This is a genomic window from Anaerocolumna sp. MB42-C2, assembly GCF_030913705.1.
Classification (GTDB): Bacteria; Bacillota; Clostridia; order Lachnospirales; family Lachnospiraceae; genus Anaerocolumna.
Window position 1 is genome coordinate 4,578,872 of record NZ_CP133190.1, and the last position, 461,373, is coordinate 5,040,244.

Below are 461,373 nucleotides of genomic sequence, written 5' to 3' on the forward strand. Positions count from 1 at the left end.
GAAAAGTGTTGTAATTCATTTAAATATTATTAAAGCATATTGTAAAAACCCTTATTTTAGTTATAGATCACTAAAATAAGGGTTTTTTTATTTTATTTAAGATGAAAATCTTCAAACTTCCCTACGGAATAAAAAGCCCGACCGACAGGATCACCCCTCGCAGAAAGGAAATATATTGCTGCAGGGCCAGCTGGGACACGAAAGTGTCATCCTGCTAGCACTTTGTTTGTTCGAAATATGCAAAATGATATAAATGATATAGTAAGTATAATTAATATAATAATACTCTTGACAAATGATATATACGATGATAATATATGTTTATAATCTACAAGCATATATGAATATACATTTAATTATTATACAAAATACATATAATATATTCTAAGTAGAGTAAATTCTAATAAGCACATATACTGATTCGTGCTGCAAAAACTTTACAATGGTATAAATGGTATAAATAATATATTGTGCACCATGGATACGTTGAATGTTTAAATTGCTTGTTTGTTTTGGAAAGGAGATGGAGTTTTGAAAGTGAAAAGCCGTGTAGCTACAAAACAAAATTTTATTGGAAAACTGTTTGTTGCACCTCCGGTAATTTTGTTTCTCGTTTTTACCCTATTTCCAATGATAATGGCAATCGCGTTAAGTTTTACCGATTATGACATAATTAATATGCCAAGATTCGTTGGATTAAAGAATTTCCAAAAAATAGTAGGGGATGAGTTCTTTTGGATTTCTTTAAAAAACACCTGTTATTATACGGTTTTATATGTACCGTCAGGATTGTTCTTATCACTTGGTGCTGCATTGTTTTTAAATTCTGAAAAAAGAATGGTAGGTCTGTTCAGGACTCTGTTTTATTTACCTGTTCTTTCTTCCAGTGTAGCAACCGCCACGTTATGGTTTTGGATATTAAACCCTCAATTAGGTCTTTTAAATGGAATTTTAGGAGTATTTCATATTGAAGGACCGGCATGGTTATATGATTCCAAGTTAGCTATGATTGCTATTGTTATGATGAGTTTGTGGGCAGGTTTTGGCGGCAATATGATGATTTTTCTGTCCGGTTTAAAAGGGATCCCCCAGATTTATTATGAGGCAGCGAAAGTGGAGGGAGCCGGCAGATGGCAGATGTTTAAGTTGATAACGATGCCGTCACTGACCAAGACAACATTTCTTGTATCAACGATGCTTATTATAGGTACTTTCCAGGTATTTGACCAGGCCTTTGTGTTAACAAAAGGCGGGCCGGGAAATGCCACCATAACTTTGGTTTATTACATATATAACAACGGTTTCAAGAATCTGAATATGGGATATGCCTCCAGTATTTCACTTATATTATTTTTAATTATTTTAGTTATGACACTTCTTAACCAGAAAATAAATAAGGCAGATATTTAGAGAAAAGGAGGTAATAAAAAAAGATGAAGACAAAGAAAAAAATAGGTGATATTTTATGGTACATTGGCGCGGTTTGCATTGCACTTATTACTGTTTTTCCTTTTTTATGGATGTTAGCCACATCATTTAAACCGGAGGGAGAGATTTACTCTAATTCCCTGTCATTATTATCTAAGGATTTTTCCATGAAGAATTACGAGAAGGTATTTGATACGATCCCGTTTTTCCGCTATTTTATGAATTCATTAATATTGGCTGCCTGCGGTGTGATTACCAATGTATTTTTGGGAGCTCTGGCGGGATATTCCTTTGCGAAACTGAAATTCAGAGGAAGAAAAATAACCTTTACCCTACTTTTATCATCCATGATGATCCCGGGTGTCGTTACTATGATACCGCAGTTTTTAGTGTTAAAATATTTCCCTTTCGTTGGCGGAAATAACCTGCTCGGACAGGGAGGAACCGGATTTATTAATCATTATTCGGCTATCGTAATTCCGGGTGCGGTAGGAGCTTTTGCAGTTTTCTTTATGAAGCAGTTCTTTGAGACACTTCCGGATGATCTGGCAGAGGCTGCAAGAGTAGATGGATGTAATGAGTTTCGTATTTTCTGGCAGATTTATTTACCACTGATTAAACCTGCTGCAATGACTTTGGGAATTATGACTTTCCAGGCAGGATGGAATTCCTTTATGTGGCCTATGATAGTGCTTAATTCCAAAGAAATGATGACCATTCAGGTGGGATTATCAACGTTTCAGTATCAGTATAATACCAGTTACGGACCACTTATGGCCGGAACCGTCATTGCAACCTTACCAACTATATTGATTTTTGTTTTTGCACAAAAATATTATATCCAGGGTATTGCTTTTACCGGCAATAAGTAAAAAATCATAATTCGTGTATCAATCTACCTGGGTTTGATACCGATAATAAAAGGAGGAAGATATATGAAGAAAGCAGCAAAAAACATGTTTAAAAAAGCGGGAGCAGTTTTACTTACCGCTGCTCTGGTAATGGGTTCACTTACCGGATGCGCCGGATCCGGTAACAAGGCAAATGATACGTCTGCATCTACGGCAGAAACGGGAAACAAAAATGCAGATAATTCAGGAAATGGAAAAGTAACGGAAATTACTATGTGGGGATCCTGGAGCGGTGATCAGGTTGGACAGCTTGAAAACCAGTTGAAGACTTATAATGAATCTCAGAATAAGTATCATGTTACTTATTCGGTACAGGACGGAATGGAACAAAAATTACTGACTGCTATTGTAAGTAACCAGGCGCCGGATGTTGTTTTATGGGACCGTTTTAATACCAGCGTATATGCCCCTAAGGGAGCTTTCACCCAATTAGACGATATGGTGGCAAAAGACAGTGTTGATTTAACTAAATTTTATGCACCTGCAGTGGATGAACTTACCTTTGACAGTAAATTATACGGTATTCCTTTAACGGTAGATACCAGAGTTATTTTTTACAATAAAACTATGTTTAAAGAAGCAGGTGTTGACCCGGCATCCATAACTGATTGGGAGAGTTTAAGGCAGGCTGCCATTAAACTGACGAAAAGAGATGGAGACAAATTAGTTCAGGCAGGTTTCTCTTTAAAGGATGTAGGCCTGTTTAATAACTGGATCGGGCAGGCAGGCGGAAAAATGATTGATGATTCAGCCACACCTGCAAAAACTGCGTTTAATTCCCAGGCCGGTTTAGATGTTTTAAAATATTGGGATCAATTATTAAATGATGATAAGGTTTATGAATTAGGGTTTGAGGATGCATTTGGGGGAGATGGATTTAAAGCAGGTAAAGTTGCTATTACTTTTAACGGACCATGGACTTTACAAAGTTATAAAGATGCTGGTATCGATTTTGGTGTAATCGGACAGCCGGTAGGTCCTACAGGCGCTAAATCAGCCATGATGGGCGGTTTTGGACTGATTATCCCTAATAAGGCTGTAAATGTTGACGGCGCATGGGATTTCATTAAATGGTGGACAACACAGCCCGCAAACGGAGTGGAATTTGCTAAAATCAGCGGAAACCTTCCTGCCAATAAAGATGCGGCAGCCGATCCTTATTTTATGAATGATGAAATACTGAAAGTATTTTCCGATACAATGCAGTATGCAGGGATTCGTTCTAAAGTTCCCGGATATTCCGATGTAGAAGGTTTGGCTTTAATTCCTCAATTACAAAAATATGTGGCAGGGGAAATCAGTGCGGAGGATGCTCTTAAGAATGCTCAGGCACAAGGAGATGGAGTCTTAGCTGACGCAGCAAATAAATAATTGTTATTAAGGAGGATGTAAATAATCCTGTCTGGATTGCCGCTTATTCCTATCGAAATACAGAAAGAATAAGAATCATTCCTGAAAGGATTATTACATCCTTTTTAGCTGTTACTTAATATATAATATCAGAAAGGAATAGAATATGATAAATAACATAAGCGAGATTTGTGAAAAAGTACAGGAAAGCCTGGTAGAGTATTTTTGGAACGAGAAAGAGGGTACCTTTGTAAATCATTATCCGGTAAAAGATACAGAAAACTGGATCTATTGGTGGCATGCTCATTCTTTAGACAGTCTTTTGGACGGTTATAACCGGACGGGAGAGGAGAAATATTTAGACCGAATCCAAAAAGAATATAATGGGACCTTTGTTAAAAACGGAAATACCTTTCTTCATAACTGGTATGATGATATGGAATGGATGGCTTTAGCCCAGTTAAGGCTTTATGATGCAACAGGAGAACAAAACTATAAAGAACAGACCTTGACCCTATGGGAGGATATTAAAACTGCCTGGAATGATTCTATGGGCGGAGGTATGGCCTGGAAAAAAGATCAGTTAGACTATAAGAACACGCCGGCTAATGCTCCGGCAGCTATATTGGCATTCCGCCTCTATCAAAGATTTCAAAGAGAAGAGGATTTAAAGTGGGGAGAAAAGATACTGAAATGGAATATGGAAAACCTGATGGATTTGGAAACCGGGTTCGTTTGGGATGGCTTAAACCGACAGGGAGATAATAAAATAGATTATGATTGGAAATTTACTTATAATCAGGGCGTAGTAATTGGTGCGCTGGTAGAACTTTATAAAATAAACCATTCTCCGGTTTGCCTTAACCAGGCTGTAAAAACTGCAAAGATTACTAAGAAACTATTGGCAGATACAAATAAGGGCATCTTGCCTTATGAGGGATTGGACGACTGTGGTTTATTTAAAGGTATATTGGTGAGGTATCTATATGAGCTGCATCTGGTATATCCGGAATTGGAGGAGATAAAGGATATGATTTTATCTAACGCCAGATGTGTGATTGACTATAGTATGAATGAAAACGGATTAATCGGGGGGGACTGGATGGCAAAAGAGACAAGCTGCGTAGATCTTGCTCAGCATTTAAGCGGAATTATGCTCCTTGAAACAGCTGCCAAACTCCTTAAATAGAAATTTAAGAGGAGAGCATAATGAAACAAAATAGAAATGGGAACAGTGGCAGGAAAAAGTTATATATATCAGCCTGTGTACTTGTAATTTTAATGATTGCCGTAATCGGTTATCTTCTTATCTCGTCTAATCAGAGGAATTCCGGAAAAAGGACAGGAAATATGGTACAGGAAACAAAGGAAGAATTACAGAATATAGCTCTGGGAGAAACCCAGGATACACAGAAAGCGAGGCAGAGCAAACCTACTATAGATATGGCAAAAACTGGGCTGGATAAATATCTTGCAAGTTTTTATGTAAAAGAAGATAAAGGCGGTTATATTGTAGGAGAAGATTTCTGGCAGCAGGCAGAAATCTTTGAAATTATCATAGATGCCTATGAGCAGACCAAAGACGATAAATATCTTACCGTGATCAATGATATGTATAAAGGGTTTATCGCTAACCACGGAGAAGACTGGTCTTATAATGAGTTTAATGATGATATTATGTGGATGACCATTGCCTGTACCAGGGCATATTCGGTAACTGGGGACAGAAACTATTTGAACCAGGCCCAAAAGCACTTTAATCTGGTGTTTGACCGTGCATGGAGTGAGGATTTAGGCGGCGGATTATTCTGGAAAACAGAAAATAAAACGAAGAATTCCTGTATTAATTGTCCTGCTGTAATTGCAGCTTGTCTGCTTGGAAATGCAACAGGTGATAAGAAATATATGGATAAAGCCGTTATGATATACAATTGGGAGAAAGAGAATTTGTTTGGAACCACCGGCGCAGTTTTTGATGCATATGATCTTAAGACCGGGATAAACCAGTGGTGCTCAACTTATAATCAGGGAACTTTCATAGGAGCAGCTATGAAATTATATCAATATTTTGGAGATGAAACTTATCTTACAGATGCGAAAAAAGCTGCGGATTATACGGTTAACACTATGTTTTCAGGTCAGGTAATGAACACGGAGGGGGATGGCAATGATCTGCCGGGGTTTAAGGGAATACTGGCCCGCTGGATGGGTAAATTCGTCCGGGAATGCAATCAATATCAATATATCCCCTGGCTTTATGATAATGCAATGGCTGCGTGGAACAATCAGAATAAAAACGGCATCATGTGGACCTTGTTTAACACAAAAACAGAAGATACTTTTTATTCTGCCTGGGGTTGTTCGGCAGCGGTATCCATGCTGGTAAATTGTCCATGGGATCTGGAATAAAAAAATATGCTAATTGACGTACCATAACCTAATAGGCTTTTGACACTCCAAGCCTACAAAGAAAATAGATAAAGGAGATTTAATATGAAGCAGATACCTGCGATATTGGAAGAAAAAGCAGCAGAATTAGAGACTTATTATAAAGAAAATTATCCAGGCCTGGCACCTTTGGCAAAACAATGCTTCTTAAATACCATAGAAACGACGGTAAAACAATTAGAAGACGGAAGTTATTTTGTAATTACCGGAGATATACCGGCCATGTGGCTTCGCGATTCGGCCGCTCAGGTACGCCATTACCTACGTTACGCCAAGCAGGATCAGGATTTACGGAACATAATAGAGGGTGTAATTAAAAAACAGGTGGAATTTGTGAACATCGATCCATATGCCAATGCATTTAACGAAAGCAGCAACGGGATGGGACATCAGGATGATACACAATTAAATCCATCCGTATGGGAGAGAAAATATGAGGTGGATTCTTTGTGTGCGCCATTATACTTATCTTATTCTTACTGGAAAGAAACCGGTATAAGTACAATTTTTACCGAAGATTTTCTTAAAATGATAAATACAATTATTCAGGTATTTACCGTTGAACAGAAACATGAAAATTCACCTTACTATTTCAGAAGATATCAATGCGTAAAATCAGATACCCTTGTTAATAACGGTAAAGGAAGACCGGTTAACCATACCGGGATGACCTGGTCAGGTTTCCGCCCATCCGATGACTGTACCAAATTTGGCTATCTGATTCCCGCTAATATGATGGCTGTTGTTGCGTTAAGTAATGGAGAAGAAATCTGCCGTGAAATTTACAAAGACGATGAGACAGCAGGAAAATGCAGGACATTACTGGAAGAAATCAAGGCTGGTATTGAGGATTATGGTATTATTAATTATCCGGGATACGGTAAGATCTATGCTTATGAGACAGACGGATTTGGGAACTATAACCTTATGGATGATGCCAATTCCCCCAGCCTGTTAGCTATGCCCTACCTGAACTACTGCGGCAAAAAAGATGAGTTGTATCAAAATACCAGGAGATTTGTATTGTCTAAGGATAATCCGTATTACTGCACAGGAAAATATGCCAGCGGTGTAGGAAGCCCTCATACGCCCAAAGGAATGGTTTGGCATATCGGTATCGTTATGCAGGCTTTGACCTCCACAGATGATAAGGAAATCAATGACTGTCTTATAATGCTTGCCAATACCCATGCGGGAACTAATTTTTGTCATGAAGCTTTTAATCCGGATGACCCCGCGGATTATACCAGATCATGGTTTGCATGGGCCAATTCCCTATTTGCGGATTTATTGATCCAATTAAAGGAGAGAAACTTTTTTAAACAGGAAGGACAAGGTGTAAATAATGAGCGAAAATAAAAAGGTGAAAAATGTCCATTTAATAGCAAATGCCCATCTGGATCCGGTATGGCTCTGGAGATGGCAGGAAGGCTGTTCAGAAGCGCTGTCTACTTTTCGTACCGCCTCTGAATTAACGGAAGAATTTAATGGGTTTGTATTTAATCATAATGAAGCAATTCTGTATGAATGGGTAAAAGAAAATGATATTACCTTATATAACACGATTAAAAAACAAATCCAGGATGGTAAATGGCATATTATGGGAGGGTGGTTTTTACAGCCGGATTGTAATATGCCATCCGGTGAATCCATAATCAGGAATATCCAGGTTGGCCAAAGGTTTTATAAAAAAGAGTTTGGAGTAGTGCCGACAACCGCCATTAATTTTGATTCCTTTGGACATTCCAGAGGATTGGTTCAGATACTGAGTAAAGCAGGATATGATTCTTATCTTGTCTGCAGGCCGGCAGCGGACTGGTATGATTTTAAAGATCAGGATTTTATCTGGAGAGGATTTGCAGACTCGTCTGTAATCGTACACCGTTCCGATGAAAATTATAATTCCGTCTGGGGAGATGCAGCGAAAGAACTGGATCAGTTTCTGGAACAGAAAAAGGAGGAAGAGGTTACTCTATGCTTATGGGGAGTAGGTGACCATGGAGGCGGTCCCACAAGAAAAGATTTAAGGGATCTAAAGATAATGATAGAAAACAGTGAAGAATATCATATCAAACATTCTGTACCGGAAGCCTATTTTGAGGAATTAAGGGAAAAGAATCCTGATTTGCATGAAGTTTCTGCAAGTCTGAATCCTGTGGCGCCGGGATGTTATACTTCTCAAATCAGGGTAAAACAAAAACATCGTTTATTGGAAAATGAATATTATTCTGCTGAAAAAATGGCAACTGCCGCAGAAGTATTAAATCATAAACCTTACCCTAAGGAGATATTTCATGAGATAGAAAAAGCGCTGCTGTTTAGTGAATTTCATGATGCCCTGCCTGGTTCCGGCAGTCCATTGGTGGAAGAGGATACTATACGGTTATTGGATCATGGACTGGAGTTAGTGTCCAGAATGAAACACTATACGGCACTTGCATTAGCTGAACATGAGGATAAAGTGAAACCGGACAGTTCCGTAATTCTTATGTACAATCCTCATCCATATGACATAACAGGTGTTTTTGCCTGTGAAGTGGGTCTGCCAAAACAAAACTGGACATCGGATTTTATGTATCCTGAAGTCACCGCTGAGGGTAATAAGATACCAACTCAGGCAGAAAAGGAATGCAGTAATTTCTCTATTGACTGGAGGAAAAAGGTAGTGGTACAGGCAACACTAAAAGCTTTCTCTATGAACCGCTTTGATGTTACCTTTAAACCTATGGAAAAACGGCCCGTATTCAGTGAAATTGTGTCAAAACCCCTATATGTATTTGAAAATGACAGAATGAAAGTCGTTATTAATACAACTACAGGGTTATTGGAAGAATACTATGTTGACGGGATATGTTACCTGACGAAAGGAAGTTTTATGCTCTCGGCGTTTGATGATACCAGTAATCCATGGGGAATCGGGACGATGGAATCCTCGGGGCGAAGAAATTTCAGCCTTTTGTTACCTCATGAGGGAAGTGAATATTCCGGTTTAACAAGTAAAGTAATTCCATCCGTAAGAATTATTGAGGACGGCGAAGTACGTACCACTATTGAAGCAGTATTTGGATTACATAATTCAAAAAGTTATATCCGTTACCAGCTCCCGAAAAAAGGAACGGATTTTGATGTTGAATTAGGTGTTTTATTCTTAGAGAAAGAGCAGTTTTTGAAATTAACACTTAATATTCCGGAAGCAGATAATAAATTCAGCGGACAGATCATGTTCGGAAGTGAGGAATTAAAGCAAGGTGAAGAAACCGTATCCCAGAAATGGGTTATGGTCAGTGATAAAGATAAAAATGCGGTAGCAGTACTGAATAAAGGAACTTATGGAGCAAGTTATATGAACGGAGAGTTAGGAGTTACTTTATTAAGGAGTGCAGGATATACGGCGTCTGATTTTATTATGGGCAAAGCCTTACAGGAGGAGCAATGGGCACCCAGAATGGAACAGGGCGAGAGATTTTACCAGTTCAGGATAACTGCAGGGAATAAAAAAGAACTGGATAACCGCCTGGACCAAATGGCTTTAGCTTATAATGAAGAACCCTACGCTTTTGCATACTGCCCGCCTGGGTATATAGAACCCGGAGTTAATCGGAGAGTAAGCTTTTTAACAATTGATAATCCCAATGTTATTTTATCTGCTCTTAAAAAGAGTGAGGACAGAGACGGATATATTATGAGGCTTTATGAGAATTCCGGTAAATCTGCTACTGCAGTTCTTAATATTTTGGACGGCAGGTTGGTAAAAGAAATAAAGCTTAATGCAAATGAGATAAAGACCTTCTTTATATCCGTCAAAGACAGTTATATAGAGGAGACCTCATTGATTGAAATGGATTTAGGTAATTCAGAAAATATATAGATTTTCGAATATACCAAACCGCATTATTTATAAACCGAATTAAAGTAAGTAAAATTTAAGGAATTAGACCGTTGACAAATTTTCCAAGGTCCTTTATCCTTGACATATCGGGGTTGCTGCAAAATATCAATTTATTCTGCAGCAGCCCTTTAAAAATACTAGTCAGGAGAAAATTTGTGAATCAAACTTGGAAAAAAAATATAATAATCTTTTTAGCCAGTCAGACTTTATCCCTCTTTGGATCCTCCCTTGTCCAATACGCAATAACCTGGTATATTACCTTGGAAACGAAGTCCGGTCTGATGATGACCATATCTATCATCTGCAGTTTTCTGCCTACCTTTTTCCTCTCACCTTTTGCAGGTGTATGGGCAGACCGTTATAACCGCAAAATTTTAATTATGTTGTCTGACTCCCTTATAGCAGTATCTACATTGATATTAGCAATCTTATTTTTAATGGGTTACAATTCCATTTGGATGTTATTTATCGTATCTGCTATCCGTGCAGTCGGGGCAGGTATACAATCACCGGCAATTAACGCATTTCTGCCTCAATTGGTACCGGAAGACAAGCTCACTAAAATAAATGCGACGAATGGCACTATCCAGTCCCTGATTATGCTGGTATCCCCTATGCTAAGCGGAGCACTGTTAACTTACACCAGAATTGAGGCAATCTTTTTTATTGATGTGATTACTGCTGCCATAGGAGTAAGTATATTGCTGTTTTTCCTTCATGTAGGTGCTCACAATAAGGCTATGTCAGAACAGGCAGTCAGTTACAAAGAAGATATGTTTAAAGGGATCAATTATGTGAAAAACCATCCTTTTGTAAAAGAATACTTTATATTCTGTGCATTTTTCTTCTTTTTGGCCACACCCGTTGCTTTCCTTACCCCGTTACAGGTTACCAGAAGCTTTGGTGAAGAGGTATGGCGGCTGACGGTTATTGAAATTATTTTTTCCGTAGGTATGATGGCCGGAGGTATCCTTATGACAATTTGGAATGGTTTTAATAATAAAATCCATACCATGACTTTATCCAGTGTTGTTATGGGTGTTTGTACATTTGCTTTTGGTTTTATTTCAGATTTCTGGCTCTATTTATTACTAATGGGTGTGTTCGGATTTGTTATGCCATTTTTTAATACTTCTTCTACGGTAATGCTTCAGGAAAAGGTGGAAGAGGACTATTTAGGCAGGGTATTTGGGGTATTCGGAATGATTTCCAGTGCAATGCTGCCACTTGGTATGTTACTTTTTGGACCTTTATCCGATATAATAAAAATAGAATGGATTTTAATTGGCACCGGTATCCTGTTATTTGTGGAAGGCCTTATTATGTCCGGCAGTAAAGTTCTATTGGATGCTGGTAAACCCAAGACAAAAAATGCAGGAGAAGTAAATTAATATCAAAGATAAGAGGGGGGAGAATCTAACTGAATAATTTATGATATAGGAAAAAAGCCCATGTTAATAAATAAATCTTGTTTCCTGTTACAGGTTCAGTTATAATATGAATTAGACGAAATATTACAAAAGATAACATTATTTTTAATTAGATTTAGTGATGTTATATCAATTTTAAGGCTGCTTTATTAACAGAAACATTCCCAGGGAATGTTGGTGTTTGCTAAGGAGAAAACAATGTCGGAAGTAAATAGAATAACAAATGCAGAGAATAATAAGGTATATAACGTAAATTCAGATAAAAAAACCACAGCCGTTAAGAGCAGTTTCTCTTCCTTTTTAGGAGAAACGAAAAGCCTGGATTCTATTTTTAATGAGGCGTCACAAAAATATAATGTACCGGTTGATTTATTAAAAGCAATTGGTAAGGCCGAATCCAGTTTTGATGCGAAAGCAGTTTCAAGATGCGGAGCCCAGGGTATTATGCAGCTTATGCCTGCTACGGCAGCTTCACTTGGTGTTACGGATTCTTTTGATGCACAGCAGAATATAATGGGTGGTGCAAAGTATATTTCCCAGCTGTTGGATAAATATGACGGTAATGCAAGTTTAGCTCTTGCAGCTTATAATGCAGGAAGTAATAATGTTGCGAAATACGGCGGGATTCCTCCTTTTAAAGAAACTCAGAACTATGTTAAAAAAGTACTTGACTATGCTAATCAGGGTGTTGATACAAACAATGCGGTAGTCTCCGCTAATTCTGCGGCCTCAGGGAATACGGTAACATTTTCCTCCATCGATATTGCACAGATTAAAAATAATCTCATTAACGGCGAGGATACGGAAGAAACTACATCTGCCGCAGATGAATTACAGTCTGTTTTTAATTATGATGATTACATGAAATTTATTGATACTTTCTTTAACGACGATGAGGAAAAGAAATCAAAGGAAGATAATAAAAATTATACGGCTAATACGATTAATTTCAATGTTCCGGTAATGAGTTTATTAAAGTTGAAAATTTAGCCTGCTATTTTAATAAGCACACACTTGGATCTTAGCAAGACAATTTACACGAAACTGCATGGTCATCTGTCGGCCAAAATGTTATATGAAAACGGAGATTCATTATGAAAAATACGGGTTCTGTTATAAATGCGATGATACAGTATTATTCAGGAGATATAAAGAGAATTAATCATTTTATTAAAGTGTATGGTTATTGTAAATCCATAGGGGAAATGGAAAACCTTGATGATAAAACAAAAGAAATCCTGGAAGTTACGGCAGTAGTTCATGATATCGGCATAAAGGTAAGTGAAGAAAAATATCACAGCAGTTCAGGGCATTATCAACAGATCGAAGGCCCTGCCGTTGCCGCAGATATGTTAGGAGGTCTGGGTTATGATCAGGAGTTTATAGATCGTGTATGTTATCTCATTGCACACCACCATACCTATACTAATATAGAGGGGCTGGATTATCAGATTTTGGTGGAGGCTGATTTTTTAGTTAATTTGGATGAAGATAAGTCATCCACGGATACTATTCGTAATGTGAAACAAAGTATTTTTCGTACCAAAACAGGAATAACATTTTTAAATCATTTATTCGGCGTTTAAATCACACAATCTTTTCTCTCTAAAATTACCAGTAAGGGGCTTTGCATAATTCATAAAATGTTACTTGTTAAGATACCTCATATTCTTAAAGTAAGTCAGTAAATTTAAATTGCAATAGCCCTTCTTTTTAAATCAGACAGTAACCTATACCATATCCAAGGATTCCTAAAACCAGGGAGCTTATAATATAAGTAAATGCATTCAGTTTTTTATTTTTCTGAAATAGCTGAAACCCTTCATACATAAAAGTTGAAAAAGTTGTGTAAGCTCCTAAAAATCCATCCCCAAATAAAAGGTAGATATTTTTTCCGGCGTCCATACTGCTTATAATTCCTAAAAGGATCGCACCGGTTATATTAATCATAAAAGTACCTATAGGGAAAGCAATGCTGTATTTACCGGAAATTATTTTACCCGCCTGATACCTTGTCAGACTTCCCAGTGCCCCACCTAAACCGACAAATATTAATTCCATATTATTCCTCCTGTTCATCTACGGGATTATTATTTACATTTTTTTTATTCTTTTTAATGATGCAAACAACAGTTCTTTCTAAAACTACACCCAGATAGGCGGCGGTAATTCCTAATAACGCTGAAAGAGTTACATAAGAGAATGCGGATAAATAAGCGCCTTTAGACAATAAGGATACTGTTTCTTTACATAGGGTTGAGAAGGTGGTGAAAGCGCCAATAAAACCTGTAGTAATTCCTAATTTTAAATCGGCTCCTAACTTAAAAACTTCATTCGCTCCGGTTAAAACCAAAGCCAGAACAAAGCTTCCGATAATATTGATGGCTAAGGTATTTAAAGGTATATTTCCACTGTAATAGTCAGTAGGAATATTCCTGATTATATACCTTAAAACAGCGCCAAAGACACCACCCAAACTAATAAAAATGTATTTTCGCATTTTATTATCTCCCTCTTTTTTCATATGGTATATTTAAAACATATTTCTCTATGATTTATTCTTAAGTAACTATTTAGAGTACTCAATTATTTTGTGTACATAAACGCAGGTATGCAGGAAATGAATAGTCACCAATATTAAATAAAATAACCCCTGCAAATAATACAGAGTATTTGCAGGAGTCATCAGCATCTTAAGCGGTTAAAGGTGAACTCCATCACCGTTCAGCTTTCTATTATAACACCAAATTAGAAAAAAAACTATATTTTTATTAAATGGATATATCAGGAATTCCTAACAATTACATAGTAAATATATAAATAATATTATATAATAACGATAGAGATACCGATTACCTATACTTAAGATCTTCTGCAAGAGGTGAGACGAATGGAGAACATAATTATTAATGCAATGAAAGCAGTTATTATACATGATAGAAAAGCGCTGATTGTGAAACGAACGGAGACAAATAAAATCGGTGCGGGAACCTGGGAATTTGTTGGAGGAAAATTAGAATTCGGAGAAGATTTGATTAGTGGGTTAAGAAGAGAAATACTGGAAGAAACAGGATTAGAAGTCACGGTAGACAGGTTGCTTTTTGCCACGTCCTTTAAAACCCACGATTACAGACAAGTTGTGATAATTAATTATTTATGTCACACTGATACGAATGAGGTTATTTTATCCGAAGAACATTCTCATTACTTATGGGCGGATAAGTCCGCCTTACAGAAGTGTTTAGGAAAGAGAACCCTTAAGGACTTAGCAGAGAATAACATACTGGATCAGCTGGATATAGATTAAGATATAATATAATTTGTATATAATCCATAATTTATGATAAAACTATTTGGGATAAAAGTTCTGTCTTAAGGAGGATGAGAAGATGAATGAAAGTTCAGAATACAGATTAACTGCCTGTGTAATTCATTTCTTCGTATATCTGGTGATTGTTGTTGTTCCCTGGTTATTTGCTTTTGAAATGCTGCCGTTTAACTACGCAGCAATGACGATACCCGTTGAAATCGGTATCTATATCCTGTGGAGTGTTGTCCTGATTTTATCTGTATTTCTAACTAAAAAAGACATTAAAAAGTATACCTTTGATTCAACAGGGGAAATGTTAAGTAAAAGAATGTGGAAAGTTATTTTTGTAATTTTCCGGGTACTTATTCTGTTCACTTTGGCTTATTTACTTCTCTCCTTACTTTTAATAGGTATTAGTTATATGGTTTAAAGAGATAAAGCCTGATTCAATTATTGATAGGGCTTTTTTCTAATGTAATTATTGTTAAAAATAATATAATTGTGATAAGTTTATGCCTTGTTTTTCTCTCTTTTTATGTGTAAATTGTCTAAATAATTCTGGTATTTAGTCATGTCATTATTGAATAGCGACAAATTGACGTTTGTTCAAGTTGAAATAAGAGCCTATCACCCGTTATAATAAAACTATCTTAAGAAGATGATTGGCCAATCAATTCTTCAGAAAATAATAATAACTATTCATTAATTTTCAGAAGAGAGGGTAAGAGATGAAAGAAAAAGTTCAAGTGTTTGGAAGATTTTTAAGCGGTATGGTTATGCCGAATATTGGGGCATTTATAGCATGGGGGTTTATAACTGCATTATTTATCCCGACGGGATGGTTACCAAATGAAAACCTTGCAGTTTTGGTAGGTCCTATGGCATCAACATTACTAACCTTATTAATTGCTTTCACCGGAGGTAATGCTGTTGCCGGTCATCGAGGCGGAGTTATCGGAGCAATAGCAACAATGGGTGTTATAGTTGGTTCGGATGTTCCTATGTTTCTCGGTGCAATGATCATGGGTCCCCTAAGTGCCTGGATTATTAAAAAGTTTGATAAATTACTGGAAGGAAAAATAAAAGCAGGTTTTGAAATGCTTGTGAATAACTTTTCACTTGGTATCATAGGCGCGTTACTTGCATTACTTGCATTAAAAGGGATTGCTCCGGTTGTTTCACAATTAAATATTGTGATGCAGGCAGGTGTTGGTTTCTTCGTTGAGCATGGTTTACTTCCTTTAGCAAGTATATTTATTGAACCTGCAAAGGTATTGTTCTTAAACAACGCAGTTAATCATGGCATTTTATCCCCAATGGGTATGGAGCAGTCTAAAGAATTAGGAAAATCAATTTTCTTTTTATTAGAAGCCAATCCGGGTCCGGGACTCGGTATCCTGCTTGCATATTGTATTGCAGGTAAAGGTTCTGCCAGAAGCTCTGCACCGGGTGCAATTATAATTCACTTTTTAGGTGGTATCCATGAAATATATTTCCCTTATGTTTTAATGAATCCAACTTTAATCATAGCAGCTATTGCAGGTGGAGCGAGCGGTATCTTTACGCTTAGCATATTAGGCGGCGGTTTAGTTTCGGCAGCTTCTCCGGGAAGTATTATAGCAGTACTTGCCATGACACCAAAGACAGGATATCTGCCGGTTATCTTAGGGGTATTAGTTGCAACAGTGGTTTCCTGCGCGGTTGCAGTACCTCTGCTTAAGATATTTGGTAAAGATGAAGATGTTGAAGCAGCAAAAGATAAAGTAAAAGAAATGAAAATGGCTTCCAAAGGTATTGTAGCAGAAAACAAAAGTGTAGTGTCTGAAACCCAAAGTATAGACAGTGCTAACGTTAAAAGTATCGTATTTGCCTGCGATGCCGGAATGGGTTCCAGTGCTATGGGGGCAACGGTACTTCGTAAAAAACTGGCAGCAGCAGGACTTGGACACATTAATGTAGTTCATGCATCCGTATCAAATATACCAGGGGACGCAGAGATTGTAGTTACTCATGTGGAATTAAGAGAACGTGCAGCTCACAGCAATCCAAATGCGAAATTAGTTTTAATCAAAAACTTCCTTTCAGCACCGGAATATGACACTTTAGTAGAAGAGTTAAAACAGACAAAATAGAGCTAGCAAATTAGTGCGAAAGGGGTTATTGCGTTAGGCAATACCCCTATTTGCACTACTATAATGTTATTACTATGTTATTTAATATAATTTAATTATTATTACAAGTCCTGTAACAAATACTTATCTTTTACAGGCCTTTACCGGTCATATATCAAGTCAGTTCATCTAATTTTAACAAAGTCTTGACGTTTGAATAATTTCAGGAAATTTTAAAAAGGAGGGATAAGATTATGAATTTTTCACCGCGGCTTCGTCAGATATTGCTTATTTTATTACAGGAAGATCAGGTTGTATCCGTTAAGAAACTGGCTGAAGAAATAAAAGTCAGTAAAAGGACAGTACAAAGAGAATTAGAGTATATCGGCAGTTCCTTAAAAAATTACAATATATCTCTACAGACGAAGACGGGAACCGGTATATGGCTGGAAGGAGAAGAATCGGATAAAAAGAATTTATTTCATTTGTTAAAAGAAGAGGATATACTTGATTCCGGTGATAAAGAAGAAAGAAGAAAACGATTAATATTAGAGATATTAAAGGATAGATCTCCTAAAAAATTATATTATTACGGTAATATATTCGGAGTCAGTGAAGCTACCATAAGTAATGATATGGAAGCAATTGAATCATGGTTTCATCAATTTGATTTGAAAATAATCAGAAAGCAAGGATATGGGGTCGCCTTAGAGGGCAGTGAGAAAAATTACCGTTTGGCAGTGAGAAAATTTATTGATGAAAATATGGATAATAAGGTAATGAAAAACCTCTCTGACGGTAATGAACGGTCCATATTGGACGTTATTCGGGATAAAGAAGGAAAGAATATTTATAATCTTATCAATAATGATGTTCTTAAGCAGGTTATTACCTGTTTTAAAAGTATTCGGGACAAAAGATTATTAAGATTAACGGAAAATTCCTATATAGGGTTGATTCTTCATGTAACGATAGCGGTTAACCGGATATTGCAAGAGGAAATAATTGAATCGAATAAGGAGTTAGAAGATAAACTAAATAAGGACGAAGATTACGATCTGGCTCTGCACATTGCCAATTCTTTAGAAGAGGAATTTCAGATTGAAATTCCCGATATTGAAATTGTATATATGCTGCTGCACATTAAAGGGTCTAAATTGCAATATATAGATGAAGGGTTAGAGATTGAAAACCTGAATGAACGGGAAGAAATCTTAAATTTTATTAATGATATGATTAATGCTTATGATGAGAATATGGCATATGAACTGAAACAGGACGAAGAATTTATTGTCGGTCTCCTTGCACATTTACAGCCAACGTTCATCCGGCTTAAAAATCATATGACCATATCCAATCCTCTTTTACAGGAAATTAAAAATACTTATCCTGAAATTTTTAAAAAATGTCTGAAAGTAGGCAGTTTGATAACCCAAAGATATGGATATAAAGTGCCGGAGGAGGAAATCGGCTTTTTAGCCATGCATTTTGGTGCTGCCGGGGTTCGCCTCGAAAATCAGAAGGAAAGTAAGCGAAAGGTGGATATTGGAATAGTATGTGCCAGCGGAATCGGCATTTCCAGGCTTATGCATACTAAGCTGAAGCGTTATTTAAAAGACAGGGCAGAGATTGTAACTTACGGTAAGGAAGATTTAACGGTATCCGTGTTAAATCAACTGGATTTTCTAATTTCCAGCATTAGATTAGATGAGATCAATGCAGATATTGTAAGAGTAAGTCCTTTGTTAATTGATTCTGATTTAGAGAATATTGAAGCAAAAGTGAGATTATATGCGAAAACTCCAAAAACGTTAACAGCAGATAAAGATTTTACAAAACAGCTGGAATTAGTTAATTTCACTGCAACTCAGATAAAATCTATACTGAAAGATTTTTCACTTTTTAAAGTAAGTAATTTTATTACGTTTGAAGAGTTACTGGTTGCAGTTACAGAAAAATTATCTCCATACAATGAAAAAAGGCGGCTCATTCAGGAGGATATAAGAAGAAGAGAAAAAATTGCATCCCAGATTATCCCGGAATATGACTTTGCACTGCTCCATACCCGTACCAAGGGAGTGCTAAAGCCCAATTTCTCGGTTTGTGTAACCAAAGAATTGACGGAATTTGAAGATCCCTTTTTTCAACATATACATGCTGTGATCATCATGTTGATCCCGGAGGATGAACACACGGTTGAAAATGGAAGCATAATGGGTTATTTAAGCGGCAAATTAATTGAGGATAACGAGTTCCTGAAGTTCATCTTTCAGGGTGATAAAGAAAAAGTTTATAATTATATTTCTAAGGAATTAAAAAATTACTTTAATCAGTATTTAGAGCAGGTCTGAAAAATGTTAGCTCCAGAATATGGAAGAAACAAGTTTAGAAATGGCACTAACGGATAGTGTCAAAGTCATTTTTGTATAAATTGAAATTTGATAACAGGTAAGTTTATAATAGAATTATGAAAGAGAATTTAAACTAATTCTTCAGAATTAAATTCTTTAAAAGAAAAAATTTTTTATAAAGCAGTACCTAGTTGACCGGTTTAATAGAAAGGACATAAATTAAATGGACTTATTACAAAAAACAAATATAGTGTTAGGGTGTAAAGCAAAACCAAAAGAAGATGTGATACGTGAAGTCGGCGGCTTATTATATGAAAGCGGTTATGTAGATGAAAATTATATAGATGCTATGTTAAAAAGGGAATTATCTTTCTCGACCAATATCGGAAATGGCATTGCATTGCCTCATGGTGTGGAAGAAGCAAAGAAGGATATTAAAAAATCCGGGATTGCTGTTATGGTTTTTCCGGAGGGTACCCTGTGGAAAGATGAACTGGTATATGTGGTAATCGGAATTGCAGGGGTTGGCGATGAGCATCTGGAGGTGTTAGCTAATATAGCAGACATACTATCCGCTCCCGAAGCAGTGGATAACTTAAGAACAAGCAGTGTAGATGAAATCTATAATTTATTTACGGGTAAGGAGTGATTTCATGATTATAACAGTAACAATGAATCCTGCGATTGATAAGACTGTTGAGTTAGATCAATTGGAACCGGGCAGCTTAAACCGTTTGAAGAATGTTATTATGGATGTGGGAGGAAAGGGTATTAATGTATCTAAAACCATTAAAGAGCTCGGCGGTAACTCCATAACAACCGGTTTTATAGGAGGAAGCGGCGGAAACCTTATCGAAAAAGCCTTAAGAGAACAGGGAATTAAATCTGATTTTGTAGAAATTAATAATGAAATCAGAACAAACATGAAAGTTTTAGAATCGAGTGGTTTTGTTACGGAGCTAAATGAACCGGGTCCTGTGGTGAGCGAAGAGGAATTAGAACAATTGACACAGAAGCTAATCAGTTATGCAAATGAAGATACCCTGTTTATTATGGCCGGCAGCATACCAAATGGTATCAGTAAGACTGTATACCGCGACCTGATACAAAAAGTTAAAGAAAAAGGTGCAAAGGTGTTTTTGGATGCTGACGGAGAGTTGTTTATACATTCGTTAAAAGCAAGCCCCGATTATATTAAACCAAACAGGGCTGAATTGGAAGAATATTTCCAGATGGATTACCGGGCAGATGAAAAAGAACTGGTTAAGATGGGAAAGCAGCTGATTGAGAAAGGTATTAAGATGGCGGCTATATCACTTGGGCAGATGGGTGCTTTATTTTTAACAAAAGACAAGGTAATAAAATGCCCCGGGTTAAGGGTGGAAGCTCATTCTACGGTAGGAGCCGGGGATGCCATGGTAGCGGCACTTGCGTTTGGATTAGATCAGGGACTTGACATGGTTCAATGTGCAAAATTAGGATTAGCTGCTTCAGCGGGAGCAGTAACAACAAAAGGTACCAAACCACCCAAAAGAGAATTAGTGGATGAATTAATGAATAAGGTTGAAATAATAGAGTTATGATTTCAGGTTTAAGAGAAAAGAAAATGTTAAGTTAAAAGTAAAATTCTATGATATAAATTCAATAATAAATATTCAATAATATATATTCAATTATAAATGTAAGTTTAGCAATTGGATGAGTGTGAAAAAGGTAAAATTCTCACCCTTTGGTTTTTATACCCAAAATCAGAAAGGGAAAAGAATTTTATCTCCGCCCACAGCAGAAGGAGAGGTTAATATGAAATCAAAAGCAGTCAGAATGTATGGAATGGATGATTTAAGATTAGAAGAATTTGAATTACCGGAAATAAAAGAAGATGAAATATTAGTAAAAGTAATCAGTGACAGTATCTGTATGTCTACTTATAAATTAGTAAAACAGGGAAAGAAGCATAAAAGGGCACCTCAGAATATTGACACAAACCCTATTATCATCGGACATGAATTCGGCGGTGATATCGTAAAGGTGGGTGCAAAGTGGCAAAACCAGTTTAAACCAGGTCAGAAATTTGCTCTTCAGCCGGCACTGAATTATAAAGGCAGTCTGGCATCCCCCGGATATTCTTACGAATACTTCGGCGGCGCATGTACCTACTGCATCATACCTCAGGAAGTTATGGAACTTGGCTGTTTGTTAAATTATGACGGGGAAAGTTATTTTGAAGCTTCCTTAGGGGAACCGATGAGCTGTATTATCGGGGGTTATCATGCCAATTACCACACCAATAAGCAGAACTATAATCATGCCATGGGAACCAAAGCAGGCGGAAATATCTTAATTATGGGCGGTTGTGGTCCTATGGGACTTGGTGCCGTTAGTTATGGATTATATATTGATAATAAACCAAAGCGTATCGTGGTAACAGATATCAGTGATGATAGAATTAATAGAGCCAGAGAAGTTATCTCTGAAGAAACAGCCGCTGCAAAAGGAATTGAATTAATATATGCCAATACGGCAGCTATGAACAATCCGATAGAGGAACTTATGAAACTGACAGAGGATCATGGATACGATGATGTATTTGTCTACGTACCGATAAAAGAGGTTGCCGAAATGGGAGATGCTCTGTTGGCATTTGACGGTTGTATGAATTTCTTCGCTGGCCCGACCGATAATCAGTTTAAGGCAGAAATTAATTTATATAATACTCATTATACCAGTACCCATTTACTTGGAACAACCGGAGGAAATACGGATGATCTGTTGGAAGCGATTGATTTGGCGTCAAAAGGATTGATTGAACCGGCTGTTATGGTTACCCATGTAGGCGGTATAGACAGTATAGCGGAGGCAACAATGAATCTTCCTAAAATTCCGGGAGGCAAGAAATTGACTTATACTCAATTTAATATGCCGCTTACTGCTTTGGATGATTTTGAAGAGTTAGGAAAAATGGATCCACTATTTAAGAAGCTAGCCGATTCCTTAAAAGCACATAAGGGATTGTGGAATATTGAGGCTGAAAAGATTTTATTTGAACATTTTGGAGTATAGGAAGGAGTCTAAGTATGGTAAGTCAGAAAATTACGGTGACAAATAAATCGGGGATTCATGCCAGACCAGCAGGTGAGCTGGTACAGGTAGCTTCCAAATGTTCATCTGATGTTGTAATTCAGGTGGGAGAAAAAAGAGTCAATCCCAAAAGTATATTAATGTTAATGGCTGCCGCAATCCGCTGCGGTACGGAGATTACCGTAGAATGTAACGGTGAAACAGAGGAAGAGGATTTAAAGAAAATTCTGGACGCTATACACAGCGGACTGGGAGAGTAAGGAAATAAATGGTTTGGTGCCAGGGAGGGTGGACATGAAATTTTTAAAAGTTGATAAAACTGCTTCGAAAGGTATTGTTATAGGGAAAGTATATCTCGTTCAAAAAACAGAATTTAAGGTTAATACTGTTTCCGTTACGGAGGATGATGTAGAGAAAGAAATAGTCCGGTTTGAAGCCGCTGTTACCAAAGTGAAAGAAGACCTTATCCCATTAGCCGAAACCAACCCAATATTTGGTGCACATCTGGAAATGGTAAAAGATATTACCCTTTATGACAGCATTACAGTAAAAATAAAAGAAGATAAGTACAATGCAGAGTATGCGCTAGAAACAGTAACAGGAGAATTTATTCAGATGTTTGAGTCGCTGGAAGATGAATATATGAGGGAGCGGGCTGCCGATATGAAAGATATACGTGACCGGCTGCTAAGTTCTCTTCAGGGAATTACGTCAAACCCATTTGAAAAAATAAAAGAACCTGTTATATTAGTAGCCGAAGACTTATCCCCCTCTGATACGGCAAAACTTAACTTAAAATATGTTCTTGGGTTTATTACAAGGGACGGAGGGGTAACCAGCCATGTATCCATAATGGCAAAAGGACTTGGAATCCCGGCATTAGTAGGGGCCACAGATATATTAAAAGAAGTAAAAGAGGATGATACCGTTATCCTTAATGCAGGCAGCGGAGAGATTATTATAAATCCGGATTCCGATACCGTTAACAGATATCAGAATCTTAAATCGGAATATGATAAAAGACAAATGGAATTAACAAAACAAGGTCATCTCCCGGCAGTAACAAAAGATGGTAGAAAGGTAAGCCTGTGTGTCAATGCAGGTAATGTGCAGGATATTAAAAATGCCTTGCAGTACCATATAGACGGAGTAGGCTTATTCCGAAGTGAATTTCTCTATATGGAAAATACACATTTTCCTACCGAAGAAGAACAGTTTTCAGTATATAAAGAGGCAGCATTGCTTTGCAGTGAGGAACTGACCATAAGGACACTGGATATCGGCGGAGATAAAAGTTTATCTTATTACCGGTTCGAGAAAGAAGAGAATCCCTTTTTAGGCTGGCGGGCTATTCGTATCTCTCTGGAATTAAAGGATATGTTTAAAGATCAGTTAAGGGCAATTCTGCGGGCCAGCGCTTATGGTAATATTCGTATTATGTTCCCTATGATTATATCCCCGGAAGAATTGCGTATGGCAAAGGAGATACTAAAAGAATGCCAGGAGGAATTAAATAATCGAAATATACCCTGGAATAAGCAGATTGAAGTTGGAATGATGATTGAAACCCCGGCATCTGTAATATTAGCAGAGGATTTTGCAAAAGAAGTTGATTTCTTCAGCATCGGAACCAATGACTTAACCCAGTATATACTTGCAGTTGACAGAGGAAATAAAAAAATATCAAGGATGTATAATTCCTTTCATCCGTCTGTAATCCGAAGTATAGCTAGAATTATTAAGGCGGCTCACGATAATAATATTAAAGCAGGAATGTGCGGAGAATTTGCCGGTGATGAAAAAGCAGTTTTATTATTACTTGGATTAGGCCTGGATGAATTCAGTATGTCAGCAGGGGAAATACCTAATATCAAAAATCTTTTAAGGAATGCTTCCTATGAAGAGGCAGTTAATTTAGCTAATAATGTTTGTGAAAAAAACACTTTAAATGAGATATACGAAGTGTTAGGAATTAACTAAAAATAATATAGTAATTAATGTGATAAAAAGGTTGTTACAGATTTGATAAAAACTTGTAACAGCCTTTTATGCTGGTTTTGTCATATAATGTATTATTATGGAACGCTAATACAAATTAATTCTTTTGCTTGATACCTTATTAGTAAAATGCCATAAATATTTATATTTTCGTGTAGTAAAAGATTGCCAATATAGGATTTGAGAGTTAAAATATGTATTAGAGACTTATCCTGAATTTAATTATCAGAGATTATAAACTAGTGTGCCGACAAGCTGATACAGACATCAACTTATCAGTATACTAGATAATAAAAACAAAGAAAGCAGATAACTATAACATTATGATTATAGGGACAAGTTTTCGTTTACGGTTTTTATTTATAACCTGTTGCTAAAGGGGGCCAGAATATAAATAATCAGCGTGGATGTGTGTAGATCAGCTTTGAATGGAGGTTCAAGATGAAAGATAATAAAACAAGAGAATTATTAATCTCTGGATATGGCCCTGGAAATGGACAAGAGACATCAATTGCATTATATGAAATGACAAACCAACTGGAATTTAATAAGGTATTGTGGGAAGATACCGTAACCGCTCCGTCTTTTTTATGTACCTATCATGATATTTGTTTCGGTATCACCGAAGAATGGGGCAGCGGTGCTGTATTGTGTTACCAAAGGCAGGATGAGAAATACATATTGCGGGATGTGCTGAACTTAGAAGGCGGAGCTCTTTGCCATATTTCGTATCAGCCGGCAAATCAGGTTTTGTATGCGTCATTTTATGAAACCGGACATGTTGCAGCGGTCAAGGTAGACAATTATCATTTTACTAAAGTTTTGAATTTCTTCCAAATACAGCCTGATAATGCCGGAGAACTTACCAGAGCCCATTGTTCTGTATTAGAACCGGATGGTTCTCGGATATTTATTACTAATATAGCCTTAGACCGGATCTATATTTATGATTCAGTGGACGGGACGCTAAAGCCAAATACAAGCTGTCAGTATGTGCAATTGGATAAGGGGATAGGTCCAAGGCATATGAAATTTCATCCATTACTTAATTATCTTTATCTTATTACGGAATATTCCAATGAAATATATACATTTTTATATGAAAAGGATAATGGGAATCCTAGATTTACTATGCTTCAGAAGATCAGTACACTTCCTTTCGGGTTTACCGGTGAAAGTTCCGGTTCCGGTCTTGATATCTCGAAAGACGGCAGATTTTTGTATGCTGCTAACCGCGGAGCAGATACCATTGCCGTATATGATATAAATACAGACGGTACTTTAAATAAAATCCAGGATGCCGATTGCTGCGGTAAATGCCCAAGACATATTGCTCTGACGAAAGATGATACCGGACTTATCATCGCCAACCAGGAATCCAATGAAGTTGTAATTCTTGGGGTGGATGAATATAACGGAATGCTGTCGGATATAATGGCCAGAAAATCCTTTTATGCACCGGCTTATATAGAAGAATTGTAATACATAAATAGGATTCGAGTGTCAAAAGGTTCCTCAACCTGCATTTTATGAATATCGGTGTATATATATTCGATTTTGCATCGACCGGCCGAGGACACTGCGTATATTTTGTCAAGACTCTGGCCAAAAATCAAGCCTGACGGCTTGATTTCCCCGACGGTAGAGGCTTGTAAAAAATATAGTGTTTGAGGGAAAGGCAGCTAAATTGAATATATATACGCTGGTATTCATTCATAATACAAAATTAACCTTTTGACACCCTAATCCTATAATACATAAAATTAAGGAGACTAAAATTATGTTCAAAGATATAGTAAAACGAAGCCGCTCTTACCGACGGTTTTATGGTGATAAAGAGATAACGATGGAACAGTTAAGAGAACTCGCCGACCTAGGCAGGTTATCTCCCAGCGGTGCTAACCGTCAACCATTAAAATATATATTAATTAATTCCAGAGAAATGAATGAAAAAGTATATGAAAACCTGGGATGGGCCGGTTATTTAAAGGACTTTAATGGTCCGGAAGTTATGGAACGTCCTACCGGTTATATTATCATGCTCCGTGATAATTCTATTAATAAAGCTTTGACCATGGATGAGGGGATTGCGGCCCAGAGTATTTTCCTTGGTGCGGCCGAGATGGGGCTTGGAGGCTGTTACATCGGCAGTTTTAAAAGGGAGCAGTTAAAAGCATTATTGAATTTAAATGATGATTTTGAAATTGTCCTGGTAATTGCCTTAGGATATCCGAAAGAAGAAGTAGTGATGGAAGCGATTAATGATAACGGAGATATTAAGTACTGGAGAGATGAAAACCAGGTACATCATGTACCGAAACGTACTTTGGAACAGGTAATCGTAAAAGAAATCTGATAATACTAAAAAAATCAGATGACTTATACTAAGAAAAAGCAGTGTCATATTTATTAATCGAGGGGGTATAAGTATGGCAATTATGAAAAGCAGAGTTATTTATTTTAAAATGTTTCTATTATTATTCCTTGTGGCATTTCCTGTAACGGTTAATGCAGATATGGGTCCGAAACCACAGATAACGGTGATCGTAAAGAATCCGCCGGAGGGCGAATATTATCTGGATTTACTGGTGAAAGGAGAATGTTCCTACGAGAATCTTAGAATGGATGAGGCAAGCTGTGACCGGAATAAGCTTGCCCTTTTAGAATCCTATAATACGGATGGGTGGCATCCCGGATTAACTAAGGGCACCAGAATACCTATGCACGGTAAATTAACCGGAGTTAAGGAATCGGATGTCATGATCCATACCTTTAGCTATGTGGGGGTACCGGATGATTTTAAAATCATAATAATTACACCAAAGAATCAATATCTGGTATCCCAGGAAATACACAGAGATAGGTTTCATTATACGGTTTATTATGATTATAATACCGGAGAGATCACTACTGAGAAAATTGCATTTTCCTATATCAGAGAATTTTTGTTAACCTGTTTACCGACACTTTTGATTGAAGGGATTGTTCTCTTATTATTTGGTTTCAGTCTTAGGAAGAACTTAAAACCTTTCCTGATTATTAATGTATTAACGCAGATATTTCTCACAACATCAGTAGGATGGATGATACAAAAAGAGGGGCATTTATCTGGTTACTTTATTCTTATACCCATTGAAATAATCATCTTTTTAGTTGAAATGCTGGCTTTTTCACTTCTCTTAAAAGAATATAGCAAGGCCAGACGGGTCATTTATGCATTTACTGCGAATCTACTTAGTTTCCTTGCAGGAATCTTCCTGTTATTGTGGGCCTAAGATACATTATCCAAACAGTGTCTACGAATGATAGATTTGAGTTAAGCAGGATAATATTCTTCAGGTAAGTGGCTGGTATCGTTTAATTTAACCAGAATCGGTACCTGACTTTTACCGATAGAAATCTTAGTAACAGAAGTATTACCCAGGAAGAAGCGGTGATACATAGTCATCTTCCAGTCAAAGATTCCGATTAATGCCGCTTTTAAAATACCGCCGTGAGCAACAATTACTGTCTTTTTACCTGCATGTTTATCCGCCAGTTCTAAGATAGCATCTTTTGCTCTGTTACTGGCATTACGTAAAGTTAAGTCACCGCCGATCAGATGGGCATGTTCTTCATCCGTTCTCCATGCCTGGTATTCTACAGGGTATAGCTCTCTGATTTGTTTGATGGTAAGCCCCTCCCAGGCTCCAAAATTAATTTCTCTTAAATCCTGTATTATTACCGGTTTTAATTCCTTATGATTTTCACAAAGAATTTCTGCTGTTTGTACAGCTCTGCTCAAAGGGCTGGTATAGATGCAATCAAAATTATTACCTAATACCTCCTTTAAAAGGTGCGCCTGCTGTACTCCCTCTTTCGATAAGTTTATATCGGTGCAGCCCTGAAATCTTCCTTCTTTATTCCAATCTGTCTCACCATGTCTGACTAAATATATTTCTGTTGACATTCTATCATCCTTCCGTAACACATTTGCATGTGATAATCTTCCTTATTCTTTTATTTTTTCAGATTGCGCCCATGTTTTATGAGGTTCAAAACCTGAAGATAAAGCTTTTAGATATCTTTCTAATAGTCCGAGGCTCTTTCTCTAGTGTATATAGTTTATTAGAACCAAAGAGTCAAAGTATTTTCGATAATTTACTAATAATCAGGTCGATAGTAATAAATAAAATAGCCTGTGAATCAAGAAATAACTGATTTTTGTCCAAATTAAGAGAAGGAATGGCAATAAAGCAATCATATTTATTGAAATATCTAGCCTTATTATTCTGTGTAATAATTGCACAGGGAGTATGGCGGTCAAAAGAAGTTTTTGCGGCCGCTGTAATATAATCGGTGGTGCCAGATACTGATATAAAAATATGAAAATCAGAAGTAGTTGAAAAAGAAGCTTTTTCACTAAAGATACCACCATATATTATTGCTTCGGAATCAATTCCCAGAGCAGCAAGACGATAGCTAAAATAAGTGGCAGAAAGACCGCTTTCATGCAGACCGAAGATTCGTATGCGGGAAGCGTTGGAAATATAATTACCAAGGGAAATAAGGCTGTCTTCGCTTATACAGTCTGGAAGTTTTTTTATACAATTTGTATAATTCTCAATGATATCCATATTAGATTTAACAACAGATGGATCTTTAAAACTGCCGGACAGGAGATGTTTGGAAACTTCGTATTTAAATTCTGAATATCCATTGTAACCAAGCTTTTGGCAAAAACGCAGCAGAGCAGATTTGGACACACCTGCTTTAGCGGCAACATTAACTATAGGGTAGGAAGATACATAATCCAGATTATTGAGGACATATTTTTTTATTTTCTCATCCGATTTTGTAAATTCGGATTCGTGCAGATTAATTAATTCTATTGGGTTCATATAATTTCTCCATATTATAACATAATAATGATAACTGTAAAAATTATAACATATCATCAAAAACGATGCATCATTTTTTGTATTGAAAAATACTTTCTTTCCATTTCACATGATATTTTATCACATTCAGTTACAATCGATTTGTTTCCCAGTATGAGTCAACAGGTGCTTTGATTCCTTATACTATGAGGTTATTCTTCTCCATTTATGCAGTTTATGTATGTATGAAAAGCAAAGTGGTAAAATTCCCAAAAAAATTGAGAAAAGTATTGAAAAGATATAAAAAGTATTATATAATATGAAAACAAAGTAAAGATAAAATTAAGAAAGGGTAAGGTATTTATTATGGGAACACAAGCAAAAAAAACAGTATTGGATAAAAGTACAGATTTTATTGAACAAAAGATTGCACCGCCCCTGTTAAGATTATCACAGGTACGGTATCTTGAGGGGTTACAGAGGACTTTTATTACCTTGATGCCGTATATGGTATTAGGAGCGACGGCAACTCTTATTTTAAATTTAAGCGGATTGTTCGCTGAGGGAACCGGATTAAACATGCCCGGTGTCGCAGCAGCTATTGACAGCGTGATTAATCCATGCAGACCATGGCTGACTCAGATTGTTTTTGTGACAATCAATCTGTTGGCAATGATTGCTGCTATCTTGAATGGTTACTTCCTTGGAGAATATTATAACAAGAAGGATTCCAATGTTACTGCAGTAGCATCGGCGGTTGTGGCTATGATAGCATTTCTTAGCTTTATTGATTTTTCAAAGCTCAGTGAAAATTTTGACTGGCCGGCGTATATATTGGGATCGCCTAGTTTATTCGGAGGATTATTGATTAGTATTTTTGCTGTAGAAATTTACAGATTCCTTATTGGAAGAAAGATTACCATTAAGATGCCGGAAGCAGTACCGCCAATGATAGCATCGGCATTTACCAGTATGATTCCGGTTTGTGCCGTTATTGTATTTTGTACTTTGATTGGACAGGGGTTGGGAAGTTTTGATTTCCTTAGTATGTTAAATAAGGGTACGGCATATCTGGTAGTAGGTGGAAGCGGACCGGTTGCACAGGGAATTGGTTTTGTTTTGGATAGAATTCTCTGGTTTGTGGGATTACATGGGTCCAATATTGTTTCTTCCGTTATGCAGCCAATCTGGACCACTATGATAACCGATAATATTAATGCATTTGCAGCCCATAAGGAAATACCGTTTATGTTTACGGAACAATGGATTAATTTTTATGTTAGATGTTCTGTATTCCCGATAGCACTTCTTTGTACTATGAGTAAGGTAAAACGTTTTAAAGTATTGGGAAAATTATCTCTTCCGGGAACTATTTTCAATATTGCGGAACCGGTTATGTATGGATTACCGGTTGTGCTAAATCCGCTTATGTTTGTGCCATGGGTACTTGGATTCGCAGTTCTTTACGTTTTTAATGCTATCCTTGGAGTATTGGGAATCACTCCGGCCGTTATTGCCATGACCGTATGGACTATGCCCGTTCCGCTGGCATCCTTTATCGGCACAGGGTTTAATATTATAGCACCCATCATTACTTTAATAAATATTGTAATCATCTTTTTCATGTTTCTGCCATTTTTCAAAGTAATGGAAAAACAGGTTTTAAAAGAAGAAGAACAATATGAAGCTGAACAAGGTAGGAATAAATAATGGAAAAATATTTAATAGAACCATACAAACAGGATTATATGGAACAGATTGTTGTCGGCTGGAATGAGACCTTAATTTTTGATCCAATCAGCGAAGAAAGATTTTTACAGCAGATTTTAATGGATGAAAATTTTGATCCTAATCTGGCACTTGTTTTATTGGTAGAAGATAAGGTGGCAGGATTTTGTTTGGGAATTAAAAGAAAATATCCATATTTGACACGAGGCCTTGAGGAAAACAGAGGTTTTATCAGTATTATGTTTGTCCGAGCAGAGTATCAGGGAAAAGGATATGGAAAAGCACTGTTAAATGAAGTGGAAAAACGTCTTGAGAAAGAACAGGTAAGAGAAATTACCCTATGCGCTTACAGTCCAAATTATTTTACTCCCGGGGTGGATTTGAACTATGAAAAAGCATTGCCTTTTTTTGAACAAAATGGTTATATAAGAGGACTTGATGCCGTAAGTATGCAAAGAAATCTATTTACCTATAGTATTCCAGGGGAAACTCAGGATAAGGCAGAGCAGTTGAAAAAGGAAGGAATCAGTTTCAAAACATATTCGTTTTCATATATGGAAAAACTGCTGGCCTTTGTTGACAAAGAATTTGATGCCGGCTGGGTAAGAAATATTTTACAGGCGATTCGTAATGGAGAAGCCGAAAATACTATTTTAATCGCGACGGACAAGGAAGATCAGGTAATTGGATATTGTATGCGGAAAATTGATGGTAATGATGCGAGATTTGGCCCTATTGGAGTAAAAGAGTCCATTCGCTCAAAAGGAATCGGAGGAATTTTATTTGATTTACAGATGAGAGAAATGCAGAAAAGAGGAATTTATTACGCCTATTTTTTATGGACTCACGGTGATGCAATCAGGTTCTATACACACCATGGAATGAGTGTATATAGAACATATCAACTCTATCGGAAAAATATATAAGTTAGGAGAAAGATTGGAATGACAAAATACAATAGAATCGTATCCATTGGTGCCCATCCCTTAGATGCGGAACTTATGGGGGGGCCAATGATGATAAAATATGCCGAGAAGGGAGCTGTCTGTACTTTTGTACATGTTACTAAGGGACGCCTTACCGATCTAACGGCAACCAAGGAAGAGAAAAAAGCATATGAGGATGCGTTAAGCGATGAGATTAAAGGTGCGGCTGCCCATATGGGATGTGACAGTTTTAGTATGAATTATATATCAGCGGAATTGCCGTCAGTGGAAGAATTTACGAAAATAATCCTTGAATATTTAAAAAGAGAAAAAGTGGATTGCGTAATAACTCACGCGCGTGGAACCTTGCATCCCAGGCATTATTATACTTATGAGGCAGTAACACAGGCGGTAAGAATGCTTCATGGGGAAGGAAATCCAATACAGCTATTTTACGGAGAAAATTGCGAAGATTTGATTGGATTTACTCCAACTGTATATACAAGTATGAGTGTTCAGCAGATAGAAACATGGTTTGAGGGATTGCAGAGCTATAATATTTTTAAAGGTAAAGTTAATGATGTTCCATATTATAATTATTATCATTCTATGGGAACAATAAGAGCAATCGAAGCAGGAAGCCATGGTTTTGTAAAGGCGTATATGCACGGAGCATTAGTAGATAATGAGTAGATAGAAAAAGAAACGTAGGGTTATTTGTGACGCCGTAAAGCGACGTCATGTCTGAAAGGTTGAAAGAAAATAATAAAACGGAAAGGATGCCACGATACAATTCTTTCAACCTGCGAAATTTTAGTTTCGCATTTTATTCTGTGGCAGTATCGCAAGTAAACTTGCGATACGCAATGGGTATAAGTTTGAAAGTTCCTTTCAAATTACTTATTAAAGCAGTAACGCAGACAGATCTGCGTTATGCAGGAGGTAGAAATATGAAAAATATTGTTTTAATCTGTGTGGCAGGAATGTCGACAAGTCTGCTGGTATCCCATATGAGGGTTGCAGCCAAAGCAGATAATTACGAATGTGTAATAAATGCATATCCCATAGCGAATGCACCTGCGGTAATTCCTGAGGCAGACATTATTTTATTAGGTCCGCAGGTCAAATATATGTCTAATAAGCTGAAAACGGAATATCCGGACAAAATAATAGAAGCAATTGACATGCGGGTCTATGGAATGATCGACGGTAAAGGTGCTTTGGCACAGGCAAGACGGATTATGGGGGATTAGATGATGGAGGATTTTGAAACTATTTTATTTCAGATTATTTCTTATGTAGGAAGCGCCAGAAGCAGTTATATAGAAGCAATTGAACAGGCCAGGTTTGGAGATTTTGACAAAGCAGATGAATTAGTAAAATGTGGGAAAGAACAATTTAATGAGGGACATCACGCACATATGGGGTTGATACAGAAATCAGCCGCCGGGGAGTTACAGGCAGAAAACTGTCAAATGCTTCTGATGCATGCGGAAGATCAATTGATGAGCGCGGAAGCATTTGGAATTTTAGCAGAGGAATTTATGGAGTTATATAAAATTCTGAAAGAAAAAAGTATAATCGGAAAGGCATAAATATAGTGTTAAATTTAGACTCGTATACAACAGAAAAAAGAAACAGGAATACAATGAACCTGGATAGCATGAATTCTATGGAAATCGCTATGACTGCAAATAAAGAAGATGAAAATGTAGTAAAAGCTGTCCGAGCAGTTATACCGCAGATTGCGGATGCCATCGATATGGCTGCGGAAACCCTTTGCAGGCAGGGACGGCTTTTTTATATTGGTGCCGGAACATCAGGGCGCCTGGGAGTATTGGACGCCAGTGAATGCCCGCCAACTTTTGGTGTGTCAGAAGAATTGGTGACCGGTATTATAGCAGGAGGAAGAGAAGCACTTTTCCATGCGGTAGAAGGAGCAGAGGACAGTACGATACTTGCTAAAGAGGATCTGAAAAAACAGGAATTAACAGCAGAAGATATGGTCATTGGATTATCCGCAAGCGGCAGAACCCCTTATGTATTATATGGATTAAAATATGCATCAAGCATAGGATGTAAAACAGCTGCCATAGCATGTAATAAGGATTCGATCATTGGAAAAGAGGCAGATATAGCCATAGAGCCTGTTACCGGCCCGGAGATCCTAACCGGTTCTACAAGATTAAAAGCAGGAACCGCACAAAAAATGATTCTGAATATGATTTCTACTGGGAGCATGGTTAAAATCGGAAAAGTATATGAAAATCTGATGATCGATTTACAAAATACCAATGAGAAATTAGCTGTCAGGACAGAAAATATTGTGATGAGTGCAACATCCTCCGACAGAGAAACTGCCAGGCAGTTACTAAAGGAAGCAGGCGGAAGTGCAAAATTGGCAATAACCATGTTTATATTAAATAAGTCTGCTAAGGAAGCAAAAGCTATATTGAAATCCGCAAATGGGAGTATTCGTAAGTCAATGAGGGGGACGTTAATGTGAAGATAGGAATTTCCATTTATTTAGGAACAGATTTGGATAAGAATATTGAGATTTTAAAAAAAGCAAAAGCAGCAGGAATTACCTATGCATTTACGTCTTTACAAATTCCGGAAGAAAGTGTGGTGGATTACGAAAAAGAAACTAAAAAACTTCTGGAAAAGTGTATAGAATATGGAATACGGCTGGTTGCAGATGCTAGTCCGGAAACGGTAAAAAAACTGTCTTGTAATACAATAGAAGAATTAGCAAACTGGGGAATTACCTCAATGCGGCTGGATTACGGATATTCTCCGAAAGAAATAGTAAAGTTGTCAAAGAGCTTTAAAATTGTATTGAATGCCTCTACCATTACTGCAGAAGATATACAGGACTGGAAAAACGCCAAAGCCGATTTGTCAAAATTCATTGCCTGCCATAATTATTATCCCAAGGAATATACGGGGCTTTCCATCCAAAGAGTACGTGAGATAAATGAATATTTAAAAATGGAAGGCTTTCAAACAATGGCATTTGTACCGGGAAATAAAACAATGAGAGGGCCATTGTTTGCAGGATTACCCACAGTGGAGGAACATCGTTTCCGTAAGGATGATATTGTCTTAAATATGCTGGAACTGTATTTTGATGCAAAATGTGACATGGTTATGGTAGGGGATGTTGATGTATCAGAGAAAGCATGGGAGAATATAGAAATGTTAAATCAGAATATGATTGAGATGAAAGTGGTCTTAGATAAAAAATATCATTTTATTTCCAGTGTGATTCATCATGACCGTATTGACTCCAGTTGTTTCATTTTTCGTTCTGTTCAATCTCGTATGTCAAAAAATAGAATTCAACCGGAAAATTGTATCGAACGTAAAAAAGGAAGTATCTGTATCTCCAATAATAAGTATTTAAGATATGAGGGGGAAGTGGAAATAGCAAGGCAGGATTTACCACAGGATGAAAGAGTAAATGTAATTGGTCATGTGGATTCGGCATATTTAAAGTATCTTCCCTATATTAAACATGGAATGGGAATTAAATTAAATAATGAATTAATGAAAGGAGTGCTGCTTTAGAGCTATAAATTAGCTGTTTAGCGTAACTCCCCTTCGGTAGTTAAGCTAATGTACAAATAATATTATATCTTTAAGTAACATCTGTCAGTTAAAATAAGATAAATTGATAATCAAAAAGTTAGGAGATATTAACATGGAAAAAGTGACAGTGACCGTAACAAATCAGATTGGATTACATGCAAGACCGGCTAGTCTTTTAACCAAACTTGTGAAAGGCTATGAATGCGATATTGAGTTTTATAAAAATGGAGATCAGAATAAAAAACATCAACCCAAAAGTATTTTGTCCGTAATGGCTTTAGGGGCGGTTAAAGGGGATCAACTAACTTTTGAAGCAAACGGCAAAGATGAGAAAGAGGCAATAAAAGCGGTTGAAGAATTCGTAAAAAGTGGATGCGGAGAATAGGAGGCAGTTCATGAGTACCATAAAGGGGACACCTGTTTCACCAGGAATTGCTATTCTATATTCTCGGCACATATGGAAATGTTAAATGATATAGAATTTATCGGCAGTGTAAAGAGCGTCCTTGAAAGGCTGGAATGTAATGCGGAATGGGCAGCTATTAGCCTTTGACGGTTTCAGGACAGAATTTTTATATATGAACAGGACGGATGCCCCAAGTGAAGAGGAACAATTTAGTGCATATAAAGAAATTGCCTTGGAATGCAGGGCAATCCGGTTGTTATTCGTACTTTGGATATCGGTGGGGATAAGGAAGTAGATTATCTTAAGATTCCCAAAGATGGGTAGGATTTGGGCTTGATGAGCTTAGCATGTCGCCGGTATCAATACTAAGGATAAGAGGACAGATACAGGGATTATTAAAAGCAGACTGTGAGAAGCTGGCAGTTAGAATATTAAGATTAAATACCGCAAGGGATATTGAAGAAGCCCTTAAAAATATAAATGAACCTTAAGAATAATCGGAGGATGTCTTGATGGATCAGATTAGTTTAGAAAAAAATGAAACAGTGAAGTTAATGGAACGGTTTTATTCAGGCATTGAAGAGGTTGACACCAATTTCCAGAAAGTGGTCGAATCTTTTGTGGAAGCCTCGTCAAAAGCAGAAGAGGGAATACAGGTAATCAATAAAGGAATTAACCAGATGACTACAATCCGTGAGAATTTCGGTTCTGTTATACAGGCGATAACCAGGTTGAATATAAGATCCAAAGAAATAATGAATATCGTTGAGATGATTACAAAGATTTCGAAACAAACTAATTTATTGGCATTGAATGCAGCTATAGAAGCAGCCAGAGCAGGAGAACAGGGAAGAGGTTTCACCGTGGTGGCGAGTGAAGTCAGAAAACTGGCGGAGCAATCCGCGGGTGCCGCAAAAGATATCGGAGCTCTCATAAATTCAATACAAGAGGAAATCAGTTACTCGGAAACAGTGATTCAGACGGTAAACCAGGAGGTAAAAGCGGGGGAATCTGTAATTATAGATGCCGGAGATACTTTTAATGACATATATAATAATATAGAGGATGTTTCGAATCAGGTTATGAATGTATCTGCGTCCATGGAGGAAGTATTTTCTGCAGCCAAATCCACTATTAATCAGGTCGTTAGTAATGAATAATATGGTCTGTGAATCAAGAAATACTAATGAAGCAAAGGTTATATTGAAATCCATTACTGCAGAGAATTGTATACGGGGCAATTTTAAAACCAGAAGATATAAGAGATAAGGGAATTGTAAGATAAATAGTAGAATAAAATTATAATAGACTAACCAGGGGATAGCAAATGCTCCCAGTTACGTTTTTTATATAGAACACGGAGAATATAAGAATGGTTTACTATATCTGATACCTGATAGAAAAGAACATAGTTTTCTATCGGGCACCACCTTATCTTTTGGAATTCATATTTCGGTTTGGAAATCATATTATTCGGTTCCGGAAATTCTTCCAGGGTTTTTACTTTGGATCTAATCTTAGAAAGCAGACGGTTTGCTAATTCCGGCTCACACAATTCAAATGCGATGTGGTCGAAAATGTCAAGCAAGTCGTGCTGCGCAGCATCTGTAATACGACATTACAACTTGACATTTTTGTATCTTGCCTCCAGTTCATCAAAGAATTTATCCGCGTTTTTATATTTCTTTTGTTTTACGTCTTCTAAACTTTGGTCTAATAGAGTGTTTAGTTCAAAACGTCCTACCAGCTTTTCGTAGGTTTCTACATCTAATACTACGAGATCACCTTTCCCGTTCTCTGCTATATAAACGGGCTCGGAATAAGTGTGGCAGTAAATGTGATGTAATCAAAATGCTTGACTTTTAAATCTTACAGGTGTAAGATAATAAAAATCATAATTACTTTTACATAATATTTTTTTGAATTAAAATCTTACAAACGTAGGATTTACTGTATTCCTGGAGGAAAGTTTATGAAAAGAAAGAAGAAAAATAAAAGAATAAAAAAATATATATTATATTTTAGTTGCAGTCTGGTATTGGCTATTACAGCCGGAGGTCTGTTTTTAATTTTCCTGCTTTTGCACAATTCAACAGATCCTAAAATAGATAAGCTTCTAACAGGACAGAAAAATGAAAACCAACTGTCTCCTGATGTGTTTCTTATGCAATACATGTCTTTTATCGAAAGTAAAGACTATGAAAAAATGTATTCCATGTTAGATGAGCAAAGTAAAACCAATATTTCTCAGGAAAACTTCATCGATAGAAATAAAAAGATTTATGAGGGGATAGAAGCAAAAAATGTTACTGCAAAAGTAACAGGTTCGAAAAAAAGCGAGAATAATGAAACAATTATAACTTATCATATGAGTTTAGACAGTATTGCCGGTAAAATACAATTTGAAAACCAAGTTGTTTTCACAAAAGAGAAAACATCCGGTTATACTCTTTCCTGGGATGACAGTTTTATTTTTCCCGCACTTACCTCTAACGATAAGGTTAGGGTATCATTGCATCCGGCAAAACGCGGAGATATTTTAGACCGGAATAATAAAGTATTAGCCGGACCGGGAACGGCTTCCTTAGTTGGACTGGTTCCGGGTAAGATGAACCAGGAGCCTGGCAAGGATATCGGTAAAATAGCCTCTTTACTGGGCATTACGAAAAAAAGTATTAATAAAAGTCTAAGTGCAAAATGGGTAAAGGAAAACTCTCTGGTTCCTATAAAGACTATTAAGAAATTAGATGAGGCCGAATTACTGACAAATAATCCAGGTAAAGAAACGTTAGAAAACAAAGCACTTCAGGAAAAATTATTAGACATACCCGGAGTTATGATAACAGATACACAGGTCCGAACCTATCCTCTTTCTAACGCAGCGGCCCATTTAACCGGTTATGTACAGAAAGTGACGGCAGAGGATCTGGAAAAACATAAGGGAGAAGGTTATAACAGCAACAGTCTGATTGGCAGAAGCGGTATGGAAAGCCTTTATGAGAAAGAATTAAAAGGACAGGACGGATACGAAATTGATATTCTTGATTCTGAGGGACAAGTTAAGGAAATTCTGGCAGACCAACCGAAAAAAGATGGTTTGGATATTACCCTTACCATCGATAGTAATATACAGAAAAACCTGTATGAGAAGTTTAAGGAGGACAAAAGCTGTTCGGCAGCATTAAATCCTCTTACGGGAGAGGTGTTGGCGCTGGTCAGTACACCGGCCTTTGACAGTAATGACTTTATTATGGGAATGTCGGAAAAGCAATGGAACCAGCTAAACAAAAATAAGAAAAAGCCATTATACAACCGGTTTCGGCAGACCTGGTGCCCTGGTTCTACCTTTAAACCTTTAATTGGAGCCATCGGATTATCCACCGGTGCAATTGACGCAAATGAAGATTATGGCAGCGTGGGACGCAGCTGGCAGAAAGATAAAAGCTGGGGAGGTTATTGTGTAACCACTCTTCATACCTATAAACCAGTTATTCTGGAAAATGCCTTGATCCATTCCGACAATATTTACTTTGCGAAAGCTGCCTTAAGGATCGGAGCCGATAATCTGGAAAAAGGGCTGGATCAGTTGGGTTTTAATCAGAAACTGCCATTTGAGATAACCATGTCACAGTCCGGTTATTCCAACAGTCAACATATCGAAACAGAAATTCAGCTTGCAGACAGCGGTTACGGGCAAGGTCAGATTTTAATCAATCCGCTCCATTTGGCTGTCTTATATTCGGCTTTCTTGAATGAGGGAAATGTAATAAAACCTTACCTTTTATATAAAGAGGATCCAAAACCTGAAATATGGCTGAAGCAGGTATTTTCACCGGAAGTGGCAGAACAGATCAGAGATGCTATGGAAAAGGTAGTTAATTCGCCGGAGGGAACCGGGTATGCCGCCCATAGGAAAGATGTGAAGTTAGCCGGGAAAACAGGAACCGCAGAGATTAAAACCTCCAAGGAAGATACCAGTGGTACGGAGCTTGGGTGGTTTGGCATATTTACCGAAGATTCCGGAGCTAAGAACCCAATCCTGCTTATGAGTATGGTGGAAGATGTTAAAAATCATGGAGGAAGCTCTTATGTGGTTAAAAAGGATACGGCAGTACTTGAGGAATATTTTTCGGATCAGGAATGAAGAGATACAAAGAATCCTGCGGCTTAAAGTCTGCAGGTTGTAAGAAAGGTATGGTTATTCAAGTGAAGTGTAATATCGGAATAAGATTAGGTCTGGTGACTGGAGTTATGGCGGTTATGTTTCTGATATTAATCGGCAGATTATATCAGCTGCAAATATTAAATGGAACAAACGATACACAAAGTCCTGTACTGAAAACAGAGAAAGAAATTATAGTAAAAAGCGCCAGAGGAAATATATTTGACCGTAACGGAAAACCGCTGGCATACAACAAGCTGGCATATACCTTAACTTTAAAAGATACGGGAGATTACAAAACGAACCGGATCCGTCAGCTTACTCTAAACAGCGTAGCGTATAAACTTATAAATATACTGAAAATAAATAAAGAAACACTGAATAATGATTTAATAATTAATCTTAACGAAACTGGAAATTATGAATTTACCGAGGGGGGTATGAGATTAAACCGATTCAAGGCAGATATCTTCGGAAAAGTGAAGGCAGAAGATATGACCGAGGCAGAAAAGGCGGCAACTCCAGAGGATATGATAAAATACCTGGAAAGCGAAAGTAAATTTTGTCTGTATGGAGAGAGGACATCAAACTATTCCATGGAGGAATTACAAAAATATGGTTTAAAAGCTCATTACAGTAAAGAAGAAACATTGGGTATCCTGGGACTTAGGTATATGCTGTCTCTTAATACGTTTCAAAAGTATATGCCAATTACTGTTTCGAAAGATGTCTCTGAAAAAACAATGATTTATGTAAAGGAAAACAGCAGTGAACTGGTGGGTGCCGATATTGACCAGGAGTGGCTGCGTATCTATGACGGAGGGGAAGCGTTTGCCCATGTATTGGGGTATACCGGGAAGATTTCATCAGAGGAACTGGAACGTTTAAAAGAGAAAGATTCTGATTATATGGCAGAATCCGTGGTAGGTAAAACCGGGATTGAGCAATACATGGAAGAAACTCTTAAGGGGCATAACGGAATTTCTAAAGGTTATATTAATAATTCGGGTAAGTTTACCGAAGTGGCAGAGGACAGCAAAAAACCGGTTCCGGGACAAGATGTTTATTTAAGTATTGATAAGGAACTGCAGATAGCTGTTTATAATATCCTGGAACAGCATATTGCAGGAATCCTATATAGTAATATCATTAATGCCAAGGAATTTGATAAAAAGAGCGTTAAAGATGCTTCGGATATAAAAATACCGGTTTATGATGTATATTTTGCTTTGGTGAATAATGAAATTATAGATTTAAGGCACCTTAATTCTAAAACAGCCACAGGTTTCGAGAAAAATATATATAAAAAACTTCTGAAAGAAAAAGAAACGATATTGAGTCATATTACAGGGGAACTTACGGAAGGGACACAACGACTTAAAGACTTATCACCGGAAATGCAGGAATATGAAAGATTTATCACAAGTAAACTGGATATAATAAATAATACTGCTGTTGATAAAGAAGATTCCGCTTATATATCCTGGACCGAGAAAAACGACATAACTATTAAAGAATTCTTTGCCCATGCCCTAAAGTCCGGATGGATCGACACAGAGAAACTATCTTCAAACGGCAAGTACTTTACAATGGAAGAAACATATCAGGTTCTGGCGGAAGAGATTAAGAAAGAGTTAGAACAGAATACTGAATTTGATAAGATCATTTTTAAGTATTTATTGCTAAGAGATGTTATACCGGGTCAGGATATTTGCCGGCTTTTATATGAACAAGGTGTACTGTCCAAAAAGGATACTGACTACGAAACCTTAATAAATCATAACATCAGTGCATATGAATTCATACGTAAGAAAATTGATAGTCTTGAAATAACGCCCAGTCAGCTTGCGCTGGATCCTTATTCCGGTTCGGCAGTTATAGTAGAAGCAGGTACTGGAAAAGTTTTAGCGTGTGTTACTTATCCGGGGTATGATAATAATCGAATGGCTAATCAGATGGATTCAGGGTATTACAATAAGCTATATAAGGACTTATCCATGCCGTTTTATAACCGGGCGACACAGCAGCTTACGGCGCCAGGATCTACGTTTAAGCCAATCACTGTCATCGCGGGTCTGAATGAGCAGGTGATAACCCCATATACATCTATCTTTTGCGACGGAATCTTTGATAAAGTAACACCACCCTTAAGGTGTTGGAAGCATTTTGGACATGGGGAGATTATTAATCCAGCAGCAGCAATAGAGAACTCCTGTAATGATTATCTGTGTGATATATCTTATCGATTAGGAATGAAAGAAAGAACTAATTTTTCCGATCCGAGGGCGCTGTACTATCTTAAGGAATATGCAAGTTTATTCGGACTGGATCAAAAGTCGGGTATTGAAATATCAGAAAGTACCCCTCATATTTCAGACAGTTATGCAATTCCTTCTGCAATCGGACAGGGTACCCATAACTTTACTACGGTGCAGCTGGCAAGATACGTGAATACTTTAGCGGAAAAAGGTATCAGTTATAAACTATCATTAATAGATGGTATAAAAAATTCAAATTCGGAAGAGATAGTAAAAAAAGCGAGTGAAATACAAAAGCGTATCAAGCTTTCTGGCGATATCTGGAATGTAGTGAGTCAGGGAATGAAACAGTTTGCTGACAGTAACGAGGTTTTAAAGGATTTAAAGATGGATATCGCCGGAAAAACAGGAACTGCACAGGAATCAAATGTCCGGCCGGATCACGCATTATTTGTGTGTTATGCGCCGGCAGATAACCCAGAGATTACGGTTGCCGTCAGAATTGCCAACGGTTATGCCTCGGGGAATGCGGTGGGAGTTGGAAAAGATATTATAAATTATTATTTCGGTCTGGAAAAAGAAGAGGATATTGTAATCGGTAAGGCTTCTCCAGCTTATAATGTGAGAACGGATTAATGAAATGAGATAGAGGGGGCTGCGTTCCTACGCTGCAATTCTCCGGTTTTTTGTCCCAATGCATTCACAAAAAACACGTTGTGTTGTTGCCTGTGAACAGTACTATCGGTACCCATTATAAAAAGTCTACGGAACATGGATTGTTTCCGTAGACTTTTTAGGATACACTAAGACCGAGGTGAAAACAATGGATATAAAAAAGAAAAAAGAACTTATAGAGGAGTGGAAAAACCGCCGTCCTGAGATGGGAGTGATTTCATTTCGCTGTAAGTCAACCGGTGAATCCTTTTTGGGGATTTCCAAAGATACAAAAGCGGATTATAACAGCAACCGCTTTAAGCTATTTACCGGAACCCATCCGAACAAAAGAATGCAGGAACTTTGGCAGCAGTACGGCGAGGAAGGGTTTGTATTTGTTGTATTGAAAGTCTTAAAATATGAGGACCCGCAGGAAGATCATACGGATGAACTGGAGGTTCTGCGGGAATTATGTTTTGCAGAGGACTCGCAGGCAAGGAGGATTTGGAAATGAATGAAAAAATAGTAATTACAGCGGATGGATATGATCGTATTGATGGCCGTAACGCTTATTATTCTGATATTAAGAGGTTGATAGTAAAGAAATTAATTGGAAAGGAGGAAATCAGATGGATTGTGCAAAAGTTGGTAAGCTAATATTACAATTGCGCAAAGAAAAAGGACTGACCCAAAAGCAAATTGCGGACCAATTGAATATCAGCAATAAGACTGTTTCAAAGTGGGAGTGTGGATTGGGGTGCCCGGATGTTACGCTTTGGGAGGAGCTTTCTGCTGTACTGGGGGCGGATATTCTCAAATTATTGCAGGGAGAATTAGATCCTAACCGGCCAGATGTTGGGAAAATTGATAAAATACAATTTTATGTATGTCCTACCTGCGGAAATATACTAACGAGTACCGGAAAAACAACGATCTCCTGTTGTGGACGCCGATTGCATCCGTCGACACCGATTACACCAATTGAAGGGCATGAAATACATGTAGAAGAAATTGAAACCGATTATTATATCACACTGAACCATGAAATGAGGAAAGACCATTATATTTTATTTGCGGCATGTGTGTATGACGATCTTATGCTGTTTAACAGATTATATCCGGAGCAGAGCCCTGCTTTTCGATTACCTATTATGAGAGGCGGCGGAATTCTGTATCTATATTGCACAAAACATGGGTTGCAAAAATATCCATTTCCTAAGAAATAAGAGTGTGCTCATATACATTAACAATTATTTTACGAATCGTTTTAATATCCGTAAGATAATTATAAAATAAAAAGCCCTACAGGCAGGAAGTGTATGACGGACTTAAGGAAGATTATCACTGTCGTGACAGTGCATCAGCACTAGAGTCAAGAAAACTCCCTTATAGGCAATCTTATATTATTCCAACTGTCTACCTAAGGGAGCATATCACAAAGTCAGACTCCTTCTTGTGTTCCGTAAAATATTCTATTCTGTCATATAAAGCTGTTTCGCTTTAAGAATCTCCAGGGTTATGTTACGGGCATTGGCTCCGTCTGTTTTATCTTTTCCTTGTATATTCGTTGCAAAGAAATAAGTATTACCACTCTTTTCAACAAAACCGATAAACCAACCGTTAATATTTTTATTCTCAACATTTCCGGTACCTGTTTTGCCATAGAGGGCATTATCCATCTTTTTTGTAATCAGTAAAGTATTTTTTACCGCTTGTACATTACTGTCTTTAAACTTAAACTCATTTGTATAGAAATTTTTCAGTATTTCCACTTGTTCCACCGGTGAGATTTTTAATGAGGATTCCAACCAGAAGCGGGAGATACCTCCTGAGAGATCTTCATTTCCATAATTAATTTGTTTTATATACTTTTGCAGAGTTTTTTTCCCTGCTTTCTGGTCTAAAGTCTGAAAGTACCAGTTAACTGAGTTTTTGATGGCTGAATCCAGATTCTGATCCTTATTCCAGGATTCAATTGGATAATTAACTTTATTCCAGGACAATAAAGATGTTTCCGGTGTTATGCTGCCGCTCTCCAGACCGAATAAGCCGCTGTATATTTTATAGGTGGAATCCGGTGATCTTCGTTTTAAACTACCGGATTCATTATAGATGGTCCAATGATCCGAATTCAGGTTATACAGGACAAAACTGCCGTCATAGTTCTTAAAATAAGAACTCAGGTCTTCATGATCTATATGGGAGGGGGAACAGGAGAAATCATATGTGGCATCAGACCCGGCATAAATTGAAAGTATTGGAGTAAAAGTTAAAACGAAAGCGGTTGTCATACCAAATATTATTTTGCTTTTCATTTTAATTAAATTAGTTTCCGGTCTAAAAGAAGCAATACTTATGATTCTCTTTTTAATCTGTTTCTTTGTCCCGCCAAGGCCTGTAGCAAACGGGAAAGAAAACCTTGATATTTTACCGGCAAAATGAATCAGGGTATTTCCATAGTCAGCATAACTGTCTTCATCCAGTAAATACAGGACAGAGGCATCACAGGCTAATTCACGGTCATTCCGCATTTGTCTTAATGCATACCATACAAATGGATGAAACCAGTAAATTATCCTGGCAAAACACATAAAATAATTAATCGGAATATCTTTAAACCTGTAGTGCTGCAGTTCATGTAAGAGAATATATCGAATCTCTTTTTCATTATAATCTGATATCAAATGAATGGGAAGAATAATCCGCGGATGTAATAATCCTACGGAAATAGGTGATTTCAGGTATGCACTGCTTAAAACAGGTATCTCTTTTTTTATTTTCGATTTTTCCCTGCACTCCTTGTATAAGGTTTTCACATATGGATTCTGTACCGGAAGAGAGGAACAAATCAGCTGTCTGATTTTTAAACTGGAGCGGACGGTTAGAAAAAGTAAAACTAAGATACCGCAGAGCCATATAATCAGCAGAACCGTACTAAAATAAGACGGAGATGTCCGGTTAACGGAAACCGTTAAATCCGAAAACCAGTTTATGGTTGGTGCGGGATCTGTCAGAGCACCGGCGGGAACTGCCTTCTCTATATTTTGCCTGTGAATTGAATCCAGAAAGGTGAGCAGAGAAGGAAACTGCCCAAAAGCTGGTAATTTCATAGGTATAAAAGGAATGACCAGTATAACCAGGAAAAGAAGCCACATATTATACTGAATTCGAATAGAAAGATGTTTTCTAAAAGCTCTTTTCATTATCATTATGAAAACTACCAGTAAAGAAATTGTGATATTAGCCAGAATAAAACGCATCCCAAAGTCATTTAACATTTAAATAGCTCCTTTCCCTTTACGGGCAGAAAGTATATTCTGTAAATCACTGATTTCCTCGTCGGATAAAGTATCCTTATCCAGGTAATTAGTAAGCATAGAAGCAATATTTCCGTCATAAAACCGCTTTAAAAACGAATTATTTTCCTGGTCAAGGTATTCATCCTGTTTTACCAGGGGAGTGTAGACAAAAACCCGGCTGTTTTTCTCAAAGGTAAGAGCCCCTTTTTGTACCAGCCGTTTTAATAAGGTCTGAATGGTCTTGGGACTCCAGTCGGTTGTTCTCACAAGTCTATCTGTAACTTCATTTGTGCTGATCGGTGCATTTTTCCATACAATTTTCATAACTTCATATTCCGCTTCGGATATTTGAGGTAATTTCTTCATCAGGGGCCCTCCATAAATCTTACATTTGTAATAGATTTATTATAATAGTACGAAATTAGATTGTCAATATGAGAGTATTGTTTCATTTGTAGATACAATGATCCGCATACATAAGGGTGGTTTTTACATATTCTGGTTTATAGAAAATATAAATTCGATTGACATTAAAAAAAATAAGGTCATAATTATAAAAAAGGATAATAATGTAATAAAATTGAAAATACTCTTGTAATTCAATAACGATTCCAATGAACTAAGCGGAGATCTACTATGAAAAATAACTTGAGTATAGTATATGAAAAGATAAAAACGAATGGATGGGCATTCGATTTAGCCTGGAAGATCGAAAAAAAATTCTTACACACTAATAGATTGAATACTAAAAATAGAAGAAGAGGTGGTTTAAAGAGTGGATACTAAAAATAAAGAAATAACTCATGGCTTTTTAAATAACTTAAAATTTATGTTAAGAGAACAATGGGGGTTTAAGAAGAAGGCATTTATTGTCCCTGTTATCCATATTTTTTCAGCTATAGCAGTATCTTTATTGGGAATATGGTTACCAAAGGTTGTATTGGATTCAATTGCTGATTCAATACAGCCAAGTGAATTTGTATTAATAATAAGTCTTTTAACAATCGCATTAATGCTTTTAAGATATATTAGTTATTCCACAAATCAAATACTGTTTATAGATTTAGCTGAAATATGGAACAAGCATTTTTATCTTAACAAAGAGCGAAAAATATTGGATATGGATTATTCTAATTATATTTCTCCGGAAGGTAAAATTAAAATTGAAAAAGCACATTCTGCCTTAGCCAAAAATACTAGCTCGAATATGGTCTCGTTTTATCCAAACCTAGTAGAACTATTAAAAAGTATTCTTGGGTTATTTTCTTTTTGTTCGGTTCTCTTACTACTAAATCCATATGTTGTAATTCTATTGTTTATAAGTTATGGAATAGATGGAATAATAGCATTAAAAGTACAAAAATATGAACATGCGCAAAAAGATAACCGTGCAAGAATAGACCGTGAACTCGATTATATTATAGAATGTTCGGATGACAATAATATTGCAAAAGATATACGGATTTTTGGTATGTTCCAATGGATAAATATCGTAAAAAATAAATTTATGAATGAAAAACTCAATCTTGAAAAAAATATTGAGTTAAAACATTTAATGCAGCGTTTATTGAGTGTCTTTTTAATTTTCCTAAGAAACGGAGGAAGTTATATTTATCTCATATGGAAAATGTTTAATTCAGATATGACGATTGGAGAGTTTACTCTATTCTTCGGAGCTATTACAGGATTCGGACAATGGCTTGAGCAAATTGTTGATAGAATAAATCGGTTATCAAATGCGAATTATCAGGTAGACGATTATCGGTACCTTATTGATACAAAAGATAAAATGAATAGTAATGCGGGTGTGAAACTTCCATCGAAACTAGAGCCGCTAGAAATTAAACTAGAAAATGTAAGTTATTCTTATGAAGGAAGCAACAAATTAATTCTTGATAATATATGCCTTAACATCCATAAAGGAGAGAAGCTTGCAATTGTCGGAGCGAATGGAGCCGGAAAGACAACACTTGTAAAGGCGATCTGCGGATTGATTAAGCCAATTTCAGGACATGTTTTAATTAACGGAATAGATATATCAACATTTAACAGGGATGAATATTACACTCTTGTAACGGCTGTATTTCAAAATGTATGTTTGCTGCCAATTAGTATTTCGCAAAATATTACGTATGAATCAGATAATGAAATTGATATGAAAAGACTTGAAAAATGTATTAAGCTTGCAGATTTGAAAGATAAAATAGAAACGCTTCCAAGTGGCATAGAAACAAATCTAGTTGCCTCTGTGGCGGATAACGGTGTTAATCTTTCCGGAGGGGAGATACAAAAATTAGCATTGGCACGTGCGTTATATAAAGATGCACCATTAATCGTCCTTGATGAGCCAACAGCTGCATTAGATCCAATCGCTGAAAATAAAATGTATCTTAAATATAATGAACTAACGCAAAACAAGACCTCGATTTACATATCTCATAGGCTTTCTTCAACACGTTTTTGTGATAAAATAATTTTCATTGATAACGGTAGAATCATAGAAGAAGGAACACATGATGAGCTATTGGCACATGGAGGGAAATATTTTGAGATGTTTCATGTACAAAGTGAATACTATAAGAGCAATAAGGAGGCCGAAGATTTATGAATAGCGAAAAACGGAATATTTCAGAGGATTTACGAATGATTAAACGCGGTTCTGGAATTATCAAAGAACTGTCTCCCAGGTTGCTATGCTTAAGTCTTTTAAATTCGCTTTTATCTGCAATCATACCTTATATTTCTATCTATATATCTGCTATTATTATTGATGAATTGGTTGGGAAACGTAATCTTCATTTGATACTAATATATGTAGCAATAGCTGTAGGTGGATCATTAGTTTTGTCTGTAATATCCAATTTAATGATGAATAAAATCAACGTAATGAAGGTCATGTTATTTCCAAAAGTCAGATATTATCTTAACGCTAAAAAGCTGTCAATGGATTTTATTAAACTGGAGGATCCAAAGTATACAGAATTACGTGCTAAAATAACAGGAAATATGTTAGCAATGGGCGGAGGAATAACGGCCTTAGTTGATCTTATGACTTCAATTGCTAGCAATATTGTTTCAATATTATTTGCAATTATAATCCTAGTTGGAACGTTTTTAAAGTCTGGAGCATTAAAATTTACTACAGTCGGAGTAGTAAATTCGGTTTGGTTTCTATGTTTGCTATTCTTGATAATAGCAGTATGTGTTGTATTAACAATTAGAAATGCAAGAACTGAAAACAAAAAAGATTTTAATCTATTTCGGACTAATTCAACGAATCGATATCTCAATTATTATCACTTTCGTTATATGGAGGATGATCAAGCAGCTAAAGACATTCGTATATTTGACCAGCGAAATCTAATAATTCACGAAATCTTTTCAAAAGGCAGATTGCCATGGTTAAATATAATTACAAGTAGATATAGTCTACAACAAAAGTATTTTGGCGCAAACGCAGCAATTTCGGCTTTTATTGGCGGAATTGCATATATCTTTATCGGTCTTAAAGCTCTCTCAAAGTCAATTAGCTTAGGCGATGTCACAAAAAGTTACGCCTCAATCATCAAGATGGTATCTGCTGTTTCTGACTTGTCTTTCTCTTTCTCACAAATAAGGAATAATAACAATTATCTCGAACTATTTTTCGAGTTTATTGACACACCATCAGAATCACATAATGGAACAGAAATTCCAGCACGGAATAACAATGATTGGGAAATAGAGTTTCACAATGTTTGTTTTCGCTATCCCTTTTGTGAAGAGTATGCTTTAAAGAATGTATCTTTTAAAATCTCAACAAAAAGTCGCGTGTCAATCGTCGGCATGAATGGCTCAGGAAAAACAACTATGATTAAGCTGCTTTGTGGTTTATATGTTCCAGAAACTGGGCACATTACACTAAACGGGAAAGATATAAGTAAATATGATTATGATGCTTATCTAAACTTATTCGCAGTTCTTTTTCAGGATTTTAAGCTGCTCGCTTTCCCTATAGGACAGAATGTGGCAACATCAATCGATTATGATGATGCTAAAGTATGGAATTCCCTTGAGTTAGCAGGAATTTCGGATAGAGTTAATAGTTTACCTCTAAAACTAAATCAAACAATTTATAGAAATGTAAAAGAAGATGGAATAGAAATTTCTGGAGGAGAAGAGCAAAAAATAGCAATTGCACGTGCGCTATATAAAAATGCACCGATTTACATATTTGATGAACCAACAGCAGCACTCGATCCTATTTCTGAATACGAAATATACTCAAAATTCAACGAAATAATCGGAGATAAAACAGCTTTGTTCGTTTCGCATAGACTTTCATCTTGCCGGTTTTGCAATACAATTATTGTATTTGATAATGGTCAGATTGTTCAGATGGGTTATCATGATGAATTACTTAAAGACATAGGTGGTAAATATTACGAGCTTTGGAGTGCACAGGCACAGTATTATCAGTAAATTGTAACTAAGAGCAACTTACCTCCTTTCCCGCTGTTCTTTTAAAACCTTTCTGACCGTTTTCTGTTAATACCCAGTGTTTAAGATATCTGGGTTTTGTTATATCCTTTTTGTTATAACGTCCTGATTATTGTTTTCATTGCTACCTCCAGTATAATAATTATCCCATACTTTGGGAAGTATTTTGTTACGCTTTCAATATAATTTATTTTTTAATTCAGGCATAACAAAGTGGGGAATTTTATTATGCCATTAACAGTACTTGGAGTCCGAAAGAAATTAGGGTTTGTTAGCAAGCAAAGAGTTAGTATTACTAAACCTAAACCAGTTTAAGTTAAACACTCCATAGTCGTTCAAATTATTTGCTACCCACTTCAGATATATATCATGAGTTCCCGTTGTTTTGGGCAATTTGCATGAATTGGTTTCCCATTTTTGCCACCCGCCGGTTTTAGAAACAAAAACCGTACCTAATGGTTTTCCTGACAAACTATCAAGATAAACCTCAAGTTTGCCACCATGGCAAGCATTAGCAACGGCAACTCTCGCTTCAAAATTGTCTACCTCAGTATCAAGTTTCATACTGTTAAAAACCATGTAATTACCATCAAAAGAGGAGCATATATTACTACCGCCTTCACTGCATGGCTCAGTAGTAAAACCAGATTTGCGGCTATAACTATCAGCTTTTATTTTTATACCTGCCATATTGATTTCATTACTTCTAAACCATTGTAAATCTGCACACCGATCATGGGATAGATTATAAGTATTCCACATTGCTTCATAATTACATTGTGTTATTAAGTTTTCTAATGTAATTTTTGTTCCACAAGATTCTTCGTCCTTTTTGTGATTACAAACTATTTTTATTTTATGAAAACCTGGCTGTAGGGCATTTATGGTAAATACTGTTTCGTTATTTCTCATTTCAGATGAAAATAGGTTTACAGAATCACAGATATCCCCATCGATAAAAATATCTGCGTATCCGCAATCCTTGTTCTTAGCTGCTATGTAACTTATATAACTTCCATAAAATGCCAGATGTACCCATGAACCTTTTACTTCAGTTGAATATTCCACTCCCTGCGCTGTTGTGTTATTGTGCCAATTTTCGCTATAATCTAAAAATAAGCTTGATCCGTCAATAGTTACATTCGGTGAAGCAGTATTATAACAGAATGTATCACTAATATTCTCAAGCATTTCACGTAAATATTGTTCTTCGTTTTGTGCTAAATTTCTGGTTATATTTATTAATTTATCAATAATCAGGCTATTACCGCTAATTTTGTATTTCAACATAAGATTTCTGAGCATTAAAGCCTTATGTTCAATTAAAGTAAAACATTTATTGAAATAGTCCGCATTTTTGAGCATACCATTTTTAAATAAATATTTTATTAATAGCAAAATATATTTTTTGTGATCCCAAAGGACATGATAGGGTCGAATATCAAATATTCCCTGACTTGTTTTTTTGATGTGTTTTTCTAGAATATCATAAATTGAAAGTCCAAATGCATATTTATCATCTGTTAACGAATTGTTAATAATAACAGTTCTATTGTTAGAATTATAAGAATTTAGATAATCGGTTATATAATTTTTAAGTAGGTCAATGTTAAAAATAAAACCGTTTGAATTCTCTTTTAAAAGAATTACGCCATCTAACCAATCTAAATCATTTCCGGCAAAATAGGCTTCTTCCATTTCCGAAAAGGAACATTCGGTATAATTATATTTTCCGCCTTTAAAAAAATCTGCTATATTAGCAGTTTGTTTCTCTGTATTATATCCATAAACAAGCATATCATGTTGAACATGATAGTTCATACCATATGCAGGAATATAGAATTTATCAACAACAAAATAAACATAATATCCTAAGTTGACACTGTCTATGATAAAGTCAGAGAATGAAAGACATTTTTTATTAATGAATTCCCTGCTTAATCCATGATGTGTTATATAGGGACAATTTTTTATAAATTGGTTTATCGAATAACCTATATTAAAATCAAGCCTGTTATCTCCTTCTTTGTATATAGCTAACTGAAAATAGTAGTTATAAAACCAAGACATCTTATCTTCGTTATAAGATAGGATTGATAATAAGTTAGCGTGGTGTGGATATGAAGTAATCTCCGGGTATTTCATTGGAAGTATTTTTATAGGATTTTCTAGTGTTTTCATATATTTATTCATTCCTTTCAATTCGCATAAGGTATGTAACGTATGAAAAAAGTTGGATTTGAGCGAATATTTAATTATTATAATGTTACTTGGAACTTACCATATAAAAATCACAGTAAGGTAGCGAATTTCTCTGCTTGCCGTATGACCGCATAGAAAGCGCCTTTTTAAGCATAAATAATCATTTTAATTATATTGAACTATAAGCTTGTATCAAAACAAATGCGAAACATTATTGACGGATTTTAAAATAAAATTTGACACCATTATTAATATCAATAATTATTTCTTAATAGATTAGCATAAAATATTTAATAGTACAACAATATTTGGAAGTAATTTCTTTATATGGTAGTTTTAACTTGAATTCATCCGGATTTTTGACATAGATAATAGTGAGTTGGTCAATTAAATTAAAGTAAAGGTATTCCAAGACAATCAGTTTAGCCGAGCTGTGAGAGGTTATTGGTTTTAGAAAGTACGTACTGTTATCTATGTTATATTAGAAAAAATAATAATCCGATGAAAATTTAAAATAAATATTAGAATTATAATTTTAAAAAAACTGATTCTAAATATGGATTAGAAAAAAAATATGCATATCGTGCATTTTCGAACAAGGGATATATATTGACAGTTTAAAGTTATTTTATTATAATTACAAAAAAAGGATGAAAATGTGTATATATGGGAAATATACAATTTGTTTTTAAATTTATTGAATGTTCCGCAAAAGAAAGATGTAGAGGGGACGAACTGAGGGCATATGTACATTTAAGTTACGAAAGACCAGTGATCCACCATATAAATTTCATCTTACAAAAGTAATTAGGAACCTTAAAGACTATATCCGATTTATGGTGATGATTTAGCCTATGTATAGGGTATCATGTGTTATGACGAATTATGTAAATGTTCATAGTAAACCAAATGAATATATTGATATAATACACAAGAAACTACTTCATTCGAAAAAGATTTTATAATTAAACTTATCGATCAATTTTTCCATTAATTAATATTGAATAGATAAATTCGATAGCTAAAGGATTGAATTTGACTAGAATTAATGGACAAATCCGTGAATACAGAGTTTTGAATACGGTTTTAACTAATATGTAATGTTGTAGAAAAAAGGAGTATTTAAAATGGTTATATTACCTGTAAATAAAAAACCTTATGCAAGGGCCTATAATAGTACTGGTTTCCCCCTATCGATTATGTTTGCTAAAGATGATTCTTTATTACCCTTTTTTCTTAATACACATATACAAGTGAATAGGGATTTAAATAAAAGTAAATATTCTATTTATAATTTTCATCATGTTCCCTTGTTTTATTATAATTGGGGGTGTTTTGAAACACAAATTCTTCGAAAATTTAATTTTTCTAATAAGATATTTCCTATTAAAGATTTCTTTGAAAAAAATATAGATGCAGGTTTTTATATTGTTTCATATATTGATGAATATTATATTAATAACCGCCACTGTGCAGGGGTCTAACATTTTATGCATGATTCTCTGTTGTATGGGTATGATGATTACAATTATTATATACTTGGGTATAATATTGAAAGAAATTATGATACGACTGTCGTAGAGAAAGATCAATTTATTTATGCATTTCTTAATGAAATTAATATAAATATTATTAATTACTATGATGTTTCACAGTTTATTTATTTGCTAAAAATTAAACCAAACTTTAATGAAGTTATTTCAATAGATCAAATAAATTCATTAACAGAGGATTATCTATTGAGCGTCAATACTGCAAAAAAGTTAGGTATCGATAGTGGATTTCATAATAATTATATTTTTGGAATTAGTGCATTTGAAAATTTAGCAAATGAAATAATTATAGAAAATTACATTGATTTCCGTTTTATCAGGCTATTTCATGAACATAAATCTATTATGTTACTTAGACTCGATTTTTTAGCAAAACATGATTTTATTGAAAAAGATATATATTTTAGATATTCAGAAATAGAAAAGATTGCGCAACAAATATATAATTTATCATTGAAGTATATAGTTACAAAGGATAAAGATTTACTTAATAAACTTACTAAACAAATATTTAAATGTTTAGTAAATGAAAAAAAGATACTTTCAGATTTTTTAAATAGTTAAAAATAATTTAATAATAAGCTATGATAATTTAATTTTTTAGAAAGAGGTGTTTTAATGGTAAGCGTCAAAACATACGCTCCCAGTAAATTTAAAGCGACGCTTACTTGCGACGCTTGCTGTAACAATCAGTCGGTAGTTTCTCTGACCACGGCATGAGTGGCTCCAACACTGATTATTCTATATTTCCATCTTTATCAATTAGCTTGTGGTAACTTAGTCAGCAGGTACTTGACGTAATAATAAACATTTAGGTTATTCGCTCGAGCGGTTTCTGTGATACTGTATATAATTGCACTTGCCTGGGCTCCACGGACTGTGTTTATCGTTACCCAGTTCTTCCGATTATGTTCTATAGCACATAATCGGAAGAACTGGCTCTTTTCAGACACACCGGAAGGTGCGACAGCTAATTCACTCTATCTTACTATCGTAGAGATGGCAAAGGCATATGGATTAAATCTATATGAATATCTGAAGTTCTTGCTAGAGAACCGCCCTAGCAAGGGCATGTCGGATGATGATTTAGCAAAGCTTGCACCTTGGGATGAAACAATCCAGGATCTTTGCAAGATCAACATGGAGTAAAATGCTCGCATTCCGGAATTCTAGCAATAGGATCCGGAATTTTTCTTAGGCATACCCCGAAATTAGGCGGTTCTTTCCACTGTTAGTTGATTTGGTAAAAATATTCATTGAGGAGCAGCTTAGCTTTTAACAACATAAAGCTATTTCTTCCATACATTATTCGCTTGGTCAACTTGATTTTATTTACACTTCCTTCCGCAAGGCCGTTACTATATTTAAAATCAATTCCATTTTTAACTGCTATTAGATCATTTTTAAGACCGTTAATATATGTATTCAATTCATCAATCTGTAATTGTTCTGCCTCCATAATCCATGAATCTAGTTTGGCACTTTGCTTGGAAAATACAATGCGGTGAAATTCTCTGAGTTTTGAATAAATTTCACCTAGGTTTGGATATTTTTTTATGGTTGCTTCATACTGTTTTTGCGTTAAGCCATGAACATTTTCTAACTCTCGGTAAATAAGCTGACATAGACATTTCCTTGGAATGTATTCAACAGGTCCTCTTTCATTTTTAGATATACTTTTTTGGTGAGTTCTTTCTTTTTGCATGAAAACTCTTAGTGAAGCAACTGTTCCAGAATATCCTTTGTTACAAATGTTTTCATGAATCTTTTTATAGGTTATCCCCTGAGCGCGCATCTCAATAACATCCTGTTCATAAGCGGCTAATTTACCTGGCATTCTATGATCATAGCGTCCATTATTCGCAGAACAATTATCTTTTAAATAATTTTTTATCGTTAAAGTTGCGTGTCCTGTTAAGCGGGATATTTCATCAATTGCATGCCCATGTGAGTATAAAGTTCTGACTTCATCAATCGCAGCTTGCTTGTTCATCATTTGCTGAATATGCTGACGTTCTCTTACATTTTCTTTTCCTTCTGGAATTTCATCATCTGGAATTGCAAGATATCTTTGTATTGTAGTTGTTGCTGCATGCAATAGTAAAGCAATATCATTTATAGAGTATCCTTCCTGACGTTTTTTATGTGCAAAACAGATCCTTTCTACGCGATTTCTTGTATCGTAAAGTGCCTGCATATGGGGATTTTGAGAGGTAACTGGTATTACTAATCTGGATGGAAACAGTCGATACATATACTTCTCTACTGCATCGGATAGATTTTTTAGCAAATGAAATCGGTCGCTTATTTGTACTGCATTTGGATGTGCTTTAAAAGATGCTGACGAATAGGTTTGTGCTCCATCTCTGGAGATTATTTGTAAATTAGGATAAGATTTTAACCATTCCTCTACCTGTTTTGTTTCTCTGGAATTGATAATATCAATAATCCTGTGAGTTTCTAAATCAACCATAACGGTTCCATACGTATATTTTTCCGAAACGCAAAATCATCCACACAAACTTTGGTAACAGATGATTTATCCACAATTGTTGGCATTTTTTTTAAGCAGATCACAGATGCTGCTTTTACCTGCTTTAATGGAACTAGCTCTTAATAAAGAAGATGCACTTACAGAACTTAACTTTGTAGATGTCATTAATATTTTATCTACCAATCTGTTTGTTTTCTTCCCTTTCGAAGCTACAAAATCAAATCTTTCAGGAAATGTCTTATGCCCACAATCCGGATTATCACAATATATCTTTCTTGTATTTAGAAGCAGTATGGTCTGTCTATCCTGCATGGGAATATCCTGAATTTCACGCTGATAAACAGAATGAACTCGAAAAGATGGAGTTCCACAATAAGGACATAATACCTGTTGCTTTGTTGATTCAATTTTTAATATTATTTGATTATTTTTTAAACGACAATCAATACACACAAGGTCATCACTTAATGATTTTATAAGTTCTTTTTCCATAACATAATCACCATCCTAATATCATAATTATATTACTTCTTCACATTTATTGCAACCAACTCCGGAAAGAACCAATTAGGCGCTTACGATTTATATATCTACTAAAATATGTAAAATTCTTCAAAAAAATGTATACAAAGGAAAATTAATGTAGTATAATTTTATTTATGCGGAACTATGATCGGCTTTTATTTCATCTTGTAAGCAACAGAAAAGTAAATGTTTTGATATATTGTATTGGAAAAACATATATGTTTGGAGAGTGCGAATGATGCGTTTAAAATTGTTTATGACGTCAGATTGTAATCTGAGATGTTTGTATTGTTATGAGAAATATTACAGGGAAAGTAAAAAAAGAGAAGGATATGCATTGCTTGATTTTAGTAATGAAGATACGATCGTTTTACTATCGGAAATTGTGAATCGGCGTATGGTGGCTTTAAACGATAATAAATTGCAGGTGGATTTTTACGGAGGAGAGCCACTGATTGAGATTAAAAAAATTATGAAAGTAAGAGAAAAAATGATTGAAAGATCTGATTCATTTGAAAAGTCTTTCAGTGTCACTACAAATGGGACTTTGATAGAGGAAGATAATGTTGAAATGTTCCGAGATTTTACAGTTAGCATTAGCTGCGATGGAGATGAAAAACAAAATGCGTATCGTGTAGATCGAGCAGGTAATCCTGCCTTTGATAAAATCATGAGCGGAATTACTTTGTTATACAAAAAGCAAATCGACTTTAAGATGAATATGGTTGTTAGTTCATCAAATTATCTTCGTGTCATCGAATCTATTAAATATTTGTTTTCTATGAATTGCAAGTATTTTTCACTTGAAATTGATTATAGTGATACTGGTTGGGAGTATGTTTCTGATGAGGAACTTGAAAGGTTTTATGATGGCATGAAATCGTTTGCACTCGAAAACTATCATAATTTCAAAATAAACCTTTTTGAAGACTCGGTTATACCGCTAAATCAATGTTATCTTACGGAGACACTTGCCATAGATGTGAACGGAGACATTTATCCCTGTATTTACTTTGTAACATCAAATCATAGTAGTGATTATTGTATAGGTAATATTTTGGATGAATATGATGGGTTACATTGGGATAAGATAGATGAACTGTCAAAATATCTTGTCTGTGACTCAGATGTTTGCTGTTCTAAAGAAGGAAATTGTAAAATCGGTTGCTATGGAATGAACTTGAAACTAACTGGAAAAGCAGATATGATTTCCCCAATATATTGTCGACATCTTAGAACTTCGTATAATGCCATATTTAAATATAAAATGAGGGTGTTCAGGAAGTTTAGAACGAAATAATACTATAGATCAGAAAGGCATGGGTTTGATATGCTTAAGCAAGGAGTTATTGTCGCATTTTTTAGTAAAGAAATGACATCGCTTGTTCAGTTTTCTAGTCTTACTTCCATACATATTAATGCAGTTGTTCAGCCATTCATTATGGCTGGAGAGATTTCTGATTATTTACATAACTTGAAAGAAATACCTGTGTATGAATCTTTTGAAACAGCACAAAGTGAGGGAGCGACTTTATTACTGATAGGTTTTACAAAACAACTTTCGAAAATGAGAGGTACGGATTACCTACAGTTGGCCTTGAATTTTGCAATATCTCACGGATTAGATGTTTTCTCTTTTGAAAACATAAACGAAGAAAAATATAGTTGCTTATTATTACAAATGAATGAAAAAGGTTTAAAACATTATTGCCCGTTAATAAAAAAGAAACTAAGTGACAATCATAATTATTTACAAGATATGGTTGTAAATAAAGATCCAAACGGAATAATGATAGTAGGGACAAGTTCGAATCAGGGTAAATTTACTCTTATGCTTCGAATTATGATAGAACTAAAGAATAGAGGAATTAATTTTAGAACCATTGGGTCTGAACATCAATCCGCTCTTTTTGGCATAGATTCTGTATTCCCTTATGGGGTTGCAGCAAACGTTATGATACCAATGGCGGAATATCCTGATTATCTACAGAAAGAATTAGGGAAATTATACAAAAGTGGAGCAAAGTATGTTTTATCTTGTTCTCAATCCGGCCTTTTACCATATTCGCTCCAAGATATATATAATAGAAGTTTTACATTATCGACAATTTCTTTTTTCTTTTCACTTATGCCTGGAAAGGTGATAATTGTTGTAAATTCTGGGATAGATTCGGATTCTTTTATTAAAGATACGATTACATTTATTGAAAATGTTGGCCAGGTTAAGGTAGTTGCATTGGCGTTCAGCAACATGGAACGAGTTTTAACAGATGACATTATAAATATTAATTCTTTGAAGAAAGAGAGAATTTCCATGATAAAACAAAAGTATTTCGATGAATTTGATTTGGCTTCATTTAATATTATGGACGATGGGGATATTAAATCGTTAGTAAATCTGTTGGTTGGTGATGACATATGATTTCTCCTTTTATTATTTCATTAAAAAACGATATGTTTCTTGATTTAAGGTCAGATAAGGAGGTTCAGGTTTTTAAAGGGCTTCCTTTTGATGAAAGGTATTGTAATGATGCTGATTTACGAGCATCCGAATGTGATAGGAATAAAGTTGTTGAGTTGAAAAGCAAGTTAGTTTCAAAATTACTGGTAAGGGACGGGGAACTGGCTAGTATGACAGAAAACATCCAGACTATTATTAATAATGGAACGGACTGTGTGTTACGTTGTCTGGTTTTCTGTGGACAGATACCATATGAGGAGACAATAGATCATATACAACATATTACATATAAGATTAATGACATCCGTGGTAGGAATTACGGTGGCTTGATTTTTTTTATAATTTCAAACGATATTTTGAAGCATCTTAACACTGTTATTAGTGTAAATAAAGAATTAGCAAAGGATTGGGAGTATAACCACATTACACCTGCATTACTTATAACCTCAGAGAATGTACAAAGATCACCAGAGGTGCTTCATTGGCTTCGGTTTCAATCATGTGATGTTTTGAATAAAGTTATTTCTTCCTATAGCAATATGGACACAGTAATAGATTTAACTGAAATTTTGAAAACATGCTCTATAACCGAGATTTCCGAGACGTTGTATAAAATTAGGATGAGCGATGGTTACAATCGGACAAGGTTATTTCCTTTCTCTCTGCATAGGTTATTGTTCGAACCAAATTCTATACAGAACTGTTCCTGTTCGGGAAGGAACTTTTCAAGCTACTTCGATGGTGATTTACATAATGGTTGCTTTGCTTTCAATGAGCTAAAAGATAATTCAATGTGTAACAGATGTGGATTATCTCATTTATGTGGTGTATGTAGTCATGCATTTCAAGATGGTAAATGCATTTATCGGGAAATATTCGAAAAATACTATTCTTTGATAATAGGACAGGGTATAAGAATATGTTGAATGATAACAAATTAATGATGGGATTAGAAGAACGAACAGGTCAGGGTGTTTTGGTCGGTATTATTGATTCGGGAATCGATATAAATAATGCTAATTTAATGGAACATTGTAAATCTGGAGGTACAGTAATAGAACATGATAATAGACAGCAGTATATATCTGGTGAATATGCTGATATTATGGGTCATGGGACGGCGGTCGCAAGTATTATTGTAAAGAAAGCAAGTAGAGTTGAGCTGTTCATTGTTAAAATATTTCACGATTCGATGATATGTAGTTGTGAGCAGTTAATACTTGCAATCCAGAAGTGCGTCGAAGCTGGGTGCCATGTTATCAATATCAGTGCTGGATTGATTAATTCAGAACCAGAATTAATCAAAGTAACAAAAGCTGCAGCACTGAAATGCTATTTGGTATGTGCTTGCTCCAACCAGAAAGGAATCAGCTTTTATCCAGCAGCATATCCATGGTGTTTTGGTGTTGCATCTGGAAACTGCAGAAAGAAGTTTGACTATTATTACGATGAAGATAATGAAATTCAATTTATTGCTCGTGGTGATCAGCAACGATTGATTTGGCTTTCTGGGACTCAGGTTTTTATGGGTGGTGCTAGTTTTGCAGTTGCGCATGTTTCGGCAATTATCGTGTTGTTGTTAGAGGAAGATTTAAACATGAGCAGAGATATACTTAGTGCGAGACTTCGTACTTTTAGTATGCAGGAACCGCCTAAGATTGTTCATGTAATAAATGATAGCTATAGTTCACCGTATATCCTCTCTGAACGCGATAAAAATAACCTAAGGGAAGAATTTTTCTTCCGGTCCGTATATAAATTCAATAGGGTGGCGATAAAAGGGAAACAAGCTCGTTTTTTTGAAAGTATAAAGGAAAATTTGAATTATGAAATAGTTGATATTTCAGAAGAATTTATTCTAAAGAATGAAAAAGAATTTGATGCAGTAATTTTAGCGTGCGAAGATGAAGACATAAAGGAGCAGTTGTCTTTTGAAGACCAGTTAATTAATCTAGGTAAACGTGTCTATTATTTTACACCCGATTATGTAAGAAAAGATATACGTTCAAAAAAAATATCTATTTATCCTAATTTAGTACGTGAACCAGCCATTGAGTATGATTCTATATATAAGTTGATAGAAAAATATCCTTATGTAGCTAAACATGGGGTCCGATGTCCGATTGCCGGTTTCATAGCTGCTGATGATTCACCTGAGGTACATGCTTGTTTTGTAAAGCTTTGTTTTGCATTACGTCGTAGAGGATATAAGATAGGGATTTTTGATGGAACGGCAGATAGTCTCTTATATGGTGGAGACATTTCGTTTCCATGTAATGCTCAATCTAAAATACAAACAGATTTTTCGCACTATGTACCGTTAATTCGTTCACTTATGCAAATCGCTGATATATCCGGGGATTATGATTTGATTATGGTCTATAACACGAGCAGATTAAAACAAAATGGAGATGTAAATGCTACGATGCGTTTTATTGCATTTTTAATCGGTGCACTACTTGAAGGGTACTTTTTCTTAGGAAAACCTGGCGAAAAAGAGATTGAATTAATTAACAGTATAACGAGGGCTACTTTAATACAACTGATTGAAGAACCATACCAATCTGAACGTGAAGTATCTAAATCAATAGATTTTCTTATCAATTATTTTAAGTAGGTGGTGTTGTCATGTTTAGTATTCTTAAAAATAAAAAAGAAAAGTATTATGTCATATGTAAGTATTCTCCATTAGTCATGGAGATAGAAGATGCTGAAATTGCTTTACAATTAAGTATGCTTGATCAAACAGCTAATAATGTTGATGAAGAATTTTTTAGAATACTGGGGGTTAAGCTTCCAACACCAGTTCATAACATTAAAAGGAATGTACCGTTTAAATTTATGGAAGCGATTGTTACATATGATTGTAATTTATCCTGTTCCTATTGTTGGCAAAGAACTGAGGGGTTTCAAAAAGAAAAGGCTATGGATATGAATACGTTTTATAAAGCGGTGAAGCTCATAGCTGAATATAATAAACAATTTGATTATAAAGGTGGATATAGAATTGGGTATATGGGTGGTGAACCATTATTACGATCTGATTTCATTATTGAAGCTCATGATATGGCAAACCAGCTATTGGGTACATGCGAAAGTGCTATTCTTACAAATGGAACATTTTTGACAGATGATTATTGCAAAGAACTTGTTAAACGTAACATTAGTGTTTGTGTAAGCATTGACGGCCCCCCAGCTATTAACTACCGAAGAAGTTCATTTGAAGATACATGGAGAGGGATACAAACTGCGTTGGATTCAAACATTCCACTATCTGTACAATCAACATTATCAATGAGTCAGATAGAACAAAACGCAATGGTAGAATCTGCCCGTTTCTTTCTTGAGAATGGGATAGAAAATTTTACAATTTTATTGGAGTCGCCAGTGGTTAATTTAGATGAGGATCTACTATACAAGGCATATAAAAACTTGTTGTTGGTTTTGATTGAGTATGCTGAACAAACAAAACGAATTCCTTCCATCATTAAACAATTTATACACAATATATCAGACAGCACATACAGCATGAGAAATTGTTTTTGTCGTTTCCTCTATCCAGCTGGGATTCAAGTTGATCCATACGGGAATGTTTTCGGTTGTGAATTCAACAGAGGCAAATATCATTACGGGAATATTATAGAGGGTATAGTTACACTGGAAAGTATACCTGACCGTTTAAGAGATGTTAGTAAATATAATGATCCTATATGTAATAGCTGTATTTATTCTGGTATTTGTTACGGATACCCAAGGTTGTGTTCTCTGTACAATAAAGATGAAATATGTCATATGAAAGCTTACTACAGAGCCTGTTTTGATGTTCTACCAGAACGATTGAAACAATTATTATGAGATAGAAGGAAGGACAAATATCGTATGAATATTATGTTACTTAATGTTGCAAGTGGAAGTAATAGTTTTGGCTTACTTTACCATTTTCCGATGGGGTTGCTAAATGTTGCGCAAGCATTCGAAAACTGCGGTTTAACGTGCTCTATTATGGATGTTCCTTGGGAAAAGGAGCATTGTATTGAAAAAATTGATATACTTGAATATGTGGTTGAACAGATTCATGCGAAACAGGTTGGTATGATAGGCTTTTATACCAGATGTGATATTTTACCTTCTGTAGTAACGTTTGCTAAAGGCATAAAGGATAAATTGCCTGATTTATATGTAATCTTAGGCGGACCAGGAGTTACTTTTGTGGATAAGGGAATCATGTGCAATTTCCCGGAAATAGATATGGTGATCCGTGGAGAAGGTGAAGCAACAATAGCTGATGTATTTGGACCAGAAGGGCTTAAGCAAAGTTACGAAACATCATTGGGGATTACTTTTAGAAAAAATGACGAGGTCATTTCTAATGGTGATCGAAAGGTGATAGAGAATCTAGATACGCTTCCGTTAATTAGTTATAAATATGTACAGCAGTACAAAGAGAACGGTACAATTGTTAGCTTAGAAGCTGGAAGGGGGTGTCCTTGCAACTGTTCCTTTTGTTCAACATCAATTTTTTGGCAAAGGTGCTATAGAACAAAATCACCAGAGCATATTGTTGCTGAATGTGAAAATGCAATGCGCTTTTTCAAGACGAATCGGTTGAACCTTATTCATGATAATCTTATCGTATCCAAAAAATATATCCTTGAGTTGACAGAATATATAAAAGAAAAACTACCGTCATTGCATTGGAGATGCAGCGGGAGAGTGGATATGCTTGATGAAGAGATTATTAATAGTCTTGTTGAGAGTGGTTGTGAAAATATATTTCTCGGTATTGAAACAGGCAACTCTAAGATGCAAAAGAAAATTGGTAAAAATTTAAATTTAAAGATAGCGGAAAAGAATATACGTCTTTGTGACAAATTGGGGTTAAATTGCTGGTTATCGTTTATTATTGGTTTCCCGGGGGAAACAAAAGAAGAGATAGAGAAAACACTGGGGTTTGCTTTACGACTTAGACAATATAAGTGTGCAGTTTTAGTTCAAATGCACTGGCTCTCGCCAGATCCAGGCTCTAAAATATATCGAGAGAATAGTGAAAAATTAAAATTTGACGGCAAGCTTTCAGACCATGTTTCTGCGAGTTATAAACTAACAGAGAGAGAAATAAGTCTTGTGAAGCAATACCCGAAAGTTTTTTCATCCTTCTACGATTTAAACATTGAAACTGGTGGTGTCGAATATAAAGAACTTCTTAGATGTTATAAAATTATGATGGATTTTTATCCAAAAACCATGTATGAGTTGGTATATACATATAAACTAAATTTTTATGAAATTTTAAGTTGTTTTAAAATGAAATGTGGATGCAGCTGTGGAGAGGATTGCGAACAGTTTAGGGATATAGATAGATTTTGTGGATATTTTCTAAATATATTTGATTTGTTTGATTCTTTACAGACAAATGTTCAGCCCTCACTTCGAGAAATTGCAGAATATGAGCGAGCGTGTGCTTCACTTATGCTAGACAAAAAAATAGAAAATAAAAGAGGTGACTTGCCAAAATTAAATGAAAATATACGAATAATCATGATATCGGATGATTCGTCTCGTTTCGCAGTTATCGTACAGAAAGCAGCAAATAATACATTTGTATCATATACACTCAATGAGGAGACTTATAAAATCTGTTTGTTGTATGGACGTGATTTCAGCATGGAGCAAATTCATAGTGAGACAGCGTACGATTTAGAATTCATAGAAGAAGCGATTTCGAATCTGATAGAAAACAAGATTCTGATTAAGTAGGGGGGATATCCGTGGATGAATAAGATAATAACGGATAAAGCGGAGTTTATGACTGAGATTGCGTATCTCTACGATACGATATGCCATCCATGCACAAAGGAGCGGATTGCATTGTATAAAGATGTATTTACCGCCGCTTTTCAAAAAGATAGTATTTATGTTTTGGATATGGGGTGTTGTACTGGAGAGACAGCTTTACGCATTAGTGATGAACGACTTCATTTGGCGGGAATTGACATTTCTTCGGGAATGATTGAAGAAGCAAACCAAAAGAATGCTGCTCTTGGTAATAAGGTGAATTTCAATGTCATGAATATGAAAGAATTGATGTTTGAAGACGGCTCTTTTGATATTATTTATTCAAATTCTCTTGAGTGGATTGATTCAAAGGACGATCTTGAACAAGTGATAAAAGAAAGTGTACGTTGCTTAAAACAAGGTGGATTACTGCTGTTGGATTTCCCGGATTCCGAGAGGTATATAAAGACATGTCGTCCATTTTATGCAGAATGCGCTCCTTTAGAGGATGGTTTGATTTACAAACTTACAAAGTATGAAAAGTCTGATATTGGAGCTGATCTAGAGGCTACGCAGACATATATTCATATGTCTGGACTTGAACAATACACTTTTACGGGTCGGTTAAAGTGGAAGTTACATACCTCTGATGAAGTTATCGAAATAGCGAAAAAGTTCAATTTAAGTTATAATCAAACGTTTTACGACTATAAAGTAGGTATGGAAGGTGCATTCATGCAAATGATCTTTTACAAGGGAGGGTATTAATGTGGACATTGGAAGATTTATGAATAGTATAGCAGATTTTTACGATGAGATATGTACCCCCTGTAGTAATGAAAGAGTAAGTTTTTTACATGACTTCATTGTGAAGTATTTATGTAAGGGTTCTGTAATTCTTGATGAGGCATGTAGTACTGGAGAGACTCTTACTAATTTAAACTTATCTGACAGTTATAAACTCATTGGCATGGATCTTTCAACAGGTATGATAAGAAAATGCATAGAAAAAACCCTAAGCAGTGGAATTAACTTTATTGTGGATGATATGCGTTATCTAAATCATTTAGAAGGTAAAGTTGATTTACTATATAATAACAGCATAGCATGGCTATCACATGTAGACGAAATAGAGAAGACTTTCAGAAGAGCATATGATGTGCTTAATACAGGAGGATGGATGATTGTAGATACAAACAATTCTGAAACCTTCTATAAAGGGCAGAATATACTCTGTACCTCAAGTGTCATTACTGATACATACGAACTATATAAAACCACACGTTTTCATGACTTGAAAAAGGACTACTTGGCAACACAAATTTATACGAAATATAATTACAAAGACGACATTATAGATTCATATGCTTCACAATTGCATTTCTTAATATGTGATAAAGAAAGCATATGTGGCCTGATAGAAAAGGCTGGTTTTAAGTTGAAACAAATACTTGGAGATTACAAACCTGATGGAATTGAGAGTGCGGCGTATTTGCAATTTATATGTGAAAAATAAAATTAAAATAAAAGGATGATCGAAATGGATAATAAAGAAATTTCTATTAAAAAAATAAAACCTGAAATGACACAATGTCGAATAATACAGTTGGAAAAAGAACGAAAAGAAAAGGAACGTAAAGAGAAGGAAGAAAAGGAACAAAAAGAAAAAGCGTTGAAAGAAAAGGAGACAGAAAACGGTAAGAAACATGAGCAGTAATGAAATCATTTACAAAAATGCTGTTGTTGATTATAATGTGCGACTCCATACGTTAAGTAGTCCCTTAACAGTGAGCATGATTTTGAGTCATCAATGTCAAATGAACTGTTGTTTCTGCTCCCAGGGTGGTGCGAAGCAAGAAACTATGGAACTTGCATTAGCAAGAAGGATAATGGAAGAACTAAAAGAGAACGGAGTTGGGCAAATTGGCTTCACTGGAGGAGAACCATTGTTGTATCCAAACTTTGAAGAAATAATTCTTTATGGCGCAAAACTTGGATTCGCAATGTCTTTGATAACAAACGGATTACTACTGGATAAATATACTAAAAGCTCTGTTTTTGACCATTTGAAAGTTATTGGAGTTTCCTTACATGGAAAAGAAGAAACGCATGATAAGATAACTGGGCTACAGGGAAGTTATAGAGTCGTAAAAGAGAATCTATTTCGTTTTCGAGAAAAGTATCCGGCGAATAAATTGTCTTTAAATTTTACTTACTGTAATCTAAATGATGCACCTGATGAATTGGAATCCGTTATTGCTCTTGCAGAAAAACTGAATGCATCTGTAAATGTTGCTCGTATCAATGAAAAAGGTCTTTCTCAAAATAAAGACTTTAGTTCAGATATTAATGCAATGTTAAAGCATATCGACAACTACCGTCGTAATGATGTACCGATTCATGTAATTAACTGTATTCCACATTGTGTTGTTAATGAAGAGTTTAGATATCTCGTACATGGATGTAGTGCAGGAATTTCATTCTGTGCGATTGACAGCGATGGAAAAGTAAAATTATGCCCTACAGCTGATTTTATGTTAGGAGATTTAACGACTACTTCATTTATGGATGTTTGGAACAGCCCTCGAATGAACGAGTTCAGAAATTTGGGATGGCTTCCGCTAAAATGCAAGGTGTGTAAAGAAATACTAAAATGTTTCGGAGCTTGTAAGATTGATGGCGATGTAGGCAAATGGCCTTCATTTCAGGATAGTCTTGCCAGAAAGTATTTAGATGATGAATGGAAGATGCTAGCTTCAAAACGGTTGTTATTAAAAACGAATTCGGTTCGATCTGAGGGAGATTCCTATATTTTCATGTGTGAGCCCTTACGATTTTGTTCTGAAGAAGCTGTGAACATAGTTACAAAGATGGATGGGACAATGACAGGAAACGATATCATCAGACTTTTTAGTAATGACGATTATGAAAAGGAACGTATTAAAGAATTTATCCTTGCTCTTAATGCGGATAAGATGATATATACAGTCTAAATGGTTAATAAAAACGAAGTTCAAATATCTAGCAAGATAAGAAAGGTAGGGACATTTATGTATAGAAAAATCGGTGACGATACTTATGTCGTTTATTTTCAGGACGATTTTTATACTGTAAACGAATACACCTTGCAGTTAATACAGTTGTATCTTCGCAGTGATGATACTGAAGGGTTGGCTAAACTTCTTTGCTGCGATGAGAATGATGTAGAAGAAATATTTACGGAACTTAACGATTCCTTTGAGAACGCAGAGTTCAATGATAAGCTTGAGGATTTACCTTTTCCACTCCATGTTAAGTGGAAAATAACTTCACGATGCAACATACGTTGTAAACATTGTTATATTGGCGAAAAACAAAATTTACAGTTGCCCGCAGAGAGCAATATGGAAATCGCGAGGAAGATTGTTAAAAGCGGAGCATTTGTAGTGACTATATCAGGTGGTGAGCCATTAACGGTGGATGAGTTACCTAAAATAGTAGCCTATCTTATGAATAATGGTCTTGAACTACATATATTTACCAATGGAATAATTCTTCCAGAATTTATTACACGCTTGGAAGCGGAATTCGGATCAGTAAAAAAGAATATGCTAGAGTTTATTGTTAGTTTAGATGGTTTACGCGAAGTTCATGATTTTATGCGAGGAGAAGGTGTGTTTGATAAAACAACTACTGGGATGAAATATGCTATAAATCGTGGCTATTGTGTTAAAACAAACACCACTGTTATCCCGCAAAATATTGATGATATTCCTCGCATAATTGAGTTTTGCCAGGAGATAGGAGTTTCCAATTCTCAATTTAGTAGTCTAATAAATCGTGGATGGGCAGCAGAACACAAAGATCAAATTGGGATGTCAGCGGATGACCAGAAAAGATTTGTGTCAACATTACAAGTATTTACAGCAGAAAAAGATCGAAATTATAGTGTGTTTTATTCTCCGTTGGATAAATCAGAAAAAAAGGATGATCCCATTGTGTATCAGTTTGTAGATGGAGAACAAAAGGCTATTGGTAGAGATACATGGAAATGTGGTGCTGGCAAGGGCAAATGTGTTATTAATGAAAGAGGAGATGTACTTTGCTGTCCATTCTTTGAAGAATCGAAGATAGGTAATATCTTAAAGAATGATTTTACTGATTTTTGGAAATCTCCTTTACGTACAGAATTCATAAATAGATTAAAACAGATAAATGGCGTGAATCGTTATTGCGCTGTGATGAAGGGAGACTGTAATGTCTAAAGTTTTGCTTATATCTCCACCATCGTGGGGATTAATGCTCCCAATGACAACGCCTGCACCACCTCCTCCATTAGGTCTCGTTCTTCTTAAACGTGTTCTGGAGAATGATGGACATGATGTTCTTCTACTTGATACGGGTGTTTGTACTGTTGATCTAATTGGAATTCGTCAAATTATTAAAACATATAAGCCGGACATTGTGGGCATTACAACTTATTTTCAAAACTTGTCAATCTATCATATTGCAAAATCAGCGAGAGAGGTACTTCACGAAGTTTTAATCGTAGTGGGAGGTTGTATTGCTACAAAATGTGCACACGAGATACTCGCACTAGGTGAGAAGGTATTCGATGTTATTATTCGTGGAGAGGGGATAGAACCTCTAAGAATTTTGGCTGATATTGGAGGAGACAGAAAAAAACTATCGGAATTGGATATATTTGATCAAGTAAATGGAGTGTATTGCTCGAAACTTGATTCAAAAAATAGTGTTTATTCAGGAGATTTATATCTTGGTATGGTATCACCTGCGATTTATAAGCAGATTCATTATGTATTCAACAGTGGTTGCCCGTTCAAATGTTCGTTTTGTATTCATTCTGGGAATTTAAATGATATGGAGTTTGATGTAAAAAGCATAGTAGATGAAATTATCAAGATAAATGAGGTATACGGTAATGAATTGTTTATGCTTTTTGATGAAACTACAACATATTGTAAGAGTCGTATTTTACGTTTCGCAGAATTAATGAAAAGGTGTAACAATGATTTACACTTTTGGTGTGGAACAAGGATTGACTGTCTTGATGAAGAGATAATAAATGCATTATGTGAAATAGGGGTAAAGAGGATTTTCATAGGAACGGAAACCACCGATCCACAAACACAAAAGTACATTGGAAATAAGTGTTGTGACATGAATAAAGTAAGGAGAGTTATTAAGTGTTTAAAATCGTACGGAATGAAAATTGAGACCTCAGTATTGCTTGGTTTACCTTTTGAGAAAAGAGAAACATTTTTAAGAAGTATTCAAGACTGTATGGAAATGGGGATAGAGAACATAATGTTCAATGTCCTGTCGATTCTTCCGTCTACGGAATTGTATAGAAACTGCGAAAACCTGGGGTATAAAAAATTAGGGGAAGCCTCTTGTCTCGAGGAGTTTTTTAATCAATCACTATACCAGGTAAATGGAAATAAGTTTTTTCGAGATCTTTACATAGAACCTGAGGAATTCCCTGAGATCATACAAGAAACACTTAAAATTCTAGACTACGATAATTTTGATGGACGACAAATATCGTTTAAGAAAAAGGTTATATTTCGTTTACCATATTAATTTCAAACAAAATGAGATAATTATGGTGGCTTTCACTAGTCTGCATCATAAATAACAAGGATCTTAATGTCACTATAATATAATATTATATCTTAAGGAGGTGCAAATGAATGGAAAAAGACTATTTAAATGAAAATAATACTGAAAAAGAAGATATGCCTGAATTAAAGAAGAAACCAGTTGTAAAAGTACTGATGGAGAAGAAAGAAGTTATTTATGCATCAGAAGCTGCTGGATATTGTAGTGACCAATGTTAATTTACATTAAGTAAGTTTGAGTTACATTAAGTTAGTTTAAGTTAGTTTAAAATAATTGTGGGGATGCAGACGAATGATATTTATCCCTACAGGTTATAGATCACAGCTGAATAACTTATGATTTGTAAGTTGATGTTAATACTATTATTAATGTTTAACTAAATATATGTCGGAATGCATTAGTTGCCTTTATAAACGAAAGAATGTATTAAATTATATCCTAATACATGTAAATTAAACCTATTAGTTTATCTTATATGAATTCTTTAGGAAGGGGGATCTGTGTATGGGGAGTAATAATGTGAGAGAAACCATAAGAGAAATCATTTATAATTTGGTTGAATTAAAAAAGCCGATAAACGAAATAGATGATAATGAGAATATATTAATTCTTGGTATGGATTCGATTTCCATACTAAAAGTAGTTACAGAGCTTGAAGATGAGTATAATATCGAATTCGATGACGAAGATTTGAATTATGATAACCTAAAGTCTATAAACAGTATGATAGACTGTGTGGAAAAGTATAGAAGAATGGGGATGGAAGAACGCTGAAAAAAAATAATAAAAAAGGCCTAATGCATGAGATTAAGAATACAATCTACATACTAAAGCTAGTATATCTAGCTTGCCCTAAAAGGGCTGTCCTGTCTATTATAAAAGATACGCTCGGTTCTTGTCGCTGGGCAATATACAATGTAGTATTTCTTCGTTTGTTGTTAAATGCTCTAAGTACGAAGGTGGATGATCAGCAGATACATATCCTGTTGGGTATATTTGCGGTTGTATTTATTACACTTCAAATTTTCTTTGTCTATTATAAGAAAGTCGTTGTGCCAGCAACAGATCCGATATTAACACAAAATGTTAGTGTTATGTTGTACGAGAAGGCCGCTGCAATGGATTTAGCGGCTTATGAGGATCCTGATTTTTATGAGCAATATACTCGTGCCTTATCGGGAGCGAGAGGAAAGGTAGTTTCAACGTTTGGCAGAGTGTCTATATTAATTTCCATGATATGTTCTTCGCTGATAATATTTTTTACAACAGCTGTTTTGGATATCGGTGCACTTTTGTTTGTGATTATACCTATAATTTCTACATTTACGATTGGAAATGTTATTAAAAAAATGAGATATCATTCTGATATGGAGAATCTAGCAGAAGACCGTAAAATTGATTATGTAAAACGTGTTGCCTATTATAAAGAATATGCAATTGAGTTAAGGACTCATGGAATATTTGATGTTCTGATGCGAGATTACGACACGGCGGTAGATAAAAAAATTTTAAATACAAAGAAATACGGAAAAAAAATAACGCTGCTCTCTATTTTAAACGATAATTTAAATTATGCGTGTCTTACATTCGGTGTTGTTCTCTATATGCTTGTACGTATCATTGAATATCATACAATAGAACTCGGTGATTTCGTAGTTATGGTCAATAGTATAGCAATACTATCGAACAATCTAATCGGAATATCTATGCAAATTATATCATTTTCAGAAAATAATCAATATATTGATAATTTTAGAAAATTTATGGAACGTAAGCCCAAAGTGGTATCCACAGGAAAACGTAAGTTTGACAGGAGCAATGGACTCGTTTTCACATTTGACAATGTGAGCTTTTCATACGACGGACGGAAGAAAGCTCTTCAACATGTGAGTTTTGAAATTCAAGCAAATGAAAAAAATGCGATCGTTGGCTATAATGGTGCAGGAAAGACAACATTAATTAAGTTATTACTGCGTCTTTATGATCCGGACGAGGGAAGAATATTGCTGAATGGAATAGACATCAAGGAGTATGATTTGGCCTCATATCGCTCTATTTTTGGAGTCTGTTTTCAAGATTATAAGATATTTGCAGCACCACTGTCTGAGAACATATTAATGCATCATTATAGTGAAGTGGACAGTAAACTGGTTGAGAATGCTTTAAAGTTTTCAGGGCTAGATGAATTTGTTGAAAGAAAAGATAAAGTAATGACAAAAGAATTCCAGGATGATGGGTTAGTGCTATCAGAAGGGCAAAAACAACGGTTGTCAATAGCTCGAGCATATGCTCAAAACACTCCTGTTCTAATTTTGGATGAACCGACTAGCGCACTTGATCCTATTGTAGAAAATAATTTGTATCTGAAAATAGATGAGTTTTGCGGAGATAAAACCGTCATTTTCATAACACATCATTTGGGAAGTTGTATGTCGGCAGATAGGATACTTTATTTAGCTGATGGTGAAGTGGCTGAAGATGGAACATTTGAGGCTCTAATAAACAATAAAAGCTATTTTTACCGTCTTTTCTCAAAACAGAAATGGGGATACAGCGATGAAACACCTAAATAAAAAAAATGGAGTGATCAGGAACAATCTCTTCATCTTGAAAATAATCTTTAGTACAACTCCAGTTTATGCAATCTCGTTCATCTTATTCGGTGTAATTAGTGGTTGTATACAGTTTATTAACAGTGTCTATTTTATTCGTACAATTACGAATCAAGTGCAGGCTAAAGAATCCTTGAATAAAATTGTTACTACACTTATTATTTTTGCTCTGATGAATGTAGCATATTTGATTCTGTCCAATGTCTGCAATTTTCTGATGACACCACTTGCGAAAATTAAGCTAGAAAAACATGTACAAGTCACCTTGTTACATAAAGCCGTTTCAATCGGAGTGTCTGCTTTTGATGATCCGAATTTCTATGACGGATATATATTGAGTATGACTTCTATGGATAAGAAGATTTATGCGGTGCTGGAAACACTTTCTAATTTGTTAAAGAGCATAGTAACAACTGTCTTAACAATAAATTTAATATTTATCATAGACCCATTCTGCTTTATCCTAGTGATTGCTTCAATGGTTATCTCGGTGTTTGGCGGAAAGAAACTAAATGCTCTTTTGTTTAAAAGAAAGAACGAGATGCTTGTGTACGATCGAAAGATGGATTACACTGATAGGCTATTTTATCTAAGTGACTATGCAAAAGAAATCCGTATGAATGATATATCTGGAATGCTGATTGATGACTATAAAAAGGCGGTAGATGACATACGCGGTATTATCTCTAAGTATTCTACCCCTATCGTGATTTTTTCACATTTAGAAGATATGAGTACCCTTTTCTTTGATGTTCTTTATGTCACAAGTCTTGTTCTGCGGTTGGTTTTAAAAGGGTTGATTTCGGTCGGTGATTTCGTTAGTATGATAAATTCAGCATGGACTCTGAGCAACAATGTGAGAGAAATAGCAAGACTTGTTAACGAATTCAATGATTATAGTATTTATATTGATAAATTCCGTACCTTTAGTTCTATAACGGATGAAAACAGCGGAGATAAGTTACTGACGGAGAATACGGGAATGTTAAGCTTCAACAATGTTTGGTTCCATTACCCAAATGAAACGAAAGATGTGCTGCAAGGGATAACATTAGCAATTAAGCCGCATGAGAAGATTGCATTAGTTGGCTATAATGGTTCAGGAAAATCGACATTAATTAAATTGCTACTGAGGCTTTACAATCCACAGAGAGGTGTAGTCGAAGCAAATGGTTTAAACGTTACAGAGTATTCTTTACAATCGTACCGAGCAGAATTTGGCGTAGTTTCACAAGATTTTAATATGTATGAGGTGTCGCTTGCGGAGAATGTTGCGATGGGCGAATTAACCAGATCGCAATATGGTTTGGTGAGAGATACAATATCTACGGTAAGGCTTTTCCCTGAAACTGAACAGGAGGATTTATTATCAAGACGTATTGGTAAAGAATTTGACGAAAATGGATATATACTATCCGGTGGTGAGCGTCAAAAGGTAGCATTAGCGCGAGTAATCTATTCTTCACGAGATTGTATTGTGCTTGATGAGCCTTCGGCAGCTTTGGATCCCGAAAGTGAATATTACTTCAATAAGTTGATTTCGGAAAAACTTTCTGATAAGACAATCATCATTATTTCACACCGTTTATCAACTACGCGGATGATGGACAAGGTATTCATGATGGAGAGTGGACAAATTATTGAAAGCGGAACGCATAAAGTGTTGATGAATTTAAACGGTAAATATGCTGAGATGTATCGTGTACAGGCGCAAAGATATGGGGTGTCGGAATGAATAAAGAAAACTTAGATGTGCTTAGTGTATGTTTTGAATTTACAGGAAGAGTCATTTACAACTTGAATCAGGCTTATATGGTAGCATACTTACGTGAAAAAAAGATCAATGCAGAAGTGTATGTATCTGAATCTATTTTGCCGATGGATGAGTTAATTGAAGAGATGTTAGCGTTGAAACCATGCTTTATTATTTTCTATTGTCATGACCAAAACTACCGCTTAGTACGTGAATTGGTAAAAAGAGTTCATGAAAGACAAGACATAATCGTTTCTATAATAGCTACAGGATCAGCAGCAACCTATTCATCTGATATACTGCTTAACATGATTCCAGGTATCGATAAGTGTATTAATAATGACAATGAAGAGGAAGTTTACAGATATATTCTTAATATACAAAATAAATTATATGTGCCAGATTGTACTTCGACTACTGATTTGGATATCTACCCTTCGCCTTATTTGTCGGGGGTGATAGATCCTATTAAAAGCCAGAAATTAAATAAAATGGTAGCATTAAATATGTCGAGAGGGTGTCCGATGGCATGTAAGTTCTGTAAGTTTTCTGCAATGAATGGCTGCACTATTCGCAGGCACTCGGTGAATCATGTAATAAATGACATAAAATATCTTTTATCTGTTCAAGAAAGTAGCGGGACAAAATTGGATATTAAATTCAATGATGAATTATTTGTAAATGACCGTTCGCAGGTTATAGAATTATGTAAAAGAATAGTGGAAGAAGGTCTTCATTTCAAATTTAGCATACATGCACGAGCGGATTTCATGGACAATGAATTATTGAATGCATTAAGTAATGCGGGATGTTATAGAATTAATTATGGATTGGAAAGCGCTGAGCCGCATATTTTGGAAGAAATGGGAAAAACTGCATCAGGAAATGATTATATCGAAAAGTTTGAGAGAACGGTTTTGATGACAAAACAGAACGGGATTGCGGTTGCAATAAATGCCATTTTCGGCTGGCGAACGGAAACTCGCGAAGAAGCGGAGAAAACACTTAGTTTCATCGAGAAACTTTCGCCTGATCGTTATGAACACAGTATTTTGACTTATTATCCTGGTACTGAGGCGTATCATGCAGTTTCAGGTATTGTTGGAGATAAATATCTCAGCTTGAAATATTATTTCTTTCCAATGTTATATAAATACAATCCATATACACTCAGACATCTACCACTTAACCAAATCTATTCTTATCAGCAATACCAAACAAGTGTGATGCAATCCATGATGGGAATAGGCTTTCAAGCAGAGGACTTTCACCAAGTGCTGATATTATCTATCTGTGATATTACTTATGAATGGTTAGCGAGTTGTATTCCGCCTACTACGAAAATAATATTCATGCAGGATAAAATGGAAAATGAAACTGATCTTTATCTTGCGGAAGAATCATTTGCCGGTGAAGCTTATAATGGGAAGGGAAAGTATATTCCTGAATATATTCCAGTGGTTAAAAAGCTTACTAATTCTAAGGATGTTTTTGAACTAGATGAAAGTGAATGGAAAAGTTCGTTGGTAGATCTGCCTGATAAGATATCACTTGCAAAATTATTGAATGGAGATAATAAAATTACACCAAAGCAATATGTTCGTTATTTTGGTAGTCGAAATGGTGACATTCTTATAAAGGATTTTTGTAAGATTTATGGGAAAGGAGGATGTGGAGCTTGTAGTTTAAAGAGAATTATGATTGGTAAAGATCATAAACTTTATACATGCTTCCATGGTAAAAGTATAGGTGAATTATGGGAGTTGCCTAATAGAGCGCTATTGAAAGAACGGATAGCCACTTTGTACAACGAAATGCTGGATCAAAGAAATTGTAAAAGTTGCGCTGTTTATGCAACTTGTCCCAAGTGTATGTGGCCAGGCGATGTGACAGTAAAGGATTATTGTGATATGCAAAGAAACATAAAACGGAACGGAAATATGAGTTTGATATATAAATCCATAATAATGAAGTATTGCCACATTTTTTAAGGAGGTTTTTATGCAGACTCCATATTATTTGTTTGAAAAGAATAAAATAATAGAAAATTATCAGATGGTTCTAAATAGCCTTTGTGTATCTGATGTCTATTATGCATTAAAAGCAAATGCTGAACCATTGGTTTTAAAGGTTTTGGACAAAATCGGGGCAAAATTCGAAACTTCGAGCATTGGTGAAATAACCAAATTGATAGAGCTTGGAGTTGATGCAAACCGAATAATCTTTGGCCTGCCTATAAAAACGGAGGAAATCATAAGAAAAGCGTATAAATTAGGCTGCCGATATTTTGTCTTTGACCATATTAATGAATACAATAAGATACATATAGCTACGTATTCTGTAACCAATGTGACAATGGTAATGAGGATATTTGTAAGTGATATTTGTCCAGAGTCAATTGAATATGGAGTGAAACAGAAAGAAATTAAGTCAATCCTTGAACATAATACGATAGATGGTCTGTCTTTCCATATTTCGAATAATACTGACATTGATTCTATGCTGCGTGTTCTCTCACGTGTAGAAGAAATACTTGACTGTATAAAGCCGCAAAATAGTAGTTTCATATTAAATATTGGTGGTGGATTTCATCTTCCATTTGACGAGGAATATACGAAAAGGCTAAACCAAAGACTTATTTATATGAAAGATAAATACGGAATAAGGATTATTTGTGAACCAGGTCAGGCTGTTATAAAAACAGCTGGTGTTCTTATTACAAGAGTAGTGGCTGTTCGAAAACAGGATGGATATCATGACATATATCTGGATGCGGGGTATCCAACTGGAGTTAACCGCATACCAGAATATATAAAACTATATGGGTGCAAGGTTACGCCAGTAGACCGGAAGATACGGATCTATCGTTTTTTTGATAATACCTGTATGCATCAAGAGCTATTTACCAAAGCTTTACGTTTTGATTTATGCGAAAATGATTTGCTTGAACTAGGAGGGTTTGGGTCGTATTCGATATGTAAAAGTAACCATTTTCACTGTTGGGATACGCCGAGCGTTTATCTTGATAAAGACGACCATTAAAGTCTCAATGTTTTTATGTTATGCAATGGAAAGGAGATTTATATGAAAGATTTAGAGAATCTTCGCTATGACGCAAACTTCCAAGTCCAAATCTCAAAGGGATTGTTCTGGGTTCCTGTATGTACATTAGGAAACAGTCGATATACGAATGAGGAGGTTTTAGGATGGGTAAAGTATAGTCCAGATGAAAAAAAACGCTTAGGACTTAATTTATATGAATCCATACAGTTACTATATATGTCGGATTTTCGATATGAAGATGACTATAAATTGATTCTTTTTGAAGACAAGAAATGGGAATTTCATAAATCAGCGCAGGAAGCAATTAAGGATAATTACGGGAATTGCGCTGCTATTTGTGCATGGATCCAATATATGTGTGAAGACGCATATGTCCAATCTGGATTTTTACATTACATCCGTGAAGATGGGTGTGGGCATGTGGTAAATTATTTTTATTTGGATAGTGCCTATTACATAGTAGATGTAACTGCCATGGTGCGTACGAAGAGTATAGAGGTTTGCGTAGAAAATGGGGAGAAGTCGGAGCTTCGGAAAATTAAGGGTGAATTTCCAATCTGCCTTATGAGTGAAGATTTACAGTTCTATTACAATTATCATACTAAGCTGGAACGTCTACGAGGACATATAGTGCGTCATTTCCTTATAAATGGATATGATTATATACCACCGATCAGCGTGACCAAGAACGATCAGGGCATTACGATAAATACGGCTTATCATGCGATAGAATTAGATGAGAACAGTGTAATTAAGCATACAGAAGTAAATGTATCGGACATATATCAATATTCACCTTATGATTATAGCCAAATAAAGGAGGAGAAGAACAATGAAACAGGAAATTGAGGATAGAATAAAAAATGTCATTAAGTGCTGTCTTGGCGAAGTGGATATAGAAAAGATAAATGATGAAACTAATTTAGTAGATGCTTATGGTGCTGATTCTATTGATATAGTACAGCTTGTTGTAGATTTAGAGTATGAGTTCAGTATCGAGTTTCCTGACGAATACTTATTAATTGAAAAAATTGCACCATACAAAGAATTGGTATCAACGATGGAAGAGTTACTTAGTGGTGATTAAAAGGTGATAAGTTATGATGAGAATTGAAAAAATAAAGAATATATTAATGGATGCACGCAATAATGTGCCTTTCTATGCCGGCATAATTCCAGAGCATATGGATGCACTTACTAATGATGAGATTGTTCATTCTTTTTCTCAGATACCACCAACTGATAAAGATAACATACGGGAAGATTACTCCAAATTTGTCTCTAAACATATATGTGGGGAACTGGTTAAGCGAGCTGAATATGAAAGGCGTATTGGAAGGGAAGAACATTCACAAATAGATAATTGCGAATATGTTTTTGAATATACAAGTGGCTCTTCTGGTACGCCATTTGTTACAGTTAAGACATTAAATGAACGTTTCCTTCTTGCAAAAGCGTTGTGGAGTGCCAGAAACAATCTTATAAGTATTAGAGCAACGGAGGCATTTAACTGCAACAATCCATCGTCGCCATTAGTTAATATTGAGAATTTAATTAAGAACGACTATGATATGTGGATGGTGAATGTTAATAGGCTTGAAACTATAAAAAAATATTGTGAGATAAATGATACAAGGTTAAGCAAATTAAAATTAATTGAAAACGCAGGATCTTTCATAACTGTTGAAGAGCAATTTGCTTACGAAAAATTTTTTAACTGTATTGTTTCTAATTACTATGGGTGTACGGAAACATGGGGAATCGCATATTCATGTAAAAATAAAAATCTACATATCATGGAAGATTCTGTATATGTTGAACTTCTAGATGAGAATGATAATGTTATTGAAGAAAATGGACGTGTTGGTACTGTCACAGTAACTTCATATATACTAAGACAAATGCCTTTTATACGTTATAAAACAGGCGACCTTGCGTATTATATGCCTGAAAAATGTGAATGTAGTAATCTTAGAAAAGTAATTCGACTGGTTCCGAATCGGAATATGATCCTGGGAACTAATTTGTATGGTAACAATTATTTTAGAGGGGTTTTGCTTAAACTTATCGCAGAATATAAAATAAATAAATTTAAGAACATATCAATAATGCAAACTGGTTTGAAAACTTTTGACGTGAATGTTACTGGCTGTTTGGTTGATAAGGCTGCTCTTGAATCGGGCTTTAATATGGCAGCAAAAACGGTGTTTCAACGAGATGATTATGAATTCTTTTTTCACTATGGACAAGAAACAGTGGGGAAAAATATCTTCACGCTTTCACCATACTTATTAAAAAGGGGGAGTTATCCATGGAAAAATTAGCTTTATTAGGAGGAAAAAAGTCAGTTACAATTGATTATGATAAAGAAGTAAAGGTACGGAAAGTTTCTGACGAGGGTATAAGAAAAGTAGTATCAATGATGGAGGAGGATGAAATATCTATATCTCCTGTTGTAAAAGAGTTTGAAACAAATTTTGCTTCAGATAATGGTAACAGATACGCAGTTTGTACAACAAATTGTACATCGGCTCTTTTTGCAGCGGTATTTGCTATTGGGATAAAAGAAGGTGATGAAGTAATTGTACCGTCCTACTCGCATTGGTCTACATCATCGTGTGTATTGCATTTTGGTGCTATCCCTGTCTTTGCGGATATTGATGAAGATAGTTTCGATCTTTCAGCGGAAACGATTCAGGAGAAGATCACAAGCAAGACAAAAGCAATTATCGTAACACATATTTTCGGAAATCCTGTAAACTTCACAGAGATCCAAAAGTTGACCCGCAATGGTGAAATAAAAATTATTGAAGATTGCTCACATGCTTTTCTTGCAGAATGGGAAGGAAACAGAGTTGGTACTCTCGGAGATATCGCCTGTTTTAGTCTTCAGGGAGATAAAATATTAACTGCTGGAGAAGGAGGTATATTAGTAACCAATAATACAGAGTATTATGAAAAGGTAGTAACACTTGGGCGAATAGAAAGGATTTCGGAGCTTTCGAATCGACAGTACAGGAAGTTTGTACTGACAGGGTTAGGCTATAAGTTCAGACCACATCCGCTTGGTATAGCGATTGCACAAGATAGCTTGAATCGTAGTAGACAATTAAGTATGTTTAGAAACGAAAACGCAAAATATCTGGAGAAGAACATTTCAAATCTACCATTCGTGAAGATTCAGAAAGTAGATAAAAGAGCAGTGAGACAATATTCCTATAATTTTGCTCGTTATGATTGTGAGGGTTTGCTCGGTATATCGATTGGCACGTTTATGAAAGCATTAAAGGCAGAAGGTGTTTTGTCCAAATTTTATGGAGCAGGATGGAATCATAAACAGCCACTCTATACAAACAACATCACAGTGTATTCCTATAATCAACGAGGTGAAACTATTGGTGGACAAGTTTATAGTTTACCAAACACGGAGGCAGTAGCTAACACAACCTTTTTATTAAGTCCACGGTTTGAACAGAAATGCGATGATTTACTTGAACAGTATATAGAGGCTTATAATAAAATCTGGGAGAATGCAGAAGCTTTAAAAGAATGCGATGAAGCAAATAAAGTTAGTGAAAATTCCTTTGCGAATGCTATGGATAATTACAGAAAGAGAAATAGAAAGTGTTGACAGAGAATAACTAGATGCAGCAATGATAGCGAGATAAGTGTATTAAAGGTAAAATCAAACAGCCTGGCGGAATCAGGAAGAAAGGAATCATCCAATTGCCATTACAACGATTGGATTATACGTGATGAAATGTTTAATAACTTAAGGATAGATAAGAATAGGACAGCTATTATCGAAAATGGAGTCAAATATACATACGATGATTTAGAAAAATACTCGCTTCGGATTACTGACAACATCAAAACCCGATTTTTGGTTTTATTTATGTGTGATAATTCTTATGATGCACTGGCGGCATATTATGGATTCATCAATAAGAAGATCGTTGTCATGCTTGTGAAAACGGTGAATGACATGAATTACTTACAGACAATAATGAATGCTTATCATCCAAATTACATTTATTGCCCGGCTGAAATCCAGGTGGATGCTGATTGGGTAAGTGACTTTGGTTCATATAGGCTTTATCAGCTTAACAACAAAAGTATGAAGATGTTTGATGAATTGGCTGTTCTGTTAAGTACCTCAGGGAGCACTGGGAGTCCACGTTTTGTTCGATTATCATATGGAAATCTTGTGAGTAATACAGAACAGATTATAGACGCTCTAAAGATTGTAGACCATGATCGAGTAATAACAATCTTACCACTTTACTATACATATGGTTTATCTATTGTCAATACACATCTCTATCAAGGTGCATCTATTGTTTTAAACAAATATTCTGTCATGAGTACAAAGTTTTGGGATCTAATACGTGAACAGAGCGTAACAACCTTTGGAGGTGTACCTTTTACATATGAGTACATTTGTAAAAGAAAAATCAAACTGCATGAGTTTCCTTCGATAAGATATGTTACACAGGCAGGTGGTGCTCTTGCTGGTAATGTTTTGGATTATTTTTTATCCAAAGAGACAGGGGTTCCCTTTATCAAGATGTATGGGCAGGTGGAAGGAACTGCGAGAATTGCTGTAATGCCGTGGGCATTTGCTACTCGAAAACATGATAGCGTGGGGAAAGTTGTGAAGAACGGCAAGGTAACCATTATAAAAGAGAATGGAAATGTTTCTGACTGTGCGAATATCAAAGGTGAGATTTGTTACCAAGGTCCCAATGTAATGTTAGGTTATTCTTATAACGCAAACGATCTTATCAAGGAAGATGAGTGTAAAGGTTCAATTATGACTGGAGATATAGGTTTCCTTGATGAGGAGGGTTTCCTTTACATTATTGGGAGGAAGAAACGTTTTGTAAAGGTATGTGGTGAGCGGATAAGTTTAGATGAGATAGAAAATAATCTTAAGACAATGTCTTGTGTTTGTGCCTGTAAAGGAGAAGATAACAATATAAAAGTATATCTAGAATCTGGTGATCCTGATACAGTGATCCATTACATGGTTAATAGATTAAATATTCAAAGAATGTACTTTAACATATATTCAGTTAAATATTTACCAAGGAATGAAGCAGGAAAGATAAAATATTCATCGATATAATGGAGGTTGATTATGCTAGATGATGGATTCTATATATCTGCATATGCACATGTAGACAAAATGTCCTCTGAATTGAGAATTACAATACGACATGACCACTGTATTGCATTGTGGAAAAAGGAAGAAGATAGAATAGAGCTATTATACTATTGGGAATTGGAAAGAATAACAGGGCTAAAGCATCATCACATTGCATTTGCGGATAAAAAAGCATTTTATGAGTTTTTGGATATGTTATTAAGTAAAATGAATCCTCCTATCTCTACGAAGGACATAAAAAAGATTATTGGGACACCATTAAGTCCAGAGGATAATCTCATAGATTTTTATGAGGAGGATCCCGACTATACATACCATGCAACTGCTCATCTGTTTACGTCTTTGTTAATGGACAGTAAAAAGTTTTATAATGAGAAGATACTAACATTTTGTGTGGATGCTGGTTCTGATCCATTGATTGAGACAAATTGTGATACAAAATATAATTTCTATGGGATATATAGTAAAAAAGGGCAGATGCAAAGATTTCCAATTCCATCACCAGGACCTTACTGGGTATTTATGAAAAATGAACTCAAGTATGAAGAAGGGTCACTTATGGCGTTGGCGACAGCATCAAAGAGTGAGTCTCTTGAAAACTTCGATATACAAGAGGATGAGTACTTAATAATACACGAAGATGATAAACGGAAGGCGTTCTCATTTGTTCAAGGTATTATCAAGCGAATTCTTGGGTACGGTGAAAAAGACGCAGGCGTTTTATTTAATTTTTATGATAGTGCTTTTACGGAATACGAAAGTAAAGTAAGTATGATTGTGAAAATAATTCAAAGAATTTCAATTGAAATTGTTGATAAAACGGTAAACAAGGTGGTAAAAGAGTTAGAAATCCTGCCCCAAGAAACCTATTTTGGTTTGAACGGTGGGTATGCATTGAATTGCCCTACGAATACATTTATACAAAATAAATATGGCTTTAAGGGACAATTAATAGCTCCATGTGTAAATGACAGTGGACAAGCATTAGGAATGGGCTTGTTTTATTTTTACAAACATATGCCTTATGTTAATTTTAAATTGAATCATTCATATTACGGTGATGGAGACGATGTAGAAAACTTTTTACATAAAGGCGAGTTTAACGCTTATATAGAATCTGCAGATAAAACTCTAAGCCATTTTGTTGAAGATATTTCGTGTGGTCCTGTGGTATGGTTTTCCGGGAGGGGGGAAATGGGGCCAAGAGCATTGGGAGATAGAAGTATCTTAGCTGACCCGCGATTTGAATTACATAGGGATAAACTAAACGCTGTCAAAGGACGTCAGTGGTGGCGACCGGTAGCTCCAATAATTTTGGAGGAGGAACTGGATAATTGGTATAATGACGCTTTTATAAGTACTTATATGTTAAATATATTCACTGTAAAGGAGGATAAAAAAGCCGACATACCAGCAGTGAATCATGCAGATTTTACAAGTCGTATCCAAACCTTGAATAAGAAAGATAATGAGATACTATATAGAGCGATGAAAAATTATTATAAAGTCACAGGTATTCCGATTATTATTAATACATCGTTGAATGATAAGGGAGAGCCGATTGTTAACACAATAAATGAGGCATTTAACTTTGCTTTGCGCAAAGGGTTAAAGGTAATATATGTAGACGGTTATCGAATCGAGTTAAGGAATCATGATAAATATACTTTTGAACAGCCATTAAATCGAAATGACACTCTGTTTGCTGGCACTTTGAACGAATATGGACTCTCCGCTGATGAGTATACGCTATATTATAAGAAATTTCGCCATTTAAAGTTAGATCCGTATCAAGCAGAAGATGTAAAAAAGATAAAGATATTATACAAAAAATACAGCGCATTATTTCGTATGAGAGGGGGAGGGCCTTGAATGAAATTTATGAGTAAGGAATGTGAGCCCATTGAAACAATCAACCGTATAAAGGATATTCTAGCGAAATATAATTTAAATGTTTGCGAAAAAAATTGGGTTGACAATGAAATGTGGTACTCTGTACGTTTGGAATTTGAAAACTTGCCAGGCGTAGGAACCAATGGTAAGGGAATAACAAAGGAGTATGCTTTAGCTAGTGCATATGCCGAATTTATGGAACGTTTACAGTCTAGATCAACATTAAAGACTGTTTTTGGTAATAAAAACCGATCTGAATGCTTCTTCCCTGATGAAAAATTAGAAACAGTGGAATATGTTTATAATATATCGAAAAAATTGTTTGCATTCGAATTTATAATACAGAAGGGGTTTAATTTACAGCAACTCTTACACGAGAACAGTGACTACTGCTACTGTGCACCTTTTATGGATTTACAGATGAATCAACAAGTAAATCTTCCAATGAAACTTATAAGAAAATTATGTGGTACGAATGGCTTATGTGCGGGGAATACTGAAACAGAGGCAGTTATACAGGGGATTTGTGAGATTTATGAACGACATGTACATCATATGATTTTTTTTGAAGGATTGCAGATATCTACAATAGACCTTGGAGAATTGAAGCATCTGAATTGTTATAAGCAAATTCTTTGCCTAGAAAGCTTAGGGTACGAATGTTTTGTGAAAGATTGTACCGCGGGGATATTTCCTGTTATTGGATTGGTGATATGGGACAAGGAGACACTATCTTATTCCTTTACAATCGGGGCACACTACGACATTGATATTGCTTTACAGCGGTGTATAACAGAAGCATTTCAAGGTTATGCTGCCAACAAAATCGAATTTAATAGAAAAATGACACCATTTACTGGTAAAGACATAGAGGTTATGCTTTTACAGGATATACAAGATGTTTCGTATCATACAGAATGGGTAAGATCAGTGGTGAATAATACTGGGTATGAACCACATTCTATATTTCATAGTGGACAGAGCCGAATCTATTCAGATGTCTTTTTAAAAGAGGGTAATAATGATATTGCATATTTATATTTGTTAGAAATTGCAGAAAAAAACGGATATAAAGTTTATAGTCGTGATTTATCGTTTATGGGGTTCCCTACATACCAAGTATTTATCTCTGGAATAACAGCAGTTAATTACCTTTATAATGCAGAATTCCCTATACTTGCAAACGAAGATCGTGTAAGAGAAGTATATTTGAATTTAAATGGTGCGTCGAGATTCGAAAGAGCTTGGTTTTTTGAAGTATTGTCTTCTCTACGAGATATTCCACGCTATAAAATATATGGTTATCCTATGATTTTTTTTGATCTGCTTCTACGAAAACCAATAAAAGCTCTCTTCCCAGACAATTTACTGTTCTTGTCCTATGGATATCTGTCATTAAATGATCTCGATGGTGCTTCAAAATATTTGTATTTATATGTAAAAGAAAACAACCTTGAGGATAGTAGCAGAAAATTTGCAGAGGCATTAATTTTTGCGTATCGCTACATATTATATAATCCAAACTTTGATGGTCTTGAAAAATTCTTGCCGAATTCTATTGATATGTGTGATATTACTGATCTTATCAAAAATGCGAAGGATGCTCTATCTAGTTTTGAACTACCAAGTTGTGGAGACTGTACCGCATGTGGAATAAAAAAATACTGTATGTATGAGGAGTGGGAGAAAATAAATGGTCTTATTCAGCCTGCAATGAACAGATTTTTCTATAGAAATTCGAAATCGTTGACTACGGATATTAATAAGGCATTTTGAGAATATGGATAGTATAAGTAGTAGGTACTGTTAAGTGATTGTCAAAATCCGGCAAAAAACAAGAGATATAGGAACTGTTTTGTGAATATTTCATAAACTTTCCTGAAACCAATCGGTGATTATTTAGTAAACGCTGTTTCAATGGTATTATTGTGTTTGTAACATAAAGAGAAGCTGCGTCCTTAAGCATGTGATACCTCTTTAAGAATTCTCGACAGTAGGTTGTCAGATATATCATTTGATAGCGCAATCGTCATTGTTGCAGTTTTTATTACAGCAGTTGGTTTGATATTTTCAGGAATGATATCTGAAACTAATCTCTTCGGTTCTGTTAAGAGAATCTCGGCAAATGAGACTTTCCAATTTTTCTGCACGGGCAATACTGGAGAATTATTCATTTGATCGTAAGCTTTCTTTCGGAATTTGCGTTGCCAATAGTAATACGATTTTTTACTAATTTCATTTTCAACCATCCATTGTTTTGCGCTCACTCAGCCGGTCTGTTTTGGCATTGTAGGATGATATCTTTCCATTTGGAGCTGCGTACGGTGTGAGTTATTTGGTAAGTGACCTCCTTAAAAAACTATTAGTTTTTTGCATTTTTTAATGTATGCCACAAAAATTTGATTTAGCCTAGGCGAGCAGTTGACGGCTCTTTCCCAGTTCTAACAGGTAAAAATAATTCGCACTAATTTTCCAATAAATACAGGCCTTTCTGTGAAAAAGAAGTATAATAAAATAAAAAGCTTTTTCGCAGAGAGGGAAAATACGTATGGGAAGATCAGAAATTAGGGCTACAAGAGCCCTTGAAAAGAATCCAATTGAAGCATGTAATGAGGTACAGAGAAAGTTTTATCCTGAGCTATTCAATCGATTTGGGCAAATAGCTGATCCACGGCACCAGAGTTATATCACATACACCGGTAAACCATGCTGGGCAGATGTATTATAAGGGAATTGTTGGTATTATCAGTATGCAGGATATGACGGACAGGTTTAATAAACCAGATGTTGTGGAAAATATGGCTACCTTTATGGGAGTGGAGTTAGAAGAATATCTGCCCCATCATGTCACAGAAAATGATTATCTGGAACGATTGACAGGATACCATACAGGATATTGTGTATGACCTGATCCGAAGGAAAAGCTTCCATGATGCCAGATTCATGGGGAAATGTATTGTTATCATTGATGGAACGCAGCTTTATTCTGGGGACAGGAAGATTAATGATAAATGTCTGGAACGCCATTATAACAAGGGAACCGAGCAGGAAACTGTTAATTATCATGTCGATGTGTTGGAGGCAAAGATATACTTTGGTTCTGGGTTGGTATGCAGCATATGCAGCGAATTCATCGAAAATAACGGAGATGATGCTGAAAAGTATAAGAACATGAATTTATTCCATAAAGTTTTGCCAGACATGGGAGATTTATTGTTATGGGAAATAATAGGAAAGTGAAGGGGCTTTATGGAATGAATGTCTTTTCTATATCCTATTGACCTGTAAAAAGTAGATAGGAAAAAGGTATTAGGTATATCATTATTGCGTCAGGAGGTAAAAAATGCGAAAAACATTAAATTTAGGCTATTATGATAGATATTTTTCAGGAGATGAGTTAAATTGTATTGACCAGCCTATTGCTGCGCTCTCAGATTATATTAAAAAAGAGAATTATTTCTTTTATGCGTTTTACAGTATTCTTTTTTCAAATTGGAATATATCGGAAAAATATAATAATGAAGATTTTATTGATAAAAGGAACTATATTTTAACAAAATTTGGATTGGAAATTAAACGAGAAGTTGTTAATGACAGTTCACAATTTTTAAAAGCAGTAATTTCTAAAATAGATAAAGATATTCCTGTTTTTCTTTTATTAAGGCGAAAATCGCTTGTATACGATATAGGCGACGTGGATTCTACGCATGGAGTGGTTATAAGTGGGTATGATAACACAATGAAAAAAATTCTATTAAGGGATGCACCTCATGTTGAGCAAAGTGGTGCAACTTATGAAGGACAAGGTTATGGTTTATTTAAACTATGGTTACGAGAGGATTTGCTCTTAGACATGTGGGAAGAATCGAATAAAATACACAATCCCAAGTTGGCTAATTGCTTATATGTTATTATACAAAATAATGAGCCAAAAATAAAAAATTACTATGATATGTTCTCGGAATTTTTAAGTGATTATGGCTTTAAAAATAATGTTTTTACCAATTTCCTTAAGTCAAAAGAGTTTAATTTATCAAATTTTGCAGATGATGAATATTCAAGAAATTTCAGAAGATGGTTAATCCTACCCAAAAGGGTAATTGTTGATATCATTAAACGTGGTGCAATAGAGATGAATATTCAAAAAAGTGAAGACATAAATAAGATAGAAAAAAATATGATAATTCAATATTCTGAAATAATTAATATGTTATGTATTTATTCAAAGAGAGCAAGAAAAATTACAAACGAAAAATTGGAAAGTATCATTTCTGATTTAAACGAGATTGACATTAAATTGCAGAGAATAGTTGAAGAAATAATATTAAAATGAATTTAATTAAAAACTGTTCGATGTTCATTATCATTACTATTTGTTTAGAAATAGTTTTAATGATATCACTCATCAGGGATATTGCTTATCGGTCATGTCTTTACTTGGCAGTTGCTCCAACAGATAGTTTAAATATTTATAGACATTCAGATCATGTCTTTTGCCATTTCTACAATGCTGTAGACAGTGGCACTGGTTTTGGCTCCATCTGTGGATTTACTAGAGAGCCAGTTCTTGCCTCCAATGGTAATGGTCGGATTGCATTCTCGCCGGGTTTGGATATAGGTAACAGCTTTATCCATTCTAGTGTTCCGGGTTGGGTGCTGTACAGCAAGCCACAACCAAAAGGCTGTAAACAGGTTTTCTTTTGTAGACGAAGCTTATATTTTTCTTCGCATCAGCTGTTCTTTTAGTGATTTCAGCTTCATACGCGAAGAGTGTATTACAATACCAGACTCCCAGCACAGCAGGATTACTGTATACATACTGACGGGCAGGTTCCTCTTTGCGTTCCTTGACAGTGTTTAGTGCTTCCTGTTGGTATGCAATAAGTTGATTCAGTTATATAATGCTATCTTTCAGCTCCATGAGCTGGGTATCTTCTTGGTGTATGGGTATTAATTTTTGTTCGCACTTAAATTTTACCATAAATCAGTGAGGAATTGTTTTTATTTTATTACATTAAATATCCCGTATTTATACGGGGTGTGGTGTTTCGCAAACGTCAATATAGCATTTAAGAAAAAAGGAGATTTCAATGGATACAAATCATATTTATTTTAAGGTTTTACCAATGCAATATCCTCAAATAACATGTTATCCATTCCACGCAAATTTATTGTCAGTTGTAGGGAATTATCAGGAGAGTATCCCTTGGTTTTATAATTACTATATTCAACTTGAAGTAAAACGAAATTATGAAAATGGTGTTAGGTTGGACTTTTATACTACACTCCTTTGGAAGTGCTGTCCTTGGATTTATTTTCAAAGGCTTAGTAGAGATTTTATTTTAAGGAAATGGGATAGTATAATAGATTTTATTATAGACTCTATTGACCTTGGATACTACGTATATTTTATTGCTAATTATTTTTATATTCCTATATCAAAAAATTACAATCAATATCATAAAGTACACGATATTTTTATTTTTGGATACGATAAAAATACTCAGATGTTTGATGTTGCGGATTTCTTTAGGGATGGTATTTATGAGTACGCTAAAGTACCTTTTTCATGCATCAACATTGCTTACAATAGCTTATCAGAATGTAGTAAGCAACATGATTGGTTGAATGGTGTTGAACTTATTTCTTTTTTTAAAAGAAGTGAATATCACAATAATAAAGAATTGGATTACAGATTTGATCCTGCTTTAGTAAAAAGCTTTATATGTGATTACATTACATCAAGTAATACTTTAGAAAAGTATAAAATACCGACTGAAAAATGGAAAAGAAATTGGGTCTATGGAGTTGAAATATATGATTTTTTAATAGAATATTTAGAACAATTAAGCTCAAATAAAGTCCCTTTTGATACCAGACCTTTTGCTGTCTTAAATGATCATAAAAAGTTAATGATGATGAGAATAAAATTTATGGGAGAGAATTCCTTTTTATATAATTGGAAAGACTTATACCAGGACTATTCTAACGTGTTAAATAGAGCTTCCATATTGAAAGGGTTATGGATCAAGTATTCTATTTCAAGTGACAAAAAACTGCTAAATAGAATGATTTTAATAATAAATGAAATTAAGAAAATAGAAATAGATGTCTTGACATCATTATGCAATAATATTTGTGAATAGCTTCTTAACTGATAATCGGTTAGGAATATTGGTATTAATTATGGTTCAACTATAAAATTTGTGGCTTCTTGAAAAATCCATAAAGTACCTTGGCAAATTGCTGGTAAAATGGGTACTATGCTGAAATATTTAAAAAAGCAAAAGCAGGTTATGATGGACCTGTAATAGCCTATTTTGGGGGATTTACTTTCGATAAAATCAAACTTACTATAAGCAATGCATTTTCAAGTCATAAGCAAGAACGCATTGTAAAAAAGCTATCTATTTCGCAATCGGCATAGATATGAGTGGGTGCAAAGAAGTTTTGGGTAGGTATGTTGGCGAAAATGAAAGTGCGAAGTTCTGGCGTTCTATCCTTAATAATTCAAGTTAATTTATATTTCATTATTCATTATATTGTATATTTCGTAGTCCATATTTAAAATCTCGTCTAATTGATTAAGATAGGAATTGCATATATCATTTTTATATACATTTTTCATTAACTTATATTTTAACAACATACATTTATTCACATAATGTTCAGATTTCAATGTTAAATTTTCTATATGTAAGGTATTAACAGTAAATTTTAGAATTTCTGCATGAATCATCAACTCATGAAACAATCTAATATGTTCAGAAGACATAATGGTTGACTTTTTAAAATAATCAGAAAATTCCAAAAGAGCTTTATATCCACACGCAAATTGTATGTATTTATAGTCCATGTGATAAGGGGGAAGATCATGATAAGAATTATTAAAATAATTAGATATATTATTCTTTATAGAAAATATATCTAAACTATAGTCATTAATTTGCGTGTTATATTTTATTAAATTCAATCCCCTAAAGTAATTTTGAGAAAGAAAATCCGATTGCGCAGAGACATAACCCTTATAGAACTCCTCATATGAAACTGATCTTAATTCAAAATACCCATTATTCCCTAAAAAATGATCTGCAACCAGCAACATATTATCTTGAAAACCATATATAAGAATTGGATGAATAAAATGTCTTTTATTAAATGCATTAGTATGGCAAGACAAATAAAAACAATCCACTGAAGTTGAAAAATAATACTCATTCGATATACTTTTTTTAATTAAAAATTCCAAATCTGTATTTAGTTCCATAGGAACTTTATAGACATCTAATAAAAAACAATTTGGTATTACAAAAGTAGGAAGTATTTGTAAATATGCTGATGGATTGTACGATTCTGGTACATGATGAAATTTAATTGAAAGGCAATTATTAGCAATCCATAAATCAGCATATTCTTTATTATTGCCATATAAAATTGCTAATCCCTGTGTAAAAGTAGGTATTGTTTGGTATTTTGGTATGGAAATAGGTAATTTTATATATTCTTCACCACCATTTTTTTGAGAATTAATATTTAAGCTCTGATATTATTACTTGTAATTTTACTTCAGCAGACTTTTCACTATTGAAATAAAGGATAATCAAATATTGATGTAGGTGAGAGTGGATTGTAAAAGTCAAGCATATTGAAACTTATTTTAATTATTAAGAAATTACTTATTAATTTTTATTATATACCAATAAATTACAATTATCAACTGTATTGTTATTATACTCAAAATCATAATAATTTTGGCCGTTGATGGATATATGATATGAAACAATTTATTTAGTGTCTACTAATTAAACCGATTCTGTTTAAAATCAGTATCCAAAGTATTCTTTCAGCAAAATTAGAGAACATATTCGTGACTGAATCTTTAAATAATTCATTATGATATTTTGATACAAGAAGTTAGAAGTTATTTCCTATGAAATGATTCTACTATAATATAGCACCTTGCTATGAAGCGTTTACATCCTGTTAATATGATCTATCAATAGACTGAATATATTTTTATCTATATCAGGCAATAGAGATATTTCCTGAAAATCCATAATATCAAAATTTTTAGATGCGAGCACATTTTTTAGCATTCGATTTCTTAATAGTAAACATTTTTTGATATATATATCAACTTCCTTTTCTATTATCTGCGTATTCAAAATGTGTGCTGCTTCTTTTAAAATTTCAGCATGAACCATTAATTCGTGCAATAATCTAACGTATTCATGCGGATTCCTATTACCATGCAAAATAAAGTCTGTACATGCTTTTATACCATTTAAGCCACAGGCAAACCAGATATTATTATAATCGAAAAACAGTGGAGGTTCTGCTATGTCAACTGAATTAAGATGATCAAGAAGATGTTTTCTAACCGTCCGAAGATCGAGAGTATAATTCTTGATTTCATTTTTATATTTTATTAAATGAATTTCAGGAAAATAATTAATATGACTGAGTTCTTTATGCGCAGAAAGTAACCCATACATGAATTCATTAGAATTGACTTTTTTTAAAGAGTATTTTCCACTACCATCTAGAAAATGATCGCCAACAAAAAACTCCTCATTTTCATATCCATAAATTAGAATTGGATGAGGTACATGAAAAAGCTGTTTCGCAGATGAATGACAACTCAAGTAAAAACAATCAATAGAGGTCATAACATAATATCCCTTGTCTATTGCAGATCGTATGACGGCAGTGATATCTGGAATGAATTTTATCGGATAATTATAGTGTTCCAACAAGCAGCAATTTGGAATAATAGAATTAGGTAATATCTGCAAGTAAGCGTTTATATCACTAAAGCTCGTTATATCAAAAAATCTCACGCTCAGGCTATTGTTTATAAGCCAAGTGCGGGCATATATTTCATTATGAGCATAAAGGATTGCAAGTCCATCCGTAAAAACGGGTTGCGTTTGGTAATCTGGGATTACAATAGGAAGTAGTTTCAATTATTTATCTTACTCCTCTCTTATCAAATAACAGCTAATTCTATTATAATTATACTCACTACTAATTACGGTGTCAAACTTTTTGAAATCAAGTTTTATATGTTTTAATTCAGAATTGTTGATTAAGATTCTTTACTAAATAAGTTTTGATAGTTTTTGAGACTCCAGCAGGATATTTGAACTAGCAAGCCCTTGACTTTATATTTTGATCTAGTTCCGGTGTGCTATTCTGTGATAATTAACAAATTCACATAAAATTCACAGATAATTCTTTGAAATGATTTGTAAATTAACATAAAAGAGTTATAATAATATACAGAGAAATTCATATTTGGTTAAATGAAGAAAACGAGGTGTGTATATATGAATATATTAAAAAAAACAGTTTTATCCATTATATTGGCGGTTGGATTATTTGCACCGGTAATAGTAAAAAATGAACCGACTATTGACGAAAAGCTAGCACCATATCAAGTAGTTATTGATAAAGTCAATGCCGAATATAACACAAGCATATATATACCGGACGAGAACAAGGATAAAGTCTATGATAAGATAAAAGATATGACCGGTGACGAAGTCAAAGAAATGCTTATTCAATCGCTGGAATCAACGAACCATACAACAACAGACAATAAAACGGATACTGATTATACAAAAGATAGTTGTGTTTTACAAGAAAATAATTCTGTAAAAACAAAGAATACTTATCAGGGCGATTATAATAAAGAATCTGCTGTAGGAAAAACCTCAAAACCTGATTATATACCGAATTCAACGGGTCCGGTAAAAGTAGTACCGCTGGAATAACTCATTCTGAAATGGAATATAAGGGGCTGATTTTTTCGTGCAATTTACTTGCATTTAAATAGAAATCATCCCCTTATCATTATTAAAAAGCCATTATCTTATATAGTATAAAATAATTAATATAAAATTATAATGTGAATGTATGACTGGTAGTCAGTCTTAGTGTCAGTGCAAATCCATTCGGATCTTCAGGATGCCCAACCAATGAGACAGTACAGCTTTTTTTGTTACTGCTTAATGAGGCGGAACCTGAATCAACGGCAAAGTGATATCCGGTGAATGAGGATGGCCATTGTGAACCATAATCATTAATGCTTTCATAAACGTAACTATCTCCGGTGGCACTAAATACAGTAGAATCAAGATACATTTCTGAACTATATCCTATAGGTACCGTCTGTGTAATATCTTCTCTTATATAGCAGGGAGTGATAATCGATTCGGATTCACCTATTTCAGTATTATTTTCTGAATAAGCACTGTCTTTTATATAATTATCATCTTTAAACTGAGTAATGGATGAGGAACCGGTACTTGATTCTTTATATTCTTTGATAAGCATGGAAGTAATTTCTTCAGGAGTCTTGTCTTTAATATTATTATAGACTTTTTCCTTATTTTTCTCAGGAATATAAATGGATATACCTAATTCTTCGTTTACTTTATCAACAGCTGCCTGATATGGTGCCAACAACTCATTGATTGTTAGTGTTTCTTCCGCATGAGCGGGCATAGAGAAACCTAAAATAAGTGCCATTGATAGAAACATTACAAATAATTTCTTCATTATATTTTCCCCTTTCTTAATCATCCATCAATAAATAGATGTATTTATTGATTTATTGTGCTTAGTTTTTCAACATGAAAAATATGTATATACGTAGTAGATCTATTTTAGTATATTTTGTTATTCGTTGGTGGTCTTATATGTATCATGGCAACACCTCCTCTTATTAGATGTGGAATAATTAAATAACTTATTTATATTATGTTGATTTTTGTATACTCTCTATTAATAGTAAAAAAAAATAGTTTTTAACTTGAATATTTAGAAAATTCCATGAATTACAAAATAATATCTTTTAATTTATTTGAATATATTTAAATTATACATTATTGTAAAAAACAGTCAATATTATTTGCGTATTCTACATTATTTCTGCATATTCTACATGAATTTAAATCAATTGAGGTGTGTAAGGAGGTTGTGTTATGGGAAATAGCAGGATCTTCTGAAACTTGAAGTATTTCAGTTTCTCTGGCAAGATATAATCTATAACTGCTGCTTTCTTTCCGTACTCTCCATGATTCTGGACAATTATATACAAATATTCGCACCCTCAGCAATACCTTTTAAAGCTACCAATGCTTATAATTAGGTTATCATAATATGGGAGGGTGCAGTTACTATGAAATATGGATGTTTTGATAATGAAAAGAGAGAATACCTAATAGAGCGGGTGGATTTACCCACGTCCTGGACTAATTACTTAGGTGTGAAAGATATGTGTGCCGTTATAAATCATACTGCCGGAGGATATCTGTTTTATAAATCACCGGAATATCACCGGATAACACGTTTTCGCGCCAACAGTATACCAATGGACCGGCCGGGACATTATGTTTATGTAAGGGATGATGAGACGGGAGAGTATTTCAGCATATCCTGGCAGCCGGTGGGTAAACCCTTAGAGGAAGCTAAATATGAATGCCGCCATGGATTGTCCTATTCTAAATATTCTTGTGAATATAAGGGGATTACAGCAGAGCAGACCTTATTTATACCAATAGAGGATACCGTAGAGCTTTGGGATGTAAAAATTAAAAATAATGAATCAAAACCTAGAGAGTTAAGTGTATTTTCCTATTGTGAGTTTTCCTACCACCATATTGATATGGATAACCGGAACTTTCAGATGAGTAATTATGCTGCCGGTTCTTCCTATGAAAACGGTGTGATTGAACATGATTTGTTTTACGAAGAGTTTGGATATCAGTATTTTACGTCCAATTTTGAACCGGACAGTTTTGATTGTCTCAGGGATAAATTTATAGGTTTATACCGTACGGAAAGCAATCCCATTGCCGTGGAAAAAGGCAGCTGCGGCGGCAGTTTTGAAAAAGGGAATAATCACTGCGGTTCTCTGCATAAGAAGATTTCTTTAAAACCGGGGGAAGAAATAAGGCTGGTATTTATGTTAGGAGAGGGCAACCGGGAAACTGGTTATGGGATACGTGATAAATATTCGGATCTAAAGAATGTGGATGAAGCTTTCAAACAATTAGCTTTATTTTGGGATAGAAAATTAAATAAATTACAGATACAGACTCCAAACGAGGGAATGAATACCTTAATTAATATCTGGAATCTGTATCAGTCAGAGATTAATATTATGTTTTCCCGCTTTGCTTCCTTTATCGAGGTTGGAGGAAGAACCGGGTTAGGTTATAGGGATACGGCTCAGGATGCTATGACCATTCCCCACTCCAACCCTGAGAAATGCCGCCAGAGGCTGGTTGAACTTCTGCGTGGTCTGGTATCGACCGGTTACGGACTCCATTTGTTCCAGCCGGAATGGTTTGATCCTGACACGGAAGTAAAACCTTTTAAATCTCCAACAGTAATTCCCACACCTAATAAAGAGGATATGATACATGGGATAAAAGATGCCTGCTCCGACGATGCGCTATGGTTGGTAAGTTCTATTGTTGAATATGTAAAAGAAACCGGAGAGTTTACTTTTTTAACAGAAGAACTCACCTATGCGGATAAAGGAAAAGGAACCGTTTATGAGCATATGATGAAAATACTTGACTTTTCTTATGAACAGGTAGGAAAAAGCGGAATCTGCAAAGGTCTTCGGGCGGACTGGAATGACTGCCTGAATCTTGGAGGAGGAGAAAGTGCACTGGTAACCTTTTTGCATTACTGGGCATTAGGTAATTTCTTAGAGGTTGCGGAGTATTTAGGTAAGACAGAGGATATAAAGAAGTACACAGCTATGAGAGGGAAAGTAAAAGAAGTATGTGACAGGGAATTATGGGATAAGGAATGGTATATCCGGGGAGTTACGAAAAACGGCAGGAAAATCGGAACCAGCGAAGACAAAGAGGGTAAGATCCATTTGGAATCCAATGCCTGGGCAGTATTATCCGGTGCGGCACCCTATGAAAAAGGTGTTAAAGCCATGGACAGTATTGACAAATACCTTTATACCCCTTATGGCATTATGTTAAACGGACCGTCTTATACGGTACCCGATGAGGATATTGGTTTCGTAACCAGAGTATATCCCGGATTAAAGGAAAATGGTGCAATCTTCAGTCATCCCAATCCCTGGGCCTGGGTTGCGGAATGTATGTTAGGACGTGGTGATCGGGCAATGAAATTTTATAATGCCTTATGCCCTTATAATCAGAATGATCAGATTGAAATCCGGGAAGCGGAGCCGTATTCCTACTGCCAGTTCATTATGGGCAGAGACCATACGGGGTTTGGCAGGGCAAGACATCCCTTTATGACGGGAACCGGCGGCTGGGCTTATTTTGCAGTTACCAGATACATATTGGGAATACAGCCGGGATTTGATACCCTGATCATTGACCCCTGCATACCATCTGAATGGAAAGAATTTCATGTCACCAGAGAATGGAGAGGTGTAAAATACGATATCACCGTTCTCAATCCGGAGGGAGTTATGAAAGGAGCCAAATCCATCACCTTAAACGGAGAAGAAGTGAAGGAAATTAAATTTAGTAATCAATCAGAAATAAATAAAATTATCGTCACCATGGGAAGTGTGAAATAGAATTTTGAAAAGACCAAAATTCTATCGAAGAACTCCAAAATGAGCACGGAGGGTGCTCATTTTGAACTTCTTCATCCATTATTTGAGATGCCGCATTGCGGCATCATGACGGTAAGTGTGAAATAGAAATATCCTAACATATTATAAGTGATAAACGGAATAGGATTTGAGTGGTATGTATTCATTGAAAACAATAAAATGATTATATGTTACTCAAATCCTGAATAGTTAGTTAAATATTCTTGAATTAATTTATTATTGCTAAGTTTAGTATTACATGGAGAGTTTGTCCTAATTCGAATGGGCGCCACATTATCCGATGCCTTAAATCACTGTTACAAAAATGAATCTGGTGTTATACGCTTTATGTTGCCGTTCTAATTCTGTATTTTCTGTTATTTATTCTTATCTTTTCTGCATAACAAATCAGCATACAACCGCAGTTTGTATAACCAGGTTGTCTCATATAATTTCACTAAAATAGTGCATAAAATATAGTAAAATAGTATATTTCATAAACTGTAATAGAAAGTTATAATAAAAATGGAAATAAATTGTAAATTTAAGTTAATTTAAAGAAGCAAAGTGAATAGAAAATTACATATAAAATCGGATATTAGAGTTTTGGAGAATATAATGCGAAAGATCAGTATTAGGAATAAAAAATATACATATTGCCATTCCGTTAAAATTACATTTATAAGTTCACCTAAATTAGCAGGTATTTATCTGCTGCTTACAATTATTGCTGCGATACTGCCTACGCTTCAGGTTATTGTAAATGCCGATTTTTTGGATAGTGCGCTTGATTTATTAAATGGAAGTGCAACGAAAAGCCATGTATATCAGCTTTTAGGGCTTGTTATCTTATTTGTAAGCTATTTATGGATTATGGAACCAATTATGACAGCGATGTCTAAGAGTATGGAACAGGATCTCCGATTGCATTTTAGAAATGCTGTTATGGAAAAAAGGGCAAAACTTAAATTCTGTTATATAGAAGATCAGGAAAGTCTTGATCTGATTGAACGTGTTACAGATAATGCTGAAACTAAAATGATACAAGGATATACGAATCTGCTGGAGCTGGTTTCTCTTGTGATTAATACCACCGGTTTGTTAGTGATATTGATTGCAGAGGTTGCCTGGGTAGCCTTGTTTATAATTATTGTTGCGATTCCATTGTTTTATCTGGCATTTTTAAGTGGGAAGTCTACTTATGAGGCCAATAAAGACATAACCAAATATCAAAGGAAATATAAATATTTGACTAAGATTATGACAGAACGTGATGCCATCGAAGAAAGAACTCTGTTTGGATATAACAATGAATTAAATAGAGTCTGGAACGATCAATATGAAATCGCAAGAAAGAAAGAATTAAAGACACGTTCAAAATGGTTTATTAAATTAAAAACAGGAAGTGTAATCACAGCATTTATCAGTATATTCATATCGGCTGTATTAGTAAAACCGGCAGTTACAGGAGCAATTACAATCGGTATGTTATTTTCATTAATAAATGCGGCACTTAATTTAGTACATACTATGTCATGGCAAATGACAAGGTGCATTGATTCGGTTGCGTCTCATAATGAATATCTTAAAGAATTAACAAGGTTTTCCTGGATGGAAGAAGAAGAGGGGGCGGATGCTCTGCCTGGAGAAATACCGGAATTCGATAGTCTAAAATTTATAAATGTTCGATTTAAATATCCCGGAACGGATAGATATATATTAAATGGGATTAATCTGGAGCTTGAAAAAGGAAAACATTATGCATTTGTGGGTGTTAACGGTGCAGGAAAAACAACCATAGCCAAGCTTCTTACGGGTTTGTATTCTGACTATGAGGGACAGATACTAATCAATGGCAAAGAACTTAGAACCTATACTAAGAATAAGTTAAAAGCTTTTTTTTCAGTTGTATATCAGGATTTTGCAAAGTATTTTATATCTGTGTTTGATAATATTGCCTTAGGAAATGTGCTAAACCAGGATGAAGAAAGTATAAAGAAAGCAATAAAATCATTAAAACTGGAACAGGTCATTGATGCATTGCCATCGGGAGTGGATTCTATTTTAGGTAAGATCAAGGAAGAGGGTAAGGATATTTCCGGAGGAGAATGGCAGAGAATTGCTTTAGCCCGTGCTTTTGTGAGCAATGCTCCAATCAGGATATTAGACGAACCTACTGCGGCTTTAGATCCCATTGCAGAAAGTAATTTATATGAAGAATTCGCCCAATTATGTGAAGGAAAAACAACGATTTTCTTCAGCCATCGTTTGGGTTCAATAAAACTGTCTGATTATATTTATGTGATTAATGGCGGTTATGTTTATGAAAAAGGAACACATAAAGAATTAATGCGGTTAAATGGTATTTATCAGACAATGTATGAAAGCCAGAGAGGATGGTATCAATGAGAGGAAAGAAAAAGAAAGTTGATGTCTTTCAGATGCTAAAAACCGTACTGCCCATGATTTATAAGTCAGCTCCGGGTTTTTTTATAATATTTATTATGATTGCCATCCTGCATGGATTGTCCTGGGCAGTTAAGGTGTTTTTTATGCAGCGGTTTTATGATACGGCAAGTACGGTTATAACAACAGGCGGTTCAATCAAGGACATTTATTTATCTTTATTGATCTACGGAATCATAGTAATTTCTGCGGAAATTGTAAATGGTCTGCATAGTTTTGTATATATGCCTTTTAATCAGAAATGTATTGGTTATATGATGCAGAAAATACATTTAAAAGTTGCCAGAATAAGGCCTATAGAATATGAGAATGCTGAAATTCTTAATGATATTAATAAATCAGAGCAGGGTATCAACAATATTTTCAATATGGTATTTTCATTCATTATGGTATTAACTTTTTTCGTTCCTTACATATTATTTATGAGCTTTTGGCTTTTATCCATAAAGCCGATTCTCGTTATTTCCATGTTAATATCAATGCTTCCGTTTATGGTGACTAAAATGCTGCAAACAGGTATGTTTGCACGGTTGGAAGATGAGATCGCTCCGGTAAGGAGATCATTTAATTATTATGAGCAGTGTATTTGTTCTAAAGAATATTTTAAAGAAACAAGAATACTTGGAGCAGTTTTGTATTTTAAAAAATTATATAAGGAGACTTTGATTCTGCTGAATGCAAAGAGTCTGAAAGTGATTAAAAGAGCATGTTTTATGGATTTGTGCGGTAAGTTGATTGGGTTAATCGGATACTTGGCAGTTCTTTATCTTTTCGTCAATGCGTTATTGGATGGAAGTATAACCGCCGGGACTTTTGCGGCTATATTTACTGCAATAGCTAAGATACAGGAGATGGTCGGAGGTCTGATTGGTGCGGCAGGTTCCATAGGGCAAAACAGCGGTTCCATTAATAATTTATTAAAATTTTTAAATATGCCGGAGGTTGATGGCGAGGATGAGGTCGTTGACCGAAAGGGTGAAATTGAATTAAATAATGTTTTTTTTACCTATCCGGGTATGGATACAATGGCGGTTAGTAATCTTAATTTAAAAATTAATTACGGTGAAACAGTTGCAATAGTCGGTCAAAACGGTGCCGGAAAATCAACGTTAGTAAAGTTACTGACAGGTATTTATACTCCCTCTCAAGGCCAGGTTTTGATTTCCGGTAAAGATACTAAGAATATATCCCGGAAAGCAATGTTTAAAGGAGTATCAGGTGTATTTCAAAATTATCAGAAATATCAGATGACATTGCGGGAAAATATTTCTATTAGTGATATTGAAAACAGAAAAACAGATGACCAGATTATTAATATCTTGAAAAAAGCGGATGTTTCTGTTGATTCAGTTGTTTTCCCACAAGGGTTGGATACGATGCTGTCAAGAGAATTTGACGGTGTTGATTTATCAGGCGGTCAATGGCAGAGGGTGGCAATAGGAAGAGGCCTTAACCGTGTAAATGACTTTATTGTATTGGATGAACCTACAGCGGCTATAGATCCAATCGAGGAGACAAATATATATAAGAAATTTTCGGAAGTGTCCAGAGGGATTACAGCGATCTTGGTAACACACCGGCTTGGAAGTGCACGTATTGCAGATAGGATTGTTGTTATGGATCACGGACAAATTGCGGAAGTTGGAAATCATGAGACATTAATGGCAAAACACAGCCTATATTATGAAATGTTTACTGCCCAGGCAAAGTGGTATGAACAGACTCCCCTGCAAAAAGCAGCAGTTACGTGAACAATAACAGACTTCGCGATGCACACAAAACGAGAAGAAAGCGTTCCTGGCTGCAATTCTCCGGTTCTCTGTGACAATACACTCACAAAAAACACGTCGCGTTGTCGCCTGTGAAATCCTGTGAGGATAGTAATATTCTGGACAATTATATACAAATATTCGCACTGCCAGCAATACCCTTTTCTATACTATGTGTTTATAATAAGGGTATCTTGATATAGGAGGATTTATTTTATGAAATGCGATTATTTTAATTATAATAGACGGGAATATACAATTAAGGAGGCTGCAAGATGATAAAGTTTGGTACAGGCGGCTGGAGAGCGATAATAGGAGAAGATTTTACTAAATCAAACATACAAACACTATCAAAAGCCCTGGCTGTAAAAATGATAAATGAGGGCGTCACGGATAACGGCATTGTTATCGGATATGACAGAAGATTTCTATCCAAGGAAGCCATGAGATGGGCGGGAGAGATATTTGCCGCGGAGGGAATTACAGCTTATTTAATAAACCGTTCCTCACCGACACCATTAATCATGTATTATGTTATGAAACAAAAACTACATTACGGAATGATGATTACAGCCAGCCATAATCCGGCTATTTATAACGGAATCAAAGTATTTACCTATGGAGGCCGGGATGCGGATGAAATCCAGACCAAAGATATTGAGAATTATATCATGGATGTGAAAGAGGAAGAAGTTCAGGGAATGGAATATGAGAAAGCGGTGGAAGCCCAGTTAATCATAGAGATTAATCCTCTGAATGAATATCTGGATAACATTATAAATGCTATTGATATGCAGGCAATTAAGAACAGAGGGTTACGAATCGCCTTAGATCCTATGTACGGAGTAAGCGAAACTTCTTTAAAAACCATACTGTTAACAGCCAGATGTGAAGTAAACACCATACATGACAGGCATGATACATTATTTGGAGGAAAGCTGCCCTCCCCGTCTGCCCAGACCTTAAAAAGTCTTAAGAATTATGTAGTGGATCATAATATGGATATCGGTATCGCAACGGATGGAGATGCGGACCGTATCGGTGTTATTGATGACACGGGTAGATTCTTACATCCCAACGATTTACTGGTTGTATTATATTATTATCTGGTTAAGTATAAAGGCTGGCATGGAGCAGTGGTAAGAAACATTGCAACCACCCACATGCTTGATAAAGTGGCAGAAAGTTTTGGAGAGAAGTGTTATGAGGTCCCGGTAGGATTTAAATATATCTCTGCTAAAATGCAGGAGACCAATGCCATTATCGGTGGGGAATCTTCCGGGGGATTAACCGTCAGAGGCCACATAAACGGGAAAGACGGCATCTATGCGGCCGCTCTCTTAATCGAGATGATAGCCATTACGGGAAAGAATTTATCACAGATTATCCGTGAAATAGAAGAGGAGAACGGAGCTATCTATATGGAGGAAAGAGATTATAAATTTAATCAGGAGAAAAAAGAAGAAATCTTTACAACCCTCCTTGTGGATAAAAGCTTACCGGATTTACCCTTTGAGGTGGATAAAATTTCATATTTGGATGGCTGTAAAATATATTTTAAAAACGGCGGTTGGATTATAGCCCGTTTTTCCGGTACCGAACCGCTTCTTCGCATCTTCTGTGAGATGCCGGAGTCAGAGGATGCCATTAAGCTTTGTGAAATATATGAAGATTTTTTAGATTTGAATAATAAAAAAACATTAGGACAAAAAGAATTGGTATTGAATAATAAATAAAAATAAAAGAGTTATATAACAAAATAAGTAATTATATTCCTTAGTAAGGCTGCTTTCATTTTAGATGGAAGACAGCCTTTTTCACTTGGAAGTTATCAATTTAAATATATAAAAGTTTCTAAAAAGAAACCATGTACATCTGAATTGTGTATAGTATTATGAATATATTCAGATTAATCAATCGCGATAAACAGATAATTAAGGAAAGGGGTGGAATATGTTTCATAAACAAGAGGATGACTTGAAATTAATTCATGGTTTGAAAGAACGGGATGAAAATGCTTTAAATAGATGTATTAACCGATACCATTCTTATGTTTCCTATATAGTTGGTAATATTATTGGTAAATCTTTACCGCAGGAGGATAAAGAAGAGATTATTATGGATGTCTTTCTGGCTATTTGGAACCATGCTGATTCCATTGATCCGGATATGTATCCAAGTCTTAAACCATATATTGGAGCGATTGCACGGAATAAATCAAAAAATAAACTAAGATCCCTGTCTAAATATAATACGATTTTACTTGATGATGAAATTCTAATTGTTAGCAATGATTTTACGGAAAGTATTATAAAAAGCGAAATAAAAGAAATCTTACTTGAAGCAATCAATATGTTAAGTAAGGAAGAACGTGTTTGCTTTTTAAAATATTACTATTACCAAAAACCAATCCGTATCATTGCAGAAGAAACTAACCTAAAGGAATCTACGATAAAGTCAAAGCTTTCAAGAGGCAGAAAAAAACTAAAAGAATTATTAGATCGAAAGGGGTATAATTATGAAGATTTTAATATCTGATGTGCTTCAGGAATTAGATGAAAATCTTATTGAAGATTTGATCTGGGATAAACGGGACAGGGTAAAAGCCTCCAAATTTAAGTTAAAATGGAGACTCAGGAAGAAAATAAATAAAAGAATATTCTGGTATAAGCTAAGTTTAGATATGATATGTCTCGTGCTATTGATATCTATCCTGCCTATTACAGCAAAGGCTGCAATTAATTTTATCTTAACTCATTCTGCTATAGTTAATGATACTAACAGAAATTTAATTGGTACGGAAATTACTGATAAAAATTATATCGTATATAGTAACGGTACTTATAAAAATTCTAATGGAGAAGTCATTGACTTTGATAAACTTGCGAAGGGACAGGATAAGATACCAGATAACAGGATAATTAAAGAGATACGGCCGGATGATCTCTCTCCATCTTCTATTGTCGAAATAATAACGAATAAGATAAATAAGAAAGCATATTCTTCCCCAGAGATTATGTTAGTTAATAATTCAGCCAGTATATTGACGAAAGAAGACGGAGCCGGCTTTCATTTAAAAAAAGGAGATACAATAGAGTATAACTTTGAAAAATACAAGTCTAAAGTAGTAGAACAACAAACTTTGATTATCGGTTATGTAAAAGATGGCATAATGTATCAGGGGGAAAGCTATAATGATTTAACGGATTCCTACATTTTAAAAGCACAGGATGACGGTGAGTATTTCATATACCTTCTCAGTGCAAGTTCGGATTACCTTACCTTAAAAAAAGGTAAATTAATTCAGAACTAAAATTAATGTTTTGTAATGAAAGTAAAATCAGTGTTGGAAATTAAAGTTCATCTGTGGAAGATATTACTAAAACATGATATAATGAAAGCGTAGTACTTTCGGACATTGCAAGCTTGCTTGAAATTCCGATTCGAGTAACAAGAACGAAACAAGTTTTATGTTCCTGATATAATAAGAGAGGAATTTAAAAGATTGTAATAAGTATAATACGAGGACGTAACGATGGGCTGTTCTATTGGATAGCCCATCTCTTATATTTCTTATATAATGGTCTCTGTCATTTTGGAGCAGATGCAAAAGTTTTATAATAATTCAAAATACTCTATTATTGATTTTGGGAGGTAACTTAAGAATGTTATTTAGTAAAAGCAATCTAATACATAGCGGTAATCTGTTAAAAAAACCCGTATCTCTACGAAGAAGACTCTTATTTTTAGTAGTGATCTGCTGGATTGTACCTGTTTTAATATTGTTCTTATTTATGAGCCTGTATTACCGGAAAAGTATTATGGATAAAACCGAGACCTTGATGGAAGAAAGTCTGAAAAACTTTACTACATTTCATTCTCAAAAGGTAGATGAAGCAATTATCATATCCAAGAAAACATCCTATGAATTGATAATTGAAAAAGCCTGGAAACGGTTGAAAGCCGGAGATATTTCCGACGCAGAATTTTACAGAGTGGTTATCGGTAATTTAAAAAGTAAATATTATAATGATAACCGATTTATCATATCTGTTTTTTATCTGTCCGATTATCCGGACCGGCTCTATTATACCTCAAGAAAACCAACCGGTTACATCAATACATATAAGGAAGAAGTAAAGGAGGAAGCGAATAAAATTACGGCTGAGGATACTTCCGATGCCCATATAAAAATCATTAACGGGAAAATCTATATTATCCGGAATCTATATACCACAACAAATTATACTAAATTCGGTACTCTGGTAGTGGAATTAAATACAGGTAAATTATTTGAGGGTATTTCTTTAAATAAAGATTATGGATTTGGGTTTTTTATTAATGATACGGATTCCATGGTTCTTTATGATAAAAAATCTGAAAATGAAATGATTGCGCCCATTTTAAAGAAATTAGAACAAAAGTATTCGAAACATAAAAATCGTAAAATGGATAAGGTAGAGGATAGTATATATACTGCTTTGATATATCAGCAGAAGTTTGATGACTACCATCTGGGTGCTGTTTTAATTGCTAATAAAAACACGATTTATTCCGAGCTGATTGCATTAAGTTATATCATGATTCTTATTTTTCTCATAATAATTCCGGTATTTATCTATATGTTATATTTTATAGCCAGACATATTACTGCCCCTATGGGACGTATGATTGAAGCCTCCAAAGAGATGGAACAAGGCAAGATCGGTATGCAGATTGAGGGAGAGCCCATGCCCAATGCAGAATTTGCTTACCTTTCGGATTCCTTTAACCGAATGTCCAGTGAAGTAAAGTATTTATTTGACTACGCTTATAATGAAAAGTTAGCCAGAAAGGAAGCCAAAATTATTGCACTGCAATCCCAGATAAACCCCCACTTTCTTAATAATACGCTGGAAATGATGAATTGGCAGGCAAGGATGGCAGGGGACGCAGCCGTATCAAAAATGATTGAAGCATTGGGTACCTTACTGGATTACAGTATGGACCGTTCCAATAAAAGGCTGATAAATCTTGCAGAAGAATTAAGATGTGCTGATGCTTACTTTTATATAATATCCATGCGGTTCGGACAAAGGCTTCGGGTTGAGAAGGAAGTAGACCAGACACTTTTACAGCTTCCGGTGCCTCAGTTAATTCTTCAGCCTATTCTGGAAAACGCTGTGGTTCACGGAATAGAGGCAGTAAAATCCGGAACCATTAAATTAAAAGTATATAAGGAAAACGGGAATGTCATACTACAAGTTATTAATTCCGGTAAGAGGATGAGCAATGAGGATGTGGATAGGGTAAAAGAAATTCTTGAGGGAAAGACAGGCAGTATTCCGAATGGTAAAGGAAAGCATATTTCTCTTGGTATCCGTAATGTGAATGAAAGAATAAAACTGATTTACGGTGATGAATATGGACTTACTATACTTCCCTTTGATGAGTCGTATACGGTTTCAACCATAATCATTCCTTTCGAGATGCCTCTGGATTCCGAAAAGGGAAAATTACTGAACAATATACTGAATAACCCCAATTATAAATAGCGTAAATGATTTGTTTGACATAACCCAGTTTTATCTTATGCTTGAATAAGAGCTTATATATACATAAAATTTAATTTAAGGATTTTGTCGGTCAAATCATAAAATCATTTAGTTTCGTTTATTCCGGTTTACATGCAGAAAATGTGGAAAAATGTATGTTTTGAAAGCTTAAATTATACTAAAATAAGCAGTTTTGCAAATTCTGTTAAATATAGCAAGAATGAACAAATAATGTCAAGATGAACAAATGTATTTTGTGGGAATTGTTAGTATAATACAGTTATACCAATGAGAGTTACTCTCATCGTTGTAGAAATTATAATTTCATATCGGGAGGAATATTTATGAAGAATGTTAAAAAATACCTATCCATTCTTTTGGCAGTTGTATTAATGGCTTCACTTGTGACTGCATGTGGTAAAAAACCGGCAGTAAAAGAGACTGCACAGGAAACGGCACAGGAAACTACACAAAGCGCTAAAGAAGATTCTGCGTCAGCAGATACTACTTCAGAACCGGCAGCTACACAAGAACCGGCAGCACAGAATCCAGTAACTTTAACAACAGTATCCATGTTCGGCGGTACGGATCCCAATGCTGGTAATTATCAGGCAATTAACGATCAGTTTCTGAAAGATTTTTCTTACATAACCTTAGAAGATGATTCCCAATCATCTGACCAGGACTGGAAGACAAAAATAGCAGCTGATTTTGCTGTAGGTAATGAACCGGATGTGATTCAATATTTTACAGATGCCAATGCTAGTGACGTATTAGCTGCCGATAAATTTGTTACCATTGAAGAAATTAAAGCAGAATATCCTGATTATGCAAAGGATACTCTGGATACGGCTCTTAAAGCCGCAGCTAATCCGGACGGAGTACAAAGAGCAGTACCAACTACAGGTTATTGGGAGGGATTATTCTGTAATAAAGATTTATTTGACAAATATAGTCTTGAACTTCCAACTGATTGGGATAAGATGACAAAAGCAATCGAAACTTTTAAAGCAAATGACATTGTACCGATTGCTGTATCCTTAAATAATGTACCTCATTACTGGGTAGAGTTCCTAATGCTGTCAGCAGCCGGTCCGGAAGGTTATACTACAGTTCCTACGGAAGCTCCTGAAGATTGGGTAAAAGGTCTTTCCATGTTTAAAACTTTAAGAGATATGGGAGCTTTTCCTGAAGATACCGATACCATTGATAATGACTTAGCAGGTGAGTTATTTAAAAATAAACAGGCAGCAATGCAGTTAGATGGTTCCTGGTATGCAGGCGGTATACCGGATCAGGATAATACCGTCGTAGTAGCATTTCCTACAATACCCGGAGGCAAAGCGGTGTCCGGTGCTATGGTAGGCGGTATTTCCTCCGGTTTCTATATTACGAAAAAAGCCTGGGAAGATCCGGATAAGAAAGATGCTGCGGTTAAATTTGTTATGGCACACACCAATAAAGAATCCGTAACAAAATACTGGGGCGGTAATGGCCAGGCCGCTTGTGCGGTTGAACCGATTGATAATATGACCCCACTTGGAATTTCAGGCCTTGATTACAGCAGTGCAGCTACCAGCATCAGTGCACCCACTGATTCAAGGATTTCCCAGGAAGCTTATAATACATTAATATCCGGTATTGTTGGAGTATCCACAGGAGATGTTGATCCGGCCGATCTATTAAAGGAAGTTCTGTCTGTAAATTCAAGTAAAAAATAAGTGAAACGGCTGTTACAAATTCTTTGAAGTATAAACTTGCAAATAGATATGCGGATGCGTATACGAATGGGGAATACGTATGCGAAGAGGAACCGCAAACGAATAAGAAAGCATGCAAATAGACAGGCGAGTAACTTTTGGGATTTTGTAGCAGCCTCTTTTAAGATTTTTACAAATAGAAATTGCGAAACATTCTGTTGCATTCACATAACATTATTTGCAATAGACAGACGAAAGGCAGGTTATTAATGCTATATAAGAAGAAATTACCCCTACTTGTTTTTTTATTACCTGGATTTATTTTAATGTTGATATTTCTGTATGAACCCTTTATAGAAAATATAATTAACAGCTTTTATGATATGACCACGTTTGTAAGGATGCCGGGCCAGGAATGGAAATTCCTTGGGCTGGATAATTTTAAAAAGCTGTTTACTGATCCGAAGATCAGGATAGCAATTATTAATTCCTTTAAAATGATGGGACTGACCATAATATTTCAGGTAGGCATCGCATTTATACTTGCTGTTCTTGTAAGTAACATAAAACGCGGACAACAATTTTTCAGAACCGTTTACTTTTTTCCTATTGTAATTTCTGCAACAGCAATCGGACTTATATTTAAATTATTTTATGCATACAACGGCGGTATGCTAAACCAATTATTAAAAGCACTGGATTTAAAACCTATTAACTGGCTGGCTCCAAGTATTGCTTTTATTATGGTTTCCATACCTACTTTATGGAGTTATGTAGGTTTTTATTTTGTAATTATGCTGACCGGACTCAGTGATATTTCCGATGATGTGTATGAAGCGGCGGCCATTGACGGCTGCACTAAATTTAAACAGGTATTTTACATTACCATCCCTCTTCTTCGGGGAGTAATCTGTACCTGTATCACTTTAGGCGTAACAGGTGCCTTAAAAGTATTTGATTTACCATGGGTTATTGTACCGAAAGGTGCTCCTCAGGGTGTAACTCATTTTCTGGGTACCTATATGTATGAACAGACCTTTACTATAAGCAATATTGATTACGGCTCAACCATAGCACTGGTAATTGTAGTATTTGGGCTTATTGTAGCGCAGATAACATCAAAAATATTAAAACCGGATGCAAATCTGTAAGGAGGGGTACAATTGTCTCAAATTAAAGCAAAAGGAAAGAAAGAGTTTTCCATAACCCGTGTGCTAATTTATTTTATTTTGATCTTTTGGGCTGTTACAACTGTATTTCCCTTTATATGGGTTTTAAATAACTCCTTTAAACCCTCTCGAGAGGTTGTAAATAGTACTTTCTCGCTTCCTAAAGAATTCACACTGGATAACTACACCAATGCTTTTAGTAAGCAAAATATTTTAGTTTCTTATGAAAACAGTTTAATTATTTCCGGTAGTGTTACCATTGCTGTAATGATTTTGTCCACTATGATGGCTTTTGCCATGACACGTTATCATTTTAAGGGGAAAACACTGATTAATTCCTTAATTGTGGGAAGCCTTATGTTTCCGGCTTTCTCTACCATCATTCCGGTATTTAAAATGATGACGGGGATGGAACTCTTAAATAAACCTTTAAGTGTTATTCTGCCCCAGGTTGCGGGTAATTTAAGTTTTGCAACTATAGTAATGATGGGATTCTTAAGGGGACTGCCTCTTGAGATGGAGGAAGCGGCTTATATGGAAGGAGCAGGTGTTGGTAATGTATTTACCAGGATTATCATGCCTTTGTCCAGACCATCTATGGCTACCGTAGCTATATTTTGCTTTTTGTGGTCCTATAACGATTTATTTACCCAGTTGATTATGATCAGAAAAAGAGCCAAATATCCCATCAGTACCCTGCTAAATGAAATCAGTTCCAAATACGGGACGGATTACGGTCTTATGGCGGCTTCTGTAACACTTATAGTGATACCGGTTTTAATTGTTTATATATTTTTACAAAAGAACATCATCAAAGGATTGACAGCCGGCGCAATCAAAGGGTAGAATCAAGTTGAGAATATCAATTTTGGAATATGTTATTAGGCGTTGTTGAATATTAATAATGCATTCCTAAATGCAAAGGGATTAATGTCATTGGAATAACATATGATCACAGCAGTCTCGGAAAAGGGGAAATATGTATAAAGTTGTTATTATTGATGATGAGCCAATTATAGTAGAAGGAATATCCCGAATGATACCCTGGGATAAATTCGGTTGTCAGATTGTTGCCACCGCAAACGACGGTATAGAAGGAGCGGAAATAATCAGAGAACAGAAACCCAATATTCTATTCTCCGATGTGGCTATGCCGGGATTAGACGGCCTTAGTATGGTAGCGGGCTTAAAGTCAGAATTCCCTAATACTGAAATCAGTATATTAACCGGTTACCGTGACTTTGATTTTGCACAGAAGGCTATCCGCCTCGGAGTGACAAGATATCTTTTAAAACCTTCCAGTATGGATGAAATCAATGAAGCTATTGAAGCAATGGTCTTAAATCTAACAGCAAAACATATTATAGCGGAACCTGTGGAAATACAACCGGAGGAAGAAGAGAAAGAAGATAATAATGCTGCTGGCAGTTTCATCGTAAATAATGCAATTAAATACATAGAACTTAATTATGCTCATAAACTCACTCTCTCCGAAGTGGCTGAGAAAACTTATATCAGTCAATGGCATTTAAGTAAATTGCTTAATCGTCATATGGGGCAGAATTTTTCAGAGATATTAAACCATATTAGAATAAAGGAAGCGAAAGAATTATTAAAAGACCCTTCGCTGCGCATCGGGGATATTGCAGAGATGGTGGGATTTGTAGATATGGCTCATTTCTCAAGGGTATTTAAGAAGATATTGGGTACTTCCGCGAACGAATACAGAAATAATGTTATTTCCAAGGAATAAAAGAATGAAAAATGAATATATATGCATATAGTTAATATGCGACACAATATACTTAAAAATTAAAAAATCGGACAATAAATGAATTTATTTTGTTTAATGTCCGGTTTTTTGATGGTTTATATAAGGTGAAACAATAATAGTATACACAAAAATTTAAAATTATATAAGTATTACAAATACTCAGAAGAATACATTGTATAATGATACAAAATTATTGAAGTATACTATAATAATTGGCATTAAGTGAAAAATTGTTTAAAAATTGAATAAAAATTTAGAAAATTATATTGTATTTTCATGTAGAATATTGTAGAATTTTCTTATGCAGAAAAATGAATATAACTGAATTATTAATAAAATTCAGTAGTATTATTGCATAAGGGAGGTTGTTTTATGAGATTAAATAATTTAAAGGTTAGGACAAAAGTTTTATTTTTAGCTGTATTTTTGTTAATGGTTTCCGTTCTAATGGGTGTTATTGCAATTATTGACCAGCAAAAATCAATTCAGATCAATATGGAGTCACTGGATGAGACCATCAGACAGGATTATGATAACAACATCAAAAATCAGGTGGAAAATGTTATTTCGTTATTGAATGGTATATATGCTAAGTACGAAGCAGGAGACTATACTTTAGAGGAAGCAAAAACGACAGCAGCAGATCTAATAAGAGGATTGAAATACGGAAATGGCGGTTATTTTTGGGCAGATACCTATGAGGGGGACAATATCGTCATGTTGGGAAAAGATACAGAGGGTACGAACCGTATGGATTTAGTGGATAAAAAAGGAAATTCATACATAAAAGATATCATAACAAACGGAAGAAAAGAGGGAGGCGGATTTTCAGAATATTGGTTTCCAAAAGAGGGAGAAACAGAAGCTTCACCGAAACGAAGTTACAGCATTGCCTATGAACCTTTTGAATGGGTAATCGGAACCGGTAATTATATAGATTACATAGATAAACTGGTAAATGATACAGCTAAGGCAGAACGAGCTAAAATCTATGGTAATATTATGCGGTTTGTAATGATATTTATCATATCCATGATATTAGCCATTCTTTTTGCTCTTTATATGTCCAGGAATTTAAATAAATCATTTACTGCTATTAGAAAGTACCTAGAGATTTTAGCAAAAGGCAATTTTAAGGAAGAGATACCGGATATTTTTAAAAACAGGAAAGATGATTTTGGTATCTTAGCGGAAGATTTAGTGACAATGAAAGAGTCTGTTGCCGGGTTAATAGGAAGTACAAAAATGGAAGCGGACCAGATTATTCATGTAGTCGGGAACGTAAATGAAAACATGAAAGAATTAAACAGTAACATCGAGGATGTCTCTGCAACAACAGAAGAATTAGCAGCCAGTATGGAGGAAACTGCGGCATCAGCTCAGGAAATGACCTCCTCATCCATGGAAATAGAAGAAGCGACTAGAAATATAGCCGAAAAAGCGAATGAGGGAGCTGAACAGGCAGTTAAAATCAGCAAACGCGCGGAGGACACAAGATGCGAGGTTAGAAACTCTCAGGAATTAATAAAAAAAGTCCGCAAAGAAATACAGGGTAAACTAGAAGAAGCACTAAAACAATCTCAGGTAGTTACGCAGATTAATGTATTATCCGAAGCTATAATGGGCATTACTTCCCAGACTAACCTGCTTGCATTAAATGCAGCAATCGAAGCGGCCAGAGCAGGAGAAGCCGGTAAAGGATTTGCTGTAGTTGCGGAAGAGATACGTAATTTAGCAGAACAATCGAAAGAAATGGTAGAACAGATTCAAGGGGTTACCGGTGAAGTAACTTTGGCGGTGAATAATTTGTCAGAGAACTCAAACGCCCTTTTGGATTTTGTCTCTAAGGATATTGAGGAAAGTTTCCAAAAATTTTCAGAGGTAGCAAATGCTTATAGAGAAGATGCAGTTTATGTAGATGACCTTATTACTGATTTCAGTGCTGCATCGGAGGAATTATTGGCTTCTATCAGTAACGTTATTCTTTCCGTTCAGGAAGTTGCGAAAGCTGCATCGGAGGGAGCGATCGGAACAGGTGAAATCGCTGAGAGGGTAGCAAATATAACGGCAATGTCAAGTGAAGTAACCAGTCAGGTGGATATTACACGTGGAAGTTCAGTCAGACTGCATAAAGAAATTGCAGGTTTTACTATATAGGTTTTTAAGGATATGTATGACACACTTATGGAAATTGTCACTTTAGTGCCCATTTTCTATAAGTGCCAGCGCTAGAGTCTCCGAGCCGGAATCAGAAAATAATTATTATAAATAATCCGGTTCAGGCTTGCCTGGGTATACAAATTTCGGCACAGGTATATACACCTACTTCACTTAAAATATTTACACCATAAGATTCCCCATATATTAGACGGATACGTTCATTTACGTTATTTAATCCATATCCATTTGTGTGCTTATCTAATATGTTTGAAATGTCTTCCTGAGGAATTCCTACACCATTATCTTTTATTTTGAATACTATTTTGTCGTCTGCACCTATTATACTTATTTCAAGTACTTTATCTTCTTTCTCACTATTTTTCAGCCCGTGGCTGATTGCATTTTCCACAATCGGCTGTAATATTAAATTAGGCATTTCATAATTTAATACCGTTTCTTCGATATCATAGGTTACGGTGAATTTATTATTCCACATAATCATCTGGATAGAAATATAAGATTTGGTATTGATAACCTCATTACCGATAGTTGTTATATCCTTACCGTGATTTAAGGAAGTTCGGTAAAACTGGGATAACAATAATGTCATCTGGCTGATATCTTCATTACCACTAGTAATAGCCCGGCTGTTAATCAGAGAAAGGGAATTATAAAGAAAATGAGGGTTAATCTGGGCATGCAGAGCCTTTAATTCATAATCTTTTTGTTTTATTTTACTTGTATAGACTTCCTTAATTAAATATTCAATCTGATGAATCATTTTATCAAAGCTGCGTATTAATATACCAATCTCATCTTTTTTATTACTTTTTACAGACACGGTAAAAATACCGTTTTCTACGTTACGGATATTTTTTGTCAAAGCTTCTATCGGAGAAACAATAGCATTTGTAATGAAGTAGATAAGCAGATTCAATAGTATAAAGCAAAGGACCATAATGATTATGATGGTAAAAGCAATCTGGTTCGCTGCACCTGAAATTAAGGGAAGCGGCTTATACAGATAGATGGACCAGTCTTTATTCAAAGGAGCCGACAGTATTACGTAATTATCTGAATATTCATCAATTAATTTCGTGTTTTTATCTTCAATTTCGTGATTTTTGATTATAAAACGAGAATTTTTATTTTTTAATGAATCATAGGAGAAAACTAACTTTTTATTTTCATCTAATACGGCAACGCCATAATTTTTATTCGCGATATTCTGCAGCGGTTCAAAAAATTTATTATAGTTTAATTTTATATAGAGTATATTGGTTTTGGGGCTTTCCCCTTTAAACAATAAATTCCGGGCTAAAAAAAGGGTATCCATACCATCTGAAAACCAATTGGAGTTGTAATTACTGATGACGCGGTTATACCATTTATTTCCCACAATATCGGTAAGAGGACCAATGAATTTTTTATATTTTAATAGACCTGAATCAGTATAGATCTGTATTTGAGATATATCGCTATGTAAGGATAAATATGAATTAATGACCGGTTCCAGATCATTTGTATAGGTAAGATACATTTTATAATATTCATCGGTATAATCCTGATTCAAGGTTGTTATGATGTGTTCATTTGTAAAAAAATAATCGGACAGATTATTATATACCTGTACATTGCCATTAATTTGTACTATTGACTGATTCAGAGATTTTATCAGGTTTGTTTTTTCATTATTGATAAGGATATCCTTTACCTTATGATAGCTGAATAAATTTAAAGCAATAAGAGGAATGATACTTAGAAGGTAATAGGAAAATATAATTTTCTGTCTTAAATTCAGATTATAGATATTTTTAAAAATTCTCATTGATATCACCATCTTTTTGCCTGTATTTTTCCGGGCTTATACTATAAAATTCGCGAAAACTCTGACAAAAATAAGAAACGTTCCGATAACCAACTTTTTTGCTGATGTCATTTATTTTCATGTGGGTTTTTTCCAGTAATCTTTTGGCTTCCGACATTCTGTAGTTTTTAATAAATTTTATCAAGCCATAACCGGTCTCTTTTTTGAAAATCCGGCACAAATAATCCGGATTGATATAAACCAGGGAAGCTAATTCATTGAGGCTCAAATCCTGGTCATAGTGGTCATAAATATATTGTTTGACGGTTGCGACTTTATTTTCATATTTATATACTTTGATATCTGAACTTTCAAATTTGTTTACCAAATCTGTTAATATGGTATCAGCCTCATCCAGATTATTGGTAAGATAGATTTTTTCAATCTGACCGTTCAAATCCAAATAATCTATATCCTGATATAATGTTTTTAAAATATTAGATAAAATATATTTTGCATAAATAAGAGACAGGCCTCTGGAAGATTTTAATTTTTGAATGATTAAATTAATGTGAAAACGTAGTCGGCTAAAGTCCCGGAGGATAATATCATTCGTGATTATTTCAAAGAGGTTTGAATCTAATTGTATTTTTTCGTTATAATCCTCGTTAAAATTCTCATAAAAAACATGACAGTCTGGTAAAAAAAACTTATTTTCCATTAAATGCTCCAAATTATTATATTCCGAAGCTAAATCATTATTTTCAATTTTTTTAGAAACGGCAATGTGGCATGTCACATTATATGTAAGTGAAAAATACTCATAGATTTCCCCGGCAGTTTTAATAACTTCGGAATCGTTTAATGGACCCGGCTCTTTTTTATAAACAAGGAAAATACTCTGCATGGGATTTAGATTAACATAGTCATAGGAATAAGGTAATACCCTGCTCAATTCTTTTAAATAGGTAGTATCAGTTTCAAAGAAGAAATTCTTATTAAATTCCAGCAGGAGCATGTTACTGTAATTTTGAATAAATTCCAGAGAGGTAAAACCTTTGGCCTGTTTTTTTATAATATTCACAGGGACTCCGTTAATCAAATTTAATAAAAGATGTTCCTTTATGAACTGGTTACTAAGCTGTTTCCTTTCTTCCTTTCTTTTTAAAAGGCCAACTTCATTTATAACTTTTTGCATTATTTCCTGGAATTCAGCAGGATTAACAGGTTTCAATAAATAATCCTTTACACCGATAAGAATTGCTTCTTTTGCATACTCAAATTCATTAAAGCCACTGAAAATTATAATTTTAAGATCAGGCTGAAGTAAAACAGCTTTTTTTGATAATTCCAAACCATCCAAAAAAGGCATCTTAATATCCGTCAGTAAAATGTCAATTTTTTTATTTTCAATATAATTTAACGCTTCCCGGCCGTCACTGGCAGTTATTATTTCTAAATCAAAATTATATTTTTTAATTAAATAAATTATACAATCCAGTTCAATATTTTCATCATCTGTTATTAAAATTAGACACAAATCACAATCACACCTTATAGTTTAAATAAATAATTATAAAAAAAAACACATGAGAATCGTTATATACACAATTATTAGTGATAATATACAATAAATTCATACGAATGTCAATTCTTTGATATTTACGGTGAATCCATATCTTGCTAAAATTATTATATAAAATCCAATAGCCGGCGAAGTTGGTTTTATATAATAAGAGAAATTATGGAAGGATGATATTATGAAAAAAATTAGAAGACTATTTGCCCTGCTACTGTCATTTCTGCTGGTAACAGGTTTGTTGGTTGGTTGCAAAAGTACTTCCACAAAGGAGCCTGAAAAACAATCCGGTGAAACGGAGTCCATACCGGTTATGACACAAAACCTGGATCCATACGGAGCATTAGCTGAGAAGACTGAATTACATATTGGGAGAAGCGAAGATGCAAATGTAAAATATGAGGAGGGAGAAAATTCAGAAAATAATTATATAACGAAATACCTGGAAGAAAAATTAAATGTTGATTATATATATGATTTTTCAGTTTCAAATCAGACGTATGATACTAAAGTTGCAATGGCAATAACATCCGGTGAACTTCCTGATGTTATGACCGTATCGGAATCCCAGCTGCGGCAGCTGGTGAAAGCCGATGCGGTGGCAGATATGACAGATGCTTATAATAAGTTTGCCTCCGATAATCTGAAAAGTGCCTATGAATCAACAAACGGAATCAGTTTTGGAAGTGTTACATTTGATGGTAAAATCTTAGCGATGCCCAATGTATCTCCCGGAGCCGACGGTATTCCCCTTTTATATATTAGAGGTGACTGGATGGACCAATTAGGCTTAAAAGAGCCAAAATCCATGGACGATGTTGTAAACATTATCCGTACTTTCATGGAGAAAAACCCTGGAGGCAAGGTAAATAATGGATTGGTGGTAGCTCAGAAAATTGTGGCTACAGGGGGTAATACCTACGGAATTGATGCTTTATTTGCACTTTATAATTCTTATCCTAAATTCTGGATAACAGATGACAGCGGTAAGTTAACTTATGGTTCCATTACGCCTGAGACAAAAGAAGCATTAACCAATATAAGAAAATTAGTTACAGAGGGTATCATTGATCCGTCATTTATAGTAAGGGATTCCGATCAGTGCCAGGAGCTGGTAACAAGCGGTCAGGCCGGTGTGTTTTTCGGAGCATGGTGGAATATGGCTTCACCTTTAAAAGATATGTCAGCGAATGATGATTCTGTTTATTGGAACTGTTATACGGCGCCATTAACGGAGGATGGCAAATATAATACACATATGATGTCACCTACCACGAGCTATTTAGTTGTAAATAAGGATGCATCGGAATCGGTTAAGGAAGCCGTAATAAAAACCATGAATTATCAATTTGACATAGACCAGGATCAGGGTGTCAGCCTAAAGCCAAGACCGGAAGCCGGTTACAGCTGGACAATGATGCCGCTTAGCGTATTACTCTCAAGATTTGACGATAAGGAGGCAAAAGCCCAGGCCGTTATGGATGTGGTAAATGGAGTAAAACAGGAATCTGATTTGGTAGGAGAAGAAAAGATATGGTATCAGGATTATAAGCTGGTGGATACTGAGGGAATGTCAAAGGCAATTGCTGGGAATGGCGGCTCCGGTTGTTCCTTTACCAAGGGTGCATATGCAATATCCAGTAATGTTAAAATAATTAATAAGGTTTATGGCGCTACTTATGCCCATACAGATACTATGGATAAGAAATGGGCAACCCTGGAAAAAATAGAAGATGAAAAATTTTTACAAATATTAGTAGGGGATGCTGATGTCAGTGAATTTGATAATTTCGTAAGCCAGTGGAAATCCCTCGGCGGTGATGAGATAACTACTGAGTTGGAAGGACTATTAAAGCAACAATAAAGAACATGTCTTTCCATATCACAAAAGTGTGGTGTCAGGAAAGTTAAAACCATGGGTTTTAAGCGATATGGAAAGGCCAGTTTCAATCCTGACTTAGGTGGGCGCGCAGCGCAGACATTTCACACTTCTTATCTGGGCAGTATCGCAAGCCTGACTGCGGTATGCATGGGTGTTAGGTTGAAAGAAAATATAATATAGGAAAGCGATGCCACATTTTGTTTCTTTCAACCTTTTAATCGTGGCAGTAACACTTCTACCACAGATGTGTTATGCAATGGGTGTTAAGATGAGAAAATATAAAATTATAAAATTCAGCAGCAGAATAACAAGGACAATTCCATATCATCTGATGCTTTTACCCGGTATTATCCTGTTAATTATTTATTCAGTTATACCATTATTGGGAAATATAATAGCCTTTCAGGATTTTCAGCCCATTTTAGGTTTTTTTAAATCGGAATGGGTTGGGCTTGACAATTTTAAATATATGTTCCAGCTTCCCGATACATTTCTGATTTTCAGGAACACTCTTGTAATAGCTGTCGGAAAAATTGTATTTAATATTATTCTATCCGTATTTTTTGCCGTACTACTAAGTGAAGCATATAGTACGGCATTTAAGAAAACCGTTCAAACGATATGTTTTCTTCCCCATTTTTTATCATGGGTCATATTAGCCACTATATTTAAAGATCTATTAGATGGAACAGGTCTGATTAATACTATATTGATTAATTTGAATGTTATTGAAAAGCCGATAGTTTTTTTAGGTAGCAACCACTTATTTCAATCTATTATGGTCGGTACGGATGTGTGGAAGGAATTCGGATACAGTGCAATTATCTTTATAGCAGCACTGGCAGGAATTAACCCGGAGCTTTATGAGGCAGCTGAAATGGATGGTGCCAGCAGGCTGAAGAAAATCTGGCATGTTACCTTTCCCTCCATAAGGGTGACCATTGTTTTAGTCGTTACACTTAATATTGCTAATATTTTAAATGCCGGTTTTGATCAGGTATTTAATATGTATAATCCGGTCGTTTACAGGTCCGGAGATGTTATTGATACCTATGTATACAGGATGAGTTTCCAGAATGCACAGTATTCGTTTGCGACGGCTGTGGGTTTACTGAAATCGGTAATCAGTTTTATTTTAATTATTACATCCTATAAGCTTGCAGACAAGTTTGCTAATTACCGGATATTTTAAAAGGAGGAAGAAATGGTTAAATATAAATCCCTGTATAATCGTGTTTTTGACACGGTAGTAATCGTACTTCTTGTATTTTTAACTCTTATTTGTTTACTTCCTCTGCTGAATGTTCTGGCATTATCCTTAAGTGATAAAAATGCCGCTATTGCCGGTAAAGTAACTTTTATTCCGGTGGATTTTACTTTAGCGGCATATAATTATCTTCTTGATGATACCAAATTTTTTACTTCTTTTTTTGTTTCATTTAAACGTGTCATTCTGGGAGGAAGTATAAATCTGGTTATTACATTGCTTATGGCTTACCCGTTATCGCTGGAAACAGATGAATTTCCAAGCAGAAACCGTTACATGTGGTTTGTCCTGTTTACCATGTTGTTCAGCGCAGGTATTGTTCCCTGGTATTTTGTAATAAAAGGCACTGGGCTTTTGGATAGTATTTGGGCATTGGTAATCCCTTCGGCAGTACCAATATATAACGTAATTTTATTAATGAATTTTTTCAGAAACCAGCCAAAAGCAATCAAAGAATCAGCTAAAATCGATGGGGTCAGTTCGCTGCAGATGCTTACAAATATATGTATCCCACTAGCCAAACCTGCTATTGCTACCGTTACCCTCTTTAGTATTGTTGGGCACTGGAATAATTTTTTTGATGGTATGTTATTAATTAATTCACCGGAAAAGATACCATTACAGACTTATATCCAGCAGCTTGTCGTTAAAGTAGTTGATTCCACGACACTTTCTTCTGACCAGTTGATAGCACAGATGTCACAGAGAACATTTAATGCTGCAAAGATAGTAATATCAACTATACCAATCTTAGTTGTATACCCATTTATGCAGAAGTATTTTGTAAAAGGAATCACATTAGGCTCTGTAAAAGAATAATCACGGTTTTCTGAATAATAGAATACGTTTATATCTGTTATATGTAAAGGAAATCAATTATGTATAAAAAAGTTAACTGTATTTTAAAATTGGATAATTCGAAAAGTATAAAAAAGGAGGTAAATATTATTTCATTATACTATTTTGGAAAAAAGGCCTGAGAAATTCATATTAGGGACAGGTTATCATTCTAAATACAGGATAAATATATATTTGCTTATCATCGCTTCGGAACACCATTCGATAAATATCTCTTTGGAAAAGGATATCACAGAGAGGTATATCTTGATCTTATTACTTTTAATAACTTGTCATATATAGAAAAAATTGAACCGACACAATAACTGCATGTAAGTCAAAGGGACCGTTGTAAAAGTATATAACAACGGTCCCTTTGAATATAGGAGATTTTATTTAGCAGCGAAAGTAAGTTTTTACATGATATAATCAGTTACCTTATACGGCATTATGAACAAAAGCGACAATTTTTTCAATAGGAATATCCGTTACAGAACCAACATTATAGCAGTGGCGGCGACGATCATAGTTCTGACCATAATTCTGGCCGTCATAGCCAGTTTCGCATTCATCATATGGCGGGTCGATCGGAGTGGCAGGAGCGGATCCCTGGTCGGTTACCAGACGAACGAAATCACAGTTAACAGCTAAGATAACACCGGTGAAACCGGAACCGGATTCTCCGCCGCTTGCGGTAAATATTGTTACAGTTTCTCCAATAAAACGTGAGATATGCCTGATGAAACTTTCGTTATTATTAATACCATTAAAACCATTATTGAATGACATCGTTAAATCCTCCTTATTTAAATAGCGTTATGAACAAAGGATGCAATCCGATCAATCGGAATATCTACTACGGCACCTACACGATAGCAGCAGTCTTTATCATATCTTCTGTCGTCATAGCATCCTTTATTATAGTTTGTGTTTAACGGGTTAGTAGGAGCTGAACCCTGTTGTATTACTAAGCGAACGAAATCGCAATTAACTGCTAAAACAACTCCGGTAAATCCGCTTCCGGATAATCCACCACTGGTAGTAAAAATTGTTACAGTCTGGCCTATAAACTTACGAATATGATTAATAAAAAATTCATTTCCACCAAATCCATTATACATATTAAATCCTCCTTAAAGATTTTAAAGGTTTCCTTAACCTTGTTTTCAAGGTATCGTTAACTCTACAATATATTATGACATTAAATATACTATTGTGACAATTTACAACATAATATTATAATTTTTTTACTGTTAAAAAAGTTTAAAAAGAAGCAGAATATTGTGACTCCATCACAGATAATAATTTTTAAATGATTATAATAAAATTATAGAATCAATAAAAAGAAAGAGGAGATAAGATTATGGGTGTATTAAAAATAACAAAACATAATTTTGAAAAAGAAGTGTTACATTCAGATAAACCTGTATTATTAGATTTTTGGGCTTCCTGGTGCGGTCCGTGTAAGATGGTAGCTCCTATTATTGACGAAGTTGCAGAAGAAACGAAAGAGGCTGTAAAGGTAGGTAAGATTAATATTGACGAAGAAGGAGAGTTAGCAGAAGCATTCCGTATTATGAGTATACCTACATTAGTAGTAGTGAAAGATGGCAAAGTAGTAGAAAGTTCGGTAGGAGTAAAACCCAAGAAAGCAATTCTTTCTTTAATCACAGAGGGATAATATAATGAGTTAAGACGACTATCTAATGTACAAATAAAATATTATAATATTATCAGCAGGCCGGAAATTTCTTCCGGTCTGTTTTTTTAATTACTAGGAAAGTTCTCTGAACTTCCCTAGTAATTAAAAAGCTCTACCGGGCAGGATATCATTGTTTGTATTTTGAAGAAATAAAAGAAAACAGTATATTATACAACCTGTACTAATATAAATGAATAAAGACGTATCCCAATCACCGGAAAGGGTAGTGCTTATGGAACAAGCAGAATGTCCGTTAACAGAGGAGAAATTAATAACTGCCAGGAGAATAGCAGAACATGTTTTAAATCAAGTAAAGGCACAGAGTATAAGCAGAATGAAGGCCATATGGCTGGAAGTGACCGGATGCTCCGGAAATATAATATCATTTATGGATAGTGATACACCCAACCTATATGAAATTCTAACTGGAATTATAGATTTGCGATATAGCAACATCTTAATGGGTGCGGAGGGTGAATATGCCTTCGAAAGATTCTTAGAAACCCTGGATACGGAATTTATACTATTAGTGGATGGGGCTGTTTCTACTAATAGTAACGGTATGTATAACATTATTGCCAATTATCAAGGCAGAAGGATAACGGCAATGGAAGCAGTAAACATGGCTGGGGAGAAAGCCAAATACATAGTATCGGTTGGTACTTGTGCTTCCTATGGAGGAATTTCTGCAGCCAGGCCCAATCCATCCGGTTCGTTAAGTGTTCCTGATTTCTTAAACCGGCCTGTAATACGGCTGCCCGGCTGCTCCAGCCATCCTGATTGGGTATTGGGAACATTGGCTCATTTAATAGGGTATGGTGTACCGCTGCTGGATGAAGATAGCAGGCCTGTTTTGTTTTATGGCAGCACTGTACATGATAATTGTACAAGACGTGGATTCTTTGATAATGGAATTTATGCCAGAAATTTCGGCGAGGAGGGGTGTATGTTTGAGATTGGATGCAGAGGCCCGGTAACAAGAGCTGATTGTCCCAGGCGTAAATGGAATGGTTATGTTAACTGGCCGGTTGGAGATAATTCCTGCTGCATCGGATGTACGCAGCGTTATTTTCCGGATGGTATGGAGCCATTTGTAAGATATTAATTATTTAATCATGTGAGTCTCACCAAATAGATATCAAAGATATGATAGTGATTAGCTAATTATAAGCAAGAAAATGGAAAGGAGGTATCTATGGGAGAAATTATTACAATAGATCCGATTACCAGAATAAGCGGATTTATGGAGATTCAGGCTGAAGTGGAGAATAATGTAATTGTAAACGTCAATTCGGTTGGTCTGTTGTACCGGGGGTTTGAGCAGATGCTGAAAGGAAGATCCCCTATGGATGCAATCTATTTTACCCAAAGGATCTGCGGAATCTGTTCTTCTGCCCATGCCACTGCATCTGCGCTGGCACTGGAGAATGCCATGAAGCTGAACATCAGCTTAAATGATAGTTATCTCAGAGATATTATACATGGAATGGAATTTGTACAGAACCACATCAGGCACTTTTATCAGCTGGCCATTCCCAGTTTTGCCCGTATTAAAAGTCTTAAGCTGGTGGATGATCAGGGTTATAGTGATTTCAGATTACCGGAGGAAATAAACAGCCAGATCGAAATGCATTATGCCCAGAGTATAGAACTCAGCAGACTGGCCCATGAAGCTTTAGCGGTATTGGGAGGCAAAGCACCACATAATCATGGCATATTTCTCGGAGGGGTTACCACAATTATAGACAGCTATAATTTATCTAAGATTAAAACAATCATTGACAGGATATTATCTTTTGTATCAAATGTAATGCTGGAGGATATGGGTATCATCGCAGATTATTACTCGGATTATTTTCATAAAGGTATCTCCTATCCTAATTTTATGAGTTACGGTATTTACAACAAATATGAAGATCAGGAAATTACATTTGTAAATGCGGGAGTAATGATAGAGGGAGTGTTATATCCTTTTGATCAGCAGAATATAACAGAGCAAATTAAATATGCATGGTATCAGAGGAATCAGGACTACGATTCCGTCGATCTTACAAAAGAAGATGCCTATTCCTTTATAAAAGCACCCCGTTACAATAGTAATCCTATGGAGGTAGGGCCGTTGGCACGACTTATTATATCAGGAGATTATACGACAGGCCACTCCTGTATGGATCGTTACATAGCAAGAGTTATTGAAACAGATATATTACTCAAAATAATGAAAAAAATAGCTGATAGAATTGAACTGCTTCCCAATAACCAACAGCCCTATGTAATGCCTGACGAAGCCTATGGTATCGGACTTACGGATACAACCAGAGGTGCTTTGGGGCATTGGTTACAGATTAAAAATCAGGTGATTGAACACTACAATATTATTACACCATCGGTCTGGAATCTATCACCAAGGGATGCTTTTGGAGTACTTGGAGTAGTTGAAAATGCTTTAATCGGTACAGAAATTAATAACATAAAGGAACCTGTAGAAATCGGACGAATTGTTCGTTCCTATGATCCCTGTGTTTCCTGTGCTACTCATCTGATTGGCGATACAGGCGGAAAGATTATTGAGGTAATTGTTTGAAGGAGAAGTAGGATGCTAAAATTGATCGCAATGGGAAATGTACTGATGAAAGATGACGGGATTGGTATATTTGCTGCAAAAGCAATGGAGGAAGAACTGAAAGCAAAAGGTGTAGAAGTTATATTCGGTGAGACAGATTTTGGATATTGTATTACCAAAGTAAATGATTTTGATACGGTAATCATACTCGATGCTGCAAGTTATGGAAAAAGTCCGGGTGAAATATCCGTAATACCTCTTAATCAATATACCTGTGATTACGATGGTTATACCCAGCACAGTTATAATTTGCTGGATATCTTAAAACTATATTATCCTAATCTGGAAGGTGATATTCTGGCTATTGAAGTAAAAGAAATAACCTTTGGCTTTGGTTTAACACAGGAATTACAAAAGAAGAAAAAAGATATTATCAAAAAAATCCAGTCTTATCTGGATTTATTGCTGGAAGAAAGAAGGGTGCAGGTTGAAAGAAAATAAAAGATTCGATCGGATGAAAGATGAGTATGATTTAAAAGATATGATTAATCAATTTGCAAAGGAAATCAGTTATTACAGCCAGATGGAAGCACTTGGAGTAACTCCCTATGAAAAAAATTATCACCAGAACCTGATAAAAGAGCGCACAGAAGAATTAATTATACAAATGGAACGTTATGTGTCTAAAGCAGGGAATCCTGTTATGCAGCAATTTCCAGAGAATGTACCTGAATCGGTTCCGGAGCTGCCGCCTTTAGTTGCACCACCTCCACTAGACGTACCGGAACAGGCACCGGAGACAGCCCCGCCGGCTAAGGTACCCCCTGTGGAACAAAAAGCTTTTACCTTGGAGGAATTAAAATACTATAACGGGGAGAACGGCCGCGCTGCTTATGTAGCCGTTAACGGTGTTGTGTATGATGTAAGCCGGAGAATAGGCTGGGCAGGAGGCACCCATTTTGGATTATTCTCCGGAAATGATTTATCCCAACAGTTTATGGCATGCCACAGGGGATTAACAGCTATCTTAGATCAGCTGCCGGTGGTTGGAATATTAGTATCGGAATAATTGTGATTAAGAGATGACAAGCCGGTCGGAATTAGGAAAAACAGGCGAAAATAAGGAGGGTAATTAGATGCATGATACTATTTTGTTAAACAAAATTACAGAGGAAGTAGAACTTTTAAGTAAAACAAATCATTTCAATAAGGTTAATAAGTTATTAATCTGTTTAAATCCGAACAGTCATGTTAATGAGGATAATTTATATGATTATCTTCATAATGCAAATAAAAAACTATTTGGCTTATGGACAAAAATCAGCATAGAAAGGGATGATATACCGGACCAGGTTGCCATATTAAAAAGTATAGAAGGAGAAAAATCTTCAAAATAACTTTATTACATAATTTAGAAATAAGAACATATTAATTAAATAATAACAGGCATGTGGCGGCGGTAGTAAGAATGAGCCCTGAAGATAGATATAAAATAAACAGTAATGCTTTTGCTGACTTCGTGATGGATAATTACGATAGGATAAATGCAGTACGTAATAATCCCTATTATTCAGTTCAGCTAATTGAAAATAAATATGCGATTGTTTATTTACCCCTGGAAAATATGACTGTAAATAGTATCCGGCAATTTGGGTATTTGAATATTCCTAAACTTTATGGGTTATTGTCTTATGTCAGCCTGGATGCTTCGGGTATCAATCAGATTCGCAGCGATGAAAACTATAACTTTAAGGGTCAGGGGGTGTTAATGGGATTTATAGATACCGGAATCGATTACATTAATGCAGCTTTCCGAAATACTGATAAAACCACCAGAATTATATCTATATGGGATCAGTCCATAGACAGTGACAAATATCCCGAAAATTTTTATTATGGTACAGAATATAACAGAGACCAAATTAATTCAGCTCTTCAAAGTACAGACCCAATGTCAATTGTACCCAGTACGGATACAATTGGTCATGGGACGATGATGGCGGGAGTTGCGGCAGGGACCGCTTCAGAAGAAAATGGTTTCAGCGGAGTAGTTCCGGATACAGAATTAATTATTGTTAAACTAAAAGCTGCGAAATCTTATTTAAAAGAGTTTTTTTGTGTTCCCGAGAATGCTGTCTGCTATCAGGAAAATGATATTATGCTGGGGGTAAACTATGTGATAGAGGTAGCAAGACAATTACAAAGACCTCTGGTAATATGTTTGGGAATCGGTACAAACCAGGGTTCCCACGAAGGAAAATGCATCTTGTGCAGATACCTTCAGGACATTTGTAACAGAGTCGGAACATCAGTTGTAACGGCAGCCGGGAATGAAGGAAACCGGGGACATCACTACTATGGAGAAGTAAATCCGTCAAAAACCCAGGAGACCATTGGCCTTAACGTGGGTGAAAATGAAACCGGTTTTGCAGTTGAACTATGGGGATATGTCCCTAACGTAGTTGAAATGGATATTTATTCACCTGATTTTACGTTAGTTGCACATATTCCGGAGAGTCTAAGTCCTCAGGAAACAAAGGTAATAACTTATCAGGACACCACAATACTTGTGGATAATCAAGTCAGTGAAACTTCAACCGGTAACCAGCTTATATTAGTACGTTTCCAAAAACCAAAAAGCGGTATATGGAGGTTCATCGTTAAGGGGACAGGAGATTTAAATTCAAGGTATCATATCTGGTTACCAATGTACAATTTTATAACAGAGAATACCTTTTTCTTTAATTCGGATACCAATACAACAATTACTTCCATTGGCAATACGGTTAATGTTATAACAGCTAGCGCATATAATCCGGTTAATGACAGTTTGTATTATTATTCCAGCAGAGGATTTACCAAAGATAACGGACTGAAACCGGACATAGCGGCGCCGGGAGTTAATATTAAATCACCAGCAATGGGTAATACCTATATTCGGGTGACAGGAACCGGTGCGGCTGCGGCACATGCTGCCGGAGTATCCGCCATGTTATTGGAATGGGGAATAATTAGGGGGAACCTGCCTTCTATGACAAATGTGATAATCAGAAGAATGTTAGTCAGCGGTGCAAGAAGATTTAATAATATACCTTATCCCAATCAAGACTGGGGATTCGGTATACTGGATATATACAGAACCCTTTTATTATTTATGAGCGAAGGGGTCTAGCTTATTATGAAATTAATATATTCTTAAGGGAAGTCAGTTACAGGCTTCCTTTTTATTTTGTATTGGCCTTTTTGGCCGCACATTTCGGACATATTCCGAAGAATTCCAGATTGTGTCCGGTAATAACATAACCGGTTTCAGAGGCCAGATAATTCTCAAGACTTTCAAGGGGACAGGCATTAATAGGTATACTTTCATTACACAATGTACATATAAGGGAATGCCTGTGGGTGTGATTATTTATTTCATAATAAGTTTTACCATCCTGGTGCAGCGCCTTAATAATTACATTCTTATCTGCTAAAGCATTTAAAGCGCGGTATATGGTAGATATACTCATCTTCATATCTTTTGAAGTCAATTCAGCGATTTCTTCTGCTGTCAGAGCATTAGATGCAGCTTCTAATACAGATAATATAAGAATACGCTTTTTGGTTTGCTTAAGGTCTGCAGATTTTAATGTATTATTATCCAAGGTAGTTCACTCCTTTAAACCTGACATAGGATACTTTGTGTAAAGTATTCATTATTAACAAATAATAGTCTTAGTTAATAATCTATGTTTATTCTCTTAAAATCATAGAATACAGTTTGGCAATTGTCAAGAAGAAATAATTTATCGTATTTTAAACAAACCCGGTAAAATCAACTTTAACTATTCTAATTATTTTAGCCAATAAATTTCATCCTTGACAGTTTGAAAATATCGTAGTATATTAAATGCAAATGATTTGCATTTGCGTTTGTTTCTAAAAGCATATCATCTCATGGATGATAGTTCAAAAATTTATGAAAATTATAGCTTTATAAAGAAAGATACGGTGATTTAAAATGAAAAAAATTTTTAAGATATTAGTTGTTCTGACACTGATTTTATCCTTTACAGCCTGCAGTAAGCAGTCAAAGGTAAATTCCATAAAAAGTACGGAAGTTGTAACTGAAAACCTGAATAAGAAAAATGATTCAAAGAATAAGAAACTTGAGGTATATACCAGTTTTTATCCCTTATATGATTTTGCTGTGAAAGTCGGCGGGGATAAAGTTCATGTAACAAATCTTGTTCCGGCAGGTACCGAACCGCATGACTGGGAACCTGCTACAACAGATATTTTGAGTCTTGAGAAAGGGGATATACTGATATATAATGGTGTCGGTATGGAACACTGGATTGATCAGGTTACCTCTTCTCTTGAAAATGAAAGTCTCATATTAGTAGAAGCCTCCAAAGGACTTACTCTGTTAGAGGGAAAAGCAGAAGATGGAGAGAAGGAAAACAGTGAAGAAATTACAGCGGATCCCCATGTCTGGTTAAGTATCAGGAATGCAAAAAAGGAAATGGAAACGATTAAGGATACCTTTGTGAAAGCAGATCCGGATAACGCTGCTTATTATGAAGATAATTTTAATAAAAATGCTGCTGATTTTGAGACTTTGGATACCAAATTTAAGGATGAATTATCAGCATTAACCAACAAAGATATTGTTGTAGCTCATCAGGCGTTTGCTTATTTATGTGCAGATTATGGATTAAACCAGATAGCGATAGAAGGACTTGCGGCAGATTCTGAACCGGATGCAAAAAGAATGGCAGAAATTATTGACTTTGCAAGAAGCAAAAAGATTAAAACAATATTTTTCGAAGAATTAGTAAGCCCTAAGGTGGCAGAGGCTATCGCATCGGAAATTGGTGCTAAAACCGAGGTTTTAAATCCGTTGGAAGGCCTGACTCAGGAGCAGATAAATGCAGGTGAGGATTATTTATCTATAATGGACAAAAATCTGGAAGTTCTAGTGAGTGCACTGAAATAATAAAACAAGGGGCAGGAGGCAGTCATGGATAGTATTGAAATGAAAAACCTTAGTTTTGGTTATGAGGATGGATTAATTCTGAAGGATATTAATTTAAAGATTGAAAAAGGGGATTACTTAGGAATAATTGGTTCTAACGGAACCGGGAAAAGTACCCTGATTAAATTAATGTTAGGCTTACTGCAAACCAAAAACGGTACTATAAACAAGTCTGCCAAAAATATAGGTTATGTCCCGCAAGTCGGCTTATCGGTGAAGGGGGATTTTCCCGCAACAGTAATGGAAGTTGTGATGCTTAATTTATATAGCAGTGTCGGTATTTTTAAGAGGCCGAAAAAAAAGCACTATGATATGGCAGATAAGGCTTTAGGACTTGTCGGTATGTCGGAATATAAAGACAGATTAATCAGTAAATTGTCCGGAGGGCAGCAGCAAAGGGTCTTAATAGCTAAAGCCCTGGTAAATAATCCTGAATTATTGATTTTGGATGAGCCCATAGCCGGAATTGATTCGGAAAATGAGAAAAATATTTACCAATTGCTATCCCAATTAAATAAGGACAACGGAATCACCATAGTTATGGTAACTCATAGTATTCAGGGTGTCAAAAATAATATGAATAAGATTTATGAAATCAAAGATAAGAAATTACATTTAATACAGGCAGAAAGTAATCAGTAAGGGGGGACGATTTATTATGGATATGTTACTGCAGTATGACTTTATGCGAAAAGCATTTATCGTAGGTATTCTCCTGGCTGTTATTGTACCCTGTATTGGTATTATTGTAGTATTAAGGCGGTTATCCATGACAGGAGATGCTCTAAGTCATACGTCTTTAGCAGGTGTGGCCTTGGGACTCATTATGGGTGTGAATCCGGTATTAGGTGCATCCATAGCCTGTATCCTTGCTGCCTTTGGCATAGAGTTTATCCGCAAAAGGTTCCCTAAATATTCGGAAATATCCATTGCAGTGGTATTGTCCGCAGGTGTAGGATTAGCAGGTGTACTTTCCGGATTTGTAAGCAATACCTCAAATTTTAATAGTTTTTTATTCGGCAGTATTGTTGCTATTACTGATTTTGAATTGTGGCTGGTTATCGGAATCAGTTTACTTGTTATTATTGTTTTTCTTATGCTGTATAAAGAACTTCTCTATATGGCTTTTGATGAATCGGCTGCCCAGTTGTCCGGAGTACCTGTCAGAACCATTAATATCGTATTTACCATATTAACCGCCCTGACCGTATCCATAGCCTCCAGAACAGTAGGTGCACTTATTATTTCATCCTTAATGGTTATCCCTGTTACCTGCGGAATGCAGTTCGGTAAAAGTTTTAAACAGACCTTGTTATACTCTATTATGTTTGCCGTTATCTTTACCATAGCAGGTTTAACCTTATCCTATTACAAAGGGTTAAAACCGGGTGCTACTATAGTATTAACCGGAGTTGTTTTTCTTCTGTTAACATTTTTGTTAAAAGGTAAGAAAAGTAATTAAATCATAATTTAATAAATGCATTTTAATGCATGATGATATGATAACAGCATTAGCAGCAGTTCAAGAGTTTCTCTTGGATGAAATAACTTAATGAATAGTTAATGTTATCGTTATAAAAAATATAATAGAATAGTAAAAATTTTGACATCATATTGTCACAGGATAATGTTTCAATGTGTTTGGGTGATAATATGCAGGTAAATCGATTATTTGAAATCGTATATATTCTATTAAATAAAAATTATATAACGGCCAAAGAACTGGCAGAACATTTTGAAGTATCCGTACGCACCATCTATAGGGATATTGACGTATTATGTCAATCAGGTATTCCTATTTACACCAGTAAAGGTAAGGGTGGCGGTATTGGATTACTGGATAATTTTGTGCTGAATAAATCTGTATTATCAAAAGTGGAGCAGGAGGATATCCTGTCTGCACTTCAGGGATTAAGTGCTACTAATTATCCGGATTTAGATAAGGTGCTGAATAAGTTAAGCAATCTATTCGGAACCAAACAAAATAATTGGATTGAAGTTGATTATTCCGACTGGAGTGACAATCAAAAGGAAAAATTTAATCAAATTAAAACTGCTGTATTACAAAAAAAAGTACTCCAGTTTGATTATTACAGTACCTATGGGGAGAGAACCAGACGAGAGACAGAGCCTCTTCAATTATGGTTTAAAAATAGAACATGGTATTTAAAAGCTTATTGCAGAGCCAAATCTGATATAAGAACTTTTAAGCTTAATCGGATGAAAAATCTGAATGTTCTAAATGACACATTTACAAGAGAAATGCCATTGGATCAGTCTGGCATGCTTAATGTGACGTCTGTTACCAATATGGTGACCATTAAAATGAAGATTTCAGCGACTCAGGCTTATCGTGTTTATGATGAATTTGATGAAAATCAAATTCATAAAGAGAAGAAGGACAGTTTTATTGTAACTTTTTCATTTCCGGAAGACGAATGGGTATATGGATATATTCTATCTTTTGGTAACTATGCGGAAGTATTGGAGCCTGTCCGTATCCGTGAGATCATAAAAAACAGATTACAGGAGACTTTATCTATATATAAATGATATAGCAAACCATATCATAAATAACAACAGGATTTCTTTAAAGTAAGTCCCACGCTTTTTAGCTGAGCGTTAAGGACTTACTTATTTTCAGTCGGAGTGTATCTCCGACTGAAATGCCTGTGTCGCAGGGATAAGGTAGAGCCGCAGCACGGCGGACCTAATAATATCGCTTTGATTATAGAATGATTTTATAACAATCCAGGCAGAACGCCTTGGAAAATTGATAATATACAAACAAAAATGAGACATGTCACCCCGGCAATAAATCCTCCGATACTCCAGGAGCGAATCGTATCCGGTACAGAGATTTTATAAAATCTGTTAATAGCCCAGAATCCGGAATCATTGGGCAGTGAAAGACCGATACCGCCGGCACAGATTGCAATACCGCAAAGCACCGGAGATATACCGCTGGCCACTATGGTAGAAGATAACATAGAGGAAGTGGTAATAAGGGCAACACCTGTGGAGCCTTGTGCACATCGTAAAACTTGAGAGATAATAAAGCAGAGCACCAATACAGGTACATGGAATCCCAGAAGGGTCTGTGACAAATAGTCTGCGATACCGGTAGTCTGTAGAACTTTTCCGAATGTACCGCCTGAACCGGTGATAAGTAATACCAGTCCTACTTGGGCTGCAGAGTCGCTCATAACAGTTTCTACGGATTTTTTCAAATATGGTTTTGATATCAGAGCCGCATAAATAACACCAATTAGCATAGCAATATTTTTATTTCCAATGAAACTGATAATAGTAAGAGCAATTCCACCTTTGATAAGCAGAGTTCCGAAACTTCCTATGAGAATCAGTAAAATAGGGAGAATTAAAATGGAGATTGCCTTACCAAATGTGATTCTGTTACTGTTTTTAGCATCCTCCAGCATTTTTTCGTCTTCTTCCAGGTCCTTAAAGTCGTAAACATACTTTACTTTTCTATCACGTTTTTCTACCCATCCACCATACAGGACACCTCCGACCAGAGATCCGACAAAACCAGTAATTAATGCATACAGAAAAAACACTCCCACGTCCAATTGCAGTTGTTCTGCTACTGCCATTGGATTCGGTGTCGGAATAACCATGGCTCCCGTACATACGGTGGATACTGTCATGGCTGTTACCAGTGACATGATTGGTACGGAAGTTTTATAAGAAATCAATCTCACCATAGGTGCATACATAATATGTACAATATCTCCAAAAACAGGAATACCGGTCAAAAACCCTGATATGGATACGGCTAGCCTGGAGCGTTTACTTCCAAATTTACGCAGAAACGTATCGGCCATAACATCCGTTCCGCCCGATTCAAATAAAAACCTTCCGAGCATAACGCCCAGACCAATGATGACCCCGATACTCCCCAGAGTACTGCCGAATCCGTTTGTAATTGATGAAGTAATATCCTCAATGGGCATTCTGACCATTAAACCGGTAGCTATGGTTGTAGTCAGTAATGCGATAAATGCATTTAAGTGAAATTTTATAATTAATATCAGTAAGAGTGCAATTGCAATTAAAAAAGCTGCCATAAGTCCCCAACCTTCTAACATTTTTAACATCCTCCTTTTGGTATCTAAACCAATCCTAAATTTTTCATACCTTTTATTATTATTTCTGTTTCTCCATCTGTCAGATCTCTGAATGGAAATCTGGCCCGTCCCATACGAAAACCATAAAGCTCCAATGCTTTCTTATGAGCCATGACAGGCATTACCGAACGGAATAGTTCCCGCATGGACATAATCTTATTTTGGGCTATTCTTGCGGCGGGCATATCATTTTCCATGAATTTTTCATATATTTTAGAGGCTTCACCCGGGCAGACGCCTGCCGCAGCGATAATTCCTCCGGATGCTCCTGCCTGTAAAGCGGCCAAAACCTGTGCGTCATTTCCTGTAATAATCTCAAAATCTTTTTTATCCACCACGTTTTGGTATTCTAAAATAGTCATAAAGTCCATGCTGCTGTCTTTAATTCCTTTTATATTATTACAACTCTCTAATAATGTTTTTAATATTACTGCTGTAATGGGGTTTTGTGTCATTCCGCTCATGTTGTAAAGATACAGCGGCATATCACCGGTATGCTCCGATACAGTCTTAAAATACTCTGTCAGGGTATTGGTATCATATTTGTGATAATATGGTGCGGTTACCGAAACACTGTCAGCTTTCCGGCTTTTTGCATACTCAATTAAGCGGTCCAGATCCCGCAGGTTCATAGCAGTAATGTTAAACATAACACTTGTTCCCTCAGCTGCCCCTTCTTTGGCTGCAATGAGCAATTCTTCTCTTTCTTCCAATGTCAGGTTGATAAATTCACCGGAGGTTCCACAGACAAATATGCTGTGTACTCCATTTGTTGTTATATATCTGATTAATTTTTCATATTCCTTATAATTGACACCGCCATTATCACAAAAAGGGGTCAACACCGGAGCTGAAATCCCAGAAAATTTATTTGTACTCCTCAAATTTAATCGTCTCCTATGGTTTTACCCCGAATTTAACATCTCAAATCTTGTATTATTTTAGATTTTCTTCTATAATAAAGATGAGAATGCCTCTTTGAAATCTGTTTGTTAACCGGCCAGTCAACATGTACTTATTTCAGGGGTATTCTTTATTTTAAAATTGCTCCTTCATCCGCAGAAGAAACACTGTTTGCGTATCGGTATAAATAACCATCTTTCACTTTAGGAGTGAATGGTGGAAGTTTCTCAAGCCGTTCTTTTATTTCCTCATCGGATAGAGCGACCTGAATTAACCTTTTATCAATATTAACTGTTATCATGTCACCATCTTTAAGAGCAGCGATGGGACCTCTCTGTGCGGTTTCGGGTGATATATGTCCGATACATGGTCCTCTGGTTGCTCCGGAAAATCTGCCATCCGTTATAAGCGCAACCGTTTCTGAATATCCCATACCTACTAACGCAGCGGTTGCAGTAAGCATTTCACGCATTCCAGGGCCACCTTTTGGGCCTTCATTCCGTATGACAATCACATCTCCATGTTCTATTTTTTGATCATAAATTGCTGCCGTTGCTTCTTCTTCACTTTCAAAGCACCGCGCGGGTCCGGTATGGACTCTCATGTTTTTTACAACAGCAGCCTGCTTTACCACACAGCCTCCGGGTGATAAATTACCGCGCAAAACTGCAATAGACCCTTCTTTCGCATAAGCATCTGCGACCGGATGGATTACCTCATGGTCAAGCTCAACAATATCCCGGAGATTTTCACGCAGGGTCTTTCCATTTACGGTCATCCGATCCAGGTTCTCTGTATCTGCAAATTCCCTAATAACGCCATATACACCTCCGGCCTTATAAAGATCCAGCATTGTATGATGCCCGGACGGTTTAATTTTAGCTAAATATGGTGTGTTACTTGAAATTTTTTCAATTTCATTCAGGGTCATATTTAACTTTGCCTCATGTGCAATAGCGGGCAGATGCAAGGTTATGTTGGTGGAGCCTCCTGCACTTAAGCAGATTTTTGCAGCAAATTCCAGCATCTCCTGATTTACAATATCCCTTGGACGGATATTCTCTTCCACAAGACGGACAATCTCTATACCGCTTTCTTTTGCGATCCGGTTCTTTTTCCCGCTTACTGCGTGTGCGCAGGCGCTGCCGGGAAGCGTCAGCCCCATGGCTTCGGCTGCCACGGACATGCTGTTCGCTGTACCCATCATAGCGCAGGAACCCGGCCCCGGGGACATCAACCCCTCCATATGGTCATATTCTTTTCTGGAAATATCACCTTTCATCAATTTTCCAGCCATTTCTTTTAATTCATAAGTGGCATAAGTTTTTCCCTTATATTCGGCCGGAAGCATAGGACCTCCGGTTACCAGAATTGCAGGAATATTGATTCGGAGCATTGCCATGAGCATAGCTGGGACAATCTTATCACATCCTCCAATTAATACAATTCCATCCAATTGATGTGCATTGACGTAAACCTCAATGGAATCCGTTATTACTTCTCTGCTTGGGAGAACACTGCACATTCCTACATGACCCTGTGTAAATCCATCGCAAATAGATATGGTATTTACTTCAAAAGGAATACCACCGGCAGTTCTTACCCCATCCTTTACCAATTCTCCGATTCGTTTTAAATGGATATGACCCGGATGCATTTCGTTAAAGGTATTAATTACTCCAATAAACGGGCGCCTTAATTCATCGTCATTAAATCCCATTCCGCGAAAATGGGCTCTGGGTCCAGCCATGTTTAATCCATTTACGACTTTAGCACTCCGATATTTATTATCTTTGTAATCGAAATCCATACCCTCCATATTTTTTAAACCTCCTTTTATAAAATCTATGCTACAAGCATCACAAAAGCTTATTTGTGATGCTTTGTGCCGCTTTCATTACATCATCCAGATAGGATAATGCTTTTTCTTCCGTAAATCGGTAGTCCGGTGCCGCGATTCCAATTGTTCCGACACATTTACGGTCATGAGAAAATATAGGCGCTGCCAGACATATAATATCCTGGTTATGTTCTTTTATATCCATGGCATATCCCTGTATCTTGATTTTTTTTAGTTCTATCTCCAATGTACGGCGGTCGGTAACGGTATTCTTAGTAAACTGGTTTAAAGTTATGTTTTTAAAATATCCGTCCAGCCAGCTTTCATTCTGGCAGGATAAAAGAACTTTACCACTGCTTGTACAGTATAGAGGTATTCGCCAGCCCACTTTTGACTTTAACGCTATCTGGTTTTTTGCCTCCATTTTGGCTATATAAACACCCTCATAACCGTTTAAGGTTACCAAATTCACTGTTTCACCGGATAAGTTGTTTAAATAAGCCATTTCTTCTCTGGAAATGTCTGCCAGGTAATCCGTAACCTGTATTTTCATGGATAAAGCAACTGATTCAAAACCTAATTTAAATTTCTTTTGTTTCTCGTCTTTTACCACGAAACCGCATTCCATTAATTCGTTTAAAATTCTATGAATCGTACTGGCGCTTAACCCGGTAATCTTACTTAATTCAACAATGCTTGTATAATCTTCCGCTGATGAAATAGCAATAATGATCTGCATTGACTTAAGTGAACTGCATTGAAGCATTTTTTTCTGTAATTCTTCTTGTTTCATCTTATACCCCCCTCTTATATTCCATATATGGAATATAAATTCCATATATGACTTATATGGTATATATTACTATACAAATAAACAGTAGTCAATCACAATTTATAAAAAGTAACCAATTTTTTTTCTTTTTTGTAATCGTTTTTATAAATAAGGTTATAACTGCAAAATAATTAGGGGAAATATCAATGAATCAATAATTTTGATATATGACATACAGATGACATATTATATTTGTTAATATATAATAGGAATAATAAGATAATAATTTGAAATTTGATAGGGGGAGGAGTTATGCAATACATTCCTGCTAAAACAATCATAACCAAGACAAAAAATACTTCCTGGTTTGGAACGGATTACAATATGAATATCTATAAAGGATGCTGCCATGGCTGTATATATTGTGACAGCAGAAGTGACTGCTACCGGGTTGATCAGTTTGATACAGTCAGGGCAAAAGATAATGCCCTGGAAATTATTCGGGATGAACTCAGGCGTAAGGTTAAGACAGGAGTCATTGGTACAGGGGCAATGAGTGATCCATATAATCCCTTTGAGAAAGAGCTTAGTTTAACCAGGCATGCACTGGAATTAGCGGATGCTTTTCATTTCGGTATTGCTGTTGCCACAAAAGGTACTTTGATAACCCGGGATATCGATATCCTGCAGTCTATAAAAGAGCACTCTCCGGTTATCTGTAAAATAACAATAACGAATACGGACGATGCCATATCCGGATTAATAGAACCGAATACGGCTCCATCCTCCCAGAGGTTTGAGGCAGTCCGCAAACTATCTGAGGCCGGAATTTTTATCGGAATTTTGTTTATGCCGGTACTGCCTTTTATCAGTGATAACAAAGAGAATATTGTAAGTATGGTGTCCCTCGCCAAGAAAAACGGAGCGAAGTTTATCTATCCGGCATTCGGTGTAACACTTCGTAATAACCAGCGGGAATATTTTTATGAGAAACTGGACGAAGTTTTCCCAGATTTAAAAATGAAGTATATCAGTCGTTATGGCGACAGATACCAATGCACCAGTCCTAATGCAAGGGAATTGTATCGTCTGTTTGCCCATGAGTGCGAGGAAAATCATATATTATATAATATGAAAGATATTATTGCCGGTTATAAATCAGGATACGAATATAATCAGTTATCTCTATTTGATAATATATTTTAAATAATTTGTTGAATTAAGTAGTGACAACTTCGGTGAGCCTTATTCTTAAGTCTGCTTCGGAGTTAGTATCTGTAAGTAAAACCAGGTAATCTCCTGCTAAAATTTTGGTATTCCCTTTTGGGATAAACTCGTGCTGGTTTCGTTTCAAAGCAATAAGCAGACAGTTATGAGGGAGATCAAGCTCTTTGACTAATTTATTTTCGGCCAGAGAACCATGATGAACGATTGTTTCTATCGTAATTTTTTTATCAGAACCTAAGGGATCCGTATGGATTCCTTTTTCTTTTAATTGATTATCCAATAAGGAATCATAGACAGGTGGACTTTTTAGTAAATCTGCAACTACATAGGACAATATGGATACGATTGTTAACGGCAGCAAATGAGAAAAGGATCCTGTCATTTCAATCAGTAAGATTACACCGGTAATGGGTGCTCTTACAATGGAAGTAAAAAAACCCACCATGGATAGAATTACAAAATTATAAAACAGATTTTCATTATATCCAAGTAAGTTAACAGCGATATTTCCGCAGATTGCTCCAATAGAAGCTCCCATAATGAGAAGAGGAAAAAAGATACCGCCGGGTGCACCGGAGCCGAAGCTGATCATAGAAAAAATGAATTTTATGATCAATACCAGAAGTAAAAATGAAATCGGCTGGGATAAGTTGATTTCTCCAATTATTTCATGACCTCCTCCTAAAACGATTGGAAACACCAGGCCTAGTATTCCGGCAAGAAGAAAAGGAAAGATTATTCTGGTTTTGGTATTTAACCAGCCGCATTTTTTATATAACGATTGTGATAAGAGAAGAATACGGTTATAGAAAGCACCTGCAACACCAAGAATTGCCCCGAGGAGTATTAAAAGCCAGTACCCATCTAGAGGAATACTGTCACTTAATGTAAATTGAAATACCGGATTCATACCAAAAACTAATTTGGATACATAATCTGCCCCAACGGCAGAAATCATGGTAGATAATAAGATAACAGGAGAAAAATACTTAAATATCTCTTCCATTGCAAACATTGCTCCGGCTAATGGCGCATTAAATGCAGCAGCAAGACCTGCACTGGCACCGCTGGCAATCAGTATTTTCTTTTCCTGTCTGGTAGACGCAATTTTATTTCCAAGTCCTTCTGCGATACCGGCGCCAATCTGAATGGAGGGGCCTTCCCGGCCCAGAGAAAGTCCTGCCACAATGGATAAGGTGCCGCCTAAGAATTTACCGGTTAAAGTTCCAATCCAGTTATTTTTAAAATATCCCATTATAATCCCTTTCACCTGGGGAATACCGCTTCCGCTTATCATTTTGAATTTATTTACAAGCAGTCCGGTAATATAACCTAACAAAGCGAGCAATAAAAACAATACCGGAAGTAAAGAAAGGTGTACTTTAAAATAAGCATATAACTGAAAACTGATTTCTTCTGCTTTACCCAGGATTAATCTGTAAAGTGTCGTTACCGAACCTGCCAGCAATCCTACCAGTACACTTTTAAATATAATATGTATTCGATTTGCATCTGAGTTTATAACGGATTTGTAATTATTTTTGAATTTCATTTTAGTATCCATAACACTGTCCACCTGCGTTGTCTAATTATTTTCTCTTGATAAACAGAGGTTATATTTCTCTGTTTTTATACACAAGACTAAATTATAGACCTTTGCTAAGGTGGTTTCAAGTAATTTTTTTTAAAATAATCGCTTATTAGTTTCGCAAAATTATATGGAAGTATAAAGCAGGGGTTATTGCAATATAATAATTATGATTAAGATCATATAATTATTATTTTGCAATAACCCCTAATGTTGGATAATTGAGAAAATTATGAAGGTATATAGTTATAAAATATATCAAATATTAACACGGACCTACTTGTCCAACTGTTATAATACTACAGATCTTCAGCAAATTGTATCTTTAATCCGTTAGGATCCAGCACATAGATAAATTTTACATGAGGGTTAGGGCTGAATGGACCGCTATGAATGGAAATATTATTTTCTTTTAAGAAAGTCATCATTTCATCCACTGACTTAACTTCAAATCCAAGAGAAATGTCAGCACCTATAGTAACCGATGAATTATTTTTATTATGAATTAATTCAATTTTTGTTTCACCTTCGCCCAGAAAAGTGATTTCAGTATCCGGACCGGCCTGAAAGCTGCGGTCAATTTTAAGCCCTACGATATCCCGATAAAACTTTACAGACTCTTCCATGTTATTAACCTGAATGGTACACCAATTAAATTTCATTTTAACATCTATCCTTTCTTTTCCAATCTATTATAATTAAATATATCATATTATTTGTGCCAATACAAGAAAGGATCACCTTGCTTTATTTTATTCTCAGAAAGTAGAATGGCTGTTAGAGATCAATGTCAAATCGACCTGGGATTCTTAATAGGGTTAATAGTTGATTTTGTGTTGATTTCTATACTGTTTCGGTGAACAATCAAATTCTTCTTTAAACTTTTTATAAAAATAAGTAGTATTCTCATAACCGGTTTGAAATGCGATTTCTTCTACAGAAAGTTTTGTATTGCGCAGAAGATTCGTTATTGTTCGAAAACGCTGTTTTTGTATTAATTCTTTGAAGGAATAACCGGTATCTCTCTTTAAGATCGTAGTTAAGTAATTGGGGTTCATATTAAAGAAGGCGGCAGTACTCTTTAAATCACAGCTTTTGTAATTGGATTCTATATACTTAAGAATAGGTACAATCGTGGATTTATTAAGCTGCATCTGCTGCAATGCTTTATCTGCTTCAAAAACACTGATTAACTCCAAAAATAATAAACTAATCAGACTGTTAATCATATCCTGTGAATTCATGGAAGGACTAATATGCTCACACATGAGCTCTAAAAAGAACATCGTTACACGACGGTTTTTTTCCGAATTAAATATAATATAATTATCATGAGACGTCTGTTTTGAAATAGCATTAACGAGAAAACGTGACAGAACACTTTCTTCTGAAAAGTGATTAAAAAAAGAGTCTGTGAAATAAGGTTTACTCATAATCATTGTAATTAATATATCATTTTCGCCCAGATTCTCAACGGAATGAGGAGCTTCGGAATCTAATATAAAGACCTGTCCCTTTTTCAACGTATGGGAAGTATTAAAGATAGTATGATCACAACTGCCGGAATACATATACCCTAACTCAATCCAGGGATGAACATGAGGATATACATTAATAAAACGATTGGTCTTTCGCATCATAATGGAGGGATGAGGTGCATGGGAAAAAGGCGGTACGATATCAGCGGCCATAACGTATACCGGTGTGTTGCCCGAGAGTATGTAGGGAAGGTCAGACAAATCTGGTTCGGCATGGTGGGCTTTATATAGTTCTTCTTCGGGTTCTAATTGATGTAAAATATTATCTAATGTTTTATAAGGAAGCATAGGAAACACCACTTTTCATCCTGATTTTGAGTTTATTATATTTGACTGCAATAGGAATTGTAAATAGAAACTGAAGATTTGATGTGAATTTACTAATCTTTTAACGCTGTTTGCAACATATAATTTTTCGATACATTGTGGGAGTTGTTCCCATAATTTTTTTGAATATTGAATTAAAGTGTTTCATATCTGTATAACCGCATTCATAAGCGATGATTATTACTTTTTCGCTTGTATTGCTTAATAGTCTGCATGCTTGTTCAATTCGTTTCATTTGAATGTAATGGGAATATGTATAACCTGTTTGTTTTTTAAACTTTTTACTTAAGCTGCTTATGCTGGTACTATATTTGTCAGAAAATTCCTGTAAGGTCAGAGGGTTTAAATAGTTTTTATTGATATCTGCAATTATTTCAGATATTTCTTTTTCAGAGTGAGTAAGATAAATCCGCTGGGTTATTTCCACTTTTCTCATAGTCAGGATAATGACTTCTGTCAGTATGGAACGCATGATCTGTATGCATCCTGTAGATTGTGCTTCGTATTCCGCCAATATTTTTTTTAAAAGGGTAAGGACTACATCATCCGTATCGTTAAAGACATTGTAAATAAATTGATGCTGGCTGATTTCAAATCCGATATTGATAAGGTAATGACTAATTAATTGTGCAAGGCTTTTTGAATAAGCAAGGGAATTATCAATGAGCCTCGGTTTAAAAAGGCAATTAAATATAACCAGATTTTTACTTATATTTTCATAGCTGTGTTTTGCACCATAATCTATGATAATATAAGTGTTTTTTTTAAGCTCTATTTTTTTACCATTAATGATATGAGTTGCCGAACCGTTAATAATATAAGCTAATTCTAAAAAGTCATGTGAATGAGGAATTACTTTTGATACTTCATTACATTCTACATATAAATCATCTGAAATATATAATTTTTTGTTATCAAAAAAGTTAATCATGAATGAAAAATACCCCCCTATAAATTAAAAAATCACCTATATATTTTATCTTAGCAGAGCCTTAAGATTAATTCAAGGAAACAATTAAGAACCAAGGTCAAAATGATAACAAGTTTATAAGAGTAATCGTAATGGAATCATAGATTAGGAAAGGTGTCACAAATAAGAATGAAAAAGATTAAAAAATATATAGGAAAAAGTTATGAACCAAACTGTGTTTTAAGAGCAACTTCTGATTTAAAGATACCACCTGGCGTTAAGATCGGCAGTACGTCACTTATAACCGAACCGTATAATTATGTTTCAGGAGGAAGTTTTTCAGGCAAAGAACAACCCTATTCACCAGATCCTTTTGTTAACTATCGGTGGGATAATCCAAAAGCCTCTGATTTACTCCAAATATTCCTATGCTACCCGATAGGAGTAAGGACTGAAAATATCGGAAGTTTTATTGGTGTTGAAACACTGATAACAGATCATCAGGAAGTGGAAGTTTTGGGAACCGGTATGATTTTACTAGATTTTGGTGTTGAAATGGCCGGTTGGCTGGAGATTGACAGCCCGGATTTAAATGGAGCCATTTCATTGGGTATCAGCGAATATAATGAACCGGCTATCGTGAATACAGGACCCAGGTCTCCATCTAAAATAGCTGTACCGGTGAAATATGGAAATACATATCGTCTGGAACTTAACAACGAACTTTATGAGGGAGTGCGTTTTGGTTTTATCAATGTAACAGAATTTGATAAAACTTTCCACATTAACGGTGTCAGGCTCATCTGCCAAATAAAACCGGTAAATTATCAGGGCAGTTTTAACAGCAATATAGAGATGCTGAATCGAATATGGTACACTGCGGCCTATGACGTACGTGTAAACCTGAAAGAAGACCATTTTGCAGCTATTTTGATGGATCGGGGGGACCGTCATTCCTGGACCGGAGATGCGTATCCGGCCCAAGCCGCCGCACTGATAGCATTTGGAAACTATGATTTTGTCCTCCAAAACCTTCGTTATACTGCCGTACATACCAATGGAATTGAGAGCTTTGAGTTATATTGGATTTTTAGTCTGATTGATTATTATAAATACACAGGTGACCGCAAAGGTGTAAGTGCTTTAATGCCTCAGGCAATGTTACGGCTTCAACATGCATATGAGATATACGCTAAAAACCCTGCACTCGGATTTTTTGGGTGGGATGAACGTCTTGGCGCCGGTTTTGAAAATCCGGATATAAAAACAAACCAGATTTCCTATCAATTACTGGCGCTTGAAGCTTGGAGTCAATTTTCCATAGTTTCCCGTGATATCGGACGGGGTGATCTTGCTGATACTTATGAAGGCTATGTTAAAGAAAAATTAAGTGATCTGCTTAAAGATGCTGACTGGTATTCCAGCTACGGATTACATACCTCTGCTGATGCAATTAATGCTGGAATTGTTACTGCTGATATTATGGAATTCCTTTACCATAAAAACTTCACAGACCGGGTAAACCGGCTTTCTTACTCACCCTTTAATCAGTATTTTATCTTAAAGGCAATGGGAAAATCTGGTCATTACGACCATGGAATATCTTCCATACTTGATATGTGGGGAGGGCAGATTGAATATGGCGGGACTACATTTTTTGAAACTTATCGGCCCGGCTGGAATGATGTAATCAATGAAAATGACCCAGTACCAAATAATCAGGCCGGCTACACCAGTTTGGCACATCCCTGGGGTGCCGGTGTCCTGCCCTGGCTCAGTGAAGAGGTATTAGGTATTAAAGCCACGTCCCCAGGATTTAGGACATTTGATATTAAACCGCATTTGGGCCGTCAGGTCACCAGAGTATCGGGCAGCACGCCAACCCCCCACGGAATGATTGAAGCCTCGTTTAATACTGCCACCGGAGAATGCAAAGTGATTATTCCGGAAGGAACCACTGCTAAAATTGGTATTCCGAAGGCGGAAAAAGTCATTACTGATATATGTATGAACGGCAGAGAAGCTGCTGTTTTGGGGGAGGATTTTGAATTTTTATATTTAGCTGAACTGAAATCAGGGACTTATATATTTCAAGTTGATTACGAAGGACAAACCCCTGCATATAGAGAGAGAGAATACACTTATGCGGCAGAATTTGTACGGGAAGATTCAGAAACGAAAGGGAACTGGAGCGGCGTTTATGGAACGGAAGGGTATGATTTCTTTTCTTATAATAGGCAAGGTAAAGATTTAGAGAACTTTCCGGACTATGTAGCTAATATCCGGTACAACAAGGCTAATACAATCCAATGGGTCAGTAAAACCGATGAGGAACGTGCATTGGCAAGGAATACTCGAAATAATGGAAACAGGAAGCTGGGTGCACTTTATACAAATGATCCAATTGCCTGTCAGCAAACATTTACCCTTGATATTTTTCTGAAAACTGACAGGATGTATACCATTGCACTCTATTTTGCAGACTGGGATAATACTGAACGAAGACTTGCGGTTGAAATGTTTGATAAAGATACTTTAAATATGGTGGCACCTATAAAAATTGTAGATAATTATTCAAATGGTAAATATCTTGTTTACCGGTATGACAAGTCAGTAAGATTCAGAATTAATCAAGTTCGGGGAGCTAATGCCACATTAAGTGCTGTTTTTTTCGGGATATGATTTTTGGAATTGTAGTGATAACTGAAGTTTTGATGTAAATTTACTGTGCTTTTTATGTTGTTACGCTTAACGGTATTTATTAATATTGTATATATAAAAGATGTATCGCTTTGTTATTTAGGTAATGTACCACAATAAATAGGTGATTTACAACTGGTTTTTAATTACATACCGGTATTCAAAAATACTGAAGAAAGGTATTTAAACATACAGAAAATACGATTTAAGAAATATGAAAAAAGAAAGGGATTAAGAAATATGAAAAAAGAAAGGTATTTGTATAAGCAGCAAAAGTTTAATACGATGGAGGAACAACGCTCACTGAAATATCGAATGAGGAAGTATAAGTCGCTGTTTCCCATCCTTATTATAGCTATATTATATTATTTTGTTTTTTTATATATCCCAATTATATGGGGGTTTCTTATTTCACTTAAAAATATGAAGGTGGGGAGCACTATTATGGGAGCACCCTGGGTAGGTCTTGATAACTATCGTTACATATTCTCCGAAGGAGAAATGCTTAAATTAATTCGCAATACCTTGACTATTAGTATTGCACGTCTGATTTTCACTTTTTTTCCACCGATAATTTTGACTATTGCTATGTTCGATCTTAGAAGTACAAGATTTAAAAAGATAAATCAAACCTTGGTATACATACCTCACTTCTTTTCCTGGGTAATTATATATGGTATCGTAATGGCTTTCTTTTCCGGCGATGGATTCATAAATGCCGTAATAACAACGGTTACTGGTAAGAGTGTTGACTTTATGACATCCCCGAAAGCTTTTGTACCTTTGATAGTGGGATCTCAGATATGGAAAGAAGCTGGTTGGGGAACAATTCTTTATTTTGCGGCATTGACAGGAGTAAATCCTGAACTCTACGAAGCGGCCAAAATTGATGGTGCCGGACCGATACAGCGCATTAAGGCAGTAACTCTTCCGGCTATGCTTCCGGTTATTACATTTTCACTTATTATGGCAATCGGTAACATTTTGAATAATGATTTTGAGCAGATTTTGCTTTTTTATAACGTAGCTGTGTATGATGTCGGTGATATCATCGATACTTGGGTATACCGTGTTGGCTTAGGTAAAATGCAATATGGAATAGGATCTGCAGTAAGTATGTTAAAAGCTTCCATAAGTCTGGTACTCATACTAATTTCGAATTCCGTTGCAAAGAAGATTTCCGGAAGAGGTTTATTTTAATCTCTCAAAGAGCAGGCAGCAATCTAGGAGTGCGAATGTCCGTTTTGTCGAAAGGAAAAGAAAAGATGAAAAAACAATCTTCAAACAAGATAAAAATGTCAAGGTCAGAACTTATATATCAAATCAGTATCGGAGTATTAATGACTATAGTGATGATAGTTTGTATTATCCCTCTGCTTTATGTAGTGGGTATGTCATTAACTTCGGAAGGGGAAATGATTGCTCGGAACTATTTTGTTATATTTCCAAGAAAACCGATTTTTAGTGCATATGAGTATATTATTACGGGAACCAACTTTTTTAACGGTATGAAAATTTCAGTATTAAGAACTATATTAGGTGTTGCAGCTGCACTGGTTCTAACGGTTCCGGTTGGATATATAGTTGCGAAAAAAGATTTGCCTTTTAGAAGTGGAATAATGTTGTTTTTTATTATAACTATGATTTTAAACGGAGGACTTATACCGAATTATTTGCTGATGAATAAGCTTCATTTATTAAATTCCTTCTGGGTTTACATTGTTCCGGGATTGGCTAATACCTATGGTATTTTAGTTATTAAATTATTTGTAGAGGGTATTCCCAACGACATTATGGATTCTGCCGATTTAGATGGGGCTTGTGAACTTCAAAAACTTCGTTATATAGCGATACCTCTATTAAAACCCAGTATATTAGCATTAGGCTTGTTTGCGGCTGTCATACATTGGAATGATTGGTTTGGAGCTATGGTTTATGTAAGGGATTCTAACTTGTACCCGATTCAATATATTATTCGAAATCTATTAAATCAGAATACTTCCGGCGATATGATGAGTAATGTAAACACATATGCGAAGATGACAACGCAATCCATGAAAATGGCCAGCGTCGTTATAGCGGTATTACCAATCCTATGTATCTATCCATTCTTGCAGAAATATTTTATACATGGTATGTATACAGGTTCTGTAAAGGAATAGTTTATGACTTGACAAGCATCAGCTCAGCTTGTGTGAAATATTTATATGGCCTTTATCTGCTGCAAGATGACATTTTTATAATATCAGGCCAAATGTCATTAGAGGCAGGTTATGGCGGTAAAACGCTGATATAATTAAAAAGGAGAGAAAAATGAAAAAAATTTCAAAGATTTTAGGATTATCCCTGTCAATTGTTATGGTGTTTTCATTGGTCGGATGTGCTTCAACCCAAAAAAATGATCCTGTTACCTCTACAGGTACAACAGGTACATCAGAAGATTCCTCTGCTGTCAGCATAGGATCACCTAATTCGGTTCCGGATTTTAAGGATATTGTATTTCCTGATACAATGCCTAAAAATCCAACTCTTGCAGAAGCTGGATATTATGATTATGATGACATGAGTGTGCATTATGATTTAGAGTTTTATACCTATAATTACGGTACAGAACCACCGAAAGATGACCCGATTAAAGCATGGTTAGAAAAGACTTATAATGTTACATTAAAATTTACCACTTCTTCGGGTTCGGATATGGAAACAATACTTTCAACAAGATTTTCCTCAGATGATGTCCCGGATTTAACCATATTACCCAACTCAAATTATGGATTTTCGTTAGGTTCTCAGGGATTATTAACAGATGCTTCTGAAATCTATCCATATCTACCGCAAACCTGTAAGTTTGTTACGAACACGATTCTCAAATGGAGTACCATGGAGGATGGAACGATTCCATTCATATCAAAGTATGCAATTCAGGATGGGGACATATGGGGGCTTTCTATTCGTCAAGACTGGCTTACTGCATTAGGAATGAATATGCCGGCAACAATGGAGGACATAGCAGAGTATGCGAAAGCAAGTACTTTTAATGATCCGGATGGCAATGGTAAGGCTGACACCTATTTTATGACAGGTGCCGGTTCAGGGAAAGGTTTTGGTATGCTGGAGGGTCTTAAACCTTTATTTGGTAATCCTTCCGAACATGCAGAGAATGGTACTTTGGTATCACCAATGCTGGATGGCAGTACAAAAGGCTACATAGAATTCTTAAACAAATTATATCAAATGAATGTATTAGCACCCGACTGGTTTACAATTGATTGGGAAACAGCGAAATCCTTTACACTAAAAGATAAAATCGGAATGGTAAATTATCCGTCAGGCGCTCTTTATCAGGAGTATGTAAATGCTAACAACAATGATTATTCCTTAGCTCAGAATTGGAGCTACCTGGATCAGCTTCCTGAGGGTACGAAAGGAACCGCCGGCGGTAATGCAGGTGAATGTTTTGCTATTCCTAAAAGTGCTGTGAAAGATGATGCAGGAAAGCTAAAAAGAATCTGTCACATTTTAGATGCTATGGCTTATGGCGGTGAAGCTTACTTTGCAACCGTACAAGGTGGTGGCAAGGAGGTTCATGAAGGCTATACTGCCGATGTAAGACAATATAATGATGATGGGTCCAGTTATTGCTATGTGGACAAAACCCATCCAGGATTTACCAAATATGGTACCGATAATCTGGCACTGGCACCTTGGCAGATTTTTGGTTATACACTCAAATGGCAGAAAGAGTATTGCGCGGATGATGCAGATGCTGATTATAAAGCTTATGTTGATAAGATTAATGAAGGCAATACCAGAATGGCAGGTTATGATCGCTGGCCAAATGATTCTATGTTATCCACCATATCAGGAGATATTGCGCCGAATATAAATGAGTATGTACTTGCTCAGGAATATAAGTTCATTACCGGTGAAAGAAACTTAAACGAATGGGATGATTTTGTTCAGGAATATCTGGACAAGGGCGGCTTGGATGTACTTACTGCGAAAGCAGAAAAGTTGGGCTGCGACTTACCGGCGGAGCTTAAAAAATAACGGTAGAACGGGCATCCGGTTTGGCTGCCCGTTTTCTCAATAATCGGAAGATAACGGTAAAATTTAGTGATATAATATAGAGATAATATTAATAAAAACAGGAGGTATTTATGTCAGTTAATTATCTGAATGAATTTAAAAATCCGTCCTCTATGTTTCGGGGAGCCCCTTTTTGGGCGTGGAACTGCAAATTGGACAAAGATCTGATATTAAAACAGATCGATTATTTTCATGAAATGGGTATGGGCGGTTTTACCATGCACTGCCGCACCGGCTTGGATACACAGTATATGAGCGAAGAATTTATCGATATTGTAAAAGCTTGTGTCCAAAAGGCGAAGCAGCTGGATATGAAAGCCTATCTTTATGATGAAGACCGTTGGCCCTCCGGATTTGGCGGAGGAGAAGTGACAAAGGATACGGTATACCGCAGCCGGTACCTCGTATTTTCACCTTTTAGCCAGGAGGAGCTAAAGAATATGGCCGGTGAATTTGTGGACAGCTCGGCAAGAGGGAATGCTACAGGTAGCGGAACCTTTCTGGCAAGGTATGATGTAATTTTGGAGAAGGGATGTCTGAAAGAATACCGCAAGCTTAATGAGGGTGAGACCGGCAATAATATCTGGTATGCCTATATGGAAATCAGTGCCTCCAGTACCTGGAACAATAACCAGGCTTATGTAAATACTCTGGATAAGAAAGCCATAGAACGGTTTATTGAAACTACCCACGAAAAATACCACAATGCTCTGGGAGAGGAATTTGGCAGTACAATTCCCTCCATATTCACCGATGAACCCCAGTTCGTACATAAAACGGCTCTGGACCGGGGAGAGGAAAAGAGAGCAGTAATTATACCCTATACGGATGAATTTGAAGAGAGATATCAAAAAGAGTACGGGGAGAGCTTCTTTGACTACCTGCCGGAAGTTTTCTGGGAGCTGCCGGAGGAAAAGGTATCCGTAACAAGGTACCGCTATCACGACCTGGTTGCGGAGATATTTGCGGAAGCTTTTTCGGATACCCTTGGGGAGTGGTGCGATAAGCACAATATTTATCTGACGGGCCATATGATGGAAGAGCCGACGCTGCATTCCCAGACGGCTGCCCTGGGTGAAGCCATGCGCCATTACCGGGGTTTTCAGATTCCGGGTATTGATATGCTTTGCGACTGGAGAGAGTACACAACGGCGAAGCAGGCCCAGAGTGCTGCCCATCAGATGGGAGGAAATCAGGTTACCAGCGAACTCTACGGTGTGACAAACTGGGATTTTGATTTCCGCGGACATAAGCTCCAGGGTGACTGGCAGGCTGCCCTTGGCGTTACCCACAGGGTACATCATTTATCCTGGGTTTCCATGGCAGGAGAAGCCAAGAGAGATTACCCGGCTTCTATCTTCTACCAGTCGCCCTGGTATAAGAAGTACAACCGGATCGAAACTTATTTCGGAAGAGTGAATACGGCATTGAGAAGCGGCAAGCCCCTGGTACGCATCGGGGTGATCCACCCGGTGGAAAGTTACTGGTTGTATTACGGCCCTCATGACCAGACCAGTTATAAAAGAGAGAAACTGGAGAAGCAGTTTAGGCAGGTTACGGAGTGGCTGTTATTTGGATTGCTGGATTTTGATTTTATATCGGAGTCTTTAATGAATACCCTTAAACAGCAGGAGTCCTGTGACGGATTTTCAGTAGGTGAAATGAGTTATGATACGGTAATCATTCCCGGATGTGTTACCTTGCGCTCATCCACCCTCAACCGCTTAAGTGAATTCATAAAATCCGGCGGCAAAGTCATTGTTATGGGAGAACTGCCTAAGTATACCGATGGGCTGGAAAATGAAAAGCTTGATATACTTTTGGAAAATGCAGTACGGATCCCTTTTGAATACACAAATCTCATGGAATTGTTAAAAGAGCAGCGGGAGGTTGATATTTATAATGAACAGGGCCTTCGCAGCAATCATTTATTATATCAGATGAGGGAAGTCGGGGAAAATAAAGTATTATTCATCGCAAATGGGAAAGAAGTGAATAATCACGACATTCCGGCCGGCTGCAATTACAGGGTCATTGTAAAAGGAACTTACAGGGTGACAGTTCTGGATGCCATGACAGGGGATAGGAAACCATATGCCGTAAGTTACCGGGAGGGTAATACGGAACTGGAATATGAATTATTTCCGGAAGATAGTCTGCTGCTTTATCTGGAACCGGGGATGGGTAAAGAGGTGTTGCCCGATGAATCGAATCCGCAGTATAAGCTGTCTTGTATCCTCACCGGCAGACACGGGTATCAAAACGAGGAACCCAATGTCTTAATGCTGGATCAATGCGAGTATTCTCTGGATGGGGAAGCGTATCAGACTAAGGAGGAAATTCTGCGCATTGATAATATCCTACGGAAGAAGCTGGGATATCCCCTTAAAAATGCTGCGGTGGCACAGCCCTGGACGCAAGCAGACTTAGAAACAGATACCCATGTGTTAAAGCTGCGTTATACCTTTGAATCGGAACTGGAAGGTGTTATGGTTAATTTAGCCGTGGAACAGGCGGATGACATAAAAATTAGTTTTAACGGTGAAGCCCTGCAGGTTTTGGTAAACGGTTATTATGTGGATAACAGTATCCGGCTGGTAGGTTTAGATAAAGTGAGAGCCGGTTTAAATGAACTGATTTTAACAATGCCCTATAACCGGAAAGCCAATTTGGAATGGTGCTATATACTGGGAGATTTCGGTGTAAAGCTCTCCGGGAATACGGCTGCACTGGTTGCAAAACCGGAACAGATCGGCTTTAGTGATCTAACCGGGCAGGCTTTCCCGTTCTACGGTGGAAACATGAATTATATCTGTGACGTGGAAGTTGAAGACGGTGAATATGAGCTGGAAATAACCAAATTCAGAGCACCGCTGCTTTCAGTGAAAGTTGACGGAAAAGAAGCCGGGGATATTATGTTTGCACCTTACCGGCTGAAACTGGGGCATTTATCCGGAAAGCATCAGCTTCAGATCACTTCCTACGGTAACCGCATCAATACTTTCGGGCCGGTGCATTGCTGTGATGAAAGTATGAAATGGATGGGACCGGATGCCTGGAGGACGGAAAGTGTGTCGTACAGTTATGAATATCAGCTGAAAAGAACCGGAATATTAGCGGCGCCGAAATTATTTAAAAAGAGTTAGAAATACACCTGCAATAAATGACACTTGGAGGCTACTATACATGAAGGAAGTTAAGCTGGAGGCAGAATGGATCTGGTGTAAAGCCAATACCAGGAAAGATGATAAAGTCATCTTTCGCAAAGCATTTGAATTAGAACAGGATGTAAAAGAAGCTGTTACCTATATATCGGTGGATACCAAATACTGGTTATATGTAAATGGAGAGCAGGTCGTTTTTGAAGGCGGATTGTTCAGGGAAAGTCTGCCGGGCTGCGGTTATGCCGATAAGATAGACATTGGCCCCTATTTAAAAACCGGAAGAAATGTAATTGCTGTGTTATGCTGGTATTACGGAAATGAAGGCAGGAATAATACGGACAGCAGGGCAGCAGGTATGATTTTGGAATGCAGGGAGCTGGGGATTTACAGCGGTTCCTCCTTTCGGTGCCGTAGACATCCGGCTTTTTATGAAACACGTAAACCTCTGCCGGCTTATTTATACGGCGGGTACAATTTAGGCTTTGACGGAAACAAGGATATAACAGATTTTTATTCGGAAGATTTTAATGATTCCTTTTTTGAAACAGCGGTAACCTATTCCAATAGGCAGTGGGGAAAGCTCTATGAAAGACCGGTTCCCCTTATCCGAAAGCAGGAACTGACAACCGGTACCGTTATAACCAGGCAGCAAAATCAGTATATTGCTAGCCTGCCTTATGCAATGACCTACTGTCCTTATATTGAGGTCAATGCAAAAGGCGGTGAAGTGATAAGTATCTTCTCCGACCGCTATACCGTAAGGGGCGGTCCGGGAGATGAGGAAAACCGTTATAACAGCCACAGAATAGAGTACATATGCCATCCGGGGCATAACCGGTTTGAAAGTATATTGTATCTCTTCGGCGAGCAGATGATAATACATAGCCAGTCAGAAATCGATCTTTCTGTGGCAGGTTACCGGGAAACCGGCTATGACTGTGATATAACCGGGGAATTTGAATGTGACTGCGAAGTGACGAATAAACTGGTGAAAAAGGCTGCCAGGACATTATATGTCTGCATGAGGGATAATTTCATGGATTGCCCCGACCGGGAAAGGGGGCAGTGGATCGGAGATGTGTCCGTCCAGGTTCCCCAGGCCATTTTTCTGCTCAGTAATTCTGCCTTGATGTTAATCAGAAAAGCCATATCGGATTTCATTCAACTGAGAAGAGGGGATGTATTAGTAGGAAATGTACCGGGAGCCAATTATTCGGAACTGCCCGCCCAGAGCCTGAATGCCATCAGTGAGATCGGTTTGATTGCGGAATATTACAAGTATACAGGCGATAACAGCGTACTTGCACAAGCCTTTGAACCGGCGGTGAATTATCTGAAACTGTGGGAGCTCGGAGAGAACGGGCTTTTGAGCAGCCGGGACGGTAACTGGAGATGGTTTGACCACCTTTATAACAGTGATGAAAAAGTGCTTGAAAATGCCTGGTACTACAGCGCGGTCAGGTTTGCCTTAAAAATGGCGGATATTTTAAAAGATGATCGGTTTAACGACTGGCTGGATAAGAGAGAAAAAACCATAAAAATCAGTTTTAACAGACACTTCTGGAAAGGAACCTACTATTCCTCCGGCCTTCTTGTGGATGACAGGGCCAATGCCATAGCGGTATTATCCGGTTTATGTCCGGCTGAAAACTATCCCTATGTAATGAAAATACTGGTAAGCGTCTTTAATGCAACCATCTATATGGAAAATTACGTTTTGCGGGCCCTTTGCGAGATGGGCTATCTTAATGACGCTTATAAAAGGATGGTGTCCAGGTATTATAATCTGGCGATGAATGAAAACTCTACCCTGTGGGAGGATTTTTATATCTTAGGTTCCAAAAATCACGCCTGGAGCGGAGCGCCGGCTACCATAGCTTTTAAATATTTTATGGGCATTGAGACAACCGATGGGTTTAAAACCGTCTCTGTAAATCCGGACAGAACCTTATTTAAAAAGATGCACGGCAAGTTTTATGCCGGCAATGGTTTTATTACAATTGATGTTAACAATGAGACAGGAGAAGTTCGTATTGATAACCGGTCCGATTCCATTTTATTAAAGAGTGACAGGAAAAAATCCTCTTTCATGGATAACGAAGCAGGAACAGCGTAAAGGAGGAAGCGGCCATGACACAATCCATAACCGCAGTAAAAGGAGAAAATTATCTGAACCCGTTATTTTGGGTTCACGGTGAGGATAAGGAGGTAATACAAAAGGAGATCAGCCAGCTGCAGGAAAACGGCATTCAGAGTTTTACCGTAGAACCAAGACCCCATCCGGAATACTTAAGAGAAAGGTGGTGGCAGGATCTTACCGTCATTTTAGAGGAAGCCGGCAAAAGAAAGATGGGAGTGTGGATCTTTGATGACGGAGATTATCCAAGCGGCTGTGCAGGAGGAGAGATTGTCAGGAAATATCCACAGTATCGTAAAAAATTCCTAAGAAAAGCCTGTATAGACGCTTTAGGTCCTATGGAAGGAAGTTCTTTTCAGATAAATGGCTGGCTTGAACCTATGGAGGAATTAATCGCAGTGATTGCGGCAAAAAGAGATCCGGAAACGGACTTTGTTTACAGCGATTCCCTGCTGGTGATTACGGAATATATGAAAGACGGTATTTTATATTGGGATTTACCGGAAGGTAACTGGCGGATTTTTATAGTTATAAAAAGTTATACCTGCGGCGAAAAGCATACACAAAATCATATTAATCCTCTGGAAAAAGAAGCGGTGAGAGCGTTTATTGAATATACCTATGAACCGGTTTACCGGCATTTTAAAGAGGAATTCGGCTTTACTATAAAAGGATTTTTTACGGATGAACCCCGGTTTGGTAATTATCCCTCCTATCATGCAAGGCTTGGAACGGTTGACATGCCGCTGCCTTTTTCAGATTCCCTGCTTAATACATTACAGGAAGAAGCCGGCTTTGATTATATGAAATACCTGCCGCTGTTATGGATGGACGGTGGTGAAATCACAGCAGAGGTACGCTATCTATATATGAATACCGTCAGTCGGCTGTTCGGAGAGTGTTTTACTGGCCAGATCGGACAATGGTGTAGTGACCGTGGAATCCGGTTAATCGGACATGTGGTTGAGGAAAACGGTGCCCATGCCCGTCTGGGATTCGGTGCCGGCCACTATTTCCGGTCTACAGCCGGTCTGCATAATTCCGGTCTGGATATTGTGTATAACATTTTACCAGGCTATACCTCAGGGACTTTTAATACCCCCATCTTCCCGGTGGAGGTGGGTTTTAATCATTGGGGACTTGCCAAAATGGCAAGCTCCGCCGCTCATATCGACCCGAAGAAAGACGGAGTTACGATGTGCGAAGCTTTTGGAGCTTACGGCTGGCAGGAGGGGCTGAAGCTCATGAAATGGATCACTGATCATCTATGTGTCAGAGGTGTCAATCTTATCGTACCTCATGCATTTACGTTGAGAGAGTTTCCGGACATGGACTGTCCGCCCCATTTTTATGCGGGAGGGTCTAATCCACAGTGGAAGGATTTTCATATCTGGTCCGGTTATGCCAACCGGTTATGTCATTTGATTACAGGCGGGCTGCATAAAGCTACGGCTGCCGTTGTTTACCACGCCGAAGCGGAATGGGGCGGCGCTTATGAACCCTTTGAGAAAACGGTCAAAGTTCTGGCCGGAGATCAAATCGACTGTGATATTATTCCCATTGACTGTCTGTTAGACGAGAGCCTTACCAGTATTTGTGAGAGTGAGTTGGTGGTCCATAAAGAATATTATAAAGCACTGGTAGTTCCCTATGCCCGGTATTTACCTCCCCAATTTACAAAAAAATTACAGCAGTTTATTGACAAAGGGTTACCGGTAGTGTTTATTAAGGCCTATCCGGAAAGAAGTTATTTTGAGAAAGACTTTAAGTTACAGGGTGCCGGATTATGCGATTATCATAATCTTGTCAGTTGGTTTACCAATCGGGATTTTTATGACATAACTTTAAAAGAAACCTGTGAGTACCTGCGCTTTTACCATTACAGCAAAGAAGGAAAAGAGATTTATTTCTTTGTAAATGAAAGTAAATTTGAGACCGTTAATACCTGGGTCCGGTTCCGTGAGACAGCTTGCCCTGTAATTTATGATCCCATGGGTAATAAAAAATATAAACCTGTTCTTAGTGAAGAGGGAATCAGAATCTATCTTGAACCATATGAGTCGGTGTTCGTGCTGTTTGGGGAAGAACCGGATAAACAGATGAAAGAAAAAAGCATAAAATCTGATTATGGCTTTGCATTTGAAATACCAGGGCCCTGGAAGATCAGTGTGTCTACTGCAAAAGAATATCCTGCTTTTAAGCCTGTCAAGGAAACTGTTTTGTGCAATATATCAAAACCGGAGCTGCTGCCTGCATTCTCGGGAATCATTCGGTATGAAACCCATTTTGATGCAGTAGAATGCAGTGGACAACCGGTATTTCTGGATCTGGGAAAGGCTTATGAAACGGTAAATGTATGGCTGAACGATCGGAAAATTGCCTCCTGTATCTGTCCACCTTATGAGTTTGAGATAGAGGCAGATTTGATTCGGGACGGCTGCAATCAATTGGTTATTGAAGTAACCAATACATTAGCCAAACAGATTTATAACATGTTTGACAAATATATGCCACAAGAACCGTCCGGGCTTTTGGGGCCGGTAAGGCTGAGGTGGAAGAAGCTCTAATGGCCGAATTTAATAAACTGCTCCTCTCTGCGTTTTTACTGCCATGCAGGTAAGCGCCTGTGTGGCAAGACTTACCAAGTTTCTAATGGATAAGAAGTTTTATCTGCGATGCCCGAAGGAGTGCCGCCCATGGTGGAAGAATCTTTTGCCACAAGTTACGAAAGTATATAGATAGTATGCTTGAAAAACAATGATATTGACAGTATTTGGTATCTTGTTTATCATAGTAGGTAAGTAACAAAAATTATTTTCAACATGGGAGAGAAGATGAAATATTCTATTTTAATAGTGGAAGATGACAATGATATAAGCAGAATAATCGAAGAAGCTTTAACACAGCCGGATTATGTTATTTATACTGCTATGGATGGAAAAGAGGCACTCGATATATTTAATAAACAGAGTGAAATCGATTTAATTATATTGGATTTAATGCTGCCTGTGATGGATGGACTTAGTGTATTAAAAAAAATACGGGAGAACAGCACGGTGCCGGTTTTAATTTTATCTGCCAAGAATGGAGAGTATGAAAAAGTGCTGGGACTGGAATTCGGCGCTGATGATTATATTACTAAGCCATTCTCCATTATAGAACTTCAGGCAAGGGTCAAAGCTTTTTTAAGAAGAATGAATGAATACCATAAGGATCCTCTAAATCAGGAGAGCGATAAGATCATAGTCGGTGAATTGGAGATTGAGCTTGAGAATTTTCTGGTTAAAAAACAGGGAGAGATTATAAATCTTACTGCAAAAGAATTCAGTATGCTTAAGCTTTTTGTTACACATCCGGGTAAAGTATATACCAAAGTACAATTATATAAGGAAATATGGGACGAAAATTATCTTAACGATGAAAATGTCGTCAATGTTCAGATAAGAAGATTAAGAGAAAAAATAGAAAAGAACCCCTCTGAACCGGAATATATAAAAACGATTTGGGGTATTGGTTATAAGTTAGGGGAATTTAAATGATAATTACTTTATTAAGTCTGATAATTATAGTGCTTTTTGTGTTGTTCCTACGCTTTTACTGGAAATACAAAAGCCAGACGAGTCAGCTTATCAAGCTGAAAACCAGCTTATCGGATATTATGGAATATAAATCCAATAATAAAATTCTGTTGTATACGGAAGAAAAAGCAGTCAGGCAATTATTAGTTGAAATTAATCATTTACAGGAACAGAAAACAGCTGCCGAAGTCAAATTAAATGAGCAGGAAGAAAGCAGCAAAAAAATGCTGGCGAATATATCCCATGACTTAAAAACCCCTTTGACGGTAATATTAGGATATTCGGAATTGCTGCGGAATACACAGGACATAAGAGGCGAGGCAAGAGAAAAAATACTTAAAATTGAAAAAAATGCAAAAGATGTATTGGAAGTGATTGATATATTTTTTGATCTGATGAAATTAGAATCAGGAGATTTTCCTCTGAAAAATGAAATCGTTGACTTAAGTGAATTGTGCCGGGAAGAAATAATAAATTATTATGATGTGCTGCAGGCGGAAGGGTTTCAGGTGATACCTGATATACCGGAGAGGCAGGTTTTGGTTCTGGCTGATATCTCAGCATTAAAAAGGATTCTCGCTAACTTAATACAGAATGTAATCCGATATGGTGCAGAGGGTAAATACCTTAAATTAAGCGTATATGAAGAGAGTAATGAATGTTTCATCGAAGTAATGGATAAGGGAAAAGGAATTATAGAAGATAAACAGGATAAAATATTTGAACGTCTGTTTACTTTGGAAGATTCCAGAAATAAGAAATACCAGGGGAGCGGATTAGGACTTACCATAACAAAAAGGTTGATTGAATCCATGAACGGAACAATAAAACTAAGAAGTAAACCATATGAGGAAACAGTTTTTACAGTAGGTCTTAAAAAATTGAATTAGCCGTAACTTTCAATAGCGTAGATACACGGTATTTTTAGAAATAATACAAGTGGAATTTGTGACCAATGATTAACAAGATTACACCGCATAATATAGAAAATATTTTGCGGTGTTTTATTTTTTCATACAAGGAAAATTTCCCATACTTCCCTGAATAATAAAATCCTACCGGACAGGATGCAAGTGATTTCAAAGATTATTTGATACCCTAATCTTTGAATGAATAAGTGTAAGAATTTTATGATTGAAAAGTAAGAAAAATGTTATAAATAAATTATCGTACCATTTATAATAAACATAAATAAAAATACAGTTTAAGGAAGAGGGCTTATGAATGGATGATATGATTAAGTTACAGGAAGTAACAAAGAAATACAAATATAATGAAGTAGTAAGTAATGTCAGCATGAGTGTTAAAAAAGGACAGATTTACGGATTTCTGGGCCCAAATGGTGCCGGTAAAACTACCATTATGAAAATGATCTTAAATTTAGTAAAACCCACCTCAGGAATCATCGAAGTTTTTGGTGATATCTTAAATGAGACTTCTTATACCTACTTAAAAAAAATAGGAAATATTATAGAATATCCGGTGTTTTATGATAAACTAACAGTACGTGATAATTTAAGACTGCACTGTGAATATATGGGTTTTTATGATTACAAGGAGATTGATAAGGTGTTAGAGCTGGTTCACCTGGATAAAGCAGGGAAAAAGCCGGTTACTGAATTTTCACTTGGTATGAAACAGAGACTGGGGATAGCCCGAGCTATGATAACAAACCCTGAATTATTGATTTTAGATGAACCAATCAATGGACTGGATCCTATGGGGATCAAGGAAATGCGTGAGTTATTCCTAAAAATCAAGAAGCAGTATAATACTACGATATTAATATCCAGCCATATTATTACGGAAATAGAGCAGGTAGCAGATGTAATCGGTATCATTAATAACGGGAAATTTGTAAAAGAAGTTACAATGGAGGAAATAAAAAAAGAAAATCTTCAATATCTGGAAGTTCAGGTGGATAATCTGAAGAAAGCAGCTACTCTGTTGGATTCCAGATTTAATACAAATAATTATAAAGTGGTATCGGATTCAGGTATCCGTATTTATGATGAAACGGTCACCCAGAAAGATTTGTGTAAAGAACTGGTATTAGCAGGAGTTAATGTATATGGAGTTACAAGTAAAAGCGATAATTTAGAGGATTATTTTATGAATCTGATAAACGGAGGGATACAACAATGATTTCATTATTGAAACTGGAATTAAAAAAATTTAATATGTTGAATTATATAATTTCTTTCCTCATTATTACGGTGGCAATACTTGGGATGATAACATTGATAGGAGTAACTGAGACGGAAGAAGGCGTCATATATGGATCCGCCAATGAGTTATTGGGAATAGGAGATATTTTTATTCGAGTAACTTTAACAATTTTTTCAGGAGTTCTTCTTGCTAGGATTATTATTAATGAATTCAAGGATTCCACTATAAAAATAATGTTTACCTATCCTATATCCAGAAAGAAAATAATAGGTGCAAAATTAATAATCGTATGGACATTTATATTTATAGCTATTATTTTGGATAGTCTATTAATTGGTATAGGTCTAAAGATGATAGACGATATTGTCAACATTACACCTGATACCATAACCTATAGTGACATACTGGGAAGAACTTCTGCTATCTTATACAGTGCCCTGGTTACTTCAGGTCTTGGTTTGATTCCACTGTTTTTTGGGATGCAGAAGAAATCTTCATCAACTACCATTGTTGCCGCTGTGATTGTTTCGCTGTTGCTTAACGGTTCTGTTGGTAATAATGGAGCAACCCTGTTTACAGCAACGGTTGTGCCCGTGTTTCTATGTATTATGGGAGTGGTAATTGCGTTTTTATCTTATTGGAACATAAATAAAACAGATATTAATTAATGGTTAAAATAATATCTTTTCATATTGACAAAATCTAAAATTCATATTATGATAAATTTACTAATAAGAGAAAACCGTTGAGAAAGAAAAGTAAGCTTTCATACGACATAACAGAGAGTCGCAGTTGGTGGGATGCGATATGTAGTTTTAAGCTGAATGGGCTTTTGAGGGCAACCCGAATTAATAGTAGGCGTTGACGGTAACCATAACCGTTACTAGTATGGCATATATGTTAGTATATGAAAAAGTGGACTTTGTCAAATTGAGTGGTACCGCGGATTATATTCGTCTCAAGTAATTATTACTTGAGACTTTTTTTATGCGCATTTGTCAAAGGATATTTAAGGTGAAATGGAGCGAACGGTATAAAACTTATTATTTTAACCAATTATCCAAAAGAGGAAATATCCTCAAAATTGAAAGCTCAAAATGTTTGCAGTTATGAGTGAATTTTTATAAAAGGATATATTCTCTTACAAGTTTAGGGATAGAAGTTCCCGGAAAGAAGGAGTTTTTATGAAAAAGAAAATTTCAGTACTTATTGTGTTAACATTAGTAATGAGCTTGTTTGCAGGCTGTAGCGGGAAAAAAGAAGGTCAGGTAACCATTGGTATTGGTCAGTTCGCAGAACATGCATCTTTAGACAACTGCAAGGAGGGTTTTTTGGCAGGATTGGAAGAGGGTGGTTATAAAGAGGGTGAGAACCTGAAAGTTATGTTTGATAATGCCCAGGCTGACGGTGGAACCGCAGCACAGATTGCTAATGATTTTGTATCAAAAAAGGTTGATTTAATCTGTGCTATCGCAACACCTATGGCACAAAGTGCTTATGGTGCGGCAAAGGATACCAATATTCCTGTTATCTTTACGGCAGTTACCGATCCCGTACTTGCAGAGTTAGCCAAAGAAGATAAGACTCCCAGCGGAAATATTACCGGGACCAGTGATAAACTACCTGTTACAAAACAACTGGAAATGATCCGTAAGGTTTTACCGGATGCCAAAACCATCGGTATCTTATACAGTACCAGTGAAATAAATTCTGTATCTGCCATTGATGAATATAAGGCAGAAGCCGGTAATTATGGATTCGAGATTGTTGAAAGCGGCATCTCCACCGGAGCCGATATTCCGTTAGCTGCGGATAATCTGCTGGAAAAAGTGGATTGTATTACGAATTTAACAGATAATACCGTGGTAAGTTCTCTGCCGGTTATTTTAAATAAAGCCGCTGCTAAGAAAATACCCGTATTCGGAAGTGAAGTAGAACAGGTTAAAATCGGATGCCTGGCTGCAGTTGGTCTGGATTATTACGATTTAGGAGTACAGACCGGTAAGATGGCGGCACAAGTTCTAAAAGGTGAGAAAAAGGCCAGCGAAATGAATTTCGAAGTGATTGAGGAAGCAGCATTTTACGGTAATACGGCAGTTGCGGATAACCTTGGAATTACTCTTCCGGAGGATTTAGTAAGCTCTGCGAAAGAAATGTTTAAAGAGATTGAAGCAAAATAAGGATAAGACTAGAAATAGAAAGGCGAAGGTTTAGGATATGACGATTCTGTTGGGGGTACTGGTTGAGGGTTTGGCTTATGGCATTATGGCCCTTGGTGTATATATAACTTATAAAATATTAGATTTTCCGGATCTGTCCGTAGACGGTACATTTCCCCTTGGAGGGGCCGTTACGGCAGTGCTGATTATAGCGGGGGTAAATCCTTTGTTAACCTTATTTATTTCTTTTATCATCGGTGGCTTTGCAGGTATGATAACCGGAATAATTCACGTGAAATTTAAGGTAAGGGATTTACTATCCGGTATCATTATGATGACGGCATTATATTCAATTAACCTTCGAATTGCGGGGAAAGCAAACCAGCCGATTTTTTCAAAGGAAACCATATTTGAAAATACGTTTCTTACCAATACCATCCCGGCAGGACTAAAACCGTTTACGGATACCATTATTTTATTGATTATAGTTGTAATCATGAAGTTATTATTAGACTTATATTTAAAAACCAGATCAGGTTATCTGCTCCGTTCCGTAGGCGATAATGATACCCTGGTAACTTCCCTGGCAAAAGATAAAGGGACGGTGAAAATTATCGGTCTTGCTATAGCCAATGCATTTGTGGCATTGGCAGGCTCCATTTATACGCAGAAGAGTGGGTTTTTCGATATTTCCTTTGGAACCGGTACCATTGTAATAGGCCTTGCCAGTGTTATTATAGGTACTAATTTATTTAAAAGCTTTTCTGCTGTTAAAGCAACCACTGCTGTTATCATAGGCTCGGTTATTTATAAAGCATGTGTATCCTTTGCCATTTCTCTTGGTATGGCTGCCTCTGATTTAAAGCTTGTAACTTCAGTTCTGTTCTTATTAATATTGATCTTAGGTTATGACCGCAAAAGGAAGGTGAAGACAAATGCTTGAATTAAAAAATATCAATAAATATTATAATCCCGGAACGGTAAATGAGATGTGTTTATTTGATCATTTTGATTTTACTGTAAAAGATCAGGAATTTGTCTCTGTGGTAGGAAGCAACGGCTCCGGTAAAACATCCATGCTTAATATTATCTGCGGAAGTATACCGGTAGATAACGGCAATATAATTATTAATGGTGCGGATATTTCAGGAATACCGGAATTCAAACGGCTGAAGTCCATCGGCCGCGTCTATCAGAATCCGGCTATGGGAACCTGTCCTAATATGACAATTTTAGAAAACATGTCCTTAGCAGATAATAAAGGAAAATCCTTTAATCTGAAATGGGGCACTAATAAAGACCGGATTGAATATTATCGTGAAAATCTGAAAATCCTAAATCTGGGGCTGGAAGATAAGTTAGAGATTCCGGTGGGTTCTTTATCCGGAGGGCAAAGGCAGGCCATGGCTTTATTAATGTCTACTATGACACCGATTGAATTTTTAATTCTGGATGAACATACTGCAGCATTGGATCCTAAAACTGCAGATTTGATTATGGAATTAACGGATAAAATAGTAAAAGAAAAGCAGCTTACAACGATTATGGTTACCCATAACCTCCGTTATGCCGTAGAATACGGCAACAGGCTGATTATGATGCATCGGGGCGAAATTGTAATCGACAAATCCAGAGCAGAGAAAGAAAGTTTGCAAATCGAAAATATACTGGATAAATTTAACGAAATTAGTATTGAATGCGGAAACTAATTAGTTTCCTGTAACTAAGCTGTTTGCATGAGAATATCTTAAGTTGTTAACCGCATTTGCTATTTAATACCTACCTGATTTAAACCAAAGACAGGGTAGGTATTATTTTTTTATTTCATAGGAAAGTTCTCCGAACCTCCCTATGAAATAAAAAGCCCGACCGGCAGGATGCACATGAACACGCAAAAGGATAATATCCTTTAGGGTAGATTGTCACTAAAGTGACAGCGCGTCAGCGCTAGAGTCTGGTAAACCAGACTCTTTCTTGTTAACTATCCTTATTTATAAGTTAAGCAAAGTCTTTTTTATCCCGAATTGACTGGGTTGTTTTCTTGTTTTTCTTTCTATATTTTAGGGGCGAAGTCTTCGTGAAGTTCGAAAATACCTTTTCAAAATAAGTTATACTTTCATAACCTAGCAAAGCAGATATTTCAGTAATGCTTAAATTGGTTTCTATAAGTATTTGCTGGGCTTTCTGGATACGGGTTATATTAATGTATTCACAGACCGTAAAACTGGTAACTTCTTTAAAGATACGGCTTAAATAGCATTTACTGATAAAGAAACGTTTGGCGAGATCGTCCAGGGATTTGACTTCTGCTGGATTGGCCATGATAAATGAGGCTACTTCACTGACTTTCTTATGTTTGGCAGTTTTGGCAAGATTTATAACCTGTTCGGGATTATCATGTATATTACTCCTTAAAGAATCAACGAACAGGGAACAGAGTTTCATCATAGTCATGGAGGTATAATGAAACTGTTTTTGATGCAGCTCATCCGCCATACCAAAAAGCAGGGCTTCCACATAATGCCGCCCGTTGTTATCCAGTTGAATCACCCCATAGTGGGATGAAAAAAATTCAGCTAAAGAAATGCCGCAGGAGGATAAGAGAAAGGTTTGAAAGGGTTCTTCTTTTAATTCAATTAAAATACGGTCGTGGTAAGACTCGCCGGCAGCACCGGTTTTATGTATTTGACCTTTATTTATAAAAACAATACTCCCCTCTTTTACAAGATAAGTTTGATTTTCAATGAAATAATAACGTTCGCCTTCCAATAAATAATAGATTTCATATTCGTCATGAACATGCTTTGTTGGCATGGTATATTCGTAGTCGCGTATAATTCGGTCAATGCAGATTCCGTCCATAATTTCCTTAAATACAATTCGTTCCATGTGTTACCTCCGTATTACACAAACAGGCAGATAATTGCGAAACTCACATATTCTAAAAACAATTTAGTTTCGCAATTGCCTAATACAGGCAGGTGATCTCGAAGCTATATAGATTCTTGATATCTGCCTTACAGGTTTCTGGTTCCTATGTTCCTATGTATTATGACAATGATTATGTATGTGACTATGCGTATTTAAAATTTAGTCAATATAGTTGGAAAAATATAAAAAATAAGCAATATTATATAAGATTATTATACCATATTATATTATAATCTTTAATACAAACACAAACATAAACTAACATAAACTAAGTGATAGATTCACACCTCTTGATGCAAGTATAAGTGGCACCGAAAGGAGGAAAGGAGCAGAAATGAAATATCAGAATAATAAGGTAACGGATTTAAAAATATCCTATATCGGGGGCGGTTCCAGAGGCTGGGCCTGGACTTTTATGACGGATCTGGCGTTAGAACCGGCTTTAAGCGGAACCATCTGCCTTTATGATCTGGATGAAAACGCTGCAAAAAATAATGAAATAATAGGAAACTGTTTGCAAAACCGGAAAGAAGTCTGCGGAAAATGGAACTATACCGTAGCAGCAGATTTAAAGGAAACAATGACAGGTGCTGACTTCATTATTATCTCTATCTTACCGGGAACATTTGATGAAATGGAAAGTGATGTTCATCTTCCGGAACGTCTTGGGATTTATCAGTCCGTTGGTGATACAGCAGGACCCGGCGGTATTGTCCGTGCTCTCAGGACTATCCCAATGTTTACTCAAATAGCAACGGCTATCAAAGAATATGCACCGAAAGCATGGGTTATTAATTATACCAATCCAATGTCCTTGTGTGTAAAGACTTTATATCATGTATTTCCAGAAATTAAAGCCTTTGGATGCTGCCATGAAGTATTCGGTACCCAAAAACTGCTGAAACGTATTACAGAGGAATCCTTGGGGATAAAAGATATTAAAAGAGAAGAGGTTTACGTTAATGTTTTAGGTATTAACCACTTTACCTGGTTTGACCGTGCTTCTTATAAGGGAAATGATATTTTTCCAGTATACCGTAATTATATCGAAAGCCATTTTGAACAAGGTTATCAGGAAAAAGATAATAATTGGGCAAATAGTATGTTTACCTGTCGCCACAGGGTTAAATTTGATTTATTCCGTAAACATGGCCTGATTGCTGCTGCCGGTGACCGTCATTTAGCAGAATTTATGCCGGGCGAGAAATACCTTAAGAATCCTGAGACAGTAAAGAAATGGGGATTTGCTTTAACTACAGTAGCCTGGAGAAAAGAGGACTTGCAAAACCGGCTGGCAAAGAGCCAAAGGCTTGTGAACGGAGAAGAAATGGAACTAAAACCATCGGGAGAAGAGGGAATACTCTTAATTAAAGCCTTATGTGGTTTGGAACGGGTAATCAGTAATGTTAATATACCTAACAGAAATAAACAAATAACAAACCTAAATAGCGGTGATATTGTAGAGACAAATGCAGTATTTGAAAGGGATTCCATCCAACCGATTATAGCGGGAACTTTACCGGAGAGTGTTCTAAATCTGATAAAACCTCATGTTGAAAATCATGAGACAGTATTAAAAGCAGCCCTAACCTGTGATAAAGAGCTGGTGGTAAAAGCCTTTTTAAATGATCCGCTAGTAAAGGGCAGAGCTTCCGAGAATGAAGTCGAGAAACTTGCAGATGATATGATACATAATACAATGAAGTATCTCCCGGAGGGATGGAAGAAATAAAGCAGTTACAATCTAAAGTTTAATTTAATTAAAAAAAATATGGTTCAAACAGTTAGTTCAGGTTTAACGTTTGGGCCATACTTTTTGTTTTATTGAATCAAGTCCATTTCCGTACACATTAAAAGCAGGCTCTATGTATATACAATTCTGAGGGAATAAAATGATAATATTAACTTTTCAACTTCCTATAACACTTTATTTTGTGGGATATGAAGTATTTTTGTTGCTAAAAACTGGTTAGAAAATGATAATTTACAGATACAATAAGGTGATTGTACAATGTGTTTATAAAGATAAGATTAAGAAAAAAGTAAATGTGCAAAATGACGGAGAATTACAGTGGCTATCAATATTGATACCGATAATAAGCACAAAGAAAATGGCGGGGATGGATATGAAAGATTACAATATAGCAGAAGCTGTAACAAAAGAGAGATTAATTTATGAAAATCCGCTGGGACAGGAGAAAGATATTGCTGAATTTGTTCTGGAGGGACAGGCGGATATCAGCTTTGAGAATAATTGTATGCGCCTGAAAAATGCTGAGGATACCGGGCTGGGACAGAAATCAAACTATGTACTCTGGTGTCCTCAGACATTTCCGGAGAATTTATTAATTACATGGGAATTTAGACCGGTGACGGATGTGGGACTTTGTATCCTGTTCTTTGCGGCAGAAGGAAAGAACGGAAAAGATTTATTTGATACCTCTCTTGCTAAAAGGGCCGGTGAATATTCGCAATATCACAGCGGTGACATCAATGCATTTCATATTTCCTACTTTCGGAGAAAGGAGCCGGATGAGAGAAAATTTCATACGTGTAACTTGAGAAAAAGTTATGGGTTTCACCTGGTGGCACAGGGGGCGGACCCACTGCCGTCTGCAGCAGATGCAATGGATTTTTATCGTATTGCTGTAACAAAATACCAAGACAGGATTTCTTTTTCCATTCAGGATCTGTGTATTGTTAGTTATATGGATGATGGTATTACTTATGGGGATACGTTAAAGAAAGGCAAAATCGGTTTTCGGCAGCTGGCTCCCTTGACGGCGGAATACAGAAACCTGAAAGTATATGAGTTATGATAAGGAACTGGTTAACAAAAAAGTGAAAATAGATGAGCAAAAGGAATATGGATTATGCGGATTAAAAAGATTTTGGATTCTCTGACCTATGAAAAACAAATGTTTATGAAACTTCTGGTGTTGGTTACAATTCCGTTAATCGTAATGGGAATCGTTTCCTGTAATATTTATATCAGTTCGGAATCTTCCAAGAGGTATCTTACCCTAAGTTCCTACAGTGATGAGATATCAGGAGAATATGGCAATATTTTTTCTTCCCTGAAAGAATATTATATTGATAACGTTAATGGGGATAGGTTCAGATGGCTGGTAAGCCAGAAGGATATCCCGTATTCACGGATAAGTAATATGCAACAGGCGCAGCGTATCCTGGGCGGCACTTATTTTATGGAAAAGTACATAAGTAATTATGAATTCATCAATATCGATCATGGATGGGTGTTTAACAAATATGGGATGTTTCCGTATGAAAAAACCTGGAACCGGGATGAAGTTAACAGATTTCTTAACAGTCAGAAAGAGATGATGCTTTCGGTTTACTGGCTGAACAGGGAGGGTACCAGGCCTCCAAAAAGTGGAAATTTCCGGAACAGTAATTCGATTGACTCTTCGGGACTGCTTTTAGTGATAAAAAATGAACATGAAATAAGCGGTATGTCCTGGCTCCTTCTGGTGCAGATTGACGAGAAAGAACTTAATAACTTGTCAGACAGTTACAAGAAACTGGGATATGATGTTACGATTCTTGCAAATGACAAAGTAATCCTTAATACTAATTCAGATATGACAGAAAGTTATCTTAAGGAGGGGATGAAAGGTTCTGGAATATACCGGTCTGCTAGTGGAAAAAAGTATAATATTAATGTAAGGAATGGGGAAACGGACGGATTAACTTTTGTGATTGGATATGACAAAACAAAGATAAATAAGGATGCCACTATATTTGTAATGGCCTCTTTTGTGGTAATAGCTGTGTTTGTTTTACTTCTGGTAATTATCCGTCTGACGGCAATGGCATTTTCAAAACCGCTGCTGGTATTGCAGGAATTTGTGAAGGACCAAAATTTACAGATCAAAGAATTATTTGTATCTAATTTACTGAAAGGAGAACTGAATGAAGAAAGGATAGAAAACAGCTTAAAAAAGTATGGGATTACCGTCTATCCGGCTTACCGGATGATCGCCATTACCTGTAAGGGGACAGATGACCGGTTAAAAGAAAAATACGGGGAAATACTTTCCGGGCTTCCGGAAAAACTTAAAAAACGTATGTTCATTACACCTGTCTATTATGAGGAAAGATTGGTTTTTCTGGTGGGAGCAGAAATTGATATAGAGGTAGATAATAAAACGGTAGCTCTTTATAAAGAGATTAAGGATTACATTGCCGAAAATTTCGGAATGGCCACTGCATCGGGAATCAGCCAGCCATTCCATAAGCTCCACCATGTACGAAAGGCCTATAACGAATGTGCCCAGGCTATTAGTAATAAAGCTAATACAGAAGATACAGAAAACTCCTCTCTGGCCCTGTTCGATGATTATTTAGCAATGAATTCCCAGGAAAATGTATATGACATGATTATTGAAAACGAATTGATTCTGGCTATTGACAGCTGCAAAGATGAAGAAGCGGGACGTCTTCTGGAATTAACCATTGTCCGTATGGAGATGAAAAGTGTAGTTGGTATTGAGCGTAATTTTTATCTGACCAGACTTTTGACTGCCATACTGAATATTCCCGGGTCAGCCGGTGTGGCACTTTCCGATATATTTGATAGTGAGCAGTACAATATTTTAAACAGTATTACACAGATTTACGGGAAACAGGAATTAGTAAAAGCTATCAGTCGGGAAATCATAGACCCGATTATTCATAAACTTTTGAAAAAACGGCAGGAGAGTCAAGAGTCTGAAATTTTAACACAAGTAATAAAGCTTTTAAAAGACAGCAGGGGGAATATCACCCTGAATGAATGTGCAGACCGGTTATGTTATCATCCAAATTATTTAAGCAAGGTTTTAAAACATGAACAGGGTGTTACATTTACCGACATAGCAAACAAAGAAAAATTAAAGCAGGCCAAGTATATGCTTCTGACTACAGAATGTTCTGTGGCAGAAATCTCGGAAAAGCTTCAATATAATAATGTACAAAATTTTATACGTTTTTTCAAAAATCATATGGGATTTACCCCGGCGGCTTTTCGCAAAGAGCACCGTCAATAACTTCTTCCCCAATTATTTGAGATGCCGCTTTGCGGTATCATTATAAACGAGTGAAAGAAAATTTAGAATATGAAAGGTTGCCACATTGTGATTCTTTCACATTTTATTCTGTGGCAGTATCGCAGGATACCTGCGATATGCAATGGGTGTAAAAAATGAAAAGTTTTGAAAGTAGAAATAACAGCAGTGAGATAGTTTTTGAATTATATCCTGTAGGTGATAAAGCAGGCAAGGAACCTAGATATAACGGAGTAAATTATCATATCATGCACCACTCATATCCTGAGGAGGCAAAAGGATGGGTTAATGAAATATATTATCCGAGGCAGGAACATCTATCACATAATCTTACTTCCGTTATGGAAAAAGATTATTGTCTTCTTAAAAGTATGATGTGGAGGGAGACAGAGGAAACCGGATTTGGCATCTTTGAGTATGAGGATACAGATGTATTTCACATCTTTCTTGAAAACGCGGATTATGATGTTACGATTACTTTTTGCAATCCTGAGGATAACCCATATCAGGCCGCTGTGAAGGCGGATAAGATAAAAAAGGCAGACAGGATAGAGGTGGACAGGGAAAATAGTATTACTTTTTGCACCAGTGTGGTTAAAAATGAATTAATTCTTAAAATCTTGCCGGTATGCTATGGCACATCCAGAGAAAAAGCCGGACCTGAACAGGTTTACATAAAACAGATTACAATAAAGAGAAAACCGGATAAAAAACCAGGTTTAAAACCTACCGTATTTCTGGCATCGGATTCCACTGTACAAACTTACAGTAAATCGGATTTTCCACAGGCAGGCTGGGGAGAAATGCTGATTCATTATTTTAAAGAGGATACGGCTGCAGCGTTGGACAATAGTAACCTAAGCGATGAACCAGGTGTTTATGAGACGAAAGATATTAGAATTGATAACCGGGCCATAGGCGGTAGAAGTTCCCGTTCTTTTTTGGAAGAGGGCCGGTTTGACGATATTCTCAAAGAATTAAAACCCGGCGATTACGTATTTGTACAGTTCGGACATAATGACGCTACGGCTGCAAGACCGAACCGCTACGTATCTTACAGGGATTTTGCTGGATATCTTCAGTATTATATTGACGGAGTCAGGCAAAGAAAAGGAATTTGTGTTTTAGTTACACCTGTGGAAAGAAGGAGTTACGATGAAAAAACCGGTTTATTTCACTTAAGCTTTCCGCAATACAGAGAGGTAATGCTTAACTTAAGCAGAGAACAAAACATTCCGTTACTTGATTTGGGTTTAGAAAGTACTTTTTACTTAAATACAGTTGGACCGGAAAGAAGTAAAAAGCTTTATCTGTGGACCAATCCCGGAGAATATCCGGAAAGCAGGTATGCCAGCGGAGTATCCGACAATACCCATTTACAGAAAAAGGGAGCATTCATAATTGCCGGTTTAGTTATTCGATTAATAACCGGATATCACAAAGACCGTCAGCTGGATGTACTTAAAAATTTAATTAAAGATGGTTTTTCAACAAATGATGTCATATAGGGGAGGATCATTTACTCCGGTGTAATTAAAAAAGAGCATCGACAATAATGGAATAAGATGATAATTCAATTTTAAATTTCGATAAAACTACCTTTTTGTATTGGAATATAAAGGTTCATCACCGGACAAAAACAGGTTAGAAAATGATTATTTACAAATATCAGCAGACAGATATACAATATGCCTGCAAACAGGAAGAATATCAAAAAAAATTAAGCATAATAACGGGATATAAATGGGAATCAGGGGTGAAACACCTGTTAATATTAACAAAATAAGAAAGGAATAATAGGAGACGACATATGGAAAAAACCAAAATAAAACCGAAAGCAGTGACCGGAACCTGGAAATATGCGCTTACTGCACATAAATGGCTGTATTTGATGATTATACCCGGTGTACTGTACATGCTCATTTTTAATTATTTGCCAATGGGAGGACTGATTATGGCGTTTCAGGATTTCAGCCCTTATAACGGAAACTCCACTTTGGGAGCATTTACCGGAAGCCCTTTCGTAGGATTGGATATATTCAAAAAATTTTTTACGGGACCTGATTTCTTAAGGCTTTTAAAAAACACCTTATCCATCTCTATAGCCAGCCTGGTTTTTTATTTCCCGGCTCCCATATTGCTGGCACTTATGTTAAATGAAATCAGGTGTATACTCTTTAAACGTGTAACCCAAACCATGGTCTATATCCCACATTTTATTTCCATGGTAATTGTGGCCGCATTAACCGCACAGCTTTTCAGTACCACGGATGGTCTTGTTTACCACGTATTTGAAGAGATATTCGGTCGGAACAAAGCACCTGATATCATGTCGGACCCCAAACTGTTTGTGACAATGCTCATCGGACAGAGCATGTGGAAAGAAACAGGGTATGGAACGATTATATTTTTGGCAGCTCTTTCGGGAGTGGATGTCCAGCTCTATGAAGCAGCGGAGGTGGACGGAGCGGGCCGGTGGAGAAAGATGTGGCATATTACCCTTCCGGCCATTCGTTCCACCATAGTAATCATGCTGATTCTGAAAGTTGGTTCTATTCTCAATACAGGATACGAACAGATATTCCTTATGCAGAACTCCATGAACCGCATTGTTTCCGATGTATTTGATACCTATATTTATACTAAAGGTGTAGTAAATGGAAGCTATTCCCTGGCGACGGCGGCAGGATGTTTTAAGTCCATTGTGAGTATGATTATGGTACTTGGAGCGAACCGCCTGGCCAAAGCATTCGGTGAGTCCGGATTTTATTAATACTTTCAATAATAATAAATAATAGGTAATAGCGAAACTCACATATTGTTTTTATATGCCAAGCAATTAATGGTCTATAGGGGATCAGAAGCTGGTAACAAGTATCAATTGCATGGTATATTCAAAAAACTTTATAGTTTCGCAATTGCCAATATAAATAAGTCAATAAGGAGAAATGAATAATGGCTAAGGCGAAAATAAAAGGAACAAAAATAAAACGAAGCCCAGGGGATCAATTTGTTCAGGTAGTGATATATCTGTTCATAGGGATATTTGCACTGATTACGCTGCTTCCCTTTGTATATGTGGTAGCCGGTTCCTTTGCAACGGAACGGGAGTTGACGGAACGTGCGTTTTTTCTTTTCCCTCACACCATATCCTTAAACGCGTATAAGTATATCTTAAGAACGGGAGATACTTTCAGGGGGCTTAAGAATTCGGTTATTGTTACCTTAGTGGGAACGTTAATAAACATGGTGTTTTCCTGTACTCTGGCATATCCTTTGTCACGGCGTTATTTTAAAGGAAAGACCTTTATTACCAATATGGTAATCATTACCATGGTGTTTAGCGGCGGAATGATGCCTTCTTATCTTTTGGTCGCCAATGTGCTCCATCTGAAAAATACTTTTTGGGCTTTGTGGCTCCCGGGGGCTATCAATGCTTTTAACATGATTATAATTAAAAGTTATTTTCAGGGAATTCCCACGGAATTGGAGGAAGCGTCCAGAATGGACGGGTGTAATGACGGGCAGATTTTCATAAAAGTTATCCTTCCGCTGTCCAAGCCGGTTTTAGCAAGTGTGTCTCTTTTTTACGCGGTCACCCACTGGAACTCTTATTTTAATGCCATGATGTATATTTCAGATAAAAATAAAGAAGTAATCCAGATTGTACTGCGCAGAATTATCTTCCTGACCTCTGCTGTGGCGACGGAGGGGGGATTTGATTGGGGGGCTTTTGGTACACCTCCGGAAAAAGCTGTCAAGATGGCAACCACTGTAGTAGCAACGATACCTATTTTAATGATTTATCCGTTTATACAGAAATATTTTACCCAGGGAGTTATGGTTGGCTCCGTTAAGGGATGATATTAATAAAAAAAGCGAGGAGAACTAACTATGAAAAAGATATGGAAAAAAGTTATATCAACAGTATTGACCGGCACAATGATTTTATCACTGACCGCATGTGGAGGAGGAAACCAGAGCAGTCCCACCGGAAATTCTTCCGTTTCAACAGGCACATCCGGTTCTGCGGAAAGAACTGATTCGGGAGAAAAACCGACCATTACCTTAATGGCGCCGTCTTTCTACGGAACCGATTTGAAGAATGAACATTCGGACGAAGTAATACAAAAGTATGAGGAATACACAGGGACCCATGTGGAATGGCAGTGGGAAACCAATGACACTTATGCTGATAAATTTGGTCTTACTCTGATGGACAAGGACAATATGCCCATGATTCTTACCGCCGGCGGTAATTTAACGGCTAATGTGGTAGATGCGGCTAAAAAAGGAGCTTTCTGGGATCTGACCCCCTATCTTAAGGATTCTAAAAGCTATCCCAACCTGTCCCAGGCAAATGAAAATGTATTAAAAGCATTGACAGTGGATGACAAGATTATAGGTCTTTACCGCGCAAGAGAAATCGGTCGATATGGGTTCTCCTACCGGAAAGACTGGGCGGAAGCAGTAGGTATTACCGAGGACCCTAAGACGATTGACGATGTTTATAATATGCTTTATAAATTTACCAATGAAGATCCTGACGGCAACGGAAAAGACGATACATACGGAATGGAAATGACCAAATATACGGGACCGCTTGATATTATTCAGACATGGTTTGGGTGTGGCAACGAATGGGTGGAACAAGACGGAAAACTGGTGCCTGTTCATCAAACGGCAGAATATAAAGAGGCCCTGAAATGGATGAAAAAGGTTTATGATGAGGGACTGGTACGTAAGGATTGGGCAACGGTTGATTCGGGAACCTGGAGCGACGGTTGTAAAAAAGGAGAAGCCGGTGTATTTATTGATGTTATGGACAGTGGTAAAAGAATATGGCAGTATTTTAATGATAATGATGTAAAATCCGTTACAAATTCTTCTGATATGGCCTCCATGAGCCTGGTGGGGCCTATAAATGGAAAGACACTGGCAACCAGCGGCTTTAACGGGTATTTTATGATAACAAAATCAGGGGCAAAAACGGAAGAAGACGTTAAAAATTGCCTTCATTTTCTGGATAAGATGAATGACGATGAAATGCTTGCATTAGCCGACTATGGATTGGAGGGAGTTACCTATGATCTTAATGGCAACGGAGAGGTCCAGTTAAGGAAAGAACTGGATGTTAGTGAGACTCCCCAGGTAGGTTTAAATCAGTGTATTTGCTACATACCTAATCTGGCAAGTACAACGTACAAGTTGGTAGCGGATGAACCAACAATGGCACAGAATGCTGCTTATGCGGTAAACAAACAGGTTGCTGTCTTTAACCCGGCGTTAGGATATCTTGCAAATTCTGAGGTAAATGCGGAAGTCGGCACCGATATTGAGCAGATTATTGAAGACGCAAGAACCCAGTATATTTGCGGACAGATTGATGAAGCCGGTCTTGATGCGGCCGCAAAACAATGGCTGGACCGGGGAGGCGACAGGCTGGTTGAAGAAATCAACAGGCTGTACCAGAATGATTCGGCGAAATAAGGATGTCAACCGGGTATAACAAATGTTACGGGTAAAATAAGAATACAGGTAAAAGGCTTCGAACGTATCATAACGATTGAAGCCTTTTTACAGCAATATTAATATTTTGGAGGAAAGTGGAATGATACTGCATAAGCTTGGAGACAGAATAAAAACCGGTTATACTACATGGGGCTGTATGTGGGAAAAGGGAAAGTGTTCCAAAGAGACCGGCTATATTCTAAATAATAAGGCTGGGAAAGAGGTACCCATGCAGACCCGGATTACGGCATACTGGCCGGACGGTTCCGTGAAATGGACTGCCCATACGGCAGATGCTACCCTTTTAGAGGATGAAATAGAAGTTCTTCCTGTGGATGAAATAAAAGATTTTCCCGGAAAGGGAGAGGAAGCCCTTTCCATTAAAACCAAAGACAGGAATAAAATTATTGTAAAGAAGGACGGAAAAAGGCTGAAAGTCCATGCTGGCAGCCTGGAGCTTGAAATAACGGGGGAGGGTACAATGCTTTTTGATTCTGTTTCCTTTGCAGGAACGGTTTATCTGACTGGGGCAAAGCCCGTTCTTCTGCTGGAAGAGCCGGCTGTATGGGAAAGCTGTCCGGTCAGGATAGAAAAAAACTATCAGCCAAGGATAACAGAGGTTTGTATTGAGGAAGAGGGGGAGCTTCAGGTAATTCTAAAATATATGGGCAACCATGAACTGGCAGACGGGGATCAGAAGATACCTTTTGTGATTCGTATGAAAATAGGGTATAACAATCCTCGTCTGGATTTTATACATACGTTTTTATACGACGGTGATGAAGACAGAGATTTCTTAAAAGGAATCGGAATCAGCTTTAGTTCGCCACTGGAAGGAGAAATCTATAACCGCCATGTGAAATTTATGGGAGATCATGGTGTTTTCCATGAAAGTATGGCACAGCTCCTTTCCTGGAGGCCAAGAATACCCCAGGAGATTTATGCAAATCAGATTCAGGGGCAGATACTTAATTTGGAGGGAAAAGATAAGAAGCTTGTGGATACAGTATTAGAGGCAATGCCTTTCTGGAGCGAGTATGATTTATGCCAGGACAGTGTGAACCATTTTTCAGTCAGAAAGAAAATAAAGGATGAAAACTGCTGTTATTTAGACTGTTTTCACGGAAACCGGACACAGGGAGGAGCAGCTTTTGGTTCCGAGCATGGATCGATCCTTTTTTCAATCCGGGATTTCTGGGAAAAATATCCTTCCGGTTATACTTTTCGGAATTTGGATGGAGACTGCGCAGAAGCTGTGATGTGGCTGTGGTCGCCAAAAGCAGAGGCCATGGATTTCCGCCATTACGCAAACCGTGGTTATAACCGGGTTTATTATGAGGGATATGATTACAAGGGGGCATCACCCTATGGGATTGCCTGTACCAGTGAATGCTCGGTATTACTCTCAGAGAAAATGATACCGGCAGATGAGGAATTAGAGGAATTTACGGAAACGATAAATCACCCGGTTCAGTATGTCGGAACCGCTTTGTACTATCATGAGCTGAAAGCGTTTGGATACTGGTCATTACCGGAACGCAAAACACAAATGGAGGTCTGGATAGAGGACCAGCTAAATCGTGCGGTTACATTTTATCGGTCGGAAGTTGAACAGAGAAACTGGTACGGTTTGTTTAATTATGGGGATTTCATGCATACCTATGACAGGGAACGCCACCAGTGGCGGTATGATATGGGAGGTTATGCCTGGGATAATACGGAACTGGTTCCAACCTTATGGTTGTGGTATGCATTTATGAGAACCGGCAGGGAGGATATTTTTATTTTGGCCGAAAAGCTGTCAAGGCATGCTTCAGAGGTTGACGTATACCATATGGGCAAGTATAAAGGCCTGGGTTCCCGCCATAACGTAAGGCATTGGGGGTGCCCCTGCAAGGAAGCCAGGATCGCCATGGCGGCCCACCACCGCTTTTATTATTATCTGACAGGGGACCGGAGACTGGAGGATATCTTTCACGAGTTAAAGGATAATGAGATGACCTTCTTGAATAAGGATCCTCTGGCCGATTTTTATGAAAAAGAAAAAATGGTTTATCCCAGTCATGCCAGAAGCGGCCCTGACTGGTCTTCCCTCTGCGCAAACTGGATGACCGGGTGGGAACGGTTTAATGATAAAAAATACAGGGACAAGATAAATACAGGGATTGAAGATATTAAAAAAGCACCTCTTAAACTGATATCCGGGCCTGACTTTGAATTTGATCCTGCAACTGTCCACCTTAAGTATATTGGTGAAAGAGCTGCCGGAGGAACCCATCTTCAAATCTGTATGGGGGCACCGGAGGTATGGATGGAGCTTTCCGATCTGCTCGAGGATGAAGAGTGGAAGAAGATGATGGCCGATTACGGAAGGTTTTATTATCTGCCGAGGGAGCAGCAGCTGGAAGAATCAGGCGGAATCATAGGGGAACGGGAATTCAGCCTGCCTTTTATGGCAGCTGCCATGGGTGCTTATGGGGCATGGTATTTAAAGGATAAAAAACTGGCAGAGGTGACCTGGCGCCACCTTCTTCATACATTAATCAGCGGAGGAAACCATGACGGATTTAAGGTGAATACGGTTATTAACAAGGGCAATCAGGAGAAGTTAGCGGAAATTCCGTGGATTTCTACCAACTTTACGGCCCAGTGGTGTCTGAATGTAATAGTCGCCCTGGCATTTATTCGGGAGTATCTGCCGGAAAACCTTAAGGAAGCGGATAAACTCGTTGAAGACATGGCCTCATGGCCAATTACTCGCTGAATAGAAATCTGTAAAAAAGTCTTTTAACATCTAAATCCTAAAAAGCGGGAGGAGTAAAAAATGATATGGGAGTGTACGTTTCAGGGTGTTTGGAACTTCAGATTAGGCGGCGATACGCCGGAAACATGTGCAAAAGAGATAAATACGGAAAAGAAACAGACCTGCGGGGAAGTGGAATATGAGGATAAGATAATAATTCCTGGTATTTTGCAGGCTCAAGGTTATGGAGAAGCTATTACGAAAACTACACCATGGGTATCAAGCCTCCATGATAAGCTCTGGTATCAGAGAGAGGAATATAAAACGACGGGGGAGGAAATAAATATACCCTTTTTAAGTCAGCCGCCAAGGCATTATACCGGAACGGCCTGGTATCAGAGGGCGTTTGAAATACCGGATAATCTGGAGGACTGTATCTTTTATTTTGAAATGGAATGTGTAAAATGGAAGACTTCCCTATGGGTAAATTCCCGGTTTGTTGGGTCCGAAACCGGCCTTTGTACACCTCATAGATATTGCCTTGGGATGTTAAGGAAAGGAGAACACCGTATTACGGTATGTGTGGATAACCGGTTTCAATACCCTTACAGGCCGGACGGGCATATGGTATCGGATGCCTTAGGTGCGTCCTGGAACGGTATAGCTGGGAGGGTTTCCATAAAGGCGGTTCCCGCTGTACATATGGAAAATATCAGGGTGTTTCCGGAACCAGCAGCCAGAAAGGCCTCCGTTGTGGTTTCAATTAGAAATCATACAGGCCAGGACCAGAAGGTCCGGGTAGAAGTAAATAAGATAAGTAAATTCATTGTTATAACGGAGGAATTACAAACCGTTGTTTTTGAGATGTCTTATCCAAAAGAGGCTTATGAATGGGATGAATATTTGCCTGTCTTACATAAAGTGAATGTGTCATGTACTTTCCGGTACAGGACTGAGGAAGAGGAGGTTAGTTTCGGTTTTCGAAGTATTGAGGTAAAAGAAGGAAAATTTTATATCAATAACCGGCCCGTATATTTTCGCGGAACCCATTTCGGCGGGGAATTTCCCTTGACAGGATACCCGTCCGTTGAGGTTTCGGACTGGAAGAAAATCATTGGGACTTGTAAGGCATGGGGGTTGAATTATATACGTTTTCACTCTTTCTGCCCTACAGAGGCGGCCTTTACCGCAGCAGACGAAGAGGGGATATATCTGCAGGTGGAATGCGGTATGTGGAATAAATTTTATGAAGACTGTGAAATGAGTGATGTATTATGGGATGAAACCAGGAAGATACTGGATAGCTTTGGAAATCATCCTTCCTTTTTAATGCTTTCCCCAAGTAACGAACCGGGAGGGGAATGGTACAAACCACTTACGGATTGGGTGAAAAAGTGCAGGGAAACGGATAACAGGCATATATATACCACGCAATCCGGCTGGCCTTATCCGGTGGAGCCTGCCAGGATAGAAGGAACGGATTATGTTTATTTTCACCGTTCCGGTTATGGTATACAGCCCGGCGGAACGATCCGGGGAGATAAGGGGTGGCATGGAAAGGATTACCGAATATCCCTTAAGGGAATTAAGTATCCCGTGATATCCCATGAATTAGGACAATGGTGCTCCTATCCGGACTATAATGTGATCGATAAATTTACGGGATACTTAAAACCCGGTAATTATATCGCTTTCAGGGAGAGTGCAAAAAAGCATGGTGTTTTAACGAAAGTCCCGGAGTTTGCCTGGTGTTCCGGAAAGCTAAAGGTACAGCTGTATAAAGAAGAAATTGAAGCAAACTTTCGGACACCCCATTTATATGGGTTTGAGCTGCTGGATCTACACGATTATCTTGGACAGGGTACCGCAATTGTAGGTCTTCTTGATCCTTTCTGGGAAGAAAAGGGATTTGTAACACCGGAGGAATTTAAAACTTTCTGCCGGGAAACTGTACCTTTGCTGCGCATTTCCAAAAGGGTATTTACAACGGATGAAATACTGGATTGTCCGGTGGAATTCTGTCATTTTGGCAGGGAGGAGATGAAAAAGGCAGGAATATACTGGACAATTCTAAATCATAAAGGAGAAGCTCTTATAACAGAAGATTTTTTACCTATGGACCTGCCTTTAGAAAAAAATATAGAAGTTGGGAGAATACAGCTGGTCTTAAAGAGACTTAAGGCACCTGAGGAATATGAAATCGTAATCGGAATACGGAATACTTCCATAAAGAACAGCTGGTCCTTCTGGCTTTATAATGCACAGGAAGAAATATCCTTTGGCGAAGAAGTCTTATATACCCGTTCCCTGGGGAAAGCCATAGAGGCTTTAGCTCTGGGAAGAAAGGTGATTTATTCACCTCGCCCGGATCATCACAGGCTGGATTCTCCGCCCCTGTCCGTTAGACCCTCTTTTTGGAATTCGCAGATGGGCCCTACTTACAGCCGGGGAATGGGTCTGGCGATAAGGGAAAACCATCCGGCCCTTTCCTTGTTCCCAACCAGAGCATACCAGGAGTGGCAATGGGAGGAGATTATTTATGGGGCTTATGGACTTAATCTTTCAGGGTTCCCGGAAGAACTTACGCCCATTGTACAGCCCATTGACGACTATACCCGGAATTACAGACTGGGAATGATCCTGGAATGTAAGGTCTTAGAGGGTTTCCTGCTTATCGTTACGGCCGATCTGGATCAGGATTTAGAAAAAAGACCTGCCGCCAGGTTATTAAAAAAATCCCTGTTTGCCTATGCTGCATCAGTGATGTTTTCTCCCAAAGTGCAGGTCAATGAAGAAGTACTTTTAAATGCCTTTTTCCCCAGAAAAATCATGCTGGATTATAAGGTTAAGATAAAGTTGTTAAGAGATACTCAAGTCACAAAGCCTGGTTTCTATAAGACGGATCTTGAGCCGGAAGGTTTATGTGAGGCGGAAACGGGGGATGAAGATTATTCATCCATTTTAGATGGAAATCCGAATACCTATTATATGAAAGAGCAAGACAGCTACCCATTTATAATTGAAATGGAAACTGAAAAGGAAATCAATATCAAGGGCCTTATTTATATGCCCAGGCAAAATGAGAGGGAGCATAAAGGTGACATAAAGGGATGTTGGGTCCAGGTTTATGTAAATGACAGCTGGAAGACGGTATATGAAGGAGCGTTGGTTTCCTCCTACGAACCGAAAGAAATTCTGTTTATTGAGGAAGTGGCTGCGAAAAGAGTGCGGTTTATGGCACTCTGCGGGTTTTCTGCTAAAGATATGCCTGATTTTACGGAAACATCGGATGGATGGACTTTGCAGACTAAGGATTATGAGGATACTTCTGTCGCTATAGCAGATTTATTGTTTATTCCTGCGGTAAATCCTTTAAATTATAACTTGGATTTACCGGAGAAAATATCGTGTGGTGAAAATAGGGCGGAGGTACTGTTACAGGAGAAAACTGCATCCAGAGAAATTGAGTATTAATATAAACTCTGGCCTCTTATCCATTATACCGACGCTTATGCGAATCAGTAAAAACCTGCTGGCAAGGGTTGGGACGAACTCAGTTAAATAGATAAGAATTACACATTTATATAATGGATTTTAATGTAAAACTGTATTAGTATTATATACATATCAGAATAATATGAACCTGATTCACAGGAAGTTTATATAAAAAGTAAAAGGCAGTATCATATTTGAAATTATGAAAGAAAGTTGTGATAAGGACTGTTGCATAATAGTCATAATAAACTAAGTATATTAAGCTATTTTGCGACAGTCCTTGTAAAGGGTGAAAAATATGCTGGAATCGTTAAAAAACGGATTTTTAAATCCACCGGATGAATTTACTCCGATACCCTTTTGGTTTTGGAATGGTGATCTGACAGAACAGGAAATAATAAGACAAATACATGATTTTAATGAAAAAGGAGTAAAGGGATTTGTTATTCATCCAAGAATCGGAATTCCAAGGGAGATAGAATATCTTTCGGATCGGTTTATGGAGCTTGTAACATGTGGGGTTTTAGAAGCAGAGAAGCTTAGCATGAAGGTAGTATTATACGACGAAGCGATGTATCCGTCAGGTTCTGCCCATGGAATGGTGGTAAAAAATAATCCGGAGTACGCAAGTATCGGATTAAAAATGACAGAATATCAATGCAGAGGTCAGTTAAAGATTACTTTAACCGAAAGAGAGAAAGATAAATTAGTTTCCGTACAGGCAGTTAAAAAAGTATCCGGTAAAGAAATTATTCCGGAGAGCATTACTAAACTTCAGGTTAATGATAATGAGATTAACTTTACGGCAGAAGAAGCTGATTGGTCGGTTTTATTATTTGCAGAGACTTTTACAAAAGGTCATATCAGAGGAATCCATTTTGGAGAAGATGATGGGGAAAAAGAGGCTCCGGCTTCCGCCGATCTGTTAAACATATCAGCGGTGGAAGAATTTATTAAACTTACTCATGAAAGGTATTATAAAGTTTTGAAAAAATATTTTGGTAAAACCATTATCGGTATGTTTACGGATGAACCGGATATTATGGGCAGAGGTTTTGAGAAAGGGTTAATTCCCTGGACCGGCGGTTTTTTGAAATATTACATACAGCAGGGGAATGCTGAATTTGATTTGCCTTTATTATGGTTTGACGTCTTTAAAACCTCCGACTTGAAAAGAAAAAGATACCAGGAAGCAGTAAATAAAAGAATGGAAGAGACCTACTATAAACCGGTCTATGAATGGTGCAGTAGACATAACATTGCATTAACCGGCCATCCTCATGAAAGTGATGATATCGGTTTTCTAAAATATTTTCATATACCCGCTCAGGATATTGTCTGGAGATGGGTGGCTCCGGAAAATAATCTGGCTCTTAAGGGGCAGCATAGTACTATGGCAAAATGTACAGCGGATAGTGCCAGACACAGGGGAAAGAGGAGAAATGGAAATGAATGTTTTGCCTGCTGCGGAAAAAACAAAGTGGAGTGGGCCTTTTCTGCTGATGATATGAAATGGTATATGGATTGGCTGTTTGTAAGAGGGGTTAATCTGTTATATCCCCATGCTTTTTTCTATTCTGTCGACGGACCCGGAAGAATAGGGGAGAGACCACCGGACGTAGGACCAAATAATATTTGGTGGCCCTATTATAAACAAATATCCAATTATATCAAAAGAATGTGTTATCTGATGACTGACAGTGTAAATCTTGCTAAAGTGGCAGTGTTATGCGAAGCACATCATTTACCATGGCAGATCGTGAAACCTTTATATGAAAACCAGATTGAGTTTAATTATTTGGAAAAGGAATTGTTTCTGTCCGGGAATTGTTTCATACAGGAATCCTGCATTAGAATTGAAAAGCAGGCATACAGAATTTTGGTCATAGAAGATGATAAACTGATTGATAATGCCATTATGGATAAAATTTCTACTTTTATTCATAATGGCGGGAGTGTGATTGTTTACAATCCGGATAAGACAGATTTAAAAATTCAAAAGATGATATCCATTCCACATTTTTATGATATTGTGGAAAAAATCGATGCGGTCATAGGCAGAGAAGTGGCGGTTTTAAAGGAAGTTAAAGATTTAAGAGTTACTCATATTGTTAAGAATGGATTTGAATTTTTTGTATTTGTAAATGAAGGAGAAAAAGAGATAAACACTTTGGTAAGATTAAAGCCGGCCGGCAACGTAGGTAACATAGAAAAATGGGATGCTTTAAGAGGGGATATCAAGGAGGCAGCCCTCATTAGAAAAGCAGAAGTTGATTACATGGATATCGGACTTAAATTAAGCAGAAGAGAGTCTCTTATCTTACGGGTGAAGGGGGAAGAATCACCGGAGTTATCTAATTGTCCAACTAAAATAGCAGTCAAAGAGAAAATGAATCTGGATAATGACTGGTATATGGGGGCAGATTTGGATAACTTAGAGAAAATAAGTAAACTGATACCCTGGAATACTATAAGGGGAATGGAACATTTCTCCGGCGGGGTGACTTATAAAACACAATTTTTTATAAAAGAGGACCCCCAAAATAAAAAAGCAGAGATTAATTTAGGGGAAGTTTATGAAATTGCCAGAGTGTTTTTAAACGGACAGGATTTAGGAGTACAAATGTGGTCACCTTATCTGTTTCAGGCAACAGATTTTATAAGAAAAGGAGAAAATATCCTAATAGTAGAGGTTAAAAATACTCTTGCCAATGAAATATGCGGATTAAGTCTGAAATCCGGTTTAATCGGGCCGGTAAGTCTAAGCTTTAGTGGATGATATCCTGCTTTTAAATAACCCAGGCGATACTTTTAGTACTGAAATCTTATACAATAATTAGAAAAGACCTAAAGTTGGATTAAATAATACCGGGTTTATTGATTACCTATACCTATTGGCATATAATTATTCTAAGAGGTAAAAATATCAGCATTTGATAGAATTAACAAATGTAAAAGAGATATATACCATTATAATTTTTAATCATCAAGTTAAAAGGGAAAAGGGAGAGATTATATGTTTGAAGAAATCAATAAGGAGTTGGAAGAATTAAAACAGGGTATGTATAGATGTGAAAAGATCAATTCCATGTTAGAAGCCTTAAAGGAGCAGCAAAATCAATTGGAAGAGAAAAATGAAATGTTTCAGAAAGACTTAAACAAAGAGGAAGCAGACATAGAACATTTAAATAAAAAAAATCTGACAGCTATTTTTTATACAATTTTAGGCAGTAAGGAAGAACAGATGGAAAAAGAACGTCAGGAAGTACTGGCTGCCCGGTTAAAATTAGAGGACAATATAAAACAGATGGATGAAACCAGATATCAGATTTCAAAATTAATGGAGGAGAGAAAAAAGTACGAGAATAATGAAAGGTTATATAATAATCTTTATAAGAGAAAATATAACCTGCTGAAAGAAAGCAGTACGGAGGAATCTCAAAAGGTATTGGAGTTGGAAGATAAAATTTCTCATTATAAAGCATATATAAAAGAAATTCAGGAAGCAATTTTGGCAGGAAAGCGTGTAATGGAACAGATAGATAGCGCTGAATCAAGTCTTGACAGTGCTGAAGGTTGGGGAACCTGGGATATGTTTGGAGGGGGGTTACTCACGGATATGATTAAGCATTCTCACATAGATGATGCCAAAGCAGCGGCTTCCCGTATTCAGACTTTGCTCAATCAATTCAGAACGGAATTGGCGGATATAAAAATAAATTCAGAGATCCATATTGAGATTGAAGGATTCGCAAAATTTGCAGACTTTTTCTTAGATGGATTAATATCCGACTGGGTTATCCAGTCAAGAATTAACGAATCTTTAGATAGTGTTCGCAACGTAAAAGATGAAGTAAATAACGTACTTAATAAACTGGAGAAACTTTATTCAAGTGTGGAGAATAATATTACAGAATGTAATAAAGAGATGGCAAATAAAATAGAAAGAGCTTAGCGCAATAACAACTTGTATTGAAATGATTGGATTATCTTGCAATAATATGTTACGGCTCAGCTGTAAGTCCGAATAGTAATATTGGAATAAATATTCATGATAATACAAATAAATATTCATAAAAAATGTTGACATTGTCTATCTGGTATGTTAAGATAAACGAAATTCAAATCAAAAAGGCTATGATAAGAAATAGTATATACTATCGGAACTTACAGAGAGAAGATGGCTGGTGAAAATCTTTAGGAAAGTAGTATAGAAGCAGTCTTGGAGCTATGAACCGAACAGAAGATCTTAGTAGGCTTCATCGGAGTTTCCGCCGTTAAAAGGAAAGCAGTATATATTGGTTTAGCCGATTTGTACTGACTGAGCGCAGAGGTTTCTCTGAATGTAGGTGGTAACACGGATGTTATATTCGCCCTAAGTTGATGGTTAATCAACTTAGGGCTTTTTTTATTTCAGGAAATTTCACAAATATTCTATGAAATAAAAAAGCTTGACCGGCATGATGCGCATTCGTGCATATGGAATTATGTCAGCCAGGCTGACCGCACTCAGTGCTTAAAGTGTGCAATCCCATCATGAATGAGGTGAACGGGGAACCTATGTTGGCTTGCACACTTTGTTGTTTCAACTTGTTCTATAATAATGAAAAAGGAGGTAATTACATGGTTACAGGTAGGGAAGTTTATACTTCAACTGAGCTAAGAACGAAATATCTTAATTTTTTTCTTGATAAAGGGCATAAGGTGATAACATCGGCCTCCCTTTTTCCTGAAAATGATCCCAGCGTTTTATTTACAACAGCCGGAATGCACCCTTTGGTACCTTACCTGCTCGGAGAAAAACATCCGTTTGGAAAAAGACTGGTAGATTATCAAAAATGTATTCGAACCGGAGATATTGATGAAGTAGGAGATGCTACCCATTTAACTTATTTCGAAATGCTTGGAAACTGGTCTTTGGGTGATTATTTTAAAAAAGAATCTATTACAATGAGTTACGAATTCTTAACATCGGTACTAAAGATACCAATTGATAAAATAGCAGTTACTGTTTTTGAGGGTGATGACCAGTTTGCAAAAGATATAGAGTCTTATGAACTATGGAGAAGTCTGGGCATAAAAGAGGAGCAGATTTATTTTTACGGCAAGAATGAGAACTGGTGGGGGCCGGCCGGCCAGACCGGGCCTTGCGGTCCGGATACGGAGATCTTCTATGATACGGGAAAGGAGAAATGCAGTGAAACCTGCGGCCCCTCCTGCGGATGCGGTAAATTTATTGAAATTTGGAATAACGTGTTTATGGAATACAATAAATTGCCGGATGGAAGTTATATTTATCTGAAGCAAAAGAACGTGGATACGGGGATGGGATTAGAGAGGATACTGGCTGTCATAAATGAAAAAGAATCTGTATATGAGACAGATGTTTTAAAACCGATCGTCAGTAAGATCGAGAGTATAACCGGCAGTCCTTACAATGTTAAGAATGAAAGGGAATACCGAATCATATGTGACCATATGAGAGCTATTACTTTTATATTGGGGGATTATAAAGCTATCGTACCATCTAATTCAGAGCAGGGATATATTTTAAGAAGATTAATCAGACGTACGATTAGGATGTTTAAAAAGCTGGGAATCATGGAAAATAAGTTACCTGAGATTGCAGATACAGTAATTGAACTGAATGAAGCAGTGTATCCGGAATTAACAGTCAATAAAAGTTTTATCAGAGAGCAGCTGATAAAGGAATTCACTTTATTTAATAAAACATTGGACAGCGGTCTGAAAATTGCAGAAAAATATATAAACCAACTTTCAGAAGGAGAAATCCTAAGCGGTGAGTCAGCATTTAAATTATACGACACCTTTGGATTCCCTATTGAATTTACCCAGGAGATTGCGAAAGAAAATGGGTTTGAAGTGGATTTGAAAGGCTTTAGAAAGAGTTTTTCAGAGCATCAGGAAAAATCCAGAACCGGTGCAGAGGGAAGATTTAAAGGTGGTCTGGCTGATAACAGCGAACAGACAGCGAAACTGCACACTGCAACTCATTTGTTAAACGGCGCCTTAAGAAAAGTCCTTGGAGACAGCGTTTATCAGAAAGGCAGCAATATTAATGCCGAGCGTTTAAGATTTGACTTCTCCTTTGATAGAAAACTAACTGCAGAGGAATTAGATAAAGTGAGTGCTATAGTAAATGAAGCCATACAAAAACGAATCGATATTAAGTGTGAGGAAACAACTGTGCAAGAAGCAAAAGAGCAAGGTGCAATTGGTGTTTTTGATAGTAAATACTCCGATATTGTCAAAGTTTATACGATAGAGGGGTATTCAAAAGAAATCTGCGGAGGTCCGCATGCCGTTAACACCAGTGAATTAAAGCAGTTTAGAATTTTAAAAGAAGAAAGTTCTTCTGCCGGTGTCCGCAGAATTAAAGCAGTTATCGGATGATAAAAAAATATTAATTACATTATATAAGAAAGGGTTTAATAATATGAGTACGCAGTTAAATAATTTAATTACCTGGATAGATAATTTAGTATGGGGCTTACCGTTAATTATATTAATTATGGCGGTAGGTATCTATTTAACCATCCGGCTTCATGTATTACAGTTAATCCATTTACCAAAAGCTTTAAAATACATGGTGAAAAATGAAGAGGGCGGAACCGGTGAAGTATCCAGCTTTGCAGCACTCTGCACCGCCTTATCAGCGACAATCGGAACCGGTAATATTGTAGGTGTGGCTACTGCCATTGTTGCAGGCGGACCAGGGGCATTATTCTGGATGTGGATTGCCGCTTTCTTTGGTATGGCTACCAAATATGCAGAAGGCTTGTTAGCTATTAAATACAGACATATTGACCAGGAAGGACATGTTCTGGGTGGACCTTTTTATTATATTGAGAAGGGAATGGGAATAAAATTTAAATGGCTTGCCAAATTATTTGCTTTTTTTGGAGCCTGTGCGGGTCTGTTAGGTATCGGTACCTTTACCCAGGTAAACGGAATCTCCTCTGCAGTTAATAATTTCTTCGCTAATTCCAACTCTGCAACCATTCTGATTTTTGGAAGAGAATATACTATAGCTATTATTCTGACCGGACTGATCATAACCTTATGTGTAGGTTTGGTTTTGATCGGTGGATTAAAAAGAATATCCGGGTTTGCTCAGATTGTAGTACCTTTTATGGCTATCGCATATGTTTTAATTTGCATTATACTATTAATAAATCAATATAAAGCAATTCCCGGAGCATTAGTAGAAATTTTCGAGGGAGCTTTTGGTATTAAGGCTATTTCCGGCGGAGCATTGGGTACGATTATGGTTGCAATGCAAAAAGGAATTGCAAGAGGTATCTTTTCCAATGAATCCGGTTTGGGAAGTGCTCCTATCGCAGCAGCGGCAGCGCAGACAAAAGAACCGGTTCGTCAGGGCCTTGTATCTATGACAGGAACGTTTATAGATACCATCATTATCTGTACAATGACGGGTTTAAGTATAGTCGTAACCGGTTCCTGGAATATCGGACTTGAAGGAGTTGCAGTTACCTCCAGTGCTTTTCAGACTGGCTTACCTTTTGAGCCCTGGGTTGCATCCTTTTTACTAATGATATGTTTAACATTTTTTGCATTTACAACAATTATCGGCTGGAATTATTACAGTGAACGCTGTCTGGAGTACTTAACAGACGGTAATCAGAAACCGTTAAAAATTTTCAGATGGCTTTATATATTAGCAGTTTTTATAGGGCCTTACATGACAATCGGTGCGGTATGGAACATAGCTGATATATTCAATGGTTTGATGGCTTTTCCAAACTTAATAGCGTTAATTGTTTTAAGTAATGTTATCATAAGGGAAAGCAAAGATTATTTCAGAAGATTAGCTGCTAAAAATAATATAGACTAATATTGATAAAGCTGCTGAAATATACCTGACAAAACATATTGTCAGGTTATATTCCAGCAGCTTTATATCTAATTTAAAATATTATTTTATGTAATTATAATGGAGGGAAAGTCTGTACTGAATTTATTTAATATCAGAAAATCTAGAATTTACAACTGATATCTGCACAGATAACGTATTGTTGCCCATTCTCATTTTGATATAAGCGGGAAACAGTCCGGCATAGTTTACCCGTAGCTCCTGATATGTAATCATAGGAACTGTATACGCAACCATTTGAAAGCATTGCCTGTCTGAAATATTTTTTGGCAGAGCTGTCAAATCCCGGTTCATTCGGTTCAAAGTCTGAATCACTTTCATTTAGAATGGCCGGGTTCATAATAGTATGGCTAATTTGAATCCCATTATGATCTATAACATAAAAACATTCTATCTCTGTCTTATCTTTTACCATTCTTTCTAATAGTTCATCCATTTTCTCAGGTGTTTTAGCGGATTTTAAGGCATCCACCAGACAAAGCATAATTTCAGTATCATGCTTTAAATCTGCTTCTGTTTTCTTTTTCATTTGTATAAGATCTTCCTCTTTGGCAGAAGTTATTGTCTCTGCCTGCCCTTTGATGCAGAAATTACTTAACAGTCCTTTTAACCGATCCGAATGATGTAAAAGAAGGGCGGTATTATCTGCACTGGTTTTAGCAAATTGTGCATTATTTTGAACCACTTCCGATATATGGTTAATAATATTAGAGATGTTTTGAAAACTTGTCTCCTGGACTTGTGAAGATTTCACAATTTGTGAATTTAGTGATGCCACGGACTCAATTGATTTTTGGATAAAGGAAAAGCTTTCGGCTGTTTTATTGGCGGTTTCCGTACTTTCATTTACTTTTATTATACTATTATTAATCAGATCGGTTGTTTGACGAACTGCTTTTGCACTTTGAGAAGCCAGAATTCCAACCTGATCTGCCACGACTGAGAAGCCTTTGCCTGCATCTCCTGCACGAGCAGCCTCTATGGAAGCATTTAGTGCAAGTAAGTTGGTTTGAGTAGCAATGTTGTTAATAAGGTCAATGACATGGCTGATATCATTGGTAGAGGATCTTACGGCTTCCATGGAGATCAGCATCTGATCCATATATTTCTTACCGACTTCCGCTTCGTTCTTAGCATCCATGGCATTTTGAGAGGCAGATTTTGCATTGGAGGTATTCTTTATAGTTTCTTCTGTAATGTCATTCATGGTAGCAGACAAATCCGAAATATGTTTTGCTTGATCCGAAGCATTTTCCGCTATGATGTTAGAAGATTTATCCAACTGTCCGCACATATCATCGATGCTTTCAGATAATTCTGTAATAGAAGAAAAAGTATTATTCAGAGAATGACCAATTTTTGTAAGGGCATTTTTAATAGGAATAAAATCCCCCTTAAACTTAACATTACTATTAAGAGAGATAGTCATATCTCCGGCAGAAAGATGGGAGATAACGCGGGTAATCTCATTAATATAGCTATTCAGCTGATTACTGATATTATTGGTATCTTTTACCAGATTTAACAGAAGCAGATCATCCGTAATATCAATCTGAGTATCTAACATCCCTTTCGTCATTAGATGAAGGCTGTCTTCAATCTTATTGGATTCATGATAAAGGTTTTCTATTATTTTATTTTTTCTCATCGGTAGTTTATATGACGGTATTATGTCATAGGCTCCTTTCGCTATTTAGTTTTAAAGACTAAAAAAAGCAATGGTACCCCCATGGAGGCGCCATTGCATAAATAATTATATAAGATATTTTGCCTATGTCAATATAATTGGATGAATTTTATAACAATATTTAACAAAAACCGGTTATTCTGATATTTTTATTGAATCCTCTCTCCGATTTGTTATAATTGGTAATATAATCAAGTGTAAAATATAATTATTATTACGGAGGATATCATATGATTACATTGGATGGTAAATGGACAATGGAGGGTCTGTCCAGAGAGGATAATAACAGGATAAAAAATTATAAAGAATTAACCCGTTTCATTAATGCAATCGGATTTCTTCCGTTGTTTAAAAATAATGTAAAAGGTTTTTCAGTGGAAGAAATAACAGCAGCAGATTCCTGGTGGGGAGGAAATACAGAGGAAGATCCTTGGGAATGGAGACAGTTAATTGCTGCAGAGGGTAATGTAGCCTACGGAAAATTGTTTAACAATAAGGCAGGATTTGTATCAAAAGAATGGTATCCTGTTTTTGCTGCTTACAGGCGGGATGGATATGATTTTGACAGCCGGTATGAAGATGGTTTAGCTTCCAGGAAATGTAAGCTCATTATGGATGTCCTTTCTGAATATGAAACACTTCCGTCTTATGAATTAAAAGCTATGGCGGGTTTTTCATCTAAGGGTGAAAAAGGGTTCGATGGAGCTATGACATTACTTCAGATGCAGACCTATATTACTGTTCGTGATTTTAAGAGAAAGAGGAATAAGAAAAATGAGGAATATGGATGGCCGATTGCAATTTATTCCTTATCGGAAAAGTTATTTGGTGAGGAGCATGTAAGGTCAGCTTATCACATGGAAGCAAAAGCAGCTAAAGAAGAAATCATAAAACATTTACTTGGGCTTTTTAAGGAGGCTTCTTATGAAGAAATAGCGAAATGTATAAAATAAAGCAGGAGGATGTTATAAACGAAAAATTATTTAGGGAATAAACATGAGATTTACGCACCAAGTTTGGCAAAATTCTGGGATGATTAGCATATCAAAATTATTGCTCTGCCGTACGTATAACTGGTGCGGTAAAAAAGGGAACTTTTGGCTTGTTACGGCTGACGCCGAAAAACCTGTTGATGGGCGCTATAAGGTGACTAAAACTTTGGAGGCCATAAATGATAAGAATAGCGATATGTGATGATAATATAAGTTTGATAAATTCCATTGAAAATCAAATAAGCAATATAGCTGATGAAAATCTTTCCTGTGATGTATTTTTTAGCGGTGTTGAGTTGATAAAGTATCTTGAATCAGAGCAAGAGTCTTTTAACATCTATCTAATGGATATTGAAATGCCTGTGCAAAACGGAATTGAAACTGCCGCTTATATTCGCAAAGCAGACCGAAACGCCCTCATTATTTTCATTACAAGTCACAAGGAGTATGTATATGAGGTTTTTGAAGTTTTACCATTCCGATTTTTGTGTAAGCCGGTACAATTTGATTCTTTGAAAACCGTATTGCAGGAAGCAGTCGAGCATATTCGTAATGAAAATCAGATTTTCTTTTTTACGGTTGGACATGAAAAACGGCAATTACCTTACAAAGAAATTACATATTTTGAGGGGGCCGGACGAAAGGTCCGCGTCCATAACACAAATGATATTGTGGAATATTATGGGCGAATTTCAAAGGTTGCGCCTATGTTGGATATAAACTTGTTTGCACAAATTCACGCTTCTTATATTGTCAACATGGAATATATCCGTGCAATACGGCAAGCCGAAGTTGAACTTGCCGGAGGGGTAAAATTACCGATAAGCCGAAAATATCAAAGTGCGTTGAAATACGCGCATATTTCTTTTCTTAAACGACGGGGAGGCTTACTATGAATATTTTTCCGTCTATTGATTTTGTATATTTATTTTTGTTGCAGCTTACGCTTGGGCTTGTGGATATGATACTGGTTGCCCGCCTGTATGAGTGTTTATATGACCGACCTGTTATCAGTAAAGGCAAAGTATATGTTGCGGCGCTTCTATTAGGAGCAATAACCGCTATTGTTTGGAGGTTGTTGTTAGAGTATTACCGCCCAACCTCTACACCGGTGGCGACGGTCATTAGTAGTTTCCTGCTTCTGCCTTTTTACCGTAAATCAAATTGGCTCAAAAAAGGTTTGTTCAGTATTGTACTGTTTGCGGTAGCATGTTTTTGGTTATCGTCTTATGATTTGATTGTTACTCCATTACCTCATAAAAACTTTTGGCTTATAGAGGTTATGGTTCATGTGGGCTTCTGGATGATTCTTGCGACAACAGGATATATTGGCCGTAAAAGGCGTCAAGTAATTCCAACTTCAATATGGGTACTTCTTACAGCTATATCGATTGTCAGTATTTTGGTATACTTTGGGATGTTCTATCACATTATGAGCCGAGAAAGGCCTTATGCCTATATGATTGAAATAATGGTCATGTTGGTTTTACTGTTTATTAATATTGCGTTATTCCTACTGTACGAGCGTTTTGCCGCTTTTACCGAGGCCGACCGTGAGCGGTATTTACTGGAACAGCAATTACAACTGCAAAACAAGTATTATCAGCAATTAGAAAGGCTCCACGGCGAAATACGCACTTTACATCACGATATGCGGAACCATCTAAATACAGCGGCAACGCTCGTTTCACAAGGAGAACAAAAAGCCTTGAAGCAATATTTGCAAGAGGCTAATTTCCGAATAGGAAGCTATGAACAAGCGGTATTGACAGGTAATCCGGCTTTGGACGCAATTTTTAACATAAAAATTACAGAACTCAAACAGTCGGGTATCGCCGTGGAAACAGATATACATATACCTCGAGATTTGAAAATTACGTTTAAACAGGTATCTACTATTTTTGGTAATTTGCTAGATAATGTACAGGAGGCTTGTGAAGCGTTACCGGAAAAAAGGAGATGGGTGCGTATTACCTTATTCTACATTAATCAATCGTTGGTTATTAGTATTGTTAATGCAGCATCAAAAGAAGTAAGCACATGGGATGGCTTTTTACCGGCAACAAGCAAGACAAACCGAATAAACCACGGATTAGGGCTAAAAAATGTATTGCAGGAGGTGGAACCAAACGGTTCACTGCATATAGAAAGTAAGCCGGAATCTTTTTCAATAGAAATTGTCCTTTATGGTTTATAACCAATTTTAACGAAAACAATGTTCAACTTTGACATCATAAAAAAATCCTCTTTTTGTTGCGCTATAATGTTTGTAAAATTATACGCCGCAAGGAGGATTCTTTAATGAAAAAACTTATTATGCTATTGGTGACTATTTTCATAGTGACAATATTATCCGGTTGTTCACTTGATAAGGTCATATCTTTTGAGGCTCCCTTAAAGGATAATAAAAATAATGCCGAGGATTTACAGCAGCTTTCGTGTGTTAAGGTATATTCCGCAGTAGATAAAATACTACTTAATACTATTGAAGATGAAGAAACCTTGATAAAACTTAATACTTCTATTGCACAATTAACTAACACAGATACTGCTGAATATATGGAACAGCAAAAAAAGAATCGGGAAATGTTAAAAGAACATGAACCGTTATATAACCTCATATTTTTCAAAGCGCCTGTGGCAGTTTATAACGACGGAAATCTGGAAAAAATATCGGAGATTACCGTTTACAAAGATACGAATATGATTATGATGCAAGTATCACCTGACACGATAAAGAGTTTCCCAATTCAGTCTGAGTTTTTGACATTCTACTATGAGATTACTGATGAAGTTAGGGACTTTCTAATTTCTTTAACTGGAGATGGAGAGGCATTAGCAAAAAGTTCAAATGAAGCGTCTACCACTGAAAATGAGCAAGATAAAACAAGCTATCATATTGGCAATCCCCGTATTAAAAAAGTAGAGATATATTCTAATGATGGATTGATAAAAACAATAGAGGAACAGAAGAAATGTGATGAATTTCAAGACAAATCAGCAGGTTCGAGTAAAAGCTACAAGAAAGACGAATATGATAATATACTTGCCGGTTTAGAAGTGGAGTATAGATTTGTTGCGTATAAAGGCTCAAAGTCTATGTTTGGCAATTCAAAATATGAGGAGATGTTTGAACTAACAATTTACAGAAATTCTACGGTAATGAAAATGTACACTCCACAAGAGGCCGTTCCCATAAGCTTTATAAAACTATCGGAAGAAGATCGCACATTCGTTTATGAATCCCGTGAAGATGTGCTTGAATATTTGCACTCAATAACGCTTGATTGAATGTATTGTAAGAGTAATTTTTTCTTTTAAATTATTAACTTTAATCTATGTAAAAAATGCAGGTAAGGAGGCTTGTCCATGCGGTAAATAAAAAAACCGCAGTTGTGGCAGATGGTTTTTGTGGCTAAAAAACTATCATAAAGGAAGAATAGATATGTTATTTCATTACAGATGGTATCTGTGTCATATACTGCCCCCCATACTACAGCAGGAATTACCATTAATGAAAATGCGGATCCGGATGTGGTTAAGGATATGTTAGTAGGACTTGATAAGGCTTTTCCTGACCGTAAGGAGTTCTGCCATGCAGAAGGTAATAGTGCTGCCCATTTAAAATCCAGCTGCATCGGGATAAATCAAACAGTAATTATAGAAGAAGGAAAACTGCTCCTCGGGACATGGCAGGGAATTTGAATTTGACGGGCCGAGAAACCGTAAGTTCTATGTAAAAATAATTATGTGAAAATATTAACCGAATTTGTTGTAATAAATTATATTAAGTTGCATATGAAACTTGCACATAAATTATCCTGTAGAATAAACTGAAATGAGAATAAGGATTCAAAGTAATCCAAGGTAGTTTTACAGGAGTTAGTATGGATTATAATAATTATGGGAACGCAGCTGTAACAGGTGTAGGAGTACCTTATGACGATATTACTTGGTATGATATTGAGGGTCAGCCTTTTGGTACGGCTTCAAGGTTCAATGTGATTGTATTTGACGATGCCAATAACATTGTTGATGTAGAAGGCCCCATGGCAATAGGAGGAAGTTTTTATAGTCCAAGGGGATTAAGCGTAGGATTCGAAAGAGATTCCAGAAATCAGATTGGATATTCACCGGATTTAGTAAGATTTCTGGTAGGTGGCAATGTAGCTATGAGTGGTCCTCTGGTAGTGATAGGCCATGTTGTAGTGGGAGGCGCTTTTAGTGCAGCAAAAGGAAGTACTTATTTAATTGGTAAAGATGATACATCAGATCAAAGCAAGGAACTGGAATATCTATACCAGGCAGCAGGCGGCAGCCAATATTGGACTGTTAGTGATAAAGGTGACCATTATATCGTTCCAAGTTATGATGTACCTCGGTATATTCCGGCGTACAGAATCGGAGCAAATCTCCCGTTATTTTTTCAAAATGCAAGAGAAAATATGAATAATTATATGGACTGCATTGAAGCTCTGGATGTTAACGGTACGGTAGTAGATAATAATTATGAGTTAATTCTTAGAGGTAATGATCCGCGTCAGAACGTGTTTTTAGTTGATGTAAGGCCAAACGGGTTATTAACAAAAGGGCTTAGGGCAGAAGTGCCCACAGGCAGCCTGGTAATTGTACGTTTAAGAACGGGCAGTAATGCTCACCTGCAATACGGGGTTTATGGGGAGGAAAGAAGAGCCAATCAAACTCTTTATATTTTTGAAGATGCTACCAATATTTATATGGAAAAATCTTCGGATATCTGGGGCAGTATCTTAGCACCCCAGGCTATGTTCCATGCACATCCTACCGGTGGCCATGTAAGTGGTAATGCAGCAATTCGTGCCTTTGCAGTAAATGCCAACAGCGGATTTGAATTTCATTATTATCCGTTTGCAGGCGGTCTTACCTGTGCAGAAATACCGCCTGTAGTTTCGCCGGCACCACCGGTAACCCCGCCGGCACCACCAGTAACCCCACCGGCACCACCGGTAACTCCACCAAGACCACCGGTAACCCCGCCGGCACCACCAGTTATATCACCGGCACCGCCAGTGGAAGAATGTCCGGAATGTCCGACGTGTCCGGAGCCGAAACCTTGCCCCTCATGCCCGGAGCCGAAACCCTGCCCGACGTGTCCGGAGCCGAGGCCCTGTCCGTCATGTCCTGAACCGGAATCCTGCCCGGAATGCCCGGAGTGCCCGGAAGCAACGAAAGAAATTGTAGCATTTCCGGTACCCATTCCTATTCCTGTGGAAGCGGAACCTGCGGTTTGCCCAACCTGTCCGATCAAACCAGGCGTAATCATTGGCTGTATTTGGGGATGTAATTGCTGTAAATCTCATCAATGGGAAGTAAAACTGTATAAATTATGCAATGATATGAAAACACCGTTATATTGTCAGAAAATAACGGGTTATGGCTGTTTTGAATTCCATGTACCATTTGAAGGATGTTATGTGTTAACAGTTTGCCCTATCGGAAATTGTATAATAACTGCAAAATGTAAACCGATTGTTTCACTGAAAAATATTGGAGTTTCTAATTTTATGATGGAATAAGAGTTAATGGATTAATTTTTTCCCGGTAATACTATTTACTTTTAATTTTAAAACAGCTACGGCATTAACATGCTTTTCGTTAAAATGGAAATTACTCTCTGCGGAGTATTGTTTCATGAGGCAGGTTAATGCCGAAATCTTTTCATCATCCTCTGCTAATCCGATAGTTCCGTTTCCGCAGACACTTTCATATTCCATGGTACAATCACAGGCTTCTTTGCCTTTAATTAATTTGTGGGAACAATCCATTTCAAAAGCAGCTTTATTATTATGTTTTATCAATTCCAGTTTCTTACCGGTATTTGCTCCATGAAAGTATAAAGTTATATTTGTACCATCATAAGAAAAACCGAAATTTAAAGGAACAATATAGGGATATTCCTCATCAAATAAAGCTAGCTGACATACATCACATTTCTTCATAATTGCTATTATGTTTTCAATATTATCTATTTCGCGGTCTTTTCTTCTCATAACTGCTCCTGACTGCCCTGATTCGGGCGATCGTATTTTAGTAAATCTATTTTATTATATACTGAATTTTGCTAATTTAAAATGCTAAATGTATTTGATAAAGTAAAGTTTAACAATAATTTTCCCTTTCGATATATACTGTCAATAAACAGTCCATCTGTATTATTACCGGTAGCTGTACCACCTAAGTATAGGAAATAGGGCTTATTCTGTGTTAAATCAGGAGAACTGAATACAAGCGTATCATATTCCTTATCCGGAGAAAAAGTCATAATAGAATTATTTTTATTGTCGGCTAAATGGCATAATTTTTTTGACTGTATGATTTCAGGGTAATGATAAATGATGGTATATTGGGTGGATTTATTCGATGGTGTCAAGGAAATTTGACTGCCTGCGGCAACAAACAAACCACCGCTGATATCCAAATTTTCATTTTTACTTATTGTACCTTTTGAATTGATTAATTGCCCATCTGTGATAACGGTACCGTTAGTCAAAAAGAAAGTACCATCTATATCCATAGCGTTGTTTTCAGCATCTATTTTAATCCATCCACCATTTACAGCAAGATAATGTTCCCTCTTAGAAGTGGTCAGTTTAATTCCGTAATCCCTGGCAGACAGATGAATATTGCCGTCGAGAACAGTAATAATACCGCTGTCTATCCCTGTATTACTTTGGCTTATATTAATATGGCCATTTGTTACATTCAGGGAGGAATTTGCGTGAATACCTGATTTTTTGGAAGACAAAGTAAGATTTCCGCTATTGATTGTGATTGAATCATCGCAGGTAAGAGCATCATCTACCGTATCAATGGTAAAGGTACCTCCGTTTATGGTGAGGTTGGATTTGGCTGACAAACCATGGGATTTAGAGGCAGTATTGCTGTTAGTTATATCAAATTCTCCGCCTGTTATTATTAAGGTGTTTTCTGATTGTATACCATCTATTCCTGCGGTAATTGTAAATTTGCCTCCGTCCAATTCGATAAGTCCTTTAGAGGAATCTGTTTTATTTGTGGATATTATACCATTTTTACCCGTGTTAATGTTGATAATACCTCCGTTCGCAGCAACCCTGTCATAACCAGTTAAGGCATCACCGGATGAATTAACGGTAAGATTACCATCCGTTATTTTTACGGTATCCAGACTGGTAACACCATTGCAGCTGTAAGCATTAACGGTTAAACTGCCTGTACCGTTGATGGTTAAAGGGGCGCTGCTGTATATGGCTGCATTTTGAGCCTCCAACAAAGCCGATTTTTTATTATTACTAGTTCCTGATATTATATTTTCCGTTTTCTTTTCCAATGAAATAATTACTTTCTCGGCTTTCTTAACAAAGATAGGCGATTCATCGGAATTATTTATCTTTGCATCATTTAGTACTAACCGAACGATTCCGCTCTTATCCAGGTTAACAAAAATCCGGCCGTTATCCAATTGACCGCTGATAGTATAAATACCAGCTTTTGTAATGGTAATGGTATTACCCTTTATTTTAGCCCCATTTCCGGATATAATAGCAGAAGAACCGGTTAGTTTTATATATTCAGGGTCCAAATTAACCCAATCTTTATAATAATCTTCCTGTGAATATTCTATTTTCTCGGTGGTTTCAATCGCTGCGTTAATATCATCCCGGTAAGTATTTATGATTGGAGAAGTACTTGTATCCGCTGAATCTTTAGAATTAGGCTTTATGTATTTATTATCGAGTGCTACGGATGTAGCAATATCTGTATTTGAATTAGTTTCTTTACTGCAGGATAGCAAAAGTGTTGCTGTCAGAAAAAAGGTTAGCAGTATTACTGATTTTAACTTCATTAAAACCCTCCTAAAAGTTTTCTTGACTTGCGTAAATTATGAAATAGAAACTGCTTTATAGTATGTTTAGGTTTTTAGGCAATAGGAATATGATTTAATTCCTAGCGTATCATATAATTGTGAATTTAAATTGGTAAATTCGTGAATTCTATGTGAACATGAATAAGAAATATAGATATAAGTAATAAATAATAAGTATTATAATTATTTATTGTGATATAATGGAATATATTAGCAATGTAGATTAATAATGTAGGTTATAGGTGATATAATGAAAATTAAAGATGTGGTTAAGACATTAATGCTGTCTAAAAAAAAGATTTCATATAATCAATTATATACGAAATGGGGAGAAGAACTGGATACGGATCATATATTGGAGGAGTATCCCAGGCCGCAGCTAAAAAGGGATAATTATACCATCTTAAATGGATACTGGAAGTATTGCATTACGAAAAAGAAAGAAAAACCGGTTAAATTTGATGGAAAAATTCTAGTACCGTTTTCCCCGGAAAGTACCCTGTCCGGTGTTATGAGAAACGTAACTCCAAGTGATTATCTGTGGTATGAAAGAGTACTGCCTATTGATAAAATTCCGAAAGGGAAAAGGTGTATTCTCTTATTTGGCGCTGTAGACCAGTATTGTGAAGTATTTATCAATAATAATAAGATCAAAAGACATATTGGCGGGTATTTGCCCTTTTCTGTTGATATTACAAAATATATAACGGAAGGTAATAATACAATTACAGTAAGGGTCATGGATTTAACAGATTCTTCTTATCATAGCCGGGGTAAGCAGGTGCAAAAGCGGGGCGGTATGTTTTATACTGCCCAAAGCGGAATATGGCAGACGGTCTGGATGGAATGGGTACCGGAACAATACATCAAATCAATTAAAATTACGCCATCGGTAGATAATTGCTGCATTCAACTGGAGATTTTTATGAATCACTGGGAAATGAAAACCCGGGAGAATGAAATCCGTGTTGATATTTATGAAAATCAGAAACTAATAGAATCGATTAAAGATTTTGGAACCAGTTTCATTATACCCATAAAAGAACCAAAACTTTGGAGCCCTGAAAATCCATTCCTTTATGATATGATTATTACAGTGGGAGAGGATAGGGTAGAGAGTTATTTTGCTATGCGAAAATTCGAAGTAAAACAAGATGAGGAGGGAGTTCCAAGACTTTTCCTTAATAATAAAGCGTACTTTCACAATGGAGTCCTGGATCAGGGATATTGGCCTGACGGATTATATACGGCTCCCAGCGATGAGGCTTTCATCTATGATATACAAAAAACTAAAGAATTAGGTTTTAATATGCTTCGAAAACACATAAAAATTGAACCCCTTCGCTGGTATTATCATTGTGACAGACTAGGTGTTATTGTTTGGCAGGACATGGTGAATGGCGGTGGGAAATATAATATGATCTGGTGTGGGTATCTACCCACCCTTTTCCCAAAACTAGTTTCTAAAATTAAGGATAATTGTTATTATTTATTTTCCAGGGCAAACAAAAATGGCAGAAAAGAATGGTGCTTTGAGTGTAAAAAAACCGTTGAACTTCTCTATAATTGTCCGTCCATAGCAGTATGGGTAACCTTTAATGAGGGATGGGGGCAGTTTGATGCCGTGAAGGCGGTTGAATTAATCCGAGGTATGGATAAGACCAGATTAATTGATCAGGCCAGTGGATGGTTTGATCAAATGGGCGGTGATTTCAGCAGTGTTCATAACTATTTCCGTAAATTAGATGTTATATTGGAAAACCGGGCAGCCGTATTGTCCGAATTTGCCGGATTCGTCTGTTACATTCCAAGACATTCCTTTTCCAAACACATTTATGGATATAAGATATATGTTAATAAGGAACAATTAAATGATGCAGTTCAAAAGCTTTATAATATTGAGATAAAGAAACTTATTAAGAAAGGATTATCCGCAACTGTATTTACACAATTATCTGATGTGGAGGATGAAGTTAACGGGATTATGACTTATGATCGTAAAATATGTAAAATAACCAGGATCGATGTGCCCCAGCTGACTAAATAGGCACTACAACTGGTGGATATCAGGGAGAATTTTAACGCTGGAAGTGGATAAAGTATAAATAATAAATTAACATTAAATAAAACCCGGAAATGTAAGGTTTAGTTAATTATTGACCTGTAACATTTCCGGGTTTTATTTTACCGTTTATCAGGCACCGGCAACATTCACATTCTCAAATTTCACAGCATAGGGTCCCTCATATCCTTTTTCAATCTGTAGTTCCTTTGAAAAGATAAGATTTTTCTGAGCTTCTAAGAGGCTGCCGTTAATGGAGCCTCCGGTCACCGGTATTACACTGTGACCGTCACACAAAAAGGCAAGACGTATTTCACCGGCAAAATGACCGGAGAAGGTATCCATCTGAAAATCGGAAAAGTTAACCACATGGAGGTACTTACCTGTTTTCATTTCCGAGAAAGATTTTAAGCCGGACGGAACGGAGAAGTTCTGGTAAATTCCGGTAGGTTCTGTGCTGAGGTAATAAGAAAAACGGCTGTCTCCGTGAATGGTCTGTAATACACCGTCTTTTAAAAGGGGGCGGTTAACCATGGGGATACCCTCTTTGCTGTAAGGTTCTTTTGCTATTAAGGTAATTGTTATAAGTTCACCGGAGCTATTGTCTCCCTGTACCTGATTACCCACTTGATATCCGGAATATTTAGGATAGATCATACTGGCGGAGGAACGGTCAATATAATAATCAAAGATATCCTTAACATATCTGCCGGATAACAGTACGGTATATTCACCGGCAGAGGGAGCTGATTTTGCCTGCGCACGGGCTTTCGTCATTTCCAGAGTCTGTTTTACTTTTTCCTTTAAAGCTTCCGTATCCAGTTCATCATAAGAAAAGTCCTGGTAGGTCTCTACGTCCTGGGGGCTAATGCATTGTACTACAAACTCACCTTTAACCGTATATTTTTCATAACTTACATCAATACCGCTGGAATTAATAATATGGCAGGTTGTTTTTTCTGTAAATAATTCTGCAGAATTAAGAAAAGTATCCTCCATTATATCTTCTGAGAATAAAGCCTCAGCCATTTTACCCGCATTTTCAGCTAAAGTATTAATACTCAGAGAACTATCCATTTTTACTAATTCCTCTTTTTTACCAGCCGGAAGTTCGTAAAAAGGATTACATACAAAAGAAGCTGCAAAATATGCTTTTTTTATAGTATCATTTACCTCTTCCTCGGTCATTTGGCTGTAGATACCTGCAGAAGAGGAACCTCTCATTTTTATTCCATCTTTATCAAAATCGTGATATACGGTTACGTTATAATGGTGTACATCTTTTTGTCTTCTCATATCCAGTCTTTTTTTAATAAAAAATAATTCTACAGTTTCATTTCTGTTTTCATTTATTAAATAAACGGACACATTATTTAGTTTTAATGCGGATAATATTTTATGTAACAAATAGCACCAATCCTTTCTATCTATCATTTCTCCCGGATAATTATGCCGGTTTTTCAGACCATTGATTGTTCTTCACAATTGTTCATTCGTCAGACACTTATCCAAGACGAATTTTTGCTTTGATATAAGGGCCTCCATCCGATACTTTCACCCATTCCTTATAACCTTTACCGCAGAAACCTCCGCCTCCTAATTTTTTATTGTCCGATATCATGGAAATAGATTTTAATAAATCCGGAACATAACCGGTTAAAACAATAGGAGAATAAATTTTACCTGTAAATTTACCGTCTTTGATTTCTCTTGCTATATTAACCATACACTGAATTCCCCAGTTCTTTGGGTCTTCCATGCCGCTGCTTGCATTTTCCAACAGATATCCATGGGAAATAGAAGCGATCATATCCTCTAATTTATCTTTTCCGGCTTCAAAATAAGTATTGGTCATTCTCGTATAAGCTTTTCTTTCATAACTTTCACGTCTGCCGTTACCGGTGGGAGGTGTGGATAAAAACATTGCAGTCTGACTGTCACTGATACCAGACTTTAAAATTCCCTTATCTATAATGACGGTATCCCGGGATATAACGCCCTCATCATCAAAGAAATAAGTTGCCGTTTCATTTGCTGCAGCGGCCCCATCATGCATAGTAATAAGAGGAGAGGCTACATATTCTCCTATGTACTTTTTAGCTAACGCCCTGTCCTTTACAAACATATCCATTTCAACACCATGGCCAAAAGCCTCGTGGACTATCATTCCGGTAACTTCCGGAGTACAGATACAGTCATATTCACCCGGTTTAATTGGTTCACTGTCTAATAATTCCAGTGCGGTTTTGGCTACGGATTTAACATCCTCTCTCATATCAGACAGCATTTCTGTTCCACCCAGGTTGGAGTAACCTTTAAAATAATATTTTATTTCTTCTCCTCTGGAAGCCATAACCATCAGGCTTCCGGTTGTCCATAAAATATTCTGCTCCATCTCCTTGTTTTTGGATAAAAATAATTTATGATACTGCTGATATCTTAAAGAAGCAGAAGTGTCCAGTATTTTTTCATCAAAAGCTCTGCCCTCCTGACTTAATCCGGTCAAAAGTGCAATGATTTTTTCATCTCCGAGTTCTTCTGGATTTTGTATGTATTCAGTGCTTTCTTCTATTGTTTTTGCTTCATCTTGGAGTGTCTTATATTCGCTTACCGTAATACCGGCAGGGAGGTATTTTTTTAAAGGGATTACGCTGTTATGGATTTTGTTTAGTATATGAGGTATTTTATCTGCAGTTATTTCATTAAAGGAGTATTCTCCATAACTGGTTCCATCGTAGACTTTCGTGACAAATCCACGACCGCTTAGAATATCATCTTCTGAAATAGTAGTTCCCCGTTTTGATACACTATAAATCATGGCTTTGGAATCCGATGCAAGTATGGAAGCATAACCGTAATGTTCGAGAAGACTGTTCAAAAGAGTCTTCAGTAACGGCTTTACCTGTTTTAAATAATGGCTTGACTTTACTTTCATTCTGATTTACCTATTCCTTTCGTTATTTCTGTTAACGTAGTAATCTTTCTTTTCAGTATTATAGTCCCACAGGAAGATAATGTCAACTTGAGTGGATACAATTAGTAGTTGACATTATAATTGTATAATGTTAAAATCGCATTTGAAAGTTAATGGATAGGATTGTGACTGTGCACACAGGCAAGACCGACTTAGTAATAACATAATATTACGGGTTAGGTCTTTTTTAATGTATAGAAATGATCAAGTAAAAAGAAAATATCCTTTGGAGAATATTTTTTGGATGATTGTCACTGAAGTGTCGGCCCCGAGACACCAGAGCCTGGCAATCAGACTCGTTTCTGGATGAAGGTGAGGACTAAGAATGTATAAGATATCGAAAATAATAAATAACAATTTTGTATGTTCTGTTAATGAGAAAGGTGAAGAGATTATTCTCAGGGGTCCTGGCATTGGCTTTCAAAAGAAAAGTAATGATCTTGCAGAAGAAAGTAAAATTGAAAAGATCTATAGCATGTCATCGAAATCCATGCTGAATAAACTGCAGAGTTTGGTAGATAATATACCATTAGAGCACATTCAGGTCTGTACGGAAATTATTGAGGATATTAAATTGCATTTGAATAAAAAGTTAAATGATAATATTTATATAACCTTAACAGACCACTTAAGTTTTGCAATTGAGAGGCAGCGCTTAAAACTGGAGTATAAGAATGCTCTTTTATGGGAAATCAAAAAGTTTTACCAAACTGAATATCAGGCGGGTTTGCGTGCATTAGTTATTATTAAAGAAAGACTTGGTGTGGATCTTTTAGAAGACGAAGCCGGTTTTATAGCTCTTCATATCGTAAATGCGGAATTAGATACCAATATCAGTGATATGATGAATATAACAACTTTGATTCAGGATATTTTAGAGCTGACAAAAAGTTATTACAAAATTGAACTGGATGAAGAATCTTTGCATTATGAAAGATTTATTACCCATTTGAAATATTTCGGACAACGGTTGTTTCAAAATAAAACGGTTAAGGACGATGACTTTCAGCTGCAGAAAATGATTAAAACAAGTTATAGTAAGGACTATCAATGTGCAGAAATCATCAATAATTACATTAAAGAAAAATTTCACCGGGAACTTACAGGGGAAGAAATGATGTTTTTAACAATACATTTGAAGAGAATTACCATGGAATAAAGATGGATTGTGACTGGTTATGCAGGCAAGACCTAATTAGGAATAATTGGGTCTTTTTTTAATTTATAAGAAAGTTCGCACGTCAGCACAAGAGCCTGAAAGCCAGACTCTTTATTAATTAACAATTTGGAGGAAGCACTAATGAAAGACAAACTGTTTGGAGTTTTACAACGTGTCGGCAGATCCTTTATGCTGCCAATTGCTATTTTACCTATAGCTGGTTTATTTTTAGGTATTGGCGGATCCTTTACCAATGAAACCATGTTAGAAACCTATAATTTATTAAATTTATTAGGTCCCGGTACCTTTGCTTATGCAATACTCACTGTGTTAAAAGCAGCCGGTTCCATCGTATTTGATAATCTGCCTGTCATATTTGCCATTGGGGTTGCAATCGGTATGGCTAAAAAAGAAAAAGAAGTTGCAGCCTTAGCAGGTGCGATTGCTTTCTTTATCATGCATGCCTCCATTGGTGCCATGATAGAAATTAATGGCGGAACTGATGCCATGTTAGCAGGTTCCACTGCTTCCGTATTAGGTATAACCTCCCTGCAGATGGGTGTTTTCGGCGGTATTATTGTCGGACTAGGGGTTGCCGCATTACACAATCGTTTTTACAAAATTGAACTTCCACAAGTATTGTCCTTCTTTGGCGGTACCAGATTTGTACCTATTATTTCGGCAATTGTTTACTTAGGTGTTGGAATTTTAATGTTTTATATATGGCCAACTGTTCAGGCAGGTATTTATTCCGTGGGTAATTTAGTTCGTAATTCCGGTTATGCAGGTACTATGTTATACGGAGTTATGGAAAGAGCATTAATACCTTTTGGTTTACATCATGTGTTCTACCTGCCCTTCTGGCAGACAGCAGTAGGCGGCACAGCAACCGTGGGCGGACAGGTAATCGAGGGAGCCCAGAATATTTTCTTTGCAGAATTAGGAGCAAAAGATATCGTACATTTTAATGTAGAAGCTACCAGATTTATGTCCGGAAAGTTCCCTTTTATGATTTTTGGTTTACCCGGGGCAGCGCTTGCCATGTATCACTGTGCTAAGGACAGCAAGAAAAAAGTTGTCGGCGGATTACTAATTTCCGCAGCATTAACTTCAGTTTTAACCGGTATCACGGAACCCATTGAGTTTACTTTCCTATTTGTTGCTCCGATTCTTTACGTGATACACTGTGTTTTTGCCGGTGCGGCATATATGTTTATGCATATGCTTAATGTAGGTGTAGGTATGACATTCTCCGGTGGTTTTATTGATATGTTTCTGTTTGGAATCTTACAAGGCAATTCAAAAACAAACTGGATTAATATCGTTTTAGTGGGTATTGTATATTTTATTGTTTATTATTACTTATTTAGATTTTTAATCTTAAAATTTAATTTTAAAACTCCGGGCCGGGAAGACGATGACCAGGAAACGAAATTATATACAAGAGCTGATGTAAATGCAGCTAAGGAAAATAATGCAAAGGATAAAACATCCGAAAGAGATGAAGTATCCGCTTTAATCGTCCGCGGCCTTGGCGGAAGTGATAATATCAGTGATGTCGATTGTTGTGCAACAAGATTACGTATTACCGTAAATAATTCGAATATAATTAAAGAAGAAGATCTAAAGAACAGCGGTGCTGCCGGTGTAATTAAAAAAGGGAATGGAATTCAGGTTATTTACGGACCCAGGGTTACGGTAATTAAGTCAAATCTGGAAGATTATCTGAGTTTTGGAGGCGATGGCTTAGAGCCTGGAGAGGAAACATCTGACCGAAAAGAAACTCTGTCCCGGAATGAGATAAAAGATAAGGTTGATGTTGCAGGGGAAAATGAAAAGAGAGTAGAAAAAGAGATTACTATTTTTTCACCGGTGGAGGGTAAAGCCGTTTCGTTGGAAAAAGTAGGTGACGGCGTATTTTCCAGCGGTATGTTGGGGAATGGGATTGCGATTGAACCGACAAAAGGAAGAGCTGTGGCACCGATTGAGGGTACTGTCTCTACTGTCTTTGAGACGAAACATGCAATTGGTATCACATCGGATCTGGGAGTGGAAGTTCTGATTCATGTTGGCCTTGATACAGTACAGCTAAACGGCAGACATTACACAACTCATGTAAAAACAGGAGATCAGGTTAAAACTGGTGACTTATTGGTAGAATTTGATATAGAAAATATTAAATTAGATGGGTATCCGGTTATTACACCGGTTATTATTACCAATACAACGGATTATAAGCAGGTAAAGGGTATTATAAACGGTGACGTAAAAGAAAAAGACCCGATAATAAGAATTACTAAATAAATTATTAAGGTAGAAAAGGAGATTGGAAAAATGAAAGAATTCAGCTATACAATAAAAGACGAACTTGGTATACACGCAAGACCTGCGGGAATGTTAGTAAAAGAAGCAGGTAAATTTACCTCAAACATAAGTATTACAAAAGAAGATAAATCTGCAGACATTAAAAGATTATTTGCACTGATGGGTTTGGGAGTTAAAAATGGAGATACGGTAACTGTTAAAATAGATGGCGATGACGAAGAAGCTGCATATGATTCTCTGAAACATTTTTTTGAAGCCAGTCTATAGGATTCGAATCTCTATAGGTATTGCAAATAACATGTCCTGTTAATAATATACCGTACATTTAATAAGCCTTTAAAGTAAGGAGGAGCTGTATGTATGTTTTAAAAGGTAAAAGTGTATTTGGCGGAATTGCTATCGGCAAAATAGCTTTTTATATAAAATCAAAAGAGAAAATCAAACGTTATAAGGTAGATGAACCGGAAGAAGAAGCAGTACGTTTTGAGAATGCGAGACAGACTGCATTAGTGCAATTAGAGGAACTTTATAAAAAGGCACTGGCAGAAGTGGGAGAAGCGAATGCTGCCATAATTTTGGTTCATCAGATGATGATGGAAGACCTGGATTATCTGGATTCCATAAGAAATATCATTTTAAACCAGGGCGTAAATGCGGAATATGCAGTAGGTGTTACAGGAGATAACTTTTCCCAGATGTTTTCTACAATGGAAGATGAATACATGAAAGAACGCGCAGCCGATGTCCTGGATATTTCAAATCGCATCGTCAGAGTTCTTAATAAAGAAGATGGTAGATTTATATTGACGGAGCCCGTTATTATTGCTGCAGATGATTTAGCACCCAGTGAAACCATACAGCTGGATAAAAATATGGTATTATCTTTTATAACCAGACAAGGCTCCACCAATTCCCACACAGCTATATTAGCCCGAACCATGAATATTCCTGCTGTTATTGGAATCGGTGAGGAGTTAAAAGAAGAATACGACGGTAAGTATGCAATTATTGATGGATTTACAGGATCAATTTATATAGAACCGGAAGAAAACGTCTTAAAAGAAATGGAAGTTAAGAAAAAGCAGGAAGAAGAGAAAAAGGTCCTTTTACAGAAATTAAGGGGTCAGGAGAATGTTACGATTGACGGTAAAAAAATAAATATCTATGCGAATATCGGCAATTCCACGGATATCGGGGCAGTCCTTAAAAATGACGCAGGAGGAATTGGATTGTTCCGCAGTGAATTTTTATATCTGGAAAAAGACACCTTTCCTACGGAAGAAGAGCAGTTTGCTATCTATAAATATGCAGCCGAGAGTATGGCAGGTAAAAAAGTCATTATCCGTACTCTGGATATTGGCGCTGATAAACAGGCAGGATATTTTGATCTGCCCCTGGAAGAAAACCCGGCTTTAGGATATCGTGCCATCCGTATCTGCCTTACCGAAAAGGATATCTTTAAAACTCAGTTAAGAGCCCTTTACCGAGCATCTGCATTTGGTAATATAGCAATCATGTTTCCCATGATTACTTCATTAGAAGAGGTAAAAGAAATTAAAGAAATTATAATGGAGGTAAAAACGGAACTATCTGAAACAGGAATAGATTTTAATAATAATCTGGAACTGGGTATTATGATAGAAACTCCTGCAGCCGTTATGATTAGTGATATGCTTGCTAAAGAAGTGGATTTCTTTAGTATCGGAACCAATGATCTGACTCAGTATACATTGGCAATTGACCGGCAAAACCCTAAATTAGATAAATTCTATAATCCTCATCATACTGCTATACTTCGTATGATTCAGTTAACCGCTGATAATGCCCATAAAAATGGTAAGTGGATTGGTATCTGCGGCGAATTAGCGGGAGATTTATCTTTAACGGAAACATTTTTAAAGATGGGAATCGATGAATTATCTGTCTCTCCGGGTTTAGTATTAGGACTTCGAAATAAAGTAAGAGAATCAGATTTAAGTAAAATTAAAAAAAATATTAATTAAATTTCACATACTGATATAAATACATTAGCTAATATGAACCGTCTCTGTTAACGTAAGACAGTTCATATTAGTTATGTCTTTTTTTATCATCCAGGCAAGGCTGCGGGGAAATGGAGCTTAAGGTATCTAATTTGGCATAAAGTATATGCTCCAACTGTGTGACATTCATTATGGTTTTGTTAATGGATTTATTGACTTCCAGCATATCGCAGATGTTGTCAGCCATCTGATTCGTCTTTTGAATTTTTTCACCTAATCCATTAAGTATATGAGACAGAGCAGTTTCAACCAGAGCAATGGATTCGATTAGATCACTGATACTTTGTTCTCTCGCTTTAGGGTCGTTAAATGTATTGGGATATTTGTAATTGCAGCCGTTTAATTCGATACAGCAGGAATTCAAATTGTATTGCAGCAGGTGTGGATAGCAGTTATTTTTAGTTGCTAAAACAAAAACAGTTATTTCTTTTTTGTCTTTATTGTTTTCAGGATAAAAAATAATATCTTCAATCCGGTATACTTTCGGCAAAGTAAATAATTCAATCAGTTCATCATTATCTGAGAACAGAGCAATGTTTGGTTCATTCCCTGTGTATAAGGAAACAATATAATAGGGGGCTATGGATAAAGCGGCAGTGTAATATCCTTTATGAGTAGACGAAAGAAGTTTCGTATCTCCGTTTTTCTGTATTTCTAGAATAGAATCCCTATAGGTTACCAGGAGTGAATTCTTATTGCAATGAAAGGATAAGCCGGATATTTTACCCAATATGCGGTTACATTTATTTATCCGTATACGATCTATTTCCTTCATATCGGTATCAAGTTTGTATAAAAAAATATTTACATTAGTAACAGAAGCCCAAAAGCAATTTTCAATAGTATCATAACAGATACAGCTGTATTGTTTATTTACCTTTATAACACCCATTTGTCTTAAAGACGTATCAAATTTAGTTATGCTCAAATTTTGGGGCATAGTCAGATAAAAGAAGCAGCCATCAAAGGCACCTCCTTTATAGAGCATATAGGAATCGGTTGGAAGTGGAAATAAACGAAGCGGTTCTGATATGTTCATTCAAATCCCTCCATTTCTACAATATTCGATAAATATATATTAATATATGCAGTATTATATAGATTAGAAACTCGAAAAAATACTTAAAAAGAAATAATGGGATAAAATAAATTAGATTACGTCGATTTAGATTAACATATGAATAAATTTTACATAAGATATATAGACATATAATTTATATGTTTCGGAAAAGATTACTGGAAATAGGGGTGATAGTTATGAGTATGCCTTTCATAATACCGGGATTCGGTACTAGAGAACGGGCAATCACAGACATAATAGAATCTACCGCATTACAGAAAACTGCCCTGGCTCATATTCTGAATGCTGAGGGGGAGAAAATACAGGCAGCTATCATAAGACCGGGTGTTACAGTAGATAAGTTACTTGATGTAAATGATTCAGTACAGGCAATGATATACGGAATTACCAGACTGGAATTAATATTGGAAGCTAAATTGGCTATCTTGTCGGATCTATCCCTTATTGATACAGCTTTGCCGCCTATACCCGCACCTTTAGTGCCTTTAGTACCGGCACAGGTTAACAGTACCGATAGTGACGATAAATCCAATAGTAACAATAATTCTGCGAGTAATGATAGTAATAATGATAATATCACAGCCAATAGCAGTACCAGTAACCGTTAAGATATGATGATAATATCATGTAGATCAGCTATCTATCCAGAAATAGTATAGTAACCGGATTGGCTTAGTTTTGCAACCAGGCCAATCCGGTTAAAAAGTTAAAATTAAAAGTTTACTTCTGTTCCATAATAAGTACAGGTCAATAATTTTTCCATTTCTTCAGGTGTTATTGGTCTTGGGTTGGAACCGGTGCATGCATCACTGATGGCAAGCTCAGCGATGGTTTTAATCTTTTCTAAGAATTCATCTTCTTTAATTCCGAATTCTTTTAAAGTTTTCGGGATATTTAATTTAACATTATATTCATCTATTTTATCACAAAGTGCTTTTACACATTCGACATCTGTTCCGGTTACTCCAAGAGCTCTGGCAATGTCAGCATAACGTTTTTCTGCGTTTTTTGCGTTAAATTTAATTACATAAGGAAGGTAGATAGCGTTAGCACATCCATGAGGAATATGTCCGGTTGAAAAAGCAGCACCGGTTTTGTGTGCCATGGAATGTACAATACCTAATAATGCGTTTGAGAAAGCCTGTCCAGCCATACATTGTGCATAATGCATCTGTTCTCTTGCATTTTTGTCTCCTTTATAGGAAGCCGGCAGATATTCAAATACCATCTGTATTGCTTTTACTGCTAGAGGATCGGTAAAAGGACTGTTAAGGGTAGATACATAAGCTTCAACAGCATGAGTTAAGGCATCCATACCGGTATGTGCAGTTAAAGTAGCAGGCATGGTTTCCGCTAATGAAGGATCAACAATTGCAATATCCGGTGTGATATTAAAATCTGCTAACGGATACTTAATACCTTTCGCATAATCTGTAATTACAGCAAATGCAGTTACTTCGGTTGCTGTTCCTGAAGTAGAAGGAATTGCAATAAACTGAGCTTTTTGTCTTAAGGTTGGAAATGAAAACGGTTGAATAATCTCTTCAAAGGTAGTATCAGGATATTCATAAAATACCCACATAGCTTTTGCTGCGTCAATAGGAGATCCGCCGCCCATAGCAATAATCCAGTCCGGTTCAAATTCTCTCATGGCTGCGGCACCTCTCATAACCGTTTCAACAGAAGGATCTGGTTCAACATTTTCAAAAAGCTTGGTTTCAATTCCAGCTTCTGTTAAATAATTAACCACTTTATCTACAAAACCAAACTTCTTCATAGAACCGCCGCCTAAAATAAGGATAGCTTTCTTACCCTTAATATTCTTGAGTTGTTCCAGTGCGCCGTTGCCATAATACATATCTCTTGGTAATGTGTATCTCATCATAATATATTCCTCCATGTCATGAAATGTGTTTATTAACTTCAAAATGGATTATAACATTGTTAATAAATTAACACAATAATGATTTTGTGTCATTCATATATAAAATAATATATGGCATTTTACCCCACGCCCCAAACCCTTATCCATAAAAACAAATATGAATAAGGGCGGGGCGTTGCCATTGGAATATGGAATAGCAGGCACGGAAGGCTATTCTCTGATAAAAATAAATTACTTTATTTGGGCAGTAACCAGATTCATGATTGATTTTACTTCTCCGAATCTTTTCCCGTTGGACATTGTTAAGTAACGATTACACATCATTTCAGAATCTAATTTTTCAATTGCGGAATAGCCAAAATTGTGTAAGTAAGTATCACACTCCCCGGCATTAAGGCCAAATTTAATGGCTTCAGCATTTAAACCAGTATCTATAAGAGCAGTATTATTATCTTTATGTTGATAATCAAAACTAAGAATGCTTCCGGATAAGGAATGCTGTTTTAATAAACTTAGCATAAAATTTACCGTTTCCGGAGTTAAATAAAAAGTTACCCCTTCCCATATATATAAGGTTTGAAGCGAACAGTGATATCCTGCATCGTAGAGCTTTTGGAACCATTCGTCTTGTTCAAAATCCGCGGTAACGTATCGGACATTCGGATGGATTTCTATTGTATTGTCACTAAGTATTTGGCGTTTCATATTCTGTGTAGCCCATGTGTCTAATTCGTAAATTTTAGAATTCTTAATCTGATTTGCAAATCGACATGCCCTACTGTCATAACCGGCGCCTAATAAAACAATCTGAGGTATTTCCAAATTTAAATACTGTGAAAATAATTCATCAAAATATTTGGTGCGGGCAATCACGTATTCGTATAAACCTTCGGGAACTGCTTTTTTAATAACAGATCTGATTTCATTTATTTTTAATGATTTTCTTTTTTCATCTGGTAAAAAAAGTTCCGCCATGTAATCATCCCCATGAATCAGGGGGTCCTCTTCATAACATGCCAATGCTCGCAGGGAAGCAATCAGCATTGCCGTTTGTGAGATGTTATTCTTACTATCCATGTAAAACACCATTCTTTATTATTTGTTTAATCCAATTATTAACCAGTGCCTGCCCGGTGGGCGTTCGCCAATCCTTTTCAATATCTGCATGGCATTGCTGACCAAGTCCTTTTCGGAGATGATGACAGAAAAGGCATTCAAGCGGTTCAAAACCTGTTCCGTGCAGTTCACATAAACCATGATTCAGGAAATTGCAACCATTGTAAGCATATTCCTGTAAAGCATAATTATGTTCACATCCTCTGAAAGCGGGAGATAGTACACCAAAAGTCAGATCAGGTGAAATTTCCAGCATCATGCGGTTTCCGTAGCCTGCTTTGATTGCCTGTGCTGCTTCCTCAACAGTCCACCAGCCCGGACGAATACAATAGGATGTGCATATTTCACAACTGCACGGCTCAGACGGTGGATATTTTTCTTTTAAAGACTTATATTTCTTCTTTCTTTTCATGGTGCTCACCAATATCATTTTTCATCAGTCCGCAAAAGAATTTAAGCGTTTTTATCATATATCCCACTACAGAATGTATATCTGCAAGTCCGTACTGTGCCATAATGTATTCTTTTGTCAGAACAATTGAAATATAGTTGTACTGTTCCGCTATGGTACGCGCGTCAACGGGTTTCACCATTTTTCGTTCAATCATTTTATTGATAAGGCGCTCATAATAATTGGCAGGTTCATTTACTACATATTTATAATACATTTCGGCGGCACGCGGGTTTCGAAACTTTTCATATTGTATTATCATTGCAGTGTTTGAGAGAGTACCGCATACGCTTTTCCCTACGTGAAAAAGAATGCTTTTAAATACCTCTTCCGGTTCCATGATCATAAGCATTGTATCAAGCTCTTCATCAGAGGGTCTTGTTTCAGGAACAAATCTTATAAATTCATTAAAAAGTGTTTCAAGAATTTCGGATTTGCTTTTGAAATGATTATATAACGAGCTTTCTTTAATGCCTGCTTTCTCTGCAATTTCACGGACCGAAACACCGTCATAGCCATTTCGGGCAAACAAATCGGCAGCCGCGTCCAAAATCTGACGTGTTGTTTCCAAGCCTTTTTTTCGTTTTTGTACACCTTCATTTTTTATTTTATCCATTCTATCCATCTCCTTTCTTGATATTATACTATCATATACTAGTTTATACAATGATTTAATTATCGGTTAATAGTTTTTTGGGTCGGATATTACTAATTAATAAAATAAGGGTTGTCATTTGAATTAAATATACCAATGATAAGTCAACTAACAGTTTATCAAATGTATAAGTCGGGTATGCCCCGAAAGTGGATTCCATGTAATTTTCATTAATATAATCTAAAATAAAATTATTAATTTACATTTAAGTATTTGGAAAATATTGGTAGAAAGTAAATAATCCAGAAAGTGCTCAGGTTATCTGTATTATTCCATAGAAAGAAAAAAAGCCACCAAAATTTTCCGATCGAAACGGAAATTTTAAGGTAGACTTCATTATGCATCATAACATATTTTGAAATAAAAGTCTAGTACTTTTTTAAAAAATCCATTATTATGTTAAACATACGATAAGAGTAAGCAATTCTATCGCAAACCAAAGCGTTTGAGTTCTTGTCGCATATATTTTGAACTTAAACCATTAGTTCGCAAAAGACCTATAAGGAGGGTACCATGGAAGAATTAAAAATGGAAGATGACCATTACTTGTCGAAACAGGAAGAGCTAAGAAGTGAGTGGGAAAAAGAAGAAAAACATCTGTCAGGGTGTCTGGCGGTAATACAGAAAAATATTAATGAGAGCAGCCGAAAACTTTCAGAAATCAAGGCTGATACCAAAGAACTTTACGATAATTACCGTTCCGATAATCCGGAACTTCATAATGACCTGGTAATCGGACTTAGTATGCAATCCCAGATAGAGCGTACTCTGTATAAAAATCTGGTGGCGTTAAAAAAACCGTTTTTCGGAAGAATTGATTATGTGGAATATGGTGAGAATGTAAACCATCCTGTGGATAATAAGGAGCGGCCGAATTTCTCACTTTACATTGGAAAAAACGGTGTCAGCAAGACCAGTACGAAGATGATAGTTATTGATTGGAGGGCACCTGTTTCCAGTGTATATTATGACAGCGATATAGGGGAAAGCTCCTATCTATCGCCTTTTGGTGATCCCATCTATATAAGTCTTAATTTAAAGCGTACCTTTGAAATATCTGACAGTAAATTAGTGGATTTTTATGACACGGATGTAATCGCCAATGATGAATTCCTGACAAAATACCTGGGTAAAAATAAAGAAGTAGTACTTGGGGAAATCATAGCCACCATTCAGAAAGAGCAGAACGATATAATAAGAGATACACCCTGGCATAGCGTCATAGTACAGGGAGTAGCCGGCAGCGGAAAAACAACGGTTGCCATGCACCGCATATCCTATATTCTCTATAACTATAAAGATAGATTCCGTTCCGATGAATTTTATATCATCGGAAGCAATAAAATGCTTCTTAATTATATTACCGGAGTTCTACCTAATCTGGATGTATATAATATAAATCAAATGACGCTGGAAGAATTTTTAATACAATTACTGGATGCTGATTTCAACTTAAAAAAAGGCAAATATGTACTTGGCAACAGCTTTACAAAACTTAGCACCGTAAATCAGACAGAGAATGAGATAACCTTAAAACACCTGAAAGGTTCCATTAATTTTATAAAAGCATTGGAACATTATTTGGACCGGTACGAGTTAAAGATGTTGGCACCAAGATCCATCCTTTATCATGAAAAGGAGATCTATTCAAAGCAAGAGATTACTGATTTCCTTGCTATTTTCAGAGAGAAACCGCTGCAGGAAAAAATCGATTTACTCAATAAAAGGCTGATTAGTAAGATACGCCTGGTAAATGAAAAAGAGCAGCAGGAGAAAGAAGTAATAAGTATTGAGATTAAGAAACATAAAGATTATTTTGGGAAAAAACAGACTAAAATCAATCTAATGGATTTCTATAAAACTTTCCTGAATGATCTTATAGAAAACAAATCAGAATATAATAAATGTAATCTTGAGATTCCGGAGAATGAAATTATTAGACTTCTGATTTATAATCTGAATAATAGATCCATCGATTTGTATGATTTAGGTATGTTAACTTATATTAAAAAGAGGCTTAAAATTTCCAAGGATTTTGAGTTCGTAAGACATATAGTGGTGGATGAGGCACAGGACTTTGGAGTTTCCGTATTTTATATAATGAAACAGCTGTTTAAAGACTGTACTTATACCATTATGGGTGACATTACCCAGAATATACATTATGATACCGGCATGAATGACTGGGAAGCACTAAAGGAAGAAGTTTTTCAGCCTGAAAAAGATAAATTCTATGTTCTTGCCAAAAGTTACCGTAACACAGTGGAAATCTCAAATTATGCCAGTAAGGTATTAAAACACTGCTCCTTTAAAACCTATGATATCGAGCCGATTATCCGCCATGGTAAAGAAGTTTCGGTGTTAAGATTAAAGGATGAAAAAGAGATGTTTCATAATGCAATTAAGACCATTCATGATAATCTGGATGGTGGTTATACAACGATTGCCGTTATCTGCCGAACCATAGAAGAAACCAGGGAGGTATACGAGAAATTAAGTAAACATGTAGCAATCGAACCTCTTAAAGAAGATATGGAGGAAATGAATTTTACCAATGGTATTATGGTGCTTCCTATTCATATGACCAAAGGTCTGGAATTTGACTCGGTTATTCTATGGAACCCGGATGAAGAACGATATCAGGCCAGTGATGCCGATGCCAAACTGCTATATGTAGCCATTACCAGAGCGCTGCATGAGCTGTATATTGTATATATGGGAGATTTGGCGAAATTACTGCTTTAAATCAATAATAGCTTAAATAGCCAAATTTATTATAAAGATAATAATCAGAATATTTGAGATCAGATGGGAACCATTTCTGTCTGGTTTCTTTTTTATTTACAAGGAAAGTTCATGAACGTTCATAATAAATATAAAGTCCTACCGGGTAGGATGCACACCTTGCTGAAAGAAATTTATTCTTCGCCATCCGCTCGGGTGCGAAAGTGTCACAAGCTGACATTTTGTTCTAAAAGCAGGAAAATAACACATGGAACTTTTTTTAAAGAACAGATAAAAAGGTTCCATGGAACCTTTTAAATAAGAAAAAATAAAGAAAGCCTCTTTATAAATAGAATAGAATTCATTAAGATTACTATGTGAGACGGAGCATCGGAGTTTGGTTTTCGTTTACATTATGAAATTGGTATCAGGAGGGAGAGGGCATGAAAGAGATTGATAATCGTTTGGTACTAACCGTTCCAAGTGAAAGACAGTTAAACTACCAGGAACTGGAGTTCTACAGCTTTGTACATTTTACCGTAAATACCTTTACAGATAAGGAATGGGGGGACGGAACAGAGAATCCGGCTATTTTTAATCCAGAGAAGTTAGATGCAAAGCAGTGGGTAGATTCCATTAAAGCTGCCGGTATGAAAGGTCTTATTTTAACCTGTAAGCATCATGACGGATTTTGCTTATGGCCAAGTAAATATACGGAGCACACGGTGGCTGCAAGTCCGTATAAAGATGGCAGGGGAGATATTGTAAAGGAAGTATCCCAGGCCTGTCAGGATACCGGTATTGCATTTGGCGTTTATCTCTCACCGTGGGACAGAAACAATAAAACTTATGGACAGGGTAAAGAATATGATGATTTTTTTGTCCATCAGCTGGAAGAACTTTTAACGAATTACGGTGAGGTTTTTACAGTATGGTTTGATGGCGCCTGTGGCGAAGGACCAAATGGAAAGAAACAAATTTATAATTGGGACCGTTATTATGAAGTGATACGCTCTTTACAGCCAGGTGCCTGTATCTCCGTATGCGGACCAGATGTCCGCTGGTGCGGAAATGAAGCAGGTGATACGAGAACCTCCGAATGGAGTGTTGTTCCCAAAAGAGCCCGTGATACCGAAAAAATTGCGGAAAACAGTCAGCAGAAAGATGATGATTTTTTTAGGCAGCGTAAAATATCCGCACATGATTCGGATCTTGGAAGCCGTAGTATTCTGGAACAGGAAAAGGATTTAATCTGGTATCCGGCAGAAGTAAATACTTCAATTCGTCCGGGATGGTTTTACCATGAAAACGAGGATGATAAAGTAAAACCTTTATCAAAATTAATTCATATATATAATAATTCTGTTGGAGGAAACGCTACTTTTCTGTTAAATATCCCTCCGACAAAAGATGGATTGTTCTATGAGAATGATGTGAAAAGACTCTATGAAATCGGTTCTTATTTAAAAAAGGCGTATGGGAAGAATTTAATGGATAAAGCAGAGTTAAAAGCAGATTCCGACATGTCCGGTTTTGAGATAGAACATGTGAGAGCCGATCAATATGATACTTATTTCAGAACCAAAGACGGTGAAACGAATTGCACGATTCAACTAAAATGGGGTGAAAAGGTTCTGGTTAATCACATTGTTTTAAAAGAAAATATCCGTTTGAGCCAGCGGATTGAGAAGTTTATGGTGCAAGCTTTAATAGATGGTAATTTAAAAACGATATATGAAGGAACTATTGTCGGGCATAAAAAAATAATACCTATCGATAATATCAGCACATCAGAAATAATCATATATATACTGGATGCAAGGGTAGCACCGACCTTATCGTTTCTTGGTGTATATTAAAGCAGGGTTGGAAATCCTGTGACAGTATTTTGGACAGGAAAGAGAACTATATTTTACCAGGGTTAAAAATGGTTCCATGGAATTTTTCTTGCAGACAAAGCAGAAAGGGCCTCTTTTTTATTGGCTAAAAGTTGTTTATATTATTACTAACAAGAGAGCGCAGAACAGATTTTAATTGATATGGAGGAGATGTACGATGAACCGGTTCAATGGTTTAAAGAGAAGCTATCAAAAGAATAGAAGGTATGAACTTCATGAGCTTAGTATCCAGGATGAAGATTATATATCATTACAAAATCTGGTAATAATTGAAAAAGTGAAAGAATATATCAAGGAAAATTACAGGGATCCTCAATTATCATTAACTTCTGTAGGAGAAGAATTCTGTATTACGGAAGTATATCTGTCTAAACTGTTTAAGAAGGCTACAGGAGAGAACTTCTCCAAATATATTGAGGGTATGAGGATGAAATACGCAAAAGAATTAATGGATCAAAATAATAAAGTGGCGGATGTAGCAGATATGGCCGGATATAATTCGCCTCAAGTATTTCGTAGGGCATGGAAGCGCTATTATGGAGGAACGCCATCTGAAAATATAACTTGCCTAAATAGATAAGTAAGTTTAACGCGGGCATAGAGTACTAAACTATTTCAAATTATATGTAAATGTTACTTCAAACACTTGATGGATTATGATAGAATAAGATTAGTGAAATATTAATACAATAAAATTATATCATCAAATTCATTAAGAAGTGCATAATCGTTGAGACCTAAATAATAAAATATTAAACACGGAGGAAAACGATGATTCATATAGAATATATAGAGTATGATGCTACCCATTCGGAAGATTTTGTATTTGATATACCGGAAGGGCATGACTGCTGGCTGTTATTATTAACTCAGACACCTGCAATATTTTTAGTGGATGGAGATTACAGAGAATATCCCTCTAATTGTGCTGTACTATACAGACCAAAACAGAAGATTTATTACCGTGCCTGTGTTGAAAAATATGCAAATGACTGGATACGTTTTTATACAGATGAAACCTATGTTACCACAACACCGATTCGCTGCGGGGTTCCGTTTGTTTTACATGATCCGTCCTATTGTCACAAAATATACCAATTACTTGTAACAGAGCATGTCTTAAATAATAATTTTAAAGATATTACTATTGATAATTTGTTAAGAATACTGTTTACTAAACTGCTTGAGTCCTATAATTATAAGGCAGTATCCCCTTTATTTAACAATTTAAATGAATTAAAATTAGAGATATATCGCAATCCGAATAAGGAGTGGACGGTTTCTAGGATGGCGGATAAACTTAATATAAGTGTCGGTTATCTGGAAGATATTTATAAAAGCACTTATGGTGTTTCCTGTATGGACGATGTGATTAACAGCCGCATTAATTTAGCCAAAAAATATTTGGTTTATGATAATTATACGATAGCAGAGATAGTGACTTTATGCGGATACCGTAATATGGAACACTTTTTTCGCCAATTTAAGAAAATCACAGGATTAACACCGAATCAGTTTCGAAAAGGTACTTACCAATTATATAAAATGGAAGAAAGTCCGAACATATAAAATAAATTTTGATTTATTTTATATGGCAATAGGGAGACATATAACGAAAGGGCTGTCGCTTTAACGATTGAATAATCATGAAGCGGCAGCTTCCTTTTTCGCTAAAAATACTCTTTTTTTATCTATTTTACATTGATTCAGAAATAAATGCATTCCAGTCTTTCCATTTTGAATCTTATTATATAGTTACTGTTGCATAATCTACTGGTAGATATCTTGAAATTTCCCTTTCAACAATTTTTAAAAACTCTTCAAAATTACATTCTTTCATTTAAAATACCTCCTTTGAAATTTAAATTTTTAGGCATAAAAAAAGCTCCAACCTGAAAAGGCCAGAACTGCTTATAACCTATTAACAACTTGATCCTAAAAACATAATATAATGTAAGAATCGAATATAAAAAATAATGTGATTATATAATACTTGATTCAAAATGCAAGTTCTAATTAAGTATTGAAAATAACAGAAAAAAGCTATATTTAATTACTATTTATGTTATCCTGGCTCTTTACTTGGCGAAGCAGATATTACGGAATGATTTATGGCTCGTAAAAGTCCGAGATAGTAATATGAAAGAACTTTTGCTTCAGATGATAGAATGGCACGAAAAGGCAGTAAATGGAACCGAGTATGATACATGGCATGCAGGTCGTTTTTTATGTGAATGGGCGAGTGAAGAAACACTGGCAGAGTTACAGAACTCATTTGGCCATTTTGACAGCATTGATAGCTGGAAAGCTTTAATAGGTACAATCACTTTGTTTAAGCGCTTGTCTCATGATATATCCTTAAAGATGAATTTTAAATATCCATATGATTTGGAGAATAATGTATTTCATTGGATTAATCAAAATAATCTTACTATATAGAATATCATCAGGAATGGATACCCACATCTCATATACATTTATTTTCTAAATATTACCATATAATATCTCCAATTACTATCTAAAAAGGATAATCAGAATATAGTCCGGAAATGCTTGACAAATAACAGGTTTGCATAACTTCAAGTGAGAAATATATCATATCACTAAGGTCTCATATGCCGAATTTGAATCTTTTTTATCTCCTCAAGACATGTTGAGACGCTAATATTGATGACGAATAGTAGTTCAAAGGTTCAATAAAATGGTAGTCCTATATTAGGAGAGTGGTCTGCGATTATTTTGCTGGTTTACAGAATTTTTGCTACCGGCACAAGAAATAAAAGAGCCAAGGAGTTGATACATAAAAAATTTTTGATACGCTGGTATGCATTGGAGAAAAACAGCAGCAGATTTGTTATCAGCAAGATGCTATTCGGCTGCTTTTATTTTATATTTTCATTGAAAAGACGAATAAAAAATAGTTTTCATTTGAGGATAATAAACTTTAACTTTAAATAGTGTAGAATGGGGCTGTCGCTTTAATGATTGAAAAATCGTGAAGCGGCAGCTTCCTTTTTCGCTAAAAATACTCTTTTTGATCATCTTCTGAGATTATACATTCAAGATTTAGCGGAAGTTTTAATTGATACCCGTTTAGATGAAGTATAATTTTTATTTAATTTATTTGGTATTCGCATACTAATATTTTACCATAAATCCCTTACTTTTGAAGTTTGGGATTTATTTTATGCAGAGAAAAGGAGCTGTGCACTATATTGTTACCCAACCCGCGAGAGCCCGAAAGTGTCAGCATGCTGACCTTAATTCCAGGAAAAATCAAGGTGTATGTTTTGTGTAAATATGGCATTTTAAATTGCATGGATTTGTGGAAAATGCCAAAGTAATGTAAAATAGGGCGATATAAATCTTAAATATTCTACAATAATAACATGATTATCTATTGCGTAAATATAAGAAATGACAATATGTCATAATTGTCTGAAAATATGTCAATTATGTCTGCAAATAGTTCATATTAAGATGATTATATGTCATTGTTTCACAATAAGTATTATTTTATAATTAGTTTATTCAACATATTATATAAGAAATACACATGGTAATTCCTTATATCTTAAAAATACATATAAAAAATTGTTTTATAATATCGGTATAATAACAAAGCTGCACAGTGAGATCTTTTGTTGCAGAATAGAGATGGGAGTAGTCTCGCTAAGAACAAACGAGTCATTAGAAAAATATATTAATTGAAAGGAATGCCACATATTGATTCTTACACATTTTTTATTTGTGGCAGTTGTAATGGGTATTAAAATGAATCAGGATATAACTTTATGTTTACCCAACGGCAGTTCATTTAACTTGTGGGAAAAAGCACAGAAATATGATAGAGAAATTCATGTGAATGGAAATCATCCGGCTGCTGCTGATGTGAATGATGGAACTCTTGAACACCCATTAAAGACAATTAATGTGGCAGCTTCCCTGGCAAAACCCGGAACCCGGGTGTGGATTCATGGTGGGGTTTACCGGGAATGTGTTCATCCTGCCAGAGGCGGGAGCGGAATTGACAGAATGATTAGTTATGAGGCTTATGGAGATGGAGAAGTACTTATCAAAGCATCGTACCAGGCAAAACATTTTAAACAGAGTGAGGGTTGGAATCTAAATCGATTTTCAGCTGACTGGAAGAGTACACAAGTTAATGCAAGGATTTGGGAAGTTAAGCTGGATCCGGATGAGTTCCGGGGATATAACCCGTTTTGTGCCGTAAATATCCTTCATGACCGGTTATTTATAGAATATGATAAAACGGATATGACAACGTATCTCAACCGGCGCGGTATGGTGTTTTGTGATGGGAAACCTCTTTATCAGGTGGCTCTTTATAATCAGCTGGGAGACCATCCGGGTTCCTATTGGGTAGAAGCAAATGGTCAAACCGTTCATTTCAGATTGGAAGAGGATGAAGATCCTGCAGTACATAATATTGAATTAACCTGCAGAGAACAGTGTTTTGCCCCGGAAGTTCCGTTCTTATCTTATATTAAGGTAAAGGGGCTTACATGCGCCCATGCGGCAACGGGTGCGCCGGTACCGCAAAGGGGGGCGATATCCTGTTATCGCGGGCATCATTGGATTATTGAAGATTGTACAATAGACTGGGCTAACGGGGTAGGTATTGATATCGGCAATGAATGCTGGCATCATTCGTATATAGAAGACCAGATTATCGGATCTACCGTAATTCGGCGCTGTAAGATATTTAACGCAGGGGTATGCGGTATCGCTGGTCTGTTCGCGAAAGATTTATTAATTGAAGATAATCTGATACAGGGTACCGGGTGGCAGAAGATGGAGTTGTCCTGGGAGGCGGGAGGAATTAAAGTACATAACTGTACCGACAGCCTTATCCGACGCAACATATTTACGAAAACGATTCGTGCGGATCATTTATGGATGGATGTGGGCAATGAAAATAACCGTATTACCCAGAACCTATTCCTGGATGGAATGAACCAGAGGGAAGCTATTTTTATTGAATGCAGCCGGGATGGCGTTAATCTCATTGATAATAATATTTTCTGGAATATAGAGGGACGATTTGATTCGGCTGCAATACCGAAAGAACCCGGCTCCTCCGGCTGGTACAAGATGGAGGAAAATGGAGTAGTTAATGGATATGCTGTATATGGGGAGGGTACGGACCATATACACATTGTGAATAATTTTATCGGTAAATGCAAAAGTGCCGGTTATTATGCTAAAACAGTTGCTTTTCGTATTACCGGGGATAAAAGGGGAGGAACAAGCCGGGATACAAAGATCTGGAATAATATATTTTATGACTGTAAAGAGGCGGCTATAAAGATGCCAACCGAACATAATGAATCGGAAGGTAATTTATTCCTTAATATGCCAGGTGGTTATCTAAGAATTCTTTATCCGGCACCTGCGGTATGTCTGGATTTAAAGGCATGGCAGGAATTCTATGGTTTTGATATGGAAGGACAGGAGGGATATTTTGATATTAAGGTAGATACAGATAATTTTACGATGGAAATAGGTGAAATAAAAGGAGTTCCAAGGTTTTCACCCCGCGCTGTGGAAAAAGACAGGTATATACTCAAAACAGAAGAAATCGACAAAGTAAAAGTACGGTCAATGGCAGCAAATGATTTTTACGGCAGCACAGATACGGCAGAACTTCGGTTTCCGGGTCCGTTTCTTCGATTAACAGTAAACCGGGTGATATCCATAGATCCACGTAAATTATAAATTTTAGTTTACATAATTTCTATCCGCAGAAATGAGTAAGGGAATAAGTTATCACGAAAAGGAGAGACATGATGAAGCTATTTCAAAACAAAAAGAAATTAAGGTCGTATAAAGAGTTCCTTTATATTCTTCCATTTATAATGCTGATTGCGATTTTTGCTTATTATCCTCTTTATGGGTGGGTATATGCTTTCTTTGATTACAGGCCGCCGCAGCCAATGACCATGGATAATTTCGTGGGTTTAAAATGGTTTAAATCCCTGGTATCCAATCCGGTAAAAACAAAACAAATCATGAATGTTATTACTAACACATTGGTTATGAGCGGAATCACGGTCGGAACTTCCTGGCTTCCTATGATCTTTGCTGTATTTTTAAATGAAATAAAATGTGTACCATTTCGAAAAGTAGTTCAGACAGTAACTACGATTCCTAATTTTATTAGCTGGGTTTTAGTATATTCTGTTGCATTTAATATTTTTAACAATACGGGAGTGGTAAATCATGTTCTGGTTTCTATGGGAATATTAGAGAAACCGGTTCAATTCCTGCAGGCCTCGGATAATGTCTGGATCACCCAGTGGTTATGGCTTACCTGGAAAAATCTTGGCTGGGCGGCTATTATGTATATCGCCGCAATCACCGGTATTGATGAAGAAATGTTTGAAGCAGCAAAGGTGGATGGTGCCACCAGAATGCAAAGAATTCGATTTATCACCATACCCAGCATATTACCTACCTATTTTGTCTTATTAATGTTAGCAATTGCGAATTTTCTTTCGAACGGTATGGAGCAGTATTATGTGTTCCAAAATGCTTTTAACAAAGAACATATCCAGGTATTGGATCTATATGTATTTAATCTGGCCATGGGAAGCGGCAGCTATTCGGTTGCTACAGCATTAAGTATTTTAAAAAGTATAATTAGTTTAATCCTTCTTACCATGGCTAACGGTATCTCGAAACTGGTAAGAGGCGAAAGCTTTTTATAAAATAGGAGGACATATAATGGGATATATCAAAAAAAGAAAACGTCAAAAGCAAAGTTTCGGAGATGCGTCCGTCAGTGTAATAACTTATGTATTTTTTGCTGCATTTGCCTTTATCTGTGTTTATCCGTTTTACTATATATTTATTAATACGATCAGTTCCAATGAACTGAGTCAGAAGGGTCTGATTATTTTTCTACCTCATGGGCTGCATTTTCAGAATTACATAAAAGCGATAAAAATACCAGGATTAATGAATGCTGCCGTTATATCTGCCGGCAGGACATTAATTGGTACTCTGCTGACAGTCGTGGCAACCGCTTTTTTAGGTTATATGTTTACCAGAGAAACTTTATGGCACAGGAAATTCTGGTATCGTTTTGTAATTATTACCATGTACTTTAATGCAGGTATCATTCCATGGTTTTTAACGATGCGGAATCTTCATCTGACCAATAATTTCTGGGGATATATTCTGCCGACGATCGTATCACCTTTTTATATCATTCTTGCCAAGACTTTTGTAGAGTCAATTCCGAAAGAATTACAACAGGCGGCAGAGATTGACGGAGCCGGAACTATGAAAGTATTTTATCGTGTAATTATGCCGGTTATTAAACCGATTATGGCAACCGTGGCTATTTTTGCTGCTGTCGGGCAGTGGAATGCATTTCAAGATACCCTTTTACTTATGACCAACAATAAGCTGTACAGTCTGCAGTTTATATTATATCAGTATATCAATCAGGCCAGCTCATTAAAACAGCTTGTTAATTCTTCCAGCAGTTCTGCTGTGGCGCAAAGTGTGGCAACTGTACAGACAGCTACTTCAATACGTATGACAGTTACGATTATTGTAGTAGCACCGATTTTATTAATTTATCCTATTTTTCAGAGATATTTTGTGAAGGGAATTATGATTGGAGCAGTCAAAGGCTAGATATAGGAGGATGGTAGGCATCTTTTTATATACTATAAAAAATGGAGGATTCATTTATGAAGAAGAGAAAAATCATTTCATTATTGTTGGCAGTAATCTGCATATTTTCTATGGTTTTGTCCGGGTGTTCCGGTTCCAAGAAAACAGACAGCAGCAATACGGCTGACACAAAGGATTCTACTGCAGCGAGCACAGCTGAGGATACTAAAAGTACATCCGATACATCTGATACATCCGGTAATACTCAGGCAGAAATTGATCATTCAACTCCGCTTACCTTGGAGGTATATGATGTTGCAGCAAATTATCAGGGAACACAAAGCGGATGGTTTGCAAAAGTTATCAAGGATAAATTCAATTTGGAATTGAATATTATCGCTCCACAGGCATCCGGTGATGGGGAAGCTCTTTACCAGACGCGTACCGCCGCAGGCAAATTAGGTGATATCATCCTGTTGGATAATTCGCCACTGCAGGATTGCATTAAAGCTGGTCTGATTGCCGATATCAGCAGCGATGTACAAAACAGCAAGAATTTAAACCAGTATTATGATCAGTATAAAACTTTTAACGCAGGTCTTGAGGGTAACAGTGAGGGTAAGATATATGGAATGCCTTGCCAGATAACTAATACATCCCCTACCACTTATTCTGAAGATACGGTATATATCAGCCCTATGCTCCCTTGGGATTATTATTCAGAAATAGGAGCTCCGGAGATGAAAAATCTGGAGGACTTACTGAATGTTCTTGAAAAGATACAGAAAGCACATCCAACCAACGATAAAGGAGATCCTAATTATGCTATATCTTTATGGCCGGATTGGGATAAAGGCGGAACTCAGGTAACCATGGAGACTGCGACCCAGCTTACCAAAACCTACGGTTATGAAGTAAACGGTTCTATTATGCTTGGTAATACAGGTGATATGAAAGAAGTTACAGATGATGACGGAGCATATTATAAGATGCTGCACTTCTTCTTTGAAGCAAACCAGAGAGGTTTGGTTGATCCTGACTCAGGTACACAGAACTGGGATACGGCATGTACTAAGATGAAGAACAAACAGGTATTATTATTCTGGTATAACTGGCAGAGAGGTTTCTGGAATACTCCGGAACGTGCCAACGAAAGAAATGCTTATATTTATGCACCTGTTGAAGATATGAACTTTTACCAGCCATCCGATTATTATTATGGAGACGGCAGAGCCTTTGCAATAGGTTCCCATATGGAGGGTAATGACAGAGCGAGGGCAATAGAATTCCTGGATTGGCTGATTAGTCCTGAGGGATTACAGTATATTCATGACGGTATTCCGGACTGGAGTTATACCAAAGGTGCCGATGGTAAATATACCCTTACGGAAAACGGTCTGTATGGTCTGATGGAGAATCGTACCGTGCCGGATGAATGGGGCGGCGGCGGATTCGATGACGGTAACTGTAAGATCAATCAGTGGCCTTTACATTCGGTATCTACCAATCCGAATACTGGTGAGCCATATAATACTAACTATTGGGCCTCCTATCTGGAAGCTAATAAGACTACCATGACAAAAGAGTGGAGCGCAAAATACGGTGGTGAAAATCAGGTTAAATATCTGGAAAGCACCGGACAATTAAAACCCATACCTAACGTTAATATCATACTTCCGAGTGATTCCACGGATGTGGCTTTAATCCGCAGCCAGTGTGCTACTTTAATCTGTGATACTTCCTGGAGAATGGTTTTTTCAACCAGTGAAGACGAGTTCAAGAGCATGTGGACTGATATGAAGACTCAACTGGATGGTCTTGATTGGGCAAAATTAGTTGAATTTGATAAAGCAAAATTCCAAAAAGTTATTGATGCCAGAGCTGCAGCAGCAAAGTAATTTAGTATTATTTTATATACTTTGATATTAGAGTAATTAACATTTTATAACTTTGCATGTATGAAAATTCAATAAGTTCCATATATGATTTGAAAGTGTCATATATGGAACTTTTCACATTATCTAAAGAGACAGGAAAGAAATATAATTTCAGGGCCGGCTGGTGAAAGTGATTAATGACATTACCCAGTTGATGTTATTATTCTTAAGAATCATTAAATATATAATAGGAGATATGTATCAAGTATGGCTAATAAAATATTATGTAACATTAACAGGGAAGACAGTATTACGTTCAACAATAACGCTTTGTTCTGTATCGGTACGGGGCGTATGAATCTGGCATTACGGAAAGAATATTATAATCAGTTAAAAAAGGTCCAGGAGGATATCCATTTTTCCTATATTCGTGGTCATGGATTATTCTGTGATGATATGGCTGTTTATCACAGCTATGAAGTAGACGGAATAGAAAGAGCAGAATATAATTTTACTTATTTGGACATGGTTTTTGATGATTATCTGTCTATGGGACTAAAGCCTTTTGTGGAGTTAGGGTTTATGCCGGAAAAGCTGGCATCAGGAAGTCAGACGGTGTTTTACTGGAAAGGAAATGTAACACCGCCGTCGGATTATAATAAGTGGGCGGAGCTTGTGAAAGCTACCGTAAATCATTGGATAAAACGTTATGGAAGAGAGGAAGTCATAACCTGGCCTTTTGAAGTATGGAACGAACCGAATCTTCCGGTTTTTTGGAAAGATGCGGATATGGAGGAGTATTTTCATCTGTATAAAGTTACCGTAATGGCAGTCAAAGACTGTGATTTACGTATTCGTATCGGGGGACCGGCAATTTGTGGTGTGGATGATAAACGCTGGCTTCGTTGCTTTCTGGAATATTGTTCTGCAAATAAAATTCCCCTGGATTTTGTAACCAGACATGCGTATGCAACGGAAATGCCTGAAATAGACGGTCATTATGCTTACCAGAACTTAAGAAAACCGGAAATATTTATGGAGGAATTAAGGGAGAGCCGCCGGATTATAGACGGGTTTACGGAATATGCAGGTATGGAGATGCACCTTACAGAATTCAACACCTCCTATACTCCTCTTAATCCGATTCATGATACAAATCTTAATGCTGCTTATATTGCGCGGTTATTAAGTGAACTGGGGGATGTCTGCGCTTCTTATTCTTATTGGACATTCGGAGATGTGTTTGAAGAATCAGGGGTCTCCTATACTCCATTTTCAGGTTGTTTTGGATTATTAACCAATGGAATGATCCCCAAGCCTACTTACTGGGCATTTTCTTTCTTTCGTAGTCTAAAAGAAAATGCGGTTGCACGCAGTGAGCATTATATCATTACTAAGGATAACAAAAACGACATCTATGGAATTGCCTGGAATCCGGTAGAGGAAGAGGGGGAAAAGGAGATTTCCTTACACATATCTATTGATTTGGAAAACGGAGATTACAGAATGGTTACCAGGTTGGTGGATGAGAATACCTGCAACCCTCTTAAGGACTGGATTACGATTGGTTCGCCGTCCAATCTGACAAAAGAACAGAAAGAACTGCTTTTAGAAAGTTCGAAACCCTTGGTGAAAATTGAGCGTTTAAGTGTCACAGAAAAAAAAGCCAATTTCCTGATCCCTTTATCATCAAATGCATTATGTAGTTTTGAAATACAGCGTATACACCCTGAAACTGATAGAGGATTCAGACCAGAACGTATCAGAGGAGCTGGTGAGAATAGTCTTGCCTGGAATTCATTAAACTCATAAGTAGTTCAGTTTAAGGAAAGCTAAATAAGGTATTTCACTGTTAGATCAATTATTTAACAGACATAGAATAGATAGGAAGAAGGAGTGGATTATGAGAAACAGTGACGTAACAGCTTTGCCTGAGGAATATAAACGGGCTGTAAAAAAGATACGTCAAGGTACCTTGGAGGAAATCTCATACAGTTGCGGTAATTATATTAACCGGTTTCGGCAACTAGTGACAAATCATAATATTTCTGCTGCAAAAGCAGGAAGAGAAACTGTATTCGGGGATTCAATTATAAAGAAATGCAGCGTTTATTTACCGTCTGATTATGATTGCACAGATAAGGAGCAGAGATATGATGTACTTTATTTGCTCCATGGGGTAGGAGGCAGTTCTGAGGAATGGTTATCCGGAAACGGAATAACAGATGGAAATTTTACCATATGTAATATTTTTGACAACCTGATTGCAAATGGAGATATCAATCCTATGATTGTTGTTTTTCCGGAGGGCAGAAGTGCATATGACTGGACAGATACTGCCTTTAATCCGGAAGGAACTAATCTCCTGGGTTTTTACTATTTTGATTATGAGTTAAGATACGATTTAATTCCATTTATTGAATCCCGGTATAATACTTATGCTAATATTTTGGATACCACTTCTGGAGGAATAGCCTATAACCGCTTACACAGGGCGTTAGCGGGTTTGTCCATGGGTGGTATGCAGGCTCTTAATCTGGGACTGGGAGGTTACCGGTGTGATTCGACTGTATTTACAAGAGGAGAAAGCAGTTGGAAAAACGGCCTGATTACCACTGTATCCGCACCTGGTATGTTGGATCTATTTGCTTATACAGGTACTTTTTCCAATGCACCTACCTCAAGTGATGGAAAATATCTGGGAGCAAGTATAGGATCAGGCAGTTTTAAACTTCATATGCTCTATATGACCTGCGGTGATGCAGATGGAGTGGCATATGGGGCCGGCTATTCAAAAGCAGTAAAGGGATTAATGGAAGCAGCGGGGATAAACCTGGGGGATTATTACAGGATTTTGATAAAGGATGGTATTCATGATTTTAATGTATGGAATAACGGAGCTTATAATTTCAGCAGGTTAGCCTTTGAAAATATGAAAGAACATAACGAGCCATATCATATTACTAAGACACTTTGTGTCTAAGGCATTACATATAGGTAATTGTATAAAACATAAAACAACTTAGTTTCTCGAATATTCTTGTTTTTAGCTTCCGTTGTCCTATGGGACAGACTTGGATCTGAGAAAGTATAAATTGTATGGTATATCAATGCAATAATAATATTTCGCAGTTTCCTAACGTTGTATATTAATAATAGTTTAAAATTTTAGAATGGAGGTATCCGTATGTTACGGTTAGTGAAAACAGAAAATGGTGTAATACAAGGGTTACCGGCAGCAGATCCGAGAATTACCGGTTTTAAAGGCATTCCATTTGCGGCACCGCCCACAGGAGAAAACCGCTTTCGAGCTCCCCAGCCGGCAAAAAGCTGGGAGGGGATATTAAAAGCCTTTGAATTTGCACCCATATCCATGCAGGCAACACCAGGGATTAATAAAGAGGATATCTATACAAGGGAATGGGCGGTTGACCCGGATATTCCCATGAACGAGGATTGCCTGTATCTGAATGTCTGGACGCCTGCCTTAAAGGCGGACGAAAAACTTCCGGTTTTTGTATGGTATTTCGGAGGTGGTCTTCAAGTAGGTAATACGGCTGAGATGGAGTTTGACGGGGAGAGAATCGCAAGAAGAGGTATCGTTGTGGTTACGATTAATTACCGGTTGAATGTTTTTGGATTTTTATGTCATCCGGAAATAACGGCAGAAACACCCGAGGCTCCTGGGAATTTCGGGCATCTGGATCAGCAATTTGGAACCAGGTGGGTCAAACGAAATATCGCTTCTTTCGGAGGTGATCCCGATAATATTACTATAGGCGGACAGTCAGCCGGAGGTGCAAGTGTTATGAGTCAGCTGACTTCACCTCAGAATAAAGGGCTTTTTCAGAAAGCGATTATTGAAAGCGGTATGATAACCGGACTTTATCCGGATGATTTTGTATTTGGGGAAAGAAAAGAATTGCTTGAAGAAGAACAAGAAGGCGTAAAATTCTTTGAATTTCTGGGAGTTTCTTCTTTAAAAGAAGCCAGGAAACTGGACGCAGAATATATTAACAAGAAAGCACAGGAATATAACAGATTCTGGGGGACGGTTGTAGATAATAAGTTTTGTTTAGGAAACCCATTTGAACTTGTTGCCCGGAATAAAGGTATGAGTATTCCTATGATGTTCGGACATACTTCTTCCGAGTTTTATTGTGAACCAAAAGCAGATACAATTAGTGAGTTCCACAAAATGGCAGTTGAATTATTCGGCGAAGATGCAGAAGAATTTATGTCATTATGTAATGCGGCTTCCGGAAATTTAGTAGAAATGAAAAGCAGGGCTTCGGTAAGAATTATTGAATATGCGAACCGTATCGCCGCCTGTGCCAATGATAATTCTAAGGTTAAAGCGCCGATGTACTATTATAATTTTGATGCCGAAATACCGGGATTTGATAACCCGGGTACGTTTCACTCGGTGGATCTTTGGTTCTTTTTTGAAACTCTTGCGAAATGTTTAAGGCCTTTTATTGGCAAGCATTACGATCTTGCACGACAAATGTGCAACTACTGGGCTAATTTTATACGTTCCGGCAATCCCAACGGAAAAGATGCAACAGGAGAAGATATGCCCTTATGGGAGCCCTATTCAAAAGAAGCACCCTTTGGAATGGTATTTGGAGAGAAACCAGAATTTGTCAGGGAACAGCCTGGGGAAGTTATGCAGTTTCTTGTAAGGAAATATTTCAGGAATAAGGATATCCGGTTTTAGTGAGAGAATCAATAGTTTTGCCGTTCTATTACTTGTTTATTATGACTCTATCAGGTTTTACCACAATAAAAACAGGTCATACACAACTGCGGTTTCAAACATTTTGTATGACCTGTATTTGCATGACCTGTATCAGAAGTTATACTAATTGGAGACGGGATCAAATACCTGCAGTACTTCGCTTCCGTTTTTGATAAACGCAATAAATTCATGGATTTTTGCTGTTACCTTAACAGTTTTTCCGCCCTCATAAATCTGTCTGTCATTGATATTGACCCAGTTTCCACCCGGCAGATATACATGACGTTCGGTAATGCCCTGTTCCAGAATAGGGGCGAAGAGGATGTCTTCCCCGAACATATACTGGTCTTCAAGGGTATAACAATACTCGTCCTCATAAAAATCATAAAACATAGGGCGCATAATAGGTGAACCTGTGGCAGCAGCAATATCCATATATTTTAAAATATAGGGTTTCAGACGTTCCCGCAATTCAATTATGTGTTTGATAATGGAATAGTTTTGATCGCCAAAACTCCAGATCTCATTATCCCCGCCGCTTTTTTCTTTAACTTCCGGATAGCGGTCCACCTGACCGGTCATGCGGCTTCTTGCACCATGAATTCGCATAACAGGACAGAATAAGCCGAATTGGAACCACCGGATAATAAGTTCACGAAAATAATCGCTTTCAATATTGCCGGAATGGAAGCCGCCGATATCGCTGTTCCACCAGGGAATACCGCACATTGCCATGGATAGACCGCTGGTAAGACTTTGTCTAAGGGCAGCAAAGGTAGAAGGAATATCGCCGTTCCAGGCAAGAGCTCCAAAGCGTTGACTGCCTGGATAAGCTGCACGGGTAAGGGAGATGATTTCCTCTTCTCCTTCCGACTTGAGACCGTCGTAAAAAAGCTTGGTGTAATAATAAGGATAGAGAAGTGCCGTTTGTGCGCCGTTACCGGCATAAAAATGAAGGTTGTTAAACTGCTGGGGATGAACCTCAGGTTCTGCTTCATCGAGCCAAAAGGTCTTAATACCGTATTTATAATAGTTCTCTTTAATTTTACTCCAAACATAAGGACCTGTTTCCGGATTCGTGGGATCGATAAAGGTCTGCTGCCCATAGAAGTTAAAAATGCCGTATTGACCATTTTCTGTACGAACCAGCATATTTTCCTCTTCCATGACAGAATAGTTTTCACTGTTTGGATTGATGGTGGGCCAGACAGAAACTACAGGGCGGATTCCTAAGGCTTTTAGTTCCTGACACATGGCTTTTGGGTCGGGCCAATACCTGGGATCAAATTTCCATTCACCCTGTTCGGTCCAGTGAAAATAATCGATTACGATTGCAGCCAGAGGAATTCCTCTTTTATGATATTCTCTTGCTATTGCTAAGAGATCCTCCTGGCTTTCGTATCGAAGCTTGCTTTGCCAGAAACCGGCAGCCCACCCAGGGAAAGCCGGAGCATATCCGGTTAGATCGCTGTAGGTTTTTAAGACATCGGCCGGACGTTTACCGGTATAAATAAGATAATCAATCTGGTATGCATTCTCGGAGCACCAGAGAGTATGGTTACCGGTTGTTTCGCAGTATCCCGGTGAAGGATTGTTCCACAAAAACCCGTAACCCAGTGAAGAATACAGAACCGGCAGCGTTGATTTGGTGTTGTAGTGGACAAGATTGCAGCTGCAGCCCTTTCTGTCAAACTGGTCTTCCTGTTCCTGACCAAGCCCATAGAAATGTTCACCTTTATTACTTTTAAAGATTGCCTTAACCTGATAATTATCTCCGCTTATATGGTTAAAACGTGTAACAGGATCTCCTTCCTCTTTTGAACATAATATTTCTCGTCCATTACGATAATAAGTGATAACACTGGGTATCCAGCCGCCGCCGGCAATTATGGAAGCAGAGATACTTCCGTTTGTAATGGTGGCTTGCTGTTCATCCCCTGTAATATGACAGTCATTTTTGGTAACAGGCGGCAGTAAGGTCCAGTTCTCACCTGAAATAGTACTGTTTCTGGTGGAACGATACCGCAGGCAGTTAATGCCGTAAGGTTCAATTATGGTAAGTTCGTCTTTTCTTCTAAATATTATTTTATCTGAGGAAAGTATAAGTTTACCCATTGGTCTGCTCCTTATTTGATTGGTTTTAAAGTGTAGTTTGGCTGACGCTCTCGACACAAGCAAGAATGTGTCAAAGTACATTCTCTTTTATTGATCCGGTATCCGGTTCTGACTATACTATAGTAAAACTATAATTGTTTTTCTTTAACAAATTTGTGCAGTAATGGTACAATATTGATATGCCCAATAAGTATGGGTGTTAGTACAAATATAGGAGGTATAGTATGCCTGCGGAACAAAATTCTCTGCTGCTTGAGAGAGTAACACATAAAACTCAGTTTAGAGCAATATCATTTCATCATACGGTAAGTAATCCGAAAACGGAATTAGTTTTGTATCTTCATTGGCACAGTGAAGCGGAATTTCTTTTCCTTGAAAAAGGAGAAGCAATTTTTAAAATCGAAGAACAGGAATTTTATCTCCATGCCGGAGAAGCCATATTTATACCGCCGGATTTACTTCATTCGGCAAAGGGGATAAACGAAAGCGGCTGTGAATTTTATGCCATCGTTTTTTCATTGTCTTATTTGTTCGATTCCTGTGCGAATCCACAGTTTACAAGATATCTGCAGCCGGTAATCAATTATGGCACCCGCTGTACCCTTCATCTTATTCCGGGAGTGCCCTGGCAAAAAGATATACTGGAAATGTTGAAAAGGATGTATGAAGAATCCCATAAGGTTCCGGAATACTGGGAACTTCAGATGTATGGCATGCTTCTTACGGTATGGCAGGGGTTGTACAATAACTACCTGTCCGGATTTGAGACGGATTGTCACTATAAGAAACTGTCCGAGCAGCTTTCTGAGACCTTAAGATATATACATGATTCTTATGGGGAAGACATTTCTTTAAATGAACTTGCTGCGTTATCTAATATGAGTGAGGGACAGTTCTGCCGTCTCTTTAAGAAACTGACCGGATTTACGCCCTTTGGTTATCTGAATCGGTACCGGATCATCAAAAGTTGTAAATATTTAACCGGTACAAACAAAAAAATTACAGAAATCGCAGCATTATGCGGTTTTAATAATATCAGTTATTATAACCGGGAATTCATCCGGTATATAAGGATTACACCCTCAGCTTACCGTAAAGGTAATCTGAATAGTTAAACTGCAATATAAACCTGGATGCTTATGATATGCCAAGGATTTTTGTTACTCTTTTTCTAAACTCCTTGTCCTGAGGGACCCCGGTTTTTACCAAGGTTATCCCTATAGTTTGCCGGGCTAACCCCCGTCACCTGCTTAAAGGATTTGCTAAAGTGGAAGGGATCGGTATAACCGACCAGGTTCGCAACCATATTAATCGTTAGAGTATAGTCCCCCAGTAGCTGTTTGGCAGTATTAATCCGATAATTCTGTATATATTTTGAAGGTGTGACATGAACATATTTTACAAATATTTTGGTCAGATAAGAAGGAGAAAAGGAAAAGTGGTCTGCTATCAAATTCAGATCGATGGGCTTTTGATAATTCTGTTCAATATACTTCTTAATAAGACCTGCGATTTCCTCAGAATTATAGGCAGGAGGTTTACCCACGGATTCTAACATCTCATGGGTTGATAGAAAGTTCTGCTCCAGTCTTTTTAACAAGGAAGATAATTCATCCAGGTTCACCGGTTTTAAAAGATATGCAAAAACACCGTATTCAATTGCAGATTTGGCATAGGCAAAATCGTCATGACCGCTTAAAATCACACACTTAATATAATTGTTATATTCTGCTATATGCTTTACCAATTCGATTCCATCCATGACCGGCATTTGTATATCGGTAAAGATTACATTGGGTGTCTGTTCTTTTATAAAGGCTAAGGCATCTTCTCCATTGGATTCAATACGAATAACCTTAAAATTCGGATTAACCATCTCAATATTCTTAGCAATATTTTTAGCTAGTAACTTTTCGTCTTCTACAACGACTACTGTAAAAATTTTAAGATCATTATTCATTGTATTTCCCTCCAATTGTTAATAAAGCCCCGCCTGTCAAAAGATTGCTGATCCGGAATATGTGGCTGCCCTTATACAATAGCTTAAATCGAATATATATATTCATCAGTCCCATACCACGGATTTCTAAATTCGGCAGTAGTCCGGTTCTGTTAATTTCCTCGATTTTTTCATTCAGACTGTCGATTTCCTCCTGGCCAAAACCTGTGCCGTTATCAGAGATGGCTAACTCCCAATAGGTATTGGTAAGAGTACCGTTAATTGTGATTTTCCAGGGCGGTTTTATGGATTTGGTGGTAAATTTAATTGAATTTTCTACAATTAATTGCAGACAAAGTTTTGGAAGCTTGATATCCAACATAGTATCCGGAATATTGATTTCATAAAGAAGATCGTTATCATACCGGATTTTCATGCACTCTAGGTAATCTATGGTGTTTTGAATTTCAAGCCTTAAAGGTACCATAAGTTCCTTGTCTGAGGAAATATACCGAAGGATATTTGATATATTCTGGCACATCAGGTGAATCTCCGAATCCATATGTTCATCTGCCATAGACTGTATGGTAGCCAGAGAATTGTAGAGGAAATGGGGATTCATCTGGGATTGCAGTGCAAGCATTCTGGACTGCATCTCCTGATTTTGCAGGGTTATTTCCCGTTCCATGGACTGCTGGGCTTTTTTCTGCATGGTAATTAAAGCGGAATACAGGGTATTAAATTCTATAATATGAGTATCAATATCAGTAAAAACATTTTTTCCGGTATTTGACAGATCAAGCTTAAAGGATTGAACCTGTTTATAAATCTTTGTAATGGGTGTGGTAATGATATGTGCTGAGAGATAAGAAAGCAGCAACATAGCAAAAGCAATAATAATCAGTATTATGATATTGGCCTGGATATACTCATAAATCGGTCTTAACAGGTTATTGTTACTAACGGCAATCGCTACGGTAAAGCCAGCATATTCCGTATGTTTATAAAACAGGTAAGTATTTTTATTATAACGGTGGGTATTGACCTCATCACCGTCCTGGGCGACCTTGCCGGTAGACAGTGTTCTAAAATATTCTGTATAGGAATTATCTGAAAAATCAGGATATATGCATTTGCCTGTCTGGTCATAAATATATATATTCTCATTGTAGGGTTTTGCGATGTTGTTAATTTTTTGAGTCAAAAAGGATATGGGGTTTTTCACTTCAATTATGCCCTGGGGTATATTATAGGCATTATAATACATTGCATATAAAGAGATAAAAGTAGCTCCATTATGATAAGAGTAAAAATTTTTAAGACGTTCATCTTTATCACTGGTCATTAGTCTATAATGATCGGAGGATATAAAGGTTTCATACCAGGGATAGTCTTTTACCGAAGCATTAGAGGCAGAAGTATCAAGACCTACGCCAAAGACACCTTTATCAAGGGAATACAGGTAAATCTGGACAACAGGACGGTTCGGCCCAATTATGGCAGTCAGCATATCAATGAGTATTTTGTTATTTTGGAGGCTGTTATAATCCGTATTGCGGTCACCGGAGCTATCCGTATCAACAGATTTGATGTATTTTGTAAAACGCTCCTTTATCAAATTAGAATAGGCAATATTCTGAGCAACAGTATCCAGTGTTTTTGCCTCTTCATCCAGAAAGGCGGAGATGGTATTAACATTTTGGGAAATCAGTTTTTCTGCATTGGCTCTCAGCTTTTTTGATTCCGAAGTTAAGAAAAAAATCATGAAAATGCCTAAAACTGAAAATAATAAATAAAAGTACGTGTAAAACAGGATAGATTGAATGCTTCGTGTCTTTTTCTTTTTTATCATTATGGCTGTACACCTTTCATTTTATATGGCTTCTCGTAGCATATAATCTCTAAAACTGCTAATAAAAGAATATATGCCCGTAATCAGCGTAAAATTGATCTTTGCACCCTGCTATGTATCGTTAATAGAATTTGAGACTTAAGGTAAAATTATTACATATATGAGACATAAAATATACATTCCAATAGCATAGTTTACAATCTATAATAAAGTCATAGCTTTTGGTTGTCAATAATGTATAATTAAATGCCGTGTTTTTCGTATTATTTGACAACAGGCTAAATTATTTATGAAAAAGAAAGGCAGGGGTATCATGAGAGTGTGGAAAAAATTATTAGCGTTAGGGCTAGCAACAACAATGTTATTGTCACTGACAGCCTGCAGCAGCAAAGGTACTGTGGAGGAACCAAAAGGAAATACAAGTACCGGAAACAAAGCTGAAACATCGGGGGATACATCAGCAGCGGATGATAAGAAACAGGACATAACAATATCTATTATGGCAAGTCAGGATTGGGTTCAGGATGCCGAGCTGGAACTGGGCAAGAAATTTACCGAGAAAACCGGTATTAAAATTGATTACCAGATTGTTCCTTCGGATCAGTATAACAGCTTGCATATGACAAAACTGAATACTGGGGAATGCACAGATATATTTGCAGGACAGAGCGGTAAATTTGATATTCAGACTCAATACAATGTTGAAAAGAATGCAGTTGATTTAAGCGGGGAAGGCTGGGCAAAGAATGTTGATACCTTAGCCGCAGCAGAATTAACAGTCAACAATGCTTTATATGGACAGCCGATACAGGATGTATCCTCTGTTTGGGCAGTAGCTTACAATAAACAGATATTCAGTGATCTGGGGCTTACGATACCGACAAATTATGAAGAGTTTAAAAAAGTCTGCGATGCTATTTTAGCAGCGGGAAAAACACCGATTTATGAATGTGTATCAGATGGCTGGCACCATGTTTTATGGTTCCCGGAAACTGCTGTCCAGGCAGAAGTAAAAACTCCAGGACTGGTTGATAAACTAAACAAGAACGAAACTACCTTTGCCCAGGATGACACTTTAAAGTTAATCCTCACTCAAATCAAAGATATGGTGGATAAAGGCTATTGGGGTGATAACTATATGTCAAACACCTATGCTGACGCCGGTAAGAATATTGCTTCCGGTGAGTATGTTATGACAATAGCGAATCAGGGATTTGGTACGGAAGTAAACAAAGTTGATCAAAGCTTTAGTGCAGATAATATCGGTTACTTTGTAATGCCTTTAGCAGATAACCAGACACTGAATGTGAATCCTTCCGGTCCTTCCAGATTTATCTATTCCGGCTCAAAGAATATAGAGGCAGCAAAACAGTATCTTGATTATATGGCTTCGGATGAAAGTCTTGCATACTTAACCGAGAATGTTTCAAAGTTTAATAAACTGCCTTACAGCAATGCACCTTCAAAATATACGGATACAATTAAAAGTTTTTATGACACCTATACCTCACAGGGAACTGTATTCCAGACCGCTGTAAAATATGTTAATCCACAGTGGATGGATATCGGCAGCAGCATTTCTGCTTTGCTATTAGGGGAAGCAACACCAGAGGAGGTTCTTAAACTCATTGACAAAAACAGGTCTGACCAGGCAATTACCGCAAAAGATCCGGCTTGGGCAAAATAGATATAGGGATTTAAGGGGCTGCCGTAAAATGCAGCCCCGTTTATCAGACAGGAGGAAACAGCAATGAATAAGAATAAGATATACCCTATCTATTTTGTGTATGGTGCACTCGCTTTATATATTGCTCTATTTGTTATTCCCAGTGTAATTGGAATTGGGTATTCCTTTACAGACTGGTCGGCATATTCAGATAAGTTAAAATTTGTAGGGTTAGATAATTTTAAAATGATTTTCTCATCGGATGAGGATTACCTGGCTATTATAACCAATACGCTGAAATTCACATTTACTACAACGATATTAAAAAATCTATTAGGTCTGATATTAGCTTTATTACTTACGAAATCAATTAAGTTTTTAAATTTTCATAGAGGCATTATGTTTATGCCGTCCGTTCTATCCACTTTAATTATTGGTATGATTTTTAAGTCCATCCTCGATCCTTCAGGAGGGCTGTTAAACACCTTCTTAAGATCTGTCGGTTTGGATTTTTTAGCCGGTAAATGGCTGGTTACCTCAGAGCTGGCTTTTGGTTCTGTTATGGCGGTTGATATCTGGAGAGGCACAGGATATATCATGACTATCTTAATCGCCGGTATCCTCTCAATTTCAGGTACTTATTACGAGGCTGCAAGTATAGACGGAGCAAACGGTTTTCAGAAATTCCGTTTTATAACCTTTCCGTTACTGCTTCCCACCCTGGCAACTACTACGGTACTAAATATCATATACGGTCTTAAGGTATTTGATATGATCTATGCTCTGACAAACGGGGGACCGGGTAAAGCCACGACTGAAGTATTGTATACCGCGGTATTTAAAAGATTTGGTACCGGACAGTATGCAGCCGGTACGGCACTTTCTTCCGTAATGTTTGTTTTTATGGTTATAATCGGAACCTTTATGATTAAAATAATGACAAAGAATGAGGTGGTTGAATAATGAAGCAAAAATTAGTAAGAGTACTCGTGGGTAATCTGACCGCCTGGATTATATCAATCATATCCATGGCGCCGCTGCTCCTTATTTTATTCAATTCCTTAAAAGACAGTCAGAGTGCATCGGATATGAACTTAAAACTTCCGGCCTTTCCCATACAGTGGGAAAACTTCTCTGTGGTCATAGAAAAAGGTAAATTGTTTGGCTCCTTTATAAACAGCTGCATTTATTCCTTGGGAAGTGTACTGTTATGCTGTCTGCTTTCATCCCTGGCGGCTTATGTGTTATCCAGGAACCGTACTAAACTTATGAATATTATCTATATGTTTATAGTCCTTGGAATCACCATGCCGGTTAACTATGTTGCCTTAACAAAAGTTATGATGTTTTTAAATTTAAATAACACGAGACTTGGGATAATATTATTATATACAGCAATGCAGCTTCCATTCTCCGTATTTTTAATCTACAGTTTTGTAGCAAAAATACCGGTTGAACTGGATGAAGCAGGAGTCATAGACGGCTGCAAGCCTCTCAGACTATTTGCTTCAATTATACTTCCCCTTTTAAAACCTGCGGTGGCAACGGTATTCGTCCTTACCTTTTTGAATACCTGGAACGAATTTGTTTCCCCTTTGTATTTCCTAAGCAGTTCTGCCAAATGGCCGATGACCCTGTCGGTATATAACTTCTTTGGCATGTATTTTAAGGACTGGAATCTGGTATGTGCGGATATTGTTATGACAAGTCTGCCGGTAATTATTATCTATCTGTTAGGTCAGAAACATATTGTCTCTGGTATGACGGCCGGAGCGGTTAAAGGTTAAGTAAGGCAGGGTTTCTATTTAAATTACGGTACTCCCTTGGAGATTGATGATAATATCTTTTAAACGCATTGGAAAAATGCTCAACAGAGGAATAACCTAGATCCTGTGCTGCCATGGTAATACTTTTTCCCGGGTCCAGTAATAGAATGATAGCGGCAGACATCCTGGCTTCTGTCTTTTTCTTTAAAAAAGTTTTGCCGTAATGACGTTTTAACAGTCGTTCCGTCTGTCTTTTGCTTAAGCCCAGTCTAGAGGATAAGTCCTCTAAAGACAGATTGTTATACTCATATAAGAAATACTCTTCAATAATTAAATATTTACGGTTGGATAGATCCGGATGGGTTATCTGGTTTTGACTGCTGTGTTGATTTTCATAATTACGCACCAGATAAATGACTAACTGTTGAAGAAGAAGTTCCGTCTGTTTTATATAACCGGTAGATTTTTTATCCAGTTCAATGAAAATCTGCTGCATCAGGGGATGGATATTCTGACAGTCCTCACCGAACCAGAATTTCGTACTTTCAAAAATCTGCAGATAAGAACCTTGCTTTACTGTTCTTTTGTGCAGATTTTTTCTTTCAAGCTTTAGATAAATACAATATTCCGTCATTGGGTCTTCTTTATCAGGAATCTGCTCATGTACGACATGAGGTCCCGTGATATACAAGGTATTGGGCACAATATGATAAGTCACCTCATCTATTTTAACCGTACCCCGTCCATAGGGAATATAATGGATTTCATAGCTGTTATCACTATGGCTGTGCCCTGGTATGGAACGCATAAACCGCTCATAGGCGATATGGAGGGCATAAAAATCCAGCTGTTCCATTGAAAATTTTATATTTAGATCATTATAAGAAAGCATTATGTATCACCTCTTGTTCAGCATAGCAAATAAGGAAAAGATGGTCAATAAAAACATGCGAAAAGGCGACATAAAACCTTTAAGAATGTCAATTAAATCTATAGTAATATAATCTGGGTCTGTTATAATTCCATTATAAGTTGAATTTCCTGATTCTTATCATTCAATCATTTTGGAAGTGAAACAAATAAAAAATATTATCAGGATGTAATATACATCCGAAGGAGGCAAAAATGTTAAAAGGAATACCACAGATTTTATCACCGGAATTATTAAAAGTATTATGTGAAATGGGGCACAGCGACAGGTTAATTATTGCAGACGGTAATTTTCCGGCAGAGTCCATGGGAAAGAAGGCAGTAGTGATCCGGTGTGACGGTCATGGAGTGCCGGAAATCCTGGAGGCCATATTAAAGTTATTTCCACTGGATTCTTATGTGGAACATCCGGTGAATCTTATGGAAGTAATGCCTGGAGACCCGGTTAAGACACCGATATGGGATACTTATAAATCAATTGTTTCAAAATATGATGAAAGAGGAGAAAAGGCGGTAGGTAATATCGAACGCTTTACCTTTTATGATCAGGCAAGAGAGGTTTATCTAATTATTGCCACCAGTGAGAAGGCGCTCTATGCCAATATTATGCTGCAAAAAGGAGTAATTGCCGATTGACAGATGCTTATATTTTACCGGAAGAAAAAGTATAGAGTAAAAAAAATAAGCAAGACACGGGAATAAGGCAGGAATAAGGAGGTATCAATGTTAGCAGTAAAAAGAAGACCGGACAGGAAAATTACGGAGGTAAAACGGGTACAGGATGCATTAATCCTGTATTCGGAGGATGGTTTAACGAAGCTGGAGCCGAAATCACCGGATATTATCCGCATTGTTTATACGCAGAGAGATTATTTCTTAAGCCAGGCAAAACCAGGGGTAATATATGACGAAACTTTCTCTGGCTGGGATTATAAAGAGTCTGGTCAGGAAATCAGGGTAGATACCGGCAGTTTATTCGTAGTCATAGATAAAACTACAGCCTCCCTTAAGTATTATGACTACAAGGGGAAGCTGCTCCTTGGCGAACGGGATTATGAGAGTAAGAATTTAGAGGAATTTGACTCCTTTCAGACGGTGATTGATGAAAATACAAAGGTGGAACGGATTGTTACCCCGGATGGTATTAAGGAAGTTGTGAAAGAAGCCTCAAAAGTATTTGACCGTAAGCTTTACAGAACCAGACTGTATTTAACCTGGCAGGACGGGGAAGCCCTTTATGGTTTGGGCCAGCATGAAGAAGGATATCTGAATCTGAGGGGAACAATGATTTATGTACATCAGGCCAATAAAAAAATCGGAATCCCCGTACTGGTTTCAAGTTTAGGCTACGGTATTTTAATGGACACTTACAGCCCGATGATATTTAATGATACCAATGCCGGTTCCTACCTTTATACCGAGGCCGATGAGGAGCTGGATTATTACTTTATCCATGGCGGAAATATTGACGGAGTGGTACATGGTTACCGTAAGCTGACGGGAAAAGCCATTATGCTGCCAAAGTGGGCTTTTGGCTTTATACAGTCCCAGGAGAGGTACGAAACTGCAGAAGAATTAAAGAATATTGTGGCAGAACACAGAAACAGAAAAGTAGGTCTTGACGGTATCGTTCTTGACTGGTGTTCCTGGGAAGGCGAATTATGGGGACAAAAGACATTCGACCTAGAAAGATTTCCGAACCCGGCTGCTATGATGGAACAGCTACATGAAAATCACGCCAATCTGATGTTGTCTGTCTGGCCAAATATGAGCAAGGATTGTGAGAATTATAAGGAATTTGAAAAAGAACAGCTTCTGTTACCGGCCAGCAGTATTTATGACCCTTTCCGCGAGGAGGGCAGGAAGCTATACTGGAAACAGGCAAAGGAAGGCTTATTCTGTTTTGACATTGATGCCTGGTGGTGCGATTCCAGTGAACCCTTTACTCCTGAATGGAATCATATGGGAAAGCCTGAGCCAAGTACCATGTACCATGAATTTTATGATACTGCCAGCCAGTATATGAGAGCTGAACTTACCAATTCCTATGGGTTATTCCACGCCAGAGCTATATATGAAGGCCAGCGGGGCGAGACAGAGGAGAAAAGGGTATTAAACCTTACCCGGAACGGCTATACGGGACAGCAAAGATACGGAGTAGTTTTATGGTCAGGAGATATCTCGGCAGACTGGACCACGATGAAACGGCAGATAGCCGCCGGATTAAATTTTTGTGCCAGTGGAATTCCTTATTGGACCTTGGATATCGGTGCATTTTTTGTGAAAAAAGGGGTACAGTGGTTCTGGGATGGTGACTATGAACAGGGCTATGAAGATCTTGGTTACCGTGAATTATTCACCAGATGGTTTCAGTACGGCTGTTTTCTGCCTATATTCCGAAGCCATGGTACGGATTTTAGAAGAGAACTCTGGAACTTTGGCGAACCAGGCAGTATGTTTTATGATTCCCTCATAAAGATGAACCAGTTAAGATACCGCCTGATGCCCTATATCTATTCCCTTGCCGCAAAGGTTTGGAGGGAGGATTATACCATGTTTCGTCTCCTTGCCTTTGATTTTCCTTATGATGAAAAGGTAAAAAATATTGACGACCAGTTCTTATTCGGTGACAGCCTGATGATTTGTCCTGTAACACAGCCTATGTATTATGATAAGAATTCCACACCGGTTACAAATGTGGAAAAAACAAGACAGGTCTATCTTCCTAAGGGAACCGGCTGGTATGATTTCTGGACAGAATATTACTATGAAGGCGGTCAGGTAATTACTGCTGCCGCACCCATAGATATTATTCCTGTTTATGTAAAAGCAGGAAGCATTATACCAATGACTGATCCAATGCAGTATGTGGATGAAGTACCGGATGCACCGATAGAGGTATTGGTTTATCCTGGAAGGGATACAGAGTATTTAATTTACGAAGATGAAGGCAACAGCTACCGTTATGAAAAAGGCGAATACTCCATTACGAAGATGGTCTGGTCCGAAGAAAACAGAGAACTTAAAATAAGTGAACCATCAGGGAGTTATCCCGGTTTGGTGAAGAACAGAATATTTAATGTAAAAATAGTCTCAGACAGGTAATTTATATAATAATTGAAAATTCTTAAAAATTGTATATAATAAAATAAGTATTGAATATACATGTTTGTATGATTTTATGTAATAATAGTGAATGAACGGATGGAAATCTGCTCGGAGGATATAATAAACGATGCTGTGACATGAAGTTTTGACACTATTGATTTAAAATTAAAAATAGGGGTTGTTGCATTATGGTTTATTTTGCAGCGCTCCTTTTTCATTTCTAATTACATAATTCATAAAAATAATATTTTCATTAAGGAGACCAGTTTATGAAGCAAAATGGAAAAAGAATTTTTAAACTATTCAAAAAATCGAAGGAACATACCATTTTGTATCAGTTTATGGTGACATATTTTATTGTATTATTTATTCCATTATTTATTTGCAGTGGATATTATGTAAGAATGATCTCAGTAATAAGCCACGACGATGTACAGGCGAGAAAAACAGAGTTAAAACATGCTGCGGTTTTAGTGGATACGATGCTGGATGAAGTTTCCTACTTAGGTGACAGTCTAGCCACCAATTCGGGTGTTAACAGCTTTAAGAGAATGTCCACCGTTTTTGATGGTCCTAATTCCTATGAGGTATATGAATTGCATTCCTTGCTCCCGGACTTATATGCTATTAATCAGTCCATATTTGATTATTTTATTTTTTTTGATAAAAGTGAGACGGTAGTGAATAGGCAGATTGCCTATACATACAAGGATTTTTATGATCTCTACCTCCATGAGGAAAGTTATGAAAGTTACGAGGACTGGTACCAGCATATGAAAGAGGATAAAGTGATATACGGATTGAGTCCGATGGAAGCATATAAATACAAAAAGAAAACGGATTTAAATATGATTGCTTATACCAGACCCATGATTTATGGGGATTATAACGGTAAAAGCAGGATACAGATCCTGCTTAAAGATACGGTATTAGAAACCTTAATGCCGGCACGGGCGGATAATAGTATACAATTTATAAAAGATTTTCATGGAAAGCTCCTGTATTATAAAGCCCAGGGTGAGCCAAAAGAGATGGCTTTTGGGGAGGTAATCCCGGCAGTTAATACGGTCATTACCCAAAATAAGAACCCTGAGAATCAGACAGTACTGCTTGGTAAAGAAAAATATTTGGTGATCCGGTATGCCTCAGACAATTCCGGACTGGAATATTATATGCTGCAGCCAATGGTGGCAGTTAACAGCAGGAGCATGTATAGTATAATCGTGCTGGCTGTTTTTATTTTTGCTGCAGTTACGGTGGGAATCGTATTAAGTTATTATATGTCAAAGAAAAGTGCTACCCCTATTAATGATATTATGAAGGAAGTTTCCCAAAGTACGAAAGCATTTAAAGGTCATCAGGCAGTATTTTTAAGCCTAAAGGAGACTTTTAATCATCTGGTAAATACCAATACGGATATGGCACGGATGATTGAAAGTCAGAAACCATTTTTGAGAAATTCCTTTTTTAATCGACTGTTATATGGAAACTTTACCACGGAGGAAGAGGCGTCCATCATCGCAGATAATATTGGACTGCCCCATAAAGACAGAGTTTTTGGCATCCTGATATTCCGTTTCAATACGGAAATAGATAAAATAGTGGAAGATGATCTGAAACTGATTAACTCCTGCATTCTTTCCTTGATTGAAGTAATGAAAGCGAAACTTCCGGACAGCCTTTTTACAAATCTTGATAGTAATCAGGTAGTACTGATGTTTAGTATTGATAAGAAACGCAGGGAGTATTTCAGAGAAGAAACAGAATATAAGATTAAGAAAATCAAAGAGGCTATGCCTGCAAATGTATCGGAGCAGTTCTTTGTATATGGCGGCAATGAAGTAGAGAGCCTGACAGAACTTAAGGACTCCTATAATAATGCAGTGTATATGTTCCAAAATGAAAAAGGGCAGATTGACAATACCGTTATTTGGTATATTAATAATTTTGTAAATATTCCGTCTTATCCTCCCCAGGATTTTTCTTTAAAACTTATGCATTATGTAATGGCAGGAGATAATGAGGGACTCCATGATGCATTGGAAGATATCATAAAGAAGTATTTTATTGAGAACAACCTGCCGGTATACCTCCAGCATATGCTTTTAAATGAATTGCAGACTGTATTGTTTAGAATCATCCGCCGGATTGGGGCGGACGAATCGGAATACCGTACCTATTATAATAAATTAGAGGAAAATAGTAATGCAACTCTCCTTAACCAGATTACTCTTACTCTTAACCTCTACCGGACAGTATGTAAAGGTGTCAATGACAAGAAGAAACTTAAGGATACCTCTGCACTTACGGCTTCCATCGCTTCTTATATTGATATTAATTACGGTGACAAAAATCTGTCCCTTACCAGTGTGGCAGATATCTTCAGTATAAGTGAGCCCTATTTATCCAGTATATTCAAGCAGTCTCTTGGAATTAATTTTTCTACTTATATGGAAGGGATAAGAATTGATAAAGCCAAGGAATTTTTGGAGAAGACAAGTCTCTCAATCGGAGAAATCTCGGATCACGTAGGTTACGGTTCCACTAATTCTTTTTGCAGAGCGTTTAAGAGGGTGACGGGAACCAGCGCCTCTGAATACAGAAAAAAATAAGGAATGAGAGGGATGAGCATGAATAAAAGCAAGAAAATAGCGTGGAGTATTATTTTAATTAGTACAATACTATGTCTGATCTTTGTTATTGGATATCGGTCCAATTTATTTAAAACGCAGGTTGACGGGAGGGGAGAAGTTAAGAATGGTTCCAATGAGGTTAAAGTGGAGCTGTTCTATAACGGTCCCTGTGAATCCTGTAAGGAAAACGAGAAATTTGATAAAGCTGTCAGAGATAATATCCTAAAGATTAACCCGGACGTTAAAATAACCTGTATTGCTTATAATGTATTCAAAGAACAAGACAAAGAATATATGGATAAACGTCTCAAAACACTGGGAATATCTGACGCAGATGCTACAGTACCCTTAGCTTTGCTGGACGGGAAAATCTATAAGGGAAGTTATGATGAAATCGGCAGTCAGATCGGCCAGGATATTAATAAAGAGCTAAGTGAAGATATTGGTAAAGCTTCAGATAATGATAAAAGTAATAATTTAGACAAAGATAACAGTAAAGATATAGGCAATGGTTTTGATAATGATAACGGTAAAGATACGGGTAATGACAACAGTAAAGATGTTAATGATAATATAATTAAGGATATAAGTAAAGATAAGGATATCAGGAGTATGATAGAGAATGCTGATCCTGGTGATAGTATTCTTTTGCTTTTTACTACATATTCCTGTGACAGCTGTGCACAAGTTAAAAAATTTCTCCAAAGCACTCTGAAAAGCGAATATACAATTAAGAAAGAACAGGGTAATACAGTATCCAAAATAAAATTGATTGAGTGTAACATATTAGATTCAGGGAATCTGGAACTGCTTAATGAACTTATGAAACAATATGCAGTACCAGGTAATGAACAGCAGGTTCCGCTTGTTTTCTATCAGAATGGTTTTCTGTCGGGTGAGACGGCTATCAAAGACGGCTTGGTGAAAGTGATTGAAGACGGCAGTGCAATGGGCTTTTCGTGGAAAGAAGGAGAATCTGCTGCAGAAAATGATAGAATAGAAGGAAAGGATTTATTAAAGCTTGGGGCTACAGGGTTATTAAATGGCTTAAATCCCTGCTCCGCATCCATGTTACTGATGGTTTTATCCCTGCTTTTAATGTCCGGCAAGGATTTTATAAAAGGAAGTCTCAGCTATATGGCCGGAAAGGTATTGGCTTACTTGGGAATGGGAATGGGAGCCTTCTTCGTTTTTGCTGTAATTAAAGAAGCTTATTTTACCCGTATGGAACAAATCCTAACCACGTGTTTTGCTGTTTTGGCACTGGTTTTGAGTATTTTGAACTTTATTGATTTCTGGAATGCAAGAAAAAAGAATTATGGTAAAATAATTGTTCAGCTGCCGAAAAAACTAAGACATTTTAATCATACAGTTATTAAAAAACTTGACAATGTACCAAGAACATTCTTCCTGCCGGTGCTGTTTGTACTGGGGATAGTTATTTCCGCAGGTGAATTCTTCTGTACAGGTCAGCTCTATGCGGCCTCCATTCTTTATATGGTCAAACAAAAACAGGAGATGACCTTTTTGGTATTCTGGATGCTTCTGATCTATGTACTGGCTATGTGCATACCTCAGGGTATTATTATCTTTATTATAAATAAAAGCAGGAACCTGCCGGCGGTATCCAGATTTACCTTACAGGGAATGACTGCAGTTAAATTAATATATGGATTTTTATTCCTGCTGTTATTTATACTTTTATTATTTTTCTGAAAATTCTACCTGGGTGATAAGAGAAATTCCGGTCAATGCTGTTAAATTATCCAGCCACTGCGGCGGAATGGACTGAAAATTATGATTCAGACCGGCTTCTAATTCCGCCAGCAGGCGGACTCTGACTGCATCCCTATGGATGTAGCAGGGTTCAGGGTCATTAAAAAAATCAATGCTCTTTTCAATAATAATATTCTCTGATAAAGGAAGATCATCCCATCTCCCCTGGTAGATCAGACGGTTTTTACTGTAAATATCAATATGCATTTTTTTCTTTTTATCTTTTTTTAATGTAAACATATGAAACCACCTTTATTTTTTATATATCAGACTTTTCCAAATTCGTTTTTGGATATATCCGGGGAGCCGATGCACTAATTATAACATTAACTGTCCTCTGAAACAAGCTATGTAAAAAGCCGCAAAGCCTTGAAAACAGCGGGTTCTTAAAATATGAATAGTGGGGAAAAAGTATTGTATATATATTTTTGATCGGTAATATGCAATGATGAAATAAAGAAAAGGAAGAGGTGAATGAATTGCTTAACAGTAATAAAGCTAATGTAACGATTCAAAAGAAAGGAAGCTTCCTGAAATATTTCTCTGCCCATTGGCAATTATATTTTATGATAGCACTGCCTTTAATTGTATTACTGCTTTTTGCTTATGGTCCCATGTACGGCGTTATCCTCGCTTTTAAGAATTATAAGGTAACACTGGGAATATGGAATAGTCCATGGGCTGATAATTATGGTTTTAATAATTTTATAAGGTTCTTCAAAAATTATAATTTTAAAGAATGCCTCCGCAATACCTTGGTTGTTTCCATATATTCCATGGTGGTGAGCATACCTTGTTCCATATTTTTAGCACTTTCATTAAATTATGCTAAAAATATCGTATTTAAGAAAACCGTCCAGCTGGTTACATATTGTCCGTATTTTATATCTACCATCGTATTTGTAGGAATTATTAATCTGATTATGGACAACAGAACCGGTGTAATCGGCAGTGTCCTTTATAATCATTTCGGAATTAATGTGTTGGGCAGTGCAGGACTGTTTCCTTCCCTTTATGTGTGGACCGGTGTTTGGCAGGGGATAGGTTTCAGCGCAATTATTTATATCGCTGCCCTGGCAGGTGTGGACATGGAGCAGCATGAGGCGGCTATAATCGATGGAGCCACTCTTTTGCAGAGAATACGGTTTGTGGATATACCGGCTATTATACCTACAGTGGTTATTATGATGATCTTAAATATGGGAAGTCTATTAAATGTCGGGTATGAGAAAGTTCTTGCTATGCAGAACCAGAATAACCTGGCTACTTCAGAGATCATTACAACCTATTCTTATAAGGTATCTTTGGTTTCCACATTTCCGGATTATCCGTATTCTACCGCAATCGGACTGTTCCAGTCACTGGTTGGATTGGTTCTGATACTTACTGCAAATAAAATTGCCAATAAAGTATCGGGAAATGGTTTTATGTAAAGGAGAAAATTATGAAGAGTAGAAGAATTACACAGGATAAGGTTGTTTATTTTGTCAATTATATATTGCTTACCCTGCTGTTAATTGTTGTGTTATATCCTATTATCTATATTATCAGCTGCTCGTTTAGTAGTGGTAATGCGCTGATGTCTGGCAAGGTCAAACTCTTTCCGGTAGGATTTACCTTAGACAGCTATGATACAGTATTTAAATATAAATCAATTTGGACAGGGTTTAAGAATTCACTTATATATACGGTTTGCGGGGCTTTAATCAGTATAATCCTGACACTGTTTGCAGCTTATCCCTTATCCAGGGATGATTTCCGGGGAAGAAAAATATTTACAGGGCTTTTCCTGTTTACCATGATGTTTTCAGGGGGATTAATACCTACCTTTTTGCTAATTAAGAATCTGAACATGATCAATACCATGTGGGCAATCATTCTGCCCGGTGCAGTAAGTGCCTACAATGTTATCGTCGCAAGAACTTTTTTTAATCAGACGATACCTAAGGAACTACTGGAAGCATCAAAGATGGACGGATGTTCTGATTTTAAATTCTTTTCTATGATAGTAATACCTTTGTCAAAACCAATTATAGCGGTACTTTGTCTCTGGGTAACGGTTTCTTTATGGAATTCTTATTTTAATCCTATGATTTATATCAATTCAGTAGATAAATACCCGCTACAGCTGGTACTCAGAAAAATCCTTCTGATGTCCCAGGTGGATCTGACTTCCACCAGTGTGGATCCAATTATGGTGGCGAAGAACCGGTATTTAAGTGAAATGTTAAAGTATGGGACAATTATTATCAGCAGTCTTCCCTTAATGATTGCTTATCCTTTTGTACAGAAATACTTTGTAAAGGGTGTTATGATTGGTTCTGTTAAAGGTTGAGTATGAACCTTTTAAGGTTTATATATAAATAATAGGAGGAAAAACTATGAAAAAGAGAAGGTTTTTTAACAAACGGATGATTTCTGTTATAGCTGCTGTTGCTATGGTAGTATCATTATTGGGAGGTTGTGGTAAATCGGATACAAAATCTTCCGACCCAAAAACAGATGAAACGAAATCAACGTCTTCTGAAGACCCATTTAATTTCAAATCTGTTAAAGATGTAACTTTTCCACTAAAGCAAAAACTTGATTTAAATGTTTTTGTATATGCAACGAATACAGGCGGTGGTACTTATCAGGATAATTATGTAACCGACTGGATTGAGGAAAAAACAAATATCCATTTGAATTATGTATATGATTTAGATGGTGATGATGCAAAAACCAAATTAAATCTTGTTATGACAGATTCAGCCAGTCTGCCTGATATATTCCTGGCTACGAACTGGACGAAATCAGAAGTACAGTCTTATGGACAGCAGGGACTGATTCTTCCGCTTAATGATTATCTGAAAGATGCGCCGAACTGGAATACTAATAATGAAAAGAGTCCTACCAGAAAAGCGGATCTTACCATGACTGACGGAAATATCTATACATATGGTGATGAGAATGAATGCTTTCATTGTATGTTCCAGAACAGAATGTGGATCTATATGCCTTGGGTAGAAAAGCTCAATGGTGGTAAAGTTCCTCAGACTACAGATGAACTGTATGATTACATGAAAAAAGTGAAATCACAGGATCCAAATGGTAACGGTGCAGCAGATGAAATACCGATGACCGGTTATATCGGCGGCTGGGCAACCGATCCTACTGTATGGATGATCAACTCCTTTGTACAGTGTAACAATCCATTAAGTAATACAAATCCTACGGTAGCAGCCGGACTTGTAGTTAATAATGGTAAAATTGAGTATAACGTAATGAAGGACCAGTATAAAGATGCGCTTAAATATATGAATAAGCTTTATACAGAAGGTTTACTTGATAATCAGACCTTTACTCAGGATGGTACTCAGTTTGATTCTGTTTTAAATAATGATGACCATCTTGTAGGATTATATGCAGACGGCGGTGTCAATGCAGATGGAGATAATTTCTGGGCTAATAAACCTGGTGATTGGCAGAACTGGGCATGTCTTGAGCCGGTTGCTGGACCTGATGGTGTAAGACTGGCAGCCAGAAGTATAACCACTTACTTTGGTTCTTCTGTAGGAAGTATATCTGCTAACTGCAAATACCCGGTTATAGCAGCAGCCTTATTTGATTTCCTGGCATCAGAAGAAGCTGCTAATGTGCAGTCCTATGGGCCGGAAGGCATTGGCTGGGACTGGACAACAGATGGGACTTCTTTAGGTGATGGTACTCCTAAATATGAAACCTATAAAATTCCGGATGATTATGACTGGCTCGGTAATGGATTTTCTAAAAAATATGATCATTGGTATTATACTTCTGATGCTATGTTAAGATCCAGTACTGTTGATTTCCGTTCTGCCGTAAAGATAGAACACCCTGATGTAAATGGGGATTATGTATTCCAGAAGGCAGCGGAAAAATATGAGAAATATTCACCGGATGTCAGTACTCTGATTCCAAACCTTGCTTTCGGAGGGGAAGACAGTCAGGCTATTTCTGAATATACACTGACCATCGGCGGATTTGTAAACCAGGCTGCGGTTCAGTTTATTACAGGCAATACAGATATTGATAAAGAATGGGATAATTATATCAGCAAATTAAAGGATATGGGAGTAGATGACTATATTGCACGTTATCAGAAATGCTATGATGCATATATGAAAACAGCTGGCAAGTAATAAGGATTAGATAGTTAAGAATACTGCTCCAGGCGGGTGCGGCTGCAAAAATGTAAGGTTACAAAACCCAGGTCTAGAGTATGGATTATATTTTTGTATCATATAATCCGTATTCTTCCCGGGAAAAATACTTACTGATTTTTGCAGTCGCCCCTTTTTATTACATAGGAAAGTTCACCGAACTTCCCTATGTAATAAAAGCCCGACCGGCAGGATGCGCATGACGCACTTAAGGAAGATGTCACTGTCGTGACAGCTCGTCAGCGCTGAGTCTGGCAAGCCAAACTCTTTCTTATATAATAAGAAATTACGTTCTATTACATAATAATTTGTTTGAATCATTAATATAGTTCAAATAAACCTTAGTATTTATCATTGAATCATAAAATCCAGTATTCTATAATAAATCATTCATCAATATTCAGATAAAAACACTTAAATTGGAGGAAATATTTATGAAAAAACAGGCCTTTAACCCATATCTTCCGTCCTGGGAATATATACCTGACGGGGAACCTTATGTATTTGGAGATCGTATCTATGTCTATGGATCTCATGACCGTTTCAGGGGAAATGCTTATTGTCTAAATGATTATGTATGCTGGTCGGCTCCGGTTGATGACCTGGGGGACTGGAGATATGAAGGGGTGATTTACCCGAAGATATCGGATCCGTTGAATCCGGACGGGCGCATGTGTTTATATGCACCGGATGTAACAGTAGGTCCTGACGGACGTTATTATCTATATTATGTCCTGGATAAAGTCAGTATCGTATCCGTTGCAGTGTGTGAGGAACCGGCAGGAAGATACGAATTTTACGGTTATGTACATTATGCTGACGGTACACGTCTGGGAGAAAGAAAAGGTGACGAACCTCAGTTTGATCCGGGAGTCTTAACAGAAGGTGACAGAACCTATTTGTATACCGGCTTCTGCGGTGTAGGTGACAAATCCAGAAGCGGCCCTATGGCTACGGTACTGGGGCCGGATATGCTTACCATTGTGGAAGAACCGGTATTTATTGCTCCAAGCGAGCCCTTTAGTGAGGGCAGCACCTTTATTGAACACGAGTTTTTTGAAGCGCCGTCCATCAGAAAAAGAGGAGATACTTATTATTTTATCTATTCCTCTATTGTTATGCATGAATTATGTTATGCAACCAGTAAATCTCCCACTAAAGGTTTTGTATACGGCGGAGTAGTAAGCAGTAATTGCGATATGCATATCCATTCCTATAAACCAGCCAGAAAACCTATGTATTATGGGTCTAATAATCATGGAAGTATTGTGGAAATTAAGGGTCAGTGGTATATATTTTACCACCGCCATACTGATGGGACCAATTTCAGCCGTCAAGGCTGTGCAGAGCCGATTAAGTTTTTAGAAGATGGATCAATCATACAGCCGGAAATGACCTCCTGCGGATTAAACGATGGCCCTTTAGTGGGTAAGGGAGAATATCCTGCTTATTTAGCCTGCAATCTTTTCTGCAGTCATGAAGAAATTTATACTCCCCTTGGAGGTCTGTGGATGGACAGCCGGTTCCCCAAAATAACACAGGACGGCAGAGATGGGGATGAAGAAATAGGTTATATTCAGAATATGTCTGATATGGCTACCGCCGGATTTAAATATTTTGATTGTAAAGGAATTAAAAAAGTTGCAATTAAAGTACGTGGATACTGTAAAGGTGAATTTGAGATAAAAACCTTCTGGGATGGTAAAGCACTTGGAAGTATTCCGGTGGGATTTACGAATATATGGAAAGAATATACGGCGGACATTATCATTCCGGATGGTGTGCAGGCAATTTATATTACTTACCGCGGAGAGGGCAGTGCATCATTACAATCATTTACTTTAATTTAATCTGGAGGATTCCTTATGGAGAAGAATCGTTTACTATATGACAGACCGGTGCCTTATCAAAGATTCAGACCGGACAGTGAAGAAATATGGAATGAAGCAACCCCCATTGGCAATGGAAACCTTGGGGCTATGATTTTTGGAGGAGTTTGGCAAGAAAAATTACAGCTGAATGAGGATACCATCTGGTATGGAAACGGTGGAAGAAACCGCGTGAATCCGGAAGCAAAAGACAATTATCTTAAGGTCCGGCAGTTACTGTCGGACGGTTTGGTTTCAGAAGCCCAGGAACTGGCAGAGGATACTTTAATGCCAATGCCGGACCAGCAGAGAAATTACAGTACCGCCGGTGAAGTCTTCTTTGATTTTCATGAGGATAAAGTGGAATTTAAAAATTATAAGAGATACCTTGACTTAAATCGGGCGATTGTAACGATAGAATATGAGATGGGAGCCAGGGAGTACCAAAGAGAATATTTTGCAAGTGCCGTTCATCAGGTAATTACCCTCCACCAGGAGAGTAAGGGGGATGAGAAAGTAAATGGCTGTCTGACCCTAACATCTTTCCGTAGTAATGTGGAAAAAATCGAGAAGTTATCCGAACGTATCCTATCTATGACCGTTAAGGAGGGCGCAGAGGGCTGCCGGTATTGCATTATGGCTGCAATCAAGGAGGAAGGCGGTACGGTGGAGATCCACAGAGACCAGATTCGTGTGAAAGAAGCAGATTCCTTTACAATCTATCTGTCAATCCGAAGTGATTTCTATCAGGAAGACCCGGTCCTCTGGTGCAGGGGTAAACTTGAAGCCGTACTTAAATTACCTTATGAAGAGGTAAAGTCGGAACATGTTAAGGAGTATAAAAGTTATTTTGACCGTGTTCAATTTACGTTAGGGCAGGACACTATTAAGGAGGAAAGGACAATCCCTGAAAGACTGAAAGCCATGGAACAGGGAGAAGAGGATCCGGGGCTGATCGCAGCTTATTACCAGTTTGGCAGATATCTGTTGATTTCAAGCAGCAGACCGGGGTCACAGCCGGCTAATCTGCAAGGCATCTGGAACCGGAATGAGCATCCTGCCTGGGGCAGTAAATATACCATTAATATCAATACAGAGATGAATTACTGGCCGGCTGAAAGCTGCAATCTAACGGAATGCCACCTGCCGCTGTTTGAATTAATCCGCAGAATGCTTCCGTTTGGGCAAAAGGTTGCAAAGGATATGTACGGCCTATCCGGATTTGTTGCCCATCATAATACGGATTTGTTCGGAGATTGCGCTCCCCAGGATACGGTAATGCCCTCTACTCTCTGGCCTATGGGAGCAGCCTGGTTATGCATCCATATCTGGAACCACTATGAATATACCCTCGATTTGAATTTTTTAAAGGAGAATATGGATCTGATTAAGGAAGCCAGTCTTTTTATGGCAGACTATCTCTTTGAAAACCATCAGGGGAAACTGGTAACCGGACCTTCCATCTCACCGGAAAATACCTATCTCCATCAAAGCGGACAGGAGGGACAATTATGTATCGGACCCTCTATGGATACGGAGATTATCAGAGACCTGTTTACGGCTTGTATCAAGGGGGCAGAGCTTACCGGCTGTGTGGATGTTTTGACTGAAAAACTGAAAACACTTTTACTTCGTCTGCCGGAGCTTTCTGTGGGAAAGTACGGCCAGTTAATGGAATGGGCGGAGGATTATGAGGAAATGGAACCGGGACACCGTCATATTTCCCATTTATATGCACTTTATCCGTCGGAACAGATTACTTATGAAAAAACACCGGAATTAATGGAGGCTGCAAGGGTGAGCTTGGAAAGACGTCTTAAGAACGGAGGCGGTCATACGGGATGGTCAAGAGCCTGGATCATTAACATGTGGGCCAGACTTAGAGACGGTGAAAAAGCCGGAGAGAATATCAGGGAGCTGTTGACAAGATCCACCTATCCCAATCTTTTTGACCGTCATCCACCCTTTCAGATTGACGGCAATTTCGGCGGAACGGCAGGAATTGCTGAAATGCTGTTCCAAAATGTAGACGGTGAACTTACCTTTCTTCCTGCCTTGCCAAAAACCTGGGATTGCGGACATATAAGCGGACTAAAGGCCAAAGGTGCCCTTCTGGTATCTTTTGACTGGAAGGACGGAAAGGTTATTTCTGGCAGTATTCGTGCGGAAAAAGGCGGACAGTTCTGTTTTATAAAACCTGACGGAATTACCAGAGTCGTTTCGGAACAAAACGTGAGCATTACTTATGAAGAACAGAAAGTAGCTTGTTTCGGTGAGGGCGTTTATGAAATACAGTTTTTATAATGTATTTAATTGTTTGTATAAACAATTTATTGCATAAGGATTGATGACATGGTGCAGTTGCATGAATTTATCCATCATTTCTGTTCAAAATATGGTTTATTATGACTTTTTAGATAAAGAACATAGTTAGGAGATTGAATATGATGCAGAACAAGACTGGAAGGTTAAAACTGCTGCAAAATAATAATTGGAAATTCATGTTTGGGGATTATCCTGAGGCTAAGGACTTTCAATACGAGGACAGTAGCTGGTATGATATCGGGATTCCCCATTCCTTTGGAATACCGTATTTTCAGGAAAATGAATTTTATGTTGGTTACGGATGTTACCGAAAAGTAATTTATGTGGATGAGAGTTGGGCCGGTAAGAGATTATCTCTGGAATTTCAGGGTGCATTTCAGGATGCTGAAGTTTATTTAAATGGTCAGCTAGCGGGAGTCCATAAAGGCGGGTATACTGCTTTTGAGATTGACATTACTTCTTATGTTGTTGCAGGGGAGAATTTATTATTTGTTCGGCTGAATAATAACTGGAATCCAAGGATAGCACCCCGGGCAGGAGAACATGTATTTAATGGAGGGATATACCGGGATGTAAGTCTCCTGATTACGGAGCCGGTACACATAAGCTGGTATGGTACTTACGTTACAACTCCTTTTGTTTCGAGGGAGGAAGCGGTTATTGATATCAATACTGAGGTAAAAAATGAAACAGACTCTTTCGTTACCTGCAGACTGGTCTCTGTCATTGAATATAAAGGGGTTGAAGTAATCAGGTGCTCCGAGACAAGACAGCTTCAGGCAAAGAGCCAGATGGTTTTTCATCAGAGTGATACAATCACGGCGCCTAAATTGTGGCATCCGGATACACCTAAGTTATATGTCCTGAAAAGTTATGTTTATATGGGAGAAGAGTTATATGACAGTTATGAAACTGTCTTTGGAATCCGATGGTTTTATTTTACTTCGGATAAAGGCTTTTTTCTTAACGGAGAACATTACGATATTAATGGAGCAAATGTACATCAGGATCACGCAGGGTGGAGCGATGCGGTTACACATTCCGGAATACAAAGGGATGTAAAAATGGTTAAGGACTGTGGTATGAATTTTATCAGAGGCTCCCATTATCCTCATCATACGGTATTCGCTGAGGAATGTGATAAACAGGGTATACTATTCTGGTCGGAAAATTGTTTCTGGGGAACCGGAGGACCTAAGGAAGAGGGATATTGGACCAGCAGTGGTTATCCCATTAAGGAAGAAGATCAGTTTGAATTTGAAGAGAGTTGTATTAATACCCTGAAAGAAATGATACGGACAAACCGGAATCATCCGAGTATTATTGTCTGGAGTATGTGCAACGAACCATTTTTTTCTACCGCAGAAGTTATGGACAAGGCAAAAAATCTTGTGAAACGATTGGTAGGAGTAAGTCACGAAGAAGACCCGACCCGTCCTGCCGCAGTTGGCGGAGCCCAGCGAGGGGGTTTTGATACCCTGGGGGATATCGCAGGGTATAATGGAGACGGGGCAACAATTTTTCATGATCCGGGTTTTCCAAACTTCGTTTCAGAGTATGGAAGTTATGAAGAAAGTAACCGCCCGGGCAGTATTGTCTCCGGGGAAATGGATATGGATTATCCCTGGCGTTCCGGTAAAGCGTTATGGTGTGCTTTCCATCATGGAAGCATCTTGTGGAATATGGGATACCTGGGAATGATTGATTATTACAGGCTGCCTCTTAATCTCTGGTACTGGTATCGGGAGACTCTGCTGGGAATTAAACAGCCGGAACCGGTAAAGGAAGGGACTCCCTATGCAGTGAGAATTACGTCAGACCGGACATGTATTAAGACGGATGGCACGGAAGATGCTTTTATTATGGTAGAAATAATTGATCAGGACGGGAACAGGATAGCCAATTCCATGGAAGTCGAGCTGGAGGTTATAAGCGGAGGAGCAGTTTTCCCTACAGGGAAGCGTTTTGTATTTTCACCTGAAAAAAGGAATTTTTATGAAGGTCTTGGTGCAATAGAGCTGCGTTCCTATTATGCAGGAGAAAACCGGATATCGGCTAAAGCAAATGGGCTGGTTACAGGAGAACTTATTATCAATTCAGCAGGAGATTACGTTTGGGAGAATCAAAAACGAAAGGAACTATTACCGCCGCCCTCAGTTCAGGGGTTTCCAAAAAGTGATAAGAGTTTCAACATTGGTGTAAGCAGACCGGTTTTTGCAAGCAGTGAAGAACCGGATTATGCCGCCAGAAATGTTACGGACCAGGGCAGTACCAAACCCTGGCGTGCCGGAAAGAAAAAGTCTGGTGAATGGATCATGGTCGATCTTGAGGGCACCAAACCGGTAAACCGGGGAGAACTATTTTTTGAGGAGGTTAACAGTAAGCCCTATGAAATCAGTATTTCCAGTAATGGGGTAGATTTCGAGGTAATAGCGGTCGGTAAGGATAAAGCTGTTAATTCGTTTTTGGATATCAGTCTGGGTGGAAAATCATTTCGTTATTTCAGAGTTCTATTTCCGGAAGAAGCGGCTGCTATCCTTAGAATTAAATTATTTAATTAAGATAATACCTCGTGTTAGAAACGAAGGGGACTTAACTGTGTGATTGTATATAGATCATGCGGGTTTAAGTCCCTGATTATATAAGAAAGGAACATAACCATGGATTATTATGTAGAACTGAAACTAAGAAAAGATGCTCATAACGGAGGTTTTTCCAACGGACTGACCTTATGCGGAAGTGAATCCACAAAAGGGCTTGAGAGAATCCTTAAAAAGGATGACAAAATTGTTTATAAAAATAATACCAATCACTATGTAACTATGAATATGGTGCATAATAGCGATACCATTGAAGTCAGTACCTTATTTGAGAATAAAGGTACTGAAAGTACAACCTTGGAGATGCTCTCTTCCTTTGCCATAAAGGGAATTAAAGCGGATAAAATCCATAGACTTCAGTCCTTTTGGAGCGCGGAGGGAAAACTCAGGACGGAAACCACCATGGAACTACATTTAGAACCCTCCTGGAACCAGTGCGGTATGCGGGTTGAGAAATTCGGCAATTTAGGTTCTATGCCAGTGCGGAAGTATTTCCCTTTTATTGCTTTGGAAAACAGTGAAACACAGGAGTTTACAGCGGTTCAGTTATACAGCCCATATTCCTGGCAGATTGAGATTCTGTGCAAAGAAGATGAAACACTGTCACTAGTGGGCGGTATTGCAGACAGGGATTTTGGACATTGGTTTAAGAATCTATCACCGGGGGAAACCTTTACCACCCCGAAAGCAGTCATTGCCAGGGGAAATTCACTTTATGAGGTGTGTGACAAACTGGTGAAAGCCCAAAAACCTGAAATATCCCAAGTGGATCTGGACATGGGTATTATGTTTAATGAATATTGTACTACCTGGGGTAACCCAACCCTTGAAAACATCAAGAAAATATGCAATAAGTTAAAGAATAAGGCTGTTAAATACCTGGTAATCGATTCCGGCTGGTATGGTAAAAATGAGGGCTGGTGGGCCAGCATCGGGGATTGGGATGTCAATTATGAAAAATTCCCCGGCGGGTTGAAAAAAGCTGCGGATTATATCAGAGAAAACGGTATGATTCCCGGTCTTTGGTTTGAAATGGAATCAGTAGGCAGGCTGTCAAAACATTGGAACAATATCGAACATTTATTGAAAAAAGACGGTGTCGTATTGACGGTAGGGGATAAACGTTTTTGGGATATGTCCGATCCCTGGGTTATTAAGAATCTTCATAAAATGGTCATAGAAACCCTGAAAGAATGCGGGTTTGGCTATATTAAAATAGATTATAACGATACAATCGGTATTGGCTGTGACGGAGCCGAAAGTCTTGGGGAAGGTTTAAGGCAGAGAATTTTGGCCACCCAGGATTTTTTCAGAAAAATCAAAGAGGAGATACCTGATATTGTAATAGAAAACTGTTCCAGCGGAGGGCACAGGCTGGAACCCTCCATGATGGAACTGGTATCCCAGGCAAGCTTTTCCGATGCCCACGAAACCACCGCCATTCCAATTATAGCGGCAAATATGCATCGGGTAATAAAACCGTCTCAAAGCCAGATTTGGGCCGTAATGCGCGGAAACGACAGTGATAGCAGAATTTATTACTCAATCATAAGTACATTCTTTGGCAGAATGTGCTTAAGCGGAGACATCTATGATCTGACCGATAAGCAATGGAGCTTAATTGAGGAGGGGATGGATTTCTACAGAGAGGCAGCTGATATCATAAAGTCGGGAACGACTATAAAAATCGAAAACCGGGTTATAAGCTATAACAAACCTGAGGGAGAGCAGATCGTAATCAGAAAATATGAAAATAAATTCCTGGTGATTGCTCATCGATTTGAAAATTCAAAAGAGACCAGTACAGATTACTTAAAACATTATAAAACAGTGAGAGAATATGGGGCGATAGATTGTGATTTCAGTGCAAAGGCCTGGCTTCTTATAGAAGAATAAAATACCCTTATTTAGCTGAATGCAGATGAGTATGTCAAAATAGTATTAGTTTATGAGAAAATATCTAAAGATTTTTCAGAGGGATTTGTATATATTTTTACTAGAATATTAAATGTCTAAGAGAGGTAATGCAATGAGCCAATTACAGGGTAAAATATTGATTTATACAAGAAAACCACAAAATGAATATACGGAATCCTTAAGTAACAGTATTCATTTTGCCTATAGCGGTGATTCCGGTGAGTTTGAGCTGCTAAACCGTAATTACGGCATTTTATTTGCACAGGCAACGGTGAATCAGGATAATGTAATCAGGGAAAAGGGACTTAAAAATCCATATATATTCCGTACTTCTGACGGTGCCTTCGGTATTACTGCCGTCAGAATTTCTGCGGATAGCAGGGAGGATGAGGAAAGCAAAGGGCATGTCCTGCTTTGGACCTCTAAAGATTTAATTTCATTTCAGTACAGAGGACTTCTCAAACTGCATGAAGAGGCATATGTCAAGGAGGCAGTCTGTGAGTACAACGAGAAAGAAAAACAGTATGTAATTCACTGGCAGTCTGAGGAGGGTAACCATTACATAAATAGTCTGCAGAACCTGACGGAAGCGGACTGTGTGTCATTACCGGTTTCGGAAAAGGCATACGGCTTTACACGGCCTGTGGTTTCTATAGCCGGTATTATTCCCGGTAATATACTGGCCATTGATGAGGAAACAGGGAGCAAATTAAAAGACCACTGGAGTCCTGTATACCATAAAGAGATTCGTACTCCAGCCAGTGTGACAGCGGTATCAGCAGAGCAGTTGAAAGCGGTGAGAGCAACTGCTGTCTATTCAGATGGCTCCACCCATGAAAAGAAAGTGCAATGGGATTTTAGTCAAGTTGACTTTTCCATACCTGGGACTTATATAATAAGCGGGAAAGTCGTACAGGAGAAATTTATGTTTCCATTAGCAAGGGGATATGCAGATCCTGTTATTCTGCCCTGGAACAACAAATATTATTATATTGCAACCAATGATAATAAGGATGACATCGGTATCTATGTAAGAGAAGCAGATACGATTAGCGGTTTATTTGCACAGGGGTATACGGAAACGATTATTTTAGACTTGGATGAAGAGAGAGGGTTTAACCAGACTTTTTGGGCACCTGAATTCCATGTGATTGGGGGAGATTTATATTTACTTTTTGCTGTCAGCGGCAGTGTATGGGGCCCCCAGTGCCATATGATGAAGTTAAAGAAAGGCGGAAATATCTTACGGGCAGCCGACTGGAAAAAGCCTGTCCGGATCAAAAAAGTGGACGGGACTTATCTGACCGAAGATGGTATTACACTGGATATGACATATTTCAGAGCCGACGGTGTTTCGTGTGTTGTATGGTCTTACCGCAAAGGAATCGGAACCCCCTTAGATACCGGCTCCATGCTTTATATAGCCACGGTAGAAGAATCAGACCCCACCATACTGACCAGTGAACCGGTTCTGCTTTCCAGACCTTTATTTGGCTGGGAGAACGTCCAGGGAACTATTAATAATGAAGGCCCTTATCCCCTTATAACAGAAGATACGGTTTATATCACTTATTCCGGCGGGGCGGCATGCGGATATACCTATGCTTTAGGACTTCTTAGCATACCCCGGGGCAGTGATTTTCTGGATATTAATGCCTGGAAGAAAGCAAGCACCCCGGTCTTATCTTATTTTTCCGTAAACGGAGTGTACGGTCCCGGACATAATTCCTTTTTCAGGGATAATGATGAAACCATTATGATCATGTATCACGGAGAAGAGGAAATCGTCAAATTCGGAACCAGGTGTACTGCCATGCACAGAGTACACATTAACCATGCAGGAGTTCCGCTGTTTGATGTGGCACAGGAAAGGGACCTGAATACAAAATTGACGGATGTGACCATAAAGGTAATTGTAGAATAATCCGGATAAACATTTATATATTTCGGGTCGGAGAAGGATTGAAGGGAAAAGGTGAAGCACATAATTTTAAGATACGAGGCATTTTGGATTAGAATTATAAAACTATAACGGCATATGTATTCCTAAAATCCCCCGGCGTACAATTTAAGCGTTTCTGAAAAGCGTCATAAAGCCTTCTTTCGTTATTATAACCCACATGATAGCTGATCTCCGACATGGTCAGGTTCTGTTCGAACAATAATAGCGCGGAGGCTTTTTTTATCCGGATATATTCCAGGATACATTTAAACTATTGCCAGTATATTTTCCGAAGAGGGACGAGGTATAGTTTGGATGCAGCATTAATTCATCACCTAATTTATAATCCTGGTTTTACGGTTTGTTGTAAAGCTTTCTGTAATCGCCAGGGGTTATATTGATATATTTTTTAAAGAATCGCTGATAGCTCTGAGCATTGTTATAACCAACTTTTTCCGATATCTCGCCCAAAGTCAGAAAAGTATTGGTCAGATATTCTTTGCTTTTATTGATTCGTACATTATTAAGATAATCCGTTAATGTAACACCGGTTCTTGTACGGAAAATTTTGCTAAGATAGGAATAACTGATATCCAGATGATCTGCAACATCCGTAATATTCATATCACGCATATAATATTCATCCAGATATTTTTTAGCCAATTCGCAATAATTCTTCTCTTTGGCATCACTGTTCTTATATTGAAAACTGATAAGGTTTAATGTTTTTTTGATAAACTGCATCATCTCAATTAAGGTTTTATTATCATTTATAGCCTGTATCAGATTGACTTCCAATAATTTACCAAAATGTAACTCGTGATCTAAATCCACCATTACACGGGAACAAACCTCTTTTACCTGAGATACATTTTGTATGGAGTTCAAAATAGTTTGTAATTGTTGAAACATAGTGTCCACCTCCGATTCATTTTGAGACACAATGCTTCTGATAAAAGAAGTATTCATATTCAACAGTTTATTATATATCTCACCGCTGTCATTGAATTTAACCACTCTCTCATCGGTTATAATTTCATTTTTCCAGTTGAAAAAGTAGGAATTCACAATTAAATCAAGACAATTATGAAACTGCGGAATGATTTCCTCCACTTTTTTTATTGGATGGCTAATAGCAAAATAAACATTCTGATCCGTTAATTTTATCACCGTGTCTGTAATTACTTTTCTGGTTTGTTCCACACTTTCTCTTTCATTTCCTACGTATAGCAGAACTAAATTATCTTCTTCAATTTGGGTCAGAATACCTTTCATGGAGGATTGGAGATAAGTTCTCAGTACTTCCTGCAGGTTCAAACGAAACAACATTTCCTCGTCAACGGACATGGCTTTATTGGTAATATCAATTTTTAATATTAACATTTCACAAAAACCGTTACCCTTCTCGTCAAACAGAAAAGGATGATCTTGTAAAAAATCTTTCTGACATTGGTAATTTTCCAAAAAATTTCGAAAACGGAAGGTTTTACTTATTTCATCAAATTGTTTAAGATTAAGCCTGGCGTTGGAATTAAAGTTATTCAATTCCAGGAAAACTTGTTTCAGCATGTCAATATCATCATAAATATTTTCTTTGTGTAAACTATTGGAATTATCGGCAATTTCTATATAGAGTGTATTAATTGGCTGATAAAGTCTTTTTGCCATATATACGGATATGACTAATAAAAAAAGTGTAAGTCCGATACAAATAAGAAAAATGTATTTTCCTAAATATTGAGCTTCTTGATATGAGTTATGTAATGGATAAGAGGTAACACAATAAATTCCGAAATCCAGGGATTTCATGAAATAAATGCGGTTATTTTGCATAATATAAGCCACGCCGTTTTTCATAACATCGGAAGAAAGTCTAAGGAGGTTTTCAGAAGCCGTATAACTGCATTTACCATCGATTAATTGTCCGCTTTCATCAAGGAAGAAAAATTCCTGGTTGTCATTATAAAGATTATAAGAATCTGCAATTTCATTATATAACCTGTCAATACTTATGTTAGCTGCCAGGTAAAAGTCCGGTTTTCCTTTTATAATATACGTAAAGACTAATTGATTAAACTCACTGTATAAGGTATTGAATTTTTTTAACAGTTTTTCATTATCAAAAGCATATCTAAGAGGAAGTTGTTGAACGCTGTAAATTTCTTCATTAACATCCCTCATCCAAGTAGTATCATAAAACTCCTCAAAATTATATTTCCCTGATTTGGAGTTATAAATTTTACCTGTTAGTTTGTCATAAAAATAGACGGAGAAAATTAGATGGTATTTCTCAGTCATAGAATACAGGCGTTTAACTATCATGGATAAATCACCGGTATAATCACCGGAATAAGTATAAGTACTGTATTTTTGTTCTCTTGATTCTGTGGCAACCTCCAGTTTTATGGTTTTCACTCTTTGATTAATACCGGATGCAATCTCGTTTAGGGTAATGGATTTTTCCTGATGAAATTTCTGTGCTGCCTGGTGTGAAATCATGGTATACCAGATAACTCCCAGGATACATATGGGGATTAAGATAAGAAAAATATTAGACAAAACAATTTTGTATAAGTAACGCGGAAAGCCTTTCCATTTTCTTTTCTTATATTCGTTTAATTTTTCTTTTAACATAAAATAGCCCCCATAATTACCCATTAAATGTAAAAATATTTCCAGTACATTAGCTAAAGTATAACATAATTCAGGAGTTATTTTCAAGTTTGACGATAATTATACATTGGAATAATAGATTTTGATGGTCCTGGATAGTTTTTCATAGTTATAAATCGAATCGTACGGTTGTAATTCATCGGTTAGTTTAATAGGATGATTTTATCAAGGTTATTTGTTTTTATGGGTTAAGCAGTATCTGTTTAAAGGGTGGAAGAAAATTTAGATTATGAAAGGATGCCACACAGTAATTCTTACACTCCTTTTAGTGGCAGTACCTCAGATGAATCTGCGGTATTTATTTGGTATAAAATATGAGAATAAAAAAATTAAATCAAGACCGAACCAGAGCCGAAACGGGATGCAAACCAATTTGGTTCTATCTATGGAGGGATAAATGGCTTTATTTAATGTTAGTACCGGTTATTGTATACTACATCGTATTTAAGTATATACCGATGTATGGTTTGACCATCGCATTTAAAGATTATAATGTTTTTAAAGGAATAAACGCAAGTGCATGGGCTGGATTGGAAAACTTTAAAAAGGTTTTTTCTACAGATTTATTTTGGCTATCCACCAGAAATACCTTAGTACTTAACCTTACGACCCTTTTGGTAAATTTTCCGCTTACTATTTTAATTGCTTTAATGCTCAATGAAATCCGCTCTTTGACGTTTAAGAAAATATCACAATCCTTTTTGTATCTTCCCCATTTTATATCATGGGTAGTGGTTGCAGGTATTGCTACAAATCTATTCTCACAGACGGATGGCAGTATCAATAACTTTCTCACCGGATTGGGGTTTAATTCTGTTCCTTTTTTAAATAACAGCGGATGGTGGATATTTACATATGTAATAAGTAATGTATGGAAAGAAATAGGGTGGGGAACCATTATTTATCTGGCTGCCATAGCCGGAATTGACGAATCCTTATATGAAGCAGCTTATATAGACGGAGCAACCAAATTTCAGCGTATCTATTTTATCACTTTACCAATGATTAAATCAGTAGTCATTGTCATGCTTATTCTTTCCATCAGCAAAATGATGAGTATCGGTTTAGATGCGCCCCTGCTTTTAGGGAATACAAAAGTTATCAATGTATCGGAAGTAATAAGTACCTATATTTACCGGTTAGGTATCGTTAAAGCAGAGTACAGCTTATCAACGGTAATTGGATTGTTCCAGTCTGTTGTTAACATAATTATTCTTTTCTTTGCTGACCGCTTCGCAAAAAGCATCGGAGAAGAGGGAATTATATAGGGAGGACTTGTAATCTTATGATAAGTAAAAGAAAAAAAGGAAAAAAATTGAATTCCATTTCTCTTGGTACGGTGTTAAATTATACGGTGTTGACTATTATAGTTATTATTTGTTTATATCCGTTTTTAAATGTAGTTGCTTATTCCTTAAGCAGTAACAGAGCGGTATTATCAGGAAAAGTTACCTTTTTGCCCATAGAATTTCAGATAGATGCTTATAAGGATATTATTCACAGAGGGCAAATATGGATTTCCATGAGAGTAACGGTATTGGTAACACTGTTAGGAACCGCTCTTGGACTTATTCTTACTATATTCGCAGCATATGCGCTTTCCAAGGATAAGCTTAAAGGACGTAAATGGATTTCCGGGTTGATCCTGTTTACCATGTATTTCAGCGGTGGTATTATTCCGACTTTTCTGGTGGTAAAGGAATTAGGGATGTTTGACCAGCTTACCGCTCTTTATATCCCAACAGCCGTAAGTGTATTTAACTTCATCGTTATGAGAACCTTTTTCAGGGAACTTCCTGACAGTCTTGAAGAAGCTGCATATCTGGACGGTGCATCCGATGTACAGATCCTCTGGAAAATTGTACTACCGCTGTCTTTGCCGATTATTGCAACGATAGGTCTCTTTTACGCAGTTTCATATTGGAATGATTATTTTAATGCGCTGATTTATATTCAGTCGCCTGAAAAATTTACACTTCAGCTTCGATTAAGAAGTCTCCTTTTTGCAGATGAACTGGGAACTGCCGGAAGCGAAGGGCTGGGATCCCAGGTTATGGCTGAATCTCTGAAAATGGCATGTATTGTAGTAGGTACAATTCCTATACTAATTGTTTATCCATGGCTTCAAAAGTATTTTGTTAAGGGTGTTATGCTTGGTGCTGTAAAAGGTTAACAGTACCTGCTAAATATACACTAAATATCATTTTAGGAGGAAGGTATATGAAAAAGGCAAGAAAAATACTGGCATTATTGCTGGTTCTGGTAACCGTGCTCAGTATGGCTGGATGCGGTAAAGGCGGGGAAAAATCCCAAAGCACTAATGCAGCCGGTACAACGGAAGGGGCGGGTGCCTCATCGGATGTTGCGTCTGAAACTTCGGGAGAAAGCGGGGACAGTAAGTTTTCGACCACATATGGATCAAAGAAGTTTGATAATGTTACAATTACTGTGGAAGTGTTTGACAGAAGTAACGCACCGGAGGGCAGCACTGTTATTGACAACAAATGGACGAAGTATATCAATGAGGAAATGAATAAAGTAGGGATTACCGTTAAATTTGTTGCTGTTCCAAGAGCAGAAGAATTAAATAAAACACAGCTTATGATGGCGTCGGGTACCGCCGCGGACATTATGATCTGTTATACTGCTTCTGTAGTGGAAGGCTTTTATAATGACGGAGGTACTTTTGATCTGGCTCCCTATGTGGACGGTGCCGACCAGGCCAAAAACATGAAAGAGTATATCGGAAAAGAATGTTTAGATCTGGGACGGAATAAGGACGGTGCTTTATGGGGGATTGCAGCAAGACGTTCCACAACGGCTAACTCCAATATTTTTATTCGCAAGGACTGGCTGGAGGAAATCGGTTTACAAATCCCTACTACAGTTGACGAACTGTATAACGTACTGAAAGCATTTAAACAAAAACATCCGGATGCTTTTGCATCAGGTTTTTCAACCAATACGAAATCTAGTGATCCACATGGAGTAATGTCTCTTGCTTTTCTAAAGAACGTTGCAGATGAGAAAACTTATGATATTGAAGCCGGTTCTGCAACTGATTTAATTTACGCGGATACAGGGTATGGGGAATATTTTAAATGGATAAATAAATTGTATAACGAAGGGCTTATGGACCCGGAATATTATGTAAATGCAACAAACGATAATGCTTTAAAAGAAGATTTTGTAAACAGTAAAATCGGTTGTTTCGAATCCAATGTAAACTACAATGTAGACAACCTTCGAGGCAGCCTGTTAAAAGCATTACAGTCTACTGACCCTAAAGCGGATGTAATCAGTATCCCGCCTGTGAAGAATATTAATGATGGGGTCATTTATAATAAAAACTATCCAATCAACGGTGCTTACCTGTTTATACCAAAATCTGCTAAAAATGTAGAAGCTGCGGTTACTTATCTGGATTGGTTAGGCACCAAGGAAGGCGGTTTCACCTTATTCCATGGCGTCGAAGGAGAACACTTTAAATATGATGATCAGGGTGTTCCTTGTGTCATTGATGCCGATTATAATGCAAAAGATAAAGATTGGACCAGACATGACTTATTTTTAATCGGTAATCAAGGCTATTATAAAACAGCAGACGAATTCGCGGCTGCTACCTCCAAAGAAGCACCTGGATATGAAAATTATGTACTTGATAATTATAAAAATGCGGTTGCAGGAACCATTCGATTTGATCCGACCTTTACTGCGCCTACCTATACGGAAAAAAATACAGAGATCAGTGTAATCAGGGATGAGTATTTTGTAAAACTGGTAACCTGCGCCCCGGATAAATTTGATGCAACCTTAGAAGAGTTTAAGGAAAAATTAAAAAATGTTGGTTATGATGATATTATTAAGGAGCGTACAGAATATTATGACAATCAGTATGCGAGTAAATAATATCTGCAGAACCAAACAGTGGAATAATAGGTAATCTGCTGAGGCTGTCGCCGGAATAATAATTCATTTTCTATAATTTATTATTTCAGCAACAGCCTTTATAACGGAAAATAAAATCGAATTATTATTCAATTTAATGCAATTATGTATCATTGATTTTAAATTCACAAATTACTATAATAAGCTTATTAAAGTAAACTATAATAAAGAAGATTTCAGCAGTTATTATAGCTTGAAGAATCATTACTTGTATGCCCATTTAATAAATTCACTGAAAGGAATAACATACATATGAACAATAATCCGATTATATACTCTGATTTCCCCGATCCGGATGTTATCAGGGTACAAGACACCTATTATATGATTAGCACTACCATGCATTTTATGCCGGGGGGAGTAATATTACGCTCCTTTGATTTAATCCATTGGGAGATAATCAGCCACGTATATGATGAACTAGATAATACTCCCGGGCAGAGACTTGCCGGTGATTCAAGCATCTATGGTAAAGGGATGTGGGCGGCATCACTCCGCTATCATAAAGGTACTTTTTATGTATGTTTTGTAGCCAATGATACGGGAAAGACATATCTCTATCACTCCGAGGATATTATGGGGCCCTGGAGAAAACAAAATGTCAGGGGATTTTACCATGACTGTTCCCTGCTTTTTGATGACGATGACAGGGTATACATCGTTTACGGTAATAAGGAAATCTATCTGACGGAATTGGATGCTGATTTAAACGGTCCAAAGATTAACGGCCTTCACCGTATGATCGTAAAAGATAAAGAGGATATTCGATTGGGATATGAGGGCAGTCATTTATACAAAATATACGGAAAATATTATATATTTTTCATCCATTGGCTGTCTGACGGAACCGGACGGAGAGTGGAGTCCTGCTTTTCTTCGGAATCTTTGGAGGGTGAGTTTACCGGAGGGGACATCCTGGATGATGATATGGGTTATAACAATGCCGGGGTTGCCCAGGGAGGAATCGTTGATACGCCGGATGGAGAGTGGTATGCCATGTTATTTCAGGACCATGGCGCAATAGGACGTATTCCTGTACTGGTACCGGTGTTTTGGGTAGATGATTTTCCTGTTATGGGAATTGAGGGAAAGGTCCCATTAAATATAGAAGTGAAAAGTACCCGGCCCGGTTACGTTTATAAACCTCTTACGGAAAGTGACAGTTTTTATTACGAACCGGATGAGAATGGGGAGGTACATTTAAAAAATGTATGGGAATGGAACCATACCCCGGAGCATACTTTATGGTCGTTAACGGAGAAGCCGGGAGTACTTCGGATTCATTCCGGTAAAATAAGTCCGAATGTGGGACTGGCGGTAAACACCTTAACCCAGCGTATGACGGGACCGGCCTGTGAGATGACGGTAACGGTTGACGGCGGCAGGCTTAAGAACGGGGATTATGCAGGAATCTGTGCCTTACAGGGCTGTTATGGATTCATTGCATTAACAAAAGAAGAAGAGAAATATTATCTGGTTATGGTAGCAAAAGAACTGGACCCTGTGGAGAGTATATGGGGGGAACCGGGAGGAGACAGAAAGCCCGGCAGAGAATTTGGGCGGATTCCATTTTTGGGCAATAAGGTTACCCTAAAGGTTTATGCTGATTTTGAAACTAATGTTGATACAGCAGAATTCTATTACCTGGATAAGGGACAGTGGAACAGACTAGGAATCAAACACCAATTATATTTCAGGCTGGATCATTTTACGGGCTGCCGGGTTGGATTATTCCTGTACTCCACCAAGGAAACCGGCGGTATGGCCGATTATTATAATTTCATATATGGTTGTTTGAAATAATAAAGTGTCTCCATCTGCAGCCGAAAGAAAACTTCTGCTGTAAATAAAGGCATTCATCTAATGGTATACCATAGACATATTTAGTTTATGATATACCATTTTTCAGTTTAATAATTAATATTGATATGATTGTTCCGGTATTCTGTGGGTGATATGTTCATGATTTTCTTAAAGGTATTACTAAAATAATAGATATCATTAAAGCCGGTAAGTGCAGCGACTTCACTTACATTATGCTCACTTAGCTGCAGAAGATTGGCGGCTTTGTTGATACGCACCTGAGTTATGAATTCTTGAATAGTTTTATGCGTTTCCTTTTTAAAAAGCGCACCGCAATAAACCGGATTTAGGTTGACTAGTTTTGCCATCTCTGCAACGGTAATAGGCTCCTGATAATACTCGATAACATATTTCTTTATGGTTCTGATATGAGGGTTTTCATCAGTTACATTTTTTTGGTATAAAAGTTTGTATAAAATCATACCAAAAAGTGCCTGGCATTTTAACTGGTATCCTTCGGTTTGCAATAACCACTCATATTTAATGGAGTTAAACAAGGGTTCGAAATCGGTTAAATCCACACCGGAGGTTACATGAGGGAGGTTTAACGGCAGATCTTTCTCATCGGTTATAAAGTCAATCGAAACGCAAGTCATACCGGTGGTACTGGCAATCCGTGAGCTTCCAGGCTGAATGCAGATCACATCTCCGGCTTCAACATGGTAACGGTTATTATCGATTATGTAATCTGCTGAGCCTTTTTGTACAAATACTAAGTCACAAAAATTAATATGTCTTCCATTTAACTTCCAATTAGTAGAGCATTCTTTCTGGACAAAATATATCATAGTCGGATAAACTGAGAAATTCACTTGTAGTCTCCTTTCGATAATACAATACGGTATTAGTATAACATATTTTGTAAAAGATTAAAAACATCTTTAATTATTATAAATTTAATATATTCCATTTATGGAAAAAATTTTTTATAATTAGTAAAATACATCTATAAATCATATTATTTAAAATACCTTAAGGAGAAAATCATGATTAGAGTAGCAATAATAGGAACCGGCAATATATCGCCGTCTCACATCAAGGCTTATCTGGCATTTCCGGACAGATGCAGAATTACGGCTCTCTGCGATATTTATCCGGAGAAGTGCAAGGTAAAAGCAGAAGAATTTAGTTTGGATGTGGAAATCTTTGATTCACACAAAGAATTATTAGAAAAAGCTGACTTTGATTTAGTAAGCATTTGTACGCCTCCTTTTTGCCATGCTGAAATAGCAATTGACTGTTTAAATGCGGGAAAAAATGTTATAGTAGAAAAACCTATGGCAGCTTCCCTGGAAGAGTGTGACAGGATGATAGAAGCGCAAAAGCAAAATAATAAGGTTTTGGCAGTAATTGCACAGAACCGTTTCAAGGATTCCATATGGAACCTAAAGAAGATACTGGACAGCGGTAAGATCGGAAGAGTGCTTCATGCCCAGATTGATTCCCACTGGTGGCGGGGACACTGCTATTATGACCTGTGGTGGCGTGGCCTTTGGGAAAAAGAAGGGGGTGGCTGTACCTTAAATCATGCGGTACATCATATTGATATGCTGGGATGGATGCTTGGCTTACCACTGAAAGTACAGGCCCTGTTAAGTAATGCGGCCCATGATAATGCGGAGGTCGAAGATATCTCCATAGCAGCTCTCCAGTATGAAAAAGGTGCGGTTGCACAAATCACCAGTTCTGTAATTCATCACGGTGAAGAACAGCAAATCATATTTCAGGGAGAAAAAGCAAGAATATCTGCACCCTGGAAAGTGAGGGCTTCCGTTTCTGCTTCTAACGGATTCCCGGAAAGAGCGGAGGGTCTGGAGAAAGAGTTAACGAAAGAGTTCGAAAGCCTGCCACCTCTTGCCCATACCGGACATGAAGGAGAAATTGAAGATGTATTAGCGGCACTTGAAACCGGGCGGCAGCCGCTGATTACAGGAGAAAGCGGTCGTCTGACCATAGAGCTTATCACCGCAATCTATAAAGCAGGTTTTGAACAAAAAACGGTTACGTTACCCATTAAAAGAGAAGATCCGTATTATACCGCTAAGGGTATACAAGAACATGCGATTCATTTCTATAATAAAACTGCTTCTGTTGCAAATTTTGACAATGAGAAAATTACGGTTGGAAGCAATTATGATAACAAGGAGAGTTAATTATGCAGAATAAAGACGGATTTAACTATATGCCGAAAGGAAAACCGAATCCGGTTGTAAAAAAAGGAGAATTCATGTTTGCTGCAGTTGGTCTGGATCACGGACATATCGGCGGTATGTGTAACGGACTAATAGAGGCTGGAGGAACCTTAAAATGGATTTATGATCCGGATCCTAAGAAGCTGGATACTTATTGTGTTATGTATCCTCAGGCAAAACGTGCCCGCAGTGAAGAAGAAGTTCTAAGTGATCAGGAAGTCCGTTTGGTAGCAGGTGCCGCAGTGACTTCGGAACGTTGTGCATTGGGACTGCGGGTTATGGATGCCGGGAAAGATTATTTTACGGATAAAGCGCCGCTTACTACCCTGGAACAACTGGAAATGGCCAAAGCAAAAGTGAAAGAAACCGGCAGAAAATATGCGGTTTATTACAGTGAGAGAATTCATGTAGAAGATGCCGTATTTGCCGGTCAGCTGATTGAGCAGGGAGCAATCGGTAAAGTAATCCAGACCATTGGCATGGGACCGCACCGGCTTAGTGCACCGGGAAGGCCGGAGTGGTTTTTCAAAAAAGAAAAATACGGTGGAATTTTATGCGATATCGGAAGTCATCAGATAGAACAGTTTCTTTTTTATACCGGAGCAAAGGATGCGGCAGTCGTCCGCAGTCAGATAGCGAATTATGCGCACCCTAATTATCCGGAGCTGGATGACTTCGGAGATGCTGTTTTAGTGGCAGATAATGGAGCCAGCGGTTATTTCAGAGTGGACTGGTTTACACCGGATGGGCTTTCCAACTGGGGTGACGGAAGAACTTTTATTCTGGGTACACAGGGTTATATTGAGCTGCGAAAATATGTCAATATCGGTATAGCACCTAAGGGTGGAAAAGTATTTCTGGCAAATCAGAAGGAAGAAACTACATATGATATTGAGGGAAAAATAGGATATCCGTATTTCGGACAACTAATTTTGGATTGTATGCATCGAACAGAAGATGCAATGACCCAGGAACATGCGTTTAAAGCAGCGGAATTATGTGTTAAGGCACAGATGCAGTCAGTAAAACTTAAATAGATAAAACGATGTATAAAACATAAAAACAGCCAATTCAGAAGACAGATATATTTTATATCTTTTAAATTGGTTGTTTTTATATGTTTAGTAAAATAGATTCCGAAGAATACGAAAAGAGATTCATTTTTTTCGAAATGCACCGGGGGTAATTCCTGTGGTTTTCTTAAATTGTCTGATAAAGTGGTATACTTCATTATAACCAAGTTCCTGGGCAATCTGTTTTACCGGAAGTTCTGTTGAAGTTAATAGAATTTTAGCCTGGGCGATCTTTGCATTAATTACATCGGTAATACAGGTTATACCGAACGCTTTTTTATACATAACCTGAAAATATGCATGGGATAGATGGGCCAACCCCGCCAGTTCTTCAATCTTCCAGTTTTTTTCCGGTGAATTCAAAATCTGGTTTCTGACTGTTAACAAATCATCATAATGAGGAATGTTGACAGTCTGTTTCTGATACTGATTCCATTCATCTCCAACCTTGATCATCAAGATTTTAATTAATAAGGTAAATACTTTACTGGAGTTTTTGTTTTCCGGGTTAAATTCTTTCTCAATCAGTCTTAATATATCCTGAATAAAACTATCATTCGATACCGGTAGAGGGATATTCAAAGGAAATGTCAATTCTTTTAGAAAAGCTTCCCGCTCATCCGGTGCAAAATGCAGATAATCGTCTATATAACTGGTACCGGTAGGAAAATACTTGTGGGGAGTATTACTGTCAAGAAGTACAGCGGAAGGACTGGTGACAGTGTACACCTGGTTTCCTGCTACAAATGTGCAGGGGGTTTTTAGATAAAGAAATAAAAAATCGATTCTTCCGCTTGGCCTGTCCATCACAAAACTGCTGTCGTGTATGCTGTTAAGAGCTATATAATGGATATACATCCGTTTGCCTCCTCTTACCATTTATACAATTTAGGTAATTGCGAAACAACATAGTTATCTAAATATTCCATACAATTCATACGAATTTTATAGCTTCAGTTGCCTTTAGGGGCAAGATTCAGCTCTAAAATTGTATGAATCGCATGTCATATTAATACAAATTTTGAGTTTCGCAATTATCTATTTATACAATTATATATCAATTATTTACAATTATATAACATTGTTTATCAAATCACAAGTTTATATAATTTAACCTATAAGGGGAATAACGTTACTGTTCACTCCCCTGCAAAAGCAGCAGTTCCGTGAACTATAACACGCTTCGCGCTGCACACAAAACGCAGAGGAAGCGTTCCTACGCTGCAATTCTCCGGTTTTCTGTGATAATACACTCACAAAAAACACGTCGCGTTTATTACCTGTGAACAGTAACGGAATAACTGCACCTGTAATATCATCGAAACTGTATAAACGAAAATAAAATCTTAATATGCTTTTAGAAAGGAGACATTTTTTCATATGGCAGTTAATGATTCGTTATTAAATGTTCTATTGGTAGATGATGAACCTTTTATCAGAAAAGGTCTTAATGCTCTGATTGATTGGGAAGCAGAGGGATACTGTATCGCCGGAGAAGCTTCCAATGGAAGAAATGCGATTCAGAAACTTAATGAGCAGGAGTATGATTTGATATTATCAGATATCAAGATGCCGGAGATGGATGGAATTGAGTTTATTACTTATGTTAAAAATAATAAAATCAGCGATGCAAAATTTGTATTTTTAAGTGGGTTTTACGATTTTCGGTATGCAAAAACAGGAATACAATATGGCTGTTGTGACTACATTTTAAAACCAATTCAAAAAGACGAACTGCTTACGGCACTTCGCAGAATCATAGACGAATACCGCAGGGAAGCGGGCAGGGAGAAAGATAAAAAGGTTTATGAAAAAGCGTTTCTTGACTGTAATCTGATGGCTCTGATATGGGGAAAGTATGATGCTGTTAATTTAAATTATGTTCGGAACAAAATGAAATTATCGGAAAATGTATCCTATCTGCATTTGGAGCTATCGCTAAGGGATGAAAGATTTATATTATTATCGGATGATAAAAAAAGGGAACAGCAGAGGAAACTGTATCATTATGCAGGATTGTTATTAAAAGACCGGGCGGATCACATTATTTTTGATGTCACAAAAAATACGGAATGTTATGATATTGGAATTATATACTGTGACTTCCTTGGTAAGGACAGAAATATGTCCCAGAAAGACTGGACACTATGGCTGGTGATGGAATTAACAGGACGTATCGGATATACGATATCGGCCTGTTTTGGAAGTAAAGTCAATGGAATCTGCAATATCTCAGAATCCTACCGGGAGGCAAATATGATGCGGCTTTTTCGATTTTCCCGGAAAAGCTTGAACAATATGGTAATTACCGACAGGAAGAAAGAAACCGCTAAAGGTCTTCAACAGGATTATTTGCGTAAGGAGCTGGATGATTTAATTCATTTTATTGAAATCCGAGACCATTCTGAAATAAGTAAAAATGTAAAAGCTATATACGGACGTATGATGGATCAGGGAACGGATTCGGAAGCTGTCGGACTGAATATTCAATATCTTTTATATCGTCTGCTTGGATTGGCTTATGAACTGGATGCAAATATTAATCAGGATGAGATTATGCAATACATGAAAGATGCTGTATTTTCATCGGATAAAATTCAGGGAAATGAATTAAAGTTTTTACATTTTGCAATGGAATATGCGGATTACCTGATGCAATTAAGACAAAATACCGCGAAAGGGACTATAAATCAGATTGAAACTGAAATAGAGAATAACTATGCTAAAAATCTAAGTCTTAAATCCTTGGGGGAGAAATATTATATTAACAGCGCCTATCTGGGACAGGTATTTAAAAAAAATTACGGCTGCACCTTTAAGGATTATCTGAATACTGTACGTATCCGTAAAGCGGCAGAAACAATGCTGCGCACCAATAAGAAGATATATGAGATTGCTGAGGATGTGGGGTATAAGAATATTGAATATTTTATAAATAAATTTGAAGATATTTACGGAATGACTCCATCCAGATTCCGTAAAAGAAACCTGAATCAATAAAGATAATATAAAGAGTGTTTGAAACGGATAGAATCGTACATATCAATAATAAGATAGGATTCGAGTGTCAAAAGGTCTTTTAACCTTTATTTTATGAATGCCGGTGTATATATATTCGATTTTGCGTCGACCGGCCGAGGACACTGTTTATATTTTGTCAAGACTCTGGCCAAAAATCAAGCCAAGCGGCTTGATTTTTGAGACGTTAGGGGCTTGTAAAAAATATAGTGTTCGAGGGAAAGGCAGCTCAATTGAATATATATACACTGGTATTCATTCAAAATGCAAAATTGACCTTTTGTCACTCGAATTCTAATCAATAATAAGTATTTATAAGGAGAGGGACAATGCATAACGGTGCGTTTTACACAGGAATTTATCCAAATTTGTTTGAAGAAATCGGAATCACAAAGGAGGAGGTTGACAAAAGGATTGAAAAGACCTTTCATACCATGTTTTTTGACCCGGAAGAAAGGATATATTTTGAAAAAGGGGAAACTTTGGGGTATATGCTGGATACCGGCAACAACGATGCAAGGACGGAAGGCATGAGTTACGGAATGATGATGGCGGTTCAGATGGACAGAAAAGATATATTTGACCGTCTGTGGCTTTTTTCCAAAACTTATATGTATCAGAGCAGCGGTAAATTTAAAGGGTATTTTGCCTGGTCCGTTTCGACGGAGGGAAAGAAAAATGCAGAGGGACCTGCACCGGACGGGGAAGAATATTTTGCCATGGCGTTATTTTTTGCCAGTAAACGCTGGGGAGACGGAAAAGAACCTTTTGATTATGACAAACAGGCCAGAGAAATATTAAAACATTGCTTGCATCAGGATGAATATGTAAGTGAGGGCAGTCCCATGTGGAATCCTGCTAACTATTACATAAAGTTTGTGCCGGATGCTGAATTCTCAGACCCGTCTTATCACCTGCCTCATTTTTATGAACTTTTTGCAATAAGGGCAGCAGAAGAAGACCGGGAATTCTGGAAAAAAGCGACAGAAGCCAGCCGTAATTATATTAAATTATCCTGCCATCCGCTTACCGGAATGGCACCGGAGTATGCTGAATATGACGGTACTCCAAAGCGGCTGTTTCACGATGGACAGTTTTACTCGGATGCATACCGTGTAGCTATGAATATCGGACTGGAAGCAGCCTGGTTTGGAGAAGATGATTCACTGGGGGAGTGTGTCTGCCGCTTACAGACATTTTTTAGCGAACATACGAAGTTATTAGAATACCACAATTATCTCCTTGACGGAAGGGCTCTGGACCAACCGGCTTTACATCCGGTTGCCATAGTCGCTGCCAATGCGGCCGGATCTTTAGCTACGAAAGGAAAGTATCATCTTCAGTGGGTTAAAGATTTCTGGGATATGCCTCTTCGAAGAGGAGAACGCAGATATTATGATAATTGTCTGTATTTTTTCTCACTGCTTATGTTAGCAGGAAAATACAGGATTTATTAAGTTTTTGTCAGGCTGATTTACATAACGTACCCCTGATGAAGCCAGGGGTAGTACCTTAGGTTTTTCTTCTTTCGTACTTTAGGATGGTTTAAAGATTACCTTCTAGAGGATAAAAATAGGGGAGATATTCCATGGATTACAAAAAGTCAAACTATCATATTATAAGGAAAATAAAAAGGTATTTCCGTATATTGTACGAAAGAGCTCTGATAAATATCAATAACCATAATATTAGATCAAAAACTATTTACTTGTATGTATTCTGCGTATTGGTTCCTGTAATACTAACGAATCTGTTTGTCATAGGGAATGCCATGAAAGCTTCTTATGATGAAAGTATTGAAAATATTAATAATATTGCTGATTCGGTCTCACAGGATATCTCATCTTTCATAGAGAATGCGGTATATTTAACGGTGGATATTTATGCCAGCAGTTCCATGTATAAATTCCTGGATACCAGATACTTAAGCAACGGTAAATTTCTGCAGGAATATAACAAGGTTTTTGATAATTATATATTTTATGCAAGCTCCAAGTATTTAATCAGTGATATTACCTTATATTCCGATAATCCCACCATGCTTAACGGAGGCAGATATTATCGGATGGATACAATTCGCTCAAAAGAGTGGTACCAAGAATTTATAAGGTCAAAGGAAGATCTTTTTATTTATCCATATTTTAATAAATCCATCGATATAAATCAAAAAAACCGCATGATCTCAATAATCCGAAAATTAAATTACGTTGAGATGAGTAAAAACGAGAAAATCGTAAAACTTGATCTGAATTACAATAAGATGGCAGAAGCGATTAAAAATTCTGCATTTAATACCACAGTTTATGTGTGCCATGGTGATAAAATAATATTCAGTAACGACATCACGGATAAGAATTTGAAAGTAGATTTCAATAATATATCCGGAATCCCCAAAAAAGATATTCAGATTCATAAATCCTCCACGGCTTATGGATTTGATTTTGACGTTTATCTGAGGGGATATAAGTCTAATTATAGGTCTATGTTAAAAGAAAACCTTGGGTTGATTGCTGTTTTATTTCTGGCGGATGCACTGATACCGGCGATTATGCTTTCTCTATTCAGCAATTCTATTTCCAAGAGAATACTACTGCTTGGAAAATACATGAAAAAAATGAAAGGTGAAGAATTTGAACTGATTCCTAAGTGTGAGGGCAGGGATGAAATCAGGGAATTACTGGATAACTATAATCTTATGGCAGTTAGAATGAAAACTCTAATTGAATACGAATACAAAAGCCGGCTGGAACAGCAGGAACTATATCTTGCCAGGCAGCAGGCCGAACTATTGGCGTTATATAGCCAGATAAATCCTCATTTTATGTTTAATGTACTGGAGAGTATTCGTATGCGGAGTCTGATAAAGGGGGAAGAGGAGACTTCCCGGATGATAGAAAGTCTGGCTAAATTAATGAGGAAAAGCGCCGAATGGGGATCCGACCTAATTACAATTGAGCAGGAAATCGATTTTGTCAGGGATTATCTGGAGTTACAGAAATACCGTTACGGAGATGGTTTTAATTATAAAATACGGATTAGTGAGGAGTGCCGTTTCTATAAAATTCCAAGTCTTATTTTGGTAACTTTTGCAGAGAATTCCTGCGTTCACGGACTAAACAGGGAAGGGCATTCCGGAACTATTTTTCTGTCAATTAATGTAGAAGATGATTTCTTGAGGATTGAAATTGAAGATACCGGTGTGGGTATGGAGGAGGATCAGGTTATAAAACTGGAAAAAATATTAAATGAAGCGAGTATTGATGATCTGCAAAAAGCTTCCTCCCTTGGGATGCTCAATGCATGTATCCGACTGAAAAAATATTGCGGAAATTTAACAAAAATCTTTATTGAAAGTGAAAGGGAGGCAGGAACCTGTATTACAATTCAAATCCCCCTTGAAAATCTTTCAGGATTATCAAGAATAGATTTATGTTAGGAAGAGAAAAAGATATTAGAGATATTAAATAAATAGATGAATCTATACAAAATAAACAGTTATAGAAATATTTATAATATTTTTAAATTGTGTAATTTTTAAACTTTTGAAAAAGAGCTCCAAAATTATACACTATATTATCCAACGCTAACTATATTAATATAGACAAAAATTAATAAAAAAAATAAAAAAAACCATTACAAATTATGCATATATACTTTGTAATGGTTTTTTATATAATTTGTATGAAGTTATCGTTGTGCAATTATGCTAAAATAAAGTATCGCTTAAATAAGTATATATTTAATGAAAAGTACCGCAAGCCGGCTTGCGGTCTGAGGTGAGAGTAAGCGAAAAAATTTTAGGGAGGAAATGAATGAGAAAGAGAGTAACTGCAATTTTTATGTGTTTTGCTATGGTGATTGTTTTATTTGGGGGCTGCGGTAAAAATGATGCATCAGATGAAGTTTCGTCAAATGGAACAAAAACGAAGGATCAAACGAATTCGAGTGAGACATCAGCAAAAGAAATCAAAGAGTTTACCGCTTTTTTTGACAGGCAGGGTATTGAGCTTAACGAAGACAATGAAGTCAAACAGATAATTGCAGATAAGATTGGTGCAAAATGCAAAGAAACCTGGCTGACCGGACAGACTGCGGAGGAAGCGGTAGGTATGCTAATAGCCAGTGATGAATATCCGGATTTTATAGACTGGACACCCCAGTTACAGGATGCAAACGCACTTGTACCGATTGACGAATATCTGGACAAATATCCGAATATTAAGAAGCTCTGGAGCGAATCACAATGGAATACATTAAAACAGGAAGATGGGCACATTTATTCTATACCCCAATTTGGCAATATTAACGAGAAGTTAATGGATACCCAGCAATCGGGCGAAGCTTTCTGGGTTCAGACTAGAGTTTTAAAATGGGCGAATTATCCTAAGATTGAATCCCTGGATCAGCTTTTTAAACTTTTAAGCGATTATACTGCTGCAAATCCTACTATGACAGATGGCTCTTCCGTAATTCCGTTTGAAATATTGGCTTATGACTGGTTTTATTTCTGTCTTGAGAATCCGCCGCAATTCCTGGACGGCTGGCCGAACAACGGGCGTTGTATAGTAGATCCGGAAACCTTTAAAGTGACTGATTACAATACGATACCAACGGCGAAGAGATATTTTAAAAAATTAAATGAAGAATATAAAAAAGGTATTGTTGACCCTGAGTTTATGACTATGAATCATGACCAATTTTTAGAGAAGATTTCTTCCGGACGTGTACTTTGTATGGTAGAACAGCATTGGGATTTTCAAACTGCTGAAGATTCTATCAAAGCCCAGAATCTTGAGGGCTGCACTTATGTACCTCTTGGAATTACCATAGATCCGGGGATGAAAGAGATGTATTTTGCCGCAAATGAAGCCGCAGTTCTTAGCGGTGGATTAAGTATTACAAAAAGCTGTAAGGATGTCGAGGGTGCTTTAAAGTTCGTCAACGATTTATTGGATCCGGAGATAATTACTATCCGCAGCTGGGGGATTAAGGGAGTAGATTACCTGGTGGGAGATGATGGACTTTATTACAGAAATCAGGAGATGAGAGATAATGCGGTTAAAACGGAATATAAATCGTCCCATCTCTGCTCCTATGGGTATTTCCCCAATTATTCAGGGATGAATCCGGACGGTAAGAATGCCATGACACCGGAAACACAGCCCTCTGAATTTTTCGACGGCTTAAAACCTGAGGTGCAGGAATGTCTTTCTGCATATGGTGCCAAGACATATGTAGATATGCTGGATTACAATGAAATTAACGGGGAAGAACAGCCATGGTATCCAATCCATTCTTTCGTTGGTGAATTGACTACCGAGACATCCGGTGGTCTTGCCTGGACCAAAATGGAAGAAACAAAACATGAATATCTTCCGCAGGTTGTAATCGCAGACGATTTTGATACTGCATGGGGTGAGTATATGAAAGCATATAAAGATTGCAAACCGGAGGATTTCCTAGCAGAAGTACAGGAAGCAGTTTATAGCCGAATTGAGATGGTACAGGGGAGAGATGTAAGACCGGCTAAATAACTCTCTTTCAGTTTTCAGCAAATAAAGTTACTTTAAGCAGGTGGTCATCTAGCGTAAAAGTTATAGCCACCTGCTTTATAATAACGGAAAATATGATGATATCAATGACTGGAGCAAAAAGAATGAAAGCAGAACAGGTAAAGGAAACCAAGTCTAAAATAAACTGGAAAGAATTAATGAAACAACGAGAATTGGTTTTATTATCGATTCCTTTTGTGGCATATGTTCTTTTATTTAATTATATACCCCTTATTGGCTGGGTGATGGCATTTCAAAAATATAAGCCGCAAGATGGTTTTTTCGGCTCAAAATTTGTCGGTATGGAAAAATTTAAATTTTTATTTATAGATAATGCCGATTTTCTCAGGGTTATACGGAACACCCTTGCCATGGGTGTAATCAATCTGATATTAAGTTTTGTATTTGCCATTGGTTTTGCCCTGGTTTTAAATGAAGTGGTACACAAAGGAACTAAGAAATTTGTTCAGACCGTGTCTTATCTGCCTCATTTTTTATCTTGGATTATTGTCTGTGGAATCTTACAGGATGTCTTATCGATTGACGGCGGAATCATAAATGTGATCTTAGTTAAGCTGCATATCTTAAGTTCACCTGTTAATTTCTTCACCTTTAAAAGTCTCTTCTGGTGGATTGTGGGATTTGCTCATGTCTGGAAAGAAACGGGATGGAACAGTATTATTTATCTTGCGGCAATCACAGCGATTAATCCTGATTTATACGAAGCGGCTTCCATCGACGGTGCCGGAAGATTGTCTAAAATGTGGAATATAACATTACCGGGAATCAAACCTACCATATTCATTTTATTGTTGATTAATGTAGGGAATGTGTTAAATTCCGGTTTTGAAATACAATATTTACTGACAAACGGACTGGTACAGAGTGTATCCCAGACGATCGATATTTATGTATTAAAATTCGGCATCAGTCAGGCTGATTATTCACTAGGTACTGCAGCTGGAATTTTTAAGAGTCTGGTAAGTATCATTCTGATATTCCTGGCAAATAATGCGGCTAAAAAAGCCGGAGAAGAGAGGCTTTTTTAAGGAGGGCAGATTATGGAAGCATCAAATATTATATATAAAAAAGGACATAAAAAGTTTCAATTAAAGAATCTCGTTTATTTTTTAATAATAGGTGTGATATTAACAGCATTTGTAATCATCACTGTATATCCTATATTAAATACTCTTGCCATATCTTTTAACGATGCACTGGATGCATTACGGGGCGGTATTTATCTGTGGCCGCGAAAATGGTCATTAAATAATTATAGTACGGTTCTGCATAAAGAATCCATGATAACCGGGCTTTGTATCTCTGTACTCAGGACAGTTGTGGGTACCGTGCTTCAATTATCCACAACGGCATTGATTGCATTTGTGTTAAGCCGTAAAAAATTTATCTTTTCGAAACCTATTTCCGTCTTATATGTATTAACCATGTATGTGAACGGTGGTTTAATCCCGACCTTTTTATTATATAGAAACCTGGGTTTTATGAACAGTTTCTGGGTTTATGTTATTCCTGGAATGGTAAGTGCCTTTAACATGCTGGTTATTCGTACCTATATGAACGGATTGCCGGACAGCCTGGAAGAATCGGCAATGATAGACGGTGCCGGTTACTTTAAGATTTTCACCAGAATTATCGTACCTTTATGCAAGCCCGTATTTGCAACCATCGCCCTGTTTATTGCTGTCGGACAATGGAATTCCTGGTTTGATAATATGCTATATAACAGAATGGCTGATAATTTGACTACGTTGCAATATGAATTGATGAAATTATTATCCTCAGTAAGCCAGTTAAGCGGTGACCCCAATACAGCAGCACTTACCGGATCAAGTGCGCAGGTTACGACTAAATCAGTGCGGGCTGCGGCAACGGTGCTAACCAGCCTGCCGGTTGTTGCGCTATATCCGTTTTTACAACGGTATTTTGTCACTGGGCTTACAATAGGGGGAGTAAAGGAATAAAAACCGGGTATAGTCTGTGGGTAAATCAGAGCAAGTTTTCGACCTTTCATGATACTGTTATTTTGGTATAAGTCACCGTATGGGAATGATATGTTATTTTCAAGTTGGAGTTTAAAGGAATGGAAAGAAGCACATAGTTATCAGTTAACTTTCCTATATCGGTGATAATGAGGCTGTTTTCGTTTGGAGTATACTGATATGCGTAATCGCGTGCCAAACCATTGTAATAAATATATCTTCGGTCTTGCCCATCAATTACATACCACAGCTTATTATCGCAGGAACCAATCGCTTTCTGTATATTATCAGGGAGATCTTCAGTGGTCTGACGTATGATATCTTCGGAAGTTTTTTTACTTTCTGGGGAGGTTTTGTCTAATGAACCTGACATATTCCCACTTGATACAGCAGAGGAAGACTCATCAAAGTCACTTAATAATTCTTCTGCCTCATCTTTGGAAATATATTCTGATTTTACAATTAAGCCTTTACTATTCCGAATCAAACGGAGGTCAACACTCCCCTTTTTATTATAGGAAAAATTTTTAAATGAGTTATCGGCAGCCATATCCATAAAAAGCCGGACTTTATGATCTCTATAATAAAATATCCCGTCTTTATAGGTTACTTCCCATTTAGCATATTCGGATAAAGGGGTTGCCTTTGATGTACTATTTTGAGAAAATTGTCTTTTTTCAGAGGATTTTCCCAAATAGTACATATAGCTGTGACCGCTGTCATCCGTAATACGGATGGCCTCGAAAAGACTACGGGTGTCTGCGTTTACTGCCTGCACCCGTGAAGCCACGGCAGATGACAAATTAACCGCTGTTTCACTCAGCTTAGCTGTAAGTTCATCTATATTTGCCCGCAGGTCATAGTCGTATGGTGTCTCGCAGTATCTTACTTTACTGAGACCGCCGCCATCCTCTGCCTGGTATTTTAACACCATATAATAGTATTTACCATTGTCGGCGGTAAAAGTACAATAGTACAGGTCCTTACCCTCATATTTTGTAAAACTATCATAATTCCATACGGGATTTACAATAGAAGCTGTTGTCCATTGATTCAGAAAACGCTTTAAAGCTTTAGATTTAATGAGCCTATAAGCATCTGTGTCATTGTAAGCGTAATAAGAATTGAAAATAGAAGCTAAATTGGCAATTTTTGGTTGGGAAGGACTGCTGTCGTACCCGTTATCAGCTTTGTTAGAATCGTTTGTAGAACTTGCGTATACTCCTAATAAAGAAAAACTGCAAAGAAAAAGTATTGTCAAAAGGAATGTTACGCAAACTGCAAATCGTGATTTTTTCTTGTAAATCATCAACATATCCAGCCTTTCTTTTATTAAATATGCATTATCTCCCATTGTAAGAGAGACATCAAAGTTTCCGCACTTACCTTGTTCGTTTAAAGAAGCAATAAGCGCATCACCGTATATAATACGGCTGCCAACATCCAGATTTTTAATTATGTTTTCGTCACAAGATAACTCGCAGCACCGGTTAATTTCTTTTCTTATCCAATACACCAGCGGGTTAAACCAGTGAATACATATCACTATTTGAATTAACCACTTATAAATAGCATCCAACCGCCTATAGTGGGTCAGCTCATGCCGGAAAATCTGTCGCAGTTCGTTATCATTAATATCCAGAACAGGAAGAATTATTGCAGGTCGGAAAAGTCCGATAAGCATGGGAGAAGCTACTTGCCTGTTGATATAAAGGGGCAGTATTCTTTTTATCTTTGCTTTTTCTAATTCATTTATATAAATATCCAAATGGTGTTGAGTGGCCGTTGCTTTAGCTTCAGCCTTTACAAATCGTATATAGCCGTGATAGCTCATAATTGTGTGAACCAATAGAATAAATGCTACAGCAAGCCATATCATCCATATATTGTTTCTGATACCTTCCCAATAAAAAGGCTTTACAGGCGATTTTGTTCCATCATCCGGTATTATAGGATTTGAAGTTTGTAAACTATCAACAGACTGCCCAGCTGAATTTACTCCGTTTACATTAATAATTTCCTTTTTATTAATTTCATACGAAGAATTTGACAAATGCTCAAAGTAATTTGAAATTTCACCTATCAAAGTAACCTCTGTAGAAAACGGAAGCAGAAAGCGTAAAATCACAATCAGCCAGATATAATACTGCCATGTCTGGCTTAATCTCTTTTTTATAAGAGGATTTATAACCAACAGGATAAGTGCAAGAATTGAACCGGAAACAGACAGAGAAAGGAATACAAGGAATATATTATTCATTTTTTATTTTTCCTTCCCATCCAGTAATTTTTCAACTCATCAATATCCTTTTCCGATAGAATATCATTGCCTAACATAGCAGAAACAAGGTTTTTTGCGCTGCCGCCATATATCTTGTTCAGAAAATCCGTTGTCCGGTCTTTGGCATATTCCGCCTCCGATATGAGAGAGGAATAATAAAATACTTCTTTCTTCACTTTTTGTACGATACCTTTTTCGCATAAGCGTCTTATTAGGGTTTGTACAGTGGCTCTATGCCAATTGTTTTCTTTATTTAGAGCGTCAATAATTTGCCTTTCTGAAAGAGGGTGTTCATTGGCCCACAATATTTTCAGAACTTCTGATTCAGCATCGGAAATTTTCTCTGTATTATTCATTTTAACCTCTCCTTTTTTGCTTACAGGTGTAATCTACAAGTTCAGCTTACACCTGTAAGCTGAACTTGTCAAGCAGAAACTTAAAATATAATCAGAGTTATATGGCAAGTAGGTGTTTATCATATTTAAGATGATAGCAGTCTGCCCGTTGGTGATTGTGAACGCTTTTAGGCGGGGTTATGAGTGTTATCCAAAAATACTGGGACCGAAACAAGCCTTGAAGAATTTTTGACTATGAATGAAAATGATGTGCTTGCTAGTTTGGAGGGTATCGCGGCCTTTGGCCCTTGATGCGTAAAAAAGCAGCAGCTTATAGTTATTCGTTTAGAGGTGATTTTAAAATATCAGGTCTTTTAATCTAAACCAATGATTGAAAAGCATATAACGTTGTTATGCTTATTGTCTGGGAGGGAGTGTAGATCCACGGACAATTAATTTAACAGGAACAATACATTTTTGGTTAGGATAAGACGGATCCTTTAAGGAGGATAGCAAAATACTGCTTACCTGTTTACCGATCTCAGTAAAATCCTGGCTGATGGTAGTAATACCCGTCTCTGTTTTCTGTGACCAAACCGTATTGTCAAAACCGCAGATGCTCATATCTTCAGGTACGCTTATATTCAATTCCCTTAAGGCCCAGATTACGGAATTTGCTACCTGGTCATTTTCTGTTAAAATAGCTGTGACACCGTTGTTATACAGTTTGCTGATTACGGAATTTAGCTTGGGAGTACTTGTATGGGTTATGGCGATTTGTTCTGTTAAAATATCAAGACCGGTTACAAGGTTATCCATACTTGTAGGTAGCCTGTATTTATGGAGAGTTTTTATATAACCTCCGAAACGGTCACGTACGGATGAGGTTTCATCGATTGAGGCATTGGACAGGAAAGCGATATTTTTATGCCCTAAGGAAACAAGGTGCTCGGTAAGTAATTTTCCACCCACAAAATTATCTGAGGTAACATTGTGAATATAAGAGCAGTCATTTGATTTGTCTATGATAACGACCGGTTTGTCGTTAATTACAAACTGATTCAGAAGATCTAAATTCATCTTATTGTTTTTGGGATAATATACAATCCCGGCTATGTTCTGCTCTAATAACTGACCGAGGGTGTATTTTTCATCCGAAACATTTTCACTGGTAATATAAGTTCCCATAAAATAGCCTGCTTTATTAAGACTAACGCTGAGCTCAGCTACCGTATCGATTAATCCACCCTTAGCGGTATCAAACGGAAGCAGGAATGCAAAGGTATTAGACAGCCGGGATGTGTTTGACATAGTATGATTTTTTGCAGCAAAGTTTCTGACAACAAAGCTTCCAACACCTCGCTTGCGATAAAGGATACCTTGATGTTCTAAATCGGTAATTGCTCTTTTGGCGGTAATCCGGCTTACACCATATTGAAGTGATAATTGTTTTTCCGTGCAAATTGGTTTTTCATAAGAAAAATTACCACTCTGAATCGTGTTATTAATGTCATCTATAATAATCTCATATAAATTCTTCTTTACGGTTTTATTTACCGTCTGAGTATCATTGTTTTTTATGTTTGAATCCATAAGGCAACTACCTCCTTTATAGGATAAGTATTTTTTAAATATAGTATATCAATGTCAGGTTATTGTCAAACATAGGATACATGGTTATCACAGCGTTTTGCAGAATTTGTTTTATTTCCATTGCTAAAATATCTCGTTTTAGTGTGAACTCAATGCTTAATCAATAATAGAAAGATTATATGTAAGATTGATATATCATATTTGGCATTTCAATACAGTATAACGTTTGTGATGAAATAAGATAATAACCTGAAAGGATAGGATTAGTAAAGAAAACCTATAAAATACAAAAAACCTATAAAATAAACATTGACATATCATAAAAAACACGTAATATATAGGATATATCAAACAAAAGGAGGAAACAGCTTGAAGCTGATATTGCTGACTAAGGAGAAGAGCCGGTTGCTAGTTAATCAATAATACTTATCCAGGTGATTCAGCAGATAGATGAAAGAGGCAGAACATGAGTAAAAAAGTAGTACATATCATATCACACTCACACTGGGACAGGGAATGGTATATGCCCTTTGAGAAACATCGTTTAAAATTAGTAGATTTAATTGACGATTGTCTGGAATTGTTTGAACAATCAGAGGAATTTAAAAGTTTTCATTTGGACGGCCAAAGTATTATATTAGATGATTATTTAGAAGTGAAACCTGATAAAATGGAAATGATAAAGAAAAATATTTTAGCAGATAAGTTCTATATTGGTCCCTGGTATATCCTTCAAGATGAATTTTTAACCAGTGGAGAATCCAACATAAGGAATCTGCTAATTGGAATAGAAGAAGCAAATAAATATGGAAAGTTATGTAAGATCGGATATTTTCCTGATGCTTTCGGTAATGCAGGTCAAATGCCCCAGATATTAAAACAGGCAGGTATGGAAGCAGTAATATTTGGAAGAGGTGTAAAACCGGTAGGATTTAACAACTCCGTTCCGGAAACCGGTGAATATGAATCTTTTTATTCGGAGATGCGCTGGAATGCGCCGGATGGCAGCGGGTTATTAGGTATATTATTCGCCAACTGGTATAACAACGGTGCGGAAATTCCTGTGAAAGAAGCCGAGGCTAAGAAATTCTGGGATAAACGGTTACAGGATGTGCTGCGGTTCGCCTCTACGGATCATCTCTTATTTATGAACGGCTGTGATCACCAGCCTGTACAAAAAGATCTGGCTGAAGCGATTGCTACTGCAAACCGCTTATATCCGGATATGGAATTCATTCATTCAAATTTTAGTCATTATGTAAAATGTGTGAAAGAGTCTCAGACAAATCAATTATCCGTTGTTACGGGTGAACTTACAAGCCAGATGACGGACGGCTGGAATACCCTGGTTAATACCACATCCTCCAGGGTTTATTTAAAACAATTAAACAGGGAAAATGAAGCAGCACTTGCGAATCTCGCGGAACCCCTGGCGGTATTAGCTGCGGATGCCGGATTTAGGTACCCTCACGAAACAATCAAATATGCCTGGAAAAAGCTGATGCAGAATCATCCTCACGACAGTATCTGCGGCTGCAGTACGGATGAAGTTCATAAAGATATGGAAACCCGCTTCCATAACAGTCTGCAGGTTAGTGAATGCCTTATAAATGATAGTATGTACTATATCGGTAATAATATTGATACATCCTGTTTTAAAGACCGGGAAGCTTATCCTTTTACCGTATTTAATACGACCGGATGGAAGCGGACAGGAGTAGTATCTGTTTTGATTGATGTTGATAGGATTTATGGGCAGAATATGACCGCCTCCTATCATCAAATGAAAGAATTGCCTATAAAGGATTTTGTTCTTGAGGATCATTTAGGTGATCGGATTTCATTTACAATTAAGGATTCGGGGGTAAGATTCGGGTATGATCTGCCGGAGGATAAGTTCAGACAGCCTTATATGGCAAGAAGTGTAACAGTTACCTTTGAAGCAAAAGATGTACCTGCCTTAGGATATAAGGTATATGCTTTAGTTCCACAAAAAGAAGATATTACAAAGCAGAATTCCTTGGTTATTCCTGACGGTTTTGAAAACAGTTACCTGAAAGCAACCATTAACTCAGATGGTACGCTTAATCTTTTGGACAAAACTTCGGATAAATATTATGAACAAATCTGTTATTATGAGGATACCGGTGACATTGGAAATGAATATATTTATCGCCAGCCGGAGGGGGATAAAGCGATACTTTCTAAGAACAGTATCTGCAGATTTGAACTGACTGAGGATGAAACTTACCGGGCGACTTATAAAATCACTCAGGTGATGGAGATACCGGAAAGTGCGGATGATACCTTATATGAAGAGCAAATCAGCATGACAAATGTAAAACTCAGAAAAGCGAAAAGAAGTATAAACCTATTACCGCTTGAAATCATAACTTATATTTCCCTGGAGAAAAACGGACGAGGTATAAAAGTTAAAACGGAGTTTGAAAACCGAATGAAAGACCACAGGTTCAGAGTCATTATACCTACAGGACTTGAAACCGACAGGCATTTTACGGATTCGGTATTTGAAGTTGTGGACCGGCCTAACCGTCATTATGAGGAGTGGGAGAATCCCAGCGGCTGTGAGCATCAACAATGTTTTACCGGAATGAAAGATGAAAAAGCAGGAATCGTAGCCGCCAACTTCGGATTGTACGAATATGAAATACTGCCGGAGCAAAACAATGCAATTGCTATAACCTTACTTCGCGCCGTTGGCGAGCTTGGAGACTGGGGGGTATTTTTAACTCCGTATGCACAGATACAAAAGAAATGCACTGTCTCCTTTGAAATTATTCCGTTTTCCGTCAAGGATAGAAAGAATGATCCATTAGTGGAAGCATATCAGTTCCAGGTTCCCATGAATACCTGCCAGATATTTGTGCATAACGGTGTATTGCCGCCGGAACATAGTTCTTTGGAATGGGAAGGCGAGGGAATATATCTTACCGGAATAAAATATAAACAGAATGAAAATGACCGGATTATCCGTTTTGTCAATGGCACGAATCAGGTGAGAAATCTAAAACTTAAAAAATCTGACAGGGTAAACAGCTATTATAGAAGTAATGTAATTGAGGAGCATCTTGATGAGCTGACAGCAGAAAACCAGGAATGGTATGATATTACAGTAAATCCATATGAAATAGTAACCATAGGAATGGAAAACTCTTGAACTATAGTAAGTATAAGTTAAGAGAGAGTATTAGGAAAAAAGACAGTTGCAGAATGTTGCAGCTGTCTTTTTTGAAACAGAAAAGCAAAATTAGCTGATGGCAGTTAAGAAAAAATTTTAGCCATTAAATTACTGATTTTAAATTTTTGTTTTTCCTAATCAATTTAAAATTACAGCGTCTGCAAAATATTCCGGCATATGAAAGTTCCAGCTGGGATTATTTATAACGGTATAACTTCCATAATGCTGCGTTTTTATATCACTTGCACATAACTTATAGAAATTACAGCGGATTATATCACCCGGCTTAAAGGTATCTTTGTTAAAAAGGTCTTTAATATACTGCAGAGGGATATTGGCTTCTACAGTCCAGGAATTCTCATTAATGAAAGCCTCACAGGTGCATATTGCATCAGTAAATTCAGTGTATGCTTTTCTTCCCGGAGGTACCTGGCCGTAACGGTTGAGCATGGCGCCATTACCGTTCATTTCAATATTTACATAAGTCCCCTTTTTAGTATCCGGTGCAAATTCGATAAAAGCTTCCATAGCACTGTCAAGGAAAACCGGATCTTCATTCTTATGATAGATACGCAGAGGATCTTTTTCCTCACAGGTCATCTGGATAATAAAACCTTTCTCTTTCATATATGCCATTTTTCCGTAAGTTACAGGACGATATTCACCGCCCCAGTTATATTTATCTACATAAAAAAACGGGCAGTCTGCCAATCCGGATTTTTCCCTAATAGTGTGGATTTCATAATTCATATCATACCTCCTGGATATAATGTAAAATGAGTTATCTAACTTTTGAATATAATTAACGCATAACATATTTAAGTAAACCATAATAATGATTGGTATAGTCTTATTATACAAAATAGAGCAATCAATACTATATAAAGTTGTGCAAACGTTTGTATAAACTGAAGCTAAAAATAATAAAAATTTATTTAGTAAAAATGCACAAAGACATTGTCGAAAATTGTTGAAAAACACTATTTTGAACTATTTTATAAAGGCTATTGACATTTGAAAGAATAGGAGTTAGTATAAATGTGCAAATAAGTTTTGCAAACATTCAGATAAAACAGCATTTTGCCTGTGACAGTAAACCGTTGATGTATTGGTGATTATTTATAATTTAAGTACGGTTTGTAAAGATACATAGCAAAATGCATTTTATTTTCCAGAATGTAAACACGAGTGTATACTTTAGAGGAGGAATTAAGTGATGGCAAAAAAGATTATTTTAGCATGTCTCGCTGCAGTTATGATTATGGGTGCACTTACTGCATGTGGCAAAAAGTCAGGTACAAATGAAACTCAAAAAACAGAAACAAGTGATACCCAGAAAGAAGAAACAGGTAATACTCAGAAAAGTGATACAAATGAACCGAAGAAAACGTATGAATTAACTGTATCCGGTATTAACGGCAGCATTAACTACACACCTGTGTATATAGCAAGAGAAAAAGGTTTCCTGGATGAAGCCGGTTTAAAGATTGATGAAGTTATGTTTGATAACGGACCGGTACAGATGGAAGCACTTGGCTCCGATTCCTGGGATATCGGTGCTACCGGTGTTGGCGGTGTTTTATCCGGAGCAATTGGATATGATGCATTAATGATTGGTGCATCCAATTCAGATAACGGAACCCAGACTATCTGGGTACGTAAGGATTCTAAGATTGCAGCAGCAGGAACAGGTAATAATGAAGTGAACAGTTCAATTGTAGGAGATGCTGCATCATGGAAAGGTGCTAAGGTTCTTTGCAATTCAGGTACTGTATTACAGTATTTATTATTAAAAACAATTGGTGGTTTTGGGCTTTCTTTGAATGACATTGAATTCGTATCCATGGATTCACCTACTGCAAACAGTGCATTTTTAGCCGGACAGGGGGACGCAGCTGTTGTAACCGGAGCAATCAGTTTTTCACCGGATAAAGATGATTATGTATTAGCATCCAGCGGTAACTTAGCTGATACCGGACTTATGTGTAACTTTATGGTAAATAAAAACAGCTACAATGATCCTGAAAAATACGAAGCAATGAAAATTTTCATGGAAGTTTACTTTAAAACAATTGATTGGATGAATGAAAATAAACAGGAAGCAGCCCAGCTTTGCAGCGACTTTAATCAGGAATGCGGTATTAACTTAAGTCCTGAAACAGCAACTTTATACTTAGGACAGGATCCATATTATAGTTTGGATGATGTTTATAACATGATGCATGATAAAGCGGAAGGAGCAGATTATTCCGTAATGGAGGGCAAACTGATCGACGTATTAAAATTCTTCATTCAATATGGCAATTATAAAGACGGTGATGATCAAAAATTCTTAGGTCATATGGATACTAAGTTAATTGATGAAGTTTACGCTGATTTAAATGGTAAATAAAAAATGCATTAAGATTTACTGAAATTCATTAAGTAGTTGAAAAATTAAGAGGGCAGCTGCAGTTACATAATACAATACTTTTTATTGCAGCTGCCGATTTTACCCTTTAGGACACCAAAATAAAAAGAATAAAAGGAGTTGTATCTATATGGCCATGTCTAATGAAAATTTTGAAAAAGGCCTTAAAGAGTACCAGAGATCTCAAAAAGCATATTCACTGAAATATATGCTGCTTCAGTTGGTTGGCGTAATTGGTTTTCTTGGTATCTGGCAATTAGCAGTAGTAAGTGGGGTAGTGGATTCTGCCAGACTGCCGGCACCATCAACAGTTTTTAGAACTCTGATTGTAAAAACCTACAGTGAACAACCGGATGGTAACGTTTTATTAGTTAATATTCTTGCAAGTCTTCAGGTAGCATTAACAGGTTTCTTTACTGCAATTGTCATCGGTATTCCCTTAGGGTTGGTAATGGGCTGGTGGACAAAAGCAGATCGTTTTATACGCCCGATATTTGAATTAATTCGTCCTATTCCTCCTATTGCGTGGATTCCTCTTATTGTAGTATGGATGGGGATTGGTCTTAAAGCAAAAGCAATGATAATCTTTTTTACAACCTTTGTTCCTTGTGTTATCAATTCCTACACTGGAATTAAACTTACTAACCAGACATTGATCAATGTTTCCAAGACCTTTGGTGCATCCAATCTAGAAATATTTTTTAAGGTTGGCATACAATCTGCCCTGCCGATGACTTTTGCCGGTATTCGTGTAGCCTTAGGAAATTCCTGGTCAACATTAGTAGCTGCTGAAATGCTGGCAGCCAGTGCAGGACTTGGATTTATGATTCAGATCGGACGTTCTGTTGCCCGACCGGATATTGTTATTGTTGGAATGGTTGTTATAGGTGTTATAGGGGCTTTGCTTTCTGCTTTGCTTTCTTATACAGAAAGTAAACTGATGAAATGGCAAAAGAATAGACGATAAAAGGAGGATGAATTTGTGGAAAATAATGCCAGAGAGAGAAAAAAGAAGATAGATAAATTATTATATTGGATACTCCCCGTATTATCTATTCTTTTAATTGTTATTGCATGGATCACCTTTTCATCGGTGCACCCAGAACTTATGCCAGGACCTGTGGAAGTATGGAATCGTCTGATCAAGACATTTACAAAACCTATTGGCCGTATTAATTTGTTAGGCCATGCCTGGGCGAGTTTAAGGCGTGTATTAACTGCATTAGTTGCAGCATGGGCTTTTGGTATTTCATTCGGGATCTTAATCGGATGGAATAAAACCTGCCGTGCATTGTTGGGATCTATTTTTGAGATGATCCGTCCCATACCTCCAATCGCATGGATACCGATTATAATCATGTGGTTCGGTATTGGAGAACTTCCGAAGGTTTTATTGGTATTTATCGGTACTTTTGTTCCCTTAGTTATTAATACTTCAACAGGAATCCAGATGGTGGAAAAGATTAATGTTGATGTGGGTAAAGTATTTGGCGGAAATAACAGGCAGATTCTTACTCAGATTGTCATACCCACGGCGTTACCCTCCATATTTGCCGGGATTCGTACATCGGTAAGTTCGGGCTGGACTACCGTTCTAGCTGCTGAAATGCTTGCGGCAACAGCAGGTTTAGGATCGATGGTTACGAAAGGATGGCAGGGCGGAGATATGGCACTGGTATTAGTGGCTGTTATAACGATTGCAATTGTTGGTGCAATCTTATCGGTTGTATTAGCAAAACTGGAAAAGGTGGTTTGTCCATGGAACAACTAAAAAGAAAAATGGAAATCAAAAATATTTCAAAGACATTTTATAGTAAAGAGGGCTATTTTACAGCGATTGAAGACGTTAGCTTTGACGTATATGACGGTGAATTTCTTGTCCTGCTTGGGCCTGGCCGTTGTGGAAAGACGGTTTTACTAAATATTATTGCCGGACTTGAAAGTAAAACAACCGGATCTATTATATATGATGGAAAAGAAATCAATAATGTTAATCCTGAAGTCGGCATGGTATTTCAAAAGACAGCATTAATGCCTTTTAAAACAGTTATGCAGAATGTTGAACTTGGATTAAAATTTAGACATATACCTAAAAAAGAAAGAGAAGAAACCTGTCAGAAGTACATTAATCTCGTTGGACTGCAAGGATTTGAAAAATCCTATCCCAAAGCACTTTCCGGAGGTATGAAACAGCGTGTGGGAATCGCCAGGGCATATGCAAATAATCCTAAGGTCCTGATTATGGATGAACCTTTTGGTGCATTGGATGCTCAGACCCGATATGCCATGCAGAATGAGGTGCTTCGTATTTGGGAACAGGAAAAACGTACGTTTATTTATGTAACAAACAATATTGAAGAAGCATGTTATCTTGGTACAAGAATTGTCTTGCTCAGCGATTGTCCTGCCAGGGTAAAAGAAGTGTATCCAATTGACCTGCCGCGGCCGAGAAATATGGTCAGTAAAGAATTTTTAGATTTACGTGCTAAAATTTCTGATAATACGGATCTTTCAATTTAGATGCCTGAAGGAGGAAAATATGGCTGATAACAATAATAACAGACCGGTAAAAGTAGAAGTTAAAAATCTGACGAAAAGATTTGGAGATCTGCTGGTTTTGGATCATATGAACTTTAATATAAAGAAAAATGAATTTGTGTGTGTTGTAGGCCCCACCGGATGCGGAAAAACAACATTCTTAAATTGCCTGACACGTATTCATGAACCCAGTGAAGGGGATTTATACATTGACGGCGAATCGGCGGATCCAAGAAAACATAATGTTTCCTTTGTATTCCAGGAACCCTCTTCACTTCCGTGGCTGACAGTAGAAGAAAATATAGCATACGGTTTAAAAATTAAAAGAGTACCAAAAGATGAAATAAATCGAAGAGTAAATCAGATTCTGGATTTGATGGGATTACAGGAAAGCCGTAAGGCATATCCTGGAGAGTTATCTGTGAGTGCGGAACAAAGGGTAATTATTGGACGTTCCTTTGCGATGCAGCCGGATCTGCTTTTAATGGATGAACCTTATGGACAAATGGATGTTAAAGTTCGTTTCTATCTGGAGGATGAAGTAATCCGCCTTTGGAAAGAACTTGGGAGTACTGTAGTTTTTATTACTCATAATATAGAAGAAGCCGTTTATCTGGCTGAGAAAGTAATAATACTGAGTAATAAACCGGCGTCAATCAAGGAAGAGGTTATCATTGATCTGCCTCATCCAAGAAATATTGCAGACCCCAAATTTATTGAGTACCGTAATTATATTACAGATAAGATTAAATGGTGGTAAATTCTCTTAATAAAGAAAAATAGTGTTCTCAAAGAGTAAGAGCCGTTCTATGGCAGAATGAGAGGTATTTATGAACTGTGAGCGTTTAAAAGATAAGGTGGCTATTATTACAGGCGGCGGCAGAGGGATAGGGTTTTCAATTGCTGCCAAGTTTATTGCAGAGGGTGCTAAAGTAATCGTAGCTGATATCCTGGAGGATGGCGAAGCCATAACAAGCAAACTTGGAGAAAAGAGTGATTATTATAAAATAGACCTACGTAAGTCTGCTGATATCTTTACTATGGCTGATACTGTCTACAATAAGTACGGACATATTGATGTTCTGGTTAATTGTGCCGGTATTGCACGCCCGGTACCTACATTGAAGCTGACCGAAGAAGTGCTGAATGAGGTTATTGATATTAATATGAAAGCGCCTTTATTCTGCTGCCAGGCAGTTGGAAAATATATGCGCAAACAGGGCGGCGGAAGTATTGTTAACATTTCATCCGGTAACAGTAAGATGATCAATGTAGGAAGAACACCCTATGGCATCACAAAAGGTGCCGTGAATCTCTTGACCCAGCAACTGGGAGCAGAATGGGCGATGTATAACATTAAAGTGAATGCTATAGCTCCGGGATGGATCCGTACCGAGATGGTAGAAAGACCACTAAAGAGCGGTATTTTAGACGAGAAGAAAATTTTGTCCGTATCACCGATCGGACGTTTCGGAAAAGTGGAAGAGATAGCGAACCTGGCTTGTTTTTTAAGCTGTGAAGAATCCGATTATATCGTTGGTCAGGTTATTTTTGCAGACGGCGGCTGGAGCATGGGTATTATGCCGGATGGGCTGAACTATATTCGTGAAAATGATACTGAAGATTAAAAGACCGCAACCTGCAGCGTAATGAGCAGTAGGAGTGAAATAAAATATTGCAAAAGAAAGGGTGTTAGAATATGAAAGCTTTAACGATGCTGGAACCAGGAAAATTAATAATAGAAGATATAGTAAAACCGGAACACTCAGAGGGAGAAGCCCTCATCAAAATGGAGACCTGCGGTATCTGTGGTTCTGATGTAAGTGCCTACCGCGGAAGTAATCCTACCATGAAATATCCGATACAGGGAATTGGTCATGAAGGAATTGGAACAATTATAGAAATCGGTGAGAATGAAAAAGGCTTAAAAGCAGGTGACAGGGTTGCCTTAGAACCCTATGTACCGGATTTTACCTGCCATATGTGCAAAATAGGCCGTTATAATAACTGTGCAGATTTACATGTACGCGGAGTACATAGAGATGGAATGATGGTTGATTATATATCACATCCTATACAACTGACTCATAAAATACCGGACAGCCTGGACGTTGTAAAAGCAGCATGTATAGAGCCTTTAACAATCGGACTTCATGGGGCAACCAGAGCAAAAGTTTCAAAAGGTGATAAAGTGGTTGTATTCGGTGCCGGTACAATAGGTTTGATGGCAGCCTTCGCGTGTATCAGTTACGGTGCGGTTCCCATATTGGTTGATGTATTAAAGGATCGCCTTGATTTTGCAAAAGAAGTGGGAATTCCATATACCTTTGATTCAAAAGACGGAGGTTTGGTTGAATTTCTGCAGGAAGTAACTGACGGAAAACTTCCTGAAGCTATGATAGACTGTACCGGTGCACCGGCAATTCTTGCTGAGATGCATAATTATGTTTGCCATGGCGGCCGGATTGCCTTAGTGGGATGGCCGAAAGGACCGGTAACTATCAATACAGTACGTTGTACACAAAAAGAAATCGATATCTATCCTTCCAGAAATTCAGCTAATAAATTTCCAGAATCAATCCAGTTAATCAATTCAGGTTTGGTACCCGTAGATAAGATGATTACAAAAACAATCGAACTGGCAGATACTGAAAAAGTAATCCAGGATATGATAGCAAATCCCAGCGATTATCTTAAAGTAGTTGTAAAAATTAATTAGGATTGCGGGGGTAAAAAAATGTTAACTACTACTAAGCAGATGCTGAAAAAAGCATATGCTGGACATTATGCAGTTCCTGCTATTAATACGCAGGGAGGAACGTATGATATGATACGTGCTATCTGTATGGCAGCAGAAGAGATGCATTCTCCAATAATTTTAGCTCATTATACAGCTACAGCTGCCTATTCAGGCCATGAGTGGTTTTACCAGACAGCAAAATGGATGGCTGAGCACGTAAATGTGCCGGTAGCGATTCATTTGGACCATGGTAAAAGCATGGAAGAATGTGTGCAGATGTTAAAAATTGGGTTTACATCCGTTATGTATGACGGTTCCATATTTGGTGTTGAAGAAAACGCGAAAAATACAAATGAAGTCATAAAGGTCTGCAATGCTGTTGATATTCCGGTTGAAGCTGAAATCGGGGAGCTTGCCCGGTTAGATGATCAGGGTAACTTAACAGGAAGTTCCAATAAAGCGGACCCTGACATGGTCAAAAAATATTTAGCATTGTGTCAGCCGGATTCTCTTGCCATCAGTATAGGAAATGCCCATGGATTTTATAAAGGTGAAGTGGATATTGATGTGGAGATACTTGAAAAATGCAGGGAATTTACAGATATTCCTTTCGTACTTCATGGGTGTACCGGAATGGATGAAAAACTAATACGCAGATCATTAAACAGTGGAGTATCGAAAATTAATTTTGGAACTCAGATACGTTATCAATATGTCAAATATGTAGAAGAAGGTATTAGAGAAGGTGTTGATCAGGGGCATGCATGGAGACTGTCCCAATATGCATCAAATTCCCTTATTGATGATATAAAGAAGATCATAGTATTAGCCGGATCTGAGGGTAAGGCATAAGAGAATTTATCAATAGGAAAACTTTCCCATGGAAAATTTTTATTGATACAGGTATCTAAATGAAGTATGATACTATATATCAAATTAATTAATGTGTTTGGTTTGTAAGGGGATAACGTATGAAGAAAAAGAAAGAATTTTCCTATGTTACAAGAGCTGATGTTGCTAAAAAAGCAGGTGTTAGTGTAACCGTAGTATCCTATGTACTTAACAATAACCGGTATGTTGACAAAGATAAAAGGGATCGAGTATTAAAAGCGGTAAAAGAATTAAATTATACACCGAATACATTAGCAAGGGCACTTAAGGGAAAGGGAAGTAAACATATAATATTTATTGTAGAAAATACCTCAAATGAGCGATTTGGAATTCTGGTAGGAGAAATGGATAAGTATGCATATGAGAAGGGTTATGTTGTAAGTTTGTGTGCAAATCGGAATCAGCCGGAATTAATCCAATCAATTATCAGCAGAAGATTTGACGGTGTTATCATCAGCTCCATCAGTTTTAAAGATGAATATATTGAAGAACTTGTAAATGCCGGTATACCTGTAGTAGTTTTGGTATCCAGAGATTATGATTCAGTTGACGGAGTAGCAAAGTTGGATACAGGGCTTTATCAGGGAGCAAGGGATTGTGTTAAATATTTTTATAATCAGGGCAGAAGGAATATTATTTATATAGACCGTATATCCAACAGAAATCATTTTAGTACTATGTCCGATTTTCGTTATCGGGGATTCGTACATCAGATGGAGGAATATGGATTACCCTATGAAAATCATATAATTACCGGATGCGCTTCGGAAGATGAGTTACGGGATAAACTGGGTGGATATTTAGAAAACCATGCTGTGGATGCCGTTTTAGGAAGAAATGATAAAATGGCATGTGTTGCAATGAATGCAGTAATCAGCAAAGGTTATAAAGTACCGTCGGAGATTGGTTTTATAGGATTTGATGATTCCAGTGTGTGCCGATTGGTAACACCCACATTAACGTCAGTAAGAATGCAGGAAGAGAATATAGCTGAGGCGGCAATAAACATGTTATACAGAATGCATACGGAACCGGCGGTTCCCGAAATGGTAAAATTCTCTACGGAGTTGATTATAAGACATAGTACAGACTCTTAGCTGCCTGATTTAAACGCAATACAAGAGAGGAGAAAAGTTATGCCTTTGATACCATTACGGCCTTTGTTAGAGGCTACACATAAATATCATTTTGCCCAGGGAGCATTTAATGTTAATGCAATCGCCCAGGCAAAAGCAGTAATAGAAGTTCATGAAATGTTTCGCTCAGCAGCTATTTTGCAAGGAGCGGATCTTGCAAACGGGTTTATGGGAGGACGCACTGATTTTTTGAATGCTACACTTGAAGATAAAAAGCTTGGAGCTAAGATTATTGCAGAGGAAGTAAGAAAATGCGGTGAAACTTCGGCAATACCGGTAGTGCTTCACCTGGACCACGGAAAAGATTTTGATTCAGTAAAGGCAGCAATAGAGGGAGGATATACTTCTGTTATGATTGATGGATCTTCCCTGGCTTTCGAACAAAATGTGGAATTGACAAGAGAAGTTGTTAAATATGCACACAAAAGAGGCGTTTCGGTAGAAGGAGAGCTGGGCGTATTAGCCGGTGTGGAAGATCATGTATTTTCTAAGAATTCAACATATACAAATCCCTTAATGGCCGTAGAGTTTATCCGTAAAACGGGAGTAGACTGCCTGGCTATCTCATATGGTACTATGCATGGGGCTTCCAAAGGAAAAGACGTCAAATTAAGAAAAGAAATTGTAATAGCAATTAAGGAATGCCTGAACCATGAGAATCTGTTCGGAGTCCTGGTATCTCACGGTTCCTCTACCGTTCCCCAATATATCGTTAATGAGATAAATTCCCTTGGCGGAAATGTGCAGAATGCATACGGCATATCGGTTGATGAGCTGAAACAGGCTATTCCCTGCGGTATCGGTAAAATCAATGTGGATACGGATATTCGTCTGGCGGTAACAAGAAATATGAGGGAGTATTTTCTAAGTTACCCTGAAAAGCAAAAGAGTACTTCCATTGGAGAAATTTATAACCTGCTGGAAGAAAAGAAAGACCAGTTTGACCCAAGAGTATTCCTTACTCCCATAATGGATACAGTTATGTATGGAACGGTACCTGATGAAGATGTGGCAGCAATTGTAGATTGTATCGAAAGTGGTGTAAAGGAAGCGGTTGGCGGTTTAATAACGGAATTTGGCTCTTTTGGAAAAGCACCGTTGGTAGAAAATGTTTCATTGGATGAAATGGCAGAACGTTATAAGAAGATTGACGCAAATTTATAAAATATCTTGTCAGAAAAAAGAATAGGCAATCGAGAAACTATTAATTTTTGCTTGTCTCGCAAGTAGCTATTTCAGATAAAATCGTGAGGAAAAAATATATGAAAAATAATCTATTAATCGTTCATGGAGGAGGTCCAACCGCTGTTATTAATGCTTCTCTTTATGGTGTAATTACAGAAGCACAAAAAAGCGATAAGATCGATAAGATATATGGAGCAATCGGAGGTTCAGAAGCCATTTTAAATGAAAATTTCCTTGATTTAGGCAAAACAGAGAAAAATCAGTTGGAATTACTTCTTACGACTCCCGGCTCCGCAATTGGTTCCTCCAGGTATGCGCTGGATCAGAAAGATTATGACCGTATGGTGGATATATTTAAAAGAAATAACATTAAATATGTTTTGTTTAATGGCGGTAACGGAACAATGGATACCTGCGGAAAGGTCAGCAAAGTCTGCGAAAAAGAAGAAATCTATGTCGTTGGAATACCCAAAACCATTGATAATGATATTTCAATTATAGATCACGCGCCGGGTTATGCAAGTGCGGCCAAATATATAGCCGTAACAACAGCCGAAATAGGACAGGATGTAAAATCACTGCCGATTCATGTATGCGTGATTGAGGCCATGGGACGGAATGCAGGATGGATAACGGCGGCATCCGCACTAGCAAGACAGAATAAAAAGGATGCACCTCATCTCATTTATCTTCCGGAAAGACCGTTTGATGAAGAGGAATTTTTAGAAGACGTTAAAAAATTATATGAAAAACTTGGCGGAGTTGTAGTAGTAGTCAGTGAAGGACTTAAGAATAAGGAGGGTGAATCTATTGTTCCTCCCATCTTTAAATCCGACAGGGCAGTTTATTACGGTGATGTAAGTTCACACCTTGCTAATCTGGTAGTAAAGAAACTGGGTATCAAAGCCAGAAATGAAAAACCGGGTATTAGCGGACGGTCTTCCATAGGACTTCAATCAGATATTGATCGGGAAGAAGCTATAATAGTGGGAGCAGAAGCCGTAAAAGCTGCATTGGATCATAATACAGGAGTTATGGTAGCAATTAACCGTGTACCTGGTGATACCTATCAAATAAAAACCAGTCTGGTTCCTATAGAAGAGGTTATGCTCCATGAAAGAATCCTTCCTGAAAAATATATCAATGAAAGAGGAAATGATGTAACACAGGATTTTATCGATTGGTGTAAACCATTAATCGGAGATCAAATAAATAAATTTATCAGTTTTAAGGATGTTTTATAATTTAAGCTTACCCACCTCCCAAAAAAACCTCCTGTGCATGGAAAGTTAAAACATGTACAGGAGGTTTTATTCGTAAAGGAGCTTTAAAATAATAGACTTATTTGCCTTTCTTAAAATATGAAATATTTTAATTTTTATAGCCGGTTAAACAAACGTTTGAGTAAAATCTGGTCTTCTATGATAATTACTTTTTTATAATAATTCTTCAATAATCATTGCTCGTAAAATACTTGGCTGTTCATATTCCCGTTTTCCTGCCCCTAAACCTGATTTTACTATTTTAAATTCCTTTGGCAATTTATCTTTCGTACGAATGGCTGCAGCTATTGCAGCTCCCGTTGGTGTTACTAATTCTCCGTTTATATTTGTAATATGAAGTGGAATATTATAGTCGGCAACAATATTAACTACTGCAGGGACAGGAACGGGGAGTTTTCCGCCACGGCATTTAATATGTCCGTTACCGTCATGTAATTCAGTGATGACAACCTCTTTGATGCCAAGATTATCAAGACAAATAGCGGCTGATACAATATCAACGATAGAATCAATTGCCCCAAGTTCATGAAAGTAGACTTTATCAAGGGGTTTTCCATGAGCTTTTGCCTCAGCTACGGCATCGATATAAAATATTTTCTTTGCTGTTTTCTTGGCTTCCTCAGAAATATTGGAATTATCAATGATAGCATTAATATCATATAAATTTCGGTTTTCATGAAAACCAAGTTTGACATGTAAGTGTTCTTGTGATTGTATAGTTAAATTTAAATTATCAGAATTAGCTGATAGCGCATATTCCTCGTCTTTCTCCAGTATTACATCGAAATCACAGGCTATAAGCCCGGATTTATCCTTTTGACTGATTTTTATTTTATATCCATCAACATTAAGGCTATTAAGGCCATCCCGTAATACTTTCTGATCAGCTCCTAAATCAAGCAAAGCGGCTACGGTCATATCACCGCTGATACCGGAATAACATTCTAAATATAAAGTTTTTTCATTCATAATAACACCTATTGCATACCACCTCTCAGAGAGAGGTGATACTGCCATAATAAAAAATTGAAAGAATCTATACCTGGCAGACCTTTCTATACAAAAATTTTCTTTCAACTTAAATCCATTCCTGTTTTTGATTTCATTATATAACAATATGTTATTTCAATAAGCATTTAAGCTTTTTTATTTTTTAGCGGAACAGCTTTCTCTTGTAATGATTGTAAAAGGCAGCTCTACTTTGATAGGAAGGGTTTTTCCGTTTTCAATACGGTCAATTAATATTTTGGCCGTCATCTTACCCAGTTCCTCCATTGGTACCCGGATAGTTGTCAACATGGGTGACATATATTGGGCAGTGTCGATATCGTCAATACTGATCAGGGATATATTGCCGGGAATCGTAAATCCTTTCTCCTTAATTGCTTTCATTGCTCCGATTGCTGTTAAGTCATTGGCACAAAATAATGCTGTAACGTTCTGATCTTTCTTTAGATATTCCTTTACGCCGTTATAACCGCCCTCTGAAGAAATAGGTGTAACGATAATGTTCTCCCTGAGGACCGGTAATTTCAATTGATTCATAGCATCAAGGTAACCTTGATATCTAAGTTCTTTATGTTTCTCACCGACATAACCAATAGAAGTATGTCCAAGTTTATGCAGGTAATTAACTGCTGCTATGGAAGCTTGATACCCGTCACAGATAACCTGGTCAAAGTCAGTATCTATGATATTCAGACCGGTATAAACGACATGTTTATATTGCTTTTTAATAAAATTTAAAAGGTTTTTATCAAATCTTCCAAGAACGGCAATTCCGTTTACCTGGTTATTGGTAATTAAATGAAATGTATTGGCGTCATTCATGTCATATGCAGAAAAAGAATACTTGAGAATGTATCCCTGCCTGAAAGCTTCCTGTTCCAGAGCCCGGGCTATTTGCGAGAAAAAGGGATCATTTAGTGTATCTTTGGAACGGGCAAAAATGCACCCGATGGATTTAACGGGTATTAATGAACTACCCGAATCACTTCCTAATTTTAAGTTTCTGGCAGAAGAATTTGGGATATAGTTCGTTTCCCTGATAATTCTCCATATATTATCTTTAACCTCTTGACTGGCTACTTTTGTATTACCATGATTTATTACGCGGGAAACCGTAGATACAGAAACTCCGGCTAAATCTGCTATTTCTTTTAAAGTCATGAGATGACCTCCTATAGAAAATTATTCTTATGAAACAGATTTTGAACTTATAGCATATGTCTTTAGTTGTATTATACAAATTATATTATAACATTACGACTGAATAATACGCAAACGTTTGTGTAAAAAATGACGAAAATTTGTATGTTTTTAAAAATTCATATGATATCATTAACACATGAAAGCAAGGAAAAAGGAAAGGATGAATTTATGAAATACATATACCTGAATTTAAAAAGATTTGATATTCCCACAAAATACGGCGGGGTAAACCGTATTGCCGATCCCAGGGAATGGGGAGAGTTTATTGTAAGCCATACGCAAAAAGCAGTAAACCTTTATAACAAAAATGAGTTGGAATTTGTTATGTTTCTGCCGGAAGCCCATCTAATCGGAGCAATTAAGGCTTTAGAAGACGGCAGCAGCCTTGAAATCGGCAGTCAGAGTATTTATCGTGAAGATACGGCTGTTGGTGGTAATTTCGGTGCTTTTACAGCACAGAGAACAGGTAATGCCATGAAAGCGATCGGCTGTACATCTACTATAATCGGGCATTGCGAAGAAAGAAAAGATAAAACGGGCATTTTAACAGAGGCAGGTATAACGGATACCGATGCTGTTAACAGGATTTTAAATAAAGAGATTAAAGCAGCTATTGCAGCAGGACTTAAGGTGTTATACTGCATAGGTGAAAGTATGGATGAGCAGGTAAATTGGCAGGAAGTATTAAGAAAACAGCTGGAGATCGGCTTGGACGGAGTTGATATGAGCAGGGTTACAATTGCTTACGAACCGATTTGGGCCATCGGACCAGGGAAAATACCTCCGGATAAAGAATACATAAAGAAGATCGCTAAATTTGTAAAAGAAGTAACAAAAGGATGCCCTGTTGTTTATGGCGGGGGACTGAAAACAGATAATGCTAATATGTTAGCTTCTATTTCTGAAATCGACGGCGGTTTAATTGCATTAACAAGATTCCAGGGAGAAATTGGTTTCTATCCGGAGGAGTACTTAGAGATAATTAAAACCTATTTAGGGAAATAATGAACTTAATAAATACTAATTGGGAAACCAGAAGACTGGACAACCAGATAAGAAAGAGAGGATACATTATGAAATTATCATTTGAATATGGACATGGAACAATGGAGGCTAACCTGCCGGATAATACGGATATATTTATTCCAGGAGAAACGGTGTCTGATCCGCCGCATATACCAGAAGATCAATTAGTGGAAAAAACATTGGAATCCATTCGCAATCCTATTGGGATGGAACCATTAACAAAGCTTGCGAAGAAAGGATCTAAAGTAACAATCGTATTTCCGGATCGTGTTAAAGGCGGTGAACAACCTACTGCTCATCGTAAAGTATCTATTAAATTAATTCTTAAAGAATTATACAGTGTAGGAGTTGAAAAGAAAGACATTCTACTCATATGTTCCAATGGTCTCCACAGAAAAAATACGGAAAAAGAGATCCGCGGTGTTTTGGGAGATGAACTTTTTAATGAATTCTGGTATTCTCATCAGATTATGAATCATGACAGTGAAGATTATGACCATCTTGTGGATTTAGGAGTAACTGACAGGGGAGACCCGGTTATTATGAATAAATATGTTTATGACAGTGATGTGGCTATCCTGATCGGACATACCCAAGGTAATCCCTACGGCGGTTATTCAGGCGGTTATAAACACTGCTCCACCGGCATTACTCATTGGAGGTCTATTGCCTCCCATCATGTACCGGAAGTAATGCATCGAAAGGACTTTGTGCCTGTCAGCGGGCATTCCATGATGAGAACAAAGTTTGATGAAATTGGACAGCATATGGAAAAATGTATGGGAAAGAAATTTTTCTGCTGTGATGCGGTCCTTGATACGCAGTCAAGGCAGATCGCAATTTTTTCTGGATATGCCAAAGAGATGATGCCGCTTTCCTGGAAGATAGCAGATAAAAGAACTTATGTACCGTTTGCAGAGAAAAAATACGATGTGTTAGTATTTGGTATGCCCCAATTCTTCCATTATGGTGACGGTATGGGAACTAACCCGATTATGTTAATGCAGGCATTATCTGCACAAGTAATCCGTTTTAAAAGAATTATGAGTGAAAATTGCGTGATTATATGTTCTTCCATATGCAACGGTTATTTTCATGATGAATTATGGCCATATCTCAGAGAAATGTATGATATGTTCCAAAAAGACGGTATGAATACGTTGCCTGATATGAACCGTCTTGGAGAATATTTTGCAACGAATGAAGAGTATATCAGACAATACCGCTACGCAAATGCATTTCATCCTTTTCATGGTTTCTCCATGATATCCTGCGGACATATTGCAGAACAAAATACATCCGCCATCTATATTGTGGGTGCAGAACAGCCGGGATACGCAAGAGGTATGGGATTAAAGACCAGAGCAACGTTTGAAGAAGCTTTAATGGATGCAAAGAAAAAATTTGTAGGACAGAATCCAAATATTCTGGCATTGCCTATGACTTATAAGAAAGCGTCCGTTCATCTTTTAATGAAAGACGAAGTATATAACGGATAATTTAACTTAATATACTAGACCGGCGGGATAAAATCCAATTTTAATTAAATCAGCAATTCTAATTGATTATTCTGCCGGTTTTAATGACATTAGGTTATTTCACAATTTTCCAATGGAATAGTAACTGAAATGTAGTGAATATTGGAGAAATTGCTTAAGGGAGGAAGTTCATTGTATTTTATATTTTTATTAATCAGCTTTATGGCTTCCGTTGCTGGTGCTATATGTGGGATTGGGGGAGGAGTAATAATTAAACCTGTACTTGATGCTACCGGTCTCATGGGGGTAAGCTCTATCAGTTTCTTATCCGGCTGTACCGTATTGTCAATGTCAGTTATTTCTGTATTTAAGTCAATGAAAAGAGGAAATACATCTGTTAATATAAAGATTGCGACACCTCTTGCAGTTGGAGCGGCAATAGGCGGTATTCTAGGGAAAGCTTTGTTCCAGTATGCATATGATATATTTCCGGATGAGAATAAGGTTGGTGCAGTACAGGCAATGGTACTGGTCTTAATTACGCTGGGAACCTTGATCTATACAATAAATGTTTCAAAGATTAAAACACACAAATTAGAAAATAGTTATCTCTGTATAATAATCGGACTACTCCTCGGATTATTATCAGCGTTTTTAGGAATAGGCGGAGGGCCAATTAATATAATATTACTTTCCTACTTTTTTACCATGGATACGAAACAGGCAGCAATAAATTCTTTATATATTATAATGTTTTCTCAGTTTGCAAGTCTTATTTCCACAATGATACATAGAACCATACCTGATTTTGAACCGCCTGTATTAATACTTATGGTATCTGCCGGTATTACCGGTGCTATGGTAGGGCAAAAAATCAATAAGAAATATACTGCAAAAGATGTGGATAAATTATTTATGGGACTTATGATGATTATAGTGTTTATAAATATTTATAATGTTATAAAATTTCTATTATAGTCCTAACACAGACAGGGATTTTCACTTGATTTACGTTTTCAGGGAAATACGTAAAAAGTGGAGATTGCTTAAGAACTTAAGCAGTTGGGGCGGGATTCTTTGAATTCCGCCCCATTTCTGTATTTTGGACGGTTACAAGAGCAGTAAAGAAAAATACACCGATTCGAATCAAAAATAGTATGAAAAAAGTTCATACTTAATTATATTGGCATTCCGGGATATAATCAGAACATGAAGAGATGGATGACAGCCATCAGGAAACAGAAAGGAATGTTAATATGAAATATAACACATCAAAACCAAAAAAGAAAGGCAACAGCTTTATTTCTAAAATTCCAAACAGCGTTTGGCTGCTTATTTCTTTCGCTGCGGCAATGATAGTGTGGTGGTTATTATCCATCAATCCGCAGACATCACGTAGTTTTCCGAACGTTCTTGTAGTTGCAGGTTCCATACGGACTATGGTGGACAGAGGAGTTTTCTTTAAGGATATGGGCAGCAGTTTAATTTCTGTAACCGCAGGGTTTGCATTAGGATTTGTTATTGCACTTCCGGTTGCCATATTAATGGCCTGGTACAGACCGGTTAGAAACATTATAGAACCGTGGATTCAGTTTGTCAGAAATATCCCCCCGTTAGCTTATGTTCCTCTTGTGGTTATATCGGCAGGTGTCGGGCGTAAACCGCAGATCATAGTGATTACGATTGCAACCTTTTTAACAATGGCGATAACAATCTTTCAGGGTGTAATTAATATTGATGAGACTCTCATTAAAGCAGCCAGAGTACTGGGGGCAAAAGACAAAGACATATTCTTAAAAGTTATAGCACCTGCTACTTTACCTTTCATAATTACCGCGGTCAGACTGGGAGCTTCCGTTGCATTAACAACCCTTATTGCAGCCGAATCAACCGGAGCGACGGCCGGTCTGGGGATGAGAATCCGGGCTTTGAACAATACATTTGAATCCGGGCCAATGCTTTTATACATTATAGTAATCGGCGTTATAGGTATCACTATTGAGAAACTGATAAAAATGCTTGAGAGGAGACTGACAGGATGGCAAGAGAAGAGAGAAATATAAAACTTAAAATAGATAATGTTAAAAAAGTTTATAATACACGTAATGGCGAGATGATAGCTTTAAATGGTATTAATCTTGACATAATGGAAAATGAATTTATCTGTGTTGTCGGACCGTCCGGATGCGGTAAATCCACTCTCCTTAATATAATAGCCGGATTATCTGAAACCTCCTCTGGCAAGATTTATTGTGACGGACATGAAGTAACCGGAACCGGAACGGAAAGAGGAGTCGTATTTCAGCAATATGCATTATTCCCCTGGTTAACCGTGAAAAAGAATGTGGAATTCGGATTAAACTTAAAAGGAATCAAAGGGAAAGAAGCCTCGAAGCTTGCAATGAAATATATTAATATGGTTGATCTGGCGGACTTTAGCAACCACTATCCCAAAGAATTATCCGGTGGTATGAAACAGCGTGTGGCAATAGCAAGAGCTTATGCCGTAAACCCTTCCGTATTGCTGATGGATGAACCCTTCGGTGCACTGGATGCCCAGACCAGGACCCAGCTTCAGACAGAACTGCTTGAAACCTGGCAAAAAGAAAAAAAGACCTGCTTCTTTATTACCCATGATGTGGATGAAGCTATTATACTGGCACAAAAGGTCATCATTATGAGTGCAAGACCCGGACGTATTAAAGAAATCGTAGATATTAACATTCCATATCCCCGTAATCAGGAAACTAAAATGTCTAAAGATTTCTTAGATTTAAAAAATCATATTTGGGGACAGGTATATCAGGAGTATCTGGAGGTTAGAAAATAAACAGTAAATAATTATCAAGTTATTTATAAATATAAATACTTGTTAATTTATAAAAACTATTTAGGAGGAATCAACATGAAGAAGGTATTTAGCTTAGTATTAATCTTAATTATGGTTACTTCAGCGTTAATTGGGTGTGGAAGTAAAAACAATGGGAAGACAGAAACACAGTCAAACGAGACGACAGACGGGAATACCGTACAGGAAAACAACACAGCAGAAAATACGGCTGGTGAAAATGGGACAGCGGATACGAAAGTAGAAGAAATTACGTTAAACATAGGTTATATGCCCAACTATGCAAGCCTTTGCAGCGTTGTAGCCGGTATGAAAAAAGGGTATTTTACAGAACAGGGAATCAACGTTAATTTAGTTGAATTTGCAGACGGCCCCACAATTATATCTGCTATGGAATCCGGCAGCATAGATATCGGTTATATCGGACCCGGTGCCCACAAGCTTGCAATTCAGGGAAAGGCAGATATCATAGCGATATCCCATTATGGAAATGCAGATGCAGTTATAGGAAATGCCGATAAAGGAGTATCCTCCATAGAGGATTTAGCCGGTAAAACAATTGCTATGGCTTCCGGAACAACCAGTGAGACAATTTTAAATTTAACTCTTAAAAAAGCAGGATTAACCAGGGATGATGTAAAAATTATGGATATGGATGCATCTGCTATCGTTACTGCAATGCTTTCCGGCAGTGTTGATGCGGCGGCTACCTGGTCACCAAATACGTTTACAATTAAAAAAGAATTAGGTGATAAAGCAGTAGAACTTGCTAATAATAAAACGTATATCAGTGAATTCCCCTCCATCTGTTCCTGGGTTGCAAATCCGTCTTATGTAGAAAAAAATGCTGATATCGTTTTAAGATTTACAAAAGGCTTATTGAAAGCAATGGATTACAGGGCAGATAATAATGCGGAAGAAATTGCTGGATGGGTTGCTGAACAGACCGCTTTGGATAAAGCTTCTGTAATGGATCAGATATATGATGGAGATTGGATTAATACAACTGATGTAGTAAAGTCCATAGAAGACGGTACAATGGAAGCATATTATAAGGCACAACAGCAGAACTTTATAGACAGCGGGGATATAAAGGAAGAAGTAAATGTCAGTGATTATGTATTATTCCAGAACATGCTTGATGCGGCAAAATAAACTTTTATAGCATATCCTAAGATAAGGGGGTGTTGCAAATTCTTAAAGTATAAGCTTATGTGAGAGTACTTATAGTTTGCGGCAACCCCAAAGGATTATTGACCGGGAGGTAATAAATGCTTATTTTATTAATGATTTTTTTAATTATTGCATCCATATTGCTATTAATATTAAAACGTAATAAAGAATCGTTCTACCTCCTGGGTATGTGTATCAGCCTTACGGTCCATTTAACGGGAATTCTCATATTTATCGCTAAAAAAGGCGGTATATCCAGTAATCTGCAGGATTTTATTTTCCTGTCACGCAGTATAAAATCAAGTATACAATATCTTTTAATAACCTTAGACTGTCTGGGATTTATTATTGCTGTCGGAAGATATACATTTCCTATGTTTTTTTTGTTACTTGCAATGAATTATTCCATGATTCCCTGGGTACGGAGAAAAAAAGGGCTGCAATTGATAATCCTTGTTTTTCCGGCAATTTCACTCGCTTTATATTATCCTGATATATTCCGCAGCTTAACCTTAAACAAGCCCCAAATACAGGAGATAATTATAAACTTTTCAAGATATTGGATTTTCGTTTATGTATTGGCCGCATTTGTACTGCTGATTATTGAATTAGCTTCCATAACCATGAAGTTCTGCAAAAAGCAGTTTATCCAGATTATGGTTTTTATCATGTCAATTTCTATTGTATATTTACTCTACAGCGGGCAGGATCCGGCACAGGTTTACCAATTCTATTCGGATGACTATCTCTGGAAAAACGGTATTTATTATATGAATTCTGCTCTTTCTGTGCAGGCTTATACCATTATTATACTTAGTAATGTAATTTGCGGCATATTAGGGTTTGCCAGTTTTTTGAAATTTACGCAGAGAAGCTTTGCTGATAATCATGAAGAATTTGTTATGAAGAATAAATTCGATCATGTAAGCTTTGGAGCATCTGTTTTTGTCCATAGTATCAAGAACCAATTACTTGCAAACAGGGTCATTCATAAAAGAATTCAGACAATGTTTGAAAATGGTATTCAGGATACGGACCAGCTAAAAGATTATATCAATACCTTATCGGAGCAAAATGAATTAATGTTGTCCAGGCTGGATGAACTTTACCGGTCTATTAAATCCAACTCCATCTTTTTATTTCCTGTATCGATTGAGGCAATCTTTAATTGTGCTGTCGAACGTTTTCATAATAAATATCCTGATAAACAGGTAGAGGTGGTAATGGAAACCAATGCTGTGGTATTAGCTGATAAGACCCATCTTTGTGAGGCTGTTTACAATCTTCTCATAAATGCTCAGGAAGCAGTAAATGAAGCAGATCGGGGTGAGGAGGGGAAGATTTCATTGATTACCCATAACGAAAGACTTTATACGGTAATAGAAGTTAAGGATAATGGTACGGGTATCGGCAGGGAAAAATTAAAGAAAATATTCGATCCTTTTTTTACCAGCAAAAATTCAAATTTCAATTGGGGAATGGGACTTTATTATGTAAGAGCCATCGTCAAAGGCCATTTCGGAATTTTGCGTTATGAAAGTAAAGAAAAAGCAGGCAGCAGTTTTTATATTTTACTCCCGAAATACAAGGATTAGAGAAAGGAGTTGATTACCTTGGATGATCGTATCAGCTTACTCATAGCAGATGATTTCCCGATCTTATTGGAAGATTTAAGCGAGATTATTAATTCTCAACCGGATATGAAAGTGGTTGGAACTGCATTAAGCGGGCAAAAAATAGTCGAACTCGCTTCCCAGGTTGAATTTGATATTATTTTAATGGATATTGAGATGGAGAATCTTATGGCAGGAATTACCGCAACGGAACAGATTCGCGATAGGGACGGTACTGCCAAAATCATTTTTTTAACCGCCCATGAAACTAAGGATATTATTATAAACGCTATGGCTACGGGTGCAGTGGACTATATTGTGAAAGGCGGCAAGGAAGAAGAACTGTTGCATCATATCCGCAGTGCATATAATGATAATCCTGTTATGAAAGGTAAGGTCCAGCAGGTTTTGCTGCAGGAATATAAACGGTTACAGGAATCAGAAAAGAGTCTGTTATTTTTTATTAATAACATCTCAAAATTAACAAGTACGGAAAGAGCATTAGTCCGCCTTTTATTGAAAGACATGAAGGTAAATGAAATTGCAAAAGAAAGATGTGTAGAAGTAGTTACAATAAAAACACAGATTAAAGGTTTGCTCCGAAAATTCGGATGTAACCGAACAAAAGAAATTGTTAAGGTAATTAAAGAATTAAATTTAAGTCACTTATTTTAATAAATGACTAACACAGAAAGGAATTATTATAATGTCTATAGTACCATTAAGGCCTTTATTAGAGGCAACAGAAAAATATAACTTTGCTTTCGGAGCATTTAATATAAATGCCGTAGCTCAGGTAAAAGCTGCAATTGAGGTACATGAAATGTTCCGCTCTGCAGCTATATTACAGGGAGCTGATTTAGCAAACGGATTTATGGGAGGAAGAACCGATTTCTTAAATTCTACTTTGGAAGATAAGAAAAAGGGAGCAAAAAACATTGGAAATGCCGTTAGAAAATATGGTATGTACTCATCAGTTCCAGTAGTATTGCATCTTGACCATGGTAAAGATTTCGATTCTGTAAAAGCTGCCATAGACGGAGGGTATACTTCCGTTATGATAGACGGTTCTCATCTGCCTTTTGATGAAAATGTTGATTTAACCAGGGAAGTTGTAAAGTATGCCCATGAAAGAGGTGTTTCGGTAGAAGGAGAATTAGGGGTTTTAGCTGGTGTGGAAGACCATGTGTTCTCAGAAAACTCCACCTATACCCATCCTTTGAGTGCGGTGGAATTTTTCCGTAAAACCCAGGTAGACGCTCTGGCTATCTCCTACGGGACGATGCATGGAGCAATAAAAGGAAAGGATGTAAAGTTAAGAAAAGAAATAGTAATAGCAATTAAAGAATGTTTGAAGCATGAGAATATATTTGGTGTATTGGTATCCCATGGTTCTTCCACCGTACCGAAATATATCGTGGATGAAATAAATAGCCTTGGCGGTGACATTAAGAATGCAGACGGAATTGCAATAAGTGAATTAATGCAGGCCATTCATTGCGGTATTGGTAAGATCAATGTGGATACCGATATCCGTCTTGCGGTTACCAGAAATTTAAAAGAATTTTTTAAGTACAATCCATCAAAGAGGAACAGCTCTTCGATTGGTACAATCTATCAATTACTGGAAGAAAAGAAAAATCAGTTTGACCCAAGGGTTTTCTTAACGCCTGTTATGAACACGGTAATGTATGGAACCGTTCCGGATGATGATATAGCTGGCATCATAGAATGTATGGAAAAAGGAGTGAAAGAAGTAATCGGTGCCTTAATTGTTGAATTTGGATCAGTCGGTAAAGCGCCTCTGGTAGAAAGTGTTACATTGGAAGATATGATTGAAAGATATAAAAAATGTAATAATTGAAATCATATTTATGTATCTACTGATAACCATTAATTCGTATCAAAAATCATATGTTATAGGGTTTACATAATAGATAGCATTCATAATAATACAATTTCAATGTTATATAACATAATCCAGATCAAAACTTTATCTAAATTAAAAATCGATCAAAGCAGGAAAGAGGTAATAGAATTTATGAAAGTTGATGTTAGTACAAACAAAGCTGAAATGTTTTTAAGTTCAGATATTGTTGATGAAAAGATTAGAAAGGCTGCCATTCTTCAAAAGAAATTATATCAGGATAAAGACAGTAATCGGGTATTCGGCTGGACTCATGTTAAATCAGCCGCCGTACAGCTGGATGAAATAAAGGTAAAAGCAGCAGAAGTCAGGCGGAAAGCAGAAGTTTTTGTCATTGCAGGAGTAGGAGGTTCTAATCAGGCAGCCAGAGCTATGATCGAAGCCTTACAGGGAGAGGATGGGCCCAGGGTTATATATTTGGGGAACACGTTGTCGCCACATTATATTAATAAGATGATGGAGCAGTTAAAAGGTAAAAGTGTTTATATCAATGTAATAGCCAAGAATTTTGAAACATTGGAACCGGGTAGCCATTTTCGCATCTTAAGAAACTATATGGAAAAAATATATACTAAAGATGATATGTCAGAACGTGTGATTCTGACAGGAACCTATGGGTCAAGAATGGAAGAAATCGCAAAAGAGAATGGTTATACGTTCTTTTCCTTTCCGGAGGCAATTGGAGGAAGATATTCTGCATTTTCCCCAGTAGGTTTATTTCCAATAGCTGTAGCCGGTCTTGACATCGATAAATACTTAAAAGGAGTTGTTTCAGCTGAAGATTACTGCATGAAGCATACGGACAACAACCCTGCCTTAAAATATGCTGCTATTAGGAATTCATTATATGAGAAAAATTATAATATTGAGCTCTTAACAGCTTTTGAACCGCAATTTACTTATTTTACAAAATGGTGGGTACAGCTATTTGGGGAAAGTGAAGGTAAAAATCTGATGGGAATATTCCCTACAGCAGCTATCTACTCCGAAGACCTTCATTCAATGGGGCAATATATGCAGGATGGACGGCGTAATCTGATTGAAACTTTTATTAAGGTAAAAAACACTAATTCCAGTGTAATAGTAAACGAAGATAAAAAGTTTCGCGATGGATTTGATTATCTAGAAAATATGGATTTTAATACGATTAATAAAGTAGCAGAGAGAGCTACAATCGAAGCACATACAAAAGGCGGAGTACCATGCATAGAATTTGAGGTTGAAGAAATTTCTGAAGAGACTTTCGGTGCTTTTTATTATATTTTTATGTTGGCATGTGCTTTATCCGGACTTCTCATGGGGGTAAATCCATTTGATCAGGAGGGGGTAGAAGAGTATAAGAGGAGTATGTTTATAGGATTGGGTAAAAATTAAACAATGACATACCCGTAATAGCACCTGGGAAAACTTCAGAGGACAAGAAGGGGATCCCTGGAAAGGAGTAGTCTGAGGTCTTGAAACAGAGGAGGAAAATTTGATTAGCTTTTAAGGTATACACATGAGCTCTTATTTTCTTATCAGAAGCATAAAAATCTATATCCTTTTGATTATTTGGGACCGAAATTTGACTGGCCGGATTATGCTCCCTAAGGAAACAACGGAAGAAGTGGAACATGAACTGATTATACAAGGACGGCTGCAATGATAAACGATTGACAGCCGTCTTATGTTTTATTTATTAAGTTCATCTACCTCACATTTTTTGGGGTTTCTTGGAAACCATCCTTTCTTAACACGTTCTTCCTGCTCAATAATTTCATGAATAGCCCAAAGAGACGAAAATCCGAATACTCCGGCAATAGAGGAAAGCATTACGGAATTTATAAATAAAGATAAGAAAACGCCTATGATGCCAACAATCAAAAAAATCGGCCAGACTTTTTTGCCAAAATAATATTCAAATTTAATTACAATAGGATGAAAGATGCCTATGATTAGAAATGTTACAATACCGATAATTATACCCTGTAGATTCATTTTAAGCTCCATTGCATAACACATCTGTTTAAAGATGTGTCCTTTCTGTTATTACTTTGTTACAGGAAAAGCAGATACTTAAGAGCAGTTTACGTTTTCAATACCCAAACTTTTCTTTAAGGCAATAATATCATAAATTACCTTATATTGTCTAATAATTTTTAACAAAGATATACTTCAATTATTTGCAGAATTCGAAGATCCGGGTTAACCTTTGATATATTTGTTCGATTTTGTACCAGGTAACAGCATTAATAGTACCTGTCACAGGAAGGTTGAATACTTTTTGAAATGCTGCAACTGCAGATTGAGTCTTTGGATTAAATATTCCATCTGCTTCCAAGAGTGGTAGTTCATCATAAGCACGAGCAATAACATGCAGATTCTGTTGCATTAGTTTCACAGCATCCGAGTTACTCCCCTCAGACAGTATAACATCTGGCCAGACCTGTATTCCGGTTATGTTATTAGTATAATTAATATACATCGATTCATTATAATAGGTATGTAGAATATCTATTGCTTTATAACCCTGGTCTCCCAGAAATTTAGAACCCCACAGGGATATCATATTTTGACAGGTCACTGATTTTCCAATACATGCCTGGGTTAATATTGGCTGATTGACATCCGGTAAGGATAGAAAGTAATTAAACACATAGTCTACCGCTAAACTGATATTGTTATCAATATTTCTTCCATAAATCCAAATCTGGTCAAAGGCAGTGGACGAGGTTAAATCAAAATCATAACCCTGTCGGTGATACCAATCCGTAAAAACCCGGTTTAAAGAAAAAGACAGCCTGGTTAAAATATTAGCATAGATGGTTTCATGGGGCCAAGTAGCGTAAATTTGGCTGGAGACAACGTTTTTTATATATTCCCGGTATTCTATTTTGTAGTTTCTGGCAGTTAAATCGGTGGGGATTCCATTGTGAACTATAATAAATTCCGGGATTACTACTGATTTATTTACTTGTGCTTCTATATGAGTTTTTACTTCTTCCTCGTAAATTTTAGGCGGATAATTACCGAACAGAAAATTGGGACCGATAGTTATGAGTTTACTTATATCCGTATTAGCATCTTTAAGTGGCATCCTGACCGGTTGGATGGTTTTTACATAAGGTAGAATTTGTGCACTGTCAATTTCAACCGTTTGAAGACCCGGAGCCGAAATAACCAGCATGTATTCTGAATATGGTTGATAATTTGTGGGTTCCATACTGTATTCAATTGGAGGAGCAGGTAATTCTATTTCTATGGTTTTTCCTGAGCTGTCTGTACTTAATATATCAATAACCGTATTGGGATTATATTTGTGAAATATTTGAATTTCTGCATTTTCAACGGGTCTCGATCCTAATTCACACACAACCTGGACTTGTAATATACCATAATATTTTCTTCTTTCCTGGGTCGGATAAATTCTATTATTTATATACATAGTTAACTCCCATCAGCGATTGTCGTATTGAAATAAGAGTAATATACTATTAGCATAAATATAGCTTTATAGCTATATATTTAATTCTATATATGCGTATTAATATAAAATGATAACAAGGGATTTAATATTTATCTTAAAAAATATTAATTATAAAACAGTAAAAAGGTGCTGTAACAAAAACATAATGATTAACTTGCCACCTGCAAGAATTATTATGTTTTTGTTACAGCACCTTTCTTGTACAATAGGATGTTGCCGCTTAACTGAATATTGAGTGAGACACAAAAAAAACATTGACGCAAAAACAGCACAATGTTATAATAATCTCAAAGGAAGATAAATAATAATATATATATCTTTAGTATATCACACTTTCTTTGATATGTCAATAGTTTTTTAAAAAAATATTTTGGAGGGTAAAAAATGGACGACGAGATGTTTAATTTACCATCACTTAAGCAAAAACAGCAGTTAGAAGAAATCAAAAAATGCAATGAATATTCTGCAAAATTTGGAGTTACCTTAACTAACTCTGAAATGATAGCCCTAAATGAAAACCGTAAAGAATCACTAAAAAATATGGGCAGGATAGAATTGGGAAACGGAATTCTTCCGAAATTAATTTTTGAATTCTGTGATTCACCTTATATTTATCAAGATATCTATGCTGATACATTACAGGCATTACAGGAAATATTTTATTATTTTAAAAATGAATCACTGGATGAAATCAGTGATGATGAGTTGATTCACATAATGAGAGAATATTTTGATCAGGAATGCCAGGGATCTATAGAATATCTTCAAGAAACTACACTGGAAGATATCTGCAGGAATATAAGATATGGATATGGTACTATACGCAATTACGATGAGGAAGATTAATATTGATGATTACGAACTGATCCTAAAGGTTATCGGTATGAGGAGGATAATAAATGCATGAATTAACAAGCATATATTCAAACATTGAGAATAATCTGAATAACAAATATTATTTTCAATCATTGGTAAAGGAAGGACATGAACGAAAAATCTTAAGTGACCAAAGGGTTGAACATATTCAACTAAGTTTATTCAGGCTTCTTAAAGATCATGTAAATCGTTATACCAGTTATGAAAGCAGTTCTGTCAGAACAGAAAAAGCACAGCAGTTGCTGCAATCCATATGTTATACGATCGGAGCTTATTTAAAAACAATTCAGGGAATAAAGGACCAGTTAGAGCTTCTGGATTCCGGTGATATGGATGAGTTGTTTTCTTCCGGGACGACTGTTTTAAAAAAGTATATAGAAGAATCGAAAATATCATTAAAAAAGTTACAGTCAGAAGCTTTGTATATTAATAATCTTGCATATCACAATACCATATTTACCGGAATTCCGGAATATTTTAAGGATTGTGATATTAAGTATGCACCCCAGGACGATGCAGGAAGTATAGATTACCCTTTGTCTGTCGAGATTACGGATTTAGAAGGAGTGGAATATATCAGAGAATATCTGCACAGATTAAATCTGGAAAATACTTTCTGCAAGTTTTTTAATGTGAGGCGTATCGAGCAGTTATTGAATGGTTATCATACGGATTATCCGGATTTATTGATTAATATATTTGAAATTATTCTGATTAATGTGATTGGATTAGTATTATTAAATAAAGATATTTATCAGTTAAACATCTCAGAAGAAGACAGATATGAATTAAAAATAAAATTACAAAGTCTGACAGCAGATCAGTTACAGACGCAGTTAAAACAGGCTGTTTTAGAGCTATATAACTGGATAAATACAGATAATTATAAATTACTTCAGTATATGCTTAAAAATGTCTATCCGATTTCCCGAAGACTTACGAAACTTTTGTCTATGGATAAACTGGAAATGATATTTTTCTCATTAAGAACTGTTCAGAAGAAGAGTGAACCGGATTTTAGGGATGGTAATATGATGGAGGATGATAAACTAAGAGATTTAATTGAAGAAATGCAGAATTGCAGATATATCTCGGATAAAATTACGATGATTAAAAATCAGGTACACAGCTTAAGGGATTTAATCGAAGTAATGGAGGTATGTTTTTATGGGGAAGAGTTTATCGAAATTTTTAAGATGTTAACTGATAATGAAATCACCGCTTTGTTAAATTATCTTAATGATGAGGAAGAAAAAGAATGGCAAAAAGCATTACTTAAATATAAGAAAGATTATTTATCATCACCGGCCGTTAATATTTCTAAAAGACGATTCTAACCAGGATTCTTCAGAGATATAAGCAAACCAGAAATAAATAAAAGGTGACCGTATGAGGAAAAAAGGATTGTCTCCAATTCAAAAACAATATATATATGAAAAAGATAGCAACGCATATCTGATAGAAATTTCTCTGGATGACTATGACGATGTTTATGATGAATGGGATCCGGCACCCTTTAAAAAACGTTTTATAGAAGAAGAGTTTGATGATTTTATCGTATCCTCCTCAGAAGATATACCCATGAAATATAATTTAAATATAGTCTTATATTTACCGGAAAATAAAAAAGATCGGAATAAAGAAACCGCTGTGGATTCTGCGTATCGTAATTATTACGGTTATATGATTGAAAAAATTAACAAAAACAAAATAAAACTAAGAAAGAGGACGGTTTTTTATTTTGTGTTAGCCACCTTATTCTTAAGCCCTGTGTTTTTCTTTCAATATGAGACGGCAAACATAGTATTTAATGTAATCAAAGAAGGCATTTTGATCGGGGGCTGGGTATTTTTGTGGGAGTTTTTTACCAACCTTTTCATCAAAAGCCGGGAAATAAACAATCAGGATAAACTGTATAGACGTTTGTACCAATCAGAAATCCGCTTTATTTATATAACGCTCTGATCATGGTTTGGCACGGTTCGTATTTTGCCGGTATTCTCTGGGAGACAAATGGAAAACTTCAAGGAAAGCCCGATTAAAGGTTCTCTGACTTTCAAATCCGGAATCCATACTGATCTGTGTCAGGGAGTAATCCGTTAACTGCATTAAAGTAATGGCATAATCTAATCGTATGTGATTTAAATATTTATTAAAACTGGTATTAAGCTTGGAAGAGAAGATCCTGGACAGGTGGTATTTACTAACATTTAATTGTTCCGCCAAATCAGTCAGTGTTAAAGGCTCTTGAAAATATTCTGAAACGAAAGTTACAATTTTACTTGTCAGGTCATAACTTGGCATATCATTATTTTTATTAAGATCCAGAACCGGCATACATCTGGCCAATACCAACTGTAACAGCGCAGCACAGGCAGAAAGATCCTGACCGTGCCGTCTTTCTATTTCCAACTGCTCCATGGCATAGATTACATTCTCATGTAAATCCCCGGAAGTTATAAAAGGATTGCCCGGATAATAACGTGTTACTTTTTTTAAAAATTCCCCGGTTAGATTTATACCGCAGATAGCAATTAAGATACTGCTCTCGGTAAGATCGTCGGAAAATTCTGAGTCGTAACTATGTATGACGTTAGGAAAAATAACAGCGAAATCTCCCTCCTTTAATCGCTTGGTCTTATCACGTATCGTCACAATAATTTCTCCGGTCTTAACATATAACAGCTCCAAATGGCTGTGGAGATGGGAGGGAAAGTTAAAATTACTGGTATAAAAAGCACGTAAAACATTATCTGTGGTTTCATAAAATGGTATCATCTTAAATTACCTCGAAAGGGCAATATTTGTCTAATATCAGATATATTCTGTCCTACATCATATCACAAATCCTTGTATAATACAATCAGATAGGCTTAAGAAAATCAGTAGTCTGTGAATCGAAAAATGTAAGTAATATTTTCAATAATAAAGGAGGAATTATATATGGTAACGGACAAAAAGGTTTTAATTTTGCAAGGCGGCTGGGATGGACATGAACCCAAATTAACCTCAAAAAGATTTGCCGTATTACTTGAAAAACATGGGTATCACTGTGAAATATCCGATACTTTGGAGGTTTTAAACAACCTGGATTATTTAATGGGGCTGGATCTTGTTGTGGCTTGTTGGACGATGGGGCATATTGATAATGAGTATGTAAAAAATCTATCCAAAGCGGTTGGGCACGGAGTTGGTCTTGCGGGCTGTCATGGAGGCATGTGTGATTCCTTCCGGGAAAATACGGAATGGCAATTTATGACCGGAGGCCAGTGGGTAAGTCATCCGGGTGGGGACGGTATCGATTATATGGTGAATATTAATAAAGGTTCAAGCCCTATTGTAGAGGGGTTAGAAGATTTTCCGGTTTGCAGTGAACATTATTATCTACATATAGATCCGGCAATTGAAGTTCTGGCTACAACCAGATTCCCTATCGTAGATTACTATCACATCTCCAATAAACCAGTTGATATGCCGGTAACCTGGACTAAATTCTGGGGGAACGGCAGGGTGTTTTATACTTCCCTTGGTCATCACGATGATGTTTTTGATAAATCAAAAAGTGCGGAAATCATGATGGAAAGGGGAATGCTTTGGGCAGCAGAAGGGAAAGCCTATGCTTTGGAACATGAATTAACATCAGATAAATTTGAGAATACTGCAAAAATGTATTAATTCAGGAGGATGATTATGGGTACAGTTAAAATTGCTATGATCGGTGTTGGAGCCATCAGTGGTATTTATCTTGAAAATATAACTAACGTATTTAAAGAAATAGAGATAATCGGTGTTTGTGATTTGGTCAGAGAACGGGCAGAAAATGCAAAGGAAAAATATCAGATAAAGAAGATTTACGATACCATGTATGATGCCTTTAAAGATCCGGAAGTAGATATGGTATTAAATCTAACCAGACCTTATGAACACTTTGAGGTTACGAAAGAAGCTCTTAATGCAGGTAAGCATGTATACAGTGAAAAACCATTGGGAGCAAATTTTGACGAGGGTAAGGCACTGGTAGCTTTAGCAGAAGAAAAGAATCTTATGTTAGGCGGTGCTCCGGATACCTTTTTAGGTTCCGGCATTCAAACCTGCCGTAAGTTAATTGATGACGGATTCATCGGTGAACCGATTGGAGCGGCTGCATTTATGATCTGCCGCGGTCATGAAACCTGGCATCCGGATCCGGAATTTTATTATAAATATGGCGGTGGGCCTATGTTAGATATGGGGCCATATTATGTTACGGCTTTAGTAAATTTATTGGGTGGTGTAAACAGCGTAACCGGTGTAACCAAAAGCAGTTTTTCTAAACGGACAATTACCAGCCAGCCGAAAGTGGGTACGGTTATCGATGTAGATGTTCCCACCTATATAACTGGTATTTTGAATTTTGATAACGGTGCAGTTGGAACTATATTTACAACCTTTGATGTTTATTATAATCAACAGGCCAGATTAGAGATTTATGGTTCAAAAGGAACATTACTTATACCGGATCCTAATACGTTCGGAGGCTCTATCAAATTATTACGTCCGGAAGACGGAGAATATAAGGAAATGCCGCTGCTTTTTGATTATAAGGAAAATTCCAGAGGTCTTGGAGTGGCAGATATGGCAAAAGCACTGCAGACAGGAAGAGATTATCGGGCAAATTATAAACAAACCTGCCATGTCCTTGAAGTATTAACCAGCTTTGAAAAAAGCAGTAAGGAGGGCAAGAGCATTACTCTTAAAACAGCTTATAACAGAGAAATCCCCATGTTAAACAATCCAATCCATGGCATATTGGACTAATTTAGGAAACATATCTATCTTCACGACATGGAGAAAACATGAAAGAAAATACAAGTAGCCGTAAATGGTCTAACAAACTCCTACAATATTCATACCTTTTTTGTTTCCTCCATGACTTAAAAATTTATTTAAGGATTTTAACTATCCGTAATGCAAGTTTTACTTGACGGAAACCAAGTTTTAGAATATCATGAAAGTATATATCTTATGAAAGGACTTAACAAGAATGAACCAAACACTTAGATGGGTAAAATTGGAATCTATTATGATCGCAACTTTTGAAGTTAAGGCTAGAAGTGCGTCCAAATTTAATAGATACAATAGAAAACATATAAGAATTTTGGAGAGTTCCTATTAACATTATTTGTTAACGGCCTGTATGTAATCATAAATAACGGCACCCTTAACAGGCAGTGTCGGATAATACGAGATCCCAAAGCTTAGTGGCTTTGGGATTTTTTTCGTCTAAAAGTAAAGTGATTGAAGATAAAAGAAAGGGATGGGCAGTGCGAAGATTTATTTGGACTGGTAGTTAAGAAATAGTCCATCGAATTGTTTATAGTACTGTATAGGTATAAAGAAATGATAGAATTAAGTATTAATAATTTAACGAAATTTTATGGGGCAAATAAAATATTTGAAAACATCACCTTTGATCTGAAAACAGGTGAAAGAGTTGGATTAATCGGAAAAAACGGCTGTGGTAAAACCACCCTTATGAAAATTATTATGGGCAGATATCAGGATAATGCACAGCCGGGCCTCCCTGACACAGAAGTGGCTGGTAAGATAAGTACTCTTCCATTTTTACAGGAAAATACGGAAGACAGTCAGGGTGGCGAAATTAATCTTAGGAAAGGCATTAAAGTGGGTTACTTAAATCAAATACCCATATACCAAGAAGATACCACAGCTATAGATGTCATTCGTATGGCTTTTTCAAGCATGTTTGAGATAAAAAATCAAATGAATCAACTGGAATACCAGTTAGGTAAGCTTAGCGGAGATTCGCTTGAGAGAGCAGTCCATTCCTATGGCCGCTTATCTGAACAATACGAATTGGAGGGCGGATATGAACTGGAGACTAAAATTAATAAAATAACAGAGGGACTAAAAATTACGAATTCATTAAAAGAGATGTTTTTCTGCCAATTAAGCGGCGGGGAAAAAACCAGGGTCATTTTAGCAAAAATATTATTAGAGGAACCTGATATTCTTCTGCTTGACGAACCAACCAACCATTTAGACTTAGAAACCGTAGAATGGCTGGAGACCTTTTTAAAAAACTATAAAGGATCCGTACTTATTATTTCTCATGACAGGTATTTTTTGGATAGTATAACGGATAAAATTGTGGAACTTAAGTTTAACCGGGCCGATATTTATATGGGGAATTACAGTTATTATGTACTTGAAAAAGAGAGAAGGTTTTTAATTGAATATAAAAATTATATAATCCAGCAGAAAAAAATAGAGCAGATGGAAAAACAGATCGAGCGTTACCGTATCTGGGGAGAAATGCGTGACAGTGATAAGATGTATAAAAGGGCTAAGGAATTGGAAAAACGATTGGAGAAGATTGAAACACTTGACAGACCGGTACTAAACAATAGAGGGGTACGCTTTAATCAGGACTGTGCTGACCGTTCCGGTAAGATTGTGGTAGAAACGGAAAATATTAATAAATCATATGAAAAGATTTCTCTGTTAAAAGATGTTAATCTTCATATCTTTTATCAGGATAGTGCCTGCATTATCGGTAAAAATGGCTGTGGAAAAACAACTTTGCTGAAAATAATATTAGGAGAAATCAAACCAGATTCCGGACTGATAAAAACCGGATCTCAGGTTAAAATCGGTTATCTGCCTCAGCAGGTTGTATTTGAAGATGAAGAACAGACAGTATTAGAATATTTTGCCACCCTTCATAATATTACGTACGAGACAGCCAGAAACCAGCTTGCCAAAGTGTTATTTATGAAAGAGGATGTGCATAAAAAGATAAAAATTTTATCAGGTGGTGAAAAAAGCCGGCTTAAATTATGTTCCTTAACCTTTGATAAAGTAAATTTTATGATTTTAGATGAACCGACCAATCATCTGGACATTGATTCCAGAGAGGTATTAGAGGAAACCTTAGCTGCATTTGAGGGTACATTGCTGTTTGTGTCCCATGACCGCTATTTTATCAATAAAGTGGCTGATAGGATAATAACGATAACTGACGGCAATCTTAAGAGCTATACAGGAGATTACAATTATTATCTGGAAGAAAATTATAAGGAAAAGGAAGCGGAAGCCATACCGGAAAGAGAATATAATGGGAGTAAGGATATAAATAAGCAGAAGGATAAAGAAATACCAAAGGATAAATTAAAAAAGGTTTCTGAGAGAAAAATAGAAATTCTGGAAAAAGAAATCGATGAGATGGAAACGGAGCTTAAATATCTTGAAGAGGAGATGAATACACACAACTCAGATGTGGTTTATCTTCGGGAGCTCTACCTCAAAAAAGAGGTCATGGAAAACAAACTAAAACTTGCCTATGAGAATTGGGAGAGCATTCAGATGTATTTGTTTAAATAATATTATCGTTAAATTATAAATAATTTACAAACAAAAAATACGATATATTAAAAGTAAATAAACAATGAAGTGAAAGCATTGACAAGAACCTGATATGGCTGTATGTTGATTTATAGGAAGAATAGTTTTGCGATAAATTAAAAACATATATAATTTAACAGTTAACGAGCAGAATGGAATGTCAAAAGTCATAAAAAATTGAACTGTGATTTATAATTGGCTTTTGACATTCAGTTCCTATAAAGTAATAAATTAATGGAGGCAGGTATCATTATGCAAGATAAAATCAGAAGATTTATGGTGGGCAGATACGGTGTAGATGACTTAGGAAAATTTTTAATGTGGATAGCTATAATTATTATGCTGCCATCGGTTTTTTTCAGAAACAGAATAATAGAAATAATACCTTTTATTATATTGATTATTAGTTACGTTAGAGTATTTTCAAGGAACATTAATCAGCGCTATAATGAGAATCAGAAGTTTTTAGCTTATAAAAGACGGTTTTTAGGATATTTTCAGAGTGCAAATACCCGTAGAATGCAGAAAAAGAACTATCATGTATATGTATGTCCTACCTGTAAGCAAAAAATCCGTGTACCAAAAGGAAAAGGTAAGATCTGCATAACATGTCCGAAATGTAAAGCGGAATTTATACGCAGAAGCTGAAGCTACAGTTCAGCCTATGGTACCGAGAAGTGTTTTTGATAAGTGCCACGAAGCAAAATTTACGGAAAAACCCGAGACATTAAGAATATACAGTTTACAAATATTAACATAAATGCTATAATTTGGCTGTAGTTTTATGTTAGAATATTGTACATTGATAATGACAATGATACATTTTATTATGAACAGAGAAAATAGTTGTGAAAGGATATAATATGGCTGAATTTTATTTTCAAGGGCATGGAAGTTATCGACTTACAACCGATAATGGAACAGTAATTTATGTTGACCCCTATGCGGGGGGAGGTTATGACGTAGAAGCAGATATCATATTAGTGACACATGAACACGGTGACCATAATCGAATTGAACTGGCAGCCAAAAAAAAAGATTGTATAATTATTACGGATCAGGAAGCCTTAGAGGGCGGAGTTTATCATAAGTTTTTCATTAAGGAAGTTGAAATTGAATCCGTACCCGCATATAACCGTAACCACAGCAGATCCCAGTGTGTAGGGTATATTTTGCATTTTAATTCCATTTCCTTTTATGCTTCCGGTGATACGTCCGTTACTGATTACATGGTTGATAAGATACCTGCATATCAATTAGATTATGCTGTACTGCCCATTGACGGTATCTATAATATGAACCCGGAGGAAGCTGCAAAATGTGCTGAGATTATAGGAGCTAAACATGTAATACCGATTCATATGAAACCGGGACAACTATTTGACCGTCTTTGTGCAGAACAATTTAAAGCCGACAACAGACTTATTATAGAAGCCGGAACAGGTTTTATATTGTAGTCAAGCAGAGAAATTAGGGGTTTTTTTAAAGTTTTTAAATAAATAGTTTGACAAACATTTCACGCTAACTATATAATTAAAGTGTAATTTAACCATATTTAGAACATAATATATTATTTGCCAAATTAATACTATAATTATTTGCCTAAGAGAGTGGTGACCTTTATGGATCTGAATAAGAGTGGTGGAGAAATCCAGGAATGTAGAAGATGCGGGAAGATGTTTTTATACACAGGGGTTGGTAAATGTATTTGTGCTGCATGTAAAGCAGAAGATGAAGCGGAATTTGAAATTGTTAAAGATTATATCTATGAAAATCTTTCTGCAACAATTATGCAGGTATCAAAAGAAACTGGAGTTAAAATTACCAGAATTAAAAGTTATTTAAAAGATGGAAGACTGATTATTCCTGATGGTTCAGCTATTTTTTTGAATTGTGAAATATGTGGAACAAGTATAAAGTTTGGCAGACTTTGCAGGGAATGCGCTGATTCATTAAGCAATGAAATGCGTCATGAGATGAACATTGATGAATTTCAAATCGGAGAAAAACCGAAAAATTTAAATCAGAGTAGAATGAGGTTCTTAGATCGTACATAATCGTATATTATAACTAAATAAGGGGAACTAGAACTACCTACGGATGAAGTCGGTAGTTTTTTTTATTTCATGGGAAAGTTCTCCGAACTTCCTAATGAAATAAAATTCCCTGCTGAGGTGTTTGAGACACTTAAGGTATTAGGATTGATAATTTCCAAATTATGTATTATTATATATTTATTCAGAAAGCAGAATCGGGAAGAAAATAAATACTAACTTTTCTAGAAGGGGTATATTATCAGGTGATTTTATGAAAAGTAATTATAATGAGATAATAAGAAAAAATTTAGAACTTGAAACCAATCGTTTAGTACTTAGAAAATTTACAATAAAAGATAAGGATGCCGTTTTAGCTTACGGAAGTGACAGTCAGACGTTAAAGTACCTTGTCTGGACCGGAATAACTGACCCACATGCGGCAGAAAGAGTTATTATGGCATATTATTCTAAACCCGGAGTATATGCTGTTACACTAAAAGAAAGTGATTTATGTATCGGATGTATTGATATTCGAATTGAACCTCAACACGAAAAAGCAAGTTTTGGGTATGTACTGAATCGTAATTATTGGAATCAAGGTTATATGACGGAGGCTTTATCTGCCATTTTGGAGTTCTGCTTTACTAAGCTGGAATTAAACCGTGTCGAAGCAACTCATTATATGGGTAATGAGGGTTCTGGCAGGGTTATGGAAAAAAGCGGCATGAGATTGGAAGGAGTAGCAATTGAAGAAGTAAAAGTAAAAGGGATATTCCATGATGTGGTTCATTACGGAATAACCAGAGCTCAGTGGGAAAAAATGTAAAACATGATTTTTTAGCTGATCAGATCTTTTTGACATAACTGGCTTTTTATTATTTCCTGATAGACATCGTCTTTTTTTTCCGGAGTTATTTTATCTGCGATATTAACAACAGAAAGAAAACGTTCATTTTCGTGCAAAGCCTCATAATATCGGTTTAATTGCTCAAGTGATTGCCTGTACACAATAAGTGACGTGCCTGCAACTACTTCAACTATAACACCTCCGATTGCCGGTATGATAGCGGAACCAATGGTAATGTCCATAGCGAATATGGATATTATAGAAGCAGTTATAAGCGTAAACCCCAGTAGGCACATGGATACGGAGAGTTTAAATGAACTTTTAGCCATGTTTTTACTTAATACATAATATTCTTTTATTTCAGTCATATTGATTGACATGAGCTCCAAAATATCTGTAGCAGCCGGTGTATCTGATTCTTTGTTTTCGTTTTCTGCCGGTTTATAATTATTTATTATGAGAGATTGGCGTAATGTAGTATAATAATCACTTATTTCATTATTTGAAGTCTTATAATCCGCATTGATGAAGAAAAATAATAAACTTAACACGAATAGATATAAAGCTATACCTGCCATAACCGGAATCGGCATGCCGGTTATTTGATTGCTATCTGTTAAAAACAGAAAATAGATAGACACTATAAATAAGGTTACACCAGCAGTTACTATAATTGTTTTAATTAATTTTTTCAAAGGAAAACTCCTGAAGTTTTGTATTAATATATAGAGAATGCATGTAAAATAGAATTAAAATATTATTTTATGATAAAAGTGTAGAAGTATCTGCAGGATATGCTCCAAACATGTTCTGTAGATTTATAATCGAGTAATAATAAACAGTAAACCGGAGGAAAGGTGTATAAATTATGATGGATGATAATAATTTTGAACATTTAACATTTCAGAATTTAAATTGTGAGATTCATTACTGGTACCAAAAGGGATCTGATAACAAGTGGGTTATTTTCTTACATGGTGCCGGTATAGATCATGAAATGTTTCTGGAACAATATAAAATATTTGATCCAACCTATCATTTAATTGCATGGGATGCCAGAGGGCATGGTCTTTCAACACTAAAAGAAGGACAAAGGTTTTGCTTTGAAGATATGGTAAGTGATCTTAAAAAATTATATAAAATTTACGGAATTGATGAGGCTGTTCTGATAGGACAGTCCATGGGCGGTAATCTGGCACAGGAAATTGCTTATCATTATCCTGAGTATATATCAAAGTTAATATTGATAGATTGCACCAATAATACAGGTAAATTAACAAGGTTAGAAAAAAGCATGTTAAAGTGTTCTAATTTTCTATTTCACTGCTACCCCTGGAAACAATTAATCAATCAGAGCAGCGAGGCTTGCGGAACGACAGATTACGTAAAGGAGTATGTAAAGGTCTGCTTTTACAGGATTGAAAAGGAGACTTTTATTGATATAATGATGTCATTAACCGGCTGCCTTAAGGAGGATAAAGAGTTTAGATTCCGACATCCGGTACTATTATTATGCGGTGAGGAAGATAAATTAGGCAATATTAAAAAAGTAATGCAAACCTGGGCGAAAAGCGATCCCAATTGTACGTTTCATATGATTGAAGATGCCGGTCATAATTCTAATCAGGATCAACCGGAAGTGGTGAATAAGCTGATAATAAAATTTTTAGCTGATGACAGCAGGTCTGATATTCCGTTTTATTAATTTACATATTAATTTAAATGTATCTGTGCGAAAACCTTTAGAGCATATTTTAATACTTTTATACGCTTAGGGTTATATACCACACTTGAAGTCATTTCCTGATTTGATTGCAGTCATATTATAGTAATCAATTATTACATAAAACATGGGTATTATTTTCATGAATGCTATATATATTATATAGTAAAACTGCGGGGGAGAAACATCATGCCGGAAGAAACAGGAGAACGAATTTACAGTAATGATTATTTTGATTTAATAATTACATATAGCGGAGATATTTCCTATTTGGAACAATTTCCTGATTCTACCTATCAGCTGATAGTTCCATTTACTGCAATCATACGGGTTCCTGTCAGGCAAATCACAAATAATACAATTGCTTTGCTTGGTTATAGAGCAATACCGACTCTTTCCGGTATCATCAGTCAATCGGCTCAGGAGGCTTCCGGTATCATCAGAACCCGAAATATACCTGCTTTAAACTTAAGGGGACAGGGAGTGCTTATAGGGATTCTCGATACCGGCATTGACTATACAAACCCCATTTTCTGTTATGCTGATAATACAACCAGAATTGCAGCTCTTTGGGATCAGACAATAGTTGACATAAATAATGTTTCTAATACCTATTATGGGACCGAATACACCAGAGAACAGATTAATCAGGCCCTTCAAAGCAATAATCCGTATGAAGTTGTTCCTTCCAGAGATGAAATTGGTCATGGTACAATGCTAGCAGGTATCATAGCCGGAAATGAAGTCCCAGAGCAAAGTTTTTCCGGTGTAGTACCTGATGCAGAATTTGTTATTGTAAAACTGAAAACGGCGAAACAGAACTTAAAAGAATTCTGGCGTGTCCCGGAAAATGTTATCTGCTATCAGGAAAATGACATTGCTTTCGCTCTGGAATATTTGGAGATGACTGCAAATAAAATCGGACGGCCCATGTCCATCTGTTTAGCTCTTGGATCTTCAATGGGTTCACACGATAATAAACAGGAGATGAACACCATATTATCCCTTAGAGCAGAGAATTTAAACTTTGCGATTACTACGGCTGCCGGTAATGAGGGAAATACAAACAGGCATTTCTATGGAAATATTAACCCTCCCGCAGGAGTTTCTACCATTGAATTGAATGTGGGTGCAGAGGAAGCAAATTTTTCCATGGAATTATGGGGCGATTCTCCAGGGCTTTATGGAATTGACATTAAAACCCCCTCTGGTGAATATGTTCCTCTCATACTTCCCAGAAATAATGAAAGTTATGAATTAGGTTTTATCTTTGAAAAAACCAGGATATTAATTGACTATCAGGTAGTTGAAGCTCAAAGCGGCGATCAGCTGATATTATTTCGATTTACAAATTCAGCTCCCGGTATCTGGGTTTTTAATGTATACGGAAAGGGGGATTTGAGCCTTACTTTCCATGTATGGCTGCCTATGAACAGTTTCATAACCAATGGGACATATTTTATACGCCCTGATCCATCTACTACGATTCTTTCTTTTGGAAATGCCAATGAGCCTATTACCGCCACAGCATATGATTCCGCCTATAACAGTCTTTTATTAAGTGCCAGTAGAGGTTATACAAGATTAGGAAACATAAAACCGGATATTGCCGCACCTGGTGTAAACATAATAAGTCCCAGCCTGGATCAGGGTTTTATACCGGTTTCAGGAACCAGTCCTGCTGCCGCTTTTACAGCCGGTGTTGCCGCCATGATATTAGAATGGGGGATTGTAAAAGGAAATCTTCCTTATATTACTACGGCAGACATAAAGATGCTGATGATAAGGGGTGCGCGAAGAAATATTGAACTTGCATATCCGAACAGGGAATGGGGTTATGGAATATTGGATGTATTTAATATTTTTAACAGCCTGCGGAGCGGAATATAGCGTCCTTAAATAAATAAGAATCCGGCTATATCATACATAACAGGGGTGATGACAAATATGACACAGGAAGAAAAATATAAAATAATCAGTAATGATTATACCGATTTATTTTTAGTATATAATAGGAATGAAAAATTGTTATATCGTTTTCCTGATTCCACACCGCATATTTTTAATACAAGATATGCCATTGGCTATACACCGGCTGATATTCTAAACCAGAACTTTATTGGTCAATACGGATATATACCTTTGCCGCACCTCTACGGTCTTACAAGTGAAATCAGCCTTGATGCTTCCGAGGTACGTAAACTGCGTCAGCTTCCCAGATTTAACCTTCGGGGAAAGGGAGTATTAGTTGCCCTTATTGATACAGGAATTGATTATACGAATCCCATCTTCCGGCATCAGGACGGAAGCAGTAAGATTGCGGCTCTCTGGGATCAAACAATTGACAGCAGCGATCAATATCCCGCAAATACCTTTTATGGAACGGAATATAATAACGAGCAGATTAACCTTGCCTTACGCAGTAATAACCCCATGGATATTGTCCCAAGTACTGACGAAATCGGTCATGGTACTATGCTGGCAGGCATTATGGTTGGTTCTGAAGTACAGGAAAGTGAATTCAGCGGAGTAGTACCGGATGCTGATATTATTATTGTCAAGTTAAAACAGGCAAAACAGAATTTAAAAGATTTCTTTATCATCTCTCCTGATGTTCCCTGTTATCAGGAAAATGATATTATGTGGGCTTATCAGTATATAATGGAAACCGCACTTAAGCTTAAGCGTCCCTGTGCGGTTTGTATTGGATTAGGCAGTTCACAGGGCTCACACGACGGCAAAGGTCCGTTAAATAACATGCTGGATTTTTTCGCTGATTTTACTGGTTTTACCTATAGTGTATCCGCAGGAAATGAAGGAAATATGAAACGGCATTTTTACAGTGAAATTGATCCATCAACCAGAAACAGTGTCGTAGAAATGTATGTCGGGGAGGGCGAACTCGGTTTTTCAATGGAAATTTGGGGTAATGCACCTAATACCTATTCCATTGACATTATGTCTCCGACAGGAGAGTATATACCAAGAATAGCGGAGAGCTTAAGAACTAACCAGGAGATACGTTTTATTTTTGAAAAAACCTTAATTTCGGTTAATTATAGACTGGCAGAAACCTACACCGGGGAGCAGTTGATTCTGCTTCGTTTTCTCAAGCCTACACCAGGTATATGGCGAATACAGGTTTACAGCAGGGGAGATCTTCCTGGCTCCTATCATATATGGTTGCCAATGAATGGATTTATCTCAGCAAATACCTATTTTTTGAGCCCTGACCCGTATACTACAATTACATCTCCCGGTAATACAAGCACTCCGCTTACAATGACTGCCTATAATCCTGCTAATAATGCTTTATATGAAAATGCAAGCTACGGGTATTCAAGAAATGGTTATATCAATCCGGACCTGGCAGCCCCAGGAGTAGGTATTATAGTTCCGGATCTTTTAAAAGGATTTACCACGGCGTCCGGAACCGGTCTTGCGGCAGCACATACCGCTGGTATCACAGCCATCATGTTGGAATGGGGTATTGTGAACGGCTTCTATCCAAGTATGAACTCTACGGTAGTAAAGAAATATTTAATCCGTGGAGCCAAGCGTAGTAAAGTGCTTTCATATCCTAATCCCGGCTGGGGTTACGGAATTATTGATTTATACAATGTTTTTAATATATTCAGATCTGATTTTCCCAGACAGTAAGTTAGCATAAAAAGAATTATTTTTAAATCAACCCCTAAAATCAACCTTTTGGTTGATTTTTTATTTTGCGCTATTTTGTATGTGAAAAGATGCCTTATGGATTTTAAGAGGCATATGGGTGTGGTACCTCAGGAATTAGCAATCTATGAGAATCTGAACGCTGAGCAGAATGTTCGTTTTTTTGCTTCTCTTTATGGCTTAAGAGGCAGGAATTGGAGAAAAAAATTTGTATGGTAAACTTGGGGTAAATAACAGAGTTGCAGCCGTAAATAAGGGGAAACTATATTTGAATAATAATTGTATGATATCCAAACGGTGTGAACACATGACAAAAGAGAAAGGACTTATTTAGTCATCATTATTTAACAAAATTCATAGAATTAATAAACTAATTATTTCGAGAATATGGTAACCATGACTGAGTCTGAACGATTTAAGATAACCAGTGATGAATATGCTGATTTAATCATTGATTATAATTATGACAAGGGAATATTTGCTCAATATCCTAACACATCCTATAATATTATAAACCAACGTTATGCAGTTTTGAATATACCGGTAAGTGATATGACCTATAATGCTGTATATAAATATGGTTATGCGTCCATACCAAAATGTTATGGATTAATGTTTGAGTCATCAACTGAGCCGAAAGGTAATTATTATATACATAACTTGCCGGCCTATGATTATACTGGGGAGGGAGTTCTGATTGGATTTATTGACGGGGGAATAGAATATCGTAATAAGGCATTTCAATATGCCGATAATACTACCCGAATTGTTTCAATTTGGGATCAGTCTATTGAAAGTCCTGACAGGTACCCCGCGGATCTATATTATGGAACGGAATACAGCAGGGAACAAATTAATCTGGCATTGCAGTCTGAGGATCCATTATCGGTTGTACCAAGCACAGAGATCAGCAGCCAGGGAACTGCAATGGCCGGAATTGCCGCCGGTTTCTATAGCAATCAGTTCATCTTCTCAGGAACAGCACCCAAAGCAGAAATCGTTGTTGTAAAACTAAAACCGGCTAAACCCTATCTGAAAGAATTTTTTAATATACCGGAAGAAAGCCTATGCTATCAGGAAAATGATGTAATGATGGGTATTAAGTATCTGCTGCAGGTTGCCATAAGTTTACAACGCCCAATAATTATAGCACTTGGTTTAGCCTGTAATCAGGGTTCACATATGGGTGAAGATTATATTAGCAAGTATATTTCAGAAGTCGGGGAATTACCGGGCGTTGCAGTTATAGTTGGAGCAGGGGATGAGGGTAACCGCTATGGGCATTATTATGGTGAAATCAGTTCACCAAATATTTATAATACTGCAGAATTAAATGTAGGTGAGGAAAGTGAGAATTTTTCAATGGAATTGTGGGGGTATCCGCCTAATCTATTAGCGGTTGATATTATTGCTCCGAATGGTGATTTGGTATATCATATTTCCCTCAGTTTTAGACAATTAAATACGATACCCGTTTATTATAATAACACAGTTATTTATATTGATTACCGTTTACAGGAACCTATTGCAGGGACACAATTAATTTTATTAAGGTTTCAAAATGCTTATAAGGGAATTTGGAGTTTTCAGGTTTCAGGTTCTTATGATTTAGTAAACCGGTTTCATATCTGGTTACCTTTGCATCAATTTTTAAGCAATACCTATTTTATTAATCCGGATATCAATACTACACTTTCCATTCCGGCAAATACAATTAATATAATAACAGTGACAGCATATAATCCGGTGTTCTTTGAATTATATTATTATTCCAGCAGGGGTTTTACGAAAACGAATGAACCAAAGCCCGATATTACTGCTCCCGGTGTCAATATGGTTGTCCCTGCCGGTGTAGATCAGTTTGCTTATTTTACCGGTACAAGTATGGCATGTGCTTATACGGCAGGGATTGCAGCGCGATTAATGGAGTGGGGAGTGATAGATAAAAATCTGCCTAATATGAATTGTACCTTTATCAGATATATTGTAACCAGCAGTGCAAGAAGAGACAGTTCCACGAATTATCCGAATCAGAACTGGGGATTCGGGATATTGGAGGAAAATATTTTTGGAAGCATAGTTTAACCGGATGAAGAATATCTATCGGATCATTATCTGATCTATGCAGAATTAAAAATAATATAAATAAAGTGGCTGTTGCAAAATTTTAAAATTGCAGCAACTTAGTTATTTCTTAATGATTAGAAGGCAGGAATATCTTGGCCCTGGTTCATAAGTTGATAAAATCTTTTATATTTTTCTTGCGATTCCTGCAGATATACATTATATTTAAAATGAGTTGGTAAGAAATGTATTAAATATTATGAGTTTATGATGTGGATAAAGAACATGATAAGCTTACAGAATGGGGATAAACATCTGCGAATCCGGCCGGTGTTAGGGAAAGGACAGACAATGAATTTACAGATACAATTGGGTACAGAAAAAGATATAGATGAACTTGAGCAGTTATATAATGATTTAAATGATTATTTAGAAGCCAATATTAATTATCCGGGATGGATAAAGGGAGTTTACCCTGTAAGAGAGAATGCGGTTAATGGTGTTAGCGGAAAACATTTATATACGGTAAAATACAAAAACAGGATTGTTGGATCCATAATACTGAGTCATGAACCTGAACAAGCATATCGAGACGTAAAATGGAAAATCGAAGCGGATTATTCGGATGTTTTTGTTATACATACCTTAGTAGTTCATCCGGAGTTTATAAATTGTGGAGTCGGAAGCCATTTAATGGATTTTGCACTGCAATGCGGAAGAGAACATCACATAAAAACGATTCGGTTAGATGTATTTGAAAAGAATAAACCCGCCATTCACTTATACGAAAAAAGCGGTTATCAGTATATTGATACAGTGGACTTAGGGCTGGAAGAGTACGGACTTAAGTGGTTCAGATTATATGAGAAAATAATAACGGAAACTTTGTGACAGTAACACGTCTGTAAGCAGATGTGTTATACAATGGGGTATTATTATGGAAGATAAAAAGTATAAATATAAAATTGTATATTACTCCGGCACCGGTGGAACCAAAAGAACTGCAGAGTGTTTTGATAAAATATTAAAAGAAAATGGCTGTATCGGAGAGTTGGAAAGGATATCAACAGGTGAATACAATAGCTCTGGGGATTATGATCTCCTTTTTCTAATATTTCCTGTTCATGCTTTTAATGCTCCGGCGGCAGTTTATAAATGGATTAGATTATCAGACAAAGTGAAAAATACGAAAGCAGCTGTTATCTCAGTTTCAGGCGGTGGTGAAGTTTTTCCGAATAGGGCATGCAGACAGAGTAGTATCAGTCGCCTAAATAAAAAGGGGTATCATGTATTATATGAAAATATGATTGTGATGCCATCCAATTGGATTGTGGATACGAAAGAACCTTTATCTGTTATGCTTTTACAGGTATTGCCGGATAAGGTCAATAACATGGTGGATGCAATATTAAGAGGAGAAAAGAGAAGAACCACTCCTTTTGTTTTAGACAGGATTTTTTCGACTTTCGGTGAACTGGAAAAAATCATGGCAGGATTCTGGGGGCATCGTATTAAAGTATCCGGCAGCTGCAACAGCTGCGGGTTATGCAGCAGGGTGTGCCCTTCAGGTAATATTACTATGAAGAAAGGCAAACCCGATTTCGGCCATAAGTGTCATTTATGTCTTAACTGCATTTATTCCTGTCCGGGAAAAAACTTAACTCCTGGTTTTGCAAAATTTATCATTGTGAAACAAGGGTATAACCTTGATAAATTAGAAAGCAAACTTCCACTAACAGAGAAAATTGATATTGAGAAATTAGCGAAAGGTTATTTATTCAATGGTGTAAAAAAATATCTGATGGAACACTAAATAATGTCATAGTTAAAAGGATGAAATGAAAAAACAGAAAGGAAATATGCGATTATGATTAAAGTTGAATTAGATGTTCATACTCATACACTTGCCAGCGGACATGCCTATGGAACAATCCGTGAAATGGCACAGGCTGCAGCTGAGAAAGGGCTGAAAATATTAGGAATAACGGAACATGCAAAAGGGATACCAGGTACCTGTGATGATATATATTTTGAGAATTTGAGAGTGGTACCCCGGGAAATGTATGGGATTGAACTGCTGCTGGGCTCTGAAATAAATATTTTAGACTATGACGGTAATTTAAGTCTTCCAGCCAAAATAATCGATAAACTGGATATTCGGATTGCCGGTATTCATTCTCACTGCTATAAGGCAGGAACCATGGAGCAAAATACGGATGCCGTATTGAAGGCAATAAAAAATCCAAGGATTGATATTATCAGTCATCCGGATGACGGGAAATGTCCTCTTGATTATGAACCGATTGTAAAAGCGGCTAAGGAAAACTCAGTGTTACTGGAGTTAAACAATAATTCACTGAATCCAATTAATAAACGTTTAAATGCCAGGGAAAATAACTTGAAAATGTTAAGCTTATGTATACAGTATGATGTTCCGATCCTGGTCAGCAGTGATGCCCATGACCCGGCCGATATTGCCCGCTATGACTTTGTTACAGAGGTACTGAATGAAATACAGTTCCCGGAGAAACTTATTGTCAATAAAAATGCCGAAAAGTTTAAAAAGTTTTTATCCCAAAGAAGATAAGGTCAGAAAGAATTCAGTGCTTTTCATAATATGTTTTAAGGTTTTTTATATTTAAGGAATTCTCTTTGGATACCGTTGGTAGTTATGGAAAATAATATTTCCAGAAACCGTTCCAGCGGCATATCTTTTCCGTTGGTATACCATTTTGAGATAGTACTTAACATGGCTGCACTTTGGTATTCCATGGTATATTTAATTTCCTGCAGTTCCGTATTAGTTATATCAGGAAAAAAAGATATAAGTGCAGGGAATAACTTCTTTAACAATTTCTGCCGGAAATAAGGATCTCCTTTTTCACTTAATAATACCGGAAGATAGTCTTTATTGTTTTCAAATAACTGAATCAGTTGTCTTAATAAATCTTTCCTATCCTTATTATTTAAAAGCTGATCCAGAATAATTCTTTTAAACTCATCTGCAGTAATAACCTGATTTTCTATCACATCCAATATTTCATACACATCTTTAAAATAAACATAAAAGGTCGACCTGTTATACCCTGCCAGTGTGCAGATTTCTGTAACAGTAATTTTATCTATCGTTTTCTTACAATACAATTTCCAAAATGCATCAATCAGATTCTGTTTCGTAATTCTAGTGGTAGTAGTTAAGGAATTGTCATCCATTAGTTTTCTCCTAAAGAAGTAGTTAAGTTATTATAAAACGACATTCAGTTACATGCAAGAAAAACTGATAAATAAGGAGCAGAAAATCCAACACATGTGAGATGACTGTTGATTGAAATCTGCCGGGTTTATTTATAAAATAAATAGAAAGAACAGAGTTATTTCATGTTCCGAGGTATTTTAGTGCACGAAATATCTAAACTAATTAGTTATAAAGAATTAAAAATATAAATTTGATTTATAAGATTTTAAATAATTAGTTATAAAATCTTACGTTTTTAGAGGATAACAGGAGGTTTTTATATGAAGATAGAAGTGAATCAGGTCAGTAAATCTTTTCAGAAACATCAGGTTTTAGGTGATATCAGGATGACTATTAATTCCGGTCAAATTTTCTGCCTTCTGGGAGCTTCCGGATCGGGTAAGACTACCCTGCTTCGTATCATAATGGGAGCGATTTCAGCGGATAAAGGAGAGGTAAGTATTGGCGGAAAATCTATGCCGGATAGAAAGCTACTCGCAGTCATAGGATTTATGCCTCAAAATGATGCACTTTATGAGGAATTATCTGCCTGGGATAATCTCAGGTTTTTTGCAGGATTACAGAAAGTGAGAAGAGCCGAGTTTTTAAAAAATGCCGAACAGGTTTTAAGTATAGTAGGTTTAAAGAATGAGAAAAATAAATTAATACGGAATTTCTCGGGAGGGATGAAAAAGAGAATCTCTCTTGCGGTAGCACTGATTCATCAACCGGATATTTTGCTTCTGGACGAACCAACAGTAGGAATAGACCCGGTATTACGAAAGAAAATTTGGGATTATTTAAGAAAGTTAAAAGAGCAGGGGAAAACAATAGTGGTCACAACCCATGTTATGGATGAAGTAATGGAATGTGATAATGCGGCATTATTAAGAAATGGACATATTATAGCTTCGGACACAATCGATCATCTGATCAACAGCACTCCCAACGGAAAAATAGAAGAATTGTTTTTTATGGATAAAAAAACAGGGGAGGAATCATTATGCTAAGTATTTGGAAACGTATTATGTATCAAATTAAAAATGACAAAAGGTCCTTAGGATTATTATTATTTGCTCCTTTATTGGTACTGACCCTTCTGTATTTTATTTTAGGTGATTCTGATTATGTTCCGAAGATTGCAATCTATGATATGGATCAAACTTATATCACTAAACTGGAGCAAAACGCGAATGTAACCTTAGCAGATGAAAAACCGGATATAAAGGATTATTTAGAAGAGGAGGGGGCGGATGCTTTCCTATGGAGAGATAATTCGGGTCAACATATTACTTTGTTAGAAAAAAATTCAAAGTCAGCGGCAGCTGTAAAAACCATTCAGGAGACGAACCAGTCATTACAGAAAGGACAGTCCGGACCGGAAATATCCTATATCTACGAGACCAATGAAGATAATCAGCTGGATTCCTTAAGTTATGTATTTTTAGGTGTACTTTCCTTTTTCTTTGTATTTATCTTATCCGGAATGTCATTTGTCAGGGAACGTTTTGGACAGACGTTAGAGAGAATGCTTATGACACCCATCAGCCGTTTTGCAGTAATCGGTGGATATACTTTAGGATATGGAGTATTATCAGCCATACAAAGTATTTTAATCATTCTGTTTTCAGTATATGTATTAAAGCTTCAGGTGGAGGGCTCGGTACTGTTATGTATCCTGGTTATGATTTTAATGTCATTTTCAGCCGTATCCATCGGTGCTTTGGCCTCCATATTTTCTAATAATGAATTGCAGATGGTACAGTTTATACCGATTGTTTTAATTCCTCAGATTTTTTACTCAGGACTGATACCACTTGATACAATACCCTTTGGACTGGGTAAATTGTGTTATCTGACTCCTGTTTATTATGGCTGTACTTCCCTGGAGAAGATTATGATTCAGGGAAAAGGTTTCATGGAAATTATGCCGTGGGTTATCGGCTCCATCCTATATATTGCAGTATTATTTGCTTTTAATGTGAAAGCATTAAAAAAATACAGGAGATTATAATTTTGAGTAAGACACAACAATAAAATATTTTAGACAAACAGAAACCTCCAAACGGATTGATTCATGTGAACAATTTGGAGGTTTTTCAATACTGGGATATAAAAACAGCAGTAATATTTTAACTTTCGTTCTTATTCATATCTTTATTTTGATAAGCAATTAAAACAATATTTTTATTTGTATCGGCACACATGTTTTTTTCTAACTCGGCAATTTGTTTTAATGCAGAATCATTAATATTTGCTATTTCATAATCTGTAAAACGGCTTGTTTCCACCCTGACACATCCTTTCCCAATAAATTTGCATTTTTCTAAATGGTATTATGTGTAAATACAGAACGGTTTATTCTAAAATATTTATTTAAAATATAAAAGAACCATAAAACAGCATTTTTTATTAAGAGAGTGAACTATTTTTCTGATATAATGATAAAAACAAATCAACGGGAGGTGTAGTGAAAAATGAATTTTTCACACGTAAATTTGTGCCTGCAGCTCATAGTTTGCAGGTTATGAGAAAGGTATGGATAATATTATGAATGATACGGCAAATATAATTTCACGAACCATAAATTTCATGGAAGAGCATCTTAAAGACGATTTAAAGCTTAACGATATTGCTAAGTTCACCGGATATTCCAAATACCACTTAAATAGAATTTTTTCAAAAACTGTCGGATGTACTATGCATAAGTATATACAAAAGCGTCGTTTAACAGAAGCCGCTAAACAGCTTGTTTTTACGAATAATCCGATTATAGAGATTGCCCTGGAAGCCAAATATGATTCCCAGCAGGCATTTACGCTGGCTTTCAGGCAGGTATATTTACAAACTCCCCAGAATTACAGGGCAAATGGGATATTTGTACCCTTACAGACACAATACGGCATTCTTCATAACGGACAGAAAAGTTGTATTAGTACCGTATATTATCTAAATAATTACACGAAAAAGGAGATGGCAGCATGAGTCTAGTTCCATATGTAGTTGAACAAACCAGCAGGGGTGAGAGAAGTTATGATATCTACTCCAGGCTATTAAGTGACCGTATCATATTTTTGGGGGAAGAAGTAAATGATAATTCAGCAAGCTTGGTAGTTGCCCAGTTATTATTTTTGGAAGCCCAGGACCCGGATAAGGATATATCGCTGTATATCAACAGTCCGGGAGGTTCTGTCTCAGCAGGTTTTGCAATTTATGACACCATGAAGTATATAAAATGTGATGTTTCCACCATATGTATCGGAATGGCTGCCAGTATGGGAGCTTTCCTGTTAGCAGGAGGGACCAGGGGAAAAAGATTTGCACTTCCAAATGCGGAAATCATGATACATCAACCCTCCGGAGGAGCGAAAGGAACAGCCAGTGATATACGGATTGCAGCAGAATATGTTCTGAACAACAAAAGAAAATTAAACCGTATCCTTTCTGAGAATACAGGCAGGACAATAGAAGAAATTGAACGGGATACGGACAGGGATAATTTTAAAAGTGCGGAAGAAGCTTTACGTTACGGGTTGATCGATAAGGTTATAATAAGCCGTTAATAATACTTACAGGCTGCAGAATTAAATATAGAGGGGACAAGACAAAGCAGCAGAACTGAGAAGTTTCGTTTGGAATAAAGCATCCTAAAGGCTAATGAAATAGCAGTAATTAGCATTCAGGATGCCTTATTTTTTGTAAAACATTTACTTTAGTATATTTTGAGGTTACGAACGTTGAAATAATTTCCTGCCTATGCTAAGATTACCTTAATGAATGCTATGGTTAAGCCAGTGTAAAAATAGTGATAAAAACGGTTATCTCAAGAATATATGATTAAGTATAGTGAACGATATAAGGAGGATTTATGGAACAACCTGTGATATTACTTTATAATTTAGAGAGTGCTAAGGGAAAAAAGATAGAGAAACTTTGCAACAGATTGAATATAACTGTAAAACATGTTATTTCTTCCCAATATAAGGAACCGATAGGTTATTTAACCGGATTGCCTGGTATTACATCAAAGGGAGAAATTTTTGCAGGTGAACCTTTTTTAGATGAAATGCTGGTAATGAGTGAATTTTCAGAAACTCTTCTTAACACATTTTTAAAAGAGTTTAAAGTACAGCATATTGATCCGGTTTATCTAAAAGCAATTATAACCTCACAAAATAAAACATGGGATTCTTTGGAATTAAATAAAGAACTGACCCGTGAGAGGAAGGCGTTTGGAAATTAACGAATAAGTACCTGATCGGTTGAATTGTAACCTATAGGTACTTAATTTATGGAAAATAATGGATTATTATATAACCTTATGATATAATTGGTTGCTAAGGGATATCTAAATCCGATGAAAAGGAACCATAAGGAGCGGAGAAGGGGGTGGCTGATTTAATCTGGTAGGCAGCTTAGGATTGACATAAAGCAATTGCTATATCTTAGATTAAAAACTGAAAGGGAGTTTACAATGATAATTGAATTACAGCACGTAGGAAAAACCTTTAAACAGGCGGTAAAAAAACCCGGTTTGGCAGGAGCCTTAAAACATATCATGACACAGGAGTATTCCTATAAGGAAGCGGTTAAGGACGTTAATATCGATATTTCGGAGGGAGAAGCGGTTGCTTATGTGGGACCGAACGGAGCCGGTAAATCAACTACTATTAAAATGATGGCCGGTATTTTACATCCGACCACTGGTACAATTAAGGTCTGTGGTATGGAACCTTATAAGAAACGGGTAGAAAATGCTAAAAATATTGGAGTTGTATTCGGACAGAGAACCCAGCTTTGGTGGGATATACCCATACAGGAAACTTACACACTGCTTCGGGATGTATATGAGTTAAGTGAACACCAATATAAAAAGCAGCTGGATATGCTGACAACATTACTGGACATGGGAGATTTTATGCATCTACCGGCCCGTAAACTATCTCTGGGCCAGCGAATGCGGGCAGATTTGGCAGCAGCATTGATACATAATCCCAAAATCCTTTATCTGGATGAACCGACTATTGGACTTGATATCGTTGTAAAAAAGAGAATCCGGAATTTTCTCAGAGAATTAAATAAGGAGAATCATACTACCTTATTACTGACTACTCACGACCTGGAAGATATAGAAGACATTTGTGACCGTATTGTAATCATTGATAAGGGCTCTTTGGTATACGATGGAGGGTTAAATGAGATGAAAGATAAGTATGCCAGGGAACGTGCCCTTGTTCTTGAAACAACCGGTCCGGTTTCAGATGCCAAGGTCCGCCTTAAAAACTTCTCAGAGGTCCGGAGTGAAGACCTGGGAGATAACCGGATAAAACTTTATTTTGACCGGTTTGAAATAAGGGCAGCGCAGTTATTAAATGCTTTTTCCCAGGACTATGAAATTGTTGATTTTAAAATAGATGAACCAAAAATCGAAACCGTAATCATGAAGATGTATGCCGGTAAATTACAGGAATAATGGAGGGATAAGATATGAGAAAAGGAAAGAAATATATTACCTTGATGAAAACATCGGTTCAGCAGACCATTGCTTATCGTTCCAATTTCTTTATTTCCATTATGGTTACGGCGCTTCTTTTTATCTCCTCGTTTTTTTTATGGAAATCCGTTTTTGCTTCGAAAAATATGGTGTCTGATTATACTTGGGAATCCATGAGAGCTTATCTGTTAGTTGCCTTTATCTGTAATACTCTGCTGTCCTGGTATTCCGAATCCTCCATATCAAGAAAAATACTGGATGGAAGTGTGGCAATGGATTTAACAAAACCTTTTGACTTTTACTTTGCAAGACTGGCAGAAACGATTGGCTCCTCCTTATTTGAAGCTCTTGTAATACTAATCGTATCCATATCTTTAGTACTAGGACTAAATATACCGTTGCCTGGTCACATAAGCACCTGGTGCTTCTTTTTAATCAGTGTAGTATTAGCGCTAATTATTAAGTTTGAAATTGTATATCTTTTTTCTATGTTTGTCTTTACAACTACTTCCTATATGGGAATTCAGTGGTCAAGAGCTGCGATTACGAATTTGCTGTCAGGCGGGCTGATACCCCTGACCTTTTTCCCGGAGGGTTTTTCTAATGTCTTAAATCAACTTCCGTTTTCCTATATTGTATCCATACCGGCGTCCATATTTCTGAATCAGGCGGAGTTATCCACAATTCCGGGAGTGTTTTTGAAAGAAATAATATGGGTCGTAACCCTATTTGCTCTCGGAAAGCTTTCGTTTGCTGTAAATATCAGAAAAATTACTATAAACGGAGGTTGAGTGCGAATAGTCTCACAAGGTACATGCGAGCCAAAAACCCCGGATACGAGGGTTGAGAAGAATAACAAAGGTAAGTGAAATTGGAAAATACAGGAGGAGTAAAATGGGAAAGAAAATAAAGAGGTATTTATTTTTATACCGCCGTTACATGGGTCAGGATTTGAAAAGAGCGTTGGAATACCAACTGGATTTTTTCATTCAGGTGATTGCTACATTTCTTTTGCAAAGTGCAGGTTTGGTCACCATATGGGGAATATTTAATAAGATTCAGAACATTAACGGCTGGGGTTATTGGGAGATTGTAGTAGTATATGGATTAATGGGTTTTGCTGTAGGTTTCGGAGAGATATTTTTTGATGGACCATGGACGATCAATGGGCTTTATTTACAGGGAGGTCTGGATTATTATCTTACCAGACCTTTACCGGTGGTCTTTCAGATCTTTGCCTCCAAAATAGGTTTAAACGGAGTGGGTAATATGTTCACGTCACTGATTGTTTTAATTGTAGCAATCCCCAAGTGCAAAGAAAGTATATCCATCACCAGCCTTATTTTGTTTTTACTAATTTTTGCATTAGCCCTTCCTATAAAAGGTGCTATTATATTGGCTTCCAACTGTATCACTTTTTGGACCAAGGCACCGGGCAATGCGTTTGGCAACCTGGTACATAATATAGGGGAATATACAAAGTATCCTATCAGTATATATCCTAAAGTCATTCAGTTCATTTTGTCATTTCTGGTTCCATATGCTTTCATCAGCTTCTTTCCGGCCTCTCTTTTATTGAACAAGGAAAGTAATGTGAAATTACTATGGCTGGCTCCGGTTGTTGTGTTTTACAGTATTTATCTTTCATTAAAATTGTTTCATAAGGGTCTGAAATTGTATGAAAGTGTAGGAAATTAAAATAAAACCGCCTTGTAAGGTTTAAGCTCCTTTCAAAGCAAAGGGAAGGTTACAAAAATGTATTATGCGGCAGATGTAAATGCTTCGGACTATATCGGAATTCTGGATAGAAGAAATTATGATAAAAAGTGGGATAAAATCACCAGAGTAGCAATAAGGGGAATTATTGAGTCAGATGGTAAAATTGCTTTGATCCACAGCGGAAAACATGGTGATTATAAATTTCCCGGCGGTGGAATGGAAGCAGGAGAAAGCAGAGAGGAGACTCTCATTCGGGAGGTTTTAGAGGAAACCGGATTAAAAGTAATTCCTGAAACGATAAAATATTACGGTAAATTTAAGGAAATTAAAAAAGATAAAGAACAATGTAAAATATTTGAACAGTTATCTTATTACTATTACTGCGACATTCTTCCGGAAGAAGGGGAACGAAACCTGGATCATTATGAGGAAGAGGAAGAGTATGAATTAAAATGGATTACACTGGAGGAAGCAATCGAGAATAACACCATAATAAATCATTCTGAACATACACCCTGGATATATCGGGATACACTGGTAATGGACCGATTAAAAGATCAAAAGGATATGAGGAGGGAGCGGAGAAAGTAATGAGAATATTAATTGTAGAAGATGATAAAACCATAGCGGAAGGGCTGGAATATTCTCTGACTGGTGAGGGATTTGAGGTCACCTTGTGTGAAAACAAAAAGGAAGCGGACAAAAAAACAGGTGAAAATTTTGATCTATATCTCTTGGATTTATCCTTGCCGGATGGAAGCGGTTATGAAATTTGCAGAAAAATAAAAGAGAAACAGAATGTTCCCGTTATATTTTTAACGGCCTGTGACGATGAAGTTAATGTTGTTATGGGACTGGATATGGGTGCTGATGATTATATTACAAAACCTTTCCGTATAAGAGAATTAATAAGCCGCATTAAAGCAGCACTAAGACATTACCAGAAGACAGGTAATGTAACGGATATTTACCGTCTTTATAATATTATGATTAATACGAAACTGGCTAAGGTGTATCGGGATGGGGAGGAAGTATTTTTAACCTCTTTAGAATACCGGCTGCTTCTTGTATTTCTGAATAATATGGGACAGGTACTCAGCAGGAATCAGTTATTACAGGGAATCTGGGATATTGACGGTAATTTTATAAATGATAACACATTGTCTGTTTATATTAAACGCTTACGGGAAAAATTAGAAGAGGATGCCCAGAATCCCAAAATCATAGTTACGGTACGGGGGTTAGGTTACCGGATGGGGAATACGGGGAAGGAAGTTTAAATTGGGAACTAATATGGTTAGAAATAAAGAAGTTAAAAATTTATATCTCTTTTGCGGGTTTGCCGGAGTAATAAATGTGGCGGTTGTTAGTTCTATTAATCTTACAGCAGCCCTAATAACGCTCATTACTCTGTCAGCAGTTTTTATCGCATTTTTTCTGTTTACCCATAAACGGTATCAGGATATTGAAAACCTATCGAAGTATCTTGCATCAGTTTATACAGGAAAGAATCAGATGGATATTCGGGATAATACAGAGGGAGAATTAAGTATTCTTAAAAATGATATTTACAAAGTTACTTTAACTCTGTACGAACAATCCGAGTTATTGAAAAAAGATAAGGTATATTTATCCGATACCTTGTCTAACATATCCCATCAGTTAAAAACTCCGTTGACTTCCATGTTTGTTATGACAGACCTATTAAGTGATCCGAATTTACCTCAGGAAAAAAAAGAAGAATTTTTAAATAAGATAGCAAATCAGCTTAAACGCATTGAGTGGTTAGTAACATCTTTATTAAAGCTGTCTAAAATCGATGCACAGACGGTTACATTTAAACGGGAAAATATCCAGGTTCTCAGGCTTATTGAAAAAGCAGTGGAACCGCTTTTAATACCTGTGGAATTAAAAGAACAGGAGCTTATAATAGAGTGCAGCGATGATATTTTTATAGAAGGTGATTTTAACTGGACGGCAGAGGCCATACTCAATATAGTTAAAAACTGTATTGAGCATACAAGTGTCGGAGGTACTATTACAATAACCTGTCTGCAAAACCCTTTATATACGGAAATTGATATTACAGATAATGGGGAGGGAATTGCAGAGGAGGATAAACCTCATATTTTTGAACGTTTTTATAAAGGTAAAAATGCCGGTACGGATAGTATTGGAATCGGACTGGCTATGTCTAAGAGTATTTTGAATAGTCAAAACGGAAATGTGGATTTGGATTCAAATCATAAAATCGGTACCAGATTCCGTATTAAATTTTACAGGCAGATTATTTAAGGTTAGTGACTAAATTGTAAGATTAAATGTCATCGGAGAGTCATGTCAGGCATATATACTCGGATTATGGTCATTGTTACTTAATAAATTTAGAATGGTTGCACTGTCCAATACACCATTTATGCTTTTAATTTATATAAGTGAAATGGTATATTTGGAAAATTGTTAGTTTTGCAATTATTATTAATTTAAATCAGGAGGAATATATGCAAATATTAAAAGTAGAAAATCTGTCTAAAATATATGGAAGCGGTGAAACAGCCGTAAAAGCCCTGGATAATATATCATTTTCCGTTAATAAAGGTGAATTTATTGCTATTGTAGGGCCATCGGGCTCCGGAAAGTCAACCTTGCTTCATATCCTGGGAGGAGTTGATGTACCCACTAAAGGTAAAGTAATTGTAGATAATACGGATGTATATGCCATGGACGAAACTGCTTTGGCAATCTTTCGGAGAAGGCAGATTGGTCTCATCTATCAGTTTTATAATCTGATACCGGTTCTTGACGTTACGGAAAATATTACACTGCCCCTTTTATTAGATGGGCGTAAAGTGGATCAGGATAATTTTAATCATATTATTAAAATATTAGGACTTAAGGAGCGTTTAACCCATTTACCAAACCAACTGTCCGGCGGTCAGCAGCAGCGTGTTTCAATTGGCAGGGCATTAATCGGAAGTCCGGCCATTATATTGGCGGACGAGCCCACCGGTAACCTGGATACGAAAAACAGCGGGGAAATTCTCCAGCTGTTAAAATATTTTCATGAAAATTATAATCAGACATTAATTGTGATTACACATGATGAAAGTATCGCTCTCCAGGCTGACCGTATTATCTCCATAGAGGACGGAAGAATTACCAGGGATGAGGTGATTCGAAGATGAATATCGTAAATAAACTGACTTTAAAGTATATGAAGAAGAATAAAAGCCGTACGTTAGTTACGATTATCGGTGTTATAATTTCTGTTGCGATGATAGCTGCTTCTTCTACCATTGGGGCTTCTTTAATGGACATGCTACAACGCAGTATTATTGCTCAAACGGGTAACTGGCATTCTGTATGGGATGAAGTGCCCGGTTCCGGTGTGGATAAGATAACAGGAGATCCTAATGTAAAGAAAAGTCTTATAAGCCATACGGCAGGTATAGGTGAGCTGCCGGGTTCGAAAAACAGCCAACGGCCATATATTTATATCTTAGAATATAATTCCTTTGACCTTTCAGCCATCGCGCTAAAAGAAGGACGTTTCCCCAGAAATGAAAATGAGTTAGTAATAACGACTCAGATGTTAGATACCTCGGGTGTTACTTATCTCATCGGTGATAAAGTCACTTTTACCATGGGGGATCGCAGTATAGTTGAAAATAAGGTGAAAACTCCATTGGATAATACCTTTTCCTTTACGAAAGGAGAAGACTTCACAAAAACCGGAGAAAGAGAGTATACCATAACCGGAATAGTCGATGCGGAAAGTAGGGAAAACAGCTCGAGAGCCGGGTATGTTGCTTTTAGCGGTATCAGTGAGAATAATGTGAAAAATGAAGAAGCTTATACTGTTTACGCTGGATTTAATAAGTTAAATAAAAAAATATACGATATATCTGAAAAACTAAAAAAAGAAAGTAATGCAGGAAAATTAAATTATAATTCAGAGTTACTGTTTTATGCCGGAATTACGGACGACAATGAATTTAATACTACTTTAACAGTAGCGATCGGTATCGTTGGGAGTATTATATTATTGGGATCGGTATCTTTAATCTACAATGCTTTTGCCATATCCTTGTCGGAACGCAGCCGGACCTTGGGTATGTTGGCCAGTGTAGGTGCGACGAAAAGGCAAAAAAGAAATTCCGTATTTTTTGAGGGATTTGTAATTGGCTGTATTTCAATACCTATCGGTCTTATTAGCGGTTATCTCGGTATCGGCATCACATTCTTTATAATAAGTCCGATTATGCAGAATTTATTTAATGTTACTGTACCACTTAAATTGGTGATATCTCCCTATGGCTTTATCGGAGCAATTTTATTCTCTGTTTTACTTTTATTTATTTCAGCATGGTTTCCTGCAAAGCGGGCTTCTAAAATTACCCCTATTGATGCCATTCGGCAAACTCAGGATATTAGTATAAAGAGAAAAGCTGTTAAAACTTCAAAGCTCTCCAGGATTATATTTGGATTTGAAGCAGAACTTGGGTTAAAAAATCTAAAAAGGAATAAACACCGTTATTATGCAACTTTATTTTCCATGATTATCAGTATTGTTTTATTCCTGACAGCTTCTGCATTTTCAGAATTTTTAAAAGAATCCTTTATTATGGCAAACGCACCGATTAATTATGATGTTTCCGTGTCTGTGTACGGGGAGGATATGGATAAAGTGAATAGATATGTTAATGACCTCACCCATCTGGACCATATTAATACCTCAGTGGTAACTGAAAGTGTAAGTGGCACTGCAGTACTTAATGAAAGTGTGGTGAGTAATGATATTAAGAGCAGAATGGAACCGGAAGACGGAAAGTATTCTCTGGATGTTCAGATTATATCCATGGATGACATCTCTTTAAGACAATATGCGAAAGAAGCCGGTATTGATGAGGATAAAATAAAGTCTGAGGGAATGAAAGGAATATTAATCAATACCTTTAATTTAAAAGAGAAACATGAATTTACAACAGTATCTCAATTAAGAATAAAACCCGGTGATGCTATTCCGCTTACTTACTATTATGATGAAGTTAAAAAACTCGAAAGTCAAGTTGAAATTTCAGCTGTTACAGATAAAATTCCTATGATGTTGTACGGATATCAGGAGTATATTGGTAATTTAACAATCCTTGTATCAAAGCAGGGGTTACAGTCTTTTCTTAATCAAATGGAACAGTCAGGAATGAAGCTTTACCGAAATCTAAGCGTTTATTATATCACAGACAAAGCTTCTGAGTTGGAGAAAGAAATAGAAGCCGTAAAGAAGAATTATCCTGATTTAGATAGTTATATTTTCAACGTGATTACACAAAGGCAGAAACAGGAAAGATTATCCTTGATTTTTTCCGTCTTTTTATACGGCTTCGTAATATTAATTGCTACCGTCTGCACGGCTAATATTATTAATACTATTTCTACAGGTATTAATATGAGAAAAAGGGAATTTGCAATGTTAAAATCCTATGGTATAACTCCGGCAGGATTTCAGAAGATGATACGTTATGAAAGCATTTTTTACGGAATAAAAGCATTACTGTATGGTTTGCCCGCAAGTTTTGCTGTAATCTTTCTGGTTTATAAGACTTTAAGCCGTAATTTTGATTTTATCTTCTTCCTGCCCTGGTTAAACATAATAATTGCGATTGTAAGCGTTTTCTTAATTATTGGATTTACTATGGTTTATGCGGTTAAGAAAACAAGTAAGGACAATATTATTGATGTGTTAAAAAATGAAAACCTGTAAAGTTGTTATCTGGCAAAATCATTTAAGTGTATTATAATAGAATTGGAGGTTTAAATGTTCATTCAAAGAAATAATGTAAGCACAAATACTTACTTATTATCTTAGGTTGAATTAATTAATTATACTATGAGGATTATTACATGACAAGAAAAGCAGATATAACTGATTGTAAGTTAATAACTGATTTAGCTTTACTACTATGGCCCCATCATACCCGGACCGAATTAGAAGAAGAGATTACTGGCATTATGAAAATGGATACTGCTGCATTTTTCTTAGCCTATGAAATGCAACAGCCGGTGGGATTCGCCCAATGCCAGTTACGTTTTGATTATGTACAAGGATGTAAAAGCAGTCCCGTAGGGTATTTAGAAGGAATTTATGTTAGCGAGGGCAGTCGCAGAAAAGGAATAGCAAAGCATCTTCTGGCTTCCTGTGAAGCCTGGTCTAAGGATATGGGATGTGAAGAATTCGCCAGTGACTGTAATATTAGCAATACGGAAAGTTTACAGTTTCATCTAAAAATGGGATTTGAAGAAGAAAGCAGGATTATATGCTTCAAGAAAAAGGTATAATTATTATTTATGACTTGGTATATAAACTTATAAGTGAACCGGAAGAAAGATGCATAATTTTTTTTTCTTCCGGGTTCATTTTTACATTTGGAGCAGTCTTCCTTATTATCGCTCGCTTTTTTGTACTGGCATTCTTTTAATTTACATTAGTGTTCTTTGTACCCGTATTATGATTTGTGTCTGAGTTCTGGTCAAGGTTAACCGGTGGATTAATGTAAGCTTCTTGTGCAAGAATCGTAGTCAAGGTGTCCCCAAGCTGAGTAAAGGTTGCTGCCATTACGGTTATTTCATCAACAGTACAGTTATTAGCTATGGCACAGGCAAGCGCTGTAATTGTAGCAACAAGTTCACATGACTGCATATTTTCACCCCCATAAAATATATGCTGATACTAAAGAATATTGCACACAACGATTAAATATATAAGCATTATGCTGCTTTTTGCAGGGGAGTGAACAGTAACGATTTTATTCGGCACGAAAAGTCGGGTATATTTTAATCTTGATTTTTAGTGGAAGTTGATGTTATACTTAATAAAGCATTATTTTAACCATTATGGAAAGGAAAGAAACTTGTGAAACTTAATTTTGAAATAAAGGGATACAGAATTTGTGTTTGCAGCGGTCTAACTTTTAACGGAATAAATTCCGTAAATTGGGTTACTGCGCCCTTTTTCAGGAAAGTTTAGCTGTTTCTTATTATAGAAATACTATAACATCCGGCAGTAACCTGTTTCTTAAATATAAGAAACAGGTTTTTTATTTTATAGAATAGTTCTCCGAACTTCCCTATAAAATAGCGCTAGAGTCTGGCAGACCAGACTCATTCTTATGCTTGAATTATAACCGGAAAGGATAGTATGATGGAAAATAATATAAGTACTCAAGACAATAAAATAAATGAGATTAATAAAATTAATGATAAAAATCAGATTAACAAAAATGAGATTAACAAGTCAAATGAAATTCACAAAGTCAGCTGCGAGATCTTAGAAAATAATACATACATATGTGGTTTAAGGAAAAATATTAAAACGGATTATATGTTTCGATTTATGTCCAATTTCAACTTGACCGGAGCAATATGGGTTTTATACTTGAGTTATAAAGGTATGTCCTTAGGACAAATTGGCCTTTTGGAGGGAATTTTTCATATTGTCAGTTTTCTTTTTGAAGTACCAACCGGTGCTATGGCTGATTTAACAGGTAGAAAAAATACCATATTACTAGGGAGACTATCAGCAGTTATATCCGGTTTGCTTATGGTAACAAGCAATCATTTCTTGGGTTATGCCATAGCGTTTGCTTTTTCCGCTTTCAGTTATAATTTAAATTCAGGGTCAGAAGAGGCACTCGTTTATGATAGTTTGAAAATTTTAAAAAGGGAAAAGGAGTTTTTAAAGATTAATGGCAGGTTAAATTTTATACAGGAAGCGGCAAGCGGTTTTGCTTCCTTTTTAGGCGGAATTTTAGCGGAGATTTCATATTTCTACGCATATACCGCAGGTATGATAATCAGTGCGGCGGCATTATTTAACGGGAGTTTTTTTTATGAACCTAAAGCATTAGTTGATAGGGGAAATAGTGAGAAAAGTACGGTTAGGAAGCATTTTAAAGCCTGCATTACTATTTTTAAACATAATAAACCGGTCAGGTCTGTATTGGTATTTTATCCTGTAGTAACCGCTTTTGCTACTGCGACATACTTTTATGGTCAGCAGCACTTATTCAATATTGGCTTAAATAAAATACAAATTTCCTTTGTTATATTACTTAGTGGGATTTTTGCATCTTTTGGAGCATTATCCGCTGAAAAATTCAGCCGAATATTTGGAGATAAAGAGAAATATGTGGGTGCATCAGGATTAGCAATTTTTATTGCTGCATTTGGGATAAATCATACATATATTTCTGTTGTTGCATTTTTAGTGCAGAGTTACTTTGGATCACTATTATATCCAATATCATCCAACGCTTTGAATCAGCTAATACCATCCGCTCAGAGAGCAACAATTATATCCGTGAGCAGTGTAATGTTTTCAGCGGCAATGATTGTTATCTTCCCTATTTGCGGTTATGTTGGAGATTATATCGGGTTAGGAAAAGTCTTTTATATCTTAGGTATATGGATTCTAATTTTCCAGGTCTGGTTTATTGGAAAGGGAAAAGCAAATCATTAATACATACAATGAATACTATGAAAATAGGATTAAATTCATTAAAGATAAATTTGATTCTTGGTGATAAATGGATTATTATTAACTTAGGATATACGACGTAATCTGATATAAATAACAGGAATAAGCAAAAAAATTATCAGAAATAACATGAAACAAAAACAGGAATAAACAGAAAATCAGAAACAGGATATAATTATTCTGTTGATTCAATCAGGAGAAATATAAGAATAGAAAAGCGGGGCAAAATAGGATGAATGACAACATATACAAGCAGATAGAACAATATAACCCATGGAATGAGCAGGAGGAAAACGACCGAAAAATTACACTGAAATATATGGACTTATTTGATAATGTATTTACAAGAGAGAATGAAATTGCTCATATAACGGCATCTTCCTGGATTGTGAATTCGGACCGGCAAAAAGTTTTAATGATATACCACAACATTTATGACAGCTGGGCGTGGACCGGGGGACATGCGGACGGAGAGAAAGACCTGTTATCTGTAGCAATTCGTGAAGCAAAAGAAGAGACAGGAATCATTAATATAACCCCTGTTTTTACAAATATTTATTCCATGGAAACCCTCTGTGTCAATGGTCATATCAAAAGAGAAAAATATGTTTCATCTCATCTGCATTTAAATATTACATACTTATTGGAGGCGGATGACCGGGAGATTTTACGGATAAAAGAAGATGAAAACAGTGGTGTAAAATGGGTGGGCAGAAAGGAAGCCATAAAGCTGTCGACTGAAGTATGGATGTCAGGAATATATAGCAAATTGAACGAGAAATTAGATAAATTAATATATAAAGAGTTGGTTTAAACTGGTAACAAGCAATGTGCAATTAGTCTGCAGGTAATAAGCAGATATTACCTTAGTCAGCAAGGTGTGGAAAGGGGATTAATTATGGATAATGGTATTAGCTATGTTGAAATCATTCGAGATCAGACAAACCGGGCATTATGGAATGTAGGTAATGTAATTGATTGCATTCCTGGTGATATGTGGGAGGAATTATATTGCGAGATGCCTTTATGGAAGCATGTCTATCACATGCTGTTATCTCTTGATACCTGGTATATCAATCCGAGAAAATATCAGGCACCGTCTTTTCATGTAAAAGACTTAAATAACCTAGATGTAACCTCGGAAAAAAAGCTTTCCAAGGAATTATTAAACGAATTTTTTCTGTCTGTAGAAAAGAAGATTAAAGATTATGATAAACAATTATCAGATGATCTTCTGCTAGAAAAACCTGAGAATTGTGAATGGACCAGATTTGCATTGATAATGGCGCAGCACAGGCATTTACATAGTCATATGGGAATGCTAATGGGATTTATTATAGCAAGGACAGGTTTATGGCCAAGAGTTATTGGGTTAGAAGGAGTTATTCCGGAAAATGGTTATAAAAAGTATTATTAATAAATAAAAAAAATAGGATTCAAGTGTCAAAAGGTCTCACAACCTGCATTTTATGAATATCGGTGTATATATATTCGGTTTTGGTCGAATTATTTCGACTACGTACGGCCGAGGACACTGCTAATATTTTGTCAAGACTCTGGCCAAAAATCAAGCCAGCTGGTTTGATTTTTAAGACGTTAGAGGCTTGTAAAAAATATAGTGTTTGAGGGAAAGGCAGCTAAATTGAATATATATACGCTGGTATTTATTAAAAAAGCAAAATTGACCTTTTGATACCCTAATCCTATATTAAATTAAATGTAAAAGGGAGAAGTATATATGGCAACCATTTTATTAATCATCATCTATATTGCATTTATCAGTCTGGGATTACCGGATTCCCTGTTAGGATCGGCCTGGCCGGTCATGCATACGGAATTATCTGTTCCGGTATCTTTTGCAGGCATTATAACTATGATTATATCCGGCGGAACAATTATATCAAGTTTTTTCAGTGAAAAAATTATCAGAAAATTGGGAACGGGTAAAGTTACTGCAATCAGTGTTTTTATGACAGGTTTTGCACTTCTTGGATTTTATGCCATGCCCCATTTTATCTGGCTGTGTATTTTTGCCGTACCTTTGGGGCTTGGAGCCGGTTCCGTGGATTCTGCCCTGAATAATTTTGTAGCATTACATTATAAAGCGAATCATATGAACTGGCTGCATTGTTTTTGGGGAATTGGAGCAACTGCAGGTCCCTTTATCATGTCAATGTTTTTAACCTCAACCGGCGGTTGGAATAAGGGATATCTTACCGTATCCGTAATACAAATCACACTGGTCGTTTTATTATTTTTATCTTTACCTATCTGGAAGTCCTTTGAAACGAATACGGAACTTACACAGGAAGTGAAACAAGATGCCACGCTGCCTATGTTATTTGGGATGAAGGGGGCAAAAGCAGCCCTGTTATCTTTTTTTTGCTATTGTGCGGTTGAAACCACAACCGGTCTATGGGGAGGAACTTTTTTGGTACAGCATGTAGGCCTATCTGTCAATACTGCGGCAAAATGGGTATCCCTGTATTATTTTGGTATTACTGCAGGAAGATTTTTATCCGGTTTTCTGGCAATGAAAATGAACAATGTATCTTTAATACGATTAGGACAAGTTATCTGTACTCTTGGCGGACTCTCTTTGGTACTGCCTTTTTCAAGGTATTTCAGCTTAGCAGGATTTATTCTGATCGGTTTAGGATGTGCACCTATATACCCTGGCATGCTCCATGAGACTCCAAAAAGGTTCGGAAAAGATATATCTCAGGCGATTATGGGAATACAGATGGCTTTTGCCTATGTAGGGAGTACCTTCATGCCGCCTGCATTTGGATTTCTGTCTGAAGTTACTGGAATAGTAATATTGCCTTTCTTTTTATTAATTTTTATATTCTTGATGATACTATCTTCTGAGATGATTAACCGTGTGGCAGCGGAATAGTTTTCGTAACCTGGTTACGGAAGAGGATTAATAATTGCAATATAATTACGGCATAATATCTTATGGAAATACACAAGGAGGTAATTTATGCTGGGATTCTTAAAAGTAGAAACAGGAAAAAACGTATCGGCAAATGAGCTGGAAAATTTAATCGGAAAGGCAGAGATTATAGACATACGGGAACCATATGAATATAAAACAGGCAGTATAAGGACTGCAAAAAATATTCCTATGGGTAATTTAATATCTAACCCGAATCAATATTTGAATAAAGATAAAACATATTATATCATGTGCCAATCAGGCGCAAGAAGCAGCAGGACCTGCAAATTTTTATTAAGGCAGGGATATGATGTAATTAATGTAACAGGTGGTATCAGTTCTTATACAGGAACCAATTAGGTATGTGGGAACCGCTTATTTAATCTGTCCATGCCCAAATAAAAAAGTAATTTAATTATTCTTAAATATGATATAAAAAGGATTGACAATTAAATCCAAAATGCTATAATTTAACTAACATTTACAGGCAAAAGCGTTGACAAGGAGGAGTACTTGCTTATCCTGATGCACAGAGAGAAGATGGCTGGTGAAAATCTTCGTAATGGAAGCAGGGAAGTAGCCTTTGAGCTTTGGATCCAACGGATAATGCGATTTATCTTAGTAGACTCCAACGGAAATTTCTACCGTTATCAAGGAAAGCAGTATCGGAATTTAATTTCCCGTACTGACAAAGAGCAGTATTATACTGAATTTAGGTGGTACCACGGACATATCAGTTCGCCCTAAGCGTAAAGCTTAGGGCGATTTTTTTGCCTTTATTAACGTTCTGCTTGTATATGTAAATAAAAGGAGGTATCTACATGGATAAAAAGTATGATTTTAAAATTGCAGAAAAAGAAATGCAGAACTTATGGAAAAAATATGATATTTACAAGTTTCATAACGGGGAAGAGAAAAAGGTTTTTTCTATTGATACTCCGCCGCCGACAGTAAGCGGAAGTCTTCATATTGGCCACATATTTTCCTATACCCAGGCAGAAATAATTGCCAGATTTAAAAGAATGCAGGGATTTGACGTATTTTACCCCTTTGGTTTTGATGATAATGGTTTACCTACCGAACGGCTGGTAGAAAAAACTGAAAAAATTCATGCCAGAGAACTGCCCAGAAGTGAATTTGTGGAAAAATGTATGGCTGTTTCAGAAAAATATGAAGAGGAATTTAAACAAATGTGGGAATCACTTGGCTTTAGTGTTGACTGGAATCAGCAGTATCGTACCGTAATACCAAAAACCCAGAGAATATCCCAGCGTTCTTTTTTAGAACTGGTTAAAATGAAAAAAGCATACCGGAAAGAGTCACCGGTTTTATGGTGTACGGAATGTCAGACGTCTATAGCCCAGGCTGAACTGGATACGAAAGATTTAGCCAGTACCTTTAATTATCTGGAATTTAAGACAAACCGAACAGCTCTTACGATTGCAACAACACGTCCGGAATTATTATATGGCTGTGTTTGCCTTTTTGTTAATCCGGGTGATGAGAGGTATATTTCCTATATAGGTGAAACAGCCAAGGTTCCTTTGTATAATTTTACAATACCCATATTAGCCGATGAAGAGGTAAGTATGGAGAAAGGTACCGGAGTTGTTATGTGTGCAACCTTTGGAGATGCTGCGGATGCCGTTTGGTTCGAAAAACATAAACTTCCGTTGAAACAGGTAATAAAACCGGATGGAAGAATCAGCGATGAGGTACCTTATCTTAGCAGAATGAAAGTAAAAGAAGCAAGAGAAGAAATTATCCGTCTCTTAAAGGAAAAATCATTATTAATAAAACAGGAGGAGATCACTCACACGGTTGCTGTCCATGAACGTTGCGGAAAGGAAGTAGAAATAATCCCATCCAGTCAATGGTATATTGATATTTTATCAGAAAAAGAAAGATTTCTAAAAGCAGCCGATGAAATTAACTGGTATCCGGCAAGTATGAAAACCAGATATCAATTATGGGTAAAAAATTTAAAATGGGATTGGTGTATCTCCAGGCAGAGATATTTTGGTGTACCATTTCCGGTATGGTATTGCAAGAATTGCGGCAGGGAATTATTTGCAGATGAAGAAGAACTTCCGGTTAATCCTATGGAAAGTATACCTAAGGATACCTGCAGCTGCGGCTGTACTGAATTTGTGCCGGAAACTGCTGTCTTTGATACCTGGGCTACCTCTTCGGTTACACCTCTTATTAATGCCAGATTAGGGGAAAAAGATGATAGAAGTGATATTATTCTTCCTATGGGTATGCGGACACAAGCCCATGAAATCATTCGTACCTGGGCATTTTATACCATTGTAAAAAGTTTATACCATACCAATCAGATACCCTGGAAAGACATTATGATTAGTGGTTTTGTACTTGCCAAAAAAGGGGAAAAGATAAGTAAGTCAAAAAATAATGCAGTAAATTCCCCAGCTGTTTTAATTGATAGCCACTCAGCGGATGTTTTACGGTACCATTCTGCCAATTCTAAATTAGGTACGGATACCTTTTTTAGTGAAGATGAGTTAAAAAATTCTAAAAGATTCGTAACTAAGCTTTGGAATGCGTCCAGATTTGTTTTATCCCATTTAGAAGATGTGGACATAGATTATAAAGTGAATTTAAAACCGGTTGATCTTTGGATATTGGAAAAGGTTAAGGAAACAACTTTAAAAGTGACGGACCTGTTAAATGAATACGAAATCGGGCAGGCAAGGCATGTAATTGATGAATTATTTTGGAAAGACTTCTGCGATTATTATATCGAAATAATAAAGGAAAGGCTTTATCAGCCGGATAAGCACGGAGCCGAAGCAAGAAAGTCAGGTCAATACGCTATATATTATGCCTTATTAGGTATTTTGAAACTTTATGCTATTTATACTCCTCATATTACCGACTATATATACCAGGAATTTTACCGTGATCGGGAAAAAGAGATATCCATTCATAATTTGTGCTGGAAAACAGAGAATGACATGAATCAGGAACTGCTGATATTCGGCGAAGAGTTAAAGAGAATAATTTTGGAGGTGCGAAGATATAAATCGGAGAACAATTTATCCATGAAAGATGAAATAGATATGGTTACTGTTGAAAGTAAACCTAATATTAAAAGGTACTTTAGGGAAACCGAAAATGACATATTAGCCTGCACCGGCAGCAAGGAAATCAACTATAAATAATAAATCCGGGCTGGAGTCTGGCCTGTCAGATTCCGGCCTGCTCACTATCTGACTATATTGTTCCTGATTGAAACCATAGATTTCCAGTAAAGCTCTTTTCATGAAACAAAATATATGTTAAGATAATACGCAGTACTTAGTTTAGCTGAGTTTAGGAGGAAAGTATGGAAGAAATTTTACTTTCGTTTCGTGTGGTATTTCCGATGTTTATCCTTATGGCATTAGGATATATTTTGAAACGAACGATACATTTAACAGATGCAACTTTAAAACAGATAAATAAAATGATATTCTCAATATTTCTTCCGGTGGTGCTTTTTAAAAACATCTATACATCGGACCTTTTAGCGGATGTAAATCCTTTATTGCTGATATTCGGCGGACTTGCTACCTGTATTACTTTTCTTATCTTATACTTTTTAATGCCCCATTTTGTAAAAAACAGAAGTGATGCGGCAACGATGGTCCAGGGAATTTTCAGATCCAATAATGTTTTATTTGGATTAACCATTGTAGGTTCCATCTATCCGGATAGTGAGGTCCTTGGGATGGTATCCTTGCTTGCTGCACTAACCGTATTTATATATAATACCTTAGTCGTTTTTTTATTTGAGTCATATCGTGATGCCAAGATGAATGTGATCAGAGTTATGGCAGGAGTAGCTAAAAACCCTATGGTGGTAGGTATCTTTCTTGGTCTTCTTTTTCTGATATCCGGTATAAAACTTCCTGAGATGTTAATGGATGTGGTAAGTGATGTGGGAGGTATGGCTACACCTCTGGCTCTGATTGTACTTGGCGGAACCTTTACTTTTAACGGGTTCGCCCGTTACAGGATTAAATTGATAGCATGCGCTTTAGGTAAGTTGATAGTCATTCCTGCAGTTGTTCTTCCGGTTGCAATATTAATCGGGTTTAGAGGAGCTGAGCTGGTGTCTTTAATGTCTTTATTTTCATCACCTACTGCGGTTGCTTCTTTCACCATGTCCGATCAGATGGGTGGAAATGGTGAATTGGCAGCCTTAATCATTGTTGTAACCTCCATATGTTCCATTTTTACCATATTTTTCTGGACATATTTAGGAAATTTGTATGGTGTGATTTAGTTATCCTTACTCTTCATTACGTTCATCAAAACGCTTATTTTCCTGAGGGTCATATAGAGGACAATCGTAATCATACATGATGTCAATGAATTTGTTCATATCGTCTTCATCCATTTGATAACAGTCAAAGCGAACGAAATTATTCTTCACGGTAAACTGAAAGAAACCGGAATTATCTTTTTCGTATTCATTTTCTTCAACCAGTTTCCAATCCTTAAAGACCTCTTTTATGTCATTTAGAATGTCGTCGGTGGGTAGGTCATCAATGCCATATACTTCTTCGTCTCTGCTTAACAGGGTGTATACTTTCTGATTATTTTTGTATATACCCTCTTTATATTTCCAAAATCCCAATTCATAATCCATTTTTTATCCTCGCTTTTCTGTAGGTAATTAGTACTTGTGAAATCAGATAGTTATCTGAATTAATGTGATTCATCTTATCATTGTACCATAAATCCTTAGCTTTTTGTAGATAATTTATACCAATAAAAATTATTATGTTTCATATTCCTTAGACAGGATGATACAGGAAAATAATTCTAAAAAAGTGTTGCCAAAGAAAAACCGTTATGTTATACTTTTTCGAAATAACAAATTTTAGGAGAAAACAAAATGAACAAATCTATTCTTATTATCCTAATTAGTCACTTACGATTTATGGAAAGTTAACTTTTGCATCTATTGCAAGCATAGATGCAGATGTAATATTTCATTTGTGTCTATGCGGTTATGAATAGATTTCTTTTTTTAATATAACCGCATTGAATAATATTTTTCCTATTTAGGAAAATGTTATCCAAGGCGGTTTTTTATTTTCGACCGGGAAAATTTTCTGAACTTCCCTATAAGATAAAAAGGCCCGCCGGGCTAGATGCACATGAACATGCAAAAGGATAATATCCTTTGGTGGATTGTCACTGAAGTAACAGCGCGTCAGTAACAGAGTCTGGCAGACCAGACGCTTACTTATGCAATAGAAAAAATACGTCTTATTGCATGCAAAGGGGGTATCATTTTAAATTGGCATTTGGTACTTGATTCCAAAGTCTTTAGAAAGAAAGGGGATTTTTTATGGAGGTTATTACAGTAAATCAATTAACAAAGAACTTTCAGGTTAAGGTAAAAGAAAAGGGTTTGGCAGGAAGTGTAAGGTCTATAGTAAAACCAAATTATAAAACTGTGAAAGCGGTTGATAACATTAGTTTTAAGGTGGAACAAGGAGAAATGCTTGCATTTATCGGTCCTAACGGAGCCGGTAAAAGCACCACGATAAAAATGCTTACAGGTATTTTATATCCGGACAACGGCAACATGTCAGTATTGGATATTAATCCGACAGAAAAGCGAAAAATGTTATCTTACAAGATAGGAACGGTATTCGGTCAGAAAGAGCAGCTTTGGACCCATCTTACACCGTATGATAATTTTAAATTCTTTGGAGCTATTTATGATTTGTCAAATGCAGAAACAGAAAAAAGGATTCAGGAACTAAAGGAAGTATTTGAATTAGAGGATTTTGTGAATACACCGGTGAGAAACCTTTCTTTAGGGCAGAGAATCCGTTGTGAAATCGTTGCTTCCTTAATTCATAAACCGGAGATATTATTTTTGGATGAGCCAACGATTGGACTTGATCCGGTAGTTAAGGAAAATATACGGGAGCTCATTAAAAAAATGAATAAAGAATACAGAACTACTGTATTTCTTACAAGTCATGATGTTGGAGATATTGAAAAGTTATGTAAAAGGATTATTATCGTAAACCACGGAAGAATTGTTTTAGATGATACAATGGAAAACCTAAAATACCATTATCTGAATAAAAAAATTATTGAGGTGAAACTAAAAGAAGTATGCAGTTTAAAGGAAGAAATCGGGATTACGGTATTAAAAAGTAAAGGCGGTAATATAAAACTGGAAGTGGATACAACAAAAAGAAAAATAAGTGAAGTATTTCAATTATTTGACGCAGATAACATGGTGGATATAAATATATCCAATGTACCGCTTGAATCCATTATTACGGAAATCTATAAGAATAAAGATTAAAGATCCATTTAACTTTGAACTTATATAAGTTGCATGGCAGGTTACCAGGTGTCAAAAGGTCAATTTAGCATTTTGAATGAATATCAGTATATATAGATTCAACGGAAGCTGCCCTTCCCCCGAACACTGGGTAAGGACCTTTTAACACTAAAATCCTGTTAAGTATAAGATTGAAAGGAGTGCCGTATGAAAAAATACCTTTATATTTATAAAGCAACTTTAATTGAAAATCTCCAATATATTATGAATATCTTATTGGGTTTTATCAGTTTCTTTATCATACTTTTTGTTTTCTTAAACCTGTGGGAATACATTTATTCAGATACCTTAAGCATAAGCGGGTATTCCATGAACCAAATGGTATGGTATGTTATAATTACTGAAATTATGTGGTTTGGTACCAGAAACCGAACCCTGACGAATCAAATCAGCAATGATATTAAAAGCGGAACCATTGCTTATGGAATCAACAAGCCCTATAATTATTTGTTTTATATAGTTTCAAAACATCTGGGTGAGATTACGATTAAGTTTTTCTTGTTTTTAACTGCCGGCATATTACTTGGTTTTAGTTTTGTCGGTAAGCTATATAATTTTCATATTCGATTTCTTCCGTTGATAATATTGGCTGCATTTACAGGCATCTTGATTAACAGTGTAATCCGAATCGGTATCAGTATACTGTCCTTTTGGATAGAAGATTCCGGCCCTTTCCATTGGATTTATGACAAATTAATTATTGTTGTTGGTACCCTTTTTCCGATTGAGGTATTTCCGGTATGGATTCAGCCGTTTATTAAAGGTTCACCTATTTATGTAGTTACGTATGGTCCGGCAAAACTGATTATCGACTTTACTATGGATATGTTTTTTAAAGTTTTTGCTGTCCAGCTTGTTTATCTGGTGGTAACTATATTTCTATTAGGAATATTATTTAAGAGGGGAGTGAAAAAATTAAATGTTAACGGTGGTTAGAAATCAATTAAAGGTAATATTTCTTTCAGTAAAATATAACATTATGCGGGAGATGACCAATCAGGTAACCTTTGCAACCAATATCCTTTTTATGATGTTAAATAACGCTATTTTTATCATCCAGTGGTTTATATTATTTCATTTGAAAGATAATATCGGTGGTTATAAAATGGAGGAAGTATTGGTATTATGGGGGCTTGCAGCCAGTACTTTTGGATTTTCCCACATATTTTTTAACATGGCATTTGATATACCTGATCTGATTATAGGCGGTAAGCTGGATTCTTTTCTGGTTCAGCCTAAAAGTGTGCTCCTTGGTGTAATAACTTCAGGTACCAGTACCTCTGCAATAGGGGATCTGATATATGGATATGTGATTTTATGTATATTTCGGTTCAGTCTGTTCAATCTTTTACTATTTACTGTCTTAACGGTTACAGGGGGATTGATTCTTACTTCTTTTGCAGTAATAATGGGCAGTATATCATTCTGGATTGTAAAAGGAGATATTATATCAAATAATTTAATTGGAGTAATGCTTAGTATGTCTACTTATCCGGACGGTATATTTAAAGGTCTCGTAAGATTATTATTATATTCGATAATTCCCATAGGCCTTGTAATTTATCTTCCCACAAGGCTGATGATAAGTTTTCACATATGGTATTTATTAATAATATTGGTATTTACAATATTTATTATAGGGCTTGCATTTTTTGTTTTTTACAGAGGATTAAAAAGATACTCCTCCAGTAATCTGATGAGTGCCAGAGTGTAAATATATTTACAATCATACTTGAAAATAATTGAAAGAAAGACTATTATCTTTAAGTATATCTTTTTACAAATGACATGGAGGCTTTATTAAATGAACAAATTAAAACCCAAATTGTTTTCAGTTTTGAAAACATACACCAAAGAACAGTTTGCGAAAGACATGGTTGCAGGTATTATAGTGGCTATTATAGCCCTTCCTTTATCCATCGCTCTGGCTCTGGCATCCGGAGTGACACCGGAAAAAGGATTGTATACCGCAATCGTAGCCGGTTTTGTCATATCATTCTTAGGGGGCAGCCGAGTCCAGATTGCCGGTCCCACAGCAGCATTTGCTACCATAGTTGCCGGTATTGTAGCAGAAGATGGGATGGAGGGGCTCATAATAGCTACCATAATGGCAGGAATTATCTTAATCATCATTGGTTTGCTGCGGTTCGGAAGTATGATCCGTTTTATACCATATACCATTACAACAGGATTTACATTTGGTATCGCAGTAACTATCTTTATCGGAGAAATAAAAGATTTTCTTGGATTAACTTTTCAAAATTCACCTGTGGAAACCCTGGAGAAAGTAAAAGCATGTTTTGAAAATATACATACAATTAATTATAGTGCATTTATTATTGGTATGATTTCCCTTGGTATATTAATTCTTTGGCCTAAAATAAATGGGAAAATTCCGGCCTCTTTCATTGCGGTAATCATAGCTTCTGTCCTTGTCAAGATTTTTTCTGTTCCGGTTAATACCATAGGCAGTTTATATGAATTATCAGCTAATCCACCAACAATCCATATCCCCCAGTTTAGTTTAGGCACAATCCGTAATGTTATGCCGGATGCAGTTACCATAGCGATTTTAGCCGGTATTGAATCTTTGTTATCCTGCGTAGTTGCGGATGGAATGATCGGAAGCAGACATCGCTCCAATATGGAATTAATAGCTCAGGGTGCAGGTAATATCTGTTCCGGTTTATTTGGCGGGATACCGGCAACCGGTGCTATTGCTAGAACTGCTGCCAATGTTAAGAACGGAGGACGAACCCCTATATCAGGTATGGTTCATGCAGTTATGTTATTGCTTATCCTGGTTTTGCTTATGCCTTACGCGGCTCTGATACCTATGCCTGCTATTGCAGCTATTTTATTTATGGTTGCTTATAATATGAGCGGCTTAAGGGAATTTGCTGTATTATTAAAAAGGTCCCCTAAAAGTGATATCCTGGTTCTTGTGACAACCTTTGTATTAACCGTAGCGTTTGATCTGGTAGTTGCAATCGAAGCAGGAATTCTCCTTGCAGCCATATTATTTATGAAAAGGATGGCCGATGTTACCAAGGTTGAGAGCTGGCAGTATATAGAAGAGGAGAATGAAGAAGAGGATTTAAACGATACGGAAAACATAAGGTTGAAAAAAGTTCCAAGACATACTCTTGTATATGAAATTAACGGGCCTATGTTTTTTGGAGCTGCAGATAAATTTATGAATATCTCTTTGGACTCACATATTAATGCGGTTATCTTACGTATGCGCAGTGTTCCGGCAATGGATGTAACAGCATTACATGCACTGGAAGAAATATTGATAAAGTGCAAAAAAAAGCAGATAACTTTGATTTTATCCCATGTACAGGAACAACCTTTAAATATGATGCAGAAAGCAGGCTTTGCATCAAAAATCGGCAGCGGAAATTTCTGTGACAATATCGATATTGCTTTGGAAAGGGCGGCGGAAATTGCTTCCTGATAAAGAGGATAACACATTGACAATCGCCTGCTTCTTTTGATATATTATTAGGCATAGGGAATATCTCCCATTTGTATATCTTAGCATAAAATTTAAAGGAGGTATTATATGGAAGAAATCTTTAATCGAAGAAGTGTGAGGAAATTTCAGGACAGACCCGTGGAAGATGAGAAAATCGATAGATTACTTCATGCGGCTATGCAGGCACCATCAGCAGGAAATCAGCAGCCCTGGGAATTTATCGTTGTGAGGGATAAAGAGGTATTAAGTCAACTTTCTCTTATGACACCTTATTCGAAACCGGCAGCGGGTTCTGCAGTAACTTTTATACTATTAGCAAATTGTAAAGATTTAAGACATCCGACTTTCTGGCAGCAGGACATGAGTGCCGCCATGGAGAATATTCTGCTGGAAGCCGTACACTTAGAGCTAGGTGCAGTTTGGATGGGTGTTGCAACAAATGAATCCGCTGAAAAATTTCTAAAAGAAATGTACCATTTCCCGGAATATATTAAACCGTTTGCTTTGGTCTCAGCAGGATATCCAGATAACCAGAAAAATGATTTCCTAGATCGTTACAGGCCGGAAAAAGTACATTATGAGACTTGGAGCAATGGATGATTCTTATGAAAAATTACTTGAATTAAGGAACAAATGAATGGAGCAAATTAAAAGAACTGTGTAGAAATTAGCAGAAACTAAAAGAAAGAATGGTGTAAAAGATGATTAAAATAGTAGCTAAAAATTACGTGAAAGCAGACAAAGTAAAAGACTATATTGAATTAGCCAAAAAATTAGTAATAGCGACTAATGATAAAGATGCAGGATGTGTGCATTACCAGTTATATCAGGACACAAAAGATCCTCAGGTACTGACTTTCTTAGAGGAATGGGAAAGTGAGGAACATTTAAAACAGCATATGGAAGCAGAACACTTTAAAGAAATGGTTCCAGCTTTATCCAAATTCCAGGAAAAACCAGGGGAACTGAATATTTACCGGGTAGCTGAATAAGATTCAGTTTTATTTTTAAGGGACTGCCGCAAAATTCTTAGAGTGATGAACTTGTCAAAGTGCAAGGTTACTAATCGAAAGATTTCGCGGCAGTCCTATACTTTTTATAATAAACAGAATAACCGGCATAGCCTAGTTTATTACGGTTATATAAAAGCTGATAATTGTAAATTAATAGAGAATTGGCAGGTAATCCTGATAGGAGGAACATAAATGGTTAATAAATTTCCATTAATAGAAACGGCGGAACAGGAATTATTAGCTGCCGGACGTATGAATCCTGGCTTATGGATCGGCCACTCCAGATATGTGGCAGCGGCCTGCAAAAATATAGCGGAACACTGTGATACGCTGAATACGGAAAAAGCTTATATACTGGGCCTTTTACATGACATTGGGAGAAGAGTTGGCATTGTTTCCGAGAAACATCTTCTGGAGGGCTATAAGTTTTGTATGTCTAAAGGCTGGGAGGATGTTGCACAGATATGCATCACTCATTCTTTTATGATACAGGATATTAAAACTGCAATCGGGAAATGGGATGTTACGGAAGAAGACTATAATTTTATAAATAAGTTTTTAGCTTCTATTCAGTACAGTGACTACGATAAACTTGTCCAGTTGTGTGACAGTCTTGCACTTTCTACAGGATTTTGCATACTTGAAAAGCGGTTTGTTGACGTAACAAGGCGATATGGTGTGAATGAATATACAGTGGCAAGATGGAATGCCGTTATAGGAATTAAAGAATATTTTGAAAATCTAATCGGATGTTCAATTTATGATGTTTTACCCGGAGTCAGGGAAAATACTTTTGAAGCGAAATATTAAATATAATATAAAAAGAGCGAAGATACAATAACCGATATTAACCTCTGCTTTGTTCTTAACTTAGGCTGACTATTTTAGTATAGGAATAGTTTAATAAGATAATTGATAATTCTATAGTATATAAGAGAATAAATTATGAAAAGGAGTAAGACAGAATATGAATACAGAACTAAAGTTTAATAGTAACGGAACTTTTAAGATATTACAGTTTACCGATATTCATTATTCTAATGATAATGAGCTGGATCATGGTACTACAAAACTGATGGAACAGATACTAAAAGCAGAAAAACCAGATTTTATTATGATAACCGGAGATACTGTATATGGTCCTGATAATATCAGTTTGTTAAGTAAAGCTTTATTACCGGTTACAGATGCAGGTGTTCCGTGGAGTTTTACTTTCGGTAACCATGATACGGAAGAAGGAGCAGGATATGACAAACTTTTTGATGCTTTTACCAGACTCTCGAATTGTGCGGCATTCAATGCGGATGATTCAATCAGTGGTATGGGAAATCATTACCTGGAGGTAAAGGACTGGGAGGATAACACGAAATGGCTTTTGTTCGGAATAGATTCGGGAGCGTATAATCAGCTGCCGCAGGTTGAGGGTTATGATTATGTAAAAGATAGCCAAATTCACTGGTATAAGAAAGTGGTACAGGAGTTTGAAAAAAAGGCAGACAATTTTTCCGCGCTGGTTTTTATGCATATCGCGTTACCGGAATATAACGAGGTTTGGGATACGAGAATCTGTTATGGAGATAAGAGAGAAGAAGTTTGCGCTCCTAAGATTAATTCGGGTTTTTTTACGGCTATGTTGGAAACAGGTCATACTAAGGCAGTGTTTGTGGGTCATGACCATATTAATGATTACATAGGAGATTTATATGGTATTTTATTAGGGTACGGAAGGGCGACCGGTTATAATACTTATGGACAGGAGGGCTATTTAAGAGGAGCAAGGATTATTGTACTGAATGAGAACAATACCGAGTCCTTTCAGACTTATATACGACTGGAGGATGGGATAGTCTTACAGGAACAAATGATACACCAGCCTGAAAAACAACGGTAGTTGCCTGATAATACTTTAATGATAATTATATAAACCATACCGGATCAGCGTTCCTTTTGCCAGACAATCCGTTTGATCAGAAGTATTTTGCCCAAGGTGCCACAACCGGTGTGGCAAAAGCTTAATAAATTTCACGAAAAGACTTGTTAATTATACAAAATAATATAAAATATAAGAATAAGTTTATGTCCGTTTGATATTTGTCTGTATTTTCTGTAAATCAGTCAACATTCAGGCGGCCAGCCCAGTGGCACAGGAAAATCGAAAGGGTGTAAGCAGATGGCAGATAATAAATGGGATGCTTTTATTTATGGTGATGTTAATGTGGATATTGTAATTCCGGGCGTAGAACACTTTCCTCTGCCCGGACAGGAAGATGTCGTAGATATTATGAATACTTATGTAGGCGGCGGAGCGGCGCTTTTTACATTAGGACTTGGAAAGCTTGGACTTAATCCTGTATTTCAGGGCACCATCGGAGATGACTGTTATGGAAAGTTTATAATGGAGGAATTAAAAAAAACCAATACGGATTGTTCTTTAATAAGCGTCAGCAGGGATAACAAAACGGGAATCTCCATCAGTTTTACCAATGAAAAAGAACGCTCTTTTTTAACTTACCGGGGTACTAATGCGGAAATCAATCTTAATTCCATCAAATTAGATAAGGTACAAAAATCAAGACATATACATTTAACCGGATATGAAGGTAATATTAACCATAATAAATATTTACAATTACTGAAAAAAGTGAGAAAGTTGAATGAAGTTACGATTTCTTTTGACGTAGGCTGGGACAGTACGGGAGAATGGTATAAGGGAATTTATGAATTATTTCCCTATATTAATGTTTTATTTATGAATGAAACGGAAGCAATTCATTACGGAAGAAAAGACAGTGCCCTAGAGGTTATACAGGATTTCTCCGGGTATTGCGAGATTGCCGTTGCGAAACTGGGTAAGAAAGGAGCTATTGCATGCTCAAAGGGAAAGGATTATACAGCGGATTCCTACCCGGTTACAGCGGTTGATACTACCGGTGCCGGTGATTCATTTAATGCAGGATTTATCTACGGGTACTTAAAAGGTAAAGATATTATGGATTGTTTAAAATACGGAAATGGCTGCGGAGCTTTATCCGTTACGAAGTTAGGCGGTAATACGGGCTTTCCTGTTGAAGATGAATTATTGAGGTTCATTAAAAAACAGGAGGAAAGGTTGGGGTAAATTTGAAGATAACAGTGATAGGCGGAGCAGGAGTAAGGACAGTTATTTTTATCAACGGTCTGCTTAACCGTTATAAAGCGTTAAAGATAGATAAAGTAGCTCTGTATGATATCAATCAGGAGAAGTTACAGATAATCGGTAAATTATGTAAACATGTAATTAATCGTAACAATAAAGATCTTAAGCTGGAAACGGCTGACAATGCTATAGATGCAATCAAAGGTGCGGATTATGTTGTAACTACACTCAGAGTAGGCGGGGACCATTCCAGAGTAGTGGATGAGACCATAGCTCTTAAAAACGGAGTGATAGGGCAGGAAACCACAGGTGTGGGCGGCTTTTCCATGGCAGTACGTACGGTTCCGGTTCTGATTGAATACTGCGAATTAATTAAGGAGTATGCACCGAATGCCTGGATCTTTAATTTCACTAATCCATCCGGTCTGGTTACCCAGGCCTTAAGAAATGCCGGATACGATAAGATTATCGGCATCTGCGATGCACCCAGCAGTACGAAATTCCGAATGGCGAAACACCTTAATGTAGAAGAGAAAGATCTATACGTAGAATTCTTTGGATTAAATCACCTATCTTGGATACGCAGCGTAAAAAATACCGGAACGGAAATATTACCGGATTTATTAAAAGACGATGAATTCTTAAATGATATTCAGGAATTTTCCATGTTCGATCCGGAATTACTTCGTTCTATTGGTTTTTTGCCTAATGAATATTTATATTATTATTATCATAGAGAAAAAGCTCTTGGGAATATCTTAAAATCCGGGGCCACCAGGGGGAAAACCATTGAAGAGGTGAATATCCGGATGATGGGTGAACTAAAATCCATGGATATGGAGGCCGATCCGGAGGGAGCTTTACAGATCTTTTTATATTATATGGCGGTACGTGAAAATTCCTACATGAGTATCGAAACCGGAAGTGATAAGAGAGAAGTAATTGAAAAAGGTAATCTTAAAGTACCGGATGGTATGGGTTATGCCGGAGTCATGTTAGACTGTATCGAAGGACTGCAAAGTGAAGAGGGTAATTACCTGGTATTATCTGTTCAAAATAATGGCTGTATAACAGGGCTTGAGGATGAGGATGTCATAGAAGTTACCTGTAAGGTATCCAAAGCAGGTATAGAGCCGATACCAATCGGAGAAGTTCCGGAATCCAATTATCTGTTGATTCGTTTAATAAAATTATATGAAAAACTTACAGTTCAGGCAATTAAAACTAAATCAAAAGAGAAAGCGATACAAGCACTTACCCTACATCCTCTCATTAACTCTTATTCCTTAGCGAAAGAACTGGTAGAGCAATATGATGAAGCCTATGGAGGAATCTTTTAAAAAAGAACGAGGTTTCAGGAAATAAAGCGGATTGAAATATCCGCTTTTAAATTTTTTTTGGAGGTATATAAAATATGAAGTTGGAAGAGAAACAGCTTGAACTAAGTCAGGCAGTGGAAGAGATAGCGGAAAAAATAGCTGTTAAATTTAAAGACAATAAGAAGTTATACGAGACATTTAAGAATTGTTTTGTAAGTACGGCAAAAACCACAACTAAGTTTTTAGATAACGGAGAAGCCTTTGTATTCACAGGGGATATTGCTGCCATGTGGCTTAGAGATTCCTCGGCCCAGGTTGTTCATTATCTTCCGTTTATAAAAGATTATGAGATTATTGGAGATTTAGTGCGGGGTTTAATAAAAAGGCAGATGCGATGTATTTTGATTGATCCCTATGCCAACGCTTTTAATGAAGAAGCCAACGGAAATTGCTGGGATGTGGATATAACGGAGTCAACACCCTGGGATTGGGAGAGAAAATATGAAGTGGATTCCTTGTGTTATCCTATATGGCTCTTGCACGAATATTGGTCTATATTAAAGGATAAAAGCATTTTTACAGAGGAAGTTAAGCAGGTATGCGGATTAATTATGAAACAATGGAAAAAGGAACAGAATCATGATAAGAACTCCGAATATTCCTTTATAAGACTTAATTGTCCTGAATCTGACACCCTTACCAGAGAGGGACGGGGGGAACCAACCGGTTACACCGGAATGACCTGGTCAGGATTCCGTCCCAGTGATGATGCCTGTAAATATGGTTATCTCATCCCTTCTAATATGTTTGCAGCAGTAGTACTTGGATATATTGAGGAATTTGCAGCGGACATTTTTATGGATTCTGTGATGAAAGAGCAGGCAGCTGGTTTAAAAAATGACATCCAAATGGGAATCAGAAATTACGGAATCGTTCAAGATAAAGATTTTGGGGATATTTATGCTTATGAAACAGATGGATTCGGTAATTATAATCTGATGGATGATGCTAACGTACCCAGTCTGTTATCACTTCCCTGGCTTAAATATACGGATGTCTCAGATGAAATATATCAGAATACCAGACAGTTTATATTAAGTAAAAAGAATCCTTATTATTTTGAGGGTACAAGTGCAAAAGGAATTGGAAGTCCCCATACTCCGGATCAGTATATCTGGCATATAGCCCTTACCATGCAGGGGTTAACCGCTGACACAAAAGCTGAAAAAGAAAGTATATTGGAAGTTTTACTTAATACGGATGGAGGTAAACAGGTTATGCATGAGGGCTTTTACTGTAATAACCCTGAGAAATTTACCAGGGAATGGTTCGCATGGGCGAATTCCTTATTCGCTTTATTTGTAATGGAAATAAATAATTAGAACCCTGGAATATAAGTTTAGGGCTAAAAATAATTTTTTACTTGATATTATAGGAGCTTGGATTTTATGAATGTTTATGAGACTGCAATACCTGATTTCAAAATCAGGGCAGCGAAAGAAAAGGATGTTAACTTAATCTTAAATTTTATTAAGGAATTGGCAGAATATGAAAAATTATCTAAGGAAGTAGTTGCTGATGAAGATATTCTCTATGAATCTCTATTTGTAAAACGTCAGGCAGAGGTAATTATTGGAGAATATAAAAATATACCTGTAGGTTTTGCTTTATATTTTCATAACTTTTCTACTTTTTTAGGCAAGGCGAATTTGTATCTGGAAGATTTGTATATCAAGGATAAATATCGCGGTTTGGGTTTAGGCAAAGCAATGTTTGGGTGTTTAGGTAAGATATGTTTAGAACGTGGATGCGGTCGTTTGGACTGGTGGTGCCTTGACTGGAACAAATCATCTATCCGTTTTTATGAAAAGATGGGTGCAAAAGCCATGTCTGATTGGACCGTATACCGTGTGGATGGACAGGCATTGATAGATTTATCTAGTCAATAATTGATATACGTAAGAAAACGAACTGGGGCGAGGAAAGATCTATGACGAATTTAACAATTTTAATAAAACCCGTATCGGGAACGTGTAATATGAATTGTCAGTATTGCTTCTATTATGATGTTATGAATCATAGAGAACTTAAGAATTATGGGTTTATGTCAGAAGAAACACTGGAGCAAATCGTGAAAAGAGCTTTTGATTATGCGGATCAATCAGTAATATTTGCTTTTCAGGGTGGAGAACCTACTTTAATAGGTTTAGAGTTTTATGAGAAATTAATTCAATATGTTAAAAAATATAATGTTAATAAGATAAAGACTGATTTTTCCTTACAAACAAATGGATTAAAAGTGGACCAGGAGTGGGCTGACTTTTTTAAAAAGCATAACTTTTTAATTGGCCTGTCACTGGATGGACCCAAAGAAACCCATGACAGGAACCGATTAGATCCATTAAGACAAGGTACATATCTAAGGGTAAATAAGACAGGTCAATTACTTCTTAAAACCGGGGTGGATGTTAATGTATTATGTGTGGTAAGTAAGAGTATAGCCAGACACCCTGCCGCCGTTTACCGGTTCTTTAAAAAGAATAACTATAAGTTTATGCAGTTTATTCCTTGTCTGGATGCCTTAGGAGAAAAACCAGGAATCAATGAATACTCGCTTATTCCGGAAGATTATGGAGATTTCCTGTGTGGTTTATTTGATTTATGGTATCAGGATCTAAAAAACGGGACACAGATCAGCATACGAATGTTTGATAATATCGTTCAGATGCTTTTGGGTTATCCTCCGGAAAGTTGTGATTTGGTAGGCCATTGCTCTATTAATGCCGTAATTGAGGGGGATGGAAAGGTATATCCCTGCGATTTTTATGTTCTCGATGAGTGGTGTCTTGGTAATATTAATATAAACAGCTTTGATGAATTAAAAGAACATAGTAATGGTAAACAATTTGTGGAGAGCTCAAGGAAAGAAGAACCGGAATGTCAGTCCTGTAAGTTTTATTCGATTTGCCGAACCGGCTGCAGAAGACACAAAGAACCGGTTATTAACGGCAAACTTTCTAAAAATTATTTTTGCAGTGCATATCAAAACTTTTATAATTATACAATGACACGTTTTATTGAGATCGCGAATCAGTTCAGAACTAATTAAGGTTTAGGGCCGGGAGAGCATCAATTATGGATATAGTTGACTGTTTTCCCGGCTTATATCTTCCATTTCCTGGGATAGAGTTATTAAACATACGGCTACTTTATAATTAGGTAAAAATAACCGTAATGATCCAATAAAAGAGATGTTTATTGAAAAAAATTTAATCTTGATTGATAGAAAGAATAAAGCTGCCGGTTTATAAGAAAACCATTGTTTTTACAGGATGGTCTTTTCTTATAAACTGGCAGTTAGTTTTTATTTATTCAGTTTGATATTATAAAAACCGGATGTATTTTTAGTACCTTTCGTTATCTTAATGTAATAAGTACCTTTAGGAAGTTTAGTAGATGTTAAGGTCTCAGCGGCAAAAGAGGCATCCTCATCTACGGTATCAAGAGTTTCAGTAATAGAACCGCTGATACCCCCGCCGTAGAAATCCAGTTTTATTTTACCTGAAGAAACACTTCCGGTAAATGTAATTTTAACGGCCTGAGATTTGGTAAGAGTCACTTTATACCAGTCAACTTTTCCGGTTTTGTCCGTTGCAGTCACAATTCCGGCTAAGGATTTACCGGCTGTTAGTTTTTTCGCTTTCGCTTTTGATGTGCCGCTTCCATCAGATATTGCTTTAAAAGTGTATTTAACACGGAATAGCTCTGCAGAGCTTTCAACCTTTAAGTAATAAGTTCCCTTGTTTACTGCAAAGCATACATTACTGTTTGCCAAAGAAGAATACGTTTTGTCGGAAAGAGCTTTTTTACTGCTGCTTAACAAGGTAACATAACTTGAGTACTGAGACTCTACATTTACGGTAATACTGCCCGTTTTAGGAACTGTAAGTTTGTAATAAATCGGTTTCTGAGTATCCGTATTACCGGAGCATACCCATGCCTTATCCTTTAATATTCTGTCAGTTCCATTAAGAAACTGGGAAGCAAAAGCAAAAATATAACTATCAGGAGCTGTATCTGAAGCATAATCGTTTACTGAGAACTTAAGGTAATAGGTACCTTTTTTAAGTATTTTTGCTTCACTGTTATAAGAGTCGTAACGGATTTCACTGGTACATGCTTCGTCAGCATAGATTTTAAAATCACCATAAACAGATTCATATTCCTCAGAGAGTTGGGCACTGCAGATAAAGAGGCCCTTTTGATCAAAGGTTATGGGAAGTATGACTTCTTTTGTATCACCCGGTACATACACCTTATAGGTCTTAATTTTGTTAAATTCCGCATCACTGCCGGTATTAATAACATAAGTAGACAGTTCATTAACTGAAGTGCCACTGTCAAGATCTTCTGCATATCCGGCTGCAAAAGCTCTCGTGGAGGGTATGCAAAGTAAAATAAGCATAAAAATCCCTAAAACTAATCCAAATCGTTTTTTCATTATTAAATCTCCTTTTCCCTATTATACAAGTGACATTATATTGTATAAATCTACTGAATACAACAAAATATTACATATATGGAACTAAATTCCTATCTCTTAGATCATAAATCCTCAATTCTATTCATTACAAAAATGCAGAAATAATAACCTTTTTAGTACTTTATTGTAAAATATTCAAAGGAGACCATAAACTATATATAAGATATTTAGCCGTTAAAATGTCTAAAAAAATCGTTTTGTAGATAAAAATATTGTATAAAATATTCAAAATGTAAAAAAAGTAAATTGCATAGATAGTCAATATGTGGTAATATATATCTATAATTTACAAATATTTATAATAAATTACACGAATGAATGGGGGCTATAATTTGTTAAAAACGATTAAGAGTAAAATGATTTTCCTGGTATTTATTTTATTGTTCTTTGTTATTGGTCTAGGCTTATATTCTTTAATGGTTCTTCGTAATGTAAATGAAAAATCGGAAATTATCTCAAACCAGATGTTACCCAACATTATAAACACGGAAGAATTAAATACGGCAACTTCTAATTTTCGTAATTTGGAATATGAACATATTATTACCCAGGATAAAAAAGTAAAACAAGAAAAAGAAGATGCCATGGCAGCATTAAAAAAATCCATACAATCAACTCTTGCCAATTATAAGAATACAGCCCAAACACAGGAAGTTAAAGAGTTAATCCAGACGGTAGATAAAAATTGGAACCAATATTTAACCTTGCATGATAAGGTAATCGAATTTAGTTTGAGTTTAAAAACAATCGAAGCCATGCAGATTATGAATGGGGATTCCAAGACATCATATGATGCTGCTTCAGAGGCCTTGCTAAAATTAGTAGAGATTAATAAAAATAAGGCAAATACAGAAAAGGCAGATGGCGATAAACAATATAAATATGCAGTTAAAATCAGTTATCTATTTATTATTATCGGAATTTTGTTCAGTATTATAATTGTGACCATTATTATACGTTCTATTATGAAATCCATCCGTATTTTAATGAGGGAATTGAATCTTCTATCTGATAAAGGCGGAGATCTGACACAGGAAATAAAAGTGCCGTCGAAAGATGAAATCAGCCAGTTAGCCAGCAGTATTAATAAATTTATTTCAAATATTAAATTGATTGTGGCTTCTGTTAATGATAATTCGGAAAGTACGGAGAATATTATTCAACATATTAAGGTAAATATGACAGAACTGAATGAAAGCATCGAGGCAATTTCGGCCACTACGGAACAAATATCGGCTGGTATGGAAGAAACAGCTGCTTCCACGGAAGAAATGACGGCAACCGCACAGGAATTAGTTAAATCCATTCAGTCAATTACAGATAAATCTGCCCAGGGAGCTGTTAAAGTGGGAGAAATAAGCAGCCGTGCTGATGAAGTAAAAGAATATGTAACTGCTGCCCAAAAAGAAACTTATTCCTTGTTATCCGGGACAAAAGGCAAATTGGAGAAATCCATACAGGATTCAAAGGTTGTGGAGAAAATAAGCGTATTATCCAATGCCATTATGCAGATCACAGAGCAAACCAATCTCCTTGCTTTAAATGCTGCTATTGAAGCGGCAAGAGCGGGAGATGCAGGAAAAGGTTTTTCTGTAGTGGCAGAAGAGATCAGAAAATTAGCAGAGGAATCCAAAAATGCGGTGGAAGAAATCCAGAATATAACCAACAAGGTGACTTTGTCAGTTAACAGTCTGTCTGATAATTCCAATAATCTTCTGACATTTATGTCTACCAATATCGAGAAAGATTATAAGATGTTTCTTGATGTTGCTGGGAAATATAGCGAAGATGCCTATTTTGTTGATAATATGGTAACGGATTTTAAAGTGACTTCTCAGATGTTATTATCCTCTATAACTCAGATTATGTCCACGATAGACGGTGTTGCAATCGCCGCAAATGAGGGTTCGGAGGGAACAACAGAGATTGCCCAGAAGGTTGTTGGTATAAACAGTATGTCGTTGGATGTTCTCAATGAAGTAATCAATGCACAGGATAATGCCAACGAATTAAAACAGGAAATATCCAAATTTAAAGTTTAACAGATAAATTAATTACATAAAGAAACAGCTTAAAAAGGCTGCCTGTCTCAATAATTTGAGATGGCAGCCTTTTTTTAAATGAGAATATAACTAATTTATAACTTGACGCATTTTCTTGAAAGGACTAAAATTGTGGTTATTATTACATTGGTTCTACCAATAAGAGAAAATAAATTCTTAGTGTTATTTATTTTAATCAAACACTGAAAATTGAAAGGTATGGTAACGGAAATGAAGTATATGAATCAAGCAGGTATTATTCTGGGCATTACATTTCTGGGTGAAATGATACATAATATAGTACCCCTGCCAATTCCGGCAAGTATTTATGGATTAATTATTATGTTATTTTGTTTGTATTTTAAGTTGGTAAAGGTGGAAAATGTAAAACAGACAGGAGGATTTCTTATTGAAATTATGCCATTGATGTTTATACCTGCGGCAGTAGGCCTTTTAACAACCTGGAAAGATTTAAAATCCATATGGTTTACGATTATAATAATTACAGTAGTAACAACGATCGTTGTTATGGTAGTTACCGGAAAAACGGTTCAGGCCATAATAAATATGGATAAATCTGAAAAGGTTAAAAGAAAATAAATCAAAGAAAGGATGCCATATCTGGATTCTTTTAACCAGTTATAGATATGGCAGTAGCACATTTGCCAGCAGATGTGAATAAAGTGGGTGTAAAAATGAAAGAGTTTCTGACTAATTCCGTATATTTTGGAGTAATTATCAGCATAGCGGGATATATCTTAGGAGTAAAAATCAAAAATAAATTTAAAAGAGGATTATTTAATCCTTTACTTATATCCATCCTCATAGTGATGGCAGCACTTTTATTATTAAGAGTGGATTACGAAAGTTATAATACCAGTGCTAAATATTTAAGTTATTTATTAACGCCTGCCACGGTGTGTCTTGCAATACCGCTGTATCAACAGCTGGAGCTTTTAAAGAAGAATATGAAAGCAGTCATACTTGGAATCCTGGCAGGAATGATGTCCAGTTTAACAAGTGTATTAGTTCTGGCATACCTATTTGGCTTAAGCCATGAACAATATGTTACCTTATTGCCGAAATCCATAACAACAGCCATTGGTATGAGTGTCTCAGAGGAATTAGGAGGAATTACCACAATCACCGTTGCAGTGATTATCATTACCGGAGTACTTGGCAATATTATTGCAGAGATTATTTGTAAAGTGTTTAAAATACATAATCCCATCGCTGTGGGCCTTGCCATCGGTACATCGGCGCATGCCATCGGAACGGCAAAAGCGATGGAAATAGGCGAAATTGAAGGCGCAATGAGCAGTCTGGCTATTGCTGTTTCCGGTATATTGACGGTTATAGGTGCCTCTGTTTTTGCGAGTTTTCTATAATGATAAAGAAATAATATAGAATATAACATGTAAAATTATACCATAATAGCTTTTATTATGGTATACTATTTTTGTTGGCTAAAAATATAGGCCTCTGAATAAAATTAGAAAGGAACCACGAAAGGCTTTTGCAGATAACGAATGTGGTATATCGCAGAAAAAGATTGTGGTATTTTGGATAATAATTATGAATGTAAATCAAATGGAAGAACTTATTGGTAAAATGACATTAGATGAAAAAATAGGCATGATTCATGGTAATCAGTTATTTCAGACTAAGGGTGTAGAAAGACTTGGGATTCCTCCGTTTATCAGTTCCGATGGACCCATGGGATGCAGACTGGATTATCAGCCGGCCAGCTGGCAGGTAATCGGACAAAATTACGATTACACCTCATATCTTCCAAGCAATACAGCACTTGCAGCTACCTGGAATCCGGATATAGCTTATGAGACAGGCAAAATACTTGGCAAAGAGGCAAGGGGACGAGGAAAAGATATGATTCTTGCACCGGGAATTAATATGATGAGAACACCTCTATGCGGCCGTAGTTTTGAATATATGGGAGAAGATCCCCATCTGGCCGCAGAGATGGTTGTGCCTATGATACAAGGTATTCAGGAAAATGATGTAGCGGCCTGTGTAAAACATTTTGCGGTAAACAGTCAGGAAACAAACCGGACAAGCATAAATGCCAAGGTAGATGAAAGAACACTGCAGGAAATCTATTTTCCAGCGTTTAAAGCTGCTGTAAAAAAGGGAAAAGCAGCATCTGTTATGGGAGCATATAATAAACTGAATGGATCTTACTGCTGCCATAATGACTACCTTCTTAACGAAGTGTTAAGAAAAGACTGGGAATTTGACGGATTTGTCATATCTGACTGGGGTGGTGTAAAAGATACTATGGAAGCAGCCTTTAACGGTTTGGATATGGAAATGAGCGTAACGGATAATTTTGATGAGTATTATATGGCAGGACCGTTAAAGAAAATGGTGGAAGAGGGTAAGGTTCCGGAAAGTATCATTGACGATAAGGTTAGAAATATACTTCGGGTTATGAACCGGCTGCATATGCTGGATGGAGAAAGAAAAACAGGTACCTATAATGATGCAGAGGACCGTAGGTCTCTTCGCAAAGCAGCGGAAGAATCTATTGTTCTCTTGAAAAATAAACAGAATATACTGCCTCTTGATGAAAAGAAAATAAAACATATTTTAATTGTTGGTGATAATGGGGACAGAATGCACGCCCTTGGCGGAGGAAGTGCAGAAATTAAAGCACTGTATGAGATTTCGCCGTTACTCGGTATGTCTATGCTCCTTGGAGGTAATGTTACAATTCAATACGAACCCGGTTATTATGCTTCTGTTGTGGGAAATGTATGGGATGAGGGCTGGCAGGCAAACAGCCTGGAGGAAGATTCTGTATCCGGGAACAGGGAAGATGGCAAAGGGACGGAATGGACTGAAAAGAACAGGGAATACAGGCAGCGAGCTCTGAAGGCGGCTAAAGATGCGGATGTGGTTATCTATATCGGAGGATTGAATCATGATTATGATGTAGAGGGTATGGATAGAAGAAACCTTAAGTTACCGTATGGTCAGGATAAGCTGATATTAGATTTGCTTTCGGTCAGGCAGGATCTCATAGTAGTTATGATGACAGGCTCACCGGTAGATATGAGTGTCTGGCTTGATAAAACCGATACCCTGGTGCAGACCTGGTATAACGGTATGGAGGGAGGATATGCCCTGGCAGAAATATTATTTGGAAAAGTGAATCCTTCCGGTAAATTGCCTGAGACTTTCCCTATGGCACTAATTGACACACCCGCCTGTCAATCCGGAATTTCACCGGAAGATAAGGAATTAAATTATACCGAGGGAGTTTTCATCGGATATCGTCATTATGATATCAATCATATAAAACCTGCATTTTCCTTTGGATATGGATTATCCTATACGGATTTTTCTATCACAGACGGAAATGTTGAATTGAAACAATCGGAAGATGGACTAAAGGTTCAGGTTTCAGTGACTGTTACAAATGAAGGTAAACTTCCTGGTGCACAGGTTGTTCAGATCTATACCGGATGTGGTGAAAATTCGCTAAACCCGGCAGTACGGCCAATAAAAGAATTAAAAGGTTTTCAAAAAATAAGCCTTAATCCGGGTGAGAGCGGAAAAGTTACCATCATTCTTGATGGCAGTGCGTTTTCCTCTTATTCCACTAGTGAAAAATGTTTTATTGTAGAACCAGGTAAATACAATATATATATCGCTACTTCCTGTACGGATATCATTGAAACTCATAAAATTTACATCAGTAACAGAATAAAATATAGTAAGTAAGTTTATATGCAGACCTAAGCGGAAAGTTTCATACGGTTAAAGCTGCCTGAATTTTACGAATATCATAAAACAACTTAGATACATGACAACGAGGTCAAAAATGAAAAAAATAAAAGAAAATTATAATTACACCATCTATGCGGCTTATCTGGGGTATATTACCCAGGCTATTATTGTAAATTTTGCTCCTTTATTATTTATTATGTTCCATAAAAGTTATCATATTAGTCTGGATAAAATTGCATTACTGGTAACCTTGAATTTTGTAACTCAATTAACTGTTGATTTTTGCTCAATCATGTGGATTGATAAAATCGGTTATCGTGTATCAGTGGTTGCCGCACATATTTTTGCGGCAATCGGGCTGATCGGTTTAGCTGTGTTACCGAATATATTACCGGATGCTTACAGCGGAATTCTGATAGCTACTATATTTTATGCCATTGGGGGAGGATTAATCGAGGTTTTGGTAAGCCCCATTGTGGAGGCATGCCCTACGGAGAAAAAAGAAGCTGCTATGAGTTTACTCCATTCCTTTTATTGCTGGGGGCAGGTATTCGTAGTAATAGTAAGTACGATTTTCTTCGCATTATTTGGACTGAAGAACTGGAAAATATTAGCGTTTTTATGGGCGCTGATTCCTTTGTTTAACTGTTTCTTTTTTAGCAGGGTTCCAATCAAGGTGCTGGTTGAAGAAGGAGAGAGTATGAGTATCAAACAACTCCTCAGCAATAAAATTTTCTGGCTGTTGGCATTGCTGATGATGAGTGCGGGAGCATCGGAACTTGGTATGAGTCAGTGGGCTTCTGCTTTCGCCGAGTCGGGACTGGGTGTATCTAAAACGATAGGCGATCTGGCAGGTCCCTGCGCTTTTGCGGTTTTTATGGGAAGCTCAAGGTTATTTTTTGGTAAATATAGTGAAAAAATCAATCTGAAAAGATTTATGTTTATCAGTGGAGTGTTATGTATCATTAGTTATTTACTGGCAGCTCTATCTGTAAATCCGATACTTGCTTTAGTCGGATGTTCCCTTTGCGGCCTTTCTGTTGGTATCATGTGGCCGGGCAGTTTAAGCCTAGCTTCTAAAGCTTTAAAAAGAGGAGGAACCGCACTATTTGCATTTCTTGCATTGGCAGGAGATATGGGCTGCTCTATAGGACCGGGTTTGGTTGGAATTGTTTCAGAGAAGGCAGGTGATAATCTGCAGAGGGGGTTACTTGCTGCTGCAATATTTCCGTTCATATTAATCCTTGGACTTATATTTAACAGCAAATTCACTAAAGTTACGGATGTATCGTTAATAGATTAGGAGATTTATATATGATAATAAGACAGGCAAAACCGTCTGAAAGAGAAGAATTATTTCGGGAAGCGTATAAAGAATGGAGTAAAAACAGGACTTTTGAACAATACAAAGCAGATAACAGCAAAGAAGATAAATATGGCATAAGGTATGTGGCAGAAGAAAATGGACATATCGTAAGTTCTTTAATTATGCTTAAATTTAAGGAACTGTTTGGCTGTAAAGTTTATGGTTTTGGTTCTGTTTTGACACCCACAGAGTATGCCGGTAACGGTTATGCCACAAAGCTTTTAAAATACTGTATCGACAATGTTAATACGGAAGACAGTTTGATTCTTTTATATTCGGAAATCAATCCTGCATTTTATGCAAGATTGGGATTTAGGAGTTTGCCTGTCCATTTACAAAAGGATAAGAAAGCAGTCTGTATGGTTTTATGTGCTGATTCAACATGGAAGAAATTGGAAAACACATCCATAGACCGGATACCGGATTACTTTTAGAATCAGGACATGGAGTTTGTGACACTTCCATGTCCTTAAGTAGCCTAAGAATGATAAAATGGTTTAAAGTAAATTTTCCATGCGGTGGCGATATTCCCTCCAGACATTTTCAAACCAGACATCAGGGCAGGGAATTTCCCGTACAGGTACATACTCGGATTGATAGTGGTTTCCGCTTTTCTGCGTTAATAAAATCATGTTGGAGCTAAGGGGCTTAAAGGGTTCAAAGGTAAAGTCAGGCAGGTAACGGTCAAGAGTTTCGCCTCCATTCTTTAAAACAAGGGAGGAGCCTATTGAGCCTGTAGTTTTTGCCGCTTTCTCCATGGCAGATAGTATTGCAATCTGGGTAATAAAAATATCGCGGGTTTTTAAAAGTTCAGGAAGTTTATTCATATCGGTTAATTTTGTATTAATATAAAAAGAATCCACTATTTCCTGTAGTTCTTTTAACAGAGCCATAAATTTTTCCCTGTTCCGGACGTGAGCAGCGAAAAGGCTCATCTTTTTTTTGATCTCATTTTTTTTATCAATAATCGAAAAGGCTGTATCAGTGTTGTTAACCATATATTTTATATGGTTTATCAAAGCTTTTGTTTCGGAGGCAGCCGTAATTTCAAAGCCTTCCGAGTTAAAAATATCTGCCTTCGTTGTGTATGCAATATGCTGTGCGGCGCGCATGGAACCTACCTGAGCCGAATTAAGCGCACTTCCGCCGGGGCGTCGTACACCAAAGGTTCCGGCTGCTTCTCCTGCTGCATACAGGCCTTTTATATTCGTTTCCCAATTGCTGTCTACTGCCAGCCCGCCATTATGATGTTGTGCACATACCGAAATCTCCAGAGGTTCTTTACTTAAATCAATGCCGTGGGTTAAATATAAATCAATTGCCAGAGGATTCATCTTTTTAAGGCGTTCAATTGGTTTCGGTAATAAGGAAAGGGAATTGGACAGATAGGTAACCGCCTCCTGTCCCAGTTTATGAAACCCATCCTTAAGACAGGTTGGATCATTGCGAAAGTCCATATATACACGGCGGCCGAGGACTACGGTCTCATAATAAACGATCATATCAATTTTGGAGGAAGTTCTGATATTTTCAATAGAAAATGGCCATTCATAACCTTTCAGGAATTCCATATCAAGTGCCTTAAAAGGATCATCAAAATAATCAGGTAAAAATTCTCTCTCATATCCATCCTGATCAACAGATATGTATCTGGGTAATACCTGCTGATAGGTACCTGAGACATTCCAACGGAATTTAGTGGATGCCAGACCATATTGCCACTGATCCAGATTTGCTCCTTTTACCCCTGCTTCCAGGGCTATGCCGCTCATTCCGGTCTGACTGCGTGGATAGACTGAGTTCAGGTAACATCCGGCCGGTCCGCCTGTTGCAAGAATAACATGCCTGGCTTTTACAAGAGTGATACCCATGGAGGAAGTGTTGATTGCATTCTGGTTCAGACAAATTAAACCCTCAATATGATTATTCCACACCAGCAGCTTTATTGCCATATAGCGGTTTAAAATTCGGATTCCTTTTTGCCTGACCGAACGTTCCAGGCATTCAGTCATATATTTACTGGTCAGAGGTCCCGCACTGGTTGCCCTTTGACGGGGATCATGATCGGTTTTGTATCCTGCATATTCACCATATTCATTAGTAGGAAACGGTACCTTTAAATTGGCCAGTTTGATAAAGCAGCGGACAGAATTGGCAGCTTCTGCCAGTGCATTATCCCCATTAACATAACCGCCGGAAAATAAATCTGAAGCCATCTGTCTGACACTGTCGGCTTCATCTGACGCCAGAGATAATTTATAATAAGTCTGCTTATCACTTCCGGTATTACGGCTGGTACCCATGTTGATCCCCTCAGTTAGAACGGCAATATCTTTCCGCTCCAAATCATAAAGCCAGTCTGCCGCATTAAAACCCGCACAGCCGCTTCCTATGATAGCGGTATCAAGAGAAATAACAGGAATATGGATTCCGTCAATGGATAAGATTGTATCTTTCATTTTAACACCCATTGCGTAACACATCTGTTTACAGATGTGTTACTGCCACAAATAAAAGTATGAAAGAATCAATATGTGGCATTCCTTTCAGTTATTATATTTTGGACTTCTGGTATAGTCAAAGCCTGCGTATGTGGAAGCCGCCGTCCGCATTCAGAACCTGACCGGTTGCAAAATCAAGATTTCCGCTTTCAATTGCAAGAACACAATCGGCCACATCTTGCGGTAAACCGAATCTCTTAATAGGTGTAATTCCATCTGCTATGAGAGTTTCATATTTACTTTTTACTCCGGCAGTCATATCGGTCAGAATGATTCCGGGACGGATTTCAAACACGGGAATACCATACTCTGCCAGCCGGTCGGCGAAAAGAGATGTCACCATTGAGATTCCCGCTTTACTTATGCAATATTCACCCCGGTTGGTAGAAGAAGTATAAGATGAAATGGATGCAATGTTAATAATACGGGGGGTATAATTTATAAGTTCTTTCTTTTTTAATTCAATCATTTCATTTGCAACGGCCTGGCACATAAAAAAGGTACCTTTTAAATTAGTATCCATAACAAAATCATAATTTTCTTCTGTAGTTTTAAGAAGATCCATACGTTTACGAGGGGCGGTGCCCGCATTATTAACAAACACGTCCAAACGTCCGTAACGATCCAGGATAGTATGGACAAAATGCAACCGTTCACTGCTGCTTTTGATATCACATCGTATATAACTTACTTCGGTTTCTAATTTACGTAAACTTTCTAATACTTCTTCAGTTTCCTGTTCCATTGCAGTTCCCGATATGATTATCCGATAACCTTTTCTGGCCAGTGCAGTTGCGATTGCAAGGCCGATACCCCTGCGGGAACCGGTTACTGCCGCTACTTTTTCCATCATATTAATACCTGTTTATTCCTTTCTGAATTCTATTTCAACTCTATACCGTTTGTTTTAATTAAAAGGGTTTAATGGTCCTTTTCAATTTTCATTACATCCCGTTTATAAATCGGAAGATAAACCTCACTGTCTCGAATAACACATCCTGCGGTACTGCCTGCCCGCATAAGCTGAGAACATTTACTGCAGGTGATGCAGCATTTATTTCCGTCTAAATGGCTGTACTTAAGTATGTCCTTAGCAAAATCGGGATAAGCGAAAGCCTCCCGGCCAAAACCAGCAATATCGGCTTGGCCGGTTTTTAACATACCCGCAGCTAGATTTAGTGAAAATTGTCTCAGATAAGAGGTGCCGGAACTGATAACCGTAAGCTGGGGTAGAGATTGCTTTATTTCACCTATACAGCTGCACATTCTTGCAACTCCCTCAAGCGGATGCTCCTCCGGTTCATAGGGTCCGACATCAAAAGGACGGTTTACATGAGGGTTAGCATAAGGATTCCCCAGTGTTAAATTAAGAAGTTGTACACCGTTTTCCTCATAGAGAAGTCTGACCAACTCCATAGATTCAGACATATCAGGAATTAAACCGCCGTCTTTTTGTACACCAAAGCCATACGGATAAGGGAAACCGTCATAGATGTTCAAACGGGAGGTTACAACAAATGAAGAAGAAACTGCTGATTTTGCTGCCGCTATGGATTCTCTTAAGAGGCGGGTACGGTTTAGAAAACTTCCGCCGTAACTACCTGCCCTATTATAAGCGGACAGTAATTCAGAGATAAGATACCGGTGGCAGGCTTTTATATCCACTCCGTCAAACCCGACCTCCTTGACGAGCTTGGCAAAAGCCGCATATTGTTCGGTAAGATTTTTCAGATAATCATCCGATACAATACAGGATTCATCCAGTGGGTGTTCTTTCTCAAGAACCGGGTTTTGGTATGCTATCACCGGGGATGGGGTTCCGTTTGGTTTCGAATATCTTCCCGAATGGGTTGCCTGCATGATTAAGAGCGGTTCAAAACCATTTTCTTTTAAGGAGGTTTCCCGTATAGTTTCTATCAGGGATTTGAAAGAATCCCGATTTTTTTCAGTGAGCATAAGCTGTCTGGGATTTGCCCGTCCTTCGGGGACTACTGCGACTGCCTCCACCCATATTATTCCAGCTCCGCTTTCCGCAAATCGTTTATAACGGCGAGTGGTAAGGGTATCAGGCCGTCCGTCCGCGGTTCCGTCGCAGCCCTCCATAGGTTGTATTGCTAAACGGTTATTGATTTTGTATCCATTAATATGAATAGGCTGATTTAACACTTCTGTATTCGAAGAAAGAGGAAGATCTATTTTCAGCTCTTTTGCCTTTTCCTTTACTTCTTTTAAGGAAGAGTAGTGAAATTTTTCATGTTGCACTTATATCACCTCGTTTATGTTATTTTGTTTATAATGATAGAGATTGAACTTTCAAGTCAGCCTCTAAATAGCGGGGAAATCAAGCCGGCTGGTATGATTTTGCCAGAGTCTTGACAAATTATTTTGTGAAACCTTTTTGATACTCGCACCATATAATAATTATAACATCCATATAAAGTTTCACATCCGGAAATCATGCGGTAAAATATGCGTTTTTTGCACAATACCTTGTAAGAATATCCCAGCATGTAAATAATGTGATAAAATGAAGTAAGCAAGAAACGTATGACATTGTTAAGGAACCCAAAACTGTTAGAAAATCACAAAATGTGCAAAGAAAGAGAGAAAAAGATGACAGGATTAACATCAGTAACATTTCGCCAGAAAAAAGCAGAAGAAATTGTTGTCTTAGCGGCGGCGTCCGGACTTGATGGCATAGAGTGGGGAGGAGATATCCATGTGCCTGCGGGAGACAGGGAGGCAGCGAGAAATGCAGCTTATTTGACGCAGTCGGCAGGATTAAAAGTATTATCCTACGGCAGTTATTACCGGTTAAATCAGAAGGAGGATTTTACTCAAGTGCTTGAGACTGCCTATGAATTGGGAGCACCTAATATACGTATCTGGGCAGGTGAACTTTCACCGAAGAATGCAGACCGGACAGTCTATTTAAATGCGGAAAAAGAACTTTGCTTGCTATGTACTAAGGCGCAAAACTACGGAATACAGGTAAGTTTAGAATATCATCGGAATACACTCACAGAAACTGCCGAAAGTACATTAAAACTTATTAAACTTGCATCCTGTAAAAACCTTCGCTGCTATTGGCAGCCGAATCCAGATATCTCACATAAGGAGAATTTAAGGGAACTTCTTATGGTAAAACCATACCTGTCTAATATACATACATTTCACTGGAAAGACAATAATATCCGCTATCCCCTCATAGAGGGGCATTCCGAATGGCTTGATTATATCCGTATAGCAGATCTGAAACCGGATATCAGTGCCTATATCCTGGAGTTTGTAAAGGATGACAGGATAGATAATTTTAGGGAAGATGCAAAAGAACTTATAGAACTTCTTTCCTAAGTTTAAATTTCTTCCTGTATTGAAGGGGAGAACAGTCCTGGTTCTCCCTGAAAATCCGTATAAAGTGATTGATATCCTGATACCCTGCTCCGCTGCAGACATCGGATATAGGAAGTTCGGTGTTTCGTAATAATTTTTTTGCTTCATTTAAACGGTATAAAGTAAGATATTGTTTAAAGCCATAGCCTGTCAGTTCTTTAAATACACGGGATAAGTAATACTTACTGATAAAATATTTCTTGGCCATTTCTTCCAGGGTAATCTTATTTTTATAATCCAGTGCAATGTCTTTCTGCAATGAAAGTACAATTTGAACAGTTAATTTATCTCTTTTATGAGGAAAAACGGAACTGTTGCCTCGATATAATTCCAACAGAATCTCAGCGGTATACATAGCTGTCCGCATCTCCCAAAAAGCCTTTTTTTGTGCACATTCCAGAACCGCTTTATCAAAACAGACGGTAAGCTTGTCGGCTAGCTCCTGTTCCAGAGGAATCACATGGTCAAATTTTTCCGGCCTTTGCATTAATAAAGAAAGCAGGATTGGTTCGGATATCACAAGCAGACTTAATTCCGCGGTGATGTTCAGGACATACCGACAATAGGGCACCTCTTTGATAGATAATTCATGTTCTTCCAAATCGCTTATTACAACGAGAGAATTAGCTTCTGCAATTTTTTTTGCACCATTGATTATAAACTCAGCGCTTCCGTTCCTTACAAGAATCAGCTCATGATTACAATGAAAATGATGACCTAGACGACCTCTGTTAAAACTTTTCTCATAATAGGCATCAACTGATGTTAAAGATTTTAAGTGTTTGATTTCTTCCATATTTTATTTCACCTCATATTGTAAATTGGCTCCGCCATTTTCCAGGAGAAACCCCATATTTTCTTTTAAAGGCTTTGTAGAAAGTATTAACGGAATTAAACCCAACCAGAGCAGGAATTTCGTTAATATCCACGCTGCTTCGCAAGAGTTCCTCAACTTTTGCAAAACGGAGCTGTTCAATGAATTCACCAAGACTTTTACCCGTAAGACTTTTTATGATAGTAAATACATATTTCTCAGATATATAAAATTTATCACCGATTGTCATAGCGCATAGTTTACTGTCGGTGTAATTGTTTTTAATAAAATTGATTATTTCCTCTTTCTGTTTCAAATCTTCTTCACATTGATGCGTCGTTTTATGACTGCATAAATCAATACAAGGCTTATAAAAGGAAGAAAACAGTTCCACAACACCCATATCTTTGGAATACTCAGGCAGTTCAATAACCTCATCTGCATTCAGTATATCATAGGAGGCGCTTTCCAGTGTGTTACGCATTACATAAAAGGATTGGCAGATATCAGTTTCTGTTAGGAGACAGGGCTTAGAGAGGTTTCTTATAAGCAGATTAAAGTCTTCTTCTACATATAACGGATCTCCAATCAACAAAATCTCGTACAATCTCTGTGCGGTTTTATTTCCTAAAAACATATTGTTACGGTTCTTTTTCCTGTCAAACCAGGTATGTACCGGTTCTTTTATATGGGACAGTCGTAAGGCATCCTGTGCATTGGTGCTGCTAACAACAACTTGTTTTATTCCGTAAGCTATGGTTCCGATTCCGGTTATGATTTCTACACCGCAGGATTCCTGTATGGAAGCGGTCACTTTATTAAAATATTGGGAGAAAGCTCCGGGATCGCTTCTGCTTTCTTCGGGGAGATTGAAAATAATACTTATTTTAGGAATTTCCCCACTGTAAAAATACATGGGAAAATTGATCTCTTTTGATAGAAGCTCACGCAACAGTGCATTTATCTTAGTAGTGGTATCCAGTTCCTTACCTGACTGTGGGGCTTGTTCGATTTTAAGAAGACATACCAGAAAATAATCACTGTTAAACTGAAACACAGCTTTACATTTTTCTTCATCTTCACGGGTAAGGATTTTACCGTTTAACATCCGGTCCAGGAGATTATTGTATATAGAATTACTCATAAGTCTTAATTCTTCTTCGTAACGTTTGCTTTTGTTGTCTAAAGATAATATGATTTCAGAAATATAGCGGTATTCATTTCGTTCACCGGTGGGAAAGGTTATAACTTTCTGTATGGATTCTATCATCTTTTTAACCGGAAAGTATTGATAATAAGCCAGTACTATGGAGGCCAAAATACAAATTACAAGAATAAGTACAGAGTATAAAACAATAAAGTAGTATACGGAGCTTACTTTCTCCTTAAAATAACTATCAGGAATACCAATAACGGCTCTTATCCCATTCTCTGTATTCTCTGCTTTCATAACTGTATAAGATTTGCCGTTTACCGTTAGTGTATTAATATCCTGAGGAAGAGTAAGGGCTTTGCCGGAATAATTTTTATTAAGGGCAATCATACCACTTCGGTCCGTGAGATAGATAAAACTATTATCTATTAGTTCATTCGTACCGAAGTTTAAAAAGAAGTCGTCATAAGCCAACATAAATACAGTTACACTTGTTACTTTAAAAGTTGCCTGGCTCAGGGACGGCACTGCGATATGGATCGTATTTTGCATTGCCTGGTTGGTACGGGGTACAAAAGTCCAGTTAGCCTGACCATTATGTATAAATTTAAAAGGCTTTTGAGTGTTAAAAACCATTTCAATCCATTTTTTTTCAGAAATCCCCTCTATTTTATAATAGTCATTGTATATCTGCGATCTGTCTGCACTTGTTAACGACTTGGAGAGAAATAGGTTATTATTCTTAAACAGGGTATAAGCGTTTTTTACCATATTGTCAGAGGATAATACATTTACCATAAAATTCTGTGCTTTCATCAGTGACATGTAATCTCTAGGCCCCATTGACCCCTGTATTATAGAAAGCCTAGCAGTATCTTGTTCGCGGGAGATTGCATCCGCAATATTAACCAGATTATTTAATATTCCGTTTGTTCTGGTGAGCCCGGTTTCAAATCCTCTGTATGCTTCATGAATTGCATTTTCTTTAGTTGAATTCAATGCAACAGCATAGATAGGGATAAAAGCCAAAGATATTACACAGGAAAATATTAAATATTTAGACAGGTACCGAAAGAATCTTTTGTGATTACTCTTTCCTTTGACATCTCGTGAAAATAAACATAATTTCATGATTTCTCCCCCATAAAAGCTCAATAGTTTATGGCATATTATATAATAATACGTGAGACATGACAATGATTTTCAAACAATTTCTCTAATATCCAATGAAATCTCTAACTGTATTCCAATGTTTTTCTGATAATCAAATTTACAGCTTTTTCAAATTATAATACCATGGAACTGTCACATCACAACATTTTTGAAAGGAGTTTTATGAAATGAAGAAAACACGAAAAGCATTGAAAAGAAAGGCGGTTTGCTTCCTGCTTATATCCTCTATGCTAATGCTGCCGGGATGCGGTTCAACCAAAGCCACACAGTCAGCGGGGGATAATAAAGCAGGGGGATCTGTGAGAGAAAAAGAGGCAGTCAGTATTGATACCGGTAACATGAATGCTAAGGGTACGGTTCCTATTTTAAAAAATAAGGTAACTCTAAAGATTTTACTGAATCAGGATACCAATATTGAGGACTTTGAAACCAATGATTATACGAAAAAACTGGAAGAGGCCGTGAATGTGGATTTAAATTTTGAATTTCTTCCGGCAGGGACAGAGGGGGACCAAAAACTTGCAGTTATGATCGCATCCGACAGTGAATTGCCGGATATGATCTGCAGAGGACTTACAGATCTTCAGACTTACACTTATGGTTCCCAGGGATACCTGCTCCCTTTAAATGAGATGACGGATCAGATCTCTGTCTATTTAAAGAAATATCTGGAGAGTGAAGACGGGCAGAAATATAAACAGTATATCAATTCACCGGACGGAAATATGTATGCATTCCCCAGAATAGTAGAAGATTTGGGCAATGACTGGGATAACAGATTGTGGATAAATAAAACCTGGCTGGATAAATTGGGACTTAAAAAACCTGTAACCACGGATGAATATTATGAAGTTTTAAAACACTTCAGGGATGATGATCCTAACGGTAACGGGAAGGCCGATGAGATTCCTTTATTGGGTGATAAAGACGGATGGAACCAGAATATCTGGCCTGTCCTAATGAATGCTTTTACTTATTCCAATAAGAATTACGATTATATGCAGGTTGAGAAAGGTAAACTGCAGGTAGCCTACACACAAGATGCCTGGAGAGATGGCCTTAAATATATGCATAAATTAAGTGATGAGGGACTGCTTTCTCCTTTAACATTTACACAGGATCAGAACCAGTTTAAACAAATCATTGAGAATAAGGATATACAGCTTGTGGGTGCCATGACGGCCGGTTCCATGTCTGTTTACCAGGTGGATTCAAAGAGAAAAGAAGATATGAGCCATTTAGCTCCGTTAACCGGCCCGGATGGTGTCTGCTACACAAGTTATAATGCCAGCGGTATTCCTACATATGCCGGTTTTATAACAAAAGATTGCAAAGACCCGGCTGCTGCCTACATGGTTTTTGATTATATGTACCAGACGGATATGATTTATCAGGGAAGGTTTGGAATTAAGGATGTGGACTGGAAAGATCCGGACCCATCAAAACCCGGCCTTTATGAATCCTTGGGTTATGAGAAAAAGGTAGAATATATCAATCCTATCTGGGGTACTTTACAGAATCATCAATGGGGTGAAGTACATCCGACAGCAAGAACATATGATATGATCTGCGGCCAGGTATGGAATGGCAATCCATATGATTCACAATATATGACTTCCCAGGCCGTACCGGAATATATCAATAAAATACCGGATGAAACAGTACAAAGAATACTTTACCTGCCGGAGGAAGCGGATGAGATAGCAGATATAAAATCTACACTGGGTACTTATAGGGACGAAGCCGCCGCCGCTTTCATTACGGGCACAAGGCCGCTGTCCGATTGGGATAAATACATACAGGAACTAAACGATATCGGCTTACAGAAATACCTGGAGGTCTCCCAGAAAGCATATGACAGGATGTTGTCAAATAAGTAATAAATGATTTTCCATACAAAATGCCCTGCAGTCAAAAAAGCTCAGGAATTTTTATTGATTGCAGGGTATATTCTGGGAACGATAGGATTTAGCAATTAACATAAATACATGATATTACGAAAGGATATGCAATGAATGAAAAATATAAGCATAGATTCAGCACGAAATCCTGTTCATAGCAAAAATAACTTAACAAAAAGAATATTGGGGAGATGGCAGCTTTATGTGTTTCTTATAATTCCTGTCATTTATATTATTTTATTTAATTATGTACCTATGTTAGGAATACAGCTTGCTTTTAAGAAATTTAATGCAAGGCTCGGTATATGGGGCAGTCCCTGGGTGGGATTTGATCAGTTTATTAAGTTTTTTACTTCTTATCAATTTGTCAGGGTTATTAAAAATACGCTGACCTTATCCTTCTACGGACTTCTGGCGGGATTCCCCCTGCCAATTATTTTAGCTCTGGTACTTAATTCAATTCGAAGTGAGCGGTATAAGAAATTTATTCAGACAGTTACTTATCTGCCTTATTTTATTTCCCTTGTAGTTATGGTTGGTATACTGACCCAGATGCTCAACCCGCGTATCGGTATGATTGCAAATATATACAGCTTTATAAGCGGCAACGAAGCACCGGATATGATGTCCAATCCCAGCGCTTTTCCGCACATTTACGTATTGTCCGGCGTATGGCAATCCATAGGGTATAATTCTATTATTTATATTGCAGCACTCTCCGGAGTAGATCCAGAACTCCACGAAGCAGCGGAAGTGGATGGTGCCAGCCGTTTTAAACGGGTCATTCATGTTGATTTACCCACTATATTGCCGACAGCCGCAATTATGCTTATTTTAAATGCCGGACAGATCATGAATATCGGCTTCGATAAAGCTTATCTTATGCAGAATCCTTTGAATCTTTCTGCCAGTGAGGTGATATCGACCTATGTATATAAAGTCGGTATCGCAAGTTCAACCAACGACTTTTCCTATGCAACAGCTATTGATTTTTTTAATTCCAGTATCAATATGGTATTAATAACCGTTGTTAATTTCATCAGTAAAAAGCTTGGCGGCAATAGCCTGTTCTAGAAAGGAGTTTTAGGTTTGAAAACACAGACATTATTTTATAAAAATAGAAGAAAAAGTAAAATAAGACTATCGCCAGATGACAAAATTTATTATACAATTATATATATCTTTCTGGTATTGTTATTGATTATTGTATTATATCCCTTGATTTATATCGTTTCGGCTTCTTTCTCTTCACCCTATGCCGTAAGTTCCGGTCAGGTCTTGCTGTTTCCGGTGGATTTTAGCCTTGAGGGATATTTAGCTGTTTTTAAAAATCCGGATGTATTTACAGGATATCGGAATACCATTATTTATACGGTTCTGGGAACATTTATCAATATTGGAATCACGATGATTTTAGCTTATCCATTGTCCAGAAAAGATCTTCCGGGACGTCAATTTTTTATGTTCCTCTTTGCTTTTACCATGATTTTCAGAGGAGGTATGGTTCCGCTGTATATGCAGATTAAAAATCTTCATTTGATTGACAGTTTGTGGGCAATGGTACTTCCTGGAGCACTTTCTGTTTATAATATGATAATTGCAAGGACGTTTATCCAGTCCAGCATTCCTGACGAGCTATTGGAGGCCTCCAGGATAGACGGATGCAGCGATACAAGATATTTTTTCAGTATCCTCCTGCCTCTTTCGAAAGCACTGATTGCAGTACTGGTTTTATTTTATGCAATCGGCCATTGGAATTCCTATTTTAACGGATTCCTTTATTTAAATACCAAAGATAAGTTCCCGCTTCAGATTGTATTGAAACAGATTCTTATTGCCAATTCCATAGATACCAATCTGGTGGTGGATCCCGAAGTGGCGGCGGCAAAACAGGGAATGGCCGAACTGTTAAAGTATTCCCTTATCATAGTGTCCACAGTACCTATTATGTGTTTGTATCCATTGGTGCAGAAATATTTCGTGAAAGGTGTTATGATAGGTTCAATAAAAGGATAATGAGGTGAAACATGATGTTTAATGCTGTTTTTGCAGGAGAAAAGGATGGTTACCAGTTAAAGAGAGTTTATAACGCAAAGACCAGAGAGAAGCTGGATAGTAAATTAAATTTTTTAGATTCAATAATTACATATGGAAATTTCAAGACTCATAAAAAGGACCTGGAGTCAGTAGAATATCTCTTTTCTACCTGGGGAATGCCTTGCTTTGATGAAAAAGAAATAAAGGAATATTTTCCTGCTTTAAGGGCTGTATTTTATGCGGCAGGTTCTGTTCAAGGGTTTGCCAGGCCTTTCTTTGAGTGCGGCATCAGGGTATTTTGTGCTGCTGCAATCAATGCCATTCCCGTTGCCGAATTTACTTCCGCGCAGATTCTCCTTGCCAACAAAGGTTATTATCAGGGAATAGTTAAATATAAAAGCAAAGGATGGCAGGCTGCAAATGAATATTGTAACAGTTTTCCGGGAAACTATGGCGGCAAAATAGGAATTCTGGGTGCAGGTAGAATCGGCAAAGAAGTAATAAAGCTGATAAAGCCGTATCACTATCAGATTTATGTATTTGATCCATTTTTAAGCAAAGAAGAGGCGGATATTTTAGGTGTTAAATTAATGGATCTGACAGAAATCTTTAAAGAATGCCCGGTGATTACCAATCATCTTGCCAATAACAGCGACACGGTCGGAATTCTGGATTATAAACTGTTTTCCATGATGAAAGATAATGGAACCTTTATTAATACAGGACGTGGAGCACAAGTGGTGGAAGCCGGTTTAATACAGGCGATGAAAGAAAAACCGAATCGTACAGCTCTTCTGGATGTAACCTTCCCTGAACCGCCAATTGCTTTTGATGAGCTTTATAGCATGGATAATGTATTTCTATCACCACATATTGCAGGCTCCTCCGGTGATGAGGTAGAGAGAATGGGTAATTGTATGTACGAAGAATTTCTGGCGTTTTCGGAAGCACGTAATCTACAATATGAGGTTACTGTTACTATGTTAGAAACCATGGCATAATTATGCTTTAAGCGAAGTTACTTTTAAAAGGATGTTTACTTGATAAAATCAGTTCGTTCCTCTTTATTTTATACTGATTTTATCAAGTAATAAGTTTAGCGGTAAAGCTTTAAGTCAGTAATTAAAATCAATCGTTACAAAAGCTTCTATGAGTTTATTACCGGGTTCGATCGGTGTTACAAAAGTACGTTCCCGGGAGAGAGTGTTTTGGGAGTAGGGTATTGGCGGAGTACTGTTTTCAATAATATGTACCGGAAAAGGATTCAGAGGAAGCCCTAATAGTTCAGCTAACGATTTGGCTTTATCCATGGCACTCATTACAGCCAGGTTCAGTGCCTGCTGGTAATAAGCTCCTAACTCCGAGACCTCAAAAGAGATAAATTCTACAATATTGGCTCCATTGGCTACGGCAGTATCAATTACCATTCCTACCTGTTCCATATTATCAAGTCTGATTTCCAGAATATTACGGACGGCATAACCTTTATCAACTTGCGTACCATTTTCATAATCATACCGTTTTTCAATAACATATTGATATGTTTTTAGGTCTGCAATTCCAAGCCGTTTTAAAACGTGGAGAACGGATTGGCTTAACTGTGCATTCTCCGCCTGGATTGCCATTAAGTTATCGCCGGTTGTTTCTACTCCAAGACGGATCACTGCAATATCCGGTACAGCGGTAATCTCACCCTGGCCGGTTAATGTCATGGTTTTATATCTCAGATGACTTTCTGTATTAAATCTAGACATAAAGGATCCTCTAAAAATATGCTTATATAAGTATATGAAACAGGATTACGGTTAAATGTTATATTTATAAATTTTATAACAGTATAACCATATCCTCCGGTAAAGCCAAAATCTCCGAACATAAGATATCACGGAAATCAATCTGTTTCTTTTCGGTAATTTCTAAATCAATATTGCTGTTTAAATGCGTACCGCTTATATTCATGCGGTATATTCCTTTTTGGATAAATGCCCTTATATCTTTAGCCTTAACAATGGTAAACGTTTCTTTATACAGAATAAATCCATTGGATATATAAAATAATTTAATCCCCCCGGGATATGGAATTTTTAAAAGGATATTTCTGTTTAACAGATTTTCATAAGCACTGATACCGTGTTTTATGTATTTTAGACCATTAATAATATCCCGGTACATGGAAGCTGTTTCATATTTGAAAAATGAGGCTGCTTCCGTCATTTTTAATTCCAATTCTGAAAGAAATAAGTCAAACTTGAGAGAATCAGTTAACAAATCAAGTAGATTCTTTCTATTTTCTTCAAATTCGTCTATGGTTAGAGAAAGCGGAATTAAATGATAATCAAATAAATAAGTTTGACTGCTTTTTTTTATAGGATATATATTTTTAAACGAATTAATAATATCCAATAAGGTATATCTGCTGCGAAAGGGGCCGAAGGAAGCTTCTTTTCGTTCAGCTACTACAGTTAACGGATTGTAAGAGTTATTTTCTGCAACTTTTAAGTAAACATATCTCTGGTCATTTTTCATTTGTGCATTAAAGTAAGGTTTTATGGTTTTAATCAATTCACATTCCAGTAGTCTGGCTTCTAAGTGGGTATCGGTAACGATATATTCCACATCCTGAATAAAGCAAATCATTTTTTTTACTTTTTCCCATTTGGGCGATTTCATAAAATAAGATCTAACCCTGTTTTTTAAACACTTACTTTTACCTATGTATATAATATTACCGCTTCCATCGTAAAATTTATATATACCCGGAAGTGCAGGAAGGTTATTTAGTTTTTCTTTTAATTCATTTGTGATATCTGGCAATATTGTCACCTTTTTCCATATTATTTCTTCTAATTTCTTTAATTCTATATTATAATGAAATCCATAAAGTTACAATATGGGAATAACAGTAACAAAAAATTAAATTTAAAGCAATACTTGAGTTCATCATTCAAGCATTGATTGCTTTTCATTTTGCCAAATAATGCTAAAATAAAAACACAAGTTACCGGTAAACTTGGCAGGTTACTCGCAAATGAATATTAAAAATAAGAAAATAAAGGAGAGACTTATATGTTTAATACCAGTAATGTGGGAAAAAAGATAGCACGGCTTCGTAAAGAAAAAAATATGACTCAAATGGAATTGGCAGATAGATTAAGCGTCAGTTATCAGGCTGTCAGTAACTGGGAGAGAGGAAATTCCATGCCGGATATTTCGAAATTACCGGAACTGGTGGAATTATTAGGGTGTAGTATAGACAGTCTTTTATCTGAAAAAAAAGAAAGTGTATTGGTGGAGCATGTTATAAAGGGAGATGCAGCCCAGTTTGTAAAAGAAGAGAGAGTATCAGTGGAAACTCTGGCTGCTGCAGCACCTGTATTAAAACCGAGCCAGACAGAAAGTCTTATGGATACGGTAATCCGTGATAACGAAGAACTTCTTAATACAAAAGATTTATTAAGTATTGCACCTTTTGTCAGTGAAGACTTCTTAGAGCATTGGGTGAAAAAAATTGATGTTGTTAACAATATTAACGATTTAGTTAAACTCGCTCCTTATTTAGAGGAAGATCTCTTAGTCTGTCTGGCAGAAAAGATCACTGAAGAAGTAAATATATCCCAAATAGTTGGTTTGGCACCACATTTAAGCGAGGAAACTTTGGATAAATTAGTGATTAAAACAGTAAAAGCAGGTAACGGGAAGATGAAAGACATCGTTGGTTTGGCACCTTATTTAAGTGAAGAAACTTTGGACAAGGTTGTTATGAGCGCCTTAGACAATGGAACGATAGAGGAATGTACGGGTCTTTATCCATTTTTGGAAGAAAATACCTTACATAAGCTGGCTGATAAACTAATAAAAAAGTATGGTTTTAATGCCATTAAAGGTCTGGCACCTTTTCTTTAAATTAATATAATTGAAATTAAGGGGATTATAATATGAGAGAATTATTATTAAGGAGAAAAGCTAAATTTATACAATACCTTTTTGCCACCTTTTTGTTTATCATCGATCATTTTGCCCAGATGGGTATTTTTGCCTTAATCTTAGGTGCAATTCAAAAGGGTGATGTAAAATACTATAAAACGGTAGTTATTATAACAGCAGTGTTTATCATCTATACACCATTAAACTTTTTATTATCTAGAATGCTGCGGATACGTTATATGAGAGATACGATTTTAGACGTAAGAAAACAAGCCTTCGATAAAATTATTAATCTTTCATTTAAACAGTTCTCCCAAAAATCTAAGGAAATATACATATCGAACTTAATAAATGATGTTAATACGTTTGAGAATAAATTCTTTATCAGCTTATTAAATTATTTAATCAATATGGGAATGTATTTGTTTTCTTTATTGTTTTTAATTTTATTGGACTTAAAACTGGCAGCGGGAATGTTTCTGTTTTCCTTGGTATTATTTTTATTAGCCCATATGTTTACTAAGAAAATGACAGCTCTGGAACAATCCGTATCCGAATATAATGAGCGGTTTACTACGGATATGTCCAATACGTTTAATGGTATCGAGATATTAAAGTTAAATAATATCGAAGATAAGTTTTTGGCGAAAAGTCTTGTCACTATAAACAGGGCTGAACAGAAAAAATATGCTGCCAATGTTTTTAATGAGCTCCAGAGAAATGTTATACGAATTCTGGGCTTTGTAGTATCCGTTGTGGTTATGATCTATCTGGCATATGAGTTTCAGGAGGGTCTATCCCTGGCGAAAGCCGGATTGACTTTTCAGTTATGCAGTTCGATCAGCAATTTCTTAATCAGTGCGTTTCCTATGCGGAATCAGGTGAGGGCATCCTTAAGCATTTATGAAAAGATTGCAAAATCCGAAAGTTATGCGGAAAACAGGCATAACAGCAATAAAAGTTTTGATTTTAAAGATCAGATACAGGTAAACGGGGTTAACTTCTCTTATGAGAAGAAGCCCATTTTACAGAATGCTTCTTTTACCATAGAAAAAGGGAAAAAATACTTAATAAAAGGTGTCAGCGGTGCCGGAAAATCTACGTTGATGAACCTGCTTGCCATGGCAAATGATGATTATGAGGGAACGATATCTGTAGACAGAGTAGATTATCGGGAGATTGAAGAAAAATCTTTTCATAATAAAGTAGCATTTATTTATCAGGATGTATTTTTATTCGAGGATACTATTAGAAATAACATTACTCTATATAAAGATATTCCGGAAGAACAGATTCAATATGCTATAAAGGTATGCGGGCTAACGACTATGATTGAGGAGAGAGGCGGCATTGATGAAAGAATAACCGAAAACGGTAAGAATTTATCCGGAGGGCAGCGCCAGAGAATTTCCATTGCCAGGGCTATTGCCAAAAATGCGGAGATATTATTTGTAGATGAGGGAACCTCCAGTTTAAATGTAGAACTCGGCAGGGAAATAGAGAGAGTATTCTTATCTTTAAATAATACAGTGATTGCAATAAGCCATCGGTTTTACGAGGGGGTGACCGACCGTTATGATTATGTTATTGAGTTAAAGAATGGTCTGGTTAACAGGTATCCTGCGAAAGAGTATTTTGATGAGGTGATAACATGGTAAAAAAATTGATTCAGGTTTTGCCTTATTTTATCCTTGCAATGGGTTTTGCAATAGTAGCGGCTATTTTAGACGGGCAGGTCTCAAGAAAAATGATGTTAACTTTGGATTATGCCTTAAAGGGGGATGTTAGTACCATAAAAGCGATAGCACCTGTGCTTTTATTAAACGCTGCGGCTTTAGTACCCCTTGGTATAATCGTCGCATTAACCAATAATTTATATAAAAAGAAAGCAAATGTATTACTGAAAAAATATTATGTGACAAAGGTATTTCATAAAGATATAGCGGAATTCCAAAAAGAAAACAATGCAAAGTATTTGTCCAGTATGACCAATGATTTTAATACCCTGGAAAATAATCTGATTACAGGTATTTATACGGTAGGTAACGGTACGGTAAGTTTTCTGGTTGGTATCTGGCTTATATCTACCGTGGACCCGTCCATGATTTTTTTATCTATTATTATAATTGGTATAAACCTATTGATTTCTGTTATAACTGCAAGACCAATTAAAAAGGCATATAAAGAAAGAAGTGATATGTTTGATGGGTATACCTCTTATATCAAAGAGGTATTGTCGGCGTTTCATATAGTGAAAAATTATAATCTGCAGGATAAAGTAACGGAAGATTATTATAAGAAAAGTGATGAAATTCAGCATAAAGGTTTTTTGATTGAACGTATGGTATCTTATATAAACAGTACAGAGAATTTTGTAATGATCGGTTCTTTATACGGAGTTATTTGCATTATCGGGTATTACGCAGTAAAGGGTGATATAACCCCCGGAGGAGTTTTATTGGTAGTGGAAGGCTTGGGACGTATGGCCTGGCCATTGTTTGAAATAAGTGAAAGCCTTCCGAAATTATTTACCTCGGGAAATCTGATTAAGAAAATGGAAGATACATTAAAGAATACCAATACCCATGAGGAAACGGTAGAACTTGCGGAATTTAAAAAGAATATCGAATTTCAGAATGTGGGATTTCATTATGAAGATGATGAGAGAATCATTTTATCAGATATAAACTTAGAATTTAAAAAGAACGGTAAGTATCTGATTGTGGGACCAAGCGGGGGAGGAAAATCCACTTTATTAAAGCTTTTCCGTAAATATTTTTATCCTACCTGGGGGGAGATATTTATTGATGGATTTAATATGAAAGATATTAAGAAAGAGCAGTATTATTCTCTGGTCGCCAATATTGAACAGCAGGTATTTATCTTTGAAGATACGATTAAAAATAACATAACTTTGTATAAGGATTATTCGGAGGATGAAATCAGTGCGGCTGTCACTGCTTCCGGTCTTGACGATTTTATTTCTGATCTCCCGGAGGGAATGAATACGATTATTTATGATAACGGAAGAAATATATCCGGAGGTGAGAGAAGCCGAATCGTTATTGCAAGAGCTTTATTAAATAAAGCAAGTATTCTGTTTATGGATGAAGCATTTGCCTCTCTGGATATGGATAGAGCAAGGGAAATCGAAAATACGATTCTGAACTTAAAAGACATTACGGTTATTAATGTAAGTCATGTAATCTTTAAAGATACAAAAGCTAAATATGACAGGGTGATCACTGTTAAAAAGACAGCATATTAGTAACTGGGATGCTATTATCTTAATACATATAATTAAAAATATATTTATAAAATAGAAATATGAAATTTAAAGATAGTTAACAGAAAAATAGATTTAAAGATAGTTAACAGAAAAATAGATGTCAACCGTTTTTGAAAATGTCCTCAAAAAGTTTAAACATAAGCACCAGATTTCTGGTGCTTAGTTTTAAATAGTACTTTAGGAGAAAATCCATAGCTCAGTCGGTATTTGGATAACCTTAATAAACCTACAGACTTCGAAATATCAGTTAAGCTACATCTTTTCTATGTAATTGACTTTTAGCGTACTTTTCAAATGATGCCTGCTTCCAAGGATGGTTCATAGGAGGTATGTATTTCTTTTTTGGTAATTCCGGAATGGTCGCTAAATCAAATGCTTTTGAAGAAAGCTTGTGTTCCGGAAGTAACTCAAGTGCATAAACCTGCTCACCAATACAACTAAAAAGTTCACCATTGAATGATCTAATTACCATTGCTGTGGTGCCCTTACGATGGTGTACAGCGATTCCTTGACTGTTTACAGGAAGATAGTATTCATTTTGATATTTCAGGCAACTTCCGTTATCTATCTTTCTAGAAGATAATACCGCCAACGTCAGATTGATTTTATCACTATCTGGTTGCATTTCGAACACAGATTTGATACTATCAATAGGTAAAGCGAACTGCTTATTAAATTTCTTTATATAGGTGTGGAGAAATTGATTGGCTTGCTGAATGCTGGTTACATTCGCAAGTCGGAGTTCAACAGGAAGGCGGGATTGAAGAGTGCCAAACATTCTTTCAACCCGCCCTTTTGCTTGTGCAACGCTGGAAGTACGAATGTCGATTCCTAATTGTTTGCAGGCATAACCAAACTGAGTAAAGGTATCTTTCTCTAAAGAGGTTTCATGCTTCTTTTTATACTCAAATACAGTTCGGTTGTCAGTAAAAAATTGATATGGAATGCCATAATTACTAAGAACCTGATAGAGAACATGATAATAGCCATTTAATGTTTCTTGTTCATCAAAGTAGGCGCCAACAATCTGCCCTGTGGCATCATCAACGGCGATGTGGAGTTGTGTTTTGAATTGCCCAAACCAAAGGTGTAGGGACGCATCCATTTGAAGCATTTCACCGAAATACGCGCATCTAGGATGCCTAGGATGCGAATCCTCCAGATCCATGATGGAACTTTGAATAATAGCTGCTTTCTTTTTAGACTTAGTCTTTGATTGAATAGCCTTTAGTGCTTTTTTTACCGCTTTCTTGGAAGAACGGTTTGCTTTAGGAGAAAGGATGTATTCCTTTCTAAGAATAGAAGTAATGGCACTGACAGATACACTGATATGTTCTTTTTCTTTGAGAAGTTCAGAGTAATGGGTCAGATTGCAGTCACTGTACTTGGTACGATATAAGTCCAAGATTAACTGTTTTGTATCTGTAGGAAGAGTAATGGCCGGCTGTCGCCCTCGGTTACCATGAATAAAGAAAGACTTACCTTGTTCTTGATAGCCCTTTATTAAGCGATTGATGTGTCGATCTGAACAACCTATTTTAAGAGCAGCTGTTTTCTTATTACCATTTGTGTCTACGAGTTTTTTAATGACCTCGTACTTTTGGTTTTCGTCCATTGTTAGTAATACCTTTCTGATTGTGTCCACCTCATTTCTAAGTCATGAGGTTCTATTATAATATATGAACGACTAATTGGGACATAATCATTTGTGGTACACTAAGACATTATCATAAATGAATCATAATTTAAAGATAGTTAACAGAAAAATAGATTGAATTATTGATAGAATATGTTATAATATATATACTTTTAGGATTGGAGGGTTGCTTAAAAATGGGTATTTTTTTATATAAATTTCGTTTCAAAGCTTTATGTAACTAATTTAATAGTGCTTAAAGGCTCTGCCTGGTGCAGGGTAAACGGGATTGGTCTGCCTATTTTTAAGATAACCTTTTACAGAATGTAATATGGATATTGGAAAAAGGAGGGATAATCTGCCCTCTTTTTTGTATGCTCATTTATAACCCGGGTTAATTAAGATTTTAAATTTTAATTTTCAATTTAAATAGAAGAAATATATTGTTAAATTAGAAATTTAATATTTTTATACTTAATTTAGGGTAAGGTTAACGAATAGATATTTAATTTTAATATAGGTCATTAGGACACTTCGCATACTATTTATAATAATATTAGGTATAATATCCTCCGTTTATCAGTTACGGACAGAAGTCTGCACATTTATCAAAATGGAGGATTTTATATGGAACAAAGAGAAAAAGCAATTCTTATCGGAGCTAATTTAAATAATAATGAGGATTTTACAAATTCCATGGAGGAATTAAGGAATCTGGCAGCAGCCTGTGATATTGATTCGGTAGGAGAAGTGAGCCAGAATTTGAGCAGGATTAATGCACAGTATTATTTGGGAAAAGGAAAGATTCTGGAAGTATGCGAAAAGGTAAATGAACTTGGAGCAGAACTGGTAATCTTTAATGATGAATTATCACCATCCCAGGTACGTAATCTGGAGGAAACCATTGATTGCAGAGTTATAGACCGGACTGTGTTAATCTTGGATATATTTGCACAGAGAGCAAAAACCAAAGAGGCGCAGCTTCAGGTTGAAATAGCACATTTACAATATATGCTGCCAAGATTGATTGGTTCAGCAGAAGCATTAGGACGTCAGGGCGGTGGCTCAGGATTAAAAAATAAAGGTTCAGGAGAAAAGAAATTAGAGTTAGACCGCAGAAAACTTGAAGACCGAATCAGTGCTCTTAATAAAGAATTGGAGTTGCTTGTTTCAAGAAGGCAAAACCAGCGTAAATGGAGAAAGAAAAATGAGATTCCGGTGGTTGCTCTAGTAGGGTATACCAATGCGGGTAAATCAACAATTATGAATGTTATGCTAAAGCTTTATAATCCCATTGCGGAAAAAGAGGTGTTTGAAAAGGATATGTTATTTGCAACGCTTGAAACTTCCGTAAGAAATATAACCCTGCCCGATAACAAAAGTTTTTTGCTGACGGATACGGTTGGGTTTATCAGTAAGTTACCTCATCATCTGGTGAGGGCATTCCGCTCTACTTTAGAAGAAGTAGCTGAAGCAGATCTGTTGATTTTAGTTATTGACTATTCTAATCCATATTATAAAAAACAGATGGAGGTTACTCAGGAAACCTTAAAGGAGTTGGGAGCGGATCAAATACCGATAATTTATGCCTTTAATAAATGTGATTTAGCAAAGCAGTTCCAGGATAATGCTGATATATCTAATAAGCCATTGGATTTAAATATGGAGCAAGCGAAACCGGAATCCGTCATAATATCAGCGAAGAAAAAGATTGGAATGGATGATTTAACATCAGCTATTAAAAAACATGTTTTTGCTGATTATGTTAAACTTGAATTGTGCATCCCCTATCAAAACGGAAATGTGGTTTCTTATCTTAATGACCATGCTTCTATTTTATCCAGCCGATATGAGAGTAACGGTATATGGATCGTGGCAGAATGTAAGAAAACGGATTATGATAAACTTAAGGCATATGAAGCAGTCATGTAAAAAAGTTATTGACAGATTTTTATCAATAAGCTATTATATTTTTAATGTGATAAGGGAGTAGTTAGCATGTTTGTGTAACGAAGCCAACATACTGATAGTTTCTATCTGGTTTTGTTTTAAATAACGAGACTTATCTACAGCTTTAAGGCTGTAGGTAGGTCTTTTATTATTTATTAGGAAGTCAGCGCTAGAGTCTGAAGCCAGACTTTTTTACCTTATATTTTTCAATCAAAGGAGAAAGAATAATGAATTTATTAGAATTATTAATTTTAGCTGTTGGTCTATCTATGGATGCATGTGCGGTAGCAGTATGTAAAGGTTTATCCTTTCGTAAGATTACACCAAAGCATCTCATAACAGTAGGGTTGTATTTTGGTATATTCCAGGCTGTTATGCCTCTGATCGGTTACCTATTGGGAATTCAGTTCAGTGATAAAATTACGAGTATTGATCATTGGATTGCATTTGTATTATTAGGGATAATAGGAATACATATGATTAAAGAGGCTTTAAGTAAAGATGAGGAGTCCTGCTGCACAGATGAGAAAGATAATTCTTTAAGTTTTAAGAATATGGTGGTTTTAGCGGTTGCTACAAGTATTGATGCTTTAGCTGTGGGTATTACCTTTGCATTTTTAAAAGTAGATATCATACCGGCTGTATCATTTATTGGCTTGGTTACTTTTACTTTATCTGTAATAGGTGTTTTAATCGGCAATATTTTTGGTACTAAATTTAAATCTAAGGCTGAATTGGCAGGAGGTATCATATTAGTCTGTCTTGGCTTCAAGATTTTATTGCAGCATCTTGGAATTTTGGGTTAAGGAGGTGTTAAGTTTGAAAGTTCCCTTTCAAACTACTTATTAAAGCAGTAACGCAGACAGGTCTGCGTTATGCAGGAGGTATAAATATGAATTTTAAAGAATGCTTTGAAAATAATAAGGTTATATTAATGGAGGGCGCAGTTGGAGAACGCCTGAAAAATGAGTACAATATATATCCGGACAAACAGGTAGCGCTGGCCGGTCTAATTTATCGAGATGACAATAAAGTGGCACTTAAAAAAATATATAGCCAATATGTAGAAATTGGGTTAAAATATGGATATCCCGTTATGCTTACAACCCCAACCAGAAGAGCAAACAGATATAACGTCAAATGCTCAGATTACGGTAAAAATATAATTCGTGATAATATGGAATTTTTGCTGGATGTAAAATCTAACTATACACATCCAATCTATATAGGCGGGTTAATGGGTTGCAAAGGGGATGCTTATAAGGCGACGGAGATATTAAGTGAAGCAAAAGCCTATGAATTTCACTCCTGGCAGGCAAAACTATTCAGAGAAGCGAAAGCAGATTATCTATTTGCCGGTATTATGCCTGCTCTTACAGAAGCTGTAGGTATGGCCATAGCAATGGAGGAAACCGGGTTACCCTATATCATTAGTTTTATGATACGGGATAACGGAAGATTAATTGACGGTACCCCTATTTCGGAAGCAATAGAAGTTATTGATAAAGCAACTAGGAGAAATCCAATTTGTTATATGACAAATTGTGTGCATCCGAACACTTTATATAAAGCCTTGAACTGTTCTTTTAATCAGGTGCCTGCAGTGATTAAAAGGTTTTGCGGTATACAGGCCAATGCCTCACCGATGACACCGGAAGAGTTAGAGAGCGGCAGGGAAATTATTGTTTCTGATTACATGGAACTGGCCGATGGAATGATAAGATTACACCAGGAATATAATCTTAAAATTCTTGGAGGTTGCTGTGGAACGGATCACATTTATATGGAGGAAGTTGCAAAAGGACTAAATAACAGGTAAATGAAACGATAGATTTGTTGCAGTTTTGCCTTGCGGCTAAATAAATTAGTTAATGGGAATAGAATTTTAAAATACAATATGACATTTAAGTCAGACAGAAATTTTGATAGAAAGGAAGAAAGGGAGTTCTTGCGTATATATAGATTAGGCATATAATCACAAGATTTGCATTAACTCTATTTCAGGAAAAAAATATGTATAGTTTTATGAATGATTACAGTGAGGGTGCACATCCTGCTATATTAGAGCTGTTAATGAAGTCCAATCTGGAACAGAATGCAGGTTACGGGGAAGATATCCATACGGCAAAAGCAAAAACTTCTATTAAGAAGCTGCTTCATAATGATAAAACGGACATCCATTTTATTCCCGGCGGGACACAGACTAATCTTTTGGTGATATCCTCCTTTTTACGCCCTTTTCAATGCGTAATAGCGGCAGAGACGGGTCATATTAACGTACATGAGACAGGAGCGATAGAAGCTACCGGACATAAAGTAGTTGCCATGCCATGCTTTAACGGTAAACTGACACCAGCCGTAATTCAGTCAGCTCTTGATCATCACACCGACGAACATATGGTACAGCCCAAGATGGTATATATATCTGATTCAACGGAACTTGGAACAATCTATACTAAGTCTGAATTAACTGCTCTTCATGATATCTGTAAGGAAAAAGGACTGATTCTTTTTATGGATGGTGCCCGAATGGGATCCGCATTAACTTGTAAGGAAAATGATCTGGAATTAAAAGATATTGCTAATCTGGTAGATATCTTCTATATCGGCGGTACAAAAAACGGAGCACTCCTTGGTGAAGCATTGATTATTTGTAAAGAAGAACTCAAGGAAGACTTCCGTTATCTGATTAAACAAAGAGGAGCTTTGATGGCGAAAGGATTTGTTACCGGTATCCAGTTTGAAGCCTTATTTGAAAATAATTTGTTTTTTGAACTGGGAGCCCACGCGAATCATATGGCAGAGCAAATCGCAGAGGCCTTAAAAGAGAAGGGTTATCCGTTTTTTGCTCCGGTTGGAACAAACCAGTTATTCCCCATTCTGCCGGATGAAGTTATAGAGAAATTAGAAAAGGAATTTGTCTTCTCCCTCCAAAAGAAAGTAGATGAAACACATAGTGCAGTTCGTTTTGTCACTTCCTGGGCTACAACTCAGCAAAGTGTAGATGCCTTATGCGATTTTTTTCAGGGAATAAAATAAGTAGATGACTTTCTGCATGAGGAATAAGAAATTGCTTCAGAACGGGCTGAAATTTCTTGTTCCTTTTCTTTTGACAGAGTTTTCTACTTAAATTGGTTGCAGTATAATTACCGGCTTAATGTTGATACAAAATATACTATCTATAAAATCAGAGTTTATTTATGGAATTTAATTAATAATCTGCGGATTGCATAAATCCGGATTTCGGAGAAAGAGTATATATAAACCAGGAATATAGAGAACATGGAGATAGTACATATATAGTAAAGCAATTCTTCAACAGGGTAAAAGAAAAAGATTATGAAAGTATGATTTGATAAACGGTTATAAACAGAAGACAGCAATATAGAAAGAACTGGGATTTTAAATCATGGTAAATTATGGACAACATTGCGGAACAGTAATAGTATCTGTATGAGATAAAAATTGCAGCAAACGATAGAAAGGAGTCAGGTATGGAGGAGGCAACAAAAAAAATAAATTCGGAACAGGAAGAAAAAAAGAAAATAGCTCTTGTGACAGGAGCCAATTCCGGAATGGGCAAAGCAACCACGGCAGCACTTGCCGATCAAGGTTTTCATGTAGTTATGTTATGCAGGAGCCGGGAACGCGGGGAAGCAGCAATGAGGGAACTTCAAAACGAAAACAACCGTGATTTAAGACTTATGTTATGTAATCTCGGCAAAATGGATGATATCCGGAAGTTTACGGAGGAATTTAAAGCAAACTATGACAGGCTGGATGTGCTGGTTAATAATGCAGGTGTTATTTCATTAGAAAGACGGGAAACCGAAGACGGGTTAGAAGAACAATTTGGTGTAAATCATATAGGACATTTCCTGTTAACATTACGCCTGTTGGATAGGATGCAAGCCGGCAGCCGAATCGTAGTAGTAGCATCCGGCGCTCATAAAGTTGGTAAGATACATTTTAATGATTATAACTTAAAACGTGGTTTTAATGTAATTACTGCTTATAGTCAATCAAAACTTGCCAATATTTTATTTGCCAGAGAACTGGCAGAGCGTTTAAGAGGCAGAGGCATTACGGTCAATTGCTGTCATCCCGGTGCTGTTGCTACCTCTATGGGTATAAACAGGGATACGGGATTTGGCAAAACCGTTGTAAAGCTTATAAAACCCTATTTTCTCACACCGGAAATGGGGGCCAGTACGGCAGTATATCTTGCTACCAGTCCGGATGTAGAACATGTTACCGGCAAATATTTTTATCGCTGCTGGATGACAAAAACCTCTAAAGCTGCCAAAAGCAAAAAGGCAGCAAGGAAATTATTTGTCTTAAGTGAGAAGATAACAGGTGAAAAATTTCAGGATTTAATAACAAAAGGAGATACAATATGAATAAAGATAAAATAAAAGCTAAGATCACGGAATTAAGGGAAATCATGAAAGCCCAGAATGAGGACTATACCAGTGACCAGGAATTAAGGTTACCTCAGCCGCCATTAAATAAAGCAGGGGTAAGCAATAGAAAGATAGCCTTAACCAAAGATTTTGATGCTGTAGTAAAGAACAATAATTTTTTAAATCTTCTTAATACAAGAACAAGTAAGCGGAAATATACGGAGGAAGCACTTACTATAGGGGAATTATCTTTCCTCCTCTGGGCGACCCAGGGAGTGAAGCAGATTGTGGGAAAAGAGAGAAAAGCAACCTTTCGTACCGTTCCTTCTGCCGGTGCAAGACATCCTTTTGAAACTTATCTCTTCATTAACCGGGTGGAGGGATTGGAACAGGGATTATATCATTACTTACCCTTGGAACATAAACTGGAGTACTTGAAGGCGATTGAGGATCAAACCGAAAAGGTAAACGAAGCTTTCTGCGGGCAGATCTTTTTTGCCACTGCAGCCGTTGATTTTGTCTGGACCGTGATCCCGTACCGCAGTGAATGGCGTTATACTGTAAATGCACAGAAATATGCGTTGGTTGATGCAGGACATCTGTGCCAGAATCTATATTTTGCCAGTGAGTCCATCGGATGCGGAGCCTGCGGTATCGGAGCTTATGAGCAGGATTTGGCAGATGGATTATTAGGTCTTAACTCAGCCCCTTCCAGCGCAGAGGATAATGAATTTGTAGTTTATGCGGCGTCCGTTGGTAAGGTAGATAAAAAGGAAGAGTAACATGATAATTGGAAGTTTGGTAATTAAAATCCACACCCCCTGGGTACATTCTTTAAAGGAAAAACGTATGGTGGTCAAAAGTATCTGCGCCAAAGTCAAAAATAAGTTTAATGTGTCCATTGCAGAGGTGGAGGAGCAGGATATTCACCAGATAACGGTATTGGGTTTATCCTGTGTCGCCGGGAATAGTTCTCTGGCTGACAGTATTTTGGATCATGTAATCAACTTTATTGAAAGTAATACGGAGGGTGAACTTATTGAGACCCAACGGGAAACAATCCAGGTATAAAGTTAACGTATCAAAAAGAAAGCAAGGTAAAAAATAAGCAGTAATATAAATAAAAACACTTCATAAACGGAGAAATAGATATGGATAATACAGAAGATTTTAAACTAAGATTTGCAGAAGAGAAAGATGTCAGTCTTATTTTATCGTTGATTAAAGAATTGGCCTTATATGAAAAAATGTCAGAATATGTAACTGCAACAGAAGAAATATTAAGGGAATCCTTGTTTGGCCGCAAAGCAGCAGAAGTGCTGATAGCAGAAAAGGGGGAAGTTCCCATAGGATACGCTTTGTATTTTTATAATTTTTCCACGTTTATTGGTAAACCGGGTCTTTACCTGGAGGATATTTACATTAAACCGGAATTCAGGGGAAATGGCTTTGGCAAAGTAACCTTAGCTTTTCTGGCGGAATTAGCAGTTAAGAGAGAGTGCTGGGGTATGGAGTGGACTTGTCTTGACTGGAACGAGCCCTCCATACGGTTTTATGAAAGTATCGGAGCGGTTCACTGGAATGGCTGGAGAATCTATCGCCTGAAAGGCGAGGCACTTCATAATTTAGCAAAAAATTAAGCGAGATATTTTAAAATCAAGATAGAGTCCTGGCATTTCTGCTTTATGAAAGAAGAAGCTGCCAGGGAGATTTTAATTAATTCATTATACCCAGGTTTAATTTCCAGGTAAGCACCCGGATAACGGATTCATCAATGCGGTCCTCTGTTATCTTACCGTTTCTTATGGCATTTAAAACGGCTGGTATCTGTGTGTTATAATCCGTAGCAATTACCAAATCATTACCGGCTATGATTGCCTGGACTGCAGCTTCCTCCTCATTCGTATATTCTTTAATGGCATCCATACTTAAGTCATCCGTTATGATTACACCGGGAAAGCCTAATTCCCTACGAAGAATGGAATGCACTTTGGGTGAGAGGGAAGCCGGATAATCTTTATCCATGCTTAGTACAACATTATGGGAGACTAATATACTTCCGGCTCCGGCTTTTATCCCGGCTTTAAAGGGAAGAAAATCACTTTTCTCAAAGTTTATATAACTTCTATGATCAATCGCTATCCCTGTATGAGTATCCACATTGTTACCATAACCCGGAAAATGTTTTAAAGTACTGCCAATACCATTTTTCTGCATTATACTTACAACTGTTTTTACATATTGGGAAGTCTGGTCCGCATTTTTGCCAAAAGCTCTTTTATAGATAAAATCATTGTCATCAGTTGATACATCACAGACCGGGGCCAGATTGACGTTAATGCCAAGACTTAATAATAAATCTGCCTTTTCTTTCGTATCACTTTTTATTAAATCGAATCCGCCCACTTTATACAAATCTTGTGGGGATTTAAACGGAACAGCTCGAAATGCCTGATATTTACTTAGTCTGTTAACAGTTCCGCCCTCTTCATCTACACCGATTAACATAGGTATCTTTGATTTATTCTGATAACCGGCAATGATATTTTTAACATCTTTTATAGTTTTATCTTTAAAATCCTCTCCAAAAAGAATATATCCTCCCAGACTGTATTTCTCTATGTCGGATAAGGCCTGCTCCCCGATACATCGAACAAAAAATAACTGACCGACTTTTTCTTCTATTGTCATGCCTTTAAGTATTTCCTCTGCTTTTGATTCATTAGCTGCAGGAGTCGGTTCCGCAGTCGGTGATTGTGTTGGTGATTTTGTGGGTAACTGTGTCGGAGTTGGTGTGACTGTTGAAGTTGGTTTGGGAGTGGCAGTAGAAACAGGAGCTAATGTTTCTGCTGCGTTAGTAATCGCTGGTGTTATTGAGGGTGTTGTATTAGTACTTAGGTTAAGCTCAGGTTTATTTTTACATCCGGTTAAAACTGCTAATATAGAAATTATAGTTAAAATTTTTATAAGATTTATATTCATTTTGGTCCTCCGTTATTTTTTAACAGGTATTCTAAGGCCCACTAACATTATTTTAACACTTATTGTGGTATTGTAAACAAAAATTACTGAATGGTATATACTTACAGTTTTAAATTGGTAAAATCAAGCTGTTTAAATGAAGGTAAGAGTAGAAAATAACCGAATAGTAAAAATTGTCTGTCAATTTATAACAGGAAATATTTGGACTATGATTTTGTAAAATATACCTATTTTTATGTCGAAATATGTATTTGTAAGTAAAATAATACCATATATTCTTCATTGATTTGGTAAAAAAATTGTGATATTATATAAATATATAATAAATAAAGCAGATATATATATTATAATGTAATAAATTGTCAATGAATATTCTGAATGCAAAGCCGTATTCAGATATTATTTTGAATATTACATTTAATGGGAGTAATATTAAGATTTTATTACTATCCTACATGTTCTGGGAGGAGGGTAAGATCAATTAGGCAAAATGCAGTTTAAAACCAAAATTTAATACAAGAGCTACTACAATTGGAGGTATTTAAATGGATAATATAAAGGCTGGAAGAACAAACGACTTAACAAATATTCAATTAAAGGACGTATTAGATATAGACCTTCTTCAAAAATTTCAAGACAATTTTGCTGAAAGTATGGATATAGCAAGTGTTACGGTAGATGTTAACGGGGAGCCTGTAACGAAACCGAGTTCTTATACAAGTTTCTGTATTGATTATACCCACTCAACAAAAACGGGTGATGACCGGTGTGCGTTATCCCATAAAAAAGGCGGTGAAGAAGCTGCCAGAACCGGAAAACCTTATATTTATAAATGTCATGCCGGACTTATTGATTTTGCCGCACCGATTATTGTGGATGGCACATTAATCGGAACAATTCTTGGGGGTCAGATACTGACAGCAAGACCTGAGGAAGAAGGGTTTAGAAGAGTAGCACAGGAAATTGGTGTGAATCAAGATAAATACATAGAAGCAGTGAATAAAGTTAATATAACTAATGAGAAAAATATTAGAGCGGCGGCGGAAGTACTCTTTATTGTTGCAAATTCATTATCCCAGATTGGATATCAAAAGCATAAGCTTAAAAATATGAGTAAGGAGTTATTAGAGGGTTTCAAGCAGATATCGGATACCATGGAAGAACTTGCAGCTACTGCAGTTGAGATTAATTATAATCAGGAAGCTTTAAATAAAGAGATTATTAATGTAAAAAATATCTCTACCGAAATCAATGTGATATTGGATTCCATAAAAAGTATAGCTGATCAGACAAAAATGCTGGGACTTAATGCTTCTATCGAAGCTGCGAGGGCCGGGGAAGCAGGAAAAGGTTTTAGTGTAGTAGCAACAGAGATCAGGAATCTATCCCAGAATTCCAAAGAAACTGCATTAAAGATAGTAACCTTAAATGCCGATATTGAAGCCTCCGTTCAGAAAACATTAAAATTATCCGAAGCGACCATGTCCAATACGGAACAGCAGTCCGCTGCGGTGGAACAGAACACTGCAGGTGTGGAAGAACTTCTTGCATTTACCAATGAATTGCATATTATGGCAAATGAGAAATAATAAATCATTTAATATACATATAATTATTTTATATTTGTGCTCAGCATTAGTTAGAAGGAGCTATCACGCTAAAATCAATTGGTGTGAAGCTCCTTTTTTCATCATTTTTTGTTTATTCATCACTTGCTTTTTTCGGTATTTCCGGAAGCGGTAGCTGCTCATAACAAAAGAATTTTACAGCTGAAATCCGCAGGCCGGTTATAGTAATATGACCTGCTTCATAGCTTTATAAATATATTTAGCTGGGAAAAATCCTTCTCCAAAACCTTTTTATGAAGTTTAATGCCGCCTTTACGGTAAGGGTTTAATACCGGCTCACCCTCAAGCTTTGTCTCATTTGCATATATGGATATTCGTTCAGAAGAAACAGCAGTTTTATTGCTCACTGAATGTATATGATAATGGAAAGCTATATCTTTGCCAAAGCATTTAAATGTTAAGCTTAGACCGTTAAGGTTCTCTGGCAGTACCGGATCAAGAATCAGGGCGTCTTTAAGGAAACGAATACCTAATATATTGGATACCAGCTGGTTTAAGTAAATCCCAGGGCCGCTGGAATAGAGCCGCCACCCTCCTTTAACCGGTATCTCACCGGCTTTTAAGTCTTTAAAGTTTTCTGCAAAATCATATCTGTCCGTAAAACTTCCGTCAGAACTGCTGAAATACATATTACTCTGTCTTGGGCAGGCGGTTTTAACAGAATTCTTTATCAGTATAGGGTTAATGGTAAATAAACCTTCCCAGGCTGCCGTTCCGTCACCGGTTTTTGCACAGGCTTCCAGATAACGGATATGGGCATGGGTATATAAAAGACTAATTTCCCTTCCTACATTGGCAGCCTGTTCTGCTCTTTTAAAGAGTTTGCTGACACCGCCTTTATAGTCGGCAGGATGATCCATTAGGTGTACTCCATCGGGGAACTTAAGTTCATTACCAATTACTTCCATATTTTTAAGTGCTTGTTTGGGCGTAACCAGTTCTGAAATAATACTGCGGGTCATGGGAAGGAGTCGGTACGAAATTCCGGTTTCTGAATCCTCAGGATGAAGTATGTATTTGATATCTCCTTTATCATAACTGACGAAACCGGGAATGACCTCATCTTTTATCAAAAAGGTATTAAAATCTCTTAAAATCTTATCTGCATCTTCTGTTAGTTTTTCAGCAAAAACCGGATCTATATCTGTCAGTGTATTACCAAGATGTTTTAAGGTCTGGTAGGCCAGTGCCACAGTCCAGGAACTAACCAGATGTTCAGACATTGTTGGGTCCACAGGCTGGAGGGTGTCATCCCAATCACCGCCGGCATAGGTAATAAGGCCGGTATCTGCAATAAACCGCGCCTGGATGGCTTTAAAGGCCTTCTTTATATGAAGGAGCAGAGAGTCTTTGGAAGTCTTAGCATCTGCATAAGGAAGCGGTGTTAAAAGCAGATCATAATTGCCGGTTTGTTCCAGATAATCACCGATGCACTTAAGAGGCCAGAAGACAACATCACCATGGCATTCACCAGCATCCAGAGTATAGCGGTCAAACATGAACCACTGAGGCCATTCTCCGGTAGAGACATACTGGTGGGAGAAAATGTTTAAGAGTACCTTACGGACAAGAGTGTAGTTCTGGGTCATAAGGAAATATTCCATAGGCCCCTGGCAGACATCTCTGGTGCCCCAGGCTGCACCGCCAGGCTGTTCCAAGCCGTGAGGGGAAGCAAAATGAATCATAGCATTGTGAGTGTACCACCAGGCGGTCTGATTTAAGATCTCAACAGACTCAGCTATTTGCGGGCTGCCTCCTGTTAAATGGAACCCTCTGTTAAGCGATCGGTAAAAGTCTAATGCGGCTGCCTTTTCCTTCTCAAAACGAAGGTCAGGGATTTCTTCTGTATCATTGCTGTCGGTGCTGCCTTTAATAATACAGGAAAAGGCAGAAGTCTCTTTTAATTGTACGGTTAAAAAACTATCATCGACAGAACTTGTATTCTCAAAAAAGATGCGGTCATCACTGATTTTAAAACTGGTTCCGGCAAAGAGCATATCGTAATGGAGCTCTGGATATTCTTCGGATATATTTTTAAAGCGTAAACCGTTTTCCAGGGTTTCATAAGTTATCTCTTTGGAGTATTCGGTTTCACCGAGTACTAATTGATTGGTAAGAATAAAATCATACCGTTTCTTTTGAAGACTTTCGGTCTTAAGTATAACATAAGTGCTATGGACAGCGGTATAAGAGGTAATTCTTAAGAGATCGCCCGGCAGTACATAATACCATCTTGCATAGTTCATACCCATTTCAAAGAGGGCGGGAAGAGTAAGCAGTCTGTAAGTGCCTGACAGCTTAATATAAAGATGCTGTCCGCAGTTCTTTTGGATATTTAAAAGTCCTCTTGAGGTGGAGAGAAGCTTATGAAAGGAGGTATTCCCAAGGATTGTCTGACTCCCGAACAAGCCATACATGTAAGCGGTACTGGCCATAGTGTTTGATCCTATTTCGTCCGTGGTAGCGGCAGTCAGGCTGTCTGTTAGTACGTTCGGACAGGTCATGATGATTGTGCCGTGTGGACGCTCGGTACGAAGTTCTTTTTCCTTGGTCACTATATGGCTGTGATCGATGGTAAAAAAAGAGAGCAGCGTATTGTCTTCGTATTCTTCTAATACCCGTTCTGGGAAGAGCTCGGATATCTCATCTGTGGTAAGCGCGGGGGAAGAGTAAGGTATTCCAAACTCTTGCCGGATGGTCACAACCGGGCAGGGAGAAGTAAGGTCTTTTTTAAGACCGGTATAAGCAGTTTTTATTTCTTCCTCATATTCAACACCCTCGATGGCTTCTGGATGATTTTCCTTGGCAAGTCCGTAAAAAGCAGTTATTACCGGAGAAGCCAAGGAAAACTTCTCGGTCTGCAAAGCAGTATAGGAGAATTCGAACTGATAATTAACATCGGGTAGAGCCTCTAAGAGTGCTCCGGGGATATTGCTGTCTTTATAAGAAGTCTTAAAGAACTGCATTCCATCCGTTGCGTAATGAACAACCGGTATTCCCACGGAACCTTGTCTTAAATAAGGGTAATTCCCGGTTTGTTCCTGATTTTGTCTGGAACAAACTGTATAGCCATTCTTGGTACAGAATATGCTGTGACCAAGGTATTGAGAAACATAAAGTTCGTTGGTAAGTACACTGCCGGCAGAGGAAACACCGATATCTTGACCATATAAGAGATCTACTGTTTCTCCGTTTCCTTTAAGGACAACGTCCCAGAACCAGATTCCTTCAAGTCCATAGAAAGTTACTTCATAACTGATGCCGGAGACAGTACCGCTAAAGACTAGAGAATTCATCCCTTTTTTCAGAACAGATTTGGAACGGATTCCAAGGAGCGGATAAGCGTGAACAGAATCCTCTTTGTATATTCTCAGATATATATTGTTTGGTGAGCCATCTATTGCATTACCGCGAAACTCATTTAACATAGTTCCTTGATGGTTAAAATCAAAGATGTCACCGGTGGGCAGAAAGCGATAGGTCGTTTTGCCCTTTTGAATTACATATAAGTTTTCAAATAACTTCATAGAGTCAGGTCCTTTCTACGTTAGCAACATTAATATGATAACTTCCAGCCCCAAATAGTCCTTATAAATTAAGAATGGAAACGATACCATATTTATGAGTTATTGAAAAACATTATATCGTTGCAAAAAGTAAATGTCAATGAAAATATAGAGAATCGTAATTTAAAATTGTATAAAATTTTCGCTATATAAGGAAAAAATGGCTAAAACTTGTAAAAAATATATATGATTGAGATGAAATATAAAAAACAAAAATGCAAATTATTAAAAAATTGATTGACAAAGAGGAAATACAACATTATAATTTTTAACATAAATCACAATTTAATTTAAAAATGGAAACGTTACCATGAAATAAAGCTACAAATAAGGGAGAAATTTTCATTGATTAATTGGTTGGATAGTAAGTATATCTAAAAAATGAATTGAAGGGCGGATTTTATATGGGTAAATTAACAATCAATATTAAGAACTTTTTTCGCGAAGTAAAGCGCAAGCGTGTTTTGTTCTTAATGATTTTACCAGTAGTCGTGTACTTTATTGTGTTTGCTTACATACCTATGCCGGGTGCATATATTGCATTTGTTGACTACAGCATAGGCAAGGGGATTTTTGGAAGTCATTTTGTCGGACTTAAGAACTTTGAATTTCTTGCCAAAACAGGTGATTTGTGGAGAATTACAAAAAACACCCTGTTATATAATCTGGCGTTTTTGACTTTCTGCAACCTGTTTCAGGTGGCTTTTGCTATTATGATTTCAGAGCTTTCTGGTAAATGGTTTAAGAAGGTAACCCAGTCAGTTATTCTGCTGCCATATTTTATTTCTATGGTTATTGTTGGTTTTTTTGCCTATAACTTATTTAATTATGACCATGGGTTTATTAATACCCTGCTGGCTAATATCGGACTTGATAAACATGACTTTTATGCCGACCAGAGTATTTGGAAATATATTATCGTATTTTTTAAGGTCTGGAGCCAGACAGGATACGGCATGATAATATATCTGGCTACGATTACCGGAATCAGTTCGGATATCTATGAAGCTGCGGCACTGGATGGTGCGTCACCGGTACAAAAAATTCGTTATATTACAATTCCCCTATTAAAGGCTACAGTAATATTACTTTTCCTTTTTGGCTTAGGAGGAATATTAAAGGGTTCCTTTGATTTGTTTTATAATCTGATTGGTAATAATTCGGTATTGTTCCCTCAAACCGATATTATTGATACCTTCGTTTTTCGAAGTCTGGTAGGTCAGTTTAACTTCTCACAGGGTGCAGCAGTTGGTTTCTATCAGTCAATATTTGGGTTGGTACTCGTATTGTTTGTTAATACTGTCGTAAAAAAAATAGAGCCGGATAGTGCGTTGTTTTAGGAGGTTTCAAATGAGCAATATAAAAAAGTTTAAAAATAGAAAACCAATGGGAAAAGATGAAAAAATAATGAAACTTATTTTTACTATCCTGGTAACGATGTTTGCTTTAATATGTCTGTTTCCCTTTCTTTTACTGATATCCTCATCTTTCATGAGTGAAAAAGAAATTTTGACGGAGGGCTATAAGCTGATACCAAAGAAGATTAGTTTCAGTGCCTATGAATTCTTAGGCAGTAATATTGAAAATCTTCTGAATGCTTATAAAACGACAATTACCATCGCTTTAGTCGGAACTTCACTTGGGCTTTTGCTAATGTCTATGGCAGGTTATGTATTGTGCAGAAAAGACTTTAAATACCGAAATCAGATCTCTTTCTTTATATATTTTACTACATTATTCAGCGGCGGTTTGATTCCAAGCTATATATTAATGGTAAACGGACTGGGTTTAAAGGATAATCTCTGGTCAATGATATTGCCCGGATTAATGTCTCCCTGGTCGATCTTTTTAATGAGGAACTTTATGAAATCTATCCCGGATTCCTTGTATGAATCAGCAGCGATAGATGGCGCAGGTGATTTTAAGATCTATTGGAAGATATTTATGCCGCTGTCAAAGCCTTCTCTGGCAACCATTGGTTTATTCTTAACACTTGGTTACTGGAATGAATGGTACAACGCAATGCTTTACATACAGTCAACGAATAAATATCCTCTGCAGTACTTCCTGCAAAAAATTGTAAGCCAGGCTAATGTTCAGCTTCTTGTGCAGCAGGGCTTAAGTATTAATACCGCAGATTTGCCCTCAGAGTCAATTAAGATGGCAACTGCAGTAGTAGCGATAGGTCCTATCATTTTGGTGTATCCCTTTGTCCAGAAGTATTTTGTAAGCGGTCTGACCATAGGGGCTGTTAAGGGCTGAATAGACTGAGATAGATAATATGCTGTGAAAGCAGCTTATTATAAAATTAAAAATAAGGAGGAATAACATGAAGAAAATTATTACAATGTTATTAGTGGTAGTTTTGTCTGTAGGAATGCTTGCAGGCTGTGGTAAGAGCAATACTGATAACAGCGGCAATTCAAAAACTGCAGAAAACGGTGGGGCAGGAACAACTGACGAAGGAACTGTGGATACCTCAAAAGAGGTTAATCTGGTGCTTTATTTGTGGGGTGGTGAAGGTGTTGCCAATAAGGAAATACTTGCAAAGTTGAATGAAAAATTAAAAGCCAGTATCAATACCACAATTGAAGTTAAGTATATCGATTGGGGTGATATTGCGACAAAATATCCATTATTATGGTCCTCCGGTGAGAACTTTGATTTGGCTTATGTATCTTCCACAGCCAATGTTCCTTATTCCACGCTGGTTAAGCAGGATGCTCTTTATGACATAACCAATTTGATTGCTAAATACGCTCCTGCCTTAAATACAGAGCTTAAGGACAAGTGGAGTAATGTAACTGTAGACGGTAAAATCTATGCCGTTCCTAACAAATATTCGGAGTATACTGCATATGGTTTCATAAGCCGTAAAGACTTAATGGATAAGTATGGTGTTCCTGCAATCAGTTCCATTGCAGATATGGAGAAATATATGGATGGAGCCGTAGCAGACGGTCAGATTCCGTTAAACGGCAGTTCAAATTTAGCTAACGATCTTTATAGAATGTTTGTGGCAACAACTGGAGGGTGGCTGAATGCACCTGGAATACCTTCCTCCGGCTTGTATCTGGTAGCAGATAAAGCAGATACAAGCAAGATTATACATCCGGCATTTACCGATGAATTTGAAGCCTTTGCGGTTAAGATGAACGAATGGGCAAAGAAAGGATATTGGTCCAGGGATATATTATCTTCCTCTCAGGATGATAAAGATAATTTCTATAACGGTCTGTCTGCGGCTTTTATCAGTCATCAGCCTGATTGGACCGGCAATTATGGAAATCAACTTACAAAATTACCCGGGGTTGAAACTGAATTTTATTGTTTTCCCGAAAAAGATAAGATTGTAAAGGCTACTGGTGTTGGTGCTGCAACAGCCATTAACAGGAATTCCAAATATCCGGAGAGAGCTTTAATGGTGATTGAAAAATTAATGACAGATAAAGAATGTTATGACTTATTCCAGTATGGTATTGAAGGAAAACAGTACGTTTTAAAGGACGGAAAGATTACTCAGCCTGATGGCTTTGATGCTACTAAAGATGGTGGCGGCTTTGCAGCCTGGGCTTTCCGTACCGATGCTTTAAATATTCCTCAAGCCAGTGAGGATCCACGCCGCTATACCTTAAACGATGAGTGGTCTAAGACTGCAATTGATGATCCCTTTGTTGGCTTTAGTTTTGACAGTACATCTGTTTCAACAGAATTATCCATTATTTCCGACCTTGACGCAAAGCTTGGAATACAGATTCTTTTAGGCAAAACCGCGCAAGATCCCAAGGAAGCAGTTGCTGAGTACAGGAAACAATTAAAAGCCGCAGGAGTAGATACCGTACTTGATGAAGTGAATAAACAATGGACCGCTTACAATTCTTCTAAATAGTACTAGACAAACGAATAACTTATGTTTTTATCTAAAAAATATAAAGTTATATAAAAATGTAAGTTATAATAATATAATTGGGAAAATGACAGGGGGATGTCTTCCTGTCAATTTCCCTGTCAGTAAATAACCGGATATTATTACGGCGAATCCAAAAAGAAAGATACTGTCGGAAACCAGAGGTGTATCTTGCTTCTTTTGATTGCAGTGAGATTATGCTTTTCACATGATGACAAGACATAAAGAATTGTGTATAATTATTAATTGTGGGATAAGTAAAGATACAAAGAATAAAAGTATGGGACGGGGATTATGGAGATAACGATTAAAGACATTGCCAAGCTTTCAGGAGTAGGTATAACTACAGTATCTAGAGTCATAAATAATTCGGGACCGGTGAGCCCCAAAACCAGGGAAAAGGTTATGGCTGTGGTTCGGGAATATAATTATGTTCCCAATAACAGCGCCAGAAACTTAAAGTCCAATCAATCCAAAAGTATAGCGCTTTTAGTGAAATCGATCACTAATCCATTTTTTCAGAAAATGATCAATGTGATTGAGCAAAAAGTGGCGTTACGAGGGTATCAACTGATTATTCAAAATGTTACAAGGCTTCAGAATGAACTGGATATTGCAATTTCAGAAACCAAAGAAAGAAATCTACAGGGTGTTATAATTATGGGAGGCTCTTTTAATTATACGGAGTCGAAATTCAGCACACTTAAGATACCCTGCGTATTCCTAACGGTTTCTGCAGGTGAGGACATCCCGCTTGGAAGTTATTCCAGTATACGTATCAATGATGAACTGGAGGCGTTTAAGGCCGTGGATTATTTGATATCTTTGGGGCATAGAAGAATAGGATTTATAATGAATGCCCCTATGGATGAGATGACTCCAAACTCCCTGCGTTTTAAGGGATATCTAAGAGCCTTGAAGCAGTATGACATCCCCTTTGATGCGTCTTTGGTAGCATCTGAATTTTCCTCCCTTTCCGGCTATGATTTTGGGTTTAAGATGATGAAACAGCTCCTGGCGCAGAATAAAGATATGACCGCGGTGTTTGCTTTTGCTGATATTGTAGCAATCGGCGCGGCAAAGGCAGTCTTAACCAGCGGATTAAAGATACCGGAAAATATATCTATCATAGGCTTTGATGGTATAGAAGAGGCAGAATTCTACCATCCGTCTATTGATACCATATCCCAGCCGGCAGAACAGATGGCATTATCCAGCGTTGAGGTGCTTTTTGATATGCTTCAGGGCGGAGAGACCAAACATATTGTATTTGAATCTTCATTATTAAAGAGAGGCTCCTGTATGGTAATGCATAAATAAGCTGCAAATGGCAGGAGAAAGCAGGTGTAGATATGCAGATAGTTACTTTTAATATACGCTGCGATTACGGTCAGGATGGTGAAAATAATTTCAATAACCGGAAAGACCTCATCGAAAAGAAAATTAAGGAAGAACAACCGGACATAATCTGTTTTCAGGAGGTGCTTCCTCATGTGGCTCAATGGTTAAAAGCCACCCTGGCAGACTATTATGTCCTTGGCTGCGGAAGAGACCGGGATCTTTTAAATGAACAGACCTGTATCGCTTACCGTAAAGAGATGTTCCATCTGGTGAAGATGGAAGTCTTCTGGTTATCGGATACACCGGATATTCCCGGCAGCCGCTATACAAATCAGAGTGAGTGTCCGAGAAATTGTACGGTAGTATATCTTTACGAGATAAAGAAAGCCAGAATAATCCGGGTATACAATACTCACTTGGATCATATCGGAAGTGAGGCAAGAAGCCAGGGACTTTCACTTATCCTGGAGAAAATCAGTCACTCAGATTATATGGGGAGAATTCCATTTATTCTTACAGGAGATTTTAATGCCCTGCCGGATTCAGAAGAATTGGCTGTCTTAAAGAACTATGAAGGCCTTTATGACTGTACAGAAAATCTACCCGGTACTTTCCATGACTATGGCCGAGAAAAATCAGAAGAGAAGATCGATTATATTATTGCGGATAAAGCATTTAAATGCAAAGGGTCAGTTAGATGGACGGACCACGTAAACGGAGTTTATCTATCCGATCACTATCCGGTATGTGCGGTATTGGAATAAGGTTAATAAATATATATTTAGATGAGGTGCTTTTTTACTTAATGTAAGAGCATCTCATTTTTATATATAAGAGATTTTAGAAAAGTCTTCTTTTTAATTGGCTGCCTTATAGTGTCTGTTCTAAACAGCCGGTATGAATTGTCTCGCGAAAAAACGCGAGCCATTGTGAGAATAGCAAAAAGATGCATAAGGCATAGGTGTTAGTAAATTGCATATAAATAATGAAAAAATAATTGTATAATATAATACTTAAACAAAGAGATAAAGATTACATATTATATTGTTAAATAGTTCTATAATCAGGTTTGGGAGGAGTTATGACTTTAGAAGAGAAAAAGATGATATATAGTAGTGATTATGCAAATGCGATTGTAGAATACAAACGAAGTGATAGCTTTTTGCAGCAGTTTAATAATTATTCACTCAATATAATAGATGAGAAATATGGTGTAGTTTATTTCCCGTTTTCCCAGGCAACGATTCCTATAAAAACAGAAAACGGTTATGCTGTAATTCCTAAGCTTTATGGATTATTAGATACTATTAGTTTAGATGCAATGGGTGTAACAAAAACTCAGAATATTCCCAGGCTATCGTTAAAGGGGGAGGGAGTTTTACTTGGATTTGTGGACACTGGAATAGATTATAATAATCCTATTTTTAAAAATGCTGACAATACAACCAGAATTGTATCAATCTGGGATCAGACAATCGAAAACAGTGATGCAGGAGAAGATACATTTAATTTTGGTCTGAAATTTAACAGAGAAGCCATTAATAGCGCTCTGCAAAGTGAAAATCCTTATTCGGTTGTACCAAGTACGGATGAAAACGGACATGGAACCATGCTGGCAGGGATTGCAGGAGGTTCTGCAGATGAAGCAAATGATTTTACCGGTATCGTCCCCAGGTCCGAATTTGTAATCGTTAAACTAAAACAGGCTAAAAAAAGTTTAAGAGATTATTTTTATATACCGGATGATGCAAATTGTTTTCAGGAAGATGATATTATGTTTGGGATAAAATATTTGGTCAATGTGGCGAGTGAGTTAAAAAGACCAATTGCTATCTGCATTGGCTTAGGTACCAATCAGGGTGCTCATGACGGATATGATACATTGTCTAATTTTATCGGTTGGACCGGGAATTTTACCGGCACATGTATACTGGTTGCAGCAGGAAATGAGGGAAACGGTAAAAAACATTACTATGGAAAGGTCGAACCGGCAACAGGGAGTAATACGGTAGAACTTAACGTGGGAGCAAATGAAAAAGGGTTTTCCATGGAGTTATGGGGATATGCCCAAGCTACCTATTCCATAGATATTATGTCTCCAAGCGGAGAATATATCCCGAAAATTGTAGCCAGGTTAGGGGAAAATCGTACGATTCGATTCTTATTTGACAATACAACTGTTTACGTGGATTATCTGGTAATAGAAGCTCAATCAGGAAATCCTTTAATATTAGTGCGATTTGTAACACCTGCTCCGGGTATATGGAGATTTAAAGTTTATGGAGGCGGCAGCTCGAATCGTGGCTTTCATGTATGGTTACCTATGACAGGTTTTATATCAGATAACACGTATTTTCTAAATTCCAATCCGGATACCACCATAACAGCACCTGGTAATACTCAGCTGGTGGTAACAGTCACGGCATACAATCCATCTACGCAGAACATTTATTTAAGTTCCAGCAGGGGATATACTGCAGATAGTAGTATAAAGCCAGATGTAGCTGCTCCGGGAACAGATGTACTGGCACCTGTTCCGGGAAATCAATATAGCAGAGTGTCTGGAACCAGTATAGCTGCCGCACACGCAACCGGGGTTTCTGCAATGCTTTTAGAATGGGGAATCGTCCAGGCAAATTATAACACCATAAGCAGTGTACAGATTCAGCGATTCTTATTAAGAGGAGTTGATACACAATCCAGTAATACATATCCCAATAATGTATGGGGGTATGGTACGATTAATATTTATAATACATTTTTCAGTTTAAGCAGCAGTATGTTTTGACATAAGTTTATACGATATAGTAAGGCAGACCCTATGTTATAATCGGATTTACGGATATAAACAGCGCCTTTGATCAGATGTTTACAAAGGATGGACAAAAGGTCAGAGTATATCGTATAATGTTTTAATGTATAAGAATAATGATTCTGGCGTCATAAGCCAATTTTATTAATGACGCACGAATCACATTATTAAACTATATAGGCTTTTGAGATTAAGAAGCATTATGGTATGTTAGGTATCAGTAAAATTTAATCAGAAAGGGCCGCCTTATGTGGCGGTATCACATCGAATCCGATGTGGTATATAATGGTGCAAAATGAAAAAGGGAACACAATATACAGGTAATGTCATAAGAGTAGATTTTCCCAACAAGGGAATTATTCAGATAGAGGAGGATAAAGTTGCGGTAAAGAACACTTTGCCGGGGCAAAAAGTAAGTTTTGTAGTAAATAAGGTGCGTAAAGGAAAAAGTGAGGGGAGATTGCTTGAAGTTCTTGATAAATCCCCACTTGAAACAGTAGAACCAAAGTGTGAGCATTTTGGACCCTGCGGTGGTTGTACTTATCAGTCTATCCCGTATGAAACCCAGCTTGATATGAAAGCAGAGCAAGTAAAACGTTTATTAGATCCGGTATGTAAGGACTATAAGTTTGAAAGGATTAAAGGCAGTCCCATTCAATGGGGATACCGTAATAAAATGGAGTTTTCGTTTGGAGATGAAATTAAAAACGGGCCTTTATCCTTAGGACTCCACAAAAAGGGAAGCTTCCATGATATTATAACCGTAACAGGATGCCAGATTGTTGACTCAGATTATAATCAGTTACTCTCCTGTGTGTTGAATTATTTCTCTGATTTGGGGATAACTTTTTATAAAAAGCTGTCCCATGTGGGTTATTTGCGTCATCTGCTGGTAAGAAAAGCATCAAAGACCGGAGAAATATTGATAAATCTGATTACTTCCACTCAGTGGATGTATGAGGAAGAGGGAAACGAAAGTGCAGATACTGTAATGAATCTTTCAGAGGCTTTAGTTATTGAAGGGTTTAAAGAAAGATTATTACAGTTAAAGTTAACAGGCAGGATTGTAGGAATACTCCATACCTATAATGACAGCCAGGCCGATGTGGTTCAAAGTGATAGTATGGATATATTATATGGACAGGATTATTTTTATGAAGAATTACTTGGTCTCAAATTTAAAATCTCCACTTTTTCTTTCTTCCAGACTAATTCCCTGGGAGCTGAAGTATTATACAGTACGGCCAGAGAATTTGTCGGTGAAACCAGGGACAAGCTTATCTTTGACTTATACAGCGGAACCGGAACCATAGCCCAGCTATTAGCTCCTGTTGCCAAGAAAGTAATCGGTGTGGAAATAGTGGAGGAGGCAGTTGTTGCTGCAAGGGAAAATGCGGCATTGAATGATCTGGACAACTGTGAATTCATTGCCGGAGATGTATTAAAGGTCATTGATACAATTGAAGAGAAACCGGACCTTATCGTCCTTGATCCGCCAAGGGATGGGATACATCCGAAAGTTCTGGATAAAATTATTGATTATAATGTGGATAGGATTGTATATATCTCCTGTAAACCAACCAGCCTTGCCAGGGACCTGGTGGTATTTCAGGAAAGAGGTTATAAAGTGGAAAAAGTCTGTGCAGTGGATATGTTCCCTAATACGGTGCATGTTGAGACAGTAGTATTGATGTCACGGGTAGGGAAGTAAAGAGGGCTGAATAGGCTTGAAATAAAGGGTTTCTAAGCATTGGAGTTTCCGAGAGATAATTTAAGTGGAGGTTCCGATGTTGGGATGCCCCTTTTTTTATGTTTGAGAGAACATATCCAAGTTCAGAAAATGGATAGGGTTGAGTTGACAGATTAGATATTGACATTTATGAATAGGGTTGAGGAGACAGCTTAGATGTTTCTTTAAGGGGTAATTTTCATAATAGTGCGGTTGATTTAAGAATTTTGGAAGTATGATACTCTATCCTCCTTTAATAAGGTGGGAAGGAGACTTTGTATTTTTAGTAAATGTGAATATAAAAAGGTCAAAGTAAATTATTTTGGTAAAATTTATGTTATTATTTTGGAAAGAAATGTGATAGAATAGATTAAATATATCACATTATAAGATTTTTTGAATAAAAAAGATATTAAATGATTAAAACATACGGAGGTATAATATGGCTAATATTTTTAAGGGAGTTGCCGTTAAATCACTAAGTTCGGTAGAAATTGATCATTGGCAAAGTAATCAACATGAATTTCATGGAGTTACCGCACTTAAACAAATTTTTGGATACCAAAGACAATACTTTAGGGGAGAATTCTATTATGTTGAAAATAGTGGAAATATTCTCAAAGATACTAATGTAGGCGAATTAACATGGTATGATGCAAGAGAGTATTCTGTAGATAGGTCTGAATATAGATTTTATTATACTGATAATATTGCGGTAAATAAGGCAAAGGTAGGAGATATTCTTGTTGTTGCATTATGCGATGATGGTACTATAAAGATTATAATAATTGAACAAGGTACTCAGTTTATTGATGTATTGAAACATGCTTTAGGTTTAAATGCAATTGATGAAAAATATCATTTTGTTGAAAATCTAAATTTAGTTGAGGGAATTTCTGGACTATTTAGATGAGTACTGATTAGATGAAATGGAGGAGAAGATATGTTAAATGATTTAAATCAGTTAGCACTATCATTACAACAGAAATATAAAGAGGAGTTTAATTCTAATGAAATTATTCTCTCGGATAATTTCAAGGAGGCATATGGAAGCTATTTAAGAAATAATTCACAAGATATAGCATATACAAAATACACTGCAACTATAACATCCGCTGGAAATTTAAAAATGTATATTCCAAATCAGTGGTTTAGAGCAGCAGCATTTATGTGTCCATATATTACTGAACTGATTAGATATAAAAGTATGGCAGAGAATGTAGTCACACCTTATAAGACTTCTGGCAAGGATAAAAAACAGTATTTTACAGAGATGAAGAATACAGAAGACCAAGAGGCTATTGAAGAATTTGAAAGTTGGGCTTCAGAATATTTAGAAGAGAATAGCGATGATTTAGAGAATATAGAAACTGAAGTACAATATTTAACATCGTTTGTTACAGATTATGAGTGGTGGTTTGGAAGTAAAACTATTGACCGTGGAGATTACTATGTTTCACCTGTTTTGTCATTACTTGGTGTGGTTAATGCATCACAAAGCTATATAGCAGATATTAGTTACAATTTAGCATCAAACCATACACTAACATCTGTCGCAGAGGATATGCTTGATGCGGCAGTAGATAATGAAGAAACTTTAGTACCTGAATTTGAATTTGATATGGGAATGGAGGTATTAAGAAAAAAAGGTGGAATTAACGAAATAGTATACGGAGCACCGGGTACTGGGAAAAGTAGATACTTAGCCGATAAATATGGACAACCACCTTTGACTAGGAGGGTAGTTTTTCATTCGGAATACTCTTATTATGATTTTGTTGGAGTATATAAACCGGTGCCAGTATATAAAGATACAGAGGATAGTTTTAAAACTAATGATGGAGAAGTGTTTGTTAAGGGGGAACCATATATTGATTATCGTTTTATACCAGGACCATTTATACAAGTATTAGTAGAAGCGTGGCTAGACCCTGAAAGAATGCATACTTTATTGATTGAAGAAATAAATCGAGCGGATTCCGCTGCGGTTTTTGGTGAGGTATTCCAACTGTTGGATAGAGACATAGATGGTAGTAGTGAGTACACATTTCAACCCTCGGAAGACTTAAAAGCTTATTTAAATTCTATAGAAGGATTGCAAATTTATTTAAAAAATGGGGTTGCAATTCCATCAAATATGAATATTGTTGCAACTATGAATAGTGCCGACCAAGGTGTTAAGCCTATGGATTCTGCATTTAAGCGTAGATGGAACTTTCATTATGTTAGAATAAATATCAAAGGCGCTGTTCATGAGAAAGCAGAAATACAATATGCTGGGCGTAAAGTTTATTGGGGGAGTTTAGTAGATTTGATTAACCGGAAATTATCTGGAGGAACTTTGAGATTGGAAGAAGATAAGCTGATTGGTCCTTACTTTATTAAACCAGATGAGGTTGGTAAGAAACGTGCTATTGATAAGCTATTATTGTATCTCTGGGATGATGTATTACGTCATTCTCGTGATTCATTCTTTAATAGCAACATTGGATCATTTGCTGATTTGTCAGAGAAATTTGATACAGAAGATGTGCTTGATTTAATGCAGATACCAGAAAATATAGAATATCTTGAAGTTAAAGTAGGTATTGTGACAACTGAGGAAGAAGATGAAGAGATAGAAGATGTTGAAGAAAGTGAAAACGTATAAAGGGGGAATGCTATATGCATATTGAACCAATTTGCCTTAATGACTCCCAATTTTACAGTATAAATAGCTTTCCAACTATTTCAGACAAATTGTATACATACCCAGAGATATGTGTTGTATATGAGAAATCCTTTCAATTTAAATTCACAGGCATTTTAGTAATTAATGATATCCCAGTTATAGTTTTTCCAAAAAACTATAAGTTACCAATGGAATCTAAAGATATTATAGATCAAGCTGGTACGTTAATTCGCGTATTTTTACGATATAGAAATGAGCCAATACATGAACTTGATGAGAATACATATCTATTCGGAGATAAAAACAATAATAATTCAAGAATTACAACAGCTATTAGGATTATGGAAGATTATAGAATGTATGGATATCTTCATCGAGAACTAGTTATCAGCTCCACTACAAGAAAAGGACGAATTGATTGGGCAGCAACAGTAAATAAGACAATCCCTACTGTAAATCACAACCGAGTAGTATATGATGCACCTATTATTAGATGCAGTATGGTGGATAATGAAAATATCGTTTATAAGTTACATCGTTATGTAATTTCGCAATGTATAAAAATGTGGGGATGGTTATTCGGTATTAATCTGTCAAATGAAATGGAATATGAAAAATTACCATGTCCAATAACGGAAGCAATATTTTCATTGAAAGCCGAATTAAGAAATGTATATGTGCAACGAGAGATTAATGTTATTAATATGCTTATATCATATCTGACAGCTGAGTCGGGATGTGAAAAGAAATATAACAAGGAAATACTTGGAACACAGTATTTTAATATTATATGGGAATCAATTTGTGGATACTTATTTAATAATAAATATTCAGTGTTAAGTAGCCTAGTTCCACAACCGGAATGGGAGAGTAAAATTGTAAGTGGAAGAATTTCACAGCGTCCTGATGTATTTGCAGTTGATGAGAAACGGTTGTATATATTAGATGCAAAGTATTATAATTTTAAATTAAATCTGCCAGGTTGGCATGATGTTGTAAAACAATTGTTTTATAGACATACCGTAATTCTTAATCTGAGAAAAAAAAGGGGTATAAAGCTATTACCTAAAGATACAGAAGTAAAGAATGCCTTTTTATTTCCAGGAGATGAAGATGAAGTACTCCAGTATATTGGGCGAGTTTTTGTTAACGAAATAGATGATTTAGGCGAAGTAAAAGCATTTGCTATAAATCAGAAAATGGCTATGCAGACTTATGCATATAGAGATAATGATAATTATCGAAAACAGTTATTGAAAGAATTAGGTAAAAATGTATGATGAATTGGGATGTTTCTGATTAGAAACATCCTTTTAACTGTTTACATTTGTAGCAAAATGTGTTAATATTAGGACATAATGACCTGAAAAGCGGAGGACAGTAATGAGTACAAATGTAATGATTAAAGAAAAGAGAAGTACGTTAGGATTAACCCAGAAAGACTTTGCAGACGCCTTAGGAATGGGAAGAAATGGTGAACGTACTTTACGTAGATGGGAAAATGGTGAGTCCTCTCCTTCAAATTTAGAAATGGAACATATTATGCAATTTGCAAGCAAAACACCATATATAAACATGAATAAGCAAAAATTTAAATTTATTGACCTATTTGCTGGAATTGGTGGTATTAGAATACCTTTTCAGGAATTGGGGGGGAAATGTGTATTTACCTCAGAGTGGGACAAATTCGCGCAGAAAACATATCGGTTAAATTTTGGAGAAGAGCCCAAAGGAGATATTACGCAAATAGATGCAAGCACAATACCAGATTTTGACATTCTTTTAGCGGGCTTTCCATGTCAACCTTTTTCACAGGCCGGATTAAGAAAAGGATTTGCAGATACAAGAGGAACATTGTTTTTTGAGATTGAAAGAATTATTTGTGAAAAGAGGCCAAAGGCATTTTTACTTGAAAATGTTAAGCAGTTGAGAGGACATGATAAAGGAAGGACACTTCAAGTAATAATACAGCATTTACATGATTTGGACTATTTTGTTGATTACGATGTGCTAAAAGCCGCAGATTATGGCGTGCATCAAAATAGAGAGAGAATTTATATTGTTGGGTTTGATAAAAAACAAGTTAATATTGATGAAAATTATGAATTTCCTTATCCGAAGCCGACGTATCAACCAACTAGATTAGGCGATATTTTAGAACTTGATGTAGATGAAAAATACACTATAAGTGATCGCTTGTGGGAAGGTCATCTCAGAAGAAAAAGAGAGCATCAAGAAAAGGGAAATGGTTTTGGGTTTTCAATTTATAATGCGGAATCTTCGCATACAAATACTATCAGTGCTAGATATTATAAAGATGGAAGTGAAATTCTAATTGATCAAGGAGAAGGTCATAATCCAAGAAAACTTACGCCAAGAGAATGTGCACGATTGCAAGGATTTCCTGAAAGCTTTATTATTCCAGTTTCTGATACACAAGCATATAAGCAATTTGGAAATTCTGTTGCAGTTCCAGTGGTTAGGGCTGTGGCAAAGCAATTAATTAACGAATTAAATAGATTAGAGAAATAAATAAAATGCGAGTGGTCTAATCACTCGCATTTTATTGTATTGATGATAAAATTAACAACCTGCTATGCAGGTGCGTCCATAGCAACTTTATTCAAATAAATCATCCATCAATTTCTGTATCCGCTCTTTTCGCTTCATAGTTTCATCAGAATCTAGATTTATTATTCCAGAGTCATCAACCAAGAGGCAGTCCCCCTCTTGTGCATTACTCGGAATCAGATTTTTATCAATATTTATCATGGTACGGTCGCTTTGCTCACAGACGGCAAACTGTCCCTCAAATCTGTCTATTATCAAACGTTTCATGATTCTCCTATTCTGGGGGATGGCACTTTTTACAAGGTTCATATCCCTTTGCCTTTGCTTTTTTCAAGGTTGTTTTTATTTTACTTTGTATTAACATAGAACATGTGGATTTATGATATTTGGTCCCAGTCTCTGTAATATATACGATGGTATCTTTATTACTTGTTGAGGAATCTTTGTTGCTAGTCAATTTAGTAGCGGTTGCATTAAATGTGATCTTTGTACCGGTACTGGTAGCAACTATTGTGCCATTCTCATCGGTGCGGTATGCCGTGATTTTATTGTCTGCAAGTAAGCTTAGGGTATTTGTTCCAGGATGGCCGTAACTGTTCTTACCGACAGAGATTACTGCATATTTTGGACTCACAGTCTTGAGTAAGTCTGCAGTAGTACTTGTATCAGAGCCATGATGTCCGCACATGTATACATCAGCTTTAAGATCAATTTTATTTTTCAGAATATCACCAATTGCTTCAGTCTCATTATCACCGATGAATATGAATGAATTCTTTCCGTTTGTTAATTTTAATCCAACGGAATAGTTATTCAAATTATCACCGTAATCATCACTGTTCGGTGCGATGATAGTGAATTTGGCTTTACCGATCGTATATTTTGTTCCTACAACAGGCTTCGTTATTTTTAACCCTTTATTCTTGATAGCCACTAATAAATCTTCATAGGTTTCGGTGGTGTTTGATATGGCCGGTGCTATAACTTTACCTATGTCAAAAGTTTTAATGACATCGTCCATACCACCGATGTGGTCGGCATGGGGATGTGTGCAGATCACATAATCAAGTTTCTTTATCTTCTTATCTTTTAAATAGTCTACAATGTCATCACCGCCACCATTATTTCCAGCATCAATTAACATGGATTTTCCATTGGACTGAATAAGAACACAGTCGGATTCTCCAACATCAATATAGTTAACATACATTTTGTAGTACTTGGTTGCTGCGTTAACCTGCTGAACACCGGAAATCGAAACCAGAAAAGTGATTACTAATAAATAACACAATATTCGTTTTATTTGAATTTTCATTGCTTTCGCTCCTTCTGAGATATTTCTAATACGATTATAAAATTTTATAGAACTAAAGTAAACATAATTATATCAGTTTGTTGATAACGGATATGGTAATTAATTACATGTTAAATATTGACAAGCGTATTTTCAAGTGGTAAAATGTAAGCATGAAAGCTTACATTTTATGTAAAAGGCGGATTAAATACATGATGAATATATTAGTGCCAGACGAATGCTATAATTCGTTTGGAGAATATGTAAAAGCACGCAGAGAGGCGCTTGGCAAGTCGATACGTGGACTTGCTTTGGAACTGGATATGACACCGGCATATCTGAGCGATATTGAAAAGGGAAACCGCTATGCACCGGAGAAATATCTCGAAAAGATGACCGAGGTATTGTGTATCGAAGGGGACGATTCCTATTACTTTTATGATCTTGCAGGTAAAAGCAGAAATAATATTTATCCGGATTTGGTAGATTATATAGGAAAGACGGAGATTGCTCGTGTGGCATTACGAAAGGCACGGGATCTGAATATCTCAAATACTCAGTGGCAGGATTTTATTGATCAGATTTGTGGTATAAAGAAGATGCAAGAGGAGGGGTGCCATTGAATTACCAGCCAATGACAAAAGCTAAAGGATAATTACTATACAGATATAAAAGTCAGATTACGCAGGATGAAAGTGTCCTGCTATTTTATTCTCATGGTGTTAACAAACTTGCTTACATAGGGACTACTAAAAGGAGAGATTGTAAATGCATGATACAAAGTTTCCTATTGTAATAACCTGCCCCTGGTGTGGGACAGGAAAGACATTTGCAGATAAGCCGGCTGACATTAAGGTATCATGCCGGTGCCATGAATGTGGTAAGATATATCATATTAATTTTAATACCCAGAGGGCAGTGAAAGCAAAAGCAAATTCCAAAAATAAATAATAGAGCAAGAATTACCGACTGAGTCAATAGGGGCATATATCGCCTGGTACAACCTTCTGCGCAAGGACGCCGCTCACGATTCTCCCGTAGAATATGCGATATAGAAGCCACCACCTAAGACCGGGGTAACGCTGGAAACAGTGTTGCCTAGGTCTTATTTTTTTGCGCCTTTTTTCAGGTATCTCCTGTTTCCGGCTTGTCCGGCAGCAAAGAAAGGAGATACCAGTATGAAAATCAGGTACACATCTGTAACAGGACAAACTCATGAAATTGAGGTTTCAGAGGAGTGGGGAGAAATCATCCTTGAACTTGACCGGAAGGAATATAATGTCAACCGGAAAGAAACCCGCCGTCATACTTCAATGGACGGTTATGACTATATCGATGGACAAGCAGATACCAATCCTCACTTATCACGTGATGCTTTTGAATTTAGAAACAGTATCTGCTCTGAAAGTGCGGAAATAGCCGCTGACTTAGAGAGCAAATACACAAGGCAGCATATCCGGAATATGGTGGACAGGCTGAAGCCGAAGCAGAGGGAACTTATCACAGCCATTTATTATAACGGAGTATCTGTAAATGACTATGCAAAACAGGAGGGAGTGGACCACTCCGCCATATCTCACCGATTACATACAGCTTATAAAGCTTTGAAAAAACTTTTATAAATATCCTCACATCCTTTTCAGACCGTGGCTTTTTAATGAAGGCACATATGAAATGAAGCCTTTGGAAAGGAAGGTACACATATGAGACACACATTGCAAATAAGTGTTTCAAAAGAAACGCCGAGTGGTGGAATTATCAGCTGTCGTCATGTAACTGTCAGAGAAAAGCTCCTACGCTTTCTTCTGGGGAAAAGGCAGCGATTAACAGTCATCGTTCCAGGTGACACCGTGGAATCGCTATCCATCAATGAGGTAGGTGAGGGAGGAGGCAAAGAGCATGAGTAAGGTTAGTTTGTTATTGGATGTAATTAATGACCTTAAAAAGTTGACGGGGAGCCTGCAGACATTGGCAGAAACTTTTGATACCAATGTATCAGCGGGCGGAGCACAGGCAGAAACATCTGCTCTGGTAACTGAGACAAAGCCTGCTAAGAAAAAAATTACACTTGAGCAGGTCAGAGAAGTACTGGCAGAGAAGTCACATGACGGTTTCACAGCAGAGATTAGAGCACTACTTGAAAAGTATGGGGCAGATAAGCTTAGTAAAATTGATTCCGCACACTATGCCGCACTTTTAGCGGATGCGGAGGCATTGAAATGAGCAATCATGCAATTTTATCAGCATCCTCTGCCCATCGCTGGATGGTATGCACACCATCTGCTCGATTGGAACAGGAGTTTAAGGATACAGCCAGCAAAGCGGCAGAAGAAGGCTCTGCTGCTCATGCCCTCGCGGAACACAAACTGAGAAAAGCCCTAAAGATGCGATCTAAGAAACCGGTGTCAGATTATGACTGTGATGAGATGGATGTACTTACGGATGATTATGTAAGTTTCATTCTGGAGCAGCTTGCACAGGTTAAACTACAATGCCCGGACCCCCTTGTGCTTATTGAACAGAAATTGAACTTCTCAAATTATGTACCCGATGGCTTTGGTACTGGGGACTGCCTTATTATAGCAGATGGCACGATGCACATTATCGATTTCAAATATGGGCAAGGAATTCTGGTTGAAGCTGAAGAAAATCCCCAGATGAAACTTTATGCTCTTGGTGCACTGGAGTATTTCGATGACATCTATGACATCGATAATGTGTCTATGACCATATTCCAGCCGAGACGGGAGAATGTAAGCACGTTCACGGTGCCAAAGGAATCACTTTATCTGTGGGCGGCAAAAGTACTGGTACCCACTGCCAAGATTGCCTTTGAAGGTGGCGGCGAATTTGTGCCGGGTGAGCACTGCCAGTTCTGTCGGGCGGAGGTTAAATGCCGAGCAAGAGCGGAAGCAAAGCTAAAGCTTGCAGCTTTTGAGTTCGAATTACCACCCTTGCTATCAGATGAGGAGATTGCTGAAATTCTCGAAAAACTGGATGATTTAGTTTCATGGGCTAACACAATAAAAGATTATGCCCTAGCAACAGCAATTGAAGGTAAGGAATGGCCAGGTTACAAACTGGTGGAGGGACGTTCAAACCGTAGATATACCGATGAGGAAGCGGTAGCAGCGTCACTGAAGGCAGCAGGGTACCGTGATATTTACCGGCAGATACTTATCACCATCACCGAGGCAGAGAAGCTGCTTGGAAAGAAGAAGTTCAATGAAGTCCTTGGAGACTACATCATCAAACCACAAGGACGTCCGACCCTTGTGTCTGTCAATGATAAGCGGCCGGCACTAAACCTATCGGCAAATCAGGATTTTAAGGAGGAAAAATAATGTCAAATACAGCAAAAAGCGTAAATCATAATGAAAGCAAAAACCCTACAAAGGTTGTAACAGGGGTAGTTCGTCTCAGTTATGCAAATGTGTGGGAACCAAAGAGTATTAATGGAAGTGCAGAAAAATACAGTGTCAGTCTGATCATCCCAAAAAGCGATACAAAGACGATTGCCGCTATTAATGCTGCAGTAAATGCAGCCATCGAAGAAGGAAAAGGCAAGTTCGGTGGTAAGGTTCCAAACAGGGCTGCATTGAAACTGCCGCTCCGTGATGGGGACATTGATCGTCCTGATGATGAAGCTTATGTAGACTGCTACTTTGTCAATGCAAATTCCAACACAGCACCACAGGTTGTAGATAAGCAGGTACAGCCTATATTGGATCGTTCAGAAGTCTATTCCGGTGTTTATGCAAGGGTATCAATTAATTTTTATGCATTCAACTCAAACGGAAATAAAGGCATTGCCTGCGGTTTAGGTAACATTCAGAAGATAAAGGACGGAGAACCATTAGGTGGTCGTTCTAACGCAGAGGATGACTTTGCTATTGATGTGGATGATGATTTCCTATCATGAGAGCACTTTATCTGGATTTGGAAACCTACTCGAGTGCAGACCTAAGTAAATGCGGTGTGTATCGTTATTCGGAATCACCAGACTTTGAAATCCTCCTATTTGGTTACAGCATAGACGGAGGTGAGGTTCGTGTCATTGACCTCGCCTCCGGTGAAATCCTTCCGAAAGAAATCTGGGAAGCATTGATAAATGAAAATGTTATTAAGTGGGCACATAATGCACAGTTTGAACGGGTTTGCCTGTCACGGTGGCTCGAGCATCAGAGTATAACATTTGCTTCATGGGATAAAAAGAGCAGGTTTCTAAATCCTGTAGCCTGGCGGTGTACCATGGTATGGTCTGCTTATCTGGGACTGCCATTATCACTGGAAGAAGCGGCAATTGTGACGGGAGCCGAGAAGAAAAAGCTTTCCGAAGGTAAAGAGCTTATCAGGTTTTTCTGTTCGCCCTGCAAGCCAACCAAAGCAAACGGAGGACGTACGAGAAACCTACCAAGCCATGCTCCGGATAAGTGGGAGCGTTTTAAAGCCTATAATGCAAGGGATGTGGAAACCGAGATGGCGATTGCAAGTAAGCTATTAAAGTTTCCGATTCCGGAGGATGAGTGGAAATACTATCGCCTTGACCAAGAAATTAATGACAGAGGTATTCAGTTGGATATAGACCTTGTAAGGGAAGCAATCCGGTGTGATGAGCAGTCAAAGGAGGAACTCACCAGAACCATGAGAGAAATCACTGATCTTGAAAATCCAAATTCGGTCGTTCAGATGAAGGCATGGCTTGGAGAAAATGGGTTGGAAACGACTTCGCTTGGTAAAGAGGCAGTTAAGGAATTACTAAAGACTGCACCAGAGGAGCTTGCAGATGTATTGACAATGAGGCAGTCACTGGCGAAGAGCAGCGTGAAGAAATACACGGCAATGGAAAAAGCTATATGCAAAGACGGAAGGGTCAGAGGGCTGCTTCAATTCTACGGAGCCAACCGAACCGGAAGATTTGCAGGGCGGCTTGTACAGGTGCAGAATCTCCCGCAGAACCATCTGCCCGATTTGGCGCAGGCACGCAGTCTTTTGAAGATGGGAAATTTTGATGCCTTGGAAATGTTATATGATTCAGTTCCGGCTGTTCTGTCGGAACTGATCAGAACAGCATTTGTGCCAAAACCGGATTTTAAGTTTATAGTATCGGATTTCTCGGCAATTGAAGCGAGGGTAATTGCCTGGCTTGCAGGAGAGTCCTGGCGAAATGAGGTGTTTGCCACACATGGCAAGATTTACGAAGCGTCGGCAAGCCAGATGTTCCGTATTCCAATCGAGGAGATTACTAAGGGCAGTCCTTTGCGGCAGAAAGGTAAGATTGCAGAGCTGGCACTGGGATATGGTGGATCTGTTGGGGCATTGAAGACTATGGGTGCCCTAGAGATGGGACTCACCGAAGAGGAGCTTCAGCCCTTGGTGACGGCTTGGCGCACAGCTAATCCGAATATTGTTCGATTGTGGTGGGATGTGGATCATGCTGCAACAACTGCAGTCCGGGAACGAACCAATACACAGACTCACGGGATACGTTTTGAATATCGCAGTGGTTTTCTTTTCATCACGCTTCCCTCCGACAGACGCCTTGCATATGTGAAACCCAAAATGGGTCTGAACCATTTTGGTAGCGAGACAGTGACCTATGAAGGCGTAGGTGCCACGAAGAAGTGGGAACGGATAGAAAGCTATGGTCCGAAGTTTGTAGAGAATATTGTCCAGGCAATCAGCCGTGACATTCTCTGTTATGCCATGCGACGCCTTAATAGTATCGGGCTTTCCATTGTAATGCATGTACATGATGAGGTAGTTATTGAAGCATCTGAGGATGTTTCAACTGAGATGGTCTGCAGCTATATGGGTGAAACACCTTCTTGGGTAAAAGGTCTTTTACTGCGAGCTGACGGTTATGAATGTCAGTTTTATAAAAAGGATTAACAATTTTCGAATATCCTCACAAGCAGCCGTTTTCATGGCTATGCAGTGAGGATATTTATCAAAATTTCAGGAGGTATCTATGAAAACAGGAAAAACATTGCAGGAACTGGCGGCTGAAATTGACCGTCAGGCAAAAGTAAAGCGTGATTTTGTTGCAGGCAGTCATTCCATGTTAATGGCGGATGAGGGAAGGTCTTTTCATCTTACCAATACCAAAGACGGTCATCCTGTATCATCTGAATTTAAGATGGCGGAGCTGTTCCACCGGCAGCTTGGTTCAAGTCTTGGCATCCCTGCCAAATACTACGATAAGATGCGTGAAGATTACCCTGACCTATTAGTGCAGAATGTCAATGGATGGCTGGGGAAGGAACAGTCTAAGCACACCATAAGGACTCTTGATGGAACGGCACGTGCATTCCTTTCCGACCGTTACCGTCGGATTGATAATGCAGATATTATGAGGTCAGTGCTTCCTGTTATCGGAGAAATGAAAGGTGCATTCGTGGAAAGCTGTGAAGTAACAGAAAGCCGTATGTATATCAAAGTGGTCAATACCCGCCTTGAAATGGAGGTAAGAAAGGGCGATATCGTTCAGGCAGGAATTGTGATTAGTAATAGTGAGGTGGGACTTGGGAGTGTGCAGGTCATGCCGCTGGTTTACCGTCTGGTGTGTCTAAATGGCATGGTGGTAAACGACATGGGTAAGAGGAAATACCATATCGGGCGGGAAAACGAAGAAACGTGGGAATTATTCTGTGATGAAACTCTGCAGGCTGATGATAAAGCATTCATGTTAAAGCTGAAAGATATCGTTCGATCAGCAGTAGATGAAGCTAAGTTTTCCATGGTGGTTAATAAGCTACGTGATGCCACAGAAGCAAGAATTACCGCCCGCGTTCCGGATGTAGTGGAGCTGACCTCTAAGCAGTATGGATTTACGGGTAACGAGGAATCGGATATCCTCAAATACTTAATTGAGGGTGGGGATTTAACACTTTACGGACTGTCCAATGCAGTTACCCGTACTTCACAGAACGTTCCCGATTATGACCGTGCCACAGTACTTGAAAGTGCCGGATGGGAGATTGCTGCAATGCCACGAGATAGTTGGAAAAGTATCAATGCGGGGGTGTTGACATGAATCTGCGTAACAGTGAAGGCTATCCAGACCCAACCGCGGCGGAGGCTTTGGCGAACGTAAGGCGGGAAGAAAAGCTAAAGGAGTGGAAACCCTGTGTGTTTATCTGCTCTTCCTATTCGGGAGATATTAGCCGGAATACACAGAATGCCCAGAGGTACTTAAAATTTGCAGCAGATAAAGGTGCCATCCCTTTTGCATCTCACCTGCTTTATCCTCTGGTACTGGATGATAGCGATCCCACTCAGCGAGAACTTGGATTGTTCTTCGGTATGGTGTGGCTTTGTAAGTGTGATGAGCTTTGGGCATTCGGTGATTATATATCCACTGGGATGAAGGCTGAAATAGAAAAAGCAAAAAGACGCGGAATGCAAGTACGGTATTTTACGGAAAACTGCGAGGAGGTGCAAACTTATGAAAATTGCAGTAGGCAACAGCCGCATGGATAAAAAATGGAAGAACAGGGATATCTCATGGGAGGATTTCAAGAGTACCGTACGGGCAACGAAGCGTACCACAGAGACCGTTACAGAATTTCGTAAGATGAGCCGCGCCCATCAGGATTCCATCAAGGATGTAGGAGGATTTGTTGGCGGAGCTCTGCGTGAAGGTAAGCGCAGGAACGGCTATGTCCTATGCCGTTCCATGCTCACTTTGGATATGGATTATGCAGAGCCGAGCATATGGGAGCAGATAGATTTGCTTCATGACTGGCGATGTCTAGCTTATTCTACACACAAACATACACCGGAGGCTCCACGATTAAGACTCATCATTCCGCTTTCCCGTGAGGTAGTCGAGGATGAATACCCCGCACTGGGTCGCATGGTGGCAAAGGAGATCGGCATCGATCTTTTCGACGATACCACTTACGAAGCATCCCGGCTGATGTATTGGCCATCCACACCTGCTGACGGTGAGTTTGTGTTCAGGGAAAAGGATGGCGGGCTACTTGATCCGGATGAATATCTTGCCAGATATGCCGACTGGCGCGATGCTTCCGTTTGGCCAGTATCATCCAGACAATCAGAGGTCGTGCGGAGGCAGATAATAAAGCAATCTGATCCACTTACGAAGGAAGGAATTATAGGAGTGTTCTGCAGGACGTATTCCATAGAGGAAGCAATTGAAACTTTTCTTTCGGATGTATATGAACCAAGCGTTATGAATGGTCGTTATGATTATATCCCTGCCGATTCGTCCGCAGGCTTAGTAATATATGATGGCAAGTTTGCCTACAGCCACCATGCCACTGACCCTGCCTGCGGTCGTTTGCTGAATGCCTTTGACCTTGTTAGAATTCACCGGTTCAGGGAACTTGATGATAAGGTCTCTGATAATACACCACCCGGCAAGCTTCCATCCTTTAAAGCAATGAATGAGCTTGCCGTAAAGGACGAGAGAGTTAGGGAACAATTTGCTGAAGAACGCAAAGTACAGGCCGCGTCGGAATTTTCCGACGGGGATTGGCAGAAGCATCTTGACCTTGACAAGACAGGAACGGTAAAGAATACACTTCGTAACCTCACATTGATCCTAGAGAATGATCCGGTACTTGAGAGCATTGTGTTTAACCAGTTATCTGATGGTATGGAGATAAAAGGTGAGGTTCCATGGCCACATCCCTCAAGGTTCTGGCGTGATGCAGATGATGCGCAGCTGATCAGCTATGTCGATGGCCATTATGGTTCTTTCTCTGCCAGGAATTATGAGATTGCGGTAACTAAGGTAACCGATGACCGTTCCTACCATCCGATCAGGGAGTTTATCGAAGCATTACCGGAATGGGATAAAATACCCCGAGTGGATACCCTTTTGGTGGATTATCTTGGTGCAACGGATAATGCCTATGTTCGCTCAGTCACAAGGAAAACCCTATGTGCAGCAATCGCGCGTATCCTGACTCCAGGCATTAAGTTCGATTCCATGCTGGTGCTTAACGGACCACAGGGAGTTGGTAAAAGTACTCTTATTGCAAAGCTGGGAGGAGAATGGTTTTCTGACAGCCTTTCGTTATCAGACACAAAGGATAAAACAGCTGCTGAGAAATTACAAGGTTATTGGATATTGGAGATAGGTGAGCTTGCGGGGCTTAAGAAAGCAGAGCTAGAGACACTGCGCAGCTTTCTTTCCAGGCAGAACGACATCTACCGCGCCAGTTTTGGGCGACGTGCTACACCACATCTGCGACAGTGCGTGTTCTTTGGAACTACCAATGCCGAGAAAGGGTATCTGCGTGATACTACTGGTAACCGACGTTTCTGGCCGGTCAAAACACCCGGAAGCAGTAAAAGACAGTCATGGCAGCTTACTAAGGAGGAAGTCCTTCAGATATGGGCAGAAGCACGTATTTATGTCAAAGCGGGTGAAAAGCTATACCTTGATTCGGGACTTGAAAAGCTTGCAAAGGAAGAACAGCGGGAAGCGATAGAGTCTGATGAACGTGAAGGTTTGGTTCGTGACTTCCTCGAAATGCTTCTGCCTGAGGAGTGGGAAAGTATGGACTTATACGAACGCCGGGCATTTGTCAGCGGTACGGAATTCGGGGAGAGTCACCGTATCGGTGTTCGTAAACGTGAGTCTGTCTCCAATATGGAGATCTGGTGTGAGTGCTTCGGAAAAGACCGCGCCAATCTTCGGAGAATAGACGGTAATGAGATTTCTGCTATTATGGCGGGGATTAGCGGTTGGAGCGGTATTGTCAAGAAAGAACGAATTCCACTTTATGGTCCACAATGGCTTTATGTTCCAAAGCCATGATTGGGTTTGGAACATATGGAACAACAATCGTTGTTGGAACAACTACCGCCTGTTCCAATGAACCAAGAACCTCACTTCGGTACATTACATGGGAACGGGCGGCAGCCCTTATGTAGTAGGATGCATAATAATCTGTGTTCCATTGTTCCAATTATTATTATTTAAAATAATAGTAATGATAAAGAGCAATTGGGTGCACGCATACACATATATACGCGCGTATAGAGATATTTTGGATTTTGGGAACACATGGAGGCAATCATGAGAGAGAAATATATTGAGCAGAAACTGGTCAAAGAAGTCAAAAGTTACGGTGGTATAGCACTAAAGTTTAATTCTCCGGGCTTTGACGGAGTACCGGACAGATTAATATTACTTCCAGGTGGCAGAGCTGCATTTACTGAAGTAAAAAAGCATGGGATGAAACCCAGACCATTACAGTTACAAAGGCATGGAATGCTTCAACGTCTTGGATTTAAAGTGTTTGTTATTGATGATGAGGAGCAGATTAAGCCAATGCTTATGGAGATCTTAGGAGGTGATGCCAAATGAAGTTCATACCACACGCTTATCAGCAATATGCAATTGATTACCTACTGGAGAAGCCAATTGCAGCGATATTCCTTGATATGGGCTTGGGTTGAGTAAAACCGCAATTACCCTGACAGCAATTTTCGATCTGACACTGGATTCCTTCCTAATCCGAAAAGTGCTGGTCATAGCACCTTTACGTGTAGCATCCATGACATGGCCTGCTGAGGTTGAAAAATGGGATGATTTAAAAGGCTTAACTTATGCCATCGCTATTGGAAGTGAACATCAGCGGAAGGTTGCATTACTTAAGAGAGCGCAGGTTTACATCATCAATAGGGAAAATGTAGATTGGCTTGTGACGAAAAGTGGTATCCCGTTTGACTATGATATGGTGGTTGTTGATGAACTGTCATCTTTCAAGGCATATGGATCAAAACGCTTTCGAGCACTTCGGAAAGTACGTCCGGGAATAAAAAGGATGGTGGGTTTAACAGGAACACCTGCTTCTAACGGTCTTATCGACCTTTGGGCGGAAATTGGTATTCTGGATATGGGTCAGAGACTTGGGCGATATATCACCCGCTTCAGGGATAACTTTTTCGAACCGGATAAAAGAAACCAACAGGTCATATTCAGTTATAAGCCAAAACCGGGAGCTGAAGAAGCAATATACCACTTAATTTCCGATATTACCATTAGCATGAAAAATACGGATTACTTAAAACTACCGGAGTTAGTTATGAATGAAGTTTCGGTAAGTTTATCAAAAGAAGAAATGGGACATTATGAAACCTTGAAGAAGGATATGGTGGTTTCCTTAAAAGATAAAGAGATTGATGTTACCAATGCAGCCACTTTAAGTAATAAGCTTCTCCAGATGGCAAACGGAGCAGTCTATGATGAGAATGGAAGTGTAGTCCGTATCCATGACAGAAAACTGGATGCACTGGAGGACATAATTGAAGCAGCAAACGGAAAACCAGTTCTTATTGCATATTGGTATAAGCATGATCTTGAACGGATTTTGGAACGATTTCCGGCACAACAGATTATTTCGGAAGACTGTATTAAACGTTGGAATGAAGGAGAGATACCAGTAGCAGTTATTCACCCGGCTTCTGCCGGGCACGGCCTTAATCTTCAGACTGGAGGTTCCACTCTTGTGTGGTTCGGACTGACGTGGTCGTTAGAATTATATCAACAGACATATGCAAGACTGTGGAGACAGGGGCAGAAATGTACGGTAGTAATACATCACATCATTACAAAAGGAACGATTGACGAGCAGGTAATGAATGCACTAAGGCATAAGGACAAAACCCAAACTGCACTAATAGATGCAGTAAAAGCCAATCTTAAGGAGGCGGTATTATGATGATTGCTTCGAAATATATCAACAAGAATGCGGCTGCCGTTGCTGCTATCCAGGATTACAATAATATGTGCTTTATCATTAATAACACACCGCAGGAAATAAAAGACGTATATGAGAAAATGGTATTACCAAGAAGTCCGAAGCTATCAGGAATGCCGACGGCACGAAATCATCAGGCGAGTACTGATAAGCTGGCAGCACAGATTGATAAGCTGGATATTCTGCGTGAGCGTTACAGCCAGGCAATTGAGTACATGGCATGGTTCGAGCCAGCATGGGCAAGCCTTTCCGATACGGAACAATATATTCTGATGGAGTTTTACATGAATGGCAACCAAAAATCGGGTGCCACTTACCGGCTAATGGATGAGTTTAACCGAAGCGAGCGTACAGTAGAACGACTTAGGAGCAGTTC

373 protein-coding genes, 6 pseudogenes, 1 riboswitch and 3 other annotated features (2 of these 383 only partly in view) are annotated in these 461,373 nt (G+C 37.0%); of the genes and pseudogenes, 303 read left to right on the forward strand and 76 right to left on the reverse strand.

The window, feature by feature from the left end:
- From RBU59_RS20410 to RBU59_RS20460, 11 genes are all read left to right on the forward strand, one after another.
- Window positions 1–14, forward strand: the 3' end of a protein-coding gene (locus RBU59_RS20410) for a GntR family transcriptional regulator (protein ID WP_308144322.1). Its footprint begins 1,105 nt before the window's first position; the window shows 14 of its 1,119 coding nt (coding positions 1,106–1,119); its start codon lies beyond the left edge, outside the window; it ends in the stop codon at window positions 12–14.
- Window positions 15–537: 523 nt separating this feature from the next.
- Window positions 538–1,410 carry a carbohydrate ABC transporter permease gene (locus RBU59_RS20415; protein ID WP_308148614.1) on the forward strand — a complete coding sequence of 291 codons (873 nt, stop codon included), beginning with the start codon at window positions 538–540 and terminating at the stop codon, window positions 1,408–1,410.
- 23 nt (window positions 1,411–1,433) lie between these two features.
- The gene (locus tag RBU59_RS20420; RefSeq protein WP_308144323.1) at window positions 1,434–2,300 is read left to right on the forward strand and encodes a carbohydrate ABC transporter permease; all 867 of its coding nucleotides are present in this window, start codon (window positions 1,434–1,436) and stop codon (window positions 2,298–2,300) included.
- Window positions 2,301–2,363: 63 nt separating this feature from the next.
- Window positions 2,364–3,710, forward strand: a complete 1,347-nt coding sequence (locus tag RBU59_RS20425) for an ABC transporter substrate-binding protein (protein ID WP_308144324.1) — start codon at window positions 2,364–2,366, stop codon at window positions 3,708–3,710.
- A 145-nt stretch (window positions 3,711–3,855) separates the two neighbouring features.
- The gene (locus tag RBU59_RS20430; RefSeq protein ID WP_308144325.1) at window positions 3,856–4,878 is read left to right on the forward strand and encodes a glycoside hydrolase family 76 protein; all 1,023 of its coding nucleotides are present in this window, start codon (window positions 3,856–3,858) and stop codon (window positions 4,876–4,878) included.
- A 20-nt stretch (window positions 4,879–4,898) separates the two neighbouring features.
- Entirely contained in the window at window positions 4,899–6,098 is a 1,200-nt protein-coding gene (locus RBU59_RS20435) for a glycoside hydrolase family 76 protein (RefSeq protein ID WP_308144326.1), read from the forward strand.
- Between the two features lie 84 nt (window positions 6,099–6,182).
- Entirely contained in the window at window positions 6,183–7,496 is a 1,314-nt protein-coding gene (locus RBU59_RS20440; RefSeq protein WP_308144327.1) for a glycoside hydrolase family 125 protein, read from the forward strand.
- A complete protein-coding gene (locus RBU59_RS20445) occupies window positions 7,483–10,005 on the forward strand; it encodes a glycoside hydrolase family 38 C-terminal domain-containing protein (protein ID WP_308144328.1) in 2,523 nt (840 codons plus the stop codon). The genes RBU59_RS20440 and RBU59_RS20445 overlap by 14 nt, the downstream gene beginning before the upstream one ends.
- A gap of 176 nt (window positions 10,006–10,181) precedes the next feature.
- Entirely contained in the window at window positions 10,182–11,417 is a 1,236-nt protein-coding gene (locus RBU59_RS20450) for an MFS transporter (RefSeq protein WP_308144329.1), read from the forward strand.
- Between the two features lie 237 nt (window positions 11,418–11,654).
- Complete coding sequence (locus RBU59_RS20455) at window positions 11,655–12,446, forward strand: lytic transglycosylase domain-containing protein (RefSeq protein WP_308144330.1); 792 nt, start codon at window positions 11,655–11,657, stop codon at window positions 12,444–12,446.
- A gap of 104 nt (window positions 12,447–12,550) precedes the next feature.
- Window positions 12,551–13,042 carry an HD domain-containing protein gene (locus RBU59_RS20460; protein WP_308144331.1) on the forward strand — a complete coding sequence of 164 codons (492 nt, stop codon included), beginning with the start codon at window positions 12,551–12,553 and terminating at the stop codon, window positions 13,040–13,042.
- A gap of 127 nt (window positions 13,043–13,169) precedes the next feature.
- Here the strand turns inward: RBU59_RS20460 and crcB (RBU59_RS20465) are convergent, their stop codons facing one another.
- Window positions 13,170–13,517: a fluoride efflux transporter CrcB gene (gene crcB, locus RBU59_RS20465; protein ID WP_308144332.1), complete on the reverse strand. Its 348-nt coding sequence runs from the start codon at window positions 13,515–13,517 to the stop codon at window positions 13,170–13,172.
- A 1-nt stretch (window position 13,518) separates the two neighbouring features.
- Window positions 13,519–13,956: a fluoride efflux transporter CrcB gene (gene crcB / locus RBU59_RS20470; protein WP_308144333.1), complete on the reverse strand. Its 438-nt coding sequence runs from the start codon at window positions 13,954–13,956 to the stop codon at window positions 13,519–13,521.
- A gap of 169 nt (window positions 13,957–14,125) precedes the next feature.
- A riboswitch (Fluoride riboswitch) is annotated at window positions 14,126–14,187 on the reverse strand.
- 159 nt (window positions 14,188–14,346) lie between these two features.
- Between crcB (RBU59_RS20470) and RBU59_RS20475 the strand changes: the two genes are divergently transcribed.
- From RBU59_RS20475 to RBU59_RS20530, 12 genes are all read left to right on the forward strand, one after another.
- Complete coding sequence (locus RBU59_RS20475) at window positions 14,347–14,763, forward strand: NUDIX hydrolase (protein WP_308144334.1); 417 nt, start codon at window positions 14,347–14,349, stop codon at window positions 14,761–14,763.
- Window positions 14,764–14,845: 82 nt separating this feature from the next.
- Entirely contained in the window at window positions 14,846–15,196 is a 351-nt protein-coding gene (locus tag RBU59_RS20480; protein ID WP_308144335.1) for a hypothetical protein, read from the forward strand.
- A gap of 298 nt (window positions 15,197–15,494) precedes the next feature.
- The gene (locus RBU59_RS20485; protein ID WP_308144336.1) at window positions 15,495–16,898 is read left to right on the forward strand and encodes a PTS mannitol transporter subunit IICB; all 1,404 of its coding nucleotides are present in this window, start codon (window positions 15,495–15,497) and stop codon (window positions 16,896–16,898) included.
- A 233-nt stretch (window positions 16,899–17,131) separates the two neighbouring features.
- Window positions 17,132–19,228 (forward strand): BglG family transcription antiterminator, encoded by a 2,097-nt coding sequence (locus RBU59_RS20490; protein WP_308144337.1) that lies wholly within the window; start codon window positions 17,132–17,134, stop codon window positions 19,226–19,228.
- Between the two features lie 223 nt (window positions 19,229–19,451).
- Window positions 19,452–19,877 carry a PTS sugar transporter subunit IIA gene (locus RBU59_RS20495; protein ID WP_308144338.1) on the forward strand — a complete coding sequence of 142 codons (426 nt, stop codon included), beginning with the start codon at window positions 19,452–19,454 and terminating at the stop codon, window positions 19,875–19,877.
- A 4-nt stretch (window positions 19,878–19,881) separates the two neighbouring features.
- On the forward strand, window positions 19,882–20,811 hold the full coding sequence (pfkB, locus tag RBU59_RS20500; RefSeq protein ID WP_308144339.1) for a 1-phosphofructokinase: 930 nt from the start codon (window positions 19,882–19,884) through the stop codon (window positions 20,809–20,811).
- 217 nt (window positions 20,812–21,028) lie between these two features.
- Window positions 21,029–22,288, forward strand: a complete 1,260-nt coding sequence (locus RBU59_RS20505) for a zinc-binding dehydrogenase (RefSeq protein ID WP_308144340.1) — start codon at window positions 21,029–21,031, stop codon at window positions 22,286–22,288.
- Between the two features lie 14 nt (window positions 22,289–22,302).
- Window positions 22,303–22,566, forward strand: a complete 264-nt coding sequence (locus tag RBU59_RS20510) for an HPr family phosphocarrier protein (protein ID WP_161836083.1) — start codon at window positions 22,303–22,305, stop codon at window positions 22,564–22,566.
- Between the two features lie 34 nt (window positions 22,567–22,600).
- Window positions 22,601–24,286 carry a phosphoenolpyruvate--protein phosphotransferase gene (gene ptsP / locus RBU59_RS20515; RefSeq protein ID WP_308144341.1) on the forward strand — a complete coding sequence of 562 codons (1,686 nt, stop codon included), beginning with the start codon at window positions 22,601–22,603 and terminating at the stop codon, window positions 24,284–24,286.
- A 459-nt stretch (window positions 24,287–24,745) separates the two neighbouring features.
- Window positions 24,746–25,786, forward strand: a complete 1,041-nt coding sequence (locus tag RBU59_RS20520) for a lactonase family protein (protein ID WP_308144342.1) — start codon at window positions 24,746–24,748, stop codon at window positions 25,784–25,786.
- A gap of 298 nt (window positions 25,787–26,084) precedes the next feature.
- Window positions 26,085–26,660, forward strand: a complete 576-nt coding sequence (locus RBU59_RS20525) for a nitroreductase family protein (protein WP_308144343.1) — start codon at window positions 26,085–26,087, stop codon at window positions 26,658–26,660.
- A 73-nt stretch (window positions 26,661–26,733) separates the two neighbouring features.
- Window positions 26,734–27,579: a hypothetical protein gene (locus RBU59_RS20530; protein WP_308144344.1), complete on the forward strand. Its 846-nt coding sequence runs from the start codon at window positions 26,734–26,736 to the stop codon at window positions 27,577–27,579.
- 41 nt (window positions 27,580–27,620) lie between these two features.
- On the opposite strand, the gene RBU59_RS20535 is transcribed toward RBU59_RS20530, so the two are convergent.
- Entirely contained in the window at window positions 27,621–28,253 is a 633-nt protein-coding gene (locus tag RBU59_RS20535) for a histidine phosphatase family protein (RefSeq protein ID WP_308144345.1), read from the reverse strand.
- A 172-nt stretch (window positions 28,254–28,425) separates the two neighbouring features.
- Window positions 28,426–29,184: a MurR/RpiR family transcriptional regulator gene (locus RBU59_RS20540; protein ID WP_308144346.1), complete on the reverse strand. Its 759-nt coding sequence runs from the start codon at window positions 29,182–29,184 to the stop codon at window positions 28,426–28,428.
- 345 nt (window positions 29,185–29,529) lie between these two features.
- On the opposite strand from RBU59_RS20540, the gene RBU59_RS20545 reads away from it, so the two are divergent.
- The 12 genes and pseudogenes from RBU59_RS20545 to RBU59_RS20595 all read left to right on the forward strand — a co-directional run bounded on the left by RBU59_RS20545 (window position 29,530) and on the right by RBU59_RS20595 (window position 36,974).
- Complete coding sequence (locus RBU59_RS20545) at window positions 29,530–30,873, forward strand: PTS sugar transporter subunit IIC (protein WP_308144347.1); 1,344 nt, start codon at window positions 29,530–29,532, stop codon at window positions 30,871–30,873.
- Window positions 30,873–31,817, forward strand: coding sequence for a GNAT family N-acetyltransferase (locus RBU59_RS20550; RefSeq protein WP_308144348.1), 945 nt, complete (start codon window positions 30,873–30,875; stop codon window positions 31,815–31,817). The genes RBU59_RS20545 and RBU59_RS20550 overlap by 1 nt, the downstream gene beginning before the upstream one ends.
- Before the next feature lie 18 nt (window positions 31,818–31,835).
- Window positions 31,836–32,510, forward strand: a complete 675-nt coding sequence (locus RBU59_RS20555; protein ID WP_308144349.1) for a PIG-L deacetylase family protein — start codon at window positions 31,836–31,838, stop codon at window positions 32,508–32,510.
- A gap of 257 nt (window positions 32,511–32,767) precedes the next feature.
- A complete protein-coding gene (locus RBU59_RS20560) occupies window positions 32,768–33,070 on the forward strand; it encodes a PTS sugar transporter subunit IIB (RefSeq protein WP_308144350.1) in 303 nt (100 codons plus the stop codon).
- Window positions 33,071–33,412 (forward strand): PTS lactose/cellobiose transporter subunit IIA, encoded by a 342-nt coding sequence (locus tag RBU59_RS20565; protein ID WP_330698374.1) that lies wholly within the window; start codon window positions 33,071–33,073, stop codon window positions 33,410–33,412. It abuts the gene before it with no gap.
- 5 nt (window positions 33,413–33,417) lie between these two features.
- A complete protein-coding gene (gene murQ / locus RBU59_RS20570) occupies window positions 33,418–34,323 on the forward strand; it encodes an N-acetylmuramic acid 6-phosphate etherase (RefSeq protein ID WP_308144351.1) in 906 nt (301 codons plus the stop codon).
- A complete protein-coding gene (locus RBU59_RS20575; protein WP_308144352.1) occupies window positions 34,320–35,387 on the forward strand; it encodes a MupG family TIM beta-alpha barrel fold protein in 1,068 nt (355 codons plus the stop codon). The genes murQ and RBU59_RS20575 overlap by 4 nt, the downstream gene beginning before the upstream one ends.
- Window positions 35,388–35,520: 133 nt before the next feature.
- Window positions 35,521–35,793 (forward strand): HPr family phosphocarrier protein, encoded by a 273-nt coding sequence (locus tag RBU59_RS20580; protein WP_308144353.1) that lies wholly within the window; start codon window positions 35,521–35,523, stop codon window positions 35,791–35,793.
- Between the two features lie 78 nt (window positions 35,794–35,871).
- Window positions 35,872–35,961: a hypothetical protein gene (locus tag RBU59_RS28840; RefSeq protein ID WP_442871693.1), complete on the forward strand. Its 90-nt coding sequence runs from the start codon at window positions 35,872–35,874 to the stop codon at window positions 35,959–35,961.
- A pseudogene (locus tag RBU59_RS20585) lies at window positions 35,945–36,132 on the forward strand (putative PEP-binding protein); the annotation flags it as partial. The gene RBU59_RS28840 and the pseudogene RBU59_RS20585, both read left to right, overlap by 17 nt.
- A 29-nt stretch (window positions 36,133–36,161) precedes the next feature.
- Window positions 36,162–36,305 (forward strand): hypothetical protein, encoded by a 144-nt coding sequence (locus tag RBU59_RS20590; RefSeq protein WP_308144354.1) that lies wholly within the window; start codon window positions 36,162–36,164, stop codon window positions 36,303–36,305.
- 21 nt (window positions 36,306–36,326) lie between these two features.
- Window positions 36,327–36,974, forward strand: a complete 648-nt coding sequence (locus RBU59_RS20595) for a methyl-accepting chemotaxis protein (protein ID WP_308144355.1) — start codon at window positions 36,327–36,329, stop codon at window positions 36,972–36,974.
- Window positions 36,975–37,123: 149 nt separating this feature from the next.
- Here RBU59_RS20595 and RBU59_RS20600 read toward each other — a convergent pair whose 3' ends face one another.
- Window positions 37,124–37,426 (reverse strand): type II toxin-antitoxin system RelE/ParE family toxin, encoded by a 303-nt coding sequence (locus RBU59_RS20600; protein WP_308148616.1) that lies wholly within the window; start codon window positions 37,424–37,426, stop codon window positions 37,124–37,126.
- Window positions 37,427–37,786: 360 nt separating this feature from the next.
- Between RBU59_RS20600 and RBU59_RS20605 the strand changes: the two genes are divergently transcribed.
- The 5 genes from RBU59_RS20605 (at window position 37,787) to RBU59_RS20625 (ending at window position 44,114) form a co-directional block, all read left to right on the forward strand.
- Complete coding sequence (locus tag RBU59_RS20605; RefSeq protein WP_308144356.1) at window positions 37,787–39,958, forward strand: penicillin-binding transpeptidase domain-containing protein; 2,172 nt, start codon at window positions 37,787–37,789, stop codon at window positions 39,956–39,958.
- Window positions 39,955–42,870, forward strand: a complete 2,916-nt coding sequence (locus tag RBU59_RS20610) for a penicillin-binding transpeptidase domain-containing protein (RefSeq protein ID WP_308144357.1) — start codon at window positions 39,955–39,957, stop codon at window positions 42,868–42,870. The genes RBU59_RS20605 and RBU59_RS20610 overlap by 4 nt, the downstream gene beginning before the upstream one ends.
- A gap of 187 nt (window positions 42,871–43,057) precedes the next feature.
- Complete coding sequence (locus RBU59_RS20615) at window positions 43,058–43,402, forward strand: GIY-YIG nuclease family protein (RefSeq protein WP_308144358.1); 345 nt, start codon at window positions 43,058–43,060, stop codon at window positions 43,400–43,402.
- A complete protein-coding gene (locus RBU59_RS20620; RefSeq protein ID WP_308148668.1) occupies window positions 43,399–43,545 on the forward strand; it encodes a hypothetical protein in 147 nt (48 codons plus the stop codon). Before RBU59_RS20615 ends, RBU59_RS20620 begins: the two co-directional genes overlap by 4 nt.
- Window positions 43,518–44,114 carry a helix-turn-helix domain-containing protein gene (locus RBU59_RS20625; RefSeq protein WP_308144359.1) on the forward strand — a complete coding sequence of 199 codons (597 nt, stop codon included), beginning with the start codon at window positions 43,518–43,520 and terminating at the stop codon, window positions 44,112–44,114. The genes RBU59_RS20620 and RBU59_RS20625 overlap by 28 nt, the downstream gene beginning before the upstream one ends.
- A 246-nt stretch (window positions 44,115–44,360) precedes the next feature.
- Here RBU59_RS20625 and RBU59_RS20630 read toward each other — a convergent pair whose 3' ends face one another.
- Together RBU59_RS20630 and RBU59_RS20635 are read right to left on the reverse strand one after the other, a co-directional pair.
- Window positions 44,361–46,166: a BlaR1 family beta-lactam sensor/signal transducer gene (locus RBU59_RS20630; protein WP_308144360.1), complete on the reverse strand. Its 1,806-nt coding sequence runs from the start codon at window positions 46,164–46,166 to the stop codon at window positions 44,361–44,363.
- Window positions 46,167–46,553 carry a BlaI/MecI/CopY family transcriptional regulator gene (locus RBU59_RS20635; protein ID WP_308144361.1) on the reverse strand — a complete coding sequence of 129 codons (387 nt, stop codon included), beginning with the start codon at window positions 46,551–46,553 and terminating at the stop codon, window positions 46,167–46,169.
- Between the two features lie 270 nt (window positions 46,554–46,823).
- On the opposite strand from RBU59_RS20635, the gene RBU59_RS20640 reads away from it, so the two are divergent.
- Genes RBU59_RS20640 through RBU59_RS20650 form a run of 3 tightly spaced genes read left to right on the forward strand, consistent with a single transcriptional unit; the run spans window position 46,824 to window position 50,648 of the window.
- Window positions 46,824–46,973, forward strand: a complete 150-nt coding sequence (locus RBU59_RS20640; protein WP_308144362.1) for a hypothetical protein — start codon at window positions 46,824–46,826, stop codon at window positions 46,971–46,973.
- Window positions 46,963–48,795 carry an ABC transporter ATP-binding protein gene (locus tag RBU59_RS20645; RefSeq protein WP_308144363.1) on the forward strand — a complete coding sequence of 611 codons (1,833 nt, stop codon included), beginning with the start codon at window positions 46,963–46,965 and terminating at the stop codon, window positions 48,793–48,795. The genes RBU59_RS20640 and RBU59_RS20645 overlap by 11 nt, the downstream gene beginning before the upstream one ends.
- On the forward strand, window positions 48,792–50,648 hold the full coding sequence (locus RBU59_RS20650) for an ABC transporter ATP-binding protein (protein WP_308144364.1): 1,857 nt from the start codon (window positions 48,792–48,794) through the stop codon (window positions 50,646–50,648). The genes RBU59_RS20645 and RBU59_RS20650 overlap by 4 nt, the downstream gene beginning before the upstream one ends.
- 279 nt (window positions 50,649–50,927) lie before the next feature.
- Here the strand turns inward: RBU59_RS20650 and RBU59_RS20655 are convergent, their stop codons facing one another.
- Entirely contained in the window at window positions 50,928–52,847 is a 1,920-nt protein-coding gene (locus RBU59_RS20655) for a carbohydrate-binding protein (protein ID WP_308144365.1), read from the reverse strand.
- A gap of 1,148 nt (window positions 52,848–53,995) precedes the next feature.
- Between RBU59_RS20655 and RBU59_RS20660 the strand changes: the two genes are divergently transcribed.
- Together RBU59_RS20660 and RBU59_RS20665 are read left to right on the forward strand one after the other, a co-directional pair.
- Complete coding sequence (locus tag RBU59_RS20660) at window positions 53,996–54,352, forward strand: hypothetical protein (protein WP_308144366.1); 357 nt, start codon at window positions 53,996–53,998, stop codon at window positions 54,350–54,352.
- 6 nt (window positions 54,353–54,358) lie between these two features.
- Window positions 54,359–54,985, forward strand: a complete 627-nt coding sequence (locus tag RBU59_RS20665; RefSeq protein ID WP_308144367.1) for a hypothetical protein — start codon at window positions 54,359–54,361, stop codon at window positions 54,983–54,985.
- Window positions 54,986–55,191: 206 nt separating this feature from the next.
- Here the strand turns inward: RBU59_RS20665 and RBU59_RS28845 are convergent.
- The 4 genes and pseudogenes from RBU59_RS28845 to RBU59_RS20690 form a co-directional block, all read right to left on the reverse strand.
- A pseudogene (locus tag RBU59_RS28845) lies at window positions 55,192–55,326 on the reverse strand (hypothetical protein); the annotation flags it as partial.
- A gap of 326 nt (window positions 55,327–55,652) precedes the next feature.
- A complete protein-coding gene (locus RBU59_RS20680) occupies window positions 55,653–56,675 on the reverse strand; it encodes a transposase (RefSeq protein WP_308148617.1) in 1,023 nt (340 codons plus the stop codon).
- Between the two features lie 12 nt (window positions 56,676–56,687).
- Window positions 56,688–56,906 (reverse strand): annotated as a pseudogene (locus RBU59_RS20685) (transposase); the annotation flags it as partial.
- Between the two features lie 54 nt (window positions 56,907–56,960).
- A complete protein-coding gene (locus RBU59_RS20690) occupies window positions 56,961–57,407 on the reverse strand; it encodes a transposase family protein (protein WP_308144368.1) in 447 nt (148 codons plus the stop codon).
- A 268-nt stretch (window positions 57,408–57,675) separates the two neighbouring features.
- Here RBU59_RS20690 and RBU59_RS20695 point away from each other — a divergent pair, with 268 nt between their 5' ends.
- From RBU59_RS20695 to RBU59_RS20815, 25 genes are all read left to right on the forward strand, one after another.
- A complete protein-coding gene (locus RBU59_RS20695) occupies window positions 57,676–58,740 on the forward strand; it encodes a radical SAM protein (RefSeq protein WP_308144369.1) in 1,065 nt (354 codons plus the stop codon).
- Between the two features lie 30 nt (window positions 58,741–58,770).
- On the forward strand, window positions 58,771–59,862 hold the full coding sequence (locus RBU59_RS20700) for a DUF1611 domain-containing protein (RefSeq protein ID WP_308144370.1): 1,092 nt from the start codon (window positions 58,771–58,773) through the stop codon (window positions 59,860–59,862).
- Window positions 59,859–60,827 (forward strand): hypothetical protein, encoded by a 969-nt coding sequence (locus RBU59_RS20705; RefSeq protein WP_308144371.1) that lies wholly within the window; start codon window positions 59,859–59,861, stop codon window positions 60,825–60,827. The genes RBU59_RS20700 and RBU59_RS20705 overlap by 4 nt, the downstream gene beginning before the upstream one ends.
- Entirely contained in the window at window positions 60,821–62,518 is a 1,698-nt protein-coding gene (locus RBU59_RS20710; protein WP_308144372.1) for a S8 family serine peptidase, read from the forward strand. Before RBU59_RS20705 ends, RBU59_RS20710 begins: the two co-directional genes overlap by 7 nt.
- Before the next feature lie 11 nt (window positions 62,519–62,529).
- The gene (locus tag RBU59_RS20715; RefSeq protein ID WP_308144373.1) at window positions 62,530–63,756 is read left to right on the forward strand and encodes a radical SAM protein; all 1,227 of its coding nucleotides are present in this window, start codon (window positions 62,530–62,532) and stop codon (window positions 63,754–63,756) included.
- A 24-nt stretch (window positions 63,757–63,780) separates the two neighbouring features.
- Complete coding sequence (locus tag RBU59_RS20720; protein WP_308144374.1) at window positions 63,781–65,658, forward strand: B12-binding domain-containing radical SAM protein; 1,878 nt, start codon at window positions 63,781–63,783, stop codon at window positions 65,656–65,658.
- Between the two features lie 15 nt (window positions 65,659–65,673).
- On the forward strand, window positions 65,674–66,444 hold the full coding sequence (locus RBU59_RS20725) for a class I SAM-dependent methyltransferase (protein ID WP_308144375.1): 771 nt from the start codon (window positions 65,674–65,676) through the stop codon (window positions 66,442–66,444).
- 1 nt (window position 66,445) lies between these two features.
- The gene (locus RBU59_RS20730) at window positions 66,446–67,192 is read left to right on the forward strand and encodes a class I SAM-dependent DNA methyltransferase (RefSeq protein WP_308144376.1); all 747 of its coding nucleotides are present in this window, start codon (window positions 66,446–66,448) and stop codon (window positions 67,190–67,192) included.
- Window positions 67,193–67,216: 24 nt separating this feature from the next.
- Window positions 67,217–67,393 (forward strand): hypothetical protein, encoded by a 177-nt coding sequence (locus tag RBU59_RS20735; protein ID WP_308144377.1) that lies wholly within the window; start codon window positions 67,217–67,219, stop codon window positions 67,391–67,393.
- 76 nt (window positions 67,394–67,469) lie between these two features.
- Window positions 67,470–68,669, forward strand: a complete 1,200-nt coding sequence (locus RBU59_RS20740; protein WP_308148618.1) for a radical SAM/SPASM domain-containing protein — start codon at window positions 67,470–67,472, stop codon at window positions 68,667–68,669.
- Window positions 68,670–68,726: 57 nt separating this feature from the next.
- The gene (locus RBU59_RS20745) at window positions 68,727–69,920 is read left to right on the forward strand and encodes a radical SAM protein (RefSeq protein ID WP_308144378.1); all 1,194 of its coding nucleotides are present in this window, start codon (window positions 68,727–68,729) and stop codon (window positions 69,918–69,920) included.
- Complete coding sequence (locus tag RBU59_RS20750) at window positions 69,913–71,259, forward strand: B12-binding domain-containing radical SAM protein (protein ID WP_308144379.1); 1,347 nt, start codon at window positions 69,913–69,915, stop codon at window positions 71,257–71,259. The genes RBU59_RS20745 and RBU59_RS20750 overlap by 8 nt, the downstream gene beginning before the upstream one ends.
- 110 nt (window positions 71,260–71,369) lie before the next feature.
- Window positions 71,370–71,516 carry a hypothetical protein gene (locus tag RBU59_RS20755; protein WP_308144380.1) on the forward strand — a complete coding sequence of 49 codons (147 nt, stop codon included), beginning with the start codon at window positions 71,370–71,372 and terminating at the stop codon, window positions 71,514–71,516.
- A gap of 286 nt (window positions 71,517–71,802) precedes the next feature.
- A complete protein-coding gene (locus tag RBU59_RS20760) occupies window positions 71,803–72,072 on the forward strand; it encodes a phosphopantetheine-binding protein (protein WP_308144381.1) in 270 nt (89 codons plus the stop codon).
- Between the two features lie 344 nt (window positions 72,073–72,416).
- On the forward strand, window positions 72,417–73,871 hold the full coding sequence (locus tag RBU59_RS20765) for an ABC transporter ATP-binding protein (protein ID WP_308144382.1): 1,455 nt from the start codon (window positions 72,417–72,419) through the stop codon (window positions 73,869–73,871).
- Window positions 73,855–75,645, forward strand: a complete 1,791-nt coding sequence (locus tag RBU59_RS20770) for an ABC transporter ATP-binding protein (protein ID WP_308144383.1) — start codon at window positions 73,855–73,857, stop codon at window positions 75,643–75,645. The genes RBU59_RS20765 and RBU59_RS20770 overlap by 17 nt, the downstream gene beginning before the upstream one ends.
- On the forward strand, window positions 75,642–77,654 hold the full coding sequence (locus tag RBU59_RS20775; protein ID WP_308144384.1) for a B12-binding domain-containing radical SAM protein: 2,013 nt from the start codon (window positions 75,642–75,644) through the stop codon (window positions 77,652–77,654). The genes RBU59_RS20770 and RBU59_RS20775 overlap by 4 nt, the downstream gene beginning before the upstream one ends.
- A gap of 10 nt (window positions 77,655–77,664) precedes the next feature.
- The gene (locus tag RBU59_RS20780) at window positions 77,665–78,705 is read left to right on the forward strand and encodes a hypothetical protein (protein ID WP_308144385.1); all 1,041 of its coding nucleotides are present in this window, start codon (window positions 77,665–77,667) and stop codon (window positions 78,703–78,705) included.
- A 42-nt stretch (window positions 78,706–78,747) separates the two neighbouring features.
- Window positions 78,748–79,575 carry a hypothetical protein gene (locus RBU59_RS20785; protein WP_308144386.1) on the forward strand — a complete coding sequence of 276 codons (828 nt, stop codon included), beginning with the start codon at window positions 78,748–78,750 and terminating at the stop codon, window positions 79,573–79,575.
- Entirely contained in the window at window positions 79,559–79,813 is a 255-nt protein-coding gene (locus RBU59_RS20790) for an acyl carrier protein (protein ID WP_308144387.1), read from the forward strand. Before RBU59_RS20785 ends, RBU59_RS20790 begins: the two co-directional genes overlap by 17 nt.
- A 13-nt stretch (window positions 79,814–79,826) precedes the next feature.
- Window positions 79,827–81,050: a hypothetical protein gene (locus RBU59_RS20795; protein ID WP_308144388.1), complete on the forward strand. Its 1,224-nt coding sequence runs from the start codon at window positions 79,827–79,829 to the stop codon at window positions 81,048–81,050.
- The gene (locus tag RBU59_RS20800; protein ID WP_308144389.1) at window positions 81,038–82,357 is read left to right on the forward strand and encodes a DegT/DnrJ/EryC1/StrS family aminotransferase; all 1,320 of its coding nucleotides are present in this window, start codon (window positions 81,038–81,040) and stop codon (window positions 82,355–82,357) included. The genes RBU59_RS20795 and RBU59_RS20800 overlap by 13 nt, the downstream gene beginning before the upstream one ends.
- 129 nt (window positions 82,358–82,486) lie before the next feature.
- Window positions 82,487–83,854 (forward strand): AMP-binding protein, encoded by a 1,368-nt coding sequence (locus RBU59_RS20805; protein WP_308144390.1) that lies wholly within the window; start codon window positions 82,487–82,489, stop codon window positions 83,852–83,854.
- A gap of 12 nt (window positions 83,855–83,866) precedes the next feature.
- Window positions 83,867–85,765, forward strand: coding sequence for a carbamoyltransferase C-terminal domain-containing protein (locus RBU59_RS20810; protein ID WP_308144391.1), 1,899 nt, complete (start codon window positions 83,867–83,869; stop codon window positions 85,763–85,765).
- The gene (locus RBU59_RS20815; RefSeq protein ID WP_308144392.1) at window positions 85,766–87,562 is read left to right on the forward strand and encodes a YcaO-like family protein; all 1,797 of its coding nucleotides are present in this window, start codon (window positions 85,766–85,768) and stop codon (window positions 87,560–87,562) included.
- A 182-nt stretch (window positions 87,563–87,744) separates the two neighbouring features.
- Here the strand turns inward: RBU59_RS20815 and RBU59_RS20820 are convergent, their stop codons facing one another.
- Window positions 87,745–88,053, reverse strand: a complete 309-nt coding sequence (locus tag RBU59_RS20820) for an IS66 family insertion sequence element accessory protein TnpB (protein WP_308144393.1) — start codon at window positions 88,051–88,053, stop codon at window positions 87,745–87,747.
- A gap of 450 nt (window positions 88,054–88,503) precedes the next feature.
- On the opposite strand from RBU59_RS20820, the gene RBU59_RS20825 reads away from it, so the two are divergent.
- The 5 genes and pseudogenes from RBU59_RS20825 to RBU59_RS20845 all read left to right on the forward strand — a co-directional run.
- A complete protein-coding gene (locus RBU59_RS20825; protein WP_308144394.1) occupies window positions 88,504–88,692 on the forward strand; it encodes a hypothetical protein in 189 nt (62 codons plus the stop codon).
- A gap of 37 nt (window positions 88,693–88,729) precedes the next feature.
- A complete protein-coding gene (locus RBU59_RS20830; protein WP_308144395.1) occupies window positions 88,730–89,026 on the forward strand; it encodes a hypothetical protein in 297 nt (98 codons plus the stop codon).
- A 103-nt stretch (window positions 89,027–89,129) separates the two neighbouring features.
- A complete protein-coding gene (locus RBU59_RS20835) occupies window positions 89,130–90,119 on the forward strand; it encodes a hypothetical protein (RefSeq protein ID WP_308144396.1) in 990 nt (329 codons plus the stop codon).
- A 757-nt stretch (window positions 90,120–90,876) separates the two neighbouring features.
- On the forward strand, window positions 90,877–91,932 hold the full coding sequence (locus RBU59_RS20840; RefSeq protein WP_308144397.1) for a hypothetical protein: 1,056 nt from the start codon (window positions 90,877–90,879) through the stop codon (window positions 91,930–91,932).
- A gap of 250 nt (window positions 91,933–92,182) precedes the next feature.
- Window positions 92,183–92,293, forward strand: a pseudogene (locus RBU59_RS20845) (transposase); the annotation flags it as partial.
- Between the two features lie 13 nt (window positions 92,294–92,306).
- Here RBU59_RS20845 and RBU59_RS20850 read toward each other — a convergent pair.
- Window positions 92,307–93,053 (reverse strand): hypothetical protein, encoded by a 747-nt coding sequence (locus RBU59_RS20850; RefSeq protein ID WP_308144398.1) that lies wholly within the window; start codon window positions 93,051–93,053, stop codon window positions 92,307–92,309.
- A gap of 706 nt (window positions 93,054–93,759) precedes the next feature.
- Window positions 93,760–94,752, reverse strand: coding sequence for a hypothetical protein (locus RBU59_RS20855; RefSeq protein WP_308144399.1), 993 nt, complete (start codon window positions 94,750–94,752; stop codon window positions 93,760–93,762).
- Window positions 94,753–95,115: 363 nt separating this feature from the next.
- On the opposite strand from RBU59_RS20855, the gene RBU59_RS20860 reads away from it, so the two are divergent.
- The gene (locus tag RBU59_RS20860; RefSeq protein WP_308144400.1) at window positions 95,116–95,562 is read left to right on the forward strand and encodes a hypothetical protein; all 447 of its coding nucleotides are present in this window, start codon (window positions 95,116–95,118) and stop codon (window positions 95,560–95,562) included.
- Window positions 95,563–95,689: 127 nt separating this feature from the next.
- On the opposite strand, the gene RBU59_RS20865 is transcribed toward RBU59_RS20860, so the two are convergent.
- Window positions 95,690–96,349: a hypothetical protein gene (locus RBU59_RS20865; RefSeq protein ID WP_308144401.1), complete on the reverse strand. Its 660-nt coding sequence runs from the start codon at window positions 96,347–96,349 to the stop codon at window positions 95,690–95,692.
- Between the two features lie 622 nt (window positions 96,350–96,971).
- On the opposite strand from RBU59_RS20865, the gene RBU59_RS20870 reads away from it, so the two are divergent.
- The 12 genes from RBU59_RS20870 to RBU59_RS20925 all read left to right on the forward strand — a co-directional run bounded on the left by RBU59_RS20870 (window position 96,972) and on the right by RBU59_RS20925 (window position 115,958).
- Window positions 96,972–99,371 carry a GH36-type glycosyl hydrolase domain-containing protein gene (locus tag RBU59_RS20870; protein ID WP_308144402.1) on the forward strand — a complete coding sequence of 800 codons (2,400 nt, stop codon included), beginning with the start codon at window positions 96,972–96,974 and terminating at the stop codon, window positions 99,369–99,371.
- Between the two features lie 636 nt (window positions 99,372–100,007).
- The gene (locus RBU59_RS20875; RefSeq protein ID WP_308144403.1) at window positions 100,008–101,798 is read left to right on the forward strand and encodes an ABC transporter ATP-binding protein; all 1,791 of its coding nucleotides are present in this window, start codon (window positions 100,008–100,010) and stop codon (window positions 101,796–101,798) included.
- Window positions 101,795–103,606, forward strand: coding sequence for an ABC transporter ATP-binding protein (locus tag RBU59_RS20880; RefSeq protein WP_308144404.1), 1,812 nt, complete (start codon window positions 101,795–101,797; stop codon window positions 103,604–103,606). The genes RBU59_RS20875 and RBU59_RS20880 overlap by 4 nt, the downstream gene beginning before the upstream one ends.
- Before the next feature lie 293 nt (window positions 103,607–103,899).
- On the forward strand, window positions 103,900–105,360 hold the full coding sequence (locus RBU59_RS20885; protein WP_308144405.1) for a phosphoglucomutase/phosphomannomutase family protein: 1,461 nt from the start codon (window positions 103,900–103,902) through the stop codon (window positions 105,358–105,360).
- A gap of 217 nt (window positions 105,361–105,577) precedes the next feature.
- Window positions 105,578–106,162, forward strand: coding sequence for an RNA polymerase sigma factor (locus RBU59_RS20890; RefSeq protein WP_308144406.1), 585 nt, complete (start codon window positions 105,578–105,580; stop codon window positions 106,160–106,162).
- Window positions 106,143–106,937, forward strand: a complete 795-nt coding sequence (locus RBU59_RS20895; protein ID WP_308144407.1) for a hypothetical protein — start codon at window positions 106,143–106,145, stop codon at window positions 106,935–106,937. The genes RBU59_RS20890 and RBU59_RS20895 overlap by 20 nt, the downstream gene beginning before the upstream one ends.
- 352 nt (window positions 106,938–107,289) lie before the next feature.
- Window positions 107,290–109,158 (forward strand): sensor histidine kinase, encoded by a 1,869-nt coding sequence (locus RBU59_RS20900; RefSeq protein WP_308144408.1) that lies wholly within the window; start codon window positions 107,290–107,292, stop codon window positions 109,156–109,158.
- Window positions 109,159–109,502: 344 nt separating this feature from the next.
- A complete protein-coding gene (locus RBU59_RS20905; RefSeq protein ID WP_308144409.1) occupies window positions 109,503–110,879 on the forward strand; it encodes an ABC transporter substrate-binding protein in 1,377 nt (458 codons plus the stop codon).
- Between the two features lie 305 nt (window positions 110,880–111,184).
- The gene (locus RBU59_RS20910; RefSeq protein ID WP_308144410.1) at window positions 111,185–112,009 is read left to right on the forward strand and encodes a carbohydrate ABC transporter permease; all 825 of its coding nucleotides are present in this window, start codon (window positions 111,185–111,187) and stop codon (window positions 112,007–112,009) included.
- A gap of 12 nt (window positions 112,010–112,021) precedes the next feature.
- A complete protein-coding gene (locus RBU59_RS20915; RefSeq protein ID WP_308144411.1) occupies window positions 112,022–112,873 on the forward strand; it encodes a carbohydrate ABC transporter permease in 852 nt (283 codons plus the stop codon).
- A gap of 133 nt (window positions 112,874–113,006) precedes the next feature.
- A complete protein-coding gene (locus tag RBU59_RS20920) occupies window positions 113,007–113,780 on the forward strand; it encodes a response regulator transcription factor (protein WP_308144412.1) in 774 nt (257 codons plus the stop codon).
- Between the two features lie 393 nt (window positions 113,781–114,173).
- Window positions 114,174–115,958, forward strand: coding sequence for a methyl-accepting chemotaxis protein (locus tag RBU59_RS20925; protein WP_308144413.1), 1,785 nt, complete (start codon window positions 114,174–114,176; stop codon window positions 115,956–115,958).
- Window positions 115,959–116,079: 121 nt separating this feature from the next.
- On the opposite strand, the gene RBU59_RS20930 is transcribed toward RBU59_RS20925, so the two are convergent.
- Window positions 116,080–117,789 carry a sensor histidine kinase gene (locus RBU59_RS20930; RefSeq protein ID WP_308144414.1) on the reverse strand — a complete coding sequence of 570 codons (1,710 nt, stop codon included), beginning with the start codon at window positions 117,787–117,789 and terminating at the stop codon, window positions 116,080–116,082.
- Window positions 117,776–119,308: a response regulator transcription factor gene (locus RBU59_RS20935; protein ID WP_308144415.1), complete on the reverse strand. Its 1,533-nt coding sequence runs from the start codon at window positions 119,306–119,308 to the stop codon at window positions 117,776–117,778. The genes RBU59_RS20930 and RBU59_RS20935 overlap by 14 nt, the downstream gene beginning before the upstream one ends.
- A 220-nt stretch (window positions 119,309–119,528) precedes the next feature.
- Here RBU59_RS20935 and RBU59_RS20940 point away from each other — a divergent pair, with 220 nt between their 5' ends.
- From RBU59_RS20940 to RBU59_RS20950, 3 genes are all read left to right on the forward strand, one after another.
- On the forward strand, window positions 119,529–121,211 hold the full coding sequence (locus RBU59_RS20940; protein ID WP_308144416.1) for an extracellular solute-binding protein: 1,683 nt from the start codon (window positions 119,529–119,531) through the stop codon (window positions 121,209–121,211).
- Between the two features lie 286 nt (window positions 121,212–121,497).
- Entirely contained in the window at window positions 121,498–122,421 is a 924-nt protein-coding gene (locus RBU59_RS20945; protein WP_308144417.1) for an ABC transporter permease, read from the forward strand.
- Between the two features lie 12 nt (window positions 122,422–122,433).
- Window positions 122,434–123,315 (forward strand): carbohydrate ABC transporter permease, encoded by an 882-nt coding sequence (locus RBU59_RS20950; RefSeq protein WP_308144418.1) that lies wholly within the window; start codon window positions 122,434–122,436, stop codon window positions 123,313–123,315.
- Window positions 123,316–123,771: 456 nt separating this feature from the next.
- Here the strand turns inward: RBU59_RS20950 and RBU59_RS20955 are convergent, their stop codons facing one another.
- Both RBU59_RS20955 and RBU59_RS20960 read right to left on the reverse strand, forming a co-directional pair.
- Window positions 123,772–124,122, reverse strand: a complete 351-nt coding sequence (locus tag RBU59_RS20955; protein WP_308144419.1) for a hypothetical protein — start codon at window positions 124,120–124,122, stop codon at window positions 123,772–123,774.
- Between the two features lie 17 nt (window positions 124,123–124,139).
- Window positions 124,140–124,454 carry a hypothetical protein gene (locus tag RBU59_RS20960; RefSeq protein WP_308144420.1) on the reverse strand — a complete coding sequence of 105 codons (315 nt, stop codon included), beginning with the start codon at window positions 124,452–124,454 and terminating at the stop codon, window positions 124,140–124,142.
- Between the two features lie 236 nt (window positions 124,455–124,690).
- Between RBU59_RS20960 and trxA the strand changes: the two are divergent.
- From trxA to RBU59_RS20995, 7 genes and pseudogenes are all read left to right on the forward strand, one after another.
- Window positions 124,691–125,014, forward strand: a pseudogene (gene trxA / locus RBU59_RS20965) (thioredoxin); the annotation flags it as partial.
- Window positions 125,015–125,267: 253 nt separating this feature from the next.
- A complete protein-coding gene (locus RBU59_RS20970; protein WP_308144421.1) occupies window positions 125,268–126,140 on the forward strand; it encodes a hydrogenase small subunit in 873 nt (290 codons plus the stop codon).
- 90 nt (window positions 126,141–126,230) lie between these two features.
- The gene (locus RBU59_RS20975) at window positions 126,231–127,619 is read left to right on the forward strand and encodes a nickel-dependent hydrogenase large subunit (RefSeq protein WP_308144422.1); all 1,389 of its coding nucleotides are present in this window, start codon (window positions 126,231–126,233) and stop codon (window positions 127,617–127,619) included.
- Window positions 127,620–127,631: 12 nt separating this feature from the next.
- A complete protein-coding gene (locus RBU59_RS20980) occupies window positions 127,632–128,099 on the forward strand; it encodes a hydrogenase maturation protease (protein WP_308144423.1) in 468 nt (155 codons plus the stop codon).
- Window positions 128,086–128,667 (forward strand): cytochrome b5 domain-containing protein, encoded by a 582-nt coding sequence (locus tag RBU59_RS20985; RefSeq protein ID WP_308144424.1) that lies wholly within the window; start codon window positions 128,086–128,088, stop codon window positions 128,665–128,667. The genes RBU59_RS20980 and RBU59_RS20985 overlap by 14 nt, the downstream gene beginning before the upstream one ends.
- A gap of 67 nt (window positions 128,668–128,734) precedes the next feature.
- The gene (locus RBU59_RS20990; RefSeq protein WP_308144425.1) at window positions 128,735–128,995 is read left to right on the forward strand and encodes a hypothetical protein; all 261 of its coding nucleotides are present in this window, start codon (window positions 128,735–128,737) and stop codon (window positions 128,993–128,995) included.
- 71 nt (window positions 128,996–129,066) lie between these two features.
- Entirely contained in the window at window positions 129,067–130,770 is a 1,704-nt protein-coding gene (locus RBU59_RS20995) for a S8 family peptidase (protein ID WP_308144426.1), read from the forward strand.
- 52 nt (window positions 130,771–130,822) lie between these two features.
- On the opposite strand, the gene RBU59_RS21000 is transcribed toward RBU59_RS20995, so the two are convergent.
- Complete coding sequence (locus tag RBU59_RS21000) at window positions 130,823–131,245, reverse strand: Fur family transcriptional regulator (protein WP_308144427.1); 423 nt, start codon at window positions 131,243–131,245, stop codon at window positions 130,823–130,825.
- Window positions 131,246–131,601: 356 nt separating this feature from the next.
- Between RBU59_RS21000 and RBU59_RS21005 the strand changes: the two genes are divergently transcribed.
- The 4 genes from RBU59_RS21005 to RBU59_RS21020 all read left to right on the forward strand — a co-directional run bounded on the left by RBU59_RS21005 (window position 131,602) and on the right by RBU59_RS21020 (window position 135,171).
- The gene (locus RBU59_RS21005) at window positions 131,602–132,579 is read left to right on the forward strand and encodes a metal ABC transporter substrate-binding protein (protein WP_308144428.1); all 978 of its coding nucleotides are present in this window, start codon (window positions 131,602–131,604) and stop codon (window positions 132,577–132,579) included.
- Window positions 132,580–132,603: 24 nt separating this feature from the next.
- A complete protein-coding gene (locus RBU59_RS21010) occupies window positions 132,604–133,260 on the forward strand; it encodes a metal ABC transporter ATP-binding protein (protein ID WP_308144429.1) in 657 nt (218 codons plus the stop codon).
- 16 nt (window positions 133,261–133,276) lie between these two features.
- Entirely contained in the window at window positions 133,277–134,080 is an 804-nt protein-coding gene (locus tag RBU59_RS21015; RefSeq protein WP_308144430.1) for a metal ABC transporter permease, read from the forward strand.
- A 191-nt stretch (window positions 134,081–134,271) separates the two neighbouring features.
- Window positions 134,272–135,171 carry a helix-turn-helix transcriptional regulator gene (locus RBU59_RS21020; RefSeq protein ID WP_308144431.1) on the forward strand — a complete coding sequence of 300 codons (900 nt, stop codon included), beginning with the start codon at window positions 134,272–134,274 and terminating at the stop codon, window positions 135,169–135,171.
- A gap of 188 nt (window positions 135,172–135,359) precedes the next feature.
- Here the strand turns inward: RBU59_RS21020 and RBU59_RS21025 are convergent, their stop codons facing one another.
- The 4 genes from RBU59_RS21025 to RBU59_RS21040 all read right to left on the reverse strand — a co-directional run bounded on the left by RBU59_RS21025 (window position 135,360) and on the right by RBU59_RS21040 (window position 140,302).
- Window positions 135,360–136,727, reverse strand: a complete 1,368-nt coding sequence (locus RBU59_RS21025) for a GntP family permease (RefSeq protein WP_308144432.1) — start codon at window positions 136,725–136,727, stop codon at window positions 135,360–135,362.
- Between the two features lie 23 nt (window positions 136,728–136,750).
- Window positions 136,751–137,650 carry a dihydrodipicolinate synthase family protein gene (locus RBU59_RS21030; RefSeq protein ID WP_308144433.1) on the reverse strand — a complete coding sequence of 300 codons (900 nt, stop codon included), beginning with the start codon at window positions 137,648–137,650 and terminating at the stop codon, window positions 136,751–136,753.
- A 149-nt stretch (window positions 137,651–137,799) separates the two neighbouring features.
- Window positions 137,800–139,488, reverse strand: coding sequence for a dihydroxy-acid dehydratase (ilvD, locus tag RBU59_RS21035; protein ID WP_308144434.1), 1,689 nt, complete (start codon window positions 139,486–139,488; stop codon window positions 137,800–137,802).
- A 40-nt stretch (window positions 139,489–139,528) separates the two neighbouring features.
- Complete coding sequence (locus tag RBU59_RS21040) at window positions 139,529–140,302, reverse strand: IclR family transcriptional regulator (protein WP_308144435.1); 774 nt, start codon at window positions 140,300–140,302, stop codon at window positions 139,529–139,531.
- Window positions 140,303–140,593: 291 nt separating this feature from the next.
- Between RBU59_RS21040 and RBU59_RS21045 the strand changes: the two genes are divergently transcribed.
- A complete protein-coding gene (locus RBU59_RS21045; protein WP_308144436.1) occupies window positions 140,594–141,487 on the forward strand; it encodes an SPL family radical SAM protein in 894 nt (297 codons plus the stop codon).
- 13 nt (window positions 141,488–141,500) lie between these two features.
- Here RBU59_RS21045 and RBU59_RS21050 read toward each other — a convergent pair whose 3' ends face one another.
- The 4 genes from RBU59_RS21050 to RBU59_RS21065 all read right to left on the reverse strand — a co-directional run bounded on the left by RBU59_RS21050 (window position 141,501) and on the right by RBU59_RS21065 (window position 145,892).
- On the reverse strand, window positions 141,501–143,072 hold the full coding sequence (locus RBU59_RS21050) for a ClC family H(+)/Cl(-) exchange transporter (protein WP_308144437.1): 1,572 nt from the start codon (window positions 143,070–143,072) through the stop codon (window positions 141,501–141,503).
- Window positions 143,073–143,395: 323 nt separating this feature from the next.
- Window positions 143,396–143,758 carry a VOC family protein gene (locus tag RBU59_RS21055; protein WP_308144438.1) on the reverse strand — a complete coding sequence of 121 codons (363 nt, stop codon included), beginning with the start codon at window positions 143,756–143,758 and terminating at the stop codon, window positions 143,396–143,398.
- A 156-nt stretch (window positions 143,759–143,914) separates the two neighbouring features.
- Window positions 143,915–144,922: an AraC family transcriptional regulator gene (locus RBU59_RS21060; RefSeq protein WP_308144439.1), complete on the reverse strand. Its 1,008-nt coding sequence runs from the start codon at window positions 144,920–144,922 to the stop codon at window positions 143,915–143,917.
- A 100-nt stretch (window positions 144,923–145,022) separates the two neighbouring features.
- Window positions 145,023–145,892: an AraC family transcriptional regulator gene (locus RBU59_RS21065; protein ID WP_308144440.1), complete on the reverse strand. Its 870-nt coding sequence runs from the start codon at window positions 145,890–145,892 to the stop codon at window positions 145,023–145,025.
- 168 nt (window positions 145,893–146,060) lie between these two features.
- Between RBU59_RS21065 and RBU59_RS21070 the strand changes: the two genes are divergently transcribed.
- The 14 genes from RBU59_RS21070 to RBU59_RS21135 all read left to right on the forward strand — a co-directional run bounded on the left by RBU59_RS21070 (window position 146,061) and on the right by RBU59_RS21135 (window position 167,576).
- Window positions 146,061–148,553, forward strand: a complete 2,493-nt coding sequence (locus RBU59_RS21070; protein WP_308144441.1) for an alpha-L-rhamnosidase C-terminal domain-containing protein — start codon at window positions 146,061–146,063, stop codon at window positions 148,551–148,553.
- A gap of 462 nt (window positions 148,554–149,015) precedes the next feature.
- Window positions 149,016–149,771: an ABC transporter permease gene (locus RBU59_RS21075; protein ID WP_308144442.1), complete on the forward strand. Its 756-nt coding sequence runs from the start codon at window positions 149,016–149,018 to the stop codon at window positions 149,769–149,771.
- Window positions 149,772–149,836: 65 nt separating this feature from the next.
- Window positions 149,837–150,733 carry a carbohydrate ABC transporter permease gene (locus RBU59_RS21080; RefSeq protein ID WP_308144443.1) on the forward strand — a complete coding sequence of 299 codons (897 nt, stop codon included), beginning with the start codon at window positions 149,837–149,839 and terminating at the stop codon, window positions 150,731–150,733.
- Window positions 150,734–150,884: 151 nt separating this feature from the next.
- The gene (locus RBU59_RS21085) at window positions 150,885–152,621 is read left to right on the forward strand and encodes an extracellular solute-binding protein (RefSeq protein ID WP_308144444.1); all 1,737 of its coding nucleotides are present in this window, start codon (window positions 150,885–150,887) and stop codon (window positions 152,619–152,621) included.
- A 110-nt stretch (window positions 152,622–152,731) separates the two neighbouring features.
- A complete protein-coding gene (locus RBU59_RS21090) occupies window positions 152,732–155,806 on the forward strand; it encodes a glycosyl hydrolase (protein WP_308144445.1) in 3,075 nt (1,024 codons plus the stop codon).
- Window positions 155,807–155,846: 40 nt separating this feature from the next.
- Window positions 155,847–157,940, forward strand: coding sequence for an alpha-L-rhamnosidase-related protein (locus RBU59_RS21095; RefSeq protein ID WP_308144446.1), 2,094 nt, complete (start codon window positions 155,847–155,849; stop codon window positions 157,938–157,940).
- 14 nt (window positions 157,941–157,954) lie between these two features.
- Window positions 157,955–160,528 carry a hypothetical protein gene (locus RBU59_RS21100; RefSeq protein WP_308144447.1) on the forward strand — a complete coding sequence of 858 codons (2,574 nt, stop codon included), beginning with the start codon at window positions 157,955–157,957 and terminating at the stop codon, window positions 160,526–160,528.
- Between the two features lie 267 nt (window positions 160,529–160,795).
- Entirely contained in the window at window positions 160,796–161,500 is a 705-nt protein-coding gene (locus RBU59_RS21105; protein WP_308144448.1) for a response regulator transcription factor, read from the forward strand.
- Complete coding sequence (locus RBU59_RS21110; RefSeq protein WP_308144449.1) at window positions 161,497–162,429, forward strand: sensor histidine kinase; 933 nt, start codon at window positions 161,497–161,499, stop codon at window positions 162,427–162,429. The genes RBU59_RS21105 and RBU59_RS21110 overlap by 4 nt, the downstream gene beginning before the upstream one ends.
- A gap of 334 nt (window positions 162,430–162,763) precedes the next feature.
- On the forward strand, window positions 162,764–163,684 hold the full coding sequence (locus tag RBU59_RS21115) for an ABC transporter ATP-binding protein (RefSeq protein ID WP_308144450.1): 921 nt from the start codon (window positions 162,764–162,766) through the stop codon (window positions 163,682–163,684).
- The gene (locus RBU59_RS21120) at window positions 163,681–164,376 is read left to right on the forward strand and encodes an ABC transporter permease (RefSeq protein ID WP_308144451.1); all 696 of its coding nucleotides are present in this window, start codon (window positions 163,681–163,683) and stop codon (window positions 164,374–164,376) included. Before RBU59_RS21115 ends, RBU59_RS21120 begins: the two co-directional genes overlap by 4 nt.
- A gap of 68 nt (window positions 164,377–164,444) precedes the next feature.
- Window positions 164,445–164,672 (forward strand) — a binding site (T-box leader).
- A 220-nt stretch (window positions 164,673–164,892) separates the two neighbouring features.
- Window positions 164,893–165,888, forward strand: a complete 996-nt coding sequence (locus RBU59_RS21125; RefSeq protein WP_308144452.1) for an ABC transporter substrate-binding protein — start codon at window positions 164,893–164,895, stop codon at window positions 165,886–165,888.
- Window positions 165,889–165,925: 37 nt separating this feature from the next.
- On the forward strand, window positions 165,926–166,810 hold the full coding sequence (locus tag RBU59_RS21130; protein WP_308144453.1) for an ABC transporter permease: 885 nt from the start codon (window positions 165,926–165,928) through the stop codon (window positions 166,808–166,810).
- Window positions 166,803–167,576, forward strand: a complete 774-nt coding sequence (locus RBU59_RS21135) for an ABC transporter ATP-binding protein (RefSeq protein WP_308144454.1) — start codon at window positions 166,803–166,805, stop codon at window positions 167,574–167,576. Before RBU59_RS21130 ends, RBU59_RS21135 begins: the two co-directional genes overlap by 8 nt.
- A gap of 289 nt (window positions 167,577–167,865) precedes the next feature.
- On the opposite strand, the gene RBU59_RS21140 is transcribed toward RBU59_RS21135, so the two are convergent.
- Window positions 167,866–168,756, reverse strand: coding sequence for an AraC family transcriptional regulator (locus tag RBU59_RS21140; RefSeq protein WP_308144455.1), 891 nt, complete (start codon window positions 168,754–168,756; stop codon window positions 167,866–167,868).
- A 376-nt stretch (window positions 168,757–169,132) separates the two neighbouring features.
- Between RBU59_RS21140 and RBU59_RS21145 the strand changes: the two genes are divergently transcribed.
- The 13 genes from RBU59_RS21145 (at window position 169,133) to RBU59_RS21205 (ending at window position 193,489) form a co-directional block, all read left to right on the forward strand.
- Window positions 169,133–170,530 carry a family 4 glycosyl hydrolase gene (locus RBU59_RS21145; protein WP_308144456.1) on the forward strand — a complete coding sequence of 466 codons (1,398 nt, stop codon included), beginning with the start codon at window positions 169,133–169,135 and terminating at the stop codon, window positions 170,528–170,530.
- Between the two features lie 244 nt (window positions 170,531–170,774).
- Complete coding sequence (locus RBU59_RS21150) at window positions 170,775–171,617, forward strand: DUF1961 family protein (protein WP_308144457.1); 843 nt, start codon at window positions 170,775–170,777, stop codon at window positions 171,615–171,617.
- Window positions 171,618–171,671: 54 nt separating this feature from the next.
- Window positions 171,672–173,846, forward strand: coding sequence for a helix-turn-helix domain-containing protein (locus RBU59_RS21155; protein ID WP_308144458.1), 2,175 nt, complete (start codon window positions 171,672–171,674; stop codon window positions 173,844–173,846).
- 155 nt (window positions 173,847–174,001) lie between these two features.
- Window positions 174,002–175,372, forward strand: a complete 1,371-nt coding sequence (locus RBU59_RS21160; RefSeq protein WP_308144459.1) for a rhamnogalacturonan acetylesterase — start codon at window positions 174,002–174,004, stop codon at window positions 175,370–175,372.
- Between the two features lie 302 nt (window positions 175,373–175,674).
- Window positions 175,675–176,637 (forward strand): ABC transporter permease, encoded by a 963-nt coding sequence (locus RBU59_RS21165; protein ID WP_308144460.1) that lies wholly within the window; start codon window positions 175,675–175,677, stop codon window positions 176,635–176,637.
- Window positions 176,638–176,819: 182 nt separating this feature from the next.
- Window positions 176,820–177,728 carry a carbohydrate ABC transporter permease gene (locus RBU59_RS21170; protein WP_308144461.1) on the forward strand — a complete coding sequence of 303 codons (909 nt, stop codon included), beginning with the start codon at window positions 176,820–176,822 and terminating at the stop codon, window positions 177,726–177,728.
- A 30-nt stretch (window positions 177,729–177,758) separates the two neighbouring features.
- Window positions 177,759–179,354 (forward strand): extracellular solute-binding protein, encoded by a 1,596-nt coding sequence (locus RBU59_RS21175; protein WP_308144462.1) that lies wholly within the window; start codon window positions 177,759–177,761, stop codon window positions 179,352–179,354.
- 121 nt (window positions 179,355–179,475) lie between these two features.
- Window positions 179,476–182,139, forward strand: a complete 2,664-nt coding sequence (locus RBU59_RS21180; protein ID WP_308144463.1) for an exo-rhamnogalacturonan lyase family protein — start codon at window positions 179,476–179,478, stop codon at window positions 182,137–182,139.
- A gap of 60 nt (window positions 182,140–182,199) precedes the next feature.
- Complete coding sequence (locus RBU59_RS21185; protein WP_308144464.1) at window positions 182,200–185,592, forward strand: sugar-binding domain-containing protein; 3,393 nt, start codon at window positions 182,200–182,202, stop codon at window positions 185,590–185,592.
- 319 nt (window positions 185,593–185,911) lie between these two features.
- Window positions 185,912–188,392: a glycosylhydrolase-like jelly roll fold domain-containing protein gene (locus tag RBU59_RS21190; protein WP_308144465.1), complete on the forward strand. Its 2,481-nt coding sequence runs from the start codon at window positions 185,912–185,914 to the stop codon at window positions 188,390–188,392.
- A 237-nt stretch (window positions 188,393–188,629) separates the two neighbouring features.
- Window positions 188,630–189,568 (forward strand): hypothetical protein, encoded by a 939-nt coding sequence (locus tag RBU59_RS21195; RefSeq protein WP_308144466.1) that lies wholly within the window; start codon window positions 188,630–188,632, stop codon window positions 189,566–189,568.
- 173 nt (window positions 189,569–189,741) lie between these two features.
- Window positions 189,742–189,994 (forward strand) — a binding site (T-box leader).
- 242 nt (window positions 189,995–190,236) lie between these two features.
- Window positions 190,237–192,027 carry an alanine--tRNA ligase gene (locus RBU59_RS21200; protein ID WP_308144467.1) on the forward strand — a complete coding sequence of 597 codons (1,791 nt, stop codon included), beginning with the start codon at window positions 190,237–190,239 and terminating at the stop codon, window positions 192,025–192,027.
- Between the two features lie 43 nt (window positions 192,028–192,070).
- A complete protein-coding gene (locus RBU59_RS21205) occupies window positions 192,071–193,489 on the forward strand; it encodes an alanine/glycine:cation symporter family protein (RefSeq protein WP_308144468.1) in 1,419 nt (472 codons plus the stop codon).
- Between the two features lie 142 nt (window positions 193,490–193,631).
- On the opposite strand, the gene RBU59_RS21210 is transcribed toward RBU59_RS21205, so the two are convergent.
- Window positions 193,632–195,176 carry a methyl-accepting chemotaxis protein gene (locus RBU59_RS21210; protein WP_308144469.1) on the reverse strand — a complete coding sequence of 515 codons (1,545 nt, stop codon included), beginning with the start codon at window positions 195,174–195,176 and terminating at the stop codon, window positions 193,632–193,634.
- Window positions 195,177–195,445: 269 nt separating this feature from the next.
- Here RBU59_RS21210 and RBU59_RS21215 point away from each other — a divergent pair, with 269 nt between their 5' ends.
- The 6 genes from RBU59_RS21215 (at window position 195,446) to RBU59_RS21240 (ending at window position 201,762) form a co-directional block, all read left to right on the forward strand.
- The gene (locus RBU59_RS21215) at window positions 195,446–196,168 is read left to right on the forward strand and encodes an AlkZ-related protein (protein WP_308144470.1); all 723 of its coding nucleotides are present in this window, start codon (window positions 195,446–195,448) and stop codon (window positions 196,166–196,168) included.
- 218 nt (window positions 196,169–196,386) lie between these two features.
- On the forward strand, window positions 196,387–197,103 hold the full coding sequence (locus tag RBU59_RS21220; RefSeq protein WP_308144471.1) for a LytR/AlgR family response regulator transcription factor: 717 nt from the start codon (window positions 196,387–196,389) through the stop codon (window positions 197,101–197,103).
- The gene (locus RBU59_RS21225; protein ID WP_308144472.1) at window positions 197,100–198,404 is read left to right on the forward strand and encodes a sensor histidine kinase; all 1,305 of its coding nucleotides are present in this window, start codon (window positions 197,100–197,102) and stop codon (window positions 198,402–198,404) included. Before RBU59_RS21220 ends, RBU59_RS21225 begins: the two co-directional genes overlap by 4 nt.
- A gap of 104 nt (window positions 198,405–198,508) precedes the next feature.
- Window positions 198,509–199,498 carry a hypothetical protein gene (locus tag RBU59_RS21230; protein WP_308144473.1) on the forward strand — a complete coding sequence of 330 codons (990 nt, stop codon included), beginning with the start codon at window positions 198,509–198,511 and terminating at the stop codon, window positions 199,496–199,498.
- A gap of 180 nt (window positions 199,499–199,678) precedes the next feature.
- Window positions 199,679–199,912: a secondary thiamine-phosphate synthase enzyme YjbQ gene (locus RBU59_RS21235; RefSeq protein WP_330698377.1), complete on the forward strand. Its 234-nt coding sequence runs from the start codon at window positions 199,679–199,681 to the stop codon at window positions 199,910–199,912.
- Window positions 199,913–200,094: 182 nt separating this feature from the next.
- On the forward strand, window positions 200,095–201,762 hold the full coding sequence (locus tag RBU59_RS21240; protein WP_308144474.1) for a collagen-binding domain-containing protein: 1,668 nt from the start codon (window positions 200,095–200,097) through the stop codon (window positions 201,760–201,762).
- 3 nt (window positions 201,763–201,765) lie between these two features.
- Here the strand turns inward: RBU59_RS21240 and RBU59_RS21245 are convergent, their stop codons facing one another.
- Both RBU59_RS21245 and RBU59_RS21250 read right to left on the reverse strand, forming a co-directional pair.
- Window positions 201,766–202,236, reverse strand: coding sequence for a pyridoxamine 5'-phosphate oxidase family protein (locus tag RBU59_RS21245; RefSeq protein WP_308144475.1), 471 nt, complete (start codon window positions 202,234–202,236; stop codon window positions 201,766–201,768).
- 71 nt (window positions 202,237–202,307) lie between these two features.
- Window positions 202,308–204,071, reverse strand: a complete 1,764-nt coding sequence (locus tag RBU59_RS21250) for a carbohydrate-binding domain-containing protein (protein ID WP_308144476.1) — start codon at window positions 204,069–204,071, stop codon at window positions 202,308–202,310.
- 271 nt (window positions 204,072–204,342) lie between these two features.
- Here RBU59_RS21250 and RBU59_RS21255 point away from each other — a divergent pair, with 271 nt between their 5' ends.
- Window positions 204,343–206,139: a glycoside hydrolase family 2 protein gene (locus tag RBU59_RS21255; RefSeq protein ID WP_308144477.1), complete on the forward strand. Its 1,797-nt coding sequence runs from the start codon at window positions 204,343–204,345 to the stop codon at window positions 206,137–206,139.
- A gap of 147 nt (window positions 206,140–206,286) precedes the next feature.
- Here RBU59_RS21255 and RBU59_RS21260 read toward each other — a convergent pair whose 3' ends face one another.
- Together RBU59_RS21260 and RBU59_RS21265 are read right to left on the reverse strand one after the other, a co-directional pair.
- The gene (locus RBU59_RS21260) at window positions 206,287–207,588 is read right to left on the reverse strand and encodes a metallopeptidase TldD-related protein (protein ID WP_308144478.1); all 1,302 of its coding nucleotides are present in this window, start codon (window positions 207,586–207,588) and stop codon (window positions 206,287–206,289) included.
- A gap of 70 nt (window positions 207,589–207,658) precedes the next feature.
- Window positions 207,659–209,089, reverse strand: coding sequence for a TldD/PmbA family protein (locus tag RBU59_RS21265; protein WP_308144479.1), 1,431 nt, complete (start codon window positions 209,087–209,089; stop codon window positions 207,659–207,661).
- 364 nt (window positions 209,090–209,453) lie between these two features.
- Between RBU59_RS21265 and licT the strand changes: the two genes are divergently transcribed.
- The 4 genes from licT to ptsP (RBU59_RS21285) all read left to right on the forward strand — a co-directional run bounded on the left by licT (window position 209,454) and on the right by ptsP (RBU59_RS21285) (window position 214,615).
- Window positions 209,454–210,287 (forward strand): BglG family transcription antiterminator LicT, encoded by an 834-nt coding sequence (gene licT / locus RBU59_RS21270; protein WP_308144480.1) that lies wholly within the window; start codon window positions 209,454–209,456, stop codon window positions 210,285–210,287.
- A gap of 141 nt (window positions 210,288–210,428) precedes the next feature.
- A complete protein-coding gene (locus RBU59_RS21275; protein ID WP_308144481.1) occupies window positions 210,429–212,591 on the forward strand; it encodes a PTS transporter subunit IIABC in 2,163 nt (720 codons plus the stop codon).
- Between the two features lie 30 nt (window positions 212,592–212,621).
- Window positions 212,622–212,879 (forward strand): HPr family phosphocarrier protein, encoded by a 258-nt coding sequence (locus RBU59_RS21280; RefSeq protein WP_308144482.1) that lies wholly within the window; start codon window positions 212,622–212,624, stop codon window positions 212,877–212,879.
- Window positions 212,880–212,968: 89 nt separating this feature from the next.
- A complete protein-coding gene (gene ptsP, locus RBU59_RS21285) occupies window positions 212,969–214,615 on the forward strand; it encodes a phosphoenolpyruvate--protein phosphotransferase (RefSeq protein WP_308144483.1) in 1,647 nt (548 codons plus the stop codon).
- A 67-nt stretch (window positions 214,616–214,682) separates the two neighbouring features.
- Here the strand turns inward: ptsP (RBU59_RS21285) and RBU59_RS21290 are convergent, their stop codons facing one another.
- Window positions 214,683–215,693, reverse strand: coding sequence for a hypothetical protein (locus RBU59_RS21290; protein WP_308144484.1), 1,011 nt, complete (start codon window positions 215,691–215,693; stop codon window positions 214,683–214,685).
- Between the two features lie 218 nt (window positions 215,694–215,911).
- Here RBU59_RS21290 and RBU59_RS21295 point away from each other — a divergent pair, with 218 nt between their 5' ends.
- Window positions 215,912–216,343 (forward strand): hypothetical protein, encoded by a 432-nt coding sequence (locus RBU59_RS21295; RefSeq protein WP_308144485.1) that lies wholly within the window; start codon window positions 215,912–215,914, stop codon window positions 216,341–216,343.
- Between the two features lie 104 nt (window positions 216,344–216,447).
- Here RBU59_RS21295 and RBU59_RS21300 read toward each other — a convergent pair whose 3' ends face one another.
- The 4 genes from RBU59_RS21300 to RBU59_RS21315 all read right to left on the reverse strand — a co-directional run bounded on the left by RBU59_RS21300 (window position 216,448) and on the right by RBU59_RS21315 (window position 219,803).
- A complete protein-coding gene (locus RBU59_RS21300) occupies window positions 216,448–217,620 on the reverse strand; it encodes an iron-containing alcohol dehydrogenase (RefSeq protein WP_308144486.1) in 1,173 nt (390 codons plus the stop codon).
- A 231-nt stretch (window positions 217,621–217,851) separates the two neighbouring features.
- On the reverse strand, window positions 217,852–218,697 hold the full coding sequence (locus RBU59_RS21305; protein ID WP_308144487.1) for an SAM-dependent methyltransferase: 846 nt from the start codon (window positions 218,695–218,697) through the stop codon (window positions 217,852–217,854).
- Entirely contained in the window at window positions 218,690–219,148 is a 459-nt protein-coding gene (locus RBU59_RS21310; RefSeq protein WP_308144488.1) for a hypothetical protein, read from the reverse strand. The genes RBU59_RS21305 and RBU59_RS21310 overlap by 8 nt, the downstream gene beginning before the upstream one ends.
- Window positions 219,126–219,803, reverse strand: a complete 678-nt coding sequence (locus RBU59_RS21315) for a TetR/AcrR family transcriptional regulator (protein ID WP_308144489.1) — start codon at window positions 219,801–219,803, stop codon at window positions 219,126–219,128. Before RBU59_RS21315 ends, RBU59_RS21310 begins: the two co-directional genes overlap by 23 nt.
- Before the next feature lie 552 nt (window positions 219,804–220,355).
- Between RBU59_RS21315 and RBU59_RS21320 the strand changes: the two genes are divergently transcribed.
- The 12 genes from RBU59_RS21320 to RBU59_RS21375 all read left to right on the forward strand — a co-directional run bounded on the left by RBU59_RS21320 (window position 220,356) and on the right by RBU59_RS21375 (window position 238,708).
- Window positions 220,356–222,587, forward strand: a complete 2,232-nt coding sequence (locus RBU59_RS21320) for a HelD family protein (protein ID WP_308144490.1) — start codon at window positions 220,356–220,358, stop codon at window positions 222,585–222,587.
- A gap of 422 nt (window positions 222,588–223,009) precedes the next feature.
- The gene (locus tag RBU59_RS21325) at window positions 223,010–224,425 is read left to right on the forward strand and encodes an alpha-L-fucosidase (RefSeq protein WP_308144491.1); all 1,416 of its coding nucleotides are present in this window, start codon (window positions 223,010–223,012) and stop codon (window positions 224,423–224,425) included.
- A gap of 196 nt (window positions 224,426–224,621) precedes the next feature.
- Window positions 224,622–225,044 carry a helix-turn-helix transcriptional regulator gene (locus RBU59_RS21330; protein ID WP_308144492.1) on the forward strand — a complete coding sequence of 141 codons (423 nt, stop codon included), beginning with the start codon at window positions 224,622–224,624 and terminating at the stop codon, window positions 225,042–225,044.
- 191 nt (window positions 225,045–225,235) lie between these two features.
- Window positions 225,236–226,033, forward strand: coding sequence for a helix-turn-helix domain-containing protein (locus RBU59_RS21335; protein WP_308144493.1), 798 nt, complete (start codon window positions 225,236–225,238; stop codon window positions 226,031–226,033).
- A gap of 501 nt (window positions 226,034–226,534) precedes the next feature.
- Window positions 226,535–226,903 (forward strand): aminoglycoside 6-adenylyltransferase, encoded by a 369-nt coding sequence (locus tag RBU59_RS21340; protein WP_308148620.1) that lies wholly within the window; start codon window positions 226,535–226,537, stop codon window positions 226,901–226,903.
- 1,287 nt (window positions 226,904–228,190) lie between these two features.
- The gene (locus tag RBU59_RS21345) at window positions 228,191–230,203 is read left to right on the forward strand and encodes a right-handed parallel beta-helix repeat-containing protein (RefSeq protein WP_308144494.1); all 2,013 of its coding nucleotides are present in this window, start codon (window positions 228,191–228,193) and stop codon (window positions 230,201–230,203) included.
- 71 nt (window positions 230,204–230,274) lie between these two features.
- Window positions 230,275–231,195, forward strand: coding sequence for an ABC transporter permease subunit (locus RBU59_RS21350; RefSeq protein ID WP_308144495.1), 921 nt, complete (start codon window positions 230,275–230,277; stop codon window positions 231,193–231,195).
- A 16-nt stretch (window positions 231,196–231,211) separates the two neighbouring features.
- Window positions 231,212–232,132, forward strand: coding sequence for a carbohydrate ABC transporter permease (locus RBU59_RS21355; protein ID WP_308144496.1), 921 nt, complete (start codon window positions 231,212–231,214; stop codon window positions 232,130–232,132).
- Window positions 232,133–232,188: 56 nt separating this feature from the next.
- Window positions 232,189–234,009, forward strand: a complete 1,821-nt coding sequence (locus tag RBU59_RS21360) for an extracellular solute-binding protein (protein ID WP_308144497.1) — start codon at window positions 232,189–232,191, stop codon at window positions 234,007–234,009.
- A 246-nt stretch (window positions 234,010–234,255) separates the two neighbouring features.
- On the forward strand, window positions 234,256–235,800 hold the full coding sequence (locus RBU59_RS21365; RefSeq protein ID WP_308144498.1) for a GH39 family glycosyl hydrolase: 1,545 nt from the start codon (window positions 234,256–234,258) through the stop codon (window positions 235,798–235,800).
- Window positions 235,801–235,891: 91 nt separating this feature from the next.
- Complete coding sequence (locus RBU59_RS21370; RefSeq protein WP_308144499.1) at window positions 235,892–236,971, forward strand: alpha/beta hydrolase; 1,080 nt, start codon at window positions 235,892–235,894, stop codon at window positions 236,969–236,971.
- A gap of 204 nt (window positions 236,972–237,175) precedes the next feature.
- Window positions 237,176–238,708 (forward strand): carboxylesterase/lipase family protein, encoded by a 1,533-nt coding sequence (locus tag RBU59_RS21375; RefSeq protein WP_308144500.1) that lies wholly within the window; start codon window positions 237,176–237,178, stop codon window positions 238,706–238,708.
- A 144-nt stretch (window positions 238,709–238,852) separates the two neighbouring features.
- Here the strand turns inward: RBU59_RS21375 and RBU59_RS21380 are convergent, their stop codons facing one another.
- Window positions 238,853–240,844: a glycoside hydrolase family 31 protein gene (locus tag RBU59_RS21380; protein ID WP_308144501.1), complete on the reverse strand. Its 1,992-nt coding sequence runs from the start codon at window positions 240,842–240,844 to the stop codon at window positions 238,853–238,855.
- 224 nt (window positions 240,845–241,068) lie between these two features.
- Here RBU59_RS21380 and RBU59_RS21385 point away from each other — a divergent pair, with 224 nt between their 5' ends.
- A complete protein-coding gene (locus RBU59_RS21385) occupies window positions 241,069–241,959 on the forward strand; it encodes an AraC family transcriptional regulator (RefSeq protein WP_308144502.1) in 891 nt (296 codons plus the stop codon).
- 56 nt (window positions 241,960–242,015) lie between these two features.
- Here the strand turns inward: RBU59_RS21385 and RBU59_RS21390 are convergent, their stop codons facing one another.
- Both RBU59_RS21390 and RBU59_RS21395 read right to left on the reverse strand, forming a co-directional pair.
- Complete coding sequence (locus RBU59_RS21390; RefSeq protein WP_308144503.1) at window positions 242,016–242,804, reverse strand: response regulator transcription factor; 789 nt, start codon at window positions 242,802–242,804, stop codon at window positions 242,016–242,018.
- Window positions 242,797–244,635, reverse strand: a complete 1,839-nt coding sequence (locus RBU59_RS21395) for a sensor histidine kinase (protein WP_308144504.1) — start codon at window positions 244,633–244,635, stop codon at window positions 242,797–242,799. Before RBU59_RS21395 ends, RBU59_RS21390 begins: the two co-directional genes overlap by 8 nt.
- A 313-nt stretch (window positions 244,636–244,948) precedes the next feature.
- Here RBU59_RS21395 and RBU59_RS21400 point away from each other — a divergent pair, with 313 nt between their 5' ends.
- The 3 genes from RBU59_RS21400 (at window position 244,949) to RBU59_RS21410 (ending at window position 248,088) form a co-directional block, all read left to right on the forward strand.
- The gene (locus RBU59_RS21400; protein WP_308144505.1) at window positions 244,949–246,322 is read left to right on the forward strand and encodes an ABC transporter substrate-binding protein; all 1,374 of its coding nucleotides are present in this window, start codon (window positions 244,949–244,951) and stop codon (window positions 246,320–246,322) included.
- Window positions 246,323–246,385: 63 nt separating this feature from the next.
- A complete protein-coding gene (locus tag RBU59_RS21405) occupies window positions 246,386–247,264 on the forward strand; it encodes a carbohydrate ABC transporter permease (protein WP_308144506.1) in 879 nt (292 codons plus the stop codon).
- A complete protein-coding gene (locus RBU59_RS21410) occupies window positions 247,264–248,088 on the forward strand; it encodes a carbohydrate ABC transporter permease (protein ID WP_308144507.1) in 825 nt (274 codons plus the stop codon). Before RBU59_RS21405 ends, RBU59_RS21410 begins: the two co-directional genes overlap by 1 nt.
- On the opposite strand, the gene RBU59_RS21415 is transcribed toward RBU59_RS21410, so the two are convergent.
- Window positions 248,078–248,959 carry an AraC family transcriptional regulator gene (locus RBU59_RS21415; RefSeq protein WP_308144508.1) on the reverse strand — a complete coding sequence of 294 codons (882 nt, stop codon included), beginning with the start codon at window positions 248,957–248,959 and terminating at the stop codon, window positions 248,078–248,080. The genes RBU59_RS21410 and RBU59_RS21415 overlap by 11 nt on opposite strands.
- Before the next feature lie 233 nt (window positions 248,960–249,192).
- Between RBU59_RS21415 and RBU59_RS21420 the strand changes: the two genes are divergently transcribed.
- The 4 genes from RBU59_RS21420 (at window position 249,193) to RBU59_RS21435 (ending at window position 256,454) form a co-directional block, all read left to right on the forward strand.
- The gene (locus RBU59_RS21420) at window positions 249,193–249,633 is read left to right on the forward strand and encodes an RbsD/FucU family protein (protein ID WP_308144509.1); all 441 of its coding nucleotides are present in this window, start codon (window positions 249,193–249,195) and stop codon (window positions 249,631–249,633) included.
- Between the two features lie 87 nt (window positions 249,634–249,720).
- Entirely contained in the window at window positions 249,721–252,102 is a 2,382-nt protein-coding gene (locus tag RBU59_RS21425; protein ID WP_308144510.1) for a glycoside hydrolase family 31 protein, read from the forward strand.
- 272 nt (window positions 252,103–252,374) lie between these two features.
- The gene (locus RBU59_RS21430) at window positions 252,375–254,717 is read left to right on the forward strand and encodes a helix-turn-helix transcriptional regulator (RefSeq protein WP_308144511.1); all 2,343 of its coding nucleotides are present in this window, start codon (window positions 252,375–252,377) and stop codon (window positions 254,715–254,717) included.
- Between the two features lie 18 nt (window positions 254,718–254,735).
- Complete coding sequence (locus tag RBU59_RS21435; protein ID WP_308144512.1) at window positions 254,736–256,454, forward strand: hypothetical protein; 1,719 nt, start codon at window positions 254,736–254,738, stop codon at window positions 256,452–256,454.
- On the opposite strand, the gene RBU59_RS21440 is transcribed toward RBU59_RS21435, so the two are convergent.
- The gene (locus RBU59_RS21440) at window positions 256,443–256,754 is read right to left on the reverse strand and encodes a hypothetical protein (RefSeq protein ID WP_308144513.1); all 312 of its coding nucleotides are present in this window, start codon (window positions 256,752–256,754) and stop codon (window positions 256,443–256,445) included. The two genes, RBU59_RS21435 and RBU59_RS21440, sit on opposite strands and share 12 nt — an antisense overlap.
- A 239-nt stretch (window positions 256,755–256,993) precedes the next feature.
- On the opposite strand from RBU59_RS21440, the gene RBU59_RS21445 reads away from it, so the two are divergent.
- The 8 genes from RBU59_RS21445 to RBU59_RS21480 all read left to right on the forward strand — a co-directional run bounded on the left by RBU59_RS21445 (window position 256,994) and on the right by RBU59_RS21480 (window position 271,329).
- The gene (locus tag RBU59_RS21445; RefSeq protein WP_308144514.1) at window positions 256,994–257,947 is read left to right on the forward strand and encodes an ABC transporter permease; all 954 of its coding nucleotides are present in this window, start codon (window positions 256,994–256,996) and stop codon (window positions 257,945–257,947) included.
- A gap of 11 nt (window positions 257,948–257,958) precedes the next feature.
- Window positions 257,959–258,849, forward strand: a complete 891-nt coding sequence (locus RBU59_RS21450) for a carbohydrate ABC transporter permease (protein ID WP_308144515.1) — start codon at window positions 257,959–257,961, stop codon at window positions 258,847–258,849.
- Between the two features lie 46 nt (window positions 258,850–258,895).
- Window positions 258,896–260,674, forward strand: a complete 1,779-nt coding sequence (locus RBU59_RS21455; protein ID WP_308144516.1) for a DUF3502 domain-containing protein — start codon at window positions 258,896–258,898, stop codon at window positions 260,672–260,674.
- A 455-nt stretch (window positions 260,675–261,129) separates the two neighbouring features.
- Window positions 261,130–262,545 carry a family 43 glycosylhydrolase gene (locus tag RBU59_RS21460; protein WP_308144517.1) on the forward strand — a complete coding sequence of 472 codons (1,416 nt, stop codon included), beginning with the start codon at window positions 261,130–261,132 and terminating at the stop codon, window positions 262,543–262,545.
- Between the two features lie 15 nt (window positions 262,546–262,560).
- The gene (locus tag RBU59_RS21465) at window positions 262,561–264,867 is read left to right on the forward strand and encodes a glycoside hydrolase family 95 protein (protein ID WP_308144518.1); all 2,307 of its coding nucleotides are present in this window, start codon (window positions 262,561–262,563) and stop codon (window positions 264,865–264,867) included.
- Between the two features lie 140 nt (window positions 264,868–265,007).
- Window positions 265,008–267,449, forward strand: coding sequence for a glycoside hydrolase family 2 protein (locus RBU59_RS21470; RefSeq protein WP_308144519.1), 2,442 nt, complete (start codon window positions 265,008–265,010; stop codon window positions 267,447–267,449).
- Between the two features lie 99 nt (window positions 267,450–267,548).
- Window positions 267,549–269,384: a glycoside hydrolase family 36 protein gene (locus RBU59_RS21475; RefSeq protein WP_308144520.1), complete on the forward strand. Its 1,836-nt coding sequence runs from the start codon at window positions 267,549–267,551 to the stop codon at window positions 269,382–269,384.
- A gap of 133 nt (window positions 269,385–269,517) precedes the next feature.
- Entirely contained in the window at window positions 269,518–271,329 is a 1,812-nt protein-coding gene (locus RBU59_RS21480; RefSeq protein WP_308144521.1) for a family 43 glycosylhydrolase, read from the forward strand.
- 94 nt (window positions 271,330–271,423) lie between these two features.
- Here RBU59_RS21480 and RBU59_RS28850 read toward each other — a convergent pair whose 3' ends face one another.
- Both RBU59_RS28850 and RBU59_RS21485 read right to left on the reverse strand, forming a co-directional pair.
- Complete coding sequence (locus RBU59_RS28850) at window positions 271,424–271,609, reverse strand: helix-turn-helix domain-containing protein (RefSeq protein ID WP_442871717.1); 186 nt, start codon at window positions 271,607–271,609, stop codon at window positions 271,424–271,426.
- 92 nt (window positions 271,610–271,701) lie between these two features.
- The gene (locus tag RBU59_RS21485) at window positions 271,702–273,981 is read right to left on the reverse strand and encodes a helix-turn-helix domain-containing protein (protein WP_308144522.1); all 2,280 of its coding nucleotides are present in this window, start codon (window positions 273,979–273,981) and stop codon (window positions 271,702–271,704) included.
- 353 nt (window positions 273,982–274,334) lie between these two features.
- Here RBU59_RS21485 and RBU59_RS21490 point away from each other — a divergent pair, with 353 nt between their 5' ends.
- The 4 genes from RBU59_RS21490 (at window position 274,335) to RBU59_RS21505 (ending at window position 279,771) form a co-directional block, all read left to right on the forward strand.
- Window positions 274,335–275,288, forward strand: coding sequence for an ABC transporter permease (locus tag RBU59_RS21490; protein WP_308144523.1), 954 nt, complete (start codon window positions 274,335–274,337; stop codon window positions 275,286–275,288).
- Window positions 275,289–275,305: 17 nt separating this feature from the next.
- The gene (locus RBU59_RS21495) at window positions 275,306–276,193 is read left to right on the forward strand and encodes a carbohydrate ABC transporter permease (protein ID WP_308144524.1); all 888 of its coding nucleotides are present in this window, start codon (window positions 275,306–275,308) and stop codon (window positions 276,191–276,193) included.
- Window positions 276,194–276,240: 47 nt separating this feature from the next.
- Complete coding sequence (locus RBU59_RS21500; protein WP_308144525.1) at window positions 276,241–277,929, forward strand: extracellular solute-binding protein; 1,689 nt, start codon at window positions 276,241–276,243, stop codon at window positions 277,927–277,929.
- A 291-nt stretch (window positions 277,930–278,220) separates the two neighbouring features.
- Window positions 278,221–279,771 carry a glycoside hydrolase family 43 protein gene (locus tag RBU59_RS21505; RefSeq protein ID WP_308144526.1) on the forward strand — a complete coding sequence of 517 codons (1,551 nt, stop codon included), beginning with the start codon at window positions 278,221–278,223 and terminating at the stop codon, window positions 279,769–279,771.
- A gap of 107 nt (window positions 279,772–279,878) precedes the next feature.
- Here the strand turns inward: RBU59_RS21505 and RBU59_RS21510 are convergent, their stop codons facing one another.
- Window positions 279,879–280,643: an AraC family transcriptional regulator gene (locus RBU59_RS21510; protein WP_308144527.1), complete on the reverse strand. Its 765-nt coding sequence runs from the start codon at window positions 280,641–280,643 to the stop codon at window positions 279,879–279,881.
- A gap of 174 nt (window positions 280,644–280,817) precedes the next feature.
- Between RBU59_RS21510 and RBU59_RS21515 the strand changes: the two genes are divergently transcribed.
- Window positions 280,818–281,984 (forward strand): Gfo/Idh/MocA family protein, encoded by a 1,167-nt coding sequence (locus RBU59_RS21515; RefSeq protein ID WP_308144528.1) that lies wholly within the window; start codon window positions 280,818–280,820, stop codon window positions 281,982–281,984.
- A 2-nt stretch (window positions 281,985–281,986) separates the two neighbouring features.
- Window positions 281,987–283,060 (forward strand): Gfo/Idh/MocA family protein, encoded by a 1,074-nt coding sequence (locus tag RBU59_RS21520; protein ID WP_308144529.1) that lies wholly within the window; start codon window positions 281,987–281,989, stop codon window positions 283,058–283,060.
- Between the two features lie 120 nt (window positions 283,061–283,180).
- Here the strand turns inward: RBU59_RS21520 and RBU59_RS21525 are convergent, their stop codons facing one another.
- The gene (locus RBU59_RS21525) at window positions 283,181–283,954 is read right to left on the reverse strand and encodes a helix-turn-helix transcriptional regulator (RefSeq protein WP_308144530.1); all 774 of its coding nucleotides are present in this window, start codon (window positions 283,952–283,954) and stop codon (window positions 283,181–283,183) included.
- Between the two features lie 522 nt (window positions 283,955–284,476).
- Between RBU59_RS21525 and RBU59_RS21530 the strand changes: the two genes are divergently transcribed.
- The 6 genes from RBU59_RS21530 to RBU59_RS21555 all read left to right on the forward strand — a co-directional run bounded on the left by RBU59_RS21530 (window position 284,477) and on the right by RBU59_RS21555 (window position 293,648).
- Window positions 284,477–286,096: a response regulator transcription factor gene (locus RBU59_RS21530; RefSeq protein WP_308144531.1), complete on the forward strand. Its 1,620-nt coding sequence runs from the start codon at window positions 284,477–284,479 to the stop codon at window positions 286,094–286,096.
- 347 nt (window positions 286,097–286,443) lie between these two features.
- Window positions 286,444–287,571: a glycosyl hydrolase family 8 gene (locus RBU59_RS21535; protein WP_308144532.1), complete on the forward strand. Its 1,128-nt coding sequence runs from the start codon at window positions 286,444–286,446 to the stop codon at window positions 287,569–287,571.
- Between the two features lie 131 nt (window positions 287,572–287,702).
- A complete protein-coding gene (locus tag RBU59_RS21540; protein WP_308144533.1) occupies window positions 287,703–289,550 on the forward strand; it encodes a sensor histidine kinase in 1,848 nt (615 codons plus the stop codon).
- Between the two features lie 376 nt (window positions 289,551–289,926).
- Window positions 289,927–291,648 (forward strand): extracellular solute-binding protein, encoded by a 1,722-nt coding sequence (locus RBU59_RS21545; protein ID WP_308144534.1) that lies wholly within the window; start codon window positions 289,927–289,929, stop codon window positions 291,646–291,648.
- 122 nt (window positions 291,649–291,770) lie between these two features.
- A complete protein-coding gene (locus RBU59_RS21550; RefSeq protein ID WP_308144535.1) occupies window positions 291,771–292,715 on the forward strand; it encodes an ABC transporter permease in 945 nt (314 codons plus the stop codon).
- Window positions 292,716–292,727: 12 nt separating this feature from the next.
- Window positions 292,728–293,648, forward strand: coding sequence for a carbohydrate ABC transporter permease (locus RBU59_RS21555; RefSeq protein WP_308144536.1), 921 nt, complete (start codon window positions 292,728–292,730; stop codon window positions 293,646–293,648).
- A gap of 46 nt (window positions 293,649–293,694) precedes the next feature.
- On the opposite strand, the gene RBU59_RS21560 is transcribed toward RBU59_RS21555, so the two are convergent.
- From RBU59_RS21560 to RBU59_RS21570, 3 genes are all read right to left on the reverse strand, one after another.
- Window positions 293,695–295,926 carry a M56 family metallopeptidase gene (locus RBU59_RS21560; protein WP_308144537.1) on the reverse strand — a complete coding sequence of 744 codons (2,232 nt, stop codon included), beginning with the start codon at window positions 295,924–295,926 and terminating at the stop codon, window positions 293,695–293,697.
- A complete protein-coding gene (locus RBU59_RS21565; RefSeq protein ID WP_308144538.1) occupies window positions 295,923–296,303 on the reverse strand; it encodes a BlaI/MecI/CopY family transcriptional regulator in 381 nt (126 codons plus the stop codon). The genes RBU59_RS21560 and RBU59_RS21565 overlap by 4 nt, the downstream gene beginning before the upstream one ends.
- A gap of 396 nt (window positions 296,304–296,699) precedes the next feature.
- Entirely contained in the window at window positions 296,700–297,875 is a 1,176-nt protein-coding gene (locus RBU59_RS21570; protein WP_308144539.1) for a LacI family DNA-binding transcriptional regulator, read from the reverse strand.
- 466 nt (window positions 297,876–298,341) lie between these two features.
- Between RBU59_RS21570 and RBU59_RS21575 the strand changes: the two genes are divergently transcribed.
- Entirely contained in the window at window positions 298,342–301,053 is a 2,712-nt protein-coding gene (locus tag RBU59_RS21575; protein ID WP_308144540.1) for an alpha-mannosidase, read from the forward strand.
- 159 nt (window positions 301,054–301,212) lie between these two features.
- Here RBU59_RS21575 and RBU59_RS21580 read toward each other — a convergent pair whose 3' ends face one another.
- Window positions 301,213–301,824 carry a carbohydrate-binding family 9-like protein gene (locus RBU59_RS21580; protein WP_308144541.1) on the reverse strand — a complete coding sequence of 204 codons (612 nt, stop codon included), beginning with the start codon at window positions 301,822–301,824 and terminating at the stop codon, window positions 301,213–301,215.
- 466 nt (window positions 301,825–302,290) lie between these two features.
- Here RBU59_RS21580 and RBU59_RS21585 point away from each other — a divergent pair, with 466 nt between their 5' ends.
- The 11 genes from RBU59_RS21585 (at window position 302,291) to RBU59_RS21635 (ending at window position 313,218) form a co-directional block, all read left to right on the forward strand.
- Window positions 302,291–303,466, forward strand: a complete 1,176-nt coding sequence (locus tag RBU59_RS21585; RefSeq protein ID WP_308144542.1) for an ABC transporter substrate-binding protein — start codon at window positions 302,291–302,293, stop codon at window positions 303,464–303,466.
- Between the two features lie 148 nt (window positions 303,467–303,614).
- Window positions 303,615–304,451 carry an ABC transporter permease gene (locus tag RBU59_RS21590; RefSeq protein ID WP_308144543.1) on the forward strand — a complete coding sequence of 279 codons (837 nt, stop codon included), beginning with the start codon at window positions 303,615–303,617 and terminating at the stop codon, window positions 304,449–304,451.
- A gap of 15 nt (window positions 304,452–304,466) precedes the next feature.
- On the forward strand, window positions 304,467–305,255 hold the full coding sequence (locus tag RBU59_RS21595; protein WP_308144544.1) for an ABC transporter permease: 789 nt from the start codon (window positions 304,467–304,469) through the stop codon (window positions 305,253–305,255).
- Complete coding sequence (locus RBU59_RS21600) at window positions 305,243–306,004, forward strand: ABC transporter ATP-binding protein (protein WP_308144545.1); 762 nt, start codon at window positions 305,243–305,245, stop codon at window positions 306,002–306,004. The genes RBU59_RS21595 and RBU59_RS21600 overlap by 13 nt, the downstream gene beginning before the upstream one ends.
- A 19-nt stretch (window positions 306,005–306,023) precedes the next feature.
- A complete protein-coding gene (locus RBU59_RS21605; protein WP_308144546.1) occupies window positions 306,024–306,782 on the forward strand; it encodes an ABC transporter ATP-binding protein in 759 nt (252 codons plus the stop codon).
- A gap of 70 nt (window positions 306,783–306,852) precedes the next feature.
- Window positions 306,853–307,650 carry an SDR family NAD(P)-dependent oxidoreductase gene (locus tag RBU59_RS21610; protein ID WP_308144547.1) on the forward strand — a complete coding sequence of 266 codons (798 nt, stop codon included), beginning with the start codon at window positions 306,853–306,855 and terminating at the stop codon, window positions 307,648–307,650.
- A gap of 71 nt (window positions 307,651–307,721) precedes the next feature.
- A complete protein-coding gene (locus RBU59_RS21615; protein ID WP_308144548.1) occupies window positions 307,722–308,741 on the forward strand; it encodes an alcohol dehydrogenase catalytic domain-containing protein in 1,020 nt (339 codons plus the stop codon).
- Window positions 308,742–308,759: 18 nt separating this feature from the next.
- Window positions 308,760–309,614 (forward strand): class II fructose-bisphosphate aldolase, encoded by an 855-nt coding sequence (locus tag RBU59_RS21620; RefSeq protein WP_308144549.1) that lies wholly within the window; start codon window positions 308,760–308,762, stop codon window positions 309,612–309,614.
- Between the two features lie 119 nt (window positions 309,615–309,733).
- Window positions 309,734–310,750 (forward strand): LacI family DNA-binding transcriptional regulator, encoded by a 1,017-nt coding sequence (locus RBU59_RS21625; protein ID WP_308144550.1) that lies wholly within the window; start codon window positions 309,734–309,736, stop codon window positions 310,748–310,750.
- Window positions 310,751–310,789: 39 nt separating this feature from the next.
- The gene (locus tag RBU59_RS21630; protein WP_308144551.1) at window positions 310,790–311,953 is read left to right on the forward strand and encodes a class II fructose-bisphosphate aldolase; all 1,164 of its coding nucleotides are present in this window, start codon (window positions 310,790–310,792) and stop codon (window positions 311,951–311,953) included.
- A 98-nt stretch (window positions 311,954–312,051) separates the two neighbouring features.
- Window positions 312,052–313,218 carry a diphosphate--fructose-6-phosphate 1-phosphotransferase gene (locus RBU59_RS21635; RefSeq protein WP_308144552.1) on the forward strand — a complete coding sequence of 389 codons (1,167 nt, stop codon included), beginning with the start codon at window positions 312,052–312,054 and terminating at the stop codon, window positions 313,216–313,218.
- Window positions 313,219–313,410: 192 nt separating this feature from the next.
- Here RBU59_RS21635 and RBU59_RS21640 read toward each other — a convergent pair whose 3' ends face one another.
- Both RBU59_RS21640 and RBU59_RS21645 read right to left on the reverse strand, forming a co-directional pair.
- Entirely contained in the window at window positions 313,411–314,226 is an 816-nt protein-coding gene (locus RBU59_RS21640; RefSeq protein ID WP_308144553.1) for a LarC family nickel insertion protein, read from the reverse strand.
- 177 nt (window positions 314,227–314,403) lie between these two features.
- The gene (locus RBU59_RS21645) at window positions 314,404–315,426 is read right to left on the reverse strand and encodes a LacI family DNA-binding transcriptional regulator (protein ID WP_308144554.1); all 1,023 of its coding nucleotides are present in this window, start codon (window positions 315,424–315,426) and stop codon (window positions 314,404–314,406) included.
- 210 nt (window positions 315,427–315,636) lie between these two features.
- Between RBU59_RS21645 and RBU59_RS21650 the strand changes: the two genes are divergently transcribed.
- The 10 genes from RBU59_RS21650 (at window position 315,637) to RBU59_RS21695 (ending at window position 326,907) form a co-directional block, all read left to right on the forward strand.
- On the forward strand, window positions 315,637–316,473 hold the full coding sequence (locus RBU59_RS21650; RefSeq protein WP_308144555.1) for a triose-phosphate isomerase family protein: 837 nt from the start codon (window positions 315,637–315,639) through the stop codon (window positions 316,471–316,473).
- Window positions 316,474–316,541: 68 nt separating this feature from the next.
- Window positions 316,542–317,993, forward strand: coding sequence for a lactate racemase domain-containing protein (locus RBU59_RS21655; protein ID WP_308144556.1), 1,452 nt, complete (start codon window positions 316,542–316,544; stop codon window positions 317,991–317,993).
- Between the two features lie 171 nt (window positions 317,994–318,164).
- Window positions 318,165–318,950 (forward strand): sulfite exporter TauE/SafE family protein, encoded by a 786-nt coding sequence (locus tag RBU59_RS21660; RefSeq protein ID WP_308144557.1) that lies wholly within the window; start codon window positions 318,165–318,167, stop codon window positions 318,948–318,950.
- Between the two features lie 278 nt (window positions 318,951–319,228).
- The gene (locus RBU59_RS21665) at window positions 319,229–320,035 is read left to right on the forward strand and encodes an ABC transporter permease (protein ID WP_308144558.1); all 807 of its coding nucleotides are present in this window, start codon (window positions 319,229–319,231) and stop codon (window positions 320,033–320,035) included.
- Complete coding sequence (locus RBU59_RS21670; protein ID WP_308144559.1) at window positions 320,011–320,802, forward strand: ABC transporter ATP-binding protein; 792 nt, start codon at window positions 320,011–320,013, stop codon at window positions 320,800–320,802. Before RBU59_RS21665 ends, RBU59_RS21670 begins: the two co-directional genes overlap by 25 nt.
- A 75-nt stretch (window positions 320,803–320,877) precedes the next feature.
- Window positions 320,878–321,975 carry an ABC transporter substrate-binding protein gene (locus tag RBU59_RS21675; protein ID WP_308144560.1) on the forward strand — a complete coding sequence of 366 codons (1,098 nt, stop codon included), beginning with the start codon at window positions 320,878–320,880 and terminating at the stop codon, window positions 321,973–321,975.
- A gap of 116 nt (window positions 321,976–322,091) precedes the next feature.
- Window positions 322,092–323,588, forward strand: a complete 1,497-nt coding sequence (locus tag RBU59_RS21680; RefSeq protein WP_308144561.1) for a sensor histidine kinase — start codon at window positions 322,092–322,094, stop codon at window positions 323,586–323,588.
- 18 nt (window positions 323,589–323,606) lie between these two features.
- Entirely contained in the window at window positions 323,607–324,281 is a 675-nt protein-coding gene (locus tag RBU59_RS21685; protein WP_308144562.1) for a response regulator transcription factor, read from the forward strand.
- A 31-nt stretch (window positions 324,282–324,312) separates the two neighbouring features.
- Window positions 324,313–325,470 (forward strand): class II fructose-bisphosphate aldolase, encoded by a 1,158-nt coding sequence (locus RBU59_RS21690; protein ID WP_308144563.1) that lies wholly within the window; start codon window positions 324,313–324,315, stop codon window positions 325,468–325,470.
- 177 nt (window positions 325,471–325,647) lie between these two features.
- Complete coding sequence (locus RBU59_RS21695; protein WP_308144564.1) at window positions 325,648–326,907, forward strand: glucose-6-phosphate isomerase; 1,260 nt, start codon at window positions 325,648–325,650, stop codon at window positions 326,905–326,907.
- 297 nt (window positions 326,908–327,204) lie between these two features.
- Here the strand turns inward: RBU59_RS21695 and RBU59_RS21700 are convergent, their stop codons facing one another.
- Window positions 327,205–327,510 (reverse strand): DUF4491 family protein, encoded by a 306-nt coding sequence (locus RBU59_RS21700; RefSeq protein ID WP_308144565.1) that lies wholly within the window; start codon window positions 327,508–327,510, stop codon window positions 327,205–327,207.
- A 181-nt stretch (window positions 327,511–327,691) separates the two neighbouring features.
- Entirely contained in the window at window positions 327,692–328,957 is a 1,266-nt protein-coding gene (locus RBU59_RS21705; RefSeq protein WP_308144566.1) for a peptidoglycan-binding domain-containing protein, read from the reverse strand.
- Between the two features lie 426 nt (window positions 328,958–329,383).
- Here RBU59_RS21705 and RBU59_RS21710 point away from each other — a divergent pair, with 426 nt between their 5' ends.
- The 3 genes from RBU59_RS21710 to RBU59_RS21720 are packed head-to-tail and all read left to right on the forward strand — an operon-like array spanning window position 329,384 to window position 331,840.
- A complete protein-coding gene (locus RBU59_RS21710) occupies window positions 329,384–329,845 on the forward strand; it encodes a DUF6323 family protein (protein ID WP_308144567.1) in 462 nt (153 codons plus the stop codon).
- Window positions 329,846–329,898: 53 nt separating this feature from the next.
- On the forward strand, window positions 329,899–331,212 hold the full coding sequence (locus RBU59_RS21715; RefSeq protein ID WP_308144568.1) for a DUF6179 domain-containing protein: 1,314 nt from the start codon (window positions 329,899–329,901) through the stop codon (window positions 331,210–331,212).
- A 52-nt stretch (window positions 331,213–331,264) separates the two neighbouring features.
- On the forward strand, window positions 331,265–331,840 hold the full coding sequence (locus tag RBU59_RS21720) for a hypothetical protein (RefSeq protein ID WP_308144569.1): 576 nt from the start codon (window positions 331,265–331,267) through the stop codon (window positions 331,838–331,840).
- Here the strand turns inward: RBU59_RS21720 and RBU59_RS21725 are convergent, their stop codons facing one another.
- Window positions 331,841–332,653 carry a helix-turn-helix transcriptional regulator gene (locus tag RBU59_RS21725; RefSeq protein ID WP_308144570.1) on the reverse strand — a complete coding sequence of 271 codons (813 nt, stop codon included), beginning with the start codon at window positions 332,651–332,653 and terminating at the stop codon, window positions 331,841–331,843. It abuts the gene before it with no gap.
- Between the two features lie 165 nt (window positions 332,654–332,818).
- On the opposite strand from RBU59_RS21725, the gene RBU59_RS21730 reads away from it, so the two are divergent.
- From RBU59_RS21730 to RBU59_RS21760, 7 genes are all read left to right on the forward strand, one after another.
- A complete protein-coding gene (locus RBU59_RS21730) occupies window positions 332,819–333,550 on the forward strand; it encodes a ThuA domain-containing protein (protein WP_308144571.1) in 732 nt (243 codons plus the stop codon).
- A 15-nt stretch (window positions 333,551–333,565) separates the two neighbouring features.
- Window positions 333,566–334,672 carry a Gfo/Idh/MocA family protein gene (locus RBU59_RS21735; protein WP_308144572.1) on the forward strand — a complete coding sequence of 369 codons (1,107 nt, stop codon included), beginning with the start codon at window positions 333,566–333,568 and terminating at the stop codon, window positions 334,670–334,672.
- A 582-nt stretch (window positions 334,673–335,254) separates the two neighbouring features.
- Window positions 335,255–337,258 carry a ribosomal protection-like ABC-F family protein gene (abc-f, locus tag RBU59_RS21740; RefSeq protein WP_308144573.1) on the forward strand — a complete coding sequence of 668 codons (2,004 nt, stop codon included), beginning with the start codon at window positions 335,255–335,257 and terminating at the stop codon, window positions 337,256–337,258.
- Between the two features lie 273 nt (window positions 337,259–337,531).
- Window positions 337,532–337,927, forward strand: coding sequence for a hypothetical protein (locus RBU59_RS21745; protein WP_308144574.1), 396 nt, complete (start codon window positions 337,532–337,534; stop codon window positions 337,925–337,927).
- Window positions 337,928–338,142: 215 nt separating this feature from the next.
- A complete protein-coding gene (locus tag RBU59_RS21750; RefSeq protein ID WP_308144575.1) occupies window positions 338,143–338,736 on the forward strand; it encodes an MBL fold metallo-hydrolase in 594 nt (197 codons plus the stop codon).
- Window positions 338,737–338,901: 165 nt separating this feature from the next.
- Window positions 338,902–339,336: a MerR family transcriptional regulator gene (locus RBU59_RS21755; RefSeq protein WP_308144576.1), complete on the forward strand. Its 435-nt coding sequence runs from the start codon at window positions 338,902–338,904 to the stop codon at window positions 339,334–339,336.
- Between the two features lie 250 nt (window positions 339,337–339,586).
- Complete coding sequence (locus RBU59_RS21760; RefSeq protein WP_308144577.1) at window positions 339,587–340,141, forward strand: GNAT family N-acetyltransferase; 555 nt, start codon at window positions 339,587–339,589, stop codon at window positions 340,139–340,141.
- Between the two features lie 11 nt (window positions 340,142–340,152).
- Here the strand turns inward: RBU59_RS21760 and RBU59_RS21765 are convergent, their stop codons facing one another.
- Entirely contained in the window at window positions 340,153–340,857 is a 705-nt protein-coding gene (locus RBU59_RS21765; protein ID WP_308144578.1) for a TRADD-N-associated membrane domain-containing protein, read from the reverse strand.
- 173 nt (window positions 340,858–341,030) lie between these two features.
- Here RBU59_RS21765 and RBU59_RS21770 point away from each other — a divergent pair, with 173 nt between their 5' ends.
- The 8 genes from RBU59_RS21770 (at window position 341,031) to RBU59_RS21805 (ending at window position 350,214) form a co-directional block, all read left to right on the forward strand.
- Complete coding sequence (locus RBU59_RS21770; protein WP_308144579.1) at window positions 341,031–341,867, forward strand: alpha/beta fold hydrolase; 837 nt, start codon at window positions 341,031–341,033, stop codon at window positions 341,865–341,867.
- Window positions 341,868–342,074: 207 nt separating this feature from the next.
- The gene (locus RBU59_RS21775) at window positions 342,075–343,775 is read left to right on the forward strand and encodes a S8 family peptidase (RefSeq protein WP_308144580.1); all 1,701 of its coding nucleotides are present in this window, start codon (window positions 342,075–342,077) and stop codon (window positions 343,773–343,775) included.
- A 57-nt stretch (window positions 343,776–343,832) separates the two neighbouring features.
- Window positions 343,833–345,545, forward strand: a complete 1,713-nt coding sequence (locus RBU59_RS21780; protein WP_308144581.1) for a S8 family peptidase — start codon at window positions 343,833–343,835, stop codon at window positions 345,543–345,545.
- Window positions 345,546–345,641: 96 nt separating this feature from the next.
- Window positions 345,642–345,782 (forward strand): hypothetical protein, encoded by a 141-nt coding sequence (locus RBU59_RS21785; RefSeq protein ID WP_330698378.1) that lies wholly within the window; start codon window positions 345,642–345,644, stop codon window positions 345,780–345,782.
- 177 nt (window positions 345,783–345,959) lie between these two features.
- Window positions 345,960–347,648: a S8 family peptidase gene (locus RBU59_RS21790; protein WP_308144582.1), complete on the forward strand. Its 1,689-nt coding sequence runs from the start codon at window positions 345,960–345,962 to the stop codon at window positions 347,646–347,648.
- 264 nt (window positions 347,649–347,912) lie between these two features.
- Entirely contained in the window at window positions 347,913–348,518 is a 606-nt protein-coding gene (locus RBU59_RS21795) for a GNAT family N-acetyltransferase (protein WP_330698379.1), read from the forward strand.
- 46 nt (window positions 348,519–348,564) lie between these two features.
- Complete coding sequence (locus RBU59_RS21800) at window positions 348,565–349,440, forward strand: EFR1 family ferrodoxin (protein WP_308144583.1); 876 nt, start codon at window positions 348,565–348,567, stop codon at window positions 349,438–349,440.
- A 57-nt stretch (window positions 349,441–349,497) separates the two neighbouring features.
- Window positions 349,498–350,214, forward strand: coding sequence for a phosphatase (locus RBU59_RS21805; protein ID WP_308148622.1), 717 nt, complete (start codon window positions 349,498–349,500; stop codon window positions 350,212–350,214).
- 35 nt (window positions 350,215–350,249) lie between these two features.
- On the opposite strand, the gene RBU59_RS21810 is transcribed toward RBU59_RS21805, so the two are convergent.
- Window positions 350,250–350,840 (reverse strand): TetR/AcrR family transcriptional regulator, encoded by a 591-nt coding sequence (locus RBU59_RS21810; protein WP_308144584.1) that lies wholly within the window; start codon window positions 350,838–350,840, stop codon window positions 350,250–350,252.
- 303 nt (window positions 350,841–351,143) lie between these two features.
- On the opposite strand from RBU59_RS21810, the gene RBU59_RS21815 reads away from it, so the two are divergent.
- Window positions 351,144–351,872: an ABC transporter ATP-binding protein gene (locus RBU59_RS21815; protein ID WP_308144585.1), complete on the forward strand. Its 729-nt coding sequence runs from the start codon at window positions 351,144–351,146 to the stop codon at window positions 351,870–351,872.
- On the forward strand, window positions 351,866–352,876 hold the full coding sequence (locus RBU59_RS21820) for an ABC transporter permease (RefSeq protein ID WP_308144586.1): 1,011 nt from the start codon (window positions 351,866–351,868) through the stop codon (window positions 352,874–352,876). Before RBU59_RS21815 ends, RBU59_RS21820 begins: the two co-directional genes overlap by 7 nt.
- Window positions 352,877–352,994: 118 nt before the next feature.
- Here the strand turns inward: RBU59_RS21820 and RBU59_RS21825 are convergent, their stop codons facing one another.
- Window positions 352,995–353,153 carry a hypothetical protein gene (locus RBU59_RS21825; protein WP_308144587.1) on the reverse strand — a complete coding sequence of 53 codons (159 nt, stop codon included), beginning with the start codon at window positions 353,151–353,153 and terminating at the stop codon, window positions 352,995–352,997.
- A 247-nt stretch (window positions 353,154–353,400) separates the two neighbouring features.
- Here RBU59_RS21825 and RBU59_RS21830 point away from each other — a divergent pair, with 247 nt between their 5' ends.
- The 12 genes from RBU59_RS21830 (at window position 353,401) to aac(6') (ending at window position 364,411) form a co-directional block, all read left to right on the forward strand.
- A complete protein-coding gene (locus RBU59_RS21830) occupies window positions 353,401–353,847 on the forward strand; it encodes a helix-turn-helix domain-containing protein (protein WP_308144588.1) in 447 nt (148 codons plus the stop codon).
- Window positions 353,844–354,425: an ATP-dependent Clp endopeptidase proteolytic subunit ClpP gene (gene clpP, locus RBU59_RS21835; RefSeq protein WP_308144589.1), complete on the forward strand. Its 582-nt coding sequence runs from the start codon at window positions 353,844–353,846 to the stop codon at window positions 354,423–354,425. The genes RBU59_RS21830 and clpP overlap by 4 nt, the downstream gene beginning before the upstream one ends.
- 305 nt (window positions 354,426–354,730) lie before the next feature.
- Window positions 354,731–355,105 (forward strand): DUF3783 domain-containing protein, encoded by a 375-nt coding sequence (locus RBU59_RS21840; RefSeq protein WP_308144590.1) that lies wholly within the window; start codon window positions 354,731–354,733, stop codon window positions 355,103–355,105.
- Window positions 355,106–355,336: 231 nt separating this feature from the next.
- Entirely contained in the window at window positions 355,337–356,335 is a 999-nt protein-coding gene (locus RBU59_RS21845) for an ABC transporter ATP-binding protein (RefSeq protein WP_308144591.1), read from the forward strand.
- A 14-nt stretch (window positions 356,336–356,349) separates the two neighbouring features.
- Window positions 356,350–357,147: an ABC transporter permease gene (locus RBU59_RS21850; protein ID WP_308144592.1), complete on the forward strand. Its 798-nt coding sequence runs from the start codon at window positions 356,350–356,352 to the stop codon at window positions 357,145–357,147.
- Between the two features lie 103 nt (window positions 357,148–357,250).
- Entirely contained in the window at window positions 357,251–358,054 is an 804-nt protein-coding gene (locus RBU59_RS21855; protein ID WP_308144593.1) for an ABC transporter permease, read from the forward strand.
- Window positions 358,055–358,111: 57 nt separating this feature from the next.
- Entirely contained in the window at window positions 358,112–358,666 is a 555-nt protein-coding gene (locus RBU59_RS21860) for an NUDIX domain-containing protein (protein WP_308144594.1), read from the forward strand.
- Window positions 358,666–359,355, forward strand: a complete 690-nt coding sequence (locus RBU59_RS21865) for a response regulator transcription factor (protein ID WP_308144595.1) — start codon at window positions 358,666–358,668, stop codon at window positions 359,353–359,355. The genes RBU59_RS21860 and RBU59_RS21865 overlap by 1 nt, the downstream gene beginning before the upstream one ends.
- Window position 359,356: 1 nt before the next feature.
- Window positions 359,357–360,370: a sensor histidine kinase gene (locus RBU59_RS21870; RefSeq protein WP_308144596.1), complete on the forward strand. Its 1,014-nt coding sequence runs from the start codon at window positions 359,357–359,359 to the stop codon at window positions 360,368–360,370.
- 206 nt (window positions 360,371–360,576) lie between these two features.
- Window positions 360,577–361,260: an ABC transporter ATP-binding protein gene (locus RBU59_RS21875; RefSeq protein ID WP_308144597.1), complete on the forward strand. Its 684-nt coding sequence runs from the start codon at window positions 360,577–360,579 to the stop codon at window positions 361,258–361,260.
- Window positions 361,257–363,836 (forward strand): ABC transporter permease, encoded by a 2,580-nt coding sequence (locus RBU59_RS21880; RefSeq protein WP_308144598.1) that lies wholly within the window; start codon window positions 361,257–361,259, stop codon window positions 363,834–363,836. The genes RBU59_RS21875 and RBU59_RS21880 overlap by 4 nt, the downstream gene beginning before the upstream one ends.
- Window positions 363,837–363,976: 140 nt before the next feature.
- Window positions 363,977–364,411, forward strand: coding sequence for an aminoglycoside 6'-N-acetyltransferase (aac(6'), locus tag RBU59_RS21885; RefSeq protein WP_308144599.1), 435 nt, complete (start codon window positions 363,977–363,979; stop codon window positions 364,409–364,411).
- A 136-nt stretch (window positions 364,412–364,547) separates the two neighbouring features.
- On the opposite strand, the gene RBU59_RS21890 is transcribed toward aac(6'), so the two are convergent.
- Window positions 364,548–364,772 carry a DUF6774 domain-containing protein gene (locus tag RBU59_RS21890; protein ID WP_308144600.1) on the reverse strand — a complete coding sequence of 75 codons (225 nt, stop codon included), beginning with the start codon at window positions 364,770–364,772 and terminating at the stop codon, window positions 364,548–364,550.
- Between the two features lie 498 nt (window positions 364,773–365,270).
- On the opposite strand from RBU59_RS21890, the gene RBU59_RS21895 reads away from it, so the two are divergent.
- The 7 genes from RBU59_RS21895 (at window position 365,271) to RBU59_RS21925 (ending at window position 373,840) form a co-directional block, all read left to right on the forward strand.
- Window positions 365,271–366,590, forward strand: coding sequence for an MFS transporter (locus tag RBU59_RS21895; RefSeq protein ID WP_308144601.1), 1,320 nt, complete (start codon window positions 365,271–365,273; stop codon window positions 366,588–366,590).
- A gap of 250 nt (window positions 366,591–366,840) precedes the next feature.
- The gene (locus RBU59_RS21900; RefSeq protein WP_308144602.1) at window positions 366,841–367,422 is read left to right on the forward strand and encodes an NUDIX hydrolase; all 582 of its coding nucleotides are present in this window, start codon (window positions 366,841–366,843) and stop codon (window positions 367,420–367,422) included.
- An 84-nt stretch (window positions 367,423–367,506) separates the two neighbouring features.
- Window positions 367,507–368,025: a hypothetical protein gene (locus tag RBU59_RS21905; protein WP_308144603.1), complete on the forward strand. Its 519-nt coding sequence runs from the start codon at window positions 367,507–367,509 to the stop codon at window positions 368,023–368,025.
- A 321-nt stretch (window positions 368,026–368,346) separates the two neighbouring features.
- Window positions 368,347–369,507 carry an MFS transporter gene (locus RBU59_RS21910; RefSeq protein ID WP_308144604.1) on the forward strand — a complete coding sequence of 387 codons (1,161 nt, stop codon included), beginning with the start codon at window positions 368,347–368,349 and terminating at the stop codon, window positions 369,505–369,507.
- 87 nt (window positions 369,508–369,594) lie between these two features.
- Window positions 369,595–369,909 carry a rhodanese-like domain-containing protein gene (locus tag RBU59_RS21915; RefSeq protein WP_308144605.1) on the forward strand — a complete coding sequence of 105 codons (315 nt, stop codon included), beginning with the start codon at window positions 369,595–369,597 and terminating at the stop codon, window positions 369,907–369,909.
- A 127-nt stretch (window positions 369,910–370,036) separates the two neighbouring features.
- Window positions 370,037–370,298, forward strand: a binding site (T-box leader).
- 72 nt (window positions 370,299–370,370) lie between these two features.
- The gene (locus RBU59_RS21920; protein ID WP_308144606.1) at window positions 370,371–372,734 is read left to right on the forward strand and encodes a valine--tRNA ligase; all 2,364 of its coding nucleotides are present in this window, start codon (window positions 370,371–370,373) and stop codon (window positions 372,732–372,734) included.
- A gap of 164 nt (window positions 372,735–372,898) precedes the next feature.
- A complete protein-coding gene (locus RBU59_RS21925; protein WP_308144607.1) occupies window positions 372,899–373,840 on the forward strand; it encodes an AEC family transporter in 942 nt (313 codons plus the stop codon).
- A 6-nt stretch (window positions 373,841–373,846) separates the two neighbouring features.
- Here the strand turns inward: RBU59_RS21925 and RBU59_RS21930 are convergent, their stop codons facing one another.
- Window positions 373,847–374,206, reverse strand: a complete 360-nt coding sequence (locus RBU59_RS21930; RefSeq protein WP_308144608.1) for a hypothetical protein — start codon at window positions 374,204–374,206, stop codon at window positions 373,847–373,849.
- A gap of 708 nt (window positions 374,207–374,914) precedes the next feature.
- On the opposite strand from RBU59_RS21930, the gene RBU59_RS21935 reads away from it, so the two are divergent.
- From RBU59_RS21935 to RBU59_RS21995, 13 genes are all read left to right on the forward strand, one after another.
- On the forward strand, window positions 374,915–375,892 hold the full coding sequence (locus tag RBU59_RS21935) for an ABC transporter ATP-binding protein (protein WP_308144609.1): 978 nt from the start codon (window positions 374,915–374,917) through the stop codon (window positions 375,890–375,892).
- Between the two features lie 186 nt (window positions 375,893–376,078).
- Entirely contained in the window at window positions 376,079–376,867 is a 789-nt protein-coding gene (locus RBU59_RS21940) for an ABC transporter permease (RefSeq protein ID WP_308144610.1), read from the forward strand.
- Window positions 376,851–377,645: an ABC transporter permease gene (locus tag RBU59_RS21945; RefSeq protein ID WP_308144611.1), complete on the forward strand. Its 795-nt coding sequence runs from the start codon at window positions 376,851–376,853 to the stop codon at window positions 377,643–377,645. Before RBU59_RS21940 ends, RBU59_RS21945 begins: the two co-directional genes overlap by 17 nt.
- A 90-nt stretch (window positions 377,646–377,735) precedes the next feature.
- Entirely contained in the window at window positions 377,736–379,391 is a 1,656-nt protein-coding gene (locus RBU59_RS21950; protein ID WP_308144612.1) for a SulP family inorganic anion transporter, read from the forward strand.
- Window positions 379,392–379,499: 108 nt separating this feature from the next.
- A complete protein-coding gene (locus RBU59_RS21955) occupies window positions 379,500–380,012 on the forward strand; it encodes a nitroreductase family protein (RefSeq protein WP_308144613.1) in 513 nt (170 codons plus the stop codon).
- A gap of 101 nt (window positions 380,013–380,113) precedes the next feature.
- A complete protein-coding gene (locus RBU59_RS21960; protein WP_308144614.1) occupies window positions 380,114–380,404 on the forward strand; it encodes a putative quinol monooxygenase in 291 nt (96 codons plus the stop codon).
- Window positions 380,405–380,617: 213 nt separating this feature from the next.
- On the forward strand, window positions 380,618–381,235 hold the full coding sequence (locus RBU59_RS21965; RefSeq protein ID WP_308144615.1) for an HD domain-containing protein: 618 nt from the start codon (window positions 380,618–380,620) through the stop codon (window positions 381,233–381,235).
- A gap of 157 nt (window positions 381,236–381,392) precedes the next feature.
- Window positions 381,393–382,316 (forward strand): metallophosphoesterase family protein, encoded by a 924-nt coding sequence (locus RBU59_RS21970; RefSeq protein WP_308144616.1) that lies wholly within the window; start codon window positions 381,393–381,395, stop codon window positions 382,314–382,316.
- Between the two features lie 279 nt (window positions 382,317–382,595).
- Window positions 382,596–383,543, forward strand: a complete 948-nt coding sequence (locus tag RBU59_RS21975; protein WP_308144617.1) for a carbohydrate kinase family protein — start codon at window positions 382,596–382,598, stop codon at window positions 383,541–383,543.
- 2 nt (window positions 383,544–383,545) lie between these two features.
- Window positions 383,546–384,901 (forward strand): family 4 glycosyl hydrolase, encoded by a 1,356-nt coding sequence (locus tag RBU59_RS21980; protein WP_308144618.1) that lies wholly within the window; start codon window positions 383,546–383,548, stop codon window positions 384,899–384,901.
- Window positions 384,902–384,975: 74 nt separating this feature from the next.
- Window positions 384,976–386,262, forward strand: coding sequence for a glycoside hydrolase family 125 protein (locus tag RBU59_RS21985; RefSeq protein WP_308144619.1), 1,287 nt, complete (start codon window positions 384,976–384,978; stop codon window positions 386,260–386,262).
- Window positions 386,263–386,328: 66 nt separating this feature from the next.
- Window positions 386,329–386,829: a GNAT family N-acetyltransferase gene (locus tag RBU59_RS21990; protein WP_308144620.1), complete on the forward strand. Its 501-nt coding sequence runs from the start codon at window positions 386,329–386,331 to the stop codon at window positions 386,827–386,829.
- 41 nt (window positions 386,830–386,870) lie between these two features.
- A complete protein-coding gene (locus tag RBU59_RS21995; RefSeq protein ID WP_308144621.1) occupies window positions 386,871–387,989 on the forward strand; it encodes an anaerobic sulfatase maturase in 1,119 nt (372 codons plus the stop codon).
- A gap of 255 nt (window positions 387,990–388,244) precedes the next feature.
- Here RBU59_RS21995 and RBU59_RS22000 read toward each other — a convergent pair whose 3' ends face one another.
- Window positions 388,245–389,381 carry a PPC domain-containing protein gene (locus tag RBU59_RS22000; RefSeq protein ID WP_308144622.1) on the reverse strand — a complete coding sequence of 379 codons (1,137 nt, stop codon included), beginning with the start codon at window positions 389,379–389,381 and terminating at the stop codon, window positions 388,245–388,247.
- A gap of 374 nt (window positions 389,382–389,755) precedes the next feature.
- On the opposite strand from RBU59_RS22000, the gene RBU59_RS22005 reads away from it, so the two are divergent.
- From RBU59_RS22005 to RBU59_RS22030, 6 genes are all read left to right on the forward strand, one after another.
- A complete protein-coding gene (locus tag RBU59_RS22005; RefSeq protein ID WP_308144623.1) occupies window positions 389,756–391,465 on the forward strand; it encodes a methyl-accepting chemotaxis protein in 1,710 nt (569 codons plus the stop codon).
- 240 nt (window positions 391,466–391,705) lie between these two features.
- Entirely contained in the window at window positions 391,706–392,065 is a 360-nt protein-coding gene (locus RBU59_RS22010) for a CidA/LrgA family protein (protein WP_308144624.1), read from the forward strand.
- Window positions 392,066–392,160: 95 nt separating this feature from the next.
- Entirely contained in the window at window positions 392,161–392,853 is a 693-nt protein-coding gene (locus RBU59_RS22015) for an LrgB family protein (RefSeq protein ID WP_308148623.1), read from the forward strand.
- Window positions 392,854–393,040: 187 nt separating this feature from the next.
- The gene (locus RBU59_RS22020) at window positions 393,041–395,209 is read left to right on the forward strand and encodes a beta-glucosidase family protein (RefSeq protein WP_308144625.1); all 2,169 of its coding nucleotides are present in this window, start codon (window positions 393,041–393,043) and stop codon (window positions 395,207–395,209) included.
- 100 nt (window positions 395,210–395,309) lie between these two features.
- Window positions 395,310–396,518 (forward strand): MFS transporter, encoded by a 1,209-nt coding sequence (locus RBU59_RS22025; protein WP_308144626.1) that lies wholly within the window; start codon window positions 395,310–395,312, stop codon window positions 396,516–396,518.
- An 11-nt stretch (window positions 396,519–396,529) separates the two neighbouring features.
- Window positions 396,530–397,015, forward strand: coding sequence for a GNAT family N-acetyltransferase (locus RBU59_RS22030; protein WP_308144627.1), 486 nt, complete (start codon window positions 396,530–396,532; stop codon window positions 397,013–397,015).
- Window positions 397,016–397,078: 63 nt separating this feature from the next.
- Here the strand turns inward: RBU59_RS22030 and RBU59_RS22035 are convergent, their stop codons facing one another.
- The 3 genes from RBU59_RS22035 to RBU59_RS22045 form a co-directional block, all read right to left on the reverse strand.
- Window positions 397,079–399,040 carry an FAD-binding protein gene (locus RBU59_RS22035; protein ID WP_308144628.1) on the reverse strand — a complete coding sequence of 654 codons (1,962 nt, stop codon included), beginning with the start codon at window positions 399,038–399,040 and terminating at the stop codon, window positions 397,079–397,081.
- A gap of 118 nt (window positions 399,041–399,158) precedes the next feature.
- Window positions 399,159–399,935, reverse strand: coding sequence for a 3-ketoacyl-ACP reductase (locus RBU59_RS22040; protein ID WP_308144629.1), 777 nt, complete (start codon window positions 399,933–399,935; stop codon window positions 399,159–399,161).
- Window positions 399,936–400,003: 68 nt separating this feature from the next.
- A complete protein-coding gene (locus RBU59_RS22045) occupies window positions 400,004–401,344 on the reverse strand; it encodes an oxidoreductase (protein ID WP_308144630.1) in 1,341 nt (446 codons plus the stop codon).
- A 351-nt stretch (window positions 401,345–401,695) separates the two neighbouring features.
- On the opposite strand from RBU59_RS22045, the gene RBU59_RS22050 reads away from it, so the two are divergent.
- Entirely contained in the window at window positions 401,696–402,436 is a 741-nt protein-coding gene (locus RBU59_RS22050; RefSeq protein WP_308144631.1) for a sugar phosphate isomerase/epimerase family protein, read from the forward strand.
- On the opposite strand, the gene RBU59_RS22055 is transcribed toward RBU59_RS22050, so the two are convergent.
- On the reverse strand, window positions 402,417–403,271 hold the full coding sequence (locus RBU59_RS22055) for an AraC family transcriptional regulator (RefSeq protein WP_308144632.1): 855 nt from the start codon (window positions 403,269–403,271) through the stop codon (window positions 402,417–402,419). The two genes, RBU59_RS22050 and RBU59_RS22055, sit on opposite strands and share 20 nt — an antisense overlap.
- Before the next feature lie 13 nt (window positions 403,272–403,284).
- On the reverse strand, window positions 403,285–405,573 hold the full coding sequence (locus RBU59_RS22060; RefSeq protein ID WP_308144633.1) for a helix-turn-helix domain-containing protein: 2,289 nt from the start codon (window positions 405,571–405,573) through the stop codon (window positions 403,285–403,287).
- A gap of 209 nt (window positions 405,574–405,782) precedes the next feature.
- On the opposite strand from RBU59_RS22060, the gene RBU59_RS22065 reads away from it, so the two are divergent.
- From RBU59_RS22065 to RBU59_RS22080, 4 genes are all read left to right on the forward strand, one after another.
- Entirely contained in the window at window positions 405,783–407,495 is a 1,713-nt protein-coding gene (locus RBU59_RS22065) for an extracellular solute-binding protein (RefSeq protein WP_308144634.1), read from the forward strand.
- 135 nt (window positions 407,496–407,630) lie between these two features.
- Window positions 407,631–408,590: an ABC transporter permease gene (locus tag RBU59_RS22070; protein ID WP_308144635.1), complete on the forward strand. Its 960-nt coding sequence runs from the start codon at window positions 407,631–407,633 to the stop codon at window positions 408,588–408,590.
- Between the two features lie 15 nt (window positions 408,591–408,605).
- On the forward strand, window positions 408,606–409,532 hold the full coding sequence (locus RBU59_RS22075) for a carbohydrate ABC transporter permease (protein ID WP_308144636.1): 927 nt from the start codon (window positions 408,606–408,608) through the stop codon (window positions 409,530–409,532).
- Between the two features lie 11 nt (window positions 409,533–409,543).
- Complete coding sequence (locus tag RBU59_RS22080; RefSeq protein WP_308144637.1) at window positions 409,544–410,554, forward strand: hydroxyacid dehydrogenase; 1,011 nt, start codon at window positions 409,544–409,546, stop codon at window positions 410,552–410,554.
- Between the two features lie 114 nt (window positions 410,555–410,668).
- On the opposite strand, the gene RBU59_RS22085 is transcribed toward RBU59_RS22080, so the two are convergent.
- Both RBU59_RS22085 and RBU59_RS22090 read right to left on the reverse strand, forming a co-directional pair.
- Window positions 410,669–411,307, reverse strand: a complete 639-nt coding sequence (locus RBU59_RS22085) for an SIMPL domain-containing protein (RefSeq protein ID WP_308144638.1) — start codon at window positions 411,305–411,307, stop codon at window positions 410,669–410,671.
- 73 nt (window positions 411,308–411,380) lie between these two features.
- Window positions 411,381–412,367 (reverse strand): GIY-YIG nuclease family protein, encoded by a 987-nt coding sequence (locus tag RBU59_RS22090; RefSeq protein WP_308144639.1) that lies wholly within the window; start codon window positions 412,365–412,367, stop codon window positions 411,381–411,383.
- A 252-nt stretch (window positions 412,368–412,619) separates the two neighbouring features.
- On the opposite strand from RBU59_RS22090, the gene RBU59_RS22095 reads away from it, so the two are divergent.
- Genes RBU59_RS22095 through RBU59_RS22105 form a run of 3 tightly spaced genes read left to right on the forward strand, consistent with a single transcriptional unit; the run spans window position 412,620 to window position 416,745 of the window.
- Complete coding sequence (locus RBU59_RS22095; RefSeq protein ID WP_308144640.1) at window positions 412,620–413,456, forward strand: helix-turn-helix domain-containing protein; 837 nt, start codon at window positions 412,620–412,622, stop codon at window positions 413,454–413,456.
- A gap of 32 nt (window positions 413,457–413,488) precedes the next feature.
- Window positions 413,489–415,135 (forward strand): ATP-binding cassette domain-containing protein, encoded by a 1,647-nt coding sequence (locus RBU59_RS22100; RefSeq protein WP_308144641.1) that lies wholly within the window; start codon window positions 413,489–413,491, stop codon window positions 415,133–415,135.
- Window positions 415,129–416,745, forward strand: coding sequence for an ABC transporter ATP-binding protein (locus tag RBU59_RS22105; RefSeq protein ID WP_308144642.1), 1,617 nt, complete (start codon window positions 415,129–415,131; stop codon window positions 416,743–416,745). Before RBU59_RS22100 ends, RBU59_RS22105 begins: the two co-directional genes overlap by 7 nt.
- 268 nt (window positions 416,746–417,013) lie before the next feature.
- On the opposite strand, the gene RBU59_RS22110 is transcribed toward RBU59_RS22105, so the two are convergent.
- Entirely contained in the window at window positions 417,014–418,381 is a 1,368-nt protein-coding gene (locus RBU59_RS22110; protein ID WP_308143379.1) for an ISNCY family transposase, read from the reverse strand.
- A 648-nt stretch (window positions 418,382–419,029) separates the two neighbouring features.
- Between RBU59_RS22110 and hflX the strand changes: the two genes are divergently transcribed.
- From hflX to RBU59_RS22150, 8 genes are all read left to right on the forward strand, one after another.
- Complete coding sequence (gene hflX, locus RBU59_RS22115; RefSeq protein ID WP_308144643.1) at window positions 419,030–420,334, forward strand: GTPase HflX; 1,305 nt, start codon at window positions 419,030–419,032, stop codon at window positions 420,332–420,334.
- A 245-nt stretch (window positions 420,335–420,579) separates the two neighbouring features.
- Window positions 420,580–421,158, forward strand: coding sequence for a manganese efflux pump MntP (locus tag RBU59_RS22120; RefSeq protein WP_308144644.1), 579 nt, complete (start codon window positions 420,580–420,582; stop codon window positions 421,156–421,158).
- 86 nt (window positions 421,159–421,244) lie between these two features.
- Window positions 421,245–422,171, forward strand: a complete 927-nt coding sequence (locus tag RBU59_RS22125; protein WP_308144645.1) for a homocysteine S-methyltransferase family protein — start codon at window positions 421,245–421,247, stop codon at window positions 422,169–422,171.
- 194 nt (window positions 422,172–422,365) lie between these two features.
- On the forward strand, window positions 422,366–423,391 hold the full coding sequence (locus tag RBU59_RS22130) for a threonine aldolase family protein (RefSeq protein WP_308144646.1): 1,026 nt from the start codon (window positions 422,366–422,368) through the stop codon (window positions 423,389–423,391).
- A gap of 455 nt (window positions 423,392–423,846) precedes the next feature.
- Window positions 423,847–424,752 (forward strand): SDR family oxidoreductase, encoded by a 906-nt coding sequence (locus RBU59_RS22135; RefSeq protein ID WP_308144647.1) that lies wholly within the window; start codon window positions 423,847–423,849, stop codon window positions 424,750–424,752.
- Window positions 424,749–425,537: a SagB/ThcOx family dehydrogenase gene (locus RBU59_RS22140; protein WP_308144648.1), complete on the forward strand. Its 789-nt coding sequence runs from the start codon at window positions 424,749–424,751 to the stop codon at window positions 425,535–425,537. Before RBU59_RS22135 ends, RBU59_RS22140 begins: the two co-directional genes overlap by 4 nt.
- Before the next feature lies 1 nt (window position 425,538).
- On the forward strand, window positions 425,539–425,826 hold the full coding sequence (locus RBU59_RS22145) for a DUF503 domain-containing protein (RefSeq protein WP_308144649.1): 288 nt from the start codon (window positions 425,539–425,541) through the stop codon (window positions 425,824–425,826).
- Window positions 425,827–425,906: 80 nt separating this feature from the next.
- Entirely contained in the window at window positions 425,907–426,395 is a 489-nt protein-coding gene (locus tag RBU59_RS22150; protein ID WP_308144650.1) for a GNAT family N-acetyltransferase, read from the forward strand.
- 76 nt (window positions 426,396–426,471) lie between these two features.
- On the opposite strand, the gene RBU59_RS22155 is transcribed toward RBU59_RS22150, so the two are convergent.
- Entirely contained in the window at window positions 426,472–427,737 is a 1,266-nt protein-coding gene (locus RBU59_RS22155; RefSeq protein ID WP_308144651.1) for a glycoside hydrolase family 3 protein, read from the reverse strand.
- A 545-nt stretch (window positions 427,738–428,282) separates the two neighbouring features.
- Here RBU59_RS22155 and RBU59_RS22160 point away from each other — a divergent pair.
- Entirely contained in the window at window positions 428,283–429,326 is a 1,044-nt protein-coding gene (locus tag RBU59_RS22160; RefSeq protein ID WP_308144652.1) for a PocR ligand-binding domain-containing protein, read from the forward strand.
- A 218-nt stretch (window positions 429,327–429,544) separates the two neighbouring features.
- Here the strand turns inward: RBU59_RS22160 and RBU59_RS22165 are convergent, their stop codons facing one another.
- Complete coding sequence (locus tag RBU59_RS22165; protein WP_308144653.1) at window positions 429,545–432,892, reverse strand: GH36-type glycosyl hydrolase domain-containing protein; 3,348 nt, start codon at window positions 432,890–432,892, stop codon at window positions 429,545–429,547.
- A gap of 443 nt (window positions 432,893–433,335) precedes the next feature.
- Here RBU59_RS22165 and RBU59_RS22170 point away from each other — a divergent pair, with 443 nt between their 5' ends.
- The 11 genes from RBU59_RS22170 to dcm all read left to right on the forward strand — a co-directional run bounded on the left by RBU59_RS22170 (window position 433,336) and on the right by dcm (window position 447,923).
- On the forward strand, window positions 433,336–434,271 hold the full coding sequence (locus tag RBU59_RS22170) for an ABC transporter permease (protein WP_308144654.1): 936 nt from the start codon (window positions 433,336–433,338) through the stop codon (window positions 434,269–434,271).
- Window positions 434,272–434,281: 10 nt separating this feature from the next.
- Window positions 434,282–435,193: a carbohydrate ABC transporter permease gene (locus RBU59_RS22175; RefSeq protein WP_308144655.1), complete on the forward strand. Its 912-nt coding sequence runs from the start codon at window positions 434,282–434,284 to the stop codon at window positions 435,191–435,193.
- Between the two features lie 67 nt (window positions 435,194–435,260).
- A complete protein-coding gene (locus RBU59_RS22180; RefSeq protein WP_308144656.1) occupies window positions 435,261–436,820 on the forward strand; it encodes a DUF3502 domain-containing protein in 1,560 nt (519 codons plus the stop codon).
- A gap of 312 nt (window positions 436,821–437,132) precedes the next feature.
- On the forward strand, window positions 437,133–438,158 hold the full coding sequence (locus tag RBU59_RS22185) for a LacI family DNA-binding transcriptional regulator (protein WP_308144657.1): 1,026 nt from the start codon (window positions 437,133–437,135) through the stop codon (window positions 438,156–438,158).
- Window positions 438,159–438,190: 32 nt separating this feature from the next.
- On the forward strand, window positions 438,191–438,943 hold the full coding sequence (locus RBU59_RS22190; RefSeq protein WP_308144658.1) for an endonuclease/exonuclease/phosphatase family protein: 753 nt from the start codon (window positions 438,191–438,193) through the stop codon (window positions 438,941–438,943).
- A 317-nt stretch (window positions 438,944–439,260) separates the two neighbouring features.
- Complete coding sequence (locus tag RBU59_RS22195) at window positions 439,261–440,967, forward strand: S8 family peptidase (protein WP_308144659.1); 1,707 nt, start codon at window positions 439,261–439,263, stop codon at window positions 440,965–440,967.
- 319 nt (window positions 440,968–441,286) lie between these two features.
- Window positions 441,287–442,702: a 23S rRNA (uracil(1939)-C(5))-methyltransferase RlmD gene (gene rlmD / locus RBU59_RS22200; protein WP_308144660.1), complete on the forward strand. Its 1,416-nt coding sequence runs from the start codon at window positions 441,287–441,289 to the stop codon at window positions 442,700–442,702.
- Window positions 442,703–443,162: 460 nt separating this feature from the next.
- Window positions 443,163–443,633, forward strand: coding sequence for a hypothetical protein (locus RBU59_RS22205; RefSeq protein ID WP_308144661.1), 471 nt, complete (start codon window positions 443,163–443,165; stop codon window positions 443,631–443,633).
- 30 nt (window positions 443,634–443,663) lie between these two features.
- Window positions 443,664–445,370: an AAA family ATPase gene (locus RBU59_RS22210; protein WP_308144662.1), complete on the forward strand. Its 1,707-nt coding sequence runs from the start codon at window positions 443,664–443,666 to the stop codon at window positions 445,368–445,370.
- A gap of 14 nt (window positions 445,371–445,384) precedes the next feature.
- Complete coding sequence (locus RBU59_RS22215) at window positions 445,385–446,671, forward strand: LlaJI family restriction endonuclease (protein ID WP_308144663.1); 1,287 nt, start codon at window positions 445,385–445,387, stop codon at window positions 446,669–446,671.
- A gap of 103 nt (window positions 446,672–446,774) precedes the next feature.
- The gene (gene dcm / locus RBU59_RS22220) at window positions 446,775–447,923 is read left to right on the forward strand and encodes a DNA (cytosine-5-)-methyltransferase (protein ID WP_308144664.1); all 1,149 of its coding nucleotides are present in this window, start codon (window positions 446,775–446,777) and stop codon (window positions 447,921–447,923) included.
- A gap of 87 nt (window positions 447,924–448,010) precedes the next feature.
- Here the strand turns inward: dcm and RBU59_RS22225 are convergent, their stop codons facing one another.
- Together RBU59_RS22225 and RBU59_RS22230 are read right to left on the reverse strand one after the other, a co-directional pair.
- Window positions 448,011–448,229, reverse strand: a complete 219-nt coding sequence (locus RBU59_RS22225; RefSeq protein WP_308144665.1) for a DUF3006 domain-containing protein — start codon at window positions 448,227–448,229, stop codon at window positions 448,011–448,013.
- Window positions 448,230–448,236: 7 nt separating this feature from the next.
- Window positions 448,237–449,277: a ComEC/Rec2 family competence protein gene (locus RBU59_RS22230; RefSeq protein ID WP_308144666.1), complete on the reverse strand. Its 1,041-nt coding sequence runs from the start codon at window positions 449,275–449,277 to the stop codon at window positions 448,237–448,239.
- Window positions 449,278–449,468: 191 nt separating this feature from the next.
- On the opposite strand from RBU59_RS22230, the gene RBU59_RS22235 reads away from it, so the two are divergent.
- The 13 genes and pseudogenes from RBU59_RS22235 to RBU59_RS22300 all read left to right on the forward strand — a co-directional run.
- Window positions 449,469–449,879 (forward strand): helix-turn-helix domain-containing protein, encoded by a 411-nt coding sequence (locus RBU59_RS22235; protein WP_308144667.1) that lies wholly within the window; start codon window positions 449,469–449,471, stop codon window positions 449,877–449,879.
- Window positions 449,880–450,024: 145 nt separating this feature from the next.
- Window positions 450,025–450,207: a hypothetical protein gene (locus tag RBU59_RS22240; RefSeq protein WP_308144668.1), complete on the forward strand. Its 183-nt coding sequence runs from the start codon at window positions 450,025–450,027 to the stop codon at window positions 450,205–450,207.
- A gap of 227 nt (window positions 450,208–450,434) precedes the next feature.
- Window positions 450,435–450,878 carry an RNA polymerase sigma factor gene (locus tag RBU59_RS22245; RefSeq protein ID WP_308144669.1) on the forward strand — a complete coding sequence of 148 codons (444 nt, stop codon included), beginning with the start codon at window positions 450,435–450,437 and terminating at the stop codon, window positions 450,876–450,878.
- 277 nt (window positions 450,879–451,155) lie between these two features.
- Window positions 451,156–451,479, forward strand: coding sequence for an rRNA biogenesis protein rrp5 (locus RBU59_RS22255; RefSeq protein ID WP_308144671.1), 324 nt, complete (start codon window positions 451,156–451,158; stop codon window positions 451,477–451,479).
- Window positions 451,476–452,600 (forward strand): DUF2800 domain-containing protein, encoded by a 1,125-nt coding sequence (locus RBU59_RS22260; RefSeq protein ID WP_308144672.1) that lies wholly within the window; start codon window positions 451,476–451,478, stop codon window positions 452,598–452,600. The genes RBU59_RS22255 and RBU59_RS22260 overlap by 4 nt, the downstream gene beginning before the upstream one ends.
- Window positions 452,600–453,178 carry a DUF2815 family protein gene (locus tag RBU59_RS22265; RefSeq protein WP_308144673.1) on the forward strand — a complete coding sequence of 193 codons (579 nt, stop codon included), beginning with the start codon at window positions 452,600–452,602 and terminating at the stop codon, window positions 453,176–453,178. The genes RBU59_RS22260 and RBU59_RS22265 overlap by 1 nt, the downstream gene beginning before the upstream one ends.
- Complete coding sequence (locus RBU59_RS22270) at window positions 453,175–455,148, forward strand: DNA polymerase (RefSeq protein WP_308144674.1); 1,974 nt, start codon at window positions 453,175–453,177, stop codon at window positions 455,146–455,148. Before RBU59_RS22265 ends, RBU59_RS22270 begins: the two co-directional genes overlap by 4 nt.
- Window positions 455,149–455,227: 79 nt before the next feature.
- Complete coding sequence (locus RBU59_RS22275; RefSeq protein WP_308144675.1) at window positions 455,228–456,292, forward strand: DUF932 domain-containing protein; 1,065 nt, start codon at window positions 455,228–455,230, stop codon at window positions 456,290–456,292.
- Window positions 456,289–456,738: a DUF7768 domain-containing protein gene (locus RBU59_RS22280; RefSeq protein ID WP_308144676.1), complete on the forward strand. Its 450-nt coding sequence runs from the start codon at window positions 456,289–456,291 to the stop codon at window positions 456,736–456,738. Before RBU59_RS22275 ends, RBU59_RS22280 begins: the two co-directional genes overlap by 4 nt.
- A complete protein-coding gene (locus RBU59_RS22285) occupies window positions 456,704–459,049 on the forward strand; it encodes a virulence-associated E family protein (protein WP_308144677.1) in 2,346 nt (781 codons plus the stop codon). Before RBU59_RS22280 ends, RBU59_RS22285 begins: the two co-directional genes overlap by 35 nt.
- 261 nt (window positions 459,050–459,310) lie before the next feature.
- On the forward strand, window positions 459,311–459,601 hold the full coding sequence (locus RBU59_RS22290; protein ID WP_308144678.1) for a VRR-NUC domain-containing protein: 291 nt from the start codon (window positions 459,311–459,313) through the stop codon (window positions 459,599–459,601).
- Window positions 459,598–460,958 (forward strand): annotated as a pseudogene (locus tag RBU59_RS22295) (SNF2-related protein). The gene RBU59_RS22290 and the pseudogene RBU59_RS22295 overlap by 4 nt, the downstream one beginning before the upstream one ends.
- Window positions 460,955–461,373 carry the 5' portion of a hypothetical protein gene (locus tag RBU59_RS22300; protein WP_308144679.1) on the forward strand. It continues 34 nt past the right edge of the window, so only the first 419 of its 453 coding nucleotides appear in the window; the start codon lies at window positions 460,955–460,957; the stop codon falls past the right edge of the window. Before RBU59_RS22295 ends, RBU59_RS22300 begins: the two are co-directional and overlap by 4 nt.

Excerpts from the sequence above, each read along its gene's own strand:
- RBU59_RS20420 (WP_308144323.1), top strand. The coding sequence starts at position 1,434 with ATGAAGACAAAGAAAAAAATAGGTGATATTTTATGGTACATTGGCGCG.
- RBU59_RS20425 (WP_308144324.1), top strand. The coding sequence starts at position 2,364 with ATGAAGAAAGCAGCAAAAAACATGTTTAAAAAAGCGGGAGCAGTTTTA.
- RBU59_RS20430 (WP_308144325.1), top strand. The coding sequence starts at position 3,856 with ATGATAAATAACATAAGCGAGATTTGTGAAAAAGTACAGGAAAGCCTG.
- RBU59_RS20435 (WP_308144326.1), top strand. The coding sequence starts at position 4,899 with ATGAAACAAAATAGAAATGGGAACAGTGGCAGGAAAAAGTTATATATA.
- RBU59_RS20440 (WP_308144327.1), top strand. The coding sequence starts at position 6,183 with ATGAAGCAGATACCTGCGATATTGGAAGAAAAAGCAGCAGAATTAGAG.
- RBU59_RS20445 (WP_308144328.1), top strand. The coding sequence starts at position 7,483 with ATGAGCGAAAATAAAAAGGTGAAAAATGTCCATTTAATAGCAAATGCC.
- RBU59_RS20455 (WP_308144330.1), top strand. The coding sequence starts at position 11,655 with ATGTCGGAAGTAAATAGAATAACAAATGCAGAGAATAATAAGGTATAT.
- RBU59_RS20460 (WP_308144331.1), top strand. The coding sequence starts at position 12,551 with ATGAAAAATACGGGTTCTGTTATAAATGCGATGATACAGTATTATTCA.
- crcB (WP_308144332.1), bottom strand. The coding sequence starts at position 13,517 with ATGGAATTAATATTTGTCGGTTTAGGTGGGGCACTGGGAAGTCTGACA.
- crcB (WP_308144333.1), bottom strand. The coding sequence starts at position 13,956 with ATGCGAAAATACATTTTTATTAGTTTGGGTGGTGTCTTTGGCGCTGTT.
- RBU59_RS20475 (WP_308144334.1), top strand. The coding sequence starts at position 14,347 with ATGGAGAACATAATTATTAATGCAATGAAAGCAGTTATTATACATGAT.
- RBU59_RS20480 (WP_308144335.1), top strand. The coding sequence starts at position 14,846 with ATGAATGAAAGTTCAGAATACAGATTAACTGCCTGTGTAATTCATTTC.
- RBU59_RS20485 (WP_308144336.1), top strand. The coding sequence starts at position 15,495 with ATGAAAGAAAAAGTTCAAGTGTTTGGAAGATTTTTAAGCGGTATGGTT.
- RBU59_RS20490 (WP_308144337.1), top strand. The coding sequence starts at position 17,132 with ATGAATTTTTCACCGCGGCTTCGTCAGATATTGCTTATTTTATTACAG.
- RBU59_RS20495 (WP_308144338.1), top strand. The coding sequence starts at position 19,452 with ATGGACTTATTACAAAAAACAAATATAGTGTTAGGGTGTAAAGCAAAA.
- pfkB (WP_308144339.1), top strand. The coding sequence starts at position 19,882 with ATGATTATAACAGTAACAATGAATCCTGCGATTGATAAGACTGTTGAG.
- RBU59_RS20505 (WP_308144340.1), top strand. The coding sequence starts at position 21,029 with ATGAAATCAAAAGCAGTCAGAATGTATGGAATGGATGATTTAAGATTA.
- RBU59_RS20510 (WP_161836083.1), top strand. The coding sequence starts at position 22,303 with ATGGTAAGTCAGAAAATTACGGTGACAAATAAATCGGGGATTCATGCC.
- ptsP (WP_308144341.1), top strand. The coding sequence starts at position 22,601 with ATGAAATTTTTAAAAGTTGATAAAACTGCTTCGAAAGGTATTGTTATA.
- RBU59_RS20520 (WP_308144342.1), top strand. The coding sequence starts at position 24,746 with ATGAAAGATAATAAAACAAGAGAATTATTAATCTCTGGATATGGCCCT.
- RBU59_RS20525 (WP_308144343.1), top strand. The coding sequence starts at position 26,085 with ATGTTCAAAGATATAGTAAAACGAAGCCGCTCTTACCGACGGTTTTAT.
- RBU59_RS20530 (WP_308144344.1), top strand. The coding sequence starts at position 26,734 with ATGGCAATTATGAAAAGCAGAGTTATTTATTTTAAAATGTTTCTATTA.
- RBU59_RS20535 (WP_308144345.1), bottom strand. The coding sequence starts at position 28,253 with ATGTCAACAGAAATATATTTAGTCAGACATGGTGAGACAGATTGGAAT.
- RBU59_RS20540 (WP_308144346.1), bottom strand. The coding sequence starts at position 29,184 with ATGAACCCAATAGAATTAATTAATCTGCACGAATCCGAATTTACAAAA.
- RBU59_RS20545 (WP_308144347.1), top strand. The coding sequence starts at position 29,530 with ATGGGAACACAAGCAAAAAAAACAGTATTGGATAAAAGTACAGATTTT.
- RBU59_RS20550 (WP_308144348.1), top strand. The coding sequence starts at position 30,873 with ATGGAAAAATATTTAATAGAACCATACAAACAGGATTATATGGAACAG.
- RBU59_RS20555 (WP_308144349.1), top strand. The coding sequence starts at position 31,836 with ATGACAAAATACAATAGAATCGTATCCATTGGTGCCCATCCCTTAGAT.
- RBU59_RS20560 (WP_308144350.1), top strand. The coding sequence starts at position 32,768 with ATGAAAAATATTGTTTTAATCTGTGTGGCAGGAATGTCGACAAGTCTG.
- RBU59_RS20565 (WP_330698374.1), top strand. The coding sequence starts at position 33,071 with ATGATGGAGGATTTTGAAACTATTTTATTTCAGATTATTTCTTATGTA.
- RBU59_RS20580 (WP_308144353.1), top strand. The coding sequence starts at position 35,521 with ATGGAAAAAGTGACAGTGACCGTAACAAATCAGATTGGATTACATGCA.
- RBU59_RS28840 (WP_442871693.1), top strand. The coding sequence starts at position 35,872 with ATGTTAAATGATATAGAATTTATCGGCAGTGTAAAGAGCGTCCTTGAA.
- RBU59_RS20590 (WP_308144354.1), top strand. The coding sequence starts at position 36,162 with ATGTCGCCGGTATCAATACTAAGGATAAGAGGACAGATACAGGGATTA.
- RBU59_RS20595 (WP_308144355.1), top strand. The coding sequence starts at position 36,327 with ATGGATCAGATTAGTTTAGAAAAAAATGAAACAGTGAAGTTAATGGAA.
- RBU59_RS20605 (WP_308144356.1), top strand. The coding sequence starts at position 37,787 with ATGAAAAGAAAGAAGAAAAATAAAAGAATAAAAAAATATATATTATAT.
- RBU59_RS20610 (WP_308144357.1), top strand. The coding sequence starts at position 39,955 with ATGAAGAGATACAAAGAATCCTGCGGCTTAAAGTCTGCAGGTTGTAAG.
- RBU59_RS20615 (WP_308144358.1), top strand. The coding sequence starts at position 43,058 with ATGGATATAAAAAAGAAAAAAGAACTTATAGAGGAGTGGAAAAACCGC.
- RBU59_RS20620 (WP_308148668.1), top strand. The coding sequence starts at position 43,399 with ATGAATGAAAAAATAGTAATTACAGCGGATGGATATGATCGTATTGAT.
- RBU59_RS20625 (WP_308144359.1), top strand. The coding sequence starts at position 43,518 with ATGGATTGTGCAAAAGTTGGTAAGCTAATATTACAATTGCGCAAAGAA.
- RBU59_RS20630 (WP_308144360.1), bottom strand. The coding sequence starts at position 46,166 with ATGTTAAATGACTTTGGGATGCGTTTTATTCTGGCTAATATCACAATT.
- RBU59_RS20635 (WP_308144361.1), bottom strand. The coding sequence starts at position 46,553 with ATGAAGAAATTACCTCAAATATCCGAAGCGGAATATGAAGTTATGAAA.
- RBU59_RS20640 (WP_308144362.1), top strand. The coding sequence starts at position 46,824 with ATGAAAAATAACTTGAGTATAGTATATGAAAAGATAAAAACGAATGGA.
- RBU59_RS20650 (WP_308144364.1), top strand. The coding sequence starts at position 48,792 with ATGAATAGCGAAAAACGGAATATTTCAGAGGATTTACGAATGATTAAA.
- RBU59_RS20655 (WP_308144365.1), bottom strand. The coding sequence starts at position 52,847 with ATGAAAACACTAGAAAATCCTATAAAAATACTTCCAATGAAATACCCG.
- RBU59_RS20660 (WP_308144366.1), top strand. The coding sequence starts at position 53,996 with ATGGTTATATTACCTGTAAATAAAAAACCTTATGCAAGGGCCTATAAT.
- RBU59_RS20665 (WP_308144367.1), top strand. The coding sequence starts at position 54,359 with ATGCATGATTCTCTGTTGTATGGGTATGATGATTACAATTATTATATA.
- RBU59_RS20680 (WP_308148617.1), bottom strand. The coding sequence starts at position 56,675 with ATGTATCGACTGTTTCCATCCAGATTAGTAATACCAGTTACCTCTCAA.
- RBU59_RS20690 (WP_308144368.1), bottom strand. The coding sequence starts at position 57,407 with ATGGAAAAAGAACTTATAAAATCATTAAGTGATGACCTTGTGTGTATT.
- RBU59_RS20695 (WP_308144369.1), top strand. The coding sequence starts at position 57,676 with ATGATGCGTTTAAAATTGTTTATGACGTCAGATTGTAATCTGAGATGT.
- RBU59_RS20700 (WP_308144370.1), top strand. The coding sequence starts at position 58,771 with ATGCTTAAGCAAGGAGTTATTGTCGCATTTTTTAGTAAAGAAATGACA.
- RBU59_RS20705 (WP_308144371.1), top strand. The coding sequence starts at position 59,859 with ATGATTTCTCCTTTTATTATTTCATTAAAAAACGATATGTTTCTTGAT.
- RBU59_RS20710 (WP_308144372.1), top strand. The coding sequence starts at position 60,821 with ATGTTGAATGATAACAAATTAATGATGGGATTAGAAGAACGAACAGGT.
- RBU59_RS20715 (WP_308144373.1), top strand. The coding sequence starts at position 62,530 with ATGTTTAGTATTCTTAAAAATAAAAAAGAAAAGTATTATGTCATATGT.
- RBU59_RS20720 (WP_308144374.1), top strand. The coding sequence starts at position 63,781 with ATGAATATTATGTTACTTAATGTTGCAAGTGGAAGTAATAGTTTTGGC.
- RBU59_RS20725 (WP_308144375.1), top strand. The coding sequence starts at position 65,674 with ATGAATAAGATAATAACGGATAAAGCGGAGTTTATGACTGAGATTGCG.
- RBU59_RS20735 (WP_308144377.1), top strand. The coding sequence starts at position 67,217 with ATGGATAATAAAGAAATTTCTATTAAAAAAATAAAACCTGAAATGACA.
- RBU59_RS20740 (WP_308148618.1), top strand. The coding sequence starts at position 67,470 with ATGATTTTGAGTCATCAATGTCAAATGAACTGTTGTTTCTGCTCCCAG.
- RBU59_RS20745 (WP_308144378.1), top strand. The coding sequence starts at position 68,727 with ATGTATAGAAAAATCGGTGACGATACTTATGTCGTTTATTTTCAGGAC.
- RBU59_RS20750 (WP_308144379.1), top strand. The coding sequence starts at position 69,913 with ATGTCTAAAGTTTTGCTTATATCTCCACCATCGTGGGGATTAATGCTC.
- RBU59_RS20755 (WP_308144380.1), top strand. The coding sequence starts at position 71,370 with ATGGAAAAAGACTATTTAAATGAAAATAATACTGAAAAAGAAGATATG.
- RBU59_RS20760 (WP_308144381.1), top strand. The coding sequence starts at position 71,803 with ATGGGGAGTAATAATGTGAGAGAAACCATAAGAGAAATCATTTATAAT.
- RBU59_RS20765 (WP_308144382.1), top strand. The coding sequence starts at position 72,417 with ATGGATTTAGCGGCTTATGAGGATCCTGATTTTTATGAGCAATATACT.
- RBU59_RS20770 (WP_308144383.1), top strand. The coding sequence starts at position 73,855 with ATGAAACACCTAAATAAAAAAAATGGAGTGATCAGGAACAATCTCTTC.
- RBU59_RS20775 (WP_308144384.1), top strand. The coding sequence starts at position 75,642 with ATGAATAAAGAAAACTTAGATGTGCTTAGTGTATGTTTTGAATTTACA.
- RBU59_RS20780 (WP_308144385.1), top strand. The coding sequence starts at position 77,665 with ATGCAGACTCCATATTATTTGTTTGAAAAGAATAAAATAATAGAAAAT.
- RBU59_RS20785 (WP_308144386.1), top strand. The coding sequence starts at position 78,748 with ATGAAAGATTTAGAGAATCTTCGCTATGACGCAAACTTCCAAGTCCAA.
- RBU59_RS20790 (WP_308144387.1), top strand. The coding sequence starts at position 79,559 with ATGAAACAGGAAATTGAGGATAGAATAAAAAATGTCATTAAGTGCTGT.
- RBU59_RS20795 (WP_308144388.1), top strand. The coding sequence starts at position 79,827 with ATGATGAGAATTGAAAAAATAAAGAATATATTAATGGATGCACGCAAT.
- RBU59_RS20800 (WP_308144389.1), top strand. The coding sequence starts at position 81,038 with ATGGAAAAATTAGCTTTATTAGGAGGAAAAAAGTCAGTTACAATTGAT.
- RBU59_RS20805 (WP_308144390.1), top strand. The coding sequence starts at position 82,487 with ATGTTTAATAACTTAAGGATAGATAAGAATAGGACAGCTATTATCGAA.
- RBU59_RS20810 (WP_308144391.1), top strand. The coding sequence starts at position 83,867 with ATGCTAGATGATGGATTCTATATATCTGCATATGCACATGTAGACAAA.
- RBU59_RS20815 (WP_308144392.1), top strand. The coding sequence starts at position 85,766 with ATGAAATTTATGAGTAAGGAATGTGAGCCCATTGAAACAATCAACCGT.
- RBU59_RS20825 (WP_308144394.1), top strand. The coding sequence starts at position 88,504 with ATGTATTATAAGGGAATTGTTGGTATTATCAGTATGCAGGATATGACG.
- RBU59_RS20830 (WP_308144395.1), top strand. The coding sequence starts at position 88,730 with ATGGGGAAATGTATTGTTATCATTGATGGAACGCAGCTTTATTCTGGG.
- RBU59_RS20835 (WP_308144396.1), top strand. The coding sequence starts at position 89,130 with ATGCGAAAAACATTAAATTTAGGCTATTATGATAGATATTTTTCAGGA.
- RBU59_RS20840 (WP_308144397.1), top strand. The coding sequence starts at position 90,877 with ATGGATACAAATCATATTTATTTTAAGGTTTTACCAATGCAATATCCT.
- RBU59_RS20850 (WP_308144398.1), bottom strand. The coding sequence starts at position 93,053 with ATGGAACTAAATACAGATTTGGAATTTTTAATTAAAAAAAGTATATCG.
- RBU59_RS20860 (WP_308144400.1), top strand. The coding sequence starts at position 95,116 with ATGAATATATTAAAAAAAACAGTTTTATCCATTATATTGGCGGTTGGA.
- RBU59_RS20865 (WP_308144401.1), bottom strand. The coding sequence starts at position 96,349 with ATGAAGAAATTATTTGTAATGTTTCTATCAATGGCACTTATTTTAGGT.
- RBU59_RS20870 (WP_308144402.1), top strand. The coding sequence starts at position 96,972 with ATGAAATATGGATGTTTTGATAATGAAAAGAGAGAATACCTAATAGAG.
- RBU59_RS20875 (WP_308144403.1), top strand. The coding sequence starts at position 100,008 with ATGCGAAAGATCAGTATTAGGAATAAAAAATATACATATTGCCATTCC.
- RBU59_RS20880 (WP_308144404.1), top strand. The coding sequence starts at position 101,795 with ATGAGAGGAAAGAAAAAGAAAGTTGATGTCTTTCAGATGCTAAAAACC.
- RBU59_RS20885 (WP_308144405.1), top strand. The coding sequence starts at position 103,900 with ATGATAAAGTTTGGTACAGGCGGCTGGAGAGCGATAATAGGAGAAGAT.
- RBU59_RS20890 (WP_308144406.1), top strand. The coding sequence starts at position 105,578 with ATGTTTCATAAACAAGAGGATGACTTGAAATTAATTCATGGTTTGAAA.
- RBU59_RS20895 (WP_308144407.1), top strand. The coding sequence starts at position 106,143 with ATGAAGATTTTAATATCTGATGTGCTTCAGGAATTAGATGAAAATCTT.
- RBU59_RS20900 (WP_308144408.1), top strand. The coding sequence starts at position 107,290 with ATGTTATTTAGTAAAAGCAATCTAATACATAGCGGTAATCTGTTAAAA.
- RBU59_RS20905 (WP_308144409.1), top strand. The coding sequence starts at position 109,503 with ATGAAGAATGTTAAAAAATACCTATCCATTCTTTTGGCAGTTGTATTA.
- RBU59_RS20910 (WP_308144410.1), top strand. The coding sequence starts at position 111,185 with ATGTTGATATTTCTGTATGAACCCTTTATAGAAAATATAATTAACAGC.
- RBU59_RS20920 (WP_308144412.1), top strand. The coding sequence starts at position 113,007 with ATGTATAAAGTTGTTATTATTGATGATGAGCCAATTATAGTAGAAGGA.
- RBU59_RS20925 (WP_308144413.1), top strand. The coding sequence starts at position 114,174 with ATGAGATTAAATAATTTAAAGGTTAGGACAAAAGTTTTATTTTTAGCT.
- RBU59_RS20930 (WP_308144414.1), bottom strand. The coding sequence starts at position 117,789 with ATGAGAATTTTTAAAAATATCTATAATCTGAATTTAAGACAGAAAATT.
- RBU59_RS20940 (WP_308144416.1), top strand. The coding sequence starts at position 119,529 with ATGAAAAAAATTAGAAGACTATTTGCCCTGCTACTGTCATTTCTGCTG.
- RBU59_RS20945 (WP_308144417.1), top strand. The coding sequence starts at position 121,498 with ATGAGAAAATATAAAATTATAAAATTCAGCAGCAGAATAACAAGGACA.
- RBU59_RS20950 (WP_308144418.1), top strand. The coding sequence starts at position 122,434 with ATGGTTAAATATAAATCCCTGTATAATCGTGTTTTTGACACGGTAGTA.
- RBU59_RS20955 (WP_308144419.1), bottom strand. The coding sequence starts at position 124,122 with ATGTCATTCAATAATGGTTTTAATGGTATTAATAATAACGAAAGTTTC.
- RBU59_RS20960 (WP_308144420.1), bottom strand. The coding sequence starts at position 124,454 with ATGTATAATGGATTTGGTGGAAATGAATTTTTTATTAATCATATTCGT.
- RBU59_RS20970 (WP_308144421.1), top strand. The coding sequence starts at position 125,268 with ATGGAACAAGCAGAATGTCCGTTAACAGAGGAGAAATTAATAACTGCC.
- RBU59_RS20975 (WP_308144422.1), top strand. The coding sequence starts at position 126,231 with ATGGGAGAAATTATTACAATAGATCCGATTACCAGAATAAGCGGATTT.
- RBU59_RS20980 (WP_308144423.1), top strand. The coding sequence starts at position 127,632 with ATGCTAAAATTGATCGCAATGGGAAATGTACTGATGAAAGATGACGGG.
- RBU59_RS20990 (WP_308144425.1), top strand. The coding sequence starts at position 128,735 with ATGCATGATACTATTTTGTTAAACAAAATTACAGAGGAAGTAGAACTT.
- RBU59_RS20995 (WP_308144426.1), top strand. The coding sequence starts at position 129,067 with ATGAGCCCTGAAGATAGATATAAAATAAACAGTAATGCTTTTGCTGAC.
- RBU59_RS21005 (WP_308144428.1), top strand. The coding sequence starts at position 131,602 with ATGAAAAAAATTTTTAAGATATTAGTTGTTCTGACACTGATTTTATCC.
- RBU59_RS21010 (WP_308144429.1), top strand. The coding sequence starts at position 132,604 with ATGGATAGTATTGAAATGAAAAACCTTAGTTTTGGTTATGAGGATGGA.
- RBU59_RS21015 (WP_308144430.1), top strand. The coding sequence starts at position 133,277 with ATGGATATGTTACTGCAGTATGACTTTATGCGAAAAGCATTTATCGTA.
- RBU59_RS21020 (WP_308144431.1), top strand. The coding sequence starts at position 134,272 with ATGCAGGTAAATCGATTATTTGAAATCGTATATATTCTATTAAATAAA.
- RBU59_RS21025 (WP_308144432.1), bottom strand. The coding sequence starts at position 136,727 with ATGTTAGAAGGTTGGGGACTTATGGCAGCTTTTTTAATTGCAATTGCA.
- ilvD (WP_308144434.1), bottom strand. The coding sequence starts at position 139,488 with ATGGAGGGTATGGATTTCGATTACAAAGATAATAAATATCGGAGTGCT.
- RBU59_RS21040 (WP_308144435.1), bottom strand. The coding sequence starts at position 140,302 with ATGAAACAAGAAGAATTACAGAAAAAAATGCTTCAATGCAGTTCACTT.
- RBU59_RS21045 (WP_308144436.1), top strand. The coding sequence starts at position 140,594 with ATGCAATACATTCCTGCTAAAACAATCATAACCAAGACAAAAAATACT.
- RBU59_RS21050 (WP_308144437.1), bottom strand. The coding sequence starts at position 143,072 with ATGGATACTAAAATGAAATTCAAAAATAATTACAAATCCGTTATAAAC.
- RBU59_RS21055 (WP_308144438.1), bottom strand. The coding sequence starts at position 143,758 with ATGAAATTTAATTGGTGTACCATTCAGGTTAATAACATGGAAGAGTCT.
- RBU59_RS21060 (WP_308144439.1), bottom strand. The coding sequence starts at position 144,922 with ATGCTTCCTTATAAAACATTAGATAATATTTTACATCAATTAGAACCC.
- RBU59_RS21065 (WP_308144440.1), bottom strand. The coding sequence starts at position 145,892 with ATGATTAACTTTTTTGATAACAAAAAATTATATATTTCAGATGATTTA.
- RBU59_RS21070 (WP_308144441.1), top strand. The coding sequence starts at position 146,061 with ATGAAAAAGATTAAAAAATATATAGGAAAAAGTTATGAACCAAACTGT.
- RBU59_RS21075 (WP_308144442.1), top strand. The coding sequence starts at position 149,016 with ATGGGAGCACCCTGGGTAGGTCTTGATAACTATCGTTACATATTCTCC.
- RBU59_RS21080 (WP_308144443.1), top strand. The coding sequence starts at position 149,837 with ATGAAAAAACAATCTTCAAACAAGATAAAAATGTCAAGGTCAGAACTT.
- RBU59_RS21085 (WP_308144444.1), top strand. The coding sequence starts at position 150,885 with ATGAAAAAAATTTCAAAGATTTTAGGATTATCCCTGTCAATTGTTATG.
- RBU59_RS21090 (WP_308144445.1), top strand. The coding sequence starts at position 152,732 with ATGTCAGTTAATTATCTGAATGAATTTAAAAATCCGTCCTCTATGTTT.
- RBU59_RS21095 (WP_308144446.1), top strand. The coding sequence starts at position 155,847 with ATGAAGGAAGTTAAGCTGGAGGCAGAATGGATCTGGTGTAAAGCCAAT.
- RBU59_RS21100 (WP_308144447.1), top strand. The coding sequence starts at position 157,955 with ATGACACAATCCATAACCGCAGTAAAAGGAGAAAATTATCTGAACCCG.
- RBU59_RS21105 (WP_308144448.1), top strand. The coding sequence starts at position 160,796 with ATGAAATATTCTATTTTAATAGTGGAAGATGACAATGATATAAGCAGA.
- RBU59_RS21110 (WP_308144449.1), top strand. The coding sequence starts at position 161,497 with ATGATAATTACTTTATTAAGTCTGATAATTATAGTGCTTTTTGTGTTG.
- RBU59_RS21115 (WP_308144450.1), top strand. The coding sequence starts at position 162,764 with ATGGATGATATGATTAAGTTACAGGAAGTAACAAAGAAATACAAATAT.
- RBU59_RS21120 (WP_308144451.1), top strand. The coding sequence starts at position 163,681 with ATGATTTCATTATTGAAACTGGAATTAAAAAAATTTAATATGTTGAAT.
- RBU59_RS21125 (WP_308144452.1), top strand. The coding sequence starts at position 164,893 with ATGAAAAAGAAAATTTCAGTACTTATTGTGTTAACATTAGTAATGAGC.
- RBU59_RS21130 (WP_308144453.1), top strand. The coding sequence starts at position 165,926 with ATGACGATTCTGTTGGGGGTACTGGTTGAGGGTTTGGCTTATGGCATT.
- RBU59_RS21135 (WP_308144454.1), top strand. The coding sequence starts at position 166,803 with ATGCTTGAATTAAAAAATATCAATAAATATTATAATCCCGGAACGGTA.
- RBU59_RS21140 (WP_308144455.1), bottom strand. The coding sequence starts at position 168,756 with ATGGAACGAATTGTATTTAAGGAAATTATGGACGGAATCTGCATTGAC.
- RBU59_RS21145 (WP_308144456.1), top strand. The coding sequence starts at position 169,133 with ATGAAATATCAGAATAATAAGGTAACGGATTTAAAAATATCCTATATC.
- RBU59_RS21150 (WP_308144457.1), top strand. The coding sequence starts at position 170,775 with ATGATAATTTACAGATACAATAAGGTGATTGTACAATGTGTTTATAAA.
- RBU59_RS21155 (WP_308144458.1), top strand. The coding sequence starts at position 171,672 with ATGCGGATTAAAAAGATTTTGGATTCTCTGACCTATGAAAAACAAATG.
- RBU59_RS21160 (WP_308144459.1), top strand. The coding sequence starts at position 174,002 with ATGAAAAGTTTTGAAAGTAGAAATAACAGCAGTGAGATAGTTTTTGAA.
- RBU59_RS21165 (WP_308144460.1), top strand. The coding sequence starts at position 175,675 with ATGGAAAAAACCAAAATAAAACCGAAAGCAGTGACCGGAACCTGGAAA.
- RBU59_RS21170 (WP_308144461.1), top strand. The coding sequence starts at position 176,820 with ATGGCTAAGGCGAAAATAAAAGGAACAAAAATAAAACGAAGCCCAGGG.
- RBU59_RS21175 (WP_308144462.1), top strand. The coding sequence starts at position 177,759 with ATGAAAAAGATATGGAAAAAAGTTATATCAACAGTATTGACCGGCACA.
- RBU59_RS21180 (WP_308144463.1), top strand. The coding sequence starts at position 179,476 with ATGATACTGCATAAGCTTGGAGACAGAATAAAAACCGGTTATACTACA.
- RBU59_RS21185 (WP_308144464.1), top strand. The coding sequence starts at position 182,200 with ATGATATGGGAGTGTACGTTTCAGGGTGTTTGGAACTTCAGATTAGGC.
- RBU59_RS21190 (WP_308144465.1), top strand. The coding sequence starts at position 185,912 with ATGCTGGAATCGTTAAAAAACGGATTTTTAAATCCACCGGATGAATTT.
- RBU59_RS21195 (WP_308144466.1), top strand. The coding sequence starts at position 188,630 with ATGTTTGAAGAAATCAATAAGGAGTTGGAAGAATTAAAACAGGGTATG.
- RBU59_RS21200 (WP_308144467.1), top strand. The coding sequence starts at position 190,237 with ATGGTTACAGGTAGGGAAGTTTATACTTCAACTGAGCTAAGAACGAAA.
- RBU59_RS21205 (WP_308144468.1), top strand. The coding sequence starts at position 192,071 with ATGAGTACGCAGTTAAATAATTTAATTACCTGGATAGATAATTTAGTA.
- RBU59_RS21210 (WP_308144469.1), bottom strand. The coding sequence starts at position 195,176 with ATGAGAAAAAATAAAATAATAGAAAACCTTTATCATGAATCCAATAAG.
- RBU59_RS21215 (WP_308144470.1), top strand. The coding sequence starts at position 195,446 with ATGATTACATTGGATGGTAAATGGACAATGGAGGGTCTGTCCAGAGAG.
- RBU59_RS21220 (WP_308144471.1), top strand. The coding sequence starts at position 196,387 with ATGATAAGAATAGCGATATGTGATGATAATATAAGTTTGATAAATTCC.
- RBU59_RS21225 (WP_308144472.1), top strand. The coding sequence starts at position 197,100 with ATGAATATTTTTCCGTCTATTGATTTTGTATATTTATTTTTGTTGCAG.
- RBU59_RS21230 (WP_308144473.1), top strand. The coding sequence starts at position 198,509 with ATGAAAAAACTTATTATGCTATTGGTGACTATTTTCATAGTGACAATA.
- RBU59_RS21240 (WP_308144474.1), top strand. The coding sequence starts at position 200,095 with ATGGATTATAATAATTATGGGAACGCAGCTGTAACAGGTGTAGGAGTA.
- RBU59_RS21245 (WP_308144475.1), bottom strand. The coding sequence starts at position 202,236 with ATGAGAAGAAAAGACCGCGAAATAGATAATATTGAAAACATAATAGCA.
- RBU59_RS21250 (WP_308144476.1), bottom strand. The coding sequence starts at position 204,071 with ATGAAGTTAAAATCAGTAATACTGCTAACCTTTTTTCTGACAGCAACA.
- RBU59_RS21255 (WP_308144477.1), top strand. The coding sequence starts at position 204,343 with ATGAAAATTAAAGATGTGGTTAAGACATTAATGCTGTCTAAAAAAAAG.
- RBU59_RS21260 (WP_308144478.1), bottom strand. The coding sequence starts at position 207,588 with ATGATAGATAGAAAGGATTGGTGCTATTTGTTACATAAAATATTATCC.
- RBU59_RS21265 (WP_308144479.1), bottom strand. The coding sequence starts at position 209,089 with ATGAAAGTAAAGTCAAGCCATTATTTAAAACAGGTAAAGCCGTTACTG.
- licT (WP_308144480.1), top strand. The coding sequence starts at position 209,454 with ATGTATAAGATATCGAAAATAATAAATAACAATTTTGTATGTTCTGTT.
- RBU59_RS21275 (WP_308144481.1), top strand. The coding sequence starts at position 210,429 with ATGAAAGACAAACTGTTTGGAGTTTTACAACGTGTCGGCAGATCCTTT.
- RBU59_RS21280 (WP_308144482.1), top strand. The coding sequence starts at position 212,622 with ATGAAAGAATTCAGCTATACAATAAAAGACGAACTTGGTATACACGCA.
- ptsP (WP_308144483.1), top strand. The coding sequence starts at position 212,969 with ATGTATGTTTTAAAAGGTAAAAGTGTATTTGGCGGAATTGCTATCGGC.
- RBU59_RS21290 (WP_308144484.1), bottom strand. The coding sequence starts at position 215,693 with ATGAACATATCAGAACCGCTTCGTTTATTTCCACTTCCAACCGATTCC.
- RBU59_RS21295 (WP_308144485.1), top strand. The coding sequence starts at position 215,912 with ATGAGTATGCCTTTCATAATACCGGGATTCGGTACTAGAGAACGGGCA.
- RBU59_RS21300 (WP_308144486.1), bottom strand. The coding sequence starts at position 217,620 with ATGATGAGATACACATTACCAAGAGATATGTATTATGGCAACGGCGCA.
- RBU59_RS21305 (WP_308144487.1), bottom strand. The coding sequence starts at position 218,697 with ATGGATAGTAAGAATAACATCTCACAAACGGCAATGCTGATTGCTTCC.
- RBU59_RS21310 (WP_308144488.1), bottom strand. The coding sequence starts at position 219,148 with ATGAAAAGAAAGAAGAAATATAAGTCTTTAAAAGAAAAATATCCACCG.
- RBU59_RS21315 (WP_308144489.1), bottom strand. The coding sequence starts at position 219,803 with ATGGATAAAATAAAAAATGAAGGTGTACAAAAACGAAAAAAAGGCTTG.
- RBU59_RS21320 (WP_308144490.1), top strand. The coding sequence starts at position 220,356 with ATGGAAGAATTAAAAATGGAAGATGACCATTACTTGTCGAAACAGGAA.
- RBU59_RS21325 (WP_308144491.1), top strand. The coding sequence starts at position 223,010 with ATGAAAGAGATTGATAATCGTTTGGTACTAACCGTTCCAAGTGAAAGA.
- RBU59_RS21330 (WP_308144492.1), top strand. The coding sequence starts at position 224,622 with ATGAACCGGTTCAATGGTTTAAAGAGAAGCTATCAAAAGAATAGAAGG.
- RBU59_RS21335 (WP_308144493.1), top strand. The coding sequence starts at position 225,236 with ATGATTCATATAGAATATATAGAGTATGATGCTACCCATTCGGAAGAT.
- RBU59_RS21350 (WP_308144495.1), top strand. The coding sequence starts at position 230,275 with ATGAAGCTATTTCAAAACAAAAAGAAATTAAGGTCGTATAAAGAGTTC.
- RBU59_RS21355 (WP_308144496.1), top strand. The coding sequence starts at position 231,212 with ATGGGATATATCAAAAAAAGAAAACGTCAAAAGCAAAGTTTCGGAGAT.
- RBU59_RS21360 (WP_308144497.1), top strand. The coding sequence starts at position 232,189 with ATGAAGAAGAGAAAAATCATTTCATTATTGTTGGCAGTAATCTGCATA.
- RBU59_RS21365 (WP_308144498.1), top strand. The coding sequence starts at position 234,256 with ATGGCTAATAAAATATTATGTAACATTAACAGGGAAGACAGTATTACG.
- RBU59_RS21370 (WP_308144499.1), top strand. The coding sequence starts at position 235,892 with ATGAGAAACAGTGACGTAACAGCTTTGCCTGAGGAATATAAACGGGCT.
- RBU59_RS21375 (WP_308144500.1), top strand. The coding sequence starts at position 237,176 with ATGTTACGGTTAGTGAAAACAGAAAATGGTGTAATACAAGGGTTACCG.
- RBU59_RS21380 (WP_308144501.1), bottom strand. The coding sequence starts at position 240,844 with ATGGGTAAACTTATACTTTCCTCAGATAAAATAATATTTAGAAGAAAA.
- RBU59_RS21385 (WP_308144502.1), top strand. The coding sequence starts at position 241,069 with ATGCCTGCGGAACAAAATTCTCTGCTGCTTGAGAGAGTAACACATAAA.
- RBU59_RS21390 (WP_308144503.1), bottom strand. The coding sequence starts at position 242,804 with ATGAATAATGATCTTAAAATTTTTACAGTAGTCGTTGTAGAAGACGAA.
- RBU59_RS21395 (WP_308144504.1), bottom strand. The coding sequence starts at position 244,635 with ATGATAAAAAAGAAAAAGACACGAAGCATTCAATCTATCCTGTTTTAC.
- RBU59_RS21400 (WP_308144505.1), top strand. The coding sequence starts at position 244,949 with ATGAGAGTGTGGAAAAAATTATTAGCGTTAGGGCTAGCAACAACAATG.
- RBU59_RS21405 (WP_308144506.1), top strand. The coding sequence starts at position 246,386 with ATGAATAAGAATAAGATATACCCTATCTATTTTGTGTATGGTGCACTC.
- RBU59_RS21410 (WP_308144507.1), top strand. The coding sequence starts at position 247,264 with ATGAAGCAAAAATTAGTAAGAGTACTCGTGGGTAATCTGACCGCCTGG.
- RBU59_RS21415 (WP_308144508.1), bottom strand. The coding sequence starts at position 248,959 with ATGCTTTCTTATAATGATCTAAATATAAAATTTTCAATGGAACAGCTG.
- RBU59_RS21420 (WP_308144509.1), top strand. The coding sequence starts at position 249,193 with ATGTTAAAAGGAATACCACAGATTTTATCACCGGAATTATTAAAAGTA.
- RBU59_RS21425 (WP_308144510.1), top strand. The coding sequence starts at position 249,721 with ATGTTAGCAGTAAAAAGAAGACCGGACAGGAAAATTACGGAGGTAAAA.
- RBU59_RS21430 (WP_308144511.1), top strand. The coding sequence starts at position 252,375 with ATGAAGCAAAATGGAAAAAGAATTTTTAAACTATTCAAAAAATCGAAG.
- RBU59_RS21435 (WP_308144512.1), top strand. The coding sequence starts at position 254,736 with ATGAATAAAAGCAAGAAAATAGCGTGGAGTATTATTTTAATTAGTACA.
- RBU59_RS21440 (WP_308144513.1), bottom strand. The coding sequence starts at position 256,754 with ATGTTTACATTAAAAAAAGATAAAAAGAAAAAAATGCATATTGATATT.
- RBU59_RS21450 (WP_308144515.1), top strand. The coding sequence starts at position 257,959 with ATGAAGAGTAGAAGAATTACACAGGATAAGGTTGTTTATTTTGTCAAT.
- RBU59_RS21455 (WP_308144516.1), top strand. The coding sequence starts at position 258,896 with ATGAAAAAGAGAAGGTTTTTTAACAAACGGATGATTTCTGTTATAGCT.
- RBU59_RS21460 (WP_308144517.1), top strand. The coding sequence starts at position 261,130 with ATGAAAAAACAGGCCTTTAACCCATATCTTCCGTCCTGGGAATATATA.
- RBU59_RS21465 (WP_308144518.1), top strand. The coding sequence starts at position 262,561 with ATGGAGAAGAATCGTTTACTATATGACAGACCGGTGCCTTATCAAAGA.
- RBU59_RS21470 (WP_308144519.1), top strand. The coding sequence starts at position 265,008 with ATGATGCAGAACAAGACTGGAAGGTTAAAACTGCTGCAAAATAATAAT.
- RBU59_RS21475 (WP_308144520.1), top strand. The coding sequence starts at position 267,549 with ATGGATTATTATGTAGAACTGAAACTAAGAAAAGATGCTCATAACGGA.
- RBU59_RS21480 (WP_308144521.1), top strand. The coding sequence starts at position 269,518 with ATGAGCCAATTACAGGGTAAAATATTGATTTATACAAGAAAACCACAA.
- RBU59_RS21485 (WP_308144522.1), bottom strand. The coding sequence starts at position 273,981 with ATGTTAAAAGAAAAATTAAACGAATATAAGAAAAGAAAATGGAAAGGC.
- RBU59_RS21490 (WP_308144523.1), top strand. The coding sequence starts at position 274,335 with ATGAGAATAAAAAAATTAAATCAAGACCGAACCAGAGCCGAAACGGGA.
- RBU59_RS21495 (WP_308144524.1), top strand. The coding sequence starts at position 275,306 with ATGATAAGTAAAAGAAAAAAAGGAAAAAAATTGAATTCCATTTCTCTT.
- RBU59_RS21500 (WP_308144525.1), top strand. The coding sequence starts at position 276,241 with ATGAAAAAGGCAAGAAAAATACTGGCATTATTGCTGGTTCTGGTAACC.
- RBU59_RS21505 (WP_308144526.1), top strand. The coding sequence starts at position 278,221 with ATGAACAATAATCCGATTATATACTCTGATTTCCCCGATCCGGATGTT.
- RBU59_RS21515 (WP_308144528.1), top strand. The coding sequence starts at position 280,818 with ATGATTAGAGTAGCAATAATAGGAACCGGCAATATATCGCCGTCTCAC.
- RBU59_RS21520 (WP_308144529.1), top strand. The coding sequence starts at position 281,987 with ATGCAGAATAAAGACGGATTTAACTATATGCCGAAAGGAAAACCGAAT.
- RBU59_RS21525 (WP_308144530.1), bottom strand. The coding sequence starts at position 283,954 with ATGTATATCCATTATATAGCTCTTAACAGCATACACGACAGCAGTTTT.
- RBU59_RS21530 (WP_308144531.1), top strand. The coding sequence starts at position 284,477 with ATGGCAGTTAATGATTCGTTATTAAATGTTCTATTGGTAGATGATGAA.
- RBU59_RS21535 (WP_308144532.1), top strand. The coding sequence starts at position 286,444 with ATGCATAACGGTGCGTTTTACACAGGAATTTATCCAAATTTGTTTGAA.
- RBU59_RS21540 (WP_308144533.1), top strand. The coding sequence starts at position 287,703 with ATGGATTACAAAAAGTCAAACTATCATATTATAAGGAAAATAAAAAGG.
- RBU59_RS21545 (WP_308144534.1), top strand. The coding sequence starts at position 289,927 with ATGAGAAAGAGAGTAACTGCAATTTTTATGTGTTTTGCTATGGTGATT.
- RBU59_RS21550 (WP_308144535.1), top strand. The coding sequence starts at position 291,771 with ATGAAAGCAGAACAGGTAAAGGAAACCAAGTCTAAAATAAACTGGAAA.
- RBU59_RS21555 (WP_308144536.1), top strand. The coding sequence starts at position 292,728 with ATGGAAGCATCAAATATTATATATAAAAAAGGACATAAAAAGTTTCAA.
- RBU59_RS21560 (WP_308144537.1), bottom strand. The coding sequence starts at position 295,926 with ATGAATAATATATTCCTTGTATTCCTTTCTCTGTCTGTTTCCGGTTCA.
- RBU59_RS21565 (WP_308144538.1), bottom strand. The coding sequence starts at position 296,303 with ATGAATAATACAGAGAAAATTTCCGATGCTGAATCAGAAGTTCTGAAA.
- RBU59_RS21570 (WP_308144539.1), bottom strand. The coding sequence starts at position 297,875 with ATGGATTCAAACATAAAAAACAATGATACTCAGACGGTAAATAAAACC.
- RBU59_RS21575 (WP_308144540.1), top strand. The coding sequence starts at position 298,342 with ATGAGTAAAAAAGTAGTACATATCATATCACACTCACACTGGGACAGG.
- RBU59_RS21580 (WP_308144541.1), bottom strand. The coding sequence starts at position 301,824 with ATGAATTATGAAATCCACACTATTAGGGAAAAATCCGGATTGGCAGAC.
- RBU59_RS21585 (WP_308144542.1), top strand. The coding sequence starts at position 302,291 with ATGGCAAAAAAGATTATTTTAGCATGTCTCGCTGCAGTTATGATTATG.
- RBU59_RS21590 (WP_308144543.1), top strand. The coding sequence starts at position 303,615 with ATGGCCATGTCTAATGAAAATTTTGAAAAAGGCCTTAAAGAGTACCAG.
- RBU59_RS21600 (WP_308144545.1), top strand. The coding sequence starts at position 305,243 with ATGGAACAACTAAAAAGAAAAATGGAAATCAAAAATATTTCAAAGACA.
- RBU59_RS21605 (WP_308144546.1), top strand. The coding sequence starts at position 306,024 with ATGGCTGATAACAATAATAACAGACCGGTAAAAGTAGAAGTTAAAAAT.
- RBU59_RS21610 (WP_308144547.1), top strand. The coding sequence starts at position 306,853 with ATGAACTGTGAGCGTTTAAAAGATAAGGTGGCTATTATTACAGGCGGC.
- RBU59_RS21615 (WP_308144548.1), top strand. The coding sequence starts at position 307,722 with ATGAAAGCTTTAACGATGCTGGAACCAGGAAAATTAATAATAGAAGAT.
- RBU59_RS21620 (WP_308144549.1), top strand. The coding sequence starts at position 308,760 with ATGTTAACTACTACTAAGCAGATGCTGAAAAAAGCATATGCTGGACAT.
- RBU59_RS21625 (WP_308144550.1), top strand. The coding sequence starts at position 309,734 with ATGAAGAAAAAGAAAGAATTTTCCTATGTTACAAGAGCTGATGTTGCT.
- RBU59_RS21630 (WP_308144551.1), top strand. The coding sequence starts at position 310,790 with ATGCCTTTGATACCATTACGGCCTTTGTTAGAGGCTACACATAAATAT.
- RBU59_RS21635 (WP_308144552.1), top strand. The coding sequence starts at position 312,052 with ATGAAAAATAATCTATTAATCGTTCATGGAGGAGGTCCAACCGCTGTT.
- RBU59_RS21640 (WP_308144553.1), bottom strand. The coding sequence starts at position 314,226 with ATGAATGAAAAAACTTTATATTTAGAATGTTATTCCGGTATCAGCGGT.
- RBU59_RS21645 (WP_308144554.1), bottom strand. The coding sequence starts at position 315,426 with ATGACTTTAAAAGAAATAGCAGATTTAGCCGGAGTTTCTGTATCTACG.
- RBU59_RS21650 (WP_308144555.1), top strand. The coding sequence starts at position 315,637 with ATGAAATACATATACCTGAATTTAAAAAGATTTGATATTCCCACAAAA.
- RBU59_RS21655 (WP_308144556.1), top strand. The coding sequence starts at position 316,542 with ATGAAATTATCATTTGAATATGGACATGGAACAATGGAGGCTAACCTG.
- RBU59_RS21665 (WP_308144558.1), top strand. The coding sequence starts at position 319,229 with ATGAAATATAACACATCAAAACCAAAAAAGAAAGGCAACAGCTTTATT.
- RBU59_RS21670 (WP_308144559.1), top strand. The coding sequence starts at position 320,011 with ATGGCAAGAGAAGAGAGAAATATAAAACTTAAAATAGATAATGTTAAA.
- RBU59_RS21675 (WP_308144560.1), top strand. The coding sequence starts at position 320,878 with ATGAAGAAGGTATTTAGCTTAGTATTAATCTTAATTATGGTTACTTCA.
- RBU59_RS21680 (WP_308144561.1), top strand. The coding sequence starts at position 322,092 with ATGCTTATTTTATTAATGATTTTTTTAATTATTGCATCCATATTGCTA.
- RBU59_RS21690 (WP_308144563.1), top strand. The coding sequence starts at position 324,313 with ATGTCTATAGTACCATTAAGGCCTTTATTAGAGGCAACAGAAAAATAT.
- RBU59_RS21695 (WP_308144564.1), top strand. The coding sequence starts at position 325,648 with ATGAAAGTTGATGTTAGTACAAACAAAGCTGAAATGTTTTTAAGTTCA.
- RBU59_RS21700 (WP_308144565.1), bottom strand. The coding sequence starts at position 327,510 with ATGAATCTACAGGGTATAATTATCGGTATTGTAACATTTCTAATCATA.
- RBU59_RS21705 (WP_308144566.1), bottom strand. The coding sequence starts at position 328,957 with ATGTATATAAATAATAGAATTTATCCGACCCAGGAAAGAAGAAAATAT.
- RBU59_RS21710 (WP_308144567.1), top strand. The coding sequence starts at position 329,384 with ATGGACGACGAGATGTTTAATTTACCATCACTTAAGCAAAAACAGCAG.
- RBU59_RS21715 (WP_308144568.1), top strand. The coding sequence starts at position 329,899 with ATGCATGAATTAACAAGCATATATTCAAACATTGAGAATAATCTGAAT.
- RBU59_RS21720 (WP_308144569.1), top strand. The coding sequence starts at position 331,265 with ATGAGGAAAAAAGGATTGTCTCCAATTCAAAAACAATATATATATGAA.
- RBU59_RS21725 (WP_308144570.1), bottom strand. The coding sequence starts at position 332,653 with ATGATACCATTTTATGAAACCACAGATAATGTTTTACGTGCTTTTTAT.
- RBU59_RS21730 (WP_308144571.1), top strand. The coding sequence starts at position 332,819 with ATGGTAACGGACAAAAAGGTTTTAATTTTGCAAGGCGGCTGGGATGGA.
- RBU59_RS21735 (WP_308144572.1), top strand. The coding sequence starts at position 333,566 with ATGGGTACAGTTAAAATTGCTATGATCGGTGTTGGAGCCATCAGTGGT.
- abc-f (WP_308144573.1), top strand. The coding sequence starts at position 335,255 with ATGATAGAATTAAGTATTAATAATTTAACGAAATTTTATGGGGCAAAT.
- RBU59_RS21745 (WP_308144574.1), top strand. The coding sequence starts at position 337,532 with ATGCAAGATAAAATCAGAAGATTTATGGTGGGCAGATACGGTGTAGAT.
- RBU59_RS21750 (WP_308144575.1), top strand. The coding sequence starts at position 338,143 with ATGGCTGAATTTTATTTTCAAGGGCATGGAAGTTATCGACTTACAACC.
- RBU59_RS21755 (WP_308144576.1), top strand. The coding sequence starts at position 338,902 with ATGGATCTGAATAAGAGTGGTGGAGAAATCCAGGAATGTAGAAGATGC.
- RBU59_RS21760 (WP_308144577.1), top strand. The coding sequence starts at position 339,587 with ATGAAAAGTAATTATAATGAGATAATAAGAAAAAATTTAGAACTTGAA.
- RBU59_RS21770 (WP_308144579.1), top strand. The coding sequence starts at position 341,031 with ATGATGGATGATAATAATTTTGAACATTTAACATTTCAGAATTTAAAT.
- RBU59_RS21775 (WP_308144580.1), top strand. The coding sequence starts at position 342,075 with ATGCCGGAAGAAACAGGAGAACGAATTTACAGTAATGATTATTTTGAT.
- RBU59_RS21780 (WP_308144581.1), top strand. The coding sequence starts at position 343,833 with ATGACACAGGAAGAAAAATATAAAATAATCAGTAATGATTATACCGAT.
- RBU59_RS21785 (WP_330698378.1), top strand. The coding sequence starts at position 345,642 with ATGGATTTTAAGAGGCATATGGGTGTGGTACCTCAGGAATTAGCAATC.
- RBU59_RS21790 (WP_308144582.1), top strand. The coding sequence starts at position 345,960 with ATGACTGAGTCTGAACGATTTAAGATAACCAGTGATGAATATGCTGAT.
- RBU59_RS21795 (WP_330698379.1), top strand. The coding sequence starts at position 347,913 with ATGATAAGCTTACAGAATGGGGATAAACATCTGCGAATCCGGCCGGTG.
- RBU59_RS21800 (WP_308144583.1), top strand. The coding sequence starts at position 348,565 with ATGGAAGATAAAAAGTATAAATATAAAATTGTATATTACTCCGGCACC.
- RBU59_RS21810 (WP_308144584.1), bottom strand. The coding sequence starts at position 350,840 with ATGGATGACAATTCCTTAACTACTACCACTAGAATTACGAAACAGAAT.
- RBU59_RS21815 (WP_308144585.1), top strand. The coding sequence starts at position 351,144 with ATGAAGATAGAAGTGAATCAGGTCAGTAAATCTTTTCAGAAACATCAG.
- RBU59_RS21820 (WP_308144586.1), top strand. The coding sequence starts at position 351,866 with ATGCTAAGTATTTGGAAACGTATTATGTATCAAATTAAAAATGACAAA.
- RBU59_RS21830 (WP_308144588.1), top strand. The coding sequence starts at position 353,401 with ATGGATAATATTATGAATGATACGGCAAATATAATTTCACGAACCATA.
- clpP (WP_308144589.1), top strand. The coding sequence starts at position 353,844 with ATGAGTCTAGTTCCATATGTAGTTGAACAAACCAGCAGGGGTGAGAGA.
- RBU59_RS21840 (WP_308144590.1), top strand. The coding sequence starts at position 354,731 with ATGGAACAACCTGTGATATTACTTTATAATTTAGAGAGTGCTAAGGGA.
- RBU59_RS21845 (WP_308144591.1), top strand. The coding sequence starts at position 355,337 with ATGATAATTGAATTACAGCACGTAGGAAAAACCTTTAAACAGGCGGTA.
- RBU59_RS21850 (WP_308144592.1), top strand. The coding sequence starts at position 356,350 with ATGAGAAAAGGAAAGAAATATATTACCTTGATGAAAACATCGGTTCAG.
- RBU59_RS21855 (WP_308144593.1), top strand. The coding sequence starts at position 357,251 with ATGGGAAAGAAAATAAAGAGGTATTTATTTTTATACCGCCGTTACATG.
- RBU59_RS21860 (WP_308144594.1), top strand. The coding sequence starts at position 358,112 with ATGTATTATGCGGCAGATGTAAATGCTTCGGACTATATCGGAATTCTG.
- RBU59_RS21865 (WP_308144595.1), top strand. The coding sequence starts at position 358,666 with ATGAGAATATTAATTGTAGAAGATGATAAAACCATAGCGGAAGGGCTG.
- RBU59_RS21875 (WP_308144597.1), top strand. The coding sequence starts at position 360,577 with ATGCAAATATTAAAAGTAGAAAATCTGTCTAAAATATATGGAAGCGGT.
- RBU59_RS21880 (WP_308144598.1), top strand. The coding sequence starts at position 361,257 with ATGAATATCGTAAATAAACTGACTTTAAAGTATATGAAGAAGAATAAA.
- RBU59_RS21890 (WP_308144600.1), bottom strand. The coding sequence starts at position 364,772 with ATGCAGTCATGTGAACTTGTTGCTACAATTACAGCGCTTGCCTGTGCC.
- RBU59_RS21895 (WP_308144601.1), top strand. The coding sequence starts at position 365,271 with ATGATGGAAAATAATATAAGTACTCAAGACAATAAAATAAATGAGATT.
- RBU59_RS21900 (WP_308144602.1), top strand. The coding sequence starts at position 366,841 with ATGAATGACAACATATACAAGCAGATAGAACAATATAACCCATGGAAT.
- RBU59_RS21905 (WP_308144603.1), top strand. The coding sequence starts at position 367,507 with ATGGATAATGGTATTAGCTATGTTGAAATCATTCGAGATCAGACAAAC.
- RBU59_RS21910 (WP_308144604.1), top strand. The coding sequence starts at position 368,347 with ATGGCAACCATTTTATTAATCATCATCTATATTGCATTTATCAGTCTG.
- RBU59_RS21915 (WP_308144605.1), top strand. The coding sequence starts at position 369,595 with ATGCTGGGATTCTTAAAAGTAGAAACAGGAAAAAACGTATCGGCAAAT.
- RBU59_RS21920 (WP_308144606.1), top strand. The coding sequence starts at position 370,371 with ATGGATAAAAAGTATGATTTTAAAATTGCAGAAAAAGAAATGCAGAAC.
- RBU59_RS21925 (WP_308144607.1), top strand. The coding sequence starts at position 372,899 with ATGGAAGAAATTTTACTTTCGTTTCGTGTGGTATTTCCGATGTTTATC.
- RBU59_RS21930 (WP_308144608.1), bottom strand. The coding sequence starts at position 374,206 with ATGGATTATGAATTGGGATTTTGGAAATATAAAGAGGGTATATACAAA.
- RBU59_RS21935 (WP_308144609.1), top strand. The coding sequence starts at position 374,915 with ATGGAGGTTATTACAGTAAATCAATTAACAAAGAACTTTCAGGTTAAG.
- RBU59_RS21940 (WP_308144610.1), top strand. The coding sequence starts at position 376,079 with ATGAAAAAATACCTTTATATTTATAAAGCAACTTTAATTGAAAATCTC.
- RBU59_RS21945 (WP_308144611.1), top strand. The coding sequence starts at position 376,851 with ATGTTAACGGTGGTTAGAAATCAATTAAAGGTAATATTTCTTTCAGTA.
- RBU59_RS21950 (WP_308144612.1), top strand. The coding sequence starts at position 377,736 with ATGAACAAATTAAAACCCAAATTGTTTTCAGTTTTGAAAACATACACC.
- RBU59_RS21955 (WP_308144613.1), top strand. The coding sequence starts at position 379,500 with ATGGAAGAAATCTTTAATCGAAGAAGTGTGAGGAAATTTCAGGACAGA.
- RBU59_RS21960 (WP_308144614.1), top strand. The coding sequence starts at position 380,114 with ATGATTAAAATAGTAGCTAAAAATTACGTGAAAGCAGACAAAGTAAAA.
- RBU59_RS21965 (WP_308144615.1), top strand. The coding sequence starts at position 380,618 with ATGGTTAATAAATTTCCATTAATAGAAACGGCGGAACAGGAATTATTA.
- RBU59_RS21970 (WP_308144616.1), top strand. The coding sequence starts at position 381,393 with ATGAATACAGAACTAAAGTTTAATAGTAACGGAACTTTTAAGATATTA.
- RBU59_RS21975 (WP_308144617.1), top strand. The coding sequence starts at position 382,596 with ATGGCAGATAATAAATGGGATGCTTTTATTTATGGTGATGTTAATGTG.
- RBU59_RS21985 (WP_308144619.1), top strand. The coding sequence starts at position 384,976 with ATGAAGTTGGAAGAGAAACAGCTTGAACTAAGTCAGGCAGTGGAAGAG.
- RBU59_RS21990 (WP_308144620.1), top strand. The coding sequence starts at position 386,329 with ATGAATGTTTATGAGACTGCAATACCTGATTTCAAAATCAGGGCAGCG.
- RBU59_RS21995 (WP_308144621.1), top strand. The coding sequence starts at position 386,871 with ATGACGAATTTAACAATTTTAATAAAACCCGTATCGGGAACGTGTAAT.
- RBU59_RS22000 (WP_308144622.1), bottom strand. The coding sequence starts at position 389,381 with ATGAAAAAACGATTTGGATTAGTTTTAGGGATTTTTATGCTTATTTTA.
- RBU59_RS22010 (WP_308144624.1), top strand. The coding sequence starts at position 391,706 with ATGAATCAAGCAGGTATTATTCTGGGCATTACATTTCTGGGTGAAATG.
- RBU59_RS22015 (WP_308148623.1), top strand. The coding sequence starts at position 392,161 with ATGAAAGAGTTTCTGACTAATTCCGTATATTTTGGAGTAATTATCAGC.
- RBU59_RS22020 (WP_308144625.1), top strand. The coding sequence starts at position 393,041 with ATGAATGTAAATCAAATGGAAGAACTTATTGGTAAAATGACATTAGAT.
- RBU59_RS22025 (WP_308144626.1), top strand. The coding sequence starts at position 395,310 with ATGAAAAAAATAAAAGAAAATTATAATTACACCATCTATGCGGCTTAT.
- RBU59_RS22030 (WP_308144627.1), top strand. The coding sequence starts at position 396,530 with ATGATAATAAGACAGGCAAAACCGTCTGAAAGAGAAGAATTATTTCGG.
- RBU59_RS22035 (WP_308144628.1), bottom strand. The coding sequence starts at position 399,040 with ATGAAAGATACAATCTTATCCATTGACGGAATCCATATTCCTGTTATT.
- RBU59_RS22040 (WP_308144629.1), bottom strand. The coding sequence starts at position 399,935 with ATGATGGAAAAAGTAGCGGCAGTAACCGGTTCCCGCAGGGGTATCGGC.
- RBU59_RS22050 (WP_308144631.1), top strand. The coding sequence starts at position 401,696 with ATGACAGGATTAACATCAGTAACATTTCGCCAGAAAAAAGCAGAAGAA.
- RBU59_RS22055 (WP_308144632.1), bottom strand. The coding sequence starts at position 403,271 with ATGGAAGAAATCAAACACTTAAAATCTTTAACATCAGTTGATGCCTAT.
- RBU59_RS22060 (WP_308144633.1), bottom strand. The coding sequence starts at position 405,573 with ATGAAATTATGTTTATTTTCACGAGATGTCAAAGGAAAGAGTAATCAC.
- RBU59_RS22065 (WP_308144634.1), top strand. The coding sequence starts at position 405,783 with ATGAAGAAAACACGAAAAGCATTGAAAAGAAAGGCGGTTTGCTTCCTG.
- RBU59_RS22070 (WP_308144635.1), top strand. The coding sequence starts at position 407,631 with ATGAAAAATATAAGCATAGATTCAGCACGAAATCCTGTTCATAGCAAA.
- RBU59_RS22080 (WP_308144637.1), top strand. The coding sequence starts at position 409,544 with ATGATGTTTAATGCTGTTTTTGCAGGAGAAAAGGATGGTTACCAGTTA.
- RBU59_RS22085 (WP_308144638.1), bottom strand. The coding sequence starts at position 411,307 with ATGTCTAGATTTAATACAGAAAGTCATCTGAGATATAAAACCATGACA.
- RBU59_RS22095 (WP_308144640.1), top strand. The coding sequence starts at position 412,620 with ATGTTTAATACCAGTAATGTGGGAAAAAAGATAGCACGGCTTCGTAAA.
- RBU59_RS22100 (WP_308144641.1), top strand. The coding sequence starts at position 413,489 with ATGAGAGAATTATTATTAAGGAGAAAAGCTAAATTTATACAATACCTT.
- RBU59_RS22105 (WP_308144642.1), top strand. The coding sequence starts at position 415,129 with ATGGTAAAAAAATTGATTCAGGTTTTGCCTTATTTTATCCTTGCAATG.
- RBU59_RS22110 (WP_308143379.1), bottom strand. The coding sequence starts at position 418,381 with ATGGACGAAAACCAAAAGTACGAGGTCATTAAAAAACTCGTAGACACA.
- hflX (WP_308144643.1), top strand. The coding sequence starts at position 419,030 with ATGGAACAAAGAGAAAAAGCAATTCTTATCGGAGCTAATTTAAATAAT.
- RBU59_RS22120 (WP_308144644.1), top strand. The coding sequence starts at position 420,580 with ATGAATTTATTAGAATTATTAATTTTAGCTGTTGGTCTATCTATGGAT.
- RBU59_RS22125 (WP_308144645.1), top strand. The coding sequence starts at position 421,245 with ATGAATTTTAAAGAATGCTTTGAAAATAATAAGGTTATATTAATGGAG.
- RBU59_RS22130 (WP_308144646.1), top strand. The coding sequence starts at position 422,366 with ATGTATAGTTTTATGAATGATTACAGTGAGGGTGCACATCCTGCTATA.
- RBU59_RS22135 (WP_308144647.1), top strand. The coding sequence starts at position 423,847 with ATGGAGGAGGCAACAAAAAAAATAAATTCGGAACAGGAAGAAAAAAAG.
- RBU59_RS22140 (WP_308144648.1), top strand. The coding sequence starts at position 424,749 with ATGAATAAAGATAAAATAAAAGCTAAGATCACGGAATTAAGGGAAATC.
- RBU59_RS22145 (WP_308144649.1), top strand. The coding sequence starts at position 425,539 with ATGATAATTGGAAGTTTGGTAATTAAAATCCACACCCCCTGGGTACAT.
- RBU59_RS22150 (WP_308144650.1), top strand. The coding sequence starts at position 425,907 with ATGGATAATACAGAAGATTTTAAACTAAGATTTGCAGAAGAGAAAGAT.
- RBU59_RS22155 (WP_308144651.1), bottom strand. The coding sequence starts at position 427,737 with ATGAATATAAATCTTATAAAAATTTTAACTATAATTTCTATATTAGCA.
- RBU59_RS22160 (WP_308144652.1), top strand. The coding sequence starts at position 428,283 with ATGGATAATATAAAGGCTGGAAGAACAAACGACTTAACAAATATTCAA.
- RBU59_RS22165 (WP_308144653.1), bottom strand. The coding sequence starts at position 432,892 with ATGAAGTTATTTGAAAACTTATATGTAATTCAAAAGGGCAAAACGACC.
- RBU59_RS22170 (WP_308144654.1), top strand. The coding sequence starts at position 433,336 with ATGGGTAAATTAACAATCAATATTAAGAACTTTTTTCGCGAAGTAAAG.
- RBU59_RS22175 (WP_308144655.1), top strand. The coding sequence starts at position 434,282 with ATGAGCAATATAAAAAAGTTTAAAAATAGAAAACCAATGGGAAAAGAT.
- RBU59_RS22180 (WP_308144656.1), top strand. The coding sequence starts at position 435,261 with ATGAAGAAAATTATTACAATGTTATTAGTGGTAGTTTTGTCTGTAGGA.
- RBU59_RS22185 (WP_308144657.1), top strand. The coding sequence starts at position 437,133 with ATGGAGATAACGATTAAAGACATTGCCAAGCTTTCAGGAGTAGGTATA.
- RBU59_RS22190 (WP_308144658.1), top strand. The coding sequence starts at position 438,191 with ATGCAGATAGTTACTTTTAATATACGCTGCGATTACGGTCAGGATGGT.
- RBU59_RS22195 (WP_308144659.1), top strand. The coding sequence starts at position 439,261 with ATGACTTTAGAAGAGAAAAAGATGATATATAGTAGTGATTATGCAAAT.
- rlmD (WP_308144660.1), top strand. The coding sequence starts at position 441,287 with ATGAAAAAGGGAACACAATATACAGGTAATGTCATAAGAGTAGATTTT.
- RBU59_RS22205 (WP_308144661.1), top strand. The coding sequence starts at position 443,163 with ATGGCTAATATTTTTAAGGGAGTTGCCGTTAAATCACTAAGTTCGGTA.
- RBU59_RS22210 (WP_308144662.1), top strand. The coding sequence starts at position 443,664 with ATGTTAAATGATTTAAATCAGTTAGCACTATCATTACAACAGAAATAT.
- RBU59_RS22215 (WP_308144663.1), top strand. The coding sequence starts at position 445,385 with ATGCATATTGAACCAATTTGCCTTAATGACTCCCAATTTTACAGTATA.
- dcm (WP_308144664.1), top strand. The coding sequence starts at position 446,775 with ATGAGTACAAATGTAATGATTAAAGAAAAGAGAAGTACGTTAGGATTA.
- RBU59_RS22225 (WP_308144665.1), bottom strand. The coding sequence starts at position 448,229 with ATGAAACGTTTGATAATAGACAGATTTGAGGGACAGTTTGCCGTCTGT.
- RBU59_RS22230 (WP_308144666.1), bottom strand. The coding sequence starts at position 449,277 with ATGAAAATTCAAATAAAACGAATATTGTGTTATTTATTAGTAATCACT.
- RBU59_RS22235 (WP_308144667.1), top strand. The coding sequence starts at position 449,469 with ATGATGAATATATTAGTGCCAGACGAATGCTATAATTCGTTTGGAGAA.
- RBU59_RS22240 (WP_308144668.1), top strand. The coding sequence starts at position 450,025 with ATGCATGATACAAAGTTTCCTATTGTAATAACCTGCCCCTGGTGTGGG.
- RBU59_RS22245 (WP_308144669.1), top strand. The coding sequence starts at position 450,435 with ATGAAAATCAGGTACACATCTGTAACAGGACAAACTCATGAAATTGAG.
- RBU59_RS22255 (WP_308144671.1), top strand. The coding sequence starts at position 451,156 with ATGAGTAAGGTTAGTTTGTTATTGGATGTAATTAATGACCTTAAAAAG.
- RBU59_RS22260 (WP_308144672.1), top strand. The coding sequence starts at position 451,476 with ATGAGCAATCATGCAATTTTATCAGCATCCTCTGCCCATCGCTGGATG.
- RBU59_RS22265 (WP_308144673.1), top strand. The coding sequence starts at position 452,600 with ATGTCAAATACAGCAAAAAGCGTAAATCATAATGAAAGCAAAAACCCT.
- RBU59_RS22270 (WP_308144674.1), top strand. The coding sequence starts at position 453,175 with ATGAGAGCACTTTATCTGGATTTGGAAACCTACTCGAGTGCAGACCTA.
- RBU59_RS22275 (WP_308144675.1), top strand. The coding sequence starts at position 455,228 with ATGAAAACAGGAAAAACATTGCAGGAACTGGCGGCTGAAATTGACCGT.
- RBU59_RS22280 (WP_308144676.1), top strand. The coding sequence starts at position 456,289 with ATGAATCTGCGTAACAGTGAAGGCTATCCAGACCCAACCGCGGCGGAG.
- RBU59_RS22285 (WP_308144677.1), top strand. The coding sequence starts at position 456,704 with ATGAAAATTGCAGTAGGCAACAGCCGCATGGATAAAAAATGGAAGAAC.
- RBU59_RS22290 (WP_308144678.1), top strand. The coding sequence starts at position 459,311 with ATGAGAGAGAAATATATTGAGCAGAAACTGGTCAAAGAAGTCAAAAGT.